The following is a 458,977-nucleotide window of genomic DNA, read 5'->3' as shown; positions in this document are numbered from 1 at the left end:
AGGGCCTCCGAGGCGCAGGAGTCCTGGCTGGTGGGATCCGGACAGGCCACCAGCCGCTCGGCGGTCGAGGGCGCGCTCCCCAGGGGCGCCATCATCGGGAAGTCGTCCTCCTCGAGGAGGGGCGTGGCCGCGGGCCGCTCGGTGCGGACGGGCATGAGGAGCAGCGCCAGGGCCGCGGCCGCCATCAGCCCCAGCGCCGGCGCCGCCCGCCGGAGGGCATTCCAGCGCGCGGGACGCACCACCCGCGCGGCCACGAGCGGCGCGCGCGCCACCTCCCGGAGGTGCTCCTCCAACAGGGCCTCCTGGTGCAGGCGCCGCGCGCAGTCGGGACATTCCAGGGTGTGGGCCTCCAGACGCGCCGCCGCCTGGGGTTCGAGCGCCCCCAGCACGTAGTGCTCGAGGTCGGCCGGACTCGGGTGGGGGAGACTCATGGACCTTCCTCCTCGAGGGCGCCGCGCAGCTTCTTGCGCACCTCGCACAGGATCTGCCGGACGCGCTGCACGGACAACCCCGCCCGCGCGGCCACCTCGGCATGGGGCAGCTCCTGGCCGTCACACGCCAGGTGGAACACCCGCTGGGCACTCGGAGAGCAGGTGCCGAGCGCCTGCTGGGCCCGGCGCAACTGCTCCTCGGACAACAACCGCCGCTCGGCCGAGGCCCCGGGATCCTCGGGGTGGTGGGCCTCGGACAGGGCTTCCAAGGGGGCCCCGCCTCCCTCGCGCCGCACCCGCCGGGCGTCATCGGCCGCGAGGAAGGCGGCCTGGGCGAGCGCCAGATGGGGCAGGCGCAGCTCGGTGAGGGCGCCCTTGCGCTGCTGTTGGATCAGCCGCGCCCACGTCTCCTGGACGAGCTCCCGGGCCCGATCCACCCGAACCCCCCGGGCGAGCAGTGACACCAGCACCCGGTGCTGGTGTCGGGCGATCAACGCGTTCCACGCGGCGGCGTCCCCCTCCAAGGCGCGTCGCGAGAGCGCGGCTTCGCCGTCCATCGGCTCCTCCGCCGGCTGTCCCGATTCGGGAATGGAGTGTGTCCAGGTCATGGCCCTCATGTCTTCCCGGCCCAGGAACGTCCGGTGGCGCGGGGCATATCGGCCGCCGTGCGCGAGCGCCTGTCAGTTGACGGCGGGGCTGTCGCCGGAGGCCCACTTCATCTTGGACAGCTTGACCACGCCCTGGCACCGGGCACACACCGTGCCCTCGGCGTCGTACACGCGCGCGGAGGCGAAGAGGCTGGAGGTGCCGGCGGTGTCGATGGTCGCCTCCACGCGCGCGCTGTCGCCGCGCACGGGGCGCTCGAAGCTCATGGACAGCTGCATGGTGGCGGCGCGGCGGCTGGGGTCGCGCAGGGCGGGGGTGCAGCCGATGGCCAGATCGAAGAGCGCGGCGAGGATGCCCCCATTCACGGCGTCCGTTCCCAGGCCCCCCCGGTGCTCGGGTCGCACCTCCGGGATGGCGATGACGACCTTCTTGCCCTCCGGGAAGCTCAGGCGGGTGTTGAAGTGCCGCATGGTGGCGCTCTGGTTGAATTGTTCCGCGAAACGGTCGAGTTGTTCCTGGGTGGGAGGGCTCTGGGCATCGGACATGGCGCGACTCTAGCTGCTAGAAGGTCGGACATGCCTCGTCCGTCGCGCTCGCTCGCCGTGTTGCTGGCCCTCGCGGGGTGCTCGCGCTCCGGGGAGCCACAGGCGCCGAGGCCCCCACCCTCGCCGGGGGTTGCCGCGCCCGCTCCCGATGTGTGGGCCCCCTCCACGGGAGTGCCCTTGCCCCCGGAGACGCCCTACGCGCGCCAGTGGCTGGTCCTCCTGCACGCCTCGTCCACACCGGGCGAGGGGGCCGAGGACCTGCGGGCGCTCGCGCGCACGGGACTGCCCTCGGCGCCCGCGCGGCTGTCCACCACGGCCTTCCGCGACCTGCGCCCGTGTCTGGAAGTGGTGGTGGCCCAGGCGTTCGCGACGCGGGCGGAGGCGGTGACGTACCAGGCCCGGTTGCGTGAGGCCGGGGTGGCGGCGGACGTGAAGTACGCGGGTCCCCTGGAAGAGGGGCGCGAGGCCCGGGAGGCCACCTGTCTGGCGGCGGTCGAGGCCCGGACGGCGCTCGCCGAGAGCCTGTCGCGCCGGGACGCGCCGCGCTTCGTGGAGTCCCACGAGGGCCGCACCTTCATGCTGCTGGGCGAGAGCCAGGAGAGCCGGGTCCTCGAGCCCCTGGACGCGCGGCGGAGCGTGTGGATGGCGCCCGCGCCGGAGGATCCCACCGGCCTGTTCAAGGTGGGCGAGCGCGTGGACCTGTATGGTGCCGAGGGCCTCGTGAAGGCGGACTGCGCGGTGAAGGGCTTCGCGTGGCTCAACCGGGGCCGTCCGGCCGTCGACTACTTCCTGCGCGAGCCGTCGCCCGACGCGCCGGGGTGTGGTCAGGCCTGGACCTTCGCCGAGCTGGACTGCCGGGTCCGGCCGGGCCCGCCCCTGTTCGCCCTGCCGAGCGGAACCCCCGCGCCCGTGTTCTTCCAGCGCGACGCCGCGCCCGACGCGGAGCGGGCCGACCAGGAAGCGCGCGCCTTGCGGCGCTCGGAGCGCTACCTCGCCCTGCGGCTGGAGGGCGCTCAGTGGGCGGAGCGCAGGGGCGAGCCCTTGCGCGAGGAGGTGGACACCGTCGGCTTCTCCCAGGGCGAGCGCCGGGTGCTCTTCTCCGTGGCGCGGCTGCGGGTGGGCGAGGGTCACTCGGAGTGCGGCATCGACTTCGACCAGCAGGCGACCCGGGGGGTGGTGAGCGCGCCCGGCGCGGCCGAGCGCGTCGTGTCCCGCGCGGACCTGGCGGGCGAGGACGTGGTGGGCGTGCTGGACCTGGAAGACGACGGCCAGGTGGAATGGCTGCTGCGCGAGACCTGGCCCGCCACGACGCTGCGGCTGGTGCGCGAGGATGGCCGCGAGGTGGCGGGCGCGGTGGTGGAGACCTGCGACAGCGGTTGCTGAGGGCCGGGCGGGCGGGGGCCCAGGCACCCCGACAGGGCAGGCGGGCGCTCCCCCTCGTGCAACGTCCTTCAAGCCGGCCGGAAACTCGTTAGATAGAGCGTTTCCCCCTAGATATGGCGCCGCCTTGAACGCCGAAAACGACCTCCTCGCAGACCTGAACGAGCCCCAGAAGGAAGCGGTCCTCCACGGGGACGGCCCGCTCCTCGTCCTCTCGGGCGCCGGCAGCGGCAAGACGCGCGTCATCACCCGCCGCGTCGCCCACCTGGTCCAGCTCCGCAACGTCTTTCCCTGGCGCATCCTCGCCGTCACCTTCACCAACAAGGCCGCGCGCGAGATGCGCGAGCGCCTGGTGCACCTGCTCGGCGCCCAGGCACACGAGCTGGTGGTGAGCACCTTCCACTCCTCCGCCTCGATGATTCTGCGCCGGGTGCTGCGCGAGGACTCGGTGGCCCAACTGGTGGGGCTCACCCGCTCGTTCGTCATCTACGACGACGGGGACCAGCTGCAGATCGTCAAGCGCGCCATGCGCGAGGCGAAGGTGGACCCCATCATGCAGCCCCGGGAGATCCTCCACCGGATCGACCAGGAGAAGAACGCGGCGCGCCTGCCGGACGACATGGTGGTGGACGTGGAGGACGCGCGCGGCGTGGTGGTGCAGAAGACCTACCGCGCCTACCAGCGACTGCTGCGCGCGGCGAACGCGGTGGACTTCGGCGACCTGCTGCTTTTGCTCGTGGACCTGTTCCGCAAGCGGCCGGACGTGTTGGACCAGTACCAGCGGCGCTTCCGGCACATCCTGGTGGACGAGTTCCAGGACACCAACCCCGTGCAGTACGAGCTCTTGCGCCTGCTGGCCCCGCCCGAGCGGCGGCCCAACTTGGTGGTGGTGGGCGATGACGACCAGTCCATCTACCGCTGGCGCGGGGCGAGCGTGGACAACATCCTCAACTTCCCCGAGCAGTTCGCGGGCGCGCGGGTGGTGAAGCTCGAGCAGAACTACCGCTCGGACCAGAACATCCTCGACGCGGCGCACGCGGTCATCGCGCGCAACACGCGGCGGCTGCCCAAGAAGCTGTGGAGTGACCGGCCCAAGGGCGAGACGCTCACGCTGCTGCTCAACCGGGACGAGCGCGCCGAGGCCCAGGAGGTGGCGCGCCGCATCCACGGCCTGCAGCGCGAGGGCTTCATCAAGTACTCGGGCATGGCGGTCTTCTACCGGACCAACGCCCAGAGCCGCGTGGTGGAGGAGGCCCTGCGTCTGGCGCGCGTGCCCTACGCCCTGGTGAGCGGTCGCAGCTTCTACGACCGGGCCGAGGTCCGCGACGCGGCGGCCTACCTGCGGCTGATGGTCAACCCGCGCTCGGACGCGGACCTCTTGCGCATCATCAACACGCCGGCGCGCGGCATCGGCGACACCACGGTGGAGCGGCTGGCGGACTGGGCCAACCAGTCGGGCGTGAGCCTGTACGAGGCCACGGCCTCGCCCGAGCGCATTCCGGGGCTCAACACGGCGGCGGTGCGCCGGCTCGCGGGCTTCCATGCCCTCGTGTCCTCGCTGCACGCCTTCTCCCAGGACGCCCAGGACGCGGCGAGCGCGGTGGACCAGATGCTCAAGGAGACGCATCTGGTGGAGTCCCTCATGACCGAGGGCAGCGACGAGTCCGTCACCCGCGCGGAGAACCTGCGCGAGTTCCTCGGCGCCGCGCAGGAGTTCGACCTCAACCGGGCCGCCGCCGCGGTGGCCGCCGCGGACGCGCCCGCCACGCCCGCGGTGCGCGAGCCCGGCGACGACGATGACCTGGACACCTCGCCGCTCACCGAGGACATCCCCCCGCTCAACGCCTTCCTGGAGCAGATCAGCCTGGTGGGCGACGCGGACGCCGAGGTGGGGGACGGCAAGGTGGCGTTGATGACGCTGCACGCGGCCAAGGGCCTGGAGTTCGACGCGGTCTTCCTCACCGGCATGGAGGAGGGCGTCTTCCCCCACTCGCGCGCGCTGCGCGGGGACGACTCGGAGGGGGAGGAGATGGCCGAGGAGCGGCGGCTCTGCTACGTGGGCTTCACCCGCGCGCGCCGTCGGCTGTTCGTGAGCCTGGCCCAGTGCCGCTCGCTCTTCGGCGAGCTGCGCTACAACCCGCCCTCCAGCTTCCTCGCGGACGTGCCCCAGGCGCTCTTCGGCATCGTCGAGCAGGAGCTGCCGCCCGCGCCCAAGGAGACCCCCTACGTCAAGCGCAAGCGGGACTGGGCCGACGAGGACGACGGGCCCCGCGTGGACCGCACGTACTCACAGGCCTCGGACGGCGAGGGCATTGGCGGTGACGTGCGCGGCATGCGGGTGCGCCACCAGCAGTTCGGCATGGGGCGCATCATCTCCACGGACGGCCAGGGGCCCAACGCCAAGGTGACGGTGGACTTCGGCGGTCAGGTGGGGCTCAAGCGCGTCATCGCCCGCTTCCTGATGCCGGGCTAGGTGCCCAGGGCCGCGGCGGGCACGGGCTCCGCCGCCGGCGTGACGAGCGACTTCTTCTCCCAGGCACGGCTGCGCCAGCGCAGCCACATGACGAGGGCGCGCGTCCACTCGTCCGCGGCGATGGCCAGCCACACGCCTGGCAGGCCCAGGCCCGTGTGGAACACCAGCACGTAGCCCAGCGGCACGCTCATGCACACCATGGAGCCGAAGCCCGCGTACACGGTGAACACGGCGTCGCCCGTGGCCCGCAGGGCGTTGACGAGCACCAGGTTGAAGGAGCGCCCCGTCTCCAGGAGCAGGCTCAGCACGAGCACCGTGGCGCCCAGCCGGATGACCTCCGCGTCCGTGGTGAAGGCGCCCAGCAGGTGCTCGCGCAGCAGGATGACGGTGAGGCTCACCGCCACGGTGGCGGACACGGCCCACTTCAGGCTGCGCAGGGCCTGCTGGTAGGCGGTGTCCGGACGGCCCGCGCCCACCAGCCGCCCCACGAGGATGGACGTGCCGATGCCGAGCGAGAGGCTGAACAGGAAGATGTAGCGCGAGATGTTCATCGCGTACTCGCGCGAGGCCAGCGCCACGGGGCCCAGGAAGGTGACGTAGTACATGAACACCGTCTGGCAGCAGTGGTACATGGTCTGCTCGACGGCGGCCGGCACGCCCACGCCGAAGATCTTCCGCACGTAGTCCCCGGGGAGCGTCACGTAGTCGCGCGGCTTCATGCGCACCTCCATCACCCGGTAGAGCATCCACACGAACACCCCGAGCGCCACCGCGCGGCTGAACACCGTGCTCCACGCGGCCCCGGCCACGCCCAGGCGCGGCATGCCGAAGTGGCCGAAGATGAGGCCGTAGTTGCACACCACGTGCAGCAGGTTCATCCCCAGGGAGACGTACATGGACTCCTTGGTGAAGCCGTACGTGCGCAGCAGGCTGGCGAAGATGTTGATGAGCGCCTGCAGGAAGATGAAGCCTCCGACGATGCCCACGTAGGTGCGCGCGTGCACCAGCAGCTCGCCTGTGAGGTTCATCTTCAGCATGAGCGTCTCGCCCCCGAGGAACAGGGCCGCGCTGACGCCCAGGCCGAACAGGAGGTTCAGGGTGATGGCCACCGCCGAGATGTGCGCCGCTTCCGCCTGGCGCCGGGCCCCGATGTACTGCGCCACGACGATGGCCGCGCCGTTGCTGATGACCTCCATCAGCGTGACGCTGAGGAAGACATAGTGCGCGGCCACGCCCACCGCGGCCGCCGCCTGGTCGGACACGCCGCTGAGCATGAACGTGTCCGCCGTGCCCATCAGCATGAACAGCATGAACTCGAGGAAGATGGGCCAGGTCAGCCGCCACAATCCCGGAGTCGTCGACGTCGTCGCGTCTGCTGAATGCATACAGCTCCGCGTGTCGCACGCCGCGTCATGGCTGTCGAGTCACAAGGGTGAGGCCTGCTTGCTCGGGGGATGAGCCGTGGCGCTTTCGGCTCAAAAAGGTCGGCTACCCACCGCTCTTGTCCGACGGGAGGGCAGGCGGCCGCCAGCGGCCCGTCATCGAGGTTGAGGGCCCTATTTCAGGCCCTTAGGATGACGAAAAGGACGGTACCCGACATGGCTTCGATTCGTGACGACGAGCTTCCCAGCTCGACTGGCATTCCCTCCTCCGCGCGCCGGACCGACTGGTCCCCGCCGCCCACGATTCCCGTCACCGAGGAGCTGCTGCTCGCCCTGCCCAAGACCGACCTGCACTGCCACCTGGATGGCTCCATGCGGCTCAAGACGATCCTCGAGCTGGCCGAGCAGCAGAAGGTGAGCCTGCCCGCGGACAGCGAGGAGTCGCTCGCGCGAGCCATCCACATGGGCGAGGTGTGCGAGAGCCTCGAGGACTACCTGGTCGCCTTCGACGTGACGCTCTCGGTGCTGCAGACGGCCGAGTCGCTCTATCGCGCCGCCTACGAGCTGGCGGTGGACGCCGCGGCGGAGAACGTGCGCTACATCGAGGTGCGCTACTCGCCCGCGCTCCACCTCAAGAAGGGCCTGAAGATGACCACGGTCATCGACTCGGTGCTCGAGGGGCTGCGCGTGGCCAAGCGCGAGACGGGCATCAAGTACGGCGTCATCGTGTGCGGCATCCGCCACATCAACCCGCAGACGTCCATGCGGCTCGCCGAGCTGTCGGTGGCGTACAAGAACCGGGGCGTCATCGGCTTCGACCTCGCGGGCGCCGAGGCGAGCTTCCCGGCCAAGGATCACAAGGACGCCTTCCAGCTCATCCTCAAGAACAACGTCAACTGCACGGCGCACGCGGGCGAGGCCTTCGGCCCCGAGTCCATCTCCCAGGCCATCCACAACCTGGGCGCGCACCGCATCGGCCACGGCACGCGGCTGCGCGAGGATGGGGACCTGCTCAACTACGTGAACGACCACCGCATCCCGCTGGAGGTGTGCCCCTCCTCCAACGTGCAGACCGGCGCGGTGTCGAGCCTGGACGCCCACCCGCTCAAGTTCTACTTCGACTACGGCCTGCGGGTGACCATCAACACGGACAACCGGCTCATCACCGACACCACGGTGACCAAGGAGTTGTGGCTGTCGCACAAGGAGATGGGGCTGTCCCTGGAGGACCTGACCACCATCATCGTGTCCGGCTTCAAGAGCGCCTTCCTGCCGGCGCGCGAGAAGCAGGACTTCCTGCGCCAGGTGAACGAGGAGATCGCCCGCACGGTGGCGACCTTCGACAAGCGTCCCCAGATGGTCAAGCAGCCGGCCTGAGCCGCGCGGCCCGAGGAGCCTTCCGTGGATCTGGAGCTGAAGGACAAGGTGGTGCTGGTGACGGGAGGCTCGGACGGCATCGGGGCGGCGGTGGCCCGGAGGCTCGTCGCCGAGGGCGCCCGGGTGGCCCTGTGCGCCCGCAACGCCGAGCGGTTGGAGGCCACGGCCGCGCGGTTGCGCGAGGCGGGCGGGGACGTGCTGCCGGTGGTGGCGGACGTCACCCAGCCGGCCCAGGTGGACGCCTTCGTGGACGCGGCGGTGGCGCGCTGGGGCCGGGTGGACGGGCTGGTGAACAACGCCGGGGCCTCGTCGGCGCGGCCCTTCGCGGAGGTGGATGACGCCACGTGGGAGGCGGACCTCCAGCTCAAGCTGTTCGCCGCGGTGCGCACCTCGCGGCGGGTGTTGCCCCTGCTGCGCGCGGCGGGCGGGGGCGCCATCGTCAACGTGCTGGCCGTCTCCGCCAAGGCGCCCGGGGCCCGCTCCGCGCCGTCCTCGGTGTCCCGGGCGGCCGGCATGGCGCTCACCAAGACGCTGTCCAAGGAGCTGGGCGCGGAGGGCATCCGGGTGAACGCCGTGCTGCCGGGCCTCATCGAGAGCGGCCAATGGGAGCGCCGCGCGGCGTCCTCGGGCCAGTCCCTGGAGGCGCTCTACCACCAGATGGGGCGCGGCACGGAGATTCCCCTGGGCCGGGTGGGCCGGGCCGAGGAGTTCGCGGACGTGGTGGCCTTCCTGCTCTCGCCCCGCGCGGGCTACGTGACGGGCGTGGCCCTCAACGTGGACGGAGGCCTGTCGCCCGTCGTGTAGGGGTCCATGTCACTGGACGGTGCGTCAATTCACTGGCGCTTCCGTCCGCCTCCGAGTGGAATCCCGCCGCGAGGGGGCCCGCGCGGCCCGGAGCGTTCTTCCACGCAGCCACGACGAGGCCGTACACACACATGGACAACTTCCAGAATGATTTTCCCGGCGCACCCGCGCCGATGAACACCCAAGCGGCGCGCGAGGCCGTGTCCGGTCCGGCCATCCTGCTGATGGTCACCGCCGGCCTGGGCCTCGCGGGGGCCTTCTTCAGCTTCATCTCGTCCATGATGGGCGGTGGCACGCTGTCGCCCGAGCAGCTCGAGCAGCTGCGCCAGACCAACATGGAGAACCTCATCCCCTGGGTGGAGCGGGCCAACTCCTTTGGCGTCGTGGGCAACCTCTTCACCCTCGCGCTCAGTGGCGTGACGTTCTACGGCGCCCTGCAGATGAAGAACCTGCGCAACTACGGGCTGTCCATGGCCGCGGCCATCATCGCCATCGTCCCGTGCTTCGGGCCGTGCTGCTGCATCGGCATTCCCGCGGGCATCTGGGCGCTGGTGGTCATCAACAAGCCGGAAGTGAAGGCGGCCTTCACCAAGTAGTCCGCCGTCGGTGCGCCCCGGGGGCGGGCCCTGTGTCCGGGCCCGCCTGACGCCGGGGATGCTCAGGCGACCTTCATGCCCTTGGGGATGACGACCACGCCGCCCGAGGTGACGTGGAAGCGGCGGCGATCCTCCTCGAGGTCGTAGCCGATGGTCATCTCCGGGGGGATCTCCACGTTCTTGTCGATGATGGCGCGCCGGATGCGGCAGCGCCGCCCGATGGTGACGTTCTCGAAGAGCAGGCTGTCCTCGATCTCGGAGAACGAGTTGACGCGCACCTTGGGCGAGAGCACCGAGCGCTTCACGTGGCCGCCGGAGATGATGCAGCCCTCGCTCACCAGCGAGTCCATGGCGTGGCCCACGCGCTTGTTCTCCCGGTCGGCGAAGACGAACTTGGCCGGCGGGAAGTTGTTGGGCTGGGTGTAGATGGGCCAGCGGTCGTTGTAGAGGTTGAACACGGGGTCCACCTCCACCAGATCCATGTTGGCCTGGTAGTACGTGTCGATGTTGCCCACGTCGCGCCAGTAGCCCCGCTCCTTGCCCTCCTGGCCGGAGATGTTGTTGGTGGCGAAGTCGTACACGTACACCGGCTCGCGCTTGTACAGCTCGCTGATGATGGACTTGCCGAAGTCGTGGACGCTCGCCTCGTTGGCCGCGTCGCGCACCACTTCCTTCACCAACGAGTCGGTGGAGAAGAGGTAGTTGCCCATGGACGCCAGGCAGTAGTCGGGGTTGCCCGGCATGGGCGGCGGGTTCTTGGGCTTCTCCACGAAGCCGCGCATGCGCCCGTTCGCGTCCACGTCGATGATGCCGAACTCCCGGCCCTCCGCGATGGGCACCGGGATGGCGGCCACGGTGCACGCGGCCTTGTTCTGCACGTGGAAGTCCAACATCTGCCGGCAGTCCATCCGGTAGATGTGGTCCGCGCCGAAGACGAAGATGTAGTCGGGCTCCTCGTCGGTGATGATGTTGAGGTTCTGGTAGATGGCGTCGACGCTGCCCTTGTACCAGTCCATGCCCGTGCGCATCTGCGCCGGCACCGTCTCCACGTAGTGGTCCAGGAAGGCCGACATCCGCCACGAGCGCGACAGGTGCTTGTTGAGCGAGTCGCTCTTGTACTGGGTCAGCACCTTCATCCGGTAGATGCCGGAGTTGGCGAAGTTCGAGAGGACGAAGTCGATGATGCGGTAGCGGCCACCGAACGGCACGGCCGGCTTGGCGCGTTCACGAGTCAGGGGTTCGAGCCGGGTTCCGGCCCCCCCCGCGAGGATCATTGCCAGCAATTTCGCCATAGGGGTCGGCAAGTTACCTGGCGGGCAATACCCGGCAAGTCCCATCGACCCCGGGGGAGGTGGGTTCGTTGAGTACCTAAACCGCGCCAACCTGCTGGCCCCTCATGGCTTCCCACCTGGAAGGCGTGCTATGTCTCGAAGTCGATGGCTGGCGACGAAACCCGAGTAACCAAGATCTCCTCGATCAAGGAGTTGGCGACCCCGGTCGACTCGGAATGCTGCATCGTGCAGATTCACGGGCCGGAGCTGGGCAAGAAGTACACGCTCCTCGACCTCGAGTTCACCATCGGGCGTGAAGAGGGAAACCACATCGTGGTGGACCTCGACAACGTCTCGCGCAGGCATGCGCGCATCATCCGCAAGCAGGGGCGGATGTTCGTGCAGGACCTGGGCTCCACCAACGGCACCTACCTGAACGATCAGGAAGTGACGCAGGAGACGCCGCTGCGCAGCGGCGATCTCATCAAGGTGGGGGGCTCGATCTTCAAGTTCCTCACCGGCGACAACGTGGAGCTGCAGTACCACGAGACCATCTACACGCTCACCATCCAGGACGGTCTGACCGGCATCAACAACAAGCGCTACTTCCTGGAGTACCTGGAGCGCGAGATGGGCCGGTGCCACCGTTATGGACGCCCCTTGACGTTGATGATCTTCGACATCGACTTCTTCAAGAAGATCAACGACGTGCACGGCCACCTGGCGGGGGACTACGTCCTGCGCGAGCTGGCGCAGACGCTCAAGCGGCTGGTGCGCAAGGAGCAGTGCTTCGCGCGCTACGGCGGCGAGGAGTTCGCGGTCGTCATCCCCGAGGACGGGGGCGACAAGGCGCGCATCTTCGCGGAGAAGATCCGTCAGTGTATCGAGAAGAAGCCGTTCGTCTTCGAGAACCAGGACATTCCCGTCACCTTGTCGCTGGGCGTGGCCGACATGACGCCCGACATGGTGGAGCCGCTGCAGTTCATCAAGATCGCGGACGCCAACCTCTACAAGGCGAAGAAGACGGGCCGCAACCGCGTGGTGGGCTGAGCCCGTCGGCTTGAGTGGCCGCCTTCCCCCGAGTCCGAGGGGGAAGGGGAGCGGCGGGGCTCAGGAGCCTTCGCGCAGGTCGGCGAGCCGACCCTTGGTGCCGGGCAGGTGGCCGGGCGCCATGCGGGTGTAGAGGTCGTTCACCGTGTCCTGGAGCGTCTCGTGGACGTCCCGGGCCCGGAAGCCCAGCTCGCGCTCGGCCTTGGCGCTGTCCAGCCAGAACCAGTGCTCGCCGATGTCCACCTCCTGGGGGTCCAGGGTCGGCTTGACGCCGCGCCACTTCGCCACCTGCTCGAGCACCTTGGCGCCGAACACGTTCACCTGGGAGGGCAGGCGCAGCCGCGGCGCGGACACGCCGGTGAGCCGCTCCAGGCGCTGGAAGAAGTCCCACATGGACAGGTTCACGCCCATGAGGTGGCGCCCGTAGAGCTCGCCCCGCGTGAGCGCGTTCACGAAGGCGTCGGCCAGGTCGCGCACGTCCACGAAGGACATGCCCCCGCCGGGCATGGCGGGAATCTCCCCCTGGAGGAACTTCATCACCGTCCAGGTGGACGACAGCCGCTCATCCCCCGGGCCCATGAGCAGGCTCGGGTTGAGCACCACGAGGGGAATCTGGTGCTGGCGGCAGTACTCCAGCGTCAGCTTCTCCTCGTAGATCTTCGACAGGTAGTAGGGCCAGCGGCCCACCACCTCGATGGGGTAGTCGTCCGCCTCGGTGCCCACGCGCTCCTCGCGGGACACGGCGATGGCGCCCGAGGTGGAGGCGAGGATGACGCGCTTGACGCCCGCCTCGCGCACGTCGTGCAAGAGCTCGCGCGTGGCGTCCACGTGCAGCTCGTACATGCGCCGCGCGTCCTTGTCCTGGAAGGAGACGAGCCCCGCCAGGTGGTAGAGCGCCTGCACGCCGTCGAGCGCGCGCCGCACGGCGTCCCGGTCCTTCAGGTCGCCGGGGACGTACTCCACCGTCTCGAAGCCGGGGCCCTTGGGGCGCGAGCGGCCGATGACGCGGACCTCATGGCCCGCGGCCACGAGCCGCGGCACCAGGTGCGAGCCGAGGAAGCCGGAGCCTCCAGTGACGAGCAGCTTCACGTGTCGTTCCTTCCCGTGGACAGGGCGCGGCGCTGGTCCTCCACCGTCGCCGAGTCATCGAAGCTCAGCACCCGCCCCGCGGCGAGCGCGCGCACGGCGTCCTCGGCCAGGTGCGTGGCGTAGCGGTAGCTCTCCGAGCGCGACATGCCCTGGGTCTTCTTGCGCAGCATCTCGTAGGTGAGCGCCGGGCCGATGTGGCCCTCCAGCTCGCGCGACTTGGGCAGCATGCTGCCCTTGGGCAGGGCCTCGAAGGCGCCCTTCATGTAGATGGGCAGCACGTCCACCTTGTAGGTGAGCGCCAGGTAGCCCAGCGTGGGCTTGAACTCGAGCAGCTCGCCCGTCACCGAGCGCGTGCCCTCGGGGAAGATGAGCAGGTTGTAGCCCTGCTGCAGCGCGCTGCCCGCCATGCCCAGCGACTCGCGCAGGGAGCCCCGCCGGTCCATGGGAATGAGGTTGGTGAAGTTCTCGAAGTACGCGCGCTTGAGGGGCGTGTCGAAGAAGTAGTCCCGCGCGGCGATGGTCGTCAGCCGGTCGCCCTGCTCGCCGAGCAGCACCTTGACGAGGCCCATGTCCAGGTGGCTCGTGTGGTTGGCGATGACGAGGAAGTTGCGGTTCTGCGGGATGAAGGCCTTGCCCGTCACCTTCACGTCGAACAGGCCACCGAAGATGGCGCGCTGGCCCAGCCGCACCGCGTGCCGACCCAGGGTGACCAGGGGCTCGGGCACGGGGATCTCCACCTCCTCGTCGCTCTTCACCTCGCGCGAGATGTCCCGGGCGCGCGTCTCGGCGCTCGGCTTGCGGCCGCTGGAGAGCACCAGCTTGCGCAGGTCCTCCACCGTCTGCACGTGGGTGAGATCGTTCGCGCTGGGCAGCGGCACCCCCGCCTGCTCGAGCGCCACCGACAGCTCGGTGAGCATGAGCGAGTCCACGCCCAGGTCCGTGCTCAGGTGGGCCTCGGGGCGCACGTCGGCGAGGGGGCGGTTCACCACCTCGGCCAGCAGCGGGTAGAGCCAGTCGGCCACGCCGCCCGTGCCCGCCTGCTGCACGCGCTCGCGCGCCTTGTCACCGGAGGCCGCGAGCCGGTCGAGCTTCTTGAACTCCTCCACCACCTGCTTGCGCTTGACCTTGCGCGAGGAGGTGCGCGGCAGCTCCACGTCCGTGAAGCGCAGCACCTTCACCCGGCGGTAGAAGGGCATGTCCGAGCCCTTCTTGCGGAAGTGCTCCTCCAGCTCGCGCCGCACTTCCTCGCGCGGCCGCTCCTGGTAGTCCGGCACGCACAGGCACACCACCTTCTCGCCGCCCGCCTCGTCCGGCATGCCGACGATGGACAGCTCCTTGATGTGCGGGTGCTCGCCGTAGACCTCCTCGAGCTCGTCCGGGTACACGTTCTTCCCGTTGGCGTCGATGATGACGTCCTTCTTGCGGCCCACCAGGAAGAGCCGACCGTCGGCGTCCAGGCGCCCGAGGTCGCCGGTGTACAGCCAGCCCTCCTTGAGCACGGCGTCGGTGGCGTCCTTGTCCCCGAAGTAGCCCGCCATGACGCTGGGGCCCCGGGCGATGACCTCGCCGATGCCCTCGGTGTCCGGCTCGAGGATCTTCAGCTCGATGCCCGGCAGCGCCTTGCCCACGGTGCCCGGCTGGCGCTTGTTGACGTTGGTCTCGGAGACGGTGAGCACGGGCGCCGCCTCGGTGAGGCCGTAGCCCTCGATGATGTTGAAGCCGAGCTGGTGGAAGGCCTTGTGCACGTCATCCGGCAGCGCCGAGCCGCCGGACACGAGGAACTTGATCTTCCCGCCGAACTTGCGGTGCACGGGCCAGAAGAGCAGCTTGCCCAGGTTGAGACTGCTGCGGTTGCGCAGCTCCCCGTGGGTGGCCATGAGCGTCTTGAGCGCCTGCTCGACGAGCGGCGGGCGGCTGGCCATCTCCTGCGTCACCTTGCGGTGCAGGAGCTGCCAGAGCGCGGGCACGCCGATCATCGCCGACACGCGGCCCGTCTCGAACACCTCGCCGAGTTTGTCCGAGGTGAGCTCGTCGATGTAGGTGATCTCCGCGCCCCGCGAGAACGGGGTGAGGAAGCCCGCGGCGAACTCGAAGGTGTGGTGCAGGGGGAGCACGGACAGCACGCCGTCCCCGATGCCGATGTTGAACGCACCGGCGAGCTTCGCGATGAGCGAGGCGAAGTTGCGGTGGGTGAGCATCACGCCCTTGGGCGTGCCCGTGGTGCCGGAGGTGAAGATGAGGCTGGCCACGTCGTCCGGCGCGGCCGTGTGGCGCACCGGGCCGATGTTGTCCGGGTGCTGGGGGTCTCCACTCATCGCCTCGGCGAGGCTGACCACGCGCGTGGACAGGCCCGCCTGGGCGAGCGCCTCGGCGATGCGGGGCAGTTCCTCCGCCGCCTCCTCCGAGATGAGCAGCACCTTGGCCTCGGAGCGGCGGGCGATGTTGACGACCTCGGCCTCGTTGAGGCTCGGGTCCATGGGCACCGCGGTGCCGCCGGCGCGCAGGATGCCGAAGTAGGAGACGGGCCACTCGGGCCGGTTCTCCGACAAGAGCATCACGCGCTCGTTGCGCTTGACGCCTTCCTTGAGCAGGAAGCTGCCCACGCGGTTGGCGTAGCGGTTGACCTCGCCGTAGGTGAGGCGCTCTTCCTTCTCGTCCGCGGCGAAGCGGAAGGCCACGCGGTGGCGCCAGGCGTTGACGCTCGCCTCGAGCATCTCCAGGAGGTCGCGGTGGGCGGGGATGACGGTGCGCCGCTTGTTCTCCTCCTCCATGCCCGGGAACACCCACTTCTCCAGGCCGGGCAGGTGGGTGTCGAGGAAGTAGACGCGCCAGTCGATGGACTCGGGCGCCCAGGGGATGCGGGCCCGGTCATGCGGCGCCATCCGCGCGTACACCGAGCGGGTGTTGTCGCAGCGGAAGACGTAGCGGTTGTCGTAGAGGAAGGGCATGAACAGCTCGATGAGCCCCAACAGGCTCGAGCCCTCCTCCTCCACGGTGCTCAGCGACTCGCGCGCGCGCTCCATCAGCGCCTGCACCTTGGGGGCTCCCCAGGCGGGCTTCACCTCGTCGATCACCTGGCGCAGGAGCTTCGCGCCCTTGATGAACATGGGCGCGCTGAGGTTCTCGAACACGGCGCGGCTGGCCGGCACGGGCTCGATGCGCGAGCGCACCTCGTTGAGCAGCGCGTTGCCCGTCTCCTTGTTGCGGTAGTAGCGGCGGCGGTACAGGCCCACGAGCTCGATGGAGCGGCTCGCGTAGAACGGGTTCACGTCCCCGCTGGCCAGGTTGTAGACGCGCCGCTCCTCCACCTGCATGGCGTGGGCGGTGATGCCGATGGTGGCGCCCGCCACGTGGTCCACGGGGATGATGTCGAGGATGGCGCGGTCACCCGCGGGGATGTGCTGCTGGCCCTTGATGCCCGCGAAGGCGAGCGGCGCCGAGGTGGTGAAGCCCTCGTTCCAGCCGGGGAAGGGGAAGTGCTGGGCGGACTCGACGATGGAGGGCCGCACGATGGCGTAGCGCAGGCCGGGCGTGCTCGCCATGACCTGCTCGCCCAGGCTCTTGGTGTACGTGTACGTGTTGGGCCAGCCCCAGTGCCGCGCCCGGTCCATGCCCGCGCGCACGAGCTCGCCGGACAGCCACAGCTTGCGCTCGCGGCCCACGGCCAGGCGCAGCGTCTTCTCGTCCGTGGCGTCGCGGCCTTCTTCCTCCAGCCGCTCCAGGGCCTTCTTGCGGAAGAGCGACGTGAGCGTCTTGTCGTCCGCCTGCTCGCGCAGCCGGGCCACGACCTTGTCCGCGTCGGCGATCTCCTGCTCCAGGCTGAAGTCGCGCCCGTCCAGCTCGTCCTGGCGCGGGAAGTAGCCCACCACCTCCTCGTCCTCGAAGACGAGGCCGTTGCGGTTGCCCGCCACGAACGCGGTGGACATGTGGATGAGCGGCACCTTCCAGCGCAGCGCCAGCTCCACGGTGTTCTTCACGCCGTGGGTGTTGACGTTGAGCCCCACCTCCAGCGAGGGGTTGAAGGACACGAGGCCCGCGCAGTTGACGATGGCGTGCACCTGGCCGGTGAGCGCCTCGGCCTGGGCGGGCTCCAGCCCCATGAGCGGGTCGGTGATGTCCCCGTCGATGACCTCGACCTTCTGGCGGATGAACTCCAGCGCGCCCGCGTCCCCGAGGCTGTCGCGCAGCGGCTGGAAGGGCTCGCTCGTGGCGACCTTGTCGAAGAAGCGCCGCTCGGCCGACGGGGCGCTGCCCTTGCGCACCAGCACGTAGAGCTTGTCGAGCTCCTGGCCATAGCGCGCCAGGAGCATGGACAGGGTGACCTTGCCCACGAAGCCGGTGGCGCCCGCGAACAAGAGGCGCTTGCCGGTGAGGAGCTGCGTGACGTTCAACTCGGGGAGGCTCATCGTCGGGAATCTCGGGAAGGCGGCTACTTCACGTCGACCATGACGGTGGGGGAGATGCGCAGCAGGCTGATGCTGGCCGAGCGGCCCATGAAGCCGCGCGCCTCCTCGATGGCCTCGGTGAGCGTGTCGGTGCGGTCCCAGCCGAGCAGCGCCGGGACGTGGTTGTTCTCCGCGCCAGCGACGATGACCTTGCCCGCGTGCTGGCGGCCATTCTCGCCCCAGTACCACATGTAGAGCGGGTGCACGCCGTGGTAGGCGTTGCCCTTGCGGTACAGGTGCACGTAGCTCGGGTTCTCGGCGAACTCGCGCTCGAACTTCTGCTCGATCTTCACCGCGTCGCGCGTCTCGGGCAGCACGCGGTTGAAGAACTCGATGTAGCTCGGGTGCTGGACGGGATCGAACTCGTCGAAGGCGGGGTGGGTGAGGATGATGACGCCGCCCTTCTTCACCAGCGGCACGCCGCGGTTGAGGTTGAAGAAGTAGCCGAGCCCCATCACCTGCACGAGCAGCGGGTTGAGGATGGAGTTGACGCTGTAGGGCGAGATGAAGGGGATGGGGAAGATGACGATGTCGCTCTGCCCCTGCACCGGCACCACGTACTGCTGCCAGCTCTTCTCCAGGATCTTCTGGTGCGTGGGCTCGGTGGCGCCCGCGAACACGCCCGTGACGTCGTAGGGGGCGGGGATGGCGTTGAGCACCTTGCGCGCCGCGGCGCGCGGCATCTTGGACAAGGCGTAGCGCATGGCGTGGAACTTCAGCCGGTCGCCCTCGGAGTAGTCCTCCTCGCGCTTGTGCAGGAAGTCCGTGCCCGGGCCGAACATGCGGTTGTTGAGCACCGACTCGATGTGGAACACCTTGAGGTGCTTGTCGATCGCCTTGCCGATGCGCTCGTTGCGCCGGTACAGCTCGCTCTTCGCCGGCTCCATGTAGCTCTCGGAGCTGCGGATCGTCTTGGGGTTGTGGTGCGCGCGCAGGCTCGCGTAGTTGGCCAGGCCCGTGCCCATGGACTTGTGCCCGCCATTCATGGGCACGAAGTTCACGTTGACGTACACCGTCAGGTCGCTCTCGGCCACGCGCCGGTTGACGGCCACCACGTGCGAGCCGCACGGGCTGCGCTCCAGCTCGGTGATGCCGTCCGGGTCCTCGGCGTCGTGGTTGTAGTAGCGGTCCGGGTAGAAGGCGTCGTGGATCTTCTGGCCCACCATGCGCCGCATCTCCGCCTCGGTCATGCGCCGGTGCAGGGCGTTGGCGATGATGAGGTGGATGTCATCCACCCCCGAGTCGGCGCACAGCTCCAGCACCACCTCCAGGATGGACTGGCGCACGTCCGGAGTGGCCATGGGCGGCAGCGGCACCGAGATGTCGTCGATGACGCAGGTGAGCCGCATGCCCGGGCGCAGCAGGGCGTGCAGCGGCTCCATGCCCTCCGGGTGGTTGATGGCCCAGCGGATGGCGGCCTTGACGTTGGGCACGCCCTCGAGGGGCGGCCGGGGGAAGATGACCCGGGTGCCCACGGGCAGGTCCTCGAGGAGGAAGTTCTCCCCGGAGAAGAGCGCCCGCGGGGGGCTGCCCTTCTCGGTGATGACCACCTGGCTTTCCTCGTCGTACAGCTTCTTGAGCGTCTTGAGCGGGCGCATGTCGTGCGAAGGCTTTCGTGCGTTACTTGAGGTCGAGGATGGGCCAGTTGTAGGCCCGGGCGATGGCGCGCAGCCGCATGTCCGGGTTGACGGCCGTGGGCCGCCCCACTACGGACAGCATCGCGTAGTCGGATGCACTGTCGGAGTAGCCGTGGCTCTGGTCGAGCGACAGGCCCTCGCGCACACAGTAGGACCGGATGGCGTTGGCCTTGTTGGCGCCCTCGATGATGGGCGGGATGACCTTGCCCGTCGCCTTGCCGCCCACGAACTGCATCTTGTTGGCGATCATGTCGTCGGCGCCCAGGTGGCGGGCCAGCGGGCGCATGCTGAAGTCCAGGGCCCCCGTGACGAGCACGATGCGGCAGCCGGCCCGGCGCGCCTGGTCGATGAGGTCCCGGGTCTGCTCGTACAGGGCGGGCTTGAGCACGTCCTCGAACATGTCCTCGGCCACGGAGATGAGCCGGTCCTCGGACAGCCCCGCGTAATACCGGTAGAAGAACTCGTTGAAGGTCTTACGATCCAACGCGTCCATGGCGGCGAACAGCGGCACGCTGGCGGCCGTGGCCAGGGTTCGGCCCGCCATTCCCAGCAGGGAGCCCCGGTTCATCGCGTAGTAGGCGTAGACGTGAACGACGTTGGTCTTCACCAACGTCCCGTCGACATCGTAGAAGGCGGCTTTCGCGTCCATGGTTGAGGCGGGCTTCCTGACACCGGATTCAGGCATGTGTCAACCGCACTCCACTTCGGTGGAATCCGCTCGGCGCGCCCTGGAGCCCAAGCGGGCCGCTGTGCCGCCGATCAAGCGGCCTCCCCTTATCCCACACCGAGGGGGAGGGCCGTCGCGGTCCGGCCCGGGGGCAGGGGCCTCCCAGCCGTCGAGAAACCCGGGAAATGGCGGGGTTGGGCGGGGGGCGGGGTGCAACAGACCTGTTCCACCCTGTCCCGCGGCGAGACGCGCGAGGTGGGGTGGGGACGGGCGCCGCGCGCGCTTCCGAGGGAGGTTCGGCGTGTCCTCGCGGTGTTCTTGGAGAAAACACTCTTCCCTTCCGAGGGAGAAACATTATTTTCTCCCTCGGCCCTCAGAGGGAAGAATGCAGCGGAGGGCTGTTTTTAGGCCTCGGGCTTACTGAGCGCCCGCTGGCTCAGGGTGTTGAACACGCTGTGCAACGCTCCCGGGACACTCGATCCAGGGGCAGGAGATCCGAACAGAATGGCCGCCAAGAAGACCACGACCGCCGCGAAGAAGGCCCCCGCCGCTGCCGCGAAGAAGGCTCCCGCCGCCGCCGCGAAGAAGACCGCCGCTGCTCCCAAGCGCAAGCCGAGCGCCCAGTTCATGAAGGCGATGACGCCCTCCGCCGAGCTGGCCGCCATCATCGGCGCCAAGCCGGTGCCCCGCACCGAGGTGGTGAAGAAGATCTGGGAGTACATCAAGAAGAACAACCTGCAGGACGCCAAGAACAAGCGGCAGATCAACGCCGACGACAAGCTCAAGGCCATCTTCGGCGGCAAGAAGTCCGTCAACATGTTCGAGATGACGGCGCTGGTGAACAAGAACCTGTCCGCCGCGGACTGACACCGGCGCTCGCGCCCGGTCGTCATCCCCCCAGGGCTCGCCGCGCGAAGTGGCGGGCCCTTGGCATTTCAGGTGTCTGGCGAGCGTTGGATAGCGGGCGGATGTGCATCAGCACGGTAGTCAGACGCGCCGGGTGGCCCTACGACTGGGCCCATGCGACTTGATGGGACGACGGTGTCTGGCGGTAGCACGGGTGACTCGGGTGTGGAGGCGCTGACCTCGGCGCTGTTCGCCCGGACGCGGCAGGCGGTGCTGGGCCAGCACACGCCGCTGTCCACCTACCGGGTGCAACTGCACAAGGGCTTCACCTTCGAGGACGCGCGCGGGATCGTGCCCTACCTGTCGCGCCTGGGCCTGTCCGACCTCTACTGCTCGCCCTACCTGGAGGCGAGCCCCGGCAGCACGCACGGCTACGACTGCGTGAACCACAAGCGGCTCAACCCCGAGGTGGGCTCGGCCGCGCAGCACACGTCGCTCTGTGATGCGCTGCGCGAGCATGGCCTGGGCCAGGTGCTGGACGTGGTGCCCAACCACATGGGCATCGAGTCCTTCAATCCCCTCTGGTTCGACGTGCTGGAGAACGGCCCCGCCTCCGTCTACGCGCGCTTCTTCGACATCGACTGGAGCCCGGTCAAGGACGAGCTGGAGGGCAAGGTGCTCCTGCCCGTGCTCGGCGACCAGTACGGCGTGGTGCTGGAGAAGGGCGAGCTGAAGCTGGGCTTCCGCGAGGGCGCCTTCGTCGTCAACTACTACGAGCGGCTGCTGCCCCTGGCGCCCCGCCAGTACGCGCGCGTGCTCGAGCGGGGCCTGGAGGCGCTCGAGGAGCGGCTGGGCGCCGGGCACCCGGACATCATCGAGCTGCACTCCATCCTCACCGCCATCCGCCATCTGCCCGAGCGCACCGAGACCCGGCGCGAGCAGGTCATCGAGCGCAACCGGGAGAAGGAGGTCGTCAAGCGTCGGCTGGCGGCCCTGGCCTCGGCGAGCCCCGAGGTGGCCCAGCACATCGCCGCCAACGTGGAGGCCCTCAACGGCACGCCGGGCGATCCGCGCTCCTTCGACGTGCTCGACCAGATGCTCCAGGCGGGCAGCTACCGGTTGGCGCAGTGGCGCGTGGCGGGCGAGGAGATCAACTACCGCCGCTTCTTCGACATCAACGGCCTGGCCGCCATCCGCATGGAGGAGCCCGAGGTGTTCGCCGAGGCGCACCAGCTCATCTTCGAGTGGCTGCGCAAGGGCCAGGTGACGGGCCTGCGCATCGACCATCCGGATGGCCTCTACGATCCCACGGCGTACTTCCTCCAGTTGCAGGAGCGCTACTTCCTGGAGCGGGCCCGGGCGCTCTTCGACGTCGAGCACGGCGCGCGCGCCGAGGCGTGGCCGGAGGTGGAGCAGGGCCTGCGCGCGCGGTGGCACGCGGAGGCGGGTGCGCGCACGGACTCGCCGCTGCGCCGGGCGCTCTTCGTGTCCGTGGAGAAGATCCAGGGCGGCCGCGAGCGCATTCCCGACAGCTGGGCGGTGCATGGCACCACGGGCTACCGCTTCGCCAACGCGGTGAGCGGCATCTTCGTGCAGCCCGCGGCCGAGGGGCCGATGACCGAGACCTACCAGCGCTTCATCGGCGAGGCGATGGACTTCGATGACCTGGTCTACGAGAAGAAGCGCCTCATCCTGCGCGACTTCATGTCGAGCGAGCTGAACCTGCTGGCCCACCGGCTCAACCGCATCTCGGAGCTCAACCGCAGGACGCGCGACTTCACCCTCAACAGCCTCCGGCGCGCGCTGGCGGAGTTCATCGCGCTCTTTCCCGTCTACCGCACCTACGTGGACGACACCCAGACGGAGCTGGACGCGCGCGACGTGCGCTACATCAAGGACACGCTGCGCCACGCCAAGGCGCGCAACGCCACGCTCAACGTCAGCATCTTCGACTTCCTGGGCGACGTGCTCCTGCGGCGCTACCCCGAGCACCTGGGCGCCAACGAGCGCGCGGAGATGCTCTCCTTCGCCATGAAGATGCAGCAGCTCACCGGCCCCGTGATGGCCAAGGGCCTGGAGGACACGACCTTCTACGTTTACCACCGCCTGTGCGCGCTCAACGAGGTGGGCGGCGAGCCGGAGCACTTCGGCACCACGGCGGCCACCTTCCACGAGCGCAACCACGAGCGCGCCGCGCACTGGCCGGCGAGCATGCTCACCTCCAGCACCCACGACACCAAGCGCAGCGAGGACGTGCGCGCGCGCCTGGTCGTGCTGTCGGAGCTGCCCGACGTGTGGCGCGAGCGCGTGGAGTTCTGGTCCTCCCTCACCCGGGTCCACCGCGCGGAGATGCCCGAGGGCCCCGCGCCCTCGCTCAACGACGAGTACCTCTTCTACCAGACGGTGGTGGGCGCCTGGCCCATGGGCGCAGAGCCCTTGTCCCCGGCGGCGCTCGAGGAGCTGCGCGGCCGCATCCGCGAGTACATGCTCAAGGCCATCAAGGAAGCCAAGGTGCGCACCTCGTGGACCAACCCGGACAAGGACTACGAGGAGGGCGTGGCGCGCTTCGTGGAGTCCTGCCTGGACCAGGGCAAGAGCGCGGCCTTCCTGGCGGACGTGCTGGCCTTCAAGCAGCGCATCGAGCGGGCGGGGCAGCACAACGCCCTGGGCCAGCTCCTGCTCAAGCTCATGTCCCCGGGCGTCGTGGACACGTACCAGGGCTGCGAGCTGTGGGATTTGTCGCTGGTGGATCCGGACAACCGCCGGCCGGTGGACTACGGCCTGCGCGAGCGGCTGCTCACGGCGCTGGACCAGGAGGCCGCGCGCAACCGGGTGGGGCTGTGCACCCACCTGACCGAGCGCATGGAGGACGGCCGCATCAAGCTGTTCGTCCTGGCCGAGGGCCTGCGGCTGCGCCAGCGCTCCGCGGCGCTCTTCCGCCAGGGCGGCTACCAGGCGCTGTCCCTGTCCGGGCCCCGCGCCGACGCGGCGGTGGCCTTCGCCCGGGAGCACGAGGGGTCCCTGGTGCTCACCGTCGCACCGCGTTACACCCTGTCCGCCCTGGAGTCCCCGGGAGGGCTGGCCTCGGCTTATGAAGAAACGTCCCTGGAGCTGCCCGCGTCCTATGCGAGCATGACGTTCCGCGACGTCTTCACCGGCCAGCAGGTGCGGCCCGGTCGGCGCGGAGAGGGCGCGGTGTTGCCACTGGCTCCCCTGCTGGTGGGCTTCCCGCTGGTACTGCTGGAGAGGAGTGATGGATGAAGCGAGCGGAGGTGCTGCCCGGTAGGCCCTATCCCCTGGGCGCCACGTACCTTGGCAATGGAGTCAACTTCGCCGTCTTCAGCGAGCACGCGCGCAAGATGGAGGTCTGCCTCTACGACCCGCGCGAGCCCTCGCGCGAGTTGGCCCGGTACGTCCTGCCGGAGCACACCCACCACGTCTGGCACGGGTTCATCCCCGAGCTGCAGACGGGGACGCTCTACGGTCTGCGCGCCCATGGGGCCTACGAGCCCCGGCGCGGCCTGCGGTTCAATCCGCACAAGCTGCTGGTGGACCCCTATGCCCGTGCGCTCCACGGGCAGGTGGACTTCTCGGCGCCCGTCTATCCCTATGTCCAGGACAGCCCCGAGCAGGACCTGAGCTTCGACATCCGCGACAGCGCGGCGGGCATGCCCAAGGCGGTGGTGCTCACCGACGACTTCGACTGGGAGGGGGACCGCTCCCCCCAGGTGCCGTGGAACCGCACGCTCTTCTACGAGGCCCACGTCAAGGGCCTCACCCAGCTGCACCCCGCCGTGCCCGAGCACCAGCGCGGCACCTACGCGGGCCTCGCGCACCCGGCCGTCATCGAGCACCTGCTCAAGCTCGGCGTCACCGCGGTGGAGCTCTTGCCCGTGCACGCCCACGCGGACGAGCCGTTCCTGGTGACCAAGGGCTTCACCAACTACTGGGGCTACAGCACCCTGGGCTTCTTCGCGCCCGACGCGCGCTTCTCCGCCTCGGGCTCGCGCGGCGGCCAGGTGGCCGAGTTCAAGGCCATGGTGAAGGCGCTGCACCGCGCCGGCATCGAGGTCATCCTCGACGTCGTCTACAACCACACCTGCGAGGGCAACCACCTGGGCCCCCTGTTGTCCTTCAAGGGCCTGGACAACACCGCCTACTACCGGCTGCAGGAGAAGGATCCGCGCTACTACCTGGACTTCACCGGTACGGGCAACTCGTGGAACGCGAGCCACGCGTACGCGCTCAAGCTCGTCATGGACTCCCTGCGCTACTGGGTGGAGGTCATGCACGTGGATGGCTTCCGCTTCGACCTGGCCACCACGCTGGGCCGGGACCGGACGGGCTACGACACGCGCGCGGCCTTCTTCCAGATGGTGCACCAGGATCCGGTGCTCAGCCGGGTGAAGCTCATCGCCGAGCCCTGGGACGTGGGGGACTTCGGCTACCAGGTGGGCAACTTCCCGGTGCGCTGGAGCGAGTGGAACGGCAAGTACCGCGACACGGTGCGCCGCTTCTGGCGGGGCGACGAGCGGCAGGTGGGCGACATGGGCTACCGCATCACGGGCTCCTCGGACCTGTTCGCGCTGAGCGGCCGCAAGCCCACCGCGAGCGTCAACTTCATCACCGCCCATGACGGCTTCACCCTGCACGACCTGGTCACCTACGGCCAGAAGCACAACGAGGCCAACCTCGAGGACAACCGGGACGGCGGCAACGACAACCACTCGTGGAACTGCGGCGTGGAGGGCGAGACGCGTGACCCCGCGGTGGGCGCGCTGCGCGAGCAGCAGAAGCGCAACTTCCTCGCCACGCTCTTCCTGTCCCAGGGCGTGCCCATGCTGGTGGCGGGCGACGAGATGGGCCGCACCCAGCGCGGCAACAACAACGCCTACTGCCAGGACAACGCCATCTCTTGGGTGGACTGGAAGCTCACCGACACCCAGAAGCGGCTGTTGGACTTCACCGTCCGCATGAGCCAGCTGCGCCGGCAGCAGCCCGTGCTCACCAAGCGCCGCTTCTTCCGCGGCTCCACCCTCTTCGACAGCGAGCTCAAGGACCTGGCGTGGTTCGGCCCGGAAGGCCTGGAGATGAAGAAGGAGGACTGGGAGAAGCCCCACCTGCGCTCGGTGGCCTTCCTGCTGGGCGGGGATGCCATCGCCGCCCCGGGGGACGAGGGCCAGCGCATCGTTGGGGACACGCTCCTGGTGTTGATGAACGCCCACCACGAGCCGGTGACCTTCCACCTGCCCGCCATCGAGTGGGGGGCGGACTGGGAAGAGGTGGTGGACACGGGCCAGTCCACGGGGTCCCTGCATCCGCACACGCCCGCGGGAGGCTCGGTGGTGGTGGGCGGCCGTGCCTTGAGGGTTCTGCGCCGTCCGGCGATCGAGTAGATAGCACGCCGTCCGCTGGCCCCCGGGCCGGTCTCAGGAAAGAATACGTGAACACACACGTCGCGCTCTGGGTGGGTTTCAACCTCTTCGTGCTGGCCATGCTGGCCCTGGATCTGGGCCTGTTCCACCGCGAGGAGCACGAGGTGACGCCCCGGGAGGCCGCCGCCTGGACCGGCGTGTGGATCACCATCAGCCTCCTGTTCTGCGGAGGCCTGCGCTTCACGGGCTACTGGAACCAGGAGCAGTCGCTGCAGTGGCTCACGGCGTACGTCGTCGAGTACGCGCTCTCGGTCGACAACCTGTTCGTGTTCCTGATGGTGTTCGCCTTCTTCCGGGTGCCGCGTCAGGTGCAGCACCGGGTGCTCTTCTGGGGCATCCTCGGCGCGTTCGTCATGCGCGCGGTGCTCATCGTCACCGGCGCGGCGCTGGTGAGCCGCTTTCATTGGCTCATCTACTTGTTTGGCGCCTTCCTCGTCTTCACGGCGGTGAAGATGGCCTTCGCCAAGGACGGCGAGGAGGCCGAGCCCGAGCAGTCGTTGGTGGTGAAGGTGGCCCGGCGCCTGCTGCCGGTGGCCCGCCAGGACGAGGGCAGCCGCTTCTTCGTGCGCGAGGACGGCCAGCGCAAGGTGACGCCCCTGTTCCTGGTGCTGCTGGTGGTGGAGGCGACGGACCTGCTCTTCGCCCTGGACTCCATCCCCGCGGTGCTGGGCATCAGCCAGGACCCCTTCATCGTCTACACGTCCAACGTGTGCGCCATCCTCGGCCTGCGCTCGCTCTTCTTCGTGGTGGCCAGCCTCATGGAGAAGTTCCACCTGCTCAAGGTGGGCCTGGGCATCATCCTGGGCTTCGTGGGGCTCAAGATGCTCATCACCTTCTTCGACATCCACATCCCCATCGGGCTGTCGCTGGGCATCATCGCGGGGGTGCTGGTGGGCTGCATCGTGGCCTCGCTCATCTGGCCGAAGATGGCCGAGCAGGCGGTGCCCGGGGCGCCCGAGGCCCCGCCGGAGCGTGACCGCGAGGGCACTCCCTCCTAGTTTGACTTGCGTCCGGGCGGCGGGCGAGCCAATGGTGGGGCCATGTCCTCCGTCATCACCGAAGGCATCCGCGTCTCCGTGAAGCCCGCGTACTGGCCGGAGCGGAGCAGCCCGGACGCCCACCAGTACGCCTTCATGTACACGGTGGAGATCGCCAACGTGGGCCAGGAGCCCGCGCAACTGCGCAGCCGTCACTGGTTCATCACCGATGCCACCGGCAAGGTGGAGGAAGTGCGCGGGGAGGGCGTCGTGGGCAAGCAGCCCCGTCTGCTGCCCGGCGAGCGCTTCGAGTACACGAGCTGGGCGCAATTGCGCACGGCCTTCGGCTCCATGCGCGGCGCCTATACCCTGGAGCGCCCCGATGGCCGTCAGTTCGAGGCGCGCATCGGGGAGTTCGCCCTCACCCAGCCGCACGCGCTGCACTGAGCCCCCGAGCCAATCATGTCACCCAAGGGCCTGCTGCTCCTCAACCTGGGCACCCCGGACGCTCCGGAGACGGGCGCCGTGCGCCGCTACCTGCGCGAGTTCCTCAGCGACAGGCGCGTGCTGGACATCCATCCGGTGGGCGCCTGGCTGCTGCTGCACGCCATCATCCTGCCCTTCCGCTCGCCCAAGAGCGCGCACGCCTACCGCACGGTGTGGACGGCGCAGGGCTCGCCCCTGATGGTGCACTCGCGCGCCCTCACCGCCGAGGTGGCGCGCGCGCTGGAGGGCGAGTACGTGGTGGAGCTCGCCATGCGCTATGGCAACCCGTCCATCCCGGACGCGGTGGCGCGGCTGCGCGCGCGGGGCGTGTCGGACTTCACCGTGCTGCCGCTCTACCCGCAGGAGGCCCCGTCCTCCTCGGGCTCGTCGCTGGCGCGCGTCTACGAGGTGCTGGGCTCGGGCTGGGACGTGCCCAACGTGCGCGCGGTGCCGGCCTTCCACGACCACCCGGGCTTCCTGGACGCCTTCAGCGAGGTGGCCCGGCCCGTGCTCTCCGACGCCCGGGCGGACCACGTCCTCTTCAGCTTCCACGGCGTGCCCGAGCGCCACGTGCGCAAGACGGACACCTCGGGCACGCACTGCCTGGCCTCGGCCTCGTGCTGTGACGCGCTCACCGACGTGAACCGCCACTGCTACCGGGCCCAGTCCTACGCCACGGCGCGGGGCCTCGCCGCGCGCCTGGGCCTGGCGCCCGGCACGTGGAGCGTCTCCTTCCAGTCCCGCCTGGGCCGCACGCCCTGGGTGAGCCCGTACACGGACTTCGTGCTCCCGGAGCTCGCGGCCCAGGGCGTCAAGCGCCTGGCGGTGATGTGCCCCTCCTTCGTCGCCGACTGTCTGGAGACGGTGGAGGAGATCGGCATCCGCGCCCGCGAGCAGTTCCTCGCCAGCGGCGGCGAGTCCCTCACGCTGGTGCCCTCGCTCAACGGGCACCCGACGTGGGTGGAGGCCGTGGTGCGGCTGGTGCGCGAGTCCGCGCCGGCTACTTCTTCACCCGCTTCTGGAGCGCCTCGGGCGGAATCGGCTTCACGGGGCTGAGCCGCACGGTGCGCTCGCCCGCGGGCGCGCCGGGCAGGACGAGCCCGCCGGTGGTGCGCGTGGTGAGGGTGGCCTCCCAGGTGCGCCACTGGCCCGTCTTCACCAGGAACTCGCCCCGGCCCGTCACCCGCATCTCGGCGGACGCGGGCGTGCCGGGGGTCCGGGTCTTGAGGGCCTTCCGGGTCGACATGCTCGCCTTCTGGGCCGCCTTGGAGGTGGACTTCAGGCGCTTGACCTCGAGCGCGTTCTTCTCGTCGTGCCCGTGGTCATGCCCGTGGTCATGCCCCTCCTCGTCCTCCTCGTCCTCCCCGGCGCCGTGGCTCCCCTCGGGCCGCAGCCGACCGGAGACGCTCTGGGTGAGCTCGTACGCGAGCGTCGCCACCTGCTCGCCGCCGTCGCCGGGGATGAGCGAGACGAGCTTCACCTCGTTCTTCTGCTGGGAGTCCGACGGGGTGAAGCCGGGCACCCCCGTCGTGTCCACCAGGTTCGCCGCCAGCCGCCACTGCGCGCCCGGGCCCACGGGGTCGGCCGGCAGCTCCAGCGTGAGCACCGCCAGGTTGCGCAGCTGGCCGGACAGCCCGTCGAGCACGAAGCCGCGCTCGCTCATGGAGGCCCGGTCCTCCTCGCCCCCGTCCTGGGGCAACAGGAGCACGGTGGGCTCGCCCGCCTCCGTCCTGCTCAAGAGGAAGAGGATCTTCTGCTCGCGTCCGGAGGAGGCCGGGGCCTCGGCGGGCTGCTCCGGGGCCTCCTTGCCCTTCTTGCCCCGGCGCGGGGCGGGGGCGGGGGCGGACCGGGCCGGGCCCGCCGTCGCCCCGGAGATGGTGGCCAGGAAGGCGGTGGGCTCCTGGAGATTCCAGCGCAGCACCACCTTGGAGGGATCCGGCCGCTCGGGCGCGGGCGTCGGGGCGGGGGGGGGCGGTGGAGGGGCCTGCGCTCCCGCGGGCCGGGGGATGGGCTCCATCTGACCGACGGGTTCATCCGAACAGGCGGAGAGCAGGCAGAGGGCGGCGAGCAGGCCGACGAGGCGCCGATTCACGGGCGAGGACTCCTGGGTGGAGGCGGCGGGCTCCAGGACGGCGCCCGTGCCTCACTCTACGGCAGGGCGCGCCGGGCCCGAAACAGATGGCCGGTCCTTCAGGGCTCCGGGGGCCGGGGCGCGGCGGCCCGGGCGAGCCGATCCCTCACCGCGAGGCCCAGGCCCTCGGCGCGCGGCAGGCAGGCCACCAGGACGTCGTGCCCGTGCGCATCCGCCTCGCGCAGCCGCGTGTAGAGCACCCGCGCCGCGCCGGACGGCTCCTCGGGCACCTCGTAGAGGGGGACGCCGGCGGGCAGCCCCAGGCCCTCGGGCCCGAGCACGCCCACCCGCTGGCCCTGGGCGCGCAGGGCCTCCACGCGCGCGGCCGCCTGCGCGGGCTCGCACAGGAGGACCCCCGCCCGGGGGGCGTAGTGCGAGGCGAGGCTGCCCGAGACGCGCACCGTGGACGACGTGCGCACCGGGACGGCACGGCCCAGCACCCGCTCCACGGCCTCCACGGCGAGGCCTCCGGGCCGCAGCACCGCGGGCTCGCCCTGGCTCAGGTCGACGATGGTGGACTCCACGCCCACCGTGCACGGGCCCCCGTCGAGCACGAGGTCCACGTCCTCGCCCAGGTCCGCCCGCACGTGCTCGGCGGTGGTGGGGCTCACCCGGCCGAAGCGGTTGGCGCTCGGCGCCGCCACGCCTCCGCCCAGCGCCTCCAACACCGCCCGGGCCAGGGGGTGCTGGGGCACCCGCAGCGCCACCGTGTCCTGGCCCCCCGTCACCGCGTCCGTGGCCCGCGCCGAGCGGGGCAGCACGAGCGTGAGCGGCCCCGGCCAGAAGGCCGCCGCGAGTCGTTGGGCCTCCTCGGGAATCGCGCGCACCCACGAGGCCATGGCCTCGGCGCTCGCCACGTGGACGATGAGCGGGTGGGTGGCGGGCCGGCCCTTGATGGCGAAGACGCGGCGCACGGCCAGCTCGTCCTCGGCGTTGGCCGCCAGGCCGTAGACCGTCTCTGTTGGCAAGGCGATGACACCGCCGCGCCGCAGCATTTCCACCGCGCGGGGGAGGAGGTCGGAGGTAAGCATTCGCGTGGGGCGCACTGTCGCCTCCCGGAGGGACGATGGGCAAGTCGCGGGTGTTCGAGGCACGCAGTCCCATGCCTGTCAGCGCCGAGGCGCTCTTCGCCTGGCATGACCGGGAGGGCGCCTTCATGCGCCTGGCGCCTCCCTGGGAGACCGTGGAGGTGGTGGAGCACCAGGGCGAGGGCATCCGCGAGGGCGCGCGCGTGGTGGTGCGCCTGCGCCTGGGCCCGCTCTCCCAGACGCTCACGGCGCGGCACACCCGGTACGTGCCCGGCTCGCTCTTCCAGGACGTGCAGGAGGCGGGGCCCTTCTCCAAGTGGATCCACACCCACCGCATGTGGGACGAGGGCTCGGCGGGCACCTCGCTCCTGGAGGACGAGGTGGAGTACGTGCTGCCCGTGGGGGCGCTCGGGCAGGCGGCGGGTGGGGGCTACGCGCGCCACCGCCTGGAGCGGATGTTCGCCTACCGCCACACGGTGACGCGCGAGGATCTGCGGCGCCACCAGGCGTTCGCCTCCCAGCCGCGGCTGACGGTGGCGGTGAGCGGCGCGTCGGGGCTGGTGGGCGGCGCGCTCGTGCCCTTCCTCACCACGGGCGGACATCGGGTGCGGCGGCTCGTGCGGGGCCGTCCCGAGGCGGGGGACATCGCCTGGGCCCCGGGGCAGGGCGACATGGACGTGGCCGCGCTGGAGGGCCTGGACGCGGTGGTGCACCTGGCGGGCGAGCCCATCGCCGACGGCCGGTGGACGCCCGAGCGCAAGGCGCGCATCCGCGCCAGCCGGGTGGAGGGCACGCGGGTGCTGTGCGAGTCGCTCGCGCGGCTGGCGCGCCCCCCGCGCGTGCTGGTGTGCGCGTCCGCCCTGGGCTTCTACGGCGCGCGGGGCGAGGAGGTGCTCACCGAGACGAGCGCGCCCGGGCAGGGCTTCCTCGCCGACATCACGCGCGAGTGGGAGGAGGCCACGGCCCCGGCGGAGCGCGCGGGCATCCGCGTGGTGAACCTGCGCCTGGGCGTGGTCTTGAGCGCGCGGGGCGGCGCCTTGGGCAAGATGCTGCCCGCCTTCCTCGCCGGCGCGGGGGGCCGCATCGGCGACGGCCAGCAGTGGCTGAGCTGGGTGTGCCTGGAGGACGTGCTCGGGCTCGTCCACTTCGCCCTCTTCACCCCGGACGTGCGGGGCGCGCTCAACGCGGTGTCGCCCCAGCCCGTGCGCCAGGCGGAGTTCGCCCGGACCCTGGGCCACGTGCTGTCGCGGCCCGCGCTCGTGCCCCTGCCGGCGCCCGCGGTGCGCGCGCTCTTCGGGGAGATGGGCGACGCGATGCTGCTCGGCAGCACCCGCGTGCACCCGGAGGTGGCCACCCGCCAGGGTTTCCCCTTCCTCCACCCCTCGCTGGAGCAGTCACTGCGCTTCACCCTGGGCCGCACCACCGAGGGCGCGCGCTTCCGGCACGCCTGAGCCGGTCGGCCGCGCGTGGGCCTCGCCCGGGTGCAGCGGGGCGAGGGCGCGCCGGTTCTGGTAGAGCATCCACGTCCCCATCACCACGAGCAGCCCCGCGAAGGCGCGCTGGAGCGCCGCCTGGGACACGCTCCGCGACAGCCGGGTGCCCGCGAGGATGCCCACGATGGCCAGGGCCGAGAAGGCCCCCAGGCGCGCCCAGGGCACCTCCACGTGGCCCAGGTGCCCCGCGAAGCCGACCAGGGAGTTCATCGCGATGACGAGCAGGCTCGTGCCCACGGCGCGCTTCATCGGCAGGCCGACGAGCAGCACGAGCGCCGGGACGATGAGGAAGCCTCCACCCACGCCCACCAGCCCCGTGAGGGCCCCCACCGCCAGCGCGGCCCCGGCCACCAGGACGCGGGGGGCCCGGTGGGGCACGGGCGCCCGCGCGGGCGCGGCTCGCCGGGCCTTGCGCGACAGGAACACCGCCGCCACCCACATCACCGTGGCGAACAGCAACAGCTGCTGCGCTCCCGTCAGGAAGACCGACAGGCGCGCGCCCGCGAAGCTGCCGCCCATGGCCAGTCCGCCGAAGAGCAGGGCCGCGCGCGGCTGGAGGTTGCCCTCGCGCCAGTGGCCCCACGCGCCCACGAGGCTCGTGCTGCCCACGGTCGCCAGCCCCAGGGCGATGGCCTGCTTGGGCTCCACTCCCAGGACGTAGACGAGCAGGGGCACGGTGAGGATCGAGCCGCCCCCTCCGAGCAGCCCCAGACTCAGGCCGATGAGCACCGCGAGCGGAAGACCGAGCAGGGACATGGGGCTCAGGCGTCCGTCCCGGGCATCGCGCGCACCGCGAGCATGCCGCCCTGGAGGTTGTAGAGCCGGCGGAAGCCCCGCTCGGCCAGGGCCCGCGCCGCCCGGCCGGAGCGGTTGCCCGAGCGGCAGATGAGCAGCAGCGGCGCCTCCCGATCCCACCCCGCGCTCGTGTCCTCCAGGGTCGCCAGCGGCACCAGCTCCGCGCCGGGCAGGTGGCCCAGGGGGCCGTGGAACTCGTCGGGCTCGCGCACGTCGACGTAGCGCACGCCCCCGCCCAGGGTGCCCAGGTGCTCGGGCGCGATGTCGCCCACGGCGGGCACGACGGGCACGGCGCGTCCACAGGCGCGGTTGGCGGGCACCGCCACGTCCATCTTCCGGGGCGGCGGCAGGCGCAGGTTCGCCATGAGGTGGATGAACTCCTCGCGGCTCTTGCCGGCGAGGCGCGGGTTGTGCCGCTTCTCCTCGCCGATGGTCGTCTCCGTGCGGCCCTGGTAGTCGTGCGCGGGGTAGACGCGCGTGTCGTCGGGCAGGGCGAAGAGCACCTGGGTGATGGAGTCGTGGAGCTGGCCCGCGTCGCCATTCTGGAAGTCCGTGCGCCCGTTGGCGCGCACGAGCAGCGTGTCCCCGGTGAACACCCGGTCCTCCAGCAGGTAGCTCACGCTGTCGTCCGTGTGGCCGGGCGTGGCGAGCACCCGCAGGCACAGGCCGCCCACCCGCACCTCGTCGCCATGCCGTACCCGTCGGCTCACGCACGCCGCGCCCCGCTCGCTCGCCACCACCTGGCACCCGGTGCGCTCGCGCAGCACGCCCGCCGCGGTGATGTGGTCCGCGTGCACGTGCGTCTCCAGCACCTGCGTGAGCGTGAGGCCCAGCTCCTCCACGCACGCCAGGTCCCGCTCCAGTTGCTCGAGCACGGGATCGATGAGCGCCGCGTGCCGCGTGGCCGGGTCGCCCAGGAGATAGGTGTAGGTCGAGGACTCGGGGTCGAGGAGCTGTCGGAAGTGCATGCCCCCGCGCCAGTGCGAGCCCCATGCCAGGGCCGCTCCCTCGGAGGACCGTCTCCGACGGGGGCGGGGACGCGTTGCGCGCGAACGCCCTGAAACACCCTACCGGCCGCGCAGCCGGCGCCACAGGGTGACCCGGCTGATGCCCAGCAGGCGGGCCGCCTCGGTGCGGTTGCCACCCGCCCGGTCCAGGGCCGCCTGGAGGGTCTCGGCGGACAGCGCGGGCGCGGGCGCCGGGGGAGGGGACGCGGCGGGCCGCGGGCGGACCTCGGAGAACTCGGGGGGCAGGTCGGCCTCGTGCAGCACCGGGCCCTCGCCGATGACGAAGGCGTACTCCATCACGTTGCGCAGCTCGCGCACGTTGCCCGGCCAGTCGTGGCCGCGCAGCAGGCGCTCGGCGCCGGGGGACATGCGCTCCACGCGCCGCGAGCCCGGGCGCTCCCACTGCGCGAGGAACCGCCACGCCAGGGGGAGGATGTCGCTTCTCCGCTCGCGCAGCGAGGGCAGGAACAGCGGCACCACGCGCAGCCGGTACATCAGGTCCGCGCGGAAGCGGCCCGCCTCCACCTCGCGGCGCAGCGCCCGGTGCGTGGCGGCGACGATGCGCACGTTCACCGGCACCGCCGCGCCGCCCCCCACGGGGATGACGGTGCGCGTCTCGAGCGCCCGCAGCAGCTTGCCCTGCGACTCCAGGGGAATCTCCCCCACCTCGTCGAGGAAGAGCGTGCCGCCCTCGGCGAGCCGGAAGTGGCCCGGGCTGTCGCGCACCGCGCCGGTGAAGGCCCCCCGGGTGTGGCCGAACAACTCGCTCTCCAGGAGGCTCGGCGGCAGCGCGGCGCAGTTGATGGCCCGGAAGGGGCCCTTGTGCCGCGAGGAGATGGCGTGCAGGGCATTGGCCACCAGCTCCTTGCCCGTGCCGGACTCGCCGCGCACGAGCACGCTCGACTCGGTGCGCGCCACCTTCTCCACCAGCCGGAACAGGTGCTGCATCGCCGGCTCGCGCGTCCACATGCCGTGGAACGTCTCCTCGGCGCTCTCCCGAGGGCCGGGCGCGTCCCCGAGCAACACCACCCAGCCGCCGCCCTGTCCGTGGGGCTCCAGGGCGATGGCGCGCGCCCGGGTGCCCTCGGGCCCGCGCCCCGGGTGAGAGAGCGCCGCGAGGGCCTCGGGGCCCCCGGGCAGGCCCAGCACCTCCGAGAGCGGGCGTCCCGGGCGCAGCGCGGCCCCGAGCCGGGTGAGGGCCTCGGGGGTGGCGGCGGTCACCCGCCCCCGAGCGTCGACGAGCAGCAGGGGACCGGCGAGGGCTTCCAGGGCGGACAGTTCCAGGGAGGGCGGGTGGGTCATGAGCGAGCGTCGCTCAGGCCCTGCCCCGGAGCATCAAGTCCCAGTAGAGCCGCGGCAGGCCGTACTTCTTGAGCAGCCACATGTCGCGCCGCTCCTTGAGGCTGTCGATGAGGGGGAAGGAGGGCGTGGGTTTGCCCTCGTAGCCGAATTCGGCGAGCAGCAGCTTGCCATAGCCGGTGGTGAGCGGGCAGGAGGCGTAGCCGTCGTACGTGGCGGTGGGCTCCTGGCCGCGCATGACGGCGAGCAGGTTCTCCACCAGCACGGGCGCCTGCTTGCGGATGGCGGCGCCGGTGCGCGAGGTCGGCAGGTCCGAGGCGTCTCCCAGGGCGAAGACCTCCGGGTGGTCCGGATGGCGCAGCGTGTACTTGTCCGCCTTCACCCAGCCCCGGGTGGGGCCCTCGTGCCAGGCCAGCGGGCTCTTCTGGATGAAGTCCGGCGCGCTCTGGGGCGGGCACACGTGGAGCACGTCATAGGGCAGGACGACCTCTTCGGCCGAGCCCTCGGGCGTCGTGCGCGTGAAGACGGCCTCGTTCGCCGCGCCCCGCACCTCCACCAGGTTGTGCTGGAAGCGCGTGTCGATGCCATAGCGCTTCACCACCCCCTCCAGCACGGCGGCGTACTCCTTCACGCCGAAGATGGACTTGTTCGCCGAGGCGAAGACGACGTGCGCCGCGTCCTGGAGGCCCCGCTTCCGGAAGTGGTCCGCCGCCAGGTACATGATCTTCTGCGGTGCGCCCGCGCACTTCACCGGCGTGGCCGGGTGGGTGAAGAGCGCGGTGCCCCCCTGGAAGGCGCGGAGCATCTCCCACGTCTTGGGGGCGTAGCGCACGTCGTAGTTGCTGGAGACGTTGGGCCGGGACTCGAGCGCCTCGCGCAGGCCGCGCACCTTGTTCCAATCGAGCTGGATGCCGGGCGCCACCACGAGGAAGTCGTAGCCGAGCCGCTGTCCGCCGCGCGTGCCCACCGTGCGGGCGACTGGGTCCACCTCCTCGGCCCAGTCCTGGATCCACGTCACGCCCTTGGGGATGTAGCGGGCCTCGTCGCGCACGGTGTCCTCGATGCGCGCCGCGCCCGCGCCCACGAGTGTCCACAGGGGCTGGTAGTAATGGTGGGCGCTGGGCTCGAGGATGGCCACGTCCTTCTGGCCCGCGCGCGCCAGACGGGCCGCCACGCACAGGCCCGCCGTCCCGCCGCCGATGATGAGGATGCGATGCCGCGCCGTGCCTGGACTCCGGGCGAGCCGCGCTTCCTGCCCCTGCGCGCGGACGTGCTCGCTCACCGTGTCGCTCATGTCGCTCTCCCGTGGATGGCTCCGCCCGAGGTGGGCGTGCGTCGAGCCCGAACCCCAGTGCAGCGCGCATGCCAGCCCGTGGACCCGGCGCCCCCGAGAGACCTCGCGTTCCCGGCTGTTTCAGGGCGCGTTTCACGGTGTTTCAGCGCCCGCGGCGAGCAGGGGGGCGGCACCCTAGGCGCGAGCCTCCCAGGTGTGCCAGGGTTCGGGCGCATGTGGCGCCTCCACGCTTCCCTCGTGCTCCTGCTGTTGGCGGGTTGTCCCCGTGGCACCCGGCTCGACGATGCGTTCGAGCCCAATGACGATGCCTCCCAGGCGACGCCGCTCACCCCGGGCACGCCCATCGAGGCCCGGGCGAACCAGGGCAACCCGGATGTCTTCGCGCTCGAGGCGCCCGAGGCACGCACGCTCGTCTTCCGCATGGAGTCGCTGGGCCAGGACAACTGCCCGGCCTTCACCGTGAACGGGCCGGACGGAGGGTTGCTCTACGAGGATCGCCACCGCTTCTGCTCGCGTGGCCCCGACGAGGCCTGGAAGGCGCCCGGCGTGGAGCTGCTCCTCTTGGACGTGCGGGGCTACCAGATCGGGACCTACGAGCTGCGCGTGCCCACCGCGCGCGCCGGGCGCTACCTGCTGACCATCCTCGAGCAGGGCCGTGTGGACAACACGGTCCCCTTCAGCTGGGACTACCGGCTGACGGCGCGCGTGGAGTGAGCGCGGGTCAGCGCGAGCCCTCGCCGCGCTTCACCATGGCCCACGCCTCCATGGCGTAGTCCAGCTCGGCGGGGCTCAGGGCGGGCACCCAGTCCTGGGGCGTCACCTGCCCATCCCCCTTCAGGCCCCGGCCAATCTCCTCCATCAGTCCGGCCTGCTGCTCCGGGTTGAGCTCCGCGAAGGACTTGCCCTGGGCGACGCCCTCGCGCCACTCGTAGGCGCCGTTGCGCGAGCCGGACTCCAGCGAGGAGGTGAACTGGGCCAGCAGCGCGCGGTGGATGTAGTCGCCGCCCCCGTTCTGGTTCTGCCAGATGTGACCCATCTCGTGCACGAGCGTCTCCAGCCCCACGTCCGTGAGCGTGCCGTCCGGGTTGAAGTTGTCCCCGCCCCAGGCGCTGGTCATGTAGACGGTGTTGCCCACCACGTGCGGGGCCATGTTGGTCCAGTCCGTGGAGCCGCCCTGCTTGATGCGCACCTGCGAGTAGTCGATGGAGTCCCCGTAGACCTGGCGCAGCATCTGGATCTCGGAGTCGTTGAGCCCGCGCGAGGGCTTCTCGGCGAAGGCGAGCGTGAGGCCGGCGTTGGCCGCGCCCTGGATGCCGCGCATGAGCGTGTCCACGATGTTGCCCGCGAACCGGGTCCCCATGTCGACGAAGCCCTGGCCGAAGCGCTTCGCGGCCTTGCCCCACTCGCCCTGGAAGCCGAGCTTGAGCGCCTCCTCCGTGCCGCGCAGCAGCGCCAGGGGGCTCTCGGTGACCGTGCGGAACGCGTCCCGGACGATGCCTCCCGCGGTGTCGACCACGGTGCGCGCCGCGTCGACCACCCGGCCGCCCACCTCCCGCAGCGGCTTGCCGAGCGGCCCCAGCAGGTGGCTGGCCCCGTTGATCAGATTCCCGGCGCCATCGAGCACGCCATTCACGACGCGCAGGGGCGCCTGCAGGAAGGCCTTGTCGGCGCCGCGCACGAGCGACTGGAAGGCATCCGTCACCTCGCCCTTGACGAGGTTGGAGACGAAGCCGCCGACGCCCTCGCCGATGCCGGTGGCGAACGTCTTGGCGCCCTCGACGAGCCCCTTGCCCACGGAGACGACCGCGTTGCCGACGTCCTTGGCCGTGTTCACGACGGCGTTGGCCACCGACTTGGCTCCCTTGGCGATGGCCTTGAAGGGGTTCCAGAACTCCACCTCGACCGAGCGGCCGTTGAGCTGGATGAGGCCCTTGTCGTTCTCCGCGCGGATGTCGGCGATCTGCGCCGCGCTCAGCTTCTCGCCGCTGAGCACCCGGCGGAACAGCTCGCCCTCGTCCCCCGGCGTGTCCGCGACGTTGAGCTGCGCGTCGAGGTGGTGGCCCGCCTCCTCCACATAGGTGGACGCCGCGAGCGAGGGGTTGCCCTTGAGCTCCTGGTTGAGCAGCACCGTGCCGGACTCGGAGTCGTAGGCGCCGTGCGCCCCGCCGAGCACGTCCGCGCCCACCCACTGCACCGGGGGCAGCCACTCGAAGTCCCCCGCGAGCGCCTGCTGCCGGTACTGCTCGGCCTTCGTCGCGTCATACCCCTCGCCGAAGATGCCCTTCAGGGTGTCGTGAAAGGTGGCTTTGTCCTCGGCGAGCGCGCCGAACTGCTCCCGCATCAGCGTCTGGACGTCCGCCGGCTGGGTCGGGGGCGCCGGGGTCTTGCCCGCGACGGCGGAGGCGTCGAAGGCGTCCCGGGGCGCCGAGCGGAGGGTCTGTCCAGGCTGCTGGGACGCGGTCCTCGGTTCGAGGTCCGAGGATGCATCGCGTCGGGGAGCCCAGGTCGGGGCGCGCTGGCCAATCTTCATGCGGCGATTATCGCCAATCCGCACGCGGAGTTGTTCTCCGCCCCGGCGATTGCCCGCCTGGTCGTACGTCGAGTCATTTCCGGAGCCCGGCCGCCGCCGTGACGACGGCGGTGAGCGCGTCGAAGGCCTCGTCCGTGACGGGGCCCATGTCCCGGTCGTCACTCTGCGCCCAGGCGGTGATCGCCGCGTCCACCGCGCCCATGGACACGGTGGCGGTCAGGCGCGCGAGCATCGGGGACTTGGGGCCCGGGGGCAGCCGCTCGGCGATCACCTCGGCGAGCTGCTCGCGCCACTGGTCCTGGGTGACGAGGAAGTGCCCGCGCAAGGAGGGCGTGCGCTGGATGAGCCGGAGCACCGCCCGGGTGCGCTCCGCGTCCTGGGTGAGGCGCTCGATGACCGACCCGATGGCGTGGCGCAGCGACACCAGCGGCTGCTCGTCCCGGGGACGCAGGCGCAACGCGGTCAGCAGGGCCGTGCCCGCCTCGGTGAACTCGGAGGTGACCACGTCCTCCTTTGTCGCGAAGTAGCGGAAGAACGTCCGCTTGGAGATGCCCGCCGCCTTGGCCAGGTCATCGATGGTGACGGCATCGAAGCCGTGCTCGATGAGCGGCACCACGGCGAGCTCCGCGATGTTCGCCCGGACCAGCCGCTGCTTGCGCTCTTGCAGCGAGCCGGGCGCCAGGGCGGCTTCGTTCTCCTTCATTGGCGTAGCTGAACCTACTTTCCCTTCCTCGGCAATCCTGGCGCTTGGTGTTGCTCCTGGCACTCGATGCCATTAGCGTCCCGGAGTGGCGAATACGAGGAGCCCCCATGATCAACCCCCGCTTCCTGTCCGCGGTCTCCCTCTCCGGGTCGAAGCTCTCGGCGCGCATCGTGGCCCGAGGGGCCGCGGGGGTGCGCAGCTTCTCGGTGGACCATGGGTACATCGTGTCCTCCGAGTCGACCGTGCCCGAGGAGGGGCTCCTGGCCCTGCTCGTGTCGGAAAAGCGGCTGGAGGCGGGGCCCGCCGCGCGTCTGGGCAAGGCGGCCGTGAAGCGCGGGGTGGCGCCGGAGCTCCTGCTGCTCGAGGAGAAGCTCATCCAGCCCGTGGAGGTGGTGGGGGTCCTGGAGAAGCTGGCGGTGATGCGCTTCCGGGCGGCGATGCTCGGGGAGGGGCAGGCGGCGGCGGCGGCCGGAGGCGTGGGCCGGGGCACCATCCGACTGCACCTCGGGGCCCTGCTGCTCGAGCAGTTCCGCGCGCTGCCTCCCGAGGAGGTCCAGCAGTACCTCGGCGTCACCTCGGGGGCGCTGACGCTGCACGCGGACCAGGACGTGTTGGGGGCCTTGCGCCTGCAGCCCGCCGAGCTTCGCGCCGCGCGCCAGACGCGGATTCCGCTCGGGGGGGACGTCCAGAACGAGCGGGCCGTGCGGCTGGGCGGGGCGCTGCTCGCGCTCGGGCTCGCGACGTGGCACCCGTAGCGCGGGGCCGTCCTCCGCTCAGACGCGGACCGAGCGGACCAGGGGCAGCTCGCGCACGCGGGTGCCCGTGAGCGCGAAGACGGCGTTGGCGAGCGCCGGGGCCACGGGAGGCACGCCGGGCTCACCCACGCCACACGGAGGCCCCTCGCTGGGGACGATCTCCACGTGGATGCGCCGGGGCGTCTCGGCCAGGCGCGCCAGGCGGTAGTCGCGGAAGTTGCCCTGCTCGGTGGCGCCGCCCTTCATGGTGATGGCGCCATAGAGGCCCAGGCTCAGTCCGAACACCACCGCGCCCTCCATCTGCGCGCGCACGCGCTCGTGGTTGATGATGGTGCCCGCGTCCGCGACGATCCACGCCTCGTCCACCCGGATGACCCCGTCCTCGCCCTTCACCACCGACACCACCACCGCCACGTAGGCGAGGAAGCTGCGGTGCGCGGCGAGCCCTAGCGCCCGGCCCTCCTGCTTGCGCGCGTCCCACCGGGACAGCGCCGTCACCCGCTCGATGACGTGGTGCATGCGCGCGGTGTCGATGGGGTGCTGTTCGAGCGACTGGCCGTAGTTGCGCACCTTCTCCACGCCCAGCTCCTTTGGCGTCACGATGCGCGGGCGGCCGAGCACCTCCAGGAGCATGGCCTTGGAGTCGGTGCCACGCGCGTGGGCGATCTCGTCGATGAAGCTCTGCACGGCGAACGCGTGGTAGATGTTGGCCACCGAGCGCATCCAGCCGATGCGCGTGTGGGCGCGGGCCTCGCCGTTCTCCACGCGGACGTTCGGGATGTCGAGCGGCAGGTCGACGATGCCCTGGTTGAGCTCGTTGTCGCCGCCGTAGGTGGCCCCCGAGAAGATGGAGCCGATGGGCGGGAAGGCGATGCGGTGGTGCCAGGCGAGCACCTTGCCCTGGTCGTCGAGCGCGGCGGTGAGCCGCTGGGCGCTGGTGGAGTGGTAGTAGTCGTGGCGCACGTCGTCCTCGCGCGTCCACTGCACGCGCACGGGGGCGCCCACGGCGCGCGACACCAGGGCGGCCTCGGCCACGTAGTCCGGCTTGGACTTGCGGCCGAAGCCGCCGCCCAGCAGCGTCACGTGCACGGTGACCTGGGCCTCGTCGATGCCGAGCGCGCGGGCGACCTCGGTGCGCGCGGCCTGGGGATTCTGGGTGCAGGCCCACACCTCGCAGCTGCCCGCCGCGTAGCGCGCCACCGCGGCCGGGGGCTCCATGGGGGCATGTGCCAGGTGGGGCGTGTGGTAGTCGGCGGTGAGGCGGCGCGAGGCGCTGGCGAGCTGCGTGTTGGCGTCGCCCACCTCGCGCACGACCTTGCCCGTCGCGCCGAGCACGCGCGTGAGCTCCTGCTTGTACGCCTCCGAGTCGTAGACGGCGTTGTCACCCGGGTCCCAGGTGATGTCGAGCGCGGCGCTGCCCTTCATCGCGGCCCAGGTATTGGTCGCCACCACGGCGATGCCGCCGAGCGGCTGGAAGGCGAAGGGCAGGGTGGGCGCGGGCAGCTCCACCACCTGCTGGACGCCCGGCACGGCGAGCGCGCGCGTGGCGTCATGGCGCAGCACCTTGCCACCGGCCACCGGGGGCCGCTGGATGATGGCGGTGAGCATGCCGGGCAGCACCACGTCCGCGCCGAACTTCGCCCGGCCGGTGACGATGTCCGGCCCGTCCAGCAGGGGCAGCTCCTTGCCCAGGTGGCGCAGCTCCGAGCGGGGCCGGAGCGTGACGCTCTCGCGCTTGGGCACGGCCAGCTTCGCCGCGTCGGTGGCCAGGGCGCCAAAACCGAGCGTGCGCCCGCTGCCCTTGTGGAACACGGCGTGGTCGCGCGCCTCGCACGCGCTCGCGGGCACGCCCCAGCGCTTGGCCGCCACGGCGACGAGCATGGTGCGCGCGGTGGCGCCCACGTAGCGCAGCTCGTCGAAGATCTTCCGCACGCTGCTGGAGCCGTCCGTGTTCTGGTCCCCGTAGGCCGTGTCGCCATCGCCCTGGACGAGCTTCACCCGGGCCATGTCGGCGCCCAGCTCGTCCGCGATGAGCACGGGCAGCGAGCTGCGCACGCCCTGGCCCATCTCCGAGCGGTGGCACACCATCGTCACGACGCCATCGGGCGCCACGTGCACGAAGACGTTGGGGCGAAAGCCCGTCTCGGGCACGGGGGGCCACGCGGTGGGCATGGCGGCGGCCGCGTTCGTGGGCGTCAGCTCCAGCGCGAGCCCGGCGGCGACCAACCCCAGGCCCTCCAGGAAGGAGCGGCGCGACAGGCGGATGGTGTTACTCACAGGTCACCCCCGCGGCCTTCTTGATGGCGCAGCGGATGCGCGGGTAGGTGCCGCAGCGGCAGAGGTTGCCGCTCATGGACTGGTCGATCTCCGTGTCGCTCGGCTGGGGCTTCTTGGAGAGCAGCGCCGCGGCGGTCATGATCTGCCCCGCCTGGCAGAAGCCGCACTGGGGCACGGCCAGCTCCACCCAGGCCTTCTGCAGGGGATGGGAGCCGTCGGGCGACAGGCCCTCGATGGTGGTGACCCGGCGGCCCTCGGCGCGGCTCACGGGGGTGACGCAGGCGCGCACGGCCTCGCCGTCCAGGTGCACCACACACGCGCCGCACAGCGCCTGGCCGCAGCCGTACTTGGTCCCCGTGAGCCCGAGCACGTCCCGGAGGGCCCACAGCAGCGGCATCTCCGGGTCGACTTCCAGCTCGCGCTCGGTGCCATTCAACGTCAGGTGGATGCTCATGGCCGTGCCTCCTCGGTCGGGCACTCGGCGCCGTCGCGCACCCAGGCGGCGATCAGTGCCCCGAACTGTTCTTGGGTTCCGGGCGCGGGGGGTCGGTCCCATCCGGGCGACCAGCCCCACGCGACCAACTCGTCGTGCGCGGAGTGCTCGATGATCTGCTCCAGGCTCTTGTCGCCATTGCGCCGGCGGTCCTTGAGCTGCTCGCACAGGGCGCGCGGGGTGAGCCCCACCCACGCCATGACGCGCGGGGCGAGGTGCCACTTGGGCGCGCCCGGGACACGCGCGTGCGAGAGGTTGTGGTCCTGGTGGCAGGACGTGCACTCCAGGCCGGGCACGCCCTGGTCCGCGGCGCCGCGGAAGACGGGCGGATTGTGCGCCTCGCCCCGCTCGCCTTGCAGGGGCGAGTCCCCGGCGGGGTGGCAGTTGGTGCAGCGCGGGTGGAGCATCACGCGGCTGGCTTCCAGGAACAGGGCGCGCGAGCGCTCGGGGCGGGAGGGGATGCGCGCGAACAATTCCGGCGCGCGCAACTCCTGGGCGCTCACGGGCGGCAGGCTCTCGGTGGGGGAGGCGGGCACGTTGCCGCGGCCCGCGCAGGCCAGTGCGAGCACGGTGCACAGGGCACCGGCTCCCGCGAGCGCGGCGGCGAGGGTTTCCGGACGATGACTCATGGAGCGGCTCTCTCGACGGCGGGGGGAAAGGGCGTCGCGCAGGATAACCGTCTCGACGCGGGTTTTCCTGTAGGAAGTCGTCCTCATGATCCAGGTGGAGGGGCTGACCAAGTACTACGGCGATCGGGCGGCCATCCGCGACCTCTCCTTCGACATCGCGCGAGGGGAAGTCGTGGGCTTTCTCGGGCTCAACGGCGCGGGCAAGTCCACGACGCTGCGGATCCTCGGGTGCGTGCTGCTGCCCACCTCCGGGCGGGCGCGGGTGGAGGGACTGGACGTGGGGGCCGAGTCGCACGCGGTGCGCCAGCGCATTGGTTACCTACCGGACACGCCACCGCTCTACGAGGAGATGGACGTGGGGGACTTCCTCGCGTTCGTGGCGCGGCTGCGGGGCGTGCCCTCGCGGCAGGTGGCCGCCCGGGTCGCCGAGGCCGAGGAGAAGACGGGCCTTGGCGAGGTGGACACGGCGCCCATCGCCTCGCTCAGCCATGGCTACCGGCAGCGCGTGGGCCTGGCCCAGGCGATCGTGCATCGGCCGGCGCTGGTGCTGCTCGACGAGCCGGGCGCGGGCCTGGATCCCCAGCAGTTGGTGGAGATGCGTGCCCTGCTGCGGGGCCTGCGGGGCGAGCACACGGTGCTCGTCTCCAGCCACCTGTTGCCGGAGATCAGCCAGACGTGTGACCGGCTGTTGATCCTCAAGGACGGGGAGCTGGTGGCGCGGGGCACGGAGGCGGAGCTGGCGCGGCGCTGGGGTGGCGGGGGCTTCATCGAGGTGGAGGTGCGGGGCCCCCGCGAGCGCGTGGTGGAGGTGCTGAGTCCCTGGGGCGAGGTGCGCGTGCGGAGCGAGGCGGCGGACGTGGTGACGCTGGAGGTGGTCGCCCCCGCCGAGGCGCGGCCCCAGGTGGCGCGGGCCCTGGTGGAGGCGGGGCTCGAGCTGCTGCGCCTGGACCGGGGTGTGGAGTCGCTCGAGGCGCTCTTCCTGCGGCTCACCGGACGCCCGGAGGACGCGGCATGAGGCGCGCCCTGCTCATCGCGCGCCGGGAACTCGGGGCCTCGCTGCGCACCTTCCAGGGCTACCTCATCATCGCCCTGGTGCTGGCGGTGGATGGGCTGCTCTTCAACGCCTACGCGCTGAGCGGGGTGAGCAAGCGCTCCTCGGAGGTGGTGTCGCTCTTCTTCCTGTTCTCCAGCGGCACCACGATGGTGGCCTCGGTCTTCATCTCCATGCGGCTGCTCGCCGAGGAGCGCCAGGCGGGCACGCTGCCCCTCCTGGCCTCCTCGCCGGTGAAGGACCACGAGATCGTCCTGGGCAAGTTCCTCGCGGCGCTCGTCTTCCTGTCGCTGCTGACGTTGTCCACGGTCTTCATGCCGCTCTTGGTGCTCGTGCACGGTCGGCTGTCGCTCGGGCACATCGCGGCGGGCTACCTGGGCCTGCTGCTGCTCGGAAGCGCGTCGCTGGCCATCGGCACGCTGGGCTCGGCGCTCGCGCGCAACCAGGTGCTGGCCGCCGTGTTCTCCGGGTGCATGCTGGTGGCGCTGCTCACCTGCTGGTGGCTCGCGCGCATCACCGAGCAGCCCCTGTCGGATGTCTTCGGCGCGCTGGCGCTGTGGAACCAGCACTTCCCGCCCTTCCAGGCCGGCGTGGTGCACGTGCGTGACGTCGTCTACTACCTGCTCGTCACCTACGTGGCCTTGTTCGCCGCCACGCGGGTGCTCGAGGCCCGGCGGTGGCGATGACGTCCGGTCCGAGTCCGGCCTCGGGGGTGTCCGCGCTGTATGGCGGGGCGCTCGGCGTGCTGCTGCTCGGCGAGCGGGTGGCGGGCGGCGGTCGGGCGCGTCTGGGGCTCGGGGCGCTGGGCGGGGCGCTGCTCGTGCTCGCGCTGCTCTGGAGCCGGGCGCGGGTGGGGCGGGCCTCGGGCGAGGGGCGGGTGCTGGAGCGCTGGCGGGGCCGGCTCTTCCTGCTCGGGGCGCTGGGCGTGGGGTTGCACTTCCTCCGGGCGGAGGGCGCTCTCCACGCGCTGGGGCCCGAGTGGACCCAGCGCGTGTCGGTGCTCGTCCCCGTGCTGCTGGTCCTGGCGCTGGGGCCGCTCGGGTGGCTGGAGTGGGCGGTGGGGGGCCTGGGGCGTGCGCCGGTGCTGGAGCTGGGCCGGGTGCGCGCGGCGCTGCGCGCGGGCCTGGGCCTGGCGCTCGCGCTCGTCTTCGCCTTCTCCACCCAGTACGTGGCCACGCGGTTGGATGTCTCGTGGGACCTCGCGTACTTCCGCACCACCCGGCCCGGAGAGGCCACGCGCGGGCTCGTGCGCCAGCTGCGGGGGCCCGTGGAGGTGACGCTCTTCTTTCCGCCCGCCAACGACGTGGGCCAGGCGGTGGCGCAGTACCTGCGGGAGCTCGCCCGCGAGTCGCCGCTGCTCGTCGTGGAGGTGTTGGACCAGGCGGTGGAGCCGGGCCGGGCGCGGGAGCTGGGCGTGGGGGAGAATGGCTCGGTGGTGTTCAGCCGGGACGCGCGGCGCGAGCGCCTGAAGCTGCCCCTGGACCTGCCCACCGCGCGCGGGGCGCTCCAGCGGCTGGACGAGGAGGTGTTCCGGCGGCTGCGCGAGGTGTCGCGGCCCCGCCGGGTGCTGTACCTGACGACGGGGCATGGCGAGCGGAGCCTCCGGGCCCGGGACGCGACGGCGCTGGAGGGCGCGACGCCGGGCATGTCCCGACTGGAGGAGTGGCTGCGGGTCCTCAACGTGGAGGTGCGCCCGCTCGGCGTCGCGGAGGGACTGGAGACGGACGTGCCCGGGGACGCGGCGGTGGTGGCCCTGGTGGGACCCGCGCGCGAGCCCTCCGCCGCGGAGCTGGCCGCGCTGCGCCGATACGTGGAGCGCGGGGGCCGGTTGTGGCTCGCGCTGGAGCCGGACGGGCCGGACCTGGCGACGCTGCTCGAGCCCTGGGGCCTGCGCGTGTCCGGTGTGCCCCTGGCCCACGCGCAGCGCTTCCTGCGCCAGAGCCACCAGCGGAGCGATCACGCGAACCTGGTGACGTCGACGTTCTCCCCGCATGCCGCCGTGTCCACCCTCGCCGCGCTGGGGGCGGAGGCGTCCGTGGTCTTCTCCGGCGCGACGGCGCTCGAGGTGCTCCAGCCGCTGCCCCGGGACGTGACGGTGGACGTGACGGTGAAGGCCGCGCCGGAGACGTTCCAGGACGGCGACCGGGACTTCACCGCCGGGCCCGAGGAGCCCCGGAGCGCCTGGCCCCTGGCGGTGGCGTGGGAGCGCAAGCGTCCGGGCGCGGCGGCCTCGCGGGTGGTGCTGCTGGGGGACGCGGACGTGCTCACGGACGCGGCGCCCCGGGGCTACGGCAACGCCTACCTCCTGGTGGACACGGTGCTCTGGCTGTTGGGCGAGGAGGCCCTGGCCGGCGCCTTGTCGAACGAGGAGGACGTGCCCGTGCGGCACACCCGGCGGCAGGACGCGGTGTGGTTCTACTCGGCCGTCTTCCTCGCGCCCGCGCTGGTGCTGGGCGTGGGTGGACTGGTGACGCGGCGGCGGCGTGGGGGGCGTCGATGAGCCCGCGGGGCGTGGGGCTTCAGGGCGTGCTCGCGGCCCTCGCGCTGGGGGCCGCGCTGCTCGTGAGCCTGCGCGCGCCGCCCGGGGCGCCAGGCGAAGTCATGGTGCTGGACGTCGCCGCGCGGGACCTGCGGCGCGTGCGACTGGAAACGGCGGCGGGCCCGGTGGAGTTGTTCCGCGAGCCGGGGTCGGGGGACACGCCCTGGCTGCGGCTGGGGGCGCGGGAGGTGCGGGGCAACGGGGACGCGGCCCGGCTCTTCACCCGCTTCGCGCCCCTCCGGGCCGCCCGGGACCTGGGGGTCCTGGACGCGGCGCACCTGGCCGAGGTGGGCCTGACGGCCAGCACCGAGCGCCTGCGCCTGTCCCTGACCCAGGGCGAGCAGGTCTTCCGGCTGGCGGCGCCCGCGTCGGGGTGGCGCGGCCCCTACCTGCTGCGCGAGTCGGACGGGCACGTCTTCCTCCTGAGCGCCTCGCTGCTGCCGGACCTGGAGCACGCGGCCCATCGGCTCGTGGACCGCGCGCTGCATGCCTTCGGGCCCGGGGACTATGAAACCCTCACCCTGACGCTGGAGGACCGCGCGCGCGCCTTCCGGCTCGTGCCGCGCGCGGACCGGCCGGTGGCGCTCATTCCCGTGGAGCCCCCGGGCGCCGCGCCCGAGGAGGCCGCGCGCCGGTGGCACGAGCGGCTCACCCTGCTGGCGCCCGCGGCGGGGGACTTCCTCGGCCGGGGCGAGGCGCCCGCCGACGGGCCGCTCGCCGCGGCCTTCCGGGTGGACTACGGCCGGGGCGGGGCGCGGGTGGGCTTCCTGGAGGTGGCCCGGAGCGCTGCGGGTGTGCACTACCTGCGCACGGAGCACACGCCGGGCTGGGTGCGGCTGGCGCCCTGGGCGGACTCGCTCGCGGAGGAGGCACGGCGGGGCGTGCTCACGCCGCCGCCGCCACCGCCTTGAGCACGCGCTTCACTTCCTCGACGAGGGCGTCGGGCAGGCACGGCTTGGTGACGTAGGAGTAGCAGCCCGCGTCCTGGGCCTCGTGCGAGTGCCCGCTCATGGTGTGGCCGGTGAGGGCCACCACGGGAATGGAGCGCGTGCGGTCATCGCCCTTGAGCACCCGCGTGGCCTCCCAGCCATCCATCACCGGCAAGGACAGGTCCATGAGGATGATGGAGGGCCTGAGCTCCATGGCCTTGTCCACCGCCTCCTGGCCGTTGCGGGCCTCGGCCACGCGGAAGCCGGAGAACTGCAGGTACTCGGCGTACATCTCCCGGGCGTCCTGGTAGTCGTCGACGATGAGCACGAGGGGGGCCGCGCCGCTCATGGCCGCCTCGCGCGCCGGGGCAGGTACAGGGTGAACGTCGAGCCTTGTCCCACGGCGCTCTCCAGCGCCACGCGCCCATCCAGCATGGCGGCCAGGCGGCGGCAGATGGACAGGCCCAGGCCCGTGCCGCCGTAGGGCCGCGTGGGCGAGTTGTCCACCTGCTGGAAGTCCTCCCAGATCTTCTCCTGGTGGGCCGGGTCGATGCCAATGCCCGTGTCCGTCACGGAGATGTGCAGCGTGGCCGTGGCGACCTCGTACGACGTCTTCACCTTGATGGAGCCCTCGTGGGTGAACTTGAGCGCGTTGGACAGGAGGTTCACGAGGATCTGCTTCACCTTCTGCCGGTCGCTGTGCACCTCGGGCAGGTGCGGGTCCAGCGCGGCGCTCACCGCCAGCTTGGAGCGCACGATGATGGGATCCAGCTCCGCCATGACCTCCTGGATGAGCTCGGGCAGGCGGAACTCGGACAGGTGCAGCGGCATCCGGCCCGCCTCGATGCGCGTGATGTCGAGGATCTCGTTGATGATCTCCAAGAGGTGGCGCCCGTTGGAGTCGATGCGGCTGAGGCTGCGGCGCTGGGCGGGCGGCGGCTCGCCGTTGACGCCCTGCAAGAGCATGTTGGTGTAGCCGAGGATGGCGTTGAGCGGCGTGCGCAGCTCATGGCTCATGTTGGCGAGGAACTGGGACTTGGCGGCGCTGGCCTGCTCCAGCTGGATGGCCTGGCGGCGCAGCAGCTCGTTCTGCGTGGCCAGCTCCTCCGTGGCGGCGTTCACCCGGGCGGCCAGCTCGCTCGAGGCGGCCTCGAGCCGCGTGAGCTGACGGCCCTTGTACAGGCGCGTGAGGTGGGTGCCCAGGTGGGTGGCGAGCCACTTCACGTCGCCGGACAGCTCGGCGCTGCCGGACGACACGAGCAACAGGCCCGGCGGCGGCGCTCCGGGCGAGGCCCGGCCGAGCGACAGGGTGTAGAGCCCACCGCGCGAGGGCGGCAGCTCCGGCGCGAACGGGCCCGGCGGGTGCCAGCGCGGCTCGTTCCACTGGAGGGCTTCCACCAGCGGGTGCCGCGTCTCGTGCAGGGCGAGCACGAAGCCCTCCACGCCGGGCATGCCCGAGGAGGCCAGCGGCACGAGGCAGTGGGAATCGGACTCATCAGGCGCGAGACACAACACCTGTTCGGCCTGGGTATGGCGCATGAGCCACGACACCGCGGCTTCCGCGCACGTCCTGGCTTCGTCGCACCCGAGCAGGAGCTCGGAGAACGCGAGCCGCGCCTCGGGGCTCGGCGTGAGAGGTGTCGACAGGGCGGCGATGGATGACAAGAGGCGGCGCTCCGGGGTCCTCGGGGTTGAAGGGTCGGGCAGAGCTGTCGGTGGCGTCGAGTAGCTCCATGGTAGTGTGTCCTGTCGCCGCGATGGCCAACGTCTCGCGGACCAGGATGTTCGTTGGTGCACATCCCAAGGCTCCACTGCCGGACAGGCAGGCATGCGGGGACGCCTGCTCGCTCCCTCTACCGGCCCTCGGCCGCGTTCTTAGCCTTGGGGAATGAGCGACGAGCGCGAACACAAATCCCTGTGGACGGCGACGACCCCTCTTCCGCGTTATCCCGCGCTGTCGGGGGACCTGGAAGTGGACGTGGTGGTGGTGGGCGGTGGCATCGCGGGGCTCACGACCGCCTGGCTGCTGAAGCAGGAAGGCAAGCGGGTGGCGGTGGTGGAGATGCACCGGGTGCTGTCGGGCCAGACGGGGCAGACCACGGCCCACCTCACCGAGCTGCTGGACACGCCCTACGACACCCTGGTGTCGGACTTCGGCGAGAAAGGGGCCCGGCTGGCCGCCGCCTCCGTGCGGGCCTCCATCGAGACCATGGCCGGGCTGGTGACGCGGCTGGGCATCGACTGCGACTTCCAGCGTGTGCCCGGCTACCGCTACGCGGAGACGCCGGCGCAGGTGGAGTCCCTGGAGCGCGAGGCGTCGGCGGCCCGGGAAGCGGGGCTGTTGTGCTCGCTCACGGACGACGTGCCCCTGCCCTATCCGGTGCTGCGTGCCCTGCGGGTGGAGGACCAGGCCTGGATCGAACCCCGCAAGTACCTGGGCGCCCTCGCCGCGCGGATTCCGGGGGACGGGTGCCACGTCTTCGAGGACACCCAGGTGACGTCCATCCACGAGGGCGAGCCCTGCAAGGTCACGACCTCGCGGGGGGTCATCACCTGCCGGGACGTGGTGGAGGCGACGACCACGCCGCTCAACCGCGTGCTGCTGCACACCAAGCTCTACCCCTACCGCACCTATGTGGTGGCGGGACGGCTCGAGGGGCCACTGGCGCCCGGGCTCTACTTCGACAGCGAGGACCCCTACCACTACATCCGCACCCACCGCGTGGACGGCCAGGAGTACGTGATCGTGGGCGGCGAGGATCACAAGGTGGGCACCGAGGAGGACACCCGCCGCTGCTTCGAGGCCCTGGAGGACTACCTGCGCCGGCGCTTCCCCGCGACCGAGGTGGCCTACCGCTGGTCGGGCCAGGTCATCGAGCCGGCGGACGGCCTGCCCTACATCGGGCGCAATGGCGCCTCGCACCACGTCTGGGTGGCCACGGGCTTCTCGGGCACGGGCATGACGTTCGGCACGCTGTCGGGGATGATCCTCTCGGATGCCATCCTCGGCCGGGACAACCCCTACGCGGCGCTCTACGACGCCACGCGGGTGAAGCCGGCGGCGGGGGCGCGGGACTTCGTGCAGGAGAACGCGGACGTCGCGTTCCACTTCGTGGCGGACCGGCTCTCCCGGCCCGACGCGCGGGACTTGTCCGAGGTGCCCGCGGGTGAGGGGCGCATCGTCGAGGTGGAGGGCGAGAAGGTGGCGGTGTACCGGGACGACGGGGGCGGGGTGCACGCGGTGAGCCCGGTGTGCACGCATCTGGGCTGCCACGTGCACTGGAACACCGCCGAGCGCTCGTGGGACTGCCCCTGCCATGGCGGGCGTTTCAGCCCCACGGGCGAAGTGCTCAACGGGCCCGCGCTCAAACCCCTGGCGTGCAAGAAGATCCGGTGACGAAATGCACGCATGCCCGCGCCCGTCAGTGACGTCGTCCCTTCCGCCGACAGCCTCCTGCCCGAGGGCTTCACGCCCGCCGCCCGGCGCGCGCTGGCCAAGGCGGACCCCGTCCTGGGCGCGTGGATGAAGCAGGTGGGGCGCTTCGCCTTGACGGTGGAGGCGCCCCACAGCCCCTTCCAGGCGCTGGCGCGCTCCATCGCCTACCAGCAGCTCACGGGCAAGGCGGCGGCCACCATCTTCGGCCGGGTGTGCGCGCGCGTGGGGGAGGGCAAGGCCTTCACCCCCGAGGCGGTGCTGGCCGTGTCCGTGGAGCACCTGCGCGAGGCGGGCCTGTCGGGCGCGAAGACGGCGGCGCTGCGGGACCTGGCGGCCAAGGCGCTCGAGGGCGAGGTGCCCACGCTGGCCCGGGCCCGGCGCATGAGCGATGCGGCCCTGGTGGAGCGCCTGACGAAGGTGCGCGGCATCGGCCAGTGGACGGTGGAGATGCTGCTCATCTTCCGGCTCGGGCGGCCGGACATCCTGCCCGTGGACGACTACGGCGTGCGCAAGGGCTTCATGCGCGTCCATGGCCTCTCGGCCTTGCCCACGCCCAAGGAACTGCTGGCCCATGGGGAGCGCTGGCGGCCCTGGCGCTCGGTGGCGAGCTGGTACCTGTGGCGCGCGGCCGACTTGCCGGAGAGCCCCGCCTCGGCGGAGTGAGGCCCTCCGGCGTGTCGCTGGACGGACTTCAGCTCCAGCGGCGGCGCAGCACGGGCAGCACGGCGGCGGCCAGCGCGAAGGCGGCGAGCGACGCGCTGCCCGTGGTGGAGCAGCCGCCCTGGGCCTCCGCGGCGTCGCCCTTGGCGCCGGGCACGGTCACGCTCAGGGTGGTGGTGCTGCCCCGGTCGCCCTCGCTGCCCAGGTCGCCGTTGGCGGAGTTGCCGGCGCCGAAGATCTTGATCGTCCCCGGCGTGGTGGGGGCGACGAGCGAGAAGTCGAAGCGCAGCTCGTTGCCGGTGAAGGCCTGGGGCTTGATGTGCGTGATCTCATCGCCAATCGTCTTCGAGCCCGTGCCCGCGGCGAGCTTCGCCGCGCTGTTGTCCACGGCGACGTTCATGCCGCCCACCTTCGCGGCGCCGCCGGTGATGACGAGCGTGTACTGGCCGGTGGCGCCCGGCTCGAGCTCGGTGGGGCCCGTGATCGTCACGGTGGGCGCGGTGCCACCGAAGTGGCAGCCATTGCAGGACTGGTTCTGCTTGTTGGACTGGCCGGAGACCCCGGCACTGTTGGCGAAGGCGGAAGAGGAGAGGAGAGACAGGGACAGCGCGCTCAGGGCACGAAGGGCGAAACGCATGCGAACCTCCACGAATACGCCGGGAGTCGTAGCCTGTTTCCGCCCCGCTGTGTGTTCACTTCAGTACATGGAAGGGATGAGCCGGGGACACGCACGAGGGGCGTGCCCCCCATTGACGTGCGGCTCAGGGGGCCGGCGTCGGGTACAGGGCCTGGATGAGGGCGGCGGGGAACGCGCCCGACATGCCCTCGAAGGAGGTGTTGGTCAGCGCCACCACCGTCAGGCGGCGCTCGGGGTCCACGAACCAGCTGTGCCCGTAGGCGCCGCCCCACTGCCAGGTGCCCGCGGACTGGACCGACTTCGCCCGGGCGGGATCCCCGAGCACCGCGCCGCCGAAGCCGAAGCCCCAGCCAGGTCCCTGCGTCTCCAGGGGGCCCACCTGGTTGGCCATCATCTGGGCGGCGGTGGCGGGCTTCACCACGGGGGCGCCGCCCTTGCGGATGGCCTCGAGGAACTTCAGGAAGTCGCCTGCGGTGCCCACCATGCCGGCGCCGCCGGAGGGGAAGGCGCGGGCATCGAACGCGCGCCCCGGCACGAAGCGGACGGCGGCGCCGTTGGCGGCGACGGGGACGACCTGGAGCTCGCCCATGCGCACGGGCTCGGGCTTGCCGTCGGTGTAGGGCGTGGCGAGCCGGGCCTTGGCGCGCACGGAGAAGCCGGTGTCGGGCATGCGCAGGGGCTTGGTGACGAGCCGCTCGACGGCCTTGGGCAGGGGCGCGCCCGCCGCCTGGGCCACCACGGCGCCCAGCACGTCGATGGCGACGGAGTACTGCCACCGGCTGCCGGGCGCGAAGGACAGCGGCACGGAGGCGATGCGGCGCAGGTTCTCCTCCAGGCCCAACTCCGGCGCGTCCATGCCGTCGGAGACCTGGGCCTTGAGGTAGGGGCCGTCCGCGGGCTGGAGGAAGCCGTAGCTGAGCCCGGCGGTGTGGGTGAGCAGCTGGCGCACGGTGATGACGGCGGGCTGGCCGTCGGGGAGCGTGGGCTGGAAGGTGGGCAGCCAGCGCGTGATGGGCGCGTCGAGCGAGAGCTTGCCCTGGTCCACGAGCGCCATCGCCGCGGCGCTCACGAGCGGCTTGGACATGGACGCCAGACGGAAGAGGGCGTCCTCGCGCATGGGCGTCTGGGCTTCCCGGTCCGCCAGGCCGGCGGCGCGGTGGTAGACGAGCTTGCCGTCCTGGGCCACGAGCACCACGGTGCCCACGAGTCGCTTGTCCGCCAGCGCCTGATCGATGACCTGGTCCAGCCGGGCCTGGAGCGGACGCTCCTCGGCGTGGGCGCCTCCACTCAGCAACAGGCCCAGCAGGCCCAGGGTGGGGATTAAGGTGTGCGCGCGCGTGTGCATCGGTATGAACCTCCTATTCCGAACGAGCGTTCGGAAAATCGAGGGCATGAATGCGGTGATTTCGGAGGGTTCGCTATGAAAAGAGCACCGACCCAGGAGCGGAGGGGCCGGGGACGACCTCGGGAGTTCGACCGGGAGGAGGCGCTGGCGCGGGCGCTGGAGGTGTTCTGGGCGCACGGATACGAGGGGGCGTCGATCGCGGACCTGACCGGAGCGATGGGCATCACCACGCCGGCGCTCTATGGGGCGTTCACGTCGAAGGCGGAGCTGTACCGGGAGGCGGCGGAGCTGTACCAGGCGCGGCAGAGCGAGGCGTTCTGGAAGGCGGTGGAGCACGAGCCCACGGTGCGCGGGGCCCTGACCGTCCTGCTGGAGGGGGCGGCCCGAGCGTTCACCGATCCGCGAGTGCCCCGCGGGTGCATGCTCTCCACGGCGGTGCTCACGTGCGCGGAGGAGAACCAGCCCATCGCGCGGTTCACGGCGTCGATGCGCCAGGGCGCCCTGGAGCGACTCCAGACGTTGCTCGGGCGGGGCGTGGAGACGGGGGAGTTGCCAGCCACCACGGACGTGGTGGGGCTCGCGCGGTTCTACGGGGCCATCACCCAGGGCATGTCGGTGCAGGCCTCTGACGGCGCGAGCGAGGAGGACCTGATGCGCATCGCCGCGTTTGCTCTGTCACGCTTCCCGGGTGGGGACGGACCGCGCGGGTGAGCGTGGATTCTCAGCGCGCGGCGGATTCGGACTCCGCCTTCTGCGCTTCCTTCCGCAGGTGCTTCGGCTTGCGCACCTCGGCGGGGTCGGGTGGCTGCACGTGCGCGCAATGCGTGAGTGACGGAGGATCGAAGCACTGGATCCGGAAGTCGTTCTTGTCGCACCGGCCGCGCGGCGTCGCGGCGCACTGCACCTCCGCGCGGTTGGCCTTGCAGTCGTACCCGAAGGCGATCGCCGTGGACGCCGTGAGGTAGCCCGGCTTCGGTGTCTCCGCGCCGAACTCGTGGACGATGGCCTCGGAGGGGTCCCAGCACTTCAGCTCGCCGAAGTGCTCGCGGCACACGCCATAGGGCGTTTGGGCGCAGGCGACCTTCCCCTGGGCCACGAGGCAGTTGAAGCCACAGGCGGCCTCGTCGCCGATCGCCTTGCACTCGGGGCGCAGTCCCGTGTCGGGGGGATGGTGGATGGCCGCGAGGGACGGGTCGAAGCAGTACACCTTGTTCTGGAACATCGCGCACGTGCCGTAGGGCGTGCTGGCACAGCGCACGTCGTCGACACTGCGCTGACAGGCGTAGCCACACGCCGTCTTGCCGTTCACGAACAAGCACGAGGTGGGGGGCGGAGCCGGAGGTGTCGAGGCGAGGAGGGTGAGGCCGAGAAGCGCGAGGAGCATGGGCGGCACGCGGGGCGGAGGGAAGACCCCCGCGACGAAATGGGAAGCCCGTTTATTCACGTCCTTATGCGAGGGACACGGCCGTCAGCGGCCATCCGCGTTGCCTCTCCAGGTACACGCTTGTACAGTGCCCGGCCTCATGAAGCCTGAGAAGGAAGAAGGGGCTTTCACCGGGTCCCGGCGCAAACCCTGGACGGGCCCTCGCGGCCTCGATGCCGTCCTCCAGGGCTGGCGCGACAACAAGCAGCTCTGGCCCGACATCGTCCTGGACGAGGTCACGCCCGCCCGTGTCGGCTCGCACGCCCCCGTGCCCGAGGCCGTGGCGCCCCAGGTCCGCGATGCCCTGCGCCGCCGGGGCATCGAGCAGCTCTTCTCCCACCAGGCCCAGTCCTTCGAGCTCGCGCGCTCCGGGCAGCACCTGGTCATCGCCACGCCCACGGCCTCGGGCAAGAGCCTCTGCTACAACCTGCCCCTGCTGGACCGCTTCGCCCGTGAGCCCCAGGCGCGCGCCCTCTACCTCTTTCCCACCAAGGCGCTCTCGCGCGACCAGGAAGAGTCCCTGCGCGTCTTCATGCGCGAGGCGGGCCTGGAGCACGGCGCCATCACCTTCGACGGGGACACCCCGGCGGACGCGCGGCGCGCGGCGCGTGAGCGCAGCGGCGTGCTGCTCACCAACCCGGACATGCTCCACACGGGCATCCTCCCGCACCACGCGAGCTGGGCCCGGCTCTTCTCCAACCTGCGCTACGTCGTCATCGACGAGCTGCACACCTACCGGGGCGTGTTCGGCTCGCACCTGGCCAACGTGCTGCGCCGCCTGCAGCGCGTGGCGGCCTTCCATGGCTCGTCCCCCACGTTCATCCTGGCCTCGGCCACCATCGGCAACCCCAAGGCCCACGCCGAGCGGATGCTGGGCCGCGAGGTGGCGCTCGTGTCGGAGAGCGGCGCGCCCGCGGGCGAGCGCCGGGTCATGGTCTACAACCCGCCCGTGGTGAACGCGGAGCTGGGCATCCGCGCCAGCTACCTCAAGAGCGCCGTGCGCCTGACGTCGGACCTGGTGCGCGCGGGCGTCTCCACGCTCCTCTTCGGCCAGTCGCGCAACTCCGTGGAGGTGATGCTCAAGTACCTCCGGGACCGGTTCGTCGAGGAGAAGATGGACCCGTCGCTCATCCAGGGCTACCGCGGCGGCTACCTGCCCGGCACGCGCCGCGCCACCGAGGCCGCCATGCGCGCGGGCGAGGTGCGCTGCGTGGTGGCCACCAACGCGCTGGAGCTCGGCATCGACATCGGCTCGCTCGACGCCGTGGTGTGCGCGGGCTACCCCGGCTCCGTGGCGGCGCTGATGCAGCGCTTTGGCCGCGCGGGCCGCCGGGGCTCGGGCAGCCTCGCCCTGCTCGTCACCTCCAGCGCGCCCCTGGATCAGTACCTCGCCGCGGAGCCGCGCTCGATCACGGGCGCCCCCGTGGAGCACGCGCGCATCGATCCGGACAACGTGGAGATCCTGGTGCAGCACCTCAAGTGCGCCTCCTTCGAGCTGCCCTTCGAGGAGGGGGACACGTTCGGGGACGTGCCGGGCGAGTCGGTGTCGGACGCGCTCGGCTTCCTCGCCCAGCATCAGGTGGTGCACCCCACGCCCGGCCCCGAGGGCCGCCGCATGTTCCACTGGTCCTCGGACGCGTACCCGGCCAACCACGTGTCGCTGCGCAGCGTGGGCTGGGACAACGTGGTCATCATCGAGCTGGGCACGGACCGCACGCTCGCGGAGATGGACTTCCGCTCGGCGCACACCATGTTGCACGAGCAGGCCATCTACCAGCACGACTCCGAGCAGTACCAGGTCGAGCGCTTCGACTACGACAACCACAAGGCCTACGTGCGCAAGGTGGCGCCCGACTACTTCACCGACGCGATGACGTACGTGCGCGTGAACGTCATCCAGGAGGACCAGGGCGCTGCGATGGGGCCCTCGCTCCAGGCGGGCATGGGCGAGGTGAGCGTCATCGAGAAGGTGGTGGGCTACAAGAAGATCAAGTTCCACACCCACGAGAACGTGGGCTACGGCGAGGTGGCCCTGCCGGAGATGCAGATGCACACCACGGCGCTCTGGCTCACCGTGCCCGAGAGCGTGGTGCGCTCGCTCGGGGCGCCCCGGCCCGCCGTCATCGACGCGCTGCGGGGGCTCACCACCGCGCTGCGCACCGTGGCGTGCGTGGGGTTGATGATCGACCCGCGCGACCTGGGCAAGACGCTCGGTAGCAAGGACGACGCGGACGGGCCGCCGCGCAAGGACGGCGGCGTGGGCTTCGATCCGACGATGTTCCTCTACGACAACATCCCCGGGGGCGTGGGGCTGGCGGCGCGGCTGTTCGACCAGCGCGAGGAACTGCTCCGGCGCGCGCGGCGGCTCCTGGAGGCGTGCGTGTGCGAGGAGGGCTGCCCCGCTTGCATCGGGCCCGCCGCGGGAGGCATGCCGGGCAGCGCGCCCATGGAGGCCCATCCGCGCAAGCGGCTCACCCTGGAGATCCTCTCGGCGCTGGGTGTCGTGGCCCTGCAGTAGGCGAGGTGCACCGTGGACTTGAAGCGCAAGCTGGCGAGGCTTGGCGGCGTGGGTCCCGGTGCGAAGCCGGCGCCCGCCGCGCCGCCCGTGGAGACGCCCGCGCCGCCCGTCGCCGTGGAGGCGCCCCCCTCGGGGCCGGACCCGCGGGTGGTGGCGCTGCGCCGGATGTTGGGCGAGCTGGCCGAGCGACAGGGCGCCGCCGCCGTCGCGCGCCGGGGAGTGCCCGAGGCGCCGCGTCCGGGTCCGCTGCCCGCCGAGCCGCGCACCACGTCCCACGGCGTCGTGCACGTGGCCGAGCAGTGGCTGGACGAGGACGCGCACCATGGCCGGGCGCCGCTCGCGGAGGCGCTCGACGTGGAGGGCGCGCTGGTGGCGGCGCTCGCGCTCCAGCCAGGGCTCGCGGGCGTGGACTTCCAGCGCATGCTCTTCCTCGACACGGAGACCACGGGGCTCGCGGGCGGCACGGGCACCGTGCCCTTCCTGGTGGGGCTGGCGTGGTTCGAGGGTCGTCGGCTGCGCGTGCACCAGCTCTTCCTGCGCCGCATGGGCGAGGAGACGCCCATCCTCCGGGTGCTCGCCGAGCGCATGGCGGCGTCCTCGTGCCTGGTGACCTTCAACGGCAAGAGCTTCGACTGGCCGCTCTTGCGCACGCGCTTCATCCTCAACCGGGTGCCCGTGCCGCCGGAGCTGCCACACCTGGACCTGCTGCACTGCGCGCGCCGGGTCTTCAAGTACCGGGGCTCGGGCACGCGCCTGGTGCACCTGGAGCAGCAGGTGCTCGACTACCACCGGGTGGGGGACGTGGATGGCTCGCTCATCCCCGAGCTGTACTTCCGCTTCCTCCGGGACGGAGACGGCTCGTCGCTCACGCCCGTGCTGGAGCACAACGCGAAGGACCTGCTGCTCCTGGCGGCGATGCTGGGCCTGCTGGTGCGGCGCTTCCGGGCGAGCGGCGCCGAGGGCACCGACGCGCGGGATCTGCTGGGCTTCGCCAACGTGGCGCTCCGGGCCCGGGACTACGCGCGGGCCCAGGACTTCGCCCGGGCCGCCGCGGCGGGAGACACGGGCGTGGTGGGCTCCGAGGCCCTCGCGCTCGTGTCCCGACTGGCCAAGAAGGGCGGGGATGACCGGACGGCGGCGGAGCATCTGCACCGCGCGCTCGTCTCGGCCCGGGTGGACCAGCGGGGCCCCCTCCACCTGTCCCTGGCCAAGCTCTACGAGCATGGGCTCAAGGATCTGCCCCAGGCGCTCCACCATGCCCGGCTCGCCGCGCCCGCGGAGACCGGCGAGGCCCTGCGTCGCCGCGTGGACCGCCTGGAGCGCAAGCTGTCGCGACTGGCGCGCACGCCCACGCTGGATTGGAGCAAGCCGCTCTAACGGCTCAGGCCCTCCAGGGACGCAAGAGCCGCGTGGGGGCGCGCAGGCTCCGAGCGAGCAGCGCCAGCGCCTCGTCCACCCGCCCGAGCCAATGCAGGAGGATGGGCGGACTGGCGGGGCCGCGGCGCAGGGTCTCCGGGCCCACGAGCGCGCTCCGGGCGCGGGCGAGCAGCGCGGCGGCGGGCGCGACGGGGGGCACGTCCTCGCGGCCGATGCTCTCCGCCAGCGCGCGGGTGTTGTGGGCGAGCTGGAGCCCCGCCTCCCGCAGGAGCCGCCGGGAGGTGTCGTTGAGCTCCAGCAGGCCCCGACCCAGCTCCAGGTGCCGCACGGACAGCACCAGCTCGGACACGGCGTGCAGCGTGCGGACCGCCCGGGGCGAGAACCGGCCCAGGCCGCCCATGAGGGGCTGGGCCGTGGTGCGCAGCTCGCGCAGGCGCGCATCGAGCACCCGCGCGGAGTCGAGCAATCGCGCCGGCTCCGTGTCCCGGGTGCGGTTCACCACGGCCTCCTCCAGGTAGTCGCTCGTGGCATCGAGCACCTGGCGCGCCGCCTCCTGGACCTGGGCGGTGGTGCGCTCGGGCATCAGCACCAGGGCGATGAGGACTCCCACGGCCGCGCCAATGAGGGTCTCCTCGATGCGCAGGTAGAGCAGTTCGGGCGAGAAGCGCCCGAGCAGTCCGTAGAGCACACACAGCAGGGTGGTGAACCAGAAGACCATCCACCCGTAGGAGACCTGGATCAAATAGAAGCCGAGGAAGACACACACGAAGATGCTGGTGAGCTCGAGCCCCTCGTGGCCGTCGACGAGCCGCGCGAGGAGCATGCCCGCCACCACGCCGAGCACGGTTCCGAGCACGCGGCCCCAGGCGCGCAGCACGGTGTCCCCGCTGGAGCGCGTGCGCGTGAAGATGACGAAGGCGGTGATGACGGCCCAGTACCAGCGCTCGGCGGACACGGCGTAGCCCGCGGCCATGGCGAGCAGACTCGCCACGGTGATTTGAAGGGCCTGGCGGGTGGCGGGGTGGAGCCCCTTGCGCGTGAGCTCCTGGGTGACGGGAGCCGCTGGCGCGGCGCTCTTGGGTTCGAGCGTGGGCGGGAGCAGCTCCTCGGTGAGCTGGAAGCTCGCGTCCACCAGATCCGTGAGCGAGTGGCGGAGGCGACGGGCATCCGCGCTGCCGGGCGCGTCCCCAGAGGGATCCGGCGCCAGGGTCCGGATGCGCTCGAGGTGGGTGTGCATCCGCTTCCGGGCGACGGGCGAGCGGCCGCGCGTGGCGATGCGGGCCACCTGGAGGGCCCGGTGGGCCTCGACGCGGATCTCGGGCGACAGGGCACCGCTCTCCAGCATCTGCCGGACCGCGCCGAGCACCCGTTGCGTGGCCAGCTCCACCTCGAACAGCCGCTGCCGGAGATCCAGCGCGTGGCCGGGGAGCACGTCCTCCACCGCGAGGGCCGCGTCGCTCAGCCGGTCCGCCTGCCGTGACAGCCGACGCATCAGCGCGGGCGTCAGCCGGGGGTGTTCGGACATGGCCGCGAGCTCCCACAGCACCACGTCCACGGTGGTCCGGAAGGCCCGGAGCAATTGCCGCGAGGTGTGCTCCGGCCGGTCGGGGAGCAGCACGAAGCGCACGACGTACGCGATGCCCACGGCGACGACCATGGCGCCGGCGAGCGCGGGAAGCTGGGACAGCTTCGCGTGGAAGAACAGGGCGTTGAAGAAGGCGAAGAAGCCGATCATCCCGAGCGCCAGGCCCCGGGGCCCGAAGCGTCGCACGAAGGTGGCGATGAAGATGGTCACCGCGAACACCGCCGCGCCGAGCAGGGGAACCTGGGCGGCGAAGGTGCCGAGCACCAAGGCCAGGAGGGCGGGGAACACCAGCAGCACGGTGGTGAGCCGCTGCGCCCGGAGGTCCGGGTCGGACGCGATCTGCGCGCCCATCATCGCGATCATGGTTCCCACGAGCGTGACGGTGGGCGGCTCACCCAGCAGCCGGGCGAGCCGCGAGAGGATGAGCGCCGCGAGGCCCGCGCCCACGGCTGCTCGCAGGCCCTTGCGCAGCCGACCCAGGTCGGGGTCGGAGATTCGAACGATGTCCCAGAAGTGCTTGGCGTGGCGCACGTCCACCCTCCCCGAAGAGGTTGGGACCGGGAGGGCGTCCATGCGAGCCCGGCCGTCTGGCCGCCGGGTCTCCGGGGAGGCGTCGGGAGGCTCAGGGCTCGAAGCGCATGAGGGTCCGCAGCCGCTGGAGGTTGGCGCGCTCCGGCGTGAGCCGGGCCAGGTGATCCCTCAGGAAGCGGCCCACGGGGTTCGTCAGCTGGGCCACCCGGCCGAGCTGGAAGGACTGGGTCACGATGGCATTGGCGCGCCGGAGGCGGCGGTGCTCGTAGGCGGTGAAGGCCGCGGGGACCTCCGCCTCGCGCGCCAGACAGCGGGCGAGCACCACGGCGTCCTCGATGGCCTGGCAGCCCCCCTGGCCCATGTTGGGCGTCATCGGGTGGGCCGCGTCACCGAGCAATGTCACCCGTCCCTGGCTCCAGCGGGGCAGGGGGCGCCTGTCATGGATGTCCGTGCGGAAGAACTGGGCCTCGGGCGTCGAGTCGAGCACGGCGGCGATGGGGGCATGCCAGCGGCCGAAGCACTCGCGCAGGGCGGCGCGGCCCTCGCCGGGCGTGTCCTGGCCTCCGGCGGGGGCGTCGCGCGTGGCGTACCAGTAGAGCTCCCCATGTCCCACGGGGACGATGCCGAAGCGGGCGCCGGGCCCCCAGGTCTCCGTGGCCTCGCGCGGCTCGCTTCGCTCCAACTCCCGGGTGATGCCCCGCCAGCTCGTATAGCCCGAGTACCGCAGTCCATCGCCCCAGAGTCCCTCGCGCACCACCGAGCGCAGTCCATCCGCGCCCACCAGGACGTCCCCCGTGGCGCTCGTCCCGTCGGAGAGGGTCACCGTCACCCGCGTGCCCTCCTCGCGAAAGCCCGTCACCGCGCACCCCGTGCGCAGCCGTTCGGGCTCGAGCCCCGTGAGCAGCACCTCCTGGAGCCGGGAGCGGCGGATGGCGATGGCGGGCCCGCCGAACTCCTGTTCGATCCGGGCGAGCGGCAGGCGGGTGATGCGCCGCCCCGACGGATCGAGCGTGGAGAGCGCGGCCAGGGGCAGGCCCGCCTGGGCCACCGCGTCGGCGAGGCCCAGGGAGCGCAGCGCCGTCATGGCGTTCATCTGCATGATGATGCCGGCCCCCACGGGGCGCAGCGTCTCGGCGCGCTCGAAGACGGTGCAGCCGATGCCCGCGGCCTGGAGGGCCCGGGCGAGGGTGAGCCCGCCGATGCCGCCGCCCGCGATCAACACCCGAGGCGAAGGGGTCATGGCGAGGTGGGGTGGAGGATGAGGGCTTCCAGCCGCTCCAGGGCCTTGTCGAGCACCTCCTGGGAGGGGCCGAAGGACAGCCGCACGTAGTTGCGGAAGCGCGAGGGCCGGGCGCGGCGCTTGCCGGGGTTCACGTCGAAGAACTCGCCCGGCACGGTGATGATGCGCTGGTCGAGCGCGGCGCGGAAGAAGCCCATGCCTTCGTTGAGGGGCGCGGGCAGGCCCGCCACGCTGCCCCAGATGTAGAAGGTGCCATCGGGGGCGCGGTCCGTGCGGATGCCCAGCCGCTCCAGCCGCGAGTGGATGCGGTCGCGCTTGTCGCGGAAGTGGCGGTGGATGGCGAGCGTCTCCTTCACCACCAGTTCCTCTTGCAGCAGGGGCATGGCGGCGCGTTGCAGGGGGCGGCTGCCACCGCCATCCAGGAAGCTGCCCGCGCTGGAGACGGCCTCGATGACCTGGCGGGGCCCCACGGTCCAGGTCATGCGCCAGCCCGGGTAGCGCCAGTTCTTGGTGAGGCCGTCGAAGAGGACGACCGGGTCCTTGTTGACGTCCTCCACGTAGCGCGCGGCGCTCTCCACGGGCAGCTGGTTGGGGCGGCCCGACCAGATGTAGTGCGAGTAGAACTCGTCGATGAGCAGGGTGCACTCGAGCTCGCGCGCCACGCCCACCCAGCGGGCCAGCTCCTCGCCGTGGACGAGCTTGCCGGTGGGATTGCAGGGGTTGGAGAAGAGCAGGGCGGACAGGCCCCGGCCCTGGATTTCGCGGCGGAGGTCCTCGTGGGTGAAGGCGTAGCCGCGCTCGCCCTCGAGCAGGATGGGGATGGAGGTGAAGGCCTTGAAGACGTCCAGCAGCTCCTCGTAGGCGGTGTAGTCCGGCAGGAAGTGGCCGAGGTTGACCATGCCGAGACTGGCGGCGGCGCGGGTGAGCGCGGTCCGGCCGCCTCCGGAGAGCGAGACATTCTCCGCGCTGTACTGGCTGGGCATGCCGCGCCGGTACAGGCGGTTGTAGAGCGAGGCGATGGCCTCGCGCACCTCCCAGAGGCCGGCCACCGGGGCGTACTCCAGATCATTCATGTCCACCTGGACGCTGCCCACGCGGGGTGGGGCGCCGGGCAGATCGCCGATCTCGGGCTGGCCTTGGCCGAGGTTGCACCAGTCGGGATCCGACGGCCGGTAGCCTCGGCGCATGGCCTCGGTGGTGACGTAGATGACGCCCGTGCGGGGCACGGTGCGGAAGGCGGGAACCGATGACAGATCGTCGCTCACGGGGGCCACGCTAGCGGAAAATCTCCGCGTTGGGGCCGGAGGGCCCTGGTAGGCTCGGCGGGTATGTTCGGGACACGTCGCGAGGGGATGCTGCTGGGCCTGCTCTGCGGCCTCTGGAGTTGCTCGGCGCCCAACCCGAACGTCCGGGTGGAGCGGATGCCGAACGGCCTCTTGCGTGTCAAAGGCCCCTTGGCGGGGCCCTTCAAGACGACAGAGGAATTGGCCGCCCATGCCTGCGAACTCATGACCGCTCAGCCAGGTGCCGCGAACGGGGCCTACGGGTTCGAGTACTGCGCGCTGCACTACTACTCCCACGCGGCGCAGGGCTTCTTCCTCAGCTACCTCTCCGACATTGGCGGCAATGGCGCGGGAGGACGAAAGTATTGTGAGGTTCCGAGAGCGCTCGATGATGAATCACACCCAGATGCCATCATCCTGGGGGCCGCGCATTCCCATCCGAACACCCGTAAATTCTCAAGTGAGGATACGAGTGAATTGAGGCATTGGAGACCCACTCGGTTCATGGACAAGGACACAGGGCGTATCTGGGACAGGGCCCTTCTCATGTTCTTCCGAGAGCCTGCTGGAACCTGTAGTTCCTATCTTTACGACAACACATCGAGAAGGGTTCTGGCTTTGAGGCGTGGTCAATGGACGGCCATCGGTCAAGCAAGTGGTCCTTACGGTGAGGTCGAGATGTTCCAAGGTCAGGATTGGCTGCCATGAGGTATGGGCGTGCGATGAGACAGGCGTTCCTGGTCACCATGTCAGGAGCCGTGCTCTTGTCGGGTTGTGGTTTCCTGGGCCTCTACAGGTTTCATGCGGCTGAAAGAGCTTCTCCGGAGGAGGCGGCACGGGTCGACTTCCCCAACTCCTTCGAGCAAGGCGTCCATTTGAGTGGTCCCAGGATGGCGGCGGTCAAGGTCGCCATGGACGCCTTCATGCCCCCCGGCTCTCGTGTGAAAGGGGACAACGAGCAACTCGCTGAGTGCCTCTCCAAATGGGAGACGTATGATGTTTCCGTGTTGCAACCCAAGGAGGATTTGTTCTTCGTCCGCTTCTTTCCCATGATCGAGAGATGTGGGCTGGATGTGATGGTTCTGGACGCGGGGGCCGTCTATGCGGTTGATGCAAAGGGCCGCATTGTGGCGATTCAATGAGAATGAAGACGTTTCTCGCGTGGAGCATGGGCGGTGTGCTCCTCTTGCCTGGTTGCGCGGTGCTCAACCTCTTGGGGTACTACAAGTATCAACCCGCGGAGAAGGCACCTCCGACCGAGGCGGAGCAGGTGAGGTATCCCGCGTCGTTCGAGGGCGGCCCCCGTCTCGATGGCCCGATGATGAACGCACTTCACGTCGCCATGGAGGACTTCATGCCTCCAGGGGTCCGCGCCACGGGTGATGATGCGGATCGTTGAGTGCCTTTCTCGTTGGGAGACATTCGATACCACTGTCCTACGGACGGAAGATCTCTTCTGCGTGAGCTTCATTCCCGACGTCTCGCGCTGTGGTCTCGACGCGATCCTGATGGATGCGGGTGGGACCTACGCGGTGGATGCGAAGGGCAGGATCCTCGACGTGAGATGAGGCATGCTCCCCGCATGCCTCCGTCTGGCCGGACCCTCTATCAATTCCCCATCTCCCACTTCAGTGAGAAGAGCCGCTGGAACCTGGAGGCCAAGGGCCTCGCCTTCCGCGCCCACCACCTCATCCCCGGGCTCCACCTGCTGGTGACGCGGCGGCTGACCAAGGGCGCCAGCGGCACGGTCCCCATCCTGGTGGACCAGGGGGAGATCATCCACGACTCCACGGACATCGCCCTGTACCTGGAGCGCGCCTACCCGGAGGCCCCCGCGCTGATTCCCACCACGCCCGCCGAGCGCGAGCGGGTCCTCGCGCTGGAGGACTACTTCGACGCGACGGTGGGCAAGAACGTGCGGCGCTGGGTGTACGCGCAGCTCCTCGAGGGCCAGGTCGACTTCCGGCCGCTCATGTTCGGCGCCCTCGCTCAGCCCTCGCGCGCGGTGGGGCGTGCCATGTACCCCCTCATCAAACGCGTCATCCAGCGCCAGTACGTGCAGACCCCCGCCAAGGTGGAGGCCTCGCGCGTGAAGCTCATGGAAGGCCTCGAGCGCCTGGAGCGCGAGATCGAAGGCGACCCCGCGCGCTACCTGGTGGGCGCGTCCCTGTCGATCGCCGACATCACCGCCGCCGCGCTCTACGCGCCCATGATGGGCGCCGAGGGCTCGCCCTACGCGCCCCAGCCCGGCGAGACCGTCCCCCCACGGCTCGCCGAGATGCGCGCCCAACTGCTCGCGCGGCCCGCGGGCCAGTGGCTCGTGCGCCGCTACCGCGAGGACCGCCGCCGTCTGGCCCAGGGCTTCCCCACGGGGCGCGCGCCCGGAAACGGGTGAGCCCCTGGCCTGGGAATTTTCCCCGGGCCGCCGGGTTGCCCGCCCCCCTCGATTTCTCCTCCCGACACCCTCACCGAGACCTCGCATGAACCGCTCGAAGTTCCTCCGTCAGTCCTGGCTCACCAGCACGCTCGGCGCCAGCCTCCTCTTGGGCTGCACGGCCAACACCCGCGCCACCCAACCCGAGGCGACCCCCGCCGCGCCCGCGCCCGTCCAGGCTCCGGTCGCCACCCGGGCGCTCGGGGTGGACACGAAGCACTTCGACACCAGCGTCCGGCCCCAGGACGACTTCTTCCGCTACGTGAATGGCTCGTGGATGAAGACGACGAAGATGCCCGCGGACAAGTCCCGCTACGGCGCCTTCATCGAGCTGCGGGATCAGAGCGAGGCGGCCCTGCGCGCCCTCATCGAGGAGTCCGTCGCCGTCCAGGGCGCTCCGGGCGGCTCGGACACCCAGAAGGTGGCGGACTTCTACAAGAGCTTCATGGACACCGAGCGCATCCAGCAGCTCGGGGTGGAGCCCCTGCGCGGCGAGCTCAAGCGCATCGCCGGCCTCAAGGGCAAGGCGGAGCTGCCGGAGCTGTTCGCCTCGCTGGCGCGCATGGGCGTGCAGACGCCCTTCGCCTCCTACGTGGGCCAGGACGCGAAGCAGGCGGAGCGCTACATCGTCTACGTCACCCAGAGCGGCCTGGGTCTGCCGGACCGGGACTACTACTCCAAGACGGAGCCCCGCTTCGTCGAGACGCGGGCCGCCTACGCCACGTACATCGAGACGCTCTTGAAGCTGGCGGGGGAGAAGGACCCGGCGGGCGCGGCCAAGGCCATCCTCGCGCTGGAGACGTCGCTCGCCGAGAAGCACTGGGAGCGCGCGCGCACCCGGGACCGGGAGGCCACCTACAACCTCAAGAGCGTGGCCGAGCTGGACGCCCTCACGCCGGGCTTCTCCTGGGAGCGCTTCCTCAAGGCCGCGGGCGAGGAGCGCTCGCCGGGCGTCATCGTCCGCCAGCCGGACTACTTCCAGGCCCTGGCCCAGGTGATCACCCGCACGCCGCTGCCCGTGCTCAAGCAGTACCTCGCCTTCAAGCTGCTGGACGGGTACGCGCCGCTGCTCAGCACGCCCTTCGAGCAGGCCGAGTTCGTCTTCCGCGGCAAGACGCTCCAGGGACTGGAGGAGAACCGCCCCCGGTGGAAGCGCGGCGTGGAGTCCGTGGATGGGGCCCTGGGCGAGGTGCTCGGCCGGCTCTACGTGGAGCGCCACTTCCGTCCCGAGAGCAAGGCGCGCATGGACGCGCTGGTGAAGAACCTGCGCGACGCCTTCCGTCAGGGCATCGAGCAGCTCGACTGGATGAGCCCCGAGACCAAGGCCCAGGCCCAGGCGAAGCTGGCGAAGTTCAACGTGAAGATCGGCTACCCGGAGAAGTGGAAGGACTACTCCGCGCTCACCGTCAATGCCGCGGACCTGGTGGGCAACGTCACGCGCGCCCAGGAGCTCGAGTACCAGCGGGACGTGGAGAAGCTCGGCAAGCCCATTGATCGGCTGGAGTGGGGCATGACGCCGCAGACGGTGAATGCCTACTACAGCTCCACGATGAACGAGATCGTCTTCCCGGCCGCCATCCTCCAGCCGCCCTTCTTCAACCCGGACGCGGACGACGCCACCAACTACGGCTCCATCGGCGGCGTCATCGGGCACGAGATCAGCCACGGCTTCGACGACCAGGGCAGCCGCTCGGACGGGGACGGCAACCTGCGCGACTGGTGGACGCAGCAGGACAAGGCCGCGTTCCAGCAGCGCACGGGCCTGCTGACCGAGCAGTACGCCGCCTTCAGCCCGCTGCAGGGCATGAACGTCAACGGCAAGCTCACCCTGGGGGAGAACATCGGGGACCTGAGCGGACTGACGGTGGCCTTCAAGGCCTACCAGCTGTCGCTCGGGGGGCAGCCGGCGCCCGTCATCGAGGGCTTCACCGGCGACCAGCGCTTCTTCCTGGGGTGGGCCCAGGTGTGGCGCACGCTCAACCGCGAGGACGCGCTGCGGCAGCAGCTGCTCACGGATTCGCATTCGCCGGGCGAGTACCGGGTCAATGGCGTGGTGCGCAACATGCCCGAGTTCTACTCCGCCTTCGGCGTGAAGCCGGGCGATGGTGCGTTCCTGCCCGCCGAGCAGCGGGTGAAGATCTGGTGACGGTGGATTTCTCCTGAGCGGGGGCGCGCGCTCCGGGTGCGTCGGAAATACGGGTCCGGGCTGCTAGGTTCGCGCGCCACCATGAAAACCCCTGCTCTCACCGCCGTGGCGTGCGCCCTCTGGTTCACGCACTGCGGACATGCTCCGGTGCGCGCGGAGGCCCCCGCCCCCGCCGCGCCTCCCGCGTCCGCCGAGACCCCCGCCTCCGCTCGGCTCGCCTATCCCTCCGCCCGTCAGGATGACGTGGTGGACGACTACCACGGCACCCGCGTGGCGGACCCCTACCGGTGGCTGGAGGATCCGGACTCGCCCGAGTCCCGGCAGTGGATCGCCGCCGAGAACGCGCTCACCTTCGGCTACCTGGAGAAGATTCCGCTGCGCGAGCGGCTCAAGCAGCGGATGACCGAGCTGTGGGACTACGAGCGCTTCACCGTGCCGTGGCACCGGGGCTCGCGCTACTTCTACTTCCGCAACAACGGCCTGCAGAGCCAGGCGGTGCTCTACATGGCCGACACGCTGGCCGCCGAGCCCCGGCTGCTGTTGGACCCCAACACCCTGTCCGCCGACGGCACCGTGGCGCTCAGCGGGGTGGACGTCACCGAGGACGGCAACCTGCTGGCCTACGGCGTGGCGAGCGCGGGCAGTGACTGGAAGGAGCTGCGCGTGCGCGACGTGCGCACGGGCAAGGATCTGCCGGACGTCATCAAGTGGGTGAAGTTCTCGGACGCCTCGTGGACGGCGGACGGCAAGGGCTTCTTCTACAGCCGCTACGACGAGCCCAAGACGGGCGAGGAGCTGCGCGGCGCCAACTACTACCAGAAGCTCTACTTCCACACGCTGGGCACGCCCCAGAGCCAGGACGCGCTCGTCTACGAGCGCAAGGACCAGAAGGAGTGGGGCTTTGGCGGCTTCGTCACGGACGACGGGCGCTACCTCGTCATCAACGTCACGCACGGCACCGAGCAGAAGAACCTCGTCTTCTTCAAGGATCTGCGGAACCCCAAGGCGCAGGTCACCGAGCTGCTGCGCGAGTGGAATGCCCAGTACGACTACGTCGCCAATGACGGCCCGCTGTTCTGGTTCCGCACGGACCTGAACGCGCCCCGGGGCCGCGTGGTCGCCATCGATCTGCGCAAGCCCGCCCCCAAGGACTGGAAGGAAGTCATCCCCCAGGGCGAGGCCACGCTGTCCTCGGTGTCGCTCGTCAACGAGCAGTTCCTCGTCAACGAGATGAAGGACGCGCACTCGCGGGTGCGCCGGGTGTCGCGCGACGGCAAGCCGCTCGGCGAGCTGTCCCTGCCGGGCCTCGGCTCGGTGTCGGGGCTCCAGGGCCGGCGCCAGGACACGGAGACCTTCTATTCGTACACGAGCTACACCACGCCCACGACCATCTACCGCTTCGACCTCAAGACGGGCGAGAGCCAGGCCTTCAAGTCGCCCCAGGTGAAGTTCAACCCGGCCGACTACGAGACGGAGCAGGTCTTCTTCACGAGCAAGGACGGCACGCGCGTGCCCATGTTCCTGAGCCACAAGAAGGGGCTCAAGTGGGACGGCACCACGCCCACGCTGCTGTACGGGTACGGCGGCTTCAACGTCCCACTGACGCCCGGCTTCAGCGTGGCCAACCTGGTGTGGATGGAGCAGGGCGGGCTCTACGCCGTGGCCAACCTGCGCGGCGGCGGCGAGTACGGCAGCCAGTGGCACGAGGCCGGCACGAAGCTGCGCAAGCAGAACGTCTTCGATGACTTCATCGGCGCGGCCGAGTGGCTCATCGCGCGGAAATACACCTCGCCCCAGCGCCTGGCCATCCTCGGCCGCTCCAACGGCGGCCTGCTCGTGGGCGCGGCGGTGACGCAGCGGCCGGAGCTGTTCGGCGTGGCCCTGCCGGGCGTGGGCGTGCTCGACATGCTGCGCTTCCACAAGTTCACCATCGGCTGGGCGTGGACGAGCGATTACGGCTCCTCGGAGAACGCGGAGGAGTTCAAGGCGCTCCACGCGTACTCGCCGCTGCACCAGGTGAAGCCGGGCACGCGCTACCCCGCCATGATGGTGCACACCGCGGACCACGATGACCGGGTGGTGCCGGGCCACAGCTTCAAGTTCACGGCGGCCGTGCAGGCGGCGCAGGCCGGGGACGCGCCGGTGCTCATCCGCATCGAGACCAAGGCGGGCCACGGCGCGGGCAAGCCCACGGGGAAGATCATCGAGGAGTACAGCGACCTCTGGACCTTCACCCTGGACCAGATGGGCCTGGGGGGCGCCAAGGCCGCGGCCTCGACGACGTCGGCCGCGCCCTAGCGCCCGGGTGGGGAGGGAGCAGGGGACCGGGCGCCGCCGCCGGTTCCCGGCTTCACCCCATTGCTCCAGGCCTTCGGGACTCCAAGTTTGGGAGGACACCTACATCCACCCCAATGAGAAGGAGTCCTCCCATGAAGAAGCTTCCCATCCTGGTCGCCGCGAGTGTGTTGGGTCTGTGGGGTTGCGCGAACATGTCGGGCGCCCGCGCGGACCGGGTGGCGGACTCCTCCGAGAAGATCTTGAACGAGAAGGAGATCGCGCAGCAGGATCGCCTGGGCGCGCCCACCGTCTATGACGGCGAGGCCACGGGCGGCGCGGGGGCCACGGTGACGACCGGGGACGGGCAGATCTGGCAGCCGGAGGTGCAACCCGGCAACACCGTGACCCGGACCCCGTCGGACACCACGCGCGGCATCGAGCGCAGCGACGTCCAGTCCGAGGTCACCGACGAGGGGCCGACGGAGACGGCGCCGCAGCAGTAGCGCGCGGCGCTCTCCGACCTCAGCTCTCCAGGGAGGCACGCAGGAACCACGCGTGCTTCTCGAACTCGGTGATGATGCCCGTGAACAGGTCCACCGTGTCCGTGTCCTGGTGCTGCTCGGTGGCCTTGCGGCTGTCGCGCAGACCGGACAGGTATGTCTCGATGCGCTCGGCCAGCAGCTTCACGTGCTCCAGGTCCTTGGTGGTCTCCTGGGGGTACTCGGACAGGCGGCTCACCTGGGCCACATGGCGCGTGGTGCCGTAGGCCTTGCCCCCCAGCGTCACGGCGCGCTCGGCCACCGAGTCGTTGTGGTTGGCCAGGCTCACCGCGAACGTCTCGAAGAGCGGGTGGAGCGAGGCGAACTGCGGGCCCTTGATGTTCCAGTGGGCGACCTTGATCTGGCTGTGCAGATCCAAGCCGTCGGCGAGGCGCGCGTTGAGCTGCTCGACGATGGCGATGCGGGCCTGCTCGGGAAGGGGGCTCGGGCTGCGGTACATGGCGGGTCCTTTCTTCAAGATGAGGGTTGGATGCGCGGACGGCGAAAACGACGCGCCCCCCGGTGGGTTTCCCACCGGAGGGCACGTGCGGCACTTCGACTCAAGGGCAGGCGGGTCTACGACTCGAGACCCACCGCCGCGGCGTGGATGACGGACGCGATGCGGACCGCGTCGTTCACCTGATCCTCGGAGAGGCCCCCGTCGATGACGACCTTCTCATGCGACTGCACGCACATCTCGCAGCCGTTGATGGCGCTCACCGCGAGGCAGACGAGCTCGAAGTCCACCTTGTTCGTGAGCACCTGGCCCAGGCGGTTCATCCGCAGACCGGGCCGCTTGGTGTTGTAGGAGTCCTTCCCCACCATGTGCCGGAACCGGTAGTAGATGTTGTTCATCCCCATCAGCGAGGCGGCCGCGCGGGCATCCTCGATGACGGGCTCGGCCTTGTCGCCCAGGGCCGTCTTGGCCTCGTGCAACATGGCCTTCTTGATGAGCTCGTTGCGGGCCGCGAAGGCGCACGCCACGGCCACGCCCCAGCGCTGCTCGGGGGTCAGGCTGTTGTTCTCCAGCACGGCCCCGAGATTCAGGCGGGTGTCCTTGTGGGCATCCGCCAGTTCACCGCGAACGACTTCGAGCGACGCCATGACGCCTTACCCCGCCTTCTGCAGCTTGGAGGTGAGCGTCTCCTCACCCTTCTGCCAGTTGCAGGGGCACAGCTCGTCCGTCTGGAACGCGTCCAGGGTGCGCACGACTTCCTTCACGTTGCGGCCCACGGACAGGTCGTTGGCCGAGACGTGGCGGATGATGCCCTCGGGGTCCACGATGAACGTGGCGCGCAGGGCCACGCCCTCCTCCTTGTGCAGCACGCCCAGGCTCGAGCTCAGCTCGCGCTTGATGTCCGCGAGCATCGGGAAGGGCAGGTTCTTGAGGTCCGCGTGGTGCGTGCGCCACGCGTGGTGCACGAACTCGCTGTCCGTGCTCACGCCGAGGATCTGCGCGTCCCGGTCCTGGAACTCCTTGTCGTGCTTGCCGAACTCCGCGATCTCCGTGGGGCAGATGAACGTGAAGTCCTTGGGCCAGAAGAAGATGATCTGCCACTTGCCCTTGTAGGTGTCCTGGTTGATGTCCTTGAACTCCTTGCCCTTCTCCAGGCTCACGACGGCCTTCACATTGAACGCGGGCAGCTTGTCGCCAACAGTCAGCATGTTCGACTCCTTGGGGGTGGGGGCCTGCTCGCTCGCAAGCCCGACAGGTTCGGTCCATCTACTCTCAAAGCAGCCGCCGTGCCAGGAACCCGCCCCGCGTGATTCCACGGGGTTGACCTCGGGTGGAGGCCTGGGCGGTGACGCCGGATGGGTGCATACCGAAATACCGGTGTCCGGCGCCACTGACATTTCGGTGGCGCTCCGGTTATCTAGTCAGACGTATGGCGGACGACATCGTTTCGGTGACGCGGGCGGAATGGCGGGGAGAGGCTCGGGACCTGATCGAGCTGGCGAGCTCGGAGCGGGCCGTGGCGGAGCTGCTGCGCCGGGGGCTGGAGTGGCTCACCCGGGTGGTGCGCTTCGACCTGGCCACGCTCTTCTTGCTGCGTGAAGGCAAGCTGGTGTCGGTGGTGGCGCGCGGGCCCCTGGCCAGCGAGCGGGTGCGGCGCCACGAGCTGCGCCTGGCGGACTTCCCCTCGCTGCGCCAGGCGCTGGAGACGCGGCGCGCGCGGGCCTTCACGGACGAGGACCACTCGCACGGGGATGGGGACCCCTTCGACGGGGTGCTGGACCTGCCGCCGGGGCACGCGTGCATGGTGGTGCCCCTGTGCGCGGCGGACCGCTGTTATGGGGTGCTGACGTTGGATCGCACCGAGTGCGAGGCCTACCCCCAGACGGTGGTGGACCTGGTGGAGGTGTACGGCCAGATGCTGGCCACCTCGCTGCAGGAGGCGGAGCAGAAGAGCACCCTGGAGCGGCTGCACCTGCGGGAGCACGCGCACGCGCGGCTGCTGGAGGCGCAGCTCGGAGGGGACGAGGTGGGCGTGCTGGAGACGTCGCGCGCGGGGCCGGTGCGCGAGCTGGCGCTCCGGGCGCGGCAGGTGGCGGAGACGGACACGCCGGTGCTCCTGCTGGGCGAGACGGGCACGGGCAAGGAGCGGCTGGCGCGGGCGGTGCACCGCTGGAGCACACGCGCCGAGGGCGCCTTCGTGACGCTCAACTGCGCGGCCATCCCCGCGGGCCTGTTGGAGAGCGAGCTGTTCGGGCACGTGAAGGGCGCCTTCACCGGGGCCACGCGGGACCGGGCGGGCCGCTTCCAGATGGCGCACGGGGGCACGCTCCTGCTCGACGAGGTGGGGGAGCTGCCCGTGGAGCTGCAGGCCAAGCTGCTCCGGGCCCTCCAGGAGAAGACCTTCGAGCCGGTGGGCAGCGACAAGACGGTGCGCGCGGACGTGCGCATCGTGGCCGCCACGCACGTGGACCTGCAGGAGGCCATCCGCCAGCGGCGCTTCCGCGAGGACCTGTACTACCGGCTGAGCGTCTTTCCCTTGCGGCTGCCGCCCCTGCGCGAGCGGCTGGAGGACCTCCCCGAGCTGTGCGCCTTCCTCCTGGAGGAGCAGGCCCGGCGCACCGGCCGGCGGGGCATGCGGGTGACGGCCGAGGGCCTCGCGCGGCTCGCGGCCTATGACTGGCCCGGCAACATCCGCGAGCTGGCCAATGCCCTGGAGCGCGCCACCATCCTGTCGCGCCGGCCCGAGCTGGGCGCCGAGGCGTTCGACGTGCCCCTGCGTCCGGCGGCGCCCCCCCCGGGCCCGCCCGCCCCGGAAGTGTCCGCGCCCCGGGCCCTGACGCCGGGGGGCGGGGGGGTGCCCACCCTGGAGGAGGTCCAGCGGCGGCACATCCTCCAGGTGCTGGGGCTCACCCAGGGGCGGCTCTACGGGCCGGGAGGGGCGGCGGCGCTGTTGGGTCTCAAACCCTCCACGCTGCAGAGCCGCATGAAGAAGCTGGGCATCACACGCTTGGAGCAATACGTGGCGGTTTCCCCGGCGCCCCCTGGGAAATAGGGGAGGAGCCCGCCGGTTGGCCCCATCATCATCGCAGGAGGACCCGTGAGCGATCCCCAGTGGCTGTCTCCGTCCGGCCCCCCCTCGGATGCCCCCACGCCCCCGCCCGCCCGGGCGTCCCGCGCGCCGCTGGTGGCGGGGGCGCTCGTCGCCGTGGCCGTGCTCGGCGCCGGCCTGTTCTTCGTCTGGAAGGGACCCAAGGCGCCGCCGACCGAGCCGTCCGCCCCGCCGCCCGTGGCCGCGGTGCCGGATGCCGGCGCGGAGCCCGAGGGCAGCTCGCCGCCGGTGGCCGAGAGCGACACCCGGGTGCGCGACCTGGTGGGCCTGCTGTCCTCGGCGCCCGAGCTGCAGCGCTGGCTGGCCTCCACGGAGGACCTGGTGCGCCGCTTCACCTCCGCGGTGAACACCATCGCCGAGGGCGAGAGCCCGCGCGCCGCGCTGGCCTTCATGGCGCCCGCCGGGGGCTTCCAGACGGTGTCCCGCGACGGCCGGCTGTTCATCCATCCGGACAGCCACACCCGCTACGACGGCGTGGCGCGCGTGCTGGGTTCGCTCGATGTCCAGACGAGCGCCATCACCTACCAGGCCCTCAAGCCGCTCTTCCTGGGCGCCTTCCGGGAGATCAGCCGGCCCGGTCAGGGGTTCGATCAGACGCTCGCCAACGCCATCCAGCTGATGCTGGACACCCCCGTGCCCGAGGGCGAGCTGGAAGTGGTGGACGCGCCCGGGGTGAACTTCACCTTCGCGGCGCCGGAGTGGGAGGCGCTGCGTCCCGCGCAGAAGCACCTGGTGCGCATGGGCCCGGCCAACATGCGGGTCATCCAGGACCGACTGCGCGAGCTGCGCAAGGCCCTGCTGCTGCCCGAGGCCCTGCCGCGCTGAGCCTCACCGGGGGATGGGCTGGGGTAGCGGCTCCGGCGCGTGGCGGGGCAGGGTGAGGGCGAAGGTGGTGCCCCGCTCGGCGGTGGAGTGCACGCCCACGTCGCCGCCGTGGGCGCGCACGAGCTCCCGGACGATGTAGAGCCCGAGCCCGAGGCCTCCTCCGGACGGGTGGTGCTTGCGAGGCCCGCCTCCCTGGCGGAAGGGCTCGAAGAGGTGCGGCAGGAGCGCCGGGTCGATGGGGCCGCCCTGGTTGTTCACCTCCAGCCGCTGCACGCCCGCCTCGTCCCACAACTGGAGGCGGATGGGGTGGGCGGCATCGCCATGCTCGAGCGCGTTGCCCAGGAGGTTGGAGAGCACCTGCGCCAGGCGGTCCGCGTCCCAGGTGCCCTGGGTGTCACCACGCGCGGACAACTGGACGACCCGCCCCGGATACACGGTCCCGAGCTCCGCGATCACCCGCTGGCAGACCGGCTCCAGGTCCATGGGCCCCGGCTGGATGCTCAGGCCGCCATTGCGCGCCAGCACGCCGTCGAGCAACTGCCGGGTCATCCGCGACACGCGCTGGGCGCTCTCCTCGATGCGGCCCAGGGCGGTGCGCTGGCGGGGCACGAGGTTGGAGGCCTGCTGGAGCATCTGCGAGGAGATGCGGATGGCGGCCAGGGGGCTGCCCAGGTCATGTCCGACCACGCCCATGAAGCGCTCCACCATCCGCGCCTCGTGTGCTTGCCGCTCCTCGCGCTGCTTGCGCTCGCTCACGTCCATCATCGTGGCGATGAGCCGCTCGGGCAGGCCGTCCGGGTTGCGGCTGATGTAGCCGCGCTCGAGCACGAAGGCGTAGCCGCCGTCCGCGCGCCGGAAGCGGTACTCGTTGGACCAGCTGTCCTCCGCGCCGCTCATGACCGCGTGGAGCGTCCGCAGCTCCCGGTCTTGGTCCTCCGGATGGATGCGCTCGCGCCACCAGGCCCAGGACGCCAGGCCCTGGCGGGGGGCCTCCCCGAACACCACGCCGAGCGACGTGCTCCAATGCATCTCCCCGGTGGACAGGTCGCGGTCCCACAGCACGTCCCGGGTGGCGCGGGCCACCAGGCGGAAGCGCGCCTCGCTCTCGCGCAGCGCCTGCTCCATGCGCTGGCGCGCGGTGATGTCCCGGGAGATGCCGAACAGGCCCGTGATGGCGCCGGTCTCGTCCCGCAGCACCCCCTTGGTGGACAGCCACGTCATGAGGCCCCCCATGGCCCGGTCCTCGTAGGTCAGGGCCTGGTCCGCCTCGAACACCGCCTGCTCCCGGGCCCGGATGGCCTGGGCATCGTCCGGGGGGAACAGCTCCTCGTCGGTGCGCCCGATGACGTCCTCGGGCCGCAGGCCCAGGAAGCGCGCCCCCGCGGGGTTGATGAGGGTGTAGCGGCCCTGGAGATCCTTGGCGAAGATGGCGTCCGAGGCGCAGTGGATGACCCGCTGGAAGAGATCCCGGCTGCGGCGCAGCGCCTCCAATTCCTCGCGCTCGGCGGTGATGTCCCGGAGCCAGACGACCAGGTGCTCGGCGCTCTGGAGCACGTCGGCGCGGAAGACGATGCGTCGTGTCCCGACGACATACGAGACGTCCTCGGACAGTTGCGCCTGCTGCTCCAGGAGCTTCTCCCAGCGCAGCACCATCCGGGTGAACTCCTCGCCTTGCGTGGTGCTGATGTCCCGGACGCTCAGGCCCTGGAAGGCTTCCGCTCCGGGCATCATCTGACGGGCGGCGGGATTGGACGTCACCCATTCCGCGTCGAGCAGCGGGTGCTCCGCGCCCAGGGCCCGCCTGAGAACCACCATGCCGTAGGGCTCCAGCGATGCGAGGGATTCGATGCTGGCCGCGTCCTCCAGCCCCCCGGCCTTCATGACTCTCATTAGAGAAGTTTTAGAACTCGCTGAAACCAGTCGGAATTGGACGCGGGTACAACGCTTGCCATTCTATGGCGAGGTGGCTCGGTTCAGCGGCGTGGCCATGTAGAAGCAGAAGCGTGTCACGCCGCGGTAGCCCAGGCGGCGGTAGACGGGCAGTCCCTCGGGCGTGGCGTGGAGGACGGAGCGCTCCAGGCCCCACTGGAGCTGGGCCACGCCGAGCACATGGCGCAGGATGGCCTCGGCCAGGCCCAGGCGCCGGTGGGTGGGGTGGGTGGCCACCATGGAGACATAGGCCGCGGACTCGCCCCGCATCACGGCGGCGCAGGTGGCGGCCTGCGCGTGGCGGTAGCCCACGAAGCCCAGGTTGTCGCCCGCGAAGAGGCCCGGCACGTCGAAGGTCGCGCGGCCGGTGGCCACGGGCATGTCGTAGCTGTGCGAGTTGACGTCGGCGAGGTCCATGCGGCCCCGGGAGTCCTGGGCCTGGCGCACCTCCAGGCGGGGCAGGAGGTTGAGCGGGGGCACGAGCCGCTCGGCCACCATGCCCGTGGCCACGACCGCCGGGCGCAGGCCATGGGGGGCGAGCAGGGCCGCGGCGCGCTCGCGCAGGGGCGTGGGCACCCAGTCCTCGCACACGGCGAGCATCCAGGGCAGGCGCTTGGGGGCGAAGTGCCGGGCGGCGGTGGCCGCCGCGTCCGACAGGGCCCGCTCCGTGTCCATGGGGCCTGGCGGGAAGGCCACGTTCATCATCGCCCAGGCCACGTTGCTCGACGCGATGCTCACCCCGGGCAGGTCGAGCACCTCACCCGCCGCGCTCTGGCGCGCGAAGAAGCGCCAGGCGTCCTGGAAGCGGGCATTGGACTCGTGGATGTCGTCGGAGGACATGGGCGGGACTCACCGCGAGCCCGCATTATTGGAGCCCCGGTCTCCGAAGGCCAGGGTGGTGAGGGTGCCCGAGTCGTAGAGGAACTGGTAGGCGGCGGCGCTGCCGAGCACGCGCTTGACGTACAGCCGCGTCTCCTCGACGGGAATCTGCTCCACCCACTCGTCCAGCTCGGCGGTGGGAAAGCGCGTGAGCCAGCGGTCCACGGCGGCGGGGCCCGCGTTGTAGCTGGCCACCGCGTGGGCCAGGTTGCCCGAGAAGCGCCGCTGTAGGCCGCCGAGGTAGGCCGAGCCCAGGCGGATGTTGTGGCGCGGCTCGAGCAGCGCGGCGGGCGTGGCCAGCGTCAGGTTGAGCTGGCGCGCCACCAGGGACGCCGTGGCGGGCATGAGCTGGGACAGCCCCAGCGCGCCCGTGGACGAGCGGGCGTTGGGGTTGAAGGCGCTCTCCTCGCGGATGAGGGCCTGCATCACGTCCGGGTCCACCCGGGCCGAGCGGCAGTGGCGCACCACCAGGTCGCGGAAGGCCTGGGGGTAGGCCGCCGAGTAGATGAGCCGCGTCTCCGCCTCGGTGGGCGCCGCCAGCCCCTCGCGCCGCAGGGCCCAGGCGATGGGGCGCGCCTGGCGCTCGTGGCCGGTGACGCGCAGCATGTGGAAGAGCAGGCGGATGGACTCCTCGCCCCGGCCCCGGCGATCCACCGTCAACAGCTCCGCGGCGGCCTCGCGGTGCCCGAGCCGCAACAGCTCCACGCCCGCGGCGAAGTGGGGATCCTCCGCGAGGCGGCCCGCGTCCAGGGGCCACACCTCCGTGGGGCTCGTGGGCACGCGCAGCTTCTCGACGATGGCCTGGGCCCGCTCGGGCGCCTCGTGCGCCAGCCGCGAGCGCGCCAGCAGGCCGTACCACGTGGCGGCGCCCTCGGCGGCCACCCGCTCGAGCAGCGCGTGCGCCTCCACGGCGCGCTCCTGGGCCGACAGCACCCGGGCGCGCCAGTAGCGCGCGCGCTGCACCGACTCGTGGGTGGAGCCCCGGCCCTCAAGGGCCTCGATGCGGGTGAGCGCCTCGAGCGCCGCGTCGCCCTGGCCCTCGGCGCGGTGCACCCAGAAGCGCTGGAAGAGCGCCTCGGCGGCGAAGTTGCCGTCCGGATAGCGCGCGATGAGCTGATCCAGGTAGCCCATGGCCGCGGCCTTCTCGCCGCGCTCCAGCGCCTTGCCCGCCGCGTAGAACAGGGCGTCGTCCGCGTAGGCGTGCTCGGGGTAGTCGTGCGCGAGCTGGAGGTAGGTGGGGATGGCGCTCTCGGGATCCACCACCGACTCCGAGTAGCCGAGCACGTACAGCACCCGGGGCCTCAGCGCCGCGTCCTGGCACTGCTCGGCCACGGGCTTGAGCACGCGGATGGCGAGCGAGTGCTTGCGCTCCTTGCGCAGGGCGGTGCCGTAGGCGAAGTGCGCCCGGCAGGCGAGGGGGTCCGGCAGCTCCAGCTTCGGCAGCATCCGCTCCAACTGCTCCATGGCCTCCTGGTTGTGGTGCTGGGACAGGAGCGTCTCCGCGCGGGCCACCTTCCACTTGGGCACGTAGGGCAGGTCGCGCAGGCCCTTGATGGCGATGCCGGCCTCCGGCGAGAACGGGTGCAGGGCCCAGACGGCCAGGTGGGCCCGGTGCTCGCCGTTGTAGTCGGCCTGGTAGCGCGCGAGCCGGGCCATGGTCAGCCAGGCGGTGGCCTGCGCGGGGGCATTGGGCCGGGGCGTGTCCGGCTGCACGAGCGGACTGAGCGCCTGCACCGCGGCGGCGTAGTCCTGCTTCTTCTTCTCCAGGAGGTACGCCATGCCGAAGCGCGCGTCGATGTAGCGCCGCGCGCCCGGGCTCACCGCCCCGTAGTGGTGGATGGCCTCCGTCCACTGGCGCTGGCGCTCATGGGCCCGCGCCGCCTCGAAGTGGAAGTAGTCCTTGAGGACAGGGTAGTCCCGGGCGAGCGCCGCGTACGCCTCGGCCGCCGGGGCCCAGGCCCCCAGCCCCTGCGTGGCGCGGGCCTGGAGGTAGCGCACCGGGAGCGTGGCGGGCTCCTTCTCCAAGAGCTTGAGCACGGCGCGGTAGCGGCCCTGGTCCTGGGCCTGCCGGGCCTGGGCGAGCACGCCCTCGGCGAAGTACGAGGTGAGATCCGCGGCGTCGACGCGGTGCATCCACTTGCGCTCCCCGGGCGTCAGGGGCTCCACGGGGCCCAGGGTGAACTCGGGCGGCGCCTCCTCGTCGTCGCTGTCGAGCGAGGAGCTGAGCTGGGGCTGGGAGGACGCGCTCTCGGCCAGGTTGGAGATGTCGGGCTTGCCCTGGGGCGCGGAGGGCTCGCTGGCCCCGGCGGGCGTCATCCACAGCGCCGCCAGCAAGGGCCAGTGCCGCACCCCTCGCAGTGTGTGATCCATGGCCGACACCCCTCCTGGCTCGTGAGCCCGCCCCGTGCGGGAGGGGGTAGAGCTAAGAACCCGACGCGGACACGGGGAGTGTGGGAGCGTGGCCCCTTCCCGACCGCGTTGCCTCGTGCACGGCCCGGGGGCGTGCGCCGCGCCGACACCGCGGATTCATGGGAGGTGCGATGTCGCCTGCCCAACCGTGCTCCGCCCCGGCGCTCCTTTCGTGCAAAGGGACGCGGATGGAGGCAACTTGGACACCGACATGAGCCCGCGAGACTCCACGCCCCACGACGACTTCCAGCTCCTCGTGACTGTCCTCCCCGAGACGCTCCAGACCGCCGTGCGCGCCCTGCCGCCCGCCGAGCTGCTCGAGGTGGTGATGGACCTGGGCCGGCCCCCCGAGGCCCGGCTCATCGGCCGCGTGGTCCGCCTCGCGCCCACCCCCGTCACGCGCAAGGAGCTCGAGCAGGTGCTCGCGCAGGTGGGCAGCGTGGGGGACGACAACCGCGCGGGCATCGAGCGCACGCTCCACCGCGTCTCGGTCATCCGCAACCGGCAGGGCAAGGTGGTGGGGCTCACCCTGCGCGTGGGCCGCGCCATCCTGGGCACCATCGACATGCTCAAGGATCTCATCGGCACGGGGCTCAACATCCTGCTGCTCGGCCGGCCGGGCGTGGGCAAGACGACGAAGCTGCGCGAGGTGGCGCGCGTGCTCGCCGATGACCTGGGCAAGCGCGTCATGGTGGTGGACACCTCCAACGAGATTGGCGGCGATGGCGACATCCCCCATCCCGGCATCGGCGCCGCGCGCCGCATGCAGGTGTCGCGTCCGGACCGCCAGCACGACGTGATGATCGAGGCGGTGGAGAACCACATGCCCGAGGCCATCATCGTCGACGAGATCGGCACCTCGGCCGAGGCCGCCGCCGCCCGCACCATCGCCGAGCGCGGCGTGCAGCTCGTGGCGACGGCGCACGGCAACACCCTGGAGAACCTCGTGCTCAACCCCACGCTGTCGGACCTGGTGGGCGGCGTGCACACCGTCACCTTGAGCGACGAGGAGGCCCGCCGGCGCCACACGCAGAAGACGATCAGCGAGCGCCGGGCGCCGCCCACCTTCCACGTGGTGGTGGAGATGGCGACCCGGGACGAGGTGGTGGTGCACCGCGACACCGCCCAGGCGGTGGATCGCCTGCTCGCGGGCGAGCGCGTGGGCGGCGAGCAGCGGCGGCTCGTCGAGGGGCAGGTGGCGGTGACGGCGCTGGAGGAGGTCGAGGCCCCTCCGGTGGAGGCGCCCGCGCCGCCCGCCCCCCGGGCGGTGGCCAACGCGCGCCCCTCGCGGGTCATGCCCGGCGCCCGTCCGTCCCCGGCCCGCGAGGAGGGCGCGTCCATCCACCCGCCAGGCCTGCGGCAGGGCACCACGCGCGTGTATGCCCATGCCGTCAGCCGCGACCTGCTCGAGCGGGTGGTGCGTGAGCTGGGCGTGGACGCGAAGGTGATGGGGCGCGTGGAGCTCGCGGACCTCGTGCTCACGCTGCGCTCGCGCGCCAATGATCCCCGGCTGCGGGGCCTGGCGAACCGGGCGGGGGTGCCCGTGCTGGCCATCAAGCGCAACAGCGCCTCGGAGATGCGGCGGGTGCTGCGCGATGCGTTCCTGCTCGCCGAGGGCGAGAACGAGGGCCGGGTGCGCGAGGCGGTGCACGAGGCGGAGGCGGCCATCCACCGGGTCCTCCAGGAGGGCGTGGAGGTGCCCCTGGCGCCCACCTCCCCGAGGCTGCGCAAACTGCAGCACCGGCTCGTGTCGCGCTACCACCTGGAGGCGGTGAGCCATGGCAGCGAGCCCCGGCGCCACCTGGTCGTCTATCCACTGGGCACGCTGGTGGAGGGGGCCTGGGAGCCGGAGGAAGACACGGAAGACGAGGGGGCCGGGGAGCCCGCTTGACGCGGCCCCTCGCCCCGCGACCATCATCCCGGGTCATGCCCTCTCCTTCCTATGTCCATGGCACCGGGACGACCTCCCTGCTCGGCGAGACGATTGGCCAGAACCTGCGCCGCACCGTCGAGACGTGGGGGGAGCGCGAGGCGCTCGTCGTGGTGTCCCAGGGCTATCGCGCCACGTGGCGGGAGTTCTGGGAGCAGACCTCGGTGGTGGCGCGGGGCCTCTTGGCCCTGGGGGTGGACAAGGGCGACCGGGTGGGGCTCTGGTCCCCCAACCGCTTCGAGTGGGTCGTCACCCAGTACGCCGTGGCACGCGTGGGCGCGATCCTCGTGAACCTCAACCCGGCGTACAAGACGGCGGAGCTGGAGTACGCGCTCAACCAGTCCGGCGCCCGGGTCCTGCTGCTGTCGCGCGGCTTTCGCCAGTCCAACTACACGCAGATGCTCGCCCAGGTGCGCCCCAACTGCCCGGAGCTGCGCACGGCCCTGGTGTTCGAGGAGGACTGGGCCACGCTGTGCGCGGGCGCCGAGCGCGTCAGCGCCGCCACGCTCGCCGAGCGCGAGGACTCGCTGCAGTTCGACGAGCCCATCAACATCCAATACACGTCGGGCACCACGGGCTTTCCCAAGGGCGCCACCCTCAGCCATCACAACGTGCTCAACAATGGCTTCTTCGTGGGCGAGGCGCTGCGGCTGCGCCCCGAGGATCGCGTGTGTGTGCCCGTGCCCTTCTACCACTGCTTCGGCATGGTCATGGGCAACCTGGCCTGCTCGTCCCACGGCGCCACGTTGGTGATTCCGGGGGAGGCGTTCGAGCCGCTCGCGGTGATGAAGGCCGTCACCGAGGAGCGCTGCACGGCGCTCTATGGCGTGCCCACCATGTTCATCGCGGAGCTGGAGCACCCCCGCCTGGGCGAGTTCGACTTCTCCTCGCTGCGCACCGGCATCATGGCCGGCTCGCCCTGTCCCATCGAGGTCATGAAGCAGGTGCAGTCGCGCTTGAACATGCGCGAGGTCACCATCTGCTACGGCATGACGGAGACCTCGCCCGTGTCCACGCAGAGCGCCCTGGACGATCCGCTGGACAAGCGCGTGTCCACGGTGGGCCGGGTGCACCCGCATGTGGAGGTGAAGATCATCGATCCGGCGAGCGGCGCGGTGGTGCCCCGGGGCACGCCGGGCGAGCTGTGCACGCGCGGCTACAGCGTGATGCTCGGCTACTGGAACAACCCCGAGGCCACCCGTCAGGCGCTCGACGCGGCGGGCTGGATGCACACCGGCGACCTGGCCACCCTGGACGAGGACGGCTACGTGAAGATCGTCGGCCGCATCAAGGACATGATCATCCGCGGCGGCGAGAACATCTACCCGCGCGAGATCGAGGAGTTCCTCCACACCCATCCCGCCATCAGCGAGGCCCAGGTCATCGGCGTGCCCAGCGCGAAGTACGGCGAGGAGGTCATGGCCTGGGTCAAGCTCAAGCCCGGCGCCTCCACCTCTCCCGAGGAGCTCACCCGCTTCTGCACCGGCCGCATCTCCACCTTCAAGATTCCCCGCCACTGGAAGCTCGTCGACGCGTTCCCCATGACCGTCACCGGAAAAATCCAGAAATTCCGGATGAGGGAGCAGGCGGTGGTGGAGTTGGGTCTGCAGGACGCCGCCGCCATCCCCACGGCGTGACGGGGGGGCGCGAATCACCCGCCAGCCCGCGCGGGTTTACGCTCTAATGGTGACTGTCCGTCCCGGACCTCCCGTGTCCAGGAGTCTCCCTATCGTGCATGAGCCGCCCCCCGCCGAGCCTCCTTCTCCTGGTCTGGAGAAGCTGCTGTCGCTGATCAGCCCCACGGACACCTGCCGCGGCATGTTCTTCAACGGGGTGCTGGATGCCGCGCGGGTCCTCGGGGGGGATGAACTCTGGACGATGTGCTTTCGGGTCGTGGGCGAGCGCAAGTTCGTGGACTTCCTGAGCTACCCGGTGACGGGCTTCATCCGGGCCGTCTTCCTGGCCTCGGAGACGCTGGGGCCCACCATGGGCGGCGTGGCGTACGTCATGCACGAACTGGGACGCCGGGGGACGAACGACTTCCTGTGCTCCACCGTGGGCAAGACGATGCTGGCGCTGGCGGGGACGGACCCCTTCCGGCTGCTGGCGGCCGTGCCGAGTGGCTGCCGGGTCTCGCTGAGCTATGGCGAGCGTTCGGTCGAGCGGGTAGGCGAGCACCACGCCCGCATGCTGGCCCGGCGGGACTTCCTGCCCCTGCACTACAACGAAGGCCTCATCACCGCGGCCCTGGAGCAGTCCTCGGCCCGGCGGATCCAGGTCCAGGGCTTCCGGCGCACCCTGCTCGACGTGGACTACGACGTGCGCTGGTCGTGACGCGCGAGAACAGCCCCCGGGCCGCGACATAATCCGCGGGCCGTACCGGTTGGAGAGGGAATGGCGCTCCACGTGACAGCGAAGGGGAACTCGTGATGGCTGTGAAGGTGCTGCTGGCCGGCTGGTACGGACAGGACGACGCGTCGGGGCCGGAGGCCCCCCACGCCTGGCTGCGCCGCGTGGCGGGCTGGCTGCACGAGGAGGCGGATGGCTTCCTGGAGAGCAGCCGGGTGATCGAGGGCCACCAGGGCCCCATCCTCCTGGTGCGGCTGCACCCCGCGGCGGACGACGTGGCCATCGTGGCGGCGGGGCAGGGCCGGGTGGTGGTCTCGGCCAACACCTCCATGGTGGGGCCGGGCTACCACCGCTACCTGTGTGACTTGTTGCACGCGCTCGGGGAGGCGCTCGGGGTGGACTGGGCGGATCCGGCCATCACCACGGCGGGCGTGGGCGACCCCACGGGCTACTTCCACACCGGGGACGCGAGCGGCATCGCGCCGCGCATGCTCACCTGGCTCCGGGACATGGCCGCCCGCGTCCTGGAGTACCGCCAGCAGGGCCACTCGGGCGCCTCGCTGTCGCTGCGCGCCGGCCGCGGGTTCGCGCATCCCGGCGCCGTCCTGACCCCGCTGGGCCCCCGGGACGAGGCGTGGCTGCGCGCCGTGAAGGACGACCCGATGACCGGCCGGGACGTGTTCCCCTGGTGGGAGGTGGAGGGCACGGAGGACATGGGCCCCGCGGCCCGGCTCGGCTGGGCGCTCAGCCGCATCTGGACGGACGTGGTGTGGCGTCCGCCCCTGCTCGAGGAGGAGCGGCAGCGCCTGCGGGAAGTGGCGCGGATGCTCGAGCAGGCCTGGCGGGGAGACCCCTCGCTGGCCTACCCCTGGCGCGAGTGGCAGCAGGTGCTCGGCTATCTGGGCGTGGGCGGCACGCTGGCCGAGGAGGTCTCCCGCCGCGCGGCGGAGGCGCCGACCGGGCCCCTGCTGGGCTACCGGCGCGGGGTGGTGCAGGTGACCCTGCCCGAGGGCTGGGAGATCCAGATTCCCGGCTCCCTGGCCGAGCAGCGGCTGGCGGACGGCAGTTGGGTGGCGCGGGACCATCGCCGCAGCGTGCGGGTGCTGCCGCTCGATGACGCGGAGGGCATCGCGCCGGGACCCGAGCAGGACCTGCCCTACGAGTTCCAGCACCGGGGCGAGCGGGTCCAGGGCCGCGCCACCCTGCAGGGGGCGCCGGGGGAGTACCGGCTCACGGCGCTGTGCGAGTCCGGCGGGCACCGGGCGCTGTGTGTCGTCAGCTTCGAGGATGCCGAGGAGCAGGACTGGGCGTTGGGGACGTGGCGCTCGCTGGACCACGCCGTCGCGGCCTGATCCCCTCCCGCGCACCCGACCCGCCACGTCCGGGGCAGTCCCTCACGCACCGGGTAGCCTGCACCGCCTCACGAGGCGGTGTGGATGCGGGACGAGATGGGTGGTCAGGGGCGCCGGAGCGCGCTCCCGTTGGAGCCGGGCGCCCGGGTGGCGGGCTTCGTCATCGAGGGGCCCCTGGCGCTGGGCGGCATGGGCTTCGTGTTCCGCGCGAGGCGGGACGGACGGCTGTTCGCCCTCAAGCTGTTGCCGATGACGCCGCGCAACGAGCGGGAGCTGGAGGCGCTGCGGCGCCTGCACCACCCGAACGTGGTGGGCTTCCGGGGCTGGGCGCAGTGGCCGGACGAGGCGCCGCGCTTCCACGTGCTGGCCCTGGAGTTCGTGGAGGGCCGGCCCCTGGAGGTGTGGGCGGCGGAGGAGAACCCCTCGGCGCTGGAGCTGGTGCACCGCTTCCTCTTGCCCTTCACGCTGACGCTGGCGCGGGTGCATGACGCGGGGGTGGTGCACCGGGACGTGAAGGAGGCCAACATCCTCATGCGCGAGGGGGATGGGCAGCCGGTGCTGGTGGACTTCGGGGCGGCCTGGCTGCCGGACGCGCCCCGGATGACGCCCCGGCTGCCGCCGGGCACGCCGGAGTACCGCAGCCCCGAGGCGCTTCGCCTCGCGCGGGAGTGGACCGGCGAGCCCCTGCCGATGAGTCCCCGCGAGGACCTGTGGGCCCTGGGGGTGACGCTCTACGGCCTGCTCACGCGCGAATTGCCCTTCGGCGACCGCGAGGGCCCGCTCACCCAGGCCATCCTCTTCCGGGAGCCGGACGCCCCACACCTGCTCAACCTCCGGGTGCCGCCCGTGCTGAGCGAGGTGTGCCTGCGCCTCCTGGCGAAGCAGCCCGAGGCGCGCTTCCCGGACGCCCGGGCGCTCGCCCACGCCCTGACCGAGGCGTTCAGCCGGGCCGATCGCTCCTGGCGCGAGCCGCTCTTTCCCCCCAGTCCCCCGGCGGTGCCGGAGGGGGGGCCGGACGCCCGCCCGCGACGGCGGCGGGTGCCGCGATCCGGGGCCCTGCTGCTCGGGCTGGGGGTGGCGCTGCTGCCGGGCAACCCACGTCCCACGTCGCCTGGGCCTCACCCGCCGCGTCAGGCCATGTCCCGCCAGGAAGTGGCTCCCGGGCGGATGACGGGAGAAGTTGCCCCCGGCGCGATACCTCGGACGTCGACTCCTCCCGCGCCCGCCGCCGTGGCGGCGTCTGGAAAGGACACCGAGATGATGACCTCCAAGAAGAGCCGTTCCGTGGCCCGGGCCGCGGTGTTGGCGGGCGTGGCCTGTGTGGGACCGGGCTGCGCGGGCTCGCCGCTGCGCAAGCACCTGCCCCCCGAGGAGTGCCCCGCCGGCTCGGAGGCCACCCTGGATCGCCTGGGTCTGGCCGTGGGCATGGGCTGGCCCGCCTACCTCAAGGATACGGACCCCGCTTCCCGCGAGCCCTTCGCCGTGGAGGAGGGCCCCATCGCGTTCCAGACGGGAGGTCAGTGGGTCAAGCTGAAGAACGATTCCGTCATCACGGGGAGACTCCTGTTCGGGAAGGATCGGGTCTACGCCCGCATCACCCGGGTGCACCTGGAGACCGGGGAGGTTCTGCCCATCTGCCTGGACATCGTGTCGGATGAAGGCCCCGTGGGGCTCTTGATGCAAAAGGGGAGCACGCCGCGCCGGGCGCTCGTCATCAACACGCCGTGGGTCCGGGTCGTGTCGCGCTTCAAGTCGCCTTGAGGTGTGGCCGACATGCTCACCTCTTCTTTCGTGCTCCTGGCGCTGCTGGGGCAGTCGGCCGTGGACACGCGGAGCACGGACGCGGCCTGTGACAACCCGAGGATCGAACTGGCCCGTGATGCCTCATCCGCTCCGTACGAGGTCTGTGTCAGCCCGGGGCTCGTGACGTCCTTCGTCTTCGACGTGCCCGCCTCGGTGGTGGACCTGCAGGGGGAGGTGCATTTCGAGGAAGTCGTCCGGGGCCCCCACCTGCTCAGCTTGATGCCGCCCCGGGACATGCAGCCGGGCGAGAGGCTGCGGCTGACCCTGGACCTCGAGGGCGGTGTCGCGCGGCGTTTGTCCTTCATCCTGGTCGCGAGGCAGGGACGGGCCACGCATCAGGTCCAGGTGTTCCATGATTCGCGCTCCGCCGAGTCCTTGAGGCAGGAATGCGAACAGGAGCGGGCGCGGAGTCACCAGTTGCTGAAAGAGAACGAGCGGCTGCGACTGGAACTCCAGGGGATGCGCGGACTGAGTCTGCTGTTGTCGTCCGGAGAAGTCTGGAACAGTGGTGTGCCCATCCGGACGCTCGCCGTGGCGGCACGCTCCAGCTCGGAGGTGGAGTTGTCGTTCTTCCGAGGGGACACCTACCGCACGATGAAGAGCATCGCGGCGAGACTGTGGTTGCGCAACCATGGCCCCGAGCCCTGGGTGTTGAAGGGGGCCTCCCTGGTGAACGAGCACGGCGAGGAGCTGCGAGGCCTGCAATGGCGGCAGCCCAAGGCGTTGGAGCCCCACGACACGGGTGTTGTCGTGGTGGAGGTGGATGCCAGGCAGTCGGATGCGCATGGCGCGATGACCCTGAAGCTGTGGGACGAGCACGGACGCTCCATCACGCTCACCCAGATGGTGTTCCCTTCGGCTTCGGAACCGTGGGACTCGACGTTTTGAGGCACCCACGGTGGGAATAGTTCTGTACGCTGGTGCCGGGCTCCTGCTGTTCAAGCGGTTTGTCCGGAGGCGTGTGGTGCTGTCTTCTTCCCATTCGAGCGGTTCGAGTTGCGAACTCATCGGGCGAGGCATGCGTGTCGGCTCGCTGTCTTTGACGGTGTTGCTGCTGGTGACGGCGTGTACCACCCAGTCACCTACGGGCGTGGTCCGTCGCGATCCCTCTTTTCCCCGTGACGCCCCTGCTTCTGCTTGAGGTGAACTTGGACCGGCTTGTCGAGGAGTTCGCCGTCAATGTCGCCGCGCAGACGGACTGCATCTGGAATGGGGACTCCAAGAAGGGAAATCGACATGCGAAGCGGTACCTGAGCGCGTTCGACAAGTTGCGTGCGCACGGGGCCGCGGGGCGAGCCGCTCTTGCTGGCTTGTTTGTTCATCCACGTATGGATGTTCGAGTCAAGGCGGCTGCTTACTTACTGCGCTACCGCACGGACGATGCGAAGAAAATCCTGGAAGACGCGGCGAAGCGCGAGGGAATGATCCCCTTCATCGCCGCCCAGGTGTTGAGGAATTGGGAGGAGGGTGTTTGGAATCTCGATCCAGAGTGACGGCCCAGGTGAAAGCACTCACGGCGCGGGTGGCGGAATGGGAGGCACGCCTGCGCCAGGATTCGAGCAATTCCTCGAGGCCGCCGTCCTTGGCTGGGCCCGGGACGAAGCGTCAGCCGACCGGGGGCCGTCGGCCTGGCGGCCAATTCGGACATAAGCAGAGCACGTGAGCGTTGCTGCCGCCCGTGCAGGTACGGCGCGGCGTGGAGGTGGTGTCCGAGGAATGTCGGGGTTGCCAGGACGGCTGGAGGGACAGGACAGCGCACCTCGCCGGCACCAGAGTGGAGACGACTTCTTGCACCAAGCAGCCCAATCGGCGTTTCGTGGGTGGGACGCTTGGCCACTACGGAATGTTGTGGGACTCGTTGGTGAAGAGCGTGTGGAAGAGGGTCGTCTCGTGTGGTTCCAGCAAGCCAGCGTAAAGGGCCACGGGCGTGTTCGCCAATTCAGGAGGAATGACCTCGAAACCAAACGTTTTCTCGATGCTCTTGGTCATGACCTGGACTGGCTCTGCCATGATGGGTGGCGGCTGTCCAAAATTCGCGCTGAAGTTTTGTCGGACACCGTCAATGTAGTCCCACTGCACGCCGTACACGAAGTAGACAGGCGCCAACAGGCTCACGCAGCCGACCACATCCCAATTGGACCTGGCGGTCCATGACGCTCTTGGCTGGTAGACGATGCACCGGGGGCCACCATCCATGGATGGGTAGGTTTCCCCGATGATATGGGAGGGGAGCGCTCTGCTCAGTTCGTACCGGAAAGCGTGCCAAGGGGCTCTGTTCTGGATCCACTTCTTCCATGCGCTGTCGAGCCGTTTCGCTTCAGGCGTCAGCCCTGTCGTGAACATGAAGGCGTTGGTCGAATCATAGTGTTTCTGGACGATGGAGATCAGGTCTTCCTTGGAAGGGGGCACGGATGATCCAGACGGCTAGAGTTTGGATGAGGGGATGCCGAATACGGCCGACTTGGCCATGAGATCAGAGTACGCACTGACGCATGAGCCCGGAATGGCTGTTCTAAGCCGCAATGCAAACACTACGGAATGGTCTCAGGTTCGTCGGTGAAGAGCGCGTGGAAGAGAGTGGTTTTTAGAGGCGCCAGGTTACCCACGAAGAGCTGCACGGGCGTGTCCGCGACCGCACGAGGAATCGAGCTGGCTCCAAAAGAGGTCTCGATCGTTCGGGCAATGATTTTGGCGGGCAAGCTCATGTGCGGAGGGGGCGTTTCGAAGCTGACTTTATACCTTCGCACTTTGGTTTGACGCTCGCGCTCTAATCCATAAATAAAGTAGACAGGCGCCAATAAACTCAGGCATCCCACGACAGTCCAATCTGAAGAATGTGTGCGCAAGTCATCTGGTGGATAGATGATGCATCGAGGCCCGCCATCGTGCGAGGAGTACGTCTCTCCGATCACATGCTCTGGGAGCTTGCTTCCTAGTTCGTCCCGGAACGCTAACCAGGGGTCCATGTGTGCAATCCACTGCGTCCACAGCGCCTGACGTCGGCTTGTCTCTGGACTTGTCTCCAGCCTGAAATGAAAATTGTTGTTGGAGTCATAGTAGTTTTGAACGACACTGATTAGCTCTTCCGCTGAAGGAGCGAGGGGCATGGATGTTCCGATAGTCAGGGCTTAGAGAGCCTAACTCAACCGCCGGACGAGGATGAGGCAACAGGCGAGCTGGAGGAAGGCGAAGTGGATGTCGTCGCGCACTTCGTAGCGGATGACGAGGCGGCGGAAGAACTTCAACCAGGCGAAGGTCCGTTCCACCACCCACCGGTGGCGACCCAGGCGAGTGGAGGACTCCACGCCCCGGCGAGCAATTCTCGGTTGGATGTGCCGCTGACGAAGACCCTGGCGCACACGCGGATAATCGTAACCCTTGTCCGCGTGCAATTTACCGGGCCGCCTGCGCGACGCGCCCCGCGGCGACTTCACGCGAGGAATCTCGTCCACGAGCGGCAGCGCCTCGCGACTGTCATGCGTGTTGGCTGGAGTGAGCGACTCGGCCAGCGGCAGGCCCGCTCCGTCGGTCACCAGGTGGTGCTTGCTGCCCGGACGCCCTCGGTCCGTCGGGTTGGGGCCGGTGAGTAGACCCCCCTTTTTGCCGGCACCGACGTGGAGTCGATGGCGGCTCGTTTCCAGTCAATCAGCTCCTGGCCTCCCAACTCCGCCTCCAGCAGTCGCTGGAGGCGTTCCCACACTCCCGCTTCGGCCCAGTCGCGTAGGCGTCGCCAGCACGTCATGCCGCACACGCCGAACACCTCGGCGGGCAGCGACTCCCAGGGGATGTTGACCTTGAGGACGAAGATGATGCCGCGCAGCGCGAGCCGGTCCTCCTTCCAGGGCCGTCCGCCCTTGGGTTGCGGAGGATGGACGGGCAGCAGGTCCTTCACTCGGACCCACAGGGCGTCCGGCAGCAGTTCTCGGGTCATACCTCCAAGGTGGTTACGCCCGGGCTACTCCGCAAGGTAAGTTAGGCTCTCTTAGGTGCGGAAACGCCGAATACAACTGGTTTTGCTTGAGGGTCGCAGTTTGCTTTGACTTTCGAGCCCACGATGGCGGCATTGAGCATCACCCTGTATGTATCGCGGATGGCCGTACAGAGCGTATAGAATGGCGGAGGTGGAGGTTCGGTGAGCGTTGATAGAACTGCATAGGCGGTCTCATTGGCGCGGTCTGCCGAGACTCTTTGGGCAAGGAGAAGGGAGATGGGGCCATCTTTGTTTTCCAGCGGCATCTCGACCCCAAATATGCAGGTATATGCTTCCTTGGTGCTGCCGTTGTTGAGTCGTGCGTGAACGCAGGCCACCCGCCTGGGCCCGGTTTCTTTTGAGTCACAGTCGTCGTGAACTGAAAATGTGGCGGTTGGATTTTCCCTGTTACCGATGCTACGCACCCCAGGGGTAGGAAGAGCAGCATCGGAAGTGCAGTTGGTCGGACACTCCATTTTTTGATGATGGCTGCACGGCTCGATTGCTCGCGTGAGGTGTCCGCGGCGGCCCTTCTTCTCACGATGAGTAGAGTCATCTCTTTGGCGGGGAACAAACGAGCCAGAGGAGCTGGCTGGTCAGTAGATGATGCCGTCGAACCTCTCAATGACTGCTTTGATGTCTTCGGGTGTGGTCTCCACCAAGTCTGCGGCCGACGGAGCGTAGTAGGTCAATGCCGTTGTTCTGGGTGGATGCTTGGGAAGCATGTTCCTGATGAGTCCACCCATGGGACCAGGCCACCTGAGCTCTTGGAGAACAGCGGATTGTCCAATGGGGTCCAGGATGGTGAAGCAGGGCCACTTGGGGAACCGGATGCTCTTGGGATCCGCTCCCATGAGGCGACAAGCATCGAGGCGGGCCTCGGTGAAGTCACAGTCCTCGATAGATCCGTGCTGGTACCACGGCAGGTCCATGTACTCGGGCCAGTGCCCGAAATCACATCCCGTCAGGTTTCCTTTGAACCGACAGCCCCTCAAGGAAGCCGCCAGCCAACCCTGGTAGTTCTTCAGTTCCTGTTTCACCTCGAAAGTGCAGTCGATGAAACGGGCTTGCTTGATGCTCAGATGTCGAGAGGGGATTTTCAAGACGAGGGTGCAGTTCGTCAGCGTCAAGTCTGGTCCGAGGATGTAATTGGCGTCCCTGCTCGTCAGTTCCAATCGCTCGTTTTCGATTTTCTGACCTCCGAAGACGATATTACCGAGCGAATCCATCTCAGGCCCTTTCAAAAGGTGAGCATCCGGAAGAACTCGCCCGCCATGCGTCGGCCGTGTCGCGCCAGATTCGATGCTGTACCGGAGAGAATCTCGTAGCGGATGCCTGTCGCGGGGTCAACCACATCAACGCTCTTGCTCAGGCTGAAATCGTAAAGGCGTTCGAACCGCGCTTTCACCTGCATTTGCACATAACGTCCTCGGGCTTCTCGCTCAAGCAGTCGGGACAGCCAATAGGCTCCTTTCATCTCGGCTTTTTGCATGGCGGCGAGTTCTCCAGCCGAGAGCTTGTCGGGCCCCCAATTCTTCGCGGCCTGGGTGACCGCTTCTTGGAGCGCGTCACCTGCCCTGTCCTGGGTGGGAATGTCCGCGACGGATTTGTCCCGGGGCAGGTGCCAGCGTTGGCCATCGCTGAGTTCTACCTGTCGGTTGCCTCCCCGGTGGCGAAGGACGGTTTCGGTGGCGCGTCCACCGGGGGCCTGGGTGGTGGCGGAACTCGTCCTCGTCTTGCTCATGACCACGGCGATAGGCCCCTGCGGAGACACGACCACTACTTCCACCGCCGCAAGGGCTTGGGCCAGTGCACCCTGTGTCGTTACTACTGCCTCCGTAGCCTCTGCTCTTGCGAGGGCAGCCGTTCCTCCCTGGGCCTCGAATTGTGCTCCTGCGAGGTTGAAGCTCGGCAGGGCTTTGAACCGTGGCAGCGCCTGTCCGAGGGTGTGTCCACTGAGCGCGGTGACCGCGAGAATCATGACCCTGGCTGCGTTCTGTCCTAACGCCTTTCCGAATCGTTCTCCGGCCGCGCGCAGCTCCTCGAACGTGGTGGCCTGGTGGGCCGTTTCGGCCAATCGTGCCCACCCACTCATGAGTCCGTACATCGTGTCGATGCCCAGATAGCCGATAAGAAGTACAGTCAGGGTTGCCGCCAATGCCTTGGTCGTCGGCTCGGGTACCACCCACATCATGCAGTAGAGCGCCACGGTCCAGACGATCATGGACACCAACGCCCGGGTGCTGAGGAGTTCGGCCGTGATCGCATCGTGCGTTTCGGTGAGCACCCCGCTCAAGGCGAAGGCCAAGGCCAGGGTTCTGCGGTCATCCGTGCGCAAGAATGGATCGTCATCCAACAATCCCAGGCAATCACCGCCTCCTTGGTTCGCGCACCATCGAATGTACTTCTCCTTGAGGGCGGCCTCGGCTTGCGGAACGAGGGCGGCGGCGTCCTCCTGGCGCACGGGAAAGAAGGTGTATCCCTGGCCTCTGTACTGCTCCAGCTTCCAGTCTCCGCTGGCGGCGACAGTGGTCTCGTGTTGCGCCGTTTCCATGATGCTGAGCAACTGCTGGGCGGCCTGCCGTGGCATCATCTGCTTTGATGGGCGCATGTCGCGGACAATCCGCTGGAGCGCCTGCTGGAATTCTCCTCTGCCCATAGCGACTGGGCGAGTTGCAGTGACACTGGGCTCCATGAAATCCACGACGTATACGGTCGTGGATTTCAGGGTGGGCCTCGCTGCGGGCCCCACAGTCGTTCTGGAGGCGAGCGGGGGCTTGCGAGTCGTGCGAACACCGCCTCGTGGCGTGCGTATTGAACAGGCTGCTTGGATGACGAGGAAGAGAAGGAACCAGATTCCCAGCAAGGCGCGCGGTGATGCGTCACGTGGACGAGGACTGGCACGATGGGGGGGCACAGCGTTTCTCCAGATGCGACATCGCCTCTTCTCGAGGGGGCATTCATCAAGACGATTCCCGATCTACAGGGCTGAATGTAACTGCAAGCCTGCGCCACGGGGGGGACGGGATTTACAGGTTCAAGCCAGCGGAGATGGTGGGACTCGGTCCGGCATTGTTTCTCTGAATGCCTGGCATGAGATTTATTCGCTCGGGTCTGTGCGAAAGATCTCGGTGCGGTGGAAGAGAAGGTACTTCTGTTGCGCTGAATTGAATGTCCCTACGTTGGATGGCTCGTCGGTGTTCACTCCCATTGCTCGCAGTATGTCCCGAGAGATCGCTTGAGATACCAGCAGATTCCCATTGTCCTCGAAAGAAATGTACCCTCTGTCGAAAAGAAAATCGATATTGGGCGTCAAGAGAAGTCCATTGTTGCCATCCAGTCGTTCTTGATTGTCGCTGTCCCGCCAGGGTTTGATGTGGCTCGCAATAAGGAAGCCTAGACGGCGGACCCCCGTGAGTCGACACGCCTTTTCCACCTTCGACACGTTCTCGCGGAAGACGCCCTGCCCAATGCGCGCCTTCACAAGCGACTCCCTCACTGTTTCTGGTAGGGTCGCCTGGGTACGGATTTGACGTTCAATTTGTTCTTCTTTCTGTTCCTGGCGGATCTCCTCGGCTGCCCAGCTCTCGTCAGCTGTCTTCTTGGGCCAGAGGTGAGGCGATTTCACCCCGTTGACGCTGACCTGGATGAATGTGGCCTGCTTGTCTGCTGTAACTCTCAGTTTGATAAATTTTTTGCTTCTTCGCGAATAGACATGTCCAGAGCGTGTGATCTCATAATCCAACTCGTACCCAATCATGGGAACCCTCTTCCGGGTGAGGATGTCGGGAGGTAGTTGGGTCTTCTCTTGGCGGTCCGCGCCGCGCCGCTCGTTGCTGCGTTGCCTCTTGTTCGGTCTTCTGCCCATGGTGTTTTTATGCGTGGTGCTTGAAGGCGCTAGGGGATGACTTCTGGATCGCTCGTGAACAACGCATGGAAGAGCGTTGCTTCCGAGGGTTCTCTTCCGCCAACAAAGAGCGGGGCCGATGCCTGTGCGTCCTCTGGGGAGAGTGGCGTGGCTCCGAATGTGGCCTCGATCTTCCTGGCGAGCACCTGCGCGGGGGACTGCATGCTGATAGGCGCGTGCGTGATGGCGGCTGCTCGGTCCTGACGTGAACCGTTACCCATGTGCGTACGCTCCACGCCGTAGACGGCGTAGACGGGGGCCAGAAGGCTCACGCAACCGACGACTACCCAGTGCGCTTCCGGTGAACGGGCGGGCTTGGGCAGGTAGAGCATGCAGCGGAGGCCGCCGTCGCTCGTGGAGAGCGTGTCGCCCACGATGAACCCGGGGAGGGCTCGTTCGACTTCATCGAGGAAGTCGTTCCACGGCGTCATGTCCTCCAATCTCTTCGCCCACACCGCATGGAGTCGTTGCGTTTCGGGACCGACCACGGGCGTGTAGAGGGCTTCACCGCTCGAGGCGTAGAAGTTCTGGACGATGGCGAGCAGCTCTTCCTTCGAGGGGCGTGTCATGGCGCCGATTTCCGTTCTCCAGGACGGAGGTTATCTGGAACCCTGCGCCCCGGAGGACCGACGACCCGTGCTGCCGGACGCCACCACACTCGCGACTTGGGGACTGCCCGGGCTCTTCCTGGTGGCGATGGTGGCCGGCTCCATCCTCGCCGCGCCCTCCGAGGCCGTCCTCGCCGCGCTCGTCTACGGCGGCGTGTCGCCCGCCTCCGCCGTGGGCGTGGCCACCGCGGGCAATGTGCTGGGCTCGCTCTCCGTCTACCTCCTGGGCCGCTGGGTCTCGCGGGGCGGGGGCGGTCCCCTGGGCCGCTGGCTCCAGCGTCGCATCGATCAAGAGGGGCCCCGCCTGGCCCGCGCTCGCGCCCGGTTGGCGACGTGGGGCGCGCCTTGTCTCCTGCTCGCCTGGCTTCCGGTCGTTGGGGACGTGTTCGTGCTCGCCGCGGGCCTCGTGGGCGTGCGCTGGGGGCCTTTCCTGGGCTTCGTCTCCCTCGGAAAGGGCCTGCGCTACCTCGTGGTCGCGCTGTCGGCCCTCGCGGTGCGTCATACTGGAATTTCACCGTGAGGCTGCGAGACGGGAAGGGGGCTCCTGGACTAAGGAGAGGGGAGCGGTTCCTCCCTCCAATGCCCGTTCCGGCGGGCAGGACGTCTCTCGATGCCCCAGCCTTTCTCCGCTCGCCCCTCGCTTCGCGGGTTGCTCCTTCCGCTGCTCGCCCTGGCCCTCGCCGCCTGCGGAGACGGCGCCGTTTCCGCCCAGGAGGCGTCCGAGTCGGGTCTGTCCGCTCGGAGGGGTGCGCTCGCTCCGGTGCGGGTGCGGCTCATGGCGGCCAACATCTCCAGCGGCAACAACCAGAGCTATGACCCGGGCCACGGTACCCGCATCTTCCAGGGCACCAAGCCGGACATCGTGATGATCCAGGAGTTCAACTACGGCTCCAACTCCGCCTCGGACATCCGCTCCTTCGTCGACACGGCGTTTGGCCCGGGCTTCCACTACTACCGCGAGACGGGCGCGCAGATCCCCAACGGCGTCATCAGCCGCTACCCCATCCTCGAGTCCGGTGAGTGGACCGACTCGGAGGTCGGCAACCGGGACTTCGCCTGGGCGCGCATCGACATCCCCGGGCCCAAGGATCTCTGGGTGGTGAGCGTGCACCTGCTCACCCGGAGCGCCGGGGTGCGCAACACCGAGGCGACCAACCTCGTCAACTACATCAAGGGCAAGGTGCCCGCGGGCGACTACCTGTCCATCGGCGGTGACTTCAACTCGGACAGCCGCAGCGAGGCGCTCTTCTCCACGTTCTCCTCGCTGGTGTCCATCGCGAGCCCCTACCCGGCGGACAAGAACAACAACGTCAACACCAACGCCAACCGCAACAAGCCTTACGATCACGTGCTGGTGAGCAACAACCTGCGCGCCTTCCAGACGCCGACCGTGATGGGTGGCAGCACCTTCACGGGCGGCCTGGTGCTGGACACGCGCGTGTACTCGCCCATCTCGGAGATCTCCCCGGCGCAGAGCGGCGACAGCGGCTCCACCAACATGCAGCACATGGCCATCATCAAGGACTTCCTCATCGAGGACGACGGCTCCACGCCCGTGCCCTCGGGCCGGGTGACGGTGGTGTCGCCCAACGGCGGGGAGTCCTGGACGGTGGGCTCCAGCCGGGCCATCACCTGGACGTCGAGCGACGTCACGAACGTGAAGCTGGAGTACACGGCGGACGGGAGCACCTGGAGCGTCATCGCCGCCAGCACGCCGGCCAGCGCGGGCAGCTACACCTGGACCGTGCCCAACACGGTGACCACGACGGCGAAGGTGCGGGTGAGCGACGCCGGGTCCGCGACCGTCTCGGACACGAGCGACGCCGTGTTCGCCATCACGGCCACCACGACTCCGCCGGACTCGTCGACGCCCATTTCCCAGGAGACCGAGTCCAACGGCACGCCGGCGACCGCCAATGGCCGGGTGGCGGCCAACAAGGACGTGAGCGGCGCCATCTCCAGCCTCACGGACGTGGACTGGTTCAAGTTCGTGGTGACCAGCGCCGGGCCCGTGAAGGTGAAGCTGTCCATGCCCGACATGGACAACCTGGACTGGTACGTCTACACGGCCGAGGACACCGTGCTGTTCACCGCGCGGGGCTACAGCGCCAGCAACCCCGAGGTGGGCACCTTCACGGCCGAGGCCCCCGGCACCTACTACGTGAAGGTGGTGGGCTACGCGGGGGCCATGAGCTCCTACGTGCTCAACGTGAGCGGCGCCGGCGTCCAGCCCTGAGCCCGTGACACACGACGGCGGCCCGGTTGCACGAGGCAACCGGGCCCGCCCGCGTCAGTGGCTGTCCGTCAGTGGCTGTCGTTGGGCGACTGGCCGGGAATGATGAGCTCGGACGTGTCGTTCCGGGGCGGCTCGCGGGGCGCGGAGGCGAGGCTGGTGGGCGGAGGCCGCGCGCTGTCGGGCACGATGAGCGGCTGGGTGCGCCGGTCCCCGTAGTCGCGCTCATAGATGCGCACCACGGCGAGGAAGAAGGCGAGGATGAGCGGCCCGAGCAGCAGGCCGATGGCGCCGAACACCGCCAGGCCGCCGAGCAGCGAGAAGAAGACGAGCGCGCCGTGCATGTTCATGCCGCGCTTGGCCAGGATGGGCTTGACGACGTTGTCGGACAGGCCCACCACGATGATGCCCCAGGCGGCCAGGAAGATGGCGAAGCCCATGTGGCCCGTGGCGAGCAGCAGCAGGGCCGCGACGAGGCACACCGCCGCGCCGCCGATGGCGGGGATGAGCGCGAAGAGGAAGGTGATGGCCGTGAAGAACAGCGGCACCGGCACCCGCGCGATGAAGTAGCCGACCATGGCCACCAGCGCCTGCACGCCCGCGGTGAGCACGGAGGACGTGAGGACCGACTTGGTGACGTCCCGGAACTCGATGAGCAGCTCCGTCGTCTGGCCGCGCCGCAGGGGCGACACGCGCTCGAGCCAGCCCACGAGCTGGCCGCCGTCCACGAGCAGGAAGTAGAGGGCGATCATCATCATCGTGGCCTGCAGGGCCATGGTGCCCGTGGCCATGAGCATGCCGCCCACCGTCTGGGCCGCCACGGCGCCCTGGCTCGACACGTGCTCCTGCACCGTCTGCCACACGTTGGCGCTGCCGCTCTGCACGCTCTCCATGACGCGCTCGGCGTGACCCCGGAGCGAGCCGGGCACGTAGCGCAGGAGGCCCTCCAGGCCCTTCTGGTTCACCACGGTGGAGATGAACTCCACGCCTCGGGACACCTCGGAGACGATGAAGGCGGTGAGCGCGGTGATGGGCGCGAGCAGCGCGAGGATGATGCCCACGCAGATGGTGCCCGCGGCCACGGCCCGCCGGCCCCGGAAGCGGCGCGTCAGCCAGCCCTGCAGGCCCTGGAAGGCGCCCGCGAGCACCGCCGCGAGGAAGAAGGCCTCGAAGAAGGGGAACGCGACGACGAACACCAGGGCGAGCGACAGCAGGATGAGCCCGATGAATACACGTTGAGCACCTTTTTCAGTGGCCATGGTCCCCACAATGGGAATGGTCCTCGTCAAGCGGTAGGGGCACGGGCCGTCCGGTGGCCCGCCACGCCCGCCCGCCCAGGACCCGGGTTCATGGGCTTCCGAGGCACGCGAGCCCATGGACTGGCCCGAGTGTCGGATGTCGGGCATTGATGGGGCGGGGGTGCTCGGACGCACCGCCGGGCGGGGGCCGTAGTAGGCTCGCGCCCCCGGCGGCTCCCTTCGGAGCCCGGCCGGAGGAGGCCCATGGAACGCCTGCGCTTCTTCTTGAACGACCGGCCCGTCGAGGAGACGGGGCTCGCGCCCACCACCACGCTCTTGCGCTACCTGCGCGACCGCGCCCACCTGACCGGGACCAAGGAGGGCTGCGCCGAGGGCGACTGCGGCGCCTGCTCGGTCGCCGTGTTGGAGCAGGACGCCCAGGGGGCCGCCTCGCTGCGCTCGGTGAATGCCTGCCTGCTGCTGTTGCCCATGGTGCAGGGCAAGCGGGTCTACACGGTGGAGGCCCTGAAGGAGAACGGCCGCTGGCATGTCGTCCAGGAGTCGCTGGCGCGCGGGCTGGGCTCGCAGTGCGGCTACTGCACTCCGGGTGTGGCCATGTCGATGCTGGAGGCCTGTCACCGCCGGGACCTGGACGAGCCCTGGAAGCTGGACGCCCAGATGTGCGGCAACCTCTGCCGCTGCACGGGCTACCGGCCCATCCGCGAGGCCGCGCGCGAGGTGGCGGGGCTGTGTCCGCCGGACCGCTTCGCCCGCGCGCTCGCGGAGACGCGGCCGGAGTCCATGGACCTGGCCTACACGGCCGGGGCCCAGCGCTACTTCACGCCGGGCTCGCTGGACGCGCTCTGGGACGTGCTGGACGCGCACCCCACGGCCCGCTTCGTGGTGGGGGGCACGGATCTGTCGCTGGAGGTGACCAAGCGCTACGCCGAGCCGCCGCTGCTGGTGTCGCTCGAGGCCGTGGCCGACCTGCGGGTGCTGGCCCCCCGGGAGGGCGGCCACCGCCTGGGCGCCACGGCGCGGCTGACGGACGTGGAGGACTACGCGCGGGGCGCCTGTCCGCCCCTGGAGCGCATGCTGCGCTACTTCGGCTCGCGGCAGATCAAGAACCGCGCGACGGTGGGCGGCAACCTGTGCACCGCCTCGCCCATTGGGGACCTGGCACCGGTGCTGCTCGCGCTCGGGGCGTCGGTGGTGCTGCGCTCGCGGGGCGGGGAGCGGCGGCTGCCCCTGGAGGACTTCTTCGTGGGCTACCGGCGCACGGCGCGGGCCGCGGACGAGGTGCTCGCGTACGTGGACCTCCCCGCGCAGCCGGAGGCGGCGCGCGCCCTGGCTTACAAGGTGTCCAAGCGGCGCGAGGCGGACATCAGCAGCGTGTCGGCCGGCTTCCGGGTGGTGGTGGACGGGCAGGGGCGGGTGAGCGAGGCGCGGCTGGCGTATGGCGGCATGGCGGCCACGCCCGCGCGCGCCCTGAAAACCGAGGCGGCGCTGGTGGGCCAGCCGTGGACGGAGGCCACCGTGGAGGCCGCGCTGCCCCGGCTCGCGGAGGACTTCCAGCCCCTGTCGGACCACCGGGGCTCGGCCTGGTTCCGGGCGCAGCTCGCCCAGAACCTCCTGAGGGGCTTCTTCCATGAAACGCTCGAGACGCCCCGGCCGCGACTGGCCGAGCGTCACACGGGCTCGGTGCAGGTGAGGTGATCGACATGAGCCCGCTGCCTTCCTCCGCTTCGCTGTCCGAGGCTCCGCCCGCGCCCGGCGCCGTGCCCGTCCGCTCGCCCCTGCACGTCTCGTCGCCGCACGAGAGTGGCCTCAAGCACACCAGTGGCGAGGCCCTCTACGTGGACGACCTGCCCGCGCCCCGCGACCTGGTGACGGGCCACATCGTCACCTCGCCGCACGCCCATGCGCGCCTGGGGCGGGTGGATGTCACGCGGGCCCGTGCGCTGCCCGGCGTGCTCGCGGTGTTGAGCGCCCAGGACATCCCTGGCCACAACCAGGTGGGCCCGGTCATCCATGACGAGCCCCTGCTGGCCGAGGGCGAGGTGCACTTCGTCGGACAGGCGGTGGCGCTGGTGCTCGCCGAGTCCGCGGACGTGGCCCGCCGCGCCGCGGCCCTGGTGGACGTGGAGTACACGCCCCTGCCCGCGCTGCTGACCATTCCGGCGGCGGTGGCGGCCGGGGCCTTCCTGTCCGATCCCCACGTCATCCGTCAGGGGGACGCGGAGGCGGCGCTCGCGGCGGCCCCGGTGCGCGTGTCCGGCGAGTGCGCGACGGGCGCCCAGGACCACTTCTACCTGGAGACGCAGGTGTCGCTCGCGGCGCCGGGCGAGGACGGCACGGTGCACGTGTGGTGCTCCACCCAGCACCCCACCGAGGTGCAGACGCTGGTGGCCGAGGTGCTGGGCCTCGGGCGCAACGGCGTGGTGGTGGAGGTGCCGCGCATGGGCGGTGGCTTCGGCGGCAAGGAGACGCAGGCCGCGCCCTTCGCGTGCCTCGCGGCCCTGGGCGCGCGCGCCACCGGGCGGCCCGTGAAGGTGTGGCTCAACCGCGATCAGGACATGGCGAGCACCGGCAAGCGCCACCCCTTCTGGGGCCGCTACGACGCGGGCCTGGACGCCGAGGGACGGCTGCTCGCGCTCAAGGTGGAGCTGGTGTCCGACGGCGGCTGGAGCACGGACCTGTCCCGCGCGATTCTCGACCGGGCGCTCTTCCACCTGGACAACGCGTACTTCATCCCGGCCCTGCACTTCACCGGCCGGGTGGCGCGCACGAACCTGCCCTCCAACACGGCCTTCCGGGGCTTCGGTGGCCCGCAGGGCATGTTCGTGATGGAGGAGATGCTCAACCACGCGGCCGAGCGGCTCGGGTTGGATCCGGCCGTGCTGCGCGAGCGCAACTACTACGGCGAGGCGCCGCGCCACACGACGCCCTATGGCCAGCCCGTGGTGGGCAACCGCCTGCCGCGCATCCACGCGGAGCTCCTGGCCTCCAGCGACTACGTGCGCCGCCGCGCGGAGATCGAGGCCTTCAACGCCGCGTCCCGGTGGACCAAGCGCGGCATCGGCCTGCAGCCAGTGAAGTTCGGCATCTCCTTCACCACGAGCTTCCTCAACCAGGCCGGCGCGCTGGTGATGCTGTACACGGACGGCAGCGTGCAGCTCAACCACGGTGGCACGGAGATGGGCCAGGGCCTGCACACGAAGATGCGGGCCGTGTGCGCGCACGAGCTGGGCGTGCCCGTCGAGCGCGTGCGCGTCATGCACACCGCCACGGACAAGGTGCCCAACACCTCGGCGACGGCGGCCTCCAGCGGCTCGGACCTCAACGGCCAGGCGGTGAAGCAGGCGTGTGAGGTGCTGCGCGAGCGCCTGGCGCCCGTGGCCCTGGGCCTGTTGGAGCTCAATGGCCGCGACGAGGCGCTGGCCCGGGGCGTCGTCTTCGCCGCGGGGGAGATCTCCCACCCCGCGCGGCCCGAGCGCACGCTGCGCTTCGCCGAGGTGGTGCACGCCGCCTACCTCGCGCAGCTGTCCCTGTCCGCCACCGGCTACTACCGCACGCCCGACATCACGTACGACCGGGACACGGGACGCGGCAAGCCCTTCCACTACTACGCCTTCGGGGCCGCGGTGGTGGAGGTGGAGCTCAGCGGCCTCACCGGCGAGCACCGCGTGCGCCGCGTGGACGTGCTCCACGACGTGGGCACCTCGCTGGTGCCCAGCATCGACGTGGGACAGGTGGAGGGCGGCTTCGTGCAGGGCCTGGGCTGGCTCACCTGCGAGGAGGTGCTGTTCGACGGCCAGGGCCGGCTCATCACCCACTCGCCGGACACGTACAAGATTCCCTCGGTGGGTGACGTCCCCGAGGACTTCCGCGTGGCCCTGCTGGAGCGCGCGCCCCAGGACAACGCCATCCACGGCAGCAAGGCGGTGGGCGAGCCTCCCTTCATGCTCGCCATTGGCGCGGTGACGGCGCTGCGGCATGCCGTCTCCGCCTTTGGCACGCCGGGCGCGCCGGTGACGCTCGCCTCGCCCGCCACGCCCGAGGCCCTGCTGCGCGCGGTGGAGACGGCGCGGACGGGCCGTTAGTCAGGCGCCGAACGCCCCGCGCAGGGGCATCAGCCGCCCCCACACGCTCGCGGCCAACGCGCGCTCCTCGCGGGTGGAGGGCAGGCCCCGGCCCAGCAGCTCGTAGAGGCCGAACAGGCCCTTCACCGCGTGCCGTGCCTCGTGCACCAGCGCGTCCCGTTCCCGCTCACCCAGGACCATCTGATCCAGGGTGTCCAGCAGGTGCGCGCGGTAGGCGGTGCCATCCAGGTGCGTGGCGTGGCGCAGGTACGACGTGCCCGACGCCCCTCGCAACCCGAGCGTCCGGCTCATCCCCGCGCCCGACTGGCCCGCGCCCGGCAGCTCCGTCGCGTAGAGCACCCACGCGTGCGCGGCGAGCAGCGCGGGCGTGGTGTCACACAAGAGGCCCAGCCGCTCGACATACGCGGCCACGTCCTGCCGCCGCGCGCTCGCGTGCCAGCCGGGGCCCAGCAGGCTCCGCAGGTCGTCCTGGAGCAGCTCGTTGCACCACAGCTCGGGCAGGCACAGCGGGCCCACCCCCGGGTGCCGCCGGTTCCACAAGAGCGCCCACTCCAGCTCGGCGTAGAGCGCCTGCAGGCTCGACAACAGGCGCGCGTAGCCGCCCCGGTCCAGCGCTCCCCGCGCGAGCCGGCGCGCCAGGGCGGTGCCCCTCACGGCGCGGGCCTCCTCGGTGGTGGCCTGGCGCAATTGCTCCGTCAGCGGGCTCATTGCTTCCACTCCCCGCCCTGGTCCTCCCGCGCGAGTGGCTGGGGCCTGCCCTCGGACAGCGCCCGCAGCGCGTCGCCCACCGTGTGCCAGGCCGCGTGCAGCGAGTCCTCGTCCAGGCGGATCGTCACGGGTCCCATGCTCAAGTGGATGTGGCCGCACGAGCAGCGCGCCACTTCCGCGCTGGGACCCCGGGCCAGGATGGTTCGGTGGCAGGTGGGCAGGGACATGGGGTTCTCCTCGTCGCGACGGCTTGGTGATTTTGATTATTAATTTCAAAATCAAGATGCACCACCGGGCGGGGTGAGTCAATGGGACGGCGCGCGGAATGTGCGGTCGGCTTCTCTCGCGGGGGGCCATCTGTCAGCCTGTGGGCGCCTGTCCCCGCGCGTCGGGGAGGGGGGAGGTCCGGTCCGTGATGTCATCCGCCCCGCCGTTACTCACGCCCCGGCTGCAGCTGCGCGACTTCGTGGAGGAGGACTGGCGCGCCACCACGCGCTACGAGTCGGACCCCGAGGTGGTGCGCTACGGCAGCCACGGCGTGCGCACGCCCGAGGAGAGCCGGGAGTACATCCTCCGGGTCGCGGAGCTGTCGCGGCCACTGCCTCGGCGCGTCTATGACCTGGCCATGGTGCGGCGCGAGGACGGGCGGCTCATCGGCCGCTGTGGCATGCGCGTCACGGACGTGCCGTCACGCGAGGGGACGCTCTGGTACATCCTCGAGCGTCCCTCCTGGGGCCAGGGCTACGCCTCCGAGGCGGCCCAGGCCGTCATGGACTTCAGCTTCGGCACGCTCGGGTTGCATCGCATGTACGCGGACTGCGACCCGCGCAACCCGGGCTCCTACCGGGTGATGGAGAAGCTGGGCATGCGGCGCGAGGCGCACTTCCGCGAGAACGCGCTCATCCGGGGCGAGTGGTGTGACTCGTACATCTACGCGCAGCTCGAGCACGAGTGGCGGGCGCGCGGACGCGGGCGCGGGTAGCCTCCAGGCATGGGGAGGACGCCGAAGACACCGAGGTGGTTGGAGGCCGCGCGCCGACGTCAGGCGCCGGTGCCGGAGGGCGAGCGCGCGGAGTGGTTGGCGCGGGCCCTGGGCCGGGCGGGGGTGCTGCCGCGCCTCGACGCCGAGCGGGCCATCCAGGAGGGGCGGGTGGAGGTGGACGGGCGCGTGGAGCGCGATCCCTTCGCGCCGGTGCGCGCGGCGAGCGGGGTGCGGCTGGAGGGGCAACCGCTCTCGCTGACGTCCGAGGTGCTGACCGTCATGTTCCACAAGCCCGCCGGCCTCGTGGTGCACGGGCACGATCCCGAGGGCCTCGGCACCGTCTTCGAGCGGCTGCGCGCCGTGCTGCCCGAGGCGCTGCGCGGCTACGAGTGGTACGCCGTGGGCCGCCTGGATCGCGACACCACGGGCCTGCTGCTCTTCACCAACGAGGAGCGGCTGGTGGCGCACGCGACCTCGCCCGTCACGCACCTGGCCAAGCGCTACGTGGCGGACGTGGAGGGCCTGCCCACGGAGGCGGCCCTCCAGCGACTGCGCGAGGGCGTGGTGCTGGAGGACGGACCGACCCGGCCCGCCGAGGCGCGCGCGCGCGGACCCCAGCGCGTGGAATTGGTGCTCACCGAGGGCCGCCACCACCAGGTGAAGCGGATGCTGGCGGCGGTGGGGCATCCCGTGCTCGCGCTGCACCGGGAGGCCGTGGGCACGGTGTCCCTGGACGTACCCGAGGGCGGGTGGCGGCGGCTCACGGACGCCGAGGTGGAGACGGGGCTCGGCTTTCGCTGAGGGGGGCTCAGGTCTCCTGGCGGGCCCGGGCTTCCACGCGGGCGCGAAGCCCCTGGGCCAGTCGGGTGCTGTGGGGCAGGGTCTGGCCGAGCAACCGGGACACGGGCTGGGCGAGGCCCACGGAGTTGGTGAGGACGCAGCCCTGGAGCCGCGCCCGCTGCTCCACGGGAAGCGCGCGCTCCTCGAGGGGAAGCCCCTCCCAGGGACCCGCCTCCACCACCACCGCGCGGATGATGCCCGGCAGACAGGGCGCCTCCACCGGAGGCGTCACCACGGCGTCCTCCAGGAGGAAGAAGAGGTTGCCGTTGGGCGCCTCGCACCACTCGCCGTGCTCGTTGGCGAAGACCGTTCCCCGGCCCAGGTGGCTGTACTGGCGCAGGTACGACACGCTCTTATGGGTCGCCAGGGGATCGCCCCGCCGGTAGCCGCGCGATTCGAGCTGGTCGAGGACGAGCCCCTCCGGGACGGGAGCGGGCCGGTGCCGGAAGGTCAGCAGGAGCTGGCCATCCCCGGCGACGAGCTTGCCCACGCCGGTGAAGCGCGGGCCCATGTCCTCCACCGCGAGGCAGCGGCGCAGGGCGTCGAGCACGGCCTCGGGTTCGAGCAGGGGGGCGGGGGGCGCGCGCACGGTGTCCGCGTAGGCGGCGAGGCTCGTCCGCAGCCGGGCGAGGTGCCGTGCGAGGAACCAGGGCGTGCCTTCCTCGATGAGGAAGGTCTCGAAGAAGCCCGCGCCGAAGAAGAAGGACTGGAGGAAGTCGCCGAGGCGCAGCTCCTGCATCCGCCGCACCTCGCCATTCACCGCGACCGTATCAATCAATGGGTCTCGCCCGCCGCCTGGGGTTGGTAGGTGACCGAGAGGATGCGCAGACGCTTGGACTTTCCTCCAGGCTGCTGCCACTCGATCTCCTGCCCCACGGACAGGCCCAGCAGTGCCGCGCCCACGGGCGCCAGGACGGAGATGCGTCCCTGCTCCAGCGAGGCATCCTGGGGGTAGGAGAGCGTCACCTCACGCGACTCCCGCGTCTCCTCGTCCCGATACACGACCCGGCTGTTCATGGTGACGACGTCGGGGGGCAGCTCCCGGGCCTCCACCACCTCGGCGCGCAGCAGCTCCGCGTCGAGGGCCTCGGCGACGTCCCCGGAGGTGGTGTCGACCAGGGTGCGCAGCCGCTCCATGTCCGTCGTCGTGACCACGATTCTCGGCTCGGGCGTGCTCATGGTGCTTCAAACCTTCGCCCCGAGGGTCTGGAGGTCAACCTTCCCCACCCCTCGGGGCTCGCTGGCCCGCCTGCTCAGCGGGCGTCTCCGAAGTGCCGCCGCAGGGCGTCCAGGACCGCGGGCTCGTGCGTGCCGTTGAAATGCTTTGCCCCGGGGACGAGCTGCACCTGGGCGCCCAGCCGTTCCTCCCAGAGTCGGGCGTTCTCGCGGAAGTCCGAGGTGAAGGGATCGTTGTCGGAGAGCAGCACGACGACCCGGCCCGCGGCTGCGCGGATCCGCTCCAGGTCCAGCATCCGGTCCGTCCAGGGCCGCAGGCTGTCCCAGGGGTTGTCCACGCTCCACCAGGCGGCCACCAGCAGCACGCCCTCCACCTGGCTGCCCGGCGGGAGCGTCTCCAGGTAGCGCAGCACGGTCTGGCACCCCACGCTGTGGCCCATCACCACGGAGCCGGGGGCGGGCGCGCTCCCCAGGGCCTGGGCGAGCGCGGGAACCCAGGTCTCCGGCCGCGGCTGTTTCGGGTCGGGCATCTCCAGGGCGCGCAGGGAGTCGAAGCCGGCGGGCTTCTCCTGGAGCAGCCACGGGTAGAAGTCCGAGTCGGCATGGCCGGCCCAGCGGGGGACGATGGTCAGGGAGCGCGTCATGGTGCTCCGGGACATAGCACCGTCCCGGAGCCCGTGGACGTCAGCTCGGATCGATGGAGGCGCTGCGCACGCCGGGCAGGGCGGTGCGCAGCCCCTCCAGCAGTTGCAGTCCATCCATGCGCGGGGGCATGGCGAGCTCGAAGACGGCGGTGCCCGCCTGCGTCGTCGGCGCCTCCTGCTCGAGCGTGAGCATGCGCGCCTCGGGGTGGAGCGCCCGGAGCGGGGGCAGGGCCTCGCGCAGGTTCTCCACGTCCAGGGACAGCTTGATCCAGTTGGGCCGGGGCTGTGCCGTGAGGTCCAGGACGATGAGCACCGCGCCGAGGAAGCCCGTGGCGCACGCGGCCACCTGGAAGGCGCCGAGCCCGCAGGACATGCCCACGCCGATGAGCACGAACATGACGGCCGCGTCACGCGTGTCCTTGATGCCCGAGCGGAAGCGGATGAAGCCGCCGAGCCCCACGAGGCCGAAGGCGCGCGACATGCTGTCGCCGATGACCGTGGTCATCACCGCGCCCGCCACGGCGATGAGCAACTGCGTGTGCGCGGTCTCCTGCGGCATGGCCGGCGCGGAGGGCATGAACCGGCGCCAGGGCCGGTAGGCGAGCACCGCGCCGAGCACCAGCGCGAGGCTGAAGCGCAGGAGCGCCGCCTGGATGTCCAGGGCCTGCGGGCTCACCGTGGCGGCGGCCTGGGCCACCAGCTCAGGCGGAGGCATCACGCACCTCCCGCTCCAGCATCCGCGCGGTCCGGGCCGCCTGCCGCAGCAGGGCGAAGTCCCGGGGATGGGCCGTGAGCAGGCGCGTGATGAGCTCGCGCCCCCGAGTCGTCTCGGCCAGCGGCCCCAGGCTCTTCACCGAGGCGGCCGGCCAGGTGTCCGCCAGCGCCTGGCGCAGCCGCCACGCCGTGGCGCCGTCCATGCCCTCGAAGGACTCCAGCGTCTCCTCGCACTGCGCCCCGAAGGACTCGCGCAGCGCCCAGGCCCGGGGGTGGTCCAGCCCCTCCAGGGATTCGATGACGAGCTTGGTGGCGCGCACCGCGTGCTGCTCGCGCAGGGTCCACGCCCGCTCGTCGTCCAGCCCCTGCAGCGTGCGCAGCACGGCATCGGGCGCCGTCTCCCAGGCCTTCTGACGCCAGGCCCACGCCCGCTCGTCATTGAGCCCCCGGAGGCTCTTGCACGCCAGCCGCGCCACCTTCTCCTGGGTGAGCGCCGCCTCTGCGCCGCGCGCCGTCAACCAGCGCTCGCGCAGGGCCCACGCCCGCTCCGAGTCGATCCACCCGAGCGAGGTGAGCACCGCCTCGGGCACCGCGACGCCCAGGCGCTCGCGCAGGGCCCACGCCCGCTCCGAGTCGAGCCCATCCAGGGACAGGGCCACGGCCTCGGGCTGGCGCGTCTCCCAGCGCTCGCGCAGGGCCCACGCCTCGGGGTGGTCCGCGGCCAGGTTCTTGAGCGAGCCGAGCACGTGCACCGGCGCGGCCTCCTCCACCTGGGCGCGCAGGCGCCAGGCGTGGGGCGTGGTGACGCTGCCCAGGCCGTAGGCGATGAGCTCCGGACAGCGCGAGGCGAGCAGCTCGCGGCGCCGCTCGATGTCCGGTCCCTCCAGGCCCGAGAGGAAGAAGGCCGCGAGCGCGGGCTCCTCCACCGTCCAGCGATCCACCCGCGCCAGGTAGCGCGCCCGGGCCTCCTCGGGGGAGCGGGGCGCGGCGGACTCGCCCGGCGTGGGCAGGGGACGCCGGTCTCCGCTGCCCCGCACCAGGCCCAGCACCTCCTGGGTGAGCAGGGTGACGAGCGTGTCGAGCGTCACGTCCGCGTTCTCCACGAGGCGCCAGCGCTCGGGATTCTCGGCGGCGAGCGCCCGGTAGCCCGCGCGCAGCCGCGTCTGCATGCCCGCGCCGGCCAGGCCCTTGCGCGAGGAGACGCCCGTGTCCGACACGAGCACCTTGGACAGGCGGCGGCGGGCGCGCGCGATGGCGGGGTCCACGTCGATGAGGAAGACGCGCTCGGGCTGCAGGCCCCGGGCGCACGCGTCCATGATGGGGCGCACCGCGTCCTCGGGCAGGCCCCGGCCCCAGCGCGCGAGCACCTCGGCCGTGTAGAGGAAGCGGTCGGCGATGACGACCTCGTACTCGGCGAGCGCCGGACGCGTCACCTCCTCGAGCAGCTGCGTCTCGCGCGCGGTGTACAGCAGCAGCTCCGCCATGGGCGTGAGCGCGAGGTGGAGCGGGTTCTTGGTGAAGAGCCTCAGCCCCTCGGACACCGGCGAGGCGAGCTTGCCGTCCTCCCGGACATGCCGCACGCGCAGCCCCGCCTGGCGCAGCTCGCGCGCCACGCGGTTGGACAGCGTCGTCTTGCCGGAACCATCAATCCCCTCGAATACGATCAGCATCAGAAAATCACCTCGAGCTGCACCAGCAGGGCCCTTCTCTTGACCAGGTCATCATCCAGGGAGGCGAGGATCGCGGGCACCCGGGCCTCGGCCTCGCGGTGCTCGTACTGCGCCTGGATCCGCCAGCGCTTCCACTGGCCGAAGTTCAGTCCGCCCACCCCTTCCCAGAGCATATCGTTCACCGTCTCCAGGGCGGGATCGAACGCCGAGGCCATGACGAATGGCTCCAGGTAGAATTGGTTCTTCTTCACGCCGCCCACGCGCAGGGCGGTGATGGCGCGCGCGGTGAAGTGCTGGCCCGGGACGCTGGTGAGCACGGGCGAGCGGCCCACCAGGGCCTCCACCCAGGAGCGCCACTCGCCCCAGCCCAGGGGCAGGGCGTGCTTGAGGTCCACCCCCAGCGTCCAGTTGGCGTTCACGCCGCCGTTGGCCGCGGAGAACGCATCGCCCCGCGCCGAGGCGCCCACCTCCAGGGTGTCGAGCAGCTGCACGGTGCCGCGCGCCATGGGCACGAGCCCCAGTCCTTCCTCCAGGCTCGAGCGTCCCGCCTCGGGCTGCCACACCCCCGCGCGCACGCGCACCACGCGGGTGCACGTCAGGCACTGCCACTCGAGCTGCGCGCCCACCTGCCGGTTGGTGAGGTTGAGCACGCCGGGGTTGAGCACCTCGCGCGCCAGGCCCCGGCGGATGACGGGCAGCCGCGCGGCGGGCTCCAGCTCCACGAGCGACATCGGGGTCTTGAAGCGGCCCACGCGCACGGAGAAGCCGTCCACGAGCTTCATGGAGACGAAGGCGTCCTTGAGGCCATTGGGCAGGCCGTCGGTGACGTCGAACTCCACCACGGCCTTCACCCGCTTCTTCCACTGGTAGGTGAACTCCAGGCGCGCGGCGGGCACGGTGAGGCTGCCCTTGAACGTCTTGTCCTCCTTGGCGCTGATGGTTTCCCGGGTGCGCACCCGGCCGCCGATGGACCAGTTGCCCAGGGGCGTGTCCTGGCGGAGCGTCGCGTCGGGCCGGCTGCTGGGCGTGGGCGAGGGGTCCGCGGGCCCCTGGGTCTGGTCGGAGTCCTGCGCCCGGACGGGCGACACCCAGAGCATGGCGAGGGCGATCCCTCCGGCGGCCCACTGCCGGAGGGTGGAGGAACGGGAAGAGGTATGCACGGCGCGAGGCTCCTGGGGGTTCACTTCACGGCGGGCACGCCATCGAGCAGCGCGCGCATGCCTTGTTCGAACTTCGAGTCATGGGTCTCGAAGGCTTCCAACGTTCGCAACGCCTCCTCCAGCCAGGACGGCTGGGGGCCCCACCCCTTGACCTCCACGAGCGTGGCGGGGGCTTGCTGGATGAGCCGCGTGGGCGCCGCGGGCACGCCCAGCTGGCTGTCGCGCGGGGGCAGGGCGAAGACCAGGTCCTCGTCCACGGTGATGCGCACGCTGGCGTCGGCGTTGGCGAGCGTGCCCCGCCGGTACCACGCCATCACCCACGGCCGCACCGGGCCATGGGGACTGTCGCGCAGCAGCCGCGCCGCGGCGCCGCTCGCGGGCGGCTCCGCGCCACCGAGCAGCGCCGAGGCCTCGTCCGAGGTGATGGGCACGCGCACCTTGGTGCGCTGCTCGCCCCGGTTCGTCTTGAGCTCCAGGTAGCGCGTGCCGGTGAGCACCGCGGGCTGGGCCAGGTCCGCCGTGCCCGCGTACTCGCGCAGCCGCAGCCGCTGCGTGTGTCCGTGCCGGCACGAGTCGAGGAAGTCGAGCCGCTCGGTGTCGAAGTAGGTCGTCCGGGTGAAGGCGAAGGGCAGCCCGCTGTCGTACACGCAGGGCTTGGTCCAGGAGGCGGCGGCCCGCAGGAAGGTCTCCAGGGCCTCGCGCGAGGGCAGGAAGCGCCGCTCGCGGTCTTGCGACACGGGGGCGGGAGAGGGGGGATTCATGCGGGCCGCGGCACTCATGGGGTGACTCCCAACGCGGTCTTGACGTCTGCCTGACGCTTCGCCGCGAAGTTCAACAGTCCAGTGGTTCCACTGATCGCCGTCTCGAAGGACTCCGGCGTGCTCAGGAAGGTGAAGCCCGTGCGCTCGGCGTTCTCGCCCACGGCCCAGGGGGCGATGGTGTCGCGCGCCGAGGTGATGCGGGCGCGCAGCGCGTCCGGGCTCGCCGGCCCGTCCACGGCCTCCAGCAGGTACTGCCGGTAGAGCGCGGCGTAGGTGGGATCATCCATCAGCAAGCGGATGAGGGGCCAGCTGGCATCCGTGGTCTCCTGGGTGATGGACGTCGAGCGGCCCATGCCCTCGCCCATGGAGCGGTCATGGTCCCAGGAGATCCAGTGCAGGCGGTGGCCCTCCTGGGGGTGGGCGTAGAGGTAATAGTTGTGCGCCATGCCGCCGTACGCGTCCCAGTTCTGCATCACGGTGTTGATGGCGAGCCAGCGCAGGAATCCCGGCACGTCCAGCCGGGCCTCGAGGCCCGCGCGCCAGGCGGCGGCATCGGTGCGGTCCGCGTTGAGCGCGGCGATGGCCTCCTGCACGGGGCCCCAGCCCTGCTCCTCGTTCTTCTGGAGCGCGAAGGAGGCCTCGTCGAAGGCCTGCCAGCGCGCGCCCACGCCATCCGCCTCGTAGAGCGGGCCGTCATGGTCGCCGAAGTGCCGGTCGAGCAGCGAGTTGTTGTCCGCGTCCTCGTCCAGTGTGTACAGGCCCCAGTACTCGGGGCCCCCGCCATGGTCCACGTACAGGGCCACGAAGCCGGTGGTCGGCGCGGGCACGCCGAACGCGCGGTACACGTCCGCGGTGACCTTGTCGCGCATGAGCGACGTGTCGGCCGCGCCGTTGCCGAGCGACAGCTTCTTGAAGCCGTAGAAGCGCTGGCCGTCCGTCTCCGGGTGCGCCTCCTTGTACTTCTCGAAGTGCAGGCGCAGGGGCAGCTTGCCCACGCCCCGGCGCCAGGTCTCGCCGAGCGACGAGTTGCCCTTCATGCGCACGCCGACCTGGGGCCAGGTCTTCCCTTCGAACTTGAACGTCGCGGGGACGTAGACGGGCGTGTTGGGCACGATGTCCCCGCCGCCTCCGCCGCCTCCGCCCGGACCCCCGCCGCCGGGTCCACCGGGGCCGCCGCCGCCGCCGCGCGCCGGCTGGCAGAGCAGGGGAGCGCCATTGCGGCCCGGGGCACAGGTGCTGGTGAAGGTATTGCCCATGAACGTCGCGGTGCACGCGTCGCCCGCGGCCTTGCCCTCGCAGGCCTGGGTGAGCTCCGCGGGCGCGCCACCGCCGCCCCCGGGCGCGCCACCGCCTGGCGCGCCGCCGCCGCCCGCGCCGAAAGCGCCGAGCATGCCCGTCATGTCGTCCTGCATCACCCGCCAGTCCTCCGGCGTGAGGACGAGGTCGAAGCGGTTCACCCGGCTCGCGGGGAACACGACGTCATAGGCCGGAGCGGCCTTCTTGCCGTGGGACTCCTCGGACCAACCCTCGGGCCGCTCGACGCCGACCCCGCACGCCGCGCTCAGGGCGAAGGCGATCGAGGCGAGTGCTCCAAGGCGCGGGCGTCGTGACATGGCGTGTCCTCTCGAAAAGGGGACCCCGCGCGCGCGGTGAGGGCACTCGCGCAGGGTTTCGAGCAGGCACATTGAAACAAGCCAGTGACCCTTTGTTTACACGTTTGTGACGAAATATTTACTCCAGAAAAGATTTCCCCCCCTTGACCGCCTCACCCCTGGGTGCTCATCCACAGGCCCGCGCCGAGCATCACCCCGAAGACGAGCTCGAAGCGCGCCGTCTCGCCGAGGGCCTGGTTGAGGGCCGCGCCGGACTCCCGGAACACCCGCCGCAGCGGGGGCAGGGCCAGCGGCAGCGACAGCAGGGGCAGGAGCACCGTGGGGCCGGTGAGCTCCAGGCCCCACATGAGCACGGGGGTGAGCGCGGTGATGCCCAGCACGGCCGCGTACTGGAAGCGCCCGAAGCCCGCGCCCAGCAGCACCACCAGGGTGCGCTTGCCCACCAGCCGGTCCGTCTTCACGTCGCGCAGGTTGTTGACCGTGAGGATCGCGATGCCCAGCGTGCCGGGGACCAGGGCGCTCAGCCACACGAGCGGGCTGAAGTGTCCCGCCTCCACGTAGTAGGTGAGCGCCACGGGCACCAGCCCGAAGAAGATGAAGACGGCCACGTCGCCCAGGCCGTTGTAGCCCAGCGGGTAGGGGCCCCCGGTGTACGCGTAGGCGGCCAGCACGGAGACCAGCACCAGCACCAGCGCCGGCGGCCCCAGCATGTTCACCAGCTGCAGGCCCATGATGACCGCCAGGGTGAAGAACAGCAGCGTCGCGCCGAGCACCATCTCCGGGGACATCAGCCCGCTCTGCGTCACCCGAACGGGCCCGAGCCGCTCGGCCGTGTCCGCGCCCCGCTTGAAGTCGCAGTAGTCGTTGTTGAGGTTGCACGCGATCTGGATGAGCAGCGTCCAGCCCAGCGCCACCAGGAACGCCCCGGGCGCGTGGTAGCCGTCCCGTGCGGCCAGGGCATGCCCCAGCAGCACTGGGACGAATCCCGCCACCAGGGTCTTCGGGCGGATGGCCATCAGCCAGATTTGCAGGGAGCTGGGACTGCTGAGCGGAAGGGAATTCATGGCGCGCCTCCCCTGAGGTAGGCTTCCTCGGGATTCCAGTGGGGCGCTTCCCCACTCAAATCGCGAGAAAACATGGGTTCTCGGGACAGACCCCTCAAACGGGATCTTCTTCATTATTAAGAAAATTTGCTACTTTGGCTATACCTGATCGCATCGGACCCGGAGTCGTGTGGGACGACTCCCTGGGTTCACTGGGAAGGTCGCTCGTGAGGGCGGCCCGGGAGTACGGAGGCATCGAGTGAAGAAGAAACTGTTGTACGCGGCCCTGGTGCTGGTCCTGTTGGTGGGCGGCGGCATTGGCTTCGTGTCGTACCAACTGGAGCAGCCGGTGACGGCGCCGCTGCCCCCCATCAAGGCGAACACCTCGCCCGAGGCGGTGGCGCGCGGGGCCGTCATCTTCCACTCGATGTGCGAGGGCTGTCACCGCTCGCCCGGGTCCGAGCGGGTGACGGGGGCGCGCATGTTCGAGGTCCCCGCCTTCCTGGGGACGTTCTACTCGGCCAACATCACCCTGGATCCCAACGTGGGGATCGGCACGCTCACGGACGAGCAGATCGCGCGCATCATCCGCTACGGCGTCAACCGCAAGGATCGCATGACGATGATGGCGCAGTCGGCCATGTCCGATGACGACATCGCCGCGGTGCTCGGCTTCATGCGCTCGGGCGATCCCGTCTTCCAGCCGGACCCCGCGACCCAGCCGCCCACGCAGCTGTCCACGGCGGGCAAGCTCATCGTCTATCTGGCGGGGGGCACCAAGGTGCCGGATCGGCCCGCCTCGGGCATCCTCACGCCGCCGCGCACGGACAAGCTGGCCTATGGCCGCTACCTGGCCCACGACGTCTTCGACTGCGCGGGCTGCCACTCGCCGGGCTTCGACGCCAGCAAGGGCGTGGGGCCGGAGGCGTTCTCGGGCGGCTTCGAGTTCGAGGACGCCTCGGGCGCGAAGATCGTCGGGCCGAACATCACCTTCCACCCCACGGGCATCGGCAAGTGGTCCGTGGAGGACTTCGGCGTGGCCATCCGTGACGGCCTCAAGCCGGGGGGCTCGGGCATCCTGCGCATGCCCATGCCGCGCTTCCGCGGCCTGCAGGACGACGAGGTGGAGGCCCTGTACGAGTACCTCAAGTCCAAGCCGCAGCTGGCCACCAAGGCGGGCTAGCCCGCTCGGTCCGTCGCCGTGCCGCGTCGCCGTGCCGCGTCGCCGTGCCGCGTCAATGAGGAGCCGGCCCCCTCATTGGCGCGTGCCGGGCGGTTTTGTTAGCGTGATCGCCCGGAAGAGCGTCGCGCTCTGCCGTTCCCCTCTTCGCCCCCCCCCTCTCGGAATGAATGCTTCGAAGGTGCTGAGAAGCACGCTCTACGGCCTGTTGTTGGGACTGTCCGCGTGCCAGTTGTTGAACATCGAGGATGCGGAGAATGTCCCGGGCCGCGGCTCCACGGCGTTCGACCCGTATGCCGCGGCGGCCTCGGGTGCCATCAAACTCAGTCTGCAGATGTTCAACGGGTGCGCCATCCTGTCCAATGGCCAGCCGGTGGCCAAGGGCAACTCCCCGGTGCCGGGCTACCCCACCGAGTGCGCCGATCCCACGGCGGGCGATCCGTCCCACGCGCCGAAGCTCGTGCCCCAGCAGCGCTTCCAGGTGATGACGGACACGAAGTACTTCCTCAACCAGATCACCCTGACGGACACGGTGGCCAACGTCCACACGGACCCCAAGGACCTGGCGTCCGTGGTGCGCTGGATGCGCCGCGAGTCGCGCTTCAAGGATCTGGACTGGACGGACCTGAGCCAGGAGGGCGTGCGCTGGTTCGAGACCCTCTCCCAGGGCACGTGGTCGCGGGAGATCCAGTTCCGCAACGCCCGCTGGATGTTGTCCCAGGACGACTCCTTCACGCTGGAGGTGCTCGACAGCGACGGCTCCGTGCGCCAGACGGCCACGTACAACCGCCGGGACTTCGCGGGCGAGTCGTCCATGGCGGGCCACACCAACGTCTCCTACACGGTGGAGAACCTGCTGGCGCCGCGCTCGCCCTCGGACGCGGAGCTGCGTGAGGTGCCCAGCCCCCTGCCGGGCATTGGCGGCATCACGTACCGCACCATGGTGCGCGTGGACCTGGTGGGCTCCACCAACCCCTTCAAGGACTTCCGGGTGCTGGGCGTCTCGGGCGACGGCGCGCTGCGCCTCACCTGGAGCCTGATGCCCAACTCGCCCTTCACCATCCCCGTCACCTTCGTGCGGCCCAGCGACGTGGCCCCCACGTGCTTCAAGGACGACGACTCGCCCACGCCCTGCGGCTTCGGTCTGGATCCGCGCGTGCAACTGGGCCGTCCCAAGAACGGCCAGTTCTACGTGCCGGGCGAGCGCATGGACGTGGTCATGGACGTGCGGGATGGGGAGGGCAACCGCCTGCACCGCAAGGAGCTGCTGCCCAGCTACGCCGACTTCTACGCGGGCAACACCAACGGCATGCTCTACGCCTTCGAGGGCCACCTGCTCACGCAGGGTGAGCGCGACACCACCTCCGCCTACCAGGTGGTGGGGCCGCTGCAGGACCTGCGCACGTGGAGCGACGTGGCGGGCCAGCCGCCGTACTTCAGCGCCTCGGGCGCGGCCGCCGCCACCTACACCGCCATGGTGCCCGAGTTCGCCTCGCTGCCCATCATCCCGGGCTTCTTCACCGCGAACTGGCCCACGCGCACCACGGTGACGCTGCCGCCGGACGCCAAGCCTGGCACCTACGTCGTCCTGACGCGCTCGGTGCGCCAGTTCATGGGCGAGCGCGTGTCCAAGGGCAACGCGGCCTTCTTCCAGGTGGGCCAGGCCGAGCGCACCGCGTACCCGAACCGGGTGGGCAACTGCCAGACGTGCCACCGCGGCGTGGTGTCGCTGGACAACCTGCGCCATGGCTTCTCGGTGGACCACGTCGAGTCCTGCAAGGCGTGCCACATGAGCACCGCGGATCAGCCGGGCCGCATCCAGGACGAGATGCACCGGCTGCACATGAACTCCACCAAGTACCCGCAGAACAAGGCGGACTGCCGCATGTGCCACCTGACGCGCGAGAGCGCGGTGCGGCCGAGCCTCACCGTCTGCAAGTCCTGCCACCCCTCGGTGCACGGCGACGAGTACTTCTCCATGGCCTTCACCGACGTGGGCGGCCCCTCGCGCTTCAGCAACTGCGCCCAGTCGTGCCACGTGGACAAGACGCCCACGGGCCACATCCTCCCTGACTGAGTCGACGGAACCGCTCACATGAAACGCGCATCCCTCATTGGTTTGGTCTCTTCCCTGGGCGCGCTGCTGGGCAGTGGCTGCGGCGAGCCCGCGGCGCCGCCGGCCCCGGACAACGTCTACGTGGACCTGCCCGAGGCCAAGGCCACCGCCTCCGGCTACGCGTGGGACCCCGAGGCCTTCTTCCTGAGCGTCGCCTCGTGCAACGAGTTCCTGGGCGGCGCCTGCCCCATTCCGCCGCTGCTCGCGGACCTCACGCCCTTCCTGCCCCTGGCCTCGGTGCAGGGCGCCCAGGTGTTCGTGTTGGATCCCATCGCGCCGCCGGATCAGCCGCCCGCCTTCGCCCAGCCCACCGGGCCGGACGCGCTCTGGCGGGTGGAATCCCTGCCGAGCCGGGACGAGGTGCCCTACTTCGTCGCCAACACGGGTCAGGGCGCGCTGCTCGCGCTGCCGCCGGAGGCCACCGCGCCCCTGCCGCCCGTGGCGCCCGCGCCCTACCTGCCCACGGTGACGCTGCGCCCGTTCTTCACGGGCAGCAGCCGCTTCTGTCCGCTGGGGGAGTCCATCCACACGAGCACCACCGGCGTGCTGGACGCCGTGGCCCGCTACCGCTCCTCCAAGGGCCTGGCCACCAACGTGGCCGACTTCATCAACCCCGCCCGCTTCAGCGGCGTGCTGGTGTTCTGGCAGTACGCGCCCGCGCCGCTGCCCAACCTGCTCATCCCGGCCGATCGCACCACGGTGCAGGCCGCGCTGGGCACCAAGTACCACCTCGGCTGGCGCAAGCCCGGCACCGGCGGCAGCACGCAGTCCCCGCGCGGCTTCTACGTGGCCGACGGCGCCGCCTCGAGCCCCATCGGCGTGACGGTGGTGGTGCTCCCGGCCGGCTCGGTCACGGACCCCACGGCGCCCGTACAGTTCCTGCCCGTGGACACGGTGACGGACGCGGCCCAGGGCCGGCCCTACGTGTTCGCGCCGCTGCCGCTGCCGGCCATCCCCGGACTCATCTCCGCCATGTCCGTGCAGCTCGGCGCCGGCGGCCCGCCTCCGGACCCCTCCGAGGTGCCGTACACGCCCATCCCCTCGTTCCTCTGTCTGCTCTAGCCGGGCTTCACCCTCACGGGACGGCGCGCTCCGGGTCCTCCGGCAGCCGCCGTCCCGTTGTCGTTGCGGGCCCCGTGCATCCCCCCGAGTCCGTGGAATCGCAATCATTCTCAGGGTTTAAAAGCACTGCAATTTGACGCGTGCGGGCGAACTTCACTCGCTGTGTCTATCTTTGTTTACTTGGATGTCCTGAAATCCTATTTTGGCGGGAAGGAACGGTTTTTCGCCGTTCAGTTTCTGTGGATCAGGACGAGGAGACATCCATGAAGGCGTACGGAATCGCGCTGGTGTCGATGCTGTCCCTGGTGGGGTGCGGCGGCCCGGAGGACGTGGACGCGGCCGAGGTGCTGGGCGAGGAGTCCCAGGCGCTGGGCTGTGCGGTGAAGGGCGATGGGAAGACCACGCTGCGCTTCATCAACAAGTGCGGCTACACCGTCACCTTCGCGGGCAACAACATCTCCGGCGGCAACCTGGCCTCGGGCGCCGAGGCCTGCCGGACCATCGGCAACAACACGGACCACATGATCTCCAAGCGCTACTGGGGCTTTCGCCAGGGCGAGGATCCGGGCGTGGGCCGCCACTCGCTGGCCGAGTTCGGCTTCAACGAGAACGCCTTCGGCTATGCGAGCTGGGACTGGTTCAACCTGAGCCACGTGGATGCCCACAACCTGCCGCTGAAGATCATCCCCTACGAGCTGGGCGGCACCACCACCTGCTCGGGGCAGACGCGGAGCTGTCCGCAGAACCTGCTGACCAACTGCCCCGAGGTGGGCAAGCTGCGCAACAGCGCCGGCAAGGTCATCGCCTGCGTGAGCCCCGAGCGGGACAACAAGAACAGCGCCGTGGCGAAGTTCTTCGACTCTGGCTGCGCGCAGTCCTACTCCTGGTCGGGCGATGACGCGGGCCCGATGGCGGCCTGCAACGCCGAGGACTTCGACATCGTCTTCTGCCCGGCGAACTGAGCAGGCGAGGGCGCCCGTTGTCTCAGGGGAGCCCCTCCGGTCCCTCGCGACGCGTCCTCCGCGCGCGAGGGGCCTCACCCGGCGAGTCCTCGCGCGTCAGGGCGACGACGAAGTCCAGGAAGGCGCGGACCTTGGCCGACATGAAGCGCGTGGCGTGGTGGTACGCGTGGAGCGGGTATGTCTCCTCGGCCCATTCCGGCAGCACCTGCACGAGCCGCCCGTCCGCCACGAGCTCGCGCGTGTAGAGCTCGAGCACCTGGGCGATGCCCTGGCCCCCGAGCACCGCCGCGAGCAGCGGGCCGCTCCCATTCACCATCAGCTGTCCGGAGACATTCACGGGGACGACCTTCTTGTCCCGGATGTACTCCCAGCCGAAATGGCTGCCGGTGGCGGGGTCTCGCATCAGCACACACCGGTGCTTCTCGAGGTCGCCAGGCCGCCGGGGCTGCCCGTGCCGCGCGAGGTACGCGGGCGAGGCGCAGGTGATGACGCGGGTGCGCAAGAGCAGCCGGGACTTCAGCGCCGACGGCTCGGGGATGCCAAACCGGATGGCGACGTCGAAGCCCTCCCCGACCAGGTCCCCCATGCGGTCGCGGATGGCGAGCTCCACCGACAGCTCGGGGTGCTGCTCGAGGAAGGGGGCGAGACGCGGCGTCAGCACGAACTGCGCGATGCCTTCGTCCACGTTCACCCGCAGGCGGCCGCGGACCCGGGTCGAGGCATCTCCCGCCTCGTTCGTCGCCTCCGCGATGGCGGCCAGGTGGGGCGCGACCGACTCGTAGAAGCGGCGCCCCTCGTCCGTCAGCGCGATGGCGCGCGCGGTCCGGTGGAACAGGCGGATGCCCACCCGGCTCTCCAGGCGCGCGATGGCCCGGCTGACCGCCGACTGGGTCAGCCCGAGCGCCTCGCCCGCGCGCACGAAGCTGCCGGACTCCACCACCGCGCTCAACATTCCGAGTTCGTTCAGCGAATGCCGGTCGAACCCGCGAGACCTATTTGGCGTCATGCTTAGACTTTCGAGGATGCACGTGCGGAAGGCTCGGCGCGCGCGCACGATGCCCTCGAGACCCGCCCGTGAACTCACGGCGCGGCGACAACCCCGAGGGAATGAACCATGCGAGTCTTCGTCACCGGCGCCACGGGTTTCATCGGCTCCGCCATCGTACAGGAACTCATCGGCGCGGGGCATGAGGTGCTCGGCCTGGCGCGCTCGGACGCCGCCGCCCAGGCGCTCGTCGCCGCCGGTGCGCGGGTGCACCGGGGCCAGCTCGATGACCTCGACAGCCTGAAGCGCGGCGCGGCCGATTCCGAGGGCGTCATCCACACGGCCTTCATCCACGACTTCTCGAACATCTCGGCCTCGGGAGTGACGGACCGGATCGCGATCGAGGCGATGGGCGAGGTGCTCGCGGGCTCGAACCGGCCCTTCGTCGTCACCTCGGGGCTCGCGGGGGGCCGGGTGGGCACCGAGGACGAGTTGCCCCAGGAGGGCTCCGGGCCGTCGCACCGGCTCGCCTCGGACCGGGCCACGCTCGCGCTGGCCTCGCGGGGCGTGCGGGTGTCGTTGCTGCGCCTGCCGCCCTCGGTGCACGGCGATGGGGACCATGCCTTCGTGCCCGCGCTCATCGGCATCGCGCGCCAGAAGGGCGTCTCCGCCTACGCGGGCGAGGGACGCGATGCGTGGTCCGCGGTGCACCGGCTCGACGCGGCGCACCTCTACCGCCTGGCGCTGGAGAAGGGCCAGCCGGGCGCCGTGTACCACGGCATCGCGGACGAGGCCGTGCCGACCCGGGAGCTCGCGGAGGTGATCGGCCGGCGTTTGAAGGTGCCCGTCGTCTCGAAGTCGCTCGAGGACGCGGCCGGGCACTTCGGCTGGCTGGCGCCCTTCTTCACGCGCGACATGTCGGCCTCGAGCACGCGGACGCGGGCCCGGTTGGGCTGGCGGCCCCAGCGGCCCGGGCTGCTCGCGGACCTGGAGCACGGCCACTACTTCGACACCTGAGCGCGGAGCGGACGACATGACCACGATGAACGACACGCGGTTGGGCACGCAGGGGCCGTCGGTGTTCCCCATCGCCCTGGGCTGTATGGGCATGGGCGCGGGGAGCTGGTACGGCGACAGCGACGAGGCCGAGAGCATCGCGACCATCCACGAGGCCATCGAGCGCGGGGTGAACGTCCTCGACACGGGGGACTTCTACAGCATGGGTCGCAACGAGCTGCTGGTGGGCAAGGCGATCCGGGACCGGCGCGACAAGGTGCTTCTGAGCGTGAAGTTCGGGGCGCTCCGGGGGCCGGACGGCGCGCACCTCGGGTATGACGCGCGGCCGGCCGCGACGAAGAACGCGCTCGCGCACAGCCTGACGCGCCTGGGCGTCGATCACATCGACATCTACCGGCCCGCGCGCCTGGATCCGAACGTGCCCATCGAGGACACGGTGGGCGCGATCGCCGATCTGGTGAAGGCGGGCTATGTGCGCCACATCGCGCTGTCCGAGGTCGGGGTCGAGACCATCCGGCGCGCCGCGAGCGTGCACCCCATCTGCGATGTGCAGCTCGAATACGCGCTGGTGAGCCGGAGCGTGGAGGCCCGCATCCTCCCGGTGTTGCACGAGCTGGGCATCGCGATGACCGCGTACGGCGTCCTGAGCCGGGGCTTGCTCACGGGCGCGAAGCCCACGGGAGGACGCGACATCCGCGCGCACCTGCCGCGCTTCTCCGCGGACAACGCGGAGAAGAACGATCAGCTGGTGGACGCGCTCGCGCGCATGGCGGCGAAGAAGGGCGTGTCTCCGGCACAGCTCGCCATCGCGTGGGTCCGGGCGAAGGGCGTGGCGCAAGGCGTGATGATCCTCCCGACGCTGGGGGCGCGCACGCGCAGGCAGCTCGCGGACACGCTGTCGAGCCTCGAGGTGTCCCTCTCCCAGACGGAGGTCGCCGAGCTGGAGGCGGCGGTGCCCGCGAGCCAGGTGGCGGGCACGCGCTACGCGGCGGCGGGCATGGCGACCCTCGACAGCGAGCGGTGAGCGGACCGCGCGGGCCTCAATCCCGTTCGGGCGCGCCCAGGGGGAAGAGCGGTCGGAACGGCCGGGCTTCCTCCACCGCGCGGGCGAAGGACGGGCGGCCGAGCAGCCGCGTCCGGTAGGCGCGCAGCACGGGATAGGCCTCCGAGATCCGGTGGGTCCAGTCCGCGTAGAACAGCGAGGGCGCGGCCGCGCAGTCCGCCAGCGTGAAGTCCGCCCCCGCGGCCCAGGTCCTCCCGGCGAGCTTCCCCTCGAGCCAGGCGTAGGAAACCTCCAGCTTCTTCTCCGCGAGGGCCTGTCCCTCCTGGCGCTTCACGGGGTTTCCGGTCAGCGCGCCGTCCACCGCGTGCTGCGCCGCGTTCATCACGTGCAGGTCGAAGAAGCGGTCGAGGAAGCGCACCTCCAACGCGGCCATCGGGTCCGCGGGCAGCAGGCGCACGGGTCCGGGGTGCACGAGCTGCAGGTACTCGATGATGATGCTGGTCTCGGCGAGGTCGCGCTCGCCATCCACCAGCAGCGGGAACTTGCGCAGCGGCCAGCGCCGCAGCCACTCGGCCGAGTGTTGCGGCGTCTCCGGCCCGATGGTGCGGAACTCGAAGGGGGTGCCGTTCTCGTACAGCGCGATCAGGACTTTCTGCGTGTACGAGGAGAAGGGATGGCCATAGAGCGCGAGGGACATGGTGCGGCTCGTTAGCCGAGACCGCTCGGGACATGCAAGGGGTTGCGCTCCGTCCCCCTGGCATGTCGCGAGTCATTGCGAGGGACGGCTGTCAGCAGTTGCCGACGAGCTCCCACGCGCCCCACTCGCTGCCGGTGGGCGTCTCGTTCTGGGTCCACCACTTGGCGCGCCACAGCTTGCCGCCGGAGGTGGCCTTGTCGTCCTTCACGTAGGCGCGCGTGGCGTCCCAGGCGGACACGCCCGAGCAGGAGCCGGTGCCCGTGCCCTTCACGGTGATGGAGACCGCGGCGGAGACGGTGGACGCGCCCTCGTTGTCCGTGGCCCGCGCCGTCAGGGACCAGGTGCCGGCCGCCGCGTTCGTCCAGCTGAGGCTGTACGGGGCGGAGGTCTTCTCGCCCACCTTGGTGGCGCCCGCGAAGAACTCCACCTTGGCGATGCTGCCATTGGAGTCCGAGGCGTTGGCGCTCAGGGTGATGGCGCTGCCCTGCGAGAAGGACGTGCCGTTGGCGGGGGAGGTGAGGCTCACGGACGGCGCGGGGTTGTTGGACGAGGTGCCGCCGGCCACCTGGTAGATGGCGTTGAGCAGCGAGGTGGAGCCCGAGGTGTCCTGGGAGATCTCCCAGATCATCACGCCGCCGCCCCGCTGGAGCGCGAGCTGGGTCTTGCTCTTGATGGTGGGGATGCCGTTGTAATAGATGCCGTTGACCACGTCCTTGTTGGGCGCCTGCGCGTCCATGCCCACGAGCTGCGCGTAGGTGTAGGCGCCGTTGGACGAGTTCTTGCCGTAGAAGGGCACGCCCAGCACCGCCTTGGACTTGGGCAGACCCCGGCCGAGCCAGTAGTCCATCGACTGGACCGCGACTTCATACGACGAGTGGGGGTAGCCCATGTCGTAGGCCATGATGTTGAGCCAGTCCACGTCGGCGAAGGACGAGACGGGGATGCCGTCGCCGCCGTGGGCGAGCACCGCGGCGGTGAGCCCCTTGCCCTTGCCGTGCAGCGCCGTACCGAGCTGCTTCATCAGCGTGCCGAAGTTCTGGGCCGAGGCGCCGGGATCCGGCCACTCCCAGTCGATGTCCACGCCGTCCAGGCCCGCCTGATCCACGAAGGCGAGCACGTTGTTGACGAAGGTGGTGCGCGCGGTGGCGTTGGCGGCCAGCTGCTCGAAGGGCGAGTCATTGCCGTCCATCCAGCCGCCCACGGCGATGAACACCTTCACGCCGCGCGCGTGGCTCGCCTGGACGAGCGACTGGAGGCGCGCATCGCCACTGCTCACGCCATACAGCCCGCCCTGCGCCGTGGGCAGCAGGAAGGAGTAGTTGATGTGGGTGAGCTTGTCGTACTGGATGGCGTTGACGTCGCCCTGCCACGTGGGGAAGTACCCGACGACGCGGGTGCTGAGCGCGCCGCGCTCCAGCGTGTCCGTGGGCTCCTGCTCCGGGATGTCGGCCGGGCCCGAGCAGGCCACGAGGGTGGCGAGAAGCGATCCAACCGCCAGCTTTCGGAGTTCGAATGGGTTGCGCAAGAAGACTCCTCCAAGGAATTCCAGGAAGAGGCCCGGTCACGTGATTTCGGGTCAATCAGGAGCCCAGAAAGAGTTCACTTCGATCGCGTTTCAAAATTTATGAGGTCAACGAATCGCGATGGCCGCGCGCGTCAATGCGCGGTCCCCTCACCCGGGGAGGACCGGCCACACCCGGACGCCGTTTACCCGCCGAGAGGAAGCGTCTAGATGGGGGGCAATGACCGGAATCGCTCGGGACACCTCAGGCAACCGCATCCAGAACAACCTCCACCCGGACCGCTGCTCCCCCTCGTGGAGCGCGCGCTTCATCCGTCTCTGGGGCGTGGGGGGACTCCTCGTCTCGCTCACGGCCGTGCCGGCGCTCGCGCAGCGAACGACGGCGTCCATCCGGCTCGGCCTCACCGCGCTGAGCGGACCGGCCACGGGCGTGACCGTGGTCGCGGTGAATACCCAGACGGGCTTCGCGACCCAGGGCACCCGGCGCACGGACGGCTCCTTCTTCCTGACGGGCCTCGCCCCCGGTGAGTATGTGCTCACCGTCACCCAGCCCGATGGCAAGGAAGCCTACCGGACCGTCACCGTGCAGATCGGCCAGACGGTGGACGTGAACATCGACGTCGAGAAGGACGTGTCCCTGGACATCGGGCAGGGTGAGACCGTGCTCGTCCAGGGCAAGACCCTCGAGAGCACGACGTCCGAGATCGCCACCAACGTCAGCCGCGAGCAGATCGCGAACCTGCCGCAAAACAACCGCAACTTCCTCAACTTCGCGGCCCTCGCGCCCGGCGTTCGGGTCTCCAACGACGAGTTCAACAAGAACTTCTCCTCCGGAGGGCTCGAGGCCCGCAGCACCAACGTGTTCGTGGACGGGGTGAGCCTCAAGAACAACGTCATCGAAGGCGGTCTGGTTGGCCAGGACGCGAGCCGGGGCAATCCCTTTCCCCAGCTCGCGGTCAGCGGCTTCCGGGTCATCACCCAGAACTACAAGGCCGAGTACGAGCAGGCCAGCGCCGCGATCATCTCCGCGATCACGCGCTCGGGTGGCAATGAGTTTCATGGCGACCTCTTCTTCACCTACCAGAACGAGGCGCTGATCGCCCCGAACTACTTCGCGCTCGAGAAGGGCGAGCTGGAGCGGCCCAAGGAGCTGCGCTCCCAGCTCGGCGCGGCGCTGGGCGGGCCCCTGGTGAAGGACAAGCTGCACTTCTTCCTGACGTACGAGGGCAACCTTCAGGACCGCGCGAACCTGGTGTCCATCGGCAATCCGACGGCGGCGAACCTGGCCCGGTTCGGCGGCTTCGAGGGCAACTTCGGCAGTCCGTTCCGGGAGCACCTCGGCTTCGCGAAGTTGACCTGGAAGCCCGCGGGCAACCAGACGCTGGATATCAGCGCCAGCCTCCGGACGGAGACGGACATCCGTGGCTTCGGTGGCCTGACGAGCTTCGAGAGCGCCGAGAACGTCCGCAACAACGTCACCACGGCCTCGGCCAGACATCAGCTGCGGTTCGGAGATCTGACGAACGAGGCCACGCTCCAGTACCTCGACTCGCAATTCAACCCGATCGCCACGAGCCTGGGCGCCGTGGGGCGCGACTACGAGGGCGTGGTCCGCGTGGGTGGCCGCGACACGAGCCAGGACATCCGCCAGCGGGCGTTCACGGTGCGCAACGACGCGACGTTCGCGAACTTCAACTGGCTCGGCCAGCACGTGGTGAAGACAGGCGCCAAGCTGTCGTTCCAGCACTATCAGATCGAGCGCACGCTGTTCGGCAATCCGCTGTTCCGCTTCCGCGAGGATGCCGAGAATGGCTTGAACTACGACTTCCCGGCCGAGGCCGCCTATGGCGTTGGTGATCCGAGGGTGTCCGCCAACAACACCCAGGTGGGCGTGTACGTCCAGGACGACTGGGAGATCGCCAAGAAGCTGACCGTGAACGTGGGTCTGCGGTGGGATGTCGAGACCAATCCCCTGAACAATGACTACGTGACCCCGGCGGAGGTCCGCGCGGCGGTGGAGGAACTCGCCAACACCGTGGCCCAGACGAACGGGCCCGACTTCTTCCCGGCCAAGGACTACCTGACCAATGGTCAGCAGCGTCCCGTCTTCCTGGGCGCGGTGCAGCCCCGCCTCGGCGCCGCCTTCGACGTGCTGGGCAATGGGCACACAGTGCTCTTCGCCGGCGCCGGGCGCTATTACGATCGCAACCTCTTCAACACCGGCGTGGACGAGCGGCTTCGCCTCCAGTACCAGAGCCGCACGTTCTACTTCTCGCAGGACGGTGCTCCCCGCGGCGGCCAGCCGACCATTGCCTGGCGGCCCGAGTACCTGAGCCGGGAGGGGCTCGACTCGCTCATCGCGAGCGGTGTGGCGCCCGCCCCGGAGATCTACCTGCTCAACAACCGCACCCGGCCGCCGTCGAGCGATCAGCTCAGCGCGGGCTTCCGGCAGCAGGTGGGCCCGATCAGCACCTCGGCGACGTTCACGCACATCCGAGGCCAGAATGGCATTGGCTTCTATCCCGCCAACCGCCTGTCGACGGGCAACCGCGACTTCATCCCCACGCCGGGCGGCTTCGGCGCCGTCATCATCTCGGCCAGCGACCGGACGTCTGTCTACAACAGCCTGCAGATCTCGGCGGAGAAGCCCTACTCGACGGAGTTCTCGGCGGGCGGCGTGTCGTGGGGCGCCTCACTGGCCTATACGCTCGCGGTCGCGAAGGAGCGGGGCGGGCTCTTCAACTTCGACTTCCCGACCATCAAGGACAGCCCGCTCGCGCCCTCGGGTGCCGACGAGCGCCACCGGCTCGTGCTCTCCGGCATCGTGGGCCTGCCCCTGGACTTCAAGCTGTCGACGCTCGTGACGCTGGGAACGGGCCTGCCCTACACCATCTCCGATGCCTCCCGGGGCTTCGCGCCGGACGAGTTCGTGCTCCGCATCAACGAGGGTCGGGCGGAGGGCTTCATCCAGTTCAGCCAGGTGGACGTGCGTCTGGCCAAGGACTTCTCGATCACCAAGGGCCACCGGGTGGGCGTCTTCGCCGAGTGCTTCAACCTCCTCAACACGACGAACTTCGGCGGCTACGACGGCTTCCTGCCTCCGACGACCGAGACGGCGAACCCGAAGTTCGGCCAGCCCACGGCCCTGGTGGGACCGACGCGCAGCTTCCAGTTCGGCATGCGCTACGGCTTCTGATTCACGGCTCGGTTGAGTCCGTGGGAGACCCAGGCGAGTCCAGGCGATTGAGGGGGGCCTGGGCTCGCACATGCAAGCGTCCTGACCTCTCGAACTCCATCCCCGCGGGCGACGCTCGCAGGAGACATCAATGCGCACGTACATCACCGGCGGCGTGGCCGCCCTGTTCCTCGTGACCTCGTCGGGCTGCTCCGTCGGCAAGGCGCTCCTCGGCATCAGGACGGCCCAGCCGGTTCAGGGCGAGGGCATCACGAACCCGGTGCATGCCGCCAACGTCGGGAAGATTGTCTTCTCGACGCAGAAGATCGATCGCACGAACCCGGACCCGTCGCTCTTCGCGAACAGCTTCGCCGACACGGACCACATCTATGGCCGCGTCTACGTCCCCTCCGCGTTCGCGAATCACTTCGCGGTCTGGAGCGATGGCGATGGCAGCACCTATCTCGCGAAGGGCTTCGAGATTCTCGCCACCGTCGACGGCAAACCCTCCCGCGAGTGGTCCGACGGCAAGGATCTCTCGATTGAGCGCGCCGCCGACTCCACGCGGGCGGTCAACCTCAACCCGGCGGAGGATCCGGATCCGGAGCAGCGCAAGGACTCGCTCGAGGTCGCGACGCGCTGGACGAAGTTCCTGAAGACGCTCCCGGCCGGCAATCACGTGATCCGCCTCGAGATGTTCACCTACTCCGGCGCCTTCCGCTCGGAGACGCCCGCCGCCGTGGGCGAGTTCACGCTCGTCCGGAACAACAGCCCGCTCAAGAGCGGCTTCACGTTCGCCAAGGTGCAGGAGGGCATGAAGAACGACGCGCTGGCGGCCGAGGCGCTCATCGCGATCCAGCAGCACGCCGCCGACAACGCGTGGAAGGAGAAGTTCGAGCGCGCGAAGATCGTGAGCCGCGGTTGGACCATCGATCGTCACCGGGTTTCGGGTGTCATCCTCGGCCGGTCGCTCGAGGTCGCGGCCTTCGCGCGGTGGCCGGACGGGCACTGCACGTACCAGAACTTCGGCGTGCGCCAGGAGTACGACGGCTCGCACTACGCCCCGAATTTCGAGTTCGACGGCGTCGGCGATCAGCAGGACGTCGACTGCGACTGACGCGGTCAGGCGCGGGCGGCGACCGGCGGGAACGTTGACCCCGGCGCCGTCCATGACCGAGGGGCAAAAGAAAAGGGCCTCGGATTTTCATCCGAGGCCCTTCTTGTGAATCTTGCTCCCCGACGAGGACTTGAACCTCGGACCTAGTGATTAACAGTCACCCGCTCTACCGGCTGAGCTATCGGGGAATATGTTCGCCGCCGCGCCGACCGGTTGTTGCCGTCGCGAAGACGAGGTGCTTTCTAGAGAAGGGTGGCCCATCTGTCAACTCCCTGTTTCGACCCCCTCGCACGACTTCGTTCGATTCCCTGGTCGGCCCTCGAAGGACTGACCCCGGTGCTCACCGGCGCCCTCTCCGAGGTCTTCTCGGGTGCTCCCGCGGAGCGCGTGCTCGACCGGACCCTTCGCGCCCACCGCGACCTGTCCCGAGACCAGCGGCGCGTCCTCGCCGAGGCGCTCTTCAACATGTCCCTGTGGCGGCGTCGGCTCCTCTTCCACCTGGGCGTCGAAGCGGCGTCCGGGGGGGACCTCCTCCAGGTCTTCTTGAGCCGGCTCGTGGGCCTGCCTCCTGAGGAGGCCGCTCGGCTCGCCGGGGGCGCGGCCCTCGCCGTGTCCTCGGGAGAGCCGTCCTCGCTCGCCGAGCGCTACTCCCTGCCGGACTGGCTCGCCGAGCACTTCCTCCAGGAGTGGGGGCCCTCCGCCGAGGACTTCTGCGCCCACCTCAATGTCCCGGGGCCCATCACCCTGCGGACAAACCTCCTCAAGGGCTCGCGGGAGGCACTCCAGGCGCGGCTCCAGGCCGAGGGGGTGGAGACCCGCCCCGGGGCGTTGAGCCCCCTGGCGCTCCATGTGGAGGGGCCCAAGCCCAACCTCTATGGACTGACCGCGCTCCGGGATGGGCTTTTCGAGGTCCAGGACGAGGGCAGCCAGGGCATCGGCCTGCTCGTGGGGGCCCAACCCGGCGAGACGGTGCTCGACCTGTGCGCGGGCGCGGGGGGCAAGACGCTCCAACTCGGCGCCGACATGGCGAACACGGGGCGGCTCCTCGCCTATGACCCGGATGCCGGACGGCTGGACCGGCTCTTCCAGCGCTCCTCCCGGGCTGGGCTCTCGCTCGTCCAGGTGCTCCGCTCGCCCCCGGAGGGGCTGCTCGTGGACCGGGTGCTGGTGGATGCTCCGTGCTCGGAATTGGGCTCCCTCAGGCGCGGGCCCGACCAGCGCTTCCGGCTCACGCCCGAGGTCTTGTCCCGGTGGCCGGCCGTCCAGAGGGAGCTGCTCGCGCGGGCCCGTCGTCTCGTGCGCCCCGGGGGTCGGCTCGTCTACGCCACCTGTACGGTCAACCGCGCGGAGAACGAGGACGTCGCCCGGGGCTTTCTCCAGGAGGCCTCGGAGTTCCAGCTCGTTCCCCAGGACGGTCCGGAGGGCTTCTGGGTCCGCGCGCCGCACCTGCACGGCACGGACGGCTTCTTCGCCGCCGTGTTCGAGCGCCGGGCGGGCGGGTAGGGGAGGGGTGGCCGGGCGGACAGCCCGGCGCGTGAAGGGCGGGATCCCTCCGTGGCGGGTGCTATGTAGCGCCTGTGAACTGGCAAAAGCCCCTCGCCCTGCGTCCCCGGGACGCCATCCACGTCATCGCCCCCGCGGGCCCCTTCGACGTTCCGACCTTCGAGAAGGGCCTCGCCGTCCTCGCCGATCGCTACGCGCCCCAGTACCGGCCGGACCTCTATGACGCGTGGCGTTACCTCGCGGGCGGAGACACCCGCCGCGCCGAGGAATTGGTGAACGCGCTCTCGGACGCCTCGGTGCGCGCGACCTTCTGTGCCCGGGGCGGCTATGGCTCCATGCGCCTGTTGCCGTCGCTGCTCCAGGCGAACCTGGCGCCCTCGTCCCTGGTGGGCTTCTCCGACGTCACGGCCCTGCACCTGTTCCTCCAGTCCCAGGGCCGGGTCTCCATCCACGGGCCCGTGGTCACCCACCTGGGCACCCAGCCGCCCGCGGTCCGGGACTATCTCTTCCGGCTCCTGGAGTCCCCCGAGCCCCCGCCGTCCCTGTCGGGCGATGCCATCTACGTGCGCGGGGTGGCCGAGGGGCGGCTCGTGGGCGGCAACCTCTCCGTGTTCTCGCGGCTCTTGGGCACGCCGTACATGCCGCCGCTCGAGGACACCATCCTGTTGATCGAGGACGTGGGGGAAAAGCCCTACCGGCTCGACCGGATGTGGACGCACCTCAAGCTCGCGGGCGTGTTCGAGCGCGTGCGCGGCATCGTGCTCGGGCTGTTCACCGAGTGCGAGCTCAAGGAGAAGGACGCGCCCTACAGCGCCGCGGACGTGCTGCGCTCGCTCGCGGAGGAGACGGGGCTGCCGTGCGCCGCGGGCTTCCCCATCGGGCACGACATTCCCAACTATCCCGTCGCCCTGGGCACCCGGGTGCGCTTGGATGCGGGCGCCGCCCTGCTGACCTTCCTCGAGGGCGCGGTCCAGGCATGAGCGCTCATCCCATCGCCCAGCTCCAGGGGGTTCTCGACGAGGCGGTCTCGGTCGGCATCTTCCCGGCCGCCCAGGTCGTGGTGCTGCACCGGGGCGTGCAGGTGTTCGGCGGGGTGGCGGGCCCTGTGTCGGGCGACACCCGCTTCGACCTGGCGAGCGTCACCAAGGTGCTCTGCACCACCGCGCTCTTCCTGCGCCTGTGGACCCAGGGCAAGGTGGGCCCCGAGACGCCCGTGGCCCGCTTCTTCCCGGACGCGCCGGTGGGCGAGGCGGGGGCCACCGTGGCGGACCTGCTCTACCACCGCTCGGGACTGCCGCCCTTCGTGCCTTTCTTCGCCGAGGCCCTGCGCGCCCATCCCGAGCTGCAGGAGCCCGGCTGCCCGGCGGAGCTCCGCACCCGGGTGCGCGCCGAGGTGATTCAGGCCGCCGCCCGCACGCCCCTGCTCAACCCGTGGCGCACGCACACCGCCTACAGCGACGTGGGTTTCATCCTCCTGGGGGAGATCCTCTCGCGGGCGGGGGGCGCGCCCCTGGACGAGCTCTTCGCGCGGCTCGTGGCCGGGCCCCTGGGCCTCTCGGCGCGCTTCCACCGGCTCACGGCGTTTCCCTCGGACGGACGCGTGGCGCCCACGGGGGCCACCCGGCCGCGCGAGCCCGCGCCCGGCCAGGAGGGCCTGTGGGGTGAATTGCCCTCGCGCGCGGCCGTCCTGGGCGAGGTGGATGACGACAACGCCTGGGTGATGGACGGGGTGAGCGGTCACGCGGGGGTGTTCGGCACCGCGGTGGACGTGGCGCGCTTCGGTCAGGCGATCCTCGCGGGGTGCGCGGGGGACGCGGCGCTCGCGCCAGGGCCGCTCTGGTACCGGGCGCTGGCGTCGGATCCGCTGCTGGCGGGCAGCACGCGCTCCATGGGCTTCGACTCGCCCTCCAAGGCCCTGTCCAGCGCGGGCCACTTCCTCGGGGACACGCCGCCGGGCGCGGTGGGCCACCTGGGCTTCACCGGCACCAGCCTCTGGGTGGACTTGCGCCGCTCGCTCGTGGTGGCGCTCGTCACCAACCGCGTGGCCCACGGCCGCCAGGAGACGCGCATCCGCGACTTCCGCCCCCTCTTCCACGATCTCGTCGTGCAGGCGCTCGACCTGGACGATCTCACTCCGAAAGCACATGGCTGACGACAACGGCAACGTCCTCGACACCCTCTCTCCTGGCGCGGTGCGCCGCATCCACCTGGTCGGCGTGGCCGGCACGGGCATGGGCTCGTTCGCGGGCATGCTCAAGTCCGCGGGCTACGAGGTCACCGGCAGCGACGAGAACGTCTACCCGCCCATGAGCGACATGCTGCGCGCCTGGGGCATCCAGGCGCTCACGCCCTACGCTCCGGAGAACCTGGACGTGGCGCGGCCGGACCTGGTCATCATCGGCAACGTCATCCGCCGGGTGAACCCCGAGGCCACCGCCGTGCGCGAGCGCCGCCTGCCGCAGATGAGCTTCCCGGCCGCGCTGGGCTCGCTCTTCCTCGCGCGCTCGCACTCCGTCGTGGTGGCGGGCACGCACGGCAAGACGACCACGTCCTCGCTCATGGCGCACGTGCTGGTGGACGCGGGCAAGGATCCGTCCTTCCTGGTGGGCGGCGTCACGCAGAACTACGCGGGCAACTACCGGGTGGGCCAGGGGCCGCACTTCGTCGTCGAGGGCGACGAGTACGACACCGCCTACTGGGACAAGGGCTCCAAGTTCCTGCACTACCGGCCGCGCACGGCCATCCTCACCAGCGTGGAGTTCGACCACGCGGACATCTTCCGGGACCTGCCGCACTACGAGGCCACCTTCGACAAGTTCGTGCGGCTCGTGCCGCCGGATGGTCGGCTGGTGGTGTGCGCCGCCTATCCCAACGCGGTGAAGCTCGCCCAGGCCTGTCCCGGCCAGGTCATCACCTACGTGGCGCGCGAGGGCGCCGAGGCGGACTACGTCCCGCGCCAGGTCCGGTTCGGTCCCGAGGGCGCGCGCTTCGAGGTGGTCGAGCGGGGCCAGGTGCTCGGGACGGTGCTGCTGCCGATGTCGGGCCTGCACAACGTGGAGAACGCGCTGGGCGTCATCGCCGCGGCGCGAGGGCTGGGCCTGTCCTTCGCGGAGATCGCCCGGGGGCTCGCGAGCTTCCAGGGCGTGAAGCGGCGTCAGGAGGTGCGCGCGGAGGTGGGGGGCATGCTGGTGGTGGATGACTTCGCGCACCACCCCACGGCGGTGCGCGAGACGATCGCCGCCCTGCGCCACCGCTACCCGGAGCGTCGGCTGTGGGCCATCTTCGAGCCGCGCTCGAACACGAGCCGCCGCAACATCCACCAGGAGGACTACGCGCACGCCTTCACGGGCGCCACGCGGGCGAGCCTCAAGGTGCCCGAGCGCCACGACAAGGTGCCCACGGGGGAGGAGTTGGACGTGCCCCGGGTGGTGCGCGAGCTCGAGGCCCAGGGCATCGCGGCGGATGCCGCCCCGGACGTGCCCTCGCTCGTGGAGCGCGTGGCGCGCGAGGCCCGCGCCGGGGACGTGCTGCTCGTCATGAGCAATGGGGCCTTCGGGGGCTTCATCGAGAAGCTGCTCGCCGCGCTGCGGGCGCGGGAAGGGGAAGGGTGAACGTCATGACGTCCGTGCGTTGTCTGCTCGCCGTGCTCGCCCTGTCGGGCTGTGCGTCCCCCAAGCCGATGCCGTCGCTCACCGGCAATGCGCTGCAGCGCTCCAGTGCCGCCCTGGGCTCGGGGACCGCGCTGGACTTCACCGTGCGGCGCTACCCGGGCGGCGAGCCCTTCTCGTTGGCCTCGGAGCGCGGGAACGTGGTGCTGCTGGACGTGTGGGCCACGTGGTGCGAGCCCTGCCGCGACTCGTTGCCCATGTACCAGGACCTGGCCAAGCACTACGCCGCGCGGGGCCTCAAGGCCTACGCGCTCAACGTGGACGAGGACACCCGGGGCATCGCTGCCTTCCTCAAGGAGACGAAGGTGGACCCCGCGGTGATTCCGGTGCTCCTGGACGCCGGCGCCAACGTGGCGGACTCGGTGCTGCACCTCAAGGGCATGCCCACGTCCCTGCTCATCGACCGGCGGGGCCAGGTGCGCTTCGTCCACGAGGGCTTCAACGAGGACGATCTCGCGCGCAGTCAGCAGGAGATCGAGACGCTGTTGCAGGAGGAGGTGCCCCGTGAGCGATGAGTCTCCCGCCACGCTGCGCCGCATCGCCGAGGAGGCCGCCCAGCTGGCGGGCCGGTTGCTCGCCGAGCGGTTCCTCGAGGCGCGCACCATCGAGTACAAGGGAGGCATCGACCTGGTCACCGACGCGGACCGCGCGGCGGAGGCGGTGGTGATCGACTTCCTGCGGCGGCACTACCCGGGGCACGCCATCCTGGCCGAGGAGAGCGGGGTGACGCGGGGCTCGGAGTTGCGGTGGATCATCGATCCGCTGGACGGCACCACCAACTACGCGCACCAGGTGCCGCACTTCTGCGTGAGCATTGGCGTGGAGGGGCCCGAGGGCCTGCTCGCGGGCGCCATCTACGATCCCATGCTCCAGGAGCTCTTCTCGGCGGCGCGGGGGCAGGGGGCCACGCTCAACGGGAGGCCACTCAAGGCCTCGGGGTGCACGGAGATGGCCCGGGCGCTCTTGTGCACGGGCTTTCCCTATGACGTGCACCACAAGCCCGAGGGCCCGCTGGGGCTGCTGCGGCGCTTCATCGTCCGGGCGCAGGGCATGCGGCGCACGGGCAGCGCCGCGCTGGACCTGGCGTACGTGGCGGCGGGCCGCTTCGACGGCTACTTCGAGTTCGGGCTCAAGCCCTGGGACGAGGCGGCGGGGGCGCTGCTGGTGCAGGAGGCGGGCGGCGTGGTGGTGCGCATCGACGGCGCGCCGCACCGGGTGGGCTTCGGGGACGTGCTCGCGTGCGCGCCGGGCCTGTCCGCGCAGTTCGTCGCCGAGAGCCAGGGGTTTCTCGGGGACATCGGCTGGAAGCCGCGCGACTTCTTCGGCTAGCCCGCGCGCCTTCAGGGGCGCCGGGCGCCGAGCCGGGCGTTGGCCTCGCGCACCCGCGCCGAGAGGCTGCGCGCGATGTTGATGACGATGAAGGTGAAGCCGTCGCGGTACTCCTGGCGGAAGGTGGCCAGGTGCTGGGCGGTGAGCCGCAGGAGCCGCGCGTCCGTGCGCGCGCGCACCGTGGCCGAGCGGTACTCCTTGTCGATGAGGCTCATCTCCCCGAAGAACTCCGGCGGGCCGAGCACCTTGAGCGCTCGCGGCGGGCTGTCCTCCTCGCGCCGCACCACCTCCAGCTCTCCGCGCACGATGACGTAGAGGCTGTCGCCCAGCTCTCCTTCCTCGAACACCACCTCGCCCGCGGTGTAGTCGCGCTGCTCGGCCAGCTCGGCCAGGCACAACAGCTCCGCGCTGGAGAGCATGTCGAACAGCTGCGATGACGAAACGACGGCCAGCTTCTCCATGTCCCCGTCCCCCAGGAGCGGGTTGCGGGTGGGAGTCTATCCCGAGTGCACGCACTCGCGCGGACACGCGTCGTCGGGCGCGTGTCCGGGGTTGAGCGGGAAACATCCCGCTCGGTGGGGCGGGACTAGCCGCCCTTCTTGAGCTCGGTGAGCACGAGCTTGGCCACGGCCTTGAGCGTGTCGAACACGCCCACGCCCGTGGGGGCCACCGCCTGGTACTCGGGGATGTTGCGCTGGTTGAGCGCCTTGCGCATCTCCTCGGGCGACACGGCGTTGGGCAGGTCCCGCTTGTTGTACTGGATGACGTACGGGAGCTTGTTCAGGTCGTAGCCCTGCTCGGCCAGGTTGATGCGCAGGTTCTCCAACGATTCCATGTTGGCCTCCATGCGCTCGATCTGGCTGTCGGCCACGAACACCACGCCGTCCACCCCCTTGAGGATGAGCTTGCGGCTGGCGTCGTAGAAGACCTGGCCCGGCACCGTGTACAGGTGGAAGCGCGTCTTGAAGCCGCGGATCTCCCCGAGCGACAGCGGCAGGAAGTCGAAGAAGAGCGTGCGATCCGTCTCGGTCGAGAGCGAGATGAGCTTGCCCTTCGTCTCCGCGGCGGTCTTGTTGTAGATGTACTGCAGGTTCGTCGTCTTCCCGCACAGACCGGGACCGTAGTAGACGATCTTGCAGTTGATTTCGCGAGACGAGTAGTTGATGAAGGACATGGCTTCTCGGATTACTCGCTGAAGAGGTTGTCGATATCGTCGTCGGAGATCTCGGCGAACGGAGACCCGACCCCGGGACCATCGGTCTTCTTCACGAGGCTCTCGAAGATCTTGGTCAGCTCGTCACTGGCCTTCTTGATGCGCAGGCGAACCAGACCGAGGCTCGTGCGGTTGTCGAAGATGACCACGAGCACCACCCGGCTGCCCACGATGGTCATGTAGAGCGAGTCCCTGGCCCCTTCGTGGAACTGATGGGGGAACTCGTTCTCGCCAATCAACTTCGCGAGGCCGCCCATCGCCGCCACGTTACCGGCCGTCAGCGAGGCCAGTGAGGTGGTGTCGATGTTCTGCGTCTGCCCCGCGGAGGAGATGAGCTGCCCGTTCTTGTCGACGAGGAACACCACCTTCGCGTTCGCGTCCTTGGTCAGCCGGTCGCAAACCGCGTTGATCTTGGTGAACTCCTCTTCGTACATCACCAATTGCGTGCCCATGGGCGTTTACGCTCCTAAGCGTCTCGCTCGACCTGTGCTTCCGCGGCCCACGCCGGTTTCTGGAATGAATTTCGGAGGTTAGGTACGGCGCTCCCAACCCGGGGAGCTTTAGCAAAGCCCCTCTCACCCCGCAAGAAGCCGCCCGTTTCCGCGCGAGATCTTTCACCGGCGGCCCACCCGCGGGGGCGGAGGACCAGGCCGGGACGGTACACGTCGAGGGGCTCAAGGGGGCGCGTCATTCGAGGGTTCGCATCATCCACGCGACCGGAGCGATTCAAAACTCCGAGCGCTTCGAGCTCAAGGGGAAATATCGGCTATCCACTATACTGCGAGCGCGGGTACATGCTCGCGGTTCAATTTCGCCCTTTTCTCGTCCCTTTTCGGCGGACCCCTCCGCCCCCAGCGCATGACGGCTTCTTCCTCCCTCGGGGACCTGCCGGGTCCTGGTCCGTGGCAGCGTCGGCCCTTCGGGCCCTACGTGCTGCTGCGCAAGCTGGCCGAGGGCGGCATGGCGGAGATCTTCCTCGCCCGGCGCGCGGGCGGGGAGGGGGCGGGCCGCGACCTTGTCATCAAGCGGATGCGCGAGGGACTGTTGGGGCAGCCGGAACTGGTGCGGATGTTCCAGCAGGAGGCCCAGGTGGCGGCCCGGCTGACGCATCCGCACCTGGTGCGGGTGTTCGACCAGGGCACGAGCGAGGAGCGTCCCTACCTGTGCATGGAGTTCCTGCCGGGCGAGGACTTCTCCACCCTGGTGCGCATGGCGAGCCATCGGGGCGAGTACGTGCCCATCCCCCTGGTGCTCCGGGTGCTCGCCGACGCCGCCCGGGGGCTGCACCACGCGCATGAGCTGGACATCGTCCACCGGGACGTGTCGCCGTCCAACCTCTACGTGACGTACTCGGGCTGGGTGAAGGTGCTGGACTTCGGGGTGGCGCAGGTGGGGCCGGGGGACGCCTCGGGGCGGCCGGGGCCGGTGCTGGGCAAGTCCGTCTACATGGCGCCCGAGCAGGCGCGGGGCGGCCGGGTGGATCGCCGCGCGGACGTCTTCGCCCTGGGCGTGAGCCTCTACGAGGCCCTCACCCATGTGCGGCCCTTCGCCCGGCCCCGGGAAGCGGAGGTGCTCGAGGCCCTGCGCCTGGGCCAGTGCGCCGCGCCGCGCGCCCTGCGGCCCGAGCTGTCCGCGGACCTGGAGGCCGTGGTCCTCCAGGCGATGGCGGTGGAGCCCTCGCGGCGTCACGCCACCGCCGCCGCGTTCGCCGAGGCGCTGGAGGCCCTGCTGGCCCGAGAGCCCGTGGAGCCCTCGCGGGCCCGGCTCGCCGAGTACCTGCGCGCCAGCGTGGGCGAGCGGCGCTACCAGGAGAAGACGGCGGCCGCGCCCTTCGTGGAGCGCTCTCCCTCGGCCCTCGGCGCTCGGATGGACGACGGGGCGCGGGGCCGGCGGGGACGGCGCGTGCTGGCCGCCGCGAGCCTCGCCCTGCTGCTCGGAGGGGGCCTCTGGGCGGGGCGGTGGGGGGTCGAGGAGGAGGCCCCGGGGCCGCCGGTGGCCGCTCCACCCAAGGAGCCCCAGCGGGTCGTCGCCGGGGCGCCGGTGAGCGCTCCCGTGGCCCCCGCCGTGGAGACGCTGTCTGCGGAGGAGATGCACGCGGTCACACGGGTGTCCCTGGAGACCGCGGACATCCAGCGGGTGCTGGCGCGCCACCGGGCCCGGGTCTCCTCGTGCTTCGAGCGGCACAAGGCGGACCTGCCCGCGGACGAGGGCGACGTGCGCGTGCGCTTCACCATCCATGCCTCGGGCAAGGCGGAGCCGGTGATGGAGGGGCCGCTGGCGCGGCGGCCGCTGGCGCGGTGCCTGGAGGCGCGGCTCAAGCGGCTGCGGTTTCCCGCGCACCAGGGCGAGTCGGTGTCGGTGGTGCTGCCCCTGGGCTACCGCGTCACCCGGTAGCCCGGGACGTCCTCAGAGGTCGCGCCGGGCGCTGAGCGCCTTGGCCAGGGTGGCCTGGTCGGCGTACTCGAGGTCGCCGCCCATGGGCAGGCCCTGGGCGATGCGGCTCACCCGGAGGCCCACGGGCTTGAGCAGGCGCGTGAGGTAGAGCGCCGTGGCCTCGCCCTCCACGTCCGGATTGGTGGCGAGGATGATCTCCTCGATGCGGCCATCGCCGAGCCGCTCCAGCAGCTCCTTGATGCGCAGCTGATCCGGGCCCACGCCATCCAGTGGAGAGAGCACGCCGTGCAGCACGTGGTAGCGGCCCTTGAATTCGCGCGTGCGCTCGAGGGCCATGAGGTCCGCGAACGTCTCCACCACGCACAACACGCGCTCGTCGCGTCGCGAGTCGCGGCAGAAGCCACACAGCTCCGCGTCGGTGAGGGAGAAGCACCGGGTGCACAGGTGCACCTTCTCCTTCACCTCGCGGATAGCCTGGGACAGCTCCTGGGCGTACTCGCCCGGGGCACGCAGGATGTGGAACGCCAGCCGCTGCGCCGTCTTCTCCCCGATGCCGGGGAGCTTGGCGAGCTGGGCGACCAGGCGGTTGAGGGGGTCAGGCGTCATTCACCCTCAAGTAATGCCGGGGATCTTCACGCCGCCCGAGATCTTGCCGAGCTCGCGCTGCATCTTGTCGCGGCTGCTCGCCAGGGCGGCGTTGACCGCGGCGGTCACCAGATCCTCCAGCATGCCCAGGTCGTTCGGGTCCACGAGCGACTTGTCGATCTTGATGCTGCGCACTTCCTGGATGCAGTTGGCGACCACCGTCACCCGGCCGTCGCCGGCCTGGGCCTCGATGGTCTCCTCGGCCAGTTCCTTCTTGCGCTGCTCGATCTTCTCCGTGAGCTTGTTGGCCTGACGGATGAAGTAGTTCAGGTCGATGCCGGGCATGGACGTCCTCGTGGGGCGCGTGGGGTCGGAGGGCGCACCCTAGCGTCGGGCGCGCGTGTTGTCAGGCGCTCTCGTCAGGAGTCTCGCTCGTAGGGAGAGCGGCCGGACGGGTGGGCAGGTCATAGACCTGGATGTGCTCGATCTCCCCGCCGAGCAGCCGGAGCGCGGCGCGCACGGAGGGATGGGCGCGCACCCGGCCCTCGGTGCTCTTCTCGTAGGCGGCCCGCTCGGAGGCATCCTGGGACGAGAGGCTCACCAGGCCCGCCTCGGGGCGCATGTCCCCCTCCGCGCAGTCCTGCACCACGAGCTTCGTGGGCCGGGCGAAGTGCTCGCTCAGGGCCTTCTCGACCAGGGCACGGCCGGCGGCGCCCAGCACGGTCGTCTTGTGGAAGCCGTCCTTGGGCGGATAGGCGATGGCGACCTCACCCTCGCGGATCCACAGCAGGCGACCGCTGGCGAGCGACTTGGCGTGCCGTCCGGACGTCTCCTTCACCGTGTCCACGGCCGAGCGCCAGCGCTCCTGGAGCGGCCGCCGGGGATTGTCCCGGCCCGAGGGGGCCATGCCCGGGGATGCCTGGGGCGACGCGGCGGGCGGGCGCGCATGGTGGACGTCGAAGGGCCGGACGGACTCGGGCTCCGGCTCGGGCATCGCCGCGGGCGCGGCGGCCACGGGCGGGGCATCGGGCAAGCACTCGCCCGAGGCGCAGCCGTCCGCGGGCCCCTCCTCGGGGAACAGGCGCTCGTCGTCGACGGGGGCCTCGGCGGGAGGCACCTCGGGACGGGCCTGGGGCGGCGGGCGCACGTTCGTCACGCGCACCACGGGCGCGGGGGGCGGAGCGACGGGCGGGGAAGGGGGAGGGGAGGGGGCCGGGCGACGCTCAGTGGGAGCGAAAGGGGGCCGGGCTGGAGCGACCTCCGGACGCTCCAGGGGCTGCTTTGTGTGCGTCGTCGGGACCGAGACCGGCGGCGAGGCGATCCACCCGGGCGAGCAGCTCCGGGATGGAGCCGGCGGGCGAGAGCTGGATGGCCTTGAGCAGCGCCATCTCCAGGGCGAGCCGGGGCTGGGCCGCGCGCGACACCTCCCACACGCACCCGTGCACGATGTCGAAGAGCCGGGAGATCTGCGCCGCGTCCGCCTCCTTGGCGAGCGTGGTGAGCGCGGTGCGCTCGGACTCGGCCAGCTCCGAAGGGGCCTCGCCCAGGGTGCGGGCCACGAAGAGGTGGCGCAGCTGGAGCGCGAGCTCCTCGGCGAGCCGCTTGAGATCCAACCCGCGGTTGAAGACGTCCTCCACCCGCTCGAGCACGCGCCGGGCGTCCTTGCGGACCAGGGCCTCGGCGAAGTCCTGCACCACGGTGCGGTCGATGGCGCCGAGGGCGTCGGCCACGGCCTCGTCACTGGGGTCCGCGCCACAGGCGGAGAAGATCTGGTCCAGGAGGCTGAGCGAGTCGCGCATGCCGCCCTCGGACTGGCGCACCACCATGGAGAGCGCGCGCTCGGAGATGGCCACCTTCTCCTGGGCGCAGATGTACTTGAGCCGCTCGAGCATCACCTTGGCGGGGATGCGCCGGAAGTTGTGGCGCTGGCAGCGCGAGAGGATGGTGTCCGGGAGCTTGTGCGCCTCGGTGGTCGCGAAGATGAACTTCACGTGCCCGGGCGGCTCCTCCAGCGTCTTGAGGAGGGCGTTGAACGCCGCCCCCGAGAGCATGTGGACCTCGTCGATGATGTAGATCTTGTGCCGGTCGCGCTGCGGCAGGTACTTGGCGTTCTCGCGGATCTCCCGGACGTTCTCCACGCCGTTGTTGGAGGCACCGTCGATCTCCGCCACGTCCACCGAGGTGCCCGCGGCGATCTCCCGGCACGCCTGGCACTGATCACACGGGCTGGCCGTGGGGCCCTTCTCGCAGTTGAGGGCCTTGGCGAGCAGGCGGGCGGCGGTCGTCTTGCCCACGCCGCGCGGGCCGCAGAACAGGTAGGCGTGCGCCACGCGGTTCATCTTGATGGCGTTGGCGACCGTGCGGACCACGTGCTCCTGGCCGGTCATGTCGTCGAACGTCTGCGGGCGCCACTTGCGGGCGAGAACGAGGTAGCTCATGGGGGGCTCAAATCTAACCACGCCCGGCGCGGCCACGCACGTCTTCCGCTTCCCGGAGGCGACTTTCCAAGTCACGCCCGCCTGACGGGTGGCCACACGTGTCGGGTTGGGCGAGGGACCGGGCGAGCGCAAAAAAAGAAGGAGCCGAATGCCCGTTTCCAGGCGATTCGGCTCCTTCATAAGAACGGCCGGGACACACGCGGAGGTGCGCTACCGTTGCTTCCTTCCGGACCTGGCGGGATTCACGTCCCCACGTTGCCCCGACCACAAGCACTTCAACATACTACGGAGAGGGTGGGATTCGAACCCACGATACCCTTTCAGATATACACGCGTTCCAGGCGTGCGCCTTCAACCGCTCGGCCACCTCTCCATGAGACTGCTGCGGAGAGCGTAGGATTCGAACCTACGATACCGTTCCCGGTATGCCTGATTTCGAGTCAGGTGCCTTCGACCACTCGGCCAGCTCTCCAATATTCACTTGTCGTTTTTCCTCGCGCGCAACCGGGCGAAGAAGTCCTTCAAAACCTGGCGGCAATCGTCCGCCATGATGCCACTCGTGACCTGGAGCCGGTGGTTGTGCCGGGGTTCCTCGGCCAGGTTGTAGAGCGAGCCAACAGCACCCGCCTTGGGATCCAGGGTTCCAAATACGAGCCGGGTGACCCGGGATTGAACCAGTGCTCCCGCGCACATGGCGCAGGGTTCCAACGTCACATACAGGGTGACACCCGTCAGGCGCCAGACGCCCAATGTCTTGGCCGCCGCGTCCATCGCGAAGATTTCCGCGTGCGCCAGGGGGTTGCGGTCGATTTCGCGCCGGTTGAAGCCCGAACCGATGATCTTGCCATCGTGGACCGCCAACGCGCCGACAGGAACTTCCCCGAGTCCAGCGGCTTCCCGCGCGAGCGCGAGCGCCTGCTGCATGAAAGCTTCATCCAGACTCATGGGGGAAGGGACAAGGAAAGATGGCGCTCCCTGGAGGATTCGAACCTCCGGCCTTCGGATTCGTAGTCCGACGCTCTATCCAGCTGAGCTAAGGGAGCTTGCCGTTTCCTTCGTGCCGCTTCCTACAATCACTGCCGCCCTACCACAACAACTTTTTTCTACCTTTTTTCTACAACCTCGATGAGTGGCGGAGAGAGAGGGATTCGAACCCTCGATACCCTTTCGAGTATGCAGGTTTAGCAAACCTGTGCCTTCAGCCTCTCGGCCATCTCTCCAGTGCCAGACCTGTCAAAGAACCACACCATCGAACAACGGAGGAGGTAGGATTCGAACCTACGGGAAGCTTGCGCCACCTGCGGTTTTCAAGACCGCTGCCTTCAGCCGCTCGGCCACTCCTCCACTGCTTTCGCGCCGCGCGGTCCACCGTGCTGCGTGGTGGGCCGCCCTTCTACAACATCCGACGCCCATTGCAACAATGTTTGTGGGGTCCTTTTTTTTTAGAGCGGCTTGAGCTCTTTGAGGCCCCCCATGTACGGCACCAGCACCTCGGGGATGGCGACGGTGCCGTCCTCGCGCTGGTAGTTCTCCAGGATGGCGATGGTGGTGCGGCCCACGGCCAGGCCACTGCCGTTGAGGGTGTGCAAGAGCTGGGGCTTGTCGCCCTTCTGGGCCCGGAAGCGGATTTTCGCCCGGCGGGCCTGGAAGTCGCCGCAGTCCGAGCAGGAGGAGATCTCCCGGTAGGCCGCCTGGCCCGGCAGCCAGACCTCGATGTCGTACGTCTTGCGCGAGGCGAAGCCCATGTCCCCGGTGCACAGGAGCATCACCCGGTGGTGCAGGCCCAGCCGGCGCAGGATGTCGCAGGCGTCATCCGTCATCTTCTCCAGCTCCTCGAGGCTGGAGTCGGGCGTGGCGAACTTCACCAGCTCCACCTTGTGGAACTGGTGCTGGCGGATGAGGCCGCGCGTGTCCCGGCCCGCCGCGCCCGCCTCGGCGCGGAAGCTGGGGCTGAACGCGCAGTAGCGCACCGGCAGGGCCTCGCCCTCGAGGATTTCATCCGCGTGGTAGTTGGTGACGGGCACCTCCGCGGTGGGGATGAGGAAGCGCTCGGGCTCGCCCAGCGTCTTGAAGACGTCGTCCTCGAACTTGGGCAGCTGGCCGGTGCCCATCATCGCCTCGCGCAGCACGAGGTAGGGCGGCAGGAGCTCGACGTAACCCTTCTGGGTGTGCACGTCGATCATGAAGGTGACGAGCGCGCGCTCGAGCCGGGCCAGGGCGCCCTTGTAGAAGGTGAAGCGCGAGCCGGACACCTTGGCGGCCCGCTCGAAGTCCAGCATGCCCAGCTTCTCGCCCAGCTCGAAGTGCTGCTTGGGGGTGAAGGGCAGCTGGGGCTTGTCCCCCCAGATGCGCGTCTGCACGTTGCCCTCGGCGCCCCCGCCGGTGGGCACGGACTCGTGGGGGACGTTGGGGATGACGAGCAGGATGCGGCTGAGCTCCTCCTCCACCTCCTTGAGCCGCGCCTCCTTCTCCTTGATGGACTGGGAGACGCCGCGCATTTCCCCGCGCAGGGCGTCGAGCGCGGCGGGATCCTCCTTCGCCTTGCGCTTCATCTCCTCGTTGGCGGCGTTGCGGCGCGCGGAGAGTGACTCCATGGCCACGTAGAGGTCGCGCCGTTCCGACACGAGGCTCTTGAAGGGGCCGAGGTCCAGGCTGCCGCCCCGGGACTGCAACCGGGCGACGACCGCATCGAAATTCTGCGCGACGTACTTGAGATCCAGCATGGCGGTGCGGTTTGTAGTCACCCCACGCGCACCGGGCAAGGAGGGAAGCACCCGAGCGCCCGGAATAGGACGCCCGGGGCTCGTGCCGGGCTACTGCAGGAAGGAGATCTCGTCCTCGATCTCCTTGCGATCCTGGGCCTGGGGCTTGCGCGAGAGGTACTCCTTGAAGGAGCGCACGGCGTCCTTCTTCTTGCCCTTCTCCTTGTAGGCGTAGCCCAGGTGGTACCAGCCATCGGCGTTGTCCGGGGCGCTGGCGAGCGCCTTGGTGTAGAAATCGATGGCCTTGCCGTACTGGTTCTGCTCGCTCCAGGCGCGTCCCAGCTTGTAGTAGACCTGGGTGAGGTTCGGGTCGGCCTTGATGGCCTGCTCGTAGGACTTCACGGCGTCACGCCAGTGCATGGCGGTGAAGTGCGCGTCGCCGATGGAGGCCAGCGCCCGGGTGCGCGTGGGGTCCGCCTTGATGACCGACTGGTAGGCGCCAATGGCGTCGTCGATGGCGTTGGTCTCGATGTAGGCCTGACCCAGCGCCTCGTAGGCGTCCACCAGCTTGGGGTCCAGGGTGACGGTCTTCTTCCACTCGGCGATGGCCTCCGCGGGCAGCTTGGCGTCGCGGTAGAGCACGCCCAGGGCGTAGTGGTAGTCGGCCCGCTTGGAGGCCCGGTCCACGGCGGTCTTCATGCTCTCGATGGCCTGGGTGAACTCGCCGCGCCGGCCCTTGACCAGGGCGAGGTAGTAGTTCGCCTCGGCGTTGGACGGCTCGCTCTTGAGCGCCAGCATCAGGTTGCTCTCGGCCTCCTTGAAGGCCTGGGTGGCCTCGGTCTCCTTCTTCTCCGAGCGCACGGCGATGCCCTTGTCGAGGTAGACGGCGCCCAGCATGGTGGGGATGCCCACCGAGCGCGGCTCTTCCTTCTTGGCCTTCTCCAGTTCGGAGAGGGCCTCGTCCAGCGCGCCCTGGCGCCACATCACGATGCCGCGCTGCAGCCGCCCGCCCTTGAGCGAGTGCGCATCCAGTTCCAGGGCCTTGTCCACCTCCTGGCGGGCCTTGGTCACGTCCCCGGCGAGCAGCGCCAGGCGCGACAGGCCCAGGTGGGCATCGGCGAGGTTGGGATCCAACCCGACGGCGCGCGTGAACTCCTCCTGCGCCTTGTCGATGTGGTTCTCGGCGAGCGCGAGCTCACCCAGCGCCGCGTGCACCGGGGCCTTGTCGGGCGCCTTGGTGGCGGCTTCCTCGAACTGGGCGCGGGCCTGGTCCAGGCGGTGCAGGCGCAGGTGCAGACGGCCCATCGCGACGTGGGCCGCGACGAACTGCGCGTCCACCTTGAGCGCCTTGGCGTAGTGCTGCTCGGCGGAGGTGTTGTTGTCGCGCGCCTCGTCGATGCGACCGTAGAGGTACTCGATGTGGGCGTTGTCGGGGAAGCGCTTGCTGGCCTCCTCGATCTGCTTCTGGGCGTCCTCGACCTTGCCCAGCGTCGCCAGCGTGGAGATGTAGCCGCCCACCGCGTCGATGTTCTGCGGCTCGGCCTTGGCCACCGCCTGGAACAGGGGCAGGGCCTTCTCGAACTGCCGCTCGGCCTGGAGCACCTGCGCCAGGTAGCGCTTGACGGTGAGCGACTCCGGATCCTTGTCCAGCGCGGCCTGGAGCTCCTTCTCCGCCGCCGGCAGATCGAAGAGCTGCAGGAGCGCGATGCCCTTGAGCGTCTGGGCCCGCGACAGCTCCGCGGGGCCCATGTGCGAGAGGGTCTTCTCGTCCAGCGCGCGCGCGGCGGCCGCCAGGCCCTTCTGGGCGTCCTTGCGCAGCAGCAACTCCACCGCGGCCAGCTCCACCGAGGAGATGAGGTGCGTGGCGTCCGCGTCGAGCGCGGCCTGGTAGGCCGTCACGGCCTCGTCCGCCTTGCCCTCGGCCTGGTAGAGGTTGCCCAGGGCGTGCTGGGCCTTGGCCAGCTTGGGCTCGCGCTTGATGACGTCCGTGAGCGTGGCGATGGCCGCGGCGTTCTGCTTGAGGCTCGCCTGGGTCTCGGCCAGCAGCAGCGCGAGTTCCACGTCGCCCTTGTTGTCATCCCGGCCCCGCGCGCTGCTGAGCGCCTGCAGGGCGCCCTGCGCGTTGCGCGCCTGCAGGGCCGCGCCCGCCTGGTACTTCACGTACTCCAGGTTGTGCTCGCCCAGGAGCTCCAGGCGCTCGCGGGTCTCCTCGGAGCGGCAGGTCGACACGTCGCCGCCCGGGGACACCGCGTAGCGGCGCTGCAGGTAGAAGACGGCCTGGCAATGCAGCGCGCGCACCTCGGGGTACTCGTCGTCCTTGAGTACCTGGGCCGACAGGTCCCGCGCCTGCTTGTAGCCCTCCACCGAGTCCGTGAGCAGCGCCTTGTGCGCGGCGTCCACCTTGGCGGCCAGCTCGCCCCCGGACTTCACCTGGGCGGGGAAGAACTTCTTCATGCCGAAGACGCCGTAGCGCGTGGCGCCGAAGCCCAGGCCCACGCCCAGCACGGCCACGCCCGCGGCCACCGACAGCACCAGGGGCAGGCGCTTCTTCACCTGGCCCAGGATGATCTCCATCTTCGAGGTGGTGTCCACCACGGAGACCTGGGCCATGCGCCCGCCGTACAACTGGTTGATGCGCTCCATGTTGGCGGCGCTGGCGGCGGCGTTGGCGGCGGACTGCGTGGCCGGGCCCGCCTTGGCGTCCACGGGCGGCGGCGCGGCGGCCGCCGCGGGCGTGCCCGGGCCCTCCATGAGCTTCTGGATGGCCGCGGCGAAGAGCGCCACCGTGCCGATGGGCACCCAGCCCTCGCCATCCGAGGACACGTCCTCGTTGCCGAGCAACTGGCCGTCCTCGAGCATCTTGACGACCACGCCCTCCTCGAACGGGCCGAACACCTTGCCCGAGCGACGGCGCACCTGGTAGCGGCGCTGCTGGGCGCCTCGGCCCTTGGCGCCACTGTCCTTGGCCGCGTCGTCGATGAAGCTGAGCATCTCCAGGCCATCCGCGGCGCCCGCGGTGGGCGGCGGCGGCAGCGGGGCGGACAGGTCGACCTCGAGGTCATCCTGCCCGGGCATGACGGGCGCGGTGGGGTCGAACTCCAGGGCGTCGGGGATGGACGCGCCCTCCACCGGGCTCCCGAAGTCCATGTCGTCGAAGCCGGGGGCGTTCGTGGTCATCCCGGCCGCGGCGGGCGGCGGCTCGGAGAAGTCCAGGCCCACGTCCATGGACGTGGGCTCGCCCACCACGGGATCGGAGAAGTCCACGGCGACCGCGCCCTCCGGGGGCGGAGGCAGGGCGAAGGGATCCTCCTCGACGGCGAAGGCGTCGTCGGCGGCGGCCTGCGCGGGCGGAGGCAGGGCGAAGGGATCCTCCTCGACGGCGAAGGCGTCGTCGGCGGCGGCCTGCGCGGGCGGAGGCAGGGCGAAGGGATCCTCCTCGACGGCGAAGGCGTCGTCGGCGGAGGCGGCCTGCGCGGGCGGAGGCAGGGCGAAGGCGTCATCGGCCTGGACGGAGGCGAAGGACTCCTCGGGCTGCTGGGGCGGCGGCAGGTCGAAGCCCGCGTCCTGGGCGGGCTCGGCCGCGTACGCGTAGGCGTCTCCGGCGGGCGGGGGCAGGGCGACGGCATCCATCGGGGCCTGGGCGCCGAACGGATCCGCGGCGTAGGCGTAGGGGTCCTCGTGGGCGGCCGGAGGCGGCAGGGCCACGGCGTCCATCGGGGCCTGGGCGTAGGGGTCGGCCGCGTAGGGGTCACCGGCCTGGGCGTAGGGGTCGTCCGCCTGGGCGTAGGGGTCGCTCGCGCCGGGCAGGGGAATGGCCTGGTGCTCGGGAGCCTGGGCGTAGGGGTCGGCCGCGTAGGGGTCGCCGGCCTGGGCGTAGGGGTCGTCCGCCTGGGCGTAGGGGTCGCTCGCGCCGGGCAGGGGAATGGCCTGGTGCTCGGGAGCCTGGGCGTAGGGGTCGGCCGCGTAGGGGTCGCCGGCCTGGGCGTAGGGGTCCGCGGCCTGGGCGTAGGGGTCGCTCGCGCCGGGCAAGGGAATGGCCTGGTGCGCGGGGGCCGCGATGCCGGGCAGGGGAATGGCTCCCCCGGCGGGCGGCGGGGACGCGTTGTCGCGGAAGGCCGCGCTGGGCAGCGGAATGGCCATCACCCGCGTGGCTTCCTCCACGGGCCGGTGCAGATCATCGTCGGCGCCGAACGCGGGCACTGGAGCACGCGAGGGGCTCGGCAGGGGAATGGCGGCGGGCGCGGACGCGGCGGCCGGTCCGGGCAGCGGAATGGCGGCGGGCGTCGCGGGAGCCGCCGCGCCCTCCAGCTTGATGGGAAAGGTGTTCTGGCACCGGGCGCACTTGAGCTTCGCGCCGCCCGGCGGGATCCGCTTGTCATCGATGTTGTAATTCGTCTGGCAAGACGGGCAGGAGACTTTCATGGGTTCCCTCGGCGGGGGCCCTCGGACACACGTGTCCGAACTCCCGCAGCGCGGCGCAGGTTACCCGAGCCCTCGTCCAGGCGGCAAAGAACGCGACGCCGTGCGCCCACGACGGTTTGGAGGCAGGGCAGGCGGGCAAGAGTCGGTTTTGGCCCGGAACTCCTGGTTTCTGACTCCTCCTGGGGGGCGGGTGAAGGTGGTAGACGGGGGGCATGGAACCCATCGTCATCCTCGGAGCGGGCCTCGCCGGACTGTCCGCCGCGCACTTCCTGCAACAGCCCTGGGTGCTCCTGGAGAAGACCGAGCGGGTCGGGGGCCTCATCAAGACCGAGGTGCTCGAGGGATGCTTCTTCGATGCCACCGGGCACTGGCTGCACCTGAGGGATCCGGAGATCAAGGAGCTGGTGAATACGCGCTGGCTGCCGGATCAGCTCGTCACCATCCAGCGCCGGGCGGCCGTGTTCTCGCGGGGGGTCTTCACCCGTTTTCCCTACCAGGTGAACACGCACGGGTTGCCGCCCGAGGTGGTGGCGGAGAACCTGGTGGGCTACGTGGAGGCCGTCTACGGGGAGAAGGGCCGGGCGCTGCGCGAGCGCGAGCCGCGCGACTTCGCCGAGTTCATCCTGCGCTACATGGGGGAGGGGTTCGCCAAGAACTTCATGTTCCCCTACAACAAGAAGCTGTGGACGGTGGACCCCTCGGAGATGTCCGCCGCCTGGGTGGGCCGTTTCGTGCCCCGGCCCACGCTCAAGGAGGTGGTGGACGGGGCCCTGGGCGTGGGCAGCGATGCCCTGGGCTACAACGCCTCCTTCCTCTACCCGCGCGAGGGCGGCATCGAGAGCCTCGCGCGCGCCATGCGCGCGCACCTGCGCGGGGGCGAGTTGCAGGTGGGCGTGGAGCCGCTCGCCATCGACTGGAAGGCCCGCGCGGTCTCCCTGTCCGACGGGCGCACGCTGCGCTATGCCCAGCTCCTCTCCTCCATTCCCCTGCCGGGCCTGGTGCGGCTGCTGGCCCAGGGCGCCTCGGGCGTGCCCGACGAGGTGCGCGCCGCGGCCGGCCGGCTGCGCGCCACCACCGTCACCTACGTATGCGTGGCGGCGCGGGGCCCCAACCGCCAGCCCTGGCATTGGATCTACCTGCCCGAGCCCGAGTTCCACTCGTACCGCATCGGCTCGCCCTCGGCCGTCTACGCCCCCCTGGCGCCGCCGGACACCGCCACCTTCTGCGTGGAGTTCAGCCACCACGGCGAGCTCACGCGCGAGCGCGCCGAGGCCCTGGCGGTGGAGGACCTGGTGCGCGCGAACATGGTGCACGCGGCCGAGGACGTGCGCTTCGCCCGGGCCCGGGAAATCCCCCACGCCTATGTCCTCTATGACGAGGCCTACGGCGCGGCCAAGGCGGAGATCCTCCGCTTCCTGGAGCACGCCGGCCTCCAGACCGCCGGGCGCTATGGACAGTGGGAGTACTCGTCCATGGAGGACGCCATCCTCGCGGGTCGGGCCTGCGCGCGCCGCCTCAACGCTTGACGGTCGACGGGGCCGGGGGGGCGTGCTACGTCACCCGGCCGCTCATGGCCCCGTTCCTGTCCATCGTCATCCCCGTCTACAACGAGGCGTCCATCCTCCCCTCCGCCGCGGCGGAGCTCACCCAGGGATTGGACGCGCGGGGCTGGGACTACGAGGTCATCTTCGCGGAGAACGGCTCGCGCGACGCCACGCGGGACATCCTCGAGGAGCTGTGCGCGCGCCACCCGCGCTTGAGCTGGTTCCACTCGGAGCGGCCCAACTACGGCGTGGCGCTCAAGGCGGGCATCCAGCGCGCCCGCGGCACCTACGTCTTCTGCGACGAGATCGACCTGTGTGACCTGAGCTTCTACGACGCGGCGCTGCCGCTCCTGGAGAAGCAGGGCGTGGACATGGTGGTGGGGTCCAAGGCGGCCAAGGGCGCACGGGATCAGCGGCCCCTGGTGCGGCGCCTGGCCACGCGGGTGCACAACGGGCTGCTGCGGGTGGTGCTGGACTTCCAGGGCACGGACACCCACGGCCTCAAGGCCTTCCGGCGCGAGGCGCTGCTGCCCGTGGTGGGCCAGTGCGTGGTGGACATGGACGTGTTCGCCAGCGAGTTCGTCATCCGCGCCTGGCGCCAGGGCCTGCGCGTGGTGGAGATTCCCATCGTCCTCCACGAGAAGCGCCAGCCCTCCATCCACCTCTTCAAGCGCGTGCCCAACGTGCTCAAGAACGTGGGCAAGCTCGTGTACGTCATCCGCATCCGCGGCACGTGAGGCGAGGCCCCATGGCACGGCGGCTCGCCTCCATCTCCGTCGACCTGGACTCGCTGCCGCACTACTGCCGCATCCAGGGCCTGCCCGAGTCGCTCCTGGACGCGCGGGCGCGGGGGCTCGTCTACACCACGGCGGTGCCCCGCCTGCGCGCGCTGTTCGCCGAGGTGGGCGTGCCGGCGACCTTCTTCGCCATCGGAGAGGACGTGGAAGCGGACGCCGGGGCGGCCCGGGCCCTGGGTGAGGCGCACGCCGCGGGCGTGGAGGTGGCCAGCCACAGCTTCTCGCACGACTACGCGCTCACGCGCCTGCCCTGCGCGCGCATGGACGAGGACCTGGCGCGGGCGGACGCGGTGCTGGAAGCGGCCACGGGCGCGCGGCCGGTGGGCTTTCGCGCGCCGGGCTACACGCTCAACGCCGCCCTGTACTCGGTCTGCGTGCAGCGCGGCTACCGCTACGGCTCCTCGACGTTTCCCGCCGTGCCCTACTACGCGGCGAAGGCGGCGGTGATGGGGGCCCTGGCCTTGTCCGGACGGCCCTCGCGCGCCGTGCTGGACTCCCCCCGCGTGCTGCTCGCGCCGACGGAGCCCTACCGGCCGGACCCCTCCCAGCCCTACGTGCGGGGCGATGGCCCGGTGGTGGAATTGCCCCTGACGCTCGTGCCCGGCCTGCGCCTGCCCTTCATCGGCACCTTCGTCACCACGCTGCCCTGGGCCGCCGTCCACGCCGCCTACCGCGCCTGCCGCGGCACGCCCTTCTTCAACCTGGAGCTGCACGCGGTGGACGTGCTCGACGCGGACGACGGCATCCCCGCCGCGCTCGTGCGTCAGCAGCGTGACCTGCGCGTGCCCGTGGCCACCAAGCTCGAGCGGCTGCGCGCGCTCTTCAGCTGGCTCCGGCGGGACTTCGACGTGGTGACCCTGCGCGACGCGGCGTCCCGGCTCCCCATCCCCCCGTAGCGCCAGGGCCTCAGGGCACGGGCTCGGCCACCAGCGTGCGCCCGGCCTCGCCCGGGGGCAGCGCCGCGCGGGCCTGGGCGAGCAGGCTCCTCACGTCGGCGCGGCGGGGCTCGGGCGTCAGCCGCAGGGCCTGGTCCAGCAAGGGCACGGCCTCCTTCCACCGCCGCAGCGCCACCAGGAGCCGCCCCTGGGCCTCGAGGCTCTGGGCCACCAGCGGATGCTCGGGGCCGAGCGCCTTCCTCCTTACGGCCAGGGCGCGCGCGTAGGCGGTCAGGGCCTTGTCCCCGTGCCCCAGGTCCCGCTCCGCGTCGCCCAGGCCCTGCAGCGTGGTCGCCACGAGCGGGTGCTCCGGCCCGAAGGCCTTCTCCTCGAGCGCCAGCGCGCGCCGGTGGTGCGCCCGCGCCTCGGCGGGCTGGCCCATCTCCCGCAGCAGCGTGCCCAGCTCGTCCAGGGGGTCGGCGAGGTCCGGGTGCTCGGGCCCCAGCGCCTTCTCCTGCAGCGAGAGCGACAGCTCGAAGTGCGCGCGCGCCTCGGCGAGCCGGCCCAGGTCCCGCAGGGAGACGCCCAGGCTGGTGTGGCAGTTGGCCACGTCGGGGTGCTCGGGGCCCAGGGCCTTCTTCCGGATGGCCAGCGCCTGCTCCTGCAGGGCGAGCGCCTCCGGAGCCCGTCCCGACGCGCGCAAGGCCAGGCCCAGGTTGTTGAGCGAGCTGGCCACGTCCGGGTGCTCCGTGCCGAGCACCTTCTTGCGGATGGCCAGGGCGTGCTCGTGCATCTCGCGCGCCTCGTCGTAGCGGCCGAGCTCCAGCAGGGTGGAGCCCAGGTTGCTGTAGGAGAGCGCCACCAGGGGGTGCGAGGGGCCCTGGGTCTTGCGCCGCAGGGCCAGGGCGCGCTCGAAGTCGTCCCGGGCCTCCTCGAACTTGCCCATGGCCGAGAGCACGCTGCCCAGGTTGTTGAGCGAGGCGGCCACCAGGGGGTGCTCCGGGCCGAGCACCTCGCGCCGCAGCTCGAGGGCGCGCGCGTGCAGCCGCCGGGCGTCCTCGTAGCGGCCCAGGCCCTGGTAGACGATGGCCTCGGTGGACAGGGCCTCGGCGCGCGTCGCGTCGTCGTCCGCGCACTCCACCGCGGACTCCAGCGCCAGCATCATGCCGACCGCCTCGGGGTAGCGCGCCTGCCGCCAGCCCACCTGCCGCACGAGCAGTGTCCAGGCCTTGGCCACCAGCGCCAGGTCCCGACCGCGCGCGGCGAGGGGAATGGCCTGCCGTGCCAGCTCCTCCGCCCGGGCGTAGTTCCCGGTGGACTCCTCGAGGAGCGCGAGCTGGTGGAGCGCCTGCGCCCGCAGGGGCGGGTAGTCCACGCGCTCCACCTCGGCGAGCCATGGCGTGGCCGCCGCGAGCGCCTCCGGGTAGCTGCCCGCGAGCCAGAGCGCCTCGAGCCGCGCCATGCGCGTCTGGAGCGCCTCCACCCGGGCGCGCGCCGCGGGCTCCTCGGGCAGGGGCACCATCGAGGCCAGGGCCCGGGGATCCGCGCAGTCCCCGAGGGGTGGCAGGGACTGGACGGCCTGCACGGCCTTGGCCAGGCCCGCGGCGTCCGGACCCCGGGCGAAGACCTCCGTGAGGGTGGCGAGCTGGACGCGCCGCCGCTCGAGGCAGGACGCGCCGCGCGCCGCCCACTCCGGGACGTCGCCGGGGGCCGCCCGCGTGACGTGGCACGCGTCGGTGCTCAGCCGCGCCCAGGTGCCCGCGTAGGTGTCGAGCAGCGCGGCCACGGTGGTGAAGGTGTCCGGGGCATAGGGCAGGCGGGTGCCGAGGAAGGCCCGCTCCACGCGCGCGCGCACCGCCTTGTCCCAGGTGCCGTCCAGGCGCCGCTCCTGGTGGGCGCACGCCGTGTCCCGCCGCGGTCCGGAGAAGGCCGTGGAGAGCGCCAGCGCCACGAGCGAGCCCAGCAGCGCCGCCCCGAGCAGGCCGCGCTTGCGCATCCGGCGCCGGGTCTCGGGGTCTCGCTCCAGCGCGTCCACCAATTCGCGCAGCGTGGCGGGGCGCTGGGTGGGGTCGGGGTGCAGGCCCCGTTGCAGCGCGCGCTCCACCCACGCGGGCACGTCCGAGCCCGAGGGCGGCGGCCGTACCCGGCCCTCGCGCTGGTTGGCCAGGGACTCGACGGGGGTGGCGCCCGCGAAGGGGTGCTCGCCGTGGAGCGCCTCGCGCAGCGCCACGCAGAAGGCGAACATGTCGCTGCGCGCGTCGGCGTCTCCCGCCCGCAGCAATTCGGGCGCCATGTAGCGCGGCGTGCCCAGCAGCGTGCCCGCCAGGGTGAGGGGACTGTCCAGGGCCCCCGCGGGCAGGTTCAGCTCCCGGAAGGACTCCTGCGAGGACGGGGACTCGGCGCGCGCGAGCCCGAAGTCCGTCACCCGCGCGCGTCCGTCCCGGCCCACCAGGACGTTCTCCGGCTTGAAGTCCCGGTGGACGAGCCCCGCCTCGTGCGCGGCGGCCAGCCCGTGCCCCGCGGCCACGTACACCCGCAGCACCTCGCGCCAGGTCCGCGGGGCCTCGTCGCGCCAGCGGCGCAGCGTCTGCCCCTCCACCATCTCCATGGCGATGAAGAGGTCCCCATCCGGCAGCGTGCCGACGTCGTAGACGGCCACCACGTTGGGATGGGACAGGCGCGCCATGGCCTGCGCCTCGCGCATCATGCGCGTGGTCAGGTCCTCCAACGAGTGGTGGGCGTCCACCTCGCGCCGCAGCAGCTTGAGGGCCACGCGCCGGTCCAGGCGCGCGTCGTAGGCGGACACCACCTCGCCCATGGCGCCCCGGCCGAGCGCGTGCAGCACCGTGTAGCGGCCCGCCAGCTCCTGGCCCGGGCGCACGCGGGGCGGTGGGGCGGGGGAGGGCGCGCGACTCGTGCCCGCGGCGGGGGCGGCATGCACGGTCCTCAGCAGCGCCTCGGGGGGCGCCCGGACGACCGTGGGATCTTCATCCGTCAGGGGTGTGCCCGAGTCTCCGCGCGCGCGCGGCGGCTCTTCGTCCCGCATGTCCTTGCCTCCCTGGGTCGGCCCGTGTCTCGGGGGGAATACATACCCCGGATGGGCGGCCGCCCGACAGGGGCCGCCCGACCGATGCCCGGGAGGCCCGCCCGTGGCCGCTCGCCCCTCTCCGCTCCGGCCACGTGCCTACCTTGTGTGGGGACCGTCCTCGTCGGACGGCCACTCAAGGGAGAACGCCATGTCCTTCGCATCCCGTCTGCTCGGCGCCAGTCTGGTCCTGGGGCTCGCCTCCTGCTCGACCATCCAGACCCGGACGAATTTCGACCCCTCGGCCGTCCAACGCATCGACGCCTTCCACACCTACGCCTGGCTGCCCATGAAGGACAAGACGGACCCCACCCTCTACAACCCCATCGTGCAGGAGCGCGTGCACCGCTCGGTGGACCGGGAACTCCAGGCCCGGGGCTTCCAGCGCGTGGCGCCGGACGCGTCCCCGGACTTCAAGGTGGGCTGGCACGGCGCCATCGAGCACAAGGTGGCCGTGGACACCATCGACAACTACTACGGCTACCTGTGGGATCCCTGGTTCGACCCGTTCTTCGGCCCGGTGGCCTACGGCGGCGCGGGCGGCTTCGACACCCAGGTGCGCGAGTACCGCGAGGGCACGCTCATCCTCGACATGGTGGATGCCCAATCCAACAAGCTCGTCTGGCGCGGCACCGCCGAGACGGAGCTGGCCGAGCGCAGCGACGCGGCCCAGAGCCAGAAGCTCATCGACCGCGCCGTGGACAAGATGCTCAAGGACTTCCCGCCCGAGCCCAAGTAGTCGGAGTCGGCCGCTGGAAACACCACGGCCCCCGCCTCGCTGTCGAGGACGGGGGCCGGGAGGACCTCACCCGCGCTGCACCTAACGGTCGAGGAAGCCCTGCAGGGTGTTGATCTGCGACTCGTGGCTGCGCAGCACGGGGCCGGTGCGGCTGAGCAGCAGGGCGAGCGACGTGTCGTCGCGGTAGCGGTCCAGGCCCTCGTTCACCAGGTCACGCCCCGCCTCCTGGTCGTCCTCGATCTGCTCGAGGAACTCCTTGTCGAACTGGCGGCCCTCCAGGCTCGCCAGCTCGTCGCGGCGCTCGAGGAACTTGCGCACCTGCTTGTCCGTCTTCTTGTCGTAGGACTTGTCGCCCTTCTCGACGCCCTGGATGGCGCCCTCCAGACCCGCGCCGCCCGTGGCCGTCTCCTGGGTGGACAGGTCCACCATGGCGAGCGAGAACGCCTTGGACTCGGCCAGCGTCTGCAGGTCGCTCAGGCTGTTCTGGTGGTCGCGGATGAGCACCTGGGCGAAGCGCCGCACCTCGGGGTTGCCCGAGCGCTCCAGGGCGAGCTGACCCAGGGCGATCTGCTTCTGGTTGAAGATGGCCAGCTGGTCCGCGAAGCGCGCCTTCTCGGCGAAGGCCTCACCGACCTTCTCTCCCTGGCTGCGCGCCTGCCGGGCCTCACTGTGCGCACAACCCCCTCCCATCCCCAGTGCCGCCAGCAACCCCACTCCGCACAGCATTCGCCGCATCATCATGTCGCGCCTCCTCCGGCTGGTTGGACGAGGAAAACCTGCGCAGGCCCCGACTCCCGTACAACCACCCGAGCGTCCAGGCGGGCAGGCCCCCGTCCGTCACGATGGCGGGAAAGCTTCACTCCCATGCGAATGGTGGGGCAGCGCACCGAACGACCCGGCCTGGGGGCGAACGCTTTCGCACGGAGTGTGAGGGGCGAGTCCCCTCCCAGTGGAGGAGGGGATGGGGTAAACCAGCCGCATGCTTGAGCGGCTCGGTGGCAAGGTGAAGCAGGGGCTCCGCGAGTGGACGGAGCGCATGGTCGGTCCGGAGCGCAAGCAGCGCCTGGAGGCGCTGGGGCGGGGCGAGCACGAGTACGGGGTGGACCCGTTCGGCTTCAACCTGGACTACAGCCTGTCGGCGCTCGCGCCGCTGGTGTGGCTCTACCGGCACTACCACCGGGTGGAGGTGAGCGGCATCGAGCACGTGCCCGCGGGGCGGGTGCTCTTCGTGTCCAACCACTCGGGGCAGCTGCCCATGGACGGCGCCATGATTGGCATCGCCCTCTTGATGGAGGCCAACCCGCCGCGGCACGCGCGCAGCATGGTGGAGAAGTGGGTGCCCACGCTGCCCTACGTCTCCACGTTCATGGCGCGCGTGGGGCAGATCGTGGGCACGCCGGAGAACTGCCGCCGCCTGCTGGAGTCCGAGGAGGCCATCCTCGTGTTCCCCGAGGGCACGCGGGGGCTCGGCAAGCTGTGGCCCCAGCGCTACCAGTTGCAGGAGTTCGGCCTGGGCTTCATGCGCCTGGCGCTGGAGACCAACACGCCCATCGTTCCGGTGGCGGTGGTGGGCGCCGAGGAGCAGGCCCCCGCGCTCATGGACGTCAAGCCCCTGGCGAAGCTGTTGGGCTTTCCCTCCTTCCCCGTCACCGTCACGGGCGTGCCGCTGCCCCTGCCCACCAAGTACCGCATCTACTTCGGCGAGCCGCTCAACTTCACCGGCCGCCCCGACGACGAGGACACGGAGCTGGACAAGAAGGTGCGCACCGTGAAGACCGCCATCCAGGCCATGCTCAACCAGGGCCTCAAGGAGCGTCAGGGCGTCTTCTGGTAGGCCGCCCAGGCACCGCGTCATGACTCAGGACCCCACGAATCAGGACCCCTCGGGCCAGGACTCCTCCAAGAGGCCGGCCGTCGTCGTCACCGGCATCAGCGGCAACCTGGGGCGCACCCTCGCCAAGCTGCTGCACAAGCACGAGCGCATCATCGGCATCGATCGGCGCCCCTTTCCGGGCCGGCCCAAGGACGTCGAGATGCACCAGATGGACCTGCGCAAGAAGAAGGCGGAGGACGTCTTTCGCAAGAACGACATCCGCGCGGTCATCCACATGGGCATCATGCACGACCCGCGCATGAGCGAGGAGGAGCACCACTCCTTCAACGTGGTGGGCACCACGCGGCTGCTCGAGTACTGCGCCAAGTACGGCGTGCGGAAGGTCGTCGTGCTCTCCTCGGCCAACGTCTACGGCCCGAGCCCGGACAACTCCAACTTCCTCACCGAGGACGCGCCGCTCATGGCGGCCAGCCGCTTCTCGGGGGTGCGCGACCTCATCGAGGTGGACATGCTCGCGCACAGCTTCTTCTGGAAGCACCCCCACATCCAGACGGTCATCCTGCGGCCAGTGCACATCGTGGGCCCCACCATCAAGAACGCGCCGAGCAACTACCTGCGCCTGCGCTACCCCTGGGTGATGGCGGGGTTCGACCCCATGCTGCAGCTCATCCACGTGGAGGACGTGGCGCGCGCCATGGTGGAGGCCGCCCTGCGCCCCGAGCCCAAGGGCGTCTACAACGTGGTGGGCCCTGGCGAGGTGCCCCTGTCCTCCATCCACGGCGAGCTGGGCCGCAGCCCCATCCCCGTGCCGCACCCCGTGGCCCGCCCCCTGCTGGGCATGCTCTTCAAGTACCGGCTCGCTAACTTCCCCCCGCCCGAGCTCGACCACATCCAGTTCCTGTGCAACGTGGACGGCTCGCGCTGGCGCCAGGACGTGGCATGGCAGCCGCGTCATGGCATGCGCGACACCATCCGCTCCGTGGTGGGGGACTAGCCGGCGCGGGAATCCACGACACGCCTGTCAGGGAGTTGAGACGAGGGATGCGCAGGAGCGACGGGTGGGGAACACACAACCGCCTGATTTCACGGGGGGCGCGTTCGTTTCCGGCCGTGGCATCCGGATTGCTCTAGTCCTCCCTCATCCAGGGGGTTCCATTGGGGAACCTCCGACGCCCATCGCTCCGGCCGGCCCCGGGGCGGTGGGCGATTTTTTTGGGGGACAGGGGAGGCCGCGGCTCAGGGCAGCGTGCCGTCGAAGGGGCCGCCCTCCTGCTTCTCCAGCAGCCACTTGCCCTCGCGCAGGACGAACTCGGACGTGACGCTCTCGCGCCGCACGGACAGCGAGGGCAGGCGCGTCCAGACGAAGTGGCTCGTCACGGTGGCCCGCTCCCCCTTCTCATCCAGGTCCACGCGCTCGATCTCGTAGTCCGTGATGTCCAGGTCCTGCTCGTCCTTGTTCTGCCGCAGGCCCCGGTCGAACTCCTTGCGGCGCTCGGGCACCACGTAGCGGCTGGCGACGCGGTAGTCCTTCCACCGCACCCGCTGGTGGAAGTCGTCCACCGTCGTCTTGAGGGCCTCCAGCTCGGCGGCTTTCTGGGTGTGGGAACAGGCCCCACAAAGGAGGCTGGCGAGGAGCACGGCGAGCAGGCGAGTCACCTGAAGGACGTTAACACCCCCTCGGGGAGGAGGCGAAACCCGTGTGCCGCCGGTGCTATGGTCCGCCACCGCATGGCCAAATCGTTGGTGGAGCGGTACGAGCAGTTGTTGGCCCAGGATCCCGCCTCGGCGGTGTTCGTGGAGCTGGCCAAGGCGTTGATCGCCAAGGGTGAGTACGCGCGCGTCATTTCCGTGTGCGAGCAGGGCATCGTCCATCACCCGCAGTCGGTGACGGGGCGGGTGCTGTGGGGCAAGGCCCTCATCCTGATGGGGCGGCCCGCCGAGGCCATGGCCCAGTTCGATCAGGCCGTGGCCATCGACAAGGAAAACCCCCACGCCTACAACCTCATCTCCGAGGTGCTGCTGCAGCGGGGCCTGTACCGCTCGGCGCTGCCCATCCTGCGCAAGGCGCTCGCCCTGCAGCCCAACGACGCCCGGGTGCGCGGCTGGATGGAGCAGGCCCAGGCGGCGCTCGCGGGCGGTCCCGCCCCGGCCTTCGGCGACCTGAACACCCTGGAGACGCCGGCGCCAGAGGAGGCGCCCGCCGAGGCCGCCGCCGAGCCCCGGGCCGAGGCCGCCGCCGAGCCTTCGGCCGAGGCCGCCGCGACGCCGCCCCCCGCGCCCGTCGAGGCGCCCGTCGAGGCGTCCGCGCCCGACGAGGACGCCCCGCGCGAGCAGGACGCGCTGGAGGAGGTCGGCGCGCCCGAGCCGGTGCTGGCGTCCGAGGACGAGGCGCGCGAGGCCGAGTCGGCCGAGGTGGCGCTGCCCTTCGATGACGAGGAGCTCCCCGTCAACGCCGTCACCGCCGAGGAACCCAACCCGCTGCTCGCCGAGCTGCCGCCGCCCCTGGAGGCCGCGCCGTCCGAGCCCGAGGCCGCGCCCGCCGAGGCGTCCGAGGCGTCCGCGGACGCCGACAGCGGGTCGGAGCCGGAGGAGCTCCACCCGGCGCGTCCGGATCTGCTGGCGGGCCTGCCCGCGGTGGTGGCGCCCCCGGCCCGCGTGGCCGCGCCCGTCGCCGCGCAAGCGTCCCCGACGCCCGTCCCGGACGTGGCGAGCCAGGCGGCCGCCTACGAGCGCGAGCTGCGTGCCACGCTGCTGCCCAAGGACTCCGCTTCGGCCTTCTCCCGCCGCGCGATGAAGGTGCTCGCGGGCGTGGGCGTGGGCGTGATGCTGCTGGGCGGCGCGCTCATCGTGCGCGTGCGGCAGGGCGGCGAGGCCCTGGTGTCCACCCTGGACCGGACCCAACAGCTGCTGCTCAAGGACACGGAGTCCTCGCGTCAGGACGCGCTCGGTCTGCTGTCCCACGTGGTGGCGCTGGAGGAGGACAACACCCGGGGCTGGGCCCTGACCGCCTATGCCCAGGCCCTGCGCTACGACGCGCGGGGCGAGCCCGAGGCCCGCACGCGCGCGCTCGCCGCGCTCGAGCACCCCGGCGTGCGTCAGGCCCACCCGGGCCTGCGCCTGGCCTCGGAGCTGCTGGTGGCGGAGGCCGCCGGCCGTGACGCCGCCAGCCAGGCCCTGCTCAACGCCTCCGCCACGGAGGGCGCCGAGGTGCAGGGGCTCGCCGGCGAATGGCTGCTCGCGCGCGGCCGCAAGCGCGAGGCCCTCGAGCGCTTCACCCGGGCGCTCAAGCACTCGCCGCGCGACGTGCGCAGCCTCGTGGCCCTGGGCGGCTACTACCGGGACGCGGAGGATCCGGTGAACGCGCTGCGCTTGTTCTCCTCCGCCGCGAAGCTCGCCCCCGAGCACCCGGGCGCGCGCCTGGGCCTCGCCGAGAGCCGGTGGATGATGGGCCAGGAGTTGGATCAGGCCCTCGCGGACGCGCGGGCGCTCGCGTCGGACAAGCTGGCGCCCGTGGCGGTGCGCGAGCGCGCGCGGCTGGTGCAGGGCCGCCTGATGACCGCGCTCGGCAGCGCCCGCGAGGCGCGCGCGCTGCTCGCCGAGCCGGGCACGGGGCCGCTGGCCTTCTCCCTGCTCGTGGCGCGGGGCGAGGCGGAGCTCGCCAGCGGGGACATGCCCGCCGCGCAGCGCTCCTTCGAGCAGGCCCTGGCCGTGGAGCCCGGGGACACCACGGCCAAGGCGGGCCTGGGCCGGGCCCTGCTGGGTCAGTCGCGCCCGAAGGACGTGCTGTCGCGCGTGGACGGGGACACGTCGCCGGTGGCGCTCGTGCGGGCCGCGGCCTACACGCGCCTGGGGGACTGGAAGCGCGCCCGGGTGGAGCTGGGCCATACGCGGGGCGGCGCGGGCTACCCCGCCGAGGCCATCGTCTACCTGGCGCGCGCGGACGTCGCCGAGGGTGAGCGCGCCCGGGCCCGCGAGGCCCTGGAGAAGACGCTCGTGGGCGCGCGCAAGGACAAGAGCCTGGTGCGCACCGCGCTGGGCGTCTGGTACTGGCAGGACAAGTCGCTCGACAAGGCGAGCGCGCTCCTGGAGACGGCCATCTCCGAGGACTCCCGCAACGACGAGGCGGCGAGCGCGCTCGGCCAGCTGCGGCTGGCCCAGGGCCTGCCCGACGTGGCCATCAAGCCGCTCGCCCAGGCCGTGGAGCGCAACGGCTCCAACGCCGAGGCGCGCGAGGCGCTCGGCCGCACGCTGCTGTCCCTGGGCCGCGGCGCCGAGGGCCTCGAGCAGTTCGAGGCGTGGCGCACCGCCCACCCGGAGGCCGGTGCGGCGCACAAGGGCGCCGCGCTGGCGCTCGTGCACGCCGGACGCACCAAGGACGCCGAGGCGGCCTCCGCGCGCGCCGTGAAGCTCTCCGCGGCGGACCCGGAGGCCTTCCGCGTGCGCGCGGAGATCCTCTTCGCCCTGGGGGACGTGAAGGGCGGCTTCGGCGCGCTGGAGAACGCCAACAAGCTCGACAGCAAGTCGCCGGACACCTTCTGCGCCATCGCCCTGGCCTTCCTGCGCCAGGGCCTGGTGGCCAACGCGGACAAGGCCTTCGAGGCGGCGCGGCGCGAGGGACCCGAGGCGCCCTGCGGCCAGGTGGGCGCGCACTGGGTGAAGGACTCGGGGGGCCGCGACGCGGCGACGCGCCTGACCGGCATCACCCAGACGGCCCCTTACCCCTGGGACAAGTCCTTCGCCCAGGCGGCGCTGGCGCGGGTGCTGCTCGCCACGGGCTCGGCGAAGCAGGCGCGCGAGGCCGCGGACGAGGCCATCCGGCTCGAGCCCTTCTCCGGCCGGGCCCAGCTCGCCCTGGGCGAGGTGGCGCTCAAGCAGCACGACGAGCCGGCCGCGCTGCAGGCCTTCTCGCGGGCCGTGGAGCTGGAGCCGGCGGACGGCCTGGCGTGGCTGGCCCTCGGGGACGCGCTCGCCCCCCGGCCCGCGGACACCGCGCGCGCCCTCCAGGCGTATGCCCAGTTCCTCAAGCTCGCGGCGGGCTCGCCCGAGGCGGGCCGGGTGAAGAAGGCGGTGGCCGCGCTCCAGCGCAAGTCGGGAGGCCGGTAGCGTGTCGTCCTCGTCCTCGCCGCACCTGCCCCTCATGCGCATCATGGGCGGCAACGCCTTCCTGCTGTCCATCATCTACCTGTCGGTGGGCCTCGGGGTGGAGGTGGCGTGGCGGGTGCGTCCCTCGCTCTTCCTGCAGCGCCTGTCGCTCTCCCTGGACGCGCTGCCGGCCCGGGCCCTGGAGCTGACGGGCCTCGCCGGGCCGCTGCGCGACGCCTACGTGTCCGGGCAGATCTCCGAGTCCGGACTGCGGCTCGTCTTCGGCGGCACCACCGTGTGCATCATCTACGCGCTCGCGGTGGGCGTGGGGCTCGTCATGGGCACGCTGCGCGGCCTCATCCTCCACAAGATGTCGCGGCGCTGACTCAGGCGCGTCGGCTCCGGGTCTTGCTCCGCGCGCGCGTGGGCCCCCCGGCGACGGGCTCGTGGCCGGCGGCGCGGGCCATGAGGCAGATCTCCACCACCTTGGGCCCGAAGCGCTCCCAGCGGGCTTCCCCCGTGCCCTTCACCGCGAGGAAGGCCTCGCGCTCGATGGGCAGCGCGGCCGCCAGGCCCCGCAGGGTCTCGTCGTTGAAGACCATGAAGGGCGGCTGCTCCAGCTCCTTGGACAGCTCCTTGCGCCAGCGCCGCAGCTCCGTGGCCGCCAGCTCGCTGTAGCCCTCGGGCGCGCCCGGGACGCCCGTCGCCGAGGCCCGCGGCGCGCTGGCGCTGCCCAGGCCCGGCAGGCGCTTGAGCCGGCTGCCCGCGCACGTGTCGCAGTTGCCGCAGCTCGTGGCCTCCTGCTGCTGGCCGAAGTAGCCCAGGATGAAGGACCGGCGGCAGCGCTTGGTGTAGGCGTAGTCCGTCATGCGCTTGAGGTGCATGAGCGAGCGCCGCTCCTGCTCGCGCACCTTGCTCAGGTCCACGCCCAGCTCCGCGAAGGGCACCGGCATGAGCGCGCGGATGGTGCGGCCGGAGAAGGGCCGGCGCACCCGCAGCGCCCCGGCGCGCTCCAGGAGCTTGAGCGCGTGCTGGATCTCCTCGCTGGACAGCCCCGTGCGCCGCGCGAGGATGGGCACCTGGGTGGTGGCCGAGCGCGCCACGGGGAACGTCTCCAGGAGTGAGGCGAGCAGCCGGCGCGCGTCCGGCGCGTGCGGCTGGGTGGTGGGCGCCTTGTCCGTCAGGGTGAGGCCATACTCCCCCTCGCCGCGGCTGCCGCGCTCCACCTTGCGCTCGCGCTCCAGGATGCGCAGCGCCGCGGACACCTCGAACTCGCTCGCGCCCGCCTGGGCCGCCAGCACGTGCATGCCCTTGTCGTACTCGGGCACGCCGCGCAGCACGTTCCACACGTCCACCATCACCGTCTCCGAGGGGTGGTTGCCCTCGATGAGCCGCTCCTGGGTGTGCACGTCCGCGTGGTTGAAGAGCAGCGCGGCGAAGGCCGGCCCGCCATCGCGGCCCGCGCGGCCAATCTCCTGGTAGTACGCCTCCACCGCCCGGGGAATGTTCACGTGGGCCACGAAGCGGATGTCCCGCTTGTCGATGCCCATGCCGAAGGCGTTGGTGGCCACCGCCACCGCGTCCTTGCCCGAGGACATGAAGTCGTCCTGGGCCCGGCGCCGCGCGTCGTCGTCCATGCCCGCGTGGTAGAGCACGGCGTTCACCCCGCGCTCGCACAGCGCCGCGTGCGTGTTCTCCGCCGACTTGCGCGTGGAGCAGTAGATGATGCCGCTGCCGCCCATCTCGGCGAGCCCCGCGCACGCCCGGCGCTTGTCCTCGTCTCCCGTGGCCTGGAAGACCTCCAGGAAGAGGTTGGGCCGGTCGAACCCCTCGGCGAACACCCGCGGGTCCTTCATGAGCAGCGAGCGCGCGATGTCGTCGCGCACCTCGGGCGTGGCGGTGGCCGTGAGCGCCACGGTGCGCGGGGGTCGCAGGCGCTTGCGCACCTGGCCCAACTGCGCGTAGTCCGGCCGGAAGTCGTGGCCCCACTGCGAGATGCAGTGCGCCTCGTCCACCGCCAGCAACTCCACGCCCACCTGGCCCAGGGCATCCAGGAAGCTCGGGCTGCGAAAGCGCTCGGGCGCCACGTAGACGAGCTTGTACTCCCCCGCGCGCAGCCGACGCAGCCGGTCCGCGCGCTCCATGTCCGAGAGCGAGGAGTTGATGAAGGTCGCGGGCAGGCCCCGCCGCGTGAGCTGCTCCACCTGATCCTTCATCAGCGCGATGAGCGGGGAGATGACGAGCGTCACCCCCGGGAGGATCATCGCCGGCAGCTGGTAGCACAGGCTCTTGCCCGCGCCCGTGGGCATGAGCACCACGGTGTTGCCCGGGCTGAGCACGGAACTGATGACCTGCGCCTGCCCGGGGCGGAAGTCCGTCAGTCCGAAGTGGCGGACCAATCCCTCCTGGGCGTGCTGCATGTGAGGCAGGTCCACCAGCATCCGTCGCATCTTCAACGTTCCTTCCGCTCCGTCAACGACTCAGAGGCTCCTGCCTCCAGGTCCAGCCTGTCGGGTACCGGGACAGCCAGGCGGGCACGCCACGCGGCGAACTCCCGGGTGAGCTGGACGCCCCACTCCACGTCCACGCGGCCCTCCCGCACCACATCGCCTTCCCGGACTTCCGGGGGCAGGGTGGCGCGGGGCACCGGATACGCCCGTCCCCCGCCCAGGGGCACCACCTGGGCCACCTCGTCTTCCAACACCTCCACCTGCACGGCGTGTCCCGCTCCGCCGCACGCCACCCCACCCAGCGTCCCCAGCAGCCTCATCCACGTTCTCCCGCCATGCGCCATGGCCCCCGGTCCTCCCCCTCCAGCGGAGGCACGTCCCCCCGCTCCCGCATCGACACGTAGTTCCCGCTGCCCAGCACCACGTGGTCCAACACCTTGATGCCCAGCATCCGCCCCGCCTCCACGAGCTGCGCGGTGAGGCCCACGTCCTGCGCCGAGGGCTCGGGATCTCCGGACGGGTGGTTGTGCGCCAGCACGATGGCCGTGGCGCGCGCGGTGATGGCCGCGGCGAAGACCTCGCGCGGGTCCACCATGCACGCGTTGATGGTGCCCTCGGCCACCCGCGCGTCGAGCAGGAGCACGTTGCGCGCGTTGAAGCACAGCACGTGGAACACCTCGCGCCGCAGCGCCCCGAGCTGGGGCGCGAGGTACGTGGCGATGTCCCGGGGCGTGCGCAGCCGGGGCCGCCGCTCCACCACCCGTTGGGCCCGGCGCCCCAGCTCCAGCGCCGCCAGGAGCTGCGCCGTGCGCAGCTGCCCCAGGCCCGGCCGCGCGCACAGGGCCCTCGGGTCCTGCTGCACCAGCGCCTTGAGTCCCCCCGCGGGCGCGAGCAGCTGCTCGGCCAGCGCCCGCGTGCGCGCCCCCGCGCCCCAGAGCAGGCCGAGCAGCTCCGGGTCGGTGAGGGCCTCCGCCCCCAGTCGGAACAGCCGCTCCCGGGCGTCCTCCCCCTCCAGCGCTGCCCTCACCGACCCCTCGCCCCCGCCCTCCGACGCCCCCCGCTCCGCCCGCCCGTCCAGCCCCTCACGCGCCATCCCGCCCTCCCTCCGCCCGCGAAAGGGGAGCAACACGCATGCCGGGCCTGGTCGTCTCGGGGCCCCCCCGCGCAGGCCGTCTCGTTCGCGCGCCGGGGCCTCGCCTCCGGGACACATGACGAGGGCTCGGATGTCCGCCCGCCGCGTGCGCGCAACGCGCCCGGGCCCGCTGCATCCCAGGGGGACCTTCCTTCAGGAGTCCCGTCGTCCATGTCGAAGCTCTTCGAGCCCCTCACCCTGCGGAGCGTGCGCGCGCGCAACCGCACCGTCGTCTCGCCCATGTGCCAGTACTCCGCGGTGGACGGCGTCGCCCAGGACTACCACTTCGCCCACCTGGGCCGCTTCGCGCTTGGCGGCTTCGGCGTCGTGATCGCCGAGGCCACGGGCGTGTCTCCCGAGGGCCGCATCACGCACGGGGACGTGGGCCTGTGGAATGACACGCAGGAGGCGGCGCTGGCGCGCATCGCGGCCTTCCTCAAGGCGCAGGGCGCGGTGGCGGGCATCCAACTCGCGCACGCGGGGCGCAAGGCCTCGGCGCAGCGGCCGTGGGAGGGGGATGGGCCTCTGTCACAGGCGGACGTGGCGGCGCGAGGCGAGGGCCCCTGGACCACGGTGGCGCCCAGCGCCCTGCCGCACGCCCAGGGCTGGCACGTGCCCGAGGCCCTGACGGAGGAGGGCCTCGCGCGGCTGCGGGACGCGTGGCGCTCCGCCGCGGAGCGGGCCCTGCGCGCGGGCTTCGAGGTCGTGGAGGTGCACTGCGCCCACGGCTACCTGCTCAACGAGTTCCTCTCGCCCCTCGCCAACCAGCGCACGGACCGCTATGGCGGCAGCCGGGAGAACCGCATGCGCTTCCCGCTGGAGATCATCGAGAGCGTCCGGAAGGTGTGGCCCCAGGACAAGCCGGTGTTCGTGCGTGTGTCGGCCATTGATGGCGTGGTCGGGGGCTGGACGCTCGAGGACACGGTGGCCTTCGCCCGGGAGCTCCAGGCGCGGGGCGTGGACGTATTGGACTGCTCGTCGGGAGGCATCGCCAACGCCTATGACGGTCCCTCAGGGCCGGGCTACCAGGTGGGCTTCGCCGAGCGCGTGCGGCGCGAGACGGGCCTGGCCACGATGGCCGTCGGCGCCATCACCGACGCGGCGCAGGCCGAGGCGATTGTCGCCGGGGGTCGGGCGGACCTGGTGGCGCTCGCCCGCGAGGCGCTCTTCGACTCCCAGTGGGCCGTGCACGCGCGGCGCGCGCTGGTGCCCGAGCCGACCGACTTCCAGGACTGGCCCGTGCAGTCGGGCTTCTGGCTGCGCAACCGCGAGAAGTCGCGCCTCAAGAGGAAGGGCTGAGCCCTTCAGGAAAGCGGTGGAGCTTCCATATCGAAGCGACCGCCCAGCTCCGCCCACGTGCTCCACAAGACGTGGAAGCTCGCCAAATGACGGTGTCCAGGTGTGGGGGAGAGGCAGCGGTCTCGAAGAGCCGCGAAGTAAGACGCCTCGGTGGCGATGCCCGGGCGTTCTTTCGAGTAACTCTTGCCATGATGGCGAAAAACGTGGCTGAGATACTCTAAATGGAAATCAGCACGTCCTCGTGGATGCCCTGGATGCCGGTCCATTCGCTCTGGATCGTCACGTGAGACATCGTAGAAGCGCTTGAACTTGGCGAGCGCCTCGTCGTTGGGTTGACGAGGCATGAGCTTCTGATGTCCCAACAGCCAGGTTTCGATGCAACAGTCCGCGACGATGATGTGAATCTGCCCGGTGTAGGGACGGCCCTCGGCTTGATGTTTCCGAAGTGCGTTGTCCACCAGGGTATGCAGTTCCTGTTTGCGCTCGTCGTACGTTCGCTCCTCGGCGTCGATGCAGATGAAAAGATGATCTGCGGCGTACCGTGCGGAATCCGCGAGCGCGTCAGGGATGCGCTGGAGGTAGGAGGGGTACCCCATGCCCGCGAGAATGAAGAAGCTGTGGGTTGTCAGGTCCGCTGCTTGTGCGACCTCTTGAAGGTGGGGAAAGCAGTAGCCTAACCATGCCCTGTAGAGCTTCTTCTCGGTTCTGCGGCCTTCCACCAGAAAATAGAACTTCACCCCAGCCCCTCCTCGAACTCGGAGGAGTTGAGGAGCCGGATGAAGTCATCCTGTGCCGAGGCCCCTTGAAGCGCGGCCACTTTCGACGCGGGCGTGACCTGGACGGCGCTTCCCTTGCGTCGCACGATCTTCCAGTCCTCCTTGGGAATATTGTTGATGATGTAGGGATGGTGGCTGGTGATGATGAACTGTAACTCGTGGGCGCGTGACCGGATGAGATCAGTCAATGGACCCATGCAGTTGACACCCAGGCTGTTCTCGAATTCATCGATCAGGACCAGCGTTCCCTTGGATGCGAGCATCAGGTCCACGATGTGATGCATCGTCCGATTCATGCCAGAGGAGATGTCCGCGGCATCAATCCAGGAAGAGACATGCCGCTCCTTGATCCTGAAGAGGAGCGTGTCGTGAGAGATACCCGACTTCGTGTCCACGGTTTGGGAGAGCCCCACGACGACATCCTCGACCGTCGGGAAGATGTCGATGAAGTGTTGCTTGAATTCGTCGAACCTCCCGGGGAACCTTTCCTGTAAAACAAACGCCTTGATGAGGGTGTGTGTGGCTGGCGTGTCTTGGAGTGATTCGAGGGTTGGAAACACAGTGGCGATCCATGCCCGCACGTCTCTCGTCCTCAACCGAGGAGAAGGGGCTTCGGAGGTCAGCGTGTCAAGAATGGAGTTCGTGAAGGCGTGACGCACCCTCACAATGGTGGGTTCATCGAACAGGAGCAGCGCGCTGGAGGCTCGGCTGAGGATGGGCAGTTCCTGGCCGTTGAAGCGGAATCGATCGGCATCCCGCTCGACCAGGGCTCGTCCTTCGGTTGAGTTGTATAGCTGTTCAATGAGAATCGAGTCGACGCTCTCCACCGCCTGGGTCGTGTTTCCTTCTTCATCCGCGGGCGCCGAGATGCTGTCGAACTGCCACCGGTAGTCCTGGCCATCCTGCTCGAAGTGGACGTCGAAACGGACCCCTCGGTCCATGCGCGGGTGTTTGATGCCCGTGCTGATGCGGCCGATTGCCTGGATCGCCCGGAGGATTCGGGTCTTGCCGACTCCGGATGCGCCCACGAGAAGATTGAAGGGGTCCAGGCGGAGGTCTTCCAGTATCCAGCCGGTCCGCTTGTCCTCGAAGGTGAGGCTCTTGAGTCTCATCGTGGTGCTCCGCTCTGTCCGGGTCCGCGCGCCGCGTCTCCGCCCTTACTAGAACCGCCGGACCCGTCAACCCCGTGGTGTCCAGGGCTGTCCGTGCCGTTCTCCTGCGTTCATGAGGGTCGCACTCGCCGCTCGGTCGTCAGGATTCCTTCCGCGCATTTGCCGCCGGACGCGCGTGGAGCGGCCGGGCGGCCCCCGGAGGGCGGAGCGGGGTGGGGGGCCCGGTAGGGGCGGAGGCGCCGCCGGTGCATAATCGGGCCATGATTCGACTGGCCCTGGGTTGCCTGCTCTTGCTCACCACGCTGTCGGGGTGCGCCACGCGTCTCGTGGACTTCGCCCCCGACGAGGAAGCCATCTACGACCAACCGCTCGACGAGGTCTGGCCCCAGGTGCGCGAGTACTTCGCCGCCCAGGGCTTCAACGTCCGGGACATGCCGGGACGCGCCTCGCTGGAGACGGAGTGGCGCGAGGAGTTCGCCAACTCCCGGGTGGCCGCCTACTGGCACCGCTACCTCGTCATCGCCCGGCCCTCGGGCCCCCACCGCACCCAGGTCGTCATCACCCGCGACACGCGCAGCGCCAACCCGGCGCTCCGGGCCGCGGGCAGTGAAATCCTCTGGAAGGTGGACGGGCGCACCCTGGACAACCCGGGCGGCCTGGGCAGTGACGCCGCCATCCTCATGGCCCAGCAGCAGGCGGATGGCCAGTCCGTCATCCTCGGCCAGTCCCACCAGACGGCGCGCGACCTGGTGCTCGAGTGGCGCGTGTTCCGTGCCCTCGCCCCGAAGCTCGTCAAGCGCACCCAGTCCCAGGCGAGCCCGGACGTGGTGGTACACGCGGACGCGAGCATCGAGTGCGGCGTGCCCGTGCTCGGCCTGGGCAAGCTGGCGCGCGCGGGCAACGTGGTGCTGCTCGGGGAGCTGCACGGCACGCAGCAGGTGCCGCACTTCGTCGCCCAGAGCGCCTGCCAGGTGGCCACCCAGGGCATCCCCGTGACGGTGGGCCTGGAGGTGCCGGACGCCAACCAGGCGCGGCTGGAGGCCTTCGTGGCCAGCGCGGGCACGGAGGCGGACTGGGCCAAGCTGATGGAGAGCCCCTTCTGGCGCAGCCCCTTCCCGGACGGCCGCAACAGCGAGGGCGTGGTCTACCTGCTCGACGCGCTGCGCAAGCTCCGGGCCCAGGGCCTGGACGTGAAGGTGTTCGCCTATGACCGGCCGCCCCTGGAGGGCGAGGCACGCGAGGAGGTCATGGCCCAGCGGGTGCTGGAGGTGGCCACCGCGTCGCCGCGCCGCGCGCTGCTGGTGGTCAGCGGCAACCTGCACCCGCGCCAGGTCCAGGGCCTGCCCTGGAACAAGCAGTACCGCCCCATGGGCCTGCGGCTCGCCGAGCAGCGGCCGAACGTCTACTCGCTCGACATCGCCTACAAGAGCGGCACGGCGTGGATCTGCGCGGTGAGCCCCGCGCAGTCGCTGGAGTGCGGCGCGCGGCCGGCCAAGGGCCGGGACCTGGGCGACCGCTACTTCGTGCAGCTCTTCGGGGGCCGCGATGGCCAGGGCTATGACGGCATCTTCTACGTGGGCGCGGTGTCCGCCGCGCTGCCCGCCGTGCACCAGGGCGTGGAGCCCGCCGGGGGCGGCGCGGCCCAGGCGTCCGACAGGTAACCGCCGCCGCGCGTTTCTCCTGGCGGGGGCCGGTGGGGGCGATAGCCTGGGGGGGATGACCGCCCCCTCCGCCGCCCCGTCCTCCGCCACCGACGCCGCCGCCAACGATCTCCTGGCCTATATCGACGCCTCGCCCACGCCCTACCACGCGGTGCGCGAGACGAGCCGCCGCCTGCTCGCCCAGGGCTACCGGGCCCTCGACGAGCGCGAGCCCTGGGAGCTCAAGGCCGGAGACAAGGTGTTCGTCACCCGGGGCGACACGACCATCGCCGCCTTCCACCTGGGCACCGCCCCCGTGGAGCGCGCGGGCTTCCGCCTGGTGGGCGCCCACACCGACTCGCCCAACCTGCGCATCAAGCCCCAGCCCCACACGGGCAAGCTCGGCTACCAGCAGTTGGGCGTGGAGGTGTACGGCTCGCCGCTCTTCAGCACGTGGATGGACCGGGACTTGTCGCTCGCCGGCCGCGTGGTGACGGCCAAGGACGGACGGCTCGCCCACCACCTGGTGGACTTCCGCCGGCCGCTGTTGCGCATCCCCAACCTCGCCATCCACCTCAACCGGGGCGTCAACACCGAGGGCCTCAAGCTCAACGCCCAGGAGCACCTGGTGCCGGTGCTGGGCCTGGAGCGCGCGGGCACGGTGGAGCTCAAGGCCCTGCTCGTGGCGGAGCTCGCGCGCGCGGGCGTCACCACCACCGCCGACGACATCCTCGGCTATGACCTGTGCCTCTACGACACGCAGCCCTCCACGCGCTCGGGGGCCCATGGCGAGTTCCTCCACGCGCCGCGCCTGGACAACCTCACGAGCAGCCACGCGGGCCTGTCCGCGCTGCTGGCCCTGGACGCGCCGGGCGAGGCCACCCGGGGCGTCATCCTCTATGATCACGAGGAGTGCGGCAGCGTGAGCGCCCAGGGCGCGGCGTCGCCCTTCCTCAAGGACCTGCTCGAGCGCTTCACCCACGCCCTCTCGGACGGCCGGCGCGACGCGTTCCACCGGGCCATGCGCCAGTCCTTCCTGGTGTCCGCGGACATGGCGCACGCGGTGCACCCCAACTACGCCGGCCAGCACGAGCCCAAGCACCAGCCGCTGCTCGGCGGGGGCCCCGTCATCAAGTCCAACGTCAACCAGTCCTACGCCACGGACGGCGAGACGTGGGCGTGGTTCGCCCTGTGCTGCCGGGAGGCGGGCGTGGTGCCGCAGAACTTCGTCACCCGGACGGACCTCGGCTGTGGCAGCACGATTGGCCCCATCTCCGCGGGTGAGCTGGGCATCCGCACGGTGGACGTGGGCAGCCCCATGCTGTCCATGCACTCCATCCGCGAGATGGCGGCCGCGGCGGACGTGGCGGCGATGATCTCCGTGCTGCGCAACCACTACGCCCGCTGAGCATGGGCCCGGCTTCGTCAGGGGGGCACGGGGGATGACGTCGGCGCCCACCCTACAGCTCATCGTGAATCCGGGCCGGATGGACGAGCGCGTCTTCGAGCTGCCCGAGGGCAGCGTGACCATTGGCCGCACGCAGGAGAGCTCCCTCTGCGTGTTCCATGGGAGCCTGTCGCGCCGTCACGCGCGGCTCGAGCGCCAGGGCGAGCAGGTGCTGCTGGAGGACCTGCAGAGCAAGAATGGCACCTTCGTGGACGAGGTCCGCGTGGAGCGCTGCCTGCTGCGCGTGGGCCAGTCCTTCCGCTGTGGCGAGGTGCTCTTCACGCTCGTGACGCCCCGGGAAAAACCGCGGGAGCTGACCCCCTCGCAGGTGCAGTCGCTGCGCACGCGGCTGTCTCCGGGGAGCATGGGCGAACTGCTGGCCGAGGCGCAGGCCTCGCCGCGCTCGGTGCTCAAGGTGCGGCAGTCGAACCAGGAGGGCCGGGCGAGCGAGAAGCTCCAGGTGTTGCTCAAGGTGAGCCAGCTCTTGTCCTCGCCCGGGCACATCGAGGCGCTGCTCGAGCGCATCGTGGAGCTCGTCTTTCAAATCATGGCGGTGGACCGGGTGGCGCTGCTCTTGGTGGACCCGGAGACGGGGGCGCTGCGGCCGCGCGTGGCGCGGAGGGCCAATGGCGAGGTGCCCTCGGGGCCCTTCTACAGCCAGCGCATCGTGGACTACGTGCGCACGCACAGCCTGGCGGCGCTCTTCTCCGACGCGTGGATGGACCCCCGACTCAACGACGCCCAGTCGGTGGTGCTCCAGTCCATCCGGGCCTCCATGTGCGCGCCGCTCAAGCCCCGGGACGAGGTGCTGGGCGTGCTGTACGTGGACCACCTGTCGCGCGTGGATGGCTTTGGCGAGGAGGACCTGGAGTTCCTCACCGCGTTCGCCAACCAGGCGGCGATCGCCCTGGACAACTCGCTGCTCGCGCGGCGGCTGGAGGAGGAGGCGGTGCTGCGCAACGCCTACCTGCGCTTCTTTCCGCCCGCCACGCTCAAGAAGCTGGCGATGACGCGCGGGGGGCCGCTGGAGACGATCGAAACGGAGGTGACGGTGCTCTTCTCGGACATCAGCGCCTTCACCGAACTGTCTTCCACGCTCGCGCCCCGGCAGGTGGTGGACCTGCTCAACGACTACTTCCCGGTGATGGCGGAGATCGTCTTCCGGCACGAGGGCACGCTGGAGAAGTACATCGGGGACGCGCTGATGGCGGTGTGGGGCGCGCCCTTCGCGCACCCGGACGACGCGGAGCGGGCCGTGCGGGCCGCCGTGGAGATGCAGCGGGCGCTGGTGGGGCTCAACGCGCGCTGGCGGGAGCGCGGCCTGCCGGAGCTGCGCATCCACATCGGCTTGAACTCGGGCTGGGTGGCGGCGGGCAACATCGGCTCGGAGCAGTACCTCCAGTACGCCACGCTCGGGGACGCCACCAACGTGGCCAGTCGGGTGTGCTCCGTCGCGGCGGAAGGCGAGATTTTGCTGACCGAGGCGACGTACGCGCGTTGGCACCAGCGCGACTGGCCCGTCACGCCCCGGGGTCCCACCTTCGTGAAGGGCAAGACCGAGGCCCTGACGCTCCACCGGCTGGAGTGGGAGGCGGGCTGAGTCGACGGTCTACCTGTCTAGCCGTCTGTCCCAAGCGGCCAACTGGGACTGGCCCGCTTTTGTGGCTCTCCCGCACTTTATGTGCTCCGTGAGGAAGGACGCCCGCCACCCCGACGAGCAGAGAACGCCTCAAGCGCGTCGTGCACACAAAATGCGGGAGAGCCACGTCAGCGGGCCAAGCTCAGTCTACGGGCAGATAGACTTGGCCTCGAAAGTCGTCGGGCGCGTTCTGAAAGCTTTAAAGCGCTTTCCTGTGGGATGGGCATGTCCGCATCGAGGCTATCCATGAACCTCGGTCGGTTGGGTCCATGCCGCGTTCGTCGCCCGCGCGGGTCCGGAAACGGCGTCGACAGGTCAATGGGCCCGCGTTGACGTGTCAGCCGCCGTGTCAGGCCCCGCGATCGGGGTCGATTCCCCTGGGTCTCCCTGGGAATCCGCCCTGGCACGGCGCGTGCTCTGGGGTGGTCACGAGCTGTCTCGTGAGCACCGTGGGAGCGTGTATGTCATTGCTGAGTGAACTGAAGACCGTGCTGGACAAGCTGGGCCGGGCCGGGTGGCGCAACTACCTCTTGGAGACCCAGGGGCTGGACATCTGCGCGGCGGACCTCGCCGCCGAGCTGTCCCGGGACCTGAACGTCAACCGCGCCCTCGACGGGTTCGACGACTTCGCGCCCCAGGGCCGACGCGCCATCGAGCCGGGAGACCCGGCGCGCAGCCTGCTCTACCACGCCCTGGCCAGCCCGGATGTCCGCCCCGCGCTGCCCGACAGCGCCTATCCCTCCTGGGCGGACCTGGACTGCCTGGAGAACTACATCTACGCGCTGGCGCCCTTCTCCGAGGAGGACCTGAAGGACGCCGTGGTCGCCGTCTTCGCCTACGAGTACCGCGCCCGCGAGGTGAGCACGCACCGTCAGCACGCCGACCTCGCGTTCTCCCGCACGGGCCTGGCGCGCGTGGGCACCGGCGAGGCCCTCTACAAGGCCCCCGAGCGCGCCTACACCCCCATCACGGGCGACCCGGGCAACATCGCCGTGCTGCCCGCGCGCTACGGCGTCTTCCTCGCCAAGTGGCGCTCGGGCGCGCATGACCAGATGTCGCTGCTGGGCGACGAGGTGGCGGGGGATGCCGGGCGCAAGTTCCTCTATCCCATCCGCAAGCTCTTCGCCGGCGCCGAGTGCGTTCCGGGCCGCACGCTCTCGGTCCAGTTCGCCGAGTCCCACCGCAGCGAGAAGATCCGGCGCATCATCCAGCGCGCGCCGGGGGCTCGGGTGCCGGACGGCCTGGACATCCACCGCGCGCCCTACTTCCGCGAGAGCCCGGATCCGGAGCTCGTGCGCATGACGCCCGTGGGCGCCACGGTGATGATCAGCGCGCCTCCGGGGCCGCTCGTCCGCGAGGCGTGGCAGGTCAACTCCAGGACGGGTGTCAAGGAGCGCGCCCGCTTCATCGTGCCGCCGCGCGACAACCTGCTCGGCCAGCCCATCAACCGGCACTACACCGCGTTCATGATCCTCGGCAGCCGCCTGGATGCCGCCGCGGAGAAGGTGCAGGACCTGCTCCACCTGAAGAACGTCGTGCCGCGCAATGCCCCCGAGTTCGTCCACATCCGGCGGCAGGTCAACCCGGACCAGAGCATGACGGACCTGAACCAGGAGTTCCCCTCCTACGGCGGGCTGGCGAACAAGATCGACGCGGGCGACTACGAGGCGGCGCTGTTCGAGGACGGCGTGTGCGACGGCTGTGTGGCGGCGTTCGTCGATGGGCTCGGCCGGGACCTGCCCGCGCGGCCCGCGTTCTCCGTGGTCGCCGCGCCGAGCTTCTTCCCGCGCGCCACCGAGCTCGACCTGGAGGACTGGACCGAGAAGCACCCCAACCAGTTCGAGGAGGGCAGCGCGCAGCCCCTGTGCGAGGGCCGCCACTACGTGAACCCGCACATCCGCCTGCCGCAGCGCAATGGCATCCCGAGCGACACGCGGGCCTTCGGCGTGGATGACTCGGTGGTGGCGGTGGTGGGTCGGCCGTACGGTGGACCCAACCGGCCTCCCGAGAAGCAGCCCCTGGTCTACTCCACCCACTTCCTGCCGGACGCGGGCTCCCACGAGTTCTTCCCCGGCTGGGACGTCACCGTGGCCGATGACCGCGAGGGCGTGAAGAAGGAGGGGCTGTTCGAGCACGGGCTGTACTACACGACCTTCGGCCTGGGCTCGCCGTACCCCGAGGACGTGAAGTTCTGCTCGGCGGCCAATGGCTTCTGGCCCTCGGCCTCCCCGGACGCGGCGCGCACGTTCCACCGCGTGGACACGCCCACGTCCATCCTGCTGCTGGATCGGGAGCTCGGCCACCATCCCCAGCACCCGGAGGTGCTGTCGGGCCAGGTGAAGTCCGAGCCGGGCTGGGACGGGGGCTACGGGCCCTTCTTCCAGGCGCACGGGGCGCGGGCGGGGGTGAACTACGGCAACCTCAGCCACACCGACTACATCACCGCCTCGTTGGACCAGCGGTTTGGCCGGGCGCTCTTCGCGGACCTCACCAGCGACGTGCTCATCGAGCGCATGGCGTGCCACCGCAAGTGCATCGAGACCCTCGACCAGAAGCCCCACGGCACCGCGCAGGTGAACACCACCAACTACTGGATGATCACCGCCGAGGAGCGCGACTGGGACACGGTGCCCGGCAGCGAGCTGGAGGGCCGGGGCTACCTGTTCGAGTACGCGCTGACCACGAAGGACAACCCCGAGGACGTCTCCGGCCAGTACGACCGCTCCTGGCAGGCCATCCAGCCGACCATCTACCGCTGCGAGGTGACGGTGGACGGCGTGGTCCGCACCTCGCTGCGCACCCTGCCGGCCTGACGTTCCACCCCGTTGTGTGAAGGAGCCCTCACCATGACCGCATTCCAGACCTCAACCGTGGACGTCGTCGTGGTGGGGGCGGGCCCCGCGGGCCTCGCCTCGGCCATCGTGCTCGCGGAGGCGGGCCTCCGGGTCCTCGTCTGCGAGCGCCACGGGGCACCCCGGGCCGCTCCCGCGGAGAGCCTGCATCCCGGCTGTGAAACGCTGCTCGAGCGGCTCGGGGTGGGGGCGGCGTTCCGGGGCGTGGACTGGCCCCGGTATACCGGCATCCGGGTGGCGGGTCGGCTCGACCGCTTCGGGGCGGATGCGCGCGGGCCGTGGTTGGGCTTCCACATCCACCGCGACCGCTTCGAGGCGTTGCTGGAGGCGCGCGCGGTGGCCCTGGGCGTGGAGGTCCGCCGGGGGGTGACGGTCCGGGGCTTGCGGCGGGAGGGGGCGCGGGCGGCGGGGGTGCTCCTGGACGAGGGGGCGGTGGCGGCCCGGTGGGTCATCGACGCGACGGGCCGCCAGCACGGGGCCGAGCGGTGGCTGGGCCTGCGGCGCGAGTGTTACTCGGCGCCGCTGGTCGCCTGGCGGGGGGAGGTCGCCGGAGGGCCGGTGGACGAGGACGGGGCCGCGCGTTTCGAGCGGCGGGGCGAGGGTTGGCTCTGGACGGCGCGCGTGGGACCGGAGGTGTCGACCTGGACGCTGCTCGCGCCCCGGGGGCAGCCGCCGCCCGCGCTGCCCGCGCACCTGGCGGGATTGCCGACGGTGCTGCCTCGCCGGGGCATGGACGTGAGCTGGCGGGCGATGCGGCCGTTGGTGAAGCCGGGCTGCCTGGTGGTGGGTGACGCGGCGGCGGTGTTCGATCCGGCGGCGGGGCAGGGCGTGTTCTTCGCGCTGCGCTCGGGCATCACCGCCGCCGAGACGCTGCGCGCGTGCCTCGCACGGCCCTTCCTGGAGGCGCCCCTCCTGGCGGCCTATGACGATTGGGCGCTGCGCCAGGTGGAGTACAAGGTCCACGGTCTGCGCGAGCTGTACCGGGGCCTGGGCCTGTCCCTCGCGCGCATGGACACCGAGGCGCTGTCCGCCTGAGTTGGAGGGCGGGACCTCCGCTGCTTAGAGTGGACGCCCCATGTCCGTCAACGATCGCGAGTCGCCCTGGCGTACCGCCTTGGCCGTCATTCTTGTCGCCTGGGGCTGGTTCGAGCTCCTCTTGATCCTCTTCTGGCCCGAGAGCCGCGAGATGTGGCGGTCCGGTGGCGGGGTCCTGGTGGGAGGCTTCCTCGTGGTGGTGGGCCCCGAACTCCTGATGTGCTGGCACGTGGCGGCCCGGAACCGTGGCTTCTACAAGCCCTTCCTCGTGGCGCTCGGGGGCCTCGTCCTCGGGGTGACCTTGGCGGTGCTCGCCTCGCGCTTCGGTGGAACTCTGGCGGTGAAGGCGCCACTCGAGGCCTTCATCACCCGGGTGCTTGGGTGGGGGCTTGTCCGCGTGTTCGTCTACCTGGGCGTGTGTGGCGCGGTGTTGGCGGTGGCGTCCTCGCGGAATCGAACGGCCGTCAAGCGGTAGCGCTCTGTCCGCGAGGGGGTGGAGCGCGGCCATCCGTCTGTCTATCGTGGGGAGGGCTCCATGACGACCTCCCGGAAGAACACCCCCTTCAATCGCACCGTCCCGTCCGCACGCAACCTTCGACGGATGCGCGCGCGGGCGCGGGCCCAGGGGCGATCGCTCGAGGCGTTCGACGCGTTTCCCGAGGACTCCCGGGGCGGCGCCGCGGAGGGAAACCGGCGCCCCCTCCTGGGCCTCATCGCCGTGCTCCTGGGACTCGTCGAGCTGCGCCTGGGTCCGTCCTGGCTGGTCGGGGACGAGGGCAGGGCGGCGGTCTGGATCTGCCGGGCCTTGAGTGCCCTCACCGTCATCGGCCCCGGGGGGGTGTTGTGGCTCTTCCGCGTGGAGCGCCACCGCGGGCTGTATGCCCGGTGCCGGGCGCTCGTGCGTCCGGTGATGTTCTTCCTGTTCGCGTGCGCGCCCGTCGCCTTGATCTGCTCGGTCGTGCTGGGGGGCGAACAGGGGCGGCGCTGCGGGCACTACTTCATCGGGTTGGTGGCGGGCGGATTCTTCCGGGCCCTCGTGCTCGGAGGCCTGCGCGGGGCGGTGAATGACGCCCCCCCGCCGTTCTCCGGGCGGCGGTAGCCCTCCCGTATTGGAGCGCGGGAAGGGCTCCGTCTATCGTCGGGGCGTCCATGACGACCACCCCCGCCCCCTCTTCCGTGCCGCGCTCGCTCGCCGTCCTGAGGGAGCGGGCCCGAGCCCTCGATGCGACGCGCGCGGACGTCGACGCGCTCCTGGAGGCCATGTCGCGCCCGGTGTCGCCGCGGGAGGAGCCGCGCCTGCGCGCGGACGTGCTGTACCGCATCCTCGACGACCCGATGCTCGGGGGCCTGCGGGGCGGCGATGGTCGCCGGGTGGACGAGACGGCCGCTCAGGCGTTGCTGGCGCTCGGGGCGGCCCCTGCCCGCGAGCTGTCCCCTCATGGCCAGAAGGTGCTCCAGCACGTGCGCGTGACTCAGTCCGCCGCTGTCGCGAAGCCGCGGGCCCTGGACGCCGGTGGGGCCCAGGCAAGGACGTCGTGGCGCACCGTCGTGGGTTCCTTCCTCCTCGCCTGGGGGGTGGTCGAGACCGGCGCGGTCCTCTCCTGGCAGGTGCCGTGGCAGATCACGGTCGGGTGCCTGGGGGCCGTCGGGCTCACGATGTTCTGGCCCGGGATGCTGCTGCGCTCGACGTCGCGCAACAGAAGGTCTTACGGGCTGTCCGCCATGACCCTGAGCCTCGCGATCGTCGTCATGCTGCTCGTGAGCTTCTTCTCGGTGCTCGGGGGGGGAAGCCCCGAGGTGATCAAGCAGATCCAAGCCATTCTCAAGATGACGCTGATGGGGGGGAGCGTCCGCGCGTTCGTGTTCGTGTGTGTCCTCGTCGCGATGCCGGCTGAGCCCCTGCCCGCGGCGCGCCCGGGGCGTGTCACCCCACCGAGGCGAGCACCTCGCGGGTGACCTCCAGGAGGGCGCGCGCGTTGAAGGGCTTCTCCACCCGGCGGTTGGGGATGCGCTCGAGGAAGGAGCGGGCCTGGGGGGTGAACGCGCCGCCGGTGAGGAAGATGACCCGGCCCGTGAGCTCCGGCCGCAGCCGGTGCAGCGCCGCGTGGAAGTCCATGCCGTTCATGCGCGGCATCATCAGGTCGCAGAGGATGAGGTCGAAGCGCTCCCCGGCCTCCAGGCGGGGCAGGACCTCGGCCGCCAGGGTGGTGAACTCCACGTCGTGGTGGGGCCCCAGGATGCGCTCCACCGCCGAGCACAGCAGCGGCTCGTCGTCGATGACGAGCACCCGGCAGCGGGGGCCGCCCTCGTAGTCGGGCAGCGGCGCGCGCTCCTGCTCCGGCACGAACTCCAGCTGGGAGGCGGGCAGGAGCACCTGGAAGGTGGTGCCCCGGCCCAGGTCGCTCTGCACGTGCAGCTCGCCGCCCATGGCGGTGATGAGGTTGTGGCAGATGGACAGCCCCAGGCCCGTGCCCGTGCCGGGGGCCTTGGTGGTGAAGAACGGATCGAAGATGCGGCCCATCAGCTCCGGGGCGATGCCCGCGCCCGTGTCGGAGATCTCCACCACCACCCGCCCGTCCGCGTGCGGACGCGTGGTGACGCGGATTTCATGCTGCTCGGCGTCTCCGTCCGAGGGCAGCGACTGCACGGCGTTGACCAGCAGGTTGAGGAACACCTGGCCCAGGCGCGAGTGGTTGCCGTGCACCGCCGGCACGTTGTCGCCGTACGCCTTCACCAGCCGCGCCCGGTGGCGGATCTCCGCGGAGGCCAGGTTGAGCGTGGAGTCGAGCACCTTGCCCACGTTCACCGCCTGGAGCTTCTCCTGGGTCTCGCGCGAGAACGTCTTCAAGTCGCCCACGATGTGCTGCACCCGGTCCGCGCCCTGCAGGGCCTCGTCGAGCGCGGCGCACACGGGCTTGAGCGTCGTGGTGCCGCGGTCCAACTGCCGCGTCAGCTCCGCGTGCACGTAGCCGAGGTTGGCCGTCACGTAGGCCAGGGGGTTGTTGATCTCGTGCGCCACGCCCGCGGCCAGCGTGCCCACCGAGGCCATCCGGTCGGCGAGCTGCAGGCGCGCCTGGAGCTGTTTGCGCTCGGTGACGTCCGGGAAGAGGGAGACGATGTGCGGGGTGCCCGCGTACTCGGCGATGCCCACGTAGACGAGCACGTCGCGCAGCTCGCCCTGCTTGGTGCGCATGCGCGCCTCGGCGCCCCGGACGATGCCCTGCTCGCGCATGCGCGCCGCCATGCGCTCCTGCTCGATGGGCGACTCCCACAGGTTCAGGTCGCGCGGGGTGCGCCAGAGCATCTCCTCGCGCGAGTAGCCGAACAGCCGCGTGAAGGCCTCGTTCACCTCGACGAAGGCGTTGCCCTCGCGCGTGGTGATGCAGGTGGGCAGGGGACTCTCGCGCAGCAGCACCGCGCACAGGCCGTCCAGCTCGAAGTCCTCGGGCAGGGGCGCGGGCCGCTCGGACGCCCGGCGTCGGGCGAGCCGCAGCCGGTGGAGGGTGGTGGGCTCGTCCAGCGGCAGCGACAAGAACTCGTCCACGCCCGCGTCCAGCAGGGGGGGCAGCAGCTCCAACTGCTCGGGGTTGGCCACGAGCACCAGCGCCGTCTGGGAGCCGCGCACGCTGGCCCGGAGCGCGCGCACGAGCACGATGCGGTCGCCCTGGTCATCCATGCCCATGACGACCATGGGGAAGGGGTGGTGCGCGAACGCGGCGACGGCGCCCTCCTCGTCCCTGACCCGGGTGGGCACCATGCCGATCTGGCGCATGAGCCGCTCCACGGAGGTCAGGTCGGTGCTCGCGGATGGCACCAGCAGGGCGCGCATGTGTTCCTCTCGGAAAGGGAGGCGCGCCCGGGGGGAGGGGACGCGCCTCGCGGCTCCTCGGTGTCCTATCATGGGTAGCGGACGTCCGCTGGCGACGGGCTATTGCAGGTAGTCGCGGGGCGCCACCCGCGTGACGAGCGCCGCCTGGGCACGCAGCCACCGGTCGATGACCTGGATGAGCCCGTCGAAGGTGTCGCGCAGGGCCCAGGCCCGTCCGTCCGCGCCATCCAGCCGGGCGCAGCGCTCCAGGCCCTGCCGCAGGGCCGATTGGACGCCCGGACAGTCCGTCCGTTCCCGGAGGAGCTTCTCGGCGGCGCGGGCATAGAGCTGGTAGCACGCCGCGGGGTCTCCGCGGTTGTAGAGGGGCGCGCCGAGCTGGATGGACTGCAGGAGCGTGAGCGCCACCTCCTCGAGCACATCCGGGCCGCACCCCTCCAACAGGGCGAGCGAGTGATGGGGCACCTGTCGCTGCCGGGACGCCGCGGGGCGCGCCTGCCCGAGCGTGGACAACGGGTGGGTGCCCGGCTGCTCCAACAGGGGCAGCACGTAGCCCGAGGGGATGACGATGGTGACGGGCCGTCCATCCGCGAAGGCACACGTGGCCACGCCCACCCAGGCCCCCGAGGCATCGAAGGCGGGACTGCCCGAGGACTCCTCCGGCAGCGCGCCCTCCAATTCGAGGAAGGTGAGGGTGTCGTCGAGTTCCTGGACGGCGTGCACGCGCGTCTCCAGCAGGCGCAGCTGGCCGTCCGGGCTCGGGTGGAGGATGAAGAGGGGGGCGCCCTCGCGGGGCGGGGCGTGGGCGTCGGGCCGCAGCGCCTCGACTCCGCGCACCGGAAGTTGGAAGAGGGCCAGGTCCCGCTTCTCGTCGAAGGCGATGACGTGCTCCACGGACAGGAAGCGCCCGTCGGAGAGCAGGACGGAGAGCTCCTCGGCCCCCGCGACCACGTGGAGGTTGGTGACGAGCACGCCTCCAGGGGACAACAGGAACCCGACGCCCTGGCGATGCGGCATCTCCAGGAGCGCCAGCGAGGAGATGGCCTGGGCGGCGGCCTCCTGGACCACGGGAAATCCGGTGTCGACGTCGGACATGGGGTGTCCTCCTGTCCACAGCATGGGCACGGCCCCGGGTTGCAGCAGACAGGAGGCCTCGGGTGTCCCGATGCAGACCGGGCAGCCAGGCGGGCGCGGGCTCAGTCCCGGTGCGCCACCAGGGGCAGGCGGGCCGGGCCGCGCACGATGAGCGAGCTGTTCCACGTGAGGGGCTCGGCGCCCGCGGACAGCCGACCGAAGCGGGCGACGAGCGCCTCCAGGGACAGGCGTGCCTCCAGCCGCGCGAGCTGCGAGCCGAGGCAGAAGTGGATGCCATGGCCGAAGGGCAGGTTCTGGGGCGCGGTGCGGGTCGGGTCGAAGCGCTCGGGGTCCTCGCAGTAGGCCTCGTCCCGGGTGGCCGCGCCCATGAGCAGCAGCAGCCGCGCGCCCCGGGGCAGCCGCACCCCGCCCAGCTCCGTCTCCTCGCTCGTCAGCCGCAGCACGCCGTGCGCCGGCGGCTCGTGGCGCAGCGCCTCCTCCACGAAGCGCGGCACGAGCGCGGGCTGCTCGCGCAGCCGCGTCATCAACTCCGGCTGCAACCGCAAGCGCAGGGCGGTGTGGCTCAGCAGGTGCAGGGTCGTCTCCAGGCCGCCGATGAGCAGCAGGACCATGAAGCCCAGCAGCTCGGTGTCCGACAGGGACTCGCCCTCCACCTGGGCCCGCAGCAGGTCGCTCATCAGATCGTCCCCGGGGTGGCGCCGCCGCTCGTCCAGCACCTGCTGGAAGTGGCCGCGCGCCTCGTCCACCGTGTCGCGCATGGCCTGCTGCCGCTCGGGGTCGTCCGGGCCAATGCTCGTGAACTGGGCGAAGTGCTGCGCCCAGCGGATGAGGCGCGGGTGCAACTCGGGGCTCAGCCCGAGCAGCTCGCCCAGCACCCCCATGGGCATGGGCACGGACCAGGCCGCCACGAAGTCCACCTCCTGCTCCTCGGGCAGCGCCGCGACGATGCGCGCGGCGAGTTCCCGCACGCGCGGCTCGATGCGCGTGAGCACCGAGGCCCCGAAGGCGCGGTTGATGAGCGCGCGCAGCCGGGTGTGACGCGGTGGGTCCATCACCAGCACCGAGTCCGCGAGCGGGTAGTTGGAGATCCACCCCGGGCGGTAGGCCTGGCGGAAGCCCTCGGAGGAGAAGAGCTGGGGGTGCTTGAGCACGTGCAGCACGTCCTCGTAGCGCGTCACCGCCCACAGGCCGCCCGGGTCCACCTGACTCACCGGGGCCTCGCGGCGCAGCCGGGCGTAGAAGGGGTAGGGGTTGGCGCGGATCTCCGGGGCCAGCAGGTTGATGCGAACGCTCATGGGGGGGTCTCTCCTGGGGTGGAAGAGGGGGAGTCCATGGTAGCGACTCCCGGGTGCGCGCAGGACGAGCGGGCAGGCGTCACCCCACGTCACGGATTCCGTTGGCGGGCCCGACGTGTGCCGTTAAACACCGCCGGTCTATGCACAAGACTCACCTCGTGGGCGCGCGCACCCACAACCTCCAGTCCTTGTCGGTGGATCTCGCGGAGGGCGAGCTGGTCTGCCTCACCGGCATCTCCGGCTCCGGCAAGTCCAGCCTGGCGCTCGACACCCTGTATGCCGAGGGTCAGCGCCGCTTCGTCGAGAGCTTCAGCCCCTACGCCCGCCAGTTCCTCGAGCGGCTGGAGCGCCCGCCCATGGACGCCCTGGAGCCCGTGGCCGCCGGAGTGGCCGTGGACCGGCGCGCCCCCGTGAAGAGCTCGCGCTCCACCGTGGCCACGCTGGCCGACGTGGAGGCGTACCTGTCCGCGCTCTTCACGCGCGAGGCGATGCCGATTTGCTCCCAGTGCGGGGTGGAGGCGGTGCGCACGGACGCGCGCGTGGCGGCCCAGGCCACCCTGGACGCCGAGCCCGAGGCGCCCACGGTGCTCACGTTTCCGGTGCGCATCGCGGACACCGCGGAGTTCATCGGCGTGCGGGCGCGGCTGCTCAAGGACGGCTTCCACCGGGTGATGGTGCGCGGCGAGGTGGCGGAGCTGGAGTCGCTCAAGCCGAGCGAGGCCACGGACTCGGCGGGCGTGGCGCACGTGGTGGTGGACCGGGTGAAGCTGGTGAAGTCGCAGCTGAGCCGGGTGACGGCGGCGCTGGAGACGGCGTGGGCGCAGGCCAACGGCGAGGCGGTGGCCTTCACGCCCGCGGGGCCGCGACGCATCCGCCGGGGTCTGGTGTGCCCGAAGTGCGCGCGTGAGTTCGAGCAGGCCCGGCCGGGACTCTTCAGCTACCAGTCGCCCACGGGCGCGTGCCTCACGTGTCGGGGCTTCGGCCGCACCATCGGCATCGACTGGGACAAGGTCATCCCCAACCCGAACCTCAGCCTGGACAAGGGGGCCCTGCGCCCCTGGACGGGCAAGTCGTCCGAGTGGGAGCGCAAGATGATGCTCGCCTACGCGCGCGAGCAGCGCATCCCCACGGACGTGGCCTGGGGCAAGCTCACCGCCGCCCAGCGCGAGAAGATCCTCCAGGGCGCGGGCGACTACGACGGGGGCCGCGTCTACCCGGGCGTGCGCGCGTGGTTCCGCTGGATGGAGGGCCGCACGTACAAGATGCACGTGCGCGTCTTGCTCTCGCGCTACCGCGCCTATTCGTTGTGCCCGGACTGCAAGGGCGCGCGCCTGAACGAGGCCGCGCTGGCCTGGCGCGTGGGCGGCTTGAACCTGGCCCACTGGCACGGGCTGGAGCTGTCGGACGCGCGTGCGCGCCTGGACGGCCTCAAGGTCCAGACGGGCCAGGGCGAGCTGGTGCGCCGCGAGCTGGCGGGCCGCCTGGGCTACCTGGAGCGGGTGGGCCTGGGCTACCTCACCCTGGACCGGCCGGCGCGCACGCTGTCCGGCGGCGAGGCCCAGCGGGTGTCGCTCACCGCCGCCCTGGGCACCTCGCTCACCGGCGCGCTCTTCGTGCTGGACGAGCCCACGGTGGGCCTGCACCCCGCGGACGTGGGGCCGCTCACCGGCGCCATGGCGGAGCTGGCCACGCGCGGCAACATCGCCCTGGTCATCGAGCATGATCCGCTCGTGGTCCGCTCCGCGCACCGCGTGCTGGAGCTGGGCCCCGGCGCGGGCAAGCACGGCGGCACGTTGTGCTTCGACGGCACGCCCAAGGCGCTGGCCAAACGCGCCGACCTGCCCACCGGTCGCCTCCTGTCGGGCTCGGGCGAGGTGAAGCACACGCCCCGTCCGCGCAAGGGCGAGCTCGTGGTGCGCAACGCCCGCGCCCACAACCTCCAGGGCGTGTCCGTGCGCGTGCCGCTCGGCGTGCTGTGCGCCATCACCGGGCCCAGCGGCTCGGGCAAGAGCACGCTGATGGATGAAATCATCCACCGGCACCTGGCGCGCGCCCTGGGTGAGAAGGACGCCGAGGTGCCCGGCGAGGCCGACGGCGTGGACGGCCTGGAGGCCGTGGGCAGCGTCACCTTCGTGGACCAGTCCCCGCTGGGGCGCACCTCGCGCGGCAACGCGGCCACGTACACCAAGGCGTGGGACCGGCTGCGCGAGCGCTTCGCCTCCGAGCCCGAGGCCGAGGTGCGCGGCCTCACCTCGGCGCACTTCTCCTTCAACGTGGACAAGGGGCGCTGCGAGGCCTGCTCGGGCGAGGGCTACGAGACGGTGGAGATGCAGTTCCTCGCCGACGTGTCGCTCCTGTGCCCGGTGTGCCGGGGCCGCCGCTTCAAGGAAGAGGTGCTCGCCATCCGCCACCAGGGCTTGTCCGTGGCGGACGTGCTGGAGGCCACCGTGGACGACGTGCTCGCGCGCTTCGGCGACGACAAGGCCCTGCGGCGCGCGCTCGGGCCCGTGTCCACGCTGGGCCTGGGCTACCTGACGCTCGGCCAGCCCCTGTCCACGCTGTCCGGCGGCGAGGCCCAGCGCCTCAAGCTCGCGCGCGCCCTGGCCAGTGAGGCGAAGGACTCGCTCTTCCTCATCGACGAGCCCAGCGCCGGCCTGCACGACGCGGACGTGCGCCGGGTGCTCGCCGCGCTGCACGCGCTGGTGGAGCAGGGCGCCAGCGTGCTCGTGGTGGACCATGACCTGGTCGTCATGCGCGGCGCGGACTGGATCATCGACCTGGGGCCGGGCGGTGGCCGCAACGGCGGACGCCTGGTGGTCGAGGGCACCCCGGCGGAGGTGGCCAAGGGCCCCGGGCTCACCGCGGCGGCGCTGCGCGGCGAGCTGCCCGAGGTGGTGGTGCCGCCGCGCAAGGTCAAGGGCACGGCGGACGCGCCGCCCGCCATCGAGGTGGACCACGCGCGCGAGCACAACCTCCAGGACGTGTCGTGCCGCATCCCCCTGGGGAAGATGACGGTGGTGACGGGGCCGAGCGGCTCGGGCAAGAGCTCGCTCGTGTTCGACGTGGTGTTCGCCGAGGGCCAGCGCCGCTTCCTGGAGACGCTCACCCCCTACGCGCGCCAGTTCCTGCCCACCATGCCCCGGCCGGACGTGGAGCGCATCGGCAGCCTGCCGCCGTCCGTGGCGCTTGAGCAGCGCACCTCGCGCGCGGGAGGCACCAGCACCGTGGCCACCGTCACCGAGGTGGCCCACTACCTGCGCCTGTTGTTCGCCAAGCTCGGGCAGGCCCACTGCCCCAACGACGACACGCCCATCGCCGCCACCTCACCCGAGGCCATGTACGCGCAGCTCATCGCCATGAAGGGCGAGGGCGCGCTGCTGGCCCCGGTGGTGCGCGCGCGCAAGGGCACCTACCTGGACGTCTTCACCGCCGCGGCCCGCGCGGGCATCGAGAAGGCCATCGCCGACGGTAAGGAGGTCTTCAACGACCGGCCGCCCGCGCTCGCCAAGACGCGCGAGCACGACATCGACCTCGTCCTGTACGAGGGCCGGCTGTCCAAGCTGCCGCGCGAGGTGTTCGACAAGGCGCTCGGCTGGGGCAAGGGCGCGCTCAAGGCGCGCGTGGGCACCAAGGAGACGCTCCTGTCGAGCGAGCGCACCTGCCCCACATGTGGCTTCTCCGTGCCGGAGCTGGATCCGCGCTGGTTCTCCTTCAACACGAAGCAGGGCCGGTGCGAGGCGTGCGAGGGCACGGGCATCCAGGGCGGTCCCGAGGCGCTGGCCGAGGGCCACACCGAGCGCTGCGAGACGTGCGAGGGCTCGCGGCTGGAGCCCATTCCCCGTGCCGTGCGGCTGGAGGGCTCGCGCTACCACGAGGTGGTGCAGCGCTCCGTGTCCTCCACGCTCGCCCGGGTGCGCGAGTGGAAGTTCAAGGGGGACCGGGCGCTGATCGGCGAGCCGTCGCGCCAGGAGCTCTTGCGGCGCATGGAGTTCCTCGAGCGGGTGGGCCTGGGCTACCTGTCGTTGGACCGCAACGCCGCCACGCTCTCGGGCGGCGAGATGCAGCGGCTGCGGCTGTCGGCGCAGCTGGGCGCGGGCCTCACGGGCGCCATGTACGTGCTGGACGAGCCCACCATCGGCCTGCACCCGCGCGACACCCACCGGCTGCTCACCAACCTGCGCGAGCTCGTGCACACGGGCTCCACCGTGCTGGTGGTGGAGCACGACACGGACACCATCCGCGCGGCGGATCACCTCATCGAGCTCGGCCCCACCGGAGGCCGGGGCGGTGGCCGCATCCTCGCCGAGGGCCCGCCGGAGCAGGTGCTCCAGAACGAGGACGCCCCCACGGCCCGGGCCCTGCGGGAGCCCGCGGTGCTGGCGGGCCCCGCGCGCGGCGCGCCCACGAAGTGGATCGACCTCAAGGGCGCGAGCATCCACAACCTCCAGGACGTGGACCTGCGCATCCCGGTGGGTCGGCTCACCGTGGTGTCGGGCGTGTCGGGCTCGGGCAAGAGCACGCTCGTGCGGCAGGTGCTCTACCCCGCGCTGCGCGAGGAGCTGGGCCTGGTGACGGCGCGGCCGGGCGCCTACAAGTCCCTCACGGGCGTGGACGCCATCCGCCGGGTGCTGTCGGTGGACCAGTCGCCCATCGGCCGCACGCCGCGCTCGGTGCCCGCCACCTTCCTGGGCGTGTGGGACGAGCTGCGGCGGGCGTTCGCCGCCACCCCGGAGGCGAAGGTGCGGGGCTTCGGGCCCACGCGCTTCTCCTTCAACTCCGCGTCGGGGGGCCGGTGCACCGCGTGCGACGGCCAGGGCGCCATCTCCCACGAGATGTCCTTCCTGCCGGACGTGGTCACGCCCTGCGAGGCGTGCGGCGGGGCGCGCTTCGACGCCGCCACGCTCGAGGTGCGCTACCACGGGCTCACCATTGGTGACGCGCTGCGTCTGTCCGCCGACGAGGCCAAGGACGTGTTCCACGCCCTGCCCAAGGTGGCCGCGCCGCTCGCGTGCCTGTCGGACCTGGGCGTGGGCTACCTGCAGCTCGGCCAGGGCTCCAACACCCTGTCGGGCGGCGAGGCGCAGCGGCTCAAGCTGGCCTCGGAGCTGACGGCCTCCACGCGCCACGAGCCCACGCTGTACGTGCTGGACGAGCCCACCACGGGCCTGCACCTGGGGGACGTGTCCAAGCTCATCGCCTTCCTGCGTCGGCTGGTGGACCGGGGCGACACGCTGGTGGTCATCGAGCACCACCCGAGCGTCATCGCCTCGGCGGACCACGTGGTGGAGCTGGGCCCCGAGGGCGGTGCGGCCGGTGGCCGGGTCGTGGCCGAGGGCACGCCTCGCGAGGTGTCCCGGCTCAAGACGGCCACGGGTCGGGTGCTGCGCTCCCTGTTCCCGGACGAGTCGCCCCCTCGCAAGGCGGCGCGGGGGCGGTAGGACGGCACCGCGGTATCCCGGGCAGGGAAGAAATCTGCCCTCGGTGGGCCCCCGCCCGGGATGCTTTTTTCGCGAGGGCCCGTGCCTAGTTTGTCCTCCAGTTCAACGGAGGGGGACCAGGGAATGATCTGGAGTTCTGTGGCGGTCATCGCGGCGGTGCTCGCGAGCACGACACCCGTCATGCCAGTGCGCGTCGGCAACGCGCTCACGCTGCCGGCGCAGCGGCACGCGGTGCGGATCGATACCGGAGGGGGCCACGCACCGACGTGGCTCCTGGCCATCCAGCAGGAAGGGGCGGATGGCCGCGGCCTGTCCTTCTACCGCTCGGATGACGAGGGCCGCACGTTCCGCTACGCCGCCCCCATCCAGCCGGACGCGAGCCACGCGGACCGCGCGGACCTCATCGCCGTGGGCAAGGACGTGGCGCTCGTCTACTCCTGGGAGGCGCCCAGCCTCAAGGCCTCGTCGCGGCACGACGTGTACTTCCAATGGTGGCGCTACCGCGCGGGCACCCACGATTGGGCGCCGGAGCCCGCCGTGCGCATCTTCAACGCCGACGACTCCACGGCCTATACCCGGGCCTTGCTCGCGCGCGACTCCAAGGGCCGCCTGTGGGTGCAGGCCTTCCGTCTGGAGTCGGATGGGGGCTCCACGGCGGTGCTGTCCGTGTCCACGGATGGCGGCTCGAACTTCGAGCGTCAGGCGAACCTGGGCCGGGTGAAGCGCCGCGGCGGCGGACGGCTGCTCAGCGTGGGCTCCAAGCTCGTCTTCGTCTACGCCATGCACGACGGGTTCGAGCCCACGCGCATGCGCATCCGCGACGACAACGAGCCGGTGGAGGCGTGGGGCTCGGTGAAGGACGCCTTCTCCGACGGCATCTACCACGGGGCGGCGCTCAGCGCGGTGGCGGACGGCAAGGGCGGCATGCACCTGGTCTACAAGGACGAGACGGAGCGGCTGTACCACCGCCACTTCAACGGCTCGACCTTCGGCTCGCGCACGCTCCTGGAGTCCTCGCGGGACTGGGCGATGCAGTCGGCCGTCACCCGGGTGGGCGACACGCTGTATGTCTTCTACAACGTCATGCGCCAGTCCATCGGCGGGTATGAGATTCATGCCCGGACGCTGCGCGACGGGAAGTTCAGCGCGCCGGTGGTGCTCGACACGAAGGGCACCTACAAGGGCTACCCCAACGCGCTCGAGACGCTGCCCGCGGGCGTGTCCGAGGTGCCCTGCTTCTTCGGCGAGGCGCCGGACGACAACTCCCGGGGCCACATGGTGCGCGTGAAGCTGGAGGCCCGGGGCGGTGGCTCCGAGCCCCCGCCGCCGCCCCCCTCCGCGCCCCCGGAGGAACTGCCCTCGCCGGGCACGGAGCTCTTCCGGGACGGCTTCTCCCGGAGCTCCTCCAAGAGCCTGGGGTCGGACTGGTCCCAGCGGGGCCTGTGGCTGACCAACGGCAAGCGCGCGGTGAGTGACCTGGACACCTCGCGGGGCAACCAGGCCCTGGCCTCGCCCTCGCGCTGCCGCGACTGTCAGGTGGAGGCGTGGCTGCAGGCCTTCGCGGTGGACGAGGCGGGCGTGGTGCTGCGCGCCCAGGGCCAGGCCGCCTACGCGCTCGTGTACCTGCCCTCGGGTCGGATCCAAATCCGCCGCTACCGCGAGGACGGAAGCCACACGGTGCTGGGCGAGGCCTCCAGCGGCCAGTCCTCCGCGCGCGAGGGGGCCCTGTTCACCCTGGCGGCGTGGGGCTCGGGGCCGGTGCGGCTGGCCGCCTCGGTCAACGGCCAGGTGCGCCTGATGGTGACGGACACGAGCTCCTCGGCGCTGAAGTCCGAGGGCCTCGCGGGCCTGTACACGCCCATCGCCGGGGTCTGGTTCGACGACTTCCGGGTGCGCGAGCTGGAAGAGCCCTAGGCACGGTCTATGCCGGATGCAGGCGGCGTAAGTCGCTGAAGAGGAGCGCCACCTGCACCATGGCTAGGTGATTGACGGCCAGCTTGTCGTAGCGAGTGGCGTTAACGCGATGCTCCCAGATGAACTACGGCATGCGCTACCCAATCGTGTGTGCTGGTCGCAAGATAAAATGGGAGCGATGGAGTGAGAGTCAGTTAGTGCGGAGTACTTCGCCGGTACTGCGCAGCAGCACATCGCCAAGTCATCATCTCACCAATAGCCGACGTTAGGCACTTCGGTGCGTCCGTAATATTGTCGCTATTGTTCGGAGTGCATAACTGGGTTTGCTGTCACTCTGGACTAGCGACCTTGGTAGGCACTGACAGCGGGAATCGAATGAGCTGAGGCGCCCAGGGGTTGATCGGGAGCGATGGGAACGACAGCACTCTCGATGGACTTGAGGCAACGGGTGGTTGAGGCCTTCCAGCAAGGAGAGGGGACGTCCAAGCAATTGGCACGTCGCTTCGGAGTGGGTAGGGCCACGGTCCAACGCTGGATGCGTCTCACTCGTGAGACGGGAAGCCCTGCTCCGCGGCCGCACGGGGGTGGGCAAACCCACCTAATAGGCGATGGGGAGCTGAGCGCTTTTCGTCGCCTGGTCGATGAACAACCCGACCGGACCCGAGCCGAGATGGCGCGAGCGTGGACGGAGCGCACAGGCGTGCGAGTGAGCGTGGCAACCATCGGCCGGACGCTGACGCGATTGGGCTACACGCTCAAAAAAAGTCCGCTACCCGACCGAACGCGAACGACCCGACGTCCAAGCCCAACGAGAGGCCTTTCACCAACGACAACCCGAGCTTCCGACTCCCAAGGTGTTGAGCATCGACGAGGCGGGCTGCACCATCGACATGATGCGCGAACGAGCCTGGGCCCCGACGGGACAACGCGTGGCGCAAGCTGTCCCTCGCAATCGAGGCACCGTGCTGAGCATGATTGGCGCGCTCAGTCTCGATGGGCTGGAAACCGTCATGATGAATGAGGGAGCCACGACTGGGGATGTCTTCCTCCATTTCGTCAGCCATTATCTCCTGACGATGCTGCGGCCTGGAGACATCGTCTTGTTGGACAGAGCGGGGGCGCACTTTCGAAAGGAAGCCATCGCCCTCATTGAGCAGCATGGAGGCCAGGTGCTCTACCTGCCTCCGTATTCACCCGACCTCAACCCCATTGAATTCGCATGGTCCAAGCTCAAGGGATTGCTCCGGACGGCAGAAGCGCGCACCGTCACAGCACTTCGTCAGGCGGTCGAGGACGCCATGCTGCTCATTTCTGCCTCGGATGCGGCCCAATGGTTCAAAGCCTGTGGCTTTCAGCCTCAAGCCACGTGATCTCCGCTGTGAGACGGCGTCATCGGCTCCGCAGCAGTGTCACAGCGTTGTGTCGCCACGTGCAGTCGGGGCAGTTTACTTCTTTGCGGAAATAGCCGTCTGTCGCTGGCGCTTGCGAACGAGGTCTGCAAGGAGGGTAACTCGCGGTCGTACTCGCTTGGCGGCTAACGCGAGCAATGCATGTGTCCCTACCAGGGTCAAACTGCGCTGGGCACGCGTCGCCGCCGTGTACAATAGATTCCTATCAAAGATGCGACTGGGACGATCTGCGACGATGAGCACATGGGCCCATTCTGAACCTTGGGCCTTGTGCACTGTCATCGCATACGCGGGAGTGAGTGTGTCCACATGCGCCTGTGCCACTGATATCGGGTCGGACTCACCCTCAATTTTCAACAGCAGGCCCTCAGAAGAACCGCTTTGGATAACGCCTTGAAGGCCGTTGAAGAGACGCGTGCCATGTACCGTAGTGTTGCAGACGACGCGGTCCCCTTGTCGCAGGTTGCGAGAGCACGGCAGCAAAGGTTTACTCCCGTTGAAACGCGTCTGTATGTGATCGTTGAGCGCCTTCACCGTCTCTCTGTTTGGCGTGATGACCTGTACCTCGCCAAGATTGCCGTTCGCCTCGGCTATGAGGCGCGCGAATTCGCGGAAAGCCATGTCGAGGACATTTTTTTCGGGAGTAAGGAGTGTTACTCCTTCACCGGGCGATGGCAGTCTGCCTTGGAGAATGGAATGCGATGCGTCGATAAGTGCGTCCCGGCCTTTTTCGACGCGATGAACTTTTGAGAGCCTCACGGATTTTACTTCGCCACTGGCGAGTAGATCCTTGAGAACTGCGCCATGGCCAATACTCGGTAATTGATCCGGATCCCCCACCAGCACAAGCCGCCTGACGTCCTTGGCCAGTTCGAGCACCTGATCCATTAGCTCTATATCGAGGAAGCTCGACTCATCTATAATGAGGCCATGCGGAGGATTGTGCTCGAACTCTTTGCTTTTTCGGAGCCACGCGTGAACGGTGCGTGCTTTTGATGGGTATGTGTTCGTCATCATTCTGAGGCGTTGAAGGGCTTTGTTCGTTGGTGCAGCCAGGAACCACCGGTCACCTTTGTTTCTAGCCCAAGATTCAAGTACGATGCTCTTGACTACATGTGTCTTGCCTGTGCCCGGCCCACCGGTAATGATCGAGAACCGGTAGTTGAGCGCTGTTTCGACAGCCTTGCGCTGATCCTCCGTTAATTCTTTCAATCGGTGTTCACCTAGGGGGAGAGGGCTGTGCAAGCGGCGCGCACATATCCTTTCGCTTACGCGTGCTTCTATGTCGGCCACCGCCTTGAGTGCGATCACATTCTCCTGCTCCCACTGCCCAGAGACGAGAAAATCACCTGTTTTTGCAGTGGTTTGAAGACAAGAGAGCACCTCCCGCGCGTCTGCATGGACGACACGTGCAACCAATTTTGCTAGATCTTCGGCGATGTAAGCCGCATGTCCATCTTGTATGCTTCGCGCCAATGCTTGCCCCGCGTATGCATTATAACGCTCAGACCTCAGCACGAGCTCTTGTGCCTCGACGAGGAGATCGGCGAACCCAAGTTCCTCCTGCTTGACCACGTTCTTTCGCGAGGCCATATTACACAGGGCTGAGTATGGGTTCTCGAGCACCACGGGAAGCGGTTCCTTCTTCCAGGGGTTTTCCTCCCTGAGTTTGAAGCCTGTTGTCAGGATTTCTGTGGGCATGGGCCATTGTGTGCGATTGGCGAGGACTCGAGCGGTGGCATCGCCGCATTTCTCGCGAATCAACTCTGGCTGCTCTACTGGCCATGACAATGCTTCAGCGCCAGCCTGAACTGTCCATGAGCCCTTGAGCCCCATGTGCTCGCCTGCAGTGTGTAGCAGTTGCAATCCATTCTCGGGTTTGGAGCGGTAGAGCGTATGGATCAAGGTAATTAAAGCGGATAGCCCTTCAGGAGCAACACGGCATGAATTGCATACATTGAAGCTGCGCGGCTCACGTTCTGAATGCCAACTTGCCCTTGCTTCACGGAGGGGCTCCACGCCGAACCATAAACATTCACCGTGCTCACCCACCAATGTGGAGGCATCGAGTTCGATGCCTGGCGTCGAGCCCGCGTTGTAGTCGCGCGTTTTCGCCTCATCCACTAAATGGGTCGCATGCACTTCGAAGAAGAAGGCGAGACCGCCTCTCTCGTCGAGTGCTGCAACATCGGGCTTTCGCCCTGTTGATGCATCCCGCACTTCCTCCAATTCCTGCGCCCATGAGCCTGAATGCAGGATTTCTTTGGAGTAAGGCTCTTTGCATCGCCGACACTTCACCAAACCCAAGAGAGGCCTGTCCTGATGGCGCAGGCGCTGGAGTCCATCAAAGAGGAATCGCTTAGCGCGCCGGTGGAGGATGCTCTCTAGCGCTGCGGAGACACACTCATCATCATCCGCATGCGCAAAGTGCGGAATGATGATCTCCGGTTTTTTGCGCGGTAGCCGGTACTGTCCGAGCGAGCCACAGAACGGACAATAGACGCGCGGGCGTGAGCCGACTGCTGAAGGAAGCGATGCTACGTCAGCCTCATTATCTCCGTCGAGAAGGACACGCGTGGTGATGAGCCGACCATCACGGCTCGTCACATATGGCGAGCCGTCATATCTGGGTACGCCCAGTGCCCTGGGGTGCGGTAGTTGAGCGGGAGTTGGACCAGCCACAAGGGTGCATTTTACCCTGATTCTGCTACCCGCTTCATGTGTCCGGCGTACACCTCAAGACATTCGGCACTGAATGTGAGGAACTGGAGATCGGCCGTGCGCAGTGCATCCGCCTGAGCCACTTCCAGTTTTCCTCTTCTAGGATGGTATTCTTCACTCGCCACAATGGCGCGGCACGCCTTGCTCAAGCGAAGCCCTAGCCGGTGGCGCGGGGCCGCTCGGGGGCGGCCTCGCAGGCCCGCTGCAGCACCGGCCAGAAGTGCTCCGCCATGCGCTGGTAGCCCGCGTCCGAGGGGTGGAAGCCATCGGCGGAGAAGAAGTTCCCGGCGGGGAGCTCCACGTGGCTGGGGGCGTACAGGTCCACCCCCAGCAGCCCGTGGCGGGTGATGACGCGCTCGAGCGCCGCGTTGAAGGCGCCGATGCGCTCCACGATGAGGGGCAGGGGCAGGAAGTGGGCCGCGAGCCGGGCCACGGGCGCCAGGGACATGTCGGGCAGGTTGGACACCACCACCCGGGCCCCCGTGGAGACGAGTCCGCTGGCCAGCCGGTCCATGTTGGACTCGAACTCGCCGGGCGTCACGCCGCGCCACAGGTCGTTGATGCCCACCCCGAGCGTCACCACCTGGGGCGAGGTGCGCTGGGCCCGCGCCAACTGGCCGGACAGCACGGTGGCGCTGGTGGCGCCGCTCACGGCGAGGTTGAGCAGCCCCACGCCGTCCCGCGTCCGGCGCAGCCGCTGGAAGAGATACTCCACATAGCCGCCCGGACGACCCCCCACACCCACACCGGAGGAGTCACCCAGGGCCACGTACTTGAGGGAAAGCGTGCTCATGAGGGGCTTTCTCATAGCGGCCAGGCGTCGGCCGCGCAGCGCCGCGAGCGGTCCGGTGTGTCCGGCCGCCTGCTTGGGGAGGGAGCCCTAGTCCCGGTCGCCCTTGCGCCACTTCATCTTGCCGTCGTTGCGGGCCAGGAAGATGGCGAGCTGGGCGCGCTTCTGGGGCGGCAGCTCCCGGGCGAGGGTCTGGTACAGCTCGCGCTCCAGGGCGGTGAGCTGGGCGCGGGCGTCGAACACCTGCTGGACGGCCTGATCCACCTGCGCCTGGAGCGAGGCGTCGCCCTTGGCGGCCCGCCGCAGCACCTGCGCGGAGGCGTGCACCTGCCGCAGCAAGGGCAGGCGGCGCTCGTCGAACTGGCGCATCGTCTCGGCCATCTTCAGGGCCTGGGCCTCGTTCAGCTCGAGGTCCTCCGCGAGCGACAGCACGCGCTTCATGCGCGCCTGCTTCTGCGCGCGCTCGGCGCCGTCCGGCTCGGCGGCGTGGGGGGCCGCCACGGGCAGCAGGGTGAGGGCGAGGACGAGCCAAGGGTGGGTCTTCATGGGGTGTCTCCAAACGGGGCGGGAGAGAGGAAGTCCTCGGGCTCGACGTCCCACGCGTCGACGCCGTCGTCGGATGTGTCGAGCCCCGTGTCCCAGTCATCGAGCGCGTCGGACAAGGGGTCCGCCAGGGCCCACTGCTCCAGCGTCAGGATCTCCTCGTCGGCCGGGGCCGTGGCGGAGCCCACGGGCGTGGTGGCGCGGGGCGGGGAGACAGTGGACGTCCGGGTCATGGGGCCGATCATCAGCAGGGCGGCGGCGGCCACGGCGAGCAGCCCGCCCGTGGTCCGCATGCGCGCGGCCTGACGGACCTGGGTGCGCCGCCAGACGCCCACGGTGGTGCGGGGCAAGGCCTCCAGCACGGCCTGCTCCCGGACGGACGGCGGCGGCAGCGCGGCCAGCCCGAGCACCTCGCGCTGGGCGTCCACCTCGCGGCGGCAGGCCTCGCAGGCCTCCACGTGCGCACGCACCCGGGCCTCGTCGGACGGCTCGAGGGCGTCCGCGGCCCACAGGCTCAACGTCTCTTCGGACTCATGGCTCGCCTTCATGGGCGCTCCTCCTCGGGCGCTTCGGCCACCCGCGCCCGGAGGCGCTTCACGGCGTGATGGAAGTTCACCTTCGCATTGGTCTCGGTGATGCCGAGCGACTCGGCGATGTCCTTGAAGGCCAGGCCCGCGTCCACCCGCAGGGTGAGCACCTCGCGCTGGCGGCGGGGCAGGGTGAGCACCGCCGCGCGCACCTGCCGCTCGCGCTCGGCGCGCTCCAGGGACTCGTGCGCGGACTCGTCCGGGGACTCGGGCTCCGGCGTCTCCACGGCCCTGAGCCAGCGCCGGCCCTGGCGGGCATGGTTCTTCCCCAGGTTGAGCGCGATGCGGATGAGCCACGCCCGAAAGGGCATGGGGCCCGCGAGGCTCCAGCGGGAGAAGACCCGGCGCGAGGCCTCCAGGGCCCGGAGGAACGCCTGCTGGGCGAGGTCCGCCGCGTCCTCGGGCGAGGTGGCGTAGCGCCGCACCAGCGACAACACGAGCACCCGGTGCCGGGCGACGAGCACCCCGAACGCCTCCTCGTCCCCCGCCAGGAAGGCGCGGCACAGGGCCTCGTCGTCGGGCTCCGCCCGCGCGTCCGTCCGCCGGAGGGTGGTGTCCAGGGCCTTCACACCCCGAGGAACACCCGGGTCGGTGGGAAGTTAAAAGGGCTTTTCGTCCAGGTGCCCACCTTCCTTCATGGGTCACTCGCGATACCCAACTTGAAAGGTCACCAGAGCGGGCGTATCTTCCTCGTCGTTCGTTGCCCGCTGGAGGGCGGGCAGGCGAGCGCCCCGGGGACGGTCCTGGGTGGGCGAGGAGGAACACGTCATGGCGGGAATCAGCGAGGACATGGGCATCCAGATCCTGAAGGCGGTGCAGGCGCTGGGGGGACGAGCGGACGGGCAGGACGCGCGCATGGATGCGATGGAAACGCGCATGGACACGCATGAGGAACGGATGGAGCGGCTGTGGGCCGAGGTGGTCGCCTTCCGCGAGGAGATGCGCATGGAGTTCCGGTCGTTGCGGAACGAACTGCGTGAGTCCTTCGCGCGCATGAATCCCCGCGCCGATCCGGCGGCGGAGACCGTGGTGTTGCTGGCCGCGGAGATGCGTGGACCCCGGGTGTTCGGCGACAACTTGGAGAACCATCCGCGGGAACCAGGCGCTCGCTGATTCCCGCGATTCCTTGTATTGCCGTGTCCTCAGTCGGGCTGTCACAATGCCGGGCCTCACCGAGGACTTCACACCATGGCAATCACTGGGGGGGCCGGCCGCATCAAGGGCAGTGTCCTGATCGCCCGCCTCAACCTCTTGATGAGGCAGAGCGCGCCGGGCCGCCTGCAAGAGGTGCTTCAGAAGTTGTCCCCCGAGGATCGCAAGGTCCTCAGTGGCGTCATCATGCCCATCGGCTGGTATCCCCTGGACTTGAACCTCCGGTTGGACGCGGCCATCGCGGAGGCGCTGTCCCCCCGGGACCGCAACAAGGCCTTCATCGACATGGGCCGCGCCTCCGCCGAGGAGAACCTCACCGGTCCCCACCACGTCTTCATCCGCAAGGGCGACCCCCACTTCCTGCTCAGCCACGCGCCGGAGATCTACCGGCTGTACTACGCGGTGGGCGCGCGCTCGTACGAGAAGACCGGGGAGCGCTCGGCGCTGCTGCGCACCGTGGGCGCGGAGAACGTCACCGAGGCGGACTGCCTCACCATCATCGGGTGGTACCAGCGCGCCATCGAGCTGAGCGGGGGCCGCGACGTGCGCATCACCCACACGAAATGCCGCGCCCGGGGCCACGGCGCCTGCGAGTACGCTTGCACCTGGACGGCCTGACTCGGCATCCTGCGCCGCCGCTCCCGCCCGCCCTCGAGTGCCCCCGTGTCCCTGCCGCCCGCGCCGCCCCTGACGCCTGACTTCCTCGCGCGGCTCGCCCCGGCGCTGGGCGTCTCCCGCGTGGCCCGGGTGACGGGGTTGGACCGGGCGGGCGTGGAGGTGGCCGTCGCGGTGCGGCCGGGCGGGTACGTGCTCCAGGTGTGCAACGGCAAGGGGCTGGACTTCGCGTCGGCCTCGGCGGGCGCCCTGCTGGAGACGGCGGAGTTGTGGGGCGCGGAGAACGTCCCCGCCGAGCAGTTGCGCTGGGGCAGCCTGGAGGGGTGGACGGCCCGGGGCGAGGCCGCCTGGGGCGCCGAGGCGCTGGGCACCCGGGGCGGGGTGGTCGCCGGGCGGCTGTGGAGTCCCCGGGTGCGCTGTGCCTGGCGCGAGGCCACCGAGCTGCACACGGGCCAGCCCGTGCTCGTGCCCGCCCAGGGGGTGTATTGCCCGCCCACGGGCGCGCCCGCGCTCGGTCCGGTGTGCGTGCAGTGGACGAGCAATGGCTCGGGCGCGCACCCGGAGCGCACCCGGGCGCTGTTGCACGCGCTGCTGGAGGCCACCGAGCGGGATCAGCTCGCGCGCCTGTTGCCGGAGGGCTGGACGGAGTCCGTGCTGCGCTCCCGCCTGCTGCGCCCCGAGGGCCTGGAGGCCGGTGCCCCCCGCGTGGCCGCGCTCGCCCGGAGCCTGGGGACGCGGGGCTTCGACGTGTACCTCTTCGATCTCTCGCCGGACGGCAAGACGGTGGGCGCGGTGGGTCTGCCGGTGGGGGGGGCGATGCTGGTGGACCGGGAGCGGGGGCCCGTGCCCCTGGCGGCGGGCTACGCGTGCGCGCTGACGCGGGAGCAGGCGCTGCTCGGGGCCTTGCTGGAGGCGGCGCAGTCACGCCTCACCGACATCCACGGCGCGCGCGAGGACGTGGAGGCCGGCGACACCGAGGCCCTGGAGGCCCTGGCCGCCGCGTGCGCCGGGACCCGGGCGCGCCGGGACGTGTCCGCCCTGCCCGAGCCCGTCCCCACGGCCCTGGGCTCGCCCGAGGACGCGGTGCGCGAGGTGCTGCGCCTGCTGGCGGCGGCGGGCTTCGCGCGGGCCGCCGCCGTCGATTTGCGCGCCCCCCTCCCCGGACTCCACGTGGTGCGTGTGGTGGTGCCGGGCCTGCGTGTCTCGGAGTTGCTGTGAAACGGCCTCCCGCTCCCGTGCGTCCGGAGGACCTCATCGTCTTCCTCGGTCCCTCGCTGCCGGAAGCGGAGGCCGAGGCGCTCGTGCCCTGCCGGGTGCTGCCGCCCGCGGGCCAGGGAGACCTCTGGCGGGCCCTGTCCTTGCGGCCGCGCGCCATCGCCCTGGTGGACGGCGTCTTCGAGGCGCAGCCCTCCGTGTGGCACCACGAGGTGCTGGCCGCGCTGGACGCGGGCGTGGCGGTGTTCGGCGGCGGCAGCATGGGGGCCCTGCGCGCGGCGGAGCTGTCCGGCCACGGCATGGTGGGCGTGGGCGCCATCTTCGAGGCCTACCAGCGGGGCGAACTGGTGGACGACGCGGAGGTGGCGCTCCTGCACGCGGACGCCGAGCACGGCTTCCGGGGGCTCACGGTGCCGCTGGTCAACGTGCGCCACGCGGCGCGCCGGGCCCGGGAGGAGGGCGTGCTCTCGCCCGAGGAGGCCCAGGCGCTGGTGGACGCGGCCCTCGCGGCCTTCTACCAGGACCGCACCTGGCCCCGGCTGCTCAAGGCCCTGGGCCCGGCGTGGAGCCCGGACACCCGGGCCAAGTGGGCCACGTGGACGGCGCCGGGCCTCGTGGACTTGAAGCGCGAGGACGCCAAGGCCTGCCTCCAGGCCGCCGCGGCGTTCATCGCCTCGGGGGCCCGCCCCGCGCCGCCGCCGGACAGGCCCCGCGCCCCGCCGTCCTCCTATGTCCGCCGCCGCCGGCTGGTGGAGGGCCTGTGCGGCACGGAGGACGCGCTGCGCTCCACCGAGGACGTGCTGGAGGAGCTGCGCGCCGCGCCGGACGCGGCGGCCCTGGCGGAGGCGGGCCTGCGCCGGGCGCTGCTCGCGGGGTGGGCGCGCTCCCTGGGCCTGTCGCCCACGCCGGAGGAGGTGGCCCGGGCCGAGGCGGACGTCTGGCGTGGGCTGGGCGTGGCCCCCGAGGGGCGCGAGGCCTGGTGGGCCGAGCAGGGCCTGGACGCGCACGAGTTCCGGCGCCTGTGCGAGGAGCGGGCCCTGGAGCGGCTCCTGCTCGAGCATGCCCCGCGGCTGCTGCCGGACGGGCCCTCGTGGGACGAGGCGCTCGCCTCCGAGGCCCGGCTCCAGGGGCGGTGGGGCCGGGCGGCCCCGGCGCGGCGCAAGCGCTAGCCGGTGTCTTCACGGCCCGGGGGTGGTGAAGCGGGGCGGCTGGGGTAGGGTGCGCGCCGGATGAATCCCCACCCCGAGAGCGAGTCCTTCCGCTGCGTGCGGGCCGATGCGCGCGAGCCCGGCGGCTACCGCCACGTCCTGGGCGAGACCCGGGCGGCCTTCCTGCACACGGATCCGCCCTACTGCCTGCTCACGCGCCGCCGCAAGGGGGGCGACCTGCGCGACCCCCGCGAGCACAAGAAGATCGACCGCAACCCCATCGTGCGCTTCGAGACGGTGCGCGACTACCGGACCTTCACCGAGGCGTGGATGACGCGGGCGGTGGCGCACCTGACGCCGGACGCCCCCCTGGCCATCTGGACGAACCTCCTGGGCAAGGAGCCCATCCTCGCCACGGCGCGCGCGCTGGGCTTCGAGCACCTGCGGGGCGAGTACGTCTGGGGCAAGCGCACCACGGACAAGAACGCCAACGAGCAGATGCTGCGCGTCTACGAGGTGGCGCTGGTGCTCGCGCGCACGCCCGCGCCCGAGCCCCGGCTGGAGGACCCACCCACGACCTGGGCGGTGGTGGGCGGCTACGACGACGACAGCGAGGCGGCGCGCTGGGGCAACCACCCCCACCACAAGCCCTTCTCGGTGCTGGAGCCGCTCGTGCGCACCTGGAGCCGGCCGGGGGACTGGGTGTTGGACCCCTTCGCGGGCAGCGGCTCCATGCCGGCGGCGGCGGTGCGGCTGGGCCGCAAGGCGGCGTGCCTGGAGGTGGAGCCCGAGTGGGCCGAGCGCGTCGCCGGACGACTGCGCGAGACGGGCGCCCCGGCGAACCGGTAGGCTGCGCGCCCTTTCAACCCCCCCACACGCGGTGAGGATTCCAGATGAAGCAGCACCAGAAGATGCTCCTGGGCATCGTCATCGGCACGGGCGCGGGCATCCTCGCCAACCTCGTCGCGCACGGCGCGCCCTGGCTTGAGTGGGTGGTGACGAACATCACGTCGCTCGTGGGCACGCTCTTCCTGCGGATGCTGCTGATGTTGGTGGTGCCGCTGCTCTTCGCCGCGCTCGTCATGGGCGTGTGCGAGCTGGACTTGAAGCAGCTGGGGCGGCTGGGCCTGCGCACGCTGGGCTACACGGTGGTGGTGTCCTCCATCGCGGTGCTCATCGGCCTGGTGGCGGTCAACGTGTTCCAGCCGGGCAAGGGCCTGAGTGACGAGGCGCGCGCCCTCATCCAGCAGGGCACGGCGGTGAAGGCGGCCCCCGCGCCGAGCGACACCTCGGTGCCCGCGCTCATCACCGCCATGGTGCCCAACAACCCCGTCAAGGCGGCGGCGGATGGGGACATGATCGCCCTCATCGTCTTCGCGCTCTTCTTCGGCGTGGCCCTGGCGGTGACGGACACCGAGGGGGCGCGGGCCCTCAAGGGCGCCATCCAGGGGCTCTACGACGTGATGATGACGCTCATCGACGCCGTGCTGCGCCTGGCGCCGGTGGGCGTGGCCGCGCTGCTCTTCACCATGACGGCGCGCCTGGGCTTCGGCATCCTCATGCAGGTGGCGGCCTACGTGGGCGTGGTGCTGCTGGCGCTCGCGCTGCACATGTTCGGCGTATACTCGCTGTCCGTGCGCTTTCTCGGCGGGCGCAACCCCATCGCCTTCTTCCGCGACTGCCGCCTGGCCATCGTCACCGCCTTCTCCACCGCGTCCTCCAGCGGCACCCTGCCCACCGCGCTCAAGGTGGCCGAGGAGAACCTCAAGCTGCCGCGCAACGTCTCGCGCTTCGTGCTCACCGCCGGCTCGGCCATGAACCAGAACGGCACCGCGCTCTTCGAGGGCGTCACCGTGCTCTTCCTCGCCCAGGTGTTCGGCGTGACGCTGACCCTGCCCAACCAGATCGTCATCATGTTCATCTGCATCCTGGCGGGCATCGGCACCGCGGGCGTGCCGGCGGGCTCCATCCCCGTCATCGCGATGATCCTGGGCATGTTCAAGATTCCCCCCGAGGGCCTGGCGCTCGTGCTGGGCGTGGATCGCTTCCTGGACATGTGCCGCACCACGCTCAACGTGACGGGGGACCTGGCCGCCGCCGTCTACGTGGCCCGGGGAGAGAAGGACCCCGCGGCCGACGAGCCGTCCGCCCCGAAGGCCTGAGCGCGGCCCGGGCGCGGCCGGAATCGTCCGTTTGTCGCGCTTCCTCGTGGCACGGGGTTGCCTTTGGGCCCGGGTCTGGCCCATACCGCCGGGAAACCCCACATCCCAGGTCGGGTCAAGGGAGCCGTCCCACATGAAGGTGTCCAAGGATTGCGTGGTCTCGTTGGAGTATCGGTTGCATCTCGGTGACGGGAAGACCGTCGACTCGAGCGCCCCCGGCAAGCCCCTGGCCTACATTCATGGACGGGGGCAGATCGTCCCGGGGCTGGAGGGCCAGCTGGCCGGCCTGTCCGCGGGGGACGCCAGGCAGGTGGTGGTGGTGCCCGCCCAGGGCTACGGCGAGCACGACGCCCGGGGCCTGCAGGAAGTGCCCCGCACCATGTTCCCCCCGGGCGCGCCGCTCGAGCCCGGCCTGAGCATCTCCGCGCAGACGGCGGACGGCGACGTCATCCCCATCACCATCCGCGAGCTCAAGGGCGACACGGTGGTGGTGGACCTGAACCACCCGCTCGCCGGCAAGACGCTGCACTTCGACGTGACGGTGCACGAGGTGCGTCAGGCCACCGCCGAGGAGCTGGAGCACGGCCACGCCCACGGTCCGGGCGGCGCGCACGAGCACTGAGGTTCCGGCTATTGTTGGGGCCTCCACATGACCGCACCCGTCTCGCCCTCGCCCCAGCAGCTGCGCATCCAACCCGAGCCCGTTCCGCCGTCGGCGCCTCCCCCCGAGAAGGAGGACCCCGAGCGCTACTGGCTGGAGCACGTCTACCAGGGGGGCGCGCGGCAGCTCACCGTGCGCGCCGTCATCGCGGGCATGCTCATTGGCGCGGTGATGTGCCTGTCCAACCTGTACGTCATCCTCAAGACGGGCTGGAGCCTGGGCGTCACCCTCACCGCGTGCATCCTCGCCTTCGCCACCTTCGGCATGCTGCGCGGCGTGGGCCTGGTGCGCGACGACTTCACCACCCTGGAGAACAACGCCATGGGCTCGGTGGCCTCGGCGGCCGGGTACATGACGGGCGGCGGCAACATGGCGGCCGTGCCCGCGCTGCTCATGCTCACCGGAGCGCTGCCGCCCTCGGGCTGGCTCGTGGCGTGGTTCGCCGCCGTGTCCGCGCTGGGCGTCTTCGCCGCCATCCCCATCAAGCGCCAGCTCATCAACATCGAGCAGCTGCCGTTCCCCACCGGCACCGCCACCGCCGAGACGCTCCAGGCGCTGCACGGGCATGACGAGCGCTCGCGCGGCAAGGCGCGCTACCTGGGCATCGCGGGCCTCATCGGCGCGGCCGTGGCCGTGTGGCGCGATGCCAAGGGCGCCTGGCTCGCGTGGAACCTGCCCGCCAAGCTGAGCCTGCCCTTCATGCTGGGCGGCAAGCCCGCCGGGGCGTGGACGCTCTCCCTGGACCTGAGCCTCCTGCTCGTGGGCGCGGGCGCGCTGGTGAGCTTCAAGACGGGCTGGTCCATGCTCGTGGGCGCGCTGCTCACCTACGGCGTGCTCGCGCCGGAGATGGTCAGCCGGGGCGTCATCCCCGAGGTGTCCTACAAGGCCATCAACGCCTGGACGCTGTGGACGGGCGCCTCGCTGCTGGTGGCCTCGGGCCTGTTGTCCTTCGCCTTCCAGTGGCGCAGCGTGGCCAAATCCTTCCAGGCGCTCGCGGGGCTGTTCGGCAAGAAGACGGAGGAGAACCGGGATCCGCTCGCGGACATCGAGTGCCCGCCCTCGTGGTTCCCCCTGGGCTTCCTGGTGCTGGGCCCCGTGGTGGTGGGGCTCATGGCCTACCTCTTCCAGATTCCCTGGTGGGCGGGCGTCATCGCCCTGCCGCTGGCGGTGGTGATGGGCGTCATCGCCTCGCGCGTCACGGGCGAGACGGACACCACGCCCACCAAGGCGCTCGGGCCGGTGACGCAGCTGCTCTACGGCGGCCTGCTCCCGGGCAACCTCACCGCCAACATCATGAGCGCCAACGCCACGGGCGGCGTGGGGCTGCACTCGGCGGACCTGCTCACGGACTTGAAGTCCGGCTGGCTGCTCGGGGCGAATCCCCGCCAGCAGTTCGTCGCGCAGCTCTTCGGCGTGGTGGCGGGGGCGGCGGTGGTGGTGCCCGCCTTCAACCTGCTCGTGCCGAGCGCGGACGTGCTGGGCACCGAGGAGTTCCCCGCGCCCTCGTCGCTCGTCTGGGCGGGCGTGTCCAAGATGCTCATGAGCGGCGTGGAGTCCCTGCCGGTGTCCGCGCGCATCGGCGCCGTGTGTGGCCTCACCCTGGGCGTGGCGCTGGTGCTGCTGGACCGCTGGGCGCCCAAGAGCGCCAAGCCCTTCATCCCCTCGGCGTCGGGCCTGGGCCTGTCCATCGTCATCCCCGGGGCGAGCTCCATCAGCTTCTTCATCGGCGCGGCGATCGCCGAGGTGCTGCGCCGCCGCAAGCCCCAGCTCGCCGAGGCCGCCGTGCTCCCGGTCAGCTCGGGCTTCATCGCGGGCGAGAGCCTCATGGGCATCGCCGTCGCGATGCTCAAGGCCTTCGGGGTCATGCCCAAGTAATTGGAGCAAGAGGGGGGAGAAGACATGCGCGCGGACCTGTTGGCCGCCCTGGCGGCCGTGCTTCCGGCGGAAGCCGTCATCACGGATGCGGATGTGCTGGAGGCCCACCGGTACGACCACGCGGGGTGGGCGCCGGCGGGCATGCCTCGGGTGCTCGTGCGCCCCGGGAGCACGGCGGAGGTGCAGGCCGTGCTCCGGGTGGCCTCGGCGCACCGGGTGCCCGTGGTGGCGCGTGGCGCGGGCTCGGGCCTGGCGGGGGGGTGCAACGCGGTGGACGGCTGCATCGTGCTGTCGCTCACGCGGATGAACCGCATCCTGGAGCTGGACACCCAGTGCCTGTTCGCCGTCGTCCAGCCCGGCGTCATCAACGGCACGCTCAAGGCGGCGGCGGCCGAGCAGGGGCTCTGGTACGCGCCGGACCCGGCGAGCTGGGAGTTCTCCTCGCTGGGCGGCAACCTGGCCACCAACGCGGGCGGCCTGTGCTGCGTGAAGTACGGCGTGACGGGGGACGCGGTGCTGGGGCTGGAGGTGGTGCTGGCGGATGGGAACGTGGTGCGCACGGGCGGGCGCACGGTGAAGAACGTGGCGGGCTACGATCTGACGCGCCTGTTCGTCGGCTCCGAGGGCACGCTGGGCATCATCACCGAGGCCACCCTGCGCCTGCGGCCCAAGCCCCCTCCGGCGACGACGCTGGTGGCGGCGTTCCCCTCGCTCGCGGCGGCGGGCGGGGCGGTGCTGGACATCATGAGGGGCCTCAAACCCTCGCTCCTGGAACTGATGGACCGGACCACGGTGCGCGCCGTGGAGAAGCACCGGCCCCTGGGACTGGACGTGGACGTGGCGGCGCTGCTCCTGGCCCGCTCGGACGCGGGGGGCGAGCAGGGCGTGGCCGAGTGCGCGCGGATGGCGGCGGCGTGCGAGGCGGCGGGCGCGACCTTCGTCGTCCAGTCCTCCGAGCAGGCCGAGGGCGAGGCGCTGATGGCGGCCCGGCGCTTCGCCTTCTCCGCGTTCGAGAAGGAGGGGACGGCGCTGCTCGATGACGTGTGCGTGCCCATCTCCCGCCTGCCGGAATTGCTCGCGGCGGTGGAGCGCATCGCCGAGCGGCGGGGCGTGCTGATCGGCACGTTCGGACACGCGGGGGACGGCAACATGCACCCCACGCTCGTGTTCAACCGGGAAGACCCGGATGAAGTGGCGCGGGCCCAGGCGGCGTTCGACGACATCCTCGTGGTGACGCTCGACCTGGGGGGCACCCTCACCGGGGAGCACGGGGTGGGCCTGCTCAAGCGGCCCTTCCTGGAGCGCCAGCTGGGCGCGACGTCCACGGCGCTGCACCACACGCTCAAGGCGGCGTTGGATCCGCTCGGTATCCTCAACCCGGGCAAGCTGCTGTGATGCGGCGCGATCTCAGGGGCTGCCCGCGTGGCATTCGGACGTTCGTCGTGGGTTTACTGCTTCTCTGTGTGGGGGGCTGCGCTCACGTGGCGGAGTGCAATCCCACTGACAGCACGGTGTCCTGCTGTTTGAAGGAGAATCCCGGGCAATACGAAAGATGTACGGCCGTTGCTCCCTCGGCTCAACGTCCAGAGCAATTGCTTCCCGGCAAGGTCACGACCACTCATCCTGAAGTCGAAGCCGTGCCCATTCTCGACCTCCCGAGTGAGGCCGAACGGGAACGGTGGCGAACAGACATCTGCGAGCCGCGTTACGCGAAATGCATTCGTGCGGGCGGTGGCCGGATTCCGGGGCGTCGGTCTGGGGAAACCCAATGCCAGGCCTGTTTTGATGCCTGCATGCGCCATGGCTATTGGCCTCTGCGGGCCAACCATAAAGATTGTCCGGGCACTTGAGCATGCGGCCGTCTCGAGGACTGACCCGGGGTCAAGAGAAGGATGAAGTCCTCCTGGGCCTTATCGAGGCGAACGCTTCGTTCGAACAGCGACGACACGCCTTGCTCGCGCTGGAAAAGCGATGGTTGCGCGAGGCACGGACCGAGCGGGAGCGCCAACGGATTCAGTGTGGCATCGCGGAGGACCTCGTCACGCTCGCCTACTCGTTCAACCGCCCGTGGGCGGAGTTCGGCAAGTGGCTCCGTCGTGTTGAGCGGCTCGGTTTCTCCAACCTCGCCTTACGTGTCCACGTCGCGTGTCTCTTCGTGCTGTCCCTCCAGCGTTTTCCTCGGCGAGCCCGTGCGGCCTGGCGCCTGTTGGCGGACGCGGAGCGACGGGTGCGCTGCCTTCGCCGGGACGATCCCCTCCGCGCGGAGCATCTTGATTCCATCGCCCACGCGAAGGCGCAGGCCGAAGTCTCCCGTCCTCCGGGAACGTGACGGGTGTGCGTTCAACGACGAACGCCGACGACGCCTCGCACTTGCGACACCCATGTCCGATGTCCAAGTCCACCGCCAGTGAAGCGGAGCTCCTCCGACATGACGATGAAGCGATGGTCGAAGTGGGCGCGCCTGGGTGTGCTCATGGGCGCGGGCGTGTCCTCGGGGTGTGGGGGCGTGGACCCGGCGCCTGTCTCCCAGGTGCCGACCCCTGTCCCGTCGGGTGAGGAATCGCCCACGACTCCCCCCGCTTCGGCGACGCAGCCCCCCACCGAGGGTCCGCCCTCGACACCGGAGCCGACACCGCCGCCAGTGGCCGAGCCGGAGGCGCCACCCGCCGCGGGAGGCACCCGGCGGGACTGGCTGCTCGCCTCGTTCTTCGCGGGCGTGTCCCCCAAGGGCATCGCGGTGGGCGACTTCAACCACGATGGCGCGCCCGACCTGGCCATCAACGCGGAGGGCCGTAATCACGCCAGCCAGTACGTGAACCGCACCGGGGAGTTCCTCCTGCTGCTCAACGATGGGCGCGGAGGACTCGGGACGGTGGCGCAGCGGCGGGCCTTGCCTCATGCGTCCGGGGGCCGCATCGCGGTGGGCGATGCGCAAGGCGATGGCCACCTGGATGTGCTGCTGGGCGGTCGCGAGTCCGCGCGGTTGTTGCTGGGCGACGGAACGGGCGCCTTCTCCGCCGAGTCCCTTCGCGTGGGCCAGGGCGTCTCCTCCCGTGTGGGCTTCTGGAGTGGAGGGGCGGAGGGCGCATTCCTCTGGGCCGTGGGCAATTGGAAGGACACGAACGAGGGGCGGTACCAGGGGTCTGATTTTGGTGTGCTCCGGTCTCAGGGCACCACTCCGCTCGCCTCCGCCACGCTCCAGGACGAGACCGGTGCCCGGCTCTTCTCCGACATCGAGCACAACGTGTCGGCCGTGGTCGCGGACTTCAACGAGGATGGGCTCGCGGATATCGCGTTCTCCTCGGCGCTCAACAAGGCGCGAGGCACGCTCCCGCTCTATCTCGGAGCCGGGGTGGGGCGGGTCCGCGCGGGCGGCCTCCTGCCCTGGAACGGTGCCCGCCAAGTGTATGGCGCGGACTTCAACCAGGATGGCCACATGGACGTCCTCGCGATGATGGACACGTGGGTGCTCCGGGTGTTCCTGGGCGATGGCCAGGGCGGCTTCGCCGAGGCGTCCTCGGTGACGCTCGAGCGCGAGGCGGATGACGTCGCCGTGGTGGACCTCGGCCCCGACGCCGCCCCCGATGTCGTGGCCCTGCATGGCCGCGCGGGCATGGTGTCGCTGCTGCGGGGGGATGGCCAGGGCGCGCTCGTGCCGCATGCGCAGCTGCGCGTGGGCCGGGCCCCGAGCGCCGCCGCCACCGTGGACCTGGACGGCAACGGCTCGCGGGAACTCCTGGTGGCGGAGGCGGACGACAACACCGTGTCCGTGTATGCCATTCCAGACGCGCCCGTTCTCGAATCGCCCAGCGACTCCCTGTGTCCGTGGGGCGCCTCTCCGCGGCCGTCCTTGTCTCCGGCCATCGTTCAACCCCTGTTCGACCTGTCACGAGCCGGGCCCCTTTCGGACCTGACCTCCGGGGACTTCGATGGGGACGGGCGGACAGATCTCGCGCTCGCGCCGCGCGGCTCGGGAATCGTGTGGGTGTCCAACCCGGGGGATGGCACTTTTCCCGTCCAGTCCCTCATGGATTCCTACACGGTGGAGCAGCTCCGCGCGGGCGACTTCGACGGAGACGGACGGAGTGATCTCGCGGCGGTCATGCATCGGGAGGGCTCGCCCTGGACCACCCGCTTGCTGTGGAATGACGCGGCGAAGCCCTTCTCGACGTTCCTCGTCCTGGGAGACTCGGCCGGCGAGGTGCTGGCGGCGGACTTCAACAGGGATGGCCGCATGGACCTGGCGGCCACGCTGCTCGAGCGGGAGTCCTCCGCGCGGTCGATGCGCTTCACCCACCTGGGCCAGCGCTCCTTCCGCGCGGACGCTCTGGGGGACCGCAATCCGGACCCCGATGCCTATCATCCGGGCGCCGACGGTCTGCTCGCTGGCGACTTCGACGGAGACGGTCTGCTGGATGCCGTTCATCAGAGCCTGGGAATCAATCTCAACCTCACCTCGGCGGATGGCCGCATTCGGGCGGGATATGGGTTCCTCTCCGCCATGAGTTACAGGGAGAGCTTCCACGGTGGGGTCGCGGATGTGAATGGCGATGGCCGGACGGATCTGGTCTACACCAGCGAAGATTTTGGCCAGGTGTGGCTGTATCCCGGCGATGGGCGGGGCTCGCTGGGCGCGCCCATCCTGTGCGCGCCGCCCCTGCACAACAAGACGCTCACGGTGGAGGATCTGAACGGCGATGGCTTCGTGGACATCGCGGGCACGTCCGTCGAGGGGACCGAGCTGTGGCTCTCGCTGGGCACGGGTCCCGGCCGGTGGGGTCCCCTCCAGCGCTACGCGGCCGGTGACGCGATCCAGAAGGTGTGGCCCGTGAATCTGGTGGGCGATGCGCGTCCGGAACTCGTGGTGCTGTCGCGCTCGGGCCAACTGCGGGTGTTTCCCACGCCCGCGTATTGAGCCCGTGCGCGTGTGAACTGTCGGGAACGCGTCGGGGGGCCTGGACTCCCCGCGTGGCCTTGGGAGGGCTGTGCTAGGCCCCGGGACATGACCGCCTTCACCGAACGCGTCGCCCACGCCTTCTCCGTCCACGACACGCCCCAGGAACTCCCCTTCGAGGAACTCCTCGCGCTCTACGCCCCGGACATCCACTTCATCGACCCCTTCCATGACCTGCATGGCAAGGAGGACTTCTCCCGGATGATGGGGACGCTGCGCTCGCGCCTCACCATGCGCTTCCAGAACGTCACCGTCGTGGGCACCGACGCGCACTTCTGCATGAACTGGACGATGCTCATGGGTCTCAAGGTGGGTCCCAAGATCCCCGTGCCCGGCATCACCGAGTTCCGTTCCCGCGACGGCCAGCTCATCTACCAGCGCGACGCCTGGGACACGCTCAGCCCCTTCATCAACGTCATCCCCGGCGCGGGGCCGCTCTACCGGGGCATCGCCCAGGCCCTGTTCGGGTAGGGCCGCGTCGAGCGGCTGCCCACGCGGCGGGCCTCCGTCAGGGCCTCTTCTGGAGCAGACGCAGGGTGCACTGGGTGGAATGGCCTTCCTCCGACTCGATCCGGAGCTCCCCGCCGTGTTGCCGGACCACGATGTCCTGGCAGATGGACAGCCCCAGTCCCGTGCCTACCCCCGCGGGCTTGGTGGTGAAGAAGGGGCTGAAGACCTTGTCGAGCACCTTGCTCGGAATCCCGATGCCATTGTCGTGGATGACAATGCGCACCCAGGCGCCTTCGCTCCGGCTGGTCACCGTCACCTCGGGGGTGAACGCGGGTCCCAGGCGCTTGCGCTTCTCCGCCACGGCATACACGGCGTTGTCGAGGAGGTTCAGCAGGGCCCGTCCCAGGTCCTGGGGAACCACCTCCACCGTCCGCGAGGACGGGTCCAGCTCCTTGCGGAAGAGCACCGTCAGGTCGGGGTGCACGATGCGCGCGTTCTGAGCGCTCAGGCTCAGCTGTTCTTCCAACAACGCGTGGAGATCCGTGGGCGCGTGCGCGTGGGCGCGCACATGGGTGTGCAACTGCATGTCGCGCAAGAGATTGTCGGCCCGTTTTCCGTGCTGCTCGATCTTCCTGACGTTCTGGGTCAGCCAATCGAGCAGCTCGTTCATCCGCGCCTGGGCGTCGCCCGGCGGGCCCGAGGGGGGTTGCCTCAACTCCTCGCGCAGCTCCTCCACGAGCCCCGCCGAGAGCTGGGCGAAGTTGTTCACGAAGTTGAGCGGATTCTTGAGCTCATGGCCAATGCCCGCCATCAAGGCTCCCAGGGAGGCCAGACGCTCCTTCTCCACGAGCAGCTCCTGTGCCTGCTTGAGTTGGGTCAGCGCTTCCTCGAGCGTGACGTTCTTGTCTCGCAGCTCCCGGGTCCGCTCGGTGATGCGGCCCTCCAGCCCCTCGTTGACTTCCCGCAGCGCCGCTTCGCGCTGATGGATTTCGTGCGCCATCAGCTCGAAGCCTTGCGCCAGCCGTCCCAGCTCGTCGTCGCGTGAGCGGGGCAGGGCGACCTGGAAGTCACCGACCGCGACCCGGTCCGTGGCCTGGGTGAACAAGCGCAGGGGTTGGGAGATCCGCCGCGTGAGCACCCAGGACATGATGAGCAATTCCAGGATCAACGAGGCCAGACCAAAGGCGAGCAGGTAGCGCGCGGCCCCGAGCGCCAGCGAGGACACCGTGCTCCGGGGCAACACCGTCACCAGGTGCCACTGCGGACCGTTCAGCCACGCCACGGCGAGGTACTCGTCGTACTCCGCCAGCTCCAGGACCTTCTGACCCGGCGCGCGCGCCTGGACCCGGTCGAAGATGGCACGCACATGGGTGCGCTGCTCGGCGGACAGCGGCTGCTCGAAGAGCGTCTCCAGGGGCCGGTCCTCGCGCAGGATGTTGTAGACGAACACCCCCTGCTTCATCTTGACCTCGGGATGGACGATGAGTTCTCCCGCGTCGCTGAAGATGAGGTTGTAGGCCCCGGGCGGACTGTCCCCGAGGGTCCGCGCCTTCAAGTCATCGATGAGCATGTCCAGCCCGAGCGCGGCGGAGTAGCGGCCGTCCACGTCCACCGGCGTGGTGAGCGAGATGGAGATGGGCTCCGTGGTGATGCCCGTCCAGACCATGCGGCGCTCGGGATTGCGCTCGGGCGTGCTGACGGTGAAGAACTCGAACTCCGGGTTCATCAACGCGGGATCCATCTCCTGACACCAGTTCGGCTGCTCGGGCCAGTACTGCACCAGGGCTGCCTCGGGCAGGGTGACATAGGTATTCGTGTGGCGAACGTGGAGGAGGGGCCCATGGCGCTCCACGAGGTCATACGCGGCCAGGATCCGGCGGCGGAAGTCCGCGTCGTCCTTCACCCCACTGGCGATGAAGATGCAGGGCATGCGCGTGCCATCGAACCCCTCGAGGCGGTTGCGCAGGGTCCCGTCCGGCAGGCGCGTGACCAGGCGGTCGAAGCGGGGGTTGGGATCCAACGCCCGCCCATCGCGAATCCGCTCCTGCAAGGCTTGCCGGAGGACGGCGTGATCGCTCTCGGCTTCCTTGAAGAGCGCCTGCTCCTGCTGGCTGTGCCGGGTGGCGCCGCGCTCCAGGTTGCCGAGCGCTTCCGCGAGGAAGACGTCGAAGATGTGCAGATAGCTCAGGAGCGTGGCCAGGGCGGTGATGGCCGCGACGCGCACACCCATCTGGGTGAGCGTCGCGCGGGCCAGCGTGCGTGAGCGGTGAGCCGACGACATGGACAGAACCCCTCCCAGGTTCAGGGCGCAAACGACGAGGGCGCCCGTCTCCAGGCGCCCTCGGGGACTTCAACCACTCGGGGTCACGCTCAGCTGCGCAGACCCGGGGCCTCGTGGCCCGTGCGCGCCACGTACTCGTTGTAGCCGCCGCCGTACTGGTGGATGCCGTCGGGCGTCAGCTCCAGCACCCGGTTGCTCAAGGCGCCGAGGAAGTGCCGGTCGTGGCTCACGAACAGCATGGTGCCCTCGTAGTTGGACAAGGCCTGGATCATCATCTGCTTGGTGGCCATGTCCAGGTGGTTGGTGGGCTCGTCGAGGATGAGGAAGTTGGGCGGATCGAACAGCATCTGCGCCAGCACCAGCCGGGCCTTCTCGCCTCCGGACAGCACCTTGCACTTCTTCTCGATCTCGTCCCCGGAGAAGCCGAAGCACCCGGCGAGCGCCCTGAGCGCGCCCTGCGACGCGCGGGGGAACTTGTCCACCAGCGAGTCGTACACCGTGTGGTCCGGCCGGAGGATCTCCATGGCGTGCTGGGCGAAGTAGCCCATCTTCACGCTGCCGCCCACCGTCACCGCGCCATCGTCCGGCCGCGAGTCTCCGGCGATGAGCTTGAGCAGCGTGGACTTGCCCGCGCCGTTGACGCCCATCACGCACCAGCGCTCGCCGCGGCGCACGAGGAAGTCCAGGCCGTTGTAGATGCGGCGCTTGCCATAGCCCTTCACCACGCGCTCGAGCTTGGCCACGTCGTCACCCGAGCGGGGCGGCGGCTGGAACTCGAAGAGCAGCGTCTGGCGGCGCTTGGGCGGCTCCACCTTCTCGATCTTCTCCAGCTTCTTCACCCGGCTCTGCACCTGGGCCGCGTGCGAGGCGCGCGCCTTGAAGCGCTCGATGAACTTGAGCTCCTTGGCGAGCATGGCCTGCTGGCGGTCGAACTGCGCCTGCTGGTGCTTCTCGTTGATGGCCCGCTGCTGCTCGTAGAACTCGTAGTTGCCCGAGTACGTGGTGAGCTCACCGCCGTCGATCTCGATGATCTTCGTGATGATGCGGTTCATGAACTCGCGGTCGTGGCTCGTCATCAGGATGGCGCCCTCGTAGTTCTTGAGGAAGCCCTCCAGCCAGATGAGCGACTCGATGTCCAGGTGGTTGCTCGGCTCGTCGAGGAGCATCACGTCCGGGCTCATGAGCAGGATGCGGGCGAGCGCCACGCGCATCTTCCACCCGCCGGACAGGGCGCCCACGTCCCCGTCCATCATCTCCTCGGAGAAGCCCAGGCCGGCGAGGATCTCGCGGGCACGGCCCTCCAGGGCGTAGCCGCCCAGCTCCTCGTAGCGGCCCTGCACCACGCCGAAGCGCTCGACGAGCTTGTCCATCTCGTCCATGCGGTCCGGGTCGGCCATGGCGGCCTCCAGGCCCTTGAGCTCCGAGGCGATCTCCGACACCGGGCCCGCGCCGTCCATGACGGCCGCCACGGCGCTCTGGCCGGACATCTCGCCCACGTCCTGGTCGAAGTAGCCGATGGTCACGCCGCGGTCGACGGACACCTGGCCCTCGTCCGGGTGCTCGCGCTGGACGACCATGCGAAAGAGCGTGGACTTGCCCGCGCCGTTGGGGCCCACGAGGCCCACCTTCTCGCCCTTGTTGAGCTGGGCCGAGGCCTCCACGAAGAGGATCTGCTGCCCGTGCTGCTTGCCGATATTGTCGAGACGAATCATGAGACCTCAGGAGGGGGAACGGCCCTCGCCCCCGCCCTCTCCCAGACCGGATGGGGGTCCGTCCAGAAGTTATCAGGACTTCGTTTTCATCCCCGAGCGCGAACCGCCCGCCCGCCCGGTCCCTGTGCCGCCGTCCCCTCGGGGACTCGGGTCCTTGTCGGTCACCGCACACGGACCCACAGAGGGCTGGGCGTGACCCCTCGTCTCGGTATCCTGCGCGCCGGAGTCCATGGAGGAGAGGGGCACGGGATGCGCGCGTCGGTCGGGCTGAGGTGGGTGCTCACACTCGGGGTGGGGTTGGCCGTGGGACCGGGGTGCGCCCACACGCGGGCGCCCGAGCCGCGGGTCCACGTCATCTCCGAGGACGCGCGGGGCGTGGGCACTCGGGTGGAGAGCGGCACGGGGGGCGCGGGTGCGGACGCGTACTGCAACGAAATCCAGAAGCAGTGCTTCACGAAGTGTTGGCGCAGGAAACCCAAGCCTCCGAGCATCGAAAAACACTCGGGAGATCATCATGCGTACTGCACGAGTGAATGCCTTGGCGTGTTCATGAAGTGCCTCCAAGAGCAAGATGAGATCGAGCGGGAGGGGATTCAGTTGCCCCGGCAGGAGTTCCATTTTCCGACCATGGATGCCGCATTGCACTGGCTCGATGAACACAAGGCCTAAGTGGCTCTTGGCGCCGTTGTCGTGATTGGGGGCGTGATTGCCGCTCCTTACGTTGTTGCCATTGTCGGCGGTGCGCTGGTTCTGGCACCCCTGTGAGCAAGCTGAGAGAGCCTAACTTAACTTGCGGAGTAGCCCGGGCGTAACCACCTTGGAGGTATGACCCGAGAACTGCTGCCGGACGCCCTGTGGGTCCGAGTGAAGGACCTGCTGCCCGTCCATCCTCCGCAACCCAAGGGTGGACGGCCCTGGAAGGAGGACCGGCTCGCGCTGCGCGGCATCATCTTCGTCCTCAAGGTCAACATCCCCTGGGAGTCGCTGCCCGCCGAGGTGTTCGGCGTGTGCGGCATGACGTGTTGGCGGCGCCTGCGCGATTGGGCCGAAGCGGGAGTGTGGGAACGACTGCAGCGACTGCTGGAGGCGGAGTTGGGAGGCCAGGAGCTGATTGACTGGAAACGAGCCGCCATCGACTCCACGTCGGTGCCGGCAAAAAGGGGGGTCTACTCACCGGTCCCAACCCGACGGACCGAGGGCGTCCGGGCAGCAAGCACCACCTGGTGACCGACGGCGCGGGCCTGCCGCTGGCCGAGTCGCTCACTCCAGCCAACACGCATGACAGTCGCGAGGCGCTGCCGCTCGTGGACGAGATTCCTCGCGTGAAGTCGCCGCGGGGCGCGTCGCGCAGGCGGCCCGGTAAATTGCACGCGGACAAGGGTTACGATTATCCGCGTGTGCGCCAGGGTCTTCGTCAGCGGCACATCCAACCGAGAATTGCTCGCCGGGGCGTGGAGTCCTCCACTCGCCTGGGTCGCCACCGGTGGGTGGTGGAACGGACCTTCGCCTGGTTGAAGTTCTTCCGCCGCCTCGTCATCCGCTACGAAGTGCGCGACGACATCCACTTCGCCTTCCTCCAGCTCGCCTGTTGCCTCATCCTCGTCCGGCGGTTGAGTTAGGCTCTCTGAGTGATGCATGACACGTGAACTGGGATTCGACCTGGATGAAACGATCGATTTGATGTCCTCTGTCATCGAGAATTACGCGGAGGGACTCAAAGAACGAGAGGCCGCGAAGATCGCGCAGATCGCGCTGCTCTATATCCGCGAGAGTGGCAAGGTGGATGAACTGGCCAAATACCGCAGATGGTGTGTCGACACTTCATTCACGGTCGAGGTGTCTCATGAGTTCGCGACGCGGGACGAGGCCGATGCCTGGCTCGCCAGCGGGACCGCTCAGCACAAGGAGCGCGTGAAGATCGCCGGCAAGGGCTTCATGGCCGTCCAGTCGGACTCCGGGCGGTGGTACCTGATGATCGCGCCGCTTCCGGAGGAGCTGAACTCGGAGGAGTGGCGGGATGACTCCGAGGACTGAGCAACTGTTGGACAGGAGCGAGCGATGGCGGTTTGGGATTGATCCGCTTTTGTGGTGCTTCCGCAGTTTACGTGTATCCCGCGCGAATTCAGCTGGTTACCGGAGGGACAGCTTGCCCGCCTGCCGCAGGCAAAGCACATAAAGTGCGGGAGAGCCACGTCAGCGGATCATGCCCAGGTGCAGCGCACGGATCGAGGGGCGCTGGGGGTGACGCAGCACCAGTTCCACTACGTGAACGGCTATATTTCGGCTTCGGCAGCTGTCGCGCGCTGCGGTTAGCGCTACTGTATCACTACTCCTCGGAGGCCCGCGTGGACGCTTCGAGGGAGTTTCTATGAAGGAGCCCGTCCAGCGCGCCTTCAGCTTCCTGCATATCCAGAAGTCCGGGCTGGGCTTCGCGCGCGACGTCGAGGCCGAGTTCGGCGTCGCCTTCTTCGTCGCCGCCTACTCGGCGCTGCGAAATGTGCCTGTCAGCCCCGCTCTCCTCATCCTCGGCGACCTCAGCGTTCAGGGAAACATCAAGCCCGCTCGCTCGCTCGCCGCTCCCCTGCAGGTGGCGAAGAAGAAACGGCGCGAAGCTCGTTCTTCCCGCGTCGAGACAAGCGGAACTTCCTCGACGTCAGCGCCGACATCGTGGATCATGTCGTCCCGATTTTCTTCGGCGACGCGAAGACCGCCGCGATGAAGGCCCTGGGGGCTGACCTTATGGAGAAGCTCGTCCTCGTACATCTCTCGGACATCCACTTCACCGGCACGTCGGGAATGTCCATCCACGACCTGGACCACGGCGTGCGGCATGAGCTTCTCCGCGATGCCGCCGCGCTCACGCAGGAACTTGGAGGAGCGACCGGCGTCTTTGTGACGGGCGACATCGCGTTCTCCGGTCAGCGCGCTGAATACGATCGTGCCGCATCCTGGCTCCGCGAGTTCTGCCGCGCCATCAGGTGTCCCGACGAGAGCGTGTGGGTCGTGCCCGGAAACCACGACGTCGACCGCAAGATCGCGAACAGCAAGGTCACGAAGACTCTGCACGAGAGCATTCGCGCCAAGCGGGGGCCTGGGCTCGACAAGGAGCTCCGCGAGATCCTCAGCGACGAGAACTCGGCGAAGGCCCTCCTTGCTCCGCTCGCTGATTACAACACTTTCGCGGCGCGCTTTCAGTGCTCGATCTCAGCGGCAAAGCCTTACTGGGAGCGAGACCTCACGCTGCCGTGCGGGACCGTCATCAGACTGCGAGGCCTCTGCAGCGCTCTCGTCTCGAATCAGCACGACGCGAAGAACAACATCGTTCTCGGCCAAGCCCAGGTGAACGTCCACCGCAGCGACGGGGTCGAGTACCTGACGCTCTGCCATCACCCACCTGAGTGGCTCCAGGACCAGGACACGGTGGTCAGCCACCTCGAGTCGAAAGTCCGAATGCAACTCTTCGGGCACAAGCACTCGCAGCGCGTGCAGGAGATTAACAAGACGCTCCGGGTCACCGCAGGGGCGATGCATCCTGAGCGAGACGATGACAGCTGGGATCCGATGTACAACGTCATCGAAATCTCGCGGCTCGATGACCAACGACTCGGTGTTCGGCTGTTCCAGCGGCGATGGCACAAGGTCGACCACCACTTCCTCGCTGACCAGGATAGAAACACCAACCAGCCATACCACAACTACGTCTGGCAGGACTGTCCCCGACCAGCACGCAAGGCGCCGCCCGCCGTCGATGCTCCGATGATGACAGGGGCCGCTAAGCCCCCGGACATGAATTATGTACACCTGCGCCGCAGCCGATGGTGGTAGCGGCGCAGGGCCTGCTGCACCGCGGTGAGCAGAGCATCGAGAGTGCGGTAGCTGCGTTCGGGAAGCTCCTGAGCCTTGATGACGCCGAAGACAGCTTCCACGTCGTTGAGTTCAGGAGAATAGGCCGGCAGGTAGAAGAGATGGACGCCCAGCCGTCGCAAGCGCGGCAGGGCGCGGCATACCAGGCGGCAGCGGTGGATGTTCCCATTGTCGAGCACCACCCAGGTGGGGACCCCGCCCGGGTCGGCGAGCGACAAGAGAAAGTCCAGGGTATCTCGCGCGGTGATGGTGCGTGCCCAGCGTCGGAAGCGTAAACCGCGTCGACGGCCTGTCGGGCAGTAGGCGACGAGCGCATTGACACGTCGGCGCCGAGGCGCCTCGTAGGGGACGTCTCGACGGCTGCCGACTTCTGCCCAGCTGTAGCCCACGGCTTGGGTGGGCGAAAACCCGCACTCATCCAGGAAGTAGAGATTTATCCTCTGAGCGCGGGCTTTTTTTGAGCCGGAAGAGCGCCTGGCGTGCCTGGGCGACGGCCTGGGCGTCCTGTTTGTGCGTGAGCGTCAGCCGCGTGCGCCGCCAGCCCGCGCCCATGCTCCCGAGATAGCGACGCACCTGCCGCGGCCCCAGGTGAAGACCCTCGCCCTCGAGTGCGCTGGCCAACTGCCCGGCTGTCCACGAGCGAGGCTGGGACAACAACGCATGCAGCGAGGCTTCCACCCGCTGGCGGTGCGCCCTGTCGGGCTTCCTGCCCGCCAGACGCGCGAAGAGGGCTTCTGGGCCGTCTTGGACGAAGGAGCGCAACACCCGGCGCACCGTGGCCGCGCACCGGCCCAGGTGCCGAGCGATGCGCGGTGCACTCCAGCCCTCATCGGCCAGCAGCACCATGTCCACGCGCTCGCGCTCTCTCCACCCAGCGTCAGCGGCCCGGGCTATCTCCCATAGCCGCCGACGCTCTTGCTCCGTCACCTTCAGCAGCGCCATGCCTCAGGTGTACAACATTCATGTCCGGGGGCTTAGCGCGATGTCGGCCGCCGTCGCCGCGGAGACGACGGCGAAGGACACCGAGGCCATGCCGCCACTGATCCACGAGCGCAGGCTCACGTTCCGATTCCTCACGTTGCCGTTCCGCCATCAGATTGCGATCGCGAACACCCTCAACCTCCTGACTGACGAGGACCGCGCATTGAGCGACGAGGCTCTGTTCCGCGAACTTTTCAAGCGTGCGGCAGCGAGCGGTCTCCTCGCGAAGTTGTGGGACGAGACCGAAAAACGTCACGCTGATCCGGCGCCTTTCAACCCTTTTGAGACCTCGAAGTAGCCGGGAGAGCCGCGCACATGCACAAGAACTTTGGTGAATGGTATCGGCTGGTGGCCCTTGAGCCCGACGGAGCGAAGCTCGCGAAGCGCTGGGCCGGGGTGGAGGCGTGGGCGACTGCACTTCGCAGTAGCGACCAGAACCTCCTAGAGACGGTCCGCATCTTCCAGGGTCTCCCGTCCAAGACGTCGAGAGATGCCTTCTTAGCAGTCTTTCAGAAGCAGGACCCCGCGTTCCCACAGCGCAACAACCTCGAACTGCAGGTCCTTGCTGGCGCTTCGCTCGTCGCCTGCGTTCAATCCGCCCCCGAGGGAGGCGAAATACTGCGCACCGCAGTGCTCGCAGGCGCAGCAGTAGAGGCATCAAGCCTGCGGGCTACAGAGCCTCGCCTCGACGAAATCTCGCGCGAGGTCCTCGCGGGAGTCCACGAAATCGCCATCGAACTGCGAAAGCGAAAGCCCTTCGATCCGAGCGCCATCAGCGGGAGCGCCGATACTGCCGCCACAGCGATGGAACGGGTGACTGCTGCCAATGACTGGCTCCAGCTCAGGACCGCGGTCACACCTGTCTTTCAAGCGTTGCTTTACGCCGTTCGAGGGGCTGAAAGCGAGCTTGAAGCTGCTATGCACAACCTGCGCTGCGCCGACGAGGAAACGAACATCTTGTGGTGGGTCGAGGGTGGCTGCAGTCGGGATATCAACAAATCGTGGAGGTCGCTCAAAGAGGCCGCCTCAATCATCGCAGGAACTGAGCTTGCGGATCTCACTGATGTCGCGTTGGGCCCGAGCAACGCGGCGGCGCTACTTACGCGCGTAGCCTCGGAATCGAAGGGACAGGAGATTGCTCTCGCCGAATTCGTCAACGCTCTTCCTGAGGAGTGGGCTCGGGAGCGGACGATGAAGTTTGATGAGGGCAAGCTCGACTTGATGCCGCTCACGCTCGCCACCTCCATCCGGTCAAAGAGCGCACCGACGAGCTGGCAGCAGTACTTTGACTCCTCCAGCGGGATGAAGTCGTCTATCCAACTAACGGCTGCTCGCGTGGCGCGCCAAGCATACGTCGAGGCGATCCTGCTGCGGACGCTGTCCGACGCAGATACGGAGGAGTGACATGGCCAACACTGGCGCCACAAATGCAGAGGTCGAAGCCGCCGCGCCTGTCGAAGAAGCAGAGCCCGAGTTCATCGAGCTCTTCTCCGGCGCCGCGCTTGGATCGTCCGACGCCGAGGTCATCACGCTGCGATCGCGAACGCACCTCGTGGTCTTCGCGGGCGCCGAAGGGAGCGGCAAGACGACGGTACTCGCTTCGCTGTACGAGCGGCTGAATCAGGGACCGTTCGCTGGCTTCAGATTCGCTGGGTCGAGGTCGCTCCTCGGCTTCGAGGAAATCTGCCACCTGAACCGACTCGCATCGGGTGGGTTCCAGCCGGATACGCAGCGAACGTGGCTGACCGACGAAACGAAGTATTATCACCTTGCCCTGCGCGGTACGGAGCTGTCGACAGCCCGCCGCGACGTCCTCCTCGCTGCGATGTCGGGTGAGCTGTTCCGTATGGCAAAGGACTCACAAGAGGACGCTGAGCGACTCACGTTCCTTCGTCGGGCGGACACTGTCGTCGTGCTCGTCGACGGCGAGCGCCTTGCGAGCGCGGCGCAGCGAACGAGCGCACATGCTGACGCTGCGGACATCCTAGAGAGCATGCTCGACACTGGCATGGTGAGTGCGCGCTGCCACGTCGAGGTCGTCTTCTCCAAGCTCGATCGCATCATTTCTGGGGGACAATCGGCGCTGGAGTTTCTCGCCAAGACGCAGGATAAGTTCGAGGGAAGGTTTCGCGCTCGCGTCCCGCACCTCACCTTCAGGAAGATCGCGGCGCGTCCTGCGTATTCATCGATGCAGGAGAACTCAGATGGTAGCCTCGCAGAAGCGTTCGTTTCGTGGACGACCATCGTGGCGTCCGCTTCGCGTGATGATCACCAGGAAGCCCCAGCTCCGTCACGTGACGAGCGGGAGTTCAGTAAGTTCGGCTGGCGGTACTTCGAGCGGACCGGGAGGGACCCGTGAGCAACCGGGCGAACCTCCTCTTCATCGGTCTGCCTGGTTCGGGGAAGACCACTTTCGTGGCAGCTCTGTGGCACGTGCTCTCCGACCGAAGCAGCGCGACGGCGCTCAAGCTGACGAAGCTGAGCGGCGACCGGACCTATCTCAATCAGATCACGAAGGAGTGGCGTGAGTGCTCGCAGGTTCCGCGCACGAACCTGCAGACCGAGCAGGTCGTCGTTCTTCATCTTGACGGTGAGGGCGTCGGCGCGGTCGACCTCTCGATCCCGGACTTAGCCGGAGAGGCATTCAAGCAGCAACTGACGGATCGGAGGATGAGCCGCCACCATGACACGTTAGTGCAAAATGCGACCGGGGTGATGTTGTTCCTCCACCCGGACGTCCAGAAGGGCACGCAGCTCGCGGTAGCCCAGCAACTTGAGGCGATGCTACCTGGAAGCCAGACGGCACAGGCCACGTCAGCAAACACCGTGCCGAACACTTGGTCGCCTGACATGCTCCCGCACCAAGTGAGACTCGTGGAACTCCTCCAGTTCCTCCTCGAACGGGCGCAGAGAAAGCTACGCATCGCCGTGGTGGTGTCCGCGTGGGACCTCGTCGAGAGCCTTGGAATGTCGCCGCATGGCTTCATCAATCGGGAGATTCCGTTGCTTCAGCAGTTCTTGGCGGCCAACGACGACCTGCTCGATCACAATGTCTTTGGGGTGAGCGCGCAAGGTGGCGACATCACCGACGAAGCGGAGAAGCAGACGCTCCTCGAACTCGACGACGCGTTGAAACGCATCAAGGTTCGCCATGACCAGGAAACCAGTCAGGATATTACTAAGCCGATCGCGTGGCTCTTGGGGGGCGGGTAGCGCATGGCTCCTGCGAGCATCCACCAGGCAATACACGGCTACCGCGATGGGCATCGCCTGCTGAGCAGTTCGACGCCGCTGCCCCCGGAAGCTTTACGGACGATGCTCGTTTTGAGCGACATGTCCGGCCCGTCGATGCAGCTCGGATTCGACGAGTACCTGACAGCTTATCCACTACCCGGGACGGACCTCTTCGTTCTCGCGAAAACTTGGTACGCGCCGGAGATGCAGCGCCCTGGCTGCGTGTGGACCCATTCGCTGCTCATTCCTCGCGACCATGTCGCGCGCGTGCCGACCACGGCTTTGCTTGAGGCGTTTAGACGCCCCCAACTTGAGGGAGTGGATAGCGCAGTCTCGAAACCTGTCGAGGTGGGCGAGGTCACGTCCGGTGGCGCAAGCCTGGATGGGTTTGCGGACAGGCGACTCGCCGCGTTGCTGATCGGCGCGGTCCTGGGCCAGCCCCGTCCGGTAATCGTCGTCGCCGACACTGCGGCCCAGCTCGAAGCAGTCTTCCTTCGACTTTGGGAGGAGTTGTTGCCTGCGGAGAAGACGCGATTCTCCTTCTGTACGGGCGCGCTCATGCCGCGTGCGAACGCCGGCGCATTGCTTGACCTCCAAGCCATCCCTAGGGCGATTCCGCCGTCGCAGTTCCGCAAGAGCGCCAGCGCAGCACTCGTCCTCGACCTTCGCGCGCCCGGCAAGCCTGAGGGCTGGGTGGATTTGGTGCTCGATGGCGCCGTGAGAGGCGACCCAACGTTTCGCACATGGCTTGAGGCGGCTGCCGGAGCGCATGCGGGGCGCGCCATCGTGTCGAGCCTCGCGCCGATCTTTGGCGAGTGGTACGCACAGGGCTCCTCGGCACGGTCCGCTCTCGCGAGCGTTTTGGGCGCGAAGAACCTCGATCCGGACGCGCGCAGTCGACTCATCGGCATGGTGTTCGACAGGGCCAACACTGAGTCGGGCGTGACTGGTCGGCGCGAGATGCTTCAAGGCCTCTGCGGGCATCGAGACAACGACCTCGCTCCAATAGCCACGATGCTTGAGGTCCAGACGCGACGGCTCTTCGATGAGTCGCGCACCGAGGGTGTCGCGCTGGTTCTCTCTCTCCTCGGTAGTGCGTTGACCGAAGTAGGGGAGCGCGTGCTACGTCTTGCGGTCCTCCTGCTCGTGCCCAATGACGTCGAGACCTTTGGAGACGCGCAGGCGCCGTTCTTGTCGACTATCGTTGGCGCGAACCCGGTGCTCGCGCAATCGCCCATTCTCTGGAAACGAGTTGGGTCGCGCGCCATCGACGTGCTGTCGCAGCTCGGCGGAGCGAATCTAGATGAGGAGGCGCGTGGTGCTGTCATCAGCGCGATCTTCACATCAGGGCGTGACGTCTCCGTCGACGCACTCGCCCGCTTCGGCGGCAAGGTCACGATCATCCGCGCGCTCACGGCTCTTGCGTCCGGTCAGCTCCAGTTTTCCTATCCTTGGCAATCGGCGATCTCGGCACAGCCAGGCACGGTGCTTGAGTGGCTTGAAAGTCTGTCGTCTCCGTCGCTTAGGGACCTCGAGCTTGGCAGTCGCTTCTTGAGTCCGAGGGCCACGCAGTCGCGGCTCGCAGCGGTGTGGAAGAGTGGAACCTCCAGCGCTGGCTCGATCGTGCCTCGCGTCGCGGCGTTCGGTCTGACGCTGGCTTTCTGGGAAGCCGACGTGAAGTCGCCGCTTTTCGCGGTGTGCTTCCAGCCCACGTACGATGCTGCTGCCAGCTCGCGCCTCGAATACGAGGAGTGGGACTGGCTACGGGAGCAAGCCCCGTCGGTGTCCTGGTATCGGGACTGGGATCGGTGTGAACGACTCGCGGCGGCTCTTGCTCGCCTGCTTGAGAGGCGGAACGCTTCGTTGGAGACGGTCTTCACGATCGTTCACAGCCGCCCAGCGATTAGGAAGGTCGCGGCAGTCCTCTACGACGATCGGGGCACGCGACCATACCTGAAGTCGCTGCGGAAGGCGGCCGACTCGTCGTTCACCGGAACTCGCGAGCAGCGCGACGCGCTTCTGGAGGACTGGTGACCGCGTAGTGTTGTACCTGAAACCCTTTTCTCCCAGGAAAGGAATGGCGCGGACTGGGCACCTATCCCATAGTCTCCTAAGCCCTCGGACATAGATGTTGTTCAGGGGTACGGAGCCGGAGATGGTGGCGGCGCAGTGCGTGCCGCACAGCCGCCACCAACTCATCGAGCGTGGTGTAACTGCGATCGGGCAGCTCGTAGTGCTTCACCACTTGGAAAACGGCCTCCACGTCGTTGAGTTGCGGTGAGTACGCGGGCAGGTAGAAGAGGCGCAGGCCCTTGCCAGTTTCAGCAGGCGCAGGCGCTCTCAACTCATGAGCCCCGACGACTTCTCGCGAGCCGTGAAGGAGAAGCGGCCTTCCGCGCGTTGGTTGTAGACTCCGCTCCACGATGTCCGAGAACACCCAGGAAGAAATGGCCGGAGACTCCGACTCCGACTCCGAGAATCAGGACGCGAAGCAGCGTGTCCTGGTGCACAGGCGGCTATGGGGAGGGGTCCTCCTGTTGGCGGGGATTGCTTCGCCCCCGATGTGCCGGTCCTCGGGCGGCGCCATGTTCGACTTGAATGGGGTGGCTGTGGCGCTGATGTGGTGCAGCGTCGCGGTGTACATGGGACTCTCCAGTCGCGGCCTCCGGAGCGAGAGCATGGCCGGCCTCCTCAAGGTGCACGCACTGGCGTTCGTGCTCGCGGTCCCCGCGGTGATCGTCCTGATGTTGGGAGTCGTTTTCCTGGCGGGAGCATGACGTTCCCGCGGGAGACCGATGGCTTGTGACGGGTCCTCCTCGCCTCGTCCGATGTGACGTGTCGTGTCGCTCCAGGTGACTTCCGCCGTCACCTCGTGGTACGAGGCCGTGGCCTGTCGGCTCGACCCGTGTGGAGGTGACCGATGTCCAAGCACCCAGGTGACGCGTGTTCCTCGGAGGTCCTCGCCCCGGGCACCCGGGTGGGCTCGTGGCGGGTGGTGGAGCCGCTGGGCCAGGGCGGGCAGGGCACCGTCTACCGCGTCGAGGACGTGCACCACCCCGGGGACTTCTACGCGCTCAAGCTCGCGCTGTACGCCCGCGATGGTCGGGCCGAGCGCGAGGTCGCCTTGATGATGGGCCGGGCCGTCCACCCGCACGTGGTGGGCTTCCATGGCTGTGCCCGCTGGCCCCATCCCCGCGACGGTCGGCTGGGCGTCATCATGGACTGGGTGCCCGGTCAGGCCCTGGATGTCTGGGCCGAGTCGGGCGCGCCCACCTTCCGCCAGTTCGCGGCCCTGGCCGCCACGGTGGCGCGCACCCTGGGGGAGTTGCATGTCCGGGGTGTGTTCCACCGCGACCTCAAGCCCGAGCACATTCAAGTGCGTGCGTCGGATGGCCAGCCCGTCCTGCTCGACTTCGGGGTGGGGTGGTACTCGGGCGCCGCGCCGCTGACGACCACGCCGCTGCCTCCCGTGACGCTCTGCGTGCTCAGCCCCGAGGCCGTGAGCTTCTTGTGGCGCTCGCCCCGACGTCCCTCCGCGGCCTACGCCTTCCAGCCCACCGATGACCTGTACGCCCTGGGCGTGTGTCTCTACCGCGCCACCACCGGGCACTACCCCTTCCCCGAGTGGTGGCCCCCGGACGTGCTCCAGTCCGCCATCGTCCACGTGCGGCCCCAGGCGCCCCGGAGCGTCAATCCCCGAGTGCCTCGCGCCTTGAGTGACCTCATCGTCCGGCTGCTGGAGAAGGACCCCCGGGCGCGCTTCCGGAGCGGCGAGGCGCTCGACGAGGCCTTGCGCGCGGCGGTCCGGGATGGGGCGCCCGAGTGGGACATGACTCTCTTCGCGTGGGAGGCCGAGGAGCGGAGCATCGTCCGGCCCCCGAGGCCTCGTCCGTCCTACAGCTCAGCGCCTCCCGTGGCCGCGCCCCCGGCCCCTCGGAGTCACGGCCTCCGGCTGGCCCTGCTCAGCGCGGTCGTGGTGGGGGCCCTGGTTCCCGTGATCTGCCTCGCGCCCGTGGCCCTGACAGTCCCGGCCCCCGAAGAGGAGTGGATGTCGGACGTGAAGGTGGACCCCGTGGCCGCTCCGTCCGAGCAGGCGCCCCTGCCGGTGCGCAATCAGAAGCTGGCGCCCTGTACGGAAGGCTTGGAGGTGGAGCTGTCCGGCGGGTGCTGGCTGTCGCTCAGGCAAGGGCCACCGAACTGTCCGCGCCAGACCGTCGCCTACAAAGGCCAATGCCTGCTGCCGGTGCCGAAGTCCCGGCCCATTCCCACCAGCGTGGATGGCGGCGCCCCCACCACTCCGTAGCGCCAGCCCTTGCTGGAAGAACATGCGCCTTGGCGGGTGCTGACAGGTTTCCTTGTACTGGATTGTTATCGATGATAATTGAAGTATGTTTTCAGCGATAACAAGGGGGACGTCGGGTCATCCCCCAAGAGGAGGCCGTCATGATCGTCGTCACCGGAGCCACCGGGCAGTTGGGCGGAGCCATCGTGGAGCGGCTGCTCGAGCGGGTGCCCCCCCAGCAGGTGGGGCTCAGCACGCGTGAGCCCGAGAAGGTCCAGGCGCTGAGGGAGCGGGGCGTCCGGGTGCGTCCAGGCGACTACGCGGATGCCGCGAGCCTGCGCCACGCTTTCGAGGGCGCGTCCCAGGTGCTGCTCGTGTCGGCCAACGTCGTGGGCCCCGCCGCGGCCCAGTTGCACCGCACCGCGATCGAGGCGGCCCGGGCCGTGGGGGTCCGCCGCATCCTCTACACGAGTCACATGGGCGCGAACCCGGCGTCCCTGTTCTCGCCCATGACCACCCACGCGGCCACCGAGGAGCTCCTGCGGGCGTCCGGAGGGGCCTTCACCTCGCTGCGCAATGGCTACTACGCGGCGTCGGCGGTCATGCTCATGGGCCAGGCGCTCGAGACCGGGAAGCTCGTCGCTCCGGAAGACGGCCCGGTCTCCTGGACCACGCACGCGGACCTGGCCGAGGCCACCGTGCTCGCGCTGACCGAGGAGGGGCGCTTGGACGGGGTGAGCCCGGCGCTGACCGGCGCGGAGGCGCTCGACCTCGCCGCCATCGCCCGCATCGCCTCGGAGCTCACCGGGCGCGCCATCACGCGCGTCACCGTGAGCGACGCGGAGTACCGGGCCGCGATGATCTCCCGGGGCGTGCCCGCGCACGCGGCGGACATGCTCGGGAGCATCTTCACCGCCAGCCGCCGGGGAGAGTTCGCCGCCGTCGATCCCACCCTGGAGCGGCTGCTCGGCAGACGGCCCCAGTCGTTCCGCGACTATCTGGCGGCGACGCTCCGGCGCTGAGCCCCGCGCCCGCCTCCCCGTGAACACTCTCCCCCGGCCTGGACGGGAGTCCAGGCCCGTTCCGCCTTGACTCACTCGCGGAAAAGGAGTTTCGCGGCCCCGGGTCCCCAGTGGGTGCCCTGGAAAGAAAGAGGAGAGACCGTGTCCGCTCAACCCCGCATCACGTTTCACGATGGCAAGTCGATGCCGCAGCTCGGCCTGGGTGTCTGGCAGGCGAGTGTGGAGGAGGCCCGCCGCGCGGCCCTGAAGGCGATCGAGGTCGGCTACCGCTCCATCGACACCGCCGCCATCTACCGCAACGAGGAAGGCATCGGGCAGGCGATCAAGGACTCGCCCGTGCCGCGCGACCAGCTCTACATCACCACCAAGCTGTGGAACGACGCGCACCTGGATGCGCGCAAGGCGCTGGAGACGAGCCTGCGCAAGCTCCAGCTCGACGCCGTGGACCTGTACCTCATCCACTGGCCCACGCCGGCCAAGGACAACTACGTCCAGGCGTGGAAGGGGCTCATCGAGTTGCAGAAGGCGGGCCTCACCCGGAGCATCGGCGTGAGCAACTTCCACGTGCCGCACCTGCAGCGGCTGATCGACGAGACCGGCGTGGTGCCGGTGCTCAACCAGATCGAGGTGCATCCGCTGCTCCAGCAACAAGAGCTGCGCGCCTGGAACGTGGCGCACAAGATCCACGTCGAGTCCTGGAGCCCGCTGGCCCAGGGCGGCGAGGGCGTGTTCGATCAGGAGATCATCCGCGCGCTGGGCAAGAAGTACGGCAAGACGCCGGCGCAGATCGTCATCCGCTGGCACCTGGATCAGGGCCTCATCGTCATCCCCAAGTCGGTGACGCCCTCGCGCATCGAGGAGAACTTCCAGGTGTTCGACTTCCGCCTGGAGCCGGACGAGCTCGCGCGGATCGCCACCCTGGACAAGGGCAAGCGCCTGGGGCCGCACCCGGACCAGTTCTCCTGACCCTGACCCCGACGGGGGCCGTGCGTGAAACCACCGCGCGCTGGACTGTGTCCGGCTCTTGCGGCATGCACTCGGCCCCATGGGGATCTGGTCGACCAAGAGCATCGCGCGGCTGCAGCAGGAGGAAGAGGGCGGACGGCAGGAGTTGCGCCGCACGCTCACCGGGCTCAACCTGGTGATGCTGGGGGTGGGCGCCATCATCGGCGCCGGCATCTTCGTGGTGACGGGCACGGCGGCGGCGCAGCACGCGGGGCCCGCCATCGTCCTGTCCTTCGTGCTGGCGGGGGTGGGCTGTCTCTTCGCGGGCCTGTGCTACGCGGAGTTCTCCGCCATGATTCCGGTGGCCGGAAGCGCCTACACCTACGGCTACGCGACGCTGGGGGAGCTGGTCGCGTGGCTCATCGGGTGGGACCTGATGCTGGAGTACCTCTTCGCCTCGTCCGCGGTGGCGGTGGGCTGGTCCGGCTACTTCACGTCCTTCCTGCGCGACTACCTGCACGTCGAACTGCCCCGGGCGCTCACGAGCGCGCCCTTCGACGTGGAGCCGGGCGGGCACCTGCTGCACGCCACGGGCGCGGTGCTCAACCTGCCCGCCGCGCTGCTGGTGGGCGTCATCACGGTGATGCTCGTGCTGGGCATGCGCGAGTCGGCGCGGCTCAACAACGTCATCGTCGTGGTGAAGATCACCGTGGTGCTGCTGGTGATTGGCTTCGGCGCGGCCCACGTGGACACCGCCAACTGGACGCCCTTCGTCCCGGAGAACACGGGGACCTTCGGGCAGTTCGGCTGGAGCGGGGTGCTCTCGGGCGCGGGCGTCATCTTCTTCGCGTACATCGGCTTCGACGCCGTCTCCACCGCCGCGCAGGAGACGCGCAACCCGCAGAAGGACCTGCCCGTGGGCATCCTGGGCTCGCTCGTGGTGTGCACGGTGCTCTACATGGCCATGGCGCTGGTGATGACGGGGCTGGCGCCGCACGCGACCCTCAACGTGGCCGAGCCCGTGTACGTGGCCATCGCCAAGGGCGGGCCGGCGCTCGCCTGGCTCAAGCCCATCGTGGGCGTGGGGGCCATCTCCGGCCTGGCCTCGGTGGTGCTGGTGATGCTGATGGGCCAGCCGCGCATCTTCTACGCCATGGCGCGCGACGGCCTCTTGCCGCCCTTCTTCGGGCACGTGCACCCGCGCTTCCACACGCCCCACGTCGCCACGATCATCACCGGCGCGGTGGCCATGGCGGTGGCGGGCCTGTTCCCCATCGGCCTGCTCGGCGAGCTCGTGTCCATCGGGACGCTGTTCGCCTTCGCCGTGGTGTGCGCGGGCGTGCTCGTGCTGCGCTACCGGCGGCCGGAGCTGCCCCGGCCCTTCCGCACGCCCTTCGTGCCGGTGGTGCCCGTGCTGGGCATCCTCACCTGCGTGGGCCTCATGGTGGGCCTGGGGCTGGCCACCTGGCTGCGGCTCGTGGTGTGGATGGCCCTGGGCCTGGCCGTGTACTTCGGCTACGGCCACAAGCACTCGCGGCTGGCCCAGGGGGAGTCCGCCGGCACGGGCGGCGCCCCCTGAGTCCCGCTCACCCGCGCGGCGTCATGGCCACAGGCGGATGAGGCCCGGCTCGGGCCAGGTGCGCGCGAGCAGCGCGCCGTTCGGCTCACGGGTGAACTCCGACAGGCTCCGCAGTCCGCTGTCCAGTCGGAGCACCCCGCCCACGCCGAAGCCCGGGTCCGCGTTGTCCTCGCGCGTGAAGCGGATCACCGCCAGGCCACTGCCGCCTTCCTCCGTGCCCACCGTGTAGGGCGTATCCGAGGCATCGAAGAACAGGGAGTTGGCCGAGCCAATGGCGAGCAGGCGGGGCGTTCCCTCTCGAGGGCTGGTGTAGACGCGTGTCCCCGTCCAGTCGTACCGCCGCACGATGAGGTCGTACGTGGGGGCATAGCGGGAGATCAGCGAGACGAACTGTCCCTGTGCATTCACGACGACCTCGCGGTGCAGCATGCCCCACGTGTTCTCGCCCCCTCTCCAGGACGCGCTCCCGGTGGCCAGGTCCACCTGTCCGAACAGCAGTCCGTGGTTTTGGGACGCGCTGTCGTCGAAGAGGGTGACGGCGAGGGTGAGGGATTCGTCCTGGTGTTGAAGGACCGCGCGCAGCTGCGCGAACCGCTTCTCTCCCGAGGGCATGGGGAACATCACGTGCCCCTCGGTTCCGAAGCCCGCGAGGGACGTGCCGTTCGTGTCCCAGCGCTGGACGCCGTGCATCGGGCCGCTGACGCCCGGCATGACGTAGCTGGCGACAAGCGACACCCGGCCCTGTGCGTCCACGCGCACCTGGGGGGCGGTGAGCAGGTTGTAGCCGAAGCGCGCCGAGGCGAAGCCGCCACCGCCAAAGGTGGTGTCGAGCGCGCCGGTGGGCAGGTGGCGCGACACGAGGAGCGTGCAGGGCGTGTTGACGTCGAAGTCCCCACAGCCCCAGTGGGCGCTCGCCACGAGGACGCCTCCCGAGGCGAGTGGGGTGAGGGCGTGCACGGCATTCACGCCGGAGCGCTCGTGGGTCATGGAGCCGAGTGTTCCGAAGGACAGATCCTGCGCGCCGTCCGCGTGGTGGCGCTCGAGGACGAAGCCGCTTCCCGAGCCGCTGCTCGAGGTGATGGGCCGCGCCACCAGCAGTTTGCCGTCCGCCTGGACCGTGAAGCGCTGCGTCGCCCCGCTCCAGCCCAGGGGCACCACGGGGAAGGTGGGGTCCATCGAGAGGAAGGCCCCGGAGATGAGCAGGCGCAGGGGCCGGGAGGTGGAGCGGCCGTGGGCGGTGGCCACCAGGGTGGCGTCGATCCGGGTGCCCGGGCCGACCTGCTCCGAGGCGCTCAGCACGAGCGCCACCGCCTGGGTGTCGTCCGCCACGCTGCGCTCGGCCGCGAAGACCCCGGGCGGCAGGCCGTGCAGGGACACGGTGACGGGCCCGGAGAAGGACTCCGTGCGGGTGAGGCCCACGCGCAAGGGGGCAGAGCCGCCACTGCGCACGAGCAGCTCCGGCGGGGCGCTCAGCGTGACGCCCAGCGGCGCGGGCGGCGGTGGGGGCGGCGGAGGCGTCTCCTGGCCGCTGCCGGCGTCCCCGGTCCCCGCGTCCGGCGGCGGAGCGGTGGGCGTGCCCCCGTCGGAGCCCGCGTCGCCCGGCGGGGGCGGCGTGGAGGCGTCGGGCGTGTCGGGGCCGGGCGCGGGCAGGGTGGGGCCGGGCGGCTCGGTGGGGGCCGGATCTCCGCAGGCGACGCTCCACGGGAGGAGGAGCGCGAGGGTCACGCAGAGCACGCGCCGGGAGCGCGAGGCCGAGGCGGAACGGAACAGGATGGACATGGTGGGGGCGCAAATTGCCATGGCCTTTCTCCCGGGCGCCATCCCCCCTGGTGGGTCGCTCCAGGTTGTTCCTGATTTACAAGAAATACTGATTTGGTCCAGAGTGGGCGCGAACCCGGATTCGAGGAGGTTTCGCTTGAAGAAGACCCATCAGTGGCTGGCGGCAGTGGGCGTCATGGGGGCCGCGCTGTCTGGCCTGGGCTGTGGTGGTGAGGAGACGCGCACGGGCGAGGAGGGGGTGGGCATGTCCCAGGCGCCGCTCGCGTGCTCCACCCGCATCACGTACGGCAGCGCGTGGATCCACCCGGGACGCGAGTCCATGGTGGACGTCGCCAGCGGCGCGGTGACGTGGGATGGCACCTGCGTCAACGAGGGCAGCAACTCCTACGCGGTGCTGTCCAACGGCTGGAAGCCCTACTTCACGGGCAACAACGCGTGTGTGATGGCGTTCGACTCGGACTGCTCGGGCGCGCAGACGTGCGGCACGCGCATCACCTACGGCCCCAAGTGGATCCGCGCCGGCACGGGGACGTACGACGACGCGGGCGGGCGCGTGTTCTGGGACCGCGCGTGCGTCAACGAGGGCAGCAACTCCTACGGCGTGCTGTCCAACGGCTGGAAGCCCTACTTCACCGGCGCCAACGGCTGTGCCATGTCGTTCCGGTACACGGGCTGTGGCGGGCTCTACACCAACCCCGTGTTCCCCACGGACTGCGCGGACCCGGGCGTCATCTTCGACGGGGGCAAGTACATCGCGGTGTGCACCTCGGGCGGCGCCGCGGCGGCGTTCCCCATCCGCACCTCCTCGGACCTCATCACCTGGACGGGCGCGGGCCACATCTTCCCCTCGGGCACGCGGCCCTCGTGGGCCAAGGGGGACTTCTGGGCGCCGGAGATCCACCGCGTGGGCTCGCGCTACATCGCCTACTACACGGCGCGCCACACCAACGGCGTGCTGTCCATCGGCGCCGCCTCGGCCTCGAGCCCGCTCGGGCCCTTCACCGACCTGGGCCGGCCGCTCGTGCACGACGTGAACATGGGCATGATCGACGCCACGTTCTTCACCGACACGGCGGGCACGAAGTACCTGGTGTGGAAGGCGGACGGCAACGCCGTGGGCCAGAAGACGCCCCTCTACGCCCAGGCGCTGTCGGCGGATGGCCTGGCGCTCACGGGCAGCCGGGTGACGCTGATGACCAACGACCGCTCGTGGGAGGGCGGGGTGGTGGAGGCGCCGTGGGTCGTGGCGCGTGACGGCTACTACTACCTGTTCTACAGCGGCAACGCCTACTACGACGGCCGCTACGCCATTGGCGTGGCGCGCGCCACGAGCCCCCTGGGCCCCTACACCAAGGCGAGCGCCCCCATCCTCAAGACGGTGTCGGGCTGGGAAGGCCCGGGCCACGGCTCGGTCGTCACCTCGCCCTCGGGCACGTCCGTCATGGTCTACCACGCGTGGAACGCGGCCCATTCCGCGCGCGTGATGCTCGTGGACGCCATCGTGTGGAGCAACGGCTGGCCGAGCATGCCGGGCGCGCCGTCGCTCCAGTCGCGGCCCCTGCCCTGAGGCTCACCCGGACGCGGGGGCGCCGCCCGAGGCGAGCGCTCCCGTGACGGTCTCCAGCAGCGCGCGCAACAAGGGCAGGCGGTGCAGGTCCCGGTGGTAGCCCGCCCACACGTCCCGGCCGGGGGGCGGCTCGTCGAGCCACACCCGCTCCAGGCCCGGGGTGGCCTCGCCCACCTGCCGGGGCAGCACGGCGATGCCCGCGCCCGCGGCGCACAGGCGCGCCTGCACGTCCCGGTTGTTGCTGCGGCCGGCGAAGCGCGCCTCGGGCAGCTTGCGCGTGAGCCAGCCCACGTCGGCCAGTTCGCTGAAGGCCGTGTCCATGGTGATGAGCGCGTGGCCCTCGCCGCCGGTGGTGGGCGAGGGGACGCCGTGGCGCGCGAGGTAGGCGGGGGAGGCGTAGGCCTCGTAGGCCACGTGCATGAGCCGCTTCTGCAGGACGTCCGGCTCCTGGAAGCGCAGGAAGCGGAAGCCCAGGTCCGTCTCCCGGCGGCTCAGGCTCACCAGGCGCGTGTCGGTGACGAGCTCCACCACGGCGCGCGGGTGGCGCTGGCTGAAGCGGGCCACCACGGGGGCCAGCACGTGGGTGGCGAACCAGTCCGAGCTGGACACGCGCAGCATGCCGCCGAGTTCCTCGGCCTGGCCGGCCAGCCGCCGCTCGAAGGCGAGCGCCTCTTCCTCCATGCGCTCGGCGTGCGCGAGCACCGCGGCGCCCGCCTGGGTGAGGCTGAAGCCCTCCGCGTCGCGGCGCAGGAGCTTGTGCCCCACGGCCTCCTCCAGCGCGTAGAGGCGGCGGCCCATGGTGGGCTGGGTCTGGCCCAGGCGCCTGGCCGCGCCCACGAGCGAGCCCGCCCGGGCCACGGCGAGGAACACCTTGAGATCATCCCAGTTGGCGGAGACCACGCCCCGGGGTCGGCGAGAGCCCATGCGGAATCGAATACCGCCCATGCGCAAATGTCGATTCCGGAACGCGCGGCCCGGCGCCAGATTGTGCCCCGTCCGCCTCACCCTGGAGCGCCGTCCATGAAAGCCATCGCCTACCGTCAGCGCCACCCCCTCGACCACGCCGAGAGCCTCCTCGATATCGAGCTGCCCCACCCCCCGGCCCCCACGGGCAGGGATTTGCTCGTGCGCATCGAGGCCATCTCGGTGAACCCGGTGGACACGAAGATCCGCACCAACGTGGACCCCAAGGGCGCGGACAAGGTGCTGGGCTGGGACGCCGCGGGCACGGTGGTGGCGGTGGGGCCGGACGCGCGCCTGTTCAAGGCCGGGGACGCCGTCTTCTACGCGGGCGCCATCGAGCGCTCGGGCACCAACGCCGAGCTGCACCTGGTGGACGAGCGCGTCGTGGGCCGCAAGCCCGCGTCGCTGGACTTCGCCCAGGCCGCCGCCCTGCCGCTCACCGCCATCACCGCCTGGGAGATGCTGTTCGACCGGCTCAAGGTGCCCTACGGCAAGAAGCCCGACGCGGGCTCGGTGCTCATCGTGGGCGGCGCGGGCGGCGTGGGCTCCATCGCCATCCAGCTGGCGCGCCGGCTCACCGGCCTCACCGTGTTCGCCAGCGCCTCGCGCGCCGAGACCCAGGACTGGGTGCGCCAGCTCGGCGCCCACCACGTCGTGGACCACCGCCAGCCCATGGCCGCTCAAATCAAGGCCCACAGCCCCCAGGGCGTGGACTACGTGCTCGCGCTCACCCAGACGGAGAAGCACTTCGCCGACCTGGCCGACGCGCTCAAGCCCCAGGGCGCCCTCTGCATCATCGACGACCCCAAGACGCCGCTCGACATCTCCCTGCTCAAGGGCAAGAGCGCCGCGCTGCACTGGGAGCTCATGTTCACGCGCCACCGCTTCCAGACGCCCGACATGATCGCCCAGCACCAGCTGCTCAACGAGGTGGCGGACCTGGTGGACGCCGGCGTGCTGCGCACCACGATGCGCGACCACCTGGGCACCATCAACGCGGCCAACCTCAAGCGCGCCCATGCCCTGCTCGAGAGCGGCCGGGCCATTGGCAAGGCCGTGCTCAGCGGATTCTGACGCGCCGCGTCGCACGGCACTGTCGTGGGCGCGACAGACTCCCGGGCCGGAGCCGGGCAGGGTGCCCTTCTCAGTCCCAGCGCTCCCCCTGGGGGGAGGAAGAAGGAAGCCATGTCCGACACCCGCCCGTATGTGCGTTACAGCGATGCCGTGGAAGTCCTCCAGCCGGACGAGGCGGAGGTCATCCAGCGGATCGTCGAGTCGATGAGCCGGGTGAACCGCGCCACCTTCGAGCGGCACGGCCACGCCACCCGGGACGCCCACGCCAAGAGCCACGGCCTCCTGGTGGGCACGCTCACGGTGAAGGAGGGCCTGCCCGCGCACCTGCGCCAGGGCCTCTTCGCCGAGCCGCGCGAGTATCCCGTCGTGGTGCGCCTGTCCTCGGCGCCCGGGGACATCCAGAGCGATGCCATCCCGTCCCTGCGCGGCCTGGCCATCAAGGTGCTGGGCGTGCCGGGGCCCAAGGTGCTGCCGGAGCACCGCGAGGAGACGACGCAGGACTTCCTGCTGGTCAACCACCCGGTGATTCCCTTCGGGCACGTGAAGGCCTACCTCAAGGCCCAGTCGTTCGCGGAGCGGCGCTCGGGCTCCTCGGATTTGTCCAAGCAGGTGACGTCGGCGGTGCTGCGGGGCGCCAAACACGTGCTCGGGGCCGTGGGCGTGGAGAACGAGACCGTGAAGGCCCTGGGCACGCCCAACACGCACCTGCTCGGGCAGACGTTCCACAGCATGGCGGCCCTGCGCTTCGGGGACTACCTGGCCAAGCTCAGCGCCGCGCCGCTGTCCGACGAGGTGCGCCGGCTCGCGGGCGAGACGATCCGCGGCGACACGGAGGCGGACTTCTCCACGCTGACGGACCGGGTGGTCACCTTCTTCCGCGAGCACGAGGCGCGCTACGAGCTGCGGGCCCAGCTGTGCACGGACCTCGGGCGGATGCCGGTGGAGGACGCGTCGGTGGTCTGGCCCGAGGCGCTCTCGCCCCATGAGGCCGTGGCGACCCTCACCCTGCCGCGTCAGGACGTCCGCAGCCCCGCGCGCCGCGTCTACGGGGATGACGTGCTGTCCTTCAACCCCTGGCACTGCGTGGAGGCCCACCGGCCCCTGGGCTCGATCATGCGCGTGCGCCGCCACGCCTACGAGGCGTCCTCGCGCTTCCGGCACGAGATGAACCTGGCGCCCCGCGTGGAGCCCCGGAGCGTGTCGGACATCCCCGCCTGAGGTGGTGTAGGCTCCCGTCCGCCGGAGGTCGGCACTCAGGGGGCGCAATGCGCGGGCGGAGTCTCGTGGTGGCGGTGCTGTTGAGCGGTTGTTCTCCGTCCACGTCCCCGGCGCCCGCCGTGTCCCCGCCCGTCGTGGCGCCCGCGCCAGCGCCCGCCCCCTCCGTTCCCGAGGCCCCCGCGCCCGTCCCCGCGCCGGTGGTGCCCTCGGCGGGGTGGAACGGGCTCGCGCGCTCGGCCGACGGGCGCGCCGAGGTGCGGCAGTTCCCCCAGGAGTCGCCTCGGGCGCGCGGGTGTCGGAGCGTGTCGACGGTGCTCACCGAGGGCGGCACGCGCGAGGTGGTGTGGGAGTGGCCCACCTGCCTGGCGACCCCGGAGCAGCACGCGTTCGTCTCGGCGGATGGCCAGGCGGTGCTGGTGCTCGATCCCCGGCCCGCGGTGTCCTCCCGGGACGGGCGGGAGGCGGAGGTGGCCGCGCTCTACCTGCATGGCGTGCGCGCCCAGGCGCTCAAGGCGTCCCACCTGGGCGCGGCGCCCCGGGTGGTGCGCACGCCCACGCCCCACCTGCGCTGGCTCGAGGAGGGCGGCGCCGAGCCGGGCGCGCGCTACACCGAGGAGGGGGACGCGGTGGTGTTCCGGGCGCTGGACGGGCGCGCCTGGCGCCTGGGCTTCTCCGGCGAGGGCTTCCCCCCGGACGCGCACGTGCTCGGGGAGACGGGCGCGTCGCTGGTGCGCTACCCGGACGCGCGGGGGACGATGCACGTCGTGCGCGGGTGGGACGAGGTGCCCGAGCGCTTCCGCGCCCAGGCGGTGGCGGTGACGGCCCAGGTGGAGGTGCGCCCGGCGGTCAAACCCCCCGAGTCCCCGGCGTCCGGCACGCCGCCCGCGAAGGGCGGGCGCGACGGCGAGGGCGCGCTCGCGGTGCCCAACCCGGTGGAGCTGCTCCAGAAGGCGCGCGAGACGGCGAGCCAGGTGGAGGCGATCCGCCGGGAGCAGGACCGGCTGGTGGGCACGCCTCCCTGAGCGGGGCCGTCAGGCGCCGGCGACCAGGTCCTGCAGCTCCTGCCAGCGCGTGTAGAGGCGGTCCACCTCGGCCACCGCCGCGTCCAGGTCCTTCTGCACGCCGGCGGCCTTGGTGCCGTTCGTGTAGACGCCGGGGTCCTGCAGCTGGGCCTCCAGGGCGGCCTTGCGGCCCTCGGCGGCCTCGATGGCGGCCTCCATGCCGTCCAGCTCGCGCTGATCCTTGTAGGAGAGCTTGCCCGGCTTGCGCGAGGCCTTGGCGTCGGCGGCGGGGGTGGTGGGCTCGGCCTTCTTCGCGGCGGCGGGCGTGGCGGCGGCGAGCTTCGCCTGCTGCTGCTCCTGCAGCCGCTTGTACATGGTGAAGTTGCCCTCGTAGCGCGTCACCTTGCCCGCGCCCTCGAAGGCGAGGACGGAGGTGGCCACCTTGTCGAGGAAGTACCGGTCGTGCGTGACGAGGAGCACGCTGCCGGTGAAGTTGAGCAGCAGGCCCTCCAGGATGTTGAGGGTGACGATGTCCAGGTCGTTGGTGGGCTCGTCGAGCACCAGCACGTTGGCGCCTTCCAGGAAGAGCCGCGCGAGCAGGAGCCGGTTGCGCTCGCCGCCCGACAGCGCCTTCACCTTCATGCGCTGCATGGGCACGGGGAAGAGCAGGTCGTCCAGGTAGTCGCGCAGGGCCACGCGCTGATCGCCCAGCTCCACCCAGTCATCCCCGCGCGGCGAGGCCGCCTCGTACACCGTCTGCTCGGGATCCAACGCGGCGCGCGTCTGATCGTAGTAGGCGATCTTCGTGTTCTTGCCGATGACGACCTTGCCCGAGTCCGGCGGCAGCTCCCCGAGCAGCACGCGCAGGAAGGTGGTCTTCCCCACGCCGTTGGGGCCCACGAGCCCCACGCGCTCGCCGCGCTGCAGCAGCAGGTTCACGCCCTGGAGCACGTCGCGCTCGCCGTAGGACTTGCGCACGCCCTCGGCCTCGATGACGGTGTGGCCGAGCCGGGGCGCCTGCATCACCTGGAGCCCCGCCACCTTGGGGCGCTGGAAGCCCTTCTCCTCCATGAGCTTGCGTGCCCGGTCGATGCGCGCCTTGCTCTTGGTGCGGCGTGCCTCGGGGCCCTTGCGCAGCCAGGCCACTTCCTGGGCGATCCACCGCTCGCGCTTGTGCTGGGCGAGGCTCGACTGCTCCTGCGCGAGCAGCTTCTGCTCCACGTAGGCCTCGTAGTTGCCCGGGTACGAGACGACGCCGCCGCCGGGTTGGATCTCCACGATCCGGTCCACCAGGCCATCGAGGAAGTAGCGGTCGTGCGTCACCAGCAGCAGCGAGCCGGGCAGCTTGTCCAGCTCGTCCTCGAGCCAGTCCACCGTGTCCGCGTCCAGGTGGTTGGTGGGCTCGTCCAGCATGAGCAGCTCGGGCCGGGTGAGCAGCGCGCGGGCGATGGCCACGCGCTTGCGCAGGCCGCCGGACAGCTCCGCCACGGGCCGGTCCCAGTCCTTGACGCCCAGGCGGTCGAGCAGCGTCTTGGCGTGGTGCTCGGTGTCGTAGCCGCCCAGCTGCTCGATGCGGTCCGTCACCGTGGCCAGCTGCTCCATGAGCTTCTCCTGGCCCGCGGGCGGCGTGGTCTCCAGGCGCTGGGTGAGCTCCGTCTGGAGCGCCAGGGCCTCCTTGAGGGGCCCCTGCGCCACGCTCAGCTCGGCGGCCACCGTGGCGCCCGGGGCGAACTCGGGCTCCTGCGGCAGGTAGGTGACGCGCGAGCCGCGGCGCAACTGCAACTCGCCCGCGTCCGCCCGGGCCGCCCCCGCCAGGATCTTCATCAGCGAGGACTTGCCCGAGCCGTTCACGCCGATGAGGCCCACGCGCTCGCCCTCCTCGATCGTGAGCGTCAGCCCCTGGAAGACGGTACGGCTGCCGAAGGAGAGTTGGACATCGGCGGCGCGGAGCAGGGTCACGGAGATCTCGGAGGGGACGGCGGGTTCAGAAGGACGGCGCCTTCTTTACAACCACTTGGGGGCGCGAGGCCGCTGAGAAGCGGCGGCCGGCGCCGCCGGAGCGGGTGCCGGGGAGCGCTTGTCCGCGGGGGCCTGGCCTCCCGAGGCGGACCGATCCGAGCGCGGCGCGCGGGCCTCTCGCGAGTCCCGGCCACCGGCACTGCCACCCCGGCCGCCGCCTCCACCACCACCACCGCCGCGACCGCCGCCATTGCCACCCCGGCCGCCGCCATTGCCACCGCGGCCACTGCCCCCGCTCCGGTTGCCCTCGCCGCCGCGGCCACCGCCACCATTACCGCCGCCGCGCGACTCGCTCCGGGGCGGGTTGCCGCCGCGGGGCGCGCTCGTGCCGGGGGTGTGGGCGCGGGCCTGACGCTGCGGCGGGCGCTGGCCGCCGCGCGGGGTGTCCCGCTCCTCGTCGTGATCGTCCTCGCGCTCGTCCGGCCCGGCCGCGGGCGTCTGGGTGACGCGGTAGGGACCGGCCTCCACCACGGGCACGCGCCGGCGGATGGTGCGCTCGATGTCCTTGAGGTACGCGCGCTCCTCGCCATCGCAGAAGGACAGGGCGATGCCCGTGGCGCCCGCGCGGCCCGTGCGGCCGATGCGGTGCACGTACGTCTCGGGCACGTTGGGCAGGTCGAAGTTGATGACGTGCGAGATGCCGTCGATGTCGATGCCCCGCGCGGCGATGTCCGTGGCCACCAGCACCCGGCAGGCGCCGGACTTGAAGGCCGCCAGCGCCCGCTCGCGCGCGTTCTGGCTCTTGTTGCCGTGGATGGGCTCGGCGCCGATGCCCGCGCCCTGCAGGTGCCGCGCGACGCGGTTGGCGCCGTGCTTGGTGCGGGTGAAGACGAGCGCGCGCTGGATGTTCGTGTCGCTCTGCAGCAGGTGCACGAGCAGGCTGCGCTTCTTCTCCTTCTCCACGAAGTACAGGCGCTGGTCGATGGTCTCCGCGGTGGTGGCCACCGGCGTCACCTCCACGCGCACCGGCTTGACCAGGATGCTGTTGGCCAGGCCCTGGATCTCCGGCGGCATGGTGGCCGAGAAGAACAGCGTCTGGCGCTGGCGGGGCAGGGCGGCGATGACGCGCTTGACGTCATGGATGAAGCCCATGTCCAGCATGCGGTCCGCCTCGTCGAGGACGAACACCTCCAGCGACTTGTAGGACACGAAGCCCTGGTTCATCAGATCCAACAGGCGGCCCGGGGTGGCCACGAGCACGTCCACGCCGCTCTTGAGCGCCTGCTCCTGGGCGTTCTGGCCCACGCCGCCGAAGATGACGGCGGAGGTGAGGCCGGTGTGGCGGCCATAGGCCTTGACGCTGTCGCCAATCTGCGCGGCGAGCTCACGCGTGGGGCTGAGCACGAGCGCGCGGATGGGCCGGCCGCGCGCGGGGGGCGGGGGGCGGCCCACGGACAGCCGCTGGAGGATGGGCAGGGTGAACGCCGCCGTCTTGCCGGTGCCCGTCTGCGCGCAGCCGAGCACGTCCTTGCCCTCGAGCGCGTGGGGAATGGCCTGCTGCTGGATGGGGGTGGGGGTGGAGTACCCCTCGGCCTTCACGGCGCGCAGCAGGGGCTCGGCGAGCTTCAGATCTTCGAAAGTCATGGCATCTCAAAAAGAGGGGAAGGGAGGTCCCCGGGGGGGCCCGTGCGGCGGGAGTGCGCGCGCGGGCCCCGGAAAAAAAGAAGGCGCCCCCGGGGGAGGCGCCTTCCTTCAACAGCCAGTTGAATCAGGCTTGGAACAACACCGGAACTACTTGCGCGCGTCCTGCTCCGCCTTGAGCTTCTCGCGGTAGGCGGCCATCAGCGCCTCGGACTCGTTCTTCGGCACGGGCGAGTACTTGGCGAACTCCATCGTGTATTCGCCCTTGCCCTGGGTGGCGGAGCGCAGGTCCGTGGAGTAGCCGAACATGTTGTTCAGCGGCACCTCGGCCACCACCGTCACGTAACCCTCGGCCGAGCTGGTGTCGAGGATGGTGCCACGGCGCTGGTTGATCTGACCCACCACCGAGCCCTGGAAGTCCGTCGGGGCCTGCACTTCCACCTTCATCATCGGCTCGAGGATGATGGGCTTGGCGGCCTCATACCCCTCGCGGAAGCCCATGATGGCGGCGGTCTTGAACGCCATTTCGGACGAGTCCACCGCGTGGAACGCGCCGTCGTTGATGACGACGCGGATGCCCACGACGGGGAAGCCGATGAGCGAGCCCTTCTTCACCGCCTCGGTGAAGCCCTTGTCGCACGCCGGGATGAACTCGCGGGGGATGGAACCGCCCACGATGTCGTCCACGAACTCGTACTGCTGCACGGCGTCGGAAGGCAGGGGCTCGACGTAGCCGCACACGCGCGCGAACTGACCCGAACCACCGGTCTGCTTCTTGTGCGTGTAGGCGAACTCGCCCTTCTGCGAGATGGTCTCGCGGTAGGCCACCTGGGGCTTACCGGCGACGACCTCGCACTGGTACTCGCGCTTCATGCGCTCGATGTAGATCTCCAGGTGCAGCTCGCCCATGCCCCGGATGATGGTCTGGGCGGACTCCTCGTCCCGGTGCACGCGGAAGGTGGGGTCTTCCTTGGTGAAGCGGTTGAGGGCCTTGGAGAAGTTGGCCTGGGCGTCGCGGCTCTTGGGCGCGACGGCCAGCGAGATGACGGCGTCCGGCACGAACATGGACGTCATCGTGTACTGCACGGTGCCGTCGGTGAACGTGTCGCCCGAGGCGCACTCCACGCCGAACAGCGCGATGATGTCGCCGGCGTAGCCCTCGTTGATGTCGTTCATCTCGTTCGAGTGCATGCGAACGATGCGGGGGACCTTGACCTTCTTCTGGTTGGCCTGGTTGATGATGAAGTCGCCCTTGGACACCTTGCCCTGGTAGACGCGCATGTAGGTCAGCTGACCGTAGCGGCCGTCTTCCAGCTTGAACGCCAGGCCCACGAAGGGCTTGTTCGCGTCGGACTCGAGGATGACCTTCGCCTCGTTGTTCTTCTGGTCCAGCGCCTCGTTGGTGACCTCGGAGGGGTTGGGCAGGAACGAGCAGATGGCGTTGAGCAGGAGCTGCACGCCCTTGTTCTTGTAGGCCGAGCCGCACATGACCGGGGTCATCTTGAGCGCGATGGTGGCGCGGCGCACCGCACCCATGATCTGCTCCTGGGTGATCTCGGCGTCGGACAGGAACAGCTCACCGAGCGTGTCGTCCACGTCGGCCAGCTTCTCGATCATCTCCTTGCGGTCCGCCTGGGCCTGGTCCATGAGCTCGGCCGGGATGGCCTCCTCGCGGATGTCCTCACCCGACTCGCCGTCGAAGTAGAACGCCTTCATCTGGATGAGGTCGATGAGGCCCTGGAACTTGTCCTCGGCGCCGATGGGCAGCTGCAGCCGCACCGGGTGGTGGCCGAGCTTCTCCTTGAGCTGGGCGGCGACGCGCTGATAGTTGGCGCCCGCGCGGTCCATCTTGTTGACGAACGCGATGCGGGGAACCCGGTAGCGCTTCATCTGCCGGTCCACGGTGATGGACTGGGACTGCACGCCCGACACCGAGCAGAGCACCAGGATGGCGCCGTCGAGCACACGCAGGGCACGCTCCACCTCGATGGTGAAGTCCACGTGTCCGGGGGTGTCGATCAGGTTGATGTTGTAGTCGCCCCACATCGCGTACGTGGCGGCGGACTGGATCGTGATGCCCTTCTCACGCTCCAGATCCATCGAGTCCATCTTCGCGCCCACGCCGTCCTTGCCACGAACCTCGTGAATCTCGTGGATGCGGCCCGTGTAGAAGAGGATGCGCTCGGAGAGCGTCGTCTTGCCCGAGTCGATGTGGGCGGAGATGCCGATGTTACGAACCTTTTCGATGGGAACTTGGGTGGCCACGTGAGTCGGTCCTTCTTGTGGGGTGCTGTGAGAACGTCCAGCGGGAACAGGGCAGGGGGCGCCCTTACTTCCCGAAGCTTGAAGTTTCCAGCCAAATCGGCCTGAAACCGGTGAGCCGTCTACTCTCTCCGGGCCCCGAGGGGAAGCCCCCCCTGGTCGCGTGGCCGCTGGAGGAGCCACGCCTACATCGTCTACCAGTGACGCGGATATCTAACGCCCGGACGTGCGGAATGCTTCACGTGTCCACTCCCGGAGCGGCGATTGCCCGGGGGCCAGGCGGGGTGGCGGCGCCCCCGTCCTAGGCGGGGGGCGGGTAGCCCAGGCCCTCGGACACCTCGGCGTCGGTGAGCGGGCGCCAGGTGCCCTCGGCGACGTCCAGGGTCACCCCGCCCACGGCCTCGCGGTGCAGGGCCCGGACGGGCAGCCCCACCTCGCCGAGCATGCGCTTGACCTGGTGGTTGCGGCCCTCGGTGACGGTGACCTCCACGGTGTGGGGGTCGCGCACGGTCACCCCGGCGGGCCGCAGGCGCTCGCCATCGTCCAGCGTCATGCCGCGGCGCAGGGGCTCCACCTTCTCGTCGTCCGCCTCGCTGAACACCGTGGCCACGTAGCGCTTGGGCAGCCGGGAGTCCGGGGACGTCACGTGCGCGAGCAGCTTCTCGTCATTGGTGAAGAGCAGGAGCCCCGTGGTGCCCCGGTCCAGCCGGCCCACCGCGTGCCAGGTGAAGCGCGCCAGGTCCTGTGGCAGTTGGGGCAGGAGCACCTCGAAGACGGTGCCCACGCGGTGCTGGCCCACCGTGGAGGTGAGCAGTTCGGCGGGCTTGTGGAAGGCGAGCACCCGCGTGGGGGCGGCCGTGGGCAGCGGCACCCCGTCCACCTTCACGGTGGCGCCCGGGGGCACGGGGGCCAGGTGCTGCTTGACCACCCGGCCATTCACCGTGACGCGGCCGGCCTCGATGGCGGCCTGGGCGTCCTCCTGGGGCAGGACCCCCGCCCGGGCGATGGCCCGCGCGAGCCAGTCTGGCTTGGCCTTGCCCTCCCACCGCCCGGGATTGGCGAGCTGCTTGGTCAACTGCGGAGCGGAGCGGCGAGGCGGGGGCTTTCGGGACATGGCGCGGGGCCACTGTAGCGGCGCGGACCTATTGTCGCGAGGGTTCCTCGTCGAAGTCCTCGCCCTCGGCCGAGCCAGGGGTCCGGCCGGGCTCCCCGCCGGGCATCTCCCGCTCCTTCTCGCCGTCCCCCTCGGCCGACAGCGGCGTGCGCTTGGGCTCCCAGTCCTGCTCCGCCTCGGCGCTCCGCCCGGAGCGCTGCCCGGGCCTGTCCTCGTCGGGCCCGTCCTCCAGGTTCATCCGTTCGTAGGGCATGTGCTGCATGGCTCGCTCCTCCTGTCGTGAAGCTTCTGTCCACAAGGTAGGGACGACCGGGAAGGGTTCCCGGGAGGAGGACGTCGGCCGGTTGACGGGCTGCCTGCTTCAGCGCGGGCGCTTGGCCAGGGTGTGCAGGGCGGCGAGCCACAGGCCCGCCTCCTTGTGGGTCAGGCGCGAGCGGCGCAAGGGGGCGAAGAGCTCGCGCAGGGCGGGGCGGCCCCGGGCCTGGGCGTCCACCAGGAAGCCGCCGGCCACGAGCGCCGCCTCCAGGGCGGACTCCACCCGGGTCAGCTCCGTGTCGGTGGCGGCCCGGGGCAGGGGGGCCGGCGGAGGTGGGGCGGCGTCGAGCGTGGCGATGCGCAGCTCGTAGGCGTAGAGCAGCACCGCCTGGGCGAGGTTGATGGAGGGCTGCTCGGGCGCGGTGGGCACGGCGGACAGGTCATGGCAGCGCTCCACCTCGGCGTTGGTGAGGCCGCTGCGCTCGTCCCCGAAGACGAGCGCCACGGGGCCCTGGGCCGCGCGCCGCACCATCTCCTCCGCCACGGCCCGGGGGGACAGGCGCCGCTTGCCCTCCACCTTGCGCGAGCTGGTGCCCACCACCCAGACGCAGTCGGCCACGGCCGCGTCGAGCGAGTCCGCCCGGCCCGAGGCCTCCAGCACGTCCTCGGCGTGCACGGCGAGCCGGCGCGCGGGGCCGAGGTCCTCGGCCTCGGGATGGACCCAGGTCCACTCGGCGAGGCCACAGTTCTTCATGGCCCGGGCGGCCGCGCCCAGGTTCTCCGCGTTGCGCGGTCGCATCAAGACGAGCCGGATGGGCAGGGACATGGGCCCGGCACCTTAGCGCCTGGCGCCGGGCCTCGCCGTGGCTATTCGCCCTGGCCTTCCCGCTCGCGCCGCCGCCTTCGCTCATGCAGGCGCTCGACGAGCGTGAAGGGAAACAGGGCGCGGTGCTGGAGGTTGCGGTAGTACACCGCGAGGTAGTTCGCGCCGGCAATCTGGAGGACGGTCTGCGCCGCGGGCTCGGTTTGGCGGTTGAACCAGGCCATCGCCTCCTCCCGCGTGGGGAACGTGGCCTCCGGGGCGGGGACGCCGGCCTTCATCAGCTCCTCGAGGTGGTATTCCATATCGGAGTCGGGCACGAGGGCGCAGCGCGCCCCATCCTTGGAGGAGAGGACGATGTGGTACGCGTCCCCGATCAGGACGAGCGCCAGATCGGGAGGTCTGCTTTGTGTCTTGAGCCAGGCGTCCGCTTCGTCTCGGGTATTGAATGCGGCGATGACCCGATGGGGGGCTTGGGCTTCGCTGTCCTTGAGATAATCCTCGAACGCGTACGCCTGGCCATTGCTCCAGACGAACCAGAGCGCGTCCATGGCGAGCTGGTATCGTTTCTTCTCCTCCGGAGAGAGCGCCGCTTCGCGGTTCTTGCCGAGGAGTTGCTGCGCTTCGAGGAGTCGGTCGAAGATCGTCATGGGAGGATCTGCTCGTGGAGGCACTCGGGCGCGGAAGGAACCGCCGCGAGGAGGGTCGCCGGGCTCAAGGCCAGCAGGGCTCCTGGGGGAAATGCCACGACGAACGCCACGCCGGCGATCACGATGATGCTTCCCGCCAGGACTTCGTCGCGGTGGCGCTTCAACCACTCAATCGCGGGGGCCGTGGCCGAGAACTCCCGAGGCAAGAGGCGCTGGACTTCCTCGCAATCCAGATAGGGCTGCCAGCACCCATTTCTGCAATGCCTCCTCTTGGCTCCACCCGTCGTGATGTGGGCGTCGTCGTCCGACAGCGGTCGGGCCATGCATGTGTCGATGCAGGTGTTGAGTTCCTCGTGGCAATCGCGTGGGCGGGCCGCCACGCGCACCACCTGCCTGGAGGCTCCCTGGGCGCGTGGGCGGATGGCGTCGCGCGAAAGGTCGACCTGCGCGAGCGGAAGCCACGCGTGCGTGATGCGCTCCCCGGAGGACGCTCGGAGGACGAGGACATGCCGGTGGAGTTCCCGAGGGGATGGGGACCTGACCTCGGGGGTCATCTCCCCGGCGTGACGGGGGCTCGCCTCGGGCGGCGGACCCGACGCCCCCCTGCCGATACGCAGCCACAGAAGAGCGCCGAGAGGAGTGTCAGCGCGCCCAGGACGGGGATCCGGCGGGCTTGTTCCCTTCGTTCCATGCGGCGGACCCTAGGAGTCACGGGTTGGGGATGTCATGCGCTTTCATTGTCCGCCGAGGGGGCGCTCCGCGTTGACCGGCGCCTGGACGCCGCCCTAGGGTCTCGCTCCGTCTGGACCCCTCCGCTCTCCGCGGACCGTGGCTCGTTGGCCACCGTGTGGGCACCGGGCCACACGAGGGGGGCGTCTTCCGAAGCAGCTCCCTCCTCCGTCCCTTCTCTCGAATCCGGCGCGTCGCTCGCTGGCACGCCGTGTGAAAAGACGCAGTCCTCCCTCTCTCGGAGTCTCCATGAATCCGCAGTCCATTCCGATGTCCCGGCCGCCGCGCGCGGGCACGTCGCGCTGGGTGCTGGCGGCCCTGCTCGTGAGCGCGCTCTCCGGTTGCAAGAAGGACGAGCCCCAGGCTCCGGCCACCCCGGCCTCGCCGACCGCTCCCACCACCCCGACGCCGGGCGCGACCGCTCCCGCGAAGCCCGCCACCCCGCCCCCGGCGGACGTCCTCACGCCCTCCATCCACGAGCTCGCCGCCGAGGGCATGGTGCCGCGCGAGGTGGTGCTCGAGTTCCCCCGTCCGGTGATGCCGGGGGACCAGCGGGTGCGCAAGGGCACCGTGTTCACGGTGAGCCCGAACGTGCCGGGCCTGCTGAGCTACCGCGGCGCCTCCACGCTCGTCTTCAAGACGCAGGGCTCGGGCTTCGCCTTCCAGACGCCCTACACCGTCACCCTGGAGTCGTTGGAGCTGGAGAACGGCACCGTGCTCAAGCCCTCGACCGAGGGCGCCTGGCGCCACGCCTTCACCACGCCCGCCTTCTCCTTCCTGCGCCTGTCGCCGCGCCAGGTGGACGTGGCCAAGGGCAAGGTCGAGGCGGACCTCGTCTTCTCCGGCCCGGTGGACGCGACCAGCGTGCGCCGCGTCATCGCCTTCTCCGTGGATGGCAAGGCCGTGTCCGACGTGAAGCTGCGCAGCCAGCCGAACGACCCGCACGTGCTCACCGCCACGCTCGGGGGCGCGGCCCTGCGGCCCGGCGCCGAGGTGCGCTTCACCCTCAAGGCCGGCCTCGTGCCCTCGGGCCGCAAGACGGAGGCGGCGCCCGCGGCGCAGGACGCCTTCACGCTGCACGTGGGCAAGCGCCTGGACATCACCCAGGCCTACGTCCAGCAGGGCACCACCGGCCACTACATCGAGGTGCGCTGCGTGGAGGTGGAGGGCGAGAAGACCCCCACCGATGACGAGGAGGACGAGTACGACTACGGCTATGACCAGCACAGCGGCTCGCGCTGCAGCCTGGACGAGGACTCGGCCGCGGCCAGCGTGCACCTCACCCCGCCCGTGAAGTTCTCCGTGTCGCCCTCGCGCCGGGGCTTCCGTGTCCTGGGTGACTTCAAGCGCGGCACCTACGCCCTGCGCATCGACGCGGGCGCCCTGTCCACCACGGGCGGCGCGCTGCTGTCCACCTACGAGAAGTCCTTCTCCATCTCCGCGCGCACGCCCCAGCTGAGCTTCGGCACCGCCGGCCGCTACCTGCCGCGCGCCGCCTGGCGCAACCTGCCCCTCAACCACCTCAACCTGGACGAGGTGGAGCTCACCGTGCGCAACGTGCCCCAGGAGAACTTCCTCTTCTGGATGAGCAACGACTCGCAGGAGGCCGCCGACGAGCGCACCTCCAACGTCATCGCCAAGAAGACGCTCGCGGTGCAGGGCCTGGCGGACACGCTGACCACCACCTGGGTGGACGTGGGCTCGCTCGTGCCGGCCACCACCCGGGGGCTCGTGGAGATCCGCGCCACGGACGGCGAGCGCACCGCCTCCTCCCGCATCCTGCTCACCGACCTGAGCCTCGTGGCCAAGCGCGGCGCCGCGCCCCTGGGCGCCGAGGCCCAGGAAGAGGTGTTCGTGTGGGCGCTGGGCATGGAGAACACCGAGCCCCAGTCGGGCGTCGAGGTGTCCCTGGTGAAGAAGAGCGGTCAGGCCGTGGCGCGCTGCACCACCTCGGGTGCCTCCGGCTGCAAGCTCTCGGTGCCCGCCCCCGGGCTGGACACCGCCGAGCCCTTCGCCCTGCTCGCGCGCAAGGGCGAGGACTTCACCTACCTCAAGTACAGCGAGCTCAAGACGGAGATCGCCAACTCGGACGTGCAGGGCGCGCCGTACCGCTCGGACGTGGCCTACCGGGCCTCGATCTACTCGGACCGGGGCGTGTACCGCCCGGGGGACACGGCGCACGTGGTGGCGGTGCTGCGGGGCCGCGATGACCTGGCCCCTCCGGCGGGCGTGCCCGTGCAGCTGCGCGTGGTGGACCCGCGCGAGCGCGACCTGCGCAAGGTGACGGTGAAGACGAACGAGGCGGGCCTGGTGTCGCTGGACGTGCCCTTCGAGGCCTACCAGGACACGGGCGCCTACCGCGTGGTGCTGGAGGTGGCCGACAACCCGGTGGCCACCTACGGCCTCAACGTGGAGGAGTTCGTCCCCGAGCGCATGAAGGTGACGGCGAGCACCGACAAGCCCGGCTACGTGCAGGGCGAGGCGGTGCCGGTGGGCGTGGAGGCCGCCTACCTCTTCGGCGGCTCGGCCGAGGGCAGCCCCCTGGAGGTGACGTGCCGGTTGGAGCCGTCCGTCTTCCGGCCCAAGGAGAACGCGCAGCTCGCCTATGGCGTGTGGCGCCCCGAGGGCTCCGAGGTGAAGGGCACCGTGCTCGGCCAGGTGAAGGGCGAGCTCGACGCCAAGGGCCAGGCCCTGGTGAGCTGCCCGGCGCAGCAGGACGTGGGCGGCTTCAAGGGGCCGGCGAAGCTCGTGGCCCAGGCGAGTGTCTTCGAGGCCGGCAGCGGCCGCTCCACCGTGGGCGACACGAGCGTGCCGGTGCACCCCGAGCCCTACTACGTGGGCCTCCAGGCCAACGTGCAGAAGGTCAAGGCGGGCCAGCCCTTCACCGTCACCGGCGTGGTGGTGGACTGGCAGGGCGCGCCCTACGGCAAGCAGATCAAGCCCGTGCAGGTGGAGTACCTGCGGCTGGACGAGGAGTACGGCTACTTCTACGACGAGAGCTCGGGCGAGGAGCGCTACCAGCGCCACCTGCGCCCGGTGCGCGAGGGCCGGGACACGGTGAAGCTCGAGGGGGGCAAGTTCTCCCTCCAGGTGACGCCCTCCACGGACGCGGCGGGCTACCTCGTGCGCGTGCGCTCGGGCGCCACGCAGACGGACCTCCAGTTGGAGGGCCACGGCCGCTACTACTGGTGGGACAACTCCTCGGCGCGGGTGGACCAGACGCCCCGTCCGGCCCGGCCCACGTCGCTCGCGGTGGAGCTGCCGCGCTCGGCCCGGGTGGGCGAGGCGCTCGCCGTGAAGGTGAAGGCGCCCTACCGCGGCCGCATGCTCTTCACCGCCGAGACGGACGGGGTGCTGGCCTCCGAGTGGAAGGCGGTGGAGCCGGGCGAGGTGACGTGGAGCTTCACGCCCTCGGCCTTCGCGCCCAACCTCTACGTGAGCGCCTTCCTGGTGAAGGATCCCCACCTGGAGTCCGCCCAGTCCTTCATGCCGGACCGCGCCTTCGGCGTGGCCAGCGTGACGGTGGAGCCGGTGGCCTTCACCCAGCCGCTCACCCTGAAGGTCCCCCAGGAGGTGCGCTCCAACGAGGCCCTGTCCGTGGACCTGGAGCTGGGCGCGGTGGAGCCGGGCACCTTCGCCACGGTGGCGGTGGTGGACGAGGGCATCCTCTCGCTCACGCGCTTCCAGAGCCCGGATCCGCTCACGGCGCTCTTCGCCAAGCGCGCCCTGGGCGTGCAGACGTACGAGACGCTGGGCTGGACGCTGCTCATCCCCCCCGCGGGCGCCAGCCGCTCCACGGGTGGTGACGGGGACGAGGGCGCGGCGGGCCGGGTGCAGCCGGTCAAGCCCGTGGCCCTGTGGAGTGGGGTGGTCCCGGTGCCCTCGAGCGGCAAGCTGCGCGTGCCCTTCCAGCTGCCCCAGTACCGCGGCGCCGTGCGCGTCATGGCGGTGACGGCGGGCCCCAAGCGCATCGGCCATGCCAGCGCGCAGGTGCTCGTGCGCGACCCGCTCGTGCTCCAGGCCACGCTGCCGCGCTTCCTGAGCCAGGGCGACGAGATCCAGATCCCCGTCTTCGTCACCAACCTGTCCGGCAAGCCGCAGGACGTGAAGGTGTCCCTCACGGCGGAGAACCTGCCCGTGCCCGGCATGGCCATGCCCGCCACCCAGGCCTCGCCCCTGCAACTGCTCGGCAAGAGCGAGGGCCAGGTGCGGCTGGAGAACGGCAAGGCGGCCACGCTCGTCTTCCAGGGCCGGGCGGTCCAGGCGGTGGGCGCCGCGCGGCTCAAGGTGGTGGCCACCGGTGGCGGCCACACGTCCTTCGAGCAGCTCGACGTGCCCTTCCTGCCGTCGGGTCCCCGTGAGCGCAAGGTGCAGCGGCTCGAGCTGGCCCAGGGTACGCTGGACCTGGCGCCCTACCTCCAGGGCTGGCTGCCCACGAGCGAGCGCTCCACGTTCTGGGTGACGGCCAACCCCTACGCCGAGTCCTTCCAGCACCTGTCCTACCTCGTGCGCTACCCCTACGGCTGCATCGAGCAGACGACGTCCTCCACCCGCCCGCTGCTCTACGTGTCGGAGCTGGTGGACAGCGTGGACCCGACGCTCACCGCCACCGCGAAGATCGAGGACATGGTGGGCTCGGGCATCCAGCGCGTCTTCTCCATGCAGACGCCCTCGGGCGGCTTCGGCTACTGGCCGGGCGCCCCCGAGCCCGTGGAGTGGGGCACCGCCTACGCCACGCACATGCTGCTCGACGCGCAGAAGCGCAAGTACACCGTGCCCCAGGACCGGCTCGATGACGCCGTCAACTGGATGGTCGAGCGCGTGAAGTACCGCGAGAGCCACCCGGACCAGGGCTCCAGCTCCTACTACGCCTCCGACAATGGCGAGGCCTACATGCACTACGTGCTGGCGCTCGCGGGCAAGGGGCAGAAGGCGCGCGCGCAGAAGCTGCTCGAGCAGAACCCGGAGCGGCGCGCCTCCAGCGTCGGCGAGAAGGCCGAGCGCGAGTACATGCTCCAGGCCGCGCTGTACCTGGCGGGAGACCGGCGCTACGAGAAGGAGCTGCGCAACCCCGACGTCACGGCCCTCAAGGACGAGCGCTCCAACGGCTGGTCCTTCTACTCGGACCGCCGCCGGCGCGGCTTCATGCTCAGCACCTTCCAGGACCTGTTCGGCAACGACGCCACGGGCGAGCCGCTCGCCCAGATGGTGGCCGAGGCGCTCAAGCGCGAGCGCAGCGAGTACTACACCACCCAGGAGCTCGTCTGGGGCATCACCGGCCTGGGCAAGCGCGTGGCGGGCGCGGCCACGTCCTTCGCGCCGCCCGTGCTGACGGCGGATGGCAAGGAGCAGAAGCCCCAGGTGGGCGGCAAGCAGCGCGCGGCCGACCGCACGTGGGCGCTGGTGCGCGCCAGCGAGCGCAAGGGCGTGAGCCTCGAGGTCCCCGAGAAGTCCGAGGGCAAGCTCTACCTCGTGCTCGCCAGTGACGGCGTGCGCACGGGCGGCCAGTACCGCACGGGCGGCGAGGGCCTGCGCCTCACGCGCCAGTACCGCGACCTGTCGGGCAACGTGCTCGACGTGAAGAAGGACGCGCGCGCCCTGGCCGAGCTCATCTACGTGGAGGTGAAGATCACCAACACCACGGCCGAGCGCATCCAGAACATCGCGCTGGTGGACCGGCTGCCCGCGGGCTGGGAGATCGAGAACGCCCGCCTGGGTCGGGGCGGCGCGGTGGAGTGGGCCTCGCGCGACGAGCAGTGGACGGCGGACTACGTGAACCTGCGCGACGACCGGGTGGAGGTGTTCGGCGCCCTGGAGCCGCGCGAGACGCGCTCGGTCATCTACGCGGTGCGCGCGGTGACGTCCGGCACGTTCACCCTGCCGCCCGTGGAGGCCGAGGCCATGTACGACCCGCGCGTCTGGGCGCGCGAGGCGGGCGGCGCGGTGCGCATCGAGGGCCCCTGGGCGGACTTCCTGCTCTGATGGCGCCGCGCTTCACATGGGGGAGGGTGCTCCGGGGCGCCCTCCTGCTCGGGGTCCTCACGCTCGGCGCGCTCGCCGCGGCGTGGGGGCTGCCCCTGCCCGAGCGGCTGTCGGCGGCCCACTCGGTGGTGGTGGAGTACCGGGATGGCACGGCGGCCCATGTCTTCCTGGCGCCGGACCAGCGCTGGCGGGTGCCCACGCGGCTGGAGGAGGTGGACCCGGCCTACCTCCGGGCCCTCTTGACGCTGGAGGACCAGCGCTTCTGGTGGCACCCCGGGGTGGATCCGCTGGCGGTGGTCCGCGCCGCGGTGACCAACGTGCTCCGGGGGCGGCGGGTGTCCGGGGCCTCCACGCTCACGTTGCAGCTCGTGCGGGTGCTGGAGCCCCGGCCGCGCACCTTGCTGTCCAAGGTGATCGAGTCGTGCCGCGCGCTGCAGCTGGAGCTGCGGCTGAGCAAGCGGGAGATACTGGAGGCCTATCTGCAGTTCGTGCCCTATGGGCGCAACATGGAGGGCGTGGAGGCGGCGTCGCTGGCGTACTTCGGCCACCGGGCCACGCACCTGAGCGCGGCGGAGATGGCCACGCTGCTCGCGGTGCCGCAGAACCCCAACCGGCGCTTTCCCTCGCCCCAGAACGCCTCGCGGCTCAAGGACGCGCGCGATGGGGTGGCCCGGCGGCTGCTGGACGGGAACGCGCTGCCGCTCGGGCCCGAGTCGGCGCGGGTGTCCGCCGAGGTGCTGTTCGAGCAGGTGCGCGCCACGCCGGTGCCGCCCCGGCTGGTGCCCTTCGCGCGCGAGGCGCCCCACGCGGCGGTGTGGCTGCGGGCCCGCAATCCGGGCCAGGGGCGGCTGCGCACCACGCTGGACGCGGGCGCGCAGCGGCTGGTGGAGCGCACGATGCGGGAGGCCGCGCCCGGCCTGCGGCCCCAGGGCATCCACAACGGCGTGGCGGTGGTGGTGGACCGCGAGCGCGCGGAGGTGGTGGCGCTGGTGGGCAGCTTCGACTTCTTCGACACGGCGCACGGGGGGCAGCTGCCCGGCTTCGACACGCCGCGCTCGCCGGGCTCGGCGCTCAAGCCCCTCATCTACGCGCTCGCCATCGACCAGGGCCTGGCCGGGCCGGACCAGCGCGTGGCGGACGTGCCCGCCGCGTACGGCACCTACGCGCCGCGCAACTTCGACGGCCGCTTCCAGGGGCTCGTGCGACTGGAGGACGCGCTCTCGCAGTCGCTCAACATGCCCTTCGTGAAGCTCCTGCAGCGCCTGGGCGTGGAGCGCTTCCTCGGCACCCTGCGGCTCGCGGGGGTGCGCAGCCTCGTGCCGGACCCGGGCCACTACGGCCTGTCCGCGGCCGTGGGCGGCATCGAGGTGACACCCCTGGAATTGGCCGGCGTCTACCTGGCGCTCGCGGAGAATGGCCGCGCGCGGCCCCTCACGCTCCTGGCGGAGGGCCGGGCCCCGGCCGCGCCCCAGGTGCTCTTCTCGCCCGGGGCGGCGTGGCTCACCCGGCGGGCGCTGTCCCTGAAGGACCGGCCGGACTTCCCCGAGCGGCGGCGGATGATGGGCCTGCCCTCCCAGGTGCACTGGAAGACGGGCACGAGCTTCGGCCACCGGGACGCGTGGGCCGCGGGCTCCGGGCCCCGGCACACGGCGGTGGTGTGGACGGGCAACTTCGACAACACGCCCAGCGTGCACCTGGTGGGCGCGGAGGCCTCGGGGCCGCTGCTCTTCGACATCCTCGAGGGCCTGGCGCCCCGCGAGCGCGGCCCGGATCCGGACGCGCTGCCCCCGGGGGACCTCACCCGGGTGGAGGTGTGCGCCTGGTCGGGCCACCTGCCCACCGAGGCCTGTGCCCAGCGGCGTTTCACCTACGCCGAGCGCAGCCACGTGCCCACCGAGCCCTGCCCCTACCACCAGCAGGTGGAGGTGGACGCGGTGACGGGCCTGGCGGTGAGCCCCGCGTGTCGGGACGGCCGGCCCACCGCGTCGCGGGTGTTCCTCACCTGGCCGGCGAGCATCCGGCGCTGGCTCACGGACCAGCACCGCATGCTGCCCCAGCCGCCCGCCTTCGCGCCGGGGTGCGCGCCCGGCGGCGGCCAGAAGGCCCCGGAGATCGTCTCGCCCGGCGCGGGCCAGGTGACGCTGCTCCTGGCGGGGGTGCCCGCGGACCAGCAGGAAGTGCCCCTGGAGGCCGAGGTGGACGGGGACCGGGAGCTGTCGTGGTTCGTGGATGGCGCCTTCCTGGGCTCGGCGCGGGCGGACGAGCGGGTGTGGTGGGCGCCCTCGGCGGGGGACCACGAGATCCTCGTCTCGGATGACCGGGGGCTCAGCGCGCGCCGGGTCCTGAAGGTGCGCGAGCGGCGGTAGTGAACGCTTGGCGTGGGGACCAGTTGGCGCCCGTCGCCCGGGGGCCTAAGCACGTCCGCATGGACGTGAGGCGCATGGCGGCGGGGGCCCTGGGGCTCGTGGGCGTGTGGGGCGCGGGGGCCGCGAGGGCCTGTCCGGACTGTCCCAGCGCCCGCGAGGTGCGGCGGGCCGTGTTCGAGGGCGGCTTCTGGGAGCCCCTGGTGATGGTGGCCGTGCCCTTCGTGTGCCTGGGCTTCCTCAGCGCGCTGCTCTACCGCGTGGGGCTGCCCGGGCCCGAGCGGGACTGAAAGGACGGGGTGGAGGACGCATGGCGAAGGCGGCTCGGCATCAAGGCGCGATCCTGGCGGCGGGGGTGCTGCTCGGCACGGGGCTCGGAGGCTTCGTGGACGGCATCCTGCTGCACCAGGTGTTGCAGTGGCACAGCATGCTGTCGTCCCGGCTGCCGCCCACGGATCTGGTGTCGATGAAGATCAACATGTTCTGGGACGGGCTCTTCCACGCCTTCACCTGGGTGATGACGGCGCTGGGCGTGGGGCTCCTGTGGCGCGCGGGGCAGCGGCCCGAGGTGCCCTGGTCGACGCGGACCTTCGTGGGGGCGCTCGCCATCGGCTGGGGCGCCTTCAACGTGGTGGAGGGCCTCATCGACCACCAGCTGCTCGGCGTGCACCACGTGCGCCCCGGCGACAGTCAGCTCGCCTGGGACGTGGGCTTCCTCGTGTTCGGCGCGTTCCTGGTGGGGGCGGGCCGGGCCCTGGTGCGGGCGGGCCGCGAGGACGTCCAGCCTCGCGGCGCCGCTCCGGGGCGTCCTACGGACGGCGGGTGAGTCAGGGGCTGGGCGGGGTGAACTGGTAGGTGATCTCCAACCGCGGGTAGGCCTGCTTGTACGGGGACTCACGCGAGATGTAGACGGAGTAGAACCAGGGGGCGCTCACGCGGAGGCTGAGCTGTCCGTCCCCCTCGATCTCACCCTGGACCGCGTCGACCAGTGCGTCCGTGGTGATCGAGTCCTCCAGGTAGACGCTGTAGGCGCCCCCCAGCCTGGGCTTGACCCGCCACTGCCCCAGCGACTCGCCGGTGGCGTCCGGCCGGTTCGCCCAGGTGATGTCCGTCTCGCGCCAGGTGTCGTCGGCCACCAGGTGGGTGTAGACGTTCTCGTCCGCGCCGAAGGAGATGCCCTGGTAGGACGTCAGCGTGAACCGGACGGACAGCACCCGCGCGGAGCGGGGCAGGCCGCTGAGATCGAAGCGCACGAAGGACTCATGGCGCGACCAGTACCCGGAGGAGAGCTCGGGGCTGGTGGCCAGGTACGTCTGCGTGCCGAAGTTGGTGGTGGGGTACTTGGCATCCACCATCGCGTCCGCGTCGGACGTGAACACCGCCGTCTCGATGACGTCCTGCGCCAGCACGGGCGTCTCGGCGCGGATGTCCTGGACCGGGGCGGCGGCGGAGGCGCCCGTGGCCAGGGCCAGCACGGCGGACAGCGAGGCGCTGCGCCACGAGAGGAAACGACGGGACGGCGTGGACGACAGCGTCGAGAAGAATGTCACGATTCAGCAACCTCGTTGATGGGTGGGCGGGGATGTACTCGGGGCGCGTCTGACGACTTCGTGTTCGGCACGTTCGGGGGGCGGGCGGGCCGCGAGGACGTCCCGCCTCGCGGCGCCGCTCCAGGGCGTGCTACGGACGGCAGTGGAGGCAGGGGTTGGGCGGGGCGACCACCTCGTAGGTGATCTCCATCCGCGGGTGGTACTGCGTGTACGGGGACTCGCGCGAGAAGTAGACGGAGTAGAACGAGGGCGACTTCAGCCGGAGGCTGAGCTGCCCGTCCCCGGCGAGCTCGCCCTGGACCGCGTTGGTCAGCTCGTCCGTGGCGAGGGTGGCGTTGCGGGGCGCGCTCCAGGGCCCGATGCCGGCCTGGACCCGCCAGTCGCCGAGCGACTCGCCGGTGACCTCCGGCCGGTTCGCCCAGGTGATCTCCGTCTCGCTCCAGGAGTCATCGGACACCAGGGAGATGTAGATGTTCTCGTCCGCGCCATAGGCGATGCCCTGGTAGGCCGTCGCCGTGAACCGGGCGGACAGCACCCGTGCGTACCGGGGCAGGCCGCTCAGATCGAAGCGCAGGAAGCCCTCGTAGGCCGCCCAGCTGCTGGACCCCGCGGTGCGCTCGGGGCTGGTGGCGACGTACGTCTGCGTGCCGAGGTTGGTGGTGGGGTACTTGGAGTCGACCGCCGCATCCGCGGCGGGCGTCAGGACCACCGTCTCGACCACGCCCAGGGTCAGCTCGGGCGACTCGGCGCGGATGTCCTGGACCGGGGCGGAGGCGGAGGCGCTCGTGGCCAGGGCCAGCACGGCGGACAGCGAGGCGTGGCGCCACGAGAGGAAACGACGGGACTTCGGGGACGACAGCGTCGGGAGCGATGTCACGATTAAGCCACCTCTTCAGTAGGGAGGCGGAAATCTAATCAGGCGCTCGTCTGTCTGCTCGCTTGAATGAAATTAAATCATCACGCTCTTCTTGACAAAGACGTCTTGTTGGTAAGTCCAGGAAAGCAAAGGAACGGCGCGGAGATTCCGGGACTCTCCGCGCCGCTCGCGCGGCTCAGCGCACGCGCCAGGTGCCGTCCTCGTCCCGCGCGTAGTGCCGGCCGTCGGCGAGCCGCCCGTAGAAGAAGGCGTCCTTGAGGCCCGACACGCTCTGACCATCGAAGAGGCCCAGCTCGCCCTCGGGCGCGAAGGTGAGGCCGAGGCTCGCGGCATCCAGCCGCACGCGCTCACCGGGGGCGAGGACGCGGGTCGTGAGTGTCTTGCCCACCGGGAGGCCGGCGGCGGCCTGCTCGGGCGGGGTCGCGGTGGGCTCGGGCACGAGCAGCGCGGGGACGGCGCGCCGCAGGTTGGTGGTCAGCATCAGCCCGTTGAGCTCCTGCGCCTGGGTGCCGCGGTTGCGCAGCTCCACCCAGCCGGCCTGGGCGTCCAGCGCCTCGATGACCACGCCCTGGGGCAGCGCGCGCAGCCGCTCGCGCTCCTTGAGGATGTGGGCCCGGCGCAGGCGCACGAAGTCGCGCATGAAGGTGCGGCCCCCCTGGAACTTCGCGTAGCTCATGTAGGGGTCCTGCGCCATGTACGGCGAGATGACGGCGTGCAGCTCGTCGATGTAGGGCCCCATCACCTCCAGGGTGAACAGCTCGGCGAGCGCCTTGTCCAGCCGGGCCTCCAGCCGGGCGCGCAGCACGGGGTTGAGCACCACGCGGGTGGCCAGGTTGGAGAAGACGGGCAGGTAGCCCGGGTGGATGCTCTTGCGCTCGTTGTAGCGCTTGCTGATTTCCGTGCTGCCCAGGGTGAAGGAGTAGAGGGGCTGGCGGTAGTGCGGCACCAGGTCCGGGCCCATCTCCAGCGGGTACCACCAGCGCGCGTCCACGTTGTTCAGGTCCCACGCGGCGTAGAACCACTGGCCCTTGAAGTGGTCGAAGATGAAGTAGCTCTCCGAGTCCTCCACGTAGTTGTTGGCCATGAGGGCGTCCATGACCATGGAGCGCACGTACCCCTCGATGTCCATGTGCTTCTCCAGGGCGGAGACGAGCTGGGGCTCGGGGGTGCGGTTGATGACGGCGAGCACCGCCTCGAGCGCGTCGTCGTTCTCCTTCTTCTCGTTGGTCTTCTTCTTCCAGTCGCCCTGGTAGGGCACCTTCCAGGAGCGCAGCTTGAGCTCGGTGTCCTTCCAGCCCGCGCGGTAGATGGAGGCGTCCTTGTCCGCGAAGTTATGGGCGCGCAGGAAGGCCTTGTTGATCTGCTCGATGTCCAGGAAGACGCCCTCGTTCTGGCCGTTGATGCTCAGGCGCACGAAGGTCACGCTCGCCGCGGGCACGCGCATGGCGGTCAGCAGGTCGAAGGCGATCTTCTCCGCGAGCATGGACGCGTCCGAGTAGCCGGCCACGAGGTTGAGCGAGGTGCGGTCCTCGAAGCGCGTGTCGCCCTCGAAGCTCACGTTCCAGCTCTTCTTGGGGAAGTCGCGCGCGGACGCGCCGCGCAGGCGCACCAGCACCGGGTAGTCCACGCCGTCACAGCGGAAGATGGCGGGCTGCTCGGGCGTGTTCTTGTCGGCGTAGAACTGCTGGCGCACGCTCTCCGGCATGATGAGCTCGTACTGCCGCACCGTCTTCTGCACGTCGGGCAGCAGGAAGGCCTTGGACTCGTCCGGCACGGGCGCGGGCGGCGGGTCCGGCTCCGTGGGCGCGGGCTCGGGCGTCACGGGGCCGTTGGGCCCGGTCTGGGGCGGATCCACGGGGGCGGGCCGCGAGGGCTCCCCCGGCGCGGGCGCGGGCAGGTTCAGGACCGGCGGTGACAGACCCCCCTCGGGACTGCAGGCGACGGACAGCAGCAGGGTCATGAAGCAGAGCACGCGCGGTGTTTTCATGCGCGGTGGGCAGAGCAAGACGGATGCCCAGCCCTGGCGGGGGGGAAGTGTCCGCCAGTGGATGGCGTCCCGGGAAAAGAGGGCAATGTCCTTGCCCGACACCGCTCGCGCGTGGGCCCGGGTGGGAACGGCGCTTCCCGCTCAACGACACCCGGCTTCCGTGGCGGGCAGGGCGACGGACACCCGTTGCAGCCAGCCGCGGTCGCGCCATTCGTCCGCGCGCACTTCGTTGGCGTGCGTGACATCGCGCTCGAAGCGCTCGGCGAGCGACCGGGCGAGAGGCGTGTCCTCGATGACGAAGGCGCCCTCCTCGAGCAGGGCATGGGCGTTGGGCTCCAGGCTGGTGGAGCCCACCGCCACGAGCTGCTCGTCCACGAGCACCGTGCGGGCCTGGAGGGGGGCGCGCTGGTACTCCCAGAGCCGCACGCCGCTCTCCAGCAGCCGCTCATAGGTGGAGCGCTGGGCGGCGAGCACCCGGGCGTCCTCCTGGAGGCCGGGCACGAGGATGCGCACGTCCACGCCGGACTGGGCCTTGTGGATGAGCGTGGCCACGGTGGCGGCGCTCGGCACGAAGCACGCGTTGGTGAGCCACAGGCGGTGGCGCGCCGAGGCCATGAGGACCTGGAGCATGCGCTCGGAGTGGCTGAGCGAGGGCGAGCCCGTGCTGGGGATGAAGGCGGCGCGGGCGGCGCCCTGGGCCTCGAGCGCGGGGAACTCGGACGCGGGCAGGAGCCCCCCGCCCGCCTCCAGCCAGTCCCGGGCGAAGGCCTGCTGGAGCTGGCGCACCGCGGGCCCCTCCACGTGCACGTAGGTGTCGTGCCAGGCGGGGCCCTCGCCGCCCACGCCCGTGCCCCCGGTGAGGCCGCCGCGCCCGTCGCGGATGACGAGCTGGCGGTGGTTGCGCGCCGCGAGCCGCTCGTCGTTGAACACCACCTCTTGTCCCACGAAGGGCCGGTAGGCGCGCACCTCGCAGCCGCTCTGGACGAGCGCGGGCTCCACCTTCTCGGCGAACCCCGGGCTCGCCAGGGGGTCCACGAGCACGCGGCACTTCACCTCCGGGGCCCGCGCGGCCACCGCCCGCAGCAGCCGCTCCGAGTCCGCGCCGGGACGCCACCGGGACATCAAGAGGTGGATGGAGCCGTGCGCCTGGCGGATCTGCGTGTCGATCTCCTCGGGGATGTGCTCGTCCTCCACCAGGGCCACGCCATGGCCCTCGCCCAGGCCCACCCCCACCGATTGATAGAGGGCGAGCGACAGCAGGGGCCCCGAGCTGGGGATGTCCTCCCGGATGCGCAGCTTTTGCGGGAAATCCCGTTGGATGCAGCCCGTGACGCACAGCAGGCAGGCGAGGAGGAGGGGGCGGGAGGGCTTCACGCGGCCCAAGCTAGGCACGGCGGGGGAGAATGCGCAGGGGTGCTCGCGTGACGGGCGGACGGCGGCGGGGGGGTGGTGACCGGGGCAGTCGGGCGTCTCTACCTTCCGGAAGCCCTCTGCCGAGACGGGAGACACGATGGAATCCTGGAACCAGAACCCGAGTGACGCGGTGCGCACGCATTCTCCGGACGGGATGAACCGGCGCATCGACGCGCACGTGGAGCGCTGTGTCCGCGACCTGGCCGAGCGCGGCGATCGGCGGGCCATCAGCGACTACCTGGATCGGCTGGAGCGCGCCTGGGACCTCAACCGGGTGGTGACGGTGGCGGCCTCGGCGGTGTCGCTCGTGGGCGTGGCGCTGGCGCCCCGCAACCGTCCGGGCTGGGCGGTGGTGGGCGGCGTGGCCGCGGGGCTGCTCTTGCAGCAGGGCCTGTTCGGCTTCGGTCCCCTGGCCACGCTCGCGCGCGCGTTCGGCGCGCGCACGCGGCGGGAGATCGACCTGGAGAAGTTCGCCCTCAAGGCGCTCCGGGGGGACTTCGAACGGATTCCCCGGGAGGGCGGCCCCCTGGCGCGGGCGAACGCCGCGCTGGTGGCCGCCCAGTGCTGCTGACCTCCCGCTAGCGGGGGCCTACCTGCAGGCCCCCGAGGGACACGGGGGAGCGGGGCGCGTCGCGCCGCTTCGGGGCGGACGCGCCCTTCTGCTTGAACATGTAGCCCTCCAGGCCGGCCAGGCCGATGGAGAACTGCGTCACCCACTTGTCGGCGGGACGGCCCACGGGGGCCTTCACGTCGAAGGGGTAGGCGAAGTGCAGGCGCAGCAGGATGGGGCCCAGGCCCACGTTGAAGCCCACGGCGGCGTCCACCACGCGCCTATCCCAGATGTTGCGCGCGGAGGAGCCGATGCCGCCCGCGTCGAAGCCCGCCACGCCCATGAGCGAGTTGAGGAAGGCGATGCGCACCAGGGCATCGAGCGGCACGCGCAACTCCAGCGTGGAGTAGAGGTAGTGCTGGCCGAGGAGCCACTGCGCGTCGCCGAAGGGCACGCCGCGCAGGGTGTCGAAGCTGGACAGGTAGAAGGAGCGGGAGAAGCGTCCACCGAAGCTCGAGCCCGTGCCGCCACGCAGCATGATGTGGGTGGCGCCCAGGGGGATGGGGAAGTAGCGCTCGGCGTCCACGCGCACGTTGCCGAAGAACTCCCCATTGAAGGGCTGCACGCCGGCGGTGACCTCTCCGAGCACCGAGCTGCCCGAGGTGGGCACCCCGGTGTAGTGGTAGCGCAAGGTGTTGTAGCCGGCGGCGCCGGACACCTCGGTCTGGAAGCGCAGGCCGGGCTGGTTCTGCTTCCAGGGCGTGTACAGGTCCCCGATGCCGTTGACCTCGGGCAGGTTGAGGATGAACGAGGTGGTGGGGTCGAGGAAGTAGTTGGAGCCGCCGACGTTGAGGTTGGCCTCCAGGAAGGTGAAGGTGCTCAGCGGGTAGCGCGCCAGACCCGTGGCGCCGAAGAAGCGCTCGCCGGAGATGAGGTAGCCGATGGGCAACCGGTCGCCGGCGGCCTGCACGAGCGTGCGGTCGATGCGGAAGCGCAAGGACTGGAAGAGGCCCCCGCCCCAGGTGGTGCGGCGCGACTGGTCCATGTAGATGAGGAAGCCGTCGGTGAGGGACAGCGAGCCGTACACGGCCACCTGGAAGAGCAGGGCGTGGTTGCGCAGCCGGTCCGTGGCCGAGCCGAACACCTGGCCGAAGAAGCCGCCCGCGCCCGCGCCCGCGAAGCCGAGGATGGGCCCCAGGTCGATGTTCTTGCGATGGAAGGGCTGGTAGGGCTCGGCGCCCTCGAGCGAGCGTCGGGGCAGGGGGCTGGGCGGGCCGGCCTCCTGGCCGCCGCGGACCGTCGCGTAGCCCTTGAGCTGCTGGGAGCGCAGCAGCGCCGGCTGGCGCTCTCCGGACAGGTGGAAGAGCGTCCACAGGTTGCCGTCCGGGGCGGGCGCGGGCTCGAAGAGGCCGGTGGCCACGTCCGTGCGCCGCACGATCGTCCCGCCGCCGGTGTACTCGTGCAGGTCCGCGTGGCTCTGGTCGTACGCCACGAAGAACAGGCGCCCGTCGGGCAGCACCGTGGGATCCTGATGGTCCCTCGGCTCGGACGTGAGCCGCTCCACCTGGTCGGGCGTCTCCGGCTTCACCCGGAAGAGGTTGTAGTAGCCGTGCGAGGTGGCGTCCGAGGTGTACACGATGCCGGCCGCGCCCCAGGTGAGGCTGCGCTCGGCGTAGACGTCCCGGGTGAGCTGCTGGGGCCTGGCGTCGGGGCCCTCCCCGAGCGGCAGGACGTACACGTCGCGCGTGCCGCCCTCGTTCAAGCCGATGAAGGCCAGCTTCTCGCCGTCCGGGGAGAAGGCCGGGGAGTAGGCGGCGATGAGCCCGTGCTGGGCGAGCCGGTGCGCCACGCGCTCGCCGAGCGAGAAGTCCACCCGGAAGGGGGCCTCCTTGTGCAGGCCGGTGGGGTTGTTGATGTAGGGGTTGCGGCCGGCGGGGGGCAGCGTGTCGCCGAGGCTCACGGGCTTGGCGCTGTGGGTGTAGCGCTGCACGTAGATGATGTCGCGCGCGAGCGACTCGGCCACGAACGCCACGCGCTCGTCGTTGAGGGCGAAGTTGCGGCCGAAGATGGGGTGCAGGGACTCGTAGCCCGGCACGCCGTCGCCCTGGATCTTCTGGGCGTCGTCGGGGGCGCGGGGGTCCACGAGCATGAGCTGGCTCTCGCCCGTCTCCGGCACGATGCTCCGGTAGATGAGCACGCGCCCGTCGGGGCGGCTGTTGAGCGCGGTGACGATGCCCTTGCGCTCGCGCAGGATCTCCAGCGTGGTCGAGGCCTGCTGGGACTTGAGGTAGGTGCGGTAGGAGCGCTGCTTGAGCCAGTCCTCGAACCGGGCGGCGATCTTCTGCGGCGAGTCCCCGGTGAGCAGCTCCATGAGCCCCTCGAAGTCCAGGTTCTGCACCCGGGGCGTGCCGGAGACGAGCTTGGGCGAGTTGTCGAGCACCTTCTGGATGAAGCCGGCGCCGTAGGTGTCCTCGAGGAACTGACACCGCGCCTGGCCCACCTTGTAGATCCACAGGAAGCCGTAGGGCCCGGGGGACCAGAAGTCGAGGAACGCGTAGCCGCGCTTGAGGTCCGGATTGACGAGCAGGTCGCGCACCATCATCTCGCCCTCGGGGTCCAACCCGCCCTTGGCGTAGAACTCGGCCAGGCCCTCGATGAACCACAGCGGGATGCCGTTGAGCGGATCCCCGCCCACCTTGGCCTGGTCCGCGAGGAAGCGGACCTTCTGGATGGTGAACTGGTGGGCCATCTCGTGGGAGCTGATCTCCCCGAACTGCCGGTGGTCACCGAGGTAGGGCAGGGTGAGCTCCAGGTTGCCCTGGGTGCTGGTGACGCCGAGCGTGCCCTCGGACACGGCGGTGACGTTGGTCTGCAGGAACTCCTGGTAGGAGGAGTAGAGGATGTACGGGAAGGTCTGGGTGGGGACGAACTTGAAGCGGCCCACGAGGTAGCGGTACGCGTCCTCGAGCTGGGGCGCGGCGAACTGGGCCACCTCCTGCTCGTTGCCGTAGAAGTAGAAGCGCACGCCGCCGCTCTTGTCCCCGAGCGACTGGGCATAGGCCTGGCCCGCGTCGGACATGCCGCCATCGGGCAGCTCGAAGGGCAGGGGCACCGCCAGGGGCGCCTCGTCGGTGCCGGCGTCCGCGGGCACGCCCCCATCGACGCCCCCGTCGAACCCCCCGGGAGGCAGGGGCACGCCCGGCGTGTCGGGGGTGGTGGGGCTCAGGGGCGTGCCCAGCCCCGGAGGCGTGGGGGGCTCCCGGGTGTCGAGCGTGGGGGCGGTGGGACTGGGCCCGCCTGGGGCGCCGGGCGCCTGCTGGTGGGCCCGGTGGGCCGCGGGGGGCGCGACACCCTCGGATTCGGGGCCCACGAGGATGTCCAGGTGCTTCCACTCGAAGTCGTAGGTATGGACAGGGGACCGGTACGCCTTGCGCGGGATGACATAGACCTGTGCGGACACCGCCTCGGGCAGGAGGAGGGTGAGCAGGGCGGTGAGGAGGACACGTCGGTTCACGGAGGTGACCTTGCGAGGCGGGGGGCGAAAGGAATCAGGTACGTCCCCACGCTATCCCATGGCGCCAGGGAAGCATCCGAGCGCTTCACGGCGAATGCTCAGCGCCTTACGTCCCTGGCACGGGGGCCCAGTCACACCCGGGGCTTTTATCGCCCCCGGATGAACCGGTATGGATGAGGCATGAATCGTTTACTGCTGGTCATGACCGGGGCGCTGCTCCCGGCGCTCGTGGGTTGTTCCAACACGGTGGATACGGAGCCCAAGCGGGACTGTGAGTTCGAGGCCTTCGATGTCTCGGCCTGTGACGCGGCGGCGCTGGCCTCGGTCAAGGCCGAGGGCATCTGGAACGCGAACGTGGTGCTGGGGGGGGTGGATGCGCCGGGGACGGTGCGCTTTCCGGGCGCCCCCCTGCTCTTCAACACGCCCATGAGCGAGCAGCGCGTGGGGGAGGGCACGTTCTTCCTGGCGGGGGACTACCCCAACGGGGCCATCTCCAGCCGGCTGGTGCTCTCCGGGTGCCAGGCCCCGAGCGCCACCCAGGTGACGGGCACGTTCCGCCGGTGCTCCAATGGGGCGGGTGACCTGACGGGTAACTTCGAGGCGGTGCGCCTGCAGCGGCGCGCCGGGGAGCAGGAGGCCGAGGGCGTGGCCCTGGTCTCGGAGACGCCCCTGCCCCGGGGCATGGCGTCGGACGTGTTCGTGGCGGGGGGCTTCGCCTATGTGACGGCGCTCTCGGACGGCCTCTTCATCTACGATGTGAGCAAGCCGGAGCACCCCGAGAAGCTCGCGGAGCTCTCGCCCTCCAACGACGTCTGGTACCGGGCATGGGTCCGGGGCCAGACGCTCTACGTGTCGAGTTCCAAGGAGGGCGTGATCCTCTACGACGTGCGCAACCCCAAGGCCCCCACGCGCATCACGGACACGTCCTGGCGCCAAGCGGTGCAGGGATGGGGCCTGGTGGTGGACCAGGACCGGCTCTACCTGATGTCGCCCGCGCCCCGGGGCGAGGTCCTCATCTATGATCTCTCCAAGGATGCGAACAAACCCTCGTTGCTGGCGCGCTACTACGCGGAGGAGAGCCTCTTGGCCAACGGGGAGACGCCCGTGGAGGGCGTGGTCTTCAACGACCGGCTCTACGTGGGCCACTGGCGCTACGGTCTGGTGGTGGCGGACGTGAAGACGCCCACCAAGCCGGTGACGCTGGGCCACTTCGGCTACGACAAGGCCACGAGCCGCCCGGTGGCCGTGGGAGTGATCGAAGGGGACGGTCGGACGATCGCCTTCGAGGCGAGCGAGGGCTGGAACTCCCGCATCCGGGCCCTGAACGTGACGGATCCCGCGCACATCGAGCAGGTGGGACAGTTCCAGCTGCGGCCGGAATCCACTGTGAGTGGACTGACGCTGGTGGGGTCGCGACTGTATGTGGCCCATGCACAGGACGGCCTGCGCATCCTGGACGTGTCCAACCCCAGTACACCGAAGCCGCGAGCCTACTACAATACGTGGCGGGAGTCGGATCCAGGCCGGGGCCAGGCGTTCCTCGAGGGGCTCAGTGGCGTGAAGGTACCGGGAGACGGGTACCTCTATGCCGCGGAGACGTCGCGAGGACTGATGGTGTTCCGGGAGCAGTGAGTGAGGCGCATGAGCCAGAGCGTGTTGACGTCGTGTGAGCGGTGCCAGTCCCTTCCGGAGAAGTTCGAGCTGGAGGGCCCTGGCCGGCTCTTCCTGTGGCTGCCCATAGGCCACAGCTACGGCAAGCTGGTGCGCCAATTGAGCGACTCGGGCCGGGAGCATCGGGCGCTGCCGGAGGACCGGTGCGTGACGGTGCGCCTGGAGGGCGCGCAACTCGGCACCTTCGTGGCGGACATCCTGGGGGCGTTGACGGACGAGGAGTCGCGCGCCACGCGGGCGCTGTTCGTCCAGGGCGACGCCGAGCCGGGTCTGCGTGACTTTCCCCGGGTGGGCTCGCTGCCCCAGCTCTTCACGCAGACGCGTGCGGGGTGGCTGGTGGACATCCTGGCCGACAAGCGCATCACCAGCCATTACCAGCCCATCGTGGACGCGGAGGACACGCGCAAGGTGTACGCCTACGAGGCGCTCATGCGTGGCTTCGAGCGCGATGGCTCCATGGTCTCGCCGTACAAGATGCTGACGCTCGCGCGCGACGCGGACCTGCTCTTCCAGTTGGACCTGGCGGCGCGGCTGTCGGCGGTGCGCGAGGCCTCGCGGCTGGGGCTCAAGGCGCCCATCTTCATCAACTTCACGCCCACGGCCATCTACGATCCGGAGTTCTGCCTGCGCTCCACGGTGGCCGCCATCAAGGACGCGGGCATGTCCCCGCAGGACGTGGTGTTCGAGATCATCGAGTCGGACCACACGCCCAACGCCAACCACCTCAAGTCGCTCATCGCCTACTACCGGCGCACGGGCTTCCGGGTGGCGCTGGATGACCTGGGCGCGGGCTACTCGTCGCTCAACCTCATCCACCAGCTGCGCCCGGACATCATGAAGCTGGACATGGAGCTCATCCGCGGCATCCACCACGACCCCTACAAGGCGTCCATCACGCGCAAGCTGCTGGAGCTGGCGCAGCAGCTGGGCATCCTGACGGTGGCCGAGGGCATCGAGACGCCCGAGGAGCTGCGCTGGGTGCGCAGCCACGGGGTGGACTTCGTCCAGGGCTATCTCATCGCCAAGCCGGCGAGCCCGCCGGTGTCCATCACGCCGCACTTCACGGAGTGAAGGACGCGGGCTGCCCCGCGAGGCTCATGCGCCAGGCGGCCCTCAGCTCGTCGCTGGCGTAGAGCAACTGGTAGCGCGCCTCGTCCGGATTGCGCTGGGCCACGGACGCGGTGAGTGTCGACAGCCGGGTGACGGCGCTCTGGATGAGCCGCGCGGGCTCTCCCGCGCCGGTCGCCTCGGCGCTGGCGAGGGCCGCGGCGAGATCCTGCTGCGCGGCGATGACGGTCGCGTCGATGGTCTCCTGGCCCGCGACGAGGAGCTGGTCCAGGGCGAGCACGCGCTGGTAGCCGCGCTCGAGGTCGGCGAGACGCGCCTGACGCGACTGCTCGCCCTGCAGGACCGCCGCCTGTTGCGCGACGCGCTGCTGCTCCAGGGTCTGGACGCGCGAGAGGTCTTCTTGCCGCTGGGCGCTGGACTGCAACCGCATCAGCTCCATCTGGGCGCGGAGTTCCTCGAGCTGGGCGGCCTGCACGGCACTCGCCGCCTCCGCCTCGGTGGGAAGGGTGGCCGTGGGCGTCTGACCCAGCAGCAGGGCGAGGGAGATGGGGATCAGGGCGGTCATGGGGGAGAATCTGTTCATTCCTGGACCCCGGGGCAGGGCTGGCGCCGGGGCGACGGGCTCTCGCCTGTCAGGGCAGCGGCCGTCCTGCGTCCGTGAGGGAACTCCCTGCGCTCGACGAGGTGCCCCGTGTCCTGCCCGCTGCTCCCCCTGCTCTCCGTGATGTGGACGGTGACGGCCGCTCCGGCCGACCCGGGCGGGGGTGGAGTGGCTGCGCGAGACGGTTCCGCTCGCGGCGCTGACGCCGTCGGGGACCCTGGAGGCCACGGTCGATTCGCGCGCCGAGACCCTGGTGCTCACGCTGTCGACGGAGGGCCTGACGGCGCCGACCCGGCGCTTCGAGGTGGAGGTGCGCCTTGCCTTGAGGGAGATCGACGCCTCGCGGGTCCGGGTGGTGGCGTTCGGGGACCGGGCCTCGGTCACGCTCTACGCCCTGCGTCCGGAGGGGTTCACGGTGGTGCGCCGCTCCAGTGCGCCCTGCACCGGGGGCACCTGCCCGTGGGAAGGCGAGGTCACGGACACGCTGGGCCGCTACGACCTGGTGTTCCGGGACGAGACGACGGCCAGGCGCATCGCGCGGGAGTTCCGGCGCGTGGGTTGGGAGGCGTCGTCCTGCGTGCTGCGTGGGCCCTGACAGGGCGATGCCCACGGCGAGGGTCTCGCCGCGGGCATCCGCGTGTCAGTAGGTCTTGCCATCCTGGTGCGTCGCTCCGCTGCCCATGTCATGGCCGAGGTCGTGGTGCGTGGCATCCAGTCCCGAGCCGCCCATGTCCTGGTGGTTGATGTCCTGGTTGAGGCCCGGGTCCGTCTCCAGCCCGCTGCCGCCCATGCCGCTGTCGAGCGAGACGCTCCGGGCGAGGTTGGTGTCCTTCTCCACCGTGAAGCTGGTGCGGACCTGCTGGCCCTCCTTGATGTCCTTGATCTTCTTGACCGAGGCATCCTGGAACTGGGTGTTCTTGTCGACCTTGAGCGAGATGATGCCCTGCTCGGTGCGCAGCTTGAGCTCGCTGCCGCTGCTCTTGACCACGGTGCCGCTCGTTTCCTTCTCCCCGAGCATCTGGCCCTTCTGGGCGCCCATGTGCTGGGCCGAGGCGCCCGAGCCGCCCGTGGCCTGACCGCCCACCTGCTCGGTGCTCTGGGTCTTGTATTCCTTGTTGCCACCGGCCAGGGCCATGCCCGAACTCATCAGCGCCGCGGCCGCGACCACTCCCACGATTCTCTTCGTCATGATCGTTCTCCCTGTGTTTGAGCGGCGGCCGGGCCCTGGGGCTCGCGCGCCGCCAGGAAGAACCTAGGTGCGGGTCAGGGCGCGGACAGTGACGGCCGACCAACCGCCCCGGGCCGAGCCCTGGGCGAGCGTCCCTCCTGGCGCGTCATGACGGGCGGGCGGGCGGGCGGCTTGAACTGTGGAGGCGTTTTCTCTTACCGTTCGGGTCCATGCCTCCGATTTCCAAGCAGTCGCCCGCGCCCGTCGCCGAGCCCCTGCCGACCCCGTCCTTCCCCGCGATCGAGTCCTTCATCGAGAGCGCCTCCGCGGAGGAGGTGCAGACGCTCTTCAACCCGGTGAAGAACGAGCTGGCCAACCTCAAGGGCCCCAAGGTCGAGCACGCCAAGAAGGTTCACGCGGCCATCTCGCGCACCGAGGAATTGCTCGCCGTGCTCCTGGAGACCCGCGAGCGCCTGGAGACCGAGTCCCGTTCCAAGGGCCGGAAATAACTGAGGAAGGACGGGACAGGGCGGTTTTGATGTGCCCCTACGCAACTGTGCCCGTGGATCAACGATAATAGGGGAAAGGGAGCGCGGGTTCGCCCGGAGCGCTCCGCGGAATTCTTGGACGTTCCATCGCCTGGAGAGGAACCATGAAGATCGACAGCAGCCTGAACATGCCCCGGATGTCCACCAACATGACGACGGCGCGCGTGACGCCCGACACGAGCTTCGCCGCTCGCGTTCAGTCCGGCGTGGGCACCGCGGCCAACGCGGTGGCCGGCGGCGTGGGCGTGGTGGCCAACATGGTTCCGGGCGGCTCGGTGGTCTCCGCGGCCGTGTCCTCGCTCACCACCTTCGGTGGCGCCAGCGGCTCCGGCTCGGCCCCCTACTACGGCGCGGCCATGGGCTCGGGCGTCTCGGCCATGAGCACCACGGTGGGCGCGGGCTCGGGCGGCGCGGTCGCCTCGGGTGCCACCTCCATCGGCGTGGGCGGCAACGGCAACGTGAACGTCCCCACGGGCGGCAGCGGCGTGGGCACCGAGTTCAACGGCGAGATGTCCAGCATGTTCGCCGAGCAGAAGAAGCTCCTGGGCCTCCAGGTGGCGATGCAGCGCGAGAACCAGGTGTTCAGCACCATCTCCAACGTGCTCAAGACCCGGCACGATTCGGCCAAGAACTCCATCGGCAACATCCGCTAGAGTTCGGCCGCACCCCGGTCCGGGGCGTTCAGTAACCGGGAGGCGGTGCCTCCCGGCTTCGGAAAGGACACGGACGTCACATGGCGGAGACTTCGGAGATCTCGGGCAGCCTGGTGCCGCTCGCGCGGCGTGAGGCGATGATCCTCCTCGAGGCGGGCTATCTCTGGCTCGACATGGGCCAGTACGACAAGGCGCGCGAGATCTTCGCCGGCGCCGTGGCGCTGATGCCCCGCAGCGAGGTGCCCCAGCTCGCCATGGGCTCGCTCGAGTTCGCGTTGGGCCGGCACGACAAGGCCCTGCAGTCCTACCGGGCCGCCCAGCGGCTGGCGCCCCACTCGTCGCTGCCCCGCGCGCACGTGGGCGAGGCCCTGTTGTTCATGGGCAAGGTGCCCGAGGCCTTGAAGGAGCTCAAGGCGGCGCTGGAACTGGAGCCCGAGGGTGATGGGGCGCGCCTGGCTCAGGTGTTGATCGATGCGAAGGAAGCGGGGGCTTTGCCTCCGCCTGGCGCCAAGAAGTAGGCTGCCGTTGACGCGAAGGAGATCCCGATGTCGGTCGGTGGAGTTGGACGAGGGGGCGGTAAGGGCCGGGCTGGAGGCGCCAAGGGTGCCTCGGGCAAGGCACCGGCGGGCAAGGCGGGAGGCGCCTCCTTCGGGGGCACCGTGGATCGGACGGCGGGACTGGTGGGCCCCTCGGGCCTGGTCGGCTCGGACAACGTTCAAGGGCCGCAGGCAGCGGATCCCTTGAGTGCCCAGGCGATGGTCATCGCCAAACAGCTCAAGAACGGGAACTTCAAGAGCAAGGAAGAGGCGACGCGCAAGCTCGTCGCCGAGGTGCTCAAGGAGAAGCTGCGCATGAAGTCATCGGCCCTGACGACCAAGATCGCGGATGCCCTGCAGGACGACCCCCGTCTGAATCAGGCCCTCGAGCGGTTGTGGTCGAAGGCCGAGTGAGCGGCGCGCTTGGCTCTCGGCGAAGACAAGAAGGTCTTGCTGGAAAAGTACGGACCTTACGTCCGGTCGCTCGCGTCGACCGTCCGTAAGCAGTTCTCCGCCCAGCTTGAACTGGATGAGCTCCTCGCGTACGGCCAGATCGGCCTGCTCGAGGCAGCGGACCGTTTTGATCCCAAGGTAGGGGCCAATTTCCTCACCTTTGCCCACTACCGCATCAAGGGCGCCATCTACGACGGCCTGCGCAAGATGGGGGTTCTCAAGGGCAACGACGCGCGCACGTCCTATATGGGCGAGCGCGCGACGGCCTATTTGGGAAATTTGTCGGATCGCGAGCAGGGAGGAGGCAACCGCGGGGGGTCCATTGACGATGATGTCATGGAGATTTCCAACGCGGTGGCGGGGCTGGCGATGGTGTTCGCCACCAGCCTCGAGGGCTCCGAGTCCCTGGGGTTCTCGGACGAATCGCTTCCGGCGGACCAGCGCATCGAGCTGGAGCAGCAGCGGGTGAGGGTGAGGGCGGCGATCGAGAAGCTGCCGGAGAAGGAACGACGGCTGCTGCAGGGGTATTACTTCCAGGGCAAGACGCTGGAAGAGGCGGGCGCGGAGATCGGGCAGTCGAAGAGCTGGGCGTCGCGCCTGCATGCGCGCGCCATCGAGCGGCTCAAGGAATTGTTGAACGAGGAGGAGTCTTCCTCCCCTGAGGATTCAAGGAGGCAGTCACATGGCGGGTCCAATGGCCGGCGTCTCGGCAGCGCAGATCGCCCAGCAGAAGTCGCAGGACCTGGGCGCGCAGCAGGTCAACAAGCAGGGAGCCTCGAAGTTCGACGCGGCCCTCGCTAACAAGGCGCAGGGCCCCGAGCAGGCCCAGGCCGCGCAGGCGGCCCAGGCCACGCAGCGCACCGAGCAGGTGCGCCACGCCGAGGCCATCAACAAGACGGAGAAGGCGGCGCTCAACAAGGTGAACCCCACGGGCATGGAGCCCGCCACCGCCAAGGGCGCCCAGGCCGTCAACGCCAAGCCCGAGACCGGCAAGGCCGGCAACATGCTCTCCCACGTCGTGGGCGAGCTGGAGAAGGGCCAGGTCAACATGGACAAGCTCATCCAGGCCGGCGCCTCCGGGAAGAACTTCTCCAACGCCGAGCTGCTGTCGCTCCAGGCCGGCATGTACAAGTACACGCAGGAGCTGGACCTGACGAGCAAGGTGGTCGAGAAGGCCACGAGCGGTCTCAAGGACACGCTCAAGACCCAGGTCTGATCCGCGCGCACGGCCGCCCGCTCCGCGGGCGTCTCCGAGCCTTGTCAGGGCGCTTCCTCTCCGAGGGAGCGCCCTTTCTCGTTTCCCGGGTGTTTCCGGCGCGGGTCTTGTTGGAAACACGGCGGCCCATCTAAGCTAGGCGCGCCCATGACGCTCCGACCGTACGCGCTCGCGGCCCTCCTCGTTGTCGCGCTGGGGACCGGCTGCACCATCGACCTGCAACATGACCTCTCGGAACAGGACGCCAACGAGATCTACGTCCTGCTGAGCAACAAAGGCATCTCCGCCACGAAGTTGAAGGAAGAGGGTGGCAACGAGCTGCGCTTCCGGATCCAGGTGCCCAAGGCGGACGCGGCGCATGCCGCCAAGCTGCTGCGCGACTACTCGTTGCCGCGGCCCATGGAAAAGGGGCTGAGCCACTTCGCCAAGGGCGGCATGGTGCCCACGGCCACCGAGGAGCGCGCCATGCTGCTCAAGGCCCTGGGCGGCGAGGTGTCCAACGCGCTCAACCAGGTCGACGGCGTGCTCGAGGCCCGGGTCATCGTGATGATCCCGGAGAACAACGATCTCACCCAGCCGGAGAACAAGCCCAAGCCCTCGGCCTCGGTGTTCGTCAAGTACCGCCCGGGCGCGAAGAACGAGCCGCCCATCAAGCGCGAGGACATCCAGCAGTTCGTCTCCACCGCGGTGCCGGAGCTGAGCCCCTCGGCGGTGACGGTGCTGTTGTCGTCGGCCAACGCGCCCACCCTGGACGAGGACGCGGACAACCAGCTCAAGGAACTGCTGGGCATCCGCATGGCGCCCGCCAGCGTGGGCCCGTTCCGCACGATGGCCGGCGTGGCCGTGCTGCTCGTGCTGGCGTCGCTCGGTCTGGCGCTCTGGCCGCTCATCCGCGGCGGAAGTGCTGGCGCGGCGCGCGCCCGCTCCAAGTAGGAGCCGTGCGACCCTCCTCCGTTGTCTTCCTGGAACGTGCCTTCCCTGCGGGGTGACCGTTGGACCAGTTCTTCACCGCGCTGAGCAAGCGGCAGACGATGACGCTCCTGACCGCCATCACCTTCGGCGGGCAGGAGGGGGTCGCCGCCCTGGAGCACCTGCCTGAGGAAGAGGCGGAGCTGTTGCAGCACCGGGCCCAGGGGATCCTCCAGATTCCCCGGGACAAGCGCATCCCGCTGCTGGTCCAGGAGATCAAGCGGCTGATGAAGGACCGCCGCGGTCAGCTCTGGAGCGCGGAGCCGGAGCGCCTGGCGGAGCTGCTCAAGCGCGAGCGCGCCGCCCTGGTGGAGGTGGTGCTGCGCGCGCTGCCCGGACCGCTCGCGGACGCCGTGCGCTCCCACCTGCCCAACACGGGCCGGGTGAAGCTCACGCGCGAGGTCCGGCCGCAGATCCTCGACATCGTGCGCTGGAAGCTCGAGGAGCGGCTGGCGCGCGAGGCCTCCGCGCATGTGCCCTTCAAGTTCACCGACGTGCTCCTCCTGGAGGCGCGCGAGCTGCTCACCGTGTGTGACCGGCTGGGCGCCCGGGTGCTGGGTCCCGCGCTGGCGGGTCTCCCCGAAGCCATCCGGGAGCCCTCCCTCGCCACGCTGCCGCCGCACATGCGCCAGCTCGCCACGCGCGCGGTGACGGCCAACGCGCCGCGCAAGCTCGCCGAGGACGAGGCCACGGCCCAGGTCGGCCAGTACGGCGGCATGGACGACCTGGCCGCCGCCATCCGCAGCGCCGGTGTCCACCGCCTCGCGCGCGCGAGCGTGACCCAGTCCGCCGAGTTCGCGGCCCGCCTCCTGGAGAAGCACCGGGGTGAGTTCGGCCAGCTCGTGGCCAGATGGGTCCGCGAGGAGCGCACCAAGCCGACGAGCCGAGGGGATGGCGGTCGCACGGACATCGTCACCGACCTCGAGCGGCTCGCGGCCCGGGGACTCATCGAGCGTCCCGTGCGGCTCACCACCGCCCCGCGCCCGCCCACGCTGGGCCCGCCCCCGGGCGGCAAGCCGGCTCCGGCCGCGCAGGGTCGCGCGCCCGCGCTGTCCCGCGAGGTGCGCGCCGAGGCGGCGCCGGAGTCTCCCGCCCGCCGGTCCGCGTCCTCCCAGGTCGTGCGGCGCGACCCCATCGCCGAGCGCGAGGCGCGCCGGGCGGGGGCCGTGGGCGCGGGCCGGGAGCGTCCCCGCGAGGCCCCGCCGGAGTCCTCGCCCTCGCGCGTGAGCCGGGTGGTGGCCCCGCCGGAGTCCTCGCCCTCGCGCGTGAGCCGGGTGGCGCCCCCAGAGTCCTCGCCCTCGCGCGTGAGCCGGGTGGCCCCGCCGGAGTCCTCGCCCTCGCGGGTGAGCCGGGTGGCGCCGTCGCCCGAGCGCTCGGTGTCGCTGATCGCGCCGCCCTCCCGGACGGGCACGAGCAACCGCGCCCCGACGCGAGGGCCGCCCCCGGAGACCGAGAGCTCGCGCATCTTCCGCTCCCCGGTCGCTCGCGCGAACGGTCGGGGCTCCGTGGGCAGCTCGGAACCCCGGGGTGAGACGTCCACCGAGCGTCCGCCGCGGGTGATGGGGACCAACCCTTCCCAGGCGGCCCTCCGGCCTGACAAGGCCCCAGCCGAGCGTGGCGAGCGGCCGCGTCCGCCGGGTCCACGAGACCGTGGTCCCCGGGGCGGAACGCGCTAGCATCGCGCTGACAAGGAGCTGTCCATGGCGATTGGCAAGGTGATCAAGGGAGACTCGGGGACGGAGCCAATGCCCGGTGGGGACAGGCCCGCGCCGCGCCCGCCGCGTCCGGGCGTGATGAACGCCGAGGTGTTCGAGGCCCGGCAGTCCGCCCAGGGCATCATCGAGGAGGCCCAGCGCGAGAAGGAGCGCATCCTCGCCGACGCCCAGCGCGAGCGCGAGGACGTGCTCGCCAAGGCGCGCGAGCAGGGCCGTCAGGAGGGCCTCGCGCAGGTCACCGAGACGCTCTTGCGCGCCAAGATGCACGCCGGGGAGATCCTCGCCCAGCAGGAGCACGACGTCGTGTCGCTCGCGTGCAAGATGGCCGAGAAGATCATCGGCCGGGACGTGGAGCGCGACCCCTCCATCCTGGCGGACATCTGCGCCAAGGCCATCGAGGAGCTTCGCAACGCCCGCGCGGTGGTGCTCCGGGTCAACCCCAAGTCGGCCGCCGTGCTGCGCGCGCGCAAGGCCGAGCTCATGGAGATGATCGGCCGGGCGGTGGACGTGTCCATCCGGGAGGACCCCGACGTGGCGCCCGTGGGCTGCATCGTGCGCACGGAGTTCGGCACGGTGGACGCGCAGCTGCCCACCCAGTTCGAGATGCTCCAGAACGTCCTGTTCCCCGACACGGCCAAGAAGGAAGGGCCCGCCTAAGCCATGGCCATCGATCTCTCGCGCTACTACACCCTCATCCGCGAGGCGCCGCTGTACCGGGTGCGCGGCCGCGTCACCGAGCTGACGGGCCTCGTCATCAAGGCGAGCGTGCCCGGCGTGCGCGTGGGTGAGCTCGTCTTCATCAAGGGCCACGGCGGCCGGGCCTCGGTGAAGGCCGAGGTGGTGGGCTTCCAGGGTGACGAGGTCATGCTCATGCCCCTGGGCGAGCTGCTCGGCATCGGCCCGGACAGCGAGGTCATCCCCACGGGGCGGCCCCTCTCCATCAAGTGCGGCGAGGAGCTGCTCGGCCGCGTGCTCAACGGCATCGGCGAGCCCATGGACGGCATGCCCCTGCCGGAGGGCATGCTGGACTGGTCGGTGGACCGCGACTGTCCGGACCCCTTCAAGCGCCAGCGCATCGAGCGGCCACTGCCCCTGGGCGTGCGCTGCATCGACGGCCTGCTCACCGTGGGCGAGGGCCAGCGCGTGGGCCTCTTCGCCGGCTCGGGCGTGGGCAAGTCCACGCTCATGGGGCAGATCGCCCGCAACACCCAGGCGGACCTCTGTGTCGTGGCGCTGATCGGCGAGCGTGGCCGTGAAGTGCGCGAGTTCATCGAGGACGCCATGGGCGAGGAGGGCATGAAGCGCTCGGTGCTCGTGTGCGCCACCTCGGACCAGCCCAGCCTCGTGCGTCTGCGCGCCGCCTACGTGGCCACGGCCATCGCCGAGTACTTCCGCGAGCGCGGCGGCAACGTGCTCTTCATGCTCGACACGGTGACGCGTCTGGCGCGTGCCCAGCGTGAAATCGGCCTCGCCATCGGTGAACCCCCGGCGCGTCAGGGCTATCCGCCGAGCGTGTTCTCCATGCTGCCGCGCATCCTCGAGCGCACGGGCAACTCGGACAAGGGCAAGTGCACCGCCATCTACACGTGCCTGGTGGCCGGCGGTGACATGGAGGAGCCCATCGCCGACGAGGTCCGCGGTATTCTCGACGGCCACTTCATCCTCAACCGCGCCCTGGGCGAGCGCAACCAGTGGCCCGCCATGGACGTGCTGGCCAGCCTCTCGCGTGTCATGAGCGGCATCGTCTCCAAGGAGCACAAGAAGGCCGCCGGCAAGCTGCGCGAGACGCTCGCCACCTACGAGAAGCAGCGCGACCTCATCCTCCTGGGCGCCTACCAGTACGGCACGGATCCCCGGACGGACTACGCCATCGACAAGTACGACGCCATCATCGACTTCCTCAAGCAGGACACCCACTCGAACAGCCCCTACGAGGAGACGGTCGAGCAGCTGATCCAGCTTTTCGAGGAGTAGCGGGGCGGGTGACGGGACGGGGCCGTTTCCGGCTAGGATGGGTCCACCATGCCCCCCTACCGTTTGCAGACCCTGCTCGAGATGCGCGAGCGCGCCAAGGAAGAGGCCGAGCAGGCCTTCTCCGAGGCCATCAAGGCCCTGGAGGCGCAGAAGGCCGAACTGGCGCGCATGGAGCAGGATCTCGCCACGCGCAAGGCCGAGCGCAAGCAGAAGGTCATGGCCCACCTGCAGCAGGTGATGGCCAAGGGCAACGCGGGGGTCAACGGCTTCAACCAGATGAACCGCTACGAGGAGCGCCTCAAGGACGAGGAGGCGCAGCTCGCCCTGGAGATCGAGCGCCAGAAGGAGACCGTCAAGGTCGCCGAGAAGCTCGTCGAGCAGCGCCGGCGCGAGATGGCCGAGGCCGCCAAGGAGCTCAAGGCCATCGAGAAGCACAAGGAGAACTGGCAGAAGCAGATCCGCGCCGAGCGCCAGGCGAAGGAGGAGCTGAACCAGGAGGAGATTGGCAACACCTTGTTCCTGATGCGCCAGCGCAAGTAACCTCGCGGCCTCCCAAATGGTGAAGCGATGAGTCGAGTCGAAGACGATCGTCAGGCACAGCGGACCGCGGAGCGGGCGGTCCAGGATCGGCGCCTGCAGGAGGCCAAGTCCAAGCAGCGCCAGGAGGGCGAGTCCGCCTTCTCCAAGATGGTCCAGGAGCAGAAGGCCGCGCCGCAGCAGCAGAAGGCCGCGCAGCCGCAGCAGCAGTCCCTGGGCAAGTCCGTGCTCGCCCGGCTCCAGCAGGAGGGCAAGACGGGCGAGGCGCGCACCCAGCAGCGCCACACCGGCAAGGCCGAGGGTGAGTCGCGCGCCCAGGGCGCCCCCACCGACTCCGCCTCCCCGGAGCAGCTCACCCGCGGCCGCCAGGGCGACCAGTCCGTGGTGCACTCGCGCGCCGAGTCGCGCTCCACGGACGCGCGCGTCACCGAGAAGACCCTCGACGAGCGCGGCGAGGAGATGAACCAGAGCAGCGACAACGCCGCGGCCGGGGCCCAGGCGAGCCGGGGCAAGGGCGCGATCAAGGCGGACGCGGACGGCGGCGGCAAGCAGGGCGGCGGGGACGGCAAGGACAAGAAGGACGGCGCGGAACTGGCCGCGGGCTTCCGCTTCAACCCCGCGCTGATGGCGCCCGTGCCCGTGGCCAAGCCCACGCACACCGCCGCCTCCGAGCGCATGCGCGCCCTGGCCAACGAGATCGCCCAGAAGATCGTCGAGCGCATCCGCGTGGGCACCAATGCCGCGGGTCACGCCGAGTTCCAGATCGAACTGCGCGGGGACGTGCTCAGCGGCCTGACCATCAAGCTGAGCGCCAAGAACGGGAAGATCCAGGCCGTGTTCAGCGGCAAGGATCGTGAGATCCTCAAGATGCTCGAGCAGCAGCGCGACGGGCTCAAGACCGCGCTGGCCGGCAAGGGCCTGACGCTCGAGACGATGCGGGTCGAGGCCAAGACATGAGCCTCGACGCGGACGACGGACCGGGCGAGCAGGAGCGCACCATGGTCGTCGACACCCGCCAGCTCAAGCGTCCCGCCCCCGCCGCTCCGGCCGCCCCCGTCGGCAAGACGTGGAAGCCCCACGTCTTCAAGCTGGAGAAGGTATCGCTGGGCGACACGCGGCTGCTCGAGCAGGTGCGCTGGCTCAAGCCCAAGCCCGAGGCCCTGGAGGCCCTGGGCGCGCGGCTCCAGGCGCTCTTCGACACGCAGGTGGGCTTCGCCCTGGAGTCGGCGCGGGTGCTGGCCCCGGGCGAGCTGCGCCGGGTGCTGACCGAGCCCACCTTCCTGTCCTTCCTGGTGCCTGGGGCGCACCGGGGCCGGGCGGTGTTGGAAGTGGAATTGGCGCTGGCGCATGCCGCGGTGGACATGCTGCTGGGCGGCGCGGGCGAGACCGTGGGCCTCAGGCCCCTGACGGACATCGAGGAGGGCGTGGCGAGCTTCGTCATCCTCGAGGCCGTCAAGGCGCTCGTGCCGGGCATGGATGCCCAACTGCCCAAGCTGCGGCTGGAGGGCGTGTCGCGCGGCGTGGACGAGGCGGTGTCGCGGCTGAGCGAGGATGGCGCCGTGGTGGCCATCCACCTGCGGGTGCGTCTGGGCGCCCAGGACGGCATGGTGCGCCTGTTCGTGCCCGCGGGGGTGATGGACGTGATGACGTCCGCGCCCTCGGCCGAGCAGCAGCGCGCCACGGCCCAGGCGCAGCTCGCCTCGCATGCCGGCCGCCTGTCGGCGGTGCGCACCTGGCTGCGCGCGGAGATCGGCCGGGCGGAGATCACCGGCCGCGACCTGGCGAGCCTCCGGCTCAAGGACGTGGTGCTGGTGGATGACCTGCTGGCCCGGCCGGATCAGGGTGGCTCGGGCACGGCGCGGCTGTTCGTCGGGCTGGGCCGCGTGGGCCACCTGGCCGCGGACGTGTTCGTGCAGGGCAATGGCTACGTGGCGCGCCTCACGGACGTGGTGCGGGCCGAGGAGGGCCACGAGGGCTCGCCTCCGGACGCGCTGGAGGAGGCGCTGGCCGCCATCCGGGCCGCGCAGCGGCAACAGGGGGGCGAGGAGTACACGAACCCCGAGCGAAACAACCCCTTGGAGAGCGACGACAGAATGGACGCAGGCGACCTGCTGGGTGACATCCCGCTACAGATTTCCGTGGAACTCGCCCGCCTGCCGGTGACGGCGGAGCAGGTGGTGGGGCTGCGGGCCGGCCAGGTCGTCGAGCTGCGCCGGGGACCGGGCGAGCCGGTGGACCTGTCGGTCAACGGCAAGGTGGTGGCCCGGGGTGAGTTGGTGGAGATCGAGGGCCAGCTGGGCGTGCGCATCCTCTCGCTCGCGGGCTAGGCTTTCCGTGGCTCCAGGCAGGCGAGCGAGAAGGGCGGGGCGGTGGCCCCGTGGCGGTCTCGTCGCCGATGCACTAGCCTCGCCCCCCACCATGGCCGCCGCGTCTTCCGCTCCCTTGTCCCGCCAGGCCTTGTGGCTCTGCGCGAGCCTCCTGCTGGCGCCGCTGGCCCGGGCCGAGGCGCCCCCGGCCGAGGCCCCCGCCGCCGAGGTGACGGCACCCGCTCCCGCGCCCGCCGCGGCGCCCGACCTGACGGACGGCCTGCCGCCCTCCGGGGATCCCGCGCTGCTGACCGGTGGCGAGGACGCGCCCGAGAGCCTCGGCTGGATGCTCACGCGCACGCTGCTGATGTTCGGCGCGGTGGTGGGCTGCATCTACCTCACGCTCAACGTGGGCCTGCGCAAGCTGATGGGTCTGCAGGGCGTGCCCATGGGCCGGCCCTCGGTGGTGTCCGTGGTGGAGCGCGTGGCCCTGGAGCCGCGCCGCACGGTGTTCGTGCTCAAGGCCGCGGACGAGTACCTGTTGGTGGGCAGCAGTGACAGCGGCCTGCAACTGCTGTCCAAGCTGGACACCGGCGCGGTGGAGCGCATCCGCACCGAGCGGCCCCCGGCCACCGTGGTCCCCCTGACGCCTTTTCTCCAGAAGCTCCTGGCCCGCCGCGACGCCGCGCGGCAGGCGGCTCCCCAACCGAGTGGCACCCGACCGCCGGGCGCCTGATTGCGACGATGAGATTCACGCCCAACCCCCGCTTCCCCGTCCTGCGCCTGCTGCCCGGGCTGTTCGCCGTGGCCATCGCGTTGAATCCGTTCATCGCCCTGGCCGCCAAGCGCGCCGGCGGCTCTCCGGACTCGCCCATGTCCGTGGAGTCCGTCAGCCCCGACTCCTTCGCCTCGCGGCCGCTGGTGCTGATGTTGGCGCTGGCCGCGCTGTCGCTCGTCCCCTTCGTGTTGATGATGGTGACGAGCTTCGTGAAGATCTCGGTGGTGCTCTCCATCGTGCGCTCGGCGCTGGGCACCCAGCAGATTCCGCCCACGCAGGTCATCACCGGCCTGGCCATCATCCTCACCGTCTACATCATGGCGCCCGTGGGGCAGTCCATGTACCGGGCCTCGGAGGTGGACATCATGTCCAAGGGGGCCAGCCTCCTGTCCTCCGAGTCCGTGGGCACGCTCTTGAGCGCCGCGAGCAAGGCCAAGGAGCCCCTGCGCGGCTTCCTCATCAAGAAGGTCACGCCCAAGGACCGCGCGCTCTTCTTCAACCTGGCCAAGAAGATGCGGGCCTCCGAGGAGGACCGCAAGGATCTCACCGAGCGGGACTTCATGGTGATCGTCCCCGCCTTCGTGGTGTCCGAGCTCAAGGAGGCCTTCCAGATCGGCTTCCTGCTCTTCGTGCCCTTCATCGTCATCGACATGGTGGTGGCCAACATCCTCCTGGCGCTGGGCATGCACATGCTCTCGCCCACCACCATCTCCATGCCCTTCAAGCTCCTGCTCTTCGTCCTCGTCGATGGCTGGTACCTCATCGCCAAGGGCCTCGTCGTCGGCTACCTGTGAGACGCCCATGCATCAACTCAACGCCATCCTGCAGCAGGCGCTCTACCTCGTCCTCCTGGTCTCCGCGCCGCCCGTGCTCATGAGCCTCTTGGTGGGCTTTCTCATCTCCGTGTTCCAGGCCACCACGCAGATCCAGGAGCAGACGCTCTCGTTCGCGCCCAAGGTCATCGCCGTGTTCGGCGTGCTGGCGCTCGCGGGGCCGTGGATTGGCAGTCAGCTCGTGCGCTTCACCTTCCACGTCTTCGATCAGTTCCCGGCCATCATCCGATGAACGTTTCCGAGGTCCTCACCCGGCTGACGGAGCAGGCCAACCTCTCGCTCGTCATCTTCACCATGGGCCTGCTCCTGTGCCGGATCATGCCGGTCCTGGTGCTCTCGCCGTTCATGGGGGGTGAGGTGGTGCCCACGGAAATCAAGATGGGCGTGGGCGTCATGCTCTCCGCGGTGCTGTTTCCCGCGGTCAGCCCGCGCATGGGCGCCATCCCCACGAACGCGCTGCCCTACATCGGGTTGATGCTCAAGGAGATCTTCATCGGCGTGGCGCTGGCGACCCTGGTGAGCGTCGTCTTCGAGGCCGCGCGCGTGGCCGGCAACATCACCGACACCATGTCGGGCAGCAACAACGCCCAGCTCTACGTGCCGCAGCTGGGCCAGCAGGTGACGCTCTTCTCCAACCTCAAGGTGCAGCTGGCGGTGGTGTTGTTCCTCACGCTCAATGGCCACCACCTGGTCATCCAGGCGCTCGCCGAGAGCTTCGCCGTCGTGCCGTTGGACCGCTTTCCCCGCTACTCGGCGGGCGAGTGGGCGTTCTTCGAGCTGTTCATCCGCTCGTTCGCCAACCTCCTGAAGATCTCCCTGGCGCTCGCGGCGCCCACGCTGCTGGCCGCCTTCCTCACGGACATGGCGCTGGGCGCCATCAACCGCGTGGCGCCCCAGGTCCAGGTGTTCTTCATCTCCATGGCCATCAAGCCGCTGGTGGGCGTCATCATCGTCTCCATGTCCCTGGGCCTCATCATGGGCCGGATGCAGACGGAGTTCGCCGCCATGCTGGCCCTGCTCCGCAACGCCATCCGCCTGCTCGGCTGAGCCGGAGGTTCCCGCATGTCCGGCGAGAAAACAGAAGAACCGAGTCAAAAGAAGCTCGATGACGCCCGGAAGAAGGGCCAGGTCTGGAAGAGCAAGGACCTGACGGGCGTGTTCGGCTTCCTCGTGGGCCTGGGCGTGGTCAAGGGCATGTGGCCCACGGTGGAGACGCGCATCACCGAGCTGTTCCAGTTCAGCTTCGACCACATCGCCCATCCCCAGGGCCTGGAGACGGCCACCTTCCAGCTGATGATCATGGGGCTCAACACCGTCATCATGCTGTCGCTGCCCATCGTGGCGAGCGTGGCCATCGTGGGAGGCCTCATCGACTTCCTCCAGGTGGGCGCGCTGTTCACGATGGACCCGTTGATGCCCAAGCTGGAGAAGCTCAACCCCATCGAGGGCATCAAGAACCTCATCTCCAAGAAGCAGATCGTCGAGCTCATCAAGAACCTGGCGAAGATCTCCGTCGCGGCCTACCTGGCCTACGGCGTGGTGCGCGACACCATGCCCCTGCTGATGGAGACGGTGCGCCGCGACACGCAGACCACCGTGTCGGTGATGGGCGAGATGGTCTACCGGCTCTCGGTGCGCGTGGGCCTGGCCTTCTTCCTCTTCGCGATCTTCGACGTCTGGTGGCAGCGCAAGGCGTACATGAAGGACCAGATGATGTCGAAGGAGGACGTGAAGAAGGAATACAAGGAGAGCGAGGGCGATCCGCACCAGAAGGCCAAGCGCAAGGAGATCGCGCACGAGCTGCTCGAGGGCGCCCAGATGGAGGCGGTGAAGGACGCCGACGTCATCGTCACCAACCCGGACCACGTCGCCGTCGCGCTCAAGTACGACAAGGACAAGGACGTGGCGCCCCGGGTGCTCGTCAAGGGCCTGGACTCCAAGGCCGAGCGCATCAAGGCGCTCGCGCGCGAGCGGGACGTGCCCACGCTGCGCAACGTCCCCCTGGCGCACGCGCTGCTGCGCGTGGAGCCCGGCGAGAGCATTCCCGAGGAGCTGTATGACGCCGTGGCCGAGGTGCTCAACTTCGTCTACGGCCTGAAGAACAACCTTCCCGATGCGCGGGGCTGAGGCTTCCCATGAATGACGATGTCGAGATGGCGATCGCGCTCAAGTACGACAAGGAGAAGGACGTCGCGCCGCGCGTCGTGGCCAAGGGCCTGCGCCTCAAGGCGGAGAAAATCCGGGAAATCGCCAAGCAGTACAACATCCCCCTGATGAAGAACGTGCCCCTGGCCAATGCCCTCTACCGGGTGGACGTGGGCCAGGAGGTCCCCGAGGAGCTGTACGACGCCGTCGCGGAGATCCTCAACTTCATCTACGAGCTGCAGCGCGAGCAGGCAGGCGTCAAACGCTAAGGGTGGGCTGGACGGCGACGTCCCACCTGGGGTGAGATTCGGACCCGACCATGGCGAAAATCAATAATCAGCCCCCGCGCGCACCCGTCTGGCCCTGGGGCGGACCCCGGGCCGTCCGTGAGAAGCTGGTCGACCCCTCCCAGTTCGACCGCAAGAAGCGCAAGGCGGGCAATCCGAAGAATCCCGCGCTCGCCTCGGCCGCGCTGCTGGACTTCATCGGTCCCGCCCACTCCTCGGAGGAGCTGCGCCTGCCCACGCCGCCGCACCCCAAGGGCCATGACGCGGACATCGAGGGCTTCCTGGATCGGCCCTTCCTGGGCAGCGTGGCCGGCCGGGGCGAGGCGGATCAGCGCCAGCTGCTCGAGCGCGGCCTGTCGCTCATCAACGCGTCTCCCGAGCGCATGGAGCGGCTCAAGGGCCTGCTGCAGCGCGAGGCGCAGATGTTGTCGCTCGTGGGCCAGGTGCACGCGGACATCCAGGACATCCAGCGCCGCATGCGTGAGGAGCAGCGCGAGGAGGGGTACTAGGGCATGGCGGGTCCATCCGGCTCGAACGACGAGGCGAAGCTCGCCGCCCAGCTGCAGCGCTGGGCCGAGGGCAAGGCGACGCTGCGCGACGTGCGCGGCTACACCGACGAGGAGCTCTACTCCATCGCCAAGACGGCCTACATCTTCTTCTACCAGGGCCGCCTCGCCGAGGCGCGGACGCTCTTCCAGGGCCTCTACGCCATCAACCCGGCGGATCCCTACTTCGCCAAGGCGCTCGGGGTGGTGGAGATGGCCGCGGGCAACGCGCAGGGCGCCCTGGCCGCCTACGACGTGGCCCTCAAGCTGGATGCCCGGGATGCCCAGGCCTACGTGGGCCGGGCCGAGGTCCGCCTGTCGCTCGGCCAGCGCTCCCAGGCCATGGAGGACCTGCGCCGGGTCCCCGCGTTGGTCCCCGAGAACGAGCCCCTGGCCCAGAAGGCCGCGGCCATGCTCTCGGGCCTGCAGCAGCGCTGAGTCACGACGCGAACGGTTGCCTTGTGTTTCACTCGGGGAGTTTGAGGCTCCCCGTCTTGATCGCCGACTCCGTTCCTTTCTAACATGCTGTCCGGTTCTTCCCGAAAGCTCCTGTCCCCCTAGAGAGGCCCATCCATGTCGAAAGAGAAGTCGAACACCGAGTACCCGGTCCCCGTCGAGCCGCCCGAATTGGTGGCCAAGCGGGATCGGTTGCTGGCGGCACTGGACAAGGAGACCAAGGCGGCTTCGGGCACCGTCCAGCAGGTGATGCGCAAGATGCACGACCTGTTGTCGAACACCAAGGTGAGCGCGCCGCTCAACCTGGGCCTCTACACGGACGTGAAGAACGTGTTCGCGCGCTACATGAAGGAGCCCGTGACCGCGGCGCCTCCGGCCATCCTCATGGAGTGTGTGGAGTTCATGCAGGAGCGCCTGGTGGCCGTGGGCTTCACCGGTCAGATGGAGTGGCCGGAGGGCGCGCCGCCCATGCCTCCCGAGTTCGCCAAGGCCGCCGCCGAGGCCGCTCCGGCCCCCGTCGCGCCGCCTCCGCCCGCTCCTCCCGCGGCCCGCACCACGGGCGTGAAGGACGGCTTCGAGGGCTCCGGCGCGCCCAAGCGCGGGCTGTCGCTCAACCCCGAGGCCACGCCGCCTCCGTCGAGCGAGCCCAAGGCCGAGCAGCAGCAGCTCGACTCCTTCAAGACGTGGATGAAGAACCCCGGCTTCGGCAAGGTGCGGGGCTAGTCCACGCGAAGCTTCCCGGCGGCCCCGGGAAAAGCCGGAGAAATGCCGCACGAAACTCCGGAAAGCATGGGCCGATAATCTGTTTGTAGGTTGTTTCCACCCCCCCCCACGTATCAACCCCCCAAGCGGGGATTGAGGAGAACACCATGTCGCTGGCCGGAATTACCCAGGGTGCGTTGAGCGGAATCGGCGGGCTGTCCCAGACCCAGCAGTCGGTGCTGGCCAACGCCCCCGCCGAGATGAAGGGCTTCCTCGAGGCCCAGATGAAGATGCAGAAGGAGCAGGAGATCACCCAGCTGGTGACCCAGATGATGAAGCAGATGCACGAGATGGCGATGTCCGTCATCCGCAACATCGGCGGCTAATCGTCACCGCGGTTCGCTGTTCCCGACCGGTCTCGCCTGGTCCCCACAAGGGGCGCTGGGTGGGGCCGGTTCCCTTTTGCGGGCATGCGCCGCCCGGGGCGGGCCCGCCGCCCAGGAGCCTCGCGGGTGCGATCCGGCGGGAAAATGATCGGCAAATGGGACAGGAAACTCCGCAGGGGCTGGGCCGATAATCCTTTTGTAGGTTGTTTCCAAACCCCACGTATCAACCCCGCAGAGCGGGGATTGAGGAGAACACCATGTCGCTGGCCGGAATTACCCAGGGTGCGTTGAGCGGAATCGGCGGGCTGTCCCAGACCCAGCAGTCGGTGCTGGCCAACGCCCCCGCCGAGATGAAGGGCTTCCTCGAGGCCCAGATGAAGATGCAGAAGGAGCAGGAGATCACCCAGCTGGTGACCCAGATGATGAAGCAGATGCACGAGATGGCGATGTCCGTCATCCGCAACATCGGCGGCTAATCGTCACCGCGGTTCGCTGTTCCCAACCGGTCTCACTCGGTCCCCACAAGGGGCGCTGGGTGGGGCCGGTTCCCTTTTGCGGGCATGCGCCGCCCGGGGCGGGCCCGCCGCCTGGAGAGCATCCGGGTGCGGCCCGGCGGGGAAAATGATCGGGAATGCGACTGGAAACTTCGGAGAGGTTGGGCCGATAATCCTTTTGTAGGTTGCTTCCAAACCCCACGTATCAACCCCCCTGAGCGGGGATTGAGGAGAACACCATGTCGCTGGCCGGAATTACCCAGGGTGCGCTGGGCGGAATTGGCGGGCTGTCCGAGACCCAGAAGTCGGTGCTGGCCAACGCCCCCGCCGAGATGAAGGGCTTCCTCGAGGCCCAGATGAAGATGCAGAAGGAGCAGGAGATCACCCAGCTGGTGACCCAGATGATGAAGCAGATGCACGAGATGGCGATGTCCGTCATCCGCAACATCGGCGGCTAGTCGCTTCACCCGCTCCGCTGCTGTCCCGAACCGGCCTCGCCAGGTCCCCCCAGGGGGCTCCTCGCGAGGCCGGTTCTATTGTATTTTCGGGTCGTTCCGCCGGGGGGGGCCGGGTCGCACGGGGAGCTTCCTGGCGGTTTGGAAAACGGAAAAGCAACCCTAAATCCGTAGGAAACTTCAAACTCCCGGTGCGGATAATCGGTTCATAGGGTCGCGGTTTCGCACCCCCAGCAAACACCAATCCTCGCGGGTTGAAGGAGATCCACCATGTCCACCGTGAAAGATATCGGCAGTGGCGTTCGTACCCTCGGCAACACGGCCACCCAGGCTCCGCTCGATGCGCAGGCGGCCCTGACCAAGGCGCAGGACATGCTGAAGGACCTCACCGCGCAGGTGGCCACGCTGTCCAAGAACGTCGCCACCGCGGGCACGCCCGCGAACACGGCGGCCACCGCGAACACGGCGGCCACCGCCACCGCTGGGGCCACCAACACCGCGGCGCCCACCACGGTGGACCTGATGTTCCCGTCGCGCAGCATCAAGAGCATCTTCGATGACGTGCTGGGCGGCGCGCGCGGTCCCTCCACGCCCTCCACTCCCACGCCGGGCGACTCCTCGCACCCGGGTGGCAGCCTGCAGACGGGCAAGGACGGCATCATCACCACGCCGGGCGGCTACCAGATCCAGGCGACCAGCCAGTTCGAGTGGAAGATCACCGGTCCGGACGGCAAGTCCACGCGCGTGTGGGGTGACCCGCACGTCGACGAGAGCGACGGCGGCAAGTGGGACTTCAAGCGCGACAGCACCTTCGTGCTCGGCGATGGCACGCGCATCAACTGCTCCACCACCGACTACGGCAACGGCATGACGGTCACCAAGGGCCTGGAGATCATCTCGGGCAATGACCGCGTGCAGGTCACCGACATCGACAAGGGCAAGGGCAAGACGGGCGCCGTCACCCAGGACGGCTACGCCCACGCCAACAGCTTCGGCAACAAGGACGTCTTCGTCATGGGCAAGGAGACGGATGACTGGTCCTTCACGGGCAAGGAGATCGTCGGCAGCAACAACGGCGGCGAGTCCTTCAAGCTCGGCAACGCGCTGGCGGCCGGCACCGCCAAGCCCGCCAACGGCACGGACAAGGCCAACAAGTCCTTCTTCGACAAGCTCAGCGGCATCTTCGGCCAGCTGTCGCAGATCTTCGACTCGCTCTCGAAGATCACCAAGAAGGCGCAGACCAACACGCCCTTCCAGCCGGTCAACATGCAGAACCGCCAGAAGCAGCTGGCCAACAGCTTCCAGGACATCGGCCGCATGCTGGACCTCTTCTCGTCCATCCAGAACCTCAACCGCAGCGTGAACCAGCAGCGCTTCCTGACGTTCTGAGTTGTCGGATAGACTCACCAGGCGGGAGGAGCCCTCGGGGTCCCTCCCGCCTTTTTCTTTTCTCCTCCACTCCACAGGTGCTCGCGTGAGTGACTCTCAGCAGAAGTCCTCTTCCTCGACGGTCGCCATTCCGGCGGAAGATGGTGAACGGCTCGTCCTGGGGGAGATCTCCCCGGCGGAGTTCCTCCGGATTCCCCAAGAGAAGCTGTACGAGATCGCCAAGCGGGGCCACGAGATGCTCACGACGGGCAAGCTCAAGGACGCCCTGACCATCTTCAAGGGCCTGGTCGAGGCGTCGCCCTACGACAGCGTCTTCCACTGCAACCTGGCGTCGACCTACGCGCACCTCGGCCAGTCCGGCGACGCGCTGACGGAGTACTCGCGCGCGATCGAGCTCAACATCGGCAACGTGGATGCCCTGGTGGGCCGCAGCGAGCTGTACCTCAAGGACGGCCACGTGCCCCTGGCGCTCAAGGACATCCAGTCCGCGCTCAAGTACGACCCGGAGATGAAGCGCGACACGACCAAGCGCGCCAGCATCATCCTGTCGCGGCTGCAGCAGATCGCGAGCGAGTCCAAGAAGTAGCCCGCGCGCTTTCGCGCGCGGCCCTCGCCGGGGGGCGGGCGCTTCTCCCCCCGGAGCGAGGCGCGGCTAGCGGCGCCGGTAGACCGCCGCGAGGGCGGTGCCCCAGTCGGTGCGCATCACCTTCATCTTCACGAAGGCGAAGTCCGGAGATTGGAGGGTCTGCCCCGCCATGACGATGCGCGAGCCGGGCTTCATCTCCGTGAGCTTCTGGGTGAGCGCCGCCATCGTCTCCGGGCCGTAGCAGGTGCCGTGGGCGAACAGCACGTCCGCGGTCGAGAGATCCTGCTGGAGGAAGTCCCCGTCGATGAACTCGATGCGCTGCCCCTGGTGCTCGGGCGGCAGGGTGGGGCGCACCTCGGCGTCGTAGCGGGTGAGCACGCCCCGGGCGGCGTCTCCCAGACCCGGCAGCAACTCGATGCCCACCACGCGGCTGAAGGGAAAGGCGAGGGCCGCGAGGATGGTGGCCTTGCCCGTGCCCGAGCCGAGATCGAAGAACACCTCGCCCGCCTTGGGCTCGGCCTCGAGGAGCACCTCGATGAACGCACCGGGCACGACCTCGCCGTAGGTGGTTCCCGCTTCCTTGAGGCCCGTGCGTTCCTTCTCGGTCCGGGCGATGTCATACCCAGGGACGTCTTGATAGAGCCGCTTGAAGACTTCCTGCGCGTGCGCGAGGTCCATGCGACCGCATCTTAAGGGGCAAGGGGCTGGGGCGGGGTTGCTTTCGCGGGATCCCAGCGGCGTAATATCATCCCACCGCCTTCTTCCCCGGACTCCAACCCACCATGGCGAACTCCGACTCCGATGGCTCGAATCCCGACCTGCTCGAGCGAGCGACGCAGGGCTTCCAGATGTACCAGCAAGGCCGGTACGACGATGCCCGCGTCATCTTCGAGGAGCTGTCGGAGCTGGATCCCTCGGAGGGCTACTACCACACGGCGCTCGGGGCGATTTCGCTGGCCATGGACGGGTTCGACAAGGCGCTGGAGTACTTCAACCAGGCCCTGCGGCTGAACGCCGAGGACACCGCGGCGCTCATCAACCGGGGCGAGGTGCACCTGCGCCTGGGCAACACCCTGGACGCGGCGCATGACTTCGCGCGTGTGGTGGACCTGGACCCGGAGAACAAGGACCCGCTCACCGAGCGAGCGAGGGTGCTCGCCCAGGCGGCGCTCCAGAGCGCCGAGGAGGCCCAGCGGGACTTCGGGAGCGAGGCCCTGAAGGGCTAGTCGCTCGTCTGCCGCGGGGCGTGTCGGGCGGCGATCGCGGCCTGGCCGGGGGGAGGCTTGGGAAAGAGGCGCGGTCTCGCTAGGATTGCGACCCGCATGTCCGCCCAGAGCAACAGCTTCCTGTCCAAGTACTCCGACATCGTCCTCGCCTGTGTCGTGGTGGCCATCATCGGGATGATGATCGTCCCGCTGCCCACGATGCTGCTGGACGTGCTGCTCACCCTGAACATCAGCATCTCCGTGGTGCTGCTGCTCATCTCCCTGTACGTCCCGCAAGCGTTGCGGTTGTCGGTCTTCCCGACCCTGTTGCTCATCACCACGATGTACCGGCTGGCGCTCACCATCTCCACGACGCGCCTCATCCTCCTGACGGGAGACCCGGGCGAGGTGGTCGAGGCCTTCGGCCACTTCGTGGTTCAGGGCAACTTCGTGGTGGGTTTGGTCATCTTCGTCATCCTCGTCATCGTGAACTTCATCGTCATCTCGAAGGGCTCGGAGCGTGTGGCGGAAGTGGCCGCGCGCTTCACCCTCGACGCCATGCCCGGCAAGCAGATGTCGATCGACGCGGACATGCGCGCCGGCTCCATCGACCAGGAGGACGGCAAGCGCAAGCGCCGCGACCTGGAGCGCGAGAGCCAGCTGTTCGGCGCCATGGACGGCGCCATGAAGTTCGTCAAGGGCGACGCCATCGCGAGCATCATCATCACCGTCATCAACATCGTGGGCGGTCTCGTCATCGGCGTGATGCAGAAGGGCATGGAGGTGGGCGCCGCGGCGGAGAAGTACACGCTGCTCACCATCGGTGACGGTCTGGTGGGCATGATCCCCGCCATCCTCATCTCCACCTGCGCCGGTATCATCGTGACGCGCGTGGGCGGCGACGAGGAAGGCAACCACCTGGGCCATGACGTGGGCACCCAGCTGACCGCCTACCCCAAGGCCATCGCCATCGCCGCGGGCATGTTGGCCGTGCTCGGCCTCATCCCCGGCCTGCCCAAGCTTCCCTTCTTCATCCTCGCGGGCCTGGCCGGTTGGGGCTCGTGGAGCATGCTCAAGAAGGAGAGCGCCGTGGCGGCGGGCGCCGAGGACGCGGGCGGCATGGCGCTCGGGGGCGAGACCCCCGCCGGGGAGACGCCGGCGGCCACCGAGCCCCAGCCCAAGGAGCCCATCAACCCGGACTCCGAGCTGTTCATCCCCGTGGTGACGCCCATCGTGCTCGAGGTGTCCGACGCGCTGGTGCCCTTCGTGGACTCGCGTCAGGACGGCGGCAAGTTCCTCTTCGAGCTCATCCCGTTCATGCGCGACGGTCTCTTCGTGGAACTGGGCGTGCGCTTCCCGGGCGTGCGCGCGCGCGGCAACGGCAACCTGCCCCCCGGCTCGTACCAGATTCAAATCAACGAGGTCCCCGTGGTGACGGGGCAGGCGACGATCGGCCACGTGCTCGTCAACGACACGGTGGAGCGCCTCAAGCTCATGAGCATCCAGGGCTTCGAGGCCGTCAACCCCGCCACCCGTCAGCCCGCCGCGTGGGTGCCCGAGCAGCACAAGGCCACGCTGGAGGCCGCCGGGCTCACCACCTGGGACGTGCCCGGCTACATCATCCTGCACCTGGCGGCCGTGCTGCGGCGCCACTCGCGCGAGTTCATCGGCGTGCAGGAGACGCAGTCGATGCTGGATCAGCTCGAGAAGGCCTTCCCCGCCATCGTCAAGGAGGTGGTGCCCAAGGTCATCAACGTGCTCAAGCTCACCGACATCCTCGGCCGGCTCGTGGAGGAGGAGATCTCCGTGCGTGACATGCGCGGCATCCTCCAGTCGCTCGCCGAGTACGGTCAGGTCGAGGCGGACAACGTGATGCTCACCGAGCACGTGCGCTCGAGCCTCCGGCGCTACGTGTCCCACAAGTACGCGCGCGGCACGGGCACCCTGGTGGTCTACCTGCTGGATCCCCAGATCGAGGAGGCCATCCGCAGCTCCATCAAGCGCACCTCGGCGGGCACCCACCTGGCGCTCGAGCCGGACATCGCCCAGGAGATCGTCCAGGCGGTCAAGTCCGAGTGCGGCCACCTGCCGCCGAGCGCCCAGCGGCCGGTGATCCTCACGGCCATGGACATCCGCCGCTACGTGCGCAAGCTGCTCGAGTACGAGTTCAACCCGCCCTTCTCCGTGGTCAGCTTCCAGGAGCTGTCGCCGGACCTCAACATCCAGCCCGTGGCGCGCATCTCCACGCGCTAGTCCACGCGGTGACGGGGCGCCGCGCACCCAGCGCGGCGCCTCGGGGATTTCCCAGGGGCGCGGGGCTCAGGTCGCGGCGAACAGCGAGATGAACACGCCGACCAGGGCCAGGCCGATGATGCCCAGCACCACCACGGGGATGTAGCTGCGCAGGTCCCGCTCGGGCGCCAGGTCCTCCTGGGGCGCGGGGCGGCGCACCGGCGGCGGCGGGGGAGGGGGCGGCTCCGGCTCGGGTTCCGGCTCCGGCTCGGGCTCCTGCGCGGCCGGGGGCGGCTCCTCCGGCTTCTCCGGCTCCTTGACCTCAAGCGGCTCCAGCTTGGGCGGCTCCTCCGCCGCGGGCTCCTCGACCTTGGGGGCCGGACGGCGGACGCGCTCCTTGACCACCGGCACGGGGATGGAGTTGGTCGAGTCCCCCCGGGCCGACGGCGAGGGCCGCAGGTTGGAGGGCAGGGGCTCCGAGGGCTCCTCGGGGGCCTCGGACGGGCAGACGTAGACCAGGCGCACGCCGCCCACTTCCAGCTCGTCCCCGTCGCGCAGGAGCTTCCGCGTCGCGCGCTTGTGGTTGATCTTGATGCCGTTGCGGCTGCCCAGGTCCTCCACGTGCGTGCCGGACCAGTCGCGCCGCACCTTCACGTGCTGCCGGGAGATGAGGTCGTCCTGGAAGACGATGTCCGCGGAGTTGTCCCGGCCGATGACGAACTCGCTCGCGTCGCTGATCTCCAGGCGCTCGCCCTCGCGCGGACCGTTCATCACGCGCAGGTAGCGCTCCTCGCCGCCGGACAGCCCCCGCATCACGTCCTTCACCATGTTGCGGGCGACGAAGGACGTCTTCTGGGACTCCACGTCGTGGGGCAGCTCGGTCACCCGATCGAAGCGGACGTCGAACTGGGCGATGGCGATGACGTCGCCATTGCGGAGCAGCCGCTTCTCGCCCTTGGGCAGCGGCTTGCCGTTGACCTGGGTGCCGTACGCGCTGCCCAGATCCTCCAGGAAGAAGAGGTTGCCCTCCTGGGTGATGCGGGCGTGGTTGCGCGACACCGCCTGCTGGGCGAGCACCACCTGGCAGGACTTGTCCCGGCCCAGGGTGATGACGGCATCGTCCAGGAGGTGCTCGGTGGACTTGCCACCGATCTCACTGCTCTGCTTGACCGTAAGCCTGACGCTCATCGCGGCGGAGGTGGGGGGGGTTCGAGGAGACGGAAGACGGAGGTTAGTAGGACTGCGCGCTGAGGAACTTCTCGCACGTCTCCATCTCGATGGGGAACTCCTCCACCGCGCCGTACTTGAGGAAGTTCTTGCAGGCGACCTCGGCCGCCGAGCGCTTGTGGCCGTCCGAGTAGAGCTGGAACAGGCCGTAGTGGCAGGGCGCGTACTTGCCGTCCAGCTTGACGCAGTCCTTGTAGGCGCGCTCCTCCTCGTTGATGAGGCCCTCGTCCTTGTACTTGCGGCCCAGGGCGAACAGGGCCGCGGGGGTGTTCTCCGCCCGCTGGGTGTCCCGGTAGTCGCGCAGCGCCGCGCTGGTGAGGGCTTCCTTGCGCTTGCAGATGCTCAGGTTGTTGATGCAGTGCGAGTGCGTCGAGTCCACGGCCACGCAGCTGCCGAAGGCCTGGCACGCCTCGGCGAAGCGGCTGAGCTCCATCTGCGCGGCGCCCAGGTCGTTCCACCAGTCCGCGTTGAGGTTGGGGGCGAGCTGCACCGCCTTGGTGAACTCCTCCACCGCGCCCTCCTTGTTCTCCTGCAGGTAGCGCACGACGCCCAGGTCGTGGCGCGCCTGGGCGATGTTCGGATCCACCGCGAGCAGGGTGAGGAAGGTCTTCTCCGCCTTGTCGTACTGCTTGAGGTTGATGAAGGTGAGCCCCAGGTTGTAGCGGGCCTCGATGTAGGCGGGGTTCACCTTGAGCGCGTGCTCGAAGCTGTCGTGCGCCTTCCCGTAGGAGCCCTCGTCCAGGTAGAGCTTGCCCAGGTTCATGTGGGCCGAGGCCTGGTCGGCGTTGAGGCGGATGGACTTGATGAAGTGCTCCTTGGCCTTCTTCTTGTCCCCCACGCACATGGCGATGAGGCCCTTGTTGGACCAGATGTCCGCGTAGTGGGGCGCGTACTCGAGCGCCAGGTTGCAGCGGATCTCCGCCTGCTGGCAGTCGCCCTTGGCGATCTCCTGGGTGCACAGCTCGTTGTTTTCCAGGGCGGGCGCGGACGGAGGCGGCGTCGTGAGACAGCCGGAGGCCAGGAGCAGGGGCAGGGCGAGCGCGGAGCGAAGGAGACGCATGGCGGCCGAAGTGTAGGAGAGCCCCCCATTTGGGGCAACGTCCCTCGACGTCGGGTTTCCGAGGTTCTGTCCCCCCGTGGGGACGCTACAGTGCGCGCCATGCGCTCGTTCCTGCCTGCCCTCGCCCTCATGGCCGCCCTGTTCGCCGTGACCCCCGCCCACGCCCAGTTCGCCAACCACAGCCTGGGACTGTCCGGCGGGTACATGAACTTCAACAACACGGCGAGTCTGTCCAGCTCCGCGTTCATCGGCTTCGACGCCAGCCTCTACATCGAGGGCGGCTTCGAGGTGGTGTCCCTCACCAAGCTGACCTTCCCGAAGGATCCCATCACCGGCCGGCGCGTGGTGGGCATCGCCCCCTCGGTGGGCATCCGCTACCTGCTCATCGAGGAGACCATCCGGCCCTACATCGGCGCGGACCTGAGCTACCTGCACGTCTTCAAGGACAGCGGCAACTCGAACTTCGTGGGCATCGGGCCCAACGCGGGCCTGGAGATCTTCGTCACCGACTCGGTGAGCCTCGGGGCCCGGGCCCAGTTCAACGCCTACCTGTCGCTCAACGAGCGCGTGCAGACGTCGCTCATCTTCTCCGGCACGGCGGCCGTCTACTTCTAGGCCGTGCGCGGCAGCAGGGCCGCGGCCACCAGCAGCGTCCACTTCTCGTCCGAGAGGTGGGCGGGCTTCTCCATGGCGAGCAGCTCCTGCAGCCGGGTCCCCAGCGCGGAGAACAGGCGCAGGCGCGCCTCCATGCGCAGCTCCTCGCGCCGGAGCACCGCCGAGAGCACCACCTCGCGCGCCTCCGTGCCCAGGCGCTTGACCCGCGCGACGAAGAGCGGGTCCGCGAGCAGCCCCTCGCCCCCGGTGGCGCCGATGGCCGAGGGCGTCTTGAGCCGGCGCTCGCGCACCACCAGCGTCCCCGCGAGCATGTCCCCCAGCCGCTGCTGCGCGCCGGACAGGAGCGCGGACAGCCCGCCCACCAGGTAGAACAGCGGCAGCCGGTCCACGGGCCGCGCCAGATTGCGCAGCGCGGCATGGTAGAAGCCGATGCGCACGCCGCTGCGCTGGATGACCCTCAGGCCCAGGAGCTTCTTGCCCACCGTCTGGCCGCTCCAGAGCGTCTCCAGGGCGATGCCGTAGCCCCAGTCCACCAGGAAGTAGAGGACGATGCCCAGGGCGCTCGCGAAGCCGGGGAAGGCGGCCCCCAGGGTCATGTTCAGCGCGGTGAGCAGGGCCAGGGTGAGCGCCACGACGAGCAGCGCGTCGAAGAACCAGGCGAGGAAGCGCGAGTAGAGGCCCGCCAGCGTGAAGCGGAACTCCACGTATTCGGGGGTGAGCACCGCGTGGGTGCCATCCAGCAGCGGGTCGGGGGCGTCCGTCACGGCGCCAGTGTAGGCCAGCGCCGGGGCGGACGCGCGGGTCTAGTTGCCGTCCGTGGAGGGGGCGCGGAACTGGCCGCCGCCCGTGAAGAGCTTGTTGGAGTCGGCGCCCGGCAGCGTGTCCTCGAGCACCTGGCCGTCCTGGGCGGTGACCCGGATTTTCAGGGGGCCCTCGCCCATGCCCTTGGGCTCGACGAAGTAGTTGTAGCTCTCGCGCTTCACGTTCACCCAGGAGCCGTTCTTGAGGTACTCCAGCCGCGTCACCGGCAGGCGGTGGTTGCGCACCTGGAGGGCCGTCCACCACTGGGAGCTGCCGTCCTTGACGTGGTAGCGCACCGGCCCCGACACGTCACACGCCACCGGCCGCCAGCGCACCTTCACGCGCCCGTCCACCGGGTTGGCGATCTTCGCGAACGCCGAGCGGCTGAGATCCAGGTGGCCCTTGTCGGGACAATCCGGGCAGGAGTCCACGATGCGCACCCGGAGGTTGGCCTTGGGCCCCTCGATTTCCACGCACGAGCCACACACCGCGCTGTCCTGGTACTGGCCGATGTTCATCGCCGCCACGTCCAGGTCGTCCGGGCTCGGGTCGTAGCTGCAGTTGCCCGCGCCGGTCGCGTCATAGAACGTGATGAGCCCGTCCTGGTACGCGCCCAGGGGCAACAGGTCCCCCACCTTGCCCTCGCCCCCCACGCCGTCGGTGGAGGGACCACAGGCGGACAGCAGGGGAAGCAGGACGGCGGCGAGCCAGCGGCCAGCGATGGGCTTCTCGATGCGCATGATGAGACCTCCTCCACGGGTGAACGCGGCGGGAGTCTACGGGGAATCGTGTCCGGGGCGAGTGCCCGGATGCCCTCCGAGGAGCCGTCGCGGGCGTTGGCCGGGAATGATAAAGCCTGGGCCCACCTCCATGGATGCTGCCCCTCCGCCCCCGGTGACCCCCGCGGCTCCCCGCGGCGTCTCGTTGTTCACCCGGCTGTTCCTCCTCGTCCTGCTCTGCGCGCTGCCGCCGCTCGTGGGCCTGGGCTGGAAGATGATGGACACCAACGTGGCCGCGCTCCAGGAGCTCGTGCGCCACCTGCACCGCTCCATCGTGGGGGACGTGCAGCGCTCGGTGCGGGGGGCGCTCGTGCGCGTGGAGCAGGACCTGGAGGGGCTCGGGCAGATCCTCTTCGCGCCCGGCCTGGGGGAGGACACCACGCGCTACGCGCTCGTGGGCACGCGCGTGGCGGCGCTGGAGACCATCGACTTCCTCACCCTCTACGCGCCCAACGGCCAGAGCGTGACCACGGTGAAGGCCGACGAGGTGCCCGCGCCCCAGGTGCCCGCCCGCCTGGACGCGCGGCTGGTCGCGTCGCTCGAGGCCTCCCGGGGCCACCTGGTCGTCCAGGACGTGCGCGCCGGCGCCGAGGGCGGCCCGGTGCTCGAGGTGTTCTACCCGCTCGTGCGCGAGGGGCGCGTGCGCGCCATCCTCGGCACCCAGGTGAAGCTCGGCCCGCTGTGCGCGCTCATGGGCACGCTGGGCGAGCGCTTCCTCGGGGCGCGCGACAACGTGTTCGTGGTGGACCGACAGCGGCGGCTCGTGCTGCACGCCGACCCCGCCCGGGTGGCCGCGCGCGAGGACTTCTCCCGCCACGGGCTCTTCCAGGCGCTCAGCGGGGACTCCTCCTTCTCCACGGACATGGTCGCCATCTCCGACTTCCACCAGGGGGACCAGGAGATGATGGGCTCCTTGGAGGCCCTGAGCGAGCTGGGCTGGGCGGTGGCCGTGCAGCAGCCCCAGGCCGTGGCCTACGCCTCGCTGTCGGAGATGCGCCAGTCCATCCTCGCCGCGCTCGTGCTGGCGGCGCTCGTGGCGCTGGGCGCGGGGCTCGTGGGGGCCCGGCAGCTCACCCGGCCCCTGCGCGACCTGGTGCTGGCCACGCGCGCCCTGGCCGAGCGGACCTTCCAGGGCGTGGCGGCCCGGGTCACCCGGCGCTCGGACGAGCTGGGCACGCTCGGCCGCGCCTTCGAGGGCATGGCCCGGACGCTGGAGTCCAAGGAGCGCGAGGTGGTCGCCCAGGCCGAGGCGCGCGCGGCCCTCAGCCGCTACCTGTCCCCGGAGGTGGTGGAGCTGGTGGTGTCCAACCCCGGCCAGCTGCGGCTCGGGGGCGAGCGCCGCGAGGTCACCATCGTCTTCGCCGACGTGGTGGGCTTCACCCGGCTGGCCGAGTCCCAGCCCCCCGAGGTCATCGTCGCGCTGCTCAACGAGCTGTTCACCTTCGCCACGGAGATCATCCAGCGGCGCGGCGGCATCATCGACAAGTTCATCGGGGACTGCATCATGGCCGTCTGGGGCACGCCCCAGTCCCACGCGGACGACGCGCTGCGCGCGGTGCAGGCGGCCGAGGACCTGCGCCGCTGGCTCGACGTGGGCAACCGCCGCTGGCGCGAGCGCTGGGGCATCGAGATCCAGCTCGCCATCGGCGTGCACACCGGCCCGGCCGTGGCGGGCAACGTGGGCAGCGACAAGCGCATGGAGTACACCGTCATCGGCGACACGGTGAACGTGGCCGCGCGGCTGGAGTCCATGGCCCAGCCGGGGCAGATCCTCGTGAGTGAGGCGACGCACGAGCGGCTGGGCGCCGACGCGAGCGAGCTGGTGCCCGCCGGGGAGCGCCAGTTGTCGGGCCGCACCGCCGTCACCCGGACGTACGAGGTGCCGGCGTGACGCTCCAGGCGGGTCGGGTCATCGGCGGGCGCTTCCGCGTGCTGCGGCCCCTGGGCGCGGGGGGCATGGGCGCCGTCTACGAGGCCGAGCAGCAGGGCCTGGGCCGGCTCGTGGCGCTCAAGATCATGCACCCGCATGTGGCCCAGGCGCCGGGCTTCACCGAGCGCTTCCACCGCGAGGCCCAGGTGCTGGCCCGGCTCCACCACCCGGGCTCGGTGGAGGTGTACGACTACGGCCTGGACGCGGGCTTCCTCTACCTGGCCATGGAGCGGGTGACGGGCGAGACGCTCGAGGCCGTGCTCCAGCGCGAGGGCGCGCTCGAGCCGGGCCGGGCCGTGGACATCGCCGGGGCGGTGCTGGAGGTGTTGGAGGCCGCGCACGCGCTCGGCATCGTCCACCGTGACCTCAAACCGGCCAACCTCTTCCTGGAGCGCCCGCCGGAGGGCGAGCGGGTGAAGGTGCTCGACTTCGGCCTGGCCATGCTCGCCCATCCCGGCCAGGGGCGCCTCACCCAGGAGGGCCTGACGGTGGGCACCCCGGGCTTCATGTCGCCCGAGCAGCTGCGCGGCCTGCCCGTGGATGCCCGGAGCGACCTCTACTCGCTCGGGTGCGTGCTCTACGAGTCGCTCACCGGGCTGCTGCCCTTTCCCGTCATGCCCTCGGCGGAGCTGGCCGCGGCGCACCTCTACCGGCCCGTGACGCCCCTGCACGAGGCCCGGCCGGACCTGGCGCTGCCCGAGCGCTTGTCGGCGCTGGTGATGAAGGCGCTGGAGAAGCTGCCCGGCGCGCGGCCGGTGGACGCGGCGGCCATGCGCGCGGAGTTGCTCGCGGCACGCGAGGCGGCCGGGGCACAGCGGGTGTCCGGGCGCCGGGGCGAGGGCAAGAAGCACGAGCGCCTCACCTCGCCGCTCCAGGCCGCGGTGAAGCCAGCGCCCGGCGACGTGTCCGTGGGCGTGGTGGCGTCGCGCGCGGGCGGCGGGCCCCTGCTGGAGGCGCTCGCCACGTGTGGCTTCCGGGCCCGGAGCGTGATCGCCGAGGAGGCCTGGACGGGCCTGGACGCGGTGCTGGTGCTCGCCGAGGGGCGCGAGACCCTGGAGCGGGCGCGGCAGTGGGCCCGGCGCCCTGGAACCCCCCCCGTGTTGTTGTGCGGTCCCGCGGAGGACTGGGACCTGGTGACGGGCGCGCTGGAGGGCGGACTGTTCGACTTCGTCCCCCTGCCGCCCGATCCGATCGATCTCTCTCGGAAGGTTGCGCGTGCGCGGAAATCCAAACGTTAGTCGTCTCGTGCTGGTGTGGACCCTGGTGGTGGGGCCGGTGGCCCTCGCCCAGGCGCAGCCCAAGGACGCCGGGGACGACGTCTATGTCGTCCAGCCCGGGGACACGTGCGGCACCATCGGGCGCAAGCTGTTCGGTGATGCCGGCAAGGGCTCGGCGACCCTGCACGCGCTCAACAAGATGGGGCCGCCGCCGCATGACCTCAAGCCGGGCACGGTGCTGCGGGTCCGGGGCGAGCCGGACGCGCGCCTCACCTTCATCAAGCCCGAGGTCAACTCCAAGCGCGCGGGCAAGCCGGACTGGTTCCAGGCCAACACCGGCCAGGGCCTGTGGCGCCTGGACTCCGTGAACACCCTGCGCCAGGCCGGCGCGGAGATGACGTTCCGCGACCTCACGCGCCTGCAGATGAACGAGAACGCGCTCGTCGTCATCTATGGCCAGGACACGCCGGCCACCGACACGGTGAAGAAGGCCGGCGGGGTGGAGCTGCTCCAGGGCGAGCTGAGCCTGTCGCTGGCGGAGCTGCGCGGGGAGGGCCTGGGCGTGAAGATGCCCGCGGCCACCGTGGCCACGCGCTCCAAGGACCTGGTCGTCGGGGTGGATGCCCAGCAGATGACCCGTGTGTCCGTCTTCGACGGGCAGGCCGAGGTGAGCGCCAAGGGGCAGCGGGTCCGGGTGCCCCGGGACCACGGCACCCGCGTGGAGAAGGGCAAGGATCCCGAGCCGCCGCGCCTGCTGCCGGAGGCCCCGGCGTGGGTGGGCGGGACGCGCTCGGTGCGGCTGCTGCTGGACGGGCAGGGCGTGGACGAGACCCTGGCCTGGGCCCCCGTGGAGCGGGCCGACACCTACCGCGTGGAGCTCGCGCGCGACGAGCGGTTCAACGATCGGGTGCACGAGGCCTCCGTGCCCGCCGCTCCGGCCGCGCTCGAGTCCGTGGCGCGCGCGCTCGTGCCCGGCCAGTACTACGCCCGGGTGCGCGCGGTGGACGCGGCGGGCCTCTTGGGTCGCGTCTCGCAGGTGCGCCAGGTGGAGGTGCTGCGGGTGAAGACCGAGCGCGGCTCGCTCGGGCCCCAGGGGCTCCAGGGCACCTGGCCGCTGGAGTTCTCGGTGGAGGGCGCCGAGGCGCTGGAGGCCCGGCTGGACGGGCGGCCCACCGCGCTGCCGGTGCGCCTGGATCAGGTGGGGGTGCACACCCTGGAACTGCGGCCCCGGGGCATGCCCGAGGCGCGCCCGGAGACCTTGTCGCTCACCGTGTCGCCCCCGCGCGTGGACGTGACGCTCGAGCCCCTGGCCGAGGCCTTCCAGGCCCGGCTCCTCGTGCGCGACGAGCGGGGCGCGCCCCTCGACGTGCCCGCCACGGCCCTCGCGCTGCGTGGACTCGAGGGCACCCGCGTGGAGCCCCTGACGAAGCAGCCGGATGGCGCGCTCGCGGCGCGGGTCCTGCCCGTGGAGCGGGACGGCGAGCGCGTGGCCTCGGTGGAGGCGCTCTGGGGCGACACGCCCTTGCAGCGGCGCGAGGCCCGCACGCCCGCGCCGAAGCCGCCGCCCTCGGGCGTGACGCCGGAAGCGGCGCGGGTGTCCGTGCTGGGCGCGCCCTCCGGCGGCCGACTGGACGCGGCGCCCCTGCCCACCGTGTTCCTTCCCCAGGCCCTGCTCGTGGAGCTGCGGGCCCAGCCAGGCGTGGAGGGGCTCGCGGACGTCTCGGGCGCCCGCATGGCGCTCGCGGTGGAGGGTCGCGTGGGGGAGCGGGTGGCACTGGGCGCGGCGCTGCGCGCGCGTCCCGGCCAGCCCGCGGATCCGTCGGCGACCGTGGCGGGGCGGGTCTGGCTGTCGGACCTCCCCACCTTCCGCGCGGTCCTGTCCTTCGAGGGCCTGTGGGCCGGCGCGGGATCCGACGAGGACGCGCGCGGCCTGTGGCTGCGTCCGGCGCTGCTGCTGGGCGGCCAGTGGGACCGGTGGGCGCTGTCCACCAGCCAGGGCTATGCCCTGCGTCCCGGTCAGGCCCGGGCCACGTGGGACAGCACCTATCAAGGATGGTTCCTGCCCCGGCCCACGCTGGCGCTCGGCGTGGAGGTAGGGGCCCTCCTGGGCGCCACGCCCCAGGAGAAGGGGCCGCATGCCTACGCGGCGGGGGTGGGAGCACGCTGGAAGCACGGGGGCCTGGAACTGGGCGCCTCGGTCCGCCGGGGTCTGGGGCCGCAGGGGCCCGCGCTCTGGGGCACCTGGAGCGGGCAGGTGACCCTGGGCTGGTCGGGCCTGGGGGCCTTGCGACCGCAGTAGGACGAGGGCCTGGGCTAGGATCCGACGCATGGAGATGCCGGAGTTCATCGAGGCACGGCGGCCGCGCTGGCAGTCCCTGGAGACGCTGCTCGACAAGGCCGAGAACCAGGGCCTGCGCGCCCTGGAACTGGAGGAGGCGCGCTCGCTGGGGCGGCTCTACCGGGCCGTCTCCAGTGACCTGCTGTGGGTGCGCGCGCGCAGCGGCTCGGCGGACGTGAGCGAGTACCTCAACGACCTGGTGGGCCGGGCCTACGCGCTCACCTACCCGGGGGAGCGGCCGCGGCTCGCGGACGTGTGGGGCTTCGTGTCCCGGGGCTTTCCCGCGCTGCTGCGCCGGGAGTGGCGCATGTACGCGGCCTCGGTGCTCCTGTTCCTCGCGGGCGCGGGCTTCGGCTACCTGGGCATGTGGGTGGACCCCGATGCGGCGCCCTACCTGGTGCCCGCCGAGCACCTGACGTTGGATCCGGTGAGCCGCGCCGCCCAGGAGGCCGCGAACGACGGCGCCAGCGCGCAGGAGCAGGCCCAGTTCACCACCTTCCTCTTCACCCACAACATCCAGGTGGCCTTCCTCGCCTTCGCGCTGGGCATCACCGCGGGCGTGGGCACGGGCATCATGCTCTTCAGCAACGGGCTGATGCTGGGCGCGCTCGCGCAGGTGTACACCGCCAAGGGCCTGGCGGGCTGGTTCTGGGCGTGGATCCTCCCGCACGGCATCCCGGAGATCACCGCCATCTGCATCGCGGGCGCGGCGGGCTTCGTCATCGCCCGGGGGCAGGTGGCGCCTCGGGGGCTGCCCCGGGGCCTGGCGCTGCGGCAGGAGGCGGTGGGCGCCATCCGCCTGCTCTTCGGCACGCTCGTGCTGTTCGTGCTCGCGGGCTTCATCGAGGGCACCATCTCTCAAATCCATCCCCCCCGGCTCTCGGTGCTCTTCAAGGTGTCCTTCGCCCTGTTCGTGGGGCTGGGCGTCTATGCCTACCTGGGCTCGGACTGGATTCGCGCGGGTCGGCGTGCCTCCCGGGAAGGCGAGGGTCTTGCCCGGTAGGGGGGACCTGGACACGACATGTCGGACGTCAAGACCTTGGATTCACCGACGGAGCCCCGTGCGCGCTCCGCGGAGGGCCTGTCGGCGGAGACGGTCATCGGGGGACGCTTCACCCTCGAGCGCCTCGCGGGGCACGGGGGCATGGGCGAGGTGTACCTCGCGCGGGACGGGCTCAGCGGAGCGCCCGTGGCCCTCAAGCTGCTCCACGGCGCGGCGACAGCCGAGTCCTCGCGCCGCTTCCAGCGCGAGGCCGCGCTCCTGTCCCAACTGGCCCACCCGGGGCTCGTCGCCTACGTGGCCCATGGCACCCTGGCCCAGGGCCAGCCCTACCTCGTCATGCGGTGGCTGGAGGGGGAGGATCTCTCGCGGCGCCTGGCGCGTGAGCCCCTGTGGCTGCCGCAGATCCTGGCGTTGATGCGCCGGGTGACCGAGGCGCTGTCCCATGCCCATGCCCGGGGCATCGTCCACCGGGACCTCAAGCCCTCCAACCTCTTCCTGTGCGCGGGCCGTCCCGAGGACGCCGTCGTGCTGGACTTCGGGCTGGCGCGCGAGCTGCTGTCCCCGCACTCGGCCGTCACGGGGAGCCACACCGTGGTGGGCTCTCCGGGCTACATGGCGCCCGAGCAGGCCTCGGGCCAGACGCGCCTGACACCCGCGGCGGACATCTTCTCGCTGGGGTGCGTGCTGTACGAGTGCCTCGCGGGACAGCCGCCCTTCGAGGCGCCGCACTTCGCCGCCGCGCTGGCCAAGATCCTCTTCGCCGAGCCTCCGTCCCTGCGCGAGCGCTGCCCGGACGTGCCCGAGGCGCTGATCGCCCTGGTGGAGCGCATGTTGGCCAAGGAGCCCTCGCGGCGGCCCGCCGACGCGGCCCAACTGCTGGAGGCGCTCGCGGCGCTGCCCGAGCCGCCCCTGCTGTCGCCGGCGCGGGGGCGGCGGATCGTCCCCGCGTCCCGCGTGGCGAACGCCGAGCAGCGGCTCGTGAGCGTCCTGCTCTTCTCGCGGCGCCTGGAGGCGGAGCCGACGCTGGACTGGGCCCAGGGCGTGGCCCGGCGCGATTCGATCCGCGCCGTGCTCGAGCCCCTGGGGGCCCAGGTGGAGCTGCTGGCGGATGGCTCGTTCGTGGCCACGCTCTCGCCGGAGCGGGGCTCGGCCACGGATCAAGCGGTGCTGGCGGCGCGCTGCGCGCTGCTCGTCAAGGAGCGCTGGCCCGAGGAGCACGGCGTGCTCACGACGGGCCTGGGCGTGCTCGACGAGCGCCTGCCGGTGGGCGAGGCCATGGACCGGGCGGGCCGTCTCTTGCGGCGGCGGGAGGGGGTCCCCACGTCGACCCTGCTGCTGGACGCGGTGACGGCGGGACTGCTGGGCCCGGGCTTCCAGCTGTCGCGGCTCGACCCGGACACGTTCCTGCTGCACGGCGAGCAGGACGTCACGGACACCTCGCGCCCGCTGATGGGCAAGCCCACCTCCTGCGTGGGCCGGGAGCAGGAGCTGACCTTCCTCGACGTCACGCTCTCGGTCTGCATCGAGGAGGCGTCCGCCCGGGCGGTGCTGGTGACGGCCGCGCCCGGCGTGGGCAAGTCCCGCCTGCGCCACGAGTTCCTGCGGCGCCTGGCGCGAGGGGCGCGGCCGGTGCGCGTGCTGTGGGGCCGGGGCGAGCCCGTGGGCGTGGGCACCACCCAGGGGCTGCTCGGCCAGGCGCTGCGGCGCTGGCTGGGCCTGGAGGAGGGCACCTCGCTGGCGCACCGCCGCGCCGTGCTGCACGCGGCCGTCACCGCCCTCGTGCCCGAGCCGCGCCGCCAGGAGGCCCTCGAGTTCCTGGGCGAGCTGTGCGACGTGCCCGTCGCGGACGAGGACACGCCCCGGCTGCGCGCCGCCCGGAGTGATCCGCGGTTGATGGGCACCCGGATCGCGCAGGCCCTGGTGGCACTGCTGGGCGCGGAGTGTGCCCGTCAGCCCGTGCTCCTGGTGCTGGAGGATCTGCACTGGAGCGATGCGCTGACGGTGCAACTGGTGGACGAGGCCCTGCGGGCGCTCTCGGAGCAGCCCCTGTTCGTCCTGGCGCTCGCGCGGCCCGAGGTGCGGCAGCTCTTTCCCGGCTTGTGGCCGGGCTGTCTGCAGGAACTGCGGCTCAAGGGCCTGAGCCGCAAGGCGGGAGGCCGGCTGGTGCGCGAGGTGCTGGGCGTCCAGGTGTCCGACTCCGTCGTGGACCGGGTGGTGGAGCAGTCGGATGGCAACGCGCTGCTGCTCGAGGAGCTCATCCGCGGCCTGGCGGATGGGCGGGGCGAGGCCGTGCCCGAGACGGTGCTCGCGGTCCTGCAACTGCGGGTGTCGCGCATGGCGCCGGAGACGCGGCGGGTGTTGCTGGCGGCGAGCTTCTTCGGCCACGCCTTCTGGGCCGAGGGCGTGCGGACCGTGTTGGACGCCCCCGCGGGCACCCTGGACGAGCCCCTGCGCCACCTGCTGGAGCAGGAGATCATCGGCCAGGCGGACACGAGCCGCTTCTCCAGCGTGTCCGAGTACCGCTTCCGCCACGCCCTGGTGCGCGACGCGGTGCTGGCCCTGGTGCCGGAGGCCGAGCGCGCCGAGGGCCACCGGCGGGTCGGCGCCTGGCTGGAGGCGCAGGGAGAGCCGGACGCGCTGGTGCTCGCCACCCACTTCCAGCAGGGCGGGCAACTGGAGCGGGCGGCGCATGGGTACACCCTGGCGGCCGATCGGCTCTTCGAGCGCAATGACTTCCCCGGCATGGAGCGCTGCGTGGAAGGCGCCCTGGCCTGCGGCGTGAGCGACGCCGACCTGGCGCGGCTCCGGGGCCTCCAGTGCGTGGTGGCGTTCTGGTCGGAGCAGGTGCCGCGCAGCCGGGAGCTCGGCTTGCTCGCGCTGCATGGCCTGCGCCGGGGCGGCAAGCTGTGGTGCCTCGTGGCGGTGAGCGTCTTCATCGGGACCGTGCGCCTGGGCCTGTGGCAGGAGGGGTTGGCGCTCTGCGAGGACCTGTCCCAGGCCACCCCGGAGCCCGGCGCGCGGGCGGACTTCCTCGACTTCCTGACCCAGCAGCAGACGGCGCTCCTGTGGCTCGCGGACCGTCCCCGCATCGATCGGCTGCATGCGCGCATCCGGGAGCTGCGCGCCGAGACCGAGCCCCAGGATTTCAAGGCCTGGGCGTGGATCCACGCCGCGCAGGCCCTCTTCCAGTACCACCTGGGAGACAAGCCGTGGACGGGGCTGCTCGCGGCGCGCGAGTCGGAGCGCTACTTCCAGCAGAGTGGCGCGGAGCTGGGGCTCAACCTGCTGCGCGGCCTGTTGGGCGCGATGCACGCGGTGCTGGGGGATGCCCCGGGCGCCGTGGAGCGGCTGCGCGCCATCCTCGCCGTCTCCTGGGCTCCCTGGCAGCACGTGGTGGTGCTCTACGCCGAGGAGTTCCTGCTCGACATCCTGAGCAGCAGTGCCGCGCCCGAGGCGCTGCGTGAGGCGCGCGTGCTCGCGCTCGGCTGGCACCGCATGGGCGAGGCCGACGTCTACCGCTTCACCCTGTCGCATGTCTTCCTGGCCCGGCTGCTGGCCGCGGACGGCGCGCTGGACGAGGCCGAGGCGCATTGCCGGGAGGCCTGCGCGCGGTTGGCGCCGCTGCGCTCGGACTGGACGAAGGCCCAGACCCTGCTGAGCTCCGTGCTGTTGCGACGGGGCAAGGTCGAGGAGGCCTGGGAGGCGGCCCGGCTGTGCGTGGAGGAGGTCCGGCGGATGCGCGGCGCCAGTGGCCACGCGCTGCTCTCCCTGGTGGCCCTGGTGGAGGCGTGCTTCGCCCGGAACGACATCCAGGAGGGCGAGGCGGTGCTGCGCGAGGCCCTGGCGTGTGTGCGCGCGCGCGCCTCCGACATCCCCGAGCCTCGGGCGCGCGCGCGCTTCCTCGGTGAGGTGCCTGTCAACGCGCGGGTGCTCGCGCTGGCGCGGGAGCGCTGGGGTGACCTCCCCGACGGGGGCGCATGCTAGGTTGCCGCCCGCATCGCCCCGGGGCGCGCGCGGCCGGATCGCGCCTCGGTGGGCGAGAGGGTCGTGACGCACATCATGAATGACAACGAGCCGCGCGAGGACGTGGAGACCGCCCCCACCACGTCCCCGACAGGCGCCCTGGCCGCGGGCACGCGGGTGGACGAGCGCTTCGTGGTGGAGGCCCTGGCGGGGCAGGGGGGGATGGGTCAGGTGTACCGGGCGCGTGATGCGCGCACGGGCCAGCGCGTGGCGCTCAAGCTGCTGCGGGGCCTGCCGGCGCCCGAGGCGCTGCTGCGCTTCGAGCGCGAGGCGCTGCTGTTGTCCTCGCTGCGCCACCCGGGCCTGGTGGCGCACGTGGCCCATGGCGCCACCGAGCAGGGACAGTCCTACCTCGTCATGGAGTGGCTGGAGGGCGAGGAGCTGTCCCGGCGGCTGGCGCGCGAGCCGTTGAGCCTGGGCGAGAGCCTGGCGTTGGTGCGGCGCGTGGCCGACGCCCTGGCGCATGCGCACGCGCGGGGCGTGGTGCACCGCGACCTCAAGCCCTCCAACCTCTTCTTGCGCGGCGGACGGCCCGAGGACGGGGTGGTGCTGGACTTCGGGCTGGCGCGGCACGCCCGACCCTCGCTCCAGGCGGTGACGCGCAGCCATACCGTGGTGGGCACGCCGGGCTACATGGCGCCGGAGCAGGCCGCCAGTCAGGCGGAGATCCTCCCCGCGGCGGACATCTTCTCGCTCGGGTGCGTGCTGTACGAGTGCCTCACGGGGCGGCCGCCCTTCGAGGCGCCCCACTTCGCGGCGGCGCTGGCCAAGATTCTCTTCACCGAGCCGGTGCCGCCCCGGGTCCTGCGCCCCGAACTGCCCGAGGCGGTGGAGGCGCTCGTGCTGCGGATGCTGGCCAAGGCCCCGGGACAGCGGCCCGCCCATGCCGCCGCGCTGGGGGAGGCCCTCGCGTCCCTCGCCCTGACGCCGTCCGAATCAGGGGGGGAGCTCATTCCCCGGCTGTCGGGCCTCGGGGGCGCGGAGCGGCAACTCGTCAGCGTCCTGCTGGTGTCTCCGCCGCCGAGGGACGAGGGCCCGGAGCCGGGCTCCGGCGCGGACCTGCACCCGGTGCTGCACGCGATGCTCGTGCCCCAGGGGGGCCGGGTGGAGCGGCTGGCGGATGGCTCGTGGGTGGCGACGCTGGTGCCCGTGCGGGGCACGGCCACGGACCTGGCGGCCCTGGCGGCGCGGTGTGCGCTGGCCTTGAAGGAGCGCTGGCCGGAGGCCGCGGTGGTGCTGGTGACGGGCTTGAGCGTGCTCGACGCGCACCTGCCGGTGGGCGAGGCCATGGACAAGGCGGGCCGCCTGCTGCGCGGGACGGAGGCGGTGCCCTCCTCGGCCGTCGTCATGGACGAGGTGACGGCGGGCCTCCTGGGGGCGGCCTTCCAGCTCAACCCCTCGGGCTCGGGGGCCTTCCTGCTGCGCAGCGAGCGGCTGGGGGTGGACACCTCGCGGCCCCTGCTGGGCAAGCCCACGCCGTGTGTGGGCCGGGAGCAGGAGCTGGCGCTGCTGGAGGCGTGCTTCGTCACGTGCCTGGAGGAGTCCAACGCCCGGGCGCTGCTGGTGACGGCGCCGCCGGGGGTGGGCAAGTCGCGGCTGAGGCACGAGTTCCTGCGCCGGCTCGGGCTCAAGGAGTCCGCGCCGCTCGTGCTGGTGGGGCGGGGTGACCCGATGCACAAGGGCGTGTCCCAGGGCCTCTTGGGGCAGATGCTGCGCGAGCTGTGCGGCGTGCCCGAGGGCGCGGCGCTGGAGACGAAGCGCGCCCTGTTGCTGCGGCGGGTGTCGCGGCACCTGCCGGAGGCCCTGGCGCGCGAGGTGGCCGCCTTCCTGGGCGAGCTGTGCGCCATCGCCTTCCCGGAAGAGGCGTCCCCGCGCCTGCGCGCCGCGCGGGAGGATCCCCAGGTGATGGGCATCCAGATGGGCCGGGCGCTGGTGGCCTTCCTGGAGGCCGAGTGCGCGCGGGGGCCGGTGCTGCTGGTGCTGGAGGATCTGCACTGGAGTGACGCGCTGACGGTGGCGCTGGTGGATCGGCTGCTGCGGGAGTTGAGCGAGCGGCCCTTCATGGTGCTGGCGCTGGCGCGTCCCGAGGTGAAGCAGCTCTTTCCGGGGCTGTGGGGCCGGGCGTTGCAGGAGCTGTCGCTCAACGGCTTGAGCCGCAAGGCCTGCGCGCGGCTGGTGCGCGAGGTGCTGGGCGCCGAGGTGCCCGAGTCGGTGGTGCGACGGGCGGTGGAGCAGTCGGACGGCAACGTGTTGTTCCTGGAGGAGCTCATCCGCATGGTGGCCGAGGGCCGCCAGGAGCGGGTGCCGGAGACGGTGCTGGCGGTGCTCCAGACGCGCCTGTTGCGCATGGAGTCCGGCGCGCGGCAGACCCTGTTGGTGGCGAGCATCTTCGGCCGGGTGTTCTGGCCGGGCGGCGTGGGCGCCCTGTCGGGCCGCGCGGCGGAGGACTCCGCGGTGAAGGCGCACCTGCGCCTGCTGGTGGAGGAGGAAGTCATCGAGGCCGTGGCCGACAGCCGGTTTCCGGGCGAGCCCGAGTACCGCTTCCGCCACGCCCTGGTGCGCGACGCCGCCTATGGCCTGCTGGCCGAGGGCTTCCGCACCGTGGGGCACCGGGCGGCGGGGGCGTGGCTGGAGCGCATGGGCGAGCCGGATGCCCTGGAGATCGCCCTGCACCACCAACTGGGACAGCGGCCCGCCCGCGCGGTGGAGTTCTACGCCCAGGCCGCCGAGCGCTTCTTCGCGCACGATGACTTCCCTGGCACGCTGCGCTGTGTCCAGGCGGCGCTGGACTGTGGCCCGCGCGCCGACATGCCACCCCGGCTCCGGGCGATCGAGGCGCTGCTGTCGCTCTGGCTGGAGCCGGCGCCCCGGACGCTGGCGCTGGGCATCCCGGTGCTGGAGGAACTGCCCGCGGGCGGCATGCTCTGGTGCCGCCTGCTCGGAGGGCTCATCCTGGGGGCGACGCTGGGGGGCGAGCACGCGCAGACGCGGCGGTTGAGCGCGCTCCTGCTGGGCACGCGGCCCGAGCCCGAGGCCTCGGCCATGTACATCGAGGCCCTGGCGAGCATGTGCCCCACGCTCTTCTGGTTCGGTCGGGGCGGCGACATGGGCGCGCTGCTCGAGCGGGCGCGGCCCCTGGAGGCGCTCAGCGGCGAGCGGCGGACCATGGCGCGCGGGCTCCTCCAGATGATCGAGTGTCAGTACCTGGGGCTCATCCAGGGTCGGCCCTGGCACGCGCTGCGACTGGCGGAGCTGTCCCTGCGCGACTCCCGGGAGACGGGCATGGAGCGCAGCGTCTTCCTGGCGTGCAGCGTCGTGGGGTGGCTGCGCTTCGAGCTGGGCGACATTCCGAGCGCGATCCGGCTGACGCGCGAGGCCTGGACGGGGGCGCTGCACCACTCCCAGTGGTTCCTGGCCTATCAGGCGCGGGGCTACCTGATGCATACGCTGGCCTTCAGCGACGAGCCCGCGCACTGGGGGGAAGCCGTGGCCCTGGCGCGCGAGGCGCCCGCGTCCGGCATGGTCATCCCGGTCATCCAGGGCCTGTCGGAGGTCATCTCGGCCCTGGTGCTCCTGCTGCATGGCGGCGCGGAGGAGGCCGAGCAGCGGAGCCGGCGGGCGTGCGAGATGCTGGCGCCTTTCGCGCCCCTGTTGGGCTTCGCGTGCGCGGTCCTCTCGCGCTGCCTGCTGCGGAGGGGGCGTCTCGAGGAGGCGCGCGCCCAGGCGGTGTCGGGGGTGGAGTGGACGGAGCGGAGCGGGGCGAGCACCTACTGGCGCTTCGTCCAGCTCACCCTGGCCGAGGTCCTGTTCGCGCTGGGCGAGGAGGCGGAGGGCGACGCCACGCTCCGGGCGCTCGTCGACCGGGTGCGGCTGCTGGCCGGGGAGATTCCGGAGCCCGAGGTGCGCGCGCGCTTCCTGTCCCACGTGCCCGACAACGCCCGGGCGTTGGCGCTCGCCCGGGAGCGCTGGGGCGAGGCCCTCGGCTAGTGGCTACAAGACGCCGCGCGCCTTGATGTCCAGGTAGCGGTTCACGGCGGCGAGGCTCAACTCGTCCGGTTGCACGTCCAGCATGTGCACGCCCCCGGCGCCCACCCGGGCCTTGAGGGCCTCCCGGTCCATGAGCAGCTCGCTCGCCACGGCCTGCTGGTAGGCCTGCTCGGGCCCCGCGGGCGGGGTGCGCAGGAGCTTGGCCAGGGCGGTGTCGCGCACGGACAGGCACAGCGGCACGTGCCGCCGCGCCAGGCGGTGCAGGGGCGCCACCAGGGTGGACGCCTGCTCCTCGTCGAGGAAGTCCGTGAAGACGCACAGGAGGCTGCGCCGGGTGAGGCGCACGTTCAGCTCCTTGAAGAGCGCCAGGTAGTCCACGTAGGTGAGGCTTGGCGGGGTGGCGTAGAGCGCGTCCAATATCTTCCGGTACTGCAAGCGGCCCGCGGCCGGCGGCAGGTACGTCTTCACGCCATCGGCGAACACCGCGAGCCCCACCCGGTCGCCATTGCGCACCGCCACGAAGGCCAGGAAGAGCGCCGCGTTGACGGCATGGTCCAGCTTGGACAGGCCATCCACCTGGGCCGCCATGGAGCGGCCCGCGTCCACGCAGATGAGCAGGGATTGCGAGCGCTCGGACTCCATCACCCGCGTCACCGGCCGCGAGCGGCGGGCCGTGGCCTTCCAGTCCACCTCGCGCACCGAGTCGCCCTGGGCATAGTCGCGCAGCCGGGCGAACTCGCTGCCCCGGCCGTCCCGGCGCAGCTTGCGCAGGCCCAGGTTCACCAGGTCCAGGGCCGCGCCCGACAGGAGCAGCCGACGCGCGCCCCGCATGTCCGGGAACACGGCCACGTCCTGGCCCCGCGCGAAGCGCCGCTCGTGGAGCACGAGCCCCAGGGGGCCCCGCACGCGCACGTGCACGTCGCCGAACTCGAAGCGGCCCCGCGTCGTGGGCGTCACCCGGTAGACCCAGCGCGTCTGGCTGTCCGCGCTCAGGCGCAGCGCGGCCTCCTCGGGCTCGGCGGTGAAGGCGGCGGGGACGTCGTCGCGCACCCACACGTCCACCGCGCGCCCGCCCCGGTGCACGAGCGTGAGCTCCACCTTGTTGGCGGCCCCCACGGACAGGCGGACGGGGGGCGTGCGGTGCACCTCCAGGCGCACCCGCCGCGCCCACAGCCCATCCCCCACCGCGAGCGCCAGGGCGAGCGCGTCCAGTGCCAGCACCACGCCGCCAAAGCCGGGGAAGAACCCCGCGGCCATCATCGGCACGGCCAGCAGGCACAGCAGCACCCACAGGCGCCCGGTGGGAATCACCGGGGGACCTCCACCGAGCGCACCACCTCGCGCAGCACGTCCGCGGGCGTGGCCCCGTCGAGCTCCGCGTCCGGCGACAAGAGCAGCCGGTGCTTGAGCACGGGCCCGGCGAGGAAGCGCACGTCCTCGGGGGTGACGAAGCCCCGGCCGCGCAGCGCCGCCAGGGCCTTGGAGGCCATGAGCAGGTGCACGCCCGCGCGCGGCCCCGCGCCCAGGCGGATGCGGGGGGAGGCGCGCGTGGCCGCCACTAGCTTGCGCACGTAGGCGAGCACGGGCGGCTCCACCGTCACCTCGTTGAGCGCCTCGCGCGCCGCCAGCAGGCCGTCCTTCGTCACCGCCGCGCCCACGCCCGCGCGCCCCAGGTCCCCCGCGTCGAAGCCCCGGTGCACGGAAGCGAGGATGGCGTCCTCCTCCTCGGCGCTGGGGTAGCCCACCTCGATCTTCAACAGGAAGCGGTCCAGCTGCGCCTCGGGCAGGGGGTAGGTGCCCTCGGACTCCACGGGGTTCTGCGTGGCGAACACGGAGAAGAGGGGCGAGAGCGCGAGGTTCTTGCCCTCCAGCGACACGGCGCGCTCCTGCATGGCCTCGAGCAGCGCGGACTGCGTCTTGGCGGGCGCGCGGTTGATTTCATCGGCGAGCAAGAGGTCCGTGAAGATGGGGCCGCGCACGAGCACGAAGCCCTGGCTCTTCAAGTCGAAGATGCTGGTGCCCAGGATGTCCGCGGGCATCAGGTCCGGGGTGAACTGGATGCGCTTGAAGTCCGCGCTGACCGAGCGCGCCAGGGCCTTGGCCATGAGCGTCTTGGCCACGCCGGGCACGCCCTCGAGCAGCACGTGGCCGCCGGCGATGAGCCCCACGAGCATCAACTCGAGCGGCTCGTCCTGGCCGACGACGGCCTTGCGCACCTCGGTGAGCACGCCCTCGCGGATGGCGTGGGCGGCGGCCACGGCGTGGCTCGGGGGCGGGGACAGGGAGGGGGGGGCGGTCATGGCTCCTCGGCGACGGGCGGGGGGGGCGCGCCCGAGGGCGGCCCGGAGGGGTGGAGGCGCTGGCGCAGCGCCGCGGCGCGCGTGGCCAGGTGCATCAGCTCTTTCTCCCCGGCCACCTCGGGCGCGCGGCGCACGAGCGCGCGCAGGCCCTGGGCCAGGTCCGAGCGGCCACTGGCGGCCAGGCTCTCGGCGACGGTGTCCGCGGGGGCCTGGGCGGGCAGGCCCGCGTGCTGGGCCAGGGCCTGGGTGAGGCCGCGGGTGAGCAACTGCGCGGCGAAGGCGTGGTGGTGCCCCTCGCGGTACAGCCGGCTCATGGCGAACAGGGCATCCGTGGCGCCCACACGGGTGGACTCGGGCGGCGGGCGGGGGCGGCCGAAGCGCTTGAGGGCGAGCGCCCACAGGCCCAGGCCCAGCAAGAGCTGCCCCACCGCGAAGTGCAGGCCATAGCGCCTGGCGAAGTCCACCACCGAGCGCTCGTTGGTGAAGCCGTGGTGGTGCTCGTCGAAGACATAGGGGCCGGGGCCCAGGGCCCTGAGGGCGCTCAGCCAGAACTGGGCGTTGTCCGCGCGCGCGAGCGCCTGGTTCATGGCCAGCTCCGGCGCGCCCACGATGAGCACCCGGCCCGAGCCATGCGTCAGCACCGCCGCCACGGTGAGCCCCAGGGGCTCGTCCTCCAGCAGGGGCACGGCGTCCTCCGCCCCGCTCAGCTCCAGGTAGGCCTGCACCCGGGCCTCCACGCGCTCCACGTCGAGCGTGTAGGGGCTGGACAGGGGCGGCACGAGCGTGCGCATGGGCAGCGAGGTGTCCGCCTTGGTGAGCGTCACCCCGAGCTTGTCGAGCAGGGGATTCTCGCGCGAGCCCCAGGGCACGAGCACGAGCGTGCGGCCGGCCCACACGTGCGCGAGCAGCTTCTCCGTCTCGTCCTCGCTCATCTCCGGCACGTGCAGCCGGTTGAGGCCATGGCGCGGCACGTCCTCGTCCGCGAGTCCCTCGTCGCGCTCGGTGGCCAGCGCCGTCTGGTCGGGATCCTCCTCGTGCGCGCCCTCCACCTCCACCGCGAGCTGCAGCAGCGTGCCCGGCTCGTCGAGGATGAGCAGGTCCGCGGTGCGGCGCGACACCGGCAGGCCACTCTCCTCGGCCAGCAGGTACAGGCCCCGGGCCCCATCGGGCTGGGCCCGCCAACTGGAGAGCGTGTCGGCGAAGCCCCCCCGGGCCGCGCCCCGCACCAGCCACGTGCCGAGCATGGCGAGCACGAGCAGACCACCGGCGACGACCAGGGGAAAACGGTCACGCACGGGCCGGCTCCACGGACGGGGAGGCGGGCGGCGCGAGCAGGGGGGCACACAGCTCGCGGAAGGCGCGGTAGCCCTCGGGACCCACGGGCAGGTTGCCGTACCAGGCGAAGTCGAAGCGCAGCGTCAGCTCGCGGAAGGGGGGCTTCCACTCGGCGCGGCCCCGGAACTGGCGCAGGTAGTCCCAGTTGCTCGCATGGCTGTCGTATTGGATGACGCCCTCGCGGTGCAGGCGCGAGAGCAGCGCCAGGTACAGCCCGCGCACCGCCTCGCGGTACTCGCCCCGGGCGGCCAGGGAGTCGGCCAGGTGGGCCCAGCCCTCGGGGGGGCGGGACAAGGCGTTCATGGGATCGGCCGCGAGGCTCGCCGCGTCCTGGGTGCTCACCTCCAGGCCGGCCCCGGCGTCCGCGCGCCGCCGCTCGGCGAGCGAGCGCCACAACAGCCACCCGAGCACGCCCAGCGTCCCGGCGATGAGCAGCACCACCAGGGTGTGGGCCACGTTCTGCCCGCTGGAGACCGCCTCGGCGGGTCGCGGCGCCACGGGCTTGCGATCCATCGCCTTGAGCCAGGCCTCCAGCCACTTGAGGAAGCGCTGAAAGAGGCTGGACTCCTCCGGGGGCGCGGGATTCTTCGGCTCGGCCGGGTCGCGCTCGAGCGGCTCGGGCACCTGGAACTCGGGCCGCGCGAGGATGTCCCGGGCGCGCAGCTGGGCCTGCGCGGCGTCACGCCGCTCCAGGGCCGCGGCCTCTCCGGCCAGGGTGAGGCCCCGCTCGAGCCGATCGATCGCCGTGCACTCCTCGCCCTCGTACACGTCCCGCTCCACGGCGCGCACGAGCCGCTCGAACTTGGTCGCCTCGGGGGGGCTGAGCGCGCCGATCGTCCGGGACCAGTCCTCACCGGGCGGCTCCTCGCACGCGGCCATCACCTCGTTCACGCGCGCCTCCAGGGCCGCGTCGTCGGCCCGGGCGGCGGGGACGGCCAGGCCCGCGCCCAACCACACCAGCACGAGCGCCACCTTGCGCACGGGCAGCTGTTGCACCGCGGCGAGCAGATCCAGCCCTTCCTGGCGCACGCGGCCGTCCACCAGGAGCAGCGTGGCGGTGGCGGCGCGCAGGGGCTCGAAGAGGGTGAAGGTGGTGGCCACGAGGAAGACCGTCCAGGCGGCGTTGTCCAGCGAGGCGAAGCGATCGACGTAGGTGAGGTCCAGCCCGAGCAGCTTGCGCCCCACGTACAAGAGCGCGTTGACCGCGATGTGCAGGTTGACGAAGACGAGCCCCTGCACGAGCAGCAGCACGCGCACGCCGGTGGCGTTGTGCCGGGCGGGGCCGAGCAGCTTGCCGCACTGGGAATACAGTCGCAGGGGACTGCCCCGGCCCTGCAGGGTGGCGGCGTAGCCGACCAGGTGCGCGCTCAGGAAGAAGAAGGCCGCGCCCAGGGTGAGCGGGAGCGACAGCAGGTTGAAGACGAACAGGTAGGCCACGGCGCACGAGAGGCTCGGGGCGCGGGCCAGCGCCGCGCGCAGGGAGGCCCAGGCGGAGGGCTCGCGCTCGGTGCCGAGCAGCAATTCCTGCACGTGGTGGCAGGCGGCGCCCTGGAACAGGCCCCGGGCGAACCACGCCAGGGTGAAGCCCAGCGCGGGCAGGGCGAGGGCGCGCCGGTGGGTCACCGCGTCCGTGAGGTGCAGGAGCGCGGCGGTGACGAGCGCGCCCCCGGGCAGGGTGAGCGCCCAGACGCCGGAGCTGCGCACGCACACCCGCAGGGCCGCGTCCAGGATGGCCACCGGGCCCCGGGGCCGCAATTCGAGCGCGGACACGGCCATGGTCAGGGCCTCGCGGCCAGGTGGGCCATCGCCAGGACGCCGCCGTACACGAGCCCCATGCCCACCAGCGCCAGCAGCACGTGGCCCGGGGTCCACTCCTTGCGCTCCGCCGTCACCTCCAGCGCGCGCAGGCGCGACTGCAGGCAGGTGGCGCACCGGTTGATGCCCTCGAACTGCGTGGTGCACTCGCGGCAGATGACCCGGCGGCACTCCACGCAGATGCCCAGGCCGGTGCGGTCCGGATGGTAGTGGCAGCGGCCCGAGCCCTGAATCATGGGCGCGAGCCTACGCAATCCCCCGGGACCGAGGCCAGCGCCGATGCACCGCCCGCGGGCCTACTTCACCGGGAAGTAGCCCGTGTCGATGACGGTGCGCTGGCCCTCGGGCGTCAAGGCATGGTCGATGAAGTTCCGGGCGAGGCCGGTGGGAGGCCGCGACAGCACGAAGCTCAACGTGCGCGCCAGGGGATAGGCACCCGTGCGCAGGCTGTCGGCCGACAGGTGGACGGCGGTGGCGGGCTCGGCGCCCACCTTGAGCGGCTTGACGCCCCGGAGGTAGGCGGCGCCCCCGAAACCCAGACCATTGGGATCCAACGACACGGCGTTGACCACGGCGGCGGTGCCCGCCAGGGTCTGGGCGCGCTCGGTGAAGTCCTGCCCCTGGAGCACCCGCTCCTTGACGAAGGCATAGGTGCCCGAGGAGCTCTCGCGCGAGTAGACGGTGATGGGCCGGTCCGGGCCGCCCACGTCCTTCCAGCGGGTGAGGTCGCCCTGGTAGATGGACTTGAGCTGCGCGAGGGTGAGGGTGTCCACGGGGTTGTCCGCGTGGACGTAGAAGGCGATGCCATCGAGCGCCACGGGCACCTCCACCGGGCCCTCGGGGTGCTTCTGGCGCATGCGCTCGCGCTCGGTGTCCTGGAGCGCGCGGCTGGCCATGGCGATGTCCGTGGTGCCATTGAGGAGCGCCGCGATGCCCGTGCCCGAGCCGCCCCCATTCACCTGGATGCGGGCGCCCGGGTGGGCCTTCATGTACTGCTCGGCCCAGCGCTGGCCGAGGATGACGAGCGTGTCCGAGCCCTTGAGGGTGAGGGTGGCCACGGGGCCCCGGGGCGTGCCCGCGTCTTCCTCGGCGTCGCGGGACGGACGTCGGCAGGCCGACACGAGGACGAGCAGCACGAGCGGAAGAATGCGGGAGGAGCGCGGCCTTCTCATGGCCGGGCAGGATACGCGTTCCATCCGTCGGGCAACGGACGGGCTCGGGGTCGAGGCGTCGTTTTTGGGATGGGGCGGGCCGGGCGGGTCCGGTAGAAATCCAGGCCGCGAGCCAACACGGCCAAGGAGACGGGCAATGGATTTCATCGGACAGCTTTCCCAGCAGATGGGCGTGGACTCCCACCAGGCGCAGGGCCTCGCGGGCTCCCTGCTCAAGCTCGTCCAGGGCGCCGTGAAGGACAAGATGGGTCCGGACGCCGCGACCCAGATGGACTCGGCGATTCCGGAGATGCAGGGCTGGCAGCAGCAGGCCGAGCAGCAGCAGGCGGCCCCGGCCGCGGGCGGCGGCGGCCTGATGGGGGCGCTGGGCGGCCTCGGGGGCATGCTCGGGGGTCAGGGCGGAGGCGGCTCGGGTGGGGGACTGCTCGGCGCGCTCGGCGGCGCCGCGGCCCACGCGGGTGAGGTGGCCGGCGTGGTGTCGCTGCTGCAGCGCTTCAACATCGACGCGGGCAAGGCCTCGCTGGTGGCGCCCCTGCTGCTCGACTTCCTCAAGTCCCGGCTGGACCCGAAGCTGGTGAGCGGCATCCTGATGGTGGTGCCGATGCTGGCGGGGGCCGGGGGCAACAAGCCGCCCGAGGGCGGGGGCTCGGCGGGGGGCGGCGGACTGGGCGGGCTGTTGGGCGGCCTCATCCGCTAAGGGCCCACGCGTTCCCATGAGCACGCCCGACGGAGCGCTGACCCCGGAAGAGCAGGCCCTGATCGCGGACGAGGAGGCCATCCTTCGCCGCGTGCTTGGCTCCCTGGAGGCCGCGCGTCAGCGCGGGGGGAGCCAGGCCCAGGAGTCCGAGCGCCTCATCAACCAGCTCGAGGTCCTGCGCGAGGATGCCGTCAGCGCGCCCGTGGCGGACCTGCCGCACCTCTTCCACCAGATGGATCAGACGCGCGCGCTGCTCGACCGGCAGAAGGGCGCGCGGCTGCCCGAGTCCAGCGCGCCCTACTTCGCCCACCTCAAGGTGAATGGGCCGGCGGGGGAGCGCGACTATCTGCTGGGTCGCACGAGCTTCACGGACGCCTCGGCGGACGTGCGCATCATCGACTGGCGGTTCGCGCCCGTGGCCCGGGTCTTCTACCGCTACGGCGAGGGGGACTCGTACGAGGAGTGGTTCGGCGAGCGGCTGTCGGAGGGCACGGTGCTGGTGCGGCGCCTGCTGGTGCTCGAGCGGGGTCGGCTCACGCGCATCCAGGCGGGGCCGGTGGTGCTCGAGCGCTCGGCGGAGGGCACCTGGCACCGCGCCGGGACGCTGGCCCAGCTCGCGGGGGGCACGGGCACGGCGGTCCGCCCGGGGCGCCTGGGCGTGGGGCGCGGGGTGAACCGCGACGCGGGCGCACTCGACGTGACGGCCCTGCTGGACGCCGAGCAGTTCGAGGCCGTGAACGTGGAGGCGGACGAGCCGCTGCTCGTGTTGGGCAGCGCGGGCAGCGGCAAGACCACGGTCGCGCTGCACCGGCTGGCGAAGATCGCCTTCGACGAACAGGCGCGCTATCCCGAGTCGCGGATGAAGGTCATCGTCCCGGAGGAGGGCCTGGCGCGCCTGTCGCGGCGTCTGCTCGCGCCGCTGGGCCTGGAGAGGGTCTCCGTCGAGACCCTGGATGCCTGGGCGGCGCTCACCGCGCGCATCGCGTTTGGCGCGAAGTCCTTCAATGTCTGGGAGGACACGCCGCCGCTCGTGGCGAGGTTCAAACGCCACCCGGCCTTCCGCCGGGCGCTGGCCGCCCGGCTGGGCGTGCTCAAGAACGCGGCCACCACGCTGCCCCGGCTGCGCAAACGGCTCGCGGAACTCTTCACCGACCGGCGCTTCCTGGAAGGTGTTGTCTCTCATTCCAAGGGAGACCTGCCGCTCACGGCCATCGACGAGATCGTGCGGCACACGATGTTGCAGATCGCCACGCCGCTCGACCAGGAATTGGAGGGCGTGGATCCCGAGCGGCTCCAGACCGTGGATGGCAAATCCTTGCAGAGCGACACGCCGGATGAACTGGCGGGAACGTTGGACTCGGAGGATCTGCCGCTGTTGTTGTTGTTGCGCGCGCAAGGGGGCAACCTGGGCGCGGTGGGGCGGCTGGTGCACGTGGTGCTCGACGAGACGGAGGACTTCTCGCTCGTGGAACTGTTCGTGGTGGGCCGGCTCCTGGGCGAGGCCCGGAGCTGCACGCTCGCCGGGGACGAGATGCAACAGACCACCACGAGCTTCGCGGGCTGGCCCGCGGTGCTCACGGAGCTGGGCATTCCGGACGCGGCCACCTGCCGGCTCCAGGTCTCCTACCGGTGCCCGGCGCCGATCACCGCGCTGGCCCGCCACGTGTTGGGCACGCAGGGCCCGGGGACCGCGACGCGGGCGGGCCGCGAGGGCGCGCCCGTGGGGTTCCACCACTTCCCGGACGAGGTCCAGGCCCACCTGTTCATTGGCGAGGCCTTGCGCGATCTCGTGGAGCGCGAGCCCCATGCCTCCGTGGCGGTCATCGCACACGGTCCCGATCAGGCGCGCGCCTTCCACCGGATGCTGGCGGACACCTCCTGGGCCCGCCTGGTGTTGGGGGGAGACTTCTCCTTCGAGCCCGGCGTGGACGTGACGGACGTGGACAACGTGAAGGGCTTGGAATTCGACTACGTTGTCATTCCAGACGCGACCGCTCGGGTCTACCCGGCCCATGACGAGGCTCGGCGGCGGTTGCATATCGCCATCACCCGGGCCTCTCATCAGCTCTGGATGGTGTCCTCCGGTGTTCGTTCTCCACTTCTCTCGGGAGTCGAGAAGAGCATCGGTCATGTGGACGCGCCGCCCCACTGACGTTGAATTGCTATGACAGGGTTTGACTCTTCGTGCGACACTGGACGCGATGAGCGAGTCACGGCCACAGCTTTTGTCTCGGCTGGACAGGAGCACGCGGGAGCAGACGATTCCCGGCATGTTCCTGCAGGCGGTCATCGCGTCGGCCGAGGTGCATGGGGTGGACGTGGTGGGGCGGACGCGGGCGCGCGTGGGCATGGGCGAGCCCCTGGTGGAGAGCTACCGCTACCCCGTGAGCTGCATGCTGGAGATGCTCGACATCATCGGCCAGGTGGCCGAGTCGCGGGGCACGCCCTATGGGGAAGCCCTGTTCCAGAGCGGACGGGCGGCGGGGCTCGCCTACGTGCGCAGCGCGGTGGGGCGGATGCGGGCCATGGTGGCCGCGCCCGTGGGCCTGCACCGGGCCCTGGAAGGCATTCCCAACGCGGCCACGCTGGCGGTCAACTTCGGCGAGCGCTCCTACCGCCGGCTCACCCACAGCTCGGGGGAGCTCGCCTTTCAACAGGATTTGATTGGAGCGGCCTGGAACATCGGCATGGTGACGGCCAGCACCAGCGCGGGCCTGTCATTGGGCCCGGAAGAACTCAAGTTCGACGTCAGCGTGACGGACGACGACGCGAGCAGTTTCCTGCTGCGTCTGTACTGGTAGGGCGGTGGCGTCAGGCCACCGCCCCGAGGCGCATCAGCCCTCGAACAGATCCTTCATGCGGTTCATCGTGTCGTTGGTGATCTGCATGACGGTCTGCTTGATCGTCATGGCCATCATCGACTCGGTCTGCAGCGCCTTGCGCCCCTCGGCGGCGATGTCCTTGGGGGTGGCGTTCGGGTTCTTCTGGAGGTAGTCGTTCATGCGCTTCTCGAGCTTGCCCGCGAAGCTGCCGCGGAACTCCTTGCCGATGCCGTTGACCGTCTCCGCGTACTGGGCGGCGGTGGTGCTGTCGGTGAAGCGCGAGAAGGCCTTGGTCAGGTCGTCCTTGCCCGTCGAGGCGTCGATGCCGCTCTTGAAGCTCCCGCCCGACATGAGCTCCTTGGCCGACTTCATCTGCGAATAGTCGGTCCCGGCGCCCCCATCGGTGGTGCTCGTGGTGGTGGCGGTGGGGGCGGCGGTACGGGGGCTGTTCACGTTCATCGTCATGGGTTCACCTGGGGCGTGAAAGGGAAAAGGGCGGGGTGCTGCATCGGCGCGAAGCGGAACCACGGGCGCCTGGAAAGACTTCCGGGTGGAAGGCCTCCAGGCTTCACATCACGGCTCAACCCTCGAAGGTATCCTTCATCCGGCTGATGGCATCGTTGGCCATCTGCGTGATGGTCTGCTTCATGGTCTGGTACATGACCGTGTCGTTGAGCAGGGTCTTCTTGGCGAACTCGGCGATCTCCGTCTTGGAGGCGTTGGGCTTGTCCGCGAGGAACTTGTTCATCTTCTTCTCGACGGAGTCGAGCATCTTGCCCTGGAACTCCTTGCCGAGCTGGCTGGCCATCTGCGCGTAGCCGACCACGCCCTTGTTGTCGGAGAAGCGCTGGAACGCCTCCGCGAGCTGCTCGGGCTTGGAGTCCTTGTTGACGCCAATCTTGAAGCCACTTCCGGAGGTGAGCTCCTTGGCCGACAACATCTGCGACGTGTCGAAGCTGCCCGAGGCGCTGCCCGCGGCGGCGGTCGTCTGCTGACCCGCGGCGGGCGTGGACCGGTTGTTCACGGTGAACGACATGGGTGCACCTTTTCCGGAAAATCGAGGGACATCGACGGCGTTACGGGGATTATCGCGCCCGTTGCGGAAAGGTTGCGAGGGGGGTAGGCGATTTTTCCGTACCTTGGGCCCTTCCACCCGGCCCGCCGGCTCACGCCTCCTCGGAGAGCGGGCGAGCGGGCGGGGGTGGGAACGGGCTTGACACCCCGCGTCACGGTGTGCCCGCCCAGAGCCGCCTCCCGGGCGAGCCCGGCGTTTCCCGAACACGTCGCGCAGTCCCCGCTCAGGGGCAAACGACCGAGTCCGGGTCATTCCCGTCAAACCCTTTCATGAATGAGAGGTTTACGGAATTCCAATGCACGGGGGTCCCCCGGGCTATGCCACGAGAGAGCGGTGGCCGGGAGATCCGACGCGGCGGAAGTGAAGCTTTGCCGTGACAAGGCCATGGCGCGCCGGGAGCAATGCCTTTCAGGCGGCGCGCTTGACGGGGGTGGGGCGTCTGTGTTTCATGGGAAATGCAAGTCATTGAGCGACTGCACCGGGGGACTCTTCATGGATTCAAGCGCGAACAAGCCGGCACGCTCTTCATCGGAAGGAAGCGGTTGGTTCACCAGCCCGTTCTCGGGCTACTCCCTGCACGGATCGGAGGCCATCCAGGTGGTGCTGCCCGAGCAGGGCGGACTCCTGGGTCCGGCGACCCTGTTGAGCCCCACCGTGGTGTGGGCGCGGTCGCCCGAGGAGCCCGGGGCCCTGTCCCGCACGCGGACGCTGAGCGTGTGCCTGGACACGGGCGGTGCGGTCATCGGCCCGCTGACGGGGGAGCTGCACTGGAGTGACGCGGCGGGCGGGGCGCTGGGCCTCCAACTGCGGGACGTGACGCGCCAGCAGGGGGAGCGGATCCTCACGCTGTTGGACGCGGAGCTGCTCCGGGGGCTGGCCGTGCCCGAGGCGTCGCCGCTGCCCGTGCAGGAGGAGCTCACGGGCGCCGAGCGGATGGGCGAGGTGCTGCGGAAGATCGCCGCCATGGGCCACAAGGCGGTGGTGCGCCGACCGGGCCAGACGGCGCGCATGACGCTGGAGGGCCTGGACGAGGCGGCGGGCCTGCTGACCTGGCACTGCGCCGAGCCGCTCGCCGACTGGGGCCCGGCCCCGATGGAGCTCGAGGTGGTGGGGTACAACTCCGCCTACCGGATGCTCCTGGAGACGCACGCACGCGCGGGGCACCGGTGGGTGACGCGCCTGCCCGAGCGGATGTGGCGGGTGCGCCACCGCTGGCACCGCCGCGTGTCGGCGCCCGAGGGCACCCGGGTCCGGTTCGAGCACCCGCTGTGGCCGGAGCTCGGCGCGCTCCAGCGCGAGGTGGTGGACCTGTCCTATTCCGGTCTGAGCCTGCGCTCCGGCACGGGGGATCTGCTCTTTCCCGGGCTCTTCCTGCCGCTGCAGGTGGAGACGGCCCGGGGCGAGCGCATCGCCCTGCGCTGCGAGGTGCGGCACGTGTCGTTCTCCCAGGCGGATGGGCGTCGGCTGTGCGGCCTGGAGGTCCGGCCGCTCAACCCCGCGGACGCGGTGGCGTGGACGCGGCTCGTCTCCGAGACCCTGAGCCCCTCCACGCGCTCGGGCGAGGACTGGCTGGAGCCCCTCTGGGGGCTGTACGAGGCCTCCGGGTACTTCAACCTGGCGGGCAGGTCCGCGCCCCAGTTCGACGCGCTGCGCCGGGACTTCACCGAGCTGAGCGGCCGCACGGCGAAGCTGCCCCACCTGTTCTGCCAGACGGTCTGGCCCTCGGAGCGCGGGGTGGAGGCGTCCCTGTCCGCGCTCAAGCCGTACCTGCACACGTGGATGCTCCACCACCTGGGCCGCCGCCCCGGCAAGCCCGCCCAGGCCCCGCCCGTGCCCGGGCAGATCCTCCGGGACATCTACCAGCACACCCTGGAGCACACCCAGATCGATCCGGACCTGCGCTGGATGATCAGCTACGCCGAGTCCACGGTGCCCTGGGTGCAGCGCACGCACCTGGCCTTCGCCCAGCGGCTGGGCGCCGAGGGGCAGGCCCTGGTGATGCCCCTGCGCCTGATGGACGCCGAGTGCGCCGAGATGAGCGACGAGCCGAGGGGGGAGGACGTGGAGATCGGTCCCGCGTCCATCGGCGAGAAGCTGATGCTCGCGCGGGAGCTCGCCCGCACGCGGCCGGCCAGCTACGTCGAGGCGCTGGATTTCTCGCGCGAGCGTCTGGAGTTGCGCGGCGCCTCGCGGATGTGGATGCAGGAGGGGCTGACGCGCGAGCGGCGCGTCCTCGTGGCGCGGCGGGAGGGGGTGGCCGTGGCGGCGCTCGTCCTCGAGCTGGGGCCGCCGGGCACCAACCTCTTCCGGTTGATGGACGCCGCGCGTCTGTTTCCCCTGGGGCCCGAGGGCCCGGACACCTACGTGGCGCTGCTGGACGAGGCGCGCCGCTGGTTCGCGCTCCGGGGGCGCACCGCCTTCGTCTACCTGTGCGAGGACGCGGGCGGCTACGCGCGCCGGGCCCGCCTGCACGATGACCCCGCGATGCGGCCCTTCCTCTGGGTCATCCCCGCCTCCCGCATCCCCGAGTTCCTGGAGCACATTCAAGAGCAGTCCGTCGGACGTCAGCAGCGGTCTCACCCCATCCCCGTCTCGTTGTGAAGGAGCCCACACCATGGAACTGCTGAAGAAGCTGTACGAGCCTCACGTCCTGCCCGCCCGCACCCTCCTGGACACGGATCCCGCCCTGTGCCGCCTGTTGGATCCGTCGCTCAAGCCCAAGGTGCTCGCGCGCTTCCTCATCGAGTGGATGGCCCGCGCGGCCTACATGACCGAGCCGGTGGACGGGTGGATCCGCGGCACCGGCCAGCGCTGCATCGAGCAGGGGCTGGACAGGATCGGCCACGCCCTCATCACCCACGCCAAGAGCGAGACGGGCCACCACCTGATGACGCTCGAGGACGCGGAGCGCCTCGTGCGCCACTGGAACACGCGCTACTCGCCCACGCTGTCCGTGCAAGCGCTGTGCGCCCAGACGCCCCTGGAGAGCATGCGGGCCTACCGCCAACTGCATGACGACGTCATCGCGGGCGCCTTCCCCGTGGGCCAGGTCGCCATCGAGCGCGAGGTGGGCTTCCTGGCGGTGGAGTTCGGGCCGCGGCTGATGCGCCAGGTGGAGCGGCTGCTCGGGCCCGAGGTGGCCGGCATGCTCACCTTCCTCAACGAGCACGTGGCCGTGGACGTGGGCCATACCCTGCTCAACGAGAAGATGCTCGCGGAGGCCATCACCCGCGCGCCCGACAACGCCCGCGTCTACGCCGAGGCGGGTGCCCAGGCGATGAGCCTGTACATCCGCTTCCTCGGGGATTGTCTGCACACGGTGGAGGACCTGTTCTCGCCCCTGCGCTCGGTGGCCTGAGTCCGCGTCTCCACGAGGCGCCGTCCCCACGTTGTGCGGGGGCGGCGCCTCGTGCCGTACATGGAGCCCGCCCGAGGGAAATGACCCGGCGTGTGGGCCGTGTTCTTGTCATGCCCGACGCCTCGCGAGGCGTGCCGCGGCCCTGACTGTCTCTCTTGGTGAAACACGCCCGATGCCTGTCTCCTCGCTCTCCGCGCGGGCGTCACGGGTGCGTGTTGATTGGCTTACAAAGATGGGGGATGGTTCGGCCCGTCCAGCGCAGCCGCGGAACGCGGATGTCTGGATAAGGAGTCAATGTCTCACACGCGGGCACATTTCCTCGGGGGGCTCGGGCTCGGTCCCGATCGGACTCCGAGGGCCTCGCGTTCTGGATAAACCCCCAAGCCGGTTCACCGGACCGCATCCCCCATGCGGTCCGCTCCCCACCTGTCTGTCTTTTCTCTCGGAGAGCCTCATTGAAGAAGACCCTCCTGCTGGTTGAAGCCGTGTTCGCCCTGGCTGGTGTTGCCGCGTGTGGTGGTTCCGAGCAATCGGATGCCGACACGCTGGACTCCACGCTGGCGGTCACGGCGGATGCCCTGAGCACGCCCAACTGCACCCCGTTGACCGCGTCCTCGGTGATCGCCTCCGGCAATGATGGAAACGGCCCCCAGAACACCCTGGATGCCCAGCTGGCCACGCGCTGGAGCAATCAGGGCAAGGGCTCGTGGATCGATTTCGACCTGGGTTCGACGCGCACCGTGTCGGGTGCCTCCATTGCCTGGCATCAGGGCAATCAGCGCACCAACAACTTCACCCTGTCCACCTCGCTGGACGGCATGGTCTACACGCCCGTCTACACGGGCACGAGCAGCGGCGCCACGACGGCGGCCGAGACGTATGCCTTCAGCGCCCGCGGCGCGCGCCGCATGCGCATCACCTTCCAGGGCAACTCGCAGAATGACTGGGCGAGCATCGCCGAGGCGCGGGCGTGTGGCGTGGCCGAGACGAGCACGGGCTCGGGCGTGGTGTGGCGCGGGGACTTCGAGACCGGCAGCCGCTCGCAGTGGAGCAGCACGCAGATGGTGAACGCGGACCGGCTCCAGGTGGTGTCCTCGCCGACGCGTCAGGGCACCTACGCCGTGAAGGTGACGGTGCGCCAGGGCGACAACCCCATCAACGCCAGCGGCCACCGCAATGAACTGGTGCGGATGACCAACGAGAAGGAGGGCGACGAGTTCTTCTACAAGTGGAGCACCATGTTCGCCTCCGACTTCCCGAGCGCGAAGACGTGGCAGCTCTTCACCCAGTGGCACCACAGCGGCAGCAGCGGCTCGCCCCCGGTGGAGTTCTACGTCAACGGGGAGACCATCTACCTGCGCCTGCAGGGCTCCACGGTGGTGTGGAGCACCCCGCTGGTGCGCGGCCAGTGGCTCGACTTCGTCTTCCACGTGAAGTGGTCGTCCAAGTCCAACGTGGGCTTCGTGGAGCTGTACTACCGGGGCAACCTCGTGCTGCCCAAGCGCTACGGCGCCACCATGTACTCGGGCCAGACGAACTACTTGAAGGTCGGGCTGTACCGCAACAGCACCATCGCGCCCGTGGGCGTCGTCTACCACGACGCCTGGGTCCAGGGCCGCAGCCTGGCCGACGTGCAGTAGCCCGCTTCCCCACTCGCTGACGTTCACGCGCCCCACCCGTGTCCTCCCCTGGAGGCCGGGTGGGGCGCTTGTCTTCGTGCACGGCGGGGGCTTCACGGGCGGCCTTCTCCTGGAACGACCACGGCGGCCCTCCCGGGAAGGGAAGGGCCGCCGTGGGGTGAGACGGGACCGCGGGTTTAGAGCTTGGCGTCGTCCGCCGCGGGGACGCGGCAGCGCAGCTCGGCCTCGATCTCGAGCGCCGCCAGGTTCTCGCGCATCGCCCGGGCCCACTTGGCCTTGGGCTGCTCCATCAGCTTCTCGTGCGCCAGGTCGATCGTCTCGGCCAGCTCCTCGTCACTCAGCTCCGAGGCGACCTTGCCCTTGTTGGCGCCGAACGCGACCACCACGGACGCGCTCTTGAGCTTCGCGGGCGGCTCGCTCGCGGGCTCGGGCGGGGCCACGGCCTTCTTGGCCTCCACCTTCACGGCCTCCAGCTTCACCGGCTCGGGCGGGGCCACCACCTTCTTGGCCTCGGCCTTCACCGGCTCGGCCTTCACCGGCTCGGCCTTGGCCTCCACCACCGGGGCGGGGGGCTCGGGCGCGCGCACCGGCTCGGGCGCGGGCTCCCGCTCCTCGCGGACCTCCCGCACGTCCCGGCCCGAGGTGAAGGACGCCTTCACCGGACCGGTCCGCGAGCCCAGGGACTCGTAGCTCGGACCCGGGGCGGGCGCCGCCTCGCTGGGGCCGTCGAACTCCTCGGCCGGCATCTCCTCGCGCACGTACAGGCCGCCGAAGGCCTCGGGGTACGCCTTGCGCAGGGCCGCCACGCGCGCGCACTTCTCGATCATCGTGGTGGGAATCTTCGCCCACAGGGGCGTCTGCTGGACGTAGCCGGCGAAGTCCAGCCACACCACCACGGGCAGCTTGCCCTCGCGCACCACGCGCGCCCAGGCCCCCACCAGGCTGCCCTTGCGCTTGGCCGGGTTGAAGCGGTGCACCACCTCGCCCCGGCCCTGGTCCACGATGATTTCATCCTCGGCGTACACCGCGCTCGCCTGGATGCCCTTGCAGTCCGGGAAGCGCTCGGCGCGCGCCAGCATTCCGGCCTCCGAGGGCTGGAACTCGTGCCGGGACACCCAGTTGGGCCGCTCCCGGCTCCCCGTATTCTGTCTCCGGGCCACGCAGAACGCCTCCTTGAGCAACGGGTCCAAGCCGGAGCGCTTGCACTGCTCGATGAAGAGGGCGAACTCGTCCTCCCCGATGCCACGGGGGCAGATGGTCCGCCGGATGAGCTCCACTCGCTCGGGGCTCCACGGGCCCGACGCCGTTTCCGTCTTGTTGTGCGCTTCCATGCCGCTCACTGCTCCTTGCGTTCGAAAAGGGCGGACGACCTCCGTCCGCCCGCGCCTTCGGGGACTGCTTCAACCCTGTAGCGAGAACACTCTATCCGCCGGGGCCGACACCTCGCTGAACACCCGTTCAGGCTCGCTCGGAGAGCGGGCGAGGGGGCACGAGGGGCGCGGCGGAAGAGTGAAGGGGGGGGCGAAAAAAAGAGTTTGACGTGGCCGACGGCTCACCGTACAAGCCGTCCCCGTCGACGCGCGGTGACGAACCGCACGGCGGCGGGCAGCACAGGAGAAGGTCGGGAGCGTAGCTCAATTGGTAGAGCAATGGACTCTTAATCCATAGGTTGTGGGTTCGATTCCCTCCGCTCTCAACAGAACCGGGGTCCCCTCAGAGATGAGGGGGCCCCGTTTCCTTTTGCGGCCCCTGCCGTGGCGTGGCACAACGCCGTGCAGTCCCCGGGCGGGTGGCGAAACTGGTAGACGCACCAGACTTAGGATCTGGTACCGCAAGGTGTGAGGGTTCGAGTCCCTCCTCGCCCACTTCCGAGCGCGTTTGCGGCCCTTTCGCGTTGACCGGGCCCGGCCCTATCCCCTAAACGCGCACGTCCCTGTTTTCGTCACGTCTCCACCCATCCGACACGTCGGCGTCCCGGCAGCGGGCCCGGCGCGAGCGAGGCATCTCATGAAGGTCCAGGTCGAGGAGCTCTCTCCCATCGAGAAGAAGCTCTCCATCGAGGTCGATACCGCCCGCGTGGCCGAGGAGCTCACCCGCGCCTATTCCGCGCTCGGCCAGCAGGTGAAGCTGCCCGGCTTCCGGCAGGGCAAGGTGCCCCGGCGCATCCTCGAGCAGCGCTTCCGGGACCGGGTCGAGGACGACGTCATCCAGCGCGTGGTGCAGAGCGCCTGGCTGCAGGCGGTGCGCGACCACAAGGTGGAGGCCGTGGCGCCGCCCCAGGTGACGCAGAACTCGGGCCTCAAGCCCAACGCCCCCTTCTCCTTCGAGGCGCGCGTGGAGGTGAAGCCCCGCGTGGAGGCGCGCGACTACCAGGGCCTGGCGCTCACCCGCGCCGACTCCCAGGTGGCCGACTCGGACGTGAACGACCGGGTGGAGCAGCTGCGCCAGAACCTCGCCCGGCTCGATCCCATCGAGGACCGGGACACGGCCCAGGCGGGTGACTTCGCCACGGTGGACTACGAGGCCACGGTGGAGGGCAAGGAGTTCGCCGGCAGCAAGGCCGAGGGCGTGACGGTGGAGCTGGCCCCCGGTGAGCTGGTCGAGTCCAACGTGGCCGCCCTCGAGGGCGCCAAGGTCGGCGAGACCCGGGAGCTGGACTACACCTTCCCGGCCGACTACCGCGTGGAGGACGTGAAGGGCAAGGTCGCCCACTTCAAGTTCCACGTGAAGGGCCTCAAGAAGAAGGTCATCCCCGAGCTCAACGACGAGTTCGCCAAGGAGACCAACCAGGCCCAGTCCATCGACGAGCTGCGCACGAAGATCCGCGCCGACCTGGAGCAGGGCAAGAAGACCCAGGCGCTCAACCAGGAGCGCGAGGCCCTCATCAAGGCGCTCATCGAGAAGAACCCCTTCGACGTGCCCCGCGCCATGGTGGAGCGCACCATCGACCAGATGCTCGACACGCGCCTGCGCGCCATGCAGCGCATGGGCATGGACCCGCGCCGGCTCAACCTGGACTTCTCCCGGCTGCGCGAGGACCTGCGCGAGGAGGCCCTCCAGGAGGTCCGCGGCGCGCTGCTCTTCGAGGCCATCGCCGTCAAGGAGAACATCTCCTCGAGCGACGAGGACATCGAGAAGAAGATCGCCGAGCTGGCCGAGGAGGCCAAGCAGCCGGTCGACATGGTGCGCAAGTTCTTCAAGGACGCCGAGCAGCGCCAGGGGTTGAGCCTGCGACTCCGCGAAGAAAAGACGATTGAATTCCTCAAGGGGCAGGCGAAGTATTCCTAGGCGTACCTTCTCGCTGACCCTTTCTAGAGGTTGCCATGCCCTTCATGCCCGTTCCCTACGTCATCGAGCAGACCCACCGAGGTGAGCGCTCGTACGACATCTACAGCCGGCTCCTCAAGGACCGGATCGTCATGCTGGGAACGGAGATCGACGATGACGTGGCCAACGTCATCGTCGCCCAGCTCCTGTTCCTCGAGTCGGAGGACCCGGACAAGGACATCAACCTCTACATCAACTCGCCGGGCGGGTCGGTGACGGCGGGCCTGGCCATCTACGACACCATGCAGTACGTGAAGCCCAACGTGTCCACCATCTGCGTGGGCCAGGCGGCCTCCATGGGCGCGGTGCTCTTGCTGGCCGGGGCGAAGGGCAAGCGCTACGCCCTGCCCAGCTCGCGCATCATGATCCACCAGCCCCTGGGTGGGGCGCGGGGTCAGGCCACGGACATCGAGATCCAGGCCCGGGAAATCCTGCGGATGCGGGCCAAGCTCAACGAGCTCATCGTGAAGCACACCGGCCAGTCCATCGAGCGTGTCGAGAAGGACACGGATCGCGACTACTTCATGGGCGCGTCCGAGTCCAAGGCGTACGGCATCATCGACGAGGTGCAGAATCCCCGGAAGGTCCTGCTGCCTCCGAGCGAGCGCAAGTAGCCCGCCCGCTTCCAGTGGGGCACTTGGGGGCCGGGGGCGCGGGAATGACGGACCGCGTCTCCGGCTTCTCAGTTTCTGCGGCCGGTATTTTGGGCTGTTAAGTAGCCACCAGGTGCGTGGACGGTCCGGACGGGGACTGACTAGATTGGTCGTGGGCAGGGGGAGCGGGCCGGTGGGAAGCGCACCTCCAGGCAGTTGCGGCGAGGGCTTACATGGCGGGTAAGAACGTGGAGAAGCGAGACAACCAGTCCCTCTGCTGTTCGTTCTGCGGCAAGTCGCAGAAAGAGGTCAAGAAGCTCATCGCGGGGCCGACGGTCTACATCTGCGACGAGTGCATCGGCCTCTGCAACGACATCATCGCGGAGGAGATCGACCGCGAGGAGACCAAGGACACGAAGCTGCGCATCCCGCGGCCCAGTGAGATCAAGGCCATCCTCGACGAGTACGTGGTGGGCCAGGAGCGCGCGAAGAAGACGCTCTCGGTGGCGGTGCACAACCACTACAAGCGCATCGAGTCCAAGGTCGCGATGGACGACGTGGAGCTGCAGAAGAGCAACATCCTCCTGCTCGGCCCCACCGGCAGCGGCAAGACGCTGCTCGCCCAGACGCTCGCGCGCATCCTCAACGTGCCCTTCACCATCGCGGATGCCACGTGCCTCACCGAGGCCGGCTACGTGGGCGAGGACGTCGAGAACATCATCGTCAACCTCCTGCAGGCGGCCGACCACGACATCGAGCGCGCCCAGCGCGGCATCGTCTACATCGACGAGATCGACAAGATCGCCCGCAAGTCGGAGAACCCCTCCATCACCCGCGACGTGTCGGGCGAGGGCGTGCAGCAGGCGCTCCTGAAGATCATCGAGGGCACCATCGCCAACGTGCCGCCCAAGGGGGGCCGCAAGCACCCCCAGCAGGAGTTCCTGCAGGTGGACACGACCAACATCCTCTTCATCTGCGGCGGCGCCTTCGGCGGCCTGGAGCAGGTGATCGAGCGGCGCCTGGGCGGCAAAAGCCTGGGCTTCGGCGCGGACATCCAGTCCAAGAAGCAGCGCAACCTCACCGAGCTGCTCAAGCACGTGGAGCCGGAGGACCTGCTCAAGTTCGGCATGATTCCGGAGTTCATCGGCCGCCTGCCCATCGTCACGGCGCTCGAGGAGCTGGACGAGCCGGCGCTGGTCAACATCCTCAGCCAGCCGAAGAACGCGCTCACCAAGCAGTACAAGAAGCTCTTCGACCTGGACGGCATCTCGCTCAAGTTCACCGACGGGGCGCTCAAGGCCGTGTCCACCGAGGCCATCCGCCGCAAGGCGGGCGCCCGGGGTCTGCGCTCCATCCTGGAGAGCGCCATGCTGGACATCATGTACGAGCTGCCCTCGCGCAAGACGGCCCGCGAGGTCGTCATCTCCGAGGAGGTCATCCTCAAGAAGAGCGAGCCGGTGGTGCTCCACTCCCAGGACAACAAGGAGAAGGAGCCCGAGGCGAAGAAGGAAAGCGCCTGACGCTCGTTTCACCCTGACGCGTGACGCCCCCGTCCGTCCCCCCCGTGGGACGCCGGGGGCGTCTCGTTTCTCCCCCCTCCCACGGAAAAGAGACGAGCCCCATGAACTACCCGCCCACGAGGACCGAGGCGGTGGTGGACACGTTGCACGGCGTGGCGGTGCCCGACCCCTACCGGTGGCTCGAGGACGAGCGCGCCCCCGAGGTCCAGGCCTGGATGCGCGCCCAGGACACCTTCACCCGCGAGCACCTGGAGCGGCTGCCCGGCCGCGACGCCCTGCGCCGGCGCTTCACGGAGCTCTTCTACGTGGAGTCCCAGTCCGCGCCCACCCTCCGGGGAAACCGCTACTTCTACTCGCGCACCCACAAGGACCGGGAGAAGGCCGTCCTCTACTGGCGCGAGGGCGAGGCGGGCGAGGAGCGCGTGCTGCTCGACCCCAATACGTGGAGCGCGGACGGCACGGTCTCGCTCGGGGTGTGGGCCCCCTCGTGGGACGGGCGCAAGCTCGCCTTCACGCGCAAGCCCAACGCGGCGGACGAGGCCATCCTCCACGTGCTGGACGTGGACACCGGCGTCTGGAGCGAGGGGGACGTCATCGAGGGCGCCAAGTACGCCTCCCCGAGCTGGACGCCCGACAACCAGGCCTTCTACTACGCGTGGCTGCCCACCGACCCCTCCATCCCCGTGGCGGAGCGGCCCGGCTACACCGAGCTGCGCCTGCACCGCCTGGGCACGCCGCCGGGCGAGGATGCCGTGGTGCACCCGCGCACCGGGGACCCGCGCACCTTCCTCAACGGGTGGACCAACCGCGAGGGCACCTACGTCTTCGTCTACGTCACCCGGGGGTGGACCGAGAACGACATCTGGTGGAAGCGGGCGGGGGAGAAGGACTTCCGCCTGCTCGTGCGCGGCGAGGGGGCGACGTACGGCGTGGACGCGTGGGGGGACGCCTTCTACGTCCTCACCGACGAGGGCGCGCCCCACCACCGCGTCTTCAAGGTGGACCCCGCGCGCCCCGAGCGCGCCGCCTGGCGGGAGATCGTCGCCGAGGACCCCGAGTCCGCGCTGCAGGGCCTCGCCATCGTGGGCGGGCACCTGGCCCTGGAGTACCTGCGCGACGCCACCACGCGGGTGCGGCTGGTGACGCTCGAGGGCGCGCCCGTGCGGGACGTGGCCCTGCCGGGCGTGGGCGCGGCGAGCAACCTGTACGGTCTGGAGGATCGCGACGAGGCCTGGTTCGTCTTCAGCTCGTTCACCACGCCCCCCCAGGTCTACAAGACGTCCGTGGCCACCGGCCAGGTGGAGGTGTGGGCGCGTGTCGACCTGCCGCTGGACACCACGCCCTATACGGTGGAGCAGGTCTTCTGCCGCTCGCGCGACGGCACCCGGGTGCCGCTGTTCCTCGTGCACCGCAAGGACCTCCGGCGCGACGGCGACCGGCCGGTGCTGCTCTACGGGTATGGCGGCTTCGGCCTGAGCCTGTCGCCGGGCTTCCGCTCCGGCATCTTCCCCTGGCTGGACGCGGGCGGGGTGTACGCGGTGGCCAACCTGCGCGGGGGCGGGGAGTACGGCAAGGCGTGGCACGAGGCGGGCCGCCTCCACCTCAAGCAGAACGTCTTCGACGACTTCCACGCCGCGGCCGAGCACCTGGTGCGCGAGGGCTACACCCGGCCCGCCCGCCTGGCCATCTCCGGGGGCAGCAACGGCGGCCTGCTGGTGGGGGCGGCCATGACCCAGCGCCCGGAGCTCTTCGGGGCCGTGGTGTGCCAGGTGCCCCTGCTCGACATGGTGCGCTACCACCAGTTCGGCTCGGGTCAGACGTGGGTGCCCGAGTATGGCACCGCCGAGGACCCCGCCGACTTCTCCGTCCTGCACGCCTATTCGCCCTACCACCGGGTGCGGCCGGACACCGTCTACCCGGCGCTCCTGATGATGGCCGCGGACCACGACGACCGGGTGGACCCGATGCATGCCCGGAAATTCGTGGCCGCCGTGCAGAACGCGGGTTCCCCGGCCCCCTGCTTGTTAAGAATCGAAGCCAACGCGGGACATGGCGGCGCGGATCAGGTCGCCAAGGCCATCGAGTCCGGGGTGGACCTCTACAGCTTCCTGGCGAGCGTGTTGCAAGTGGACTTGCGAACGACGCCATCCGACCCCGGGCTGTCCTCGGGTCGCTAAAGCAGCAACCGGACATCCGTGTTTCCGGAGGTGTTCCCTTGCTTGCAGGCCAGCATTCCCCATCTTTCACCTGGGGAACGGCCGACAAAGTCGCCGTGTTATAGAAGCCGTCTTCACCGCCTCGGACTCTGGGTGTCCGGGCGGGCAACTTTCCAGGGGCTTGCTGCCTTCGGGGGCAAGCAGGCAGGTGGCGAATACATGTTTTTCGGACGAGACGACAAGAGGGATGCCCAGAAGCGTGGAAGCACCGTTCCGCTCCTCCCGCTGCGCGACATCATCGTGTTCCCACACATGGTGGTCCCGTTGTTCGTCGGCCGGGAGAAGTCCATCGCCGCGCTGAAGGACGCGATGGCCCACAAGGGTCCCGACGACAAGGCCGTCATCCTCCTGGCCGCGCAGAAGAAGGCCAAGACGAACGACCCCACGCCGGAGGACATCTTCCACTTCGGGACCATCGGCCACGTCATCCAGCTCTTGCCCTTGCCGGACGGCACGGTGAAGGTGCTGGTGGAGGGCGTGCGCCGCGCCAAGGTGAAGAAGTTCCAGCAGAACGACGCCTTCTTCATGGTCGAGGTGGAGGACGTCGAGGAGGTGAGCGAGAAGTCCGTGGAGCTCGAGGCGCTCGTGCGCAGCGTGCACTCGGTCTTCGAGGCCTTCGTCAAGCTCAACAAGCGCATCCCGCCCGAGATGCTCATGCAGGTGGCGAGCATCGATGACCCGGCGCGTCTGGCCGACACCATCGTGGCGCACCTGTCGCTCAAGCTCAACGACAAGCAGGCGCTGCTCGAGACGGAGAGCCCCGCCAAGCGGCTCGAGAAGCTCTACGAGCTGATGCAGGGTGAGATCGAGATCCTCCAGGTGGAGAAGAAGATCCGCACCCGCGTCAAGAAGCAGATGGAGAAGACCCAGAAGGAGTACTACCTGAATGAGCAGATGCAGGCCATTCAGAAGGAGCTGGGCGAGCGCGACGAGTTCAAGAACGAGATCCAGGAGATCGAGGAGAAGCTCAAGAACAAGCGCATGAGCAAGGAGGCCACGCTCAAGGTCAAGAAGGAGCTCAAGAAGCTCCGGATGATGAGCCCGATGAGCGCCGAGGCCACCGTGGTGCGCAACTACATCGACTGGATCATCAGCCTGCCCTGGTACGACGAGACCCAGGATCGGCTGGATGTGGTCGAGGCCGAGCGCGTGCTCAACGAGGACCACTACGGCCTCAAGCGCCCCAAGGAGCGCATCCTCGAGTACCTGGCCGTGCAGCAGCTGGTGAAGAAGCTCAAGGGCCCGGTGCTCTGCTTCGTGGGGCCTCCGGGCGTCGGTAAGACGTCGCTGGCGCGCTCCATCGCCCGCGCCACGGGCCGCAAGTTCGTGCGCCTGTCGCTCGGCGGCGTGCGGGACGAGGCGGAGATCCGCGGCCACCGGCGCACGTACATCGGCGCCATGCCGGGCAAGCTCATCCAGTCGCTCAAGAAGGCGGGCAGCAACAACCCCGTCTTCCTGCTCGACGAGATCGACAAGATGTCCACGGACTTCAGAGGCGACCCCAGCGCGGCGCTCCTCGAGGTGCTGGACCCCGAGCAGAACCACAACTTCAATGACCACTACCTGGACCTGGACTACGACCTGTCCAAGGTGATGTTCATCTGCACCGCGAACACGATGCACAACATCCCCGGCCCCCTCCAGGACCGCATGGAAGTCATCCGCATCGCGGGCTACACCGAGCCGGAGAAGCTCAACATCGCGCGGCGCTACCTCCTGCCCAAGGAGCAGGAGGCCAACGGCCTGAGCGACCTGAAGATCGACTTCTCCAGCGAGGCCCTGCGCACCATCATCCACCGCTACACCCGCGAGTCCGGCGTGCGTTCGCTGGAGCGTGAAGTGGGCGGCGTGTACCGGAAGATCGCCCGGGACGTGCTCAAGAACGGCAAGCGTGACATCGCGGTCGACCGCAAGCTGGCCATGAAGTACCTGGGCACGCCGCGCTTCCGCTACGGCATGGCCGAGCGCGAGGACCAGGTGGGCATCGTGACGGGCCTGGCCTGGACGGAGATGGGCGGAGAGATCCTCACCACCGAGGCCACGGTCATGCCGGGCAAGGGCAAGCTCATCATCACGGGCAAGCTCGGCGAGGTGATGCAGGAGTCGGCCCAGGCCGCCATGTCCTACGTGCGCACGCGGGCGGAGAAGTTCGGCATCGACCGCAAGATGTTCGAGAACTACGACATCCACGTGCACTTGCCCGAGGGCGCCATCCCCAAGGATGGTCCGTCCGCCGGTGTCACCATGTGCACCGCGCTCGTGTCCGCGCTCACCCGCGTGCCGGTGCGCAGGGACGTGGCCATGACGGGTGAAATCACCCTGCGCGGCCGCGTGCTGCCCATCGGTGGCCTCAAGGAGAAGACGCTCGCCGCGCACCGCGCCGGCATCAAGACCGTCCTCATCCCCAAGGCGAACAAGAAGGACCTCAAGGACATCCCCAAGAAGATCCGCGCCCAGCTGCGCATCGTCCCGGTCGAGTTCGTGGACGACGTGCTGCGCGAGGCGCTCGCCCTGGAGAAGCCCGAGGAGTTCGGCCGCAAGAACGAGCCGGGGAAGACCACCATCGTGGACCCCGGCGCGGGCGCCCCGGTCTAGCGCCGACCGGCACCTGACGGCCTGAGAAACGACACGGGCCCCCGGGGACACTCCCCGGGGGCCCGTGGTGTTTTCAGTCACCGCGCGGCGGACTCAGCGGTCGAACTCCCAGATCTGGTTCTCGATGCCGGAGCTCTTGCGGGGGTGGACGATGAGCCGTCCGTTCGCCCGGGCGCCCTCGATGTCGAGCACGTAGCCGTTGAGGGCGCTCTCGATGAAGTAGTAGCCGCGCACGTGCGAGGGGATGAGGCGCCAGATCTGGTTGGCCCCACCGTTGACCTGGCCCACGCGGACCTGCGCGCCCGCGTCGCGGTTGTTGCCCCAGACGTCCAGCACGAAGCCGTTGAGCCGGCTGCGGATGTAGTAGCCGCCCCGGGCCGGGACGAGCTCCCACTGCTGGTTGTCGATGCCGTCGCGGCGGTGCTTGGCCGGGTGGCCGATCACCTCCGCGCCCGACGCGCGGTTGTTGCCCGAGATGTCCAGGACGAGCCCGTCGAGCCGGCTGCGGATGAACGTGGGGCGCTCGGTCCGGAAGTCATCCCGCCCGTTGTGCCAGTCCGGCCGGGACGGCGGAGGCGGAGGCGGGGGCGGCGTGGGCCGGGACGGCGGCATGGGGCGGGACGGGGGCGGGGGCGGGGGCGCGGGACGGGCCTCGCCCTGGCACCAGCCCGAGGGGCTGCACGAGCGCGCGCCATCGCATTGCGAGTCCGTGCGGCAGCGGTTGGGACCGGGGCGGTTCTTCGACTCGTCCCAGCGGTAGTTCGGGTTGGGTCCCGCGCTCGCCGTCAGCGGCAGGAGCAGCAGCGCCAGCGCCGCCCAGCCTCTCGAACCCATACGTCCACCCGCGGAGCCGCTCCGAAACGAAAACATGATCCTTCTCCCTGTTGTTGGTCCGGGCCCGGGAGCGGCGGCTCGTGCGCCGCCGCTCTCTCGTGCCGTATGCCTGTCAGGACGGGGACCTGGATCGTTTATTCTGCGAACGATTTCAGCGCGGGGCGGTTTCCTCGCGACGGGGCAGGGCGAGCCCCACGAGCGCGGAGAGCGCCAGGGCCACGCCGAAGAAGGCCATGACGGTGTGGTGTTGCCGCTCGGTGGCGGCCGCCACGCCCTGGCTGAGCACCCCGCCGAGGATGGCGATGCCCACGACGCCGCCCAGGTAGCGCGTGGTGGACATCACCCCGGCGGCCATGCCGCTGCGCCCCCGGTCCACGCTGCTCATCGCCGCGGCCTGCGAGGGCGCGTTGCCCAAGGACAGCCCGAAGCCCAGCAGCATGAGCGGCAGGATGGCCTCGTTGGGCGAGTCCACCGTGCGCGCGGCCAGCAGCGTCATGCCCGAGAGCCCGAGCAGCGCGCCCGTCACCGCCGTGGTGCGCGCGCCCCACCTCTCCGACAGCCGGCCCCCCAGCGGGGTGCCCAGCGCCATCATCACCATCATGGCGAGCATGGTGCGGCCCGTGCGGCCCGTGTCCTCGCCGAAGCGCTGCGTGAAGAGGTAGGGCAGCTGGAAGAGGATCCCGTACATGGCCAGGTTCTGCAGCGCGATGATGGCGCTGCCCGCGCTGAAGGCCCGCAGGCGGAAGAGCTGGAAGTCGATGACGGGGTGGGCGTGCTTGCGCTCCCAGGTGTACAGTACCCCGAGCAGCACGAGGCCCACCCCGGGCAGCACCACGACCCAGGGCGCCGGGCTCTTGGTGCCCATGACGATGAGCCCCAGGCCCAGGCCCAACAGCACGCTGCCCACGAGATCGAAGGCGGGGCGGTGGGCCGGGGCGGACTCGGCGGGGGTGCCCCCGCGGGCCAGCAGCAGCGCGAGCGCCAGCACGGGCACGTTCACCAGGAAGATGAAGGACCAGCTCAGCCGAGACACCAGCTCGCCCCCGAGCATGGGGCCCAGCGCCGCGCCCAGGGACATGATGGCGCCGAACATGCCGAAGGCGCGCGCCCGGCGGTCCACGGGCAGGCCGTTGCGCAGGAGCGCCATGGCGCTCGGGGTGATGACGGCGCCCGCGGCGGCCATGAGCATGCGCGCCACGGCGAGCATGGCGACGTTGCGCGCGAAGAAGCCCGAGAGCGCCCCCAGCGCGAACATCACCTGGCCCACCGTGAGCACCCGGCGGTGGCCCCACAGGTCCCCGAGCTTGCCGCCCGGGCCCTGCAGGATGATGCCCACCAGCAGGTAGCTCGTCACCAGCCACTGGCTCAGCGTGCCGAGCCCCGCGCCGAACTCGTGGCCGATGGTGGGCAGCGCCACGGCGATCATCGTCGAGTTGAGCGGCACCAGCAGCGTCGTCAGCCCGAGCGCGAGCATCGTCCGGGGCGACAGCCCCGTCTCCGCGGGCCGCGCTCCGGCGGGAAGGGCGTCAGCCGACACGGGTGACCGCCCGGCGCTGGAGCAGGTAGAGGTCCTCGCCCACGAAGGCGAACTCCAGATCCTGCCGGCCTCCGAAGTGCGCCTCGCACCGGGTGGCGAGCGCGTGGAGCGCCCGCAGCCGCGCGTCATCCAGACACAGCGCGTGCACCCGCTCCGGCTCGACGGCGACTTCCTTCGTGCCGCCCTCCGGCAGGGGGAGGATCGCCACGTCCTTGTCCCCCGCGCTGCGCTCGAGGATGTGCCCCTCGCGGCTGATGCGGTAGCGATCCGGCGTGACGAGCCCCGCCACCACCGCCTCGCCCAGTCCCCACGTGGCCTCGATGACCCGCTCGTCCGCGCCCGTCAGGGGATCGCACGAGAAGAGGACGCCCGCGCACTCGGCCGCCACGAGCCGTTGCACGACCACCGCCACGCGCGGCTCGTCCACCCGGCCCATCTTGCGCCGGTAGCCCAGCGCCGCCTCGGTGCGTCCCGAGGCCCACACCTGCTTGACCGCCTCCACCAGGCCCTCCTGGGTGCGCACCGCGAGCGCCGTGAGGTGCTGTCCCGCGAAGCTCGCGTTGGCCGAGTCCTCGCCCACCGCGGACGAGCGCACCGCCACCGAGGGCCCCACCTGCTCGAGCAGCCCGCGCACCCGCGCCACGGCCTCCGGCTGCCCGGCGGCGATCTCGTTCACCTGCCGCACCGACAGCGCGAAGCCCGGGGGCACCGTGAGCTGGGCGCGCAGCGCGGCCCCCAACTGCACCGCCTTGCCGCCGAACTCCTCCTCGGACAGCGCCTCCTGCAAGGCCACCACGCTCATGACAGCACCTGGAGTTCGCCCGTCGTGCCGTTGACGCGCACCCGCGCCCCGTCGCGCACCAGCTTCGTGGCGTCCCGCGTGCCCACGATGCCCGGAATCCCGTACTCGCGCGTGACGATGGCGGCATGGCACAGCTGCCCGCCCCGGTCCGTCACCAGGGCCCCGAGCAGCGGCAGCACCACGTTGAAGTAGGGCGAGGTGGTGGTCGCGATCAGCACGTCCCCCGCCTCGATGCGGCCCAGGTCCGTCTGCTCGCGGATGACGCGTGCGGTGCCCTCGTAGACGCCCGGGCTCACCGGCAGGCCCTTGACCGTGGTGGCCGTCGTCTCGGCCGGGGGCGAGCCGAACATGTGGCCCATGTAGAAGAACACCGCCTGGTTCACCCGCCGGGCCGCCGGGGGCAGCTTGTCCATCGGGGGCGACGGCGGGGGCGGGGTGCCCAGCGAGGGGGGCACGTCCGTGTGCGTCTTCATCCGCCACTCCGCGCGCCGTCGCAGCTCCTGGATCGTGGGCGTGGAGGCGCCGGCCAGCAGCCCCTCGAGCTCCTCCGGGCCGGCGTCGAGGGCCAGCGCCGCGTCGGGCAGCCGCCCCTCGGCCTGGAGCCGCTGGCCCACGGCGAGCACCGCGCGCCGGGCCAGGCCCACGGCCCAGCCGTCGGTGTAGGTGTTGCGATCATCCCGCAGGCCGTAGACGAGCCGGGCCTCGGCGAGCAGCTCGTCGAACGCGGCCCGGTGTTCGGCGGGCACGGCCTCGCGCATGAGGGCCTGGTGCCGGGTCTCGGCCGCCGTGTCCTCCTCGGCACGGCCCGCCACGACGCCGCGCAGGCCGCGCACCAGCGCGTCGGGCACTTCCATCACGCACGGCTCGGAGATGTCGTAGCCCAGGCTCCGGTGGCCCACGTCCCGCAGGTACTCGCGCATCCGCTCGCCCACCGCGCCGGGCATCGCCTGGAGCGCCTGGAGGATGTGCGCGGCCGGGTCGTTCGAGTGCAGCACGTCGCGCGCCGCCGCGTCCTCGCGCAGCGCGCGCACGAGCGCCGGGGGCTCGCGCGAGGCCAGCTGGGTCGACACGGCGGAGTTGCCCTTGAGCAGGCGGGCGAGGTCTCCCGCGCTCTTGCCCGTCCAGGCCGTGGCGTGCACGAGGAAGTCCCCCACCGGCACCAGGTGCGCGAGGTTGAAGCGGTGGTGCAGCCGGGCCATCTCCTGGAGGTGCGCGGTGATGGCGCGCAGGTGCGCGGTGAGCGCCGGGGTGTCCAGCGCCGTGGGCTCCACGTCCTGCAGGGCGAGGTGGGCCTGGATGGCGGCGGGTTTGACCTCGTCACGCCAGTAGCGCAGCTCCTCGCGCCAGTGCTTGTCCTGCAGGGCCTGCTCCGCGCGCTTCAGGCGCTCCTGGACGTCGGGGTGGGTGGGGGGCAGCATCCCCTGGGACGTCAGGCCGAAGGGGATGACCTGCGAGTAGGGAAAGCCATGCACGGGGACGATCCGCATGTGATCGATCATCAGGCCGTACTGGGCCGACGACTCGGTGAAGCCCTGGCGCAGCCCATAGGGGAGCATGGCGGCGCAGAAGGGCGTCATGGGCCGCTGGATGTGCACGGTGTCCAGCTCCCAGTGGCCAGGACCGGGGGGCTCGAACGTCACTGCGGGAGGAAGGGGATTTTCCACGAGGTGCTCCCGGCGGTCCCTCTCACGAGGGCCGTCCATGAAGTTCCCGTGACGCGGGGGTCACGGGAGTGTGAATTCAACGCTCGCTCCGTCCTATAACTTGACACCCACGCCGCGCCAACCCCTGGACAAGAAGGAGGAAGTGTGGACCTTCGGCGAGGGGGACGCGGTACAACGCCGCCCTCGTGTCCGCTCGCGTGCGCCTCTCGCCCTCCGTGTTGCTCGTCCTCCTGGTCCTCGTGGCCACGGGCTGTGGCCGCTGTGGTTTCCAGGCCGACCCGGGCCTGAAGATCGTGGTCCCCGCGATGCCCTCCACGCTCGACTGGAGCCACTCGGATCCGACGAGCTGGGCCAACTACCCCGTCATGCTCGTCACCCAGCGCGGGCTCACCACGCTGGCGCCGGACAACTCGGTGCGGCCGGGGCTGGCGCGCGCGTGGGAGCGCGACCGCACGCCCGAGGGGCACGAGGTGTACACCTTCCACCTGCGCGAGGACGTGCGCTGGTCGGACGGCGTGACGCCGCTCACGGCCCAGGACTTCGTGCTCGGCTGGCACCGGGCGCTCAAGGGCCGTGAGCGCGGAGAGATGTCGGACCTGCGGGGGGCCGAGGAGGTGCTGGCCCTCCAGGAGCGGGGGGCCTCGGCCGAGGCGCTCCAGGCGGCGCTCGCGCGCACGGGCGTGGAGGCGCTGGATGCGCACACCCTGCGCGTCACGCTGAGCCAGCCCCGGGGCTATTTCCTCGCGCGCCTGGCCAACGTGTACCTCTTCTTCCCCACGCCCTCGGCGGTGCTCGCCGGCCGGAGCGAGGAGGCGGTGCGCGACTACTTCGACCGGCCCCGGGACGGCCATCCGCTCGCGCTGGGGCCCTACCGGGTGGAGGCGTGGGACCGGGCCGGGGAGCGCGTGCGGCTGGTGTACAACCCGCATTCGGCGTTCCCGCCCCCTCTCGGGCCCGGGGAGCGCGTGGCCCCGGTGCTCACCCTGCTCAAGTCCGAGGTGGGCCCCGCGCTGTACGAGCGGGGCCGGGTGGCGTTCGTCTTCGTGGACAGCGCCGTCGCGCTCCGGGGGCCGACGCCCGGGGACCTCGAGCGCGAGCCCCTCTTGTCCACCTACTTCCTCGTCTTCAACACGGAGAAGCCGCCGCTCGACCGGCCCGAGGTGCGGCGGGCCTTCGCCCGGGCGCTCGATCGCGAGGCGCTGATGGCGGGCCTGCTGCCCGAGGCGCGTCCGAGCCACGTGCTCCTGCCGCCGGAGCTGCCCGGGGCCGCCACGCCCGAGGAGGCGGCGCGGCTGCCGCACTACGAGCCCGAGCGGGCGCGCGCGGCGCTCGCGTCCGTGCCGGGGTTGGACCGGCCCCTGCGGCTCGTCTACCGCTCGGGGGACTCCTTCGTGCCGGAGGCGGCCATCGCCGAGCGGCTCGCCGCGCAGCTCGCCCGGGTGGGGGTCCAGGTGACGCTGGACGCGCGCTCGGACTTCTCCGCCGAGGTGGCGCGCCGCACTCCCGCGGGGCCCCGGGCCTATGACGTGTATCTGCGCCGGCTGGGCGCGGACTACGCGCACCCGAATACCTTCTTCACCCTCTTCGAGAAGAACGGCCTGCACCAGACGGGCTGGGAGACGCAAGGAGGGGGCGAGCCGATGGCGCGCTTCGAGGCCCTGCTGGAGCGCGCCGACGCCGAGCCGGACCTGGCGCGGGCCCGGGAGCTCTACGCCCAGGCCCAGGCGCTGCTGCTCGACGAGATGGCGATCATCGCGCCGCTCTACCACCCGGACCGCTACTTCCGCGCGCGCGCCTTCCTGCATGGCGTGGACGTGGACCCCTTCAACTTCCTGTCCCTGCGCGAGCTGCGCGTGGACGCGACCCCGCCAGAGGACCGCTGAGCCATGTCCCGAGTGCTCGTGCGATTGGGCCGTCAGGTGATGTTGGTGCCCGTGGTGGCGCTCGCGTCCTACTTCCTCATGGCGGCGCTGCCCCTCACCACGGATGACGACGCCAAGCGGCAGGTGGCGCCCGAGGTGCTCGCCTCCTACCGGAGGGATCTGGGCCTGGGCGAGCCCCTGGGCTTCCTGAGGCCGTGGCAGAAGCTCTGGCGGGGCGAGCGCCTGGGCACGAGCGCCCAGGGCGTCACCGGGGACGAGCTCGCGTGGAAGCTGTCGGGCAGCGTGGGCGTGGGGCTGGTGGCGCTCGGGCTCGCGCTCGGGTGGGCGCTGGCGTACGCGCTGGTGCGCGCGCGCTGGCGCCGGAGCCGACTGTCGCTCGTCACGGAGCTGCTGCCCGCGGCGGCGTTCGGTACGCCCGTGTTCATCCCCGCGCTCCTGCTCGCGCCCGAGGTGGTGGAGCGGGGGCACCTGTTGCCCGAGGCGTGCGCCGCGCTCGTCATCTCCGTGTGGCCCGGCATCTTCCTGGGCACGCTGGTGGCGGACGCGCTCGACACGGAGCTCACGCGCGACTACGTGCGCACGGCCCTGGGCAAGGGCCTGTCCCGCGGCGCGGTGCTCTGGCGTCACGTGCTGCCCAACGTGTGGCCCGCGCTCCTGGACGCCGTGGGGCCCGTGGCCACCGCCCTGCTCGCGGGATCCTTCGCCGCCGAGCGCGTCTTCGGCCTGCCGTACTTCGGCCAGCTCTACGTGCTCGCGGTGCTGCAGAAGCAGGTGGCCGTCGTGGTGGTGGCCACCACCGTCTTCGCCTCGCTGCTCGTCGTCGTCGGCCTCGCGGTGGAGCTGGTGCGCGTCGCCGTGGATCCGCGCGCCCGGGAGGCCACCCCATGAAGGGCCCCCGCGTTCCCCGCCGGGCCTGGGTCGGGCTCTTGCTGCTCGGGGCCTTGGGGCTCACGAGCTGGCTGGCCGGCCGGGTCTTCCCCGACGTCCTCGCCCACACCTGCCCCCTGGGGGCGGACCCCTCCCAGCCCGACCACACGGTGTGCGAGCGGGCATTCGGGGGCTTGTGGGTTTCCCTGGTGATCGGCCTGGCGGCTGGCGGGCTGGCCACGGCGGTGGGCCTGGGCGTGGCCATGGCGGCCCGGGCGGCGGGGGGCTTCGTGGAGCATCAGATCCTCCGCGCCGTGGATGCCTTCTTCGCGCTGCCGGACGTGCTGGTGGTGATGGTTTTGCAACTGGCGGGCCAGTCGCTCCTGGACGCGGGGGGCGCGGGGGGGCTGGGGCCGTCCGGGTTGATGGTGGTGTCCCTGGCGCTGGTGGGGTGGGCGGGTCCGGCGCGCATGTTCCGCAACCGCCTGGCCACGCTGGAGGGCCAGGAATTCGTCGCGGCCTCGCGGGCCCTGGGGGCGGGGCGCTGGCACCTCTTGCGCCTGCACCTGTGGCCCGCGCTGCGGCCCTTCGTGCTGGCCGTCTTCCTGAGCCGGCTGCCCACGGCCATCCTCACCGAGTCCACGGTGAGCTTCTTCGGCATCGCGCGGATGGAGCCCATGTCGCTCGGCCGCTACCTGGGCACGAGCTACGCGGCGCTCATCTATGAAGGCGGGGCGCGCGTGGTGCTTCCGGCATGGGGCTTGCTGGTGCTGATCGTGCTTGCCGCCTCGCTCTCCGCTCAAGCGTTGGGTGTTCAAAACCGGCGTGCATGAGGGGGGGGTCGGCAGTGGCGAGGGGGAATGCCTACTGTGGAATCCCGGGACGGGTCCAACCGTTTTCCGGGGACGAACCCATCCCCTCACCCAGTGAAGGCTGCCATGTCCATCGCCAACGAGGAGCTTCCCATCGCCACGGGCCACGCCCGGACCCGCGAGGACGACAACCTGAAACTCGAGCAGGTCAAGGGCTCGGTGCTCATCGTGGAGGATGACCCGGTGCACCGCGAGCTCTTGGTGGAGCTCGTCTCCCAATGGGGGTACGAGGCCCTGCCGGTGGGCAGCGCCGAGGAGGCCGAGTTCGCCGTGCGCAACAAGCGCATGGACGCGGCCATCGTCGACGTGTTCCTGCCGGGCCGCAGCGGCACGACGCTCATGACGCGCCTGCGCGAGAAGTTTCCCCAGTCCGTGCTCATCGGCGTGAGCGCCATGAGCGACGCGTCCATGGCGCGCAAGTGCAAGGGACTGGGGGCGGATCTGTTCATCGGCAAGCCCCTGGCGCCGGAGAAGCTCGCCCAGGCACTGCAGTCCCAGCACAAGAGCTGGCACTAAGCCCCCGGACATGAATGTTGTACACCTGAGGCATGGCGCTGCTGAAGGTGACGGAGCAAGAGCGTCGGCGGCTATGGGAGATAGCCCGGGCCGCTGACGCTGGGTGGAGAGAGCGCGAGCGCGTGGACATGGTGCTGCTGGCCGATGAGGGCTGGAGTGCACCGCGCATCGCTCGGCACCTGGGCCGGTGCGCGGCCACGGTGCGCCGGGTGTTGCGCTCCTTCGTCCAAGACGGCCCAGAAGCCCTCTTCGCGCGTCTGGCGGGCAGGAAGCCCGACAGGGCGCACCGCCAGCGGGTGGAAGCCTCGCTGCATGCGTTGTTGTCCCAGCCTCGCTCGTGGACAGCCGGGCAGTTGGCCAGCGCACTCGAGGGCGAGGGTCTTCACCTGGGGCCGCGGCAGGTGCGTCGCTATCTCGGGAGCATGGGCGCGGGCTGGCGGCGCACGCGGCTGACGCTCACGCACAAACAGGACGCCCAGGCCGTCGCCCAGGCACGCCAGGCGCTCTTCCGGCTCAAAAAAAGCCCGCGCTCAGAGGATAAATCTCTACTTCCTGGATGAGTGCGGGTTTTCGCCCACCCAAGCCGTGGGCTACAGCTGGGCAGAAGTCGGCAGCCGTCGAGACGTCCCCTACGAGGCGCCTCGGCGCCGACGTGTCAATGCGCTCGTCGCCTACTGCCCGACAGGCCGTCGACGCGGTTTACGCTTCCGACGCTGGGCACGCACCATCACCGCGCGAGATACCCTGGACTTTCTCTTGTCGCTCGCCGACCCGGGCGGGGTCCCCACCTGGGTGGTGCTCGACAATGGGAACATCCACCGCTGCCGCCTGGTATGCCGCGCCCTGCCGCGCTTGCGACGGCTGGGCGTCCATCTCTTCTACCTGCCGGCCTATTCTCCTGAACTCAACGACGTGGAAGCTGTCTTCGGCGTCATCAAGGCTCAGGAGCTTCCCGAACGCAGCTACCGCACTCTCGATGCTCTGCTCACCGCGGTGCAGCAGGCCCTGCGCCGCTACCACCATCGGCTGCGGCGCAGGTGTACATAATTCATGTCCGGGGGCTTAGCGCGGACGGCGCCGCCCGCCGGGTACGATTCGGTTGCGCCGGGGGAGGGAAGCGTCGACACTTCCCCTCGTGCAGACACTCGTTCCCGGCCTCCTCGTGGCGACGCCACAACTGACGGACTCGAACTTCCGGCGGGCGGTGGTCCTCATGCTCGAGCATGGGGAATCCGGCTCGATGGGGCTCGTCATCAACCGGGGCGCGTCCCTGACCCTGGGAGACCTGGCCAAGAACCAGGCCCTGACGATCGCGCCCGAGCGCTCCGGCCAGCTCGTCTTCATGGGCGGCCCCGTGGAGAGCCACCGGGGCTTCGTCTTGCACAACAACGAGCACGTGTCGGAGAAGCACGAGGTGGTGCCCGGGCTCTACCTGAGCCTCACCCTGGACACCCTCGGCCCCCTGCTCAAGGACCCGTCCGGCCCCCTGCGCTTCTGCCTGGGGTACGCCAATTGGGGTCCCCAGCAGTTGGAGAGCGAGCTGGCCGCCGGCACCTGGCTGTACGCCGAGGCCTCCGCGCGTCCGGTGCTCGAAGGCGACCCGGGTCTGCTATGGGACACCACCTTGAAGAGCATGGGGGTGGATCCCGCCATGCTCATGAAGGGAAAGGGACTGAACTGATGCTCGACCCCAATGCCATCCGCGAGCGCATTCTCGTCGCGCTGCCCGGCTCGGAGGTGCTCGTGAATGACACCACCGGTACGGGTGACCACTTCGAGGCGCGCGTGGTGAGCCCGGATTTCGCGGGCAAGACCATGGTGCAGCAGCACCAGCTGGTGTACGCGCCGCTGCAGGACTGGCTCAAGACCGGCGAGCTGCACGCGCTGGCGCTCAAGACCTATTCGCCCGAGCAGTGGAAGAAGCTCGGCTCCCGCTGACAGGACCCACGACGATGACTCCCGAACTCAAGGCCCGTTTCGACCAGGAAGTGAACAGCCACCCCATCGTGCTCTTCATGAAGGGCAACGCGCTGTTTCCCCAGTGCGGCTTCTCCGCCCGGGCGCTGCAGATCCTCCAGCGCCACGGCGAGGTGCACACGGTGGACGTGCTGACCAACCCCGACGTGCGCCAGGGCATCAAGGACTACTCCAACTGGCCCACCATTCCGCAGGTGTTCATCCACGGGAAGTTCGTGGGCGGCTCGGACATCCTGATGGACCTGGAGGAGCGCGGCGAGCTGGCGGACCTGGTGGCCAACAAGGATCCGGCCTGATCCCGTGACGCTCCCCGTGCCCCGCGTGGACGAGGGCGCCGAGGCGTCGGCCCTGGCCGAACCCGCGCCCGTGGGGCCGCTCGGGGTGGTGTCCGCCGAGCCCGTCGCCGAGCCCGTGACAGCGCCCCCGCGGCCCTCCTGGACGGAGCGGCTGCGGGCCTTCCGGGCCCGGCACGCGAAGTGGGAGCTGGCGCTCCTGTTCTTCGCCAGCTTCGCCTACGACATCCTCACCCTGCCGCGCATCGACAACCGCTTCACGCTCACCAAGCAGGGCGTGTTCCTCGGCGTGCTGGGGGGGCTGTTGTGGCTGGAGCTGCGCTGGCGCGAGAGGCTGCCGCCGCCCCGGGGCCTGTCCCGGGTGTGGCGCTTCCGCGAGGACGCGCTGCACTTCCTGCTCGGAGGTCTGCTCAGCCCCTACACGCTCTTCTATTTCAAGAGCGCGTCGGGGCTCACGGCGTTCCTGTTCCTCGCGGTCGTGTTCGGCGTGCTGGTGGTCAACGAGCTGCCGCGCTTCCGGGCCCGGGGCCCCGTGGTGCGCGTGGCGCTCTACAGCTTCTGCCTCACGTCCTACTTCGCCTACCTGCTGCCCGTGCTGCGCGGCTACTACAGCGGCCTGTTGTTCCTCCAGGCGGCGGGGCTGGCCGGCGCGGTCATGGGGGGGCTGGCCCTGGCGGTGCACGGCCTCAAGGGCGAGTGGCGGCGGACGCTCGGGCGCGTGCTCGGGCCGGCGCTCGGCGTCCAGGTGCTGCTGCTCGGGCTGTACCAGGTGCGCGCCATTCCGCCCGTGCCCCTGTCCGTGCTCGCGAGCGGCATCTACCACGGCGTGGAGGTGACGAAGGGCGCCCGGGGCAAGGAGTACCGGCTGCTGCACGAGGGCGGGGGCTTCTGGCCCTGGCGGCGGGGCGACCAGGTGTTCCACGCGCGCCCCGGGGACCGGGTGTACTTCTTCGCCAGCGTCTTCGCGCCCGCGAGCTTCCAGGCGCGCTTTCCGGGAGACCGGGGCACGCGGCTCACGCTGCGCTGGTTCCACGACGCGCCGGGCCAGGGCTGGACGCAGTTCCACGCCTACGACGACCTGTACCTGGGGCAGGGGGGCCGGGAGCGGGGCTACCGCACCTACGGGTTCGTGACGAACCCGCGGCCGGGCGACTGGCGCGTCTCCCTGGAGACGGAGGACGGCCGGGAAGTGGGCCGCCTGTCCTTCACCGTGGTGGCGGACCCGTCCACGTCGCCCCGGGTCTTCCGGAGCGACGCGGGCTGAGCCGCTAGCGCTTCTTCTTCTCGTTCCACAGCTGCTTGATCCACGCCTCCACGTCGTCCGGCAGGCGGGGGATGTCCTCGGACAACACGCGGCAGCCCTTGGGCGTCACCAGCACGTCGTCCTCGATGCGCACGCCGATGCCGCGGTACTTCGCGGGCACCGTCAGGTCATCCAACTGGAAGTACAGGCCGGGCTCCACGGTGAGCACCATGCCCGCCTGGAGCTTGCCGTACTTGTAGGCCTCCTGACGCGCCTGGGCGCAGTCGTGCACGTCCAGGCCGAGCATGTGACTCACGTTGTGCAGCGAGTAGCGCTTGTAGAACTGGTGCTCCTCCTTGAGCGCCTCCTCGGGCGTCGTCTTGAGGATGCCCAGACGGTGCAGGCCCTCGGCGAGCACGCGCATGGCCACGCGGTTGGGCTCCATGAAGTCGTTGCCCGGCTTCACCGCGTCGATGGCCTGCTCCTGCGCCTGGAGCACCAGCTCGTAGATTTCCCGCTGCTCGCGGCTGAAGCGGCCGGAGATGGGCAGCGTGCGGGTGATGTCCGCGGTGTAGAGGCTGTTGCCCTCCACGCCCGCGTCGAGCAGCAGCAGCTCGCCCGGCTTGAGGTCGCCGTCGTTGCGCATCCAGTGCAGCACGCACGCGTGGTGGCCCGCGGCGGCGATGGTGCCGTAGCCCACGTCATTGCCCTCCACGCGGGCGCGCAGGTTGAAGACGCCCTCCACCTCGCGCTCGCTCCGGGCCTCCTTGAGCCGGCGGATGACGTCCTCGAAGCCCCGGTGCGTGGAGTCGATGGCCGCCTCCAACTCGCGCACCTCCTGCTTGTCCTTGAGCAGGCGCATCTCCGCGAGTGCCGTGGCCAGCTGCTTGTCGCGCTCGGCGTGCGCGGCCACCGTCCCGTCCACCTTGTCCGAGTGGCCCCGCAGCACGCGCGCCGGCAGGCCCGTCCGAGCCTTGAGGCCCTCGAGCAGCGCGGACAGCTCCGGCAGGCCGCGCGCCTCGTGGAGGCCGAAGCGCACCTGGCTCTCCTTCACGCCCAGGCGCGGGCCCACCCACAGCTCGCCCTTCATCCGGTCCGTGAAGAAGGTGGCGTCCGAGCGGCCCGGGTTGGGCTCCACGAAGAGGATGTCCGTGTGGCCACCGCCCTCCTTGGGCTGGAGAACCAGCACGCAGTCGGGCTCCATGTTGCCCGTGAGGTAGTAGAAGTCCGTGCCCGGGCGGAAGCGGTAGGTGGTGTCGTTGGAGCGGATCTTCTCGTGGCCGGTGGGGACGATGAGTGTCTCGCCGGGGAAGAGCTTGGAGAGCGCCGCGCGGCGGGCGGCGAACGCATCCGCGTTCTTGAGCTTGGGCGGCGGCTTGCCGGACTGGGGCTTCCAGCCCTTCATCATGAAGTCGAGCAGCGCCGGGGGCGCGAGGGTGTCGTGGCTGGCGGGCTTCGCCGGTGCCTCCGCCTCCGGACTGACGAGCGACTGCTGCTCGGGCACCTGCTCCTGCGCGGGCGCGTTCACTGCGGCTGCGGCGGCCTGGGCTCTGGATTTGCTCTTCGCCATGGTGGGTGACTCTTGAACAACCCATCCCGGCGCTTCAAGCCCGATGCGCTCAGCCGCCCCGGGCGCTGTCCTCCCTCAACAGGGCCACCTGCCCCAGCAGGACGGGCACCGCCGTCTCCACCCGGAGGATGCGCGGGCCCAGGGAGAAGGGGTGGAAGCCGTGACGCGCGAGGAGGTCCGCCTCGAAGGGCACCCAGCCCCCGTCGGGCCCCACCGCGAGCACCACGCGCGGTGCCTCCTGGACGCCCACCCGGGTGAGGGGCTGGTGTGCCGGCGGGTGGGGGAGCAGCCGCAGGGCCTGGGGGCCGAACAGGGCGTCGAGCTCGTCCTCCACGAAGGGCCGGAAGCGCTCGCGAACGAGCACCTCGGGCAGCCGGGTGTCGCGCGCCTGCTCGAGCCCTTGGAGGAGCAACTCCTCGATGAAGGCGGCGTCGAGCACCTTGGAGTCGAAGTAGCTCTTCTCCACGCGGGCGGCGTTGACGAGCACCACCCGGTCCACGCCGAGCTGGGCGGCGGCGGGCAGGACACGCTTGAGCGCCTTGGGGCGGGGGATGGCGAGCACCAGGTCCACGCCGGGGCGCGGGGGCGGCGGCTCGGTGAGGGTGACACGCAGGCGCAGCAGGCCGGGCGTGTTCTCCAGCACCTCACCCGTGCCCACGAGGCCACCCACCTGGCCCACCCGAAGCGTCTCCCCGGGCTCGGCGCGCAGCACCTCGCGGGCATGCTGGGCCCGACGGCCCGTCATCTGGACGGTGCCGTCGGGCAGGAAGTCCGCGTCTTGGAGGAGCAGGAGGTTCACGGGCGCCGGTGCCTACGCGGTCAGGGCCGCCGCCATCCGGGCCACCACGGCGTTGAGCGCCTTGAGCGGCCGGAGCATCACCGTGAACTCCGTGATGCGCCCGGTGCCATCCCAGGTGATCATGTCGATGCCGTGGACCTCCAGCCCGTCGACCCGGGTGCGGAACTCGAGCACCGCCGAGCCCTCCGCGCGCCACTCGCCCGTGTAGCGGAAGTCCTCGCCGCCGAGCACCTGCATCGCCGCGGTCAGGTACTTCGCGGTGAGGGCCTTGCCCTTCTGGGGCGTGTGCACCGCGGGCGAATGGAACACCACTTCGTCGGCGAGCACCGCATCGAGCGCCGCGGGGGTCCGCGCCGCCACATAGGCGTGCCATCCCGCGAGGGCATCACCGCTCATGACGCGCCTCCGCCTGAATTGCTGCGTGCGTCACCCTGGCACCGACCGGTCATCGTCATCGCACCCCTCCCTCGAGGCGCATCCTGACGACGCCGGCGTGTGCCCACAAGCCCGTCATCGGCACATCCGCGCCGTCCGGCTCAGGAGAACAGGCCGGTGGTCCAGCCGCCGGACAGGTAGTGCTGGGCGAGCTGCGCGGGGTCGAGCTCCCGCTTGTCCCCCACGTGGGTGCGCTCGGTGGTGAGTCCCACCTCGCCACCGCCCGCGCCCGCGTTGACGCCCACGCCCGCGTTGTTGCCCTCGGTGGTCTTCTCCTGGACCGTGGCCTTCACGTCGATGGCGCTGCCCGCCTGCGTCATCGCCTTGCCGAAGTCACCTTGCAGCAGGCTGTCCACCGCGCCGCTCTGGGCGAGCTCCTCGGGCCTGGCGGTCAGCTCCACCTTGACCTCCTGGCCCGCGCTGCCGTTGAGGCCCAGCCCCTTGAGCGAGCCCTGCCGCGCGTCGGTGACGGAGACCTTCACCTGCTGCGACTCCTGGGCGGTGGCGGCGATCTGCCGCCCGGCCCCGGCGGGATCCGTCACGAGGGACGCCGGATCGAAGTCCTTGGGCAGGTTGAAGCTCTGCTCCATCTCCACGGTCACCGCCTCCTTGCCGTCGACCGAGGCGCCGCCGGGCAGGGACGTGCTGCCCCCGTTGCTCCCCGGCACGCTGAGCCCGGCGGAGCCAGACCCCTGCGCGCTCACCTGCGCGCTCTGCTTGAGCACCAGCTTGGAGGGGTGGCCCTGGTCGAACTCGACACGCGCCGTCGTTTCCCCCTTGCCATTGAGGGCCGCCTTGGCGCCCACGCCCAACACGTCGCTCATGCCCTTGGCACCCACGCTGCCGTTGAGCGTGCCCTCGGCGCCGACCTTGAACTCCACGGCGCTCAGGTTGTCCTTGAGCGCGGCCACGTCCTCGACGGGATTGCCCAGGAGCTGGTTGGCGATCGGCGCCCCCACGCCCGGGGGACCGAGGGTGCCAGCGCCCGCGGCCAGGCCCATGCGCGTCAGGGCGTCCGCGGCCTGCTTGGCCTCCTCGGCGGTCGCGAACTTGAATTCCACCTTGGCGCCCGTGGTCCCATAGGCGCTCGCGCCCGCGTCGGCGCCCCCCTTGACGCCCAGCTTCGCGGCCACGCCAGCGCCCATCTCGCCGCTGGCGGACACGGTGTAGCCGCCGCCCGCGTCGTCCGCGTTGCGCTTCACCTCGATCTCGCCCTTGCCCTTGCCGGCGAGCAGCGCGCCGTTGATCGAGCCCTCCAGGGACACCTTGGCGCTCTCGCCCGGCTTGAGCGAGTCGACCTGCGAGCTGAGCGTGAAGGCGTCCTTGACGGTGTTCGCCGTCTGGACGGGATCGCGCACCAGATCGGCGCCGGCCTGCAGCGCGCCGCCGACGAGCATGTTGCCGAGCTTGCCCATGGGATCGAGCGCGGGCGCGTCCTGAACGAACTGGCCCGCCTTGTCCATGCCGTCGGCGAGGAGGTCCGTGGCCTCGTCGGCCACCCGCCCCGGGTTCTCGACGGCGAAGCGCGCCGCGTCGCCCAGCGTCGAGGCGGCGTCCTGGACCGTGTCCACCGCGCCCTCGACGACATCCCCCGCGGTGTCCACCGCGGACTTCAGACGCTCCGCCGCGCCGCCGGCCAGGTCCTGCACCGTGTCCACCGCGCCGCCGACGACGTCCTGGGCCTTGTCCACGACCCCGTTGGCCACCTGCTGGGCGGTGTCCACCGCGCCGCCGACGACGTCCTGGGCCTTGTCCACCACGCCCTTGGCGCCCTCGAACACATCCTTGGCCTGCTCCTTGGCCACGGCCGAGACCTTCTCGCCCACGGCGCCGACGCTGGCCTTGGCGGTCTCGGCGGTCTTCTGGGCGGCCTGCTGCGAAGCCTCGGCGGCCTTCTGGGCGGCCTGTGCCGCGGCGCGCGCGGCGGCCTCGGCTGCCCGCGCTGCTGCCTCGGCCGCCCGCTTCGCCGCATTCGCCGCTCCAGAAACGATTCCGCCGAGACCCATGGGCTGCTCCCGTGTGAGGTCCGGGTCGCGCCCACGCAACGCGCGGCGTCAATCCCGGAAAATCCTTGTCCGAGAGAATTCTCGAAATCCGCGACGAAAAGTTTCGTGCGCGTACGTCTCGCGCGGCGATGGCTCGGACAAGGCCCTCCCCCGAGAACGCGGGGTTGCCCGTGCCTCGTTGCTTCCCCATGCTCGGCGATTGTCCATGTCCGGACAGTGTCTGGATGGAGGGGGTTCAACGATGCTTTCGCGAATCCGCGGGCGCGGCCCATGGCTGGCGCTCGTGCTGCCATTGTTGTCGGCCTGCAATCTCTTGTCGGAGCCCGAGCCTCCGCCGGAACCGACGACCGTCCCGAAATTCGAGTCGTTTGGACTGACGCAGCGGTCGTATCAGGTGCGTCCGTACACCTGCGGCCGCGCCACGCTTCGGATGATCGCGGACCGGAAGATCGAGCCGGACGACATCGTCTGGTCGGTCGACGCGAAGCTGGTCGATCTCGAGCACGTGAGCCACTCCAGCGGGAACGCGTCGTTGGACACGTACGAGACCTTCTCGCTGGTCGACCTCTGCGCGCGTGAGAAGCACGGCAAGCTGAAGATCCGCGCGGGGCTCAAGAGCCTGCCGGACTACTTCGCCGAGGGGGAAATCGAGATCGGCTTGCCGGCCTCGGGCCAGGCGAACCCCGTGCCCCCGCAGCTCGTGCTCGGGCATCACCACAGTGCACCGACCCGGATCTTCTGGTCCAAGGACAGTGCGTCCTTCTTCGTGGCGTCCAAGGATCGAACGCTCACGAAGTGGAATGGCTCCACGCTGGCGCTCGAGGGCGGCTGGGTGACGATGGGCGACGACGCGAGCCTCCTCGACGACGGCCGCGTCTTCGTGCCCATCTCCAACTTCCGGTCCGCCATCCTCGATCTCTCGACGACGCGCTACACGACCTGGTTCGATGGGATCGGACAAGGCGCGCTCTTCGAGGCGCCGGTGCTCAAGCCTGTCGGCTCGGCCCAGACCCGGTCCATCAGCGCCAATGGCGGACGACTCGCGGCCTGGCTCTGGAGTGACTCGCAAAACTCGGAGGTCTGCGGCATCCAGACCCTGGATCTCAAGACGAACACGCGTCTGCTCGTGGATGCGTTCGCCCCCGCGGGCCGGGCCCGGGAACTGAACTTCAACGGTGGCTCCGTCGCGTCGGAAACGCCCACCCTGCGTCCCGAGTGGTACACCGAGATCTCCCCGAAGGGGCGCTATGTCGCCTTTGGACCGGGCGGCTGCAGCGTGGGCAACTCCGTCTACGACTTCCAGGAGGACCGCTTCGCCGTCTGTGGCACCACGACCCTCACCTCGAAGCTCCACCGCGCGGGGTTCTCCGAGGATGAGAGCACCCTGGTCGTCGGCCAGGCGCCCGACACCCGGCACATCGAGATCTACAAGATGCCGGACTGCCGGAGGCTCGGCAACGGCCGGTTCGACAATACGATCACCCTGGGCTGGGGGCTCTCGCCGGATGGCAACACGCTCGCGGTCGTGGGCTACAACGGTGGGCCGAGGCTGTTGCTGTACAACGTCGCGGAAGGCTCGCCACTCTGGAAGCCCAAGGACTACTTCGGGGCCAACTTCACCGAGGGGGATGTCACACGCGACTTCCTCCTCGACTTCGAGCAGGGGGGCAGCGATGGCTACGACCCCGGCTTCTACCGGCTCGCGTTCTCGCCGGATGGCAAGCGCATCGCGGTCGCCTCCGTCAACGGACGGCTGGCGCGGGTGGACCTGGAGAAGTCCGACGGAGACATCCGCTACGACGATCAGCCAATGGATTCCCGGCACCCCTACGAGACACGGCTCGCGCCGGGGGGCCGTTATCTCTGGATCAAGTCGGTGGGAACGAGCGCGGACATCCATCGGGGCCTCTATGACTTGCAGGAGCGCCGGATGGTCGTGGGGTACGACGCGAACACCCAGGCCCTCGTGACGATGGAGCATGAGGCCTTCGTCGTGCGTCGCGGGACCCGCCTCTTCCGCGTGCCGTATGCGAATCCCTCGCAAGAGACCGAGGTCTTCGACGTGGCGCTGACGTCGGCCGAGGACGTGTCGATCTCCCCGAGCGGCCGCTACCAATGTGTCGTCTCGGCGACCCAGGCCTGCCGCAAGGATCTCCAGGGCGGCGGCGAGCAGTGCGTGCGGTTCGAGCAAGCGAGCGGTGGGGCGTTGAAGTCGGCCGAGAGCGCCGCGATGCTCAATGACAGTGATTGCCTGCTGGGCGAGGCGTCCGCCAGCAGACTCTGGCGCTGGCCCACGTCGACGCAAACCATTTCCCTGCAAACCCATCTCGTCAGCACCGGCTCCAACCAGGTCATCCGCTTCGAGCGGCTCAGCGGGCGGAGCCTGCTCGTGGTGACGCGTCGGCTCTTCGTCTGGAACCTGCCATGAACCGCTTGCTTCTCTGCGCTGTCGCCTCGTTCGTGTCTGGCTGTGATCTCTCGGCGCTCGAGCACAAGGAGGATCCGCCCCCCGAGTGGCCCCAGTACTACTGTGGCTCCGAGCTGTTCGATCTCAAGCAGGTGAAGTCCACGAACCCTGGCTTCCGCAACCAGCGGATCAACCACGGCTCGACGTGCTGGGTGATCGACTACGCCGAGGACCCAAAGACCCTGAGCGGCACCGTCACGCTGCAGCGACAGATGGGCACGACCCCCGACGGACGTCCCGTGGGCTGTACGTTCAAGGGCCTGAGCAACCAAGTGCGTGCGGAGCTCACCGAGGGCACGTGCCTCATTCCCACGGAGACGGGATTCGCGCGCTTCGAGCTGACGACCCCGGCGAACTTCAGCCCGAAGGCGGAGACCGGCGCCCAGGCCATCCTCGACGGGACGTGGTCCGAGCAGCGCGGACAGGACTTCCTGAGCGCTAAGGTCACCCTCGGGCTCTATCCCCAGTCCCAATCCCAGAAGGCCACCCTCGACGGCTACCCGGAGTCCGCGAAGAAGATCGTGTCGCTCGCGAACGACTGGTCCACGTGCGGCACGCCTCGCTGTTTCAAGGTCGCGTTCGGCGGCAAGGGACAACTCGTCGAGGGGGACAAGCAGCACTGCGCGTCGGTGCTCGACGGGTTCCAGGAGCCGTTCTCGGTCGTGGTCGACTCACGCGGCCACCTCGCCTTCGCGGAAGACGCCGCGTCGGTCGCGGAGAGCGACTGGCTCCCGGGGGGACCGGTCCCGACGGGTTGTGGCAGCTTCGCCTTCACCGGCCAGCGGCCCACTCCGTACTCGACCTATGGGATGCAGTGGACCGCGAGTGGCACGGGCGAGATGTCCATGGACCACACGATCTTCCATACGCAGAACAACCTGACGCAGATCTGCCGGACCCGCTGGACGTCCGAGCTGGGGGCCTGCCGCTGAGCGCCTCCGCCGATGGGGTCACCCAATCCACGATCGCGTGACGTCGGGGGCCCGGGGCGAGGCCCCGGGCCCCTGCCTCACCAGACGCGCACGCGCTGCTCGGGCGTCAGGTAGAGCGTCTGTCCGGGCGTGACTCCGAAGGCCTGATACCAGGGCTCGAGGTTGCGCACGGTCAGCACGCGGAACTCGCTCGGCGCATGCCCATCCGTCAGCAGCGCCCGGCGCAGCGACGGCTCACGGTACTTCCGGCGCCAGATCTGGGCGAAGCCGAGGAAGAAGCGCTGATCGCCGGTGAAGCCCTCGATCGCCGGCGTCTCCTTGCCTCCACGCGACATCGTGTAGGCATCATGGGCGATGGCCAGACCGGCCAGGTCGGCGATGTTCTCCCCGAGCGTCAACTCGCCATTGACCGAGGCATCTGGCAGCGGGCGGTAGGCATTGTACTGCGCGACGAGCGCCTGGCCGGCGGCCTTGAACCGCGCCGCGTCCTCCTTCGTCCACCAGTTGGCCAGCTTGCCGCGCGCGTCGAACTGGGCGCCCACGTCATCGAAGCTGTGGACGATCTCATGCCCGATGACGGCGCCAATGGCCGCGTAGTTCACCGCCGGATCGGCGTTCGGGTCGAAGAAGGGCGGCTGCAGGATGGCCGCCGGGAAGATGATGGAATTCTGCTGCGGTGAGTTCAGGGCGTTGACGAGCTGCGGCACCATGAACCACTCGGCGCGGTCCACCGGTCCGCCGAGCTTCTTCAGGTGGCGCTGGGTCTCGAAGCGCGAGGCCCGCTCGTGGTTGCCGTAGGCGTCTCCGGCACGGATTTCCAGGCCCGTGTAGTCCCGCCACTTCTCCGGGTGGCCGATGCCCACCTGGAGGGTGGTGAGCTTCTCCTTCGCGCGCGCCTTCGTCTCCGGCGCCATCCACGCGAGCGCGTCGATGCGCCGGTCGAGCGCCGCGATGATGTCGCGCACCATCGTGTCGGCCTCGGCCTTGGCCTCGGGCGGGAAGTACTTCGCGACGTAGCGCTTGCCAATGGCCTCGCCCATCGCCTCGCCGGTGATGCTCACGGCGCGCTCCCAGCGCGGGCGCTGCCGCTCCAGTCCAGAGAGCACCTGGCCATGGAAGGCGAAGCTCTCCTCGCTGAAGGCCCGGGACAGGAAGGGCGCGGCGCGCGCGAGCGCGTGGAAGGTCAGGTAGTCCTTCCACGTCTGGAGGGGCTCGCCGCCCACCAGCTTCGCGATCCCCGTGAGCGCGCTCGGCTGCCAGACGATGAACTCGCGCTGCTGGCCGAGGCCCGCGGCGCTGAACCAGGTGTCCCAGTCCAGCCCGGGCGCGCGCTGGGCGAACTGCGCCCGGGGCCAGGGGTTGTTCGCCTTGGCCACGTCTCGCGTGTCCACCTGGCTCCAGTGCACGCGCGCGATGCTCCGCTCCAGTGCGACGACGCGGCGGGCCTGGGCCTCGGGCTCGGCGCCGCCCGCCAGGCGCAGCAGGGCGGCGACGTGCTTCTCGTACTTCTGACGCACCTCGGCGAACTTCGGGTCCTCGCTCAGGTAGTAGTCGCGGTCCGGCAGGCCCAGGCCGCCCTGGAACAGGTAGGCGGCGTAGCGGGAGGGCTCGTTGAGATCCTCGCTCACCCACAAGCCGAAGAGCCGGTCCGTCGTCACCCGCCCCATGTTGAGCGCGTCCACGTCGGCGCGCAGGGTGTCTCCGAGCGCGGCGGCCAGCTGTCGGCGGTCGGCGATGGCGCCAATGCGCTGGAGCTCGGGGGCGAGCGGCGTCAGGCCCCGGGCCTCGATGGCCGCCTCGTCCATGAAGCTGGCGTAGAGGTCGCCCAGCTTGCGCAACTCGCTGCCGGCGGGGGCGTCGGAGCGCGCGGCCTCCTCGATGATCTCCCGGGTGCGCCGGTCCGCCTCCCGCGCCAGCTGCGAGAACATGCCGATGGAGGACTGGTCCGCGGGGATTTCCGTCCGATCGAACCACTGGCCGTTGGCGTAGCGGAAGAAGTCATTCCCGGGCGTCACGGACGGGCTCATTCCCGAGGTGTCGACCCCAAAGGCGCCGTAGGTGGGCCGCGGGGCGGGGGCGGGCGGGGTGGCGGCGGGTTTGTCCGGCCGCGTCAACGCGGAGGCCGTGTCCGCCGGCGCGGTGGTGGCGCATCCGGCGAGCCACGCGGAGGTCCCGAGGGTGAGCGCCACGCGCGTGGCGCCCGGAAAACGACGAAATGGTGAGGTCATCGGTGTGAGGTCCCTTGAGCGGACAATGCTCGGGACCTCAACCCCCGGGCAGGCGACTTCATCCCAACGCCAGACGATCGGGTAGAAGGATCGCATCCGAGGAGACCCGCATGCCGAAAACGACGACGTTGTCCCAGGTGATGAAGCAGCTCGAGGCCCAGGGCGACGAGAAGGTGCGCCAGCGCTACGTGCGCGATGGCGCGGGCGACAACGTCTTCGGCGTGCTGCTCGGCAAGATCCGGGGCCTCGCGGAGGAGCTCGGGACGAACCACGGGCTCGGTCTGGAGTTGTGGGCGACGGGCAACCACGAGGCGCGGGTCCTCGCGTGCATGCTGCTCGACCCCGCGGCGCTCACCCAGAAGGAGGCGCGGGCGCTCCTCGAGCCGCTCTCGAACGCGACCCTGGCCGACGAGCTCGTCGGCCGCGTGCTCGTGCAGGCGCCCATCGCCGAGGCGCTCCAGGTGCGGTGGATGGACGGCGACAAGGAATTGCCCCGCCGCGCCGGGTGGCGGCTGCTCGCCGGACGCATCGCGCGTGGGTTGGCGAAGGACCTGGATGTCCGCGCGACGCTCGAGCGCATCGAGCGGGAGTTGCCGTCCGCGCCGTACCCGGTGAAGGAGGGCCTCAACTTCTGCCTCGTCTGGATGGGCCTCCACCTGCCCGAGTACACCCCGGAGGCCATCGCCATCGGCGAGCGCCTCGGCCGGTGGGACCCGCGCCCCATCCCGAAGGGCTGCACGTCGAGCTACGCGCCGGAGTGGATCGCGGCGGCGCTCGCGCTGCGTCGCGGCGAGAAGACCGAGGCACGCAAGGCGATGGACACGGCCGCGAAGAAGAAGGCCCCGTCCGCCAGCAAGAAGAGCGCCGGGAAGAAGCCTTCCGCCTCGAAGCGGGCGCGCTGACCTCCGGCCGCGCCTACTCGTTCGCGGTGCCGCTCGCGAGCTGCTTGCAGCGCAGGGCCCGCTGGCGTGCCGATTCCCCCTCCTGGCGAGGACACTCGGACAGGTACGACTTCTCGGCGGGCACGGGCTCCGCCTCCGCCAGGGAGCCATACTTGTCCGCCGGGCAGTTGTAGGCGTAGGCCACCACGCTGGCCGAGGCGGTGGTGCCCTGGTAGGCGCTGAACGTGGGCGGCTGCATGAAGACGTGGGTGGCCCGCTTCTCCGCGGCCTTGTTCAGCACGTCGTTCATCGCCTCCGCGATCTTGTCTTCCTGGGCGCCAAAGGCTCCGCTCGTGCCGACGAGGGTTCCGTAGTTCTTGCAATCCGCGCCCGGTGCCGCGGCCAGGGGCGTCACCTTCCGACCGCCCTTGCTCAGCTCGGTGTACGCACACCCCGACATCAGGCACACCACGCCCAGGCCCGACAGACACTGCTTCCAATTCATGGGGTCCCCCACTTGCGATGGTTTCGCGCGCCGCTTCTAGCATGCCAGGCCTTGGAGGCGCATCCGGGTGCATCGCACGGGTCCGTGCGGTGCACCTAGCGCAGCGCCGCGAGGGCCGCGCCAACCTTCGCCACCGTCACCGACACGGGCGTCGTCACCTCCGGGGCGAAGATGGCCACACGCAGCTCCTCGAAGACCCACCGCAGCTCCCGCGCCGCCTCCGGATCCCGCACGCTGGCGCGTTTGGCGAGGAAGGTCTCCCACAGGGGGGTGAAGGGCTCGGCCTTCGCCGCGTCCTTGCCGGGGTTGGCCACCGCACGCGTCAGCCGGGCCTGGGCCGCGCGGAGGTAGCGCGGGTAATCCATCAGCCGCAGGAGGGGAATCCACTCGAGGAGGTCCGCGGGGAACAGGTGCTCGAGCTGCGCGCGGATGTCCCGCAGGGCCGCCGCGCCGCTCGGCCCCTTCGAGGCGGCCTTGAGCGCGGCGAGCGTCGCGGTGAGCGCGGAGGAGGTGGCCGTGACGGCCTCCGCCCAGTCCCGTGCCTCCCGCTCGATGCGCGGCGAGCCCTCACGGACGAGCGCCTCGAAGGCCGCCTTCGTGCGAGGCAGCGGCGCGCCCGGGGTGAGCTTGAACGCATCGTCGACGCTCCGGGCGAGGACGAGCGCCCGGAAGGCGTCGGCCTGACCCTTCGCGGGCGGTGCACCCGTGAGGGCCGGGAAGGGCGGCGGCATGCGCGCGGCGCTGACGGCCACGTGGCCTCGCGCGGCGAGCATCAGGAGCCGGCGGACCCCCGTGCGTGTCGCCGCGTCGGCGGCGGGGGCGGTCTCGAGCAACACCAGGTCCACGGTGGCACCCCGGTCGACGAGCGCGGGGTAGCCGCGGACCTCGAGCTTGCCGACCCGTCGGGTGACCGAGGGGGGCAGCTCTCCGAAGCTCCAGTCGGTCAGCCCCTTGCGCTCCCAGTCCGAGGCCGGTGCCGCGCTGCGCAGCGCCGCCCGGGCGCGTCCGCCGTACTGCTCGATCAGCGCGTCGGCGTCACGGCTCCGCGCGAGTTCCTTGCCCTGCTCGTCGAGCACCCGGAGCGTGAGGCGCAGGTAGGGCGCCACGATCGCCCCCCGGAAGGACTCCTCGGTCAGGTCCATGCCGCACAGTCGGGACACCGCGCGCGCGAGCGCTGGAAGCATCGGCCCGCGGAAGGGCACCAGCTCCTTCTCCAGACGGTCGACCAGCTCCGGCACCTGCCCCAGCTGCTTGCGCTGGGCGCGGGGGAGCTGATCGAGCAGGGCGGTGAGCTTCTCGCGCTGCCACCCGGGGATGGTCCAGTCCAGCTCTCCCGGGACCAGCTGGACGAGCAGCAGCAGCGGCACGCTCAGCGTGATGCCGTCGTCCTCGGCCGAGGGGTCGAAGGTGTACGTCACCGGCACGGACGCGCCGTGCAGGGAGAGGGTGTCCGGGTAGTGCTTCGGGGACAGGCCCGGGTCGTGCGCGAGGGCATCCTCCACGGAGAGGACGAGCACGTCCCGGTCGGCCGCCTCGGCCTTGCGGCGCCAGGCCTCGAAGCCCGCCCCGTCCGTCACGTCCGCCGGGACGCGCTGGTCGAAGAACGTCAGCAGCGCCTCGCTGTCGAGCAGCTCGCTGCGACGGGCCTTGTCCCGCAGGCGCGCCACGTGCTCGAGCACCTGGCGGTTCTTCTCCTGGAACGCCCCCCGCGTGCGGTACTCGCCGCGCACCAGGGCATGCTCGAGGAACATCAGCCGGGCCCGCTCGGGGTCCATGCTGGACAGGGCCACGGGGCGCTCCTTGAAGACCTGGAGCCCGAAGAGGGTCGCGTTCTCCTTCACCACGGCGCGCGCGGACTTCTCCGACCAGTGCGGCTCGGAGTAGCTGCGCTTGAGCAGGTGGGGGGCCGCCGCCGCGAGCCACTCCGGGTCCAGCTTCGCCACGGTGCGCGCGAACAGCTGGGACGTCTCCACCAGCTCGAACGCCATCACCCAGGCCGGGGGCTTCTTCGAGAGCGCCGACGAGGGGTGGACCATGAAGCGCGTCTGCTTGGCGCCCGTGTAGTGGCGCTGCTCGGGATTCCACTGGCCGATGCGGGACAAGAGTCCGGTGAGCAGCGCCTGGTGCAGGGCGTCCCCGCGCGCCGGGGCGCCCTGGCCCTTGTTCGGCAGGCGCAGCTCGCGGACGGTCTCCTCGAGCTGGCGCTGGACGTCCCGCCACTCGCGCACCCGGAGGAAGGACAGGAAGTTGTCCCGGCACACGCGCCGCAGGTGGGACGTGCCCCGGCCCTCCGCCTCGCGCACGAACGCCCACAGCTTGAGCAGGCCCGCGAAGTCCGAGTTCTCGTCCCGGAAGCGCCGGTGCAGCTCGTCCGCCTTCTGCGCGAGCTCCCGGGGCCGCTCGCGCGGGTCCTGCAGGTTGAGCGCCGCGGCGACGATGAGCACCTCCTCCAGGCACCCGTACTCGGCGCCGGCGAGGATCATCCGCGCGATGCGCGGGTCCACCGGGAAGCGCGCGAGCTGGTGCCCGAGCGGCGTCAGGGTGCGCTCCTTGCCCTCGATGGCCCCGAGCTCCTCGAGCACCCGCCAGCCCTCGGCGATGGACTTGGGCTGGGGCGGGTCGAGGAAGGGGTAGTCCTCGACGTCACCGAGGCCGAGGGACTTCATCCGCAGGATGACCCCCGCGAGCCCGGTGCGCTTGATCTCCGGGTCGGTGAAGGCGGGCCGCGTGGTGAAGGCCACCTCGTCGTAGAGGCGCACGCAGATGCCCTCGCGCACGCGGCCGCAGCGCCCCTTGCGCTGGTCGGCGCTGGCCTGGGAGACCGGCTCGATGTGCAGGCGCGTGGTGCCCGAGCGCGGGTCGTAGCGCGACAGGCGCGCCACCCCCGTGTCCACGACGTACACGATGCCCGGGATGGTGACCGACGTCTCGGCCACGTTGGTGGCGAGGATGACGCGGCGCTGGGGGATGGTGGCGAAGACCCGCGACTGCTCGGAGGCCGACAGGCGCGCGTACAGGGGCTGCACCACCGTGCCGCGCAGCGAGCGCGCGTTCAGGGCATTCTCGGTCTCGCGGATCTCCCGCTCGCCGGGGAGGAACACGAGCACGTCCCCGTCCGGGTCGAGCGAGATCACGTTGGCCACCGAGTCGGCGACGGCGTCGGCGAGCTCGGCGTCCTCGGGAGGCGGCTCGTAGAGCACGTCCACCGGGAAGGTGCGGCCCTCCACCTGGATGACCGGCGCGCCGCCGAAGAACTGGGAGAAGCGCTCGGTCTCGATGGTGGCCGAGCTCACCACCACCTTGAGGTCGGGGCGCCGGGGCAGGAGGCGCTTGAGCCACCCGAGCAGGAAGTCGATGGTGAGGCTGCGCTCGTGGGCCTCGTCGAGCACGATGGTGTCGTAGCGCTTGAGGAGCGGGTCGCCGTGGATCTGCGCGAGCAGGACGCCGTCGGTCATGAACTTCACGGCCGTGCGCCGGGACGAGCGGTCCTCGAAACGAATCTGGTAGCCGATGTCCGTGCCCAGCTCCGTGCCGAGCTCGCGGGCCACGCGGGCCGCCACGCTTGTCGCGGCGATGCGCCGGGGCTGGGTGACGGCGATCTGGCGCGGGCGTCCGCGCCCCATGGCGAGCAGGATTTTCGGCAGCTGCGTCGTCTTGCCCGAGCCGGTGGCCCCCGCGACGATGACGACCTGATGGGAGGCGATGGCCTGGGTGATGTCCTCCACCCGGCTCGAGATGGGGAGCTCGGGGGGGAAGTGCAGGGGGGGCAAGTCGCCGGGAGTGGGGACGGGTGAGTCGCCGGACATGGGGGCATGGCCTAGCACCGAAGCGGACGCTCCGCCCGAGAAGAAGCATGTGGGTGCCTGCATGCCCGGGAGGCGAGCCTCGGCGCCGCGCCTGGGAGGGGGCCGGAGGAGGGGCGGTGGCTATCCTCTCGGGAGCCACTGGAGGAGCCTTCCCATGAACCATGCCCCCTCGCACCGCGCGGGACTCGTCGCGGTGTTGCTGCTGTGTCTGTCCGTGTCCGCTCAGGCCGCGGAGTTCACCTCGCCCGAGTCCTTCCTCGCCCACCACAACCAGCAGACGGCGCGGCTCAATCAGACGGCCATGAGCATCCTGCTCGGCTGGGCCGTGCTCAACATCGGCTCGGGCACCGTGGGCCACTTCACCACCGAGGGGGAGACGCGGGCCTTCTGGCAGGCGAACGCCGCCTGGAACACGGTGAACCTGGCCATCGCGGGCTTCAGCCTGTACGGCCAGGCCTCCTCCTCGCCCGGCTCGTGGGATCTCGCGCGCAGCCTCACCGAGGGCCAGAAGATGGAGAAGCTGCTGCTCTTCAACGCCGGCCTCGATGTGGGCTACCTCGCCTTCGGCGGCTTCCTGCTCGAGCGCGGCCACCGCACGGACTCGGGGCGGCTGCGGGGGTGGGGCAAGAGTCTGCTCGTGCAGGGGGGCTTCCTCCTGCTCTTCGACGCCGCCCTGTGGTTCCTCAACGCGCGCCTCAACTCCCAGCTCACCGCCCGCCTGACGCCCGCCCCCAACGGGGTGGGCCTCATGCTCACCTGGCCCTGAGCCTCGGCGCGGCCGCTCTTGGCCGGTGGATGGATGCTGCGCGCATCGAGATGTGTGGTTTCGTGTGTTGGCGAACAATGGTTGGGTTCTGCCTTTCGCCGCACACGCTTGAAACCGCTTGTTTTGATATGGGGCGCGTCCAGGGGAGTCCGCACGGGGAGTGAATAAATGGGAAACGTTGCCACGTCGGAAGTGCATGCGGCGGTCGACCGCGCCGCGGCGCAGTTGCTGGACGCCGCGGGGCCCGATGGAATTGTCAGCCGCAAGGACATCCGCACCAAACTGCTCGCGTTGGAGGGAAAGGAGCGTGAACTCGTCGATTCGCTCTATCGCTTCGTCGATCGCCGTGACGGCAAGCGCTCCGCCCGGATGACCCGGCGCGACATCGACGAGGCGCTCGCCTACATTCGCAAGGAACTCGTCGACCGCTTCGACCTCGACAACAATGGCTTGTCGGAGGACGAGGTCGCGCGCATGTCTGAACTGGGCAAGCTCGCCGTTTCCCTGGCGCGGACACTCAAGGACGTGACCGGAAACAAGGGCGAGTCGATCGACCAGCAACTCAAGACGCTCGCCAGCGGTGGAATCTACTTCGACAATTGTTTCGGCACGGAGAGCGCCGTGGACGTCGCGTTCTTCCAAGCCGAGGGGACGCTCTCCCAGGTGACTCCCGACACCTTCCGCTCCGCGCTCAAACTCAAGGACGGGCCGCAGGAGGAGATCGTCCGGTTCGAGCCCGCCGAACAGGCGTTGCAGGCCATCGCCAGGACGTATTGGGATGATCCCGATCTGGAGGAGGACGACAAGCGCACGGCGGCGCAAGCCAGGCAGCTCGTCGACCTGATGAAGACGCATCTGCGCGACGTCCACGCGGTGGTTCTCGGCCGCAACGACCCGGAACTGGTGGGCTCCAACCATCCGCTCTACATCGTGGGGCTCGACTCCGCCGGAAGCCTCATGGGTCTGAAGACTTACGTCATCTGGACGTAGGCGCGCCCCTTCCAGCGCCGAGCCAGGACGGCTGTCTTGAATCTGACAGTCCTGACAAGGCCAGGCCCCAATGGGAACCGCCAGTCTGCCAATAGCAGGTCACACCTCGGGCGATGCGGGCACGCAATGCCTGCTCGCTCCCGGGGTGAAAGAGAGCTGAAAATGACCACAGCAGTGACTTCGGGCATCTGGTCGGGCATCAACGCGTCGCCTCCGGGGCTCGCCGGGTTGAACAGCCAGCATGTCCGGTGGGGCGTGCCCGCTGGCGGCACCGGGCAGAGTGGATACGTCTTCGCGGGCCGCACCGTCGATGTGCCGCTCGACGGCACGACGTTCGTGCTCGGCACGTTCACGCACCGGAACTTCCCGATCTACGGCTATCAGCCCGCGCAGTTCGACGTGAGCCTGAGGGTCCACGTCACGTTCAGCGGGGGCGTGCTGGCGAGGGACTTCAGCTTCACCTTCCACCACAACGAGACGCCGAACGTCGGGCCGGCACCCGAGGATCTGGTCGATCTGCCGACCTTGCGCTCGCCGGAGACCATCGAGCTCGACGGCGAGGAGTACGCGCTCGTCATCGAGGGCTTCATGCAGGGCGGCAAGCTGGTGACCAGGTTCATCAGCGCCGAGAACGGCTCCAACAGCGCCGATATCGTCGCCAAGCTCGTGCAGATCGTGAAGCCGGTCCAGACCTACATGTTCAAGGTCCTCAACCCGGACGGCTCGGTGTTCGGCAGCGGGTGCTTCACCTACAAGGGCGAGGAGTACCCCGTCGACATCGCGCACGTCATCGGTGGGCTGGGTCGCGGGTCGAAGCTCACGGAGTTCTGGTATCACGACCCGCTGGTCGGCTCGCTCGGAATGAGTGAGCTGCTCTCGCTGAACTTCCAGCGGGGGGCCGACGGTGAGCCGTCGCGCTTCGCCATCAATGCCTTCCAGCTCCCCGGCGCGGCGAGCGGCATCACCGCGGGGATCGCCACGCGCGAGAAGCCGGGGCCGGTGACCACGCACCGCTCCGAGGACAAGGAGCATGGCCACGAGGGGCGCACGCTGGTCTTCCCCGGGATCTGCCGCCCGGGCCAGGTCCAGCCACAGCCGGAGCCCGAGGTGCCTCTCGTCGACCTGGTCATCGTGATCGACTCGAGCACGTCGATGAAGCCCGACGCGACGAGCCTCAGCAACTCGGTCAGCGCGGCCATCGAGGCGGCGAAGTCGAAGTGCCCGTCGGACCTCAAGGTCAGCTACCTGGGGATCGAAGGGAAGTTCTCCGACTCGCTGTTCCGCACGACCATCCGCGAGCACCTCACCAGGCTCGGCGTCGCCGACACGGCGATGCGCGGGCGCAAGCGCGGCACGGTGGCCTCGGGCGGCGCGCAGGAGGACGGCGGGCGCGCGATCGAGGATGTGGTGACGCACAACGACTGGCGCCCGAACGCCAAGCGCGCGCTCCTCTTGCTCGGTGACGAGGGCATGGAGGGCGGCGACAACGTCGATGCCGAGGACATCGCCGCCGCCACCAAGGCGATCGAGGTCGCCAAGGCCGGGAGCACGCGGGTGCACACCTACCTGGCCAAGAGCGGGGCGGACGAGAAGACGCGCAAGGCCAACCAGGCCGAGTTCGCGCGGGTGGCGGCCGAGACCGGCGGCAAGGCCTTCACGTACGAGGACACCCTGCGGGGCTTCCAGGAACTGCTCGAGGAGGTCATCTGCGCGAGCAAGCAGCCGGAGCAGCCGGTGGAGGACTGCAAGTGCTGCAAGGAGTGCATGGAGCATAAGGTCGCCGCCGCGGCGAAGCCGTGATCGGCTGCCGCGCTTCGCGTGGCGGGGATGCCGACGTCGGTGCCCCGATGCGCGAGCGTGGCTTCCCGGTCCCGGGTGACCCGGCTCCCTTCACCCTCGCGGTGAAGGGAGATCCGGAGTGCGGGCCCGCGCTATCGTGGGGGTTGAAGTCCCCGCCACCACAGAGAGGATGACCCCCGTGCCGAGACAGCCGCGAATGCTGACCCTTTTCCTGACGGCGATGATGCCCGTGCTGATCGGCACGGCCGGGTGCGACCGCGCCGCGTCCCGTGCCCAGGCGAACTCGAGCCCGCGGGCGGTGGACGTTGGCGGTGGAACCGCCTCGACGCTCCGGGCCCGGATCGCACCGCCGCATGACGAGACGGTGGCGACTTATCGGCAGTCCGGTGCGGTCAACGCGAGCGCACACTCGCTCACCGATCGCGAATGGGCGCTGGTCGAACGCGCCATCGCCGAATTGCCTCCGCTGCACCGGGACGTTCTCGAAAGACGCCTCGCCCGGCTCAGCTTCATCGATGCGCCGTCGAGCGCGGGGACCGCCCTGACCCGCTCGTACGACGGTCCTGACGGTGGACCGCTCTTCGACATCACGTTCCGCGCCGACGTGCTCGACAAGTCGCTCAGCGAATTCCTCACGGCGAAGGAGTCGATGCTTTTCACCGAGGATGGCTCCGGCTACCGCGTCCGTTTCTCGGCGGGCGATGCATCGGCCCTGCCCTATCTGCTTCTGCACGAAGCGACCCATGTGGTGGACCGGACCTTTGGCATCTCGACGGAGATGCGCCCGTTCAGTGCCCTCTGGGTGGATTACCGTGACCTCGCCGCCCCCTATGCGACCGGGCCCATGGGCGTCACGGTCTATCGGCGGGGCCAACCCCTCCCGCTCGCCGAGAGCCCTGCGCTGTACAAGGCGCTCGATGCCTCGCCGTTCGTGTCCTTGTACGCCACCGCGTCCGCCGGCGAGGACCTGGCCGAGGTGGCCGCCTGGAGCCACCTGAGCCGGTTGCACATCCCGCTGACCGTCGAGGTCCTCGATGCGACGGGACGCGCGGTCGTCACGGTCGAGCCGTTGAAGTCGCCCGCCGTCCAGGCGCGTTTCGCCGTGGCCGACGCCGTGATCGCCCGCGCCGCGGCCAGGCCGTCGCAGACGTCCGAGAGTGCGGTTCGGTAGGCGCCGAGCGCGCGCCTGGACGGGCGCTCACGCGACGGCGAGGACCTCGGGGCGGCCCATGCGCTTGAGCCAGCGCACGTGGCTGCCCAGGGCCGTGCCCACGCCCGCCTGGGCGCGGTAGCGCACGCCGTGCTCGTGGCAGGTCGCCTCGATGATGCGCGAGAGGGCGGGGTAGTGCAGGTGGCACACCTTGGGAAAGAGGTGGTGGACGACCTGGAAATTGAGCCCACCCAGGTACCAGCAGAGGAGTCGATTGCCGCGCGCGAAGTCGACCGTCGTCTCCACCTGGTGGGCGGCCCACTCGCGGGTGAAGGTGCCGCCGGTGCTCGCGGGCGCCTCGGGGAAGGCCGCCTCCTCCACGCAGTGCGCGAGCTGGAACACGGTGGCGAGCGTAAGGCCGAGGATGAACGAGGTGAGCGCGTAGGCGAGCAGCACCTGCCACACCGGGTGGAAGAAGAGGGGTAGGACCAGCGACCAGGCGAAGAAGAACACCTTTCCGCCGAGCGCGCCCACGAGCTTGCGGCCGGTGGGGCGCGGCATCCGCTGCCCGCCGACCCGGCCGGTGATGATGTCCTTGAAGTCATCGACGAACTGCCACTTCAGGGTGAGCAGGCCGTAGAGCCCCCAGATGTAGAAGTGCTGGAAGCGGTGGGCGCGGTGCAGGCGCTGGCTCGGGGCGATCCGGCAGAAGGGCTGGATGTCGATGTCCGCGTCGAGCCCGGCGACGTTGGTGTGGCTGTGGTGGAAGATGTTGTGCTTCCAGCTCCACACGTACGAGGAGGCGCCGAGCATGTCCAGCATGCCTCCGAGCGCTTGATTGAGGCCGCGCCGCTCGGAATAGCCGCCATGGTTCGCGTCGTGTTGGACGCTGAAGCCGATGCCCGCCATCGCCAGACCGAGTGACAGACAGCCCAGGAGCGCGCTGGCCCAGGACCCGGCCACGAAGACCAGAAAGACATAGGACGAGACGAACCACGCCAGGATGACCCCGGTCTTGAGGTACATGCCTGGCAGATCGCGGGGCGACCGCCCGCTCTGCTCGAAGTAGTCATCCACCCGGGATTTGAGAGCTTGGTGAAACGGTCCCGCCGCCAAGAACTTCGCCTTCGTCGCCTGTGCCACCGTCGACCCACTCTCGCGTCGCCACCGATGGGGTTCACGGAACCGTACGGGGCGAATCCCCCTGGGGCCCAACTCCCAACTCGGTGACGAGCCCGAGCGTAACACGCGGCCCACCCGATCGGTTCCCCGGGTGGACGCATGGCCTCGGTGCAGGCGACTTCAGCTCGCGGTGTCGGGCGGGGACGAGGTGACAGCCGCTCATTCCAGGGCGGGCTGGACGCCTTCTGGTGACTTTTCCGGCTCGGGGCCCGGCGCGCTTCCCAGGGCGAAGATGAAAGGGTAGGTCACGACATTCCTTTCCCTGGATTCCGGAAAGACAAAGCCCTTGACGTGCTCGTCGATGCACGACTCCAACTCCGCGCTCCGGACGGTGCTCTGGACGATCTCCGAGGAGCGGACGAAGCCTTCCGGCCGAATGGTGAACCGCACCACCACTTTTCCCGCGAGCCCGGCCTGTCGTATCGACGCGACCTCGTAACAGTCACGGATCTTCCCCCTGTGCGCGGTGATGACCGCCTTGATCGTGGCCTTGTCGCGCGATCCTCCTGTCGTGGGTTCCCGCGCGTTCGCGTTGCCGGAGGACACGGTGGGGACCGACGTCTGGGGCGCCGCCTCGGAGGGGCCCGCGGAGGGGTCGAGGCTCTTTTCCGGCTTCTCGCTCACGAGGAAGACATAGGAGTGGTTCACGACATCGGATTCCCTGGATTTTGGAAAGACAAAGCGCTTGACGTGCTCGTCGATGCAAGACTCCAGCTCCGCGTCTCGAACCGTGCTTTGGACAATCTCCGAGGCGCGTACGGAGCCCTCCGGCTGAATGGTGAACCGCACCACGACTGTTCCCTCGAGCCCGGGGGAGGGGGCGCGGACCAACGCGACCTCGTAACACTCCATGATCTCCCCCGAGTGGGATTTGATGGCCGCTCCGATCGTGTCCTTGTCGCGCGGCCCCTCTCCCGAGCGGGCCTGCGCGTGCGCGTTGCCGGAGGACACGGCGGTGGGGGGGGCGTCGCGGGGCTCCTCACGGAGCTTGAGCATCTCCGAGGCCTTGAGGCTCTTCGGAAAGAGCACGAGATACGCGTCGGAGAGCGCGACCGCAGCATTGAACGTCTCCTCGTCGCGTGTCCTGCGCGCCTCGTCGAACCAGACAAGGGCGATGCTGGACAGGGTGCGCTCGGCGAACGCCTGGGCTTCGTCGAACAGGTGTTTGTCCTTCCCCTCCGTGAGGCCGCCGGAGGACGCCACGTCCTGGGTGAGCTTCACCAGGCGGCGCACCTGGGTCAGCGTGCGCTCCTTGTTGCCCATGGGCAGCACACGTTTGATGATCTGCGCCTGGAACCTGGGAGACTCGGGCGACAAGGGCTGCGTCTTGAGGAGGGCGTAAAGGGTGATGACCGCCTCGCGCTCCTGGCCTTGCTGGGCGTAGACATCCGCCAGTTGCTTCATCATCGCGAAGCGGACCTCGGGTTGGGCGGAGACGGCGCTGACGTCCTCCTGGACCCGTGACACATCGCCTTCGCGAGCGTATGCCTGGACGTAGTGGGCGCGGGCCTCGCGCACGAGCGCGGCGTCGACCCGCGTGATGTTCTTCTCGTCCGCGCTGGCGCTCGCCTGCTCACCCAGGAGCGCCACCGTCTTCCATTGCTCCTTGGCGTTCGGGTAGTCGCCCAGCTTGAAAGAGCACCAGCCTTGCTTGTAGAGGGCGAGGAGATGGACCGGGTTGTCCGAGATCTCCGCGGCGCGCTTGTAGGCCGTCAGCGCCTTCTCCAGTCCGGCGCGCTGGCCCTGGGCGTTGTTGAAGAAATACTCGCCAAGGGCGAAGTGGGTGTCGGGGACGTAGCGCGACTTGGGGTGGTTCTCGAGGAGACGCTTGAAGACCACCAGCGCCTTGCGGTCTTGTCCATCCTCGATGAGGAGGTTGCCCAGGCAGAAGAGCGTCTCGTCGGAGCGCTCGAAGTCCGGATGGTGCATGAGGATATTCATGTACTGCTCCATCGCGAGCGTGCGGGACTTCCTGGCGCGCGAGAGGAGTTCGGTCTTGGTGGCGTCGTCGACCTTCTGGCTGGCGGCGACGAGGTAGGACCTCGACTCCTCCTGATAGAGCGCCCCCTGCCGCAAGCGCAGTGCGGACTGCTCCCTGGGGTCGGTCGACGAGGCGAGGCTCTTGTTGTTCGACTCGATCTGCGCGAGGCGCGTGGCGGGCCTGGTGCTACACGCCGTCAAGGCCGAGAGCATCAAACAGATGCAACACATTCGGAACATGTGGACCCCCTTCAATGTGCGTGGACATCGAGGAGGACATCCTAGGATGCTTCCCGCGTCGGCCAGGCCTTTTCCGACGGGTGACCGAGGCAAGAAGCCCGGCGCTCCCTCACGAGCGCCGGGCTTCCGGTCCTTCCGGGCTACTTCTTCACGGGCCGGTACTTCACGCCCAGCTCGTGGAAGAGGAAGGCGAACACATCCACGTCCTCGGCGATGCGCTCGGACAGGGGCGTGCCGCCGCCGTGGCCCATGACGTTGGTGCGCAGGAGGATGGGCAGCTGGGAGCTCGTGGCCTCCTGGAGCCGCGCCACCATCTTGCGCGAGTGGAAGGGGTCCACGCGGGGATCATTGTCTCCGGCGGTGAAGAGGACGGCGGGGTACTTCACCCCGTCCTTCACGTGGTGGAAGGGTGAATAGGCATACAGCGCCTTGAACTGCGCCTCGTCCTTCACCGTGCCGTACTCGGTGGTGTTGAACTGGCCGTTGGGCGTGAGCTCCACGCGCAGCATGTCGTAGATGCCCACGCGCGCCACGACCGCGCGGTACATCTCCGGGTGCTGGGTGAGCGCGGCGCCCATCAGCAGGCCGCCGTTGCTGCCGCCCTCGATGGCCAGGCGCGAGGGTTTGGTCCACTTCTGGTCCACCAGCAGCTTCGCGCAGGCGTAGAAGTCATCGAAGACGTTCTGCTTCTGGGTGAGCGAGCCCTGGGTGTGCCACTCCTCGCCGAACTCGGCGCCGCCGCGCAGGTGGGTGGTGGCCACGATTCCGCCCTGCTCGATGAAGGCGAAGTCCAGGGCGTGGAAGCCCGGGGAGAGCGAGATGTTGAAGCCCCCGTAGCCGCTGAGCAGCGTGGGGTTGTTGCCGTCGCGCTTCGTCTTGGCCAGACGCAGCACGTCCATGGGCACCTTGGTGCCGTCCTTGGACGTGCACTCCAGCGTCTCCACCACCACGCCGCGCGTGTCCACGGGCGAGGTGCGCACCAGCGCCGTCTTGGTGAGCTTCCCGTCCTTGGCCGTGTAGCGGTAGAGGGTCGACGGCGCGGTGTAGCTGCTCACCGGCACGAGCAGGTCGTCTCCCTCCAGGGGGATGAGGCCCGCGGCGGTCACCGGCGGCGTGGGCACCTCGCCCAACGCCTTGCCCTGCATGTCCACGATGCGGATGCGCGTGGGTCCACCGAGTTGCTCCAGCAGGTAGACCCGGGTGGCGCTGGCGCGCACGCCCGCGAGCGAGGCCTTGCCCTCCGGCACCACCACCTGGGCCTTGTCGAGCGAGGGCGTGGCGAGCGGGATGCGCAAGAGCTTGCCGCGCGGCGCGCCCTGGTGGCTCAGGGCGTAGATCGCATCCGGCCCGATGCTCGCGGAGACGACCTTGTCCTCGAAGCGGGAGAGCTGCGTCCAGGTGCCCTGGGGGCCGCGCAGGTAGTAGGCGTACTCGCCGCCGTCGCCGTTGCCCATGCGCGCCAGGGTGTGGGCGCCATCCTGGGACGTCTGGAGCGTGAAGAAGGCGATGCGCGGGGCGTCCTTGCCCAGCTGGTAGGTGTCCTTCTCGACGGGCGTGCCGAGTTTGTGGAAGTACACCTGCTGGTAGAAGTCGTGGTCGGCCTTGGGGCGCTCCTCGCCGCGCGGGTAGCGGGTGTAGAAGAAGCCCGTGCCGTCCGCGTTCCACGCGAGGTCGCCGCCGGCGGTGCCGCCCTGGACCCGGGTCACGACGGGCTCGCCCGGCAGGGGCTTGCCCGTGGCCACGTCGTACACCGTGACGTCGCCGCTCTCGGTGCCGTCCTTGGACAGCGACACGGCGATCTTCTTGCCGTCCGGCGAGGGCCGGTAGAAGTCGAGCGTGGTGTGGCCGCTCGGATCGAGCTCCATGGGGTCCACCAGCACGCGCTCGGTGGAGGTGTCGTCCACGGAGGGCAGCACGAGCAGCACGGGCTGCTGCCGGGGCGGCTGGAACTTCATGGCGAAGAGGACGCCGCCCTTCTGGATCATCCCGACGTAGGCGGGGGACTTGTGGGTGGCGATGGCGGTGATGCGCGCGCGGATGGCCTCCCGCGAGGGCAGGGCGTCCAGCACGGCGCGCATGTGCGCGGCCTGGCCGGCGAGCCACTCGCGCGTGCGCGGGTCCTCGCTCTTCTCGAGCCACTGGTAGGGGTCCGCCACCTTCACGCCGTGGTAGGTGTCCTCCACGACGTCCTTGGCCGCCACGGGCGCGGGTGGCACGGCGGCGGGCTTCGGGGCGGCGGCTAGGGACGAGACGGGGAGCAGCAGCGACAGCGCGGCGAGCGCGCGTTTGGAGCGAGGGGGCACGGGGCCTCTCCGGGGTGGGGTGTGACGCCCCGGAGCCTGCCACGTCCCCCTCCGTCCGCGCCTTCTAGAACAGCCGCAGCACGGTGTTCTGGTTGCCGCCGGCGCGCAGGTTCTTCAGGGGCGTCACGTTGTAGCCCGAGGCCGCGAGGCAGCCGGCCGCCGAGCCGAGCGAGCGCGCCTGGGCGAGGCCCGACGCACTGCGGGGCCGCAGCACGACGCCGCCAAAGGTGATGGTCGTGCCCCGGTCACCCGGCTCGAACGCCGTCGCCACCTTGTAGCCGAGCGTCAGCGTGAGCCCGTCGCCGGACAGCTCCGTGGTGGTCGTCTCGGACACGCCGTTGTCGGGCACGTTCGTCGGCAGGCTGCCCGTCACGCCGTTGCCGTTGGTGTCCGGCACGGTCGCGGTGGCGATCTGGCAATCCGAGGAGCCCGGGAGCAGCTCCACCGGGCGGTTGAAGGTGATGACGAGCTTGCCGGCCGCGCCCGCGAGGGCGCTCGGGTCATCCACGCTGGAGCGCACGGCGTAGACGAAGCCGTCCGTGGCGCCCACGTCGGTCGTGAGCGCGAGGCGCTGGTCGCCCTGGCTCACCCCGGCCACGAAGTTGCCCTGCCCGGCGAGCACCCGGCCCTCCAGGGTCTCGCTCATCACCGCCTCGCAGTGGTACTCGGCGCCGTTGACGAGCTGCGCGCCCGGGATGACCGCCAGGCCGTCCTCGTCCGTGGTGGCGCTCACCGTGGTGGCGCCCGTGTTCCTGGGCGTCAGGAAGTCTCCGGACACCTGCAGCGAGTTGCCCTGGAGGCTCGCCGGCAGGTACTGGCAGAGCAGCTGCACGCGGGGCACCGGCTGGTTGTCGAGCGTCACGTGGAAGCGGTAGTCCACCGTGAAGCCCTTGGGGAAGAGCCGGATGTTGCCCACGAACTGCGAGTGCTCCACGTCCTCGGACAGCAGCGGGTAGGTGATCTCCCCCACGAACCGCTCGTAGCCCGGCGCCTGGGCGAACAGGGGAATCGTCATGCCCTCGGGGATGTCGTCGATCTGGAAGCACCCGTCCGCCTCGATGGCGTTCGTGTCGGTCAGGTCGCCCGTGCCACAGGGCCGCGCCCGGATGAACTCGCCCTTGATGAGCGCGTACACCTGGCTCTTGCTGTCCTTGTCGTCCTCGATGTTGTTCTTGCCGTCGGGCTTGAAGAAGTTGAGGCGCTGGCCGCTCTGCCCATCCACGACGAAGCCCACGAGACGTCCGTGGTTGGCCTCCCAATCACATCCCCCCAGGCCCAGCAGCGAGAACACCAGGAACTTCCGAGTCAACCCATTCATGCGAGAACCCCACGAAAAACCGTGAACGGGGCGCTCCTTAGTCGACTTCCGGACGCGTTGTCAGGGGGGAGCGGCGCTTTCCGAGGGTCCGAGGGGTCGGCGGGGACTGTTCGCTATTTGAAGGCCGGATTACAGCCGTGCTAGACGATTTCTGTCCGACCTAATGGGCGGTGCAAGGGGCTGTTTCCAAAACATGAAGACATCCACGAACCGGGCACGCGCGATGTGCGCCGGTGGGGGCCGTGTGCGGGCGCTGGGGACGTTGGGCTTGCTGGCGGTGTTGTCGTGTGGGCGGCCGAGTGGTGGAGCGCCCACCGTCGCCACGCGGGAAGGCTTCCGCCCGGGGCTCGCACTCCACAAGGTCCAGCTGAGCGCCGAGCGCGCCGCGGCCCTGGAGCGTGGAGGCGTGGCGGTGCGCACCGTGGCGGACTACGGGGCCTTCCGGCTGGTGGAGGTGGACGACACGGCGCTGGCGGCCCTGCCCGAGGGCGAGGGCGTGGAGCCGCGGGACGAGTCCAATGATGTGCGGCTCAACGCGGGGGTCATCGACACGGCGTCGGAGCAGGGGCGGGCCCTCCAGGGCATGAAGGTGGCGGGGTCGGGCGCGCGCATGCACCTGGTGCAGTTCGTGGGTCCCATCCGGCCCGAGTGGCACGCGGGGCTCGAGGCCACGGGCGTGCGGGTGGTGGCGTACATCCCCCACAACGCCTACCTCGTGTACGGCGATGGGGCGGCGCTGGAGCGGCTCCAGGCGCACGTGGCCCAGACGCCCGCCATCCAGTGGAACGGGGACTACCTGGCGGACTACACGCTCGACCCCTCGCTCAACACGGTCTCCACGGACACCTACTCCGTGCAGCTCGTCGAGGACGCGGCGGTCAACGCCGAGACCTTGGGGCTCGTGCGCCGACACCAGTCGCGCGAGGCCGTCGTCCAGAAGGCGCTGGGGTACGTCAACGTGGTGGTGGCCGCGGATCGGCGGCTGCTGTCCGAGCTCGCGAGCCGGCCGGACGTCGTGTCCATCCAGCCCCATGTCTCGCCCCGGAAGCTGGACGAGCGGCAGGCGTTGATCGCCGCCGGGCAGCTGTCGGGCGCGGGACCTGGCGCGGCGGGCTACCTGACGTGGCTGGCGGGCAGGGGCTTCACCCAGGCGCAGTTCGACGCGTCGGGCTTCGGCGTGGACCTGTCGGACAGCGGCGTGGACAACGGGACGGTGCTGCCCAACCACTTCGGCCTGTACACGGACGGCAACGTCTCCAGCTCCACCAGCCGGCTCGTCTACAGCCGCCTGGAGGGCACCGCCAACAGCGGCAGCACGCTCCAGGGCTGTGACGGCCACGGCGCCCTGAACGCGCACATCATCGGTGGCAATGCCACGCGCTCCGGGACGGCGTTCCGGGACGGGTCGGGGTACTTCCACGGCCTGGGCGTGGCGCCCTTCGTGCGGATGGGCTCCTCGGTCGTCTTCGATCCGGAGACCTTCACCTATCCCAACTACGAGAACCTCCAGGCGCGGGCCTACGCCAACGGCATGCGCATCAGCCTCGGCGCCTGGGGCGCTTCCTCCAGCGCGTACACCGCCGATGCCCAGCGCTACGACGCCCTGGTGCGCGACGCGCAGCCGGCGGGCTCGGCGAGCCCGACCACGGGCAACCAGGAGATGGTGATCGTCTTCCCGGTGGGCAACTCGGGCAGTGTCGCGGGCTCCGTGACCAGCCCCGGCTCGGCCAAGAACGTCATCACCGTGGGCGCCTCCGAGAGCGTGCGGCCCTTCGGGTCCGCGGACGGGTGCAACCTCACCGACGCCGAGGCCGACAGCGCCTTCGACCTGGCGGCCTTCTCCAGCCGGGGTCCCACCTCGGACGGCCGACGGAAGCCGGACCTGGTGGCGCCAGGCACCCACGTGCTGGGCGGCGTGCCCCAGAGCGACGCGCAGCGCGGCAACAACCCGCCCAACGCCCTGGGTCAGGCCAATGCCTGCTTCACGGGCGTGGGCATCTGTGGCGGCACGTCCGGGTCGTCCTTCTTCCCCAGCGGGCAGTCGTGGTTCCTCGCCTCCTCGGGCACGAGCCATGCCGCGCCCGTGGTCGCCGGCGGCGCGGCGCTCGTGCGCCAGTACTTCATCAACCAAGGCAAGGCCCCGCCGAGCCCGGCGATGACCAAGGCCTTCCTGATGAACTCCGCCCGGTACCTCACGGGCGCGGGCGCGGCGGACTCGCTCTACTCCAACGGCCAGGGCATGGGCCTGGTGGACCTGGGCCGGTCGTTCGACGCCTCCCCTCGGCTCGTGTCGGATCAGGACGCGGGGGCCCTGTTCACCGCCTCTGGCCAGTCCCGGAACGTCTCCACCTCGGTGGCGGATTCGAGCAAGCCGGTGCGCGTCACGCTCGCGTGGACGGACGCGCCGGGCTCCACCACGGGCGGGGCCTGGAACAACAACCTGGACCTCACCGTGGTGCACAACGGCGTCACCTACAAGGGCAACGTCTTCTCCGGCGCCAACTCGGTGAGCGGCGGCACCGCGGACGCGGTCAACAACGTGGAGAGCGTCTTCCTGCCCGCGGGGCTGTCGGGCGCGTTCACCGTGACGGTGACGGCGACCAACATCAACTCGAACGGCGTGCCCAACAACAGCAGCACGCTGGATCAGGACTACGCGCTCGTCATCTACAACGCCTCGTCCGCCTGCACGCCGGGCGCCGCGCCCACGGGGCTGACGGCGAGCGCGGTGGGCAACAACCGCATCGACCTGGCCTGGAACACGAACGGGGCCACGTCGTACTCCGTCTACCGCGCCACGACCGCGGGGGGGCCCTACACGCAGGTGGCCACCGTGGCCGCGGGCTCCTACTCCGACACGGGCCTGCCGGCGGGCGTGCGGCACTACTACGCCGTCTCCGCCACGACGTGCGCGGAGGGCGCGCGCTCCGCCGAGGTCTCGGCGGTTCCGGGCGGCTCGTGTGGCGCGCGGCCGTCCTTCGCGGGGGCCTCGGGCGCCACGAGCGGGGTTTCGTCCACCTGCACCAACACGCTGTCCTGGGCCGCGGCGACGCCCGCCTGTGGCGGCACGCTGAGCTACTCGGTGTACCGGAGCACCACGCCGGGCTTCACGCCGTCGGCGGCCAACCGCATCGCCACGGGCGTGGGCGCGACGTCGTTCTCGGATGACGCCAACCTGACGAACGGCACCGCGTACCACTACGTGGTGCGCGCCACCGAGGCGTCCAGCGTCACGCTGGAGGATCTCAACACGGTCCAGCGCACGGTGACGGCCTCGGGCGCGGGTGGCGGCTCGCTGAGCTTCTTCGATGACTTCGACGCGAACCGGCCGCCCTCCGCGTCCTCGTACTGGGTGCCCACGACGGCGCAGGGCACGGGCAATGCCCTCAACATCGTGAGCGGGTGCCGCTACCAGTCGGCGACGCGGGCCTACCGCTTCGGGCCCGACACCACGACGTGCGGTGGCTCCTATCCCATCAGCCACGAGGCCCTGCTGGTGCTGGGCGGCAATGGCTCGGGGGGCATCAACGGCTTCACCCTGCCCACCGGCGGCGCCGCGGCCGAGCTGTCGTTCAGCCTCGCGTACGCGCTGGAGTCCGGCTACGACGGGGCCTACCTCGCCTACAGCACCGCGGGCGCGCAGGGCCCCTTCACCCTCGTCTCCGACACCGTGTCGTCCTCCGCGCCGTACATCTCGCTGGGCGGTTATGACGGCGTCATCACGGGCACCTCGGTGCGGGCCTGGAGCGGGCAGCAGCTCGGGACCAATGGCTCGCTCAAGACGGTCAAGGCGAACCTGTCCGCGCTGGCGGGGCGGACGGTGTGGTTCGCCTTCGGCTTCTTCAGCGACAGCACGCAGACGCTCGAGGGCGCCTACGTGGATGACGTGCGCCTCACCGCGGGCACGGCGTCCAGTTGCTCCACGCGCTCGGTGCCCGCGGGCACGGCGGTGACCTTCCGGGTGTCCGGGCTGGGCACCGCGGTCTCGCCCAACGTGGCCATTCCCCTCACGGTGACGGCGCTGGACGCCTCGGGCAACACGGCGACCAGCTACACGGGCAGCGCGGCCTTCACCAGCAGCGACTCCCAGGCGGTCCTCCCGTCTCCCCGCGCCTTCAGCTCGGGCGTGGCGAGCGTGTCCGTCACCTTCAAGACCGCGGGCGTCCAGTCCCTCACGGTGACGGATACGGCGCGGCCCGGCCTGTCGGGCGGAGCGAGCACCACCGTGGTGTCCAATCCCGCCACCCGGCTCGTCTTCACCGTGCAGCCGACGACGACGGCGGCGGGCCAGCCCATCTCTCCGGCGGTGAAGGTGGGCCTCGTGGATGCCGCGGGCAATCCCGTGACGGCGGGCAACCCGAGCATCACGCTCGCGGTGGCCAGCAACCCGAGTGGCGGCACCCTGTCCGGCACCACCACCGTGAGCGCGGTCGACGGTGTGGCCACCTTCAGCACCCTGTCCATCGACAAGGTGGGCGCGGGGTACACGCTGGCCGCCAGCGCCTCGGGGCTCACGGGGGCGACCAGTGCCTCCTTCCAGATCGTCGCGGGCGCACCGGCGCGGCTCGTCTTCTCCACGCCGCCGGCCGATGGCATCGCGGGAGAGGCCCTGTCGCCCGCGGTGCGCGTGGCGCTGCTGGACCAGAGTGGCAACCCCACGACCGGCTCGGCCGTCGTCACGCTCGCGCTGGCCTCCAACCCGAGCGGGGGAACGCTGACGGGAACGCGGTCGGTGACCGCCAGCGGCGGGGTGGCGACCTTCAGTGACCTGGTGATCGAGAAGGCGGGGGCGGGCTACACGCTGACGGCGACGTCGGGCTCGCTCACGGCGGCCACCAGTGGCGCGTTCGCCATCGCCGCGGCGGCACCGGCGCGGCTCGTCTTCACCCAGCAGCCGACCTCGACCACCGTGGGCGCGGGCATCACGCCCGCGGTGCGGGTCGCCCTGCAGGACGCGTACGGCAACCCGGCGACGACGACGAGCCGCTCCGTCACCCTGGCGCTCGCCAACAACCCGAGTGGCGCGACGCTGGGCGGCACGCCCACCGTGAACACGGTGGCGGGCGAGGCCACGTTCAACACGCTGTCCGTGGATCGCGCGGGGACGGGCTACACCCTGTCGGCGACGTCCGCGGGCCTCGCCTCGGCCGTCAGCACGGCCTTCTCCGTCGGCGCGTCGAGCGCGACCCAGCTCGCCTTCACCACCTCGCCTCCGGCCAGCGTGGGCGCGGGCGTGGCCTTCACCGTCAAGGTGGAGGTGCGTGACAGCACGGGCGCGCCCGTCACCGGCACCTCGGCGCAGGTGGTGTTGTCGCTCGTCAACGCCGCGGGCGCCACGCTGGGTGGCACGACGGTGGTGAGCACCACGGCGGGCGTGGCCACCTTCTCCACCCTCACGGTGGACAAGGTGGGGACCGGTTATGCGCTCCAGGCGGCGGTCGCTGGCCTGCCGTCCAAGACGTCCTCGTCCTTCAACGTCGAGCCGGGTCCGGTCGCCTCCCTGGGCTTCCTCTCGCAGCCGGGCACGACGGCCGCGGGGGCGACGCTCTCGCCGCCGGTGCGGGTGGCGTTCCTGGACGCGCTGGGCAACACCGTGACGACCACCTCGGGCAGCATCACGCTGGCCCTGGGGACCAATCCCTCGGGGGCGAGTCTGGGCGGGACGCGCACGGTGGCGGCCGTCAACGGCGTGGCCACATTTTCCACCCTCACCGTGGACAAGGTGGGCACGGGGTACACGCTGCGGGCCACCTCCGGCTCCGTCTCCGGCACGAGCCAGGGCTTCGACGTGACGGCGGGCGCGGCGACGCGGCTGGCCTTCCGGACGGCTCCGGCCAACGCCGTGGCGGGCGCGGTGCTGCCCTCCCTGGAGGTGGACGTCCTGGACGCGTCGGGCAACCGCGTGGCGGGCGCGACGGCGCCGGTGACGTTGAGCCTGGGCGGGGTGTCGGGCGGCACGCTCTCGGGCACGAGCACGGTGTCCGCCGTCAACGGAGTGGCCACCTTCTCCACGCTCTCCATCGACAAGGCGGGCTCGGGCTACACGCTCACCGCGCGTTCTCCGGGGCTGACGGAGGCCACCAGTGCGTCCTTCACCATCTCCCCGGGGGCCGTCGCGGGCCTGGGCTTCGTCGTCCAGCCGAGCGGGGTGGGCGTGGACGCGCCCATCTCCCCGGCGGTGAAGGTGGGCTACGTGGATGCCCTGGGCAATCCCGTCACCTCCGCCTCGGGCTCCATCACCGTGGTCCTGGGCAACAACCCCGGGGGCGGAGTGCTCGGGGGTACGCTGGCGGCGGCGACCGTCAACGGCGTGGCCACCTTCTCCAACCTGAGCCTCAACCGCGTGGGCACGGGCTACACCCTGGTGGCCTCGGCGAGCGGCGCTCCCTCCGTGACGAGCACGGCCTTCGACGTGCTGTCGCTGGGCGGGGCCACGCGGCTCGTGTTCCAGCCCGGACCCACCAGCACGTCGGCGGGCCCCCTGGGCACGGTGGCGGTGGAGTTCCAGGACGCGGAGGGGCGGCGGGTGTCGGACGCGCGCGCCGTGCGCCTGTCGCTTCAGGGCGGCTCGGGCGGCACGCTGACGGGCACCTCCACGGTGAGCGCCAGCAGCGGCCTGGCGACGTTCGGCGATCTCGCGATCACCCGGGCGGCGACGGGCTACCGGCTGCTGGCGCACGTGGACGGCCTGCCGGACGTGCTCAGCGCCTCGTTCGACATCTCGCCCGGAGCGGTGGCGGCGCTGGCCTTCACCACGCCTCCGGGCACGACGGTGGCGGGCACGGCCATCAGCCCCGCCATCCAGGTGGCGCTCCAGGATGCGTACGGCAACCGGGTCACCCGCCCGGAGCAGTCCGTGACGCTCGTGCTGGGCAACAACCCGCGGGGCGCGACGCTCCAGGGCACGACGACCGTCACCACCTCCGGGGGCGTGGCGACGTTCCCGGGGCTGTCCATCGATCGGGCGGCCGCGGGCTACACGCTGATCGCCCGGGTGGCGGGGGCCGCGGAGGCCACGAGCAGCGCCTTCGAGATCGTCGCGGGTCCCGCCTCGGCGCTGGCCTTCAGCGTGCCTCCCGGGGAGATCATCGCCGGCTCGCTCTTCTTCCCGGCGGTGAAGGTGGCGGTGGTGGACGTGTACGGCAACACCGTGACCACGGCGGCCTCGCGCATCACCGTGACCCTGGGCAACAACCCCGGGGGCGGCGTGCTCCGGGGGACCGCGGTGGTGACGGCCGTGGAGGGCGTGGCCACGTTCGGCAACCTGGGCATCGACCGCCCGGGCTCGGGCTACACGCTGGTGGCGCGGGCGGACCCGTCCTTCACCGTGAGCAGCCCGGCCTTCAACGTCCTGACGGCCGACGGCGCCGCCCGGCTGGTGTTCGTCGCCAGTCCGACGCGGGCCACGGCGGGGGCGCCGCTGGGGCGCGTCCAGGTGGAGCTGCGGGACGCGTCGGGCGCGCTCATCAACGACAGCACGCGCGAGGTGACGGTGGCGCTCGGTGAGAACCCGCGGGGCGACGTGTTGCAGGGCCGCACGTCGGCGATGCTGGTCAACGGGGTGGCGACGTTCGACACCCTGAGCCTGCGCAAGGCCGCCAACGGCTACACGCTGGTGGCGAGCACGGCCGGTGCCCCCGCGGGGACGAGCCCGGTGTTCGCGGTGCTCGCGGGCGCGGCGGCCCGCTTCGAGCTGACGCTCCCCGAGAGCGTGAGCGCGGGCCGGGAGACGACCCTGTCCGCCCTGGCCTACGACGCCTACGGCAACATGGCGCCGTCCTATTCGGGCCAGGCCCGGGTGACGAGCTCGGATGCGCGGGCGGTGTTCCCCGCCACCGCGACCTTCACGGACGGCTCGCTCGAGGGCCTCAAGGTGACGTTCCTCTCCGGAGGGCAGACGACGCTCACCCTGATGGACGGTGACCTCACCGGCACGGCCGGGATTCGCGTGGACACCTTCGCGGCGCCCACCGTGGCGCTCAGTGAGCCGCTCGGGGGCGCGGTGTCCGGGGCGGTGACCATCATCGCCCGGGGCGCGGTGGCCTCGGGCACGACGGTGGCGAAGCTCGCCATCCTCGTGGACGGCAAGGAGATCGCCCAGGGCACGGAGTCCATGCTGAGCACCGTGTGGGACAGCACCTCGGCCTCCGAGGGGGAGCACGTCCTGACGGCGGTCATCACGGATGGGACGGGCAACACGGTGACCTCGGCGCCGGTGACCGTCACCACCCGGAGCGGCGGCTGCGGGTGTGGGGCCACGTCCGGGAGCGACGCGGGCCTGTTCCTGGGCCTGTTCGCCCTCGCGCGGTTCGTGTCCGGGCGGCGCCGGAGCGTCCGGGCGGCCTGAGACACCGGCGGGGGGCCGCGCGCCCCTCGCCGTGGGTGCCGGAGGCTGATAAAGCGGCGGGGTGCGTACCCTCTGCTTGCGTTGCCTCCGGCCCCAGGACACGTGCTACTGCGCGCGGGTGCCTCGGGTGGACTCGCGCACCCACGTCGTCTTCCTCCAGCACCCCCGGGAGCGGCGGGTGGCCATCGGCACGGCCCGTATGGCGCACCTGTCCCTGCCCAACTCCGAGCTCCACGTCGGCGTGGACTTCACCGGGCATGCGCGGCTCGCCGAACTCGCGGCCCGTCCCGAGCGCGTCGCCGTGCTCTTCCCGGGCGAGGAGGCCCTTCCGCTCGAGGAGGCCCGGAAGAACCCCCCGGAGACCCTCATCGTCGTGGACGGCACCTGGCCGCTCGCGCGCAAGCTCGTGAAGACGAACCCGGCGCTCGCGGGCCTGCCGCGCATCGGCTTCGTGCCGCGCCGGCCGAGCAACTACCGCATCCGCTCCGAGCCCGCCGAGCACTGCGTCTCCACCATCGAGGCGGTGGTGGAGGTGTTGGGCGCGCTGGAGGGAGACCAGTCGCGCTTCGACGCGCTCCTGGGCGCCTTCGAGTACATGGTGGACACGCAGCTCGACCGCCAGTCCACGCGCACGGGCCCGGGGCGCAAGCGCATCTTCAAGGCCCCGTGGCGGCCGCCGCTGGAGCTGCGCGCCATCGCCGAGGACTTCGAGCGCCTGGTGCTCCTGTACGCGGAGGCCAACGCGCACCCGCTGGGGGAGGGGGTTCCCTCGGAGCTGGTGCACCTGGTGGCGGAGCGGCCCTCCACGGGCGAGCACTTCGAGGCCCTGCTCGCGCCGCGCCAGCCCCTGGCGCACAGCACCGCGCTGCACGTGGAGCTGTCCGAGGCGGAGCTGCGCGCCGGTGAGCCGCTGGAGGCGGGGCTCGCGCGCTTCCAGGCCTTCCTGCGGCCGGAGGACAAGCTCGCGGTGTGGACGACGTTCGCGTTGGAGCTCTTGCGGCGCGACGGCTTCCCGGTGCCCGAGGCGGTGAACGTGCGGCTGGCGTGCGCGCGGGCGCTCAAGCAGAAGGCGGGCGGGGTGGAGCAGGGGGCGGAGCTGCTGGGCGGGCCGCTGGAGCGGCCGTGGGCCCGGGGGCGCGCGGGCCGGCGCCTCGCGGCCCTGACCTCGGCGGTGCGCGAGCTGGCCGAGCGGGGCCGGGCCACCGCGCCTCCCGTCCCGCGGACCGTGGCTGGCTGAGCACGGACCACGGCGGGAGGGCGCGCCGGACGCGCGGAAACGACTAGGTGGGGTCCGGCTTGGGCGTCTTGGGGCCGTTGGCGGGCAGCTTGGGCTTGGCGATGTACGCCTTGGGCAGCTCGCCGGTGAGCGAGTCGAGGAAGGCGATGATGTTCTGGGCGTCGCCGTCGGTGAGCTGCTTGCCGAGCTGGTGCTGGGCCATGAGCTTCACGGCCGTCTGCAGCTCGGTGATGGAGCCGTCGTGGAACCACGGGCCCGTCTTGGCCACGTTGCGCAGCGTGGGCACGCGGAAGACCATGCGGTCCGCCTCGCGCTTGGTCAGGTCGAAGCGGCCCTGATCCTTGGCCTGGTAGGGCACCACGAGGCCCAGCTTCTGCAGCGAGCCACCCAGCGCGGGGCCGTAGTGGCACGTCTGGCAGCCCTGCTCGAGGAACGTCTTGAGGCCGGCCTTCTCCGCCTGGCTGAGGGCCTTGTCGTCACCGCCGAGGTACTTGTCGAAGCGCGAGGGCGTGACGAGCTGGCGCTCGAAGGCGCCAATGGCCTTGGCCAGGTTCTCGTAGGTGACGGGGTCCGCCTCGCCCGGGAAGGACTTCTGGAAGGCGGTGACGTAGCCGGGGATCGTCTTGAGCGTCTCGACGACGTGCTCGGCGCTCGGCATCGCCATCTCGACGGGGTTGAGGATGGGGCCCTTGGCCTGCTCCTCGAGGTTGGCGGCGCGGCCGTCCCAGAACTGGGTGGTGTGGCCCCCGGCGTTGTACACGGTGGGCGAGTTGCGGCCGCCCAGCTGTTTCTTGTGGCCCGTGGACGTGGCCTTGTTGTCCACGCCGAACGTGTTCAGGTCGTGGCAGCTGTTGCAGGAGATATCCTGGTTCTTCGACAGCCGGTTGTCGAAGTACAGCATCCGCCCCAGCTCCACCTTCTCCGAGGTGATGGGGTTCTTCGCGTCCTCGAAGCGATTGGGCAGCGCCTTGAAGGCGGTGAGCAGGGCCCGGTCGATGATGACGTTCTGCGCGGCGGTCGCGACGCCCTCGGGGGTGGGCTTCTGGGCCGCGGGCTGCGCCCCGGCGGAGAAGCTCACGGCGGCGGAGGCGACGAGGAGAGGACGAACGAGGGTGTGCAATTTCATGGAATCCGCTCTGGGCTGCGCGGCCGGTGACTCCGAGGGGAGCCAGGGGAGGGGGAGCCGACCGCGACCCGAAAGCTAGCAGTCTCCACGAACGGAGGGAAACGCACCCGGAAGGGGCGCGAGGCCCGCCTAGTCGCCGTACACCACGACGCAGTACTTGGCGTACAGGCCGATGAGGTTGTCGAACTTGTGGTCCACGTGCGTGATGCGGTTGATGCCGGCCGTGCGCGCGGCCGCGGCGGCGCTGGCATCTCCGGTGACGACCAGGCCCAGGATGGACGTCGCGCAGCCCTCGCCGCTCTTGCTGCCCAGCTTCGTCTGCTCGTTGATGAACTCGGTGGCGGACGTGTCGGCGTACAGCGCCGTGGTGCCAATGACCGGACGTCCCGCGAAGGCGAATCCCGCGCAGCCCGTCAGGGCGAGCATGGACATCAGGGAGAGCACGGCGGTCGGGCGCGACAGGGGCATGGTTCCTCGCTTGGCGGACGGGAAGGACACGCCGCGCATCTAACCCGTACCCTGGGGCGACGCAAATTTTCTATGTCCGTTGGCCGGGACGCAGCGCCCCGTTTATCGGGGGCATCCGGGTTCGCGCGCTTTGGCCCTCCCACGAACGGCCCGCGCGGCGCAACCGACGCGCGAGCAGGGCCAGGGAGAAGCACACCGCGAGCAGCGCGAGGCCCACGAGCAGCGCGGGGCCCAGGTCGAGCACGGGACCCACGCGGCCCGCGAGGCCGGCGATGCCCGACCAGCCGTAGACCACGGGCAGGTGCAGCACGTAGAGCCAGAGGGTCGTGCGGCCCAGGGGCGCGAGCGGCTGGGTGAACAGGCGGGGCACCAGGTTGACGGCGCCGAGCACGAGCAGTCCCTGGCCCACGCGGTACGCCACGAGCCAGGCGCTCTGGGGGCTCCAGTCCGAGGGCAGCCGCGCGGTGGTGAACAGCAGGCCCGCGCCGAGCAACACCAGCGCCAGGCCCTGGGGCCAGCCGGGGCGCAGGGCGCGCAGCAGGTGGGCCACGAGCGCGCCGGCGAAGAAGAAGCCCGCCCAGGGGAACAGGGGGAAGCGCGTGCCGGGCATGCCCACCGCCTGGCGCAGTTCCACGGGCGCGTGCGTGACGGCCGTCCATGCCCAGGGGCTCGCCAGGGGGATGCCCACGGCGAGCACGGCGAGCGCCAGGGCCCGGCTCCATGTCCCGCGCGCCAGCGCCAGCACCGTCGCGCCCACGCCCAGGCTCACGCCGATGCTCTGCAGCGCGTCGAAGGCGAAGAGGCGCTCGCGCAGCGCCTCGCTCCAGCCCAGGGCCTGCACGGTGCCCCAGCCGGGCCAGTGCAGCAGGTAGCCGAGGAAGAGCAGCAGGAGCGCGCGCCGCCAGCGGCGCGGGAAGCTGCCCCGGGCGCTGTCCGGAGACGTGCCGAGCGCGGCCACCACCGCGAAGCCCGCCACCAAGAGGAAGAGCGGCGCGGTGATGCCCCGCAGCGTCCAGTAGTGCTGCACCCAGGGGTGCTCGCGCATCCCCGGCGCGAGCAGGGCATCCAGGGTGTGTCCCAACACCATGGCCACGACGGCCAGCCCGCGCGCGGCGTCGAGTCCGGGATGCCGGGTCGAGGGCTGGCGCAGATCGAAGAGCGAGGTCCCAGGTCGTGTCACGGCGCCCGATCATAGGGGCAAGTGGGGGGCGCGTCTCGAAAACCGCGGCGCGCTCGTTTCCCGGGCTGACGGCGTGGCGCCCCGGGTGCTGTCATGCGACCCATGTCCTCACGCCCTCGCTCCCTGCTACCCCTGTGTTGCTGTCTGTCGCTCGTCCCCCTGTCCGCCCGGGCCCAGGTGACCGAGACCCGGGGCCGGGACGACTGGTTCGCGCGCGACAAGGCGCTGCACTACAGCGTGAGCGCGGGCCTGGCGACCGCGGGCTATGTGGGCGGCGCCTTCCTCTTCGAGTCGTCCGAGGCGCGGCTGCTCACCGGCGCGGGCGTGGCGTTGAGCGCGGGCGTGGCCAAGGAGGTGTACGACGCGGGCCGCGGCAGCTTCTTCTCCTGGAAGGACCTGACGTGGGACGTGCTCGGCACCGCGAGCGGGCTGGCCGTGTCGTGGGCCGTGGACCGGCTGGTGTTCCAGCGGGGGCCCACCCCGGAGCCGGTCCGCTCAGCGAGCATGCGACTCTCCCTGTCCGTGTCCCCCCAGGTGGGGACCCGTGCCCAAGGTGTGTCGGGTAATGATAAGAATGTTCCCGTCATGCTGGTCTTGCTGGGAGGTTGGTAGATGAAGCGCAGTCGGCTCTGGTTGGGAGTGGGCCTGGTGTCCCTGGGCGCCGTGGCGGTGTCCTGCAGCAAGGAGTCACCCGCTCCGGCGGCGACTCCCGCCCCGGCGGCGGCTCCGGCCGCCGCGCCCGCCGCGGAGGCCGCGCCTCCCCGGCCCCAGATGAGCCACACCAAGCTCGTCGCCTTCTTCCGCCCCGCCGCCGCCCAGGCCGCCGCGGCCGCCGCCCAGGCCGAGGCGGCCAAGTCCGACTCGCCCGCGCGCATCGCCCTGGGCCGGATGCTCTTCTTCGAGACGCGCCTGTCCAAGAACCACGACATCTCCTGCAACAGCTGCCACGACCTGGCCTCCTTCGGCGTGGACGGCAAGGCCACGAGCCCCGGCCACAAGGGGCAGAAGGGCAGCCGCAACTCGCCCACCGTCTTCCACGCCGCGGGCCATGTCGCCCAGTTCTGGGACGGCCGCGCCGCCACGCTGGAAGAGCAGGCCGCGGGCCCGATGATGAACCCGGTGGAGATGGCCATGCCGGACGAGAAGCGCCTGCTGGCCACGCTCAACTCCATGCCCGAGTACGTGCAGGCCTTCAAGACGGCCTACCCGGGGGACAAGCAGGCCGTGAGCATCACCAACGCGGCGCGCTCCATCGCCTCGTTCGAGCGCGGGCTGGTCACCACGTCGCGCTTCGACAAGTTCCTGGCGGGCGAGGAGCAGGCCCTGAGCGAGCAGGAGCGGCGCGGCCTCAACCTCTTCGCCGCCTCGGGCTGCACCACGTGCCACAACGGCCCCTCCGTGGGCGGCACCTCCTTCCAGAAGCTGGGCCTCATCGAGGACTACCCCACCGAGGACAAGGGCCGCTTCGGCGTCACGAAGAACGAGGAGGACATGCACAAGTTCCGCGTGCCCACCCTGCGCAACGTGGAGAAGACGGGCCCCTGGTTCCACGACGGCTCCGTCAAGGAGCTGCCCGAGGCGGTGCGCCTCATGGGCAAGCACCAGCTCGGCATGACCTTCACCGAGCCCGAGGTGGAGGACATCGTCGCCTTCCTCAAGAGCCTCACCGGCGAATTGCCCGGCTCGGACGTGACCGCGGCGCCCGCGCTGCCGCCGAGCACGCGCACCACCCCCAAGCCGGATCCGACGTAAAGACTCGCCTCCCGGAGCCAGGGGCATTAGGAAGGCGGCGTCATGAACGTCCTCTTCAAGGCCCACTCCGGGCTGCGCTATCTCGTGCTGGTGGTGGGGCTGCTCGCCGTCGTCTACTTCGTCTCCGGGCTCGTCTCCAAACGGCCCGCGGACAAGAAGGTGCGCATCCTGGGCTCCAGCTTCGCCGGACTGCTCGACACCCAGATCCTCCTGGGGCTCGTGCTGCTGGGCTCGGGCTGGCCCTTCCAGCCCATGCTCTGGGGTCACCTGTCCCTCATGCTGCTGGCGGCGGTGCTCGCGCACGTGCTGCTGGTGGTCAACCGGCGCCGGCCCCAGCCCGGCTTCCTGCTGCCGCTCATCGGCGTGGGCGGGGCCCTGCTCCTGATTTCCCTGGGAATCCTGGCAATCGGGCGCGGGGTCTTCGGCTCCACGCCCATTCCGAGCTGAGAACTGTCCGGCAGCGAGCGGATGCCCGCCCCACGGCCGGAGGCTTGTCGCCCTCCGGAGCCATGGCCTTTCACCCGCGCGGCGGATGATCTACGTAGAAGGGAAGCGCAGTGGGTTCTCGCGTCGGAGCGGGAGGGACGAGCACATGGCGGATGCGCCCGGCAGCGCGGTGTCGTTGCCCTTCGGGTCCGATGAGGAATTGCACCATCGGATCTCCCTGACGGGCCATGGGGATGTCGCGCGCGGCATCTTCCTCAACAGCTTGTTGGACATGCTGCGGCAGTACGGCGACGAGGAGCTGCTGCGCCAGTGCCTGGAGGTGAGCGGTGAGCAGCGCTTCCTCGAGTTCTTCAACTACCCGATGAGCACCTTCCTGCGCATGGCCTACCCGGCCGCCTGGCGCATGGGGCACCTGTACGGGGGCTTCGAGGGCGCCTTCCGGGAGATGGGCTACCAGGCCTCCAGGGCCTTCTACGCCTCGAGCGCCGGCAAGGTGCTCCTGCTGCTCGCGCGCAACGAGCCCCTGCGCCTGCTCAACAACATGCCCACCACCACCAACGCGGTGCTGGGCGACAACACGGGCATCACCCAGATGAAGCGCACGGGCAAGACGAGCGGCGTGCTCACGTACATGCGCGACCTGGTGCCCCGCCCGTACAACGAGGGGGCGCTCAAGTCCTCCCTCGAAGCGGTGGGCGCCAAGGATGTCCGGGTGGTCTCCCACCCGCTGGCCGAGTACGACACCGACTACGAGGTGTCCTGGACGTGAGGTGGGGGCGGCACCTGGTGTAGACACCGCCCATGGCCGACAAGCGCCGCTTCGATCTCTTCGCCCAGTTCCTCGTGGAGCGGTTCGCCGCCCCGCGCGTCTTCGACATCGCGGGTGGACAGGGCCGGCTCAACGAGGCCCTCACCCGGCGGGGCCTCACCGTCACCACGTTCGACTTGCGCCACAAGCGCCTGCCGGTGCGCTACGCCGAGCGCCTGTTCACCCTCGACGAGCCGTGTGAGTGCGACCTGCTCGTGGGCATGCACCCGGACGGCGCCACCCGCGTCATCATCGAGTACGCGGCGAAGCACCGGCTGCCCTTCGCCGTGGTGCCGTGCTGCTCGGACAATGGCATGCCCTACAACCCCTGGCGGCGGCACCTCGCGGACGTGGCGCGCACGCTCGGCTTTCCCCACGTGGCGGAGCACGCGCTGCCCATGGAGGGCCGCGCCACGGTGGTGTTCGGGGACTTCGCCCCGTCAGCCCCGCCAGCCGGCGCTGGCGCGCAGTAGCCCGCCCGCCACCCGGCGCACCGTGTCCACCCGTCCGCCCGAGGGCGGGGGCGCGGGCGCCGTCCAGTCGAAGTCCCGCAGGCGGGCGAGGAAGTCCTGGCGCACGCAGCCCTCCAGGCTGAACACGTGCACGTCGGGCGTGAAGCGCCGCGCGAGCCGCAAGTCCCGCGCGAACTCCTCCCACGTCAGCGGGGGCACCTCGATGAGGCCGGGCACGTCCACGCCGCCCCCGGTGATGCCCACGCCCACGCCGCCGCCACGCACGTGAGGGCCGTAGCTCGCCAGCAGCTCCGGGCCGTGGGGCCGCACGAGGCTCGTGTAGAGCATCCACACCTCGCGATCCACGCCCACGTCCACCACGCCCGTGAGCCGCTGCAACAGCGTGGCGCGCGCGCGGCGCTCGTCCAGGAGGAAGGGCAACTGGTAGCTGTCCACCCGGTGGCCATCCGCGCGGATGCGCGCCACCAGGGCGGCGTAGGCCTCGCGCGCCTCGCGCAGCCGTGCGCCCCGCCAGAGCCGGGGCAGGAGCGCGGGGACCATCCGCCAGCGCGCCTGGAGCGCCCGCGTCAGCTCGTGGATGTCCGGCTCGATGTCCAGGCCCACGCCGTCCCAGCGCAGCGCGTGCGTGGCCGTCCAGGCGCGAAAGTCCGTGTAGCGCGCCTGGGCGTGGGCCGCGTTGCCCTGGTTGAACCAGTAGCCCTGGTCCTTGGGCAGCAGCTGCCAGGCGATGACGGGCACCCCGGCCTCACCGAGGCGCCGCACCACGTCCGCGCGCTCGGGGGTGAGGTCGAGCACCCCGAGGCTGACGCTCGCCCCCAGGGCCCTCAGGTGCCCGAGCACGGTCGCGTCCTGGAAGAGCGCCGTGAGCGGCCCGGGCTCGAGCTCGCAGAAGAAGGTGAGGCGGGTGGGGGGCATCAGCCGCGGGCGGCGCGCGCCAGCTGCATCTTCGTGGCCTTGGGCGCCTCGTCGTCGCCCTGCATCCAGCGCTTCATCTCCGGGACGACCTTCTTGCTCCAGTTGCGGCTCGCGCGCACCTCGAGGAAGGCCTCCACCAGCGTGTCCACCATGCCGGACAGCTGCTCGGTCAGGTCCAGGCGCTCCTGGAGCCGGTCGTCCTCCTCCTCGGTCATCAGCTCGGGCAGCTTCGCCGCGCGGATGTCGAGGAACTCCGCGTCGATCGTCAGCTCGTAGTCGCGCTCGCCGTGGGTGAGGCGCAGCCGGGCCTGGTGCACGAGCAGGCCCCGGTCCAGCGCGTGCTTCACCTGCTCGGAGTAGGGCGAGAGCGTGCCGCGCACGAGCATCTCCGTCACGTCGCCGTTGACGCCGCGCAGGGTGCAGCGGCCCATGTAGAGCACCACCAGGCCCTCGCCCGCGAAGTCCACGAGCGCGTCGCCCGACTCCGAGCGCCACAGGAGCCAGGTGAGGAACTCGCGGCCGAGGTACGCCCGGCCGCGCAGGAGTTGTTCGCGCGCCTTGTCGCGTTCGACTTCCGCCTCGTCCCGCGTCTCCTCCTCGGTGGCCCCGCCGTCCACGCCCGTGTCACCCCGGGCGAACGCCGCCTCGATTCGTGCCTGCTCACGCGTCGCCATGGTTCGCCTCGCTGCTCGCGATCTCGCTGCTGGAAATCTCCATGCCAATCAGCTCCGGCGTGGGCACCAGGTGCTCGTCGGAGATGCCCGCCCGGGCCGCCAGGGAGGCGGGTACGAGCGGCTGGAGCTTCACCTGGAAGCACTCCTCGATGGCCAGCAGCAACTCGTCCACCGTCTTGCGCGAGGAGGCCCACAGCTGCACCTGGTTCGTCTTCAGGTTCCAGCTCACGTCGTGCACCTTGGTCATGGGCACGGCGCGCTGGCGCAGCATGTGCTTGAGGGACGCGCGGTTCTCGGACTTCTCGCCCCGGGTGGGCTGGCGCCCCTCGCGCTTCTCGAACTCCTTCTGCCACTTGCCCAATTCCGCCTTGAGCAGCGCCGGGGGCACCTTCACGGTGTCCACGCGGAAGCCGAACAGGGCGTACTCGCCATAGAGCACGCTGCCCGCGGTGAAGTCCGTGGAGTCGGAGTTCTCCAGCTCCACGAAGCCCGCGGCGCGCTCGTCCTCGGTCTTCTTCAAGTCGATGGGCTCGAAGAGCCCGGACTTGAGGCCCTTGGAGAGCCAGCGTTTGGTGTCGGAAGGCGCGTCTCCGGCGTGTTCGGACCGGAAGCGCGAGAAGGTGACTGCGCCGCTGAGGACTGGCATGAGGGGCGGCACCTTGGACAAGGAGGCCCGCGTCGTCAAGACACCGGATGTATGGCGCCCGGCGCTGTCCAAAACGGGGCGTGGCTGCTAGAGGGGCCCGTCCATGGACTTCCTGCCCCTCGACGTGACTCCTACCCTGCTGCTCGCCCTGCCGGGCCTGCGGCTCTTCGCGCTGTGCGCCGTGCTCCTGGTCATCAAGATGATGGCGGTGGGCGTGTACACCGGTGTGGTGCGAAGCAGGCTCAAGGTCTCCACCAACCCCGAGGACGCGGCCCGCTTCGGCGCCCAGGTGACGGACACCGAGCCCCCCGAGGTGGCGCGGGTGCAGCGCGCGCACCGCAACGACCTGGAGAACATCCCCGCCTTCCTGGCGCTGGGCCTGGTGGCGGTGCTCGTGGGCGCGCCGCACATCGCGCTCAAGGTGGCGCTCATCGCCTTCACCGCCGCGCGCGTGGGCCACACGCTCGCCTACCTGCGCTCCTTGCAGCCCTGGCGCTCGGTGAGCTTCGGCGTGGGCATGTTGTCGATGCTGGCGCTCATGGGGATGATCCTCCAGCGCGTCCTGTTCCACGACTGACCCCGAAAGGACTCCCCCGCCATGCGCCCGATGCTCGACAGCCTTCCGGTCCTCTACCGGGATCTGCTTCCGGAGTTCTTCCAGAAGGGGGTGCCCGTCGAGACCAAGGCCACGTGTGACTCCTGCGCCATGTGCCCGAGCTCCGCCTCGGGCACGGTGGAGTCCGTGGACGGGGTGAGCCGGCTGTTCCGCCCGGACACCAAGTGCTGCACGTACTACCCGCGCCTGCCCAACTTCCTGGTGGGCGCGCTCCTGTCCGACGACCGTCCGGAACTGGCCGAGGGCCGCCGCCGCATGGAGGAGAAGCTCGCGAGCCGCGTGGCCGTCACCCCCCAGTGGGTCAAGGCCTCGGCGCGCTACAACCTGCTCTACCGCAACTCGCGCCAGTTCTTCGGCCGGGCGCTGTCCATGCGCTGCCCGTACTACGAGGAAGTGCGGGGCGGCTGCACCATCTGGCCTTACCGCGAGGCGGTGTGCTCCACGTTCTTCTGCAAGTACGTGGCGGGCGCGGACGGGCGCAAGTTCTGGATGACGCTCAAGACGTACCTGACGCTCACGGAGATCCAGCTTTCGCGCTACGCGCTGCTCCAACTGCTGCCCGACTACATCCTCACCGGCAAGGACAAGCCGGAGCTGGGCATGGACTCGCCCACCATGGAGGAACTGGAGGACAAGCCCATGGCGGCCAAGGATTACGCCACGCTGTGGGGCGCGTTCGCGGGCCGCGAGGCGGACTTCTACCGGGCCGCCTACGAACTCGTGCGGGGGCTCACCCCCGAGCGGGTACAGGAGCTGCTCGGCCTGGACGGGCTCATCGAGCTCACGCTCCTGGACAAGAGCCGCCGGGACGCCATCGCGCCCACGCTGCCCAAGGTGCTCAAGCTCAACCCCGAGGCCACGGTGAAGTGGCTGCCGGATGGCAACGTGGCGCTCGGCTCCTACAGCGAGTACGACGCCGTGGCGCTGCCGGGCATCGCCTATGCGCTGCTCGTGGAGTTCACCGGCCAGGAGCCCGTGGACGTGGTGCGCGAGCGCCTGCGCACCGAGAAGCAGGCGGACCTGCACGAGGACATCCTGCTGGAGCTCTACCGCCACCGCATCCTGACGGCGGCCTGAGCGGCCTCAGGGCCGGGTCACCCGCGCGAGCAGCTCCATGGGGCCGAGCTGCCGCAGGTGCTCGCACTGCTCCGTCGTCTTGACGAGCAGCGAGCCCGCGAAGCCCATGGCGTTGACGTTGATGCCGTGGGACTCGGCGCGCGAGCGGGGCGCGAGCAGCATCCAGTCCCGGGTGGTCAGCAGGTTGTAGGGCGGCGGGGGCGTGGTGTGCATGTCGGCCGCGGCCATCAGCGCCCGATAGGCGTCCAGCATCCGCGCGCCGTCCCGCGAGGGGCTGTCCTCCCAGGGGCCGAGGCCCGTCACCCGGTGCGCGAAGCCCAGGGCGGGCAGCTCCAGCACCTGGCCGCGCGGCGGCGGCGGGGTCAGCAGCGCCTCCATGGGCACGCGCAGGCCCTCGGGGCCCAGGGGCGGAATGAGCTGCAGGTGCTTGTGGCGCTGGCTCGCGCCCGCGGCCTCGCCGGAGTTGTAGAAGCCCAGCCCGTCCAGCCCGCTCATGCACAGCGCGAGCGCCTCGAAGTCGGCGGCGGTGAGCCAGGACTCCTGCTCCTCGAACACACGCGTCACGATGAGCAGGTGGTGCTCGACGACGTTGAACTTGTTGAGCAGGCACACGTGGGTGGGCGTCAGCGGGCCCACCACCAGATGGGGATCCGGGTGCTCGAAGGGGTTGAAGGGCTGGGCGCGCGGAGGCTCGCGCCTGGCCCGGTCTTCCTTGAGGTGCGCCCGGCCGAGCACCCGCACCTGGAAGTCCACGCCCTGGTGCTCCAGGACGCGGCACTCGGTGGCGATGGGCTGCAGGGCGCCCGTGGTCAGGCCCTGCCCGGTGGTGTCGAGCGTGCGGGACCACAACTCCTGGGGCCGCAGCGGTTCGGTGCGCGTGTTCATCGAAAGCCCACCTTAGCGCCTCCGGCGCCCCGCGCGACTAGCCGTTCGAGGCCACCCGCAGCTCCAGGAAGCCCGAGTCCGGATCATTGCCCAGGGCCTCCATGCGGCCCCGGAGGGACCACTGGTGGCGCACGTAGCGCCCCTGGAAGGTGGGCTGGGCGTCGCTGGGCAGGCGCACGTGGCCGGAGAACTCCCGCGTCTCGTTGGCCTCCAGCACGAAGGCGGGGGCGATCTGCAGCTCCTGCGAGAAGCCCGTGTACGTGGTGTTCACCGGGCTCTCCTGGCCGGTCACCGTGTGCCGGGGGACCTCCAGCCGCTCGCTCGACTTGATGTCCACGAAGATGCCCTTGGACTTCACCTGGCCGCCGGTGGACGTGACCACGACCCGCACCTCGATGTCCTCCCCGGGGTAGGCCACCTGCGGCTCGTACTCGAGGGTGACGCGGGCCGAGCCGCCCGTCACCAGGTTGGTCACGTCCTTGAGCTTGTCGAAGATTCCCATGCGATCCTTCCGGTCGGAGGTGGAACGGGCCGGGAGCATAGATCAGCCGCGCATCAGCTCCTCCAGCCAGAGCGCGAAGGGCGCCGAGGCCACGAGGGGCGAGAGCCGCTCGCGCAGCGCCTCGCGCCCCAACTCCTGGACGGGGGCGAGCAGGCCGAATGCTTGGAGCACCTCGCGTACCGGCCGCTGGCCATCGCGCGCCAGGGCCAGGCGCATGAGCTCCTCCAGCTTCGCGGGGGCCTCGGGCGACGCGAGCCACTGGCCGAGGGACTGGCGCACCACCGCCGCGCCCCGGGGCACCTGGAGCTGGGACAGCTCGCGGCCGAGCCGTGACAGGGGCAGGCCGAGCACGCCCTCGAGGATGGCCCCGCGCAGCTCCGCGTGCTCCTGGGCGCGCGCGGGGTCGCTGAGCGCGTCGGCGGTCTGCTGCAGGATGCCGGACAGCGCCGAGTCGACGAAGTCCTTGGCGCGCTTCTCCACCTGGCGCTCGATCTCGTCGGACAGCGCGCCGGCGATGCCGCCCAGGGCGCCGCCGGACGCGCGGGCCTGCTCGGCGGCGAGCTTCGCCAGGCCCGAGAAGCCCTTGGCGATGCGGTTCTCCGTCACCGGCGCGCTCACCTTGCGGCTGAACTCGATGAGCACGTCGAGCAACAGGCTCCGCGTGAGCCGCCGGACCGGCGGGCGGTCCAGCACCGCGAGCACCAGCTCCCGGTTGGGCGAGTACGGGTGCGAGGCCAGCTCGTGCAGGGCCCGCTGGCCCTCGGGGGGCAGCGTGTCGCGCAGCCGCCGGGGGTCTCGCGCCAGCTTCTCCTGGAGGTCATCGACCAGCGCCGCCAGCTCCCCGTCGGCGGTGGGGGACGCGAGCCAGCCCTCCAGGGCGCTCTTCGCGGCGCGCGCGAGCAGGGCCGGGGGCAGCAGGGTCGAGAGGGGCTGGGACAGCTCGTGCTCCACGACGAGCGCCGCGAGGCGGTCCACGGGACCTTGGGGGGCGGGGTTCTGCAGCCGGGTCAGCAGGGCTTGGAAATCCATGGCGGCACCATAGCCTCCATGACGCCCAGGCGGACATGCGGGCGGGCCTTCATGCGCCGCGTGCCGTCTGACCGGGCAGGCCCCATGTTGAACGGCGATGACAAGGAGATCGCCATGAGCAAGAAAGACGTGTTGCACATTCCCTTGACTCCGACTCCTTCCCGGCGGGACGCGGGGGCGGAGGAGGATGACCCCACCGTGCGCGAGGCGCCCGTGATGAACCCGGATTCGGGTCCAGGCGGCACGCCAGGCCTGGGCGGCAAGACGCGGGTCATCGAGCCCGTTCCCTCGCCTGGTCGATATCCGGGCGTCAGCGTCACGTAGTCCGGGGGCGACGCTCCCTGACCATGGAGGAGGTCCTGGTGAGTCGTCTCGCGGAGGTGTTGGATGCACGACGCGAGGAGATCGTTCGCGCGTGGGTGGAGCGCGTGGCGCGCTTCCATGCGCCCGGGCCTCACAGCCGCACGGAACTGGCGGATCACATCCCCCAGTTCCTCGCCAGCCTCGTCCACAACCTGCGCGTGGGTCGCCAGGAGCGCTCCCGGGACTACGACTCGCGGAGCAAGGTGAAGGAGCAGGGGGCGGAGCACGGCCTCCAGCGCTTTCGCATCGGCTTCGACCTGGAGTCGATGGTGCGCGAGTACGGCGAGCTGCGGGAGGTGCTCGACGACGTGATGGAGCAGGAGGGCCTGCAGCCGAGCCTGGATGAGCAGCGTGTGCTGGGCCAGAGCCTGGCCATGGGGGTGGCCGAGGCGGTCGCCGCGTTCTCGGCCCACCAGCGCCTCCGGCTGGAGGAGGGCCGCGCGGCGCTGGGCGCCATGGAGAACGGTGACGCGTTCTTCCTGCTGGATCGTGACTGGCGCTTCGTGCGCGTCAACCAGAGCCAGGAGCGGCTCAGCCACACCCGGCGCGAGGACACACTCGGACGGGTCTTCTGGGACGTCTTTCCCGAGACCACTTCTCCCGAGCTCAAGTACTGGCGCCTCTACCACCAGGTGATGGACGAGCGCGAGCCCGTGGCGTTCGAGGAGTACTACGCTCCCCTGGACCTGTGGACCGAGGTGACGGCCTATCCGGAGCAGGCCGGCGGCATCATCGTCTTCTTCCGGGACGTGACGGCGAAGAAGAAGTTGGAGACGGCGCTGCGGCTGTCCGAGGAGCGCTACCAGCTGGCCTCCAAGGCCACGCAGGAAGCCATCTGGGACTGGAACCTGGTGGACAACACCGTCGCCTGGAACGAGGGCGTGCACACCTTGTTCGGCTACCCGCCCGAGCAGGTGGGCCCCGGGGGGGAGTGGTGGATCGAGCACATCCATCCCGAGGATCGGGAGCGGGTGTCACACGACATCCACTGCTTCATCGACTCCGCGGGCGCCCAGCGCTGGCTGGCCGAGTACCGCTTCTTGCGCACGGATGGCCACTACGCGCAGATCGTGGATCGGGGCTATCTGGCCCGGGCCGAGGATGGCCGCGCCCTGCGCATGGTGGGCGCCATGCAGGACGTGACGGCCCAGCGCGAGGCCGAGGCCGAGAGCGAGCGCGCCCGGAAGCTCGAGCGCCTGCGGGAAAGCCAGTTGCTGGGCCTGGCCGACGCGGCCGCGGCCATCCACGGCGCCACGTCCCGGGACGAGGTGCTGCTCGCCCTCACGGATCACGCCCGGACCCTCGTCGGCGCGCACCAGTCCGTCACCTCCGTGACGACGGACCTGGACTGGTCCAAGGCCGTCACCCAGGCGTCCTTCTCGGACAAGTACGCGTCCTGGCGCCTGAGGGCGGACCGGCCGGATGACAGTGAGATCTACTCCTGGGTGTGCCGTCATCATCGGCCGCTGCGCCTGACGCAGGGGCAGCTGGAGTCCGACCCGCGCTGGCTCGCGGGGAGCACGCCCCCGCGTGACCATCCACCGCTGCGGGGCTGGCTCGCCGTGCCCCTCATCGGCCGCGAGGCGCAGGTCCTCGGGCTCATCCACCTGTCGGACAAGGAGGACGGGAGCGACTTCTCCGCGGGGGACGAGTCGCTGCTCGTGCAGGTGGCGCGCTATGCCAGCTCGGCCCTGGAGAACGTGCGTCTGGCCTCGGAGACCCAGGCGGCCGAGGCGCGCACGCGCATCGCGGTGGAGGCCACCCAACTGGGCACCTGGGACGTCGACCCCCAGACGAACGCGGTCGTGTGGGACGCCCGGTGCAAGGCGCTCTTCGGCCTGGCGCCCGAGACGCCCATCACCTACGCGCTCTTCCTCGCGGGCCTCCACCCCGAGGACCGCGAGCCCACCGATCAGGCCGTGCGGCGGTCGATGGAGGGCGGCGGGGACGGGGGATTCCACGTCGAGTACCGCACGGTGGAGCCCGGCACGGGAAAGGTGCGCTGGCTGGACGCGCGGGGCCGGACCTTCTTCGACGACACCGGCAAGGCGACGCGCTTCACGGGCACCGTGCTCGACATCACGGCGCGCAAGAGCCTGGAGGCCGAGCGCGTGGCGCTGCTGGAGCGCGAGCAGGCGGCGCGCACCGAGGCGGAGACCGCCAACCGCCTCAAGGACGACTTCATCGCCACGGTGTCTCACGAGCTGCGCACGCCCCTCACGGCCATCCTCGGGTGGGTGCAGATCCTCCGCTCCGGCCAGTTGCCCGAGGAGCGGCGCCTGCGCGCGTTGGAGACGGTGGAGCGCAACGCGCATGTCCAGTCCCAGCTCGTCGAGGACCTGCTCGATATCAGCCGCATCATGTCGGGCAAGCTGGTGTTGGAGATGGAGCGCGTCGAGCTGAGCGCGGTGGTGGAGGCGGCCGTCGAGTCCATCCGTCCGACCGCGGTGGCCAAGGACATCCGGCTGCACCCGGCCATCGACGCCCTGTCGAGCGTCATGGGCGACTCCACGCGCCTGCAGCAGATCGTCTGGAACCTGCTGTCCAACGCGGTGAAGTTCACCCCCAAGGGCGGCGAGGTGCAGATCCTGGTGATGGCGCGGGGGAGCTCGGTCGAGGTGGTGGTGTCGGACACCGGCAAGGGCATTCCGGCGGACTTCCTCCCGCATGTCTTCGAGCGCTTCCGGCAGGCGGAGGGCAGCGTCGCGCGCAAGTACGGCGGCCTGGGTCTGGGCCTGTCCATCGTCAAGCACTTGGTGGAACTGCACGGGGGCACCATCGCCGTGGCCAGCGAGGGCGAGGGCCGGGGCGCCACCTTCACGGTACGCCTGCCCATGGTGGCGGCGCGGCGCCCGGAGCGGGTGCCCGCGCCACCCCTGGAGATCGCGCAGCAGCAGGAAGGCCTGGACTGCCCGACGGAGCTCAACGGCCTGCGGCTGCTGCTCGTGGACGACGAGGCGGACACCCGCGAGTACCTGCGCATGGTCCTGGAGCGCTGTCATGCCCAGGTGGAGACCGCGTCCTCGGCCGCCGAGGGCATGGAGCTGCTGCTGCGCACGCGGCCCCACGTGCTCGTCTCGGACATCGGCATGCCGGGCGAGGACGGCTATGCCTTCATCCGCAAGGTGCGTGCCCTGCCCGCGTCCAAGGGCGGCCGCGTGCCCGCCGTGGCGCTCACCGCCTACGCCCGCGCCGAGGACCGCACCCGGGCCCTGCTCGCCGGCTTCAAGGCCCATGTGCCCAAGCCCATCCAGCGCGCCGAGCTGCTCGCGGTGCTCATCTCGCTCGCTCCCTCTCCGGAAGAACGAACGTGAGCGGCGCGTGAGGCGCTATCATCCGCGGCGATGCGCTTCCTGCCTCTCGCCGCCGTGCTGGTCTCGGCCCTCGCCCTCGCCCAGCAGCCCTCGGGCTCCCCGCTGCCCCCCCTGCCCGAGGATCCCGCGCCCAAGGAGATCGTCCGGGGCCTGCACTATTGGGTCTCCAACGAGGCGCACCTGGAGCTGTTCCACGGCGCGGTGAAGGACCATCCGGGGCTGTACGTGGGCGTGGGCTCGGACCAGAACTATCTCCTGGCGGCGTGGGCGCGCGCGGAGCCCCTGGTCCTGCTCGACTTCGATCAATCCATCGTGGACCTGCACCGCGTCTACCGGGTGCTCTTCCGGGAGGCGGCGACGCCGGAGGACTTCCTGCGGCTGTGGCGCGCGGAGAGCCGGGCCGAGGTGCGCCGCCTCGTCACCCAGGGCTATCCCGAGCGCAAGCAGCGGCAGGGGGCCCTGCTGGCCCACGCGAGCGCGCGCGCCTCGGTGGAGCGTCGGCTGCTCCGCGTGGTGGCGCGGATGAAGGCGCTGTCCCTGCCGTGCTTCCTGGTGGACGCGGGGGACTACGCGCACCTGCGCCGCCTCTACCTGGAGGACAAGGTGCACCTGGTGCGGGGAGATCTCACCGCGGCGCGCAGCATGAGCGCCCTGGGCCGCGCGGCGCTGGAGGCGAGGCACTCGGTGGGCGTGCTCTACCTGTCCAACGCCGAGCAGTACTTCGACTACGGGCCGCGCTTTCGCGCCAACATCCAGGGCCTGCCGCTGGATGCGCGCAGCGTGGTGGTGCGCACGAGCGGCCAGCGCGGCATCTCCCACGTGAAGGACGACTATTACCACTACAACACCCAGTCGGGACCGAGCTTCCTGCGGTGGCTGGAGGACCGCAAGACGCGCAACGTGCGCGGCATGCTGCGCTACGCGCCGGACACGGTCGCGACCGTGGGCCTGTCGCGGCTCGACTCCGGCCCCGACGAGGCGCGGGAGGTGAAGAAGCAGCAGCTCGTCGCCAAGGCGCTCGTGAAGAAGGCCCGGGCCAAGCGGACGCTCCGGAGCGCCAGGGGGGAGGCGGTGCGGTGACGGCCGCGTGGCGCGGCGCGCTGCTCCTGGGGCTCGGGCTCGTGGGCCTCGCCCGGGCGGAGCCGCCGCCCACGTCCACCCCCACGCCCCAGCCGTGTCTGGACGGGCCCGTCGCCGGGCTCGCGTGTGTGCCCGGGGGCCTGTTCACCCGGGGCGTCGACGGAGGCCGACACCCGCCCGCCCGACCCCGGGCCCGGGTCTGGGTGGGCACCTTCTACATGGACACGCACGAGGTGACGTACGGCGCCTACAAGGCCTGCGAGAAGGCGGGCCGCTGTCCGAAGGCGGGGCCGAACTACCGGGACTTCGATAACCCCCGGCAGCCCATCAACGGGGTGAGCTGGTACGACGCGAAGGCGTTCTGCGAGGCCCACGGCAAGCACCTGCCCACCGAGGCCGAGTGGGAGAAGGCGGCGCGGGGTCCGGACGGAGGGCTCTACCCCTGGGGGGATGCGCCCGCCACGTGCGCGCGCGCGATCATCCGGGACGCGCGGGGCCGGAGTTGTGGCCACACGCAGCGCTCGCGGACGCATGCGGACGTGGGGCGCCCCGAGCCCGTGGGCTCCCGGCCGCCCAATGCCTACGGCCTGTACGACATGGCGGGCAACGCCTGGGAGTGGGTGGCGGACTGGTACAGCCCCTCGTGGAAGGCGTGCGGCGAGGCGTGCCAGGGCGTGGATCCCAAGGGCCCGTGTGGCGGGGCTCAACCGTGTCCCGGCCACACCCAGAAGGTGGTGCGCGGGGGCTCGTGGTACTGGCCGGCCGAGTACGCGACGGCGGTGTACCGGCGGCCGCATGTGCCCGCCAACCGGCCCGTCTTCCACCACTTCGGCTTTCGTTGCGCGGCGAGCCTGGAGGAGGCGCGGGCGCTCAGGTCGGCCAGACCATGACCCACACCCACACCGGCGACCACAGGGGCAGGCCGGGGGCGGGCGTCGGGGATGCCGGCCGGGTGGCGCGGCGCTTGCGGAACTCGTCCAGGTGGATGACGTCGGAAGCCGACTTCATGGCGGGCGCCCTTTCGAGGGAAGAAGAGTCTCTGTTTCCATTGTCGGACAGCGGGCTCCGCCAGTTGCGCGGATTTATTTCCGCGAAAGCGGAGGGGCCTGGGTTGTGCCCGTCCTGTTGCTTCCTGTACGAGTGGGCGTGGATTCCATCGGGCGAAGACACCGGGCGCGGCGCATGAATGACGAGCGGAACCGCCGGAGCGGGCTTTTCCACGGCGAGTGACCGCGTGGGAGGTGTGAATGAACTCGACGTACCTGCATCTCACTGACGAGGAACTGCTCGCGCGCCTGGGGCGCCTGTCGGGGGATGTCTCCCTCGTGCGTGCCCAGAATCGGGAGACCGGGGAGTTCTGCATCGGCTTGTGCGATCAGGCCGCTGGGACGTTCATGCCGCTGTCGACCCACACGGACGAGGAAGCGGCGGTCCGCGCGGGCTCGGAGTTCGCCGCCCGCCTGGAGCGGCTCGCCGAGGAGCAATCCGACGTCCGCCTGCGCTACCTCCAGTAGGGGCGCGGGCGCCGGGGTTAGACTCGCCCCATGACGGCCTCGCGAGAATGGCTCCAGCGGATGCGCCAGCGGCCCGGCGCGTACGTGGGTGACGTGGGCGGCTACGGCCTCCACCGCCTGCCCCTGTTGCTGCTGCAACTGGGCGCCCTCGCCGCGAGCGAGGGGCGGGGCACGGAGGTCCGGGTGCGGCTGGAGGAGGGCGGCGCCTGTACCTTCACCTTCGATGGCCTGCTGTGGCCCAAGGGGCTCGTGCCCGAGCCGCCGGGGGATGCCCTGGAGCGGCTGTGCTCCCTGGAGGACAAGGCCCCCCGCCCGCCGAAGCCGGATCGGGCCCCCGTGGCGTTGTCGACGTGGGACCTGGGGGATGTGCTCGCGATCGTCAGCGGGCTGTCCTCCAAGTGCGAGCTGTCCGTGGTGCTCGAGGGCAAGGCGTGGCGGCAGTCCTTCGTGGAGGGTGAGCCGGCCGGCCCTTCGCGCGAGGTGCCGCCGCCCGTGGGCAATCGTCCGGCGGTGAAGGGCACGCGCATCCGGTTCGTCCCGGACCGCTCCGTCTTCGAGAGCACGCGCCTGTCCGTCCTGGGCCTGTCGCGGCGGATGGCGGAGCTGGCCGCGCTGCATCCCGGCGTGTCCTTCTGGCTGAACGATGACGTGCGCCAGTTGGAGGAGCGGCACTGCTTCGCGCGGGGCCTCGTGGAGTACAGCGAGCGGCTGTCCCAGGACGCCGCCCCCCTGCACGCGCCCTGGTTCTTCGAGGGCCAGAGCGAGGCGGTCCGGGTGCGCCTGAGCCTCCAGTGGTGCCGGGCGCCGGGCTCGCGCGTGGTGACGTGGGTGAACCAGTTCCGCGCCCTGGGAGGGGCCCATGTGCAGGGCCTGCTCCAGGGCCTCGCCGTGGCCCTGGGCCACTACGCCCGGGTGGCCCGGCGCGAGTGGGACTACTACGGCTCCTTCGACGAGGTGCTGCTCTTCGAGGGCCTCACGCTCCTGCTCGACGTCTCGGTGCCCCAGCCCGTGTGGCTCGGGCCCGTGAAGGAGCGGCTGGCCAACCCGGAGTGCGAGGACGACGTGGCGCGGCTCGTCGGGCCGTGGTTGAGCGAGCGCTTCGAGCAGGAGTCCCTGGTGGCGACGCAGGTGCTCGACCGTCACGTCGGGCGCTGCGTCGCCAAGGGGTAGGGCGCCTTACCGGGACCGCTTGGGCCGCACGTGGCGCGCGGTGTGGATCTCGGGCAGGGGCGGCAGGGACTTGAGCCACGCATCCACGTCGCCCACCCGGGGCTCCAGGCCCGCCTCCTCGAACTGTCCCCGGGCCCGGGCCGCCTCCGCGCGGGCCTCGGTGTGCTGGCCCGTCTCCCAGAGCGCCCGCGCCAGGGAGAAGTTGGACTCCGCCAGGGAGTCGGGATCCAGGTCCTCGAAGGCCACGGAGGCGCGCAAGGGGGCGATGGCCTCCTGGGGGCGGCCCAGCTTCAACAGCTCCTGGCCCACGCCGTCGAGCGAGTACGACAGGTCCGAGTCGTCGGGCGGCAGGCCCTTGCGCTTCATCGCGAGCGCCTGCTCGTAGACCTTCAGGGCCTCCTCGTGGCGCTTGAGGTCGGACAGGCACATGCCAATTTCGTCCAACCGGATGGCCAGCTGGGGCGAGTCCTCGCCGAACAGCACCCGGGCGATCTCCGCCGCGGCGCGCGCGTGCTCCAGGGCGGGGCCGGGGCGGCCCAGCTTGCGCAGGGAGGCGGACAGGGAGGAGTGGCGCCGCTCCACGTCCGGGTGCTGGGGGCCCAGCGCCGTGCGGGTCTGCACGAGCGCCTTCTCCAGCATCTCCACGCCCTTGTCCACGTCCCCCATGTCCACGAGCAGGCGCCCGAGGTTGAAGGAGGAGTGGGCGTTCTTGGGATCGTCCGAGGCGAGCGCGCGCTCGCGCAGGCTCCGGGCCTCCTCCAGCAGCCGCAGGGCCTCGGGGAAGCGCTTCTGCTCCTGGGCCAGGGTGCCGCGGTTGGCCTGCAGGTCCCCCAGCATCTCGGCGTCACCGCCCATGCGCCGCAGCGAGGCCTCGGCCAGGCCCGCCCAGCTCTCGGCCTGATCGTAGTGCTTGAGCCGGCCCTCCATGAAGCTCAGGCGGATGAGGGTGTAGGCCCGCAGGCGGTCGGCCCGGCCGGCCTCGGCGTCGAAGAGGGCCTGGGTGAGCAGGCGCGTGGCCTCGGGCGCCTTGCCCATCTGGGCATTCAGGGCGCCCTGTTGCAGGTGCAGCTCCGCGAGCAGGGGCAGGTAGCCGGTGGTCTGGACGCGCTCCTCCAGGGGCTGGACCTTCTCCGCGGCGACCTTGAGCCGGCCGGTGGCCAGCAGCGCCTTCACCTCGGACAGCTCTGTCTGGGCGCGGGCGATCTCCTCGCGCTTGCCGGGGTCGGAGGGCAGCCGCTGCTGGTCGGCGAGCGCCTCGGCGTCGGAGCACTCCTGGAGGGTGGGCAGCGCGTGCGCGGCGTCCAGCGAGCGCTCCACGAGCCGGGGATCCGCCTGGGACATGAGCCCCACGAGCGCCCCGAGGTCCTGCCGCCGCCGCTCCAGACAGGCCGCGCGCCGGGTGAAGAGCTCCTCGGGCTGGGAGCCGAGCTTGCGCGTGGCCACGCAGGCCTCCACGCTCTGGGCGCGCCAGGACTCGGCGTAATGGTCCAGGGTCTGGCTCACCCGCGTGGCCATCTCCTGGGCGAAGGGCAGCTCGGTGGCGAGGAAGGAGGCCTCCAGGCGCTGCCGGGCGTCCGGGCTCCACGTCGTGGTCATGGGGGCGCCCGCGTCCGCGCACACCTGGGAGCCCTGGTACACGATGCCTCCGACCACGCCCAGGCCCACCGCCGCCGCGGTCGCGCCCACCACCCAGTTGCGGCGCTTGAGCCGCCGCTGCTCCTGGCTCAGCGCGTCGAGCAGGGCCGCCATGGACGGGTAGCGCGCTCCCGGCGTCAGCTCCAGGCCGCGCATGAGGGCGTCGCGCACCCAGCCGGGCAGCTTCACGTCGCGCGGCGGCTCCTGGATGATGCGCTCCTGGACCTCGGCCTGGACGAGCTCCTTGGGCTGCCCCCGGGGCGTCACCGGCGCGGTCTGCCGGCGCATGGGCGAGGTGGGCTCGGACAGGGAGTCGGTCCGCGCGGCGTTCTGCGCCTTGAGGCGGCTCGAGTTCGAGTACGCCCGCATGCGCGAGGGCTCGAAGGCGCGCTTGCCGTAGAGGGCGAAGTAGAGCGCCACGCAGAAGCTGAACTGGTCCGAGCGCGCGTCCAGGTCCGAGCCCTGGAACTGCTCGGGCGACATGTAGTTGGGGGTGCCCATCACCAGCCCGCTCTGGGTGAGCTGGGCCTCGAGCATCCGGCGATCCTCGGTGATGAACTCCTGGGCCTCCTCGGGCAGGAAGTCCGTCTCGCGGCCGGACTCCCCCACCTGACGCGCCAGGCCGAAGTCGGTGACGTAGACGCGGCCCTCGCGGCTCATCAGCACGTTGGCGGGCTTGAAGTCGCGGTGCACCAGCCCCGCGGCGTGCGCGGCCTGCAAGCCCCGCCCGGCGTCCAGGTACTTCTCCAGCACCAGACGCCAGGGGTGCTGGCCCTCCTTCATCCACGAGCCCAGCGTGCCCCCGTCCACCAGCTCCATGGCGAGGAACACCTGCGCGCCCCACACGCCCACGTCGAAGATGGGGATGACGTTGGGGTGGGAGATGCGCGCCATGGCCTGGGCCTCGCGCTGCAGCCGCGCCCGCGCCAGCTCCGGATCCGTCCGCCCGTCCGAGTGCAGCAGCTTGAGGGCGACCTTGCGATCCAGATCCGGATCATAGGCCGAGTACACCACCCCCATCCCGCCTTCCCCGAGTTTCTTGAGCAGCAGGTATCGCCCGACCTGGGTGACGGGCAGCTCCTCCCGGGAGGTGCCTCGCTCGGAGCGGCCGGTGTCGAGGACGGATGGTCGCGAGTCCCGGCCCCCGCTGCCGGACCTCATGTCTCTGGTCGTCATGTCGGCTCAACCCGCTTGTCGCCTGGGGAAGAGACCCTAGGATTTCACCCCCACCCCCATTTTGCCAAGCCGGGGAAAATTATATCGTCGGGGAAATTCCGGGAAAATGTCGACGCAACTCGGAATCGATTCAGCGCGATAAAACGGTAAAACGGAGCGAGCCATGAGCATGAACGTGTCTTCGAAGGTGGGTCCCAGCGTCCCCTGGACGCAGCCGAGTGAGACCCCCGCGGTCCAGTCCCCCACCGACGTGACCGCCGTGAACCCGGCGGAGCAGACCGTGATCGATCAGGTGGCCGCCGCCGTCCAGGCCCTGGCCTCCGATTCGTTCCAGACGGCCGACGCCGCTGGCGCGGGCTCCGAGCAGTGGGACAAGTACGCGGCGACCGGGCCCACCGGCAGCACCGTGCCCACCGACAACGTCTTCTCCCAGGAGCAGCTGGAGAAGGGCGGCTGGGCCAACGACGTGGTGCCCACGCGTCAGAACAACGACATCGACTGTGGCGCCGCGGTGGCCACCATGCTCGGCAGCGCCAAGAACCCCACGGGCACGGCGGGCCAGCAGGAGCAGATGGACGCGCTGCAGTCCAAGTTCGGCTCCGCCGACGGCACCACGCCCGAGCAGATGACCAAGATGCTCGCGAACGTGGGCGTGGAAGTGCGCCGCGGCGACGCCACCCTGGACAAGAACGCGCTGGCGGGCACGCTGTCCATGGGCGGCAAGGCGGCCGCGCTGGTGGACTCCAACGCCATCCGCCCCGGGGCTGGCGGTGAGCCCGGCGCGGCGCACTGGGTCGTCGTGGACGGCATGAACAGCCAGGGCGACTACCAGGTGCGTGACCCGAGCGACGGCTCCACCTACTACGTCAACCCCGACAAGCTCGGCGCGGCCATGGACACCGCCCGCGCGCAGCACGGCGGCGGCGGCATGCTCTTCGTGGAGAACGCCAAGGCGGACGAGCAGACGCTCAACACCGTGGGCGAGGGCAAGGACGAGGCGCTCGGCAAGGGTCCCGGCACCGGCTCCAAGGCCTGGAAGAACAGCGCCGAGACCCCCTGGTAGTCCTCTCCCCGCGCCGCTCGCGGCTCAGTCGCCCCGAGAGGGATTGAGCCGCGCGTCGTAGGGCCGGGAGCCGGACGCTTCCGCGGAGACGAAGGCGAGCTGGGTCCAGCCCTTGCGGTGGGACTTGAGCCGCGCGACGACGCGGTAGCAGGTGAGGGCGGTGCGCTGGGCGAACTCCTCCGTGTTGCGGGCGTTCATGGCCTCCGCCGTCGCCTGGGGCACGTCCTCCACCTCCACCGTGCCCACCAGCCCCGTGCGCTTCTGGATGGCGGCATCCCGGGGATCGCACGGCTCGGCGTAGATGCGCCCGGGCGAGTCCGCGAGCACCCCCGCGGGCGCCACGTGCAACTGCACCGTCTGGCCCGGCTTGAGCTTGCGCAATTCCTGGAAGTTCTTGGGCTGGATGGGCGCGGCCTTGCCAGGCGCCTCGGCCCACCCGGGCGTCGCGCCCAGGGCACACACCGCCATCACCACGAGACCGCGCAGCCATCTGGACATGTTGCTCTCCGCGTCGAGGGAAAGGGCGCGAGGTTAGCCGCGCCCCCCCGCCCCGGGCGCGGGAATCAGCGCCGCACGGCGTAGCGCAGCAGCACCACCCCGGAGCGGTAGCTCTTGGTGGACATCAACTCGAGCGTCACGTCCCGGGGCAGTCCCTCCACGAGCGGCTTGCCCGCGCCGAGCAGGACGGGATTGAGTTTGACCTGCACCTCGTCGATGAGGCCCTCGGCGAAGAGCGTATGGGCCAGCCGCCCACCGCCACACAGGTAGATGTCCTTGGCCTTCCGGGCCTGGGCCCCGCGCACGACGCCGCTCCAATCGGTGCCGCCGCCCGTGCGCGCCTTGAGCTCCCGCACGACCCCCGCCGCGTCCTCCGCCACCAGGTGCACGCGGGGATCCGGGCTCGTCTTCAGCGTCCGCGAGAAAACATAGGTCTCCAGCATCGGGTAGGGGTCCGTCACCCCGAACTTCTGCCCCACCGCGTAGGTGTCACGGCCCATCAGCACCGTGTCGTACTCGGCCGCCAGGGTGTAGAGGTAATCGGTGACGTTCTCCGTCTGGAGATCGCCGGGAAAACAATCCGTGGAACCGTCCGGCCGCGCGATGAAACCATCGAGCGAGGCGGCCACGTGATAGCGCAGGGTGCGTGTCTGGGGTTGCATGCGGACTCCTCGGGCGCTTCAGGTGACAACTCAACATCTCCCCGGACAATAATTTCTCCGGTGCACTGAACGCACGCGTCTTCTCGCGTCTCGTGCGCTCTCAGCGCATTTATGACAATACACGTGTAATTCGAGTAAAACGCACTTAACACGTTGGTTGGGTATTTACTTTCGGGCGTGGAAGTCTTATCTCGGCGGTGCATTCCCTTTCATGCGCGGCGGCGCCCTTTGTCAGGGGTTGGCCCGCCCGTACCCAAACCAGACACCCCGTCGTCTTGAATTGGAGCCCGTCCATGACCCGTTCGTCCATGCTGCGCCGTGCCGCCCTCGCCACCACCTGTCTGGCCGCCCTGGGAGTCGCGGGCGTGGCCATGCGCGCCCCCGTCGCCGAGGCCTCGGTCTCCAGCGGCGCCCTGCGCTCGCCCTCCACGGAGACCTCCGAAACCCCGGAGATGGGCCAGATGGCCACCTGCGTCGCCAGCTGGTACGGCGCCGTGGGGGAAATTCCCGAGGGGTGGCCGACGGCCAGCGGTGAGCCCTTCCACCGACTGGCGCTCAAGGCCGCCCACAACTCCTTCGCCTTCGGCACCAAGGTGAAGGTGACCTACCAGGGCCGCTCCGTCACGGTGACCATCAACGACCGCGGTGGCTTCGGCGCGCCGCGCTGCCTGGACCTCACCTACGGGGCCTTCTCGCAGATCGCCAACACGGACCTGGGCATCATCACCGTCAACTACGAAGTGGTCCGCTGAGAAGCCCCGCGCCCGGGCGCTCCATTCCCTCGCGGGAAATGGGCGCCCGGGGCGTCTGGGTTCAGGACAGCGTGGTGAGCGACTCGCGGCTGAAGTCCATCAACTCGTGGGTGCGGCCCTCGCGGATCTTCTGCGCCCACTGAGGGTCCGTGAGCAGCGCCCGGCCCACCGCCACCAGATCGAACTCGTCGCGCTCCAGCCGCTCCAGCAGGCTGTCGAGCGAGGCGGGCTTGGAGCCCGCGCCCTGACGCAGGGCCTCGGTGAACTCCCCGGACAGGCCCACCGAGCCCACCGTGATGGTGGGCTTGCCGGTGAGCTTGCGCGCCCAGCCGGCGAAGTTGAGCGGCGAGCCCTCGAACTCCGGCTCCCAGAAGCGGCGCTGCGAGCAGTGCAGGATGTCCGTGCCCGCCTCCACCAGCGGGGTGAGCCAGGCCTCCATCTCCTGGGGCGTGTGGGCCAGCCGGACGCTGAAGTCCTGCTGCTTCCACTGCGACAGGCGCAGGAGGATGGCGAAGTCCTCGCCCACGGCGGCGCGGATGCTCTTGACCACCTCGGCGCCGAAGCGGGCGCGCTCCCCAATGGTTCCACCGCCATACCGGTCAGCGCGCTGGTTCACCCCGTCCCAGAAGAACTGATCGATCAGGTAGCCGTGGGCGCCGTGGATCTCCACCGCGTCGAAGCCGAGCCGCCTGGCATCCGCGGCCGCGCGCCCGAAGGCGGCGAGCGTGTCGGCGATGGCCTCGTCGGTCATTGGCTCGGTGAAGCGCTTGCCCGGCGAGGACAGGCCCGAGGGGCTGTCCACGGGCGGTGGCGCCACCCAGGTGGTCATGGGGTTGCGCGCCGAGCCCACGTGCCAGATCTGCGGGGCCATCTTCCCGCCCACGGCATGCACCTCGTCGATGACGTGCTTCCAGCCCGCGAGCGGCTGCTCCCCATGGAAGCGCGGCACGTTGGGATCGTTGAGCGCCGAGGGGCGCTCGATGCCCGTTCCCTCGGAGAGGATGAGGCCCACGTCCGCCTCCGCGCGGCGGCGGTAGTAGGCGGACACCTCGGGCGTGGGCACGCCGCCCGGGGAGAAGGACCGCGTCATGGGCGCCATGACGATGCGGTTCTTGAGGTGCAGGGTCTTGTGACTGAAGGGTCGGAACAGGGCTTCTGCGGCCAAGGGACGGGTCTCCGGCATCCGTCGTCTTCGCGCTGCATGCGCGGACGTTTCGGACGCCTATTCATGGCGGTTTGTCCGTCCGCGCGCAGCGTGAAAACACCGCCTTCCGCACGTCTCCTCCCGCCGCATGGACGGAAAGGGCGTACCCCCACCCACCTCTAGCGGGACGTGTCCGGGTCCAGGCGGCGCAGGCCGGTGGCGTAGCGCCGCCAGCGCTCCACGTACCCGCGCGCTGACTCGCGCAGCGTCGCGTGCACGGCCGGGTCGAGCGTGCGCACCACCTTGGCCGGCACCCCGACGATGAGCGAGCCGTCGGGGAATTCCTTGCCCTCGGTGACGAGCGCGTTGGCGCCGATGATGCAATTGGAGCCGATGCGCGCGCCGTTGAGCACCGTGGCGCCCATGCCCACCAGGGTGTTGTCGCCGATGGTGCAGCCATGGAGGATGGCGTGGTGGCCCACGGTGCAGCCGGCGCCCAGGGTGAGGGGGAACGCGTCGTCCGCGTGCAGCGCGGCGCCATCCTGGATGTTGGTGGCGTCGCCGATCTGGATCCACGCGTTGTCGCCACGCACCACGGCGCCGAACCAGACACTGGCCTCCCGGCCCAGGCGGACCTGTCCGATCACCTGGGCATTGGGCGCGACCCAGAATTCGCCCGCCTTGGGCAGCTGGGGGTGGAGTTCATCCAACGCATAGATCGCCATGGGAGGCCTCGGCTCGGGAAGGAGGAGCACCCGTCATATCCTCCTTCCCTCGCCGATGGGGCCTGGAACTCAGCGCACTTCCCAGCGGGTGGGGGTCTGCGCGGCGCGGCTGTAGTACTGCCCGGCGGGCAGCTCGCCATAGTAGAGCGCGTCGATCGCGTCCGACACGCCCTTGCCCGAGAACAGGCCCAGCGCGCCCTTGGTGGGCAGCTTCAGGCCCAGTTGGCTCTGGGTGAGCCGCAGCGTCTGGCCGGGCTGGAGGGTGTGGGTGGGCACGTTGCGCTTGGTGGCGTTGCGCAGGTCCGTGCTGATCACGAGCCCCGCGGTGCTCACCTTCTGGGTGCCGAGGTTGCGCAGCTCGATCCATCCCTGTGTGGCATTGACGGCCTGGAGGACGAGCCCGGGCTTCCACGCGCGCCAGGTGGCCATCTGCTGGCGCAGGAAGGCGGTGCGCTCCTGCATGTATTTCTTCAGGTACCGGGGCCCGTCGTTGAACTGGGCCACGTCCGTGTGGGGCGCGGCGAGCGCGGTGGGCGCCAGCAGCGCGTGGATGGCGTCGATGCGCGCATGGAGCACCTGGGGCGTGAACAGGTCGTTCATGGCCTGCTCCAGGAGCACCATCTCCTGCTCACGCAGCGCGGGGTTGAGGAAGATGCGGGTGTTGAGGTTGGAGAAGATGGGCCGGAAGCGGCCGGGCTCCTTCTTCTCCCGGTCCTGGTACTGCTCCTCCACGCGGTTGTCGAAGAGACTGAAGTTGAAGAGCGGGTGCTTGGCGTCGGCGGTCTTGATCTTCCCCGGCGGGGTGGACGGGACGTACTTGGCATCCGTGTTGTTCAAGTCCCAGGGCACGTAGGAGATGCGGCCCGTGCCCGCGTCATGGACCACGTAGCTGCGCGAGTCCTCCACCGTCGAGTTGGTGATGAGCGCGTCCATGGCCAGGATGCGCAGGTAGTTCTCCAACTCGAAGCGCTGGGTGAGCGCCTGGACGAACTGCGGCTCGGGCGTGGCGTTGAGCGTCTCGAGGAAGTCCAGCAGGGGCTGCTTCGAGCCCTTCTCGGGCGTGGAGACCTCCCAGTCGCGCTGGTAGGTCTTGTCGAACTCCGCCTTCATCTCGCAATTCTTGCCGCCGCAGCGGTAGATGGTGCCCTCGGTGTCGACGAAGCCGTGGTTCTCGAGGAAGGGTTTGTCCACGCGCTCCAGGTCCAGGTAGACGCCCTGGAGTTTGCCATTGATGACCAGCCGGATGTAGGTCGCCTTGGAGGCGGGCACGCCCATGGCGGCGAGCATGTCGTAGCCCAGCTTCTCGATCATCGCCGTGGAGTCGCGGTAGCCCGACAGCAGGTTGAGCTTGCGGCGGCCATCGAGCTTCTGCCCCTTGGGCAGCTCCACGCGCCAGCTCTTCTTGGGCCAGCCGCGCGAGCTGTTGCCGCGCAGCCGCATCTTCACGTCGTGGCGCGTGCCATCCGGTGTGATCAGCACGGCCGGTTGCTTGGGCGTGTCCTCGTCCTGCTCGAAGCGCTTGAGCAGCTTGGGATCGATCTCGAGCGAGTACTGCTCCAGCGTCGTCTGCAGCGGCGGATAGGTGAAGCGCACCGCCTGGGCCTCGGTCGCCGTGCCGGGCGTGCTCGAGGCCTCCACCTTCGGGGTCTCCGCCTGCTCCGCCGGGGTGCTCTCCTCGGGAACACAGGCACTCCACATCGACACCGCCACCAACCCCATCCAGCCCAAACTCTTTCTCACTGTCGCCACGCTGCCCCTCCTGTTCGGTGTTCCCGCTCAGGAGGAGCAATGCGCACGCCAAACGCGAAAGCCTGTCACGCCCACGCGGCGGCGGACGTCAGGGGCAGGGCTCGCCGAGCTTGTACCCTTGTTTGCACAGGCACCGGCACCACTTGTCCTCGCCGGGAACATTGCAGGCGGGGCGGATATTGAAGGCCTTGTAGACCGAGCGGCCCCGGCGATCCGAGAGGATGATGGTCACCTCGTACTCCTGGTCGAAGATGTCGGCGTTGGACCAGTTGTTGGGGCACAGGAACACGTTGGAGAACGAGGCCGTGTCCGAGTCGGTGCTCGCGCCCCGGCCGTCCGCTCCGCGCTGCAGGGTGACGGTGCGCTGGTCCACCGAGACCCGATTGGAGCGGAGATCCCGGAAGGCCCCGAGCAGCGTGGCGCCACAGGGGTCCATGTTGATGACGTCCTTGACCCCGATGAACGACACCCGGCCGCCCTGGACGGGCTCGATGATGGAGACCGTGCTGCCCGCCTGGATGGCCGCCGCGGCCATGTCCGGGCCCAGGGCCGTGGGCGTGAAGTCTCCCTTTCCCTCGCGGTCCCCCAGGTACGGGACGCCACAAGAGGGGTAGCCCTCGTCGGGATCCGGCCCCGCGTCGGACGAGCCCGCGTCCGGCGTCCCGGTGCCCGCGTCCGAGGGCTCCGGGCCCGCGTCGCTTTCCCCCGTCCCGGCATCGGCCGGAGGAGGACCCGCGTCGGGCGTGCCCGGACCCGCGTCGGGCGTGCCCGTTCCGGCATCGGGCGGGGTCTGGCCGGCGTCCTTTTCACCCACCCCCGCGTCCCCCTCCTCGGTCGCGGGGCGGACGCCACAGCCCAGCGCGAGACAGGAGGAGAGCAGGGTGAGGGCGAGCGTCCTGGAGAAGTTCACGCGCATGGGCGGTAGCGGCTCAGAAGCAGTTCACGTCGTCCTGCTTCGGGTAGTAGTAGATGAATGCATTGCAGTGCTCGTTTTGATCCACCTGCGGTCCGAAGGTGTAGCAGCAGTCGAGGTTCTTCTCGGCCGTGCCGTACTTCGTCCGATCGAAGTTATCGAGCGCCTGGCAGCCCACGGGGGGCGGCGTCCATTCGTAGGAGCAGGTGTACCAGATGCCCGCGCCGGGCGGCAGCGTCAGGTCGAGCTCGGGCGAGCGCTCCATGGGCGGGTCGTCCCAGGTGAGCGACGTGTAGAAGCGCTCGCTCTCCGCGGGCCGCTGCAGGCTGTAGCCATCCCAGGCGTAGATGCCGAACTCCTTGCCCCGGCTGTGGAAGTGGCCATTGGCGCCGATGACCCGCACGGGCTGCTTGCTGTTGATCTGACAGGTGGCGTTGAAGGTCGGCTTGGGGTTCTTCGTGCAGACCCGGACGTTCTGCTTGGTGGCGAAGATGGTGCCCAGCTCGTGCTTCACCTGGTCCTGGGGGATGACCCAGAAGTTCACCCAGACCTTGCCGTAGGCCTGCGGCGTCTTCTGGGTGGTGGCGTTGACGTAGTGCGTCTGCACCATGAGCCACTCGTCGGGCTGGATGACGTTGGCCACGCCCTCCGGGTACGTCCAATCCAGCACGCCCTTCTGCTGCGTGTTGGCGAGCAGCGGCCAGTCCGCCCAGTTGGCGCTGTTGAAGCAGGGGCCCACGCCATTGGAGTTGGGCTGGAAGAGCCCGTTGGCCGGGGTCAGCCCCAGCAGCGTGCGCACCCGGTAGATGTTCATGTGGTGCGAGCCCTCCCGCTGGGAGATCTGCACCCGATGCAGGTTGATGGCGCCCTCGGGCATGCCATTGGCCGCGGCGATGTCGCCCACCTTGAAGAAGTAGCAGTCCTGCCGCTCCACCCCCTGGGGCACCTCGGTCTCCTGGGTGATGAACTGGAAGCCCTGCCCGGTGGGGACGGCTGCCAGGGCGATGGCCTCCAGGGGCTCCGTGTTCTCGGGGGGCTCCGGGGGGTCGACGGTGCCGGAACAGGCGGAGAGGGAGAGGGCGAGCAGCGCGAGCGACTTCTTCATGAACAGTCCCTTGGTGGCGCGGGGTGCGCGGGGGGATCTTCCTTCACTTGCCCGCGAAAAGCACTCCGCGCACGGCCGGACCCCGGACGCCTAGTACTTCACGCAGGTCAGGTTGACCGCCCGCCCGTCATCGGTGCTGCCGGGATTGCGGTACGTGGCCACGCCCTTGAGCGTGCTCAGGGTGGCCCTCATGTTCCAGACGCCGTAGCTGGCGGTGCCGTCCGTGTCGGCCGCGACGTAGCACGAGCCATTCGTGGCGCCCGTCTGCGTGGAGCGGTACACCACGAAGGAGGTGATTTCCTGGGCGGGCGTGACCACCGTGCAGGTCGAGAAGACACTGCCGTCGCTCATCTCGTAGATGGAGTGGCTCAGGGTGATGTCGCCGAGCGCCGAGCCCGTCGTGCCATCGCAGACATAGTTGGTCTTGGGCGTGGCGCCCGCCGAGCCCGCGGGGCCCGTGGGACCGGTGGGACCGGTGGGGCCCGTGGCTCCCGCGGGGCCTTGAGGACCGGCGGGACCCTCGGCTCCGGCGGGACCGGCGGGTCCCTCACAACCAACGGCGAACAGGCAGAGGACAGCGGCGAGGAGGGGCTTGGACATGGCGCGTCCTTCTACCACCGCTGGCCACCCGGAGGGCTCGACCGGGCGAGGCCCTGGACGGAGGGCGTGCCCCTCACGGACCGTGGAAGAACCGGTCACCGCGTCATGCAGGGAAGACCCGGACCGGGGGCCCTCCCGGTGGCCGGGGACGTCAGAACGTCAGCAGCGCGCCTGTCTCGAGGCCCACCGTGGTGCGCTTCGCCTCGACGCGGGCCACGTCCACCTCCTGCAGCCGGAAGCGGGTCTGGAAGAGGAAGCCTTCCAGCACGAAGGCCAGCTTGCGGTGGGGCCTGAACTCATAACCCAGACGCGCCGTGCCGTTGTGCAGGATGCCGGGCCCCGTGCCGGACAGGGTGGCCGTGCTGAACGCGGGCGGGGCCTCGGGGGTGCCCGGGGAGGCATAGCCATAACTGGGCACGACCTTGGCGGGCTCGAGCACCCGCTGATAGCCCGCCATGCCGTAGACGGCGTGGTGGGACGAGAGCGTCTGGCGCGCGGAGATGAACCCGCCGAACTCGCGCACGTCCTCGGTGGCGCGGCCCTGGGCCAGGGTCAACATGCCCAGGTTGGCGCCGTTCTGTCCGAGGTTGAGCTCCAGGCGGATGTTGGTGTCCACGGTGGGCGCGAGCTCGGAGAAGAGCGCGGTGGACCAGGCGGGGCGGAAGCGCTCGTCGGGCGTTCCCAGGTTGAAGGGCAGACGCGTGGCGAGGGCGGACAGGCCCACCCGGCTCTTGCCCCATTTGTAGGTGCCGCGCGCCGCGAGCGTGGGCATGAGGCCCAGCTCGAAGGCGGCGTCCTTGGCGGTGACATTGGCCGAGGGAAAGCCCACCGCCGCCGCCCACTCCAGATCAGGCGTGCTGTAGATGTATTTGAGCTGCTGGCGCATGAAGGCGGTGTTTCCCGCCAGGAAGAGCGAGCCCACCATGTTGATGCCATGCGGGTTGATGGGCGCGTGCAGATCCCAATCCTGACCCAGGGACACGAGGTGGTTGGGATGCAAGGCATAATCCACGCGGGCGATGCGCACGCGCGGCAGGCTGGCGACGGTGGGCGAGGCCTTGGCGAAGTCGATGAAGTCCAGCTCGAGCTGCGCGCGCACCAGCCCCTTCTCGTTGAGCCAGAAGCCCACGCGGGACTGCGCCACCTGGAGCGTATAGCGGGCCTGATCCGGGGCGTTGGAGAAGACGGGGTTGCCCGCGGCGGAGATGGCCGACGCGTTGGGCTGGCTGAAGGACTCCACCGCGCCCGAGGACACCACCAGGCGCGGGTTGAAGGTGCCATAGAAGCGGAAGACGTTCTCCTCGTCCTGGGCGGCGGGAGGGGAGGGCGGCGGCCGCGTGGCATCCGTGGGCGCGGCCGGCACGCCCGTGTGGGCCGCTTGCGCGCGGGCGGAGGTCGCGGCGCACAGTCCCGCGGAGATGAGTATTACGGCCAGACTGGTATTTTTCATGACTGCTCCTGGGAAGGACTGTCGGACACCCGAGGCTGCGCGCGTGAATCCCTCTCGTCCTTCATCGCTGGAGCGGGACGCTACGTAGAGCGGCCCGTGTTTGTCGCGCGGATCTCGCGGGGCCAGGTGTTTGACGCACCGCGATAGCTCCGCGGGTGGGAGGGGGCGGGAGATTGGTGGGTTTCGCGCGCGATCGAACGTGGTAAGTATCCTGTTCGGATGTCAGCCCCGAGCGCGGGGGGGTTGGTGCGCAGGCCCCGCATTCCTCCAGCTATTCTCCACGTCATGACCAAACCCGGACGTCCCCCCGTCCTGGCCCTTGGGAGTCAGCATTCGTGCGTCATCTCTTGAAGAACCTGGGCCTGTACGCGCTCGCGGCATGGGCTTCGCTCACGCTCAATTTCCTCATCCCCCGGATGATGCCTGGAGATCCCGCCTCGGCGATGTTCGCGCGCTTCGCGGGTCAGTTGCAGCCCGAGGCCATCGATGCGCTGCGTGAGGCGTTTGGGTTCACCAACGAGCCCTTGCTCAAGCAGTACCTGACGTATGGCTCGAACATCCTCCAGGGCAACCTGGGCCTCTCGGTGGCGTATTTCCCCGCGACGGTGACGGAGGTGATCGGCACGGGGCTGGGCTGGACGCTGCTGCTCTCGGGCGTGGCGGTGATCATCAGCTTCTTCGTGGGCACGCTGCTCGGGGTGATCGCCACGTGGCGGCGCGGCGGCTGGCTGGACTCCACGCTGCCGCCGCTGCTGAGCTTCCTGGGGGCCTTTCCCTACTTCTGGCTCGCGATGATGCTGCTCTACGGGCTGGGCTTCACGCTCGGGGCCTTCCCGCTGCGTCACGCCTACAGCGACACGCTGGCGCCGGAGTTGAGCGGGGAGTTCCTCGGCAGCGTGATCGAACACATGGTGCTGCCCGCCACGTCGATCGTGATCGCCACGCTGGGTGGCTGGATGCTGGGCATGCGCAGCACCATGGTGGGCGTGCTGTCCGAGGACTACATCACCCTGGCCAACGCCAAGGGCCTGTCCCAGCCGCGCATCATGTTCCACTACGCCGCGCGCAATGCCTTGCTTCCGAACGTGACGGGCTTCGGCATGGCGCTCGGGTTCGTGCTGTCTGGTTCGCTGTTGACCGAGATCGTGTTCTCCTATCCCGGTCAGGGCTATCTGCTCATCCAGGCGGTGCGCAATCAGGACTACCCGCTCATGCAGGGCATCTTCCTGACCATCACCATGGCCGTGCTGGCGGCCAACCTGCTCGTGGACATCCTCTACATCTGGCTCGATCCCAGGACGCGCGCGCGCTAACGGGAAGCAAAGGCGGAAACCTGGCATGCAAGCCGCGAATCAAGGCGTGAGTGTTCCATCGGGGCAGGCGAGCGTCGCCGCGAAGGCGGTCCGTCGGCCCCGCTCGGGGTTCATCTGGCAGCTCATGGGCAACCGCAAGGCGGCCGTGGGCGTGGTCATCGTGCTGTTCTTCGTGCTGCTCGGGGTTTTTGGTCCGTTCATCACGGCGGATCCGGCGGCGTTCGTGAGCGCGCCGCACCAGCCGCCCTCGTCCGAGTACCTGCTCGGCACGACGGGGCAGGGGCAGGACGTGCTGGCGCAGACGGTGGCGGGGGCGCGCACGTCCCTGGCGGTGGGCTTCCTGGTGGGCCTGGCCGTGATGGTGATCGGCGCCGCCATCGGCATGGTGGCGGGCTTCCTGGGCGGGTGGGTGGACAGCGTCCTGTCGCTGCTCACCAACGTGTTCCTCATCATCCCCGGCATGCCCATGGCGGTGGTGATCGCCGCCTACCTGCGGCCCGGTCCGGTCACCATCGCGCTCGTGCTCATCATCACCGGCTGGGCCTGGAACGCGCGGGTGCTGCGCTCGCAGGTGCTCGCCCTGCGCGAGAAGGACTTCGTGTCCGCGGCGATCGTGAGCGGCGAGGGCCGCGCGCGCATCATCTTCCGGGAGATCCTCCCGAACATGACGTCGCTGCTCATGAGCGGCTTCATCTCCGCCACGGTCTACGCGATCGGCGCCCAGGTGGGCCTGGAGTTCCTCGGCATCGGGGACGTGGGCGTCGTCACCTGGGGCACCAACCTCTACTGGGCGAGCAACAACGCGGCGCTCCTGACGGGGGCGTGGTGGACGGTGGTGCCCACGGGCCTGTGCGTGGCGCTCATCGGCTTCGCGCTGGTGCTCGTCAACTTCGGCATCGACGAGATCTCCAACCCGCGCCTGCGCTCGGATCCCAACTGGTCGCGCATGCTCAAGCGCAACAAACTCGAAGAGGGGCTCACGACCCCGGTGGTGAGACGTGTCGGACAATAAGACCGCCGTGCAGCCGTTGCTCTCGGTGCGCGACCTCCGGGTGGAGTACATGACGCCCGCGGGGCCGGTGTGCGCCGTGGATGGGGTGTCGTTCGACATCGGCCGGGGCGAGGTGCTGGGCCTGGCCGGCGAGTCGGGCAGTGGCAAGTCGACCGCGGCCCAGGCGCTCTTGCGGCTGTTGCGCCCGCCCGCGGTCATCACCGGCGGCCAGGTCCTCTTCGAGGGCGAGGACGTGCTGGAGATGAACAACGCGCGCCTGCGGGACTTCCGCTGGCGCCGCATGTCCTACGTGTTCCAGAGCGCCATGAACGCGCTCAACCCGGTGCTCACCATCGGCGATCAGATCGCCGACGCCATCCTGGCCCACCGCCCGGTGAAGAAGGCCGAGGCGTATGATCGGGCGGCGTCGTTGCTCAAGCTGGTGGGCATCGACAGCTCGCGCCTGTCCAGCTACCCGCACCAGTTGTCCGGCGGCATGCGCCAGCGCGTGGTGATCGCCATCGCGCTCGCGTTGGATCCGCCGATGATGATCATGGACGAGCCGACGACGGCGCTCGACGTGGTCGTGCAGAAGGAGATCCTCCAGCAGATCACCGAGCTGAAGAACAAGATTGGCTTCTCCATCCTGTTCATCACGCACGACCTGTCGCTGCTCATGGAGGTCTCCACGCGCATCGCCATCCTCTACGCGGGGCGGCTCGTGGAGGTGGCGCCCGCGAGCGAGCTCGTCCGCGCCCCCCGCCACCCGTACACGCGCGGGTTGCTCAACTCGGCGCCCTCGCTCCGGGGTCCCCGCGGCAAGCTCATGGGCATTCCCGGCTCGCCGCCGGACCTGCGCGCGCTGCCCCAGGGCTGCCGGTTCCACCCCCGTTGCCCCGAAGCCATGGCCCACTGCCGCAGCGATGCGCCGGATGTGCGCACCTTCGGTCCCGACCACCTCAGCGTCTGTCACCTGCACACCCGATGACGATCCGCGACTCGGAGCGCCCGCCGCTCCTCGAGGCCAGGGGCCTCACCAAGTTCTTCCACGTGGGCCAGGGCTTCAAGCCCAAGCAGCTGCGCGCCCTCAACGACGTGTCCTTCACCCTCGGCGAGCGGCAGGTCATCGCGCTGGTGGGCGAGTCGGGCAGTGGCAAGAGCACCATCGCGCGGCTGATCGCGCGGCTCATGCCCCTGTCAGACGGGAAGATCCTCTTCCGGGGCCGGGACATCCTCACGGAGGAGCCGCGCGAGGCCTCGCGCGACTACCGCTCCCACGTGCAGATGATCTTCCAGGACCCGTTCGGCTCGCTCAACCCGGTCCACACGCTCGGCTACCACCTGGAGCGGCCCCTGCTGCTGCACGGCAAGGCCAAGACGGACGCGGAGCTGCGCGAGCGCGTGCACGCGCTGCTGTCCACGGTGGAGCTGCACCCGGCGGCGGAGGTCGCGGAGAAGTTCCCGCACCAGCTCTCGGGCGGTCAGCGCCAGCGCGTGGCCATCGCCCGCGCGCTCGCGCCCGAGCCCTCCATCATCCTGGCCGACGAGCCCATCTCCATGCTCGACGTGTCCATCCGCGTGGGCGTGCTCAACCTGATGCAGCGCCTCAAGGAGGAGCGGGGCATCTCCTACCTGTACATCACGCATGACCTCGCCAGCGCGCGCTACTTCGCGGACCGGACGATGGTGCTCTACGCGGGGCAACTGGTGGAGAGCGCGCCGAGCGAGGAGCTGATGCAGCGCCCCGCGCACCCCTACACGCAGCTGCTGCTCTCCGCGGTGCCGGACCCGGGCGGCTCCATCATGAGCGAGCTGAAGGCCCGGCCCGGCGCGCCCGTGCTGGTGGATCCGCCGCCGGGCTGTCCGTTCGCCGCGCGCTGCCCGAGCGTCATGCCGGCCTGCCGGGAGCGCATGCCGGGCGCGACGCATCTGGACGATTCGCGCTGGGTGCGCTGCCACCTCTATGGCGAGGGGGGCACGGCCGCCGCCCCGAAAGCCGAGGCTTGAGCATGACGACCGTGCACTTCCCGAAGGGGTTCCTCTGGGGCACCGCCACGTCGTCCTACCAGATCGAGGGCGCCGCCCAGGAGGACGGGCGCGGCGAGTCCATCTGGGATCGCTTCTCCAAGACGCCGGGCAAGGTGGAGGACGGGACGAACGGCGACGTGGCGTGTGACCACTACCACCGCTACCGCGACGACGTGGCGTTGATGAAGCGGCTGGGCATGCAGGCCTACCGCTTCTCCGTGGCGTGGCCGCGGGTGCTGCCCACCGGACGGGGCCGGGTGAACCCCGCGGGGCTCGACTTCTACAAGCGCCTGGTGGACGCGCTGCTCGAGGCGGGCATCGAGCCCTTCGTGACGCTCTACCATTGGGACCTGCCGCAGGTGCTGCAGGACGAGGGCGGGTGGACCCAACGCTCCACCGCGGAGGCCTTCACCGAATACGCGGACGTGGTGGCGCGCGCGCTGGGCGACCGGGTGAAGAACTGGATCACCCACAACGAGCCCTGGTGCACGAGCCTGCTCAGCCACGAGAAGGGCATCCACGCGCCCGGCCTCAAGGACTTCCGCGCGGCGCTCCTGGCGAGCCACCACGTGCTGCTGTCCCACGGGTGGGCCGTGCCGGTCATCCGCGCCGCGAGCCCGGGGGCCCAGGTGGGCATCACGCTCAACTTCTCGCCCGCCGAGGCCGCCTCCCCGAGCGCCGCCGATTACGACGCGTTCCGGCACTACGACGGCTACTTCAACCGCTGGTTCCTGGATCCGCTGTACGGGCGGCACTACCCGGCGGACATGGTCGCCGACTACGTCCGGGCCGGACACCTGCCCCCCGAGGGGCTCGCCACCCTGGTCCGTCCGGGAGACCTCGAGGCCATCGCGGCGCCGTGCGACTTCCTCGGCGTCAACTACTACAACCGCGCCGTCATCCGCAGTGACCGGGTGCCCGAGTCGGAGAACCTGCCGCGCACCGTGCACCTCGCGCCCCCGTCCGAGTGGACCGAGATGGGGTGGGAGGTCCATGCCGACAGCCTCCGGCGCATCCTCACGCGCCTGCACCTCGTCTACGCGCCGGCCAGGCTGTACGTGACGGAGAACGGGGCGAGCTTCTCCGTGGGGCCGGATGCGGAGGGGCGGGTGCGTGACGACCGGCGGCTCGCCTACCTGCGCGAGCACTTCCTCGCCGCCCGGAAGGCCATGGAGGCCGGCGCGCCCCTGGCCGGGTACTTCGTCTGGTCCTTCCTGGACAACTTCGAGTGGGATCGCGGCTACTCCCAGCGCTTTGGCATTGTGTGGGTGGACTACAAAACCCAGCAGCGCATCCCCAAGGACAGCGCCCTCTGGTACCGCGACGTCATCGCGGCCAACGCGGTCGAGGGTTGAGGGGATTCGAGGGGGCGGGGGCTTCACTGCTCGTCCGCCCTCCCGGAGACCAGGAGTCTCGGGGCCAGGGGGGCGCCTGAGCGCGCGCGGTGGCTGTCCCTGGCTCGGGCTTTCTGCCAGGATGAGACCGTTCCCCTTTCGCAACAGGTACGATGGACCCCGGTCAGAAATCATCCCCGCCCGATGACGCAGTGGCGTCCGCCCTTCCCGAGGGACGCAAGGTGCTCGTGGTGGACGACTACGAGGACGCGCGGGAGATGTACGCCGAGTACCTCGAGTTCCTGGGCTACGAGGTGGAGACCGCGAGCAATGGGCAGGAGGCCGTCGAACGGGCCCGCGAGTCCCATCCGGACGTCATCCTCATGGACCTGTCGCTGCCCGTGCTCAGCGGGTGGGACGCCACCCAGCAGCTCAAGACCGATGCGTCGACGCGCGACATCCCCGTGATGGCGCTCACCGGCCACGTCTTCGCGTCCTCCTCGGAGAAGGCCCGGGAGGTGGGGTGTGATGCCTTCGTCACCAAGCCCGCGCTCCCCGACACGGTCGCCGATCAGATCCAGGCCTTGCTGCGCAAGACGGGAAGCAAGCCGCCCTCCCGGTGAGCGAGCCTCCCGTTCATTCCCCCGCCGCGTGGCAGCCGCCGTCCGAGGTCGATGAGTACCGGCTGGTGCGTCCCATCGGACAGGGGCGCACGGGCCACGTCTACCTCGCCCAGGACACGCTGCTCGAGCGCCCGGTCGCGGTGAAGTTCATCCCGGTGCTCGACGCGGACGCCCTGCCGCGCTTCCTCACCGAGGCCCGCGCCGCCGCGCGCATCCAGCACCCCAACGTCGCCACGCTCTACCGGGCGGGCCAGTTCGAGGGGCACCCCTACCTCGTCTCCGAGTACATCCGGGGCACGAGCCTGGATCGGCTCGCCCGGCCCCAGCCCTGGCAACGTGTGCTGGAGATTGGCGTGGGCCTGGCGCGGGGGCTCGCCGCCGCCCACCGGCGCAACGTCCTGCACCGCGACATCAAGCCCGGCAACGCCATCCTCGAGGACACCGGCACGGTGAAGCTCCTGGACTTCGGGCTGGCCAAGCTGCTCGACGTGCCGGTGGCGCTCACCGAGGGCACGGGGAGCGCGGACGGGGCGGGGCTCTCCGAGGAGCTCGCGTCCCCCGGAGCCCTGGAGCTGCCCTCGCTCACCCCTGGCACCCTCGTGGGCACGCCCTACTTCATGTCCCCGGAGGCCTGGGCGGCGCAGCCCTCCACGGTGCGCGCGGATCTCTTCTCCCTGGGGGCGGTGCTCTACGAGCTGGCCGCCGGACGGGGTCCCTTCCGCCACGTGCCCCCGCGCTCGCTGGCGCGCGTCGTCCAGGAGCAGCAGGCGCGCCCCCTGGCCGAGGTCCGTCCGGACGTGGACGCGCGGCTGGCGGCGGTGGTGGACCGGTGCCTGCGGCGGGATCCCCTCGAGCGCTTCGCCTCCGCGGACGCGCTGCTGGAGGCGCTGGAGGACGTGCGCGCCAGCGAGCACCTGCTGGAGATCCCCGAGGGCAATCCCTACCGGGGACTCCATGCCTTCCAGGAGCAGCACCGGGCGCTCTTCTTCGGCCGCCAGCGGGAGGTGCGCGCCGTGGTGGAGCGCCTGCGCGCCAACCCCTTCGTGCTCGTCACCGGCGACTCCGGCGTGGGCAAGTCCTCGCTGTGTCTGGCGGGCGTCATCCCCCGGGTGGTGGAGGGCGCGCTGGAGGATGGCTTCTCCTGGCGCTCGGCGCGGATGGTGCCCGGCCGCCGTCCGCTGGCCACCCTGGCCTCGGTGCTCGCCCCGCACTTCCCCATCGCGGAGGCGCGGCTCGCGCAGCTCGCGCACGAGGAGCCCACCGCGCTGGTGCGGGCCCTGCGCGCCCAGGGTTGTGGGGAGCAGACCCGCCAGGGCCTGCTGCTGCACGTGGACCAGCTCGAGGAGCTCGTCACCCTGAGCGAGCCGGGGGAAGCGCTGCTCATGGCGGAGTTCCTCGCGCAGCTCGCCTCGGGACTGCCGGGCATGCGCCTGTTGGCCACGGTCCGCAGTGACTTCCTCACCCGGCTCGGGGTGCTGCCCGGACTGGGCGAGGCGCTCTCGCGCGCCCTCTACCTGCTGCGCCCCCTGGGCCGGGAGGAGATCCGCGAGGTCATCACCGGTCCGGTGCGCCTCAAGGGCGCGCGCTTCGAGTCCGAGGCCCTCATCACCGCGCTGGTGGACTCCACGCTGAGCGCCGAGGGCGGACTGCCGCTGCTGCAGTTCACCCTGGCGGAGCTGTGGGAGGCGCGCGACGTGGCGCGGGGCTTGTTGTCCGCGGCGTCCCTGGAGGCCCTCGGCGGCGTCAACGGCGCGCTCGCGCGCTACGCGGACGGCATCATCGCCCAGCTCCTGCCGGACCAACGCGTGGCGGCCCGGCGGCTGCTCATGCGGCTCGTCACGGTGGACAACACGCGGGCGCGCCGCTCGGAGGCCGAGCTGCTGGGCCGGGAGCCCGCCGCGCCCGCGGCCCTGGAGGCGCTCATCCGCGCGCGGCTGGTGGTGGCCCGCCGCTCCGAGGAGGGCTCCTCCTTCGACATCGCCCACGAGGCGCTGCTCACCGGTTGGCCCACGCTCGCCCAGTGGCTGGCGGAGGCCCAGGAGGCGCGCCTGTTCCTCGCCCGGCTCGAGCAGGCGTCGGCCGAATGGGAGCGTCTGGGCCGCGCGCGCGAGGCGCTGTGGGGCGCCCGGCAACTGGCGGAGCTCCAGGCCCACCCGGACGAGGTGCTCTCCGAGCGGGAGCAGCGCTTCCTGGAGGCCTCGCGTCTGGCCCTGCGCCGGGGTCGGTTGATCGCGCGGACGCTCGGCGTGGGGTTCATCGCGTCGCTGGCGCTGGTGTACGCGGGCGTGCGGGTGAATGCCTGGCACACGCTGGAGCGCCAGGTGACGGCGCGCCTGGAGGAGGCCCGGGCCCAGGGGGAGCAGGCGCGGCAGCGGCGCGAGGCGTTGGAGCGCTCGCGCACGGAGACGCTCGCGCTCTTCGACGCCGGCCGGTTCGCGGAGGCCAATCCGCGCTGGAGCCAGACGCTGCGGCTGCAGCGCGAAGCGGATCTGGCCCTGGGGCAGGTGGGGGACACCCTGGAGCGGGCGCTCATGTTGGATCCCACCCGCGCGGAGGTGCGCGAGGCCTTCGCCCAGGTGCTGGCCGAGCGCGCGGAGCTGGCCGAGCGGGCCTTCCGCACCGAGGACCGGGACGAGTTGTTGCAGCGCCTGCGCCTGCATGACACCCGGGGAACCTGGCTGGCGCGCTGGACCACGCCCATGCGCCTGCGGGTGCACACCGAGCCCGAGGGGGCCACCGTGTCCCTGGCCCGCTACGACACCGTGGACGACCAGCGTGTCCTGTCCCCGGTCCGCGAGCTGGGGCCGGCCCCCGTGGAGGCACCGCCGCTGGAGCGGGGCACGTGGATGCTGGAGGCGCGCGCGCCGGGCCGTGTCCCCGTGCGCTACCCCCTGCGGGCCGAGCCCGGCACCGAGCTCACCCTGGACCTCTTCCTGCCCGAGGTGGAGCGTGTCCCCGAGGGCTTCGTCTACGTGCCGGCCGGCGCCTTCCTCTTCGGGACGGCGGCGGACGAGAACGTCCGCCAGTTCTTCAACACCACGCCCCTGCACACGCTGCACACCGGCCCCTTCCTCATCGCGCGCACCGAGGTGACGTATGGCGAGTACCTGCGCTGGCTGGAGGCCCTGCCCGCCGCGGAGCGGGCCCTGCGCTCGCCGCATGGGGCCTCGGCCACGTCGGTGAACGCGGAGGTGGCGCTCACGCGCTCGCCCCAGGGGCGCTGGCGCCTGCGCATCATGCCCAACGTGGTCGCCTACGAGGCCGACGAGGGGCAGCCCATCCGCTACACCCAGCGTCCCCGCGAGGTGGCGCAGGACTGGCGGCGCATGCCCGTGGGCGCCATCAACTTCGAGGACGCCAAGGCCTACACGGCGTGGCTGGCGAGCACGGGCCAGGTCCCCGGCGCCCGGTTGTGCTCGGAGCTGGAGTGGGAGCGCGCCGCCCGGGGCGCCGACGCGCGCGAGTTCCCCCAAGGCGACGTGCTGCTGCCCACCCAGGCCAACTTCGACGAGACCTACGGCAAGGTGGGCGCCAACTTCGGTCCGGACGAGGTGGGCCGCCACCCCGAGTCCCGGAGCCCCTTCGGGCTGGAGGACATGGCCGGCAACGTCTTCGAGTGGGTGGACTCCGCCCTGGAGTCGGGCCGTCCGGTGGCGCGCAGCGGCAGCTACTACTACGCCTCCAGCACCGCCCGCATCCCCAACCGGGAGACCCCCGAGCCCAACTTCCGCGACCTCAGCGTGGGCCTGCGCGTGTGCGCGTCGGCTCCGCTGCCCGTGAAGTGATGGGCGGTGAACAGAGGGTTGCGTCGGATTCGCGACGCCCCACTTGTCGATGAGTTCACGAATGCCTTCCTTGCCGCCGGGCCCACGACACTTGGGCCTCCCCCCGAGGAACTTTCATGCGTTTTGACCCGACCCCGTCCTTGCTTGTTGGCGCCCTCATGCTGTCCGCGTGCGCCGGATCCACCCTCCCCGAGGAGGAGGCCGAACTGGCCGTGCTCGCCAACCCCCTGGCGGCGGAGAACGGCGGGGATCTCAACGGCGGCGACCTCAACGGCGGCGACCTCAACAGCGGGGACCTGTCCAACTTCATCACCAGCGTGAGCTACAACCCGGCGCGCAAGGGCAGTGCCCCCGTGGAGCTCGTGTCGCTCCAGGGCACCACCTTCTACGGCTACCTGAAGTACGACCACGACGACTACGAGATCATCCGGGACCGGGACTTCATCGGCGTGGAGTTCCAGGGCAACCTGGGCACGGGTGGCACCGTGCGCATGCGCATCACCGGGATGAACGCGGCGCCGGCGCCCAACACGGACCTCAAGCTCTACAGCCTCGAGTACCGCGACGCGACCAACCTGTGGAAGCCGGCCTGCCGTGACGCCAAGGGCACCGTGGTCCAGGCGATTCCGGTGCCGGGCGTGTGGAACTACCAGCAGGACGTGCCGGGCGGCGGCTCCAAGTACAGCGACCCGGAGCGCTTCACCTTCGCGTGTCTGGGCGGCGCCATCGCCAAGTGCACGCTCTGGGGCTACCGGCCGTGGGCGAGCTACAACGGCACGCCCCTCGAGTCGTACCACCAGGCCTGCACGCGCCTGGTGCGCGCCGACTATTGCGGCACCGGCAAGGCGTTCACCGTCGCGGGCAACCGCATCAACTTCTACGACACGCTCGGCATCCAGCAGGACACCGAGGCGTGGAACTTCGAGGCGGCGTGGGACGTGAACGGCGCCCGCTGCTTCTACGCCCTCAACCGCACCCACTCCGAGCTGCCCTGCTTCAGCAGCCGGCAGGATCTGCTGTGTGGCTTGAACCTGGGCTCCAGCTCGCTGGGCGTGCTGCTGCGCAACGAGACGCCGGGCACGCTGGGCATCGATCCGGGCAAGACGGCGGGCAACTAAATCCCCCCCACCGCCAGGCGCGGGCGCACGGCCGGGTTTCTTGACGGTTCGGCGTCCGCGCGCACAGTAGGCGCGTGTCCTGGCGAGCGTGGAGGGTTGTCATTTGTGCTGCGGCGGCTTCGCTGCTGGCGTCGTGTACGACGGTGAAGCCGCGGCCCGTGGCGGAGCCCCCCCCGGTGGCGGTGGAGCCCCATGCGGAGGCGCGGGCCTATCTCCAGGCCTGGGCCTCCGAGGATCTCGCCGCCCTGCGGCGGGCGGTGCGCTCACCCCCGGTGGATTTCGAGGCCCGGCACCAGCGCTTCCGCGAGGAGCTGCGTGTCGTCTCGTCCCGCTTCGAGCTCGATCGGATCGAGCGCGAAGGGGAGGGCGCCGTGGCCTTCTTCCATGCCTGGCACGTGCTGCGGGGCCTGGGCGAGTGGCGCACGGACGGCGCGATGCGGCTCGTGTTCCACGAGGGCCGGTGGTGGGTGCGCTGGTCCCCGGAGGTGCTGCACCCCGCGCTGCGCGAGGGCGACCACTTCTCGCTCACCCGCACGCGTCCGGCGCGCGCCGCGCTCCTGGACGGGCATGGCCGACCCCTCACCGAGGACGGTGAGCTCATCTCCATTGGCGTCGAGCCCCGGCGCATCCAGAAGCGGGCGGCGGTCGCCGCGGCGCTCCAGGCCCGGTTGGGGGTGGAGCCCGCGCGCCTGGACAAGCTGCTCGACGCGCCCGGGGTGTCGCCCTCCAACTTCCTGTCCGTCATCGACGTGCGGCCCGAGCGCTACCAGCAGGTGCGCGCCGCGCTCGCGCCCGTGCCCGGCATCTTCTTTCGCAAGAAGAGCGCCCGGCTCATCCCGGCGGACGGCTTCGCGGCGCACACCCTGGGGCGGGTGGGCGAGGTGACGGCGGAGCTGCTCGCCCAGTGGGGCCCGCTCTACCAGCGCGGCGACATCGTGGGCCTGTCCGGCCTGGAGCGCGCCTACGAGCGCCAGCTCGCGGGACGTCCCTCGGGGGAGGTCCGCCTCACCCGGGCGTCGGGCGAGGTGCGCGTGCTCGGGCGCATCGAGGGCACACCGGGCACGCCCCTGCGCACCACGCTGCTGCCGGAGGTGCAGTCCGCGGCGGACGCCGCGCTCGACGGCGTGACGCAGCCGGCGGCGCTCGTGGCGGTGGACACGCGCACGGGCGCCATCCTGGCCGTGGCGAGTCGGCCGCTCGGAGAGGCATTGAACCGGGCGCTCACGGGCCGCTACCCGCCCGGCTCGACGTTCAAGGTCATCACCGCCGAGGCCCTGCTCGCCGGGGGCATGGGCGTGGACTCGGCGCTGTCCTGTCCGGCGGGCGCCACCGTGGGCGGCAAGCAGTTCCGCAACTTCGAGGGCGAGGCGTTCGACAACGCGCGGCTGCGCATGGTCTTCGCCCACTCGTGCAACACGGCCTTCATCATGGGCGCGGCGGGACTGGCGGCCGACGCGCTGGAGTCCTCGGCGCGCCGCTTCGGCTTCGGGGTGGACTATGGCGTGGGCCTGCCCTCGCCCGGGGCGTCGTTTCCCGGACCCCGGGACGAGGCCGAGCGGGCGGCGGCCGCCATCGGCCAGGGCCGCGTGCTGGCCACGCCGCTGCACATGGCCTCGGTGGCGGCGGCGGCCGGTTCGGGCCGGTGGCACGCGCCCTACCTGCTGGCGGACTTGAAGGACGGACCGAGCACCGCCCTGGCGGCGGGGACGCGGGCCAAGCTGCACACGCTCATGCGCGCGGTCGTCACCGAGGGCTCGGCGCGCGCCGCCTCGGGGGTGACGGGGCTGGCGGGCAAGACGGGCACCGCCGAGTTCGGCCGGGGCACGCCCCTGCCCACGCATGCCTGGTTCATCGGCTTTCGCGACGGCATCGGCTTCGCCGTGCTGGTGGAGGGCGGGGGTGTGGGCGGCCGGGTCGCCGTGCCCATCGCCGCGCGCTTCGCCTCGGCGTTGTGACTAGCTCCAGGTGCGCTGCTGGTTGCGGGCGTTCTTGTCGCGGAACGCCTGCTCCAGGTCCACGCCCACCCGGTTGGAGATGGCCACCAGGTAGTTGAAGACATCCACCAGCTCCTCGGCCAGGTTCGCGCGGGCCTGCTCGCTGGGCGTGGCCTGCCCCTCGTCGAAGAGCTTGTTGTAGCGGCGCACCGCCTTGAACAGCTCGCCCACTTCCTCGCCCATGAGGAAGCAGTTGTGGACCAGGTCCACCTTGAGCCAGCCGTGCAGGGTCTCCAGCTCGTGGATGTAGCGTTGGTAGTCCTTCATCGTCGCGCCGTCGGGCAGGGTGATCATGCCTTCCTTCCTCGCTGGCGCGCCGGGCCCTGTCAACCTGGGGCCGAGCCCTTCGCCGAGTCCTTCTTCGAACGGCGCGCGAGCCAGTTGCGCAGGAAGGCCTTCACCGCCGGGTGCTGGGACTCGCGGAACGTCTCGGGCGGGCCGTACTCGACGACGCGCCCCTCGTCCATCAGGGCCAGGTGGTCCGCCATGCCGAAGGCGGTGGCCACGTCCGGGGTGATGACGAGCGAGGTGGCGCCCAGCTGCTGCTTGCTCGTGAGGATGATCTCGTTGACGGCCGCGGTGGTGAGCGGATCCAGACCGGCGGTGGGATCGTCATAGAGGAGGATGCGCGGCTGGAGGATGGTGGCGCGCGCGAAGCCCACGCGCTTCTGCATGCCGCCGGACAGCTCGCCCGGAAAGCGCGTGGCCGCGTGGGACAGACCCACCTTGCCCAGGGTGGCGTTCACCGTCTCCTGGATCTCCGCCTCGCTCATCTTCGTGCGCTCGCGCAGGGGAAAGGCCACGTTGTCGAAGACGGTGAGCGAGTCGAACAAGGCATTGGCCTGGAAGAGGATGCCCTGGTCGCGGCGCATGGTGTTGAGCCCGGCCTCGTCCATCTGGGCCAGGTCCTTGCCCTGCACGCGTACGCTGCCCCGGTCCGGCTTGAGCAGCCCCATGATGTGCTTCATCAGCACGGACTTGCCCGAGCCGGAGATGCCCACCAGCACGCACGTGGTGCCCTCGGCGACCACCAGGTCCACCCCGCGCAGCGCCCGTTGGTCGCCGAAGGACTTGTGCAGGTCGCGGACCTCGATGGCCAGGGGGGCCGCTGGCGCGCCATTCGTGTCGTTCATCGTCTCCCCACCCTAGTACGGATGCCCCCTCCGGAGGTCCCTCCGACGCTCCGGGGGAGGCGGGCTGTAGCACCCCGTTCCACCGCGCCCCCTCACGCCCGGAATCCAGGGCTGTGTGGTCTGTTTATGCCCGACGAGCGGATGATTTTCCCACTTGTATGGCTTTTCGCTCTTCCTCGGTGACTGCTCCTCCGGAAAAGGAAAAAGGCGCCGCATAACCCATCCGTCGCGCAACTCATCAGGGTGGGTTGGTTTTGGAGTTCAACGCGCGACCGCGGTCGAGGAGAACCCACGTGAAGAATGAACACGGCTGGATGGCGCTGACGCTCTCGCTCTGCCTGGCGGGATGTGGCTCGGCGGAATCGAAGAAGACCTGCGAGGAGGCGCCGGAGCAGGAGCACTGCGCGAAGCCGGAGGAGAAGGCGTACTCGCTGAGCCTGGAGGCGCCGGGGGCTGTCCGGGCGGGCGTCGACCTGCGGGTGCGCTGGTCGGCCCCCAAGGATCATCCCGAGAGCGATTGGGTGGGGGTCTTCCGGGCGGGCGAGGAGGGAGCCCCGCACCAGGAGCGCCAGACGGTGCCCCCGGGTGCGACGGGGACATTGCTGTTCTCGGGACCCGCGAAGGCGGGCGCCTATGAGCTGCGCTACGTGTCCGGCGCGGAGGGCGAGGCGAAGCACACCGTCATCACCGGGTTCACGGTGGTGGTGCCTCCGTCCCACGTCTTCCTGTTCAGCAACCATGACGGGGGCAGCTACACGCTGGAGGTGGATCAGGACCTGCCGAACATCCAGATTGGCATCCTGTCGGCGAAGCCCTCGCAGGTGACGCTCAAGGGCGCCTACGTGGGCAATGTCGAGGGGGTGCGGCTGGTGGGCGAGTCCGTGAGCGACTCCTCCGTGACGGGCGTGTCCGCCTCCAAGGTCCAGAAGGCCGCGCTGGAGCCCGTGAAGCTGGGCCATCCGTATGCGCCCTCCACGCTCGTGTGCGCCACCGGGGCGCGTACCCTGACGTGGCCGGGAACGGGGTGCAACACCACGACCCAGGTGGAGGAGTACTTCCTGTCGAAGTTCGGTGAGGTCCCCGTCGTGTCCCACCTGAGCCAGGAGGGGGCGTTCTCGGGACACCTCGCGCTGTCCCATGTCCGGCTCCGCCCGGTCATCGTCCGGGACACCACCGCGTTCAACGTGGCGGCCGCCGTGGGCGCTCCCGAGGTGCCCGTCCAGGTGCGCGTGGAGATCAACGCCACGGTGGGCTCCCTCGACGCGCGCGTTCCCGCGTTCACCACGGGCCTTCTGGCCGAGGGCTCCTCGGTCCACATCCACAACTACGCCTCCATCTTCGGCGCGGGGGGCGCGGGCGGCTCGGGGGGCAATGGCGGCAAGGGCTTCTTCGAGCGCACGTGCAGCCGGGCGGGCGCGCCGGGAGGCACGGCCATTCACCTGACGGTGCCGGCCGTCCTCGACAACCAGGGCAGCATTTGGGGCGGAGGCGGTGGAGGCGGCGGGGCCTCGGGGTGTGGCCTGAACGCGGGCGGAGGCGGAGGCGCGGGCTTCGTGGGCGGCCTGGGCGGAGCGGCCGCGTCGGCGTTCGGCCTGCGCGACGAGCTCGCGTTCTGCGGCCAGGACGAGGGCGTGCGGACCGGGCTCGTGGGCGAGCCCGGCGGTCTCGAGGGGGGCAAGGGCGGAAAGGCGGGGGATCTCCGAAAGGATGGCTCCTATACGCTGCTCGCGGGCGATGGCGGTGGCTATGGCCAGCCTGGCCAGAGCTCGAGCGCGTGTGTGTATGTGTCTCCGGGTGGCGCGGCGGGGGCCTCCATCCGGCGCGGTCCTCACGCGGTGCGCCTGATGAAGGGGCCTTTGCCGGATGGCACCTATGACGTCGGGTTCGGTCCACTCCGGGGTCCCGTGGCGCCGTAGCCTGTTGCGCCATGCATGCGAGGGGGGGACAGGGCTCGCGCCGGTGCGAACCCCGTCTCCCCCGTTTTCGTTTCATTGCCGACGAAGTTTCCCACGTGGAACGAACAATCAGGCACCTCAAGCCATACATCGGGGCAGAGGTAACCGTGGGTGGTCTGTCTCCCCCTGTCCTGGAGACGGAGAGAGGCGTTGTTCGCGCAACATTTTTGAATGGTTTTTTTAATACAAGCAGGCATCATGTGCTCTACCACCGTTTCCCGGATCCTGAGCGCCGACATGCCCTGTCTTGGAGAGGGATATGTCTGCCTTTGCTCGGATCTCCGGGAGGGAAACGCACCGCGGCAAGACAAGGGCATCCATGACGATCAGAGCGGGAAGCGGGAGTTGGAAGCGCGCGGGACTGTTGGCGCTGACGGCGTTGACGGCCTGCAGTGAGGTACAGACCGACGGCGTCTCGGGGCCGTCACGGGCCCAGGCCATCGCCAACGACACGGCGCCGGCCGTGCCAGAGTCTTCCGGATCCTCCGGGCCTTCCGAGGTGGCGCCCACGGACGCCGTGTCCCTTCCCCCCGAGGCGGCGGTGTCGACCCCCGCGCCCGCGGCGGCGGACTCGCCCGCGTACGCGGAGGAGCAGTGGGCGTGGACGGGCGGCTCGGTGCTGCCCGAGCACAAGCAGGTGATGATGACGCCCATCGTCGTGGACGTGAACAAGGACGGGGTCCCGGACATCGTCTTCAGCACGTTCGCGGGCTCCAACTACAGCGCGGATGGCGTCATCCGCGCCATCAGCGGCAGCACCGGCAAGGAGCTGTGGGCCGCCACGGACAAGGCGGCCCGGGTGAAGGCCGCGGCGAGCCTGGCCGCGGGCGACATCGACGGCGACGGCCGGGTGGAGATTTGCGGCATCCCCGAGAATGGCCGCGGCATCCTCTGCATCGAGCACGACGGCACCTTCAAGTTCCGCTCGGCCGAGGCCGCGTATGACTACAACGAGTGGGGTGGCCCCTCGCTCGCGGACCTCGATGGCGACGGCACCGTGGAGATCCTCGACGGCAACCGCGTCTACTCGAACACCGGCGCGCTCAAGTGGGTGGGCTCGGACGGCATGGGCGGCGCGCTGTACACCGGTCCCATCTCCTTCGCGGCGGACATCGATCAGGACGGCCTGCAGGAGGTCATCAACGGCCGCGCCGTCTACCGCCATGACGGCTCGCTCAAGTGCGCCAACACGAGCATCCCCCATGGCTTCGCGGGCGTGGGCAACTTCGACGAGGATCCCGCCGCGGAGATCGTGGTCGCGGGCAACGGCAAGGTGAGCCTGCTCGACGACGACTGCTCGCTCCTGTGGACGCGGGACGTCCACATCACGGGCCGCCCGCAGGCGGAGGCGGGCCACGGCGGTCCGCCGAACATCGCGGACTTCGACGGGGACGGGAAGCTGGACATCGGCCTGTCGGGTGACTGGAACTACACGGTCTACGGCGCCAATGGCGCGGTGAAGTGGACCTACGCCATCCAGGACTACAGCTCCGGCAAGACGACCTCCACCACCTTCGACTTCGAGGCGGACGGTCGGCTCGAGGTGGTGCTCTCGGACGAGACGCGCGTGCGCATCTTCGATGGCCGCACGGGCGCGCTGCGCTGGGAGACGCGCAACAGCTCCGGCACCACCCACGAGAACCCCATCATCGTGGACGTGGACAAGGACGGCAGCGCGGAGATCATCGTCGCCGCCAACAACCACGCCTACCCGGGCTTCAATGGCATCCGCGTGTTCCGGGATCCGAAGGACGAGTGGGTGGGCACGCGGGGCATCTGGAACCAGCACGCCTACTCCATCACCAACGTCAACGACGACGGCACCATCCCGGCGCACCCGGCGGCCAACTGGCTCACCCCGGGGCTCAACACCTTCCGCTCGCAGGCCCCGGGCGTCGCGGCGCTCTGCCGGGTGAAGGGGACGTGGTCGCCCACGGGCAGCCTGGCGCTGCCGCGCCTGCTGCACACCTCGTCGCTGCTCCAGGATGGCCGCGTGCTGACGGCGGGCGGCTTCAACACCACCTCCGAGGTGTACAACGCCGAGACGGGCACCTGGTCGCGCACGGGTGACACGCTGGCCCCGCACCGCTACCACTCCATGACGCGCCTGACGGACGGGCGCGTGCTGATCGCCGGTGGCGGGACGTGCCCCAAGACGGGCGCCACCTCCGAGCTCTACTCCCCCGACCTGGGCCGCTGGCGCCCCACGGGCAACCTGGTCGTGTTCCGCACGCACCACACGGCCACGCTGCTGCCCAATGGCAAGGTGCTGGTGACGGGTGGCGAGGACACCGCTGGGGTCGCGCTGTCCTCGGTGGAGCTGTTCGATCCGGCCACGGGCACCTGGTCGCTCGCGGGCAACCTGAAGGCCGCGCGCCGCGATCACTCGGCCACGCTGCTGCCCAACGGCAAGGTGCTCCTGGCCGGTGGGGGTGACGACACGCGGGAGACGCTGGGCTCGGCGGAAGTGTACGACCCGGCCACGGGCGGCTCGACGAGCGTGGGCGCCCTGGTGAACGCGCGCCGCTTCCACTCGGCCACGCTCCTGCCCACCGGCAAGGTGCTCGTGGCGGGTGGCGGTGACAGCTACCAGGTGGCCAACAGCGTGGCGGCGGAGCTGTACGATCCGGCCACGGGCACCTGGAAGGCGACGGGCAGCATGGCCACGCCGCGCCGCTTCCACTCGGCCACGCTCCTGCCCAACGGCAAGGTGCTGGCGGCGGGTGGCTACCACCAGGCCACGGGCATCCTGTGGGCGGCGGAGCTGTACAACCCCGTCACGGGCACCTGGTGCCCCGCGGGCAAGCTGAACGTGGACCGCTACGGTCACACCGCCACGCTGCTCGATGACGGCCGCGTCCTGGCGACCGCCGGCGTCAGCAACACGGATCAGTCCTCCGCCGAGGTGTTCGCGCTGGAGTGACCCGCGCCGCCCCCGGGCGGTGAGTCGGACTCAGGGGTCCCGGGCGCGTGTCCGGGACCCCTTTTTCATGGCGCGCGTCCGAGCGCGAGCAGCGTGTCCCAGAACAGCTGCTCGTAGGCCTGGAACAGCCGGGTGGCGCGGTGGATCGCCCGCGGCGTCACGCCCCGGTCGAGCCCGTCCTGCAGGAGCACGAGCACCTGCTGCTCGGAGGGGGGATGGGCCACGAAGGCATCCAGGAAGGCCGTGTCCTCGGCGGTGAAGCCCTTCTGGCGCAGGGCCGCCGAGAGCCGCTGGCAGTTCTCCCCCCAGGCTTGGAAGTTGACGTACAGGGCGCAGGCGAGCTCCGCGGCCGAGCCGTGCGCCGCGGCCAGGGCGAGGTTGGCCGCGTAGGCGAAGCCCCCGGCCTGCGGCTCGTAGCGCTCCAATTCCTGCTCGTTCAGGCCGAGCCGCGCCGCCAGCTTCAGCAAGGAGCGCTGGGCGGACACCTCCCCCTGGAACAAGCCGTACACGAAGTCGTACGCCGGTCCGTCCGCGAAGCGGTGCACCATGAGGGACATGGAGCGCAGGTCGCTGCGGACGACGTGGTACTGGTGGCCGACGAAGTCACGCAGCGCGGAGAGGGGCAGCTCGCCCCGCGCGAGGGCCCGCGGATAGGGGTGCGTGCGCAGGGCCTCGTTCGTGGCGGCCAGGGCCTGGGTGATCTCGGTGAGCACTTGCTGAGCGGACGGCATGTCGGTGTCTCCCTCCAAGTTCTCCTGCGCGCGAGGGCGCCGGGCCGTAGATTCTGGCCGAGAAAGGATTTCCATGACGTCGCTCGATGACCTCTTTCCCTCCGATGAACAGATTCCCGCCTCCGTGCGGCTCCCCGGCTACCTGGAGCAGCGCGAGTACCTCGTGGGGGGCGAGCTGCGGACCTGGGCGGGAGAACTCAACCCGGTGCGCAGCCCCGTCTATACGAAGACGCCCCAGGGCGTGCAGCCCCGGGTGATCGGCGCCACGCCGCTGCTCACGTCCCACGAGTCGCTGGAGGCGCTCCAGGCCGCGGTGAAGGCGTATGACCATGGCCGGGGCGCCTGGCCGTCCATGCGGGTCGCCGAGCGCATCGAGCACGTGGAGCGCTTCCTCGTCGCCATGCGGGCCCAGCGCACCGCGGTGGTGAACCTGCTCATGTGGGAGATTGGCAAGACCCAGCCGGACTCGGAGAAGGAGTTCGACCGGACGGTGGACCTCATCGTCGAGACGATCCGCGCGCTCAAGGAGATGGATCGCACCTCGTCCCGGTTCGTGCAGGAGCAGGGCGTCATGGCGCAGATCCGCCGCGCGCCCATCGGCGTGGCCCTGTGCATGGGCCCCTACAACTACCCGCTCAACGAGACGTTCAGCACCCTGTTCCCCGCGCTGCTCATGGGCAACGCGGTGGTGTTCAAGCCGGCCAAGTTCGGCGTGTTGCTCGTGCGCCCGCTGTTGGAGGCGTTCCGGGACTGCTTCCCGCCGGGCGTCATCAACATCATCTACGGCCGGGGCCGCGAGACGGTGGGCGCGCTCATGGAGAGCGGCCTCGTGGACCTGTTCGCCTTCATCGGCACCAACCGGGGCGCCAGCGAGCTCAAGCGCATGCACCCGCGGCCCCACCGGCTCAAGTCCGTGCTCGGGCTGGACGCGAAGAACCCGGCCATCATCCTGCCGGACGCGGACCTGGACAACACCGTGAAGGAGTGCATCACCGGGACGCTGTCCTTCAACGGCCAGCGCTGCACGGCGCTCAAGCTGCTCATGGTGCACCGGGACATCGTGGGGCCCTTCCTCGAGCGCTTCACCGCCGCGGTGGAGCGGCTCAAGCCCGGCATGCCGTGGGAGCCCGGCGTCGCGCTCACGCCGCTGCCCGAGCCGGGCAAGGCCGAGTACCTGCGCGGGCTGGTCGACGAGGCCGTGGCCAAGGGCGCGCGCGTGCTCAACCGCGGGGGAGGGGAGTCGGGGCACTCGTTCTTCTCGCCCGCGGTGGTGTACCCGGTGACGGCGGACATGCGGCTGGCGAGCGAGGAGCAGTTCGGCCCGGTGATTCCGGTGATGGTGTTCGACGACGACGAGCAGGTGGTGCGCTTCGTCGTGGACTCGCATTTCGGCCAGCAGTTGAGCCTCTTCGGCCGGGACTCGACGCGCATCGGACGCCTCATCGACGCGTTCGCCAACCAGGTGGGGCGCATCAACCTCAACTGCCAGTGCCAGCGCGGTCCGGACACCTTCCCCTTCAACGGCCGCAAGGACTCGGCGGAGGGGACGCTGTCGGTGGCGGACGCGCTGCGGGTGTTCTCCATCCGCACGCTCGTGGCGGCCAAGACGACGAGCGAGAACACCACGCTCGTGCAGTCCATCCTCACCCGCCGCGAGTCGGACTTCCTCACCACCGACTTCCTCTTCTAGCGCCCGGGGCCGCTTTGTTGCGTGGGCTCCCTCCCGGGGATAGGGATGGAGCCCTGTATGTCCGTGACCGAGGAGTTGCTCGAAGCCGTCCGGGAGGAAGCGCGCCCGGAGACCTGGTCCACTGGCACGAACCTCGCCCGCTCGGGCGTGGTCTCGGTCCACTCCGTGGGTCGCGAGGAGGCGGTGTTGCGCGTGCGCGTCGCCGGCCGCCCCGCGCCCATCACCACGGTGCTCTACCCGGAGGACGCCATCTGGGAGTGCGACTGCCGGGGCCGCGTGGACCCGTGCGAGCACGTGGTGGCCGCCGCCCTGGTGCTGCACCACGCGCGCCCCGCCGCGAAGCCGCCGCCGCCATCCCGGCCCACCGCGGCCCCTCCGGCGCGGGCTCCGGCCAGCGCGCGTCCGGGCACCGCCGTGCCCAAGTCCGAGCGCATGGTGTACCGCTTCAAGCGCGTGGAGGGCGGGCTGCAACTCGAGCGGCTGCTGGTGCGTCCGGACAACACCGCGCGGCTCCTGGCGCGCAGTCTGGCGTCGGTGCTGGCCCAGCCGGTGGAGGCGGCCCGCATCCAGGTGGAGCCGTGTGACCTGCTCGCGGACAAGCTGCTGGCGCGGCCCACCCGGGGCGCGCTGCCCCCCGAGCGGCTCTCCGCGCTCCTGAAGGTGCTGGAGCCCGCCCGCACCGTGCTCTTCGACGGGGTGCTGGTGTCCGTGTCGCCCGAGCCGCTGCTGCCGCGCGTCATCGTGGAGGACCGGGGCGAGCAGACGGTGCTGCGGTTCGAGAAGGACCCGCGCATCACCGAGGTGGTGTGCCCGGGCGTCGTGGTGTGTGGCGGCATGCTCTGTCAGTTGGGCGAGCAGGGCCTCACGGGCGCGCGGCTGGAGAGCCTGCCGCAGGAGAAGGTCTTCTCGCCCGCGCAGATGGGGGACCTGACGGGCAAGGTGTTGCCGGACCTGGCGCGGCGCATGCCGGTGGACGTGCGCAGCCAGCGCTTGCCGCGCATCGACCGCACGCTCAAGCCGCGCATCTCGGTGGAGCTCAACCAGCTGGAGTCGGGCCTGTCGGTACTGCCCACGCTGGTGTACGGCGCGCCGCCCACGGTGCGCATCGACAACGGCCGCATGGTGTTCCTCCAGGGCGCGGTGCCCGTGCGGGACGAGGGCGCCGAGCAGAAGCTCATCCACGAGCTGCGCGACGAGCTGAACATGGTGCCCGGCCGTCGCGTGACGGTGCAGGGCAAGGAGGCCGTGCAACTCGCCGACAAGCTGCGGCGCTGGCGGGGCGGCCTCACCGGAGACGCCGCGCGGGTGGTGAGCCCCCATGTCCAGCTGCGTCCGGTGCTGTCGGTGGACGCCGGGACCTCGGAGGCGGGCGTGCCCCGGGTGGGCTTCACGTTCGACTTCCAGGTGGAGGGGGAGGAGGGCGGCGCGCCCCGCACGGTGGACGCGGGGGCCGTGCTGAAGGCGTGGGAGGAGGGCCTGGGCCTGGTGCCCCTGGAAGGGGGAGGGTGGGCGCCGCTGCCCACCGCGTGGCTGAAGTCCCACGGCCAGCGGGTGGCGGATCTCCTCGCCGCGCGGGAGTCCAATGGCCACCTGGCCAACCATGCCCTGCCGCAGCTCACGGACCTGTGTGAGACGCTGGAGCACCCCGCGCCTCCCGTGCTCGAGCGGCTGGCGCCCCTCGTCCAGGGCTTCGAGAAGCTGCCGGACGCTCGGCTGCCCGCGGACCTCACGGTGACGCCGCGCGCCTATCAGCTCCAGGGCGTGAGCTGGCTCACCTTCCTGCGTCAGGCGGGGCTCGGCGGGGTGCTGGCGGACGACATGGGTCTGGGCAAGACGCTGCAGACGCTGTGCGTCCTGGGCCCGGGCACCCTGGTGGTGGCCCCCACGAGCGTGCTGCCCAACTGGGAGGCGGAGGTGAAGCGCTTCCGGCCCTCGCTCAAGGTCTCCGTCTACCACGGCCCCGGCCGCGTCCTGGACGAGACGGCCGACGTGACGCTCACCACCTACGCGCTGATGCGTCTGGACGCGGAGGTGCTCGGGGCGCGCATGTGGGACACGGTGGTGCTCGACGAGGCCCAGGCCATCAAGAATCCGGAGAGCCAGGTGGCGCGCGCGGCCTATGGGCTCCAGGCCTCCTTCCGGGTGGCCCTGAGCGGCACGCCCATCGAGAACCGGCTCGAGGAGCTCTGGAGCCTGATGCACTTCACCAACCGGGGGCTGCTCGGGGGCCGCAAGGAGTTCGAGTCCCGGTGGGCGCGGCCGGTGACGGACAACCAGAAGGGCGCGGCCGAGCTGCTGCGCGCGCGCATCCGCCCCTTCGTGCTGCGCCGGCTCAAGCGCGACGTGGCGCCCGAGCTTCCCCCCCGCACGGAGTCCGTGCGGCATGTCACGCTCAGTGAGCGCGAGCGCGCCGTCTACGACGCGGTCTACGCCGCCACGCGCGAGGAGGTGGTGTCCCAACTGGAGGCGGGGGGCAGCGTGCTCAAGGCGCTGGAGGCGCTCTTGCGCCTGCGTCAGGCGGCGTGTCACCCGGCGCTGGTGCCTGGCCAGCAGGCCAAGACGTCCTCCAAGGTGGAGGCGCTGGTGGAGGCGCTCGGGACGGCCGTGGCGGACGGCCACAAGGCGCTCGTGTTCTCCCAGTGGACGTCGCTGCTGGATCTCATCGAGCCCGCGCTGCGCGAGGCGGGCATTGGCTTTGTCCGGTTGGATGGCGCGACGAGCAACCGGGGCGAGGTGGCCGCGTCATTCCAGTCACCGGACGGCCCTCCGGTGATGCTGATTTCACTCAAGGCGGGAGCGACAGGGCTCAACCTCACGGCGGCGGACCATGTCTTCCTCGTGGACCCATGGTGGAACCCCTCGGTGGAGGCGCAGGCGGCCGACCGTGCGCACCGCATCGGGCAGCAGCGGCCGGTGATGGTGTACCGGCTGGTGTCCCAGGGGACCGTGGAGGAGAAGATCCTCCACTTGCAGGACAAGAAGCGCGCGCTGTTCGAGGCCGCCCTGGGAGGCGCCTCGGGCGCCGCGTCCATCACCCGGGCGGATCTGCTGCAACTGCTCGACTGAAAGACGCATCGCGCCGGAGGCCGAGAATTCGGGCCCGGCCTTTACAATGCCCCCGCGGAAGGCGCACGATCCGGAGGACTCTCCTTTCTCCGTTGGGGTGCCGACCGGGGGGTCGCGCCCGGCGTGGAGTTCACATGCGAGCCGGGAACACGGCGTTTTGCCGTGATGTATGGAATTGCCTTGTCCGCGTGGCGCTGTTCGTGGGTCTGTGGTTGGGCTCCGAGGTGTCCGCGTCCCCCTTCACCCTTTTCGAGAGTGGTCAGGTCCGTCCGCTGGCGCTCTCGCCCAACGGCGCGTTGCTCTTCGCCGTCAACACGCCGGACAACCGCCTCGAGGTCTACCAGGTCTCCGCCAGCGGGCTCACGCACCGGCTCTCCGTCCCCGTGGGACTGGAGCCCGTGGCGGTCGCGGCGCGCAGCGACGAGGAGGTCTGGGTCGTCAACCACCTGTCCGACAGCGTGAGCGTCGTGAAGGTCGCGCCGGGCGGGGCCTCGGGGCTGGTGGTGCGCACACTGCTGGTGGGTGACGAGCCACGGGACATCGTGTTCGCCGGTTCCGACAAGAGCCGGGCGTTCATCACCGCCGCGCACCGGGGACAGAACGTGCCCTTCAACCCTCAGTTCACCACGCCGGGGATTGGCCGCGCGGATGTCTGGGTGTTCGATGCGAACAACCTGGGCACCTCGCTCGCGGGCTCGCCCCTCACGATCCTCACCCTGTTCAGCGACACCCCCCGGGCCCTGGCGGTCACGCCGGACGGCTCGCGTGTCTACGCCGCCGCGTTCCACTCGGGCAACCGCAGCACCATCATCCACGAGTCGCTGGTGCCCAATGGCGGGGAGCAGGCCGGGGGCGTGCCGGGCCCCAACACCAACGCCGCGGGCGTGCCGGCCCCGGAGACGGGCCTGCTCGTGAAGTACAACGGCAAGGACTGGCTCGACTCCCTGGGCCGCTCCTGGACGCAACACGTGAAGTTCTCCCTGCCGGACAAGGACGTGTTCGTCATCAACGCCACCGCCAATCCGCCCGTGCAGCTCGCGGGCTCGGCGGGCTTCTACGCGGGGGTGGGCACCATCCTGTTCAACATGGCCGTCAATCCGGTGAACGGAAAGGTGTACGTGAGCAACACCGAGGCCCGCAATGACTTGCGGTTCGAGGGCCCCGGCACCTTCGCCAAGACGACCCTGCGCGGGCACCTGCACGAGAGCCGCATCAGCGTGCTGAGCGGCTCGCAGGTCGCGCCCCGGCACCTCAACAAACACATCAACTACGCCGCGTGCTGTGCCGCCACGCCCAACGCGGAGAGCGAGAAGAGCCTCGCGCAGCCGCTCGGCATGGCGGTGAACGCCAAAGGGGACACGCTGTACGTGGCGGCGTTCGGCTCCTCGAAGCTGGGCGTCTTCGCCACCGCCGCGCTCGAGGCCGATTCCTTCGTGCCGAACGCGGCCAATCATATCGAGCTGAGCGGCGGGGGGCCCACGGGCATGGTGTTGGACGAGGCGCGCGGGCGTCTGTACGTGCTGACGCGCTTCGACAATGGCCTGTCCGTGGTGAACACCTCCACGCGCAAGGAGATCGCCCACCAGCGCATGTACAACCCCGAGCCCGCGAGCGTGGTGGCGGGTCGTCCCTTCCTCTACAACGCGCGCTACACCTCCAGCCACGGCGACTCGTCCTGCGCGAGCTGTCACATCTTCGGGGACTTCGACAGCCTGGTGTGGAACCTGGGCAACCCGGATGGCGCCTACACGCTCAACAAGAACCCCATCGCCCAGGTGCCGCCCGAGTTCGGGGACGATCCCACCTTCGGGCAGGATCCCAACTTCCACCCGCTCAAGGGTCCCCTGTCGACGCAGAGCCTGCGCGGCATGGCCAACCACGGGCCCATGCACTGGCGTGGCGACCGCTCCGGCGCCGACGACGCCCCGAACGCGCAGCCCAACAGCGGGGCCTTCGACGAGGCCGCCGCGTTCAAGAAGTTCAACCCGGCGTTCATGGATCTGCTCGGCCGTCAGGCGCAGCTCACGCCCGCGGAGCTGCAGAAGTTCACGGACTTCATGCTCCAGGTCGTCTACCCGCCCAACCCGGTGCGCAACCTGGACAACTCGCTCACCCCGGCGCAGCAGGCGGGCAAGGACTTCTTCACCCACACCCCGACCTTCTTCCACGGGCCGTGCCAGTCCTGTCACAAGTTGGATCCCAACGACAATCCGGGCGAGGGCGCCTTCAAGGGCCTCTTCGGCACGGATGGCAAGTCGGCGTTCGTGGGCACGGCGATCTTCCCGAAGACGCCGCACCTGCGGAACATGTACCAGAAGATTGGCATGTTCGGCGTGGACTACCCCTTCGGCTTCCTCCCGCCGGATCCCTTCCTGGGTGACCAGGTGCGCGGCTTCGGCTTCAACAGCGATGGCTCGCTCGACACGATGTTCCGCTTCAACAGCGGCTTCGACTTCCACCCGGTGTTCAACACGGTGGGCATCCCCGACACGCCCGAGGGCCGTCAGGCCAAGCGGGACATGGGCGAGTTCATGCTGGCGTTCGACAGCAACCTGGCGCCCATCGTCGGACAGCAGGTGACGCTCACGGCGCAGAACGTCTCGACGGTGGTGCCCCGGATCGCCCTGCTGCTCACGCGCGCCCACGTGGGCGAGTGCGATCTGGTGGTCAAGGGGCGCCTGGCGCAGACCGAGGTCGGCCTCGTCTACCTGCGAGGCGGGCAGTTCCAATGGGACCGGTCCTCGCAGGCCACCATCAGCGACGCGGCCCTGCGGCAGTCGTGCACGGGTGACTCGGCGCTGACCTTCACCTGTGTGCCGCCGGGCTCGGGCTGGCGCATCGGCGTCGATCGGGACCTGGACGGGCACCTCGACGGGGACGAGCGGGCCGCGGGCAGCGATCCCGCCAACCCGCTCAGCATCCCCTGAGCGGCCCCGGACAGTGAAACGCCGCCGGAACCCCGAGGGGCTCCGGCGGCGGCGTGCGGCACCCGCGGTGGGGCGGCGCTCAGTAGGACGACTTGGACACCATGTTCTGGTTGGTGACCGCGTTGCCCGTGCCGTTGATGATGTGGTTGATCGCCGCGCCGCCGGTGCTGCCGAGGAACACCGTGATCATGTGCTGGAACTTCACGTTCGCGTTCGAGGGCGTCTCGATGGCGTTCTCCAGGATGACGGGGTTCCAGAACACCGAGTAGATGCCGAGGCCGCGCGCGTCGTGGCTCGTCACCGAGTTGGCGACCTTGTACGAGGCGTAGCCCTTCACGCCGTCGTGCGTCCAGCTGGCCTGGTTGGGCACGTCGTAGGGGATCTCGGACTGGTAGAAGTAGACGCGGCCGCCGTTGCCGTTCCAGAGCGTCTGGTAGCCCTCGAAGTGCTCCACGAACAGGCCGTAGGCGGACACGTTGTCACCGTTGACGGTGATGCCGTTGATGCTCTTGTTCGTGTCCCAGCCCACCCCGCTGCCGTGGTCGGCGCGCCACAGCCAGATGTTGTCGAGCAGCACGTGGTTGCTGTTGACGGTGAGGCAGCTCGTCGCCTTGCCCACCGCCGCGCCACCCACCCGGCACGACACGTCGAAGAGCGCCGAGGGGTTGGCCGCGTGGCTGACCGAGTTCTTCGCGCTGCCCATGGTGATGAGCACGGGCGAGTTGGTGACGCCCGCGTCGAAGAGCACGCCCGCCACGGACACGCCATCCACGTCCGCGATGTTCATCGCCGCGGTGCCGTAGTCCGGAATGAGCGTGGCCAGACCCATGCCCAGGATGACGGTGTTGGGGTTGTTCACCTGGAGCGCGCCGGACAGGTGGTAGATGCCCGGGGTGATGAGCAGGTGCTTGCCGGCGCTCAGGGCCGCGTTGAGCGTGGTGGTGGTGTCCCGGTCCGCGCGGGCGATGTGGAACTGGTCGATGGACAGCACGGCGCCGGGCGTGGTGCCGGTGCTCCACGTGGTGCCCTTGCTGTTGGTGCGCAGGGAGGGAACCTTGACGGCGAACTTCCCGGCGTCGTCGACGAAGAGGTAGGGCTTCTCGCGGATGACCGGCGTGGTGTCCACGACGGTGTAGACCTGGTTGGGCCAGGTGCCCGACGGGGCCTGCTCATCGCCCACGAACACCATGTTCCAGTTCTGCCCCTGCCAGTTGTTCAGGCGGGTGTTGCGGGTGAGGAACTGCTGCTGGGTGCCCGAGTTGATGACGTTGTCGATCTGCGAGTCCGCGATGAACCCGCCGCTCGACCAGGCGTTGTTCCAGGCGCTGTCCCACAGGTTGATGGAGCCCTTCACGTGCACGCGGCGCATGGTGGTGGCCTGGGACACGGCCCACACCATCTTGTTGCCGTCCAGCGTCGGGACGACCGAGAGGTTCTCCATGCCGCGCCAGAAGTTCTGCGTGGCGTTGCCCTGGAACCAGTTGGCGTTGGTGCGCACCGAGCCGGTGATGGTCACGTTGTCGGGCGACTGCCCGAGCCCGATCGCGCTCATGTAGAAGCCGATCTGCACGTCCAGGTTGTAGGCGCCCGGCTTGAAGAAGTACGCGTAGCGCTCGTTGCCGAAGTGGTTCTTCTCCATCCGGTTGAAGACGGTGTTGAGCTGGCCTTGGATGGTCGCCATCGACATGGAGGGGTCGAAGACGAAGACGTTGGGGCCGAAGTCGGGATCCGTCCCGTTGCCGCCGCCGCTGCCCAGCACGCCCAGCGTGAAGGTCTCCCACTCGCGCGCCGAGGCGCCCGAGGCGTTCACGGTGCTTCCGCCCGCGTTGGTCGCCGAGACGTACTGGCCGGTGACCACCGTGCGCAGCGAGAACTTGTCCCCGGCACCGATGGCGCCCGTGCCGTTGAGCTTGGTGATGGTGAACTGCTCCCAGGACTGCGGCGAGGTCGCGGTGAAGCGGATGGCCCCGCCGCCGCCGTTGATCGCCGAGCCGTACTGGCCGCTGATGCTCTGCAGCGTCACCACGTCACCGCTGACGAGCGAGCCTCCGTTCGTGTCCGTGAGGGTGAACGTCTCCCAGTCCTGGGGCACGGTGCTGTAGGCCATGAGGTCCGCGCCGCCCCCCTTGTCCGCCACCAGGTAGTGGTTGGACCAGGTCTGCAGCGTGACCCGCAGGGTCGCCGCCGCGAGCGCCCGCTGCTCGGTGCCCACGTCCCGCGTCGCCGGCGCCGCCGTCTCCGCGGGCGTGCCGCAGCCCGAGCCGGTGGCCAGCAGCGTCAGCGTGGCCCAACCCAGCATCCGTGCGGGGCGGTTCGAGGGCGGGGGAGGGCGGTGGTCCGGTCTGACTCGGCGCATGGGGCTTCCTCGTGGGGTAAGGGGAACGGTCGAGCGCCTTAGTCCGTTTTCCTGTTTAGCGGCAAGAACTTATTAGTCCGGGAATTTGCCGATTAGCGGATTTCATGGGTTCAGGGGATACCGGGCGCGTCCGTGCTACAACCCCGGGGTGACTGTGACCCCCCGGTGGTTCGACGCCCTGAAGAAGGATCCCAAGGCCGCGGAGGTAGGAGTTCAGTGGTTCTCGCCCGCCGAATCCGAGGCGCGGCGCCGGGAGCTGCTCCAGGAGTACGACCCCCTCAGGGGGGGCGCGCGCCAGAATCTGTCGGAGGAGGCGTTCTCGGCCGCTCGGGCCCTGGCGAAGCGCTACCTGCCGGTGGGCCTGGGGCCGACGGCCACCGCGCGCCTGGGCCAGAAGACCCGCGCCTGGCTGCTGCTGGACCCGGAGTCCGCCCCCGAGCTGAAGGTCGCGCTGTCGCCGCTGCACGCCCCCTTCTTCTGGCTGCCCGCGGGGCAGTCCGTCGCCTCGCTCCAGGAGGCCCTCGCGCCCTACTTCCTCGCCTCGGCCCCCGCGGAGGAGACGCTGGTGCGCACCGAGCGGGGCCTCGTGGGCACGGGTGCGCGGGAGGGGTTGGATCTGCTCCAGCTCCACGCGCGCTACCAGGACTCGGCCTTCCTGGATGGCGTGGCCTGGGGCAGCGCCTATCCCCACGAGCCGGCGATGGACTCGCTGCCCCGGGGCGCCGCGGGACGGGTCCAGGCCCGTCGCTTCCTCGAGCAGTCGCCCACGCACCGGGCCACGTTCAGCTTCCGGTCGCTGCACTCGCGCTCGCTCCTCACCGCCGAGGCCCACGAGGGCGCCGTGGAGGGCGTCCGCCTCTTCATCGTCCGGCTGCGCTACCGCCCCGCCCAGCAGTCCGCGCTGATCCGCGCGCTCAACCAGCGCCTGGGCTCCACGTATCCGGAAGACCTTCCCATCGACCTGGCGGGCGCGCTCACGGGCCTGCCCTTCGACACGGAGGACACCGTGAGCCGGGCCCTCACCCCGGGCCTGTCCCCCGCGAGCCTGTCCTTCGCGCTGCTGTGCCTGGAGGGCCTCGCGGCGGACAACGCCTCGGCCGAGGCGCGCCTGCGGCCGTTCTCCGAGCACCCCGAGGGGCTCGTGCGGCAGCTCGTGGCCCACCTCGCGCTGCGTCGGGGCCTCTCGGGCCTGCTCGCGGACATGGCCGCCCGGGAGTCCCACCCCGAGCTCAAGCAGCGGCTCGCGGAGGCCGTCCGACGTCTCGCGTCCGATTAGGATGCGCCCATGACGAAGCGCATCCGGATCATCGAGGGCACGTGGAACTGCTCGTCGTGTGACACGAAGGGCATTGCCGCGCGGCACAAGCGCTGCCCCACCTGCAACAACCCCCGCGAGCTCACGGATGCGGAGTCCGAGTTCGACTTCGGGGAGACGGACGCGGCGACGGGCAAGTCCCGGCGGGAGGGCGTGACCGACGAGAAGGCCCTGGACATGGCGCGCGCGGGGGCGGACTGGTTCTGCGCCTACTGCGGCGCCTCCAATCGCGGGGACCACCCCCGGTGCAAGCAGTGCAAGGCCGAGCGCTCCCAGGACGCCCAGGCCCTGCGGGAGCGGGAGCTTCCGGGCCCGGCCCGCCCCGTCCCCGCCAAGAAAGGGCCCGTCTCCAAGGTCGTGTGGGTGCTCTTGGGCGGCCTGTTCCTGTGCTGCTTCGGCTCGATTGTCTACGGCGTGTGGATGACCCGCACCCAGGACTACGCCGGGGAGATCGTGGGCACCGAGTGGAAGCGCGCCGTCACCCAGGAGCGCTTCTCGCCGGTGACGAAGGAGGGGTGGCGGGACGAGCTGCGGCTCCAGCCCGCGCGCATGCCCGTCAACGGCACCGGGGAGATCGCGGGCGTGCAGAACCTCCGCGGCTGCGTGCAGAGCCGCCGGGGCAGCCGACAGGTGGCCGATGGCACCCACCGTGTCTGCCGGACGAAGACGCGCAAGAAGGCGTGCGGCACCGAGGAGAAGTGCCGCACCCGGGACAAGGGCAATGGCTTTCGCGAGGAGGTGTGCGAGGACATCACCCGCTACTGCGACGAGTCCTATGAGGACTGCAACGAGGAGACGCGCTACCGCGACGAGCCCATCTACGCCACGCGCTGCAGCTACGACACGTACCAGTGGAAGGACGTGGCGCGCCAGGAGACCGCGGGCAAGGACGGCGAGGCGCCGCGCTGGCCGGACCTCGCTCCGCGGCCTGAGGACCGGCTCCAGCGCGAGGAGCACTACACGCTGCGCATCACCTGGAAGAAGGGCGAGCCGCCGGTGAGCCACGAGCTCCAGACGGAGCAGGAGTTCCTCGCCTGGAAGAAGGGCCAGCCCGTGTCGGTTACGGTCACCAACGGGGGCGAGGTCAAGCAACTGCGCGCGCGCTGACGCGGGCTCAGTCGTCCGCCGCGTCCGGATCCCACCGGCCCGGCCCCACCGGGTAGTCCCAGGCCGTCTCGTGGGCGGCTCCCTCGGCGAAGCGCATGTCCACGTAGTCCTCGAAGGCCAGGGGCTTGTCGATGAGGTGGTGCTCGCGCATGAGCCGCAGCACCAGCTCGAAGTCGTCCCGGCGGGGGCTCAGCGGGTTGAAGCGCACGCGGTCCAGCGGCTGGGTGAGCGCCCACTTCAACAGCGAGGGCGGCTGGTTGTAGTAGTAGCGCCCCACGAACTCCGCCGCGTACTCTCGCTCGGACTTGCCCGCGTCCAGCCACAGCCCCGAGCGGGCGATGCCATCCACCAGCACCTGCACCGCCTCGGGCCGCCGCGCGATGACCTCGTCGCGCACCACCAGCACGCAGGACATGTAGTCCGGCCAGTACTCGCCGGCCTGGAAGAGCACCCGGCCATAGCCCCCCAGCTCCGCCTGCGACGGGAAGGGCTCGCCCATGACGAACCCGTCGATGGCGTTGGACGCGAGCGCGCCCGCCACGTCCGCGGGCGTCA

Annotated in this window: 374 protein-coding genes, 8 tRNA genes, 1 other RNA gene and 3 pseudogenes (2 of these 386 running past the window's edge); 220 read left to right on the top strand and 166 right to left on the bottom strand. The window is 70.4% G+C overall.

Annotation, left to right across the window (positions count from 1 at the left end; translation table 11 throughout):
- The 3 genes from I3V78_RS33400 to I3V78_RS33390 form a co-directional block, all read right to left on the bottom strand.
- Positions 1–431, bottom strand: the 5' portion of a protein-coding gene (locus I3V78_RS33400; protein ID WP_204494069.1) for an anti-sigma factor. The gene continues 112 nt to the left of window position 1, outside the view; only the first 431 of its 543 coding nucleotides appear in the window; the start codon lies at positions 429–431; the stop codon falls past the left edge of the window.
- The gene (locus I3V78_RS33395; RefSeq protein ID WP_204494067.1) at positions 428–1,039 is read right to left on the bottom strand and encodes an RNA polymerase sigma factor; all 612 of its coding nucleotides are present in this window, start codon (positions 1,037–1,039) and stop codon (positions 428–430) included. Before I3V78_RS33395 ends, I3V78_RS33400 begins: the two co-directional genes overlap by 4 nt.
- Before the next feature lie 72 nt (positions 1,040–1,111).
- Positions 1,112–1,582 (bottom strand): PaaI family thioesterase, encoded by a 471-nt coding sequence (locus I3V78_RS33390; protein ID WP_204494065.1) that lies wholly within the window; start codon positions 1,580–1,582, stop codon positions 1,112–1,114.
- Between the two features lie 30 nt (positions 1,583–1,612).
- Between I3V78_RS33390 and I3V78_RS33385 the strand changes: the two genes are divergently transcribed.
- Positions 1,613–2,965: a hypothetical protein gene (locus I3V78_RS33385; RefSeq protein ID WP_204494062.1), complete on the top strand. Its 1,353-nt coding sequence runs from the start codon at positions 1,613–1,615 to the stop codon at positions 2,963–2,965.
- A 124-nt stretch (positions 2,966–3,089) separates the two neighbouring features.
- Entirely contained in the window at positions 3,090–5,435 is a 2,346-nt protein-coding gene (locus I3V78_RS33380) for an ATP-dependent helicase (RefSeq protein WP_204494059.1), read from the top strand.
- Here I3V78_RS33380 and I3V78_RS33375 read toward each other — a convergent pair.
- Positions 5,432–6,820, bottom strand: coding sequence for an MATE family efflux transporter (locus I3V78_RS33375; RefSeq protein ID WP_204494056.1), 1,389 nt, complete (start codon positions 6,818–6,820; stop codon positions 5,432–5,434). The two genes, I3V78_RS33380 and I3V78_RS33375, sit on opposite strands and share 4 nt — an antisense overlap.
- 213 nt (positions 6,821–7,033) lie before the next feature.
- Between I3V78_RS33375 and add the strand changes: the two genes are divergently transcribed.
- The 3 genes from add (at position 7,034) to I3V78_RS33360 (ending at position 9,594) form a co-directional block, all read left to right on the top strand.
- Positions 7,034–8,194: an adenosine deaminase gene (add, locus tag I3V78_RS33370; RefSeq protein ID WP_204494053.1), complete on the top strand. Its 1,161-nt coding sequence runs from the start codon at positions 7,034–7,036 to the stop codon at positions 8,192–8,194.
- Between the two features lie 24 nt (positions 8,195–8,218).
- Positions 8,219–8,998 carry an SDR family oxidoreductase gene (locus I3V78_RS33365; protein ID WP_204494051.1) on the top strand — a complete coding sequence of 260 codons (780 nt, stop codon included), beginning with the start codon at positions 8,219–8,221 and terminating at the stop codon, positions 8,996–8,998.
- Between the two features lie 131 nt (positions 8,999–9,129).
- On the top strand, positions 9,130–9,594 hold the full coding sequence (locus I3V78_RS33360) for a hypothetical protein (protein ID WP_204494048.1): 465 nt from the start codon (positions 9,130–9,132) through the stop codon (positions 9,592–9,594).
- Between the two features lie 62 nt (positions 9,595–9,656).
- On the opposite strand, the gene glgC is transcribed toward I3V78_RS33360, so the two are convergent.
- The gene (glgC, locus tag I3V78_RS33355; RefSeq protein WP_204494046.1) at positions 9,657–10,886 is read right to left on the bottom strand and encodes a glucose-1-phosphate adenylyltransferase; all 1,230 of its coding nucleotides are present in this window, start codon (positions 10,884–10,886) and stop codon (positions 9,657–9,659) included.
- Between the two features lie 144 nt (positions 10,887–11,030).
- Here glgC and I3V78_RS33350 point away from each other — a divergent pair, with 144 nt between their 5' ends.
- Positions 11,031–11,915, top strand: coding sequence for a GGDEF domain-containing protein (locus tag I3V78_RS33350; protein WP_204494043.1), 885 nt, complete (start codon positions 11,031–11,033; stop codon positions 11,913–11,915).
- 60 nt (positions 11,916–11,975) lie between these two features.
- Here I3V78_RS33350 and I3V78_RS33345 read toward each other — a convergent pair whose 3' ends face one another.
- The 4 genes from I3V78_RS33345 to I3V78_RS33330 are packed head-to-tail and all read right to left on the bottom strand — an operon-like array spanning position 11,976 to position 19,735.
- On the bottom strand, positions 11,976–13,004 hold the full coding sequence (locus I3V78_RS33345; protein ID WP_204494041.1) for an NAD-dependent epimerase/dehydratase family protein: 1,029 nt from the start codon (positions 13,002–13,004) through the stop codon (positions 11,976–11,978).
- Positions 13,001–17,410, bottom strand: coding sequence for an AMP-binding protein (locus I3V78_RS33340; RefSeq protein ID WP_204494039.1), 4,410 nt, complete (start codon positions 17,408–17,410; stop codon positions 13,001–13,003). The genes I3V78_RS33345 and I3V78_RS33340 overlap by 4 nt, the downstream gene beginning before the upstream one ends.
- Positions 17,411–17,433: 23 nt before the next feature.
- The gene (gene larAH / locus I3V78_RS33335; RefSeq protein WP_204494036.1) at positions 17,434–19,047 is read right to left on the bottom strand and encodes an NPN-dependent hydroxyacid isomerase, LarAH14/15/16 family; all 1,614 of its coding nucleotides are present in this window, start codon (positions 19,045–19,047) and stop codon (positions 17,434–17,436) included.
- 22 nt (positions 19,048–19,069) lie between these two features.
- Positions 19,070–19,735: an HAD family hydrolase gene (locus tag I3V78_RS33330; protein WP_095979927.1), complete on the bottom strand. Its 666-nt coding sequence runs from the start codon at positions 19,733–19,735 to the stop codon at positions 19,070–19,072.
- Between the two features lie 522 nt (positions 19,736–20,257).
- On the opposite strand from I3V78_RS33330, the gene I3V78_RS33325 reads away from it, so the two are divergent.
- The 6 genes from I3V78_RS33325 to hemH all read left to right on the top strand — a co-directional run bounded on the left by I3V78_RS33325 (position 20,258) and on the right by hemH (position 28,553).
- The gene (locus tag I3V78_RS33325) at positions 20,258–20,620 is read left to right on the top strand and encodes an SWIB/MDM2 domain-containing protein (protein ID WP_204494034.1); all 363 of its coding nucleotides are present in this window, start codon (positions 20,258–20,260) and stop codon (positions 20,618–20,620) included.
- A 153-nt stretch (positions 20,621–20,773) separates the two neighbouring features.
- Positions 20,774–23,860 (top strand): malto-oligosyltrehalose synthase, encoded by a 3,087-nt coding sequence (gene treY, locus I3V78_RS33320; RefSeq protein ID WP_204494032.1) that lies wholly within the window; start codon positions 20,774–20,776, stop codon positions 23,858–23,860.
- The gene (gene glgX, locus I3V78_RS33315) at positions 23,857–25,995 is read left to right on the top strand and encodes a glycogen debranching protein GlgX (RefSeq protein ID WP_204494029.1); all 2,139 of its coding nucleotides are present in this window, start codon (positions 23,857–23,859) and stop codon (positions 25,993–25,995) included. Before treY ends, glgX begins: the two co-directional genes overlap by 4 nt.
- A gap of 47 nt (positions 25,996–26,042) precedes the next feature.
- Complete coding sequence (locus I3V78_RS33310; RefSeq protein WP_204494027.1) at positions 26,043–27,032, top strand: TerC/Alx family metal homeostasis membrane protein; 990 nt, start codon at positions 26,043–26,045, stop codon at positions 27,030–27,032.
- Between the two features lie 42 nt (positions 27,033–27,074).
- A complete protein-coding gene (apaG, locus tag I3V78_RS33305; protein ID WP_204494024.1) occupies positions 27,075–27,458 on the top strand; it encodes a Co2+/Mg2+ efflux protein ApaG in 384 nt (127 codons plus the stop codon).
- A gap of 15 nt (positions 27,459–27,473) precedes the next feature.
- Positions 27,474–28,553 carry a ferrochelatase gene (gene hemH / locus I3V78_RS33300; protein ID WP_204494021.1) on the top strand — a complete coding sequence of 360 codons (1,080 nt, stop codon included), beginning with the start codon at positions 27,474–27,476 and terminating at the stop codon, positions 28,551–28,553.
- On the opposite strand, the gene I3V78_RS33295 is transcribed toward hemH, so the two are convergent.
- Both I3V78_RS33295 and I3V78_RS33290 read right to left on the bottom strand, forming a co-directional pair.
- Positions 28,498–29,589: a hypothetical protein gene (locus I3V78_RS33295; protein ID WP_204494018.1), complete on the bottom strand. Its 1,092-nt coding sequence runs from the start codon at positions 29,587–29,589 to the stop codon at positions 28,498–28,500. The genes hemH and I3V78_RS33295 overlap by 56 nt on opposite strands.
- Positions 29,590–29,687: 98 nt before the next feature.
- Entirely contained in the window at positions 29,688–30,596 is a 909-nt protein-coding gene (locus I3V78_RS33290) for an L-threonylcarbamoyladenylate synthase (protein ID WP_239576835.1), read from the bottom strand.
- A gap of 98 nt (positions 30,597–30,694) precedes the next feature.
- Here I3V78_RS33290 and I3V78_RS33285 point away from each other — a divergent pair, with 98 nt between their 5' ends.
- Positions 30,695–32,107: a TIGR01777 family oxidoreductase gene (locus I3V78_RS33285; RefSeq protein WP_204494015.1), complete on the top strand. Its 1,413-nt coding sequence runs from the start codon at positions 30,695–30,697 to the stop codon at positions 32,105–32,107.
- Here the strand turns inward: I3V78_RS33285 and I3V78_RS33280 are convergent.
- The 5 genes and pseudogenes from I3V78_RS33280 to I3V78_RS33265 form a co-directional block, all read right to left on the bottom strand.
- Entirely contained in the window at positions 32,051–32,905 is an 855-nt protein-coding gene (locus tag I3V78_RS33280) for a sulfite exporter TauE/SafE family protein (protein ID WP_204494013.1), read from the bottom strand. The genes I3V78_RS33285 and I3V78_RS33280 overlap by 57 nt on opposite strands.
- Positions 32,906–32,910: 5 nt before the next feature.
- Positions 32,911–33,171, bottom strand: coding sequence for a rhodanese-like domain-containing protein (locus I3V78_RS39605; RefSeq protein WP_338023858.1), 261 nt, complete (start codon positions 33,169–33,171; stop codon positions 32,911–32,913).
- Positions 33,172–33,228: 57 nt separating this feature from the next.
- Positions 33,229–33,912 (bottom strand): annotated as a pseudogene (locus tag I3V78_RS33275) (MBL fold metallo-hydrolase); the annotation flags it as partial.
- Positions 33,913–34,011: 99 nt separating this feature from the next.
- Entirely contained in the window at positions 34,012–35,253 is a 1,242-nt protein-coding gene (locus I3V78_RS33270) for a sigma-54 interaction domain-containing protein (RefSeq protein WP_204494008.1), read from the bottom strand.
- Between the two features lie 13 nt (positions 35,254–35,266).
- Positions 35,267–36,544: an NAD(P)/FAD-dependent oxidoreductase gene (locus I3V78_RS33265; protein ID WP_204494005.1), complete on the bottom strand. Its 1,278-nt coding sequence runs from the start codon at positions 36,542–36,544 to the stop codon at positions 35,267–35,269.
- A 213-nt stretch (positions 36,545–36,757) separates the two neighbouring features.
- On the opposite strand from I3V78_RS33265, the gene I3V78_RS33260 reads away from it, so the two are divergent.
- Positions 36,758–37,258, top strand: coding sequence for a hypothetical protein (locus I3V78_RS33260; RefSeq protein ID WP_204494003.1), 501 nt, complete (start codon positions 36,758–36,760; stop codon positions 37,256–37,258).
- Between the two features lie 7 nt (positions 37,259–37,265).
- On the opposite strand, the gene I3V78_RS39600 is transcribed toward I3V78_RS33260, so the two are convergent.
- On the bottom strand, positions 37,266–39,098 hold the full coding sequence (locus tag I3V78_RS39600) for a phage tail family protein (RefSeq protein WP_239576833.1): 1,833 nt from the start codon (positions 39,096–39,098) through the stop codon (positions 37,266–37,268).
- Positions 39,099–39,147: 49 nt separating this feature from the next.
- On the bottom strand, positions 39,148–39,777 hold the full coding sequence (locus I3V78_RS33250) for an acyl-CoA-like ligand-binding transcription factor (RefSeq protein ID WP_204494001.1): 630 nt from the start codon (positions 39,775–39,777) through the stop codon (positions 39,148–39,150).
- Between the two features lie 107 nt (positions 39,778–39,884).
- Between I3V78_RS33250 and I3V78_RS33245 the strand changes: the two genes are divergently transcribed.
- On the top strand, positions 39,885–40,532 hold the full coding sequence (locus I3V78_RS33245; protein WP_204494000.1) for a hypothetical protein: 648 nt from the start codon (positions 39,885–39,887) through the stop codon (positions 40,530–40,532).
- An 18-nt stretch (positions 40,533–40,550) separates the two neighbouring features.
- On the opposite strand, the gene I3V78_RS33240 is transcribed toward I3V78_RS33245, so the two are convergent.
- From I3V78_RS33240 to I3V78_RS33230, 3 genes are read right to left on the bottom strand one after another with little or no spacing between them, the layout of a single operon-like run.
- Positions 40,551–42,809 carry a molybdopterin cofactor-binding domain-containing protein gene (locus I3V78_RS33240; RefSeq protein ID WP_204493998.1) on the bottom strand — a complete coding sequence of 753 codons (2,259 nt, stop codon included), beginning with the start codon at positions 42,807–42,809 and terminating at the stop codon, positions 40,551–40,553.
- On the bottom strand, positions 42,802–43,263 hold the full coding sequence (locus tag I3V78_RS33235) for a (2Fe-2S)-binding protein (RefSeq protein ID WP_204493997.1): 462 nt from the start codon (positions 43,261–43,263) through the stop codon (positions 42,802–42,804). Before I3V78_RS33235 ends, I3V78_RS33240 begins: the two co-directional genes overlap by 8 nt.
- Positions 43,260–43,931, bottom strand: coding sequence for an Isoquinoline 1-oxidoreductase subunit (locus tag I3V78_RS33230; RefSeq protein ID WP_204493995.1), 672 nt, complete (start codon positions 43,929–43,931; stop codon positions 43,260–43,262). Before I3V78_RS33230 ends, I3V78_RS33235 begins: the two co-directional genes overlap by 4 nt.
- An 85-nt stretch (positions 43,932–44,016) precedes the next feature.
- Between I3V78_RS33230 and I3V78_RS33225 the strand changes: the two genes are divergently transcribed.
- Genes I3V78_RS33225 through I3V78_RS40020 form a run of 4 tightly spaced genes read left to right on the top strand, consistent with a single transcriptional unit; the run spans position 44,017 to position 48,432 of the window.
- Positions 44,017–44,946 carry an ABC transporter ATP-binding protein gene (locus I3V78_RS33225; protein ID WP_204493993.1) on the top strand — a complete coding sequence of 310 codons (930 nt, stop codon included), beginning with the start codon at positions 44,017–44,019 and terminating at the stop codon, positions 44,944–44,946.
- A complete protein-coding gene (locus I3V78_RS33220) occupies positions 44,943–45,668 on the top strand; it encodes an ABC transporter permease (protein WP_204493991.1) in 726 nt (241 codons plus the stop codon). The genes I3V78_RS33225 and I3V78_RS33220 overlap by 4 nt, the downstream gene beginning before the upstream one ends.
- Entirely contained in the window at positions 45,665–47,482 is a 1,818-nt protein-coding gene (locus I3V78_RS33215) for a motility-associated ABC transporter substrate-binding family protein (RefSeq protein ID WP_204493990.1), read from the top strand. The genes I3V78_RS33220 and I3V78_RS33215 overlap by 4 nt, the downstream gene beginning before the upstream one ends.
- Positions 47,479–48,432, top strand: coding sequence for a hypothetical protein (locus I3V78_RS40020; protein ID WP_204493988.1), 954 nt, complete (start codon positions 47,479–47,481; stop codon positions 48,430–48,432). Before I3V78_RS33215 ends, I3V78_RS40020 begins: the two co-directional genes overlap by 4 nt.
- On the opposite strand, the gene I3V78_RS33205 is transcribed toward I3V78_RS40020, so the two are convergent.
- Together I3V78_RS33205 and I3V78_RS33200 are read right to left on the bottom strand one after the other, a co-directional pair.
- Positions 48,407–48,799 carry a response regulator gene (locus tag I3V78_RS33205; protein WP_204493986.1) on the bottom strand — a complete coding sequence of 131 codons (393 nt, stop codon included), beginning with the start codon at positions 48,797–48,799 and terminating at the stop codon, positions 48,407–48,409. The two genes, I3V78_RS40020 and I3V78_RS33205, sit on opposite strands and share 26 nt — an antisense overlap.
- The gene (locus tag I3V78_RS33200) at positions 48,796–50,115 is read right to left on the bottom strand and encodes a sensor histidine kinase (protein WP_204493984.1); all 1,320 of its coding nucleotides are present in this window, start codon (positions 50,113–50,115) and stop codon (positions 48,796–48,798) included. Before I3V78_RS33200 ends, I3V78_RS33205 begins: the two co-directional genes overlap by 4 nt.
- A gap of 223 nt (positions 50,116–50,338) precedes the next feature.
- On the opposite strand from I3V78_RS33200, the gene I3V78_RS33195 reads away from it, so the two are divergent.
- Both I3V78_RS33195 and I3V78_RS33190 read left to right on the top strand, forming a co-directional pair.
- Positions 50,339–51,847, top strand: coding sequence for an FAD-dependent oxidoreductase (locus I3V78_RS33195; RefSeq protein WP_204493982.1), 1,509 nt, complete (start codon positions 50,339–50,341; stop codon positions 51,845–51,847).
- Positions 51,848–51,859: 12 nt separating this feature from the next.
- On the top strand, positions 51,860–52,549 hold the full coding sequence (locus I3V78_RS33190; RefSeq protein WP_204493980.1) for a DNA-3-methyladenine glycosylase family protein: 690 nt from the start codon (positions 51,860–51,862) through the stop codon (positions 52,547–52,549).
- 28 nt (positions 52,550–52,577) lie between these two features.
- Here the strand turns inward: I3V78_RS33190 and I3V78_RS33185 are convergent, their stop codons facing one another.
- A complete protein-coding gene (locus I3V78_RS33185) occupies positions 52,578–53,183 on the bottom strand; it encodes an MXAN_6652 family MXYO-CTERM-anchored protein (protein ID WP_204493977.1) in 606 nt (201 codons plus the stop codon).
- A 124-nt stretch (positions 53,184–53,307) separates the two neighbouring features.
- Complete coding sequence (locus tag I3V78_RS33180) at positions 53,308–54,528, bottom strand: serine hydrolase domain-containing protein (RefSeq protein ID WP_204493974.1); 1,221 nt, start codon at positions 54,526–54,528, stop codon at positions 53,308–53,310.
- A 75-nt stretch (positions 54,529–54,603) separates the two neighbouring features.
- On the opposite strand from I3V78_RS33180, the gene I3V78_RS33175 reads away from it, so the two are divergent.
- Positions 54,604–55,239, top strand: a complete 636-nt coding sequence (locus I3V78_RS33175; protein ID WP_204493972.1) for a TetR/AcrR family transcriptional regulator — start codon at positions 54,604–54,606, stop codon at positions 55,237–55,239.
- Between the two features lie 10 nt (positions 55,240–55,249).
- On the opposite strand, the gene I3V78_RS33170 is transcribed toward I3V78_RS33175, so the two are convergent.
- The gene (locus I3V78_RS33170; protein WP_204493969.1) at positions 55,250–55,912 is read right to left on the bottom strand and encodes a hypothetical protein; all 663 of its coding nucleotides are present in this window, start codon (positions 55,910–55,912) and stop codon (positions 55,250–55,252) included.
- A 139-nt stretch (positions 55,913–56,051) separates the two neighbouring features.
- Here I3V78_RS33170 and I3V78_RS33165 point away from each other — a divergent pair, with 139 nt between their 5' ends.
- Both I3V78_RS33165 and I3V78_RS33160 read left to right on the top strand, forming a co-directional pair.
- Positions 56,052–58,469 carry a DEAD/DEAH box helicase gene (locus I3V78_RS33165; protein WP_204493966.1) on the top strand — a complete coding sequence of 806 codons (2,418 nt, stop codon included), beginning with the start codon at positions 56,052–56,054 and terminating at the stop codon, positions 58,467–58,469.
- A gap of 12 nt (positions 58,470–58,481) precedes the next feature.
- A complete protein-coding gene (locus tag I3V78_RS33160) occupies positions 58,482–59,846 on the top strand; it encodes a ribonuclease H-like domain-containing protein (protein WP_204493964.1) in 1,365 nt (454 codons plus the stop codon).
- A gap of 4 nt (positions 59,847–59,850) precedes the next feature.
- Here I3V78_RS33160 and I3V78_RS40265 read toward each other — a convergent pair whose 3' ends face one another.
- From I3V78_RS40265 to I3V78_RS33145, 3 genes are all read right to left on the bottom strand, one after another.
- On the bottom strand, positions 59,851–61,962 hold the full coding sequence (locus tag I3V78_RS40265; protein ID WP_204493962.1) for an FUSC family protein: 2,112 nt from the start codon (positions 61,960–61,962) through the stop codon (positions 59,851–59,853).
- Positions 61,963–62,053: 91 nt separating this feature from the next.
- Positions 62,054–63,202, bottom strand: coding sequence for an FAD-dependent monooxygenase (locus tag I3V78_RS33150; RefSeq protein ID WP_204493959.1), 1,149 nt, complete (start codon positions 63,200–63,202; stop codon positions 62,054–62,056).
- Positions 63,199–64,467: an aminotransferase class I/II-fold pyridoxal phosphate-dependent enzyme gene (locus I3V78_RS33145; protein ID WP_204493957.1), complete on the bottom strand. Its 1,269-nt coding sequence runs from the start codon at positions 64,465–64,467 to the stop codon at positions 63,199–63,201. The genes I3V78_RS33150 and I3V78_RS33145 overlap by 4 nt, the downstream gene beginning before the upstream one ends.
- Positions 64,468–64,554: 87 nt before the next feature.
- Between I3V78_RS33145 and I3V78_RS33140 the strand changes: the two genes are divergently transcribed.
- The 7 genes from I3V78_RS33140 (at position 64,555) to I3V78_RS33110 (ending at position 71,845) form a co-directional block, all read left to right on the top strand.
- The gene (locus I3V78_RS33140; protein WP_239576831.1) at positions 64,555–65,193 is read left to right on the top strand and encodes a hypothetical protein; all 639 of its coding nucleotides are present in this window, start codon (positions 64,555–64,557) and stop codon (positions 65,191–65,193) included.
- A 14-nt stretch (positions 65,194–65,207) separates the two neighbouring features.
- Positions 65,208–65,627: a hypothetical protein gene (locus I3V78_RS33135; RefSeq protein WP_204493954.1), complete on the top strand. Its 420-nt coding sequence runs from the start codon at positions 65,208–65,210 to the stop codon at positions 65,625–65,627.
- Between the two features lie 2 nt (positions 65,628–65,629).
- Positions 65,630–65,884, top strand: a complete 255-nt coding sequence (locus I3V78_RS33130; RefSeq protein ID WP_204493952.1) for a hypothetical protein — start codon at positions 65,630–65,632, stop codon at positions 65,882–65,884.
- A gap of 183 nt (positions 65,885–66,067) precedes the next feature.
- Positions 66,068–66,880: a glutathione S-transferase family protein gene (locus tag I3V78_RS33125; RefSeq protein ID WP_204493949.1), complete on the top strand. Its 813-nt coding sequence runs from the start codon at positions 66,068–66,070 to the stop codon at positions 66,878–66,880.
- Between the two features lie 85 nt (positions 66,881–66,965).
- Complete coding sequence (locus I3V78_RS33120) at positions 66,966–69,065, top strand: M13 family metallopeptidase (RefSeq protein WP_204493947.1); 2,100 nt, start codon at positions 66,966–66,968, stop codon at positions 69,063–69,065.
- An 81-nt stretch (positions 69,066–69,146) separates the two neighbouring features.
- Positions 69,147–71,363, top strand: a complete 2,217-nt coding sequence (locus I3V78_RS33115) for a prolyl oligopeptidase family serine peptidase (protein ID WP_204493944.1) — start codon at positions 69,147–69,149, stop codon at positions 71,361–71,363.
- A 131-nt stretch (positions 71,364–71,494) separates the two neighbouring features.
- Positions 71,495–71,845, top strand: coding sequence for a hypothetical protein (locus I3V78_RS33110; protein WP_204493942.1), 351 nt, complete (start codon positions 71,495–71,497; stop codon positions 71,843–71,845).
- A 19-nt stretch (positions 71,846–71,864) separates the two neighbouring features.
- Here I3V78_RS33110 and dps read toward each other — a convergent pair whose 3' ends face one another.
- From dps to I3V78_RS33095, 3 genes are all read right to left on the bottom strand, one after another.
- Positions 71,865–72,341 (bottom strand): DNA starvation/stationary phase protection protein Dps, encoded by a 477-nt coding sequence (gene dps / locus I3V78_RS33105; protein ID WP_204493940.1) that lies wholly within the window; start codon positions 72,339–72,341, stop codon positions 71,865–71,867.
- Between the two features lie 116 nt (positions 72,342–72,457).
- Entirely contained in the window at positions 72,458–72,985 is a 528-nt protein-coding gene (locus I3V78_RS33100) for a carboxymuconolactone decarboxylase family protein (RefSeq protein ID WP_204493937.1), read from the bottom strand.
- A gap of 6 nt (positions 72,986–72,991) precedes the next feature.
- Positions 72,992–73,546: a peroxiredoxin gene (locus I3V78_RS33095; RefSeq protein ID WP_204493935.1), complete on the bottom strand. Its 555-nt coding sequence runs from the start codon at positions 73,544–73,546 to the stop codon at positions 72,992–72,994.
- A 221-nt stretch (positions 73,547–73,767) separates the two neighbouring features.
- Here I3V78_RS33095 and I3V78_RS33090 point away from each other — a divergent pair, with 221 nt between their 5' ends.
- Both I3V78_RS33090 and I3V78_RS33085 read left to right on the top strand, forming a co-directional pair.
- Complete coding sequence (locus tag I3V78_RS33090; protein WP_204493933.1) at positions 73,768–75,390, top strand: sigma 54-interacting transcriptional regulator; 1,623 nt, start codon at positions 73,768–73,770, stop codon at positions 75,388–75,390.
- 45 nt (positions 75,391–75,435) lie between these two features.
- The gene (locus tag I3V78_RS33085) at positions 75,436–76,272 is read left to right on the top strand and encodes a DUF3014 domain-containing protein (protein ID WP_338023812.1); all 837 of its coding nucleotides are present in this window, start codon (positions 75,436–75,438) and stop codon (positions 76,270–76,272) included.
- Positions 76,273–76,275: 3 nt separating this feature from the next.
- Here the strand turns inward: I3V78_RS33085 and I3V78_RS33080 are convergent, their stop codons facing one another.
- The 3 genes from I3V78_RS33080 to I3V78_RS33070 all read right to left on the bottom strand — a co-directional run bounded on the left by I3V78_RS33080 (position 76,276) and on the right by I3V78_RS33070 (position 81,450).
- Positions 76,276–78,153 carry a PAS domain-containing sensor histidine kinase gene (locus I3V78_RS33080; RefSeq protein ID WP_204493932.1) on the bottom strand — a complete coding sequence of 626 codons (1,878 nt, stop codon included), beginning with the start codon at positions 78,151–78,153 and terminating at the stop codon, positions 76,276–76,278.
- Positions 78,154–78,225: 72 nt separating this feature from the next.
- Positions 78,226–79,041, bottom strand: coding sequence for a GNAT family N-acetyltransferase (locus tag I3V78_RS33075; RefSeq protein WP_204493930.1), 816 nt, complete (start codon positions 79,039–79,041; stop codon positions 78,226–78,228).
- 9 nt (positions 79,042–79,050) lie between these two features.
- A complete protein-coding gene (locus I3V78_RS33070) occupies positions 79,051–81,450 on the bottom strand; it encodes a lytic transglycosylase domain-containing protein (RefSeq protein ID WP_204493928.1) in 2,400 nt (799 codons plus the stop codon).
- Positions 81,451–81,700: 250 nt separating this feature from the next.
- Between I3V78_RS33070 and I3V78_RS33065 the strand changes: the two genes are divergently transcribed.
- From I3V78_RS33065 to I3V78_RS39585, 8 genes are all read left to right on the top strand, one after another.
- Complete coding sequence (locus I3V78_RS33065) at positions 81,701–83,380, top strand: R3H domain-containing nucleic acid-binding protein (protein ID WP_204493926.1); 1,680 nt, start codon at positions 81,701–81,703, stop codon at positions 83,378–83,380.
- Between the two features lie 35 nt (positions 83,381–83,415).
- Positions 83,416–85,056: an AMP-binding protein gene (locus tag I3V78_RS33060; RefSeq protein ID WP_204493924.1), complete on the top strand. Its 1,641-nt coding sequence runs from the start codon at positions 83,416–83,418 to the stop codon at positions 85,054–85,056.
- A gap of 94 nt (positions 85,057–85,150) precedes the next feature.
- Positions 85,151–85,753, top strand: a complete 603-nt coding sequence (locus I3V78_RS33055; RefSeq protein ID WP_204493922.1) for a TIGR02265 family protein — start codon at positions 85,151–85,153, stop codon at positions 85,751–85,753.
- A 95-nt stretch (positions 85,754–85,848) separates the two neighbouring features.
- Positions 85,849–87,120 (top strand): hypothetical protein, encoded by a 1,272-nt coding sequence (locus I3V78_RS33050; RefSeq protein WP_204493921.1) that lies wholly within the window; start codon positions 85,849–85,851, stop codon positions 87,118–87,120.
- A gap of 84 nt (positions 87,121–87,204) precedes the next feature.
- The gene (locus I3V78_RS33045) at positions 87,205–88,881 is read left to right on the top strand and encodes a serine/threonine protein kinase (RefSeq protein WP_204493920.1); all 1,677 of its coding nucleotides are present in this window, start codon (positions 87,205–87,207) and stop codon (positions 88,879–88,881) included.
- A 12-nt stretch (positions 88,882–88,893) separates the two neighbouring features.
- Positions 88,894–89,811 (top strand): DUF2381 family protein, encoded by a 918-nt coding sequence (locus I3V78_RS33040; RefSeq protein WP_204493919.1) that lies wholly within the window; start codon positions 88,894–88,896, stop codon positions 89,809–89,811.
- Positions 89,812–90,065: 254 nt separating this feature from the next.
- Positions 90,066–90,416, top strand: a complete 351-nt coding sequence (locus tag I3V78_RS33035; RefSeq protein ID WP_204496888.1) for a DUF2019 domain-containing protein — start codon at positions 90,066–90,068, stop codon at positions 90,414–90,416.
- Positions 90,413–90,586 carry a DUF6444 domain-containing protein gene (locus tag I3V78_RS39585; protein WP_338023811.1) on the top strand — a complete coding sequence of 58 codons (174 nt, stop codon included), beginning with the start codon at positions 90,413–90,415 and terminating at the stop codon, positions 90,584–90,586. Before I3V78_RS33035 ends, I3V78_RS39585 begins: the two co-directional genes overlap by 4 nt.
- A 173-nt stretch (positions 90,587–90,759) precedes the next feature.
- On the opposite strand, the gene I3V78_RS33030 is transcribed toward I3V78_RS39585, so the two are convergent.
- From I3V78_RS33030 to I3V78_RS33000, 7 genes are all read right to left on the bottom strand, one after another.
- Positions 90,760–91,332: a hypothetical protein gene (locus I3V78_RS33030; protein WP_204496976.1), complete on the bottom strand. Its 573-nt coding sequence runs from the start codon at positions 91,330–91,332 to the stop codon at positions 90,760–90,762.
- Positions 91,333–91,454: 122 nt separating this feature from the next.
- Entirely contained in the window at positions 91,455–92,030 is a 576-nt protein-coding gene (locus I3V78_RS33025; RefSeq protein ID WP_204496975.1) for a hypothetical protein, read from the bottom strand.
- Between the two features lie 30 nt (positions 92,031–92,060).
- A protein-coding gene (locus tag I3V78_RS33020; protein ID WP_204485183.1) for an IS5 family transposase occupies positions 92,061–92,854 on the bottom strand; the annotation gives its coding sequence in 2 pieces (ribosomal slippage) (positions 92,061–92,518 and positions 92,518–92,854; 795 coding nt in all).
- 635 nt (positions 92,855–93,489) lie between these two features.
- Positions 93,490–94,122: a pentapeptide repeat-containing protein gene (locus I3V78_RS33015; RefSeq protein ID WP_204493918.1), complete on the bottom strand. Its 633-nt coding sequence runs from the start codon at positions 94,120–94,122 to the stop codon at positions 93,490–93,492.
- 11 nt (positions 94,123–94,133) lie between these two features.
- The gene (gene sitA5, locus I3V78_RS33010) at positions 94,134–95,810 is read right to left on the bottom strand and encodes a SitA5 family polymorphic toxin (protein ID WP_204493916.1); all 1,677 of its coding nucleotides are present in this window, start codon (positions 95,808–95,810) and stop codon (positions 94,134–94,136) included.
- Between the two features lie 183 nt (positions 95,811–95,993).
- Positions 95,994–96,653 (bottom strand): HNH endonuclease, encoded by a 660-nt coding sequence (locus tag I3V78_RS33005; protein WP_204493913.1) that lies wholly within the window; start codon positions 96,651–96,653, stop codon positions 95,994–95,996.
- 137 nt (positions 96,654–96,790) lie between these two features.
- Positions 96,791–97,369, bottom strand: coding sequence for a hypothetical protein (locus I3V78_RS33000; RefSeq protein ID WP_204496974.1), 579 nt, complete (start codon positions 97,367–97,369; stop codon positions 96,791–96,793).
- 70 nt (positions 97,370–97,439) lie between these two features.
- Here I3V78_RS33000 and I3V78_RS32995 point away from each other — a divergent pair, with 70 nt between their 5' ends.
- Both I3V78_RS32995 and I3V78_RS32990 read left to right on the top strand, forming a co-directional pair.
- Positions 97,440–97,928, top strand: a complete 489-nt coding sequence (locus I3V78_RS32995; protein WP_204496887.1) for a YqaA family protein — start codon at positions 97,440–97,442, stop codon at positions 97,926–97,928.
- A 90-nt stretch (positions 97,929–98,018) separates the two neighbouring features.
- On the top strand, positions 98,019–99,644 hold the full coding sequence (locus I3V78_RS32990) for an endonuclease/exonuclease/phosphatase family protein (protein WP_204493911.1): 1,626 nt from the start codon (positions 98,019–98,021) through the stop codon (positions 99,642–99,644).
- 68 nt (positions 99,645–99,712) lie between these two features.
- Here the strand turns inward: I3V78_RS32990 and I3V78_RS32985 are convergent, their stop codons facing one another.
- Positions 99,713–100,900, bottom strand: coding sequence for an AI-2E family transporter (locus tag I3V78_RS32985; RefSeq protein ID WP_204493909.1), 1,188 nt, complete (start codon positions 100,898–100,900; stop codon positions 99,713–99,715).
- A gap of 243 nt (positions 100,901–101,143) precedes the next feature.
- Between I3V78_RS32985 and xdhA the strand changes: the two genes are divergently transcribed.
- Together xdhA and xdhB are read left to right on the top strand one after the other, a co-directional pair.
- The gene (xdhA, locus tag I3V78_RS32980; protein WP_204493907.1) at positions 101,144–102,595 is read left to right on the top strand and encodes a xanthine dehydrogenase small subunit; all 1,452 of its coding nucleotides are present in this window, start codon (positions 101,144–101,146) and stop codon (positions 102,593–102,595) included.
- 5 nt (positions 102,596–102,600) lie between these two features.
- Positions 102,601–104,982, top strand: coding sequence for a xanthine dehydrogenase molybdopterin binding subunit (xdhB, locus tag I3V78_RS32975; RefSeq protein ID WP_204493905.1), 2,382 nt, complete (start codon positions 102,601–102,603; stop codon positions 104,980–104,982).
- Here xdhB and I3V78_RS32970 read toward each other — a convergent pair whose 3' ends face one another.
- Together I3V78_RS32970 and I3V78_RS32965 are read right to left on the bottom strand one after the other, a co-directional pair.
- Positions 104,983–105,690, bottom strand: a complete 708-nt coding sequence (locus tag I3V78_RS32970) for a biliverdin-producing heme oxygenase (RefSeq protein ID WP_204493902.1) — start codon at positions 105,688–105,690, stop codon at positions 104,983–104,985.
- A complete protein-coding gene (locus tag I3V78_RS32965; protein ID WP_204493900.1) occupies positions 105,687–105,917 on the bottom strand; it encodes a hypothetical protein in 231 nt (76 codons plus the stop codon). Before I3V78_RS32965 ends, I3V78_RS32970 begins: the two co-directional genes overlap by 4 nt.
- A gap of 188 nt (positions 105,918–106,105) precedes the next feature.
- Between I3V78_RS32965 and I3V78_RS32960 the strand changes: the two genes are divergently transcribed.
- Both I3V78_RS32960 and I3V78_RS32955 read left to right on the top strand, forming a co-directional pair.
- On the top strand, positions 106,106–106,672 hold the full coding sequence (locus I3V78_RS32960) for a GNAT family N-acetyltransferase (RefSeq protein ID WP_204496886.1): 567 nt from the start codon (positions 106,106–106,108) through the stop codon (positions 106,670–106,672).
- Between the two features lie 9 nt (positions 106,673–106,681).
- Complete coding sequence (locus I3V78_RS32955) at positions 106,682–107,473, top strand: pseudouridine synthase (protein ID WP_204493898.1); 792 nt, start codon at positions 106,682–106,684, stop codon at positions 107,471–107,473.
- Between the two features lie 7 nt (positions 107,474–107,480).
- Here the strand turns inward: I3V78_RS32955 and I3V78_RS32950 are convergent, their stop codons facing one another.
- The 9 genes from I3V78_RS32950 to I3V78_RS32910 all read right to left on the bottom strand — a co-directional run bounded on the left by I3V78_RS32950 (position 107,481) and on the right by I3V78_RS32910 (position 116,314).
- Positions 107,481–108,290: an aminotransferase class IV gene (locus I3V78_RS32950; protein ID WP_204493895.1), complete on the bottom strand. Its 810-nt coding sequence runs from the start codon at positions 108,288–108,290 to the stop codon at positions 107,481–107,483.
- Positions 108,287–108,691, bottom strand: coding sequence for a nucleoside diphosphate kinase regulator (gene rnk / locus I3V78_RS32945; RefSeq protein ID WP_204493893.1), 405 nt, complete (start codon positions 108,689–108,691; stop codon positions 108,287–108,289). The genes I3V78_RS32950 and rnk overlap by 4 nt, the downstream gene beginning before the upstream one ends.
- Before the next feature lie 74 nt (positions 108,692–108,765).
- Positions 108,766–109,332 (bottom strand): RBBP9/YdeN family alpha/beta hydrolase, encoded by a 567-nt coding sequence (locus I3V78_RS32940; RefSeq protein ID WP_204493891.1) that lies wholly within the window; start codon positions 109,330–109,332, stop codon positions 108,766–108,768.
- Between the two features lie 40 nt (positions 109,333–109,372).
- On the bottom strand, positions 109,373–110,047 hold the full coding sequence (locus I3V78_RS32935) for a DUF4956 domain-containing protein (RefSeq protein WP_204493889.1): 675 nt from the start codon (positions 110,045–110,047) through the stop codon (positions 109,373–109,375).
- Positions 110,034–111,716, bottom strand: a complete 1,683-nt coding sequence (gene tmk / locus I3V78_RS32930) for a dTMP kinase (RefSeq protein WP_204493887.1) — start codon at positions 111,714–111,716, stop codon at positions 110,034–110,036. The genes I3V78_RS32935 and tmk overlap by 14 nt, the downstream gene beginning before the upstream one ends.
- Positions 111,716–112,876, bottom strand: coding sequence for a porin (locus tag I3V78_RS32925; protein ID WP_204493884.1), 1,161 nt, complete (start codon positions 112,874–112,876; stop codon positions 111,716–111,718). The genes tmk and I3V78_RS32925 overlap by 1 nt, the downstream gene beginning before the upstream one ends.
- A 20-nt stretch (positions 112,877–112,896) precedes the next feature.
- Positions 112,897–113,637, bottom strand: coding sequence for a VTC domain-containing protein (locus I3V78_RS32920; RefSeq protein ID WP_239576827.1), 741 nt, complete (start codon positions 113,635–113,637; stop codon positions 112,897–112,899).
- A 14-nt stretch (positions 113,638–113,651) separates the two neighbouring features.
- Positions 113,652–115,250, bottom strand: a complete 1,599-nt coding sequence (locus tag I3V78_RS32915) for a CotH kinase family protein (protein ID WP_204493880.1) — start codon at positions 115,248–115,250, stop codon at positions 113,652–113,654.
- A 152-nt stretch (positions 115,251–115,402) separates the two neighbouring features.
- On the bottom strand, positions 115,403–116,314 hold the full coding sequence (locus tag I3V78_RS32910; protein ID WP_204493878.1) for a 1,4-dihydroxy-2-naphthoate polyprenyltransferase: 912 nt from the start codon (positions 116,312–116,314) through the stop codon (positions 115,403–115,405).
- Between the two features lie 238 nt (positions 116,315–116,552).
- On the opposite strand from I3V78_RS32910, the gene I3V78_RS32905 reads away from it, so the two are divergent.
- The 4 genes from I3V78_RS32905 to I3V78_RS32890 all read left to right on the top strand — a co-directional run bounded on the left by I3V78_RS32905 (position 116,553) and on the right by I3V78_RS32890 (position 121,613).
- Positions 116,553–117,476, top strand: coding sequence for a c-type cytochrome (locus I3V78_RS32905; protein ID WP_204493875.1), 924 nt, complete (start codon positions 116,553–116,555; stop codon positions 117,474–117,476).
- Between the two features lie 178 nt (positions 117,477–117,654).
- On the top strand, positions 117,655–119,550 hold the full coding sequence (locus I3V78_RS32900) for a hypothetical protein (RefSeq protein ID WP_338023810.1): 1,896 nt from the start codon (positions 117,655–117,657) through the stop codon (positions 119,548–119,550).
- 18 nt (positions 119,551–119,568) lie between these two features.
- Positions 119,569–120,651 carry a hypothetical protein gene (locus I3V78_RS32895; RefSeq protein WP_204493873.1) on the top strand — a complete coding sequence of 361 codons (1,083 nt, stop codon included), beginning with the start codon at positions 119,569–119,571 and terminating at the stop codon, positions 120,649–120,651.
- A gap of 263 nt (positions 120,652–120,914) precedes the next feature.
- Positions 120,915–121,613: a thaumatin family protein gene (locus tag I3V78_RS32890; RefSeq protein ID WP_204493871.1), complete on the top strand. Its 699-nt coding sequence runs from the start codon at positions 120,915–120,917 to the stop codon at positions 121,611–121,613.
- Positions 121,614–121,635: 22 nt separating this feature from the next.
- On the opposite strand, the gene I3V78_RS32885 is transcribed toward I3V78_RS32890, so the two are convergent.
- Positions 121,636–122,619, bottom strand: a complete 984-nt coding sequence (locus tag I3V78_RS32885) for a LysR substrate-binding domain-containing protein (RefSeq protein ID WP_204493868.1) — start codon at positions 122,617–122,619, stop codon at positions 121,636–121,638.
- 108 nt (positions 122,620–122,727) lie between these two features.
- On the opposite strand from I3V78_RS32885, the gene I3V78_RS32880 reads away from it, so the two are divergent.
- Together I3V78_RS32880 and I3V78_RS32875 are read left to right on the top strand one after the other, a co-directional pair.
- Positions 122,728–123,615, top strand: coding sequence for an SDR family oxidoreductase (locus I3V78_RS32880; protein WP_204493865.1), 888 nt, complete (start codon positions 122,728–122,730; stop codon positions 123,613–123,615).
- A gap of 16 nt (positions 123,616–123,631) precedes the next feature.
- Positions 123,632–124,639, top strand: a complete 1,008-nt coding sequence (locus tag I3V78_RS32875) for an aldo/keto reductase (RefSeq protein ID WP_204493863.1) — start codon at positions 123,632–123,634, stop codon at positions 124,637–124,639.
- 16 nt (positions 124,640–124,655) lie between these two features.
- On the opposite strand, the gene I3V78_RS32870 is transcribed toward I3V78_RS32875, so the two are convergent.
- Both I3V78_RS32870 and I3V78_RS32865 read right to left on the bottom strand, forming a co-directional pair.
- A complete protein-coding gene (locus I3V78_RS32870) occupies positions 124,656–125,315 on the bottom strand; it encodes a glutathione S-transferase family protein (RefSeq protein ID WP_204493860.1) in 660 nt (219 codons plus the stop codon).
- 91 nt (positions 125,316–125,406) lie between these two features.
- Entirely contained in the window at positions 125,407–126,840 is a 1,434-nt protein-coding gene (locus tag I3V78_RS32865; RefSeq protein ID WP_204493858.1) for a glycosyl hydrolase family 18 protein, read from the bottom strand.
- 217 nt (positions 126,841–127,057) lie between these two features.
- On the opposite strand from I3V78_RS32865, the gene I3V78_RS32860 reads away from it, so the two are divergent.
- A complete protein-coding gene (locus I3V78_RS32860; protein ID WP_204493856.1) occupies positions 127,058–130,033 on the top strand; it encodes a TonB-dependent receptor in 2,976 nt (991 codons plus the stop codon).
- 130 nt (positions 130,034–130,163) lie between these two features.
- Positions 130,164–131,129 (top strand): hypothetical protein, encoded by a 966-nt coding sequence (locus I3V78_RS32855; protein WP_204493854.1) that lies wholly within the window; start codon positions 130,164–130,166, stop codon positions 131,127–131,129.
- Positions 131,130–131,244: 115 nt separating this feature from the next.
- On the opposite strand, the gene I3V78_RS32850 is transcribed toward I3V78_RS32855, so the two are convergent.
- Positions 131,245–131,317: transfer RNA gene (locus I3V78_RS32850), tRNA-Asn, on the bottom strand.
- A gap of 148 nt (positions 131,318–131,465) precedes the next feature.
- On the opposite strand from I3V78_RS32850, the gene I3V78_RS32845 reads away from it, so the two are divergent.
- The 6 genes from I3V78_RS32845 (at position 131,466) to I3V78_RS32820 (ending at position 137,629) form a co-directional block, all read left to right on the top strand.
- Positions 131,466–132,632: an RsmB/NOP family class I SAM-dependent RNA methyltransferase gene (locus tag I3V78_RS32845; RefSeq protein ID WP_204493851.1), complete on the top strand. Its 1,167-nt coding sequence runs from the start codon at positions 131,466–131,468 to the stop codon at positions 132,630–132,632.
- 74 nt (positions 132,633–132,706) lie between these two features.
- The gene (locus tag I3V78_RS32840; protein ID WP_204493848.1) at positions 132,707–133,612 is read left to right on the top strand and encodes an LD-carboxypeptidase; all 906 of its coding nucleotides are present in this window, start codon (positions 132,707–132,709) and stop codon (positions 133,610–133,612) included.
- Positions 133,609–134,784, top strand: a complete 1,176-nt coding sequence (locus I3V78_RS32835; RefSeq protein WP_204493845.1) for a serine hydrolase domain-containing protein — start codon at positions 133,609–133,611, stop codon at positions 134,782–134,784. Before I3V78_RS32840 ends, I3V78_RS32835 begins: the two co-directional genes overlap by 4 nt.
- Entirely contained in the window at positions 134,777–136,243 is a 1,467-nt protein-coding gene (gene mpl, locus I3V78_RS32830) for a UDP-N-acetylmuramate:L-alanyl-gamma-D-glutamyl-meso-diaminopimelate ligase (RefSeq protein ID WP_204493843.1), read from the top strand. The genes I3V78_RS32835 and mpl overlap by 8 nt, the downstream gene beginning before the upstream one ends.
- 5 nt (positions 136,244–136,248) lie before the next feature.
- Positions 136,249–136,815 carry a TlpA disulfide reductase family protein gene (locus I3V78_RS32825; RefSeq protein WP_204493841.1) on the top strand — a complete coding sequence of 189 codons (567 nt, stop codon included), beginning with the start codon at positions 136,249–136,251 and terminating at the stop codon, positions 136,813–136,815.
- Positions 136,805–137,629 (top strand): inositol monophosphatase family protein, encoded by an 825-nt coding sequence (locus I3V78_RS32820; RefSeq protein WP_204493838.1) that lies wholly within the window; start codon positions 136,805–136,807, stop codon positions 137,627–137,629. The genes I3V78_RS32825 and I3V78_RS32820 overlap by 11 nt, the downstream gene beginning before the upstream one ends.
- A gap of 11 nt (positions 137,630–137,640) precedes the next feature.
- Here the strand turns inward: I3V78_RS32820 and I3V78_RS32815 are convergent, their stop codons facing one another.
- The 3 genes from I3V78_RS32815 to mglB form a co-directional block, all read right to left on the bottom strand.
- Positions 137,641–138,090, bottom strand: a complete 450-nt coding sequence (locus tag I3V78_RS32815; protein ID WP_204493836.1) for a cyclic nucleotide-binding domain-containing protein — start codon at positions 138,088–138,090, stop codon at positions 137,641–137,643.
- A gap of 125 nt (positions 138,091–138,215) precedes the next feature.
- On the bottom strand, positions 138,216–138,803 hold the full coding sequence (gene mglA, locus I3V78_RS32810) for a gliding-motility regulator Ras-like GTPase MglA (RefSeq protein ID WP_204493834.1): 588 nt from the start codon (positions 138,801–138,803) through the stop codon (positions 138,216–138,218).
- A gap of 11 nt (positions 138,804–138,814) precedes the next feature.
- The gene (mglB, locus tag I3V78_RS32805; RefSeq protein WP_095980022.1) at positions 138,815–139,294 is read right to left on the bottom strand and encodes a gliding-motility regulator GTPase-activating protein MglB; all 480 of its coding nucleotides are present in this window, start codon (positions 139,292–139,294) and stop codon (positions 138,815–138,817) included.
- A gap of 406 nt (positions 139,295–139,700) precedes the next feature.
- On the opposite strand from mglB, the gene I3V78_RS32800 reads away from it, so the two are divergent.
- Positions 139,701–141,236 carry a protein kinase domain-containing protein gene (locus tag I3V78_RS32800; RefSeq protein ID WP_204493832.1) on the top strand — a complete coding sequence of 512 codons (1,536 nt, stop codon included), beginning with the start codon at positions 139,701–139,703 and terminating at the stop codon, positions 141,234–141,236.
- Positions 141,237–141,248: 12 nt separating this feature from the next.
- On the opposite strand, the gene recR is transcribed toward I3V78_RS32800, so the two are convergent.
- From recR to I3V78_RS32735, 13 genes are all read right to left on the bottom strand, one after another.
- The gene (gene recR / locus I3V78_RS32795) at positions 141,249–141,842 is read right to left on the bottom strand and encodes a recombination mediator RecR (RefSeq protein WP_204493829.1); all 594 of its coding nucleotides are present in this window, start codon (positions 141,840–141,842) and stop codon (positions 141,249–141,251) included.
- Positions 141,843–141,848: 6 nt separating this feature from the next.
- The gene (locus tag I3V78_RS32790) at positions 141,849–142,166 is read right to left on the bottom strand and encodes a YbaB/EbfC family nucleoid-associated protein (protein ID WP_204493827.1); all 318 of its coding nucleotides are present in this window, start codon (positions 142,164–142,166) and stop codon (positions 141,849–141,851) included.
- A 61-nt stretch (positions 142,167–142,227) separates the two neighbouring features.
- Positions 142,228–142,977, bottom strand: coding sequence for a DNA polymerase III subunit gamma/tau (locus tag I3V78_RS32785; RefSeq protein WP_338023809.1), 750 nt, complete (start codon positions 142,975–142,977; stop codon positions 142,228–142,230).
- Positions 142,978–143,044: 67 nt separating this feature from the next.
- The gene (gene dnaX / locus I3V78_RS32780) at positions 143,045–144,259 is read right to left on the bottom strand and encodes a DNA polymerase III subunit gamma/tau (RefSeq protein ID WP_204493824.1); all 1,215 of its coding nucleotides are present in this window, start codon (positions 144,257–144,259) and stop codon (positions 143,045–143,047) included.
- 178 nt (positions 144,260–144,437) lie between these two features.
- An RNA gene (gene ffs / locus I3V78_RS32775) (signal recognition particle sRNA small type) lies at positions 144,438–144,530 on the bottom strand.
- A 15-nt stretch (positions 144,531–144,545) separates the two neighbouring features.
- Positions 144,546–144,632, bottom strand: a tRNA-Ser gene (locus I3V78_RS32770).
- Between the two features lie 12 nt (positions 144,633–144,644).
- A tRNA-Ser gene (locus I3V78_RS32765) sits at positions 144,645–144,731 on the bottom strand.
- A 5-nt stretch (positions 144,732–144,736) separates the two neighbouring features.
- Positions 144,737–145,204, bottom strand: coding sequence for a tRNA adenosine(34) deaminase TadA (gene tadA, locus I3V78_RS32760; protein WP_204493822.1), 468 nt, complete (start codon positions 145,202–145,204; stop codon positions 144,737–144,739).
- Positions 145,205–145,225: 21 nt separating this feature from the next.
- Positions 145,226–145,302: transfer RNA gene (locus I3V78_RS32755), tRNA-Arg, on the bottom strand.
- Between the two features lie 87 nt (positions 145,303–145,389).
- Positions 145,390–145,479, bottom strand: a tRNA-Ser gene (locus tag I3V78_RS32750).
- A 37-nt stretch (positions 145,480–145,516) separates the two neighbouring features.
- Positions 145,517–145,603, bottom strand: a tRNA-Ser gene (locus I3V78_RS32745).
- Positions 145,604–145,701: 98 nt separating this feature from the next.
- Positions 145,702–146,982, bottom strand: coding sequence for a serine--tRNA ligase (gene serS / locus I3V78_RS32740; RefSeq protein WP_204493820.1), 1,281 nt, complete (start codon positions 146,980–146,982; stop codon positions 145,702–145,704).
- Positions 146,983–147,072: 90 nt separating this feature from the next.
- Complete coding sequence (locus tag I3V78_RS32735; protein ID WP_204493818.1) at positions 147,073–151,383, bottom strand: tetratricopeptide repeat protein; 4,311 nt, start codon at positions 151,381–151,383, stop codon at positions 147,073–147,075.
- 212 nt (positions 151,384–151,595) lie between these two features.
- On the opposite strand from I3V78_RS32735, the gene I3V78_RS32730 reads away from it, so the two are divergent.
- From I3V78_RS32730 to I3V78_RS32720, 3 genes are read left to right on the top strand one after another with little or no spacing between them, the layout of a single operon-like run.
- Positions 151,596–152,909 carry a protoporphyrinogen/coproporphyrinogen oxidase gene (locus I3V78_RS32730; RefSeq protein ID WP_204493815.1) on the top strand — a complete coding sequence of 438 codons (1,314 nt, stop codon included), beginning with the start codon at positions 151,596–151,598 and terminating at the stop codon, positions 152,907–152,909.
- Positions 152,910–152,953: 44 nt separating this feature from the next.
- Positions 152,954–153,664 (top strand): glycosyltransferase family 2 protein, encoded by a 711-nt coding sequence (locus I3V78_RS32725; protein WP_204493813.1) that lies wholly within the window; start codon positions 152,954–152,956, stop codon positions 153,662–153,664.
- 11 nt (positions 153,665–153,675) lie between these two features.
- Positions 153,676–154,620 carry a polysaccharide deacetylase family protein gene (locus tag I3V78_RS32720; protein WP_204493810.1) on the top strand — a complete coding sequence of 315 codons (945 nt, stop codon included), beginning with the start codon at positions 153,676–153,678 and terminating at the stop codon, positions 154,618–154,620.
- 10 nt (positions 154,621–154,630) lie between these two features.
- Here the strand turns inward: I3V78_RS32720 and I3V78_RS32715 are convergent, their stop codons facing one another.
- The gene (locus I3V78_RS32715; RefSeq protein ID WP_204493808.1) at positions 154,631–157,645 is read right to left on the bottom strand and encodes a serine/threonine-protein kinase; all 3,015 of its coding nucleotides are present in this window, start codon (positions 157,643–157,645) and stop codon (positions 154,631–154,633) included.
- Positions 157,646–157,835: 190 nt separating this feature from the next.
- On the opposite strand from I3V78_RS32715, the gene I3V78_RS32710 reads away from it, so the two are divergent.
- Positions 157,836–158,423, top strand: a complete 588-nt coding sequence (locus tag I3V78_RS32710) for a DUF4136 domain-containing protein (RefSeq protein ID WP_204493806.1) — start codon at positions 157,836–157,838, stop codon at positions 158,421–158,423.
- A gap of 81 nt (positions 158,424–158,504) precedes the next feature.
- Here I3V78_RS32710 and I3V78_RS32705 read toward each other — a convergent pair whose 3' ends face one another.
- On the bottom strand, positions 158,505–159,164 hold the full coding sequence (locus I3V78_RS32705; RefSeq protein ID WP_239576823.1) for a DUF4142 domain-containing protein: 660 nt from the start codon (positions 159,162–159,164) through the stop codon (positions 158,505–158,507).
- Between the two features lie 238 nt (positions 159,165–159,402).
- On the opposite strand from I3V78_RS32705, the gene I3V78_RS32700 reads away from it, so the two are divergent.
- Positions 159,403–160,257 (top strand): lysophospholipid acyltransferase family protein, encoded by an 855-nt coding sequence (locus I3V78_RS32700; protein WP_204493804.1) that lies wholly within the window; start codon positions 159,403–159,405, stop codon positions 160,255–160,257.
- A gap of 19 nt (positions 160,258–160,276) precedes the next feature.
- A complete protein-coding gene (locus tag I3V78_RS32695) occupies positions 160,277–161,251 on the top strand; it encodes an SDR family oxidoreductase (RefSeq protein WP_204493801.1) in 975 nt (324 codons plus the stop codon).
- A 242-nt stretch (positions 161,252–161,493) separates the two neighbouring features.
- Here the strand turns inward: I3V78_RS32695 and I3V78_RS32690 are convergent, their stop codons facing one another.
- Complete coding sequence (locus I3V78_RS32690; protein ID WP_338023808.1) at positions 161,494–161,913, bottom strand: hypothetical protein; 420 nt, start codon at positions 161,911–161,913, stop codon at positions 161,494–161,496.
- A 72-nt stretch (positions 161,914–161,985) separates the two neighbouring features.
- On the opposite strand from I3V78_RS32690, the gene I3V78_RS32685 reads away from it, so the two are divergent.
- Complete coding sequence (locus I3V78_RS32685) at positions 161,986–165,360, top strand: tetratricopeptide repeat protein (RefSeq protein WP_204493799.1); 3,375 nt, start codon at positions 161,986–161,988, stop codon at positions 165,358–165,360.
- Position 165,361: 1 nt separating this feature from the next.
- On the top strand, positions 165,362–165,724 hold the full coding sequence (locus tag I3V78_RS32680) for a hypothetical protein (protein ID WP_338023807.1): 363 nt from the start codon (positions 165,362–165,364) through the stop codon (positions 165,722–165,724).
- Between the two features lies 1 nt (position 165,725).
- Here the strand turns inward: I3V78_RS32680 and I3V78_RS32675 are convergent, their stop codons facing one another.
- Genes I3V78_RS32675 through radC form a run of 3 tightly spaced genes read right to left on the bottom strand, consistent with a single transcriptional unit; the run spans position 165,726 to position 168,882 of the window.
- Positions 165,726–167,789: a RecQ family ATP-dependent DNA helicase gene (locus I3V78_RS32675; protein ID WP_204493797.1), complete on the bottom strand. Its 2,064-nt coding sequence runs from the start codon at positions 167,787–167,789 to the stop codon at positions 165,726–165,728.
- Positions 167,790–167,791: 2 nt separating this feature from the next.
- Positions 167,792–168,109, bottom strand: coding sequence for a DUF3006 domain-containing protein (locus tag I3V78_RS32670; protein WP_204493795.1), 318 nt, complete (start codon positions 168,107–168,109; stop codon positions 167,792–167,794).
- A complete protein-coding gene (gene radC / locus I3V78_RS32665) occupies positions 168,106–168,882 on the bottom strand; it encodes a RadC family protein (protein WP_204493793.1) in 777 nt (258 codons plus the stop codon). The genes I3V78_RS32670 and radC overlap by 4 nt, the downstream gene beginning before the upstream one ends.
- 210 nt (positions 168,883–169,092) lie before the next feature.
- Here radC and I3V78_RS32660 point away from each other — a divergent pair, with 210 nt between their 5' ends.
- Positions 169,093–170,220, top strand: coding sequence for an NADH:flavin oxidoreductase/NADH oxidase (locus tag I3V78_RS32660; protein WP_204493790.1), 1,128 nt, complete (start codon positions 169,093–169,095; stop codon positions 170,218–170,220).
- A gap of 5 nt (positions 170,221–170,225) precedes the next feature.
- Here the strand turns inward: I3V78_RS32660 and I3V78_RS32655 are convergent, their stop codons facing one another.
- Both I3V78_RS32655 and I3V78_RS32650 read right to left on the bottom strand, forming a co-directional pair.
- Positions 170,226–170,957, bottom strand: coding sequence for a hypothetical protein (locus tag I3V78_RS32655; protein WP_204493787.1), 732 nt, complete (start codon positions 170,955–170,957; stop codon positions 170,226–170,228).
- Positions 170,954–172,108, bottom strand: a complete 1,155-nt coding sequence (locus I3V78_RS32650) for an AAA family ATPase (protein ID WP_204493785.1) — start codon at positions 172,106–172,108, stop codon at positions 170,954–170,956. Before I3V78_RS32650 ends, I3V78_RS32655 begins: the two co-directional genes overlap by 4 nt.
- A gap of 260 nt (positions 172,109–172,368) precedes the next feature.
- Here I3V78_RS32650 and I3V78_RS32645 point away from each other — a divergent pair, with 260 nt between their 5' ends.
- The 8 genes from I3V78_RS32645 (at position 172,369) to I3V78_RS32610 (ending at position 182,677) form a co-directional block, all read left to right on the top strand.
- Positions 172,369–173,769, top strand: coding sequence for a hypothetical protein (locus I3V78_RS32645; RefSeq protein WP_204493782.1), 1,401 nt, complete (start codon positions 172,369–172,371; stop codon positions 173,767–173,769).
- 55 nt (positions 173,770–173,824) lie between these two features.
- Positions 173,825–175,156, top strand: a complete 1,332-nt coding sequence (locus I3V78_RS32640; protein ID WP_204493780.1) for a M18 family aminopeptidase — start codon at positions 173,825–173,827, stop codon at positions 175,154–175,156.
- A 34-nt stretch (positions 175,157–175,190) separates the two neighbouring features.
- Positions 175,191–176,795, top strand: a complete 1,605-nt coding sequence (locus tag I3V78_RS32635; RefSeq protein ID WP_204493779.1) for an adenylate/guanylate cyclase domain-containing protein — start codon at positions 175,191–175,193, stop codon at positions 176,793–176,795.
- A 500-nt stretch (positions 176,796–177,295) separates the two neighbouring features.
- Entirely contained in the window at positions 177,296–179,647 is a 2,352-nt protein-coding gene (locus tag I3V78_RS32630; protein WP_204493776.1) for a hypothetical protein, read from the top strand.
- 33 nt (positions 179,648–179,680) lie between these two features.
- Positions 179,681–180,721, top strand: a complete 1,041-nt coding sequence (locus I3V78_RS32625; RefSeq protein ID WP_204493774.1) for an NAD(P)/FAD-dependent oxidoreductase — start codon at positions 179,681–179,683, stop codon at positions 180,719–180,721.
- A 40-nt stretch (positions 180,722–180,761) separates the two neighbouring features.
- Positions 180,762–181,196, top strand: a complete 435-nt coding sequence (locus tag I3V78_RS32620; protein ID WP_204493772.1) for a hypothetical protein — start codon at positions 180,762–180,764, stop codon at positions 181,194–181,196.
- A 60-nt stretch (positions 181,197–181,256) separates the two neighbouring features.
- On the top strand, positions 181,257–181,820 hold the full coding sequence (locus I3V78_RS32615; protein ID WP_204493770.1) for a hypothetical protein: 564 nt from the start codon (positions 181,257–181,259) through the stop codon (positions 181,818–181,820).
- Positions 181,821–181,870: 50 nt separating this feature from the next.
- Positions 181,871–182,677, top strand: coding sequence for a hypothetical protein (locus I3V78_RS32610; RefSeq protein WP_204493768.1), 807 nt, complete (start codon positions 181,871–181,873; stop codon positions 182,675–182,677).
- Here I3V78_RS32610 and I3V78_RS32605 read toward each other — a convergent pair.
- From I3V78_RS32605 to I3V78_RS32595, 3 genes are all read right to left on the bottom strand, one after another.
- Positions 182,646–184,550, bottom strand: a complete 1,905-nt coding sequence (locus I3V78_RS32605) for an ATP-binding protein (RefSeq protein ID WP_204493766.1) — start codon at positions 184,548–184,550, stop codon at positions 182,646–182,648. The two genes, I3V78_RS32610 and I3V78_RS32605, sit on opposite strands and share 32 nt — an antisense overlap.
- A gap of 99 nt (positions 184,551–184,649) precedes the next feature.
- A complete protein-coding gene (locus tag I3V78_RS32600; protein WP_204493764.1) occupies positions 184,650–185,642 on the bottom strand; it encodes a S1 family peptidase in 993 nt (330 codons plus the stop codon).
- A 101-nt stretch (positions 185,643–185,743) separates the two neighbouring features.
- Positions 185,744–186,937 carry a cytochrome P450 gene (locus I3V78_RS32595; protein WP_204493762.1) on the bottom strand — a complete coding sequence of 398 codons (1,194 nt, stop codon included), beginning with the start codon at positions 186,935–186,937 and terminating at the stop codon, positions 185,744–185,746.
- A gap of 140 nt (positions 186,938–187,077) precedes the next feature.
- Between I3V78_RS32595 and uvrA the strand changes: the two genes are divergently transcribed.
- From uvrA to I3V78_RS32575, 4 genes and pseudogenes are all read left to right on the top strand, one after another.
- A complete protein-coding gene (gene uvrA, locus I3V78_RS32590; RefSeq protein WP_204493760.1) occupies positions 187,078–192,375 on the top strand; it encodes an excinuclease ABC subunit UvrA in 5,298 nt (1,765 codons plus the stop codon).
- A 123-nt stretch (positions 192,376–192,498) separates the two neighbouring features.
- Positions 192,499–194,289, top strand: a complete 1,791-nt coding sequence (locus I3V78_RS32585) for a hypothetical protein (RefSeq protein WP_204493757.1) — start codon at positions 192,499–192,501, stop codon at positions 194,287–194,289.
- A 409-nt stretch (positions 194,290–194,698) separates the two neighbouring features.
- Positions 194,699–194,845, top strand: a pseudogene (locus I3V78_RS40405) (helix-turn-helix domain-containing protein); the annotation flags it as partial.
- A 217-nt stretch (positions 194,846–195,062) separates the two neighbouring features.
- Positions 195,063–195,659 (top strand): annotated as a pseudogene (locus I3V78_RS32575) (IS630 family transposase); the annotation flags it as partial.
- A 75-nt stretch (positions 195,660–195,734) separates the two neighbouring features.
- Here I3V78_RS32575 and I3V78_RS40260 read toward each other — a convergent pair.
- From I3V78_RS40260 to I3V78_RS32550, 5 genes are all read right to left on the bottom strand, one after another.
- Positions 195,735–198,305 carry an AAA family ATPase gene (locus tag I3V78_RS40260; RefSeq protein WP_204493755.1) on the bottom strand — a complete coding sequence of 857 codons (2,571 nt, stop codon included), beginning with the start codon at positions 198,303–198,305 and terminating at the stop codon, positions 195,735–195,737.
- A 271-nt stretch (positions 198,306–198,576) separates the two neighbouring features.
- Positions 198,577–199,212, bottom strand: coding sequence for an SGNH/GDSL hydrolase family protein (locus tag I3V78_RS32565; RefSeq protein ID WP_204493752.1), 636 nt, complete (start codon positions 199,210–199,212; stop codon positions 198,577–198,579).
- Between the two features lie 87 nt (positions 199,213–199,299).
- A complete protein-coding gene (locus tag I3V78_RS32560; protein ID WP_204493749.1) occupies positions 199,300–199,755 on the bottom strand; it encodes a hypothetical protein in 456 nt (151 codons plus the stop codon).
- Positions 199,752–200,300, bottom strand: a complete 549-nt coding sequence (locus tag I3V78_RS32555; RefSeq protein WP_204493747.1) for an anti-sigma factor family protein — start codon at positions 200,298–200,300, stop codon at positions 199,752–199,754. Before I3V78_RS32555 ends, I3V78_RS32560 begins: the two co-directional genes overlap by 4 nt.
- Entirely contained in the window at positions 200,297–200,908 is a 612-nt protein-coding gene (locus I3V78_RS32550; protein ID WP_204493744.1) for a sigma-70 family RNA polymerase sigma factor, read from the bottom strand. Before I3V78_RS32550 ends, I3V78_RS32555 begins: the two co-directional genes overlap by 4 nt.
- A 199-nt stretch (positions 200,909–201,107) precedes the next feature.
- Between I3V78_RS32550 and I3V78_RS32545 the strand changes: the two genes are divergently transcribed.
- The 12 genes from I3V78_RS32545 (at position 201,108) to I3V78_RS32490 (ending at position 214,592) form a co-directional block, all read left to right on the top strand.
- Entirely contained in the window at positions 201,108–201,452 is a 345-nt protein-coding gene (locus tag I3V78_RS32545; RefSeq protein ID WP_204493741.1) for a hypothetical protein, read from the top strand.
- 75 nt (positions 201,453–201,527) lie between these two features.
- Positions 201,528–202,109, top strand: coding sequence for a TIGR02265 family protein (locus I3V78_RS32540; protein WP_204493739.1), 582 nt, complete (start codon positions 201,528–201,530; stop codon positions 202,107–202,109).
- Positions 202,110–202,154: 45 nt separating this feature from the next.
- The gene (locus I3V78_RS32535; protein WP_204493737.1) at positions 202,155–203,324 is read left to right on the top strand and encodes a YcaO-like family protein; all 1,170 of its coding nucleotides are present in this window, start codon (positions 202,155–202,157) and stop codon (positions 203,322–203,324) included.
- Positions 203,321–204,490, top strand: coding sequence for a TfuA-like protein (locus I3V78_RS32530; RefSeq protein WP_204493732.1), 1,170 nt, complete (start codon positions 203,321–203,323; stop codon positions 204,488–204,490). The genes I3V78_RS32535 and I3V78_RS32530 overlap by 4 nt, the downstream gene beginning before the upstream one ends.
- Positions 204,491–204,550: 60 nt before the next feature.
- On the top strand, positions 204,551–205,318 hold the full coding sequence (locus I3V78_RS32525) for a DNA-methyltransferase (RefSeq protein ID WP_204493727.1): 768 nt from the start codon (positions 204,551–204,553) through the stop codon (positions 205,316–205,318).
- Positions 205,319–205,362: 44 nt separating this feature from the next.
- Positions 205,363–206,631, top strand: a complete 1,269-nt coding sequence (locus tag I3V78_RS32520; protein ID WP_204493725.1) for a dicarboxylate/amino acid:cation symporter — start codon at positions 205,363–205,365, stop codon at positions 206,629–206,631.
- Positions 206,632–206,764: 133 nt separating this feature from the next.
- Positions 206,765–207,253, top strand: a complete 489-nt coding sequence (locus I3V78_RS32515) for an FKBP-type peptidyl-prolyl cis-trans isomerase (protein ID WP_204493722.1) — start codon at positions 206,765–206,767, stop codon at positions 207,251–207,253.
- A 27-nt stretch (positions 207,254–207,280) separates the two neighbouring features.
- On the top strand, positions 207,281–209,167 hold the full coding sequence (locus tag I3V78_RS32510; protein WP_204493719.1) for an OPT family oligopeptide transporter: 1,887 nt from the start codon (positions 207,281–207,283) through the stop codon (positions 209,165–209,167).
- Between the two features lie 24 nt (positions 209,168–209,191).
- On the top strand, positions 209,192–210,562 hold the full coding sequence (locus I3V78_RS32505; protein WP_204493716.1) for an FAD-binding oxidoreductase: 1,371 nt from the start codon (positions 209,192–209,194) through the stop codon (positions 210,560–210,562).
- Positions 210,563–211,019: 457 nt separating this feature from the next.
- Entirely contained in the window at positions 211,020–211,496 is a 477-nt protein-coding gene (locus I3V78_RS32500; RefSeq protein WP_239578651.1) for a hypothetical protein, read from the top strand.
- Positions 211,497–211,595: 99 nt separating this feature from the next.
- Positions 211,596–214,082, top strand: a complete 2,487-nt coding sequence (locus I3V78_RS32495; protein ID WP_204493714.1) for an FG-GAP repeat domain-containing protein — start codon at positions 211,596–211,598, stop codon at positions 214,080–214,082.
- An 87-nt stretch (positions 214,083–214,169) separates the two neighbouring features.
- Positions 214,170–214,592: a nuclear transport factor 2 family protein gene (locus tag I3V78_RS32490; RefSeq protein ID WP_204493711.1), complete on the top strand. Its 423-nt coding sequence runs from the start codon at positions 214,170–214,172 to the stop codon at positions 214,590–214,592.
- A gap of 37 nt (positions 214,593–214,629) precedes the next feature.
- On the opposite strand, the gene I3V78_RS32485 is transcribed toward I3V78_RS32490, so the two are convergent.
- Together I3V78_RS32485 and I3V78_RS32480 are read right to left on the bottom strand one after the other, a co-directional pair.
- On the bottom strand, positions 214,630–216,852 hold the full coding sequence (locus I3V78_RS32485; RefSeq protein ID WP_204493709.1) for a sensor histidine kinase: 2,223 nt from the start codon (positions 216,850–216,852) through the stop codon (positions 214,630–214,632).
- An 89-nt stretch (positions 216,853–216,941) separates the two neighbouring features.
- Positions 216,942–218,564 carry an ABC-F family ATP-binding cassette domain-containing protein gene (locus tag I3V78_RS32480; protein WP_204493706.1) on the bottom strand — a complete coding sequence of 541 codons (1,623 nt, stop codon included), beginning with the start codon at positions 218,562–218,564 and terminating at the stop codon, positions 216,942–216,944.
- A gap of 825 nt (positions 218,565–219,389) precedes the next feature.
- Here I3V78_RS32480 and I3V78_RS32475 point away from each other — a divergent pair.
- The 4 genes from I3V78_RS32475 to I3V78_RS32460 all read left to right on the top strand — a co-directional run bounded on the left by I3V78_RS32475 (position 219,390) and on the right by I3V78_RS32460 (position 222,389).
- A protein-coding gene (locus I3V78_RS32475; protein WP_204485183.1) for an IS5 family transposase occupies positions 219,390–220,183 on the top strand; the annotation gives its coding sequence in 2 pieces (ribosomal slippage) (positions 219,390–219,726 and positions 219,726–220,183; 795 coding nt in all).
- Positions 220,184–220,199: 16 nt separating this feature from the next.
- Positions 220,200–220,598 (top strand): hypothetical protein, encoded by a 399-nt coding sequence (locus I3V78_RS32470; protein ID WP_204493704.1) that lies wholly within the window; start codon positions 220,200–220,202, stop codon positions 220,596–220,598.
- A gap of 334 nt (positions 220,599–220,932) precedes the next feature.
- Positions 220,933–221,283, top strand: a complete 351-nt coding sequence (locus I3V78_RS32465; protein ID WP_204493702.1) for a hypothetical protein — start codon at positions 220,933–220,935, stop codon at positions 221,281–221,283.
- The gene (locus tag I3V78_RS32460) at positions 221,232–222,389 is read left to right on the top strand and encodes a metallophosphoesterase (RefSeq protein ID WP_204493700.1); all 1,158 of its coding nucleotides are present in this window, start codon (positions 221,232–221,234) and stop codon (positions 222,387–222,389) included. The genes I3V78_RS32465 and I3V78_RS32460 overlap by 52 nt, the downstream gene beginning before the upstream one ends.
- Here the strand turns inward: I3V78_RS32460 and I3V78_RS32455 are convergent.
- Both I3V78_RS32455 and I3V78_RS32450 read right to left on the bottom strand, forming a co-directional pair.
- Positions 222,356–222,850: an IS630 family transposase gene (locus I3V78_RS32455; RefSeq protein WP_239578383.1), complete on the bottom strand. Its 495-nt coding sequence runs from the start codon at positions 222,848–222,850 to the stop codon at positions 222,356–222,358. The two genes, I3V78_RS32460 and I3V78_RS32455, sit on opposite strands and share 34 nt — an antisense overlap.
- Positions 222,843–223,370, bottom strand: a complete 528-nt coding sequence (locus I3V78_RS32450; protein ID WP_275583505.1) for a helix-turn-helix domain-containing protein — start codon at positions 223,368–223,370, stop codon at positions 222,843–222,845. Before I3V78_RS32450 ends, I3V78_RS32455 begins: the two co-directional genes overlap by 8 nt.
- On the opposite strand from I3V78_RS32450, the gene I3V78_RS32445 reads away from it, so the two are divergent.
- From I3V78_RS32445 to I3V78_RS32425, 5 genes are read left to right on the top strand one after another with little or no spacing between them, the layout of a single operon-like run.
- Positions 223,369–223,707 carry a hypothetical protein gene (locus tag I3V78_RS32445; RefSeq protein ID WP_204493698.1) on the top strand — a complete coding sequence of 113 codons (339 nt, stop codon included), beginning with the start codon at positions 223,369–223,371 and terminating at the stop codon, positions 223,705–223,707. The genes I3V78_RS32450 and I3V78_RS32445 overlap by 2 nt on opposite strands.
- 17 nt (positions 223,708–223,724) lie before the next feature.
- Positions 223,725–224,813: a GTPase-associated system all-helical protein GASH gene (locus I3V78_RS32440; RefSeq protein WP_204493695.1), complete on the top strand. Its 1,089-nt coding sequence runs from the start codon at positions 223,725–223,727 to the stop codon at positions 224,811–224,813.
- Between the two features lies 1 nt (position 224,814).
- Complete coding sequence (locus tag I3V78_RS32435; RefSeq protein WP_204493693.1) at positions 224,815–225,768, top strand: TRAFAC clade GTPase domain-containing protein; 954 nt, start codon at positions 224,815–224,817, stop codon at positions 225,766–225,768.
- Entirely contained in the window at positions 225,765–226,622 is an 858-nt protein-coding gene (locus I3V78_RS32430) for a TRAFAC clade GTPase domain-containing protein (protein ID WP_204493692.1), read from the top strand. The genes I3V78_RS32435 and I3V78_RS32430 overlap by 4 nt, the downstream gene beginning before the upstream one ends.
- A gap of 3 nt (positions 226,623–226,625) precedes the next feature.
- A complete protein-coding gene (locus I3V78_RS32425; RefSeq protein ID WP_204493690.1) occupies positions 226,626–228,677 on the top strand; it encodes a GAP1-N1 domain-containing protein in 2,052 nt (683 codons plus the stop codon).
- A 76-nt stretch (positions 228,678–228,753) separates the two neighbouring features.
- Here the strand turns inward: I3V78_RS32425 and I3V78_RS40400 are convergent, their stop codons facing one another.
- A complete protein-coding gene (locus I3V78_RS40400; protein ID WP_420840463.1) occupies positions 228,754–229,065 on the bottom strand; it encodes a transposase in 312 nt (103 codons plus the stop codon).
- Position 229,066: 1 nt separating this feature from the next.
- On the opposite strand from I3V78_RS40400, the gene I3V78_RS32415 reads away from it, so the two are divergent.
- The 5 genes from I3V78_RS32415 to I3V78_RS32395 all read left to right on the top strand — a co-directional run bounded on the left by I3V78_RS32415 (position 229,067) and on the right by I3V78_RS32395 (position 234,471).
- Positions 229,067–229,420 (top strand): hypothetical protein, encoded by a 354-nt coding sequence (locus tag I3V78_RS32415; protein WP_204493686.1) that lies wholly within the window; start codon positions 229,067–229,069, stop codon positions 229,418–229,420.
- 143 nt (positions 229,421–229,563) lie between these two features.
- The gene (locus tag I3V78_RS32410) at positions 229,564–230,946 is read left to right on the top strand and encodes a serine/threonine protein kinase (protein ID WP_204493684.1); all 1,383 of its coding nucleotides are present in this window, start codon (positions 229,564–229,566) and stop codon (positions 230,944–230,946) included.
- A gap of 140 nt (positions 230,947–231,086) precedes the next feature.
- Positions 231,087–231,947, top strand: coding sequence for an SDR family oxidoreductase (locus tag I3V78_RS32405; RefSeq protein ID WP_204493682.1), 861 nt, complete (start codon positions 231,087–231,089; stop codon positions 231,945–231,947).
- 141 nt (positions 231,948–232,088) lie between these two features.
- Entirely contained in the window at positions 232,089–232,913 is an 825-nt protein-coding gene (gene dkgA, locus I3V78_RS32400) for a 2,5-didehydrogluconate reductase DkgA (protein WP_338023806.1), read from the top strand.
- A gap of 79 nt (positions 232,914–232,992) precedes the next feature.
- Positions 232,993–234,471 (top strand): amino acid permease, encoded by a 1,479-nt coding sequence (locus I3V78_RS32395; RefSeq protein WP_204493680.1) that lies wholly within the window; start codon positions 232,993–232,995, stop codon positions 234,469–234,471.
- A 21-nt stretch (positions 234,472–234,492) separates the two neighbouring features.
- Here the strand turns inward: I3V78_RS32395 and I3V78_RS32390 are convergent, their stop codons facing one another.
- On the bottom strand, positions 234,493–236,271 hold the full coding sequence (locus tag I3V78_RS32390; RefSeq protein ID WP_204493678.1) for a hypothetical protein: 1,779 nt from the start codon (positions 236,269–236,271) through the stop codon (positions 234,493–234,495).
- A gap of 154 nt (positions 236,272–236,425) precedes the next feature.
- On the opposite strand from I3V78_RS32390, the gene I3V78_RS32385 reads away from it, so the two are divergent.
- Complete coding sequence (locus I3V78_RS32385; protein WP_204496878.1) at positions 236,426–237,817, top strand: glycoside hydrolase family 43 protein; 1,392 nt, start codon at positions 236,426–236,428, stop codon at positions 237,815–237,817.
- A gap of 3 nt (positions 237,818–237,820) precedes the next feature.
- On the opposite strand, the gene I3V78_RS32380 is transcribed toward I3V78_RS32385, so the two are convergent.
- On the bottom strand, positions 237,821–238,741 hold the full coding sequence (locus I3V78_RS32380) for a LysR family transcriptional regulator (protein ID WP_204493676.1): 921 nt from the start codon (positions 238,739–238,741) through the stop codon (positions 237,821–237,823).
- A 96-nt stretch (positions 238,742–238,837) separates the two neighbouring features.
- Here I3V78_RS32380 and I3V78_RS32375 point away from each other — a divergent pair, with 96 nt between their 5' ends.
- From I3V78_RS32375 to I3V78_RS32365, 3 genes are all read left to right on the top strand, one after another.
- The gene (locus tag I3V78_RS32375; RefSeq protein ID WP_204493673.1) at positions 238,838–239,854 is read left to right on the top strand and encodes a zinc-binding alcohol dehydrogenase family protein; all 1,017 of its coding nucleotides are present in this window, start codon (positions 238,838–238,840) and stop codon (positions 239,852–239,854) included.
- 111 nt (positions 239,855–239,965) lie between these two features.
- A complete protein-coding gene (locus I3V78_RS32370) occupies positions 239,966–241,072 on the top strand; it encodes a catalase family protein (protein WP_204493671.1) in 1,107 nt (368 codons plus the stop codon).
- A gap of 47 nt (positions 241,073–241,119) precedes the next feature.
- Positions 241,120–242,094, top strand: a complete 975-nt coding sequence (locus I3V78_RS32365) for a hypothetical protein (protein ID WP_204493669.1) — start codon at positions 241,120–241,122, stop codon at positions 242,092–242,094.
- A gap of 9 nt (positions 242,095–242,103) precedes the next feature.
- Here the strand turns inward: I3V78_RS32365 and I3V78_RS32360 are convergent, their stop codons facing one another.
- The 8 genes from I3V78_RS32360 to I3V78_RS32325 all read right to left on the bottom strand — a co-directional run bounded on the left by I3V78_RS32360 (position 242,104) and on the right by I3V78_RS32325 (position 251,097).
- A complete protein-coding gene (locus I3V78_RS32360) occupies positions 242,104–244,032 on the bottom strand; it encodes an ATP-binding cassette domain-containing protein (RefSeq protein ID WP_204493666.1) in 1,929 nt (642 codons plus the stop codon).
- A gap of 45 nt (positions 244,033–244,077) precedes the next feature.
- Positions 244,078–245,676 (bottom strand): DEAD/DEAH box helicase, encoded by a 1,599-nt coding sequence (locus tag I3V78_RS32355; protein ID WP_204493664.1) that lies wholly within the window; start codon positions 245,674–245,676, stop codon positions 244,078–244,080.
- A 147-nt stretch (positions 245,677–245,823) separates the two neighbouring features.
- On the bottom strand, positions 245,824–247,938 hold the full coding sequence (fusA, locus tag I3V78_RS32350) for an elongation factor G (protein WP_204493661.1): 2,115 nt from the start codon (positions 247,936–247,938) through the stop codon (positions 245,824–245,826).
- Positions 247,939–248,236: 298 nt separating this feature from the next.
- The gene (locus I3V78_RS32345) at positions 248,237–249,049 is read right to left on the bottom strand and encodes a pseudouridine synthase (RefSeq protein WP_204493658.1); all 813 of its coding nucleotides are present in this window, start codon (positions 249,047–249,049) and stop codon (positions 248,237–248,239) included.
- Positions 249,050–249,077: 28 nt separating this feature from the next.
- Complete coding sequence (locus I3V78_RS32340; protein WP_239576821.1) at positions 249,078–249,311, bottom strand: hypothetical protein; 234 nt, start codon at positions 249,309–249,311, stop codon at positions 249,078–249,080.
- A gap of 99 nt (positions 249,312–249,410) precedes the next feature.
- A complete protein-coding gene (locus I3V78_RS32335; protein ID WP_204493656.1) occupies positions 249,411–250,130 on the bottom strand; it encodes an RNA methyltransferase in 720 nt (239 codons plus the stop codon).
- A 41-nt stretch (positions 250,131–250,171) separates the two neighbouring features.
- Positions 250,172–250,774 (bottom strand): head protein, encoded by a 603-nt coding sequence (locus I3V78_RS32330; RefSeq protein ID WP_204493654.1) that lies wholly within the window; start codon positions 250,772–250,774, stop codon positions 250,172–250,174.
- Positions 250,771–251,097 carry a hypothetical protein gene (locus tag I3V78_RS32325; protein WP_204493652.1) on the bottom strand — a complete coding sequence of 109 codons (327 nt, stop codon included), beginning with the start codon at positions 251,095–251,097 and terminating at the stop codon, positions 250,771–250,773. The genes I3V78_RS32330 and I3V78_RS32325 overlap by 4 nt, the downstream gene beginning before the upstream one ends.
- 655 nt (positions 251,098–251,752) lie before the next feature.
- Here I3V78_RS32325 and I3V78_RS32320 point away from each other — a divergent pair.
- The 4 genes from I3V78_RS32320 to I3V78_RS32305 are packed head-to-tail and all read left to right on the top strand — an operon-like array spanning position 251,753 to position 260,674.
- Positions 251,753–257,485 (top strand): alpha-2-macroglobulin family protein, encoded by a 5,733-nt coding sequence (locus I3V78_RS32320; RefSeq protein WP_204493650.1) that lies wholly within the window; start codon positions 251,753–251,755, stop codon positions 257,483–257,485.
- The gene (pbpC, locus tag I3V78_RS32315) at positions 257,485–259,851 is read left to right on the top strand and encodes a penicillin-binding protein 1C (protein ID WP_204493648.1); all 2,367 of its coding nucleotides are present in this window, start codon (positions 257,485–257,487) and stop codon (positions 259,849–259,851) included. Before I3V78_RS32320 ends, pbpC begins: the two co-directional genes overlap by 1 nt.
- 59 nt (positions 259,852–259,910) lie before the next feature.
- The gene (locus I3V78_RS32310) at positions 259,911–260,138 is read left to right on the top strand and encodes a hypothetical protein (protein WP_204493646.1); all 228 of its coding nucleotides are present in this window, start codon (positions 259,911–259,913) and stop codon (positions 260,136–260,138) included.
- 20 nt (positions 260,139–260,158) lie between these two features.
- A complete protein-coding gene (locus I3V78_RS32305) occupies positions 260,159–260,674 on the top strand; it encodes a DUF2243 domain-containing protein (protein WP_204493644.1) in 516 nt (171 codons plus the stop codon).
- A gap of 1 nt (position 260,675) precedes the next feature.
- Here the strand turns inward: I3V78_RS32305 and I3V78_RS32300 are convergent, their stop codons facing one another.
- The 4 genes from I3V78_RS32300 to I3V78_RS40255 all read right to left on the bottom strand — a co-directional run bounded on the left by I3V78_RS32300 (position 260,676) and on the right by I3V78_RS40255 (position 265,636).
- The gene (locus I3V78_RS32300; RefSeq protein WP_204493642.1) at positions 260,676–261,398 is read right to left on the bottom strand and encodes a DNRLRE domain-containing protein; all 723 of its coding nucleotides are present in this window, start codon (positions 261,396–261,398) and stop codon (positions 260,676–260,678) included.
- Between the two features lie 130 nt (positions 261,399–261,528).
- Positions 261,529–262,275, bottom strand: coding sequence for a DNRLRE domain-containing protein (locus tag I3V78_RS32295; protein ID WP_204493640.1), 747 nt, complete (start codon positions 262,273–262,275; stop codon positions 261,529–261,531).
- Positions 262,276–262,450: 175 nt separating this feature from the next.
- Positions 262,451–264,247 (bottom strand): CotH kinase family protein, encoded by a 1,797-nt coding sequence (locus tag I3V78_RS32290; RefSeq protein ID WP_338023805.1) that lies wholly within the window; start codon positions 264,245–264,247, stop codon positions 262,451–262,453.
- Between the two features lie 156 nt (positions 264,248–264,403).
- The gene (locus I3V78_RS40255; RefSeq protein WP_204493635.1) at positions 264,404–265,636 is read right to left on the bottom strand and encodes a phospholipase D-like domain-containing protein; all 1,233 of its coding nucleotides are present in this window, start codon (positions 265,634–265,636) and stop codon (positions 264,404–264,406) included.
- 136 nt (positions 265,637–265,772) lie between these two features.
- Here I3V78_RS40255 and I3V78_RS32280 point away from each other — a divergent pair, with 136 nt between their 5' ends.
- On the top strand, positions 265,773–266,246 hold the full coding sequence (locus I3V78_RS32280) for a DUF2892 domain-containing protein (RefSeq protein ID WP_204493633.1): 474 nt from the start codon (positions 265,773–265,775) through the stop codon (positions 266,244–266,246).
- Between the two features lie 7 nt (positions 266,247–266,253).
- Here the strand turns inward: I3V78_RS32280 and I3V78_RS32275 are convergent, their stop codons facing one another.
- Complete coding sequence (locus tag I3V78_RS32275; RefSeq protein ID WP_204493631.1) at positions 266,254–269,739, bottom strand: PD40 domain-containing protein; 3,486 nt, start codon at positions 269,737–269,739, stop codon at positions 266,254–266,256.
- Between the two features lie 180 nt (positions 269,740–269,919).
- On the opposite strand from I3V78_RS32275, the gene I3V78_RS32270 reads away from it, so the two are divergent.
- Together I3V78_RS32270 and I3V78_RS32265 are read left to right on the top strand one after the other, a co-directional pair.
- A complete protein-coding gene (locus tag I3V78_RS32270) occupies positions 269,920–271,371 on the top strand; it encodes an LVIVD repeat-containing protein (RefSeq protein ID WP_204493629.1) in 1,452 nt (483 codons plus the stop codon).
- A gap of 9 nt (positions 271,372–271,380) precedes the next feature.
- Positions 271,381–272,481, top strand: a complete 1,101-nt coding sequence (locus I3V78_RS32265) for an EAL domain-containing protein (RefSeq protein ID WP_204493626.1) — start codon at positions 271,381–271,383, stop codon at positions 272,479–272,481.
- Here I3V78_RS32265 and I3V78_RS32260 read toward each other — a convergent pair.
- Entirely contained in the window at positions 272,471–273,043 is a 573-nt protein-coding gene (locus tag I3V78_RS32260; RefSeq protein WP_204493624.1) for a hypothetical protein, read from the bottom strand. The two genes, I3V78_RS32265 and I3V78_RS32260, sit on opposite strands and share 11 nt — an antisense overlap.
- A gap of 199 nt (positions 273,044–273,242) precedes the next feature.
- On the opposite strand from I3V78_RS32260, the gene I3V78_RS32255 reads away from it, so the two are divergent.
- Complete coding sequence (locus I3V78_RS32255; protein ID WP_204493622.1) at positions 273,243–273,674, top strand: hypothetical protein; 432 nt, start codon at positions 273,243–273,245, stop codon at positions 273,672–273,674.
- 45 nt (positions 273,675–273,719) lie between these two features.
- Here the strand turns inward: I3V78_RS32255 and I3V78_RS32250 are convergent, their stop codons facing one another.
- Positions 273,720–274,268 (bottom strand): hypothetical protein, encoded by a 549-nt coding sequence (locus tag I3V78_RS32250; RefSeq protein WP_204493620.1) that lies wholly within the window; start codon positions 274,266–274,268, stop codon positions 273,720–273,722.
- Positions 274,269–274,477: 209 nt separating this feature from the next.
- On the opposite strand from I3V78_RS32250, the gene I3V78_RS32245 reads away from it, so the two are divergent.
- The 27 genes from I3V78_RS32245 (at position 274,478) to I3V78_RS32115 (ending at position 294,210) form a co-directional block, all read left to right on the top strand.
- The gene (locus I3V78_RS32245) at positions 274,478–274,756 is read left to right on the top strand and encodes a hypothetical protein (protein ID WP_204493618.1); all 279 of its coding nucleotides are present in this window, start codon (positions 274,478–274,480) and stop codon (positions 274,754–274,756) included.
- 143 nt (positions 274,757–274,899) lie between these two features.
- Complete coding sequence (locus tag I3V78_RS32240; protein WP_204493616.1) at positions 274,900–275,448, top strand: hypothetical protein; 549 nt, start codon at positions 274,900–274,902, stop codon at positions 275,446–275,448.
- 80 nt (positions 275,449–275,528) lie between these two features.
- Entirely contained in the window at positions 275,529–275,966 is a 438-nt protein-coding gene (locus tag I3V78_RS32235) for a tetratricopeptide repeat protein (RefSeq protein ID WP_204493614.1), read from the top strand.
- A gap of 27 nt (positions 275,967–275,993) precedes the next feature.
- Positions 275,994–276,398, top strand: coding sequence for a hypothetical protein (locus I3V78_RS32230; RefSeq protein WP_204493611.1), 405 nt, complete (start codon positions 275,994–275,996; stop codon positions 276,396–276,398).
- A gap of 9 nt (positions 276,399–276,407) precedes the next feature.
- Entirely contained in the window at positions 276,408–277,238 is an 831-nt protein-coding gene (locus tag I3V78_RS32225; protein WP_204493609.1) for a sigma-70 family RNA polymerase sigma factor, read from the top strand.
- The gene (locus tag I3V78_RS39570; protein WP_239576819.1) at positions 277,120–277,653 is read left to right on the top strand and encodes an ATP-dependent helicase HrpB; all 534 of its coding nucleotides are present in this window, start codon (positions 277,120–277,122) and stop codon (positions 277,651–277,653) included. Before I3V78_RS32225 ends, I3V78_RS39570 begins: the two co-directional genes overlap by 119 nt.
- Positions 277,654–277,800: 147 nt before the next feature.
- A complete protein-coding gene (locus I3V78_RS32215; RefSeq protein ID WP_204493607.1) occupies positions 277,801–278,586 on the top strand; it encodes a type III secretion protein in 786 nt (261 codons plus the stop codon).
- Between the two features lie 59 nt (positions 278,587–278,645).
- Positions 278,646–280,298, top strand: coding sequence for a hypothetical protein (locus I3V78_RS32210; protein ID WP_204493605.1), 1,653 nt, complete (start codon positions 278,646–278,648; stop codon positions 280,296–280,298).
- A gap of 24 nt (positions 280,299–280,322) precedes the next feature.
- Positions 280,323–280,994 carry a FliH/SctL family protein gene (locus tag I3V78_RS32205; RefSeq protein WP_204493602.1) on the top strand — a complete coding sequence of 224 codons (672 nt, stop codon included), beginning with the start codon at positions 280,323–280,325 and terminating at the stop codon, positions 280,992–280,994.
- Positions 280,995–280,997: 3 nt separating this feature from the next.
- Positions 280,998–282,311: a type III secretion system ATPase SctN gene (sctN, locus tag I3V78_RS32200; protein ID WP_204493600.1), complete on the top strand. Its 1,314-nt coding sequence runs from the start codon at positions 280,998–281,000 to the stop codon at positions 282,309–282,311.
- Between the two features lie 48 nt (positions 282,312–282,359).
- On the top strand, positions 282,360–282,851 hold the full coding sequence (locus I3V78_RS32195; RefSeq protein WP_204493597.1) for a flagellar assembly protein FliH: 492 nt from the start codon (positions 282,360–282,362) through the stop codon (positions 282,849–282,851).
- Positions 282,852–282,878: 27 nt separating this feature from the next.
- Entirely contained in the window at positions 282,879–283,805 is a 927-nt protein-coding gene (locus I3V78_RS32190; RefSeq protein ID WP_204493595.1) for a flagellar hook-length control protein FliK, read from the top strand.
- Entirely contained in the window at positions 283,802–285,175 is a 1,374-nt protein-coding gene (gene sctQ / locus I3V78_RS32185; protein WP_204493593.1) for a type III secretion system cytoplasmic ring protein SctQ, read from the top strand. The genes I3V78_RS32190 and sctQ overlap by 4 nt, the downstream gene beginning before the upstream one ends.
- 91 nt (positions 285,176–285,266) lie before the next feature.
- Positions 285,267–285,890, top strand: a complete 624-nt coding sequence (locus I3V78_RS32180) for a FliO/MopB family protein (protein WP_204493591.1) — start codon at positions 285,267–285,269, stop codon at positions 285,888–285,890.
- 8 nt (positions 285,891–285,898) lie between these two features.
- Positions 285,899–286,726: a type III secretion system export apparatus subunit SctR gene (gene sctR / locus I3V78_RS32175; protein WP_204493588.1), complete on the top strand. Its 828-nt coding sequence runs from the start codon at positions 285,899–285,901 to the stop codon at positions 286,724–286,726.
- Between the two features lie 7 nt (positions 286,727–286,733).
- On the top strand, positions 286,734–286,997 hold the full coding sequence (gene fliQ / locus I3V78_RS32170; protein ID WP_204493586.1) for a flagellar biosynthesis protein FliQ: 264 nt from the start codon (positions 286,734–286,736) through the stop codon (positions 286,995–286,997).
- Positions 286,994–287,812, top strand: a complete 819-nt coding sequence (locus I3V78_RS32165; protein WP_204493584.1) for a flagellar biosynthetic protein FliR — start codon at positions 286,994–286,996, stop codon at positions 287,810–287,812. The genes fliQ and I3V78_RS32165 overlap by 4 nt, the downstream gene beginning before the upstream one ends.
- Before the next feature lie 15 nt (positions 287,813–287,827).
- Positions 287,828–288,892: a type III secretion system export apparatus subunit SctU gene (gene sctU, locus I3V78_RS32160; RefSeq protein ID WP_204493581.1), complete on the top strand. Its 1,065-nt coding sequence runs from the start codon at positions 287,828–287,830 to the stop codon at positions 288,890–288,892.
- An 8-nt stretch (positions 288,893–288,900) separates the two neighbouring features.
- Positions 288,901–289,179, top strand: a complete 279-nt coding sequence (locus I3V78_RS32155; protein ID WP_204493579.1) for an EscU/YscU/HrcU family type III secretion system export apparatus switch protein — start codon at positions 288,901–288,903, stop codon at positions 289,177–289,179.
- A gap of 50 nt (positions 289,180–289,229) precedes the next feature.
- On the top strand, positions 289,230–289,706 hold the full coding sequence (locus tag I3V78_RS32150; protein ID WP_204493576.1) for a hypothetical protein: 477 nt from the start codon (positions 289,230–289,232) through the stop codon (positions 289,704–289,706).
- A gap of 3 nt (positions 289,707–289,709) precedes the next feature.
- Positions 289,710–290,180 (top strand): SycD/LcrH family type III secretion system chaperone, encoded by a 471-nt coding sequence (locus I3V78_RS32145; protein ID WP_204493574.1) that lies wholly within the window; start codon positions 289,710–289,712, stop codon positions 290,178–290,180.
- 135 nt (positions 290,181–290,315) lie between these two features.
- Positions 290,316–290,921 (top strand): hypothetical protein, encoded by a 606-nt coding sequence (locus I3V78_RS32140; protein WP_204493571.1) that lies wholly within the window; start codon positions 290,316–290,318, stop codon positions 290,919–290,921.
- A gap of 146 nt (positions 290,922–291,067) precedes the next feature.
- Entirely contained in the window at positions 291,068–291,286 is a 219-nt protein-coding gene (locus I3V78_RS32135) for a hypothetical protein (protein WP_204493569.1), read from the top strand.
- A gap of 257 nt (positions 291,287–291,543) precedes the next feature.
- Positions 291,544–291,762, top strand: coding sequence for a hypothetical protein (locus tag I3V78_RS32130; RefSeq protein ID WP_204493569.1), 219 nt, complete (start codon positions 291,544–291,546; stop codon positions 291,760–291,762).
- A gap of 257 nt (positions 291,763–292,019) precedes the next feature.
- The gene (locus I3V78_RS32125) at positions 292,020–292,238 is read left to right on the top strand and encodes a hypothetical protein (RefSeq protein WP_204493567.1); all 219 of its coding nucleotides are present in this window, start codon (positions 292,020–292,022) and stop codon (positions 292,236–292,238) included.
- A gap of 267 nt (positions 292,239–292,505) precedes the next feature.
- Positions 292,506–293,624: a DUF1521 domain-containing protein gene (locus tag I3V78_RS32120; RefSeq protein WP_239576817.1), complete on the top strand. Its 1,119-nt coding sequence runs from the start codon at positions 292,506–292,508 to the stop codon at positions 293,622–293,624.
- An 85-nt stretch (positions 293,625–293,709) separates the two neighbouring features.
- On the top strand, positions 293,710–294,210 hold the full coding sequence (locus I3V78_RS32115; protein WP_204493565.1) for a BTAD domain-containing putative transcriptional regulator: 501 nt from the start codon (positions 293,710–293,712) through the stop codon (positions 294,208–294,210).
- A 66-nt stretch (positions 294,211–294,276) separates the two neighbouring features.
- Here I3V78_RS32115 and I3V78_RS32110 read toward each other — a convergent pair whose 3' ends face one another.
- Positions 294,277–294,888, bottom strand: a complete 612-nt coding sequence (locus tag I3V78_RS32110; RefSeq protein WP_204493562.1) for a class I SAM-dependent methyltransferase — start codon at positions 294,886–294,888, stop codon at positions 294,277–294,279.
- Positions 294,889–294,992: 104 nt separating this feature from the next.
- Here I3V78_RS32110 and I3V78_RS32105 point away from each other — a divergent pair, with 104 nt between their 5' ends.
- Both I3V78_RS32105 and sctV read left to right on the top strand, forming a co-directional pair.
- Positions 294,993–295,436 carry a tetratricopeptide repeat protein gene (locus I3V78_RS32105; protein ID WP_204493560.1) on the top strand — a complete coding sequence of 148 codons (444 nt, stop codon included), beginning with the start codon at positions 294,993–294,995 and terminating at the stop codon, positions 295,434–295,436.
- Positions 295,437–295,532: 96 nt separating this feature from the next.
- Positions 295,533–297,668: a type III secretion system export apparatus subunit SctV gene (gene sctV / locus I3V78_RS32100; protein WP_204493558.1), complete on the top strand. Its 2,136-nt coding sequence runs from the start codon at positions 295,533–295,535 to the stop codon at positions 297,666–297,668.
- Between the two features lie 66 nt (positions 297,669–297,734).
- Here sctV and I3V78_RS32095 read toward each other — a convergent pair whose 3' ends face one another.
- Together I3V78_RS32095 and I3V78_RS32090 are read right to left on the bottom strand one after the other, a co-directional pair.
- Positions 297,735–298,835, bottom strand: a complete 1,101-nt coding sequence (locus I3V78_RS32095) for an FHA domain-containing protein (RefSeq protein ID WP_204493555.1) — start codon at positions 298,833–298,835, stop codon at positions 297,735–297,737.
- Positions 298,836–298,878: 43 nt separating this feature from the next.
- Entirely contained in the window at positions 298,879–299,934 is a 1,056-nt protein-coding gene (locus I3V78_RS32090) for a tetratricopeptide repeat protein (protein WP_204493553.1), read from the bottom strand.
- 99 nt (positions 299,935–300,033) lie between these two features.
- On the opposite strand from I3V78_RS32090, the gene I3V78_RS32085 reads away from it, so the two are divergent.
- Positions 300,034–300,549, top strand: coding sequence for a hypothetical protein (locus I3V78_RS32085; protein ID WP_204493551.1), 516 nt, complete (start codon positions 300,034–300,036; stop codon positions 300,547–300,549).
- Here the strand turns inward: I3V78_RS32085 and I3V78_RS32080 are convergent.
- Both I3V78_RS32080 and I3V78_RS32075 read right to left on the bottom strand, forming a co-directional pair.
- Positions 300,546–301,313, bottom strand: coding sequence for an RDD family protein (locus tag I3V78_RS32080; RefSeq protein ID WP_204493549.1), 768 nt, complete (start codon positions 301,311–301,313; stop codon positions 300,546–300,548). The genes I3V78_RS32085 and I3V78_RS32080 overlap by 4 nt on opposite strands.
- Before the next feature lie 39 nt (positions 301,314–301,352).
- Entirely contained in the window at positions 301,353–302,090 is a 738-nt protein-coding gene (locus I3V78_RS32075) for an expansin EXLX1 family cellulose-binding protein (protein WP_204493547.1), read from the bottom strand.
- A 130-nt stretch (positions 302,091–302,220) separates the two neighbouring features.
- Here I3V78_RS32075 and I3V78_RS32070 point away from each other — a divergent pair, with 130 nt between their 5' ends.
- From I3V78_RS32070 to I3V78_RS32045, 6 genes are all read left to right on the top strand, one after another.
- Entirely contained in the window at positions 302,221–304,020 is a 1,800-nt protein-coding gene (locus I3V78_RS32070) for an adenylate/guanylate cyclase domain-containing protein (RefSeq protein WP_204493545.1), read from the top strand.
- A complete protein-coding gene (locus I3V78_RS32065) occupies positions 304,017–305,297 on the top strand; it encodes a protein kinase domain-containing protein (RefSeq protein ID WP_204493543.1) in 1,281 nt (426 codons plus the stop codon). Before I3V78_RS32070 ends, I3V78_RS32065 begins: the two co-directional genes overlap by 4 nt.
- Positions 305,298–305,304: 7 nt before the next feature.
- Positions 305,305–307,575, top strand: coding sequence for a FecR domain-containing protein (locus I3V78_RS32060; RefSeq protein WP_204493541.1), 2,271 nt, complete (start codon positions 305,305–305,307; stop codon positions 307,573–307,575).
- Between the two features lie 28 nt (positions 307,576–307,603).
- Positions 307,604–308,617 (top strand): stage II sporulation protein M, encoded by a 1,014-nt coding sequence (locus I3V78_RS32055; RefSeq protein WP_204493539.1) that lies wholly within the window; start codon positions 307,604–307,606, stop codon positions 308,615–308,617.
- Positions 308,618–308,635: 18 nt separating this feature from the next.
- Positions 308,636–312,601, top strand: a complete 3,966-nt coding sequence (locus tag I3V78_RS32050; protein WP_204493537.1) for a serine/threonine-protein kinase — start codon at positions 308,636–308,638, stop codon at positions 312,599–312,601.
- A gap of 75 nt (positions 312,602–312,676) precedes the next feature.
- Positions 312,677–316,627, top strand: coding sequence for a serine/threonine-protein kinase (locus I3V78_RS32045; protein WP_204493535.1), 3,951 nt, complete (start codon positions 312,677–312,679; stop codon positions 316,625–316,627).
- A gap of 3 nt (positions 316,628–316,630) precedes the next feature.
- Here I3V78_RS32045 and I3V78_RS32040 read toward each other — a convergent pair whose 3' ends face one another.
- Genes I3V78_RS32040 through I3V78_RS32015 form a run of 6 tightly spaced genes read right to left on the bottom strand, consistent with a single transcriptional unit; the run spans position 316,631 to position 323,249 of the window.
- A complete protein-coding gene (locus tag I3V78_RS32040; protein ID WP_204493532.1) occupies positions 316,631–317,938 on the bottom strand; it encodes a DUF58 domain-containing protein in 1,308 nt (435 codons plus the stop codon).
- The gene (locus I3V78_RS32035) at positions 317,935–318,927 is read right to left on the bottom strand and encodes an AAA family ATPase (protein WP_204493530.1); all 993 of its coding nucleotides are present in this window, start codon (positions 318,925–318,927) and stop codon (positions 317,935–317,937) included. The genes I3V78_RS32040 and I3V78_RS32035 overlap by 4 nt, the downstream gene beginning before the upstream one ends.
- Positions 318,924–320,222, bottom strand: a complete 1,299-nt coding sequence (locus tag I3V78_RS32030; RefSeq protein ID WP_204493528.1) for a DUF4350 domain-containing protein — start codon at positions 320,220–320,222, stop codon at positions 318,924–318,926. Before I3V78_RS32030 ends, I3V78_RS32035 begins: the two co-directional genes overlap by 4 nt.
- A complete protein-coding gene (locus tag I3V78_RS32025) occupies positions 320,215–322,038 on the bottom strand; it encodes a DUF4129 domain-containing protein (RefSeq protein WP_204493526.1) in 1,824 nt (607 codons plus the stop codon). The genes I3V78_RS32030 and I3V78_RS32025 overlap by 8 nt, the downstream gene beginning before the upstream one ends.
- A gap of 2 nt (positions 322,039–322,040) precedes the next feature.
- The gene (locus I3V78_RS32020; protein WP_204493524.1) at positions 322,041–322,313 is read right to left on the bottom strand and encodes a hypothetical protein; all 273 of its coding nucleotides are present in this window, start codon (positions 322,311–322,313) and stop codon (positions 322,041–322,043) included.
- 60 nt (positions 322,314–322,373) lie between these two features.
- Positions 322,374–323,249 carry a phosphate ABC transporter substrate-binding protein gene (locus I3V78_RS32015; RefSeq protein ID WP_204493522.1) on the bottom strand — a complete coding sequence of 292 codons (876 nt, stop codon included), beginning with the start codon at positions 323,247–323,249 and terminating at the stop codon, positions 322,374–322,376.
- A 136-nt stretch (positions 323,250–323,385) separates the two neighbouring features.
- Between I3V78_RS32015 and I3V78_RS32010 the strand changes: the two genes are divergently transcribed.
- The 3 genes from I3V78_RS32010 to I3V78_RS32000 are packed head-to-tail and all read left to right on the top strand — an operon-like array spanning position 323,386 to position 326,747.
- Positions 323,386–323,946, top strand: coding sequence for a DUF2780 domain-containing protein (locus tag I3V78_RS32010; RefSeq protein WP_204493520.1), 561 nt, complete (start codon positions 323,386–323,388; stop codon positions 323,944–323,946).
- A 16-nt stretch (positions 323,947–323,962) separates the two neighbouring features.
- A complete protein-coding gene (locus tag I3V78_RS32005) occupies positions 323,963–326,098 on the top strand; it encodes an ATP-binding domain-containing protein (protein WP_204493518.1) in 2,136 nt (711 codons plus the stop codon).
- A gap of 49 nt (positions 326,099–326,147) precedes the next feature.
- On the top strand, positions 326,148–326,747 hold the full coding sequence (locus I3V78_RS32000) for a TIGR02265 family protein (RefSeq protein WP_275583514.1): 600 nt from the start codon (positions 326,148–326,150) through the stop codon (positions 326,745–326,747).
- Positions 326,748–326,780: 33 nt separating this feature from the next.
- Here the strand turns inward: I3V78_RS32000 and I3V78_RS31995 are convergent, their stop codons facing one another.
- Positions 326,781–327,233, bottom strand: coding sequence for a hypothetical protein (locus tag I3V78_RS31995; RefSeq protein WP_204493514.1), 453 nt, complete (start codon positions 327,231–327,233; stop codon positions 326,781–326,783).
- Between the two features lie 115 nt (positions 327,234–327,348).
- Positions 327,349–327,804, bottom strand: a complete 456-nt coding sequence (locus tag I3V78_RS31990) for a hypothetical protein (protein WP_204493512.1) — start codon at positions 327,802–327,804, stop codon at positions 327,349–327,351.
- 531 nt (positions 327,805–328,335) lie between these two features.
- Between I3V78_RS31990 and I3V78_RS31985 the strand changes: the two genes are divergently transcribed.
- The 3 genes from I3V78_RS31985 to I3V78_RS31975 all read left to right on the top strand — a co-directional run bounded on the left by I3V78_RS31985 (position 328,336) and on the right by I3V78_RS31975 (position 332,841).
- Positions 328,336–330,444: a hypothetical protein gene (locus I3V78_RS31985; protein ID WP_204493510.1), complete on the top strand. Its 2,109-nt coding sequence runs from the start codon at positions 328,336–328,338 to the stop codon at positions 330,442–330,444.
- A 13-nt stretch (positions 330,445–330,457) separates the two neighbouring features.
- Positions 330,458–331,201 (top strand): hypothetical protein, encoded by a 744-nt coding sequence (locus tag I3V78_RS31980; protein ID WP_204493508.1) that lies wholly within the window; start codon positions 330,458–330,460, stop codon positions 331,199–331,201.
- A gap of 455 nt (positions 331,202–331,656) precedes the next feature.
- A complete protein-coding gene (locus I3V78_RS31975; RefSeq protein ID WP_204493506.1) occupies positions 331,657–332,841 on the top strand; it encodes a heparin lyase I family protein in 1,185 nt (394 codons plus the stop codon).
- A gap of 176 nt (positions 332,842–333,017) precedes the next feature.
- Here the strand turns inward: I3V78_RS31975 and bet are convergent, their stop codons facing one another.
- Positions 333,018–334,172 carry a phage recombination protein Bet gene (bet, locus tag I3V78_RS31970; RefSeq protein ID WP_204493504.1) on the bottom strand — a complete coding sequence of 385 codons (1,155 nt, stop codon included), beginning with the start codon at positions 334,170–334,172 and terminating at the stop codon, positions 333,018–333,020.
- A 292-nt stretch (positions 334,173–334,464) separates the two neighbouring features.
- Here bet and I3V78_RS31965 point away from each other — a divergent pair.
- The 7 genes from I3V78_RS31965 to lon all read left to right on the top strand — a co-directional run bounded on the left by I3V78_RS31965 (position 334,465) and on the right by lon (position 343,092).
- Positions 334,465–334,537: transfer RNA gene (locus tag I3V78_RS31965), tRNA-Lys, on the top strand.
- A gap of 87 nt (positions 334,538–334,624) precedes the next feature.
- Positions 334,625–334,706, top strand: a tRNA-Leu gene (locus I3V78_RS31960).
- A gap of 142 nt (positions 334,707–334,848) precedes the next feature.
- A complete protein-coding gene (tig, locus tag I3V78_RS31955) occupies positions 334,849–336,129 on the top strand; it encodes a trigger factor (protein WP_204493502.1) in 1,281 nt (426 codons plus the stop codon).
- Between the two features lie 35 nt (positions 336,130–336,164).
- Positions 336,165–336,782 (top strand): ATP-dependent Clp endopeptidase proteolytic subunit ClpP, encoded by a 618-nt coding sequence (gene clpP, locus I3V78_RS31950; protein ID WP_204493500.1) that lies wholly within the window; start codon positions 336,165–336,167, stop codon positions 336,780–336,782.
- Between the two features lie 212 nt (positions 336,783–336,994).
- Positions 336,995–338,281: an ATP-dependent Clp protease ATP-binding subunit ClpX gene (clpX, locus tag I3V78_RS31945; RefSeq protein ID WP_204493498.1), complete on the top strand. Its 1,287-nt coding sequence runs from the start codon at positions 336,995–336,997 to the stop codon at positions 338,279–338,281.
- A 101-nt stretch (positions 338,282–338,382) separates the two neighbouring features.
- Positions 338,383–340,458, top strand: a complete 2,076-nt coding sequence (locus tag I3V78_RS31940; protein ID WP_204493496.1) for a prolyl oligopeptidase family serine peptidase — start codon at positions 338,383–338,385, stop codon at positions 340,456–340,458.
- Positions 340,459–340,656: 198 nt separating this feature from the next.
- Positions 340,657–343,092 (top strand): endopeptidase La, encoded by a 2,436-nt coding sequence (lon, locus tag I3V78_RS31935; RefSeq protein WP_204493494.1) that lies wholly within the window; start codon positions 340,657–340,659, stop codon positions 343,090–343,092.
- Positions 343,093–343,185: 93 nt separating this feature from the next.
- Here lon and I3V78_RS31930 read toward each other — a convergent pair whose 3' ends face one another.
- The 4 genes from I3V78_RS31930 to I3V78_RS40250 all read right to left on the bottom strand — a co-directional run bounded on the left by I3V78_RS31930 (position 343,186) and on the right by I3V78_RS40250 (position 347,929).
- Positions 343,186–343,926 (bottom strand): RICIN domain-containing protein, encoded by a 741-nt coding sequence (locus I3V78_RS31930; RefSeq protein ID WP_204493492.1) that lies wholly within the window; start codon positions 343,924–343,926, stop codon positions 343,186–343,188.
- Between the two features lie 151 nt (positions 343,927–344,077).
- The gene (locus I3V78_RS31925) at positions 344,078–345,463 is read right to left on the bottom strand and encodes an MFS transporter (protein WP_204493490.1); all 1,386 of its coding nucleotides are present in this window, start codon (positions 345,461–345,463) and stop codon (positions 344,078–344,080) included.
- Positions 345,453–346,265 carry a PEP/pyruvate-binding domain-containing protein gene (locus tag I3V78_RS31920; RefSeq protein WP_204493488.1) on the bottom strand — a complete coding sequence of 271 codons (813 nt, stop codon included), beginning with the start codon at positions 346,263–346,265 and terminating at the stop codon, positions 345,453–345,455. Before I3V78_RS31920 ends, I3V78_RS31925 begins: the two co-directional genes overlap by 11 nt.
- Positions 346,262–347,929, bottom strand: coding sequence for a PEP-utilizing enzyme (locus I3V78_RS40250; RefSeq protein WP_204493486.1), 1,668 nt, complete (start codon positions 347,927–347,929; stop codon positions 346,262–346,264). Before I3V78_RS40250 ends, I3V78_RS31920 begins: the two co-directional genes overlap by 4 nt.
- 185 nt (positions 347,930–348,114) lie before the next feature.
- On the opposite strand from I3V78_RS40250, the gene I3V78_RS31910 reads away from it, so the two are divergent.
- The 10 genes from I3V78_RS31910 (at position 348,115) to I3V78_RS40245 (ending at position 355,601) form a co-directional block, all read left to right on the top strand.
- Positions 348,115–349,812 carry a peptide ABC transporter substrate-binding protein gene (locus I3V78_RS31910; RefSeq protein WP_420840439.1) on the top strand — a complete coding sequence of 566 codons (1,698 nt, stop codon included), beginning with the start codon at positions 348,115–348,117 and terminating at the stop codon, positions 349,810–349,812.
- A gap of 3 nt (positions 349,813–349,815) precedes the next feature.
- On the top strand, positions 349,816–350,700 hold the full coding sequence (locus tag I3V78_RS31905; protein WP_204493484.1) for an ABC transporter permease subunit: 885 nt from the start codon (positions 349,816–349,818) through the stop codon (positions 350,698–350,700).
- Complete coding sequence (locus tag I3V78_RS31900) at positions 350,697–351,512, top strand: ABC transporter permease subunit (protein WP_204493482.1); 816 nt, start codon at positions 350,697–350,699, stop codon at positions 351,510–351,512. The genes I3V78_RS31905 and I3V78_RS31900 overlap by 4 nt, the downstream gene beginning before the upstream one ends.
- Before the next feature lie 105 nt (positions 351,513–351,617).
- A complete protein-coding gene (locus I3V78_RS31895) occupies positions 351,618–352,067 on the top strand; it encodes a response regulator (protein ID WP_204493479.1) in 450 nt (149 codons plus the stop codon).
- A gap of 32 nt (positions 352,068–352,099) precedes the next feature.
- Positions 352,100–352,627 (top strand): helix-turn-helix domain-containing protein, encoded by a 528-nt coding sequence (locus I3V78_RS31890; protein WP_275583505.1) that lies wholly within the window; start codon positions 352,100–352,102, stop codon positions 352,625–352,627.
- Positions 352,605–353,114, top strand: a complete 510-nt coding sequence (locus I3V78_RS31885) for an IS630 family transposase (protein ID WP_204496801.1) — start codon at positions 352,605–352,607, stop codon at positions 353,112–353,114. Before I3V78_RS31890 ends, I3V78_RS31885 begins: the two co-directional genes overlap by 23 nt.
- An 88-nt stretch (positions 353,115–353,202) precedes the next feature.
- Positions 353,203–353,748, top strand: a complete 546-nt coding sequence (locus tag I3V78_RS31880; protein ID WP_204493477.1) for a YqgE/AlgH family protein — start codon at positions 353,203–353,205, stop codon at positions 353,746–353,748.
- Complete coding sequence (locus I3V78_RS31875) at positions 353,748–354,005, top strand: BolA family protein (RefSeq protein ID WP_204493474.1); 258 nt, start codon at positions 353,748–353,750, stop codon at positions 354,003–354,005. The genes I3V78_RS31880 and I3V78_RS31875 overlap by 1 nt, the downstream gene beginning before the upstream one ends.
- A 14-nt stretch (positions 354,006–354,019) precedes the next feature.
- The gene (grxD, locus tag I3V78_RS31870; protein ID WP_204493472.1) at positions 354,020–354,340 is read left to right on the top strand and encodes a Grx4 family monothiol glutaredoxin; all 321 of its coding nucleotides are present in this window, start codon (positions 354,020–354,022) and stop codon (positions 354,338–354,340) included.
- 4 nt (positions 354,341–354,344) lie between these two features.
- The gene (locus I3V78_RS40245) at positions 354,345–355,601 is read left to right on the top strand and encodes a DUF2914 domain-containing protein (RefSeq protein WP_204493470.1); all 1,257 of its coding nucleotides are present in this window, start codon (positions 354,345–354,347) and stop codon (positions 355,599–355,601) included.
- A 4-nt stretch (positions 355,602–355,605) separates the two neighbouring features.
- Here the strand turns inward: I3V78_RS40245 and I3V78_RS31860 are convergent, their stop codons facing one another.
- From I3V78_RS31860 to I3V78_RS31845, 4 genes are all read right to left on the bottom strand, one after another.
- A complete protein-coding gene (locus I3V78_RS31860) occupies positions 355,606–357,150 on the bottom strand; it encodes an aminopeptidase P family protein (protein WP_204493468.1) in 1,545 nt (514 codons plus the stop codon).
- A 49-nt stretch (positions 357,151–357,199) separates the two neighbouring features.
- Positions 357,200–357,949 carry a 16S rRNA (uracil(1498)-N(3))-methyltransferase gene (locus I3V78_RS31855; RefSeq protein WP_204493467.1) on the bottom strand — a complete coding sequence of 250 codons (750 nt, stop codon included), beginning with the start codon at positions 357,947–357,949 and terminating at the stop codon, positions 357,200–357,202.
- Between the two features lie 12 nt (positions 357,950–357,961).
- Complete coding sequence (locus I3V78_RS31850; protein WP_239576811.1) at positions 357,962–358,345, bottom strand: nuclear transport factor 2 family protein; 384 nt, start codon at positions 358,343–358,345, stop codon at positions 357,962–357,964.
- A 140-nt stretch (positions 358,346–358,485) separates the two neighbouring features.
- Positions 358,486–360,390, bottom strand: a complete 1,905-nt coding sequence (locus I3V78_RS31845) for a hypothetical protein (protein ID WP_204493465.1) — start codon at positions 360,388–360,390, stop codon at positions 358,486–358,488.
- Between the two features lie 241 nt (positions 360,391–360,631).
- On the opposite strand from I3V78_RS31845, the gene I3V78_RS31840 reads away from it, so the two are divergent.
- Positions 360,632–362,818, top strand: coding sequence for a WD40 repeat domain-containing protein (locus I3V78_RS31840; protein WP_204493463.1), 2,187 nt, complete (start codon positions 360,632–360,634; stop codon positions 362,816–362,818).
- Entirely contained in the window at positions 362,815–363,789 is a 975-nt protein-coding gene (locus I3V78_RS31835) for a hypothetical protein (protein ID WP_204493460.1), read from the top strand. Before I3V78_RS31840 ends, I3V78_RS31835 begins: the two co-directional genes overlap by 4 nt.
- A 77-nt stretch (positions 363,790–363,866) precedes the next feature.
- On the opposite strand, the gene I3V78_RS31830 is transcribed toward I3V78_RS31835, so the two are convergent.
- A complete protein-coding gene (locus I3V78_RS31830) occupies positions 363,867–366,017 on the bottom strand; it encodes a M13 family metallopeptidase (protein ID WP_204493458.1) in 2,151 nt (716 codons plus the stop codon).
- A gap of 110 nt (positions 366,018–366,127) precedes the next feature.
- Here I3V78_RS31830 and I3V78_RS31825 point away from each other — a divergent pair, with 110 nt between their 5' ends.
- Positions 366,128–366,919, top strand: a complete 792-nt coding sequence (locus tag I3V78_RS31825) for a DNA alkylation repair protein (RefSeq protein WP_204493455.1) — start codon at positions 366,128–366,130, stop codon at positions 366,917–366,919.
- A 13-nt stretch (positions 366,920–366,932) separates the two neighbouring features.
- Here I3V78_RS31825 and I3V78_RS31820 read toward each other — a convergent pair whose 3' ends face one another.
- On the bottom strand, positions 366,933–367,403 hold the full coding sequence (locus I3V78_RS31820) for a DUF4156 domain-containing protein (protein ID WP_204493453.1): 471 nt from the start codon (positions 367,401–367,403) through the stop codon (positions 366,933–366,935).
- Positions 367,404–367,498: 95 nt separating this feature from the next.
- Positions 367,499–371,209, bottom strand: coding sequence for an ATP-dependent RNA helicase HrpA (gene hrpA / locus I3V78_RS31815; protein ID WP_204493451.1), 3,711 nt, complete (start codon positions 371,207–371,209; stop codon positions 367,499–367,501).
- A gap of 154 nt (positions 371,210–371,363) precedes the next feature.
- On the opposite strand from hrpA, the gene I3V78_RS31810 reads away from it, so the two are divergent.
- The 4 genes from I3V78_RS31810 to I3V78_RS31795 all read left to right on the top strand — a co-directional run bounded on the left by I3V78_RS31810 (position 371,364) and on the right by I3V78_RS31795 (position 375,936).
- On the top strand, positions 371,364–371,975 hold the full coding sequence (locus tag I3V78_RS31810) for a DUF6992 family protein (RefSeq protein WP_204493449.1): 612 nt from the start codon (positions 371,364–371,366) through the stop codon (positions 371,973–371,975).
- 168 nt (positions 371,976–372,143) lie between these two features.
- Positions 372,144–372,965: a nuclease A inhibitor family protein gene (locus I3V78_RS31805; RefSeq protein ID WP_204493447.1), complete on the top strand. Its 822-nt coding sequence runs from the start codon at positions 372,144–372,146 to the stop codon at positions 372,963–372,965.
- A 162-nt stretch (positions 372,966–373,127) separates the two neighbouring features.
- Positions 373,128–374,765, top strand: a complete 1,638-nt coding sequence (locus I3V78_RS31800; RefSeq protein WP_204493445.1) for a choice-of-anchor K domain-containing protein — start codon at positions 373,128–373,130, stop codon at positions 374,763–374,765.
- A gap of 196 nt (positions 374,766–374,961) precedes the next feature.
- Complete coding sequence (locus tag I3V78_RS31795; protein WP_204493443.1) at positions 374,962–375,936, top strand: hypothetical protein; 975 nt, start codon at positions 374,962–374,964, stop codon at positions 375,934–375,936.
- A gap of 27 nt (positions 375,937–375,963) precedes the next feature.
- Here I3V78_RS31795 and I3V78_RS31790 read toward each other — a convergent pair whose 3' ends face one another.
- The 4 genes from I3V78_RS31790 to I3V78_RS31775 all read right to left on the bottom strand — a co-directional run bounded on the left by I3V78_RS31790 (position 375,964) and on the right by I3V78_RS31775 (position 382,938).
- On the bottom strand, positions 375,964–376,992 hold the full coding sequence (locus I3V78_RS31790; RefSeq protein WP_204493441.1) for a fatty acid desaturase: 1,029 nt from the start codon (positions 376,990–376,992) through the stop codon (positions 375,964–375,966).
- A 264-nt stretch (positions 376,993–377,256) separates the two neighbouring features.
- Positions 377,257–379,290, bottom strand: coding sequence for an AgmX/PglI C-terminal domain-containing protein (locus I3V78_RS31785; RefSeq protein ID WP_204493439.1), 2,034 nt, complete (start codon positions 379,288–379,290; stop codon positions 377,257–377,259).
- A 167-nt stretch (positions 379,291–379,457) separates the two neighbouring features.
- Positions 379,458–381,620, bottom strand: coding sequence for a prolyl oligopeptidase family serine peptidase (locus tag I3V78_RS31780; protein ID WP_204493437.1), 2,163 nt, complete (start codon positions 381,618–381,620; stop codon positions 379,458–379,460).
- 64 nt (positions 381,621–381,684) lie between these two features.
- Entirely contained in the window at positions 381,685–382,938 is a 1,254-nt protein-coding gene (locus tag I3V78_RS31775) for a hypothetical protein (RefSeq protein ID WP_204493435.1), read from the bottom strand.
- Between the two features lie 193 nt (positions 382,939–383,131).
- Here I3V78_RS31775 and I3V78_RS31770 point away from each other — a divergent pair, with 193 nt between their 5' ends.
- Together I3V78_RS31770 and I3V78_RS31765 are read left to right on the top strand one after the other, a co-directional pair.
- A complete protein-coding gene (locus tag I3V78_RS31770) occupies positions 383,132–391,285 on the top strand; it encodes a S8 family serine peptidase (protein WP_204493433.1) in 8,154 nt (2,717 codons plus the stop codon).
- Between the two features lie 61 nt (positions 391,286–391,346).
- On the top strand, positions 391,347–392,522 hold the full coding sequence (locus I3V78_RS31765; RefSeq protein ID WP_204493431.1) for a DTW domain-containing protein: 1,176 nt from the start codon (positions 391,347–391,349) through the stop codon (positions 392,520–392,522).
- Positions 392,523–392,565: 43 nt separating this feature from the next.
- On the opposite strand, the gene I3V78_RS31760 is transcribed toward I3V78_RS31765, so the two are convergent.
- From I3V78_RS31760 to I3V78_RS31750, 3 genes are all read right to left on the bottom strand, one after another.
- A complete protein-coding gene (locus tag I3V78_RS31760) occupies positions 392,566–393,648 on the bottom strand; it encodes a cytochrome-c peroxidase (RefSeq protein ID WP_204493429.1) in 1,083 nt (360 codons plus the stop codon).
- Between the two features lie 129 nt (positions 393,649–393,777).
- Positions 393,778–394,116: a TRL domain-containing protein gene (locus tag I3V78_RS31755; RefSeq protein WP_204493427.1), complete on the bottom strand. Its 339-nt coding sequence runs from the start codon at positions 394,114–394,116 to the stop codon at positions 393,778–393,780.
- Between the two features lie 70 nt (positions 394,117–394,186).
- On the bottom strand, positions 394,187–395,296 hold the full coding sequence (locus tag I3V78_RS31750; protein ID WP_204493425.1) for an acyltransferase family protein: 1,110 nt from the start codon (positions 395,294–395,296) through the stop codon (positions 394,187–394,189).
- Positions 395,297–395,398: 102 nt separating this feature from the next.
- Here I3V78_RS31750 and I3V78_RS31745 point away from each other — a divergent pair, with 102 nt between their 5' ends.
- The 5 genes from I3V78_RS31745 to I3V78_RS31725 all read left to right on the top strand — a co-directional run bounded on the left by I3V78_RS31745 (position 395,399) and on the right by I3V78_RS31725 (position 398,776).
- Entirely contained in the window at positions 395,399–395,908 is a 510-nt protein-coding gene (locus I3V78_RS31745; RefSeq protein WP_204493423.1) for a YfiM family protein, read from the top strand.
- Complete coding sequence (locus I3V78_RS31740; protein WP_204493421.1) at positions 395,909–397,048, top strand: cytochrome-c peroxidase; 1,140 nt, start codon at positions 395,909–395,911, stop codon at positions 397,046–397,048.
- A 42-nt stretch (positions 397,049–397,090) separates the two neighbouring features.
- Positions 397,091–397,495 carry a hypothetical protein gene (locus I3V78_RS31735; protein WP_204493419.1) on the top strand — a complete coding sequence of 135 codons (405 nt, stop codon included), beginning with the start codon at positions 397,091–397,093 and terminating at the stop codon, positions 397,493–397,495.
- A 145-nt stretch (positions 397,496–397,640) separates the two neighbouring features.
- Positions 397,641–398,264, top strand: a complete 624-nt coding sequence (locus I3V78_RS31730) for a TIGR02265 family protein (protein ID WP_204493417.1) — start codon at positions 397,641–397,643, stop codon at positions 398,262–398,264.
- Between the two features lie 32 nt (positions 398,265–398,296).
- Positions 398,297–398,776 (top strand): hypothetical protein, encoded by a 480-nt coding sequence (locus I3V78_RS31725; protein WP_204493416.1) that lies wholly within the window; start codon positions 398,297–398,299, stop codon positions 398,774–398,776.
- Here the strand turns inward: I3V78_RS31725 and I3V78_RS31720 are convergent.
- Genes I3V78_RS31720 through I3V78_RS31710 form a run of 3 tightly spaced genes read right to left on the bottom strand, consistent with a single transcriptional unit; the run spans position 398,744 to position 401,011 of the window.
- On the bottom strand, positions 398,744–399,691 hold the full coding sequence (locus tag I3V78_RS31720; protein WP_204493414.1) for a hypothetical protein: 948 nt from the start codon (positions 399,689–399,691) through the stop codon (positions 398,744–398,746). The genes I3V78_RS31725 and I3V78_RS31720 overlap by 33 nt on opposite strands.
- On the bottom strand, positions 399,691–400,365 hold the full coding sequence (locus I3V78_RS31715; RefSeq protein WP_204493413.1) for a hypothetical protein: 675 nt from the start codon (positions 400,363–400,365) through the stop codon (positions 399,691–399,693). Before I3V78_RS31715 ends, I3V78_RS31720 begins: the two co-directional genes overlap by 1 nt.
- A complete protein-coding gene (locus I3V78_RS31710; RefSeq protein WP_204493411.1) occupies positions 400,352–401,011 on the bottom strand; it encodes a recombination-associated protein RdgC in 660 nt (219 codons plus the stop codon). Before I3V78_RS31710 ends, I3V78_RS31715 begins: the two co-directional genes overlap by 14 nt.
- Positions 401,012–401,114: 103 nt before the next feature.
- Here I3V78_RS31710 and I3V78_RS31705 point away from each other — a divergent pair, with 103 nt between their 5' ends.
- Positions 401,115–401,588: an MAPEG family protein gene (locus tag I3V78_RS31705; protein ID WP_204493409.1), complete on the top strand. Its 474-nt coding sequence runs from the start codon at positions 401,115–401,117 to the stop codon at positions 401,586–401,588.
- 21 nt (positions 401,589–401,609) lie between these two features.
- A complete protein-coding gene (locus I3V78_RS31700; protein WP_204493407.1) occupies positions 401,610–402,704 on the top strand; it encodes a hypothetical protein in 1,095 nt (364 codons plus the stop codon).
- Positions 402,705–402,710: 6 nt separating this feature from the next.
- On the opposite strand, the gene I3V78_RS31695 is transcribed toward I3V78_RS31700, so the two are convergent.
- From I3V78_RS31695 to I3V78_RS31685, 3 genes are read right to left on the bottom strand one after another with little or no spacing between them, the layout of a single operon-like run.
- On the bottom strand, positions 402,711–403,589 hold the full coding sequence (locus tag I3V78_RS31695; protein ID WP_204493405.1) for an ATP adenylyltransferase family protein: 879 nt from the start codon (positions 403,587–403,589) through the stop codon (positions 402,711–402,713).
- Positions 403,590–403,626: 37 nt separating this feature from the next.
- Entirely contained in the window at positions 403,627–404,091 is a 465-nt protein-coding gene (locus tag I3V78_RS31690) for a sporulation protein (protein WP_204493403.1), read from the bottom strand.
- A 42-nt stretch (positions 404,092–404,133) separates the two neighbouring features.
- Positions 404,134–405,120 (bottom strand): hypothetical protein, encoded by a 987-nt coding sequence (locus I3V78_RS31685; protein WP_204493401.1) that lies wholly within the window; start codon positions 405,118–405,120, stop codon positions 404,134–404,136.
- A 114-nt stretch (positions 405,121–405,234) separates the two neighbouring features.
- Here I3V78_RS31685 and I3V78_RS31680 point away from each other — a divergent pair, with 114 nt between their 5' ends.
- From I3V78_RS31680 to I3V78_RS31665, 4 genes are read left to right on the top strand one after another with little or no spacing between them, the layout of a single operon-like run.
- The gene (locus I3V78_RS31680; protein WP_204493399.1) at positions 405,235–405,444 is read left to right on the top strand and encodes a hypothetical protein; all 210 of its coding nucleotides are present in this window, start codon (positions 405,235–405,237) and stop codon (positions 405,442–405,444) included.
- Positions 405,445–405,482: 38 nt separating this feature from the next.
- A complete protein-coding gene (locus I3V78_RS31675; protein ID WP_204493397.1) occupies positions 405,483–408,797 on the top strand; it encodes a PAS domain-containing protein in 3,315 nt (1,104 codons plus the stop codon).
- Positions 408,798–408,827: 30 nt separating this feature from the next.
- A complete protein-coding gene (locus I3V78_RS31670) occupies positions 408,828–409,877 on the top strand; it encodes an LIC_10091 family protein (protein WP_204493395.1) in 1,050 nt (349 codons plus the stop codon).
- On the top strand, positions 409,874–410,767 hold the full coding sequence (locus tag I3V78_RS31665; RefSeq protein ID WP_204493393.1) for an SUMF1/EgtB/PvdO family nonheme iron enzyme: 894 nt from the start codon (positions 409,874–409,876) through the stop codon (positions 410,765–410,767). The genes I3V78_RS31670 and I3V78_RS31665 overlap by 4 nt, the downstream gene beginning before the upstream one ends.
- Here I3V78_RS31665 and I3V78_RS31660 read toward each other — a convergent pair.
- Positions 410,748–410,885, bottom strand: coding sequence for a hypothetical protein (locus tag I3V78_RS31660; RefSeq protein WP_204493391.1), 138 nt, complete (start codon positions 410,883–410,885; stop codon positions 410,748–410,750). The genes I3V78_RS31665 and I3V78_RS31660 overlap by 20 nt on opposite strands.
- Positions 410,886–411,124: 239 nt before the next feature.
- Between I3V78_RS31660 and I3V78_RS31655 the strand changes: the two genes are divergently transcribed.
- Both I3V78_RS31655 and I3V78_RS40015 read left to right on the top strand, forming a co-directional pair.
- A complete protein-coding gene (locus tag I3V78_RS31655; protein WP_204493390.1) occupies positions 411,125–411,391 on the top strand; it encodes a hypothetical protein in 267 nt (88 codons plus the stop codon).
- A gap of 30 nt (positions 411,392–411,421) precedes the next feature.
- Positions 411,422–412,561, top strand: a complete 1,140-nt coding sequence (locus I3V78_RS40015) for a DNA topoisomerase IV subunit B family protein (RefSeq protein WP_204493388.1) — start codon at positions 411,422–411,424, stop codon at positions 412,559–412,561.
- 6 nt (positions 412,562–412,567) lie between these two features.
- Here the strand turns inward: I3V78_RS40015 and I3V78_RS31645 are convergent, their stop codons facing one another.
- Positions 412,568–415,357, bottom strand: a complete 2,790-nt coding sequence (locus I3V78_RS31645) for a serine/threonine-protein kinase (RefSeq protein ID WP_239576809.1) — start codon at positions 415,355–415,357, stop codon at positions 412,568–412,570.
- Between the two features lie 184 nt (positions 415,358–415,541).
- On the opposite strand from I3V78_RS31645, the gene I3V78_RS31640 reads away from it, so the two are divergent.
- Positions 415,542–416,435 carry a hypothetical protein gene (locus I3V78_RS31640; protein ID WP_204493384.1) on the top strand — a complete coding sequence of 298 codons (894 nt, stop codon included), beginning with the start codon at positions 415,542–415,544 and terminating at the stop codon, positions 416,433–416,435.
- 24 nt (positions 416,436–416,459) lie between these two features.
- Here I3V78_RS31640 and I3V78_RS31635 read toward each other — a convergent pair whose 3' ends face one another.
- Together I3V78_RS31635 and I3V78_RS31630 are read right to left on the bottom strand one after the other, a co-directional pair.
- Positions 416,460–416,933: a hypothetical protein gene (locus I3V78_RS31635; protein WP_204493382.1), complete on the bottom strand. Its 474-nt coding sequence runs from the start codon at positions 416,931–416,933 to the stop codon at positions 416,460–416,462.
- A 65-nt stretch (positions 416,934–416,998) separates the two neighbouring features.
- Positions 416,999–417,595: a dihydrofolate reductase family protein gene (locus I3V78_RS31630; protein ID WP_204493380.1), complete on the bottom strand. Its 597-nt coding sequence runs from the start codon at positions 417,593–417,595 to the stop codon at positions 416,999–417,001.
- A gap of 293 nt (positions 417,596–417,888) precedes the next feature.
- On the opposite strand from I3V78_RS31630, the gene I3V78_RS31625 reads away from it, so the two are divergent.
- Complete coding sequence (locus I3V78_RS31625; protein ID WP_204493378.1) at positions 417,889–418,347, top strand: septal ring lytic transglycosylase RlpA family protein; 459 nt, start codon at positions 417,889–417,891, stop codon at positions 418,345–418,347.
- A gap of 61 nt (positions 418,348–418,408) precedes the next feature.
- On the opposite strand, the gene I3V78_RS31620 is transcribed toward I3V78_RS31625, so the two are convergent.
- The 7 genes from I3V78_RS31620 to I3V78_RS31590 all read right to left on the bottom strand — a co-directional run bounded on the left by I3V78_RS31620 (position 418,409) and on the right by I3V78_RS31590 (position 426,033).
- Positions 418,409–419,512, bottom strand: a complete 1,104-nt coding sequence (locus I3V78_RS31620) for an NADH:flavin oxidoreductase (protein ID WP_275583513.1) — start codon at positions 419,510–419,512, stop codon at positions 418,409–418,411.
- Between the two features lie 158 nt (positions 419,513–419,670).
- The gene (locus tag I3V78_RS31615; protein WP_204493374.1) at positions 419,671–420,216 is read right to left on the bottom strand and encodes a gamma carbonic anhydrase family protein; all 546 of its coding nucleotides are present in this window, start codon (positions 420,214–420,216) and stop codon (positions 419,671–419,673) included.
- A 69-nt stretch (positions 420,217–420,285) separates the two neighbouring features.
- The gene (locus I3V78_RS31610) at positions 420,286–421,935 is read right to left on the bottom strand and encodes a CotH kinase family protein (protein WP_204493372.1); all 1,650 of its coding nucleotides are present in this window, start codon (positions 421,933–421,935) and stop codon (positions 420,286–420,288) included.
- Between the two features lie 118 nt (positions 421,936–422,053).
- Complete coding sequence (locus I3V78_RS31605; RefSeq protein WP_204493370.1) at positions 422,054–422,881, bottom strand: ICP22 family protein; 828 nt, start codon at positions 422,879–422,881, stop codon at positions 422,054–422,056.
- 13 nt (positions 422,882–422,894) lie between these two features.
- Positions 422,895–423,983, bottom strand: coding sequence for a hypothetical protein (locus I3V78_RS31600; protein WP_239576807.1), 1,089 nt, complete (start codon positions 423,981–423,983; stop codon positions 422,895–422,897).
- A gap of 90 nt (positions 423,984–424,073) precedes the next feature.
- Positions 424,074–424,583: a hypothetical protein gene (locus I3V78_RS31595; RefSeq protein WP_204493368.1), complete on the bottom strand. Its 510-nt coding sequence runs from the start codon at positions 424,581–424,583 to the stop codon at positions 424,074–424,076.
- A 151-nt stretch (positions 424,584–424,734) separates the two neighbouring features.
- Positions 424,735–426,033 (bottom strand): hypothetical protein, encoded by a 1,299-nt coding sequence (locus I3V78_RS31590; RefSeq protein ID WP_204493366.1) that lies wholly within the window; start codon positions 426,031–426,033, stop codon positions 424,735–424,737.
- Between the two features lie 335 nt (positions 426,034–426,368).
- On the opposite strand from I3V78_RS31590, the gene I3V78_RS31585 reads away from it, so the two are divergent.
- The 9 genes from I3V78_RS31585 (at position 426,369) to I3V78_RS31545 (ending at position 439,180) form a co-directional block, all read left to right on the top strand.
- Positions 426,369–427,346, top strand: coding sequence for an ABC transporter permease subunit (locus tag I3V78_RS31585; protein WP_204493364.1), 978 nt, complete (start codon positions 426,369–426,371; stop codon positions 427,344–427,346).
- Positions 427,347–427,392: 46 nt separating this feature from the next.
- Positions 427,393–428,358: an ABC transporter permease gene (locus I3V78_RS31580; protein ID WP_338023804.1), complete on the top strand. Its 966-nt coding sequence runs from the start codon at positions 427,393–427,395 to the stop codon at positions 428,356–428,358.
- The gene (locus I3V78_RS31575; RefSeq protein ID WP_338023803.1) at positions 428,345–429,325 is read left to right on the top strand and encodes an ABC transporter ATP-binding protein; all 981 of its coding nucleotides are present in this window, start codon (positions 428,345–428,347) and stop codon (positions 429,323–429,325) included. The genes I3V78_RS31580 and I3V78_RS31575 overlap by 14 nt, the downstream gene beginning before the upstream one ends.
- Positions 429,322–430,344, top strand: a complete 1,023-nt coding sequence (locus tag I3V78_RS31570; protein ID WP_204493359.1) for an ABC transporter ATP-binding protein — start codon at positions 429,322–429,324, stop codon at positions 430,342–430,344. The genes I3V78_RS31575 and I3V78_RS31570 overlap by 4 nt, the downstream gene beginning before the upstream one ends.
- A gap of 2 nt (positions 430,345–430,346) precedes the next feature.
- Positions 430,347–431,720 (top strand): GH1 family beta-glucosidase, encoded by a 1,374-nt coding sequence (locus I3V78_RS31565; protein ID WP_204493357.1) that lies wholly within the window; start codon positions 430,347–430,349, stop codon positions 431,718–431,720.
- A gap of 152 nt (positions 431,721–431,872) precedes the next feature.
- On the top strand, positions 431,873–432,322 hold the full coding sequence (locus I3V78_RS31560; protein WP_204493355.1) for a response regulator: 450 nt from the start codon (positions 431,873–431,875) through the stop codon (positions 432,320–432,322).
- Between the two features lie 65 nt (positions 432,323–432,387).
- Entirely contained in the window at positions 432,388–436,107 is a 3,720-nt protein-coding gene (locus I3V78_RS31555) for an nSTAND1 domain-containing NTPase (RefSeq protein ID WP_204493352.1), read from the top strand.
- 116 nt (positions 436,108–436,223) lie between these two features.
- Complete coding sequence (locus I3V78_RS31550; protein ID WP_204493342.1) at positions 436,224–437,225, top strand: ADYC domain-containing protein; 1,002 nt, start codon at positions 436,224–436,226, stop codon at positions 437,223–437,225.
- Between the two features lie 74 nt (positions 437,226–437,299).
- Complete coding sequence (locus I3V78_RS31545) at positions 437,300–439,180, top strand: penicillin-binding transpeptidase domain-containing protein (protein ID WP_204493341.1); 1,881 nt, start codon at positions 437,300–437,302, stop codon at positions 439,178–439,180.
- On the opposite strand, the gene I3V78_RS31540 is transcribed toward I3V78_RS31545, so the two are convergent.
- Together I3V78_RS31540 and I3V78_RS31535 are read right to left on the bottom strand one after the other, a co-directional pair.
- Positions 439,181–439,513, bottom strand: coding sequence for a MazG nucleotide pyrophosphohydrolase domain-containing protein (locus tag I3V78_RS31540; RefSeq protein WP_204493339.1), 333 nt, complete (start codon positions 439,511–439,513; stop codon positions 439,181–439,183).
- Positions 439,514–439,545: 32 nt separating this feature from the next.
- A complete protein-coding gene (locus I3V78_RS31535; RefSeq protein ID WP_204493337.1) occupies positions 439,546–440,352 on the bottom strand; it encodes an ABC transporter ATP-binding protein in 807 nt (268 codons plus the stop codon).
- Positions 440,353–440,645: 293 nt separating this feature from the next.
- Here I3V78_RS31535 and I3V78_RS39550 point away from each other — a divergent pair, with 293 nt between their 5' ends.
- Positions 440,646–442,268 carry a hypothetical protein gene (locus tag I3V78_RS39550; protein ID WP_275583512.1) on the top strand — a complete coding sequence of 541 codons (1,623 nt, stop codon included), beginning with the start codon at positions 440,646–440,648 and terminating at the stop codon, positions 442,266–442,268.
- A gap of 358 nt (positions 442,269–442,626) precedes the next feature.
- On the top strand, positions 442,627–445,230 hold the full coding sequence (locus I3V78_RS31525; protein ID WP_204493336.1) for a Kelch repeat-containing protein: 2,604 nt from the start codon (positions 442,627–442,629) through the stop codon (positions 445,228–445,230).
- Between the two features lie 65 nt (positions 445,231–445,295).
- Here I3V78_RS31525 and I3V78_RS31520 read toward each other — a convergent pair whose 3' ends face one another.
- Positions 445,296–445,961 carry a thiaminase II/PqqC family protein gene (locus tag I3V78_RS31520; protein ID WP_204493335.1) on the bottom strand — a complete coding sequence of 222 codons (666 nt, stop codon included), beginning with the start codon at positions 445,959–445,961 and terminating at the stop codon, positions 445,296–445,298.
- Positions 445,962–446,034: 73 nt separating this feature from the next.
- Between I3V78_RS31520 and I3V78_RS31515 the strand changes: the two genes are divergently transcribed.
- From I3V78_RS31515 to I3V78_RS31505, 3 genes are all read left to right on the top strand, one after another.
- Positions 446,035–447,651, top strand: coding sequence for an NADP-dependent glyceraldehyde-3-phosphate dehydrogenase (locus tag I3V78_RS31515; RefSeq protein WP_204493334.1), 1,617 nt, complete (start codon positions 446,035–446,037; stop codon positions 447,649–447,651).
- A gap of 57 nt (positions 447,652–447,708) precedes the next feature.
- Positions 447,709–450,717, top strand: coding sequence for a DEAD/DEAH box helicase (locus I3V78_RS31510; RefSeq protein ID WP_204493333.1), 3,009 nt, complete (start codon positions 447,709–447,711; stop codon positions 450,715–450,717).
- Between the two features lie 134 nt (positions 450,718–450,851).
- Positions 450,852–453,644: a YncE family protein gene (locus tag I3V78_RS31505; RefSeq protein WP_204493332.1), complete on the top strand. Its 2,793-nt coding sequence runs from the start codon at positions 450,852–450,854 to the stop codon at positions 453,642–453,644.
- Positions 453,645–453,723: 79 nt separating this feature from the next.
- Here the strand turns inward: I3V78_RS31505 and I3V78_RS31500 are convergent, their stop codons facing one another.
- The gene (locus tag I3V78_RS31500) at positions 453,724–455,943 is read right to left on the bottom strand and encodes a fascin domain-containing protein (protein ID WP_239576805.1); all 2,220 of its coding nucleotides are present in this window, start codon (positions 455,941–455,943) and stop codon (positions 453,724–453,726) included.
- 205 nt (positions 455,944–456,148) lie between these two features.
- Here I3V78_RS31500 and I3V78_RS31495 point away from each other — a divergent pair, with 205 nt between their 5' ends.
- Both I3V78_RS31495 and I3V78_RS31490 read left to right on the top strand, forming a co-directional pair.
- Complete coding sequence (locus tag I3V78_RS31495) at positions 456,149–457,276, top strand: hypothetical protein (RefSeq protein WP_204493329.1); 1,128 nt, start codon at positions 456,149–456,151, stop codon at positions 457,274–457,276.
- A gap of 9 nt (positions 457,277–457,285) precedes the next feature.
- On the top strand, positions 457,286–458,422 hold the full coding sequence (locus tag I3V78_RS31490) for a hypothetical protein (RefSeq protein ID WP_204493327.1): 1,137 nt from the start codon (positions 457,286–457,288) through the stop codon (positions 458,420–458,422).
- Positions 458,423–458,429: 7 nt separating this feature from the next.
- Here the strand turns inward: I3V78_RS31490 and I3V78_RS31485 are convergent, their stop codons facing one another.
- Positions 458,430–458,977 carry the 3' portion of an ABC transporter substrate-binding protein gene (locus I3V78_RS31485; RefSeq protein ID WP_204493325.1) on the bottom strand. The gene runs 355 nt beyond the window's last position, so 548 of the gene's 903 nt are visible here — the last part of the coding sequence; its start codon lies off the right edge, out of view; its stop codon occupies positions 458,430–458,432.

It is taken from the genome of Archangium primigenium, assembly GCF_016904885.1.
Lineage (GTDB): Bacteria > Myxococcota > Myxococcia > Myxococcales > Myxococcaceae > Cystobacter > Cystobacter primigenius.
The sequence above is the reverse complement of the archived record's forward strand: the minus strand, read 5'-3'. Positions and strand labels throughout refer to the sequence as shown.

What these genes read in the sequence shown, in the direction of transcription:
- I3V78_RS33395 (WP_204494067.1), bottom strand. Translation starts at nt 1,039, where the DNA reads ATGACCTGGACACACTCCATTCCCGAATCGGGACAGCCGGCGGAGGAG.
- I3V78_RS33390 (WP_204494065.1), bottom strand. Translation starts at nt 1,582, where the DNA reads ATGTCCGATGCCCAGAGCCCTCCCACCCAGGAACAACTCGACCGTTTC.
- I3V78_RS33385 (WP_204494062.1), top strand. Translation starts at nt 1,613, where the DNA reads ATGCCTCGTCCGTCGCGCTCGCTCGCCGTGTTGCTGGCCCTCGCGGGG.
- I3V78_RS33375 (WP_204494056.1), bottom strand. Translation starts at nt 6,820, where the DNA reads ATGCATTCAGCAGACGCGACGACGTCGACGACTCCGGGATTGTGGCGG.
- add (WP_204494053.1), top strand. Translation starts at nt 7,034, where the DNA reads ATGGCTTCGATTCGTGACGACGAGCTTCCCAGCTCGACTGGCATTCCC.
- I3V78_RS33360 (WP_204494048.1), top strand. Translation starts at nt 9,130, where the DNA reads ATGGACAACTTCCAGAATGATTTTCCCGGCGCACCCGCGCCGATGAAC.
- glgC (WP_204494046.1), bottom strand. Translation starts at nt 10,886, where the DNA reads ATGGCGAAATTGCTGGCAATGATCCTCGCGGGGGGGGCCGGAACCCGG.
- I3V78_RS33350 (WP_204494043.1), top strand. Translation starts at nt 11,031, where the DNA reads ATGGCTGGCGACGAAACCCGAGTAACCAAGATCTCCTCGATCAAGGAG.
- I3V78_RS33340 (WP_204494039.1), bottom strand. Translation starts at nt 17,410, where the DNA reads ATGAGCCTCCCCGAGTTGAACGTCACGCAGCTCCTCACCGGCAAGCGC.
- larAH (WP_204494036.1), bottom strand. Translation starts at nt 19,047, where the DNA reads ATGCGCCCGCTCAAGACGCTCAAGAAGCTGTACGACGAGGAAAGCCAG.
- I3V78_RS33330 (WP_095979927.1), bottom strand. Translation starts at nt 19,735, where the DNA reads ATGGACGCGAAAGCCGCCTTCTACGATGTCGACGGGACGTTGGTGAAG.
- I3V78_RS33325 (WP_204494034.1), top strand. Translation starts at nt 20,258, where the DNA reads ATGGCCGCCAAGAAGACCACGACCGCCGCGAAGAAGGCCCCCGCCGCT.
- treY (WP_204494032.1), top strand. Translation starts at nt 20,774, where the DNA reads ATGCGACTTGATGGGACGACGGTGTCTGGCGGTAGCACGGGTGACTCG.
- glgX (WP_204494029.1), top strand. Translation starts at nt 23,857, where the DNA reads ATGAAGCGAGCGGAGGTGCTGCCCGGTAGGCCCTATCCCCTGGGCGCC.
- apaG (WP_204494024.1), top strand. Translation starts at nt 27,075, where the DNA reads ATGTCCTCCGTCATCACCGAAGGCATCCGCGTCTCCGTGAAGCCCGCG.
- hemH (WP_204494021.1), top strand. Translation starts at nt 27,474, where the DNA reads ATGTCACCCAAGGGCCTGCTGCTCCTCAACCTGGGCACCCCGGACGCT.
- I3V78_RS33285 (WP_204494015.1), top strand. Translation starts at nt 30,695, where the DNA reads ATGGGCAAGTCGCGGGTGTTCGAGGCACGCAGTCCCATGCCTGTCAGC.
- I3V78_RS33280 (WP_204494013.1), bottom strand. Translation starts at nt 32,905, where the DNA reads ATGTCCCTGCTCGGTCTTCCGCTCGCGGTGCTCATCGGCCTGAGTCTG.
- I3V78_RS33270 (WP_204494008.1), bottom strand. Translation starts at nt 35,253, where the DNA reads ATGACCCACCCGCCCTCCCTGGAACTGTCCGCCCTGGAAGCCCTCGCC.
- I3V78_RS33265 (WP_204494005.1), bottom strand. Translation starts at nt 36,544, where the DNA reads ATGAGCGACACGGTGAGCGAGCACGTCCGCGCGCAGGGGCAGGAAGCG.
- I3V78_RS33260 (WP_204494003.1), top strand. Translation starts at nt 36,758, where the DNA reads ATGTGGCGCCTCCACGCTTCCCTCGTGCTCCTGCTGTTGGCGGGTTGT.
- I3V78_RS33250 (WP_204494001.1), bottom strand. Translation starts at nt 39,777, where the DNA reads ATGAAGGAGAACGAAGCCGCCCTGGCGCCCGGCTCGCTGCAAGAGCGC.
- I3V78_RS33245 (WP_204494000.1), top strand. Translation starts at nt 39,885, where the DNA reads ATGATCAACCCCCGCTTCCTGTCCGCGGTCTCCCTCTCCGGGTCGAAG.
- I3V78_RS33235 (WP_204493997.1), bottom strand. Translation starts at nt 43,263, where the DNA reads ATGAGCATCCACCTGACGTTGAATGGCACCGAGCGCGAGCTGGAAGTC.
- I3V78_RS33230 (WP_204493995.1), bottom strand. Translation starts at nt 43,931, where the DNA reads ATGAGTCATCGTCCGGAAACCCTCGCCGCCGCGCTCGCGGGAGCCGGT.
- I3V78_RS33225 (WP_204493993.1), top strand. Translation starts at nt 44,017, where the DNA reads ATGATCCAGGTGGAGGGGCTGACCAAGTACTACGGCGATCGGGCGGCC.
- I3V78_RS33220 (WP_204493991.1), top strand. Translation starts at nt 44,943, where the DNA reads ATGAGGCGCGCCCTGCTCATCGCGCGCCGGGAACTCGGGGCCTCGCTG.
- I3V78_RS33215 (WP_204493990.1), top strand. Translation starts at nt 45,665, where the DNA reads ATGACGTCCGGTCCGAGTCCGGCCTCGGGGGTGTCCGCGCTGTATGGC.
- I3V78_RS40020 (WP_204493988.1), top strand. Translation starts at nt 47,479, where the DNA reads ATGAGCCCGCGGGGCGTGGGGCTTCAGGGCGTGCTCGCGGCCCTCGCG.
- I3V78_RS33205 (WP_204493986.1), bottom strand. Translation starts at nt 48,799, where the DNA reads ATGAGCGGCGCGGCCCCCCTCGTGCTCATCGTCGACGACTACCAGGAC.
- I3V78_RS33195 (WP_204493982.1), top strand. Translation starts at nt 50,339, where the DNA reads ATGAGCGACGAGCGCGAACACAAATCCCTGTGGACGGCGACGACCCCT.
- I3V78_RS33190 (WP_204493980.1), top strand. Translation starts at nt 51,860, where the DNA reads ATGCCCGCGCCCGTCAGTGACGTCGTCCCTTCCGCCGACAGCCTCCTG.
- I3V78_RS33185 (WP_204493977.1), bottom strand. Translation starts at nt 53,183, where the DNA reads ATGCGTTTCGCCCTTCGTGCCCTGAGCGCGCTGTCCCTGTCTCTCCTC.
- I3V78_RS33180 (WP_204493974.1), bottom strand. Translation starts at nt 54,528, where the DNA reads ATGCACACGCGCGCGCACACCTTAATCCCCACCCTGGGCCTGCTGGGC.
- I3V78_RS33175 (WP_204493972.1), top strand. Translation starts at nt 54,604, where the DNA reads ATGAAAAGAGCACCGACCCAGGAGCGGAGGGGCCGGGGACGACCTCGG.
- I3V78_RS33170 (WP_204493969.1), bottom strand. Translation starts at nt 55,912, where the DNA reads ATGCTCCTCGCGCTTCTCGGCCTCACCCTCCTCGCCTCGACACCTCCG.
- I3V78_RS33165 (WP_204493966.1), top strand. Translation starts at nt 56,052, where the DNA reads ATGAAGCCTGAGAAGGAAGAAGGGGCTTTCACCGGGTCCCGGCGCAAA.
- I3V78_RS33150 (WP_204493959.1), bottom strand. Translation starts at nt 63,202, where the DNA reads ATGACCCCTTCGCCTCGGGTGTTGATCGCGGGCGGCGGCATCGGCGGG.
- I3V78_RS33140 (WP_239576831.1), top strand. Translation starts at nt 64,555, where the DNA reads ATGCTGCTGGGCCTGCTCTGCGGCCTCTGGAGTTGCTCGGCGCCCAAC.
- I3V78_RS33135 (WP_204493954.1), top strand. Translation starts at nt 65,208, where the DNA reads ATGAGACAGGCGTTCCTGGTCACCATGTCAGGAGCCGTGCTCTTGTCG.
- I3V78_RS33130 (WP_204493952.1), top strand. Translation starts at nt 65,630, where the DNA reads ATGAAGACGTTTCTCGCGTGGAGCATGGGCGGTGTGCTCCTCTTGCCT.
- I3V78_RS33125 (WP_204493949.1), top strand. Translation starts at nt 66,068, where the DNA reads ATGCCTCCGTCTGGCCGGACCCTCTATCAATTCCCCATCTCCCACTTC.
- I3V78_RS33120 (WP_204493947.1), top strand. Translation starts at nt 66,966, where the DNA reads ATGAACCGCTCGAAGTTCCTCCGTCAGTCCTGGCTCACCAGCACGCTC.
- I3V78_RS33115 (WP_204493944.1), top strand. Translation starts at nt 69,147, where the DNA reads ATGAAAACCCCTGCTCTCACCGCCGTGGCGTGCGCCCTCTGGTTCACG.
- I3V78_RS33110 (WP_204493942.1), top strand. Translation starts at nt 71,495, where the DNA reads ATGAAGAAGCTTCCCATCCTGGTCGCCGCGAGTGTGTTGGGTCTGTGG.
- dps (WP_204493940.1), bottom strand. Translation starts at nt 72,341, where the DNA reads ATGTACCGCAGCCCGAGCCCCCTTCCCGAGCAGGCCCGCATCGCCATC.
- I3V78_RS33100 (WP_204493937.1), bottom strand. Translation starts at nt 72,985, where the DNA reads ATGGCGTCGCTCGAAGTCGTTCGCGGTGAACTGGCGGATGCCCACAAG.
- I3V78_RS33095 (WP_204493935.1), bottom strand. Translation starts at nt 73,546, where the DNA reads ATGCTGACTGTTGGCGACAAGCTGCCCGCGTTCAATGTGAAGGCCGTC.
- I3V78_RS33090 (WP_204493933.1), top strand. Translation starts at nt 73,768, where the DNA reads ATGGCGGACGACATCGTTTCGGTGACGCGGGCGGAATGGCGGGGAGAG.
- I3V78_RS33080 (WP_204493932.1), bottom strand. Translation starts at nt 78,153, where the DNA reads ATGAAGGCCGGGGGGCTGGAGGACGCGGCCAGCATCGAATCCCTCGCA.
- I3V78_RS33075 (WP_204493930.1), bottom strand. Translation starts at nt 79,041, where the DNA reads ATGTCCTCCGACGACATCCACGAGTCCAATGCCCGCTTCCAGGACGCC.
- I3V78_RS33070 (WP_204493928.1), bottom strand. Translation starts at nt 81,450, where the DNA reads ATGGATCACACACTGCGAGGGGTGCGGCACTGGCCCTTGCTGGCGGCG.
- I3V78_RS33065 (WP_204493926.1), top strand. Translation starts at nt 81,701, where the DNA reads ATGAGCCCGCGAGACTCCACGCCCCACGACGACTTCCAGCTCCTCGTG.
- I3V78_RS33060 (WP_204493924.1), top strand. Translation starts at nt 83,416, where the DNA reads ATGCCCTCTCCTTCCTATGTCCATGGCACCGGGACGACCTCCCTGCTC.
- I3V78_RS33050 (WP_204493921.1), top strand. Translation starts at nt 85,849, where the DNA reads ATGGCTGTGAAGGTGCTGCTGGCCGGCTGGTACGGACAGGACGACGCG.
- I3V78_RS33045 (WP_204493920.1), top strand. Translation starts at nt 87,205, where the DNA reads ATGCGGGACGAGATGGGTGGTCAGGGGCGCCGGAGCGCGCTCCCGTTG.
- I3V78_RS33040 (WP_204493919.1), top strand. Translation starts at nt 88,894, where the DNA reads ATGCTCACCTCTTCTTTCGTGCTCCTGGCGCTGCTGGGGCAGTCGGCC.
- I3V78_RS33025 (WP_204496975.1), bottom strand. Translation starts at nt 92,030, where the DNA reads ATGCCCCTCGCTCCTTCAGCGGAAGAGCTAATCAGTGTCGTTCAAAAC.
- I3V78_RS33015 (WP_204493918.1), bottom strand. Translation starts at nt 94,122, where the DNA reads ATGGATTCGCTCGGTAATATCGTCTTCGGAGGTCAGAAAATCGAAAAC.
- I3V78_RS33005 (WP_204493913.1), bottom strand. Translation starts at nt 96,653, where the DNA reads ATGATTGGGTACGAGTTGGATTATGAGATCACACGCTCTGGACATGTC.
- I3V78_RS33000 (WP_204496974.1), bottom strand. Translation starts at nt 97,369, where the DNA reads ATGACACGCCCCTCGAAGGAAGAGCTGCTCGCCATCGTCCAGAACTTC.
- I3V78_RS32990 (WP_204493911.1), top strand. Translation starts at nt 98,019, where the DNA reads ATGCCCCAGCCTTTCTCCGCTCGCCCCTCGCTTCGCGGGTTGCTCCTT.
- I3V78_RS32985 (WP_204493909.1), bottom strand. Translation starts at nt 100,900, where the DNA reads ATGGCCACTGAAAAAGGTGCTCAACGTGTATTCATCGGGCTCATCCTG.
- xdhA (WP_204493907.1), top strand. Translation starts at nt 101,144, where the DNA reads ATGGAACGCCTGCGCTTCTTCTTGAACGACCGGCCCGTCGAGGAGACG.
- xdhB (WP_204493905.1), top strand. Translation starts at nt 102,601, where the DNA reads ATGAGCCCGCTGCCTTCCTCCGCTTCGCTGTCCGAGGCTCCGCCCGCG.
- I3V78_RS32970 (WP_204493902.1), bottom strand. Translation starts at nt 105,690, where the DNA reads ATGAGCCCGCTGACGGAGCAATTGCGCCAGGCCACCACCGAGGAGGCC.
- I3V78_RS32965 (WP_204493900.1), bottom strand. Translation starts at nt 105,917, where the DNA reads ATGTCCCTGCCCACCTGCCACCGAACCATCCTGGCCCGGGGTCCCAGC.
- I3V78_RS32960 (WP_204496886.1), top strand. Translation starts at nt 106,106, where the DNA reads ATGTCATCCGCCCCGCCGTTACTCACGCCCCGGCTGCAGCTGCGCGAC.
- I3V78_RS32955 (WP_204493898.1), top strand. Translation starts at nt 106,682, where the DNA reads ATGGGGAGGACGCCGAAGACACCGAGGTGGTTGGAGGCCGCGCGCCGA.
- rnk (WP_204493893.1), bottom strand. Translation starts at nt 108,691, where the DNA reads ATGAGCACGCCCGAGCCGAGAATCGTGGTCACGACGACGGACATGGAG.
- I3V78_RS32940 (WP_204493891.1), bottom strand. Translation starts at nt 109,332, where the DNA reads ATGACGCGCTCCCTGACCATCGTCCCCCGCTGGGCCGGCCATGCCGAC.
- I3V78_RS32935 (WP_204493889.1), bottom strand. Translation starts at nt 110,047, where the DNA reads ATGCCTCCGCCTGAGCTGGTGGCCCAGGCCGCCGCCACGGTGAGCCCG.
- tmk (WP_204493887.1), bottom strand. Translation starts at nt 111,716, where the DNA reads ATGCTGATCGTATTCGAGGGGATTGATGGTTCCGGCAAGACGACGCTG.
- I3V78_RS32920 (WP_239576827.1), bottom strand. Translation starts at nt 113,637, where the DNA reads ATGAATCCCCCCTCTCCCGCCCCCGTGTCGCAAGACCGCGAGCGGCGC.
- I3V78_RS32915 (WP_204493880.1), bottom strand. Translation starts at nt 115,250, where the DNA reads ATGTCACGACGCCCGCGCCTTGGAGCACTCGCCTCGATCGCCTTCGCC.
- I3V78_RS32910 (WP_204493878.1), bottom strand. Translation starts at nt 116,314, where the DNA reads ATGAATTCCCTTCCGCTCAGCAGTCCCAGCTCCCTGCAAATCTGGCTG.
- I3V78_RS32895 (WP_204493873.1), top strand. Translation starts at nt 119,569, where the DNA reads ATGAAACGCGCATCCCTCATTGGTTTGGTCTCTTCCCTGGGCGCGCTG.
- I3V78_RS32890 (WP_204493871.1), top strand. Translation starts at nt 120,915, where the DNA reads ATGAAGGCGTACGGAATCGCGCTGGTGTCGATGCTGTCCCTGGTGGGG.
- I3V78_RS32885 (WP_204493868.1), bottom strand. Translation starts at nt 122,619, where the DNA reads ATGACGCCAAATAGGTCTCGCGGGTTCGACCGGCATTCGCTGAACGAA.
- I3V78_RS32880 (WP_204493865.1), top strand. Translation starts at nt 122,728, where the DNA reads ATGCGAGTCTTCGTCACCGGCGCCACGGGTTTCATCGGCTCCGCCATC.
- I3V78_RS32875 (WP_204493863.1), top strand. Translation starts at nt 123,632, where the DNA reads ATGACCACGATGAACGACACGCGGTTGGGCACGCAGGGGCCGTCGGTG.
- I3V78_RS32870 (WP_204493860.1), bottom strand. Translation starts at nt 125,315, where the DNA reads ATGTCCCTCGCGCTCTATGGCCATCCCTTCTCCTCGTACACGCAGAAA.
- I3V78_RS32860 (WP_204493856.1), top strand. Translation starts at nt 127,058, where the DNA reads ATGACCGGAATCGCTCGGGACACCTCAGGCAACCGCATCCAGAACAAC.
- I3V78_RS32855 (WP_204493854.1), top strand. Translation starts at nt 130,164, where the DNA reads ATGCGCACGTACATCACCGGCGGCGTGGCCGCCCTGTTCCTCGTGACC.
- I3V78_RS32835 (WP_204493845.1), top strand. Translation starts at nt 133,609, where the DNA reads ATGAGCGCTCATCCCATCGCCCAGCTCCAGGGGGTTCTCGACGAGGCG.
- mpl (WP_204493843.1), top strand. Translation starts at nt 134,777, where the DNA reads ATGGCTGACGACAACGGCAACGTCCTCGACACCCTCTCTCCTGGCGCG.
- I3V78_RS32825 (WP_204493841.1), top strand. Translation starts at nt 136,249, where the DNA reads ATGACGTCCGTGCGTTGTCTGCTCGCCGTGCTCGCCCTGTCGGGCTGT.
- I3V78_RS32815 (WP_204493836.1), bottom strand. Translation starts at nt 138,090, where the DNA reads ATGGAGAAGCTGGCCGTCGTTTCGTCATCGCAGCTGTTCGACATGCTC.
- mglA (WP_204493834.1), bottom strand. Translation starts at nt 138,803, where the DNA reads ATGTCCTTCATCAACTACTCGTCTCGCGAAATCAACTGCAAGATCGTC.
- mglB (WP_095980022.1), bottom strand. Translation starts at nt 139,294, where the DNA reads ATGGGCACGCAATTGGTGATGTACGAAGAGGAGTTCACCAAGATCAAC.
- I3V78_RS32800 (WP_204493832.1), top strand. Translation starts at nt 139,701, where the DNA reads ATGACGGCTTCTTCCTCCCTCGGGGACCTGCCGGGTCCTGGTCCGTGG.
- recR (WP_204493829.1), bottom strand. Translation starts at nt 141,842, where the DNA reads ATGACGCCTGACCCCCTCAACCGCCTGGTCGCCCAGCTCGCCAAGCTC.
- I3V78_RS32790 (WP_204493827.1), bottom strand. Translation starts at nt 142,166, where the DNA reads ATGCCCGGCATCGACCTGAACTACTTCATCCGTCAGGCCAACAAGCTC.
- dnaX (WP_204493824.1), bottom strand. Translation starts at nt 144,259, where the DNA reads ATGAGCTACCTCGTTCTCGCCCGCAAGTGGCGCCCGCAGACGTTCGAC.
- tadA (WP_204493822.1), bottom strand. Translation starts at nt 145,204, where the DNA reads ATGAGTCTGGATGAAGCTTTCATGCAGCAGGCGCTCGCGCTCGCGCGG.
- serS (WP_204493820.1), bottom strand. Translation starts at nt 146,982, where the DNA reads ATGCTGGATCTCAAGTACGTCGCGCAGAATTTCGATGCGGTCGTCGCC.
- I3V78_RS32735 (WP_204493818.1), bottom strand. Translation starts at nt 151,383, where the DNA reads ATGAAAGTCTCCTGCCCGTCTTGCCAGACGAATTACAACATCGATGAC.
- I3V78_RS32730 (WP_204493815.1), top strand. Translation starts at nt 151,596, where the DNA reads ATGGAACCCATCGTCATCCTCGGAGCGGGCCTCGCCGGACTGTCCGCC.
- I3V78_RS32725 (WP_204493813.1), top strand. Translation starts at nt 152,954, where the DNA reads ATGGCCCCGTTCCTGTCCATCGTCATCCCCGTCTACAACGAGGCGTCC.
- I3V78_RS32720 (WP_204493810.1), top strand. Translation starts at nt 153,676, where the DNA reads ATGGCACGGCGGCTCGCCTCCATCTCCGTCGACCTGGACTCGCTGCCG.
- I3V78_RS32715 (WP_204493808.1), bottom strand. Translation starts at nt 157,645, where the DNA reads ATGCGGGACGAAGAGCCGCCGCGCGCGCGCGGAGACTCGGGCACACCC.
- I3V78_RS32710 (WP_204493806.1), top strand. Translation starts at nt 157,836, where the DNA reads ATGTCCTTCGCATCCCGTCTGCTCGGCGCCAGTCTGGTCCTGGGGCTC.
- I3V78_RS32705 (WP_239576823.1), bottom strand. Translation starts at nt 159,164, where the DNA reads ATGATGATGCGGCGAATGCTGTGCGGAGTGGGGTTGCTGGCGGCACTG.
- I3V78_RS32700 (WP_204493804.1), top strand. Translation starts at nt 159,403, where the DNA reads ATGCTTGAGCGGCTCGGTGGCAAGGTGAAGCAGGGGCTCCGCGAGTGG.
- I3V78_RS32695 (WP_204493801.1), top strand. Translation starts at nt 160,277, where the DNA reads ATGACTCAGGACCCCACGAATCAGGACCCCTCGGGCCAGGACTCCTCC.
- I3V78_RS32685 (WP_204493799.1), top strand. Translation starts at nt 161,986, where the DNA reads ATGGCCAAATCGTTGGTGGAGCGGTACGAGCAGTTGTTGGCCCAGGAT.
- I3V78_RS32675 (WP_204493797.1), bottom strand. Translation starts at nt 167,789, where the DNA reads ATGCGACGGATGCTGGTGGACCTGCCTCACATGCAGCACGCCCAGGAG.
- I3V78_RS32670 (WP_204493795.1), bottom strand. Translation starts at nt 168,109, where the DNA reads ATGAGGCTGCTGGGGACGCTGGGTGGGGTGGCGTGCGGCGGAGCGGGA.
- radC (WP_204493793.1), bottom strand. Translation starts at nt 168,882, where the DNA reads ATGGCGCGTGAGGGGCTGGACGGGCGGGCGGAGCGGGGGGCGTCGGAG.
- I3V78_RS32660 (WP_204493790.1), top strand. Translation starts at nt 169,093, where the DNA reads ATGTCGAAGCTCTTCGAGCCCCTCACCCTGCGGAGCGTGCGCGCGCGC.
- I3V78_RS32650 (WP_204493785.1), bottom strand. Translation starts at nt 172,108, where the DNA reads ATGAGACTCAAGAGCCTCACCTTCGAGGACAAGCGGACCGGCTGGATA.
- I3V78_RS32645 (WP_204493782.1), top strand. Translation starts at nt 172,369, where the DNA reads ATGATTCGACTGGCCCTGGGTTGCCTGCTCTTGCTCACCACGCTGTCG.
- I3V78_RS32640 (WP_204493780.1), top strand. Translation starts at nt 173,825, where the DNA reads ATGACCGCCCCCTCCGCCGCCCCGTCCTCCGCCACCGACGCCGCCGCC.
- I3V78_RS32635 (WP_204493779.1), top strand. Translation starts at nt 175,191, where the DNA reads ATGACGTCGGCGCCCACCCTACAGCTCATCGTGAATCCGGGCCGGATG.
- I3V78_RS32630 (WP_204493776.1), top strand. Translation starts at nt 177,296, where the DNA reads ATGTCATTGCTGAGTGAACTGAAGACCGTGCTGGACAAGCTGGGCCGG.
- I3V78_RS32625 (WP_204493774.1), top strand. Translation starts at nt 179,681, where the DNA reads ATGACCGCATTCCAGACCTCAACCGTGGACGTCGTCGTGGTGGGGGCG.
- I3V78_RS32620 (WP_204493772.1), top strand. Translation starts at nt 180,762, where the DNA reads ATGTCCGTCAACGATCGCGAGTCGCCCTGGCGTACCGCCTTGGCCGTC.
- I3V78_RS32615 (WP_204493770.1), top strand. Translation starts at nt 181,257, where the DNA reads ATGACGACCTCCCGGAAGAACACCCCCTTCAATCGCACCGTCCCGTCC.
- I3V78_RS32610 (WP_204493768.1), top strand. Translation starts at nt 181,871, where the DNA reads ATGACGACCACCCCCGCCCCCTCTTCCGTGCCGCGCTCGCTCGCCGTC.
- I3V78_RS32605 (WP_204493766.1), bottom strand. Translation starts at nt 184,550, where the DNA reads ATGCGCGCCCTGCTGGTGCCATCCGCGAGCACCGACCTGACCTCCGTG.
- I3V78_RS32600 (WP_204493764.1), bottom strand. Translation starts at nt 185,642, where the DNA reads ATGTCCGACGTCGACACCGGATTTCCCGTGGTCCAGGAGGCCGCCGCC.
- I3V78_RS32595 (WP_204493762.1), bottom strand. Translation starts at nt 186,937, where the DNA reads ATGAGCGTTCGCATCAACCTGCTGGCCCCGGAGATCCGCGCCAACCCC.
- uvrA (WP_204493760.1), top strand. Translation starts at nt 187,078, where the DNA reads ATGCACAAGACTCACCTCGTGGGCGCGCGCACCCACAACCTCCAGTCC.
- I3V78_RS32585 (WP_204493757.1), top strand. Translation starts at nt 192,499, where the DNA reads ATGATCTGGAGTTCTGTGGCGGTCATCGCGGCGGTGCTCGCGAGCACG.
- I3V78_RS32565 (WP_204493752.1), bottom strand. Translation starts at nt 199,212, where the DNA reads ATGAGCACGCTTTCCCTCAAGTACGTGGCCCTGGGTGACTCCTCCGGT.
- I3V78_RS32560 (WP_204493749.1), bottom strand. Translation starts at nt 199,755, where the DNA reads ATGAAGACCCACCCTTGGCTCGTCCTCGCCCTCACCCTGCTGCCCGTG.
- I3V78_RS32555 (WP_204493747.1), bottom strand. Translation starts at nt 200,300, where the DNA reads ATGAAGGCGAGCCATGAGTCCGAAGAGACGTTGAGCCTGTGGGCCGCG.
- I3V78_RS32545 (WP_204493741.1), top strand. Translation starts at nt 201,108, where the DNA reads ATGGCGGGAATCAGCGAGGACATGGGCATCCAGATCCTGAAGGCGGTG.
- I3V78_RS32540 (WP_204493739.1), top strand. Translation starts at nt 201,528, where the DNA reads ATGGCAATCACTGGGGGGGCCGGCCGCATCAAGGGCAGTGTCCTGATC.
- I3V78_RS32525 (WP_204493727.1), top strand. Translation starts at nt 204,551, where the DNA reads ATGAATCCCCACCCCGAGAGCGAGTCCTTCCGCTGCGTGCGGGCCGAT.
- I3V78_RS32520 (WP_204493725.1), top strand. Translation starts at nt 205,363, where the DNA reads ATGAAGCAGCACCAGAAGATGCTCCTGGGCATCGTCATCGGCACGGGC.
- I3V78_RS32515 (WP_204493722.1), top strand. Translation starts at nt 206,765, where the DNA reads ATGAAGGTGTCCAAGGATTGCGTGGTCTCGTTGGAGTATCGGTTGCAT.
- I3V78_RS32510 (WP_204493719.1), top strand. Translation starts at nt 207,281, where the DNA reads ATGACCGCACCCGTCTCGCCCTCGCCCCAGCAGCTGCGCATCCAACCC.
- I3V78_RS32505 (WP_204493716.1), top strand. Translation starts at nt 209,192, where the DNA reads ATGCGCGCGGACCTGTTGGCCGCCCTGGCGGCCGTGCTTCCGGCGGAA.
- I3V78_RS32500 (WP_239578651.1), top strand. Translation starts at nt 211,020, where the DNA reads ATGCGGCCGTCTCGAGGACTGACCCGGGGTCAAGAGAAGGATGAAGTC.
- I3V78_RS32495 (WP_204493714.1), top strand. Translation starts at nt 211,596, where the DNA reads ATGACGATGAAGCGATGGTCGAAGTGGGCGCGCCTGGGTGTGCTCATG.
- I3V78_RS32490 (WP_204493711.1), top strand. Translation starts at nt 214,170, where the DNA reads ATGACCGCCTTCACCGAACGCGTCGCCCACGCCTTCTCCGTCCACGAC.
- I3V78_RS32485 (WP_204493709.1), bottom strand. Translation starts at nt 216,852, where the DNA reads ATGTCGTCGGCTCACCGCTCACGCACGCTGGCCCGCGCGACGCTCACC.
- I3V78_RS32480 (WP_204493706.1), bottom strand. Translation starts at nt 218,564, where the DNA reads ATGATTCGTCTCGACAATATCGGCAAGCAGCACGGGCAGCAGATCCTC.
- I3V78_RS32470 (WP_204493704.1), top strand. Translation starts at nt 220,200, where the DNA reads ATGACACGTGAACTGGGATTCGACCTGGATGAAACGATCGATTTGATG.
- I3V78_RS32465 (WP_204493702.1), top strand. Translation starts at nt 220,933, where the DNA reads ATGAAGGAGCCCGTCCAGCGCGCCTTCAGCTTCCTGCATATCCAGAAG.
- I3V78_RS32445 (WP_204493698.1), top strand. Translation starts at nt 223,369, where the DNA reads ATGCCTCAGGTGTACAACATTCATGTCCGGGGGCTTAGCGCGATGTCG.
- I3V78_RS32450 (WP_275583505.1), bottom strand. Translation starts at nt 223,370, where the DNA reads ATGGCGCTGCTGAAGGTGACGGAGCAAGAGCGTCGGCGGCTATGGGAG.
- I3V78_RS32440 (WP_204493695.1), top strand. Translation starts at nt 223,725, where the DNA reads ATGCACAAGAACTTTGGTGAATGGTATCGGCTGGTGGCCCTTGAGCCC.
- I3V78_RS32435 (WP_204493693.1), top strand. Translation starts at nt 224,815, where the DNA reads ATGGCCAACACTGGCGCCACAAATGCAGAGGTCGAAGCCGCCGCGCCT.
- I3V78_RS32425 (WP_204493690.1), top strand. Translation starts at nt 226,626, where the DNA reads ATGGCTCCTGCGAGCATCCACCAGGCAATACACGGCTACCGCGATGGG.
- I3V78_RS32415 (WP_204493686.1), top strand. Translation starts at nt 229,067, where the DNA reads ATGTCCGAGAACACCCAGGAAGAAATGGCCGGAGACTCCGACTCCGAC.
- I3V78_RS32410 (WP_204493684.1), top strand. Translation starts at nt 229,564, where the DNA reads ATGTCCAAGCACCCAGGTGACGCGTGTTCCTCGGAGGTCCTCGCCCCG.
- I3V78_RS32405 (WP_204493682.1), top strand. Translation starts at nt 231,087, where the DNA reads ATGATCGTCGTCACCGGAGCCACCGGGCAGTTGGGCGGAGCCATCGTG.
- I3V78_RS32395 (WP_204493680.1), top strand. Translation starts at nt 232,993, where the DNA reads ATGGGGATCTGGTCGACCAAGAGCATCGCGCGGCTGCAGCAGGAGGAA.
- I3V78_RS32390 (WP_204493678.1), bottom strand. Translation starts at nt 236,271, where the DNA reads ATGGCAATTTGCGCCCCCACCATGTCCATCCTGTTCCGTTCCGCCTCG.
- I3V78_RS32385 (WP_204496878.1), top strand. Translation starts at nt 236,426, where the DNA reads ATGGGGGCCGCGCTGTCTGGCCTGGGCTGTGGTGGTGAGGAGACGCGC.
- I3V78_RS32380 (WP_204493676.1), bottom strand. Translation starts at nt 238,741, where the DNA reads ATGGGCTCTCGCCGACCCCGGGGCGTGGTCTCCGCCAACTGGGATGAT.
- I3V78_RS32375 (WP_204493673.1), top strand. Translation starts at nt 238,838, where the DNA reads ATGAAAGCCATCGCCTACCGTCAGCGCCACCCCCTCGACCACGCCGAG.
- I3V78_RS32370 (WP_204493671.1), top strand. Translation starts at nt 239,966, where the DNA reads ATGTCCGACACCCGCCCGTATGTGCGTTACAGCGATGCCGTGGAAGTC.
- I3V78_RS32365 (WP_204493669.1), top strand. Translation starts at nt 241,120, where the DNA reads ATGCGCGGGCGGAGTCTCGTGGTGGCGGTGCTGTTGAGCGGTTGTTCT.
- I3V78_RS32355 (WP_204493664.1), bottom strand. Translation starts at nt 245,676, where the DNA reads ATGACTTTCGAAGATCTGAAGCTCGCCGAGCCCCTGCTGCGCGCCGTG.
- I3V78_RS32345 (WP_204493658.1), bottom strand. Translation starts at nt 249,049, where the DNA reads ATGTCCCGAAAGCCCCCGCCTCGCCGCTCCGCTCCGCAGTTGACCAAG.
- I3V78_RS32340 (WP_239576821.1), bottom strand. Translation starts at nt 249,311, where the DNA reads ATGCAGCACATGCCCTACGAACGGATGAACCTGGAGGACGGGCCCGAC.
- I3V78_RS32335 (WP_204493656.1), bottom strand. Translation starts at nt 250,130, where the DNA reads ATGTCCCTGCCCATCCGGCTCGTCTTGATGCGACCGCGCAACGCGGAG.
- I3V78_RS32330 (WP_204493654.1), bottom strand. Translation starts at nt 250,774, where the DNA reads ATGACGATCTTCGACCGACTCCTCGAAGCGCAGCAACTCCTCGGCAAG.
- I3V78_RS32325 (WP_204493652.1), bottom strand. Translation starts at nt 251,097, where the DNA reads ATGGCCCGACCGCTGTCGGACGACGACGCCCACATCACGACGGGTGGA.
- I3V78_RS32320 (WP_204493650.1), top strand. Translation starts at nt 251,753, where the DNA reads ATGAATCCGCAGTCCATTCCGATGTCCCGGCCGCCGCGCGCGGGCACG.
- pbpC (WP_204493648.1), top strand. Translation starts at nt 257,485, where the DNA reads ATGGCGCCGCGCTTCACATGGGGGAGGGTGCTCCGGGGCGCCCTCCTG.
- I3V78_RS32310 (WP_204493646.1), top strand. Translation starts at nt 259,911, where the DNA reads ATGGACGTGAGGCGCATGGCGGCGGGGGCCCTGGGGCTCGTGGGCGTG.
- I3V78_RS32305 (WP_204493644.1), top strand. Translation starts at nt 260,159, where the DNA reads ATGGCGAAGGCGGCTCGGCATCAAGGCGCGATCCTGGCGGCGGGGGTG.
- I3V78_RS32280 (WP_204493633.1), top strand. Translation starts at nt 265,773, where the DNA reads ATGGAATCCTGGAACCAGAACCCGAGTGACGCGGTGCGCACGCATTCT.
- I3V78_RS32270 (WP_204493629.1), top strand. Translation starts at nt 269,920, where the DNA reads ATGAATCGTTTACTGCTGGTCATGACCGGGGCGCTGCTCCCGGCGCTC.
- I3V78_RS32265 (WP_204493626.1), top strand. Translation starts at nt 271,381, where the DNA reads ATGAGCCAGAGCGTGTTGACGTCGTGTGAGCGGTGCCAGTCCCTTCCG.
- I3V78_RS32260 (WP_204493624.1), bottom strand. Translation starts at nt 273,043, where the DNA reads ATGACCGCCCTGATCCCCATCTCCCTCGCCCTGCTGCTGGGTCAGACG.
- I3V78_RS32250 (WP_204493620.1), bottom strand. Translation starts at nt 274,268, where the DNA reads ATGACGAAGAGAATCGTGGGAGTGGTCGCGGCCGCGGCGCTGATGAGT.
- I3V78_RS32245 (WP_204493618.1), top strand. Translation starts at nt 274,478, where the DNA reads ATGCCTCCGATTTCCAAGCAGTCGCCCGCGCCCGTCGCCGAGCCCCTG.
- I3V78_RS32240 (WP_204493616.1), top strand. Translation starts at nt 274,900, where the DNA reads ATGAAGATCGACAGCAGCCTGAACATGCCCCGGATGTCCACCAACATG.
- I3V78_RS32235 (WP_204493614.1), top strand. Translation starts at nt 275,529, where the DNA reads ATGGCGGAGACTTCGGAGATCTCGGGCAGCCTGGTGCCGCTCGCGCGG.
- I3V78_RS32230 (WP_204493611.1), top strand. Translation starts at nt 275,994, where the DNA reads ATGTCGGTCGGTGGAGTTGGACGAGGGGGCGGTAAGGGCCGGGCTGGA.
- I3V78_RS39570 (WP_239576819.1), top strand. Translation starts at nt 277,120, where the DNA reads ATGGCGGGTCCAATGGCCGGCGTCTCGGCAGCGCAGATCGCCCAGCAG.
- I3V78_RS32215 (WP_204493607.1), top strand. Translation starts at nt 277,801, where the DNA reads ATGACGCTCCGACCGTACGCGCTCGCGGCCCTCCTCGTTGTCGCGCTG.
- I3V78_RS32205 (WP_204493602.1), top strand. Translation starts at nt 280,323, where the DNA reads ATGGCGATTGGCAAGGTGATCAAGGGAGACTCGGGGACGGAGCCAATG.
- sctN (WP_204493600.1), top strand. Translation starts at nt 280,998, where the DNA reads ATGGCCATCGATCTCTCGCGCTACTACACCCTCATCCGCGAGGCGCCG.
- I3V78_RS32195 (WP_204493597.1), top strand. Translation starts at nt 282,360, where the DNA reads ATGCCCCCCTACCGTTTGCAGACCCTGCTCGAGATGCGCGAGCGCGCC.
- I3V78_RS32190 (WP_204493595.1), top strand. Translation starts at nt 282,879, where the DNA reads ATGAGTCGAGTCGAAGACGATCGTCAGGCACAGCGGACCGCGGAGCGG.
- sctQ (WP_204493593.1), top strand. Translation starts at nt 283,802, where the DNA reads ATGAGCCTCGACGCGGACGACGGACCGGGCGAGCAGGAGCGCACCATG.
- I3V78_RS32180 (WP_204493591.1), top strand. Translation starts at nt 285,267, where the DNA reads ATGGCCGCCGCGTCTTCCGCTCCCTTGTCCCGCCAGGCCTTGTGGCTC.
- sctR (WP_204493588.1), top strand. Translation starts at nt 285,899, where the DNA reads ATGAGATTCACGCCCAACCCCCGCTTCCCCGTCCTGCGCCTGCTGCCC.
- fliQ (WP_204493586.1), top strand. Translation starts at nt 286,734, where the DNA reads ATGCATCAACTCAACGCCATCCTGCAGCAGGCGCTCTACCTCGTCCTC.
- I3V78_RS32165 (WP_204493584.1), top strand. Translation starts at nt 286,994, where the DNA reads ATGAACGTTTCCGAGGTCCTCACCCGGCTGACGGAGCAGGCCAACCTC.
- sctU (WP_204493581.1), top strand. Translation starts at nt 287,828, where the DNA reads ATGTCCGGCGAGAAAACAGAAGAACCGAGTCAAAAGAAGCTCGATGAC.
- I3V78_RS32155 (WP_204493579.1), top strand. Translation starts at nt 288,901, where the DNA reads ATGAATGACGATGTCGAGATGGCGATCGCGCTCAAGTACGACAAGGAG.
- I3V78_RS32150 (WP_204493576.1), top strand. Translation starts at nt 289,230, where the DNA reads ATGGCGAAAATCAATAATCAGCCCCCGCGCGCACCCGTCTGGCCCTGG.
- I3V78_RS32145 (WP_204493574.1), top strand. Translation starts at nt 289,710, where the DNA reads ATGGCGGGTCCATCCGGCTCGAACGACGAGGCGAAGCTCGCCGCCCAG.
- I3V78_RS32140 (WP_204493571.1), top strand. Translation starts at nt 290,316, where the DNA reads ATGTCGAAAGAGAAGTCGAACACCGAGTACCCGGTCCCCGTCGAGCCG.
- I3V78_RS32135 (WP_204493569.1), top strand. Translation starts at nt 291,068, where the DNA reads ATGTCGCTGGCCGGAATTACCCAGGGTGCGTTGAGCGGAATCGGCGGG.
- I3V78_RS32130 (WP_204493569.1), top strand. Translation starts at nt 291,544, where the DNA reads ATGTCGCTGGCCGGAATTACCCAGGGTGCGTTGAGCGGAATCGGCGGG.
- I3V78_RS32125 (WP_204493567.1), top strand. Translation starts at nt 292,020, where the DNA reads ATGTCGCTGGCCGGAATTACCCAGGGTGCGCTGGGCGGAATTGGCGGG.
- I3V78_RS32120 (WP_239576817.1), top strand. Translation starts at nt 292,506, where the DNA reads ATGTCCACCGTGAAAGATATCGGCAGTGGCGTTCGTACCCTCGGCAAC.
- I3V78_RS32110 (WP_204493562.1), bottom strand. Translation starts at nt 294,888, where the DNA reads ATGGACCTCGCGCACGCGCAGGAAGTCTTCAAGCGGCTCTATCAAGAC.
- I3V78_RS32105 (WP_204493560.1), top strand. Translation starts at nt 294,993, where the DNA reads ATGGCGAACTCCGACTCCGATGGCTCGAATCCCGACCTGCTCGAGCGA.
- sctV (WP_204493558.1), top strand. Translation starts at nt 295,533, where the DNA reads ATGTCCGCCCAGAGCAACAGCTTCCTGTCCAAGTACTCCGACATCGTC.
- I3V78_RS32095 (WP_204493555.1), bottom strand. Translation starts at nt 298,835, where the DNA reads ATGAGCGTCAGGCTTACGGTCAAGCAGAGCAGTGAGATCGGTGGCAAG.
- I3V78_RS32090 (WP_204493553.1), bottom strand. Translation starts at nt 299,934, where the DNA reads ATGCGTCTCCTTCGCTCCGCGCTCGCCCTGCCCCTGCTCCTGGCCTCC.
- I3V78_RS32085 (WP_204493551.1), top strand. Translation starts at nt 300,034, where the DNA reads ATGCGCTCGTTCCTGCCTGCCCTCGCCCTCATGGCCGCCCTGTTCGCC.
- I3V78_RS32075 (WP_204493547.1), bottom strand. Translation starts at nt 302,090, where the DNA reads ATGCGCATCGAGAAGCCCATCGCTGGCCGCTGGCTCGCCGCCGTCCTG.
- I3V78_RS32070 (WP_204493545.1), top strand. Translation starts at nt 302,221, where the DNA reads ATGGATGCTGCCCCTCCGCCCCCGGTGACCCCCGCGGCTCCCCGCGGC.
- I3V78_RS32055 (WP_204493539.1), top strand. Translation starts at nt 307,604, where the DNA reads ATGGAGATGCCGGAGTTCATCGAGGCACGGCGGCCGCGCTGGCAGTCC.
- I3V78_RS32050 (WP_204493537.1), top strand. Translation starts at nt 308,636, where the DNA reads ATGTCGGACGTCAAGACCTTGGATTCACCGACGGAGCCCCGTGCGCGC.
- I3V78_RS32045 (WP_204493535.1), top strand. Translation starts at nt 312,677, where the DNA reads ATGAATGACAACGAGCCGCGCGAGGACGTGGAGACCGCCCCCACCACG.
- I3V78_RS32035 (WP_204493530.1), bottom strand. Translation starts at nt 318,927, where the DNA reads ATGACCGCCCCCCCCTCCCTGTCCCCGCCCCCGAGCCACGCCGTGGCC.
- I3V78_RS32025 (WP_204493526.1), bottom strand. Translation starts at nt 322,038, where the DNA reads ATGGCCGTGTCCGCGCTCGAATTGCGGCCCCGGGGCCCGGTGGCCATC.
- I3V78_RS32020 (WP_204493524.1), bottom strand. Translation starts at nt 322,313, where the DNA reads ATGATTCAGGGCTCGGGCCGCTGCCACTACCATCCGGACCGCACCGGC.
- I3V78_RS32015 (WP_204493522.1), bottom strand. Translation starts at nt 323,249, where the DNA reads ATGAGAAGGCCGCGCTCCTCCCGCATTCTTCCGCTCGTGCTGCTCGTC.
- I3V78_RS32010 (WP_204493520.1), top strand. Translation starts at nt 323,386, where the DNA reads ATGGATTTCATCGGACAGCTTTCCCAGCAGATGGGCGTGGACTCCCAC.
- I3V78_RS32005 (WP_204493518.1), top strand. Translation starts at nt 323,963, where the DNA reads ATGAGCACGCCCGACGGAGCGCTGACCCCGGAAGAGCAGGCCCTGATC.
- I3V78_RS32000 (WP_275583514.1), top strand. Translation starts at nt 326,148, where the DNA reads ATGAGCGAGTCACGGCCACAGCTTTTGTCTCGGCTGGACAGGAGCACG.
- I3V78_RS31995 (WP_204493514.1), bottom strand. Translation starts at nt 327,233, where the DNA reads ATGACGATGAACGTGAACAGCCCCCGTACCGCCGCCCCCACCGCCACC.
- I3V78_RS31990 (WP_204493512.1), bottom strand. Translation starts at nt 327,804, where the DNA reads ATGTCGTTCACCGTGAACAACCGGTCCACGCCCGCCGCGGGTCAGCAG.
- I3V78_RS31985 (WP_204493510.1), top strand. Translation starts at nt 328,336, where the DNA reads ATGGATTCAAGCGCGAACAAGCCGGCACGCTCTTCATCGGAAGGAAGC.
- I3V78_RS31980 (WP_204493508.1), top strand. Translation starts at nt 330,458, where the DNA reads ATGGAACTGCTGAAGAAGCTGTACGAGCCTCACGTCCTGCCCGCCCGC.
- bet (WP_204493504.1), bottom strand. Translation starts at nt 334,172, where the DNA reads ATGGAAGCGCACAACAAGACGGAAACGGCGTCGGGCCCGTGGAGCCCC.
- tig (WP_204493502.1), top strand. Translation starts at nt 334,849, where the DNA reads ATGAAGGTCCAGGTCGAGGAGCTCTCTCCCATCGAGAAGAAGCTCTCC.
- clpP (WP_204493500.1), top strand. Translation starts at nt 336,165, where the DNA reads ATGCCCTTCATGCCCGTTCCCTACGTCATCGAGCAGACCCACCGAGGT.
- clpX (WP_204493498.1), top strand. Translation starts at nt 336,995, where the DNA reads ATGGCGGGTAAGAACGTGGAGAAGCGAGACAACCAGTCCCTCTGCTGT.
- I3V78_RS31940 (WP_204493496.1), top strand. Translation starts at nt 338,383, where the DNA reads ATGAACTACCCGCCCACGAGGACCGAGGCGGTGGTGGACACGTTGCAC.
- lon (WP_204493494.1), top strand. Translation starts at nt 340,657, where the DNA reads ATGTTTTTCGGACGAGACGACAAGAGGGATGCCCAGAAGCGTGGAAGC.
- I3V78_RS31930 (WP_204493492.1), bottom strand. Translation starts at nt 343,926, where the DNA reads ATGGGTTCGAGAGGCTGGGCGGCGCTGGCGCTGCTGCTCCTGCCGCTG.
- I3V78_RS31920 (WP_204493488.1), bottom strand. Translation starts at nt 346,265, where the DNA reads ATGAGCGTGGTGGCCTTGCAGGAGGCGCTGTCCGAGGAGGAGTTCGGC.
- I3V78_RS31905 (WP_204493484.1), top strand. Translation starts at nt 349,816, where the DNA reads ATGTCCCGAGTGCTCGTGCGATTGGGCCGTCAGGTGATGTTGGTGCCC.
- I3V78_RS31900 (WP_204493482.1), top strand. Translation starts at nt 350,697, where the DNA reads ATGAAGGGCCCCCGCGTTCCCCGCCGGGCCTGGGTCGGGCTCTTGCTG.
- I3V78_RS31895 (WP_204493479.1), top strand. Translation starts at nt 351,618, where the DNA reads ATGTCCATCGCCAACGAGGAGCTTCCCATCGCCACGGGCCACGCCCGG.
- I3V78_RS31890 (WP_275583505.1), top strand. Translation starts at nt 352,100, where the DNA reads ATGGCGCTGCTGAAGGTGACGGAGCAAGAGCGTCGGCGGCTATGGGAG.
- I3V78_RS31875 (WP_204493474.1), top strand. Translation starts at nt 353,748, where the DNA reads ATGCTCGACCCCAATGCCATCCGCGAGCGCATTCTCGTCGCGCTGCCC.
- grxD (WP_204493472.1), top strand. Translation starts at nt 354,020, where the DNA reads ATGACTCCCGAACTCAAGGCCCGTTTCGACCAGGAAGTGAACAGCCAC.
- I3V78_RS31860 (WP_204493468.1), bottom strand. Translation starts at nt 357,150, where the DNA reads ATGGCGAAGAGCAAATCCAGAGCCCAGGCCGCCGCAGCCGCAGTGAAC.
- I3V78_RS31850 (WP_239576811.1), bottom strand. Translation starts at nt 358,345, where the DNA reads ATGAGCGGTGATGCCCTCGCGGGATGGCACGCCTATGTGGCGGCGCGG.
- I3V78_RS31845 (WP_204493465.1), bottom strand. Translation starts at nt 360,390, where the DNA reads ATGGGTCTCGGCGGAATCGTTTCTGGAGCGGCGAATGCGGCGAAGCGG.
- I3V78_RS31840 (WP_204493463.1), top strand. Translation starts at nt 360,632, where the DNA reads ATGCTTTCGCGAATCCGCGGGCGCGGCCCATGGCTGGCGCTCGTGCTG.
- I3V78_RS31835 (WP_204493460.1), top strand. Translation starts at nt 362,815, where the DNA reads ATGAACCGCTTGCTTCTCTGCGCTGTCGCCTCGTTCGTGTCTGGCTGT.
- I3V78_RS31830 (WP_204493458.1), bottom strand. Translation starts at nt 366,017, where the DNA reads ATGACCTCACCATTTCGTCGTTTTCCGGGCGCCACGCGCGTGGCGCTC.
- I3V78_RS31825 (WP_204493455.1), top strand. Translation starts at nt 366,128, where the DNA reads ATGCCGAAAACGACGACGTTGTCCCAGGTGATGAAGCAGCTCGAGGCC.
- I3V78_RS31820 (WP_204493453.1), bottom strand. Translation starts at nt 367,403, where the DNA reads ATGAATTGGAAGCAGTGTCTGTCGGGCCTGGGCGTGGTGTGCCTGATG.
- hrpA (WP_204493451.1), bottom strand. Translation starts at nt 371,209, where the DNA reads ATGTCCGGCGACTCACCCGTCCCCACTCCCGGCGACTTGCCCCCCCTG.
- I3V78_RS31810 (WP_204493449.1), top strand. Translation starts at nt 371,364, where the DNA reads ATGAACCATGCCCCCTCGCACCGCGCGGGACTCGTCGCGGTGTTGCTG.
- I3V78_RS31805 (WP_204493447.1), top strand. Translation starts at nt 372,144, where the DNA reads ATGGGAAACGTTGCCACGTCGGAAGTGCATGCGGCGGTCGACCGCGCC.
- I3V78_RS31800 (WP_204493445.1), top strand. Translation starts at nt 373,128, where the DNA reads ATGACCACAGCAGTGACTTCGGGCATCTGGTCGGGCATCAACGCGTCG.
- I3V78_RS31795 (WP_204493443.1), top strand. Translation starts at nt 374,962, where the DNA reads ATGCTGACCCTTTTCCTGACGGCGATGATGCCCGTGCTGATCGGCACG.
- I3V78_RS31785 (WP_204493439.1), bottom strand. Translation starts at nt 379,290, where the DNA reads ATGCTCTCGGCCTTGACGGCGTGTAGCACCAGGCCCGCCACGCGCCTC.
- I3V78_RS31775 (WP_204493435.1), bottom strand. Translation starts at nt 382,938, where the DNA reads ATGAATGGGTTGACTCGGAAGTTCCTGGTGTTCTCGCTGCTGGGCCTG.
- I3V78_RS31770 (WP_204493433.1), top strand. Translation starts at nt 383,132, where the DNA reads ATGAAGACATCCACGAACCGGGCACGCGCGATGTGCGCCGGTGGGGGC.
- I3V78_RS31760 (WP_204493429.1), bottom strand. Translation starts at nt 393,648, where the DNA reads ATGAAATTGCACACCCTCGTTCGTCCTCTCCTCGTCGCCTCCGCCGCC.
- I3V78_RS31755 (WP_204493427.1), bottom strand. Translation starts at nt 394,116, where the DNA reads ATGCCCCTGTCGCGCCCGACCGCCGTGCTCTCCCTGATGTCCATGCTC.
- I3V78_RS31745 (WP_204493423.1), top strand. Translation starts at nt 395,399, where the DNA reads ATGTCCTCACGCCCTCGCTCCCTGCTACCCCTGTGTTGCTGTCTGTCG.
- I3V78_RS31740 (WP_204493421.1), top strand. Translation starts at nt 395,909, where the DNA reads ATGAAGCGCAGTCGGCTCTGGTTGGGAGTGGGCCTGGTGTCCCTGGGC.
- I3V78_RS31735 (WP_204493419.1), top strand. Translation starts at nt 397,091, where the DNA reads ATGAACGTCCTCTTCAAGGCCCACTCCGGGCTGCGCTATCTCGTGCTG.
- I3V78_RS31730 (WP_204493417.1), top strand. Translation starts at nt 397,641, where the DNA reads ATGGCGGATGCGCCCGGCAGCGCGGTGTCGTTGCCCTTCGGGTCCGAT.
- I3V78_RS31725 (WP_204493416.1), top strand. Translation starts at nt 398,297, where the DNA reads ATGGCCGACAAGCGCCGCTTCGATCTCTTCGCCCAGTTCCTCGTGGAG.
- I3V78_RS31720 (WP_204493414.1), bottom strand. Translation starts at nt 399,691, where the DNA reads ATGCCCCCCACCCGCCTCACCTTCTTCTGCGAGCTCGAGCCCGGGCCG.
- I3V78_RS31715 (WP_204493413.1), bottom strand. Translation starts at nt 400,365, where the DNA reads ATGGCGACGCGTGAGCAGGCACGAATCGAGGCGGCGTTCGCCCGGGGT.
- I3V78_RS31710 (WP_204493411.1), bottom strand. Translation starts at nt 401,011, where the DNA reads ATGCCAGTCCTCAGCGGCGCAGTCACCTTCTCGCGCTTCCGGTCCGAA.
- I3V78_RS31705 (WP_204493409.1), top strand. Translation starts at nt 401,115, where the DNA reads ATGGACTTCCTGCCCCTCGACGTGACTCCTACCCTGCTGCTCGCCCTG.
- I3V78_RS31700 (WP_204493407.1), top strand. Translation starts at nt 401,610, where the DNA reads ATGCGCCCGATGCTCGACAGCCTTCCGGTCCTCTACCGGGATCTGCTT.
- I3V78_RS31695 (WP_204493405.1), bottom strand. Translation starts at nt 403,589, where the DNA reads ATGAACACGCGCACCGAACCGCTGCGGCCCCAGGAGTTGTGGTCCCGC.
- I3V78_RS31690 (WP_204493403.1), bottom strand. Translation starts at nt 404,091, where the DNA reads ATGGGAATCTTCGACAAGCTCAAGGACGTGACCAACCTGGTGACGGGC.
- I3V78_RS31685 (WP_204493401.1), bottom strand. Translation starts at nt 405,120, where the DNA reads ATGGATTTCCAAGCCCTGCTGACCCGGCTGCAGAACCCCGCCCCCCAA.
- I3V78_RS31680 (WP_204493399.1), top strand. Translation starts at nt 405,235, where the DNA reads ATGAGCAAGAAAGACGTGTTGCACATTCCCTTGACTCCGACTCCTTCC.
- I3V78_RS31670 (WP_204493395.1), top strand. Translation starts at nt 408,828, where the DNA reads ATGCGCTTCCTGCCTCTCGCCGCCGTGCTGGTCTCGGCCCTCGCCCTC.
- I3V78_RS31660 (WP_204493391.1), bottom strand. Translation starts at nt 410,885, where the DNA reads ATGAAGTCGGCTTCCGACGTCATCCACCTGGACGAGTTCCGCAAGCGC.
- I3V78_RS31655 (WP_204493390.1), top strand. Translation starts at nt 411,125, where the DNA reads ATGAACTCGACGTACCTGCATCTCACTGACGAGGAACTGCTCGCGCGC.
- I3V78_RS40015 (WP_204493388.1), top strand. Translation starts at nt 411,422, where the DNA reads ATGACGGCCTCGCGAGAATGGCTCCAGCGGATGCGCCAGCGGCCCGGC.
- I3V78_RS31645 (WP_239576809.1), bottom strand. Translation starts at nt 415,357, where the DNA reads ATGAGGTCCGGCAGCGGGGGCCGGGACTCGCGACCATCCGTCCTCGAC.
- I3V78_RS31640 (WP_204493384.1), top strand. Translation starts at nt 415,542, where the DNA reads ATGAACGTGTCTTCGAAGGTGGGTCCCAGCGTCCCCTGGACGCAGCCG.
- I3V78_RS31635 (WP_204493382.1), bottom strand. Translation starts at nt 416,933, where the DNA reads ATGTCCAGATGGCTGCGCGGTCTCGTGGTGATGGCGGTGTGTGCCCTG.
- I3V78_RS31630 (WP_204493380.1), bottom strand. Translation starts at nt 417,595, where the DNA reads ATGCAACCCCAGACACGCACCCTGCGCTATCACGTGGCCGCCTCGCTC.
- I3V78_RS31625 (WP_204493378.1), top strand. Translation starts at nt 417,889, where the DNA reads ATGACCCGTTCGTCCATGCTGCGCCGTGCCGCCCTCGCCACCACCTGT.
- I3V78_RS31615 (WP_204493374.1), bottom strand. Translation starts at nt 420,216, where the DNA reads ATGGCGATCTATGCGTTGGATGAACTCCACCCCCAGCTGCCCAAGGCG.
- I3V78_RS31610 (WP_204493372.1), bottom strand. Translation starts at nt 421,935, where the DNA reads ATGGGGTTGGTGGCGGTGTCGATGTGGAGTGCCTGTGTTCCCGAGGAG.
- I3V78_RS31605 (WP_204493370.1), bottom strand. Translation starts at nt 422,881, where the DNA reads ATGCGCGTGAACTTCTCCAGGACGCTCGCCCTCACCCTGCTCTCCTCC.
- I3V78_RS31600 (WP_239576807.1), bottom strand. Translation starts at nt 423,983, where the DNA reads ATGAAGAAGTCGCTCGCGCTGCTCGCCCTCTCCCTCTCCGCCTGTTCC.
- I3V78_RS31595 (WP_204493368.1), bottom strand. Translation starts at nt 424,583, where the DNA reads ATGTCCAAGCCCCTCCTCGCCGCTGTCCTCTGCCTGTTCGCCGTTGGT.
- I3V78_RS31590 (WP_204493366.1), bottom strand. Translation starts at nt 426,033, where the DNA reads ATGAAAAATACCAGTCTGGCCGTAATACTCATCTCCGCGGGACTGTGC.
- I3V78_RS31570 (WP_204493359.1), top strand. Translation starts at nt 429,322, where the DNA reads ATGACGATCCGCGACTCGGAGCGCCCGCCGCTCCTCGAGGCCAGGGGC.
- I3V78_RS31565 (WP_204493357.1), top strand. Translation starts at nt 430,347, where the DNA reads ATGACGACCGTGCACTTCCCGAAGGGGTTCCTCTGGGGCACCGCCACG.
- I3V78_RS31560 (WP_204493355.1), top strand. Translation starts at nt 431,873, where the DNA reads ATGGACCCCGGTCAGAAATCATCCCCGCCCGATGACGCAGTGGCGTCC.
- I3V78_RS31550 (WP_204493342.1), top strand. Translation starts at nt 436,224, where the DNA reads ATGCGTTTTGACCCGACCCCGTCCTTGCTTGTTGGCGCCCTCATGCTG.
- I3V78_RS31540 (WP_204493339.1), bottom strand. Translation starts at nt 439,513, where the DNA reads ATGATCACCCTGCCCGACGGCGCGACGATGAAGGACTACCAACGCTAC.
- I3V78_RS31535 (WP_204493337.1), bottom strand. Translation starts at nt 440,352, where the DNA reads ATGAACGACACGAATGGCGCGCCAGCGGCCCCCCTGGCCATCGAGGTC.
- I3V78_RS31525 (WP_204493336.1), top strand. Translation starts at nt 442,627, where the DNA reads ATGACGATCAGAGCGGGAAGCGGGAGTTGGAAGCGCGCGGGACTGTTG.
- I3V78_RS31520 (WP_204493335.1), bottom strand. Translation starts at nt 445,961, where the DNA reads ATGCCGTCCGCTCAGCAAGTGCTCACCGAGATCACCCAGGCCCTGGCC.
- I3V78_RS31515 (WP_204493334.1), top strand. Translation starts at nt 446,035, where the DNA reads ATGACGTCGCTCGATGACCTCTTTCCCTCCGATGAACAGATTCCCGCC.
- I3V78_RS31510 (WP_204493333.1), top strand. Translation starts at nt 447,709, where the DNA reads ATGTCCGTGACCGAGGAGTTGCTCGAAGCCGTCCGGGAGGAAGCGCGC.
- I3V78_RS31505 (WP_204493332.1), top strand. Translation starts at nt 450,852, where the DNA reads ATGCGAGCCGGGAACACGGCGTTTTGCCGTGATGTATGGAATTGCCTT.
- I3V78_RS31500 (WP_239576805.1), bottom strand. Translation starts at nt 455,943, where the DNA reads ATGCTGGGTTGGGCCACGCTGACGCTGCTGGCCACCGGCTCGGGCTGC.
- I3V78_RS31490 (WP_204493327.1), top strand. Translation starts at nt 457,286, where the DNA reads ATGACGAAGCGCATCCGGATCATCGAGGGCACGTGGAACTGCTCGTCG.